The organism is Rhizobium sp. 268 (assembly GCF_036571585.1).
GTDB lineage: Bacteria > Pseudomonadota > Alphaproteobacteria > Rhizobiales > Rhizobiaceae > Rhizobium > Rhizobium redzepovicii.
In genome coordinates this window covers 173,015-632,703 of record NZ_JAPPSO010000002.1, presented here as the reverse complement: position 1 = coordinate 632,703, position 459,689 = coordinate 173,015, and the positions used below count along the sequence as shown (strand labels likewise).

Genomic DNA, 459,689 nt, shown 5'->3' with positions numbered 1-459,689 from the left:
GGCCTTGGAATGAGCTTTGGTGGCACCATATCGATCGCCGTTCTCATCGTGGCCGCTCTTGTGCTGGCTTCCAATGGGGTGGATCAAATCACCGATTACCATCAATTACCGACCATGCTCGTTCCCGTGTTCGGGTTGTGGGGATACTGGCTATTTGTCGCTTCCTTGGGAATTGCCTGTTTCGGCGCGATCTTGGAAGTTGGGTTGCAGCAGGCGTACCTGGCGGCTCAGGGACTGGGCTGGAACTGGGGCGAAGACCGCAAACCGCGCGAAGACCCCGGATTTAGCGCTGCATACACGCTGGCACTTTTGTTTGGCGCCATTCCGATCGCTTTCGGCCTCGATCCGCTGAAACTGACCATTATGTCCATGGCTTTGACTGCAGCCACACTTCCGCTGACAGTCGTCCCATTTCTCTTCCTGATGAATGATAAGCGATATATTGGGAAACATGGAAACGGGATCATCTCGAATTCGGCAGTCGTCCTCATCATCCTGCTGGGCTCTGTGCTGGCGATTGTGACCATCCCACTCGAACTGATCGGAGGCACGTGATGGATTTGCTGCGTGATGTACTCGACAAGCAACTGGTCGACCGGGACGGCGTGAAGATGGGCAAGGTTGACGGCATAGTCGCCGAACTGGGGCGAGATGGCCCGCCCCGCGTCGTCGCGATAGAGGTCGGCGCTATTGCGATGGCCCGCCGATTTGGCCACCGGCCACAGCAATGGATAACCTGGCTCGCGACCAAACTCGGTGGAGAAAGATACTCAAAACCTCATCGGGTGGCGTGGAGCGAGGTCCGGTCTATTGGCGTCGACGTTCAGTTAGAAGCGTCCGTGAGCGATACCGCAATTTTCGATTGGCAAGACTGGTTACGAGACAGAGTGGTAACTAAAATTCCCGGAGCCTGACGTGGTAGAAATCAATATCGAATTGCTGGTCGGTCGCGCCGTCTCGTCTAGAGCAGGGAAAACAATTGGCCACATCGAAGAGGTACGAGCCGAACGAGACGGACCCGACCTTATTATAACTGAATTCCATATCGGCTCGTACGCAGCCCTGGAACGCATGTCTGCGTCGCCGATAGGTGCAGAATTACTAGATCTCTTTCGCCTCCGCCGTGAACCGCGCGGCTTTCGCATACGATGGGATCAAATCGAACTCGGCAAGGCCGAGCTAAAGCTGCTTTGCGATGAATCCGAACTCACGGCGCTGGACCGCCGTTCCGAAAGGTAATTGGACTCTGCCGACCAGCGATATTAGGCCATTTTTGGCTCATCGCCGACCACTTTGACCCGGAATGGTTCGATCTGTCGGTGGTGGACATGGATGTGCGCAACGCTCCATCGGCGACTTTGGGGTGCTGCCTGAAATTGCTCGTGGTCGCGATGCAGACGCATCGCAACTGGCGCAGTTACTGTTCGTGCAGATCCTGCGGGCACAGATGAAGGGTAGCGGCCGCCGCGACCGACAGCCGGAAGGACAAGTTCGGCTTCCGGCGGTTCGAAGCCAAGGATGGCTTCCTGCACCTGAACGGCATGCACTTGCGCCTATCCGCTTTGCCGCCGACGATGACGGCCTCTCCGAGCGGTTGTCGGCCCTTGGTCACGCGATGGTTTCGCCGAACGAGGCGGATGTCTTCGTCACTGGAGACATCGATGCCGCACGCGTCGAGGCGATCCATTCCGGTCAGCGCGTATTGCAGATCGTTGCCAAGGATCCCGGCCGCCTTCGCGACGACACGCCACCGCGCGACGGTCCGATGTCGATCGAGATCGATGCGGGCGGCGGCGGCATGCTTTCCGGCCCATATTTCAGCTTTCCAGGCTATGGCCTGGTCAACCGTCATAAATCAATCTGGCGCGGCGATTGGGTCGGCAACTTCTCCTGGCTGCGCAGGGACGGCGTTTTCGCTCATATTCCGGGCGGTCCGCTATTCGACATGTCTTTCACCGGCGTCGTGCCGCACCAGTTGATGACAGGCTTCCGTCCCTAGGAATTCCAAGGTCGCGTCCATGCCGGTGTCGTCGTCGGCTGGGTTCACAAACCTGCCGCCTTCATCATCGAAAAACGGCTCGGCCGCGGCAAGCTGGTTGCGACCACCTTCCGGCTGAACCAGGAGGCACCGGATATCGACCCACTGGCCACGGCGCTCTACGACGGCCTCCTCACGCTCGCCGCAAGGCCGTGAGCTGCGCGACAAACGAGCCTGTCACGACAGGCTCAGCCGGCCTCGGCTTTCCTCCCGCTCACCGATTCGCGGAAATGACGCGGCGTGGTCCCCGTCCGCTCCTTGAATATCTCGTAAAAGCGACTGCTGGAGCCGAAGCCGCAGTCAAAACCGATCTGCAGGATGGGATCGTCGGTATCCGTTAGAAGCTGCATCGCCCTCGCCACCCGGTATCGGATCAGATATTCGTTGACCGATATTCCGAGGACCTTCCGGAACGCACTGTTTGCCGTGCTCGGATGCATGTTTGCGAGCCTGGCGAGCTCGGGAACGCTGATCGGGTTCGCATAGTGAATATTGATCAGGTCGCTCAGCGATTCGACATGCCCGACGGCCTGGCCTGCCAGAGGCGCCGGAGCTGATTGTGTCGCGGCATTTTCCGGCTCGCCATTATCGAGGATCAGGCGTCGTATGCGCAATCGCACTTCCTCGACGATCAGTTTCCGCCGTGCATTGCCTCCTGACTGCCATTCGCTTTCCCACCGCGGAAACATCGAAGGATCAGACGTTTCCTGATCTCCCTGTGTCAGGAAACGCCCCTGCATGATCGATTGCCGTGCCCCTCTGTCTATGGGCAGAGCAAGAAAATCGACGAGGGGGAGATAGACGCACACGAGGGGCGCGTTTTCGGTCACGGCGATCGTCTGGTGCGGGATCGCCGCCCAGAACAGGACGAGCCGCCCGGCCGCCACCTGTTCCTGCCTGCCGTTGAAAAGATAGGTCATCCGGCCATCCATCAGCAGGTTCAGCTCGACATGGTCGTGCCAGTGCGCTGCAGCCATCGCATCGGCTATGTGGCGCTCGATCAGGAATTCGCCTCTCGATGCGATCCACTCGGTTCGGTCGTGACTGCGCTTCATTTTCTGGTCCCGACTCGAATTCCGGAATTATTCGTCTGAGCGCCGGAAGAAATTCTGATTCAGAAGGAGCATCAAGCAATCACAACCGATAGGGAGATTGCAATGCCGAAGATTTGCCTTGTGGGTGCCGGCAGCACCGTGTTCGCGCAGAATATTCTTGGAGATGTCTTATCCTCGCAAAGCCAGGGGAGCTACGTCATCAGTCTGTTCGATATCGATCCGGAGCGATTGAAGACTTCTGAAATCGTTGCTCGCCGGATCTGTGAAGCGATCGGGCATTCCAGCGTCAGGATCGAAGCCACCTTGGACCGGCGTGAGGCTCTTCGCGGATCGGACTTCGTAATCCTCATGATGCAGGTCGGCGGCTACAAGCCGGCGACCGTGACGGATTTCGAGGTTCCGAAGAAATACGGCTTGCGTCAGACGATCGCCGACACCCTTGGCATTGGCGGCATTTTCCGTGGCTTGCGGACGATCCCGGTCCTGGAGGCGATCTGCCGGGACATGCAGGAAGTCTGCCCGCGGGCTCTGCTGATGCAATATGTGAATCCGATGGCTATTAATTGCTGGGCAATCAAGGAATTCGCGCCTGACATACGAACGGTCGGCCTGTGCCACAGCGTGCAGCACACTGCCGCCCAGCTTGCAGATTGCCTTGGCGAAGACGTCGCCGACATCAACTACCTGTCTGCCGGCATCAACCACGTCGCCTTCTTCCTGAAATATGAGAAGGTTCACAGCGATGGCCGAAGGGAAGACCTTTATCCACGGCTGAAAGCCTTGGCGAACGAAGGCGCCATCCCGGCCGATGACCGCGTTCGCTTCGATGTGCTCAAGCGCCTCGGCCATTTCGTGACGGAGTCGAGCGAACATTTCTCGGAATATACTTCCTGGTACATCAAGGAAGGCCGCAGTGACCTGATTGACCGGCTCAACATCCCCTTGGACGAATATATCCGTCGCTGCGAAGTGCAGATAGGCGAATGGCATGCCCTGAGGCGGGAACTGGAAGGCGAGAGGCCGATCGAGGTCTGCCGCAGCAACGAATATGCTGCCGGCATCATCCAAGCTGCCGTAACCGGCACCCCTGCCCTGATCTACGGGAACGTCCCAAACAACGGCCTGATCGAGAACCTGCCCGACGACTGCATCGTGGAAGTGCCTTGCCATGTCGACAGGAACGGAATTCAGCCTGTTCGCATCGGACGGATTCCATCTCAGCTGTCCGCCGTCATGAACCTGAGTGTTTCAGTTCAGCGGTTGACCGTTGAAGCCGCTCTCACAAAGAGCCGCGAGCGTATCTATCAGGCCGCCCTCCTGGATCCTCATACCTCCGCCGAACTTTCCCCCGATCAGATCTGGAACCTTGTCGACGATCTTATCGATGCACATGGCGATCTCCTGCCCGAATATCACTGACGCGTGAGCCATAGCTGTTTCCATGGAACGCGCCGCGATACTCGCGGCGCGTTTTCCTTTGCCTTATCGACAAAACATCAGAAAGGATCAAAAATCTGATTGACTCTGATCATATTGAGTGGAAGTGTGATCGATATAGAGAAAACTCTCGGAGGCTTTCAGTGAACCAGGCAGGCGGAATGAAGGTCGATCGTCTGGATGCAATCCGCAGCCATCTCTATGCGAACGGCTTTTCCACCATCCAGGCACTTGCTGACGCCATTGGCGCGTCGCTTGCTACGGTGCGCAGAGACCTGCAGATCCTCGAGCAGGAAGGAGCGATCGATCGCGTGCACGGCGGGGCCCGCATCGCGCAAGGCTCTTCGGTCGAGGTCGCCTTTCAGGAGCGGGAAAAACGTCACCTGTCGGCCAAGCGCGCCATTGCGACTGCTGCCCATGAATTGCTGCATCCGCGCACGGCGATCTTCCTCGATGCGGGCACCACGGTGCTGCAGCTCGCGCGCCTCATCAGGATCAACCCCACGCCACTCAGGATCTTCACCAATGGCCTGACCGTGGCGCAGGAATTCCTGAACATTCCGAACCTCGAAGTCATTCTTCTCGGCGGCCAGCTGCGCAGCGAAAACGCGTCTCTCGTCGGACCGCAGGCGGAGGCGATGATCGAGACGATCTGGTTCGACCAGCTCTTTCTTGGCGCAAGCGCCATCAGTCCCGATGGGGCGATCTATAGCGTCGACAGCGCCGAAGCGAGCCTCAATCGCCGGATGCTGGCTCGGTCGGCGAACCGCTTCGTTCTCGCCGATTCATCAAAATTCGGGACGATGGCGACGTACAAAGTGGCGCCGCTGAACACCGCAAAGGTCATTACCGATTCCGCACTTTCGCGCCATTGGCGCGAGGAACTGGCGAATTTCGGTGTCGACGCAACGATCGCGCAGCTGGGGCCCAAGGAATGAGCGACGAGCTGGTCCTCGGTATCGATGGTGGCGGAAGCAAGGTCGTCGTTGCCGTTGCAGACCGGACCGGCCGCATTTTGCGCTGTTCCCGCGGTCGCGGCGTCAATCCCATGGACAATCCGAACTGGCTGGAAGAGCTGGAGCGGCACCTGCTCCCGTTTCGTGACGAAACGAAGTTGATGGCGGTCGCCGCGGGGCTTCCCGCCTATGGTGAGGTCGCACGCCTGTCCGCCTTGCAGCGCGATGCGATCCAGCGCGCCTTTCCGAATGTTCGTCGCGAAGTCCTGAATGACGTCGATGCCGCCCATCTCGGCGCCTTCGCGGGCAAGCCGGGGATACTCGTTCTCTCCGGTACGGGTTCCATGGCCTGGGCGCGTAACGAGGCGGGCAAATCGGAACGAACCGGCGGCTGGGGCGATCTGATCGGCGACGAAGGCAGCAGTCACTGGATTGGGCAGCGGGCGCTCAACCTCGTCAGCCAAAGCCTGGACGGGCGCGCGCCGGCGACAGCCCTGGCGGCGGCCCTGTTCGACCGACTCCACATCGATCCTGCCGATCCGATGAACGGGCTTGGCGACTGGGCGAGTTCGCTCGAAAATCCAAGGGCAGAAATTGCAGCGATTTCAGCTCTCGTGGATCGGGTAGCGAGCGGGGGTGACGAGGGAGCCGTGAGCCTGCTGGAGCAGGCAGCCGACGAACTCTCGAAACACCATCACGCGATTTCGCGTCATTGCCGGACAGATGCCGATTGGACCTATGCTGGCGGCACGTTTTCCAGCCGGCTCCTGCTGGAAGCGCTCGGACGCAGGATCGGCAAGGCTCCGGCGCCACCGAAACTCCCCCCCATTGGCGGCGCCCTTCTGGCTGCCGCCCAACTTCTCGACTGGCCTTTGGACGAAGGCTGGTTCGGGCAAATCGCGGCCACTGCCCAGGGCATCGGCACGCACGCAGTTTAATCCGAGCATCAAGAAAACAATGAAGGATGGGAACATGCACAAATTAATCTTGCGACTACTTGCGTCGGCGGCTCTGGCCATTGCCATGCCCGCCCTCGCTGACGACGCAAAGCCGCTCGCCGGCCAGTCAATTACAGTATTGATGCCGTCACCCCAGGGGCCGACCATTGCGGCAGACTTCGAAGCCGAGACCGGCATTCACGTCGACCTGCAGACGCTCTCCTGGGACGATATCCGGCCGAAGCTGGTGACGGCTCTGGTCGCAGGCACGGCGCCGGCCGACGTGACCGAATTCGACTGGTCATGGACAGGGCAGTTCAGCGCCGCCGGCTGGTTCCTGCCGCTCAATGACGTGATCGATGCCGACAGCGTCAAAGACATCGGCGTGGCGAAGATTTTCACCGTCGATGGCAAGCTTCTCGGCGTTCCCTATACGAACGACTTCCGCGTGATGCTGATCAACAAAAAGCATTTTGCCGATGCCGGCGTATCGGAAATGCCGAAGACGCTCGACGACCTCGTCGCGGCTGCCAAGAAGATCAAGGAAAAGGACATCACGCAATATCCGATCGGCCTGCCGGTTTCGGCAACGGAGGGCGCCTCGACGAGCTGGTATCTGTTGACGAAGGCTTTCGGCGGAGAGCTTTTCGACAAGGACTTCAACCCGCTTTTCACATCCCCCGACTCGGCTGGTTACAAGGCGCTCGCTTTCGAACTCATGCTTCTCAAGGAAGGGCTCGTCGATCCGGCATCCACCGGCCTCAAGGACAGCCAGATCAACGAAAGCATGTTCGGCCAAGGCATCACCAGTATCATGATCTCCGGCGAGCCCGGACGCCTCGGCCAGATGAACGATCCCAAGCAGTCGAAAGTCGCCGGCCAGGTGGAAGCCATCCTGGTGCCGACCGCGAGCGGCGAAACGCGAAGCTTCGGCCTTCCCGAGGCGCTCGCCATTCCGAACGTCTCTCAGAACAAGGATGCGGCGATCGCCTTCGTGAAGTGGTTCACGAGCAAGGACTTCCAGAAGAAGAATGCTGCAAACGGCTTCCTGCCGACACGCACGTCCGCGCTCTCCGAGTTGAACCAGGACGGCAAGTTGAATAGCGGCGATGTACTGGTGGCGCAGTCCAAGACCGTGGAGCCGCTTTTCCCGCAGGGCACGCCGCCTTGGTATCCGCAGTTCTCGAGTGGCGTGAACACTGCGATCAACAGCGCAGCCAAAGGCCAGATGAGCGTCGACCAAGCCATGGAGGCGATCGCTGCCGCTGCCAAGCAGGCGATGGCGCAATGACCGCCTTCGCATCTGAAGGCCTGTCAAGCAAGCGTGGGGTCGGCTTCAACGCCGACACCACCCTCGGGCTTCTGCTGATTTCCCCGATCGTTATCACGATGGCCGCGCTTGTCTTCTATCCCGTGGGCCGAACGGTCTGGGACAGTCTGCACAGGGTCAATCCCATGCAGGCCGGCACGCCCTTCGTCGGCCTGGAAAATTATGCAAGGATGCTCTCCGACGGCCAGCTCGCGACGACCTGGAGCAATACGCTCATGTATGTCGTCCTGGCGGTTATCGCGGAAACTGTCTTCGGCGTGCTTTCGGCGGCGCTGATCAACCAGATCAAGGTCGGGCGCCAATGGGTTCTCGCCGCGGTGATACTGCCTTGGGCGCTGCCTGGGGTCGTCAATTCCGTCATCTGGCTTTGGATTTATCAACCCGGCGCCGGCCTGCTGAACGGCATTCTGTCCGCACTCGGACTCCGCTTCGAAAATCACGTCTGGTTCAACGATCGAACCAGCGCGATCGTTGCCGTGACCATCGTTCACGTCTGGCGGATGATGCCGCTGACGATCGTGATCGTTCTGGCTGCAATGCAGAGCATCCCTGCGCATCTCTATGAGGCCGCGCGCATCGATGGCGCCACGCGCTTCCAGATGTTCGGCCTGGTGACACTGCCCCTGGTTCGAAGCGCAATCGCCGTGGCGATGACGAACGCAACGGTAAATGCCTTCAACCTCTTCGATGAAGCCTGGGTCCTGGCTGGAGCCAGCCTCGAGACAAGGCCGGTGCTCGTCCAGATCTACCTGGAAACGTTCCAGAACCTCCGCTTTTCCTATGGGATGGCGCTGTCGGTGGTGATCACGCTCGTCTCTCTGCTGATCTCGCTCGTCTACGTCCTTCGCGTATACCGCAACACACGGTTCGACTGATGAAAGCCACCCTAACCTATCGACTGATGATCTGGGCCGGCGTCCTGGTGCTGCTGATCTGGTCCCTCGGACCAATCTACTGGACCATCGCGAGCTCGGTTACGCCAAGCGAAGACTTCTCGGTCCGGCCCATCAACTTCTTCCCGCAGCACTTCACCCTGGATCATTATTCGCGACTGTTCGGCATCGACATTGCCCGAATCGGAGGGGTCGAAGTCTTCAAGCAGTTTCGCGCTGCCTTGCTGAACAGCGTTGTCACCGCGGTCGCCGCCACGCTGCTCTGCGTTGCGATATCTGCGCTTGGAGCCTACGCCTTCACCCGGCTTCAGTTCCCCGGCAGGAAGGCGATCTTCGTTGCCGTCGTCGCGACGCTGGCCATTCCCGCCTACGCGGTCCTGATCCCGCTCTACCAAATCATGATCAAGCTGCACCTCGTCGATACCTATGTTGGCATCGCTCTGATCTACGTCTCGGCGTTTCTGCCGCTCTCGCTCTGGCTGTTGCGAAGCGTGTTCGAAGCTCTTCCGATCGCGCTCGAGGAAGCGGCGCAGCTCGATGGCGCTGGCAGGCTTTACATCTTCTTCAACATCGTCTTGCCGCTCGCCGGACCGGGACTGACGGCGGCAGCGATCCTGACCTTCCTGGGCGCCTGGGGACAGTATCTTGTCCCGCTCATCTTTTCACCGCAGGCGACGAAGCCGTTGACCGTGCTCATACCTGAATTTGTGACGAAGAACTTCATCGACTACGGGCTGATTACGGCCAGCGGCTCGATCGCGATCGTCATCCCCGCCCTCGTCGTCATTTTTCTCAACCGTTATCTCGTCAGCGGCCTGCTGGCTGGTTCGGTCAAATAATCGGAGACTTCATGAATACGACCGAAAAGGTTATTTTCGAGCAATTTCCCTATTGGGAGAAAGCCATCGGTGCAAATCCGGCCGATAGCAGTTCCAAGTTACTGGTCTTCGTCGGCTGCGGCACGTCCTACAATCTCGCGCTCTCGCTTGCAGCCTACTCCAACCTCGCCGGGCGAAAGGCGATTGCGGTGCCTGGCGCCGAATGGGAAAGCCGGCCTTCGGCATTCTGGCCCGACTGGCGCGACACCCATGTCGTGGCGCTGTCGCGCAGCGGTGAGACGACGGAGACAGTCGCTGCCGCAAAAGCGAGCCGGGCCGCCGGCGCATTCGTCACTGCCGTGACGGTCGAGCCGGAAAGCTCTCTTGCCAGGAATTGCGATCGGATGATTTCTGCCGAGACCCATTCTGACGAAGGCATCGTCATGACGGTGTCGGCGAGCCTGATGGTCCTTCTTGGCCTGCAGATGATCGGGCAGCATGTGCCGAGCTCCGTTGTCGGCGCCGCCCGCAAGATCGCCGGCGCTCTCGATCGTGTTCTTCCCGCCATGATCGCCGATCGGACGCACTTCGTATTTCTCGGCGGAGGTCCGTTGTTCGGCATCGCTCTGGAAGGAGCGCTGAAGCTCATGGAAATGAGCCAAATCATGACGCAAGCCTTCCACCCCCTGGAATACCGTCATGGACCGATCAGCCTTGTCGACGAAAAAACCGCTGTCGTGATGCTTTACAGCTCGGACCAGCGGGAGGCCGAGACGAAGCTGGCCGGCGAATTGAGAGACAAGGGTGCGGTCGTCATTGGCCTCGGCGGTCCGGGCGATGTCGAGCTCGCCGTGGATGCCGATTTGTCGCTTACAGGTCTGGTCGTCCTGCCGGCGCTACAAGTCCTGGGCGAACGCGCCGCTCAGGCCCGGCAGATCGATACAGTTTCTCCCCGTCACCTGACCAAGGTCGTGAAACTGGCATGACTGCGATCGAAGAGAACCGCCAGACCGCTCTGCAAAAGCTTCTGGGCACGGGAAAACTTGCGCTTCCACGCGGCGTCACCTCGGTCTGCTCCGCACATCCGCTGGTCATCGAGGCCGCACTCCGGCGCGCAGCCGCAGAAGACCGGCCTGCCCTCATCGAAGCCACCTGCAATCAGGTCAATCAAGAAGGCGGGTATACCGGGATGACGCCGGCGGGATTTCGCCGTTTCGTCGAGGACATCGCTGCGGCCGCTGATTTTCCGGCCGAGCGCATCATCCTGGGTGGCGATCATCTCGGCCCGAACCCATGGAGGAAGCTGCCGGCCGAAGAGGCGATGGCGCGCGCGTCTGCCATGGTCGCGGCCTATGTCGAGGCCGGATTTGAGAAGATCCACCTGGACACGTCGATGGGCTGCGCGGGCGAACCGGCTGCACTGGAGGACGAAGTGACGGCGGCCCGCGCCGCACATCTGGCAAAGGCTGCCGAAGAGGCCAGTCACCGCGCGCCCCGGCGGCCGCCCGTCTATATCATCGGGACAGAGGTGCCGCCTCCCGGCGGTGCAACCCACGCACTCCGGGAAATCGACATCACGAGGGCCGATGCGGCGCTGAAGACCCTGGCTGTCCATCGGGCGTCATTTGCCGAAGCCGGTTTGGCTTCCGCCATGGAGCGGGTGATCGGCATCGTGGTCCAGCCGGGAGTCGAGTTCGGCAATACCAACGTGGCGCTCTACCAGCCCGACAGAGCGATCGGCCTCATCCGGTCGCTGGACGAAATGCCCGGACTGATTTTCGAAGCGCATTCCACCGACTACCAACCGTCCAGTGCCTTGTCGGCTCTGATCGATGGCGGCTTCGCCATCCTCAAAGTCGGGCCTGGGCTAACGTTCGCGCTTCGCGAGGCTCTCTACGGTCTCGATGCGATCGCCGGCGTGCTTGCCGGAACGACGGCGCAAACCGGACTGGCCGCTGCCATGGAAGCAATCATGGTGGAGCAACCGGCGCACTGGGCAGGTCACTACAGCGCCAGTCCCGAAGAAGAGCGCCTGCAGCGGCATTTCAGCTATAGCGACCGTATCCGCTATTACTGGCCTGATCCAAGGGCCTCCGCGGCCGTGGACGAACTGTTCAGCCGGCTCCCCGGAGACATCCCCGAGACATTGATCAGCCAGTATCTGGCAAGACTATACCCCGACGTGGTGTCAAAGCGGATCGCTCCCAACGCCCGCGAACTTTGCCTTGCGGCCATCGACGCGGCTTTGGCTCCCTACTCTGCCGCGACAGCAATGCAATAAACAATCCTGCAGCCGCTTCCACGAAAGGCTGCCCGTCGAACTGCGAACATCAGCCGGAGAAAATCATGGCGTCAGTAAGTGTGGCGAACGCCCGTAAGAGCTACGGTCACTTCGAAGTCCTGCATGGCGTGAATATCGATATCGAGGACGGCGAGTTCGTCATCCTCGTCGGCCCCTCCGGATGCGGAAAATCGACATTGTTGCGGATGATCGCCGGGCTGGAAGAGATTTCCGACGGCAGGATCTCGATAGGCAACAAGGTGGTGAACAATATTGCGCCGAAGGAGCGCGACATCGCCATGGTCTTCCAATCCTACGCGCTCTACCCGCACCTGACGGTCGAGGCCAATATGGGTTTTTCGCTGAAGCTGGCTAAGGCGCCCAGAGAGCAGACCAAGCAGCGTGTTCGCGAGGCCGCCCAGATTCTCGGGCTCGAGCATCTGCTCGAAAGATATCCGAGGAACCTCTCGGGCGGCCAGCGCCAGCGTGTTGCGATGGGCCGTGCGATCGTGCGCAATCCGCAGGTGTTCCTGTTCGACGAGCCGCTGTCCAATCTGGACGCGAAGCTGCGCGTTCAGATGCGCTCCGAAATCAAACAGCTGCACCAGCGGCTGAAGACAACAACCATCTATGTCACGCACGATCAGATCGAGGCGATGACGATGGCCGATCGCATCGTCGTGATGCGAGACGGATTCGTGGAGCAGATAGGCTCCCCATTGGACCTCTATGACGAACCGGCCAACCTGTTCGTGGCAGGTTTCATCGGATCTCCGGGCATGAATCTCATTCGCGGTCAGGTCAGCGCATCGGGACCTCTTGAATTCATCGCCGATGGTGGCGGGAGGCTACCTCTGCCCCAAGGCGCAGCATTGGCGCGCGGCGCCGAAATCATCTACGGCATCCGGCCTGAGCATATGACGGTCGGACGGGGCCCCGTGACGGCGGATGTCGTCCTTGTCGAGCCGACCGGAGCTGAGATCCAGATCACCGCCAAGCTCGGCGCCGATACCCTTATCGCGACGGTGAGGGAGCGCCTCGAACTGCGCGCCGGGGACCAACTGGTCCTTGCGCCTGACCTCGGCAAGCTGCATCTATTCGATGCCAGGACTGAACGGCGGTTGTTAATTCCCGCGCCCGATGTGATGAAAACAATTACCTCGCGTTTGTCTGGCGCTCTTGGACGGCATCGAAGCGAAAGTGGTTGTTGAAGTCTCGGTGCCCGACCATTGGTGCCCGGCTTTGCTTAACGCTACGATCGTGGCTTACTGGTTGGCATCGGCGGGTTCAGTCCCATCGAAATGTCCTGGCTGGCAGGTGATGCTGCCGCCATAACAGGCTCCTCTAAGGGGGTTGACGGCTTCATCCAAAGGGTCGGCGTTCAAATGCACAACCTTGATCCGGTCGCGCAGGCAAGCATAGCGATATCGACCAATCGCAATCCGCCTGCGCGACATCAGCCGCCGAACCCGCACGCGCTGATGCAATCTGAAACAACGTCGCTGCCCCGGCGGCAGCCTGCGCCAGCTGCGTGTCGCTGCGTAGGCAGGGTCGCCGCAAGCTGCGATCCCAGAGCATGATCTACTGACCAACCATTGTCTAGCTCACACGTAACGAAACCCCGATCTGCGGGAGCAGACCGGCTGGCAAGGCCTCCGTGAGAATGGTGACGAAACCCTCCAGCGCAAGTGCGCATAGCCCGGTGCTGGCAGCAGTGCGTTTTCCGACGTTTTGCTGCATACATGAGATTGTCACCCGCGATGATTAGCTGCTCCAGAGAACGGTCGCTGGCTTCGACGAAGAGGGCGCCCAAGCTGCAACCTGGCCGATAACCGCTCGACGCCAGCGCCCTCGTAAATCTCGGGCAATGTCTGGATCAGTGCAGGGTGCCACTGATGATCATCCTCGAGACGAACGCCGACAAGAGCTTCTGGTCGAAATGTCCGGAAGAGTTCATCATCATGTTGATTGCCTCCGCCTGCGAGAAAGCCCGCTTGTACGGCCGGATGGATGTCAGCGCCTCGTATACGTCGCAAATGGCAGCAACGCGAGCAACATAAGGGATGTCCCTGCCCGACAGGCGATCGGGATAACCGCTGCCATCATAGCGCTCATGATGGAAACGGCAGATATCAAGCACTTCATCCGGCGCCGAGTCCGCTTTCGCCACCATCTCGTAACCCTTTTGCGGGTGAGCGCGGACAAGATCCATTTCCTCGGCGGTTAGCTTCCCTGGTTTGTTCAGGATCTCAGGAATTATCATCTGAGATCGTGTACGAGACCGCCTAGGCCAAGAACACGCACTTCTTCTTGCCCATGACCGAGAACGCGCCCGAACGCGATCATCAAGGCGCTGACCGACTGAGGCAATGATTAGGCCCTCCAGCGTAAGGCACCCGTCGCTGCCAGCCCCGCGGACTAGCGGGCTAATATTATAGGTGGTGCGCTTTGTCGCTCGCGCAAGGAGATGGCACGCCTCGGAATCAAGGGGGTAACTTTCCACGATCTGCGCGGGACGGCGATCACCTTTGCCTATGCCAATCTCGACAAGGCCCACGATGAGAAGATCAAGCTAATTTCGGAGATTTCAGGCCATTCGCAGGACGACGCCGAATCGACGGCCGGCTTGGCCATGGTCAGCTTGTCCATCTGTTTCCGGAGATCCGCGGCGGAGCGTTCGTTGAAGCCGGTTCCCACTCCCCCGACATAGACGAGCTCGCCTCCCTTGCGCGCGGCGAGCAGCAGCCGGCCGATACCCCCGAATGATGCCGTCGACATCTCATAGCCGACGATCGCGAAGCCATCGCTCTGGATGCATTTGATCTTCAGCCAGTCGCCGAGGCGGCCGGATCGATACGGGCTGTTACGGTCTTTCGCTATGATGCCTTCAAGGTCGTGTTCGCAAGCGATGCGCAGTAGCTGCTCGCCATCGGCCTCGATCTCCTCTGACAATCGAATAGCGTCCTCTCCGCCGGCGGGCACCAGTCCCTCGAGGAGGTGGCGCCGGGAGGTGAGCTCGGTTCCGGTCAGGTCATGGCCGTCGAAATAGAGAAGATCGAATGCCATGAAGATTGCATCTCTGGACGCCCCCTTGCCCCCTCGCCCGCCCAGCGACTGCTGGAGCATGCCGAAATCGGACCGGCCATGCGCGTCGAGCACGACGGCCTCTCCATCCAGGATCGCCGTTGAGACAGGTAGGCGCCTTGCCTCGGCCAAGATCGCCGGAAAGCGCTCGGTCCAATCGTGGCCGCCGCGCGTCAGGATGCGCACGCCCGACGGCTCGATGTGGACAGCCAGGCGATAGCCGTCCCACTTGATCTCAAAAACCCAATCATCGCCCTTCGGCGGTTTGGCCTTGAGCAGCGCTAGGCACGGCTCGACGCGCGCCGGCATCGGGTCCAGGGGCAGGTTCGGCTGGGCGGGATCTCGGCGCCGGCGCGGGCGGCTTCGGAGCTGCGTGTCGGCTTCACCGAGCAGCGGCAGGGAAGGTTTGCGGGACGGCTTCGCCATGCTGACACTTCAGCAGCGGCGCTCGGAAAAGCAATTTGCCCAAATTCATTAGGTGAGGGCCGGGAACTTTCTGTTGCAACGGCGGGTTTTTGCGCGAGGATGCGCTTTCGTCTGCTCCCCAGCAACTATGGCGCAGCCGCCTTTCCGTCTGTACAAACTAGCCCCGCCATCCAGCGGGGCTTTTTTTGCGGTGAACTCATGATACGGGAACCTGTTCAGGCAGTTATGGGTTGTGACGACGGGCCGCACGGCTTCAGTATCTTGTACTGCTGCACCCCTGTTCGCAGTGGCCGTGCGGTCCACCGGGCCGCTCTGGGACCCCTCATGGCTTAAAAGCCAATTCACCCAGATTGATTATTGAAGCGGCTAGGGCAATGTTCCGGGTATGCCCACTCGATACCAACCACTCTACAAATGGCGCGGCACGAAGATCGACGAACGCGATCAGCCGACGGATCTCGATTGGCTGGGCTATGACGGGGAAATAATCATCGGGAGGATACGAATGGAGAGCGGCGGGCCGAATAACAGCATGTGGCAATGGAGTGTTCTTGGCCCAAGTGTGCGCCGAAGGCTGACGCTCCACCAAGGCTTCGAAGTTGAACCGCGCGAGGCTATTCGAAAGGTCGAGGAATACTATCACCGGCTGATGCGTTTAAACGGAATGCGAGGAAGCAAGGATGATCGATGAACTGATCTTCTGCGCATCGCTGACGGCGGTCGATGGCGACACTGTAAAATGCGACGGGCAAAACATGCGGTTGTTGGGGGAAGGTATTCCGTTCGTCTCGGGCATAGACACGCCGGAGATCGGATCGCACGCGAAGTGCATGAAGGAACGGAAGCTGGCGCTAATCGCCAAGGGAAGGCTGAAAGAGCTACTGGCTGAAAAGGGCTTGCGGATCGTGTCGAGCGGCGCGGTGGACCGGACGCCTTCACACCGGCCGCTCGTCAACATCTACCGAACGAATGGGGAAGAAATCGGCAAGAAGCTTCTTCAGGAGGGTTTTGCGCGGACCTGGCAACCGACGAAGAGGAATGACTGGTGCGACCGATAGTCCACAGCCTCCACGCTTGAACCGGCCCTTTTCCGCCCTACCCTTTTTATAGGGGAAGGGAGGGCTGTCATGATCCCATTCCAGATTGCGCAGGCGCAAAACGTGCTGAACGACGCCGAGGTGGCGCTCTGCCAAAGGGTCTACGACCACGTCGTTTCGCTGAAGCAAATCAACACAGACGCTGAGCGTGAGGATTTAGCCTGCCGGATTATCCAGTCATTCCAGCATGGGGTGCAGGACGAGGCAGCGCTGCTGCGACTCCTAATTTGATCCGCGGCAAAATGATTTGTGCGGAACTGTACGGGAACAGCATCCGCTGAGTGATGGTTAACCGCTTAGATCGCGGGATAGCGTCTGCCCTGCACTGTTCCCGATCCACCCCCTCCACGGGGTTCGGGCCGCGCAGAGGTCAATGGTCCACTCCTTCACCAACCCCTTCTGCGCGGCTACCGGCTTGTGGGCACTTTTGAAGATCCCGCGGCCGCGCCTGCATCGTACGAAACCGTACGGGAACAAAGCAATCGCTTTTCCGTTCGAGCGGCAGGATCGCACAGGTTGCCCTTAGTGACGGGCCGTATGTCAACTCTTCCTTCCTGTGTGATCCGTCCTTTCCAAAATTGCCCCGTCTCGGCGGGGCTCTTTTTTATTGAAGGCGCTGAACAATGGCCGCCCGCGCAGCATCAGAACGTGGCAATCGACGACGTCAATCAATCGGTAACCAGATACACCTGTCACAGGCGCACTTAGGTTGTTTTCTGATATTGTCATCTCGTTGAATTGTAGATCGGAAACCAAATGTCTTCGCCTGCTCTTGTCACCGTTCATAGCTGGCTCCCCGGCACCGTGAATAAGAATTTCATCTCGCTGCAAGCAGCAATTGAATACGCTGGGGAGAACATTAACGAGCTTCAGGCGATCGAGATCCTTGTTCGCACTGGTACCCATCGTTACGCGATCCTTGAGGGCCATCAACTTGCTGCTTTGATTGAAATGGTTTGCACGACCCACTGAGCGGGTGACACGCAAAATGATTGGTGCAGCTGAGCCCAGCTACGCCCGGAATGATAGCTATAATGGAAAGGCCGCTTGCATAGCGGCCTCCTCCTCTTCAAGATTGCGAGGCTTCGTTCAGCCTGCGGACTTGATGCTCGTATTGCAAAGGCTCCAATAGCCGCCGCCCTTCTGGATCCACTTCAGATCGCCGAGCGTGCCGGCATCCTTGGCGGCATGATAGGCGTCGACGCAGGTATGGAGGCGACCCTTTCCAGGCGTCTCGCTCGAATACTTCTTGTCGATCGCCTTCGGGAACTTGACGCTCTTTGGCGCTGCGGCTGTCGGCTTTGCAGGCTCTTTGTCGGTTGTTTTTGCGATGTCCGCTTCGTCTTCCTTATCAGCGGCAGCAGCGTCCGCGCCGCAGAACTTGGCGCGGAAATCATTCCACTTCATGTCTTTGGCGGAGCCATCGGTTTTAGCCGCCTGATATTTCGTGCTGCATTCCTTCATCGTCAGCGCGTGCGCCGGCGTCGACATGATAAAAGCAGCAAGCAACGATCCGGCAGCGGAGAGAAGCAATTTGTGCGACATGTGATTGGCCTCGGTCGATGATGTTGATGTTTCAGTCTCCCTCTTCCGCCTGAGCTGTGACACCGATGACGGAAGGGTTCTATTGGGGCTGCTGCACAATGAACCTTCGATGAACAGCCCTGTGACCATTTGTCGGCGTTGCCGAAGCAGAGGAACGATCGGTGCGATTTGCGGCCTAAGCGCGCCTTAAAAGCGCGGGGACGAGCGGGCTAATATAAAGGTGACCGGCTTTGTCGCTCCCCGACGACAGCAAGCGGCCGCGCCACGGACGTGGCAATGCTCTCCGCAACGTCCGATTGGATATCAAGCGCTGGCTCTTTGCCTATATCGTCGTCGTAGTTTTCAGCCCAGACGACAGCGCCATCCGACCGCCTCACCAGTCGGGCCGACGATCTTAATCTCTGCCCAGCCATTAGCACGGTGCCCTGGAGCAAATAGAGACCATCTCTTTTACCCGACGTGCTATCGATCTTTACGACGATGTCCGGCAGTGAGACCAGCTTGGTCACCAGTTCGTAGGAAAGGCCTTCAGAGATGGCAGCCACTGCCGGCGTGCTGGGTACCGCCTCAAACGGCTCGACGAGAATCGATGGTTTCGTCGTCGTCGTAGCCGGATTCCGTGCGTCGAGCCAAACCAATAACTCAGCCAGGACGAAAACCCCTATGGTCGCAGCTGTCATAAGCCATTGCCACGGAAGCGTGACGACGGCATTGCGCGCATAAATCGCATTCCTAGGCGTGGGCTGGGGCTTCTGCGCTGGAGCTGTTTCCTGGACGTCCGACACCTCTCTTATCCGGAAGCTTGGCACGTAGGTGCCTATGGGGACGGTGATGAGAACTTCATCTTCCGGCCCCGCGAGCAGGTAGTATCGCTCCAACTCGCGGCGAATGCGAGTGGCCTGTACGCGGACACACGGGTCTCTCTGTGCGTCAAAGTAAACGTCCCGGCCAAATACCGCTTGGGCGATTGTGAAGGCCTTGAGGTATCCTCCTCTCCCATCGAGGGTTTCCTCGACGATGAACTGCAGAAATCTCCGCCCTAGATGCGGCAGGCCGAAGTCACGACTGCTCAATATGCGTTCGAGTTGCACCCTCACTCGATCTGGAGAAGGTTCACTGGTGGAGACAACGGCGATTGCACCTGCCATGGGCTCGCGCTCAGGTTCTAGTTGCGGTGAATGCAGGCGTTCATGCGCAGTGCAAAACAGATTGCCTGCACACGCTCAAAAACGGCAGCGGCACGGCCTTGACCAGCTGTGAACGTCGTAGTGGCAACTAGATCGCAAATGCCAACTACACGCGCTGATGGGCTCGCGACCAATCCACCCCTACACGTTTACAATATTTTTCTAATATAGCAAAGTCGTTGCAGGCGAGATATGGGCTGGATCAATGCGATGGACGACGTCCGGCTGCGGATGCGGAAAAACCGCGAGGAAGCAAGACTACCGCTGAATTGATCGTATCCAACCGCTTTTGCGCGGCCACCTGGTGCAACTAGAAAGTTTAGCGGCCACCCAACGCACAGGAGACACATTGCCTGGGGTAAGCAATAATCGCTGAGCGGCCAGATGAAACCTTAAAACATATTCTTTTGAGTTCTAGTTGATTTCTTTTCTGGTCATAAACCGCACAATCACTTTTGTTTTACTCGGAATACTTAAAGCCGCAGTTGCAAAAAGTATTGCAAAAAGATATAAATGTAACGCAAAATATTTGTGCAGCGCCTAGATACGCTTATCTACGATAACCCCCACCCTACTCATCCTTGCCGCCGCGGGGATTTTTTCCAATAAATCTACATAGTGTGTCTCATGTGCTTTAACCGGCCGGAAACTGCGGCACATCTACCTCCGGTCATGCAAATCCGCCTGCCAAAGGAGTTTTTCTTTATACGGCCGGGAACTGCGGCGGGCCAAAAAGGTTGTCCAGTAAATTGCCGGATGCTTTTCGACCTAGCAATTCACCTATCCCAGAGTTGGGTCGTGCGGAGGCAAGTTTTCGGTCTGCTCCCAAGCGACGCTCCGCGCGGCCCGACACCCGAAATCCACGGTATAGCAAAAGCGCCGCGAGACCTGTGATCGTGGGAGGTTGATCTTCAGCCAGTGTCGAAGCTGATCCGCGATCCGTATGGTGCGAAACTGTACGGGAACCGCTTCCTCGGACTCGTGGTTAACCACTTGGATCGTCGAGCAGCGTTTGCCCTGTCTGTTCGCGATCTACCCCTTCCCAGGGGTTCGGACCGCGCAGAGGTTATGGTCTACTCCTTCTTCCAACCGCTTCTGCGCGGCCACCTGGAGCAATTAGAAAATTCAGCGGCCGCCCAACGCACAGGAGAAGTAAATGCTTGGGTTTTAGCAGATCGCTGAGCGGCCGTATGAAAGTTACCAGAAATTGCAAAGCGGTTGTATCGGTAGCAGGCCGCTTTGTACGATATCGAACACTTCTGCATTTAAACGCTTAGAAAAAAACAATCTCCAGAACGGTCTATGCATTGCAACTAATGAAATTCTCATCATAGTGGACAGTGCCTCGCCAGAGGCGCAGCTTTAGAAACCACCCCCCTCACTGAGCCCCGCGAAGGCGGGGTTTCTCTTCCGGCAGGCGAAACTGCGTCGGCAATATTCTCTTTTTGTATGATTGGACTTTGGCCGGCGGGCTAAGTTCCTCTGTCCGAAACCGTACAGGAACTAACAATTGCGTTTTCGGTTAGAGCGACGGATCGCGCAGGTGGCCTTTGTGACGGGGCCGTATGTAACTCGTCCCTTCCTGTGCGATCCGTCCTTTCCAAGATTGCCCCGTCTCGGCGGGGCTTTTTTGAAGCGCCCAACGGTCCCAGCCTTGTCTCCAAAAAAAATCCGACTGCCGGGAACAATAGGCTTCATTGGCGGTAAGGATGTCGGGCCGTGCGGAGATTTGTGCAGGCAGCCACTCGACATTTCGATGTGCGACCCAACTCAACCCAGAACTAGCCCCGCTCCCCAAAAAGCGGGGCCTTTTTCGGGCAAGAATATCTCAGTTGATCATCAGCCAGTGTCTAATCTAGGCCACAGCGCCGTCACTGGCGTAGCCGACGATCCCTCCCTCCATTAGACCAGCAAGGCTATCAATCCTGAAATGCCAGAGCCGAGCGACTTGAGGTGTTTCCACTCCTCAGGGTTGGCTGGACAGCATCGTGATTTTTCTGGACCGTATCCTTATGCTTGTGAGCTGATTGCGCAGCTGGGAATTGAGCCGGCATTCATCTCAACAGCTTTCCGCGCAGATTGATCCGAATGGCAGACCGGCTCTCGTGAACGTTGTCCTCTCGTCGCTCAACTCATTCCGCAGGAGGTTGACGTCCTCATCGATACCGGTAAGCCTTCCCTCCACGCCTAGAGGGGCCCGGTGATTAATGACACGACGTGAAGCTGGCGGAGCCGACGTAATTCAACATCCACAGGAAGAGGTGGATGCCGGCACGGCGATCCGGATCGCAACAGCCAGAGAAGGCGAGCGGATATACCAGAGGCGTGCATCATACCGGGCTAGAGCCGGCTGCAGGCACCTCGATCTCGATAAGCAGGCCGTCATCGAACCAGGTTTTCTCGACGTGCCCCCTCAGTTGCTTTTCCACCATAGCGCCGACAATCACCGTACCAAAGCCTCGTTTGGTTGGCTTGGGCAGCGGGCCCGCACCTACCTCTTTCCATCTCAACCTGAAGCCGTCATCCGCCGGTCCGGGCGCCCAGTCAATCGACAACTTTCCTTGCGGCTTGGCAAGCGCACCGTGACGAGCCGCGTTAACGGCCAGTTCGTGAAGGACGAGCGCGACCGGCTGGACAACTGTCGCCGGCAGCCTGATATCAGGGCCGTTTAAAGCAATACGGGTGGCCGCGAAAGGCGTCACCTGCAGCCGAACGAGCTCCTCAACCGAGATATTGGCCCACCCTCGCTCTGCCAGCAAATTATGTGCGCGGGCTAGCGCCTGCACACGGTGTTGGATAGCCGCGGCATAAAGGGCCGCATCGTCGGCGTTGCTGAGGCGAACGATACTGTCAACGATGGCGAGGACATTCTTCGACCGGTGGTCGACCTCCATGAGGAGGCGATGCTCGGAAGCCTCAAGCGCCTCAACCCGCCGGTAGTCCGTCATGTCGATTTGCGATCCAAAGAAATACAGGATCCGTCCGTCATCCCCATGGATGGGGCTCAAGTGCAGGCGGTTCCAGAATGGCTCCCCGCTTTTCTTATAATTGAGGATCTCGACGCTGACCTCCCGCTCCTCGGCAATGCAGGCGCGAATCTCGGCAACAGCAATCGGTGAGGTCGCAGGCCCTTGCAGAAACCGGCAATTGCGACCCACCACCTGGTCAGCGGCATACCCTGTCAAATCAAGGAATGACTTGTTTGCCAGAACGATCGGAAGATCGGGTTTGCGCGCATCCGTCACGACCATGGGCATCCGGGTGCGCTCGAACGCGACCGCCGCTAATTCTTTCCGATCAGCCAAGGCTGCTTTTGACGACGCCGAAGGCAGGTCTCCGTGTAAGTTCTTTGTCGAGTGAGTCGTCATGTTTCTACGCTTCATCAGTCATCGGCTGATAACGTCGCCTGCGCCCCTTTGTTTCCCGACGATCACCTACTGCCTTACTTCAGAGCTTTGCGGACACCGTGCCGCATAAGCATCCCGCGCGATGGCACTGCGGCAGCATCAGGTATAGGATTGGGGCAAGTCCATTCTCATGTGATCTGAACAATCAGGTGCGGAGCAAGACCATGAACCGCTTTTCGCATCCCAGTCGGGCTCGTGAGCGCTTTCTCGAAGCCATCCTCCAGAGTGCCATCGAATATGCGATCATTGCCGTGGATCTAGAAGGTCTCGTCACCACATGGAATGAAGGGGCACGCCGGATCCTCGGTTGGGAAGATACCGAAATCATCGGTCAGCCTGTGGCCGTGATTTTCACGGAGAAGGATCGTGAGGCCGGGGCGCCTTCACGAGAAATGACCGCCGCTTTGAAGGACGGCCATGGAGACGACGAACGCTGGCACGTTCGAAAGGATGGCTCGTTATTCTGGGCGTCGGGCCAGATGATGGCGTTGAGGTCGGATGATGGCGAACTGGAGGGCTTCCTGAAGATCCTCAGAGATCGAACCGAGCAGAGAGAAAACGAGGAGCGCCAGCGCGTCCTGATGCACGAGCTTTCCCATCGCATCAAGAATACGCTGGCCGTCGTCCAGGCGATCATTAGCCAGTCCTTTCGAAGTGCGAACAGCATGGCGGAGGCCGAGCAGTCGATCTCGGCGCGCATCAACGCCTATGCAAACGCCCATGATATTTTACTGCAGAAGAACTGGCTATCGGCGACCATGGATACGATTGTCGGGGCCACTGCAATCAATCTCGGACTCGAGCCCGACCGTATCGAGGCAAGTGGTCCCGAAGTCAATCTTAACCCCCAGGCGGCGCTTTCGTTCTCCCTCGTACTGCACGAACTGGTCACGAACGCGACGAAATACGGGGCTTTGTCGGTGGATACCGGATCTGTCAAAATCGAGTGGTCGGTGCTGCAAAACGCCGGCAACGCTCGCTTTCACCTGCTTTGGCAGGAACGCGGCGGACCAGTGGTTGGAAGACCCAAGAAAAAGGGCTTCGGCTCGCGGCTCGTTAGAGCGAGTCTCGCCGCGTTCGGAGACGTCTCTCTCGATTATGCTTCAACGGGTATCGTTATCAGACTCGATGCGCCGCTTCAGAAGCTGCAAGCCAAAGATTGTTCCGGCTCCCCGGCATAATATCGGTCAGCAGGCGGTTCCGATCGGCCGATGCCAAAACCGACGGCTTTGCAGGCCTCTAGCATGCGGCACAAACAGCGGGCGGCCATGGTTCAAGGCCGGACCGGCGCTGAACACATCAGAACGCTCGAACGTCTGTCCGTTAATCCATCGAACCACCTGACATTTGCTGACAACGACCTTGGGGGCCGGATCTTGGGCGAGGGACTCTTATGTGGCTGCCCGGGCTTCCTCGTTCCGTCTGCGCTGGTGCCCGAAGCACCTTCGCCTTCCCTGCTGGGGCGCAAAAAGTTTTTATGGAACACACACCCCCCCGGGAACAAAGCTGGAAGACCGAGGTTCGGCGCCCACAAAGGATTGAATCCAGGGAGACTCTCGATGACAAATAATTTTTCCGCTCCCGCAGGAGGACGCGTTCCGTCTGCCAATGCCCCACCAGTTACTGACCTCAAGAACAAGCTCAACGAGGATGTCGACTCGACAAGGGAGATGATCAAGGAGGGGTCTGGCGCCGTCATCGAGAAGGTCGACGCGGTTATTTCCGATAAGACGCACTATGCCGCCCATCAGGTGAGCGGCGTGGCGAAAGCTCTGGAGAAGGTCGGCGCAGAACTAGAAAGCGCTGATCAGCCACAAGTCGGCCGATACGCTCGCGAAGTCGGCCAGAGCATCGCAAAAGTTGCCGAAAGGATAGAGGGCAAGGATCTCGGTGAGATGGCCACGCTGGTCGAGAATTTCGGGCGCAGGCAGCCAATGGCATTTCTTGGAATCGCGGCACTCGCGGGCTTAACCGCAAGTCGTTTTCTGATCGCGTCTGCAAAAAGGAATGACAAGGCCCGACCGACCGGGCCATCGCAAACGGTGGGATCGTTCTCCGGACGCGAGGGCAATTCAAATGACTAAGACCTCTGAAAACACGCCGCTGTCCGAATTGATCAGCGGCCTTCTGCGCGACGTCACCGGTCTGCTGCGCAAAGAAATCGACCTTGCCAAAACGGAAGCGGCCGAAAAACTATCGGATGCTTTGAGCGGTGTCGAAATCCTGCTGATCGGCCTGGTACTGGCAATCGGGGCGGTCGGCATCCTGTTGAGCGCCATCGTCAGCGGTGTCGCTGCATTCCTCGTGGCTCATGGGTTTGCCGAGCCGACCGCCAATGCGCTGGCGTCCGCAGCCGTAGGCGTCGTCATCGGGCTGATTGCTTGGATCATGATCGCACGTGGTCTCGCTGTCTTCCGACGCAACAATCTGATGCTCGAGCGAACCACCACTTCGCTTGGTCGCGACGTGCAAACCGTGAAGGATAAACTGTGATGGAAACCTCGACAGACAAAACATCGGCCGAGCTGCAGCGAGAAATCGAGCGAGATCGGCAACGGCTTGGAGATCGAATAGACGCCATCCAGGAGCGAATGTCACCTGGCCAATTGGTGGACGAGGTTCTTGCTTACGCGAGGAATAGCGGAGGCAGCGAGTTCGTCGGAAACCTTGGGCGAACGCTGAAAGAAAATCCCTTGCCGGCGGCGTTGATGGGCGTCAGTCTGGCTTGGCTGATGGCCAAAGGCTCCCCTTCGACGACCGCACGCGATTCTTCACGAGAGCCGGAATACGAACTCTACCCTGTTCAGGGACCGGTTCGTCGACTTGGCCCGCCAACATCGATCGGGGGCGTGCGATATAGTCATTTCAGCGATGGCTCTGGCCGGCAACTGAAAGCGCTCACCGACGAAGCGGGACGGCGCGCCGGCCATTTTATGGACGAGACAGGCAAGACCTATCGCGGTTTCGTCGATGCCAGCGGAAAACAAGTCCATCAGATCCTCGACGAGACGGGGGCGATGTTCGACGCGGCATCCGGATGGGCTGCGGAAAAATGGGAGCAAGTTAAGACGACAGCGCAAGATCTTGCAGAGAGAGCGGTGGGAACAGCAAATCTGCAGGAAAAGGCCACGGACCTCAACACCTTTTTCCTTACGCAGTTTCGCGATCAGCCGCTGGTCGGAGGGGCGCTGGCATTTGCTGTCGGAGCTGCTATTGGCGCCGCTCTTCCAAGGACGGAGACGGAAGACCAATTGGCAGGAGAAGCCTCAGACGCCGCCAAGGACGCGTTGGGCGCGCAGACCTCCGAGCTTGTGGATCGAGGGAAAGCCGTTGCATCTGACGTCTTTGAACGTGCGGTCGAAGTGGCATCGGACGCGCACGACGAGATCAAAGATCGCTTGTCGGAGGAGGTGGATGCATTGAAGGGCAGTGCAGCAACTGGCCAAAACACGGCAACACCAGGATGACCATTTTTCACACCCTGACGTTCACCAGGCGAAAGACCGAAATCCCAGTCGCGGTCCCGAGTTTCTCTTCCGAACCAGACCGGCGCATCATCGCAGCTTCGCTCCGCCACGGATGCATATCGAGCTCCGCTTTTCGCCAGACGCCGGCCGCCGCACCCTGTGGCGTCGATAAACTCGCTGCGCTGGTCCTCCGCCTCTGCGGGCAACACTTTCCTGGTTGCCAAATTGGCGGGGATAGCCACCTCTCCGGCCCGCGAGGCAGTTCTGGCCTATCGGTCGAGCGGTTGGCGGCTAGGTCGCGATCTCAACAGCTAGTGACGGTCGATTTCAACTTCGACCTTCTTGCGCGATTCCCTGCGGTCTTCACAGGCTTCTTGATGGCGCTCATGACCAGATCGCCTTCGTGGGGGTGCTCTCGTCGGGTTCTTCGTTCCCAAGGCCTTCCCGCCGGGCGACGGTAATGATCACCTTATCAAATGCTTCTCTAACCGCGACAATGCGGTCCGGGGCAAGCGGATTGCCCTCGACGCTGAACCACTGATGCCCATAGCGATGATGAAAGGGAGCGTCGGGAGCTGCGAAGCGGGCGTTCGGGAGGCTGAGGCGCCAAGAAGACGCCAACGGCGCAAGCTGTGCCCCGCTCGACCGACACAGAGCACCGTCGATCACTCCGATGCCGGGGCTTGTCGTTGGGTCAGGTAGATTGATTTGGTTACGATCTTCAAGATGAGAGCGTCTTCGCTGTGGTACCGTATCGTACAGTCGTTGAGCCAAATGTCCCTGCCTGAAAATTCGGTCGTTTGGATGAGTTCTGCATCTATGCTTCCCTTGGCAACTTCGATGCAAGATGGAAAACGATGATCCTCGAAGGCAGGCATTCCATATCGGCAATGGACCGGTTCTTACCGCCTTTCGAAAAGGTTGGAATTTCCGGCTCCTTCGACGAAGGGACACGCTCTGCGAATGAGGAAAAATCACCTGAGGAGCTGAGCTCGGGAAGTTGCGTGGTTGATGCAATCCTCCCACAAGACCACGGGGTCCAACCCCCTAATGCAGATCGGGCGCGAAGTAATCCGCGCCCGTCGGGAACATTCGGATGAGGCGACGTTACTTCGAATTCTTGTGGCTCTGTTCGCCGGCCTTGACGTGCTGCTCGTGCGACCCGCCCTGCTTGCCTGACGAGGTGCCTGTCTTTGCCGACGAAGCGCCCTTGGCTGAGCCCGACTTCGAGCCGCCTTTGGAATGCGATGTATCTGTTCCACTGGATGCCATGATCTATTCCTCCTTGAGAGATCTTGATGATCCCGGGGGAGTGAACTTTGATTTGAAGATCAAGTTCCCAAGAAAGTTCGACTATACGCGATGGCTGCATATGCAATGAATGCGCTTGGTCGCCGACGTCGTTTGATCAGGAGCAGCCGCCGAGGGTAAAGTCGTCTGCCCCACCCTTTATCATTCCGCAGTCATTTCGTTCAGCCGATGCATGTTGTTGGCTCGAGCAACGTCTGCCATCTCTCTCCGGGCCTCGCCGCCAATGCTCCCGTCCTCCAGGCGGCCTTCGTCCTTCCAGGTCGTGTATGCGCGTCAGCGGCGGTGGTCGCCCTGGTCCAGTTTCGGCAAGGGCTCCCGCGAGCCGCCGGAATGGCGCGGGCTACCGGGTCTTTTCTGTCCCCGCCGGCGTCGTAACCTGCGTCGGGCCACCACCATTCCCGCTCGGGCTTGGAGACCGGTCCGTCGCCTCGGGCGGACGGCCGCTGCCATCGGCGGCATTATTGTCAAACGTACCCGGTCCGGAAGGCTGCGCATTGATCGGATCGGGCGTCGTCGAGGCGGTCGGCTTCGCATCCCCATCGATACTCTCGCCCCATATCTCAACGCCGCCCCACGCCAGCAATGCGAGCACGATCCCGAAGACAAGAACGGCAAAAACCGGTTTTCCGTAGCTCCCCTGCCTTGCTTCGGTGGCAGTTTCCGTGACCCTTGGCTCTCCAGGGCCGCTGCGGTTCGTACCCATGTTATTCTCCTCAAGATGTAGCCTTAGACGTGTCGATTTCCTCGAGAACCAGTCTGATTGTGTTGCGATTTGCGTCGAAGACTTGGACGCACAGCATGGGGGGAACGTCGGGCCGCCATTTCGGACAGGGCCGTTCGCGCCTCTTTGATAGGATCTTCGGTTGAATTGAGCTCGTAGGCCAATTCCGTGGAGCGACGCCTTCGTGGTCGAGCAGTTGGAAATAGAATATCGCCATCGCCGGCCTCAATATCCGCCGACGATCGGCAAAATCTCGCCGGTGATGTAACTCGACATCTGCGGGGACGCGAGAAAGACGTACGCGGGCGCGATTTCCTCGGGCTGGGCCGCACGCTTCATTGGCGTCTGACTGCCGAATTTCGCAACGTTATCGGCCTGCTTGTCCGAAGGATTTAATGGCGTCCAGACGGGGCCTGGCGCGACGGCGTTGACGCGAATGCCCTTTGGGACAAGTTGGCTAGAGAGAGCCTTGGTGAAAGCATCGTCATCGAGTAGTCCAGCAACTCCATCGACCCTTCCAGTCCTGTCACCGATCCTGTGTTGATGATCGCCGACCCGTTCCTCATGTGAGGTATGGCCGCTTTCGCCATGTAGAAGTAGCCGTAGAGATTGGTTTTCAGGGTCTCATCGAAATGTTCATCCGTCAGGTCCTCGATGTCAGCGGTGTGGACCTGGAACGCTGCATTGTTTACGAGTACATCGAGGCGGGAGAACTGCTCGGTAGTCCTTTGAACAGCTTCCCGGCAGAACTTCGGATCCTTTACGTCGCCCTTGACGACGAGGCATTGGCGGCCCTCCTTTTCGATAGCCGCCTTCGTGCCCGCCGCATCCTGATCCTCGTCGAGATGAACAATGGCAATATCGGCACCCTCCCTTGCGAACAGGATCGCAACGGAACGACCGATGCCGGAATCCCCACCTGTTATGAGGGCAACCTTGTCCTTTAGTTTTCCCGAGCCCTCATAGAAGGGTGCGTCATACATCGGGGCGAGCGGAAGATCGGCTTCGGAGCCGGGCTTGTCTTGATGAACTTTCGGGAATGGTGGTTCAGGATAATGCCGAGCGCCAGCCTGCATTGCGCCGGTCGCCTTCAATTTCGCTTTCTTGTCAGCCCTTTCGACCTGAGCCTGGATATCGCGCTGCTTCGTGGCGGTGGCTTTCGATGACATCTCGCTCTCCTGTTGTCGTAGGAACACAACGTTAGCGATGCAAAAAGGTCCCCGCGGCGGCAGCAAAAAGACCCGCAGACCTCACCGACCGGTGTGCCGTCCGCTGCCTGCTTCAGCACGAACGCGATCTGCGCTTCCGAAAACTTCGAGGCCTTCATCGAATTCTCCTCTTCTTCTCATCGGGGATCATAAGTGGAAAATTCCAGTTCCAAATGGCCTAAATTATTGGGGGCACGTCAGGGGCACGTCAACGGCCTCGTACCGGTGACGATCGTGAGAACGGCCGCTGGCTGCTGCCCACTGCCACAAGGATGGCCCATCGAAGGGAACGAAATCCAGACGCCTTGGTTAGGCATCCGTAGGTGGCGTCTCACAGGCGCCGCACGATGAAATCTAGTGCAGGAGCATGTCGTGACCGTCTTGATGTTCAGCAGAGTAAGAAGCGATCGAGAAGCTCCGGATGTAGCCTTCGTGACCAGTGACGGCGATGACCGGAAACTCTACAGGTTCGCCCTCCAATACAATATGGACGGAAAAAACTGGGCGACCGAAATATGGGCATACTCGTCCAAGGATGCCGAAGAGCGGGTGGCAGCGATGCGACATTCGCTGATGATGTGCGGCCAGCTCTACGGCGAGGTGGAAGCATAACACCGCTGTTGAAGGTCAGCCGTTCGTTTGCTCCGCAAATTTGATGCAAGCTGCCTATACGATGACCAACTCCCCAATGCGATCGGCCATTTTCATCCGGACCACGCCGACGGCTTGTTCGCTCCACCCGTCAACTCTCCTTCGCCGATGGCACTCTAATGCAGCTTTAACCAAACCCTATTGTCGCGCTCGCCGTGGAGGCGGCTATAGTACTTTGATACGGACCAGCGAGAAGAATTTGGAAACTTCAGCTCTGCGACTCTCTGTAGGCGCTGAAATCGGACGATCGATCACATAATCTGCTTTGGTCCGATATCGTACTGCAACGAAGCGCATCGTGCCGCTTTCCTTCTTATCACAGGAGGGAAACATGAAGTCCTCATTTCCAACAAGCACCGCGTCTGACTGCAGGAAAACGTCCGCCATCGAATTGGAAATCGTTCAGTTGACACCGGCGTTACGCGCCTTTGCTCGAAGGTTCCTGCGCAGCGAAGACGACATCGATGACCTCGTGCAGGAAACCCTGGTGAAGGCCCTGCACTCTCTGCACCTCTACCAGCCCGGCACCTCTCTTAAGTCCTGGTTGTTCACAATACTCAAAAACACCTTTTGCACGATCTACCGCCGACAGAAACGTGAGCCAACGGCAGTGGAGGCGGCTTTGGAAAAAGTCGCGATTGCGCCGAGCCAGGAATGGGCACTGCGCGAGCGCGAGCTGCAGCAAGCTTTGACGAAACTTCCAGACGACAGGCGACGCGCATTGATACTGGTGGCGACCGGGACAAGCTATGAGGACGCTGCAAGGCTGTGTGGCTGCCGGCTCGGCACCTTGAAAAGCCGGGTCAACCGGGCACGCGGATCCTTGCTGTCGATGCTCGGAAACAATTTGGTCGACTGATCCCATCTGCCGTGATCAGTCGAAAACTATGCAGGGATTCTATCTTGAGAGACCCGCGCCCGACCCGTTGAAGCAACATTGCATGTCACTCATCCAATGGATGCTCACACTTAAGTTTCCCGCCTCAAATGCCGCGAAGCCGTTGCATGGAACAGTTGGGCTCTGTCGGAGTTCGGCGTGACGGAACGTCGGTCAGATTGTCTTCGCAAGATTTGTCGAGAGGCCCAAATGTCAGCCAGAGCAAAAAATCATCCCAAAATCGGTAAGGGCAGCCATATAGCAGGCGGTTGGGGAGCCGCCAGATCGACCGGAGAGATTCTCCTGCGCGAGCACGTGCCGCGATCCGGACCGTCGCTGCTTGCCCATCAAAACAAAGCCGATGGCTATATGTGCGTCAGTTGCGCCTGGGCCAAGCCTGCTAAGCCTCATCCGATGGAATTCTGCGAGAACGGCGCCAAGGCGACTGCGTGGGAGATTACCTCCCGGCGTGCCGACCGCGCCTTCTTCGCAGCCCATACCCTGCATGAGCTGGAAGAGTGGAGCGATCACGATCTTGAGGAGCAAGGCCGCCTGACCCACCCGATGCGCTGGAACAGCGAAACCGACAAATACGAGCCGGTGAGCTGGACCGAAGCGTTCGAAGAAATCGGCAGGGAACTTCGGTCGCTTGCTCCGCAGCAGGTCGATTTTTACACTTCCGGACGAGCCTCCCTGGAAACGGCCTATATGTACCAGCTTTTCGCCCGCATCTTCGGCAGCAACAACCTGCCCGACTCCTCCAACATGTGTCACGAAAGCTCCTCGGTCGCTCTGCCGGAAAGTATCGGCTCCTCCGTCGGCACGGCGATGCTGTCGGACTTTCAAAATTGCGACTGCATTTTCTACTTGGCTCAGAACGTCAACACCTCATCGCCCCGAATGCTTCATGACCTGCAGGATGCCGTCGATAGAGGCGTGAAGATCGTGACCTTCAATCCATTGCGCGAACCCGGTCTCGAGCGCTTCATCAATCCGCAAATGCCCGGCCAGATGCTGACAGGTCACTCGACGCCTATCTCGTCGGAGTATTATCAGGTCAGAAACGGGGGCGACATTGCAGCGCTCTTCGGTGTCTGCAAGGCGCTGATCGAAGCCGACGATGCCCTGAAGACGTCAGGGATCAGCAAGGTCTCTGGCAGTGATTCCATGCCAAAGGATCCGACAAATGCTGCAACGGTCGTTTTTGCCGCCTCGATGGCGGCAGCCGATACCAGGCATGTGTTGGACCACGATTTTATCCAGACCCACACGTCGGGTTTCGAAGAATTTGCCGCTGCTGCGCGCGGACACGACTGGGCGGAGTTGGAGAGGGTGTCAGGCCTTTCCCGCGAACAGATGACCCAGGCGGCAGACACATATGCCAAAGCCGAGGCCGTGCTGATGATTTACGGCATGGGGCTAACCCAGCATGTAATGGGCGTCGAGAATGTTCATATGGTCGTCAATCTAGCTCTGTTGCGCGGCAATATCGGCAAACCCGGCGCCAACATCTGTGCCGTGCGAGGCCACTCGAACGTTCAGGGCCAGCGCACGGTCGGGATCACGGAAAAACCCGGTCTGGCGCCGCTCGATAAGCTTTCGGAACTCTATGCGTTCGAGCCGCCGACCTGGGAAGGTCGCTCGACCGTCGATACCTGCAGGGCGATTATGCAGAGCGAAGCGAAAGCCTTTGTCAGTCTCGGCGGCAACTTTTTGCGAGCCATACCGGAAACGCACGCGATGGAGGAAGCATGGCGGAAGCTTCGCCTGACCGTACAAATCGCGACCAAGCTCAACCGCAGCCATGTCGTCCATGGCGAAATTGCCTATCTCCTGCCCTGTCTCGGCCGGCTGGAAGTCGATGAACAAGCAAGCGGGCCGCAAGCTGTCTCAATCGAAAGCTCGGTGGCGCATTTCCACGGATCGCGCGGAAGGGCAAAACCCGCAAGCAAGGAGCTTCTTTCGGAGCCTGCAATTATCGCTGGGATTGCAAAAGCAACCCTGACGAAGGGCCAGGTCCCCTGGGACGAATGGGTCGGCGATTATTCAAAAATTCGAGATTCAATCGAAAGGACCTATCCCGAAACCTTCAGGGACTTCAACAAACGCATGTTTCAGCCGGGGGGCTTTCCGCGGCCGGTGCCGGCCCGGCAGCGAAAGTTCGCCACATCCAACAAGAAAGCCAATTTCATCACGCCGCCGCGGCTCTTTCCGCAGTTCGACATCAGCCCGGCCGCCATCGAGGTTCTCAATCTCGCGACGTTGCGCTCGAACGACCAGTTCAACACAACGATCTACGGCTATGGCGACCGCTACCGCGGCGTGGATGGCACCAGAAAGGTCGTTTTCATGAACGAAGAAGACATCGAGCGGCTAGGCCTCAAGGACGGCGACGTCGTTGATCTAACAACTGCAATTGATGTTGCGACGACGCGTCGTGTCACCGGCTTCAGGGTCGCTCGGCACGACATGCCGAAGGGATGCTGCGCAGCCTATTACCCGGAGGCAAACCCCCTCTTCCCGCTTGCCCATCACGACGCCAAAGCCAAAACGCCGTCCTACAAGCTATTGCCGGTCCGAGTGAGCCCTTCCGGCGCCGCGTCGCCATCCTGATTCTGGACCCGCGGCGATGGGCGAGACCAGACGTTTCAATTGGCTTGCGGCAGGAACCCTTCTTTGCATGTTGCTGATCGGCGCGGCGATCGGCTGGGCACGACACCCCCGCCAATACCGGGCCGATCCCCCGGTTGCATCAGCGCTCGATCAGTTCAAGCTGATGCCCGACCGCATCGGCGGAACGCCGCCGGATGTTTATTTCGCGATCGGCAAACCCTATGAGGCGACGGCCTTCGATCTGAGCCAGGGCAAGCGTCTTTATTCCTGGTTTGGTTGCTCCGGTTGCCATGGAGATGGACGCGGCGGAACAGGGCCCTCCTTTCTCGACGGGTGGTGGTTCTACGGTTCTGAAATGGTATCGGTCGTCGCATCCATTCGTGATGGCCGACCCCACGGCATGCCATCCTACGCCAAGAAAATGACGAGCGACCAGATCTGGCAGCTTGCCGGCTATGTCAGGACGATTGGGGCCTATTCCCCACCCTATACCGCTACGAGCCGAAACGACGACAAGCATACCAGGCCGTCTGAAAACCGCGCACCGGCCGCGGGTCTTTTCGAGCAAGGACCGGCCGGCGTTCGCTCCGATCGAGGTGTCCAGCCTTGAAAATCGTCCTGGCATGCGCTCCGTTTCTTCCCGGTTGCGCCGGTACACAATCGGCGCTTAATGCGAATGGGCCGTCGGCCCTTGCACTTCAGAACCTCATATTTCTGTTCATCGCCGTCTGCGGCCTCGTCTTCGTGTTGGTGATGGGGGTGATGGTATGGGCCTTGGTGCGCGGAAGGCATGCGCCCGCGGGCCGGCCGCAGACGGAGCGTTCGATGGGTAGGGTTGTCGCCGGCGCCGTTGTTGCAACTTCCATCATCATAACCTTCCTGACCGCGGCCAGCTTCTACGCCACGCCCGAACTGAATCGCGGCGGGGTCGATGCGCCGACGATTCTCGTTCGGGGCCAGCAGTGGTGGTGGCAATTCACCTATCTCGATCCCGATCCTGCGAAGACCTTCCAGACCGCCAACGAGCTGCATATCCCGGTCGGGAAAGACGTGCGCCTTCGCCTTGAGGCGAGCGACGTCATCCATTCCTTTTGGGTGCCGAACCTCACCGGAAAGCAGGATCTTGTTCCCGGCCGCGAAAACGCGCTGACGCTTCATGCGAGCCAGGCCGGCGTCTACCGCGGTCAGTGCGCCGAATTCTGCGGCCTGCAGCACAGCCATATGGCGCTGCTCGTCATCGCCGACGAGCCAGAGGCCTATGCCCAATGGCTGGATGCGCAAAGGGAGGTAGCCGCCGCTCCGAAAGAAAGTGAAGCCGCCGCCGGCAAGATCGTGTTCATGCGCAAGCCCTGCGCCGCCTGCCATACGATCCGCGGCACCGAGGCATCCGGCACGACCGGACCAGACCTCACCCATGTTGGCAGCCGGAGCACGATCGGCGCGGGGCTGGCTCAAAATACGCGCGGATCGCTCGCCGCATGGACTGCCGATCCGCAAACGCTGAAGCCGGGAAACAACATGCCGTTGGTTCCCGTCACCAGCGAGGAGTTGCGCCAATTGAGCGCCTATATGAGTGGGCTCCAATGAAACCGCACTCCAAAAATCCCACCCATGCTGATCTGGCCGCCGGCGATGAAAGGGCCGAAGCTTTCCTTAAGGCCACATGGTCGACGCCAGCAGGGATCGTTGCGGCTCTCTCGACCGTGGATCACAAGATCATCGGACGGCGCTACATCGCCACGGCCTTCGCGTTTTTAATGCTTGGCGGCGTCCTAGCGCTGGCCATGCGCCTCCAGCTCGCGTTTCCGGAAGCCCGTTTCATCAGCGCCGACCGCTACAACCAGATCTTTACCGTACATGGGAGCAATATGATGTTTCTGTTTGCCGTGCCAGTGATGGAGGCGATGGCGGTCTACCTCGTTCCCCTCATGGTGGGCACCCGCAACATCGCCTTTCCCCGGTTGAATGCCTTCTCTTACTGGATCTTTCTCGCCGGCGGGCTGCTTCTATGGGCGTCTCTCGCGCTCGACACTGCCCCCGATGTCGGATGGTTCGCCTACGTGCCACTGGCAGGCCCGCAATACGGCCCGGGCAAACGCGCTGACATATGGGCCCAGATGATTACCTTCACGGAAGTCTCAGCCCTGGCCGTTGCCGTCGAAATTGTCGTCACCGTCTTCAAAATGCGAGCGCCGGGCATGTCGCTCGATCGGATCCCGATCTTTGTCTGGTCGATGCTGGTCACCGCCTTTCTGGTGATCATGGCAATGCCAGCAATCATGCTCGCCAGTTCATCGCTGATTCTCGATCGGCTGGTCGGCACCCAGTTCTTCAATCCCGCAGAAGGCGGCGATGCGCTCCTGTGGCAGCATCTGTTCTGGTTCTTCGGCCATCCGGAGGTCTATATTATCTTCTTGCCTGCCGTCGGCATGGTTTCGGCGATGATCTCCACCTTTACGCAGCGCCCTGCCTTCGGCTATCTGCCGCTGGTGCTGGCGATGATTGCGACTGGTGCTCTCGCCTTCGGGTTGTGGGTGCACCACATGTTCGTAGCCGGCCTACCGCCTTTGGGCAGCAGCTTCTTCACCGCATCAAGCATGGCGATCGCCATTCCGGCAGGCACCCAGATCTTCTGCTGGCTGGCAACCCTGTGGGCCGGACGCCCCGTCTTCAAGACACCGATGCTGTTCATCATCGGCTTCCTCATTACGTTCGTGATTGGCGGTCTGACCGGCGTCATGGTGGCTTCGGTACCGTTCGACACCCAGGTTCATGATACTTATTTCGTCGTAGCGCATTTTCATTACGTGCTGATTGGAGGTTCGGTTTTCCCCCTCATCGGCGCGATCTATTATTGGTTTCCGAAAATGACCGGGCGAATGATGAGCGAACGGCTCGGGCGCTGGGCCTTCGGCCTGATCTTCACCGGCTTTCACCTCACTTTCTTCCCGATGCATGTCCTCGGCCTGCAAGGCATGCCGCGGCGCGTCTACACCTATCCGCCGGAATTGCCCTGGGCGGGCCTGAACCTTTTCATCAGCCTCAGTGCCGTCATCCTCGCGGCGGGCTTCCTCGTCTTCTTCATCGACGTCCTGCGCAGTTTCCGGTATGGGCCGCCGGCAGGCGCCAATCCCTGGAATGCTTCGACACTGGAATGGGCGACGTTGTCGCCCCCGCCGCCTTATAACTTCCGGCACATTCCCATCGTCGACTCCAGGGAGCCGCTCTGGACGTCGGGCGATGCGCTGGCGGTGGCAACCGGTCTGCGGCTCGACCGGCGCGAGCTGATCGTCAGCGGTCTCACATCTGCCGATCCGGAAGCCCGGGAATTGTCGCCGGCCAATTCGATCTGGCCATTTCTGGCAGCCATTGCCACGAGTATCATGCTGATCGCCTCGATATTCAGTCCCTGGGCGGTCATCTGGGGCGCCGTCCCGGTGGCGATCACGCTCACGGGCTGGTTCTGGCCGAAACAAACGCCGGAGGACGAATCATGAAAGAACGCATCGCCCTCGATCTGTCGAAGCTTCCCCCGCATGGCATGGGCAGCGCGAGCCTGACCTTCTGGGGTACTAGCGCCTTCATGCTGATCGAAGGCACAGGTTTTGCGCTAGCGATCGCAGTTTATTTCTACCTGATGAGCCTTGCGCCTCAGTGGCCGATCGAAGCCCCTCCTCCGGACCTTCCCGCCGGCACGATCCTGACACTGCTGCTCCTTATGAGCGTCGTGCCGAACATGTTGGTTTCCCGGTGGGCGAAGCAGAGGGACCTTCGTAAGGTGCGGGCCGGCCTGATCGTCATGGCCATTCTGGGACTTCTTCCCCTCATACCGCGCGCGTTTGAATTCTCGGCCCTCCATATCAATTGGGATGATAACGCCTACGGATCAATCGGCTGGACCCTGCTTGGCCTGCATACGACCCACATCGTGACCGACTTCGTCGATACCGTCGTTCTCTCCTGCCTAATGTTTTCAAAGCACGGAGACAATATGCGGCGCTACGGCGATGTCGAGGACAACGCGCTCTACTGGAACTTTGTCGTCCTTGCCTGGCTTCCCATCTACGGGTGCATCTACTGGGTGCCGCGATTATGAGAACACGAAGCGCCATCATCGTTTTTGCTGCCACTGCGATAAGCCAACCGGCGATCGCCCACGATGGGCATGCGCATTCAAGCGTACTCCCGTGGACCGCCGATCCGTGGATCCTTTCCCCGCTTGTTCTCAGCGCAATCCTTTACGGCTGCGGCAGCCTTCGCTTCCGGCCGCGATTGACTGCAAGCCGCCGCGCGTCTCAACGCCGGATGACGAGCTTCTGGGCAGGCTGGTGCGTGCTTGCCGGCGCGCTCATCTCACCCTTGCATTGGCTTGGCGAACAGCTCTTTACCGTTCACATGATCGAACATGAGCTGGTCATGGCGGTTTCCGCACCGCTCATCGTGCTGGCGCGCCCTTCCGCCATGCTGCTCTGGAGCCTTCCAAAGTCGATAAGACGCCGGACAGGACAGGCCGTTTCCAACAAGGCGGTCCGCAAGACATGGACTTTCCTCACCAATGGCACGGTTGCAACGCTGGTGCACGGCGCCGCGATCTGGGCCTGGCACGCACCCGTCCTCTTCGACGCAGCCATCGAAAGCGTCTCACTCCATCGCCTGCAGCATCTTTGCTTTTTTGTGACCGCCTTCCTCTTCTGGTGGTCGGTCATATGGAAGACCAACAGGGGGCTTGCCGCCTGGCACCTCTTTCTCACCATGTTGCATATGAGCATTCTTGGTGCCCTGATCGCACTTTCGCCGAAGGTGCTTTATGGCCTGCAGACACAAACCTCCGGGAATTGGGGTCTCTCGCCGCTTGAAGACCAGCAGCTGGCCGGCCTGGTCATGTGGGTTCCCGCCGGGATCGTCTACGCAGCTGCGGCGCTTGCGTTGGTAGCTCTTTGGATCAGGGATTCGGCAAAGGGAGGCGCAGGTGGAACACGCATCATTGCTTCGTAGCTCGCTTCGCCCGGCCATCATCGTCGGCGCCTGTGCGCTGAGCCTGACCGCCGCTTTGGCACTGACCGACGTCTATCGCGCGCGCTCCGAAAGGTTCGCCAGTGCGACTGCCCTGACAAGAGGCGACCCCAGCCGTGCCGCTGTGATCTTTCGTCGATACGGGTGCAGCGGATGTCATACCATCCCTGGTATCGACGGTGCGGACGGCAAGGTCGGGGGCGATCTTTCCGGTCTGCGCGAGCGGGTCTATATCGCCGGCGTGCTCAACAACTCCGCCGATAACCTGGTCGGCTGGATCGTCACGCCCCAGAGCTATTCTCCGAAGACCGCGATGCCGACGACCGGGATATCGGAGAAGGAAGCACGTGACCTCGCGGCCTATCTCTACGCCCATTAGATACAATCACTCTCGGCCGGGGCTCCCAACGGAACTCGTTCAGGTGAACTTGGCGCATCTAACCTTTTTTGGCGATAGCACGGCAAGCAGGGGGCCCACAGTGAGCGACCGGACGATATCACCTGTCCCCTCGCACTTATCCGTTTCCCAAGCTGCAGAATAAGCGCATGATCAGCGGCTGGGAGAAAGGACAAAGGGATGGACAGAGGTATGGTGGAGAAACATCTGCAGCAGGCCCTAGAGCATGTGGCCCTAGGAGGACATCACATCGCTCGGCAGCGGGAGATCGTGGCTCAGTTGACGAACCGCGGCTCCGACGCCAGCGAAGCGCAACGACTTCTGGAGGTTTATGAGGAGTCGCAGGTGTTGCATGTCGCTCACCTTGATAGGCTCAAGGCCGAGCTGCATGCTCTCCGATAAGAAGCATGCGGCTTCGGCCGGGTGCGAACCGTATCGGGCGATGATCAGTATACGATCGCGCAATAACGATTTGTGGGGCTAGGCCGGCCGTGAAAGCTCGATAGCAGACTGCAAGGCTTCCAATAGTTTCGTGAAGCGAACGGGTTTGGCGCAGCAGGCAATTGAATTGAACCTGCGGGGTAAAACAGAGCGATCGTAGCCGGTGGTGAACACGAATGGGATATGGCGCGCAAGAAGCGTATCGGCAACCGGATATACCGGCTCCCCATGAAGGTTGACATCCAAGACGGCTGCGTCGAGGCCGTCTGTTGTGGCCAGCAGCTCAACCGCACGCTCCAGAGATTGCGCCGGGCCGATGACGGTGGCCCCTGCGTCGGCCAGCTCCTGGGACAAATCTTCCGCCAGCATAAATTCGTCCTCGACCACGAGCACACGGTATCCGAAAAGCACCCGTTCAACCATGACCACCCTCGATGAGGTTGCTGACGGAAACAGGGATTGCGATCGTGCAATGGACCCCATCCTGGCCAAGGACATAGGACGTCTTCGCATCGAGCTGGTAGGGCAGCGCGCGCTCGATCAGTTCGCGGCCCTGGCCGCCCCCTTGTGGTCCAGAACCGGGAGGCGGCATCTTCACCCGGCTTTCGCGCCAATCGACGTGCAGCCATGGCTTGCCGTCTTCGCCTTGTTTTTCGACACGCCAAACGATCGCCAGATGGGCCTGAGGTTGGCTAAGCGCCCCATACTTAACGGCATTGGTCACAAGCTCATGCATCGACAGTGCCATTGTCTGGACAGTCGTCGATCGAAGCCTGACACCGTCTGGACCTTGCAAGATGACCCGGCTCGTTTCGCCTTCCGCCACGCCGTGGGATGCCAGTTCGGAGCGAATAAGCTGATCGAAGGTAATGCGATCCCCATCCTGCAGCCGCGATAAGAATCCCTGCACCCGCGCCATCACATCCAGCCGGTCGCGGAACTTCTTGTGGAAATCTGCCAGATCTATGCTGGTACGCAGGGTCTTGTCAGCCATCGACCGGACGACTGCCATGAGGTTGCGCGTGCGGTGCTGAAGCTCGCCGACAAGGACTTTCAGACGATCAGCAGAGACCTTTTCATCGGTGATATCTCGGCCGATACCGCCGATCTGGGTAAAATCTCCTTCCTCTCGGAAAAGCGGGAACTCGGCGTTGCGCAACCATCGGATTTCGTGGTCAGAGGCGCGCCTGATGCGGTACTCGTATTCCGCGCTTTCGCCATTGCGAACGCGACGAATTTCGGAGAGCGCCCGTTCCCGGTCTTCAGGGATGATCAACTCCACCCAATCGCGAAAATTGTTGCCCGTGAGGGCCTGATGCCGCTCGACACCGTAGATGGTCTCGAAAGCTGGCGCGAGATATTTCCATTGCAGCGTGTCGGCATCGCGAATCCATAAAACGTCGGAAGAAGCTTCGCCAAACAGGCGGAACTGCTCCTCCTCCTGGCGCAAGGCTGCCTGTGCTAGTTTTCGTGCCGAGATGTCGATGCAGAACTCAGCGGTCGTCCCGTCGCCAAGCTCGCGTCCGGCAAACAACATCCAGCGACGGGTGCCATCGGCGAGGAGATACTCCTTTTCATATGGGCCCATGCGGCCCGTTTCTTTCAGAGTTTTAATCTGCAATTCAGTTTCGGCGATATGCTCCGCCGGGGTCAGCCGGCGCCAGTGAAGCTCTGGGCGACCCAATTGTGAGCGCCTGTACCCGGACATCTGCAAGAAAATTTCATTGGCGTCGACGATCACGCCTTCCTCATTCAGAAAAACCACGCCGACCGCATCAGTCTCCAGAACGCGTTGCAGGCGTTCTTCGCTGCGTCGAAGCGCCATCTCCGCCTCGTAGGTCGCCGTCAGGTCTGTGAAGGTGACGACAGCTCCGCCGATATAATTATCAACGCTGCGATACGGCAGTGCACGGGCTGCGTAGTGCCGGTTATTTGTGGGGTCGCTGACCTTCCGATCCACGGGCATCAGCGTTCTCAGAACAAGCCGGACATCATCCAGAAGCTCCGGATAAGCGACCCGCGAGACGACGTGGTCGAGCGGTCGCCCGACGTCGGTCTCGAGCAGGTGGAAAATTTCGGTTGCGGCCGGTGTGAAGCTTCTGACCCGCAGATCGTTATCGAGGAACACAGTCGCGATCTGGGTCGCCTCGAGGAGGTTCTTCAAGTCTGAATTTGCACGATCCAGTTCAGCGACCCGGTGGGCAAGTTCGCCGTTGACGGTCTGCAGCTCCTCATTGACAGACTGCAGTTCTTCCTTGGAGGTTTCCATCTCCTCGTTGGCCGACTGCAGTTCTTCGTTGATCGACTGATATTCTTCGTTGGACGACTTGAGTTCCTCGTTTGTGGATTCGAGCTCTTCGATGGTCGCCTGGAGTCGATCGCGCGTCAGGCGCAAGTCGGTCTCAAGACGCTGGACGTGCTCTTCGCTCGTCAGCCGTCCTCCGTCCGGCGCCGTCCCCTCGACAACCTGGCCTGCGTCTTGGAACAGCACGATCAGTGAGGTGACGTCGCCGCTGCCTAGAGGTTCGACGATGATATTGACGGCATAGCCACGGTCGTCCTGTCGCAACAGCACGCGCGGCACTTCTACCTTGACGGCTTCAGTCGTGGCACGCTGCAAGGCGGATCGCAAATCGAGCCGAAGATCGCGATGGGCAAGGCTCAGAAGGTTCAGTGTCGCCGTTCCTGACGTCGGTTCGAGAAAGCGACCCGTGCGCCCGGAGAAATGGAGAACGTCATAGTGCGAATCGACAACCACATAAGCTGGCGCAAAGCGCTCTGCGACGACCTCTGCCTGCCGGCTGATCGTGGCCGAAAGCCGGCCGGTCTGGAGCATGGGCGCCGGTGGCGAGAACGGATGGTCGGGGCTGCGCGGACGGGGGCTGAGCGGGAAGTCCGGAATGATCCTGGTTGCCGTTTCCAGCCTCCGAAACAGGCGGTTTTTGCGGTCGACAGGGGCAAAAAGCTTTGCGTGCCGGGTAACGTTCTCCGATGAGCCCAAAAACAAGATGCCGTTTGGCCGGAGAGCAAAATGGAAGATCGGCATGACCCTGTTTTGCAATTCGTTGTCGAGATAGATCAGCAGGTTTCTGCACGACAGGACGTCGATGCGGGAAAATGGTGCATCCTTGACGATGTTATGCGGTGAGAAGATGCACATCTCACGCAATTCCTTGACCACGCAATAGGTGTCACCTTCTCGCACGAACCAGCGAGCGAGTCGCTCGGGCGGCACATGGGAGGTGATTGCAGCCGAATAGCGCCCAGCGCGCGCAATTCCCAGCGCCCGTGCGTCGAGATCCGTCGCAAATATCTGCACCTCCGGAGGATAGTCCATGGTTGATACGTGCTCGCGCAGGAGCATTGCGATCGAATAGGCTTCTTCTCCGGTCGCGCAACCCAGCACCCAGACGCGGAATTTGTCACTCGCCTCCTTGCCTTCGAACAATTTTGGAATTTCGCGCTCGAGCGCTTCAAACTCGGCCGGGTCGCGAAAAAACTGGGTGACACCGATCAGCAGGTCTTGAAACAGGTCCTGAACTTCGTCTCGGCTGGCGCGCAATCGCTCGATATAAGCATCGATGCTGGCGATCTGCAGCACCTGCATGCGTCTGTGGACGCGTCGGCTGAATGTCCCGCGCTTGTATCCGTGAAAGTCGTGGCTCGTGACGTTGCGAAGAACCGTGGCGATCTGGGTGATCTGCGCCTCGAGCGCGTTTGGGGTTTCATCGCCTATTCCAGCGTCTTCATTCTCGTTGACATTGCGCGCGCGACGGGCAATTTCAGATGCAATGCTCTGGGCCGGCAGACGCAGATCCGCAATTGCCACCGCCCCTCTCCCATCCTCGAGGGATGCATTTGCGGTTTCACCGATCTCCACGATCGACAGGCCGCCGAAGTTCTTGGTTGCCGCAACCGCAGCGGTGCCGTCGTTGTCGAGCCCCAGCAGGACAACAACGATTGCCCGCTCTCCCGCATGCTCTGCCAAAGAAATCAGCATCGTGTCGACGATCCCCCGGTGTCCGACTGGTTCGGAAGCCGGACGGACGCGGATATGACCGTCCTCGATCGTCACGACATCGTCCGATCCACTGATATAGATATGGTTCTGGAGGAGCCGTGCACCGTCGGCTGCGACGGTAACTGAAAGCCTGTTCTGCCGCCCGAGCAATCCAAGTACAGTCGCGGTGCTAAGGCCCTTCTGCTGGCGTACTGCCACAAGATAGGATACGCTCAATCCTAGGACGACTTCTGAAAATATCTGTTCGAGCGAGCTCAGCGACTGCTCTGAGACCGCGATGCCGACGATCACGAGCGGCTGTACGTGGCGATCCGCCGCCTCCGCCCCTTGCTCCATGTACTCCTGTTCATCGTAGGCCATTATCAATCCATATCTCGGTTTGCGGCTGACCCTAAACACCGGGCGCGACAAAATGATACACCTTTTATGAGGCGTGTTGAAAAGTCACGCGTTTCCGAGGCGTAGCGAGGTGAGTGCGGCTTCATGCAAGGTAGCGGAATAGCGCCGATATTCCGCAGCCCTTGCCTCGTAGAGTTCGGCCACGGCGTTGCGGCCCGTGTCACGCGCATCCCGGGCCATGCGCTCCACGAGGGTCACGCGCTCCTCCATCACCCGCAGGGCAATCCTGATTGCTTCGTCGAGCTCATCGATATGGGCAGCAAGCGCGTCGGCAGTATAGGCGTGGCCGATCTGGCACCGATAACGCAGCGGCCCCGATCCGCGAACCTCGGAAAGCACGCCATGACAATCGGGGCAGGTAATGGCCGTCGGTGAAGCGATGTTGCGAAGTTCGACGCTCCCGGTTCGGGCGCCAGCTGCGATCTCGACCTCGAGCCGCAGGTCGCCCAAGGGAAGATCCGGAGCCGCGCCTGCAGACGTTCCCGCGATACCGACAAGAAGCCTGCCAAGGTCGGCTGCCGAGGCCACGTGATCGACCTCGACCGCTTCGAGCGCGGCGATCGGCATTTGATCTGCCTCAGCATCGAGAGGGTGCTGCACCACTGCCGTACCGCCGTGCGATTTGATCGCATGAAGCCCTGCCGCTCCGTCGTTGAGCATCCCGGTCAAAATGAGCCCCACGACGCGTGGTCCGAATGACAGGGCAGCAGAACGAAACATCGGATCTATCGACGGCCGGGCCATATTTTCCCGGGGGCCAGCGCCAAGCACGATTGTTTCACCGATGAGCAGCAGATGTCGGTCGGGTGCCGCAAGATAGATGTGGCCGCGCTCGATTGGCTGGCCATCAACCGCCTGCGTCACCGAAAGCTTGGATTTGGCCCCTAGTACTTGCGCCAGGAAACCGGGTGAGTTCGAAGGAATGTGGGTGCTGACGAAGACGGCTGCCGGAAGGTCGGCGGACAAATCCCCAACCAAGGTCTGGAGCACGGCGCCACTCCCGGCCGAACCGCCAATAGCAATGATATCCTTGGTTGGGCTTGATGGCATGGTGGTCGACCTTTAATGATCACTCAACAGCCGGCGAGGTGACATTGTTCCATGTCGAGCGCCGGATCCGTTCTTCGAGCCCCTAGCCGTCGAAAATCCAGCAATCATGTCAGGCGCGCGGCAACAACGCGATCAGTTAAGCCGGTCCGAACCACCGCGTGGACCAAAGAGCGCAACAGCGATCTGCTCGAGTTCGATTGGTTTATCGCAGAGCGCAAACCCTTTGTACTTCGCCGGCATGTGGGATGGGTCATAACCGGTTGCAAACACAAAGTTGATGTCGCGCGCCTCCAGTTCATCGGCAACGGCAAACACGAGCTCGTCAGCGAGAAAAACGTCGAGGATTGCCGCGTCGATGGGCTCCCGTTTGATGAGATCGAGGGCACGGCAAACGTTTGATGTCGGACCCACAACCATCGCCCCAAGGTCCTCAAGCTTGCGGCGGGTCTCGTCGGCAAGAAAATATTCGTCCTCAACGATTAGAATACGCTTTCCCGAAAAGAGTTTCGCTTGATTTGTTTTTTGCACGGGGGAACCTTTCCGAGGAGACAGGAGTGACAGCGTCAACCCGCTGGATGTACTCCAGGCCTGCTCTGCCGAACTGGCAGGCTGGCGAGCATCGCCACTAGTTTTTTCTCCTTACACGGTTTGCTAAGGCAAGGCACAAACATGAAAGGCTTTGGAGCCGAAGAACAATAGTGGCCGGTAACGAAAACGAACGAGGTCTGGTATTCCGTGAGCGTTTCAGCCAGCCGATAGGCCATGGTTCCGCGAAGGCTAAGATCGAGGATTGCTCCGTCGGGTTCGAAGGTTCGCTCGTTAACGAGCTTCAAAGCACATACGACATTCGACACCGGTCCCGCGATTTCAGCGCCTTCGTCCTCAAGGACCATCATCGTGCTGGAGGCGGCCAGATACTCGTCTTCGGCAAGCGGGTAGAGGCGCCGTGCCAGCGTGAGCGAAGGCTCCATGACTAGTCTCCTTTCTCCGTCGAACTATTTCTGACGATAAAAGTTGCGGGCCTCGCAAAGATTAACATAGGCGAACGAGATGCTGATACCGTTGGAAGATCACACTCACTTCCACACTTCAGGGACGGGAAAAGCGGAGACGAGTGGCCGAATTCATCAGATTTTTTGCGCGCCGCGCACCGAAAATCCTATCAATCGCTCGTATTCAGTCTCCGGAATGCCGTAAGATCCATGCGCCTTTAGGATGAGGCCTTCCCGATCGACGATGATCACCTTGCCTCGGACAGATCTGATCAGTTTCTCTCCCTCCAAAACATGGAGCGCATCCGTCACGCCAGAACGCCGCACACCCAGCATGAAAGACATATATTGATGGGTTAGATACAGCACCTCGCTATCCACTCGGTCATTAATCATGAGCAGCCAGCGCGCCAACCTCTGCTCGATTGAATATCGGCCATTGGCCACGGCGGTATAGGCAATCTGAATTCCGAGTGATCGAGCAAATGACGATGTGAGAGAGCGCAACTGCGGCATCTTGTGCACGACACGAAGAAATTTGTCGACGTCAATGCGCTGAGCGGTGCCTTCGATCTGAACCATGGTGTTGTAAGGCGTGCGCCAATCGCCCTCCAGCAAGCCGGCACCTGTCATGCCTTCCCGTCCGATCAGGCCGGCCTCGACCTGCGAGCCGTCGAGCGACACTGCGACGAGCGATACAATCCCCGTTTCGACGAAGGAAACTGAATTTATCTCGCCAAACTGCTGTTCGAGCATCTGACCTTGCATTAATCGTACCTGTTTCAGATGCGGCTGGAGGAGATCGATTTCACGGGGAGGAAGCGCAGAAAGGATAAGATTTTCCTGGCGGTGCGAGGCCTTTAGCGTCGAACCCTCGCAGTCTGACAGGGCCTCGAAAATCGCCTTCTTGTCCAGCGGCTTTTCCACGAAGATTCGATCGGCAAAGCGCGGAGGAACGACATCTCGGCTATAGCCCGTTGCGAAAAAGAAGGGGATGTTGCGTTTCGACAGCTCGTCGGCGACGGGAAATACCGCAGTTCCATGCAGATTGATGTCGAGAATGCCGACGTCGATCTGTGAAGATTCTTCGATGTATCTCAGGGCTTCCTGGATATTGGGTGCAGGGCCGATGATCTTGATACCGGCTTCCGATAAGGCGGAGGCGAGGTCGCTTGCAAGGTCGTAATCGTCCTCGACGACCAAGGCCATCTGCGCGGGCTTTGTGAAAGCCGTATTCATACCACTTACCTGCCTACGTCAGGTTATGTTTCAGATGAAAACGTTTGGGTGATCGACCTGTTCCAAGTGGTCGTGCGAAGCCAATATCGCGCCGGTTTGGGGCGCGCCGGATGCCATCTGATCCTACGGATGCGGGGTCGGGCGCGGCGGCAGCGATTTCAGGTATCGAGCGATGGCAATGCGGTCGGGCTCTTGGAGCTCCGCTGTGTTTCTAACGACATCTGCCATCGACCAGCCCACATAGCCGTGGTCTGGCGTCTTTCCGCTCCTGAGCATCTCTACGATATCGTTTTCCGACCATGGGCCGATGCCCTCTGGCGTGATGTTCGGATTGAAGCCGACGCCTTCCGAGCTCACTCCCCCGGCAAAGCGGGTTTTCGGTTCTATCGCGCCCAAGGCGTTGCGGGAGGAATGGCATTCTGCGCAATGGCCGAGTACCTCGACGAGATAGGCGCCGCGATCGTGCACAGGCTCACCATTTTGCACCCCCTCTGGCCGGCCCTCTTGAAAGAAAAGGAACTTCCAGAAGCCAACGAACCGGCGAACGCGAAACAGGAAAACGATATCATGGGGCTGCGGCCGAGCGGCAACAGGCTGAAGCCCATGCAGAAAGGCATATAGATCCCTTATGTCGTCAAGCGTCATTCCGGTGTAGCTGGGGTAGGGAAAGACCGGATAATAATGCTGTCCTGATGGCGATACGCCGGCGATCAGGGCATTGGCCAAATCGGCCACCGACCATGATCCGATGCCGGCGTGGCGGTCGGGTGATATGTTGGGAACTCTGAAGGTTCCGAAGGGCGAAGCTAGGGCGAAATCGCCTCCCAGCTTCAGGCGATCGGGCTGGCCGGGAGACGCGTGGCAAGAGGCGCAGCCACCGGCGGCAAATACCAGCCGACCGCGCTCAGCATCTCCTGGTGTAAGCCTTGGATCGTCGGCAGAGAAAGGCGGACGCGGTCTAGTCAAAAGCCAGACCGCGGAGACAAGGACGATCGCGGCGATCGCAATCGAAAATAACCGGGGACCTTTCAGCATTTTGGCACCGGACATTGTGGTGTCTTTGACTCAGACCGGCGGCGGCTCGACCATGTAGGGCCTCGCGCAGCGGCGGCAAAGATAAACTTCTCGCTCAGGATTGGCTTCAACCAGAAATCCCGAACTGCGCAACATCGCCTCGACCGCTGCCTTATTCGGGATGAACCAATTGGTGGGATCATTCGCGTAGCGATTTTCGACGAAGAACAGCTTCGGAAAATCCGGCTGGTCGAAGATGGCCCATTCCGAGAAATCATAGTCCTCCTCCGCAATGGTACTTCGCTCGTCACCGCGTTGCAGACATTGAAATAGCATCAAATCGCTCACCACATGTTCATAGAGAAGGTCGAGCGCCAGTAGGGGATGACGCAGATGGTAAAGCACGCCCATGAAGAGGACCAAATCGAAGGTCTCCCCGAGGGCGGATACCTGGTAGACCGATAATTGCCGGAATTCGACGTCGAGGCCGAAATGCGCGGCGGCAAACCGCGCCTGCGTGAGATAGCGCGGATCTGAATCGATACCGAGAACCCGCCCGGCATTGCGGCGCTTCATCTCAAGTGCATAAAAGCCGGCATTACAGCCGATATCGAGCACGCTGCGCCCGCCCAGATCTTCGGGAACGACATGTTTGAAGCGCTCCCATTTGAAAGCGGGATAATCGCCGAGAAAATGATCCGGGGCGGTTTCAATCTCTCCGAACCGCAAGTTCTGGAACCAGGGGCCGAGCTCAGCCACGCGGCGCTTCAGGGCGAGGTTAATCATGGCTTGCCTCCGTTTTTCGATCAGCCCTGCGCGGTAGCCGCCACGTTTAGATGGCTGCGAGACGCCGTTGCCTGCCGCCGCGGGCCGGTGGCGAGGCTGTTGGCAAACCATTCCACCGTATAGACGAGGCCTTCTGAAAGCGGCACGGTCGGCTGCCAATCGAGAAGTTCCCGCGCTCGCGAGATATCCGGACGGCGGCGCTGCGGATCATCCTTCGGCAGCGGCTTATAGGCCACCCCCGTCCGGCTCGGCACCATCGATCGGATCATCTGGGCGAGTTCGTTGATCGTGAACTCCCCGGGATTGCCGAGATTGACCGGCACTTCGGGGTTGCGCCTGAGGTCCATCAGCGCAATCAGGCCGCTGACCAAATCGCTGACATAGCAGAACGACCGCGTCTGCGTGCCGCTTCCATAGATGGTCAGGGGTTTTCCAGACAGGGCCTGTACGATCAGGTTGGAAACAATACGGCCGTCATTTGCCTGCATGCGCGGGCCATAAGTGTTGAAAATGCGGGGAACGCGAGCATCAACACGGCCGGCACGCAGCATGTCGAAGCAGAGGGCTTCGGCGGCGCGCTTTCCTTCATCACAGCAGGCGCGCGGCCCCGTGCAGTTGACATTGCCGCGGTAGTCTTCCCGCTGGGGATGTTCGACCGGATCGCCGTAGACCTCGCTCGTCGAAGCCTGGAGGAACGAAGCGCCGTTTCGTTCGGCAAGCGCAAGCAGGTTTCCGGTGCCGGCAACGCAGGTCATCATCGTGTGGACAGGATCCGCCTGATATTGCGGCGGCGCTGCCGCGCAGGCGAGGTTATAGATCTGGTCCAGCGGCTCCTCGATTTCGAGGAACTGGCAAACATCTTTTTCGATAAGCCGGAAGCGCGGGTGGTTGGTCAACGGCAAAACGTTATCCGGCGAGCCGGTAATATAACTATCAACGCAGATAACGCAGTCACCACGACCGAGGAGGGCATCGCAGAGATGGGACCCTACAAAGCCGGCTCCCCCTGCCACCAGAACAGTCTTGGCTTTTCCGCGACGATTGACTTGCAGCATCGATACTCTCCTTCACGCTGAAAGACGCTCATAAGCTCGGATTGACGGCAGTGTCGAAATGGTCTGGGCGAGTTCGACAGCACGTGCGGTGCCGGTATGGCCCCTCAAGATGCGCCTTCTGGCGGCAGCGGCAATCGCGATGCGGTCCGCATCGGCAAGTTCGGTCAACACCGCCACGACATCGGCTGGTCCTTGCGCAACAAGCAAAGCCTCCCCAGCCGGCAGAAGTTCATCGAGCCCGCGCCAGAAGTCGCTGACAACAGCCGTTCCGCAGGCAGCGGCTTCGAACAGCCGCACGCTAGGCGACCAACCGGCGGCGATCATGTCGCTGCGGGTCACATTCAAGGTAAACCGTTGCCTGGTGTAGAAGCTTGCATGATCAGCCGGCGCCAAATGCTCGATGCGCTCCACATTCGCCGGCCAGTCGATCTCGGCGGGATATTGCGGCCCGGCGACGACGAAACGCATGGATGGCAGGCGACGTGCCGGCTCCAGAAGCAGGCGCTCCAATGTCGGCTGGCGATCCGGGCTGTAGGTTCCGAGGTAGCCGAGATCCCAGCAAGATGTCTCACCTGTGTTGGCATATCGGCTTTCGTCGACCGAGCAGTAAAGTGCCACAGCTCTCTTCGCCCCATATCTATTCTCCAGCCAGGTCAGTACCTCTCCTCCGGAAAAGGAAAAGTAGGCGTCAAAGATCGGAATCTGCCGCAGCGCCAGATATTCCTCCTCGCCGCGATCAAGCTTTGCGAGCGTTACAGGCGTGTCGATGTCGTAGAAGCAGAGCCCTTTTGGCTCAAGCTGGCCGAGTTTGTCGATGAGCGCCACACCCTCAGGCACGTAGGATCCGACGATGACGGCATCGGCTCCTCTCAGCCGGTCTCGATGAAGGTCAATCATCGGCTCGATGTCGGCGTAATAGGCGAGGTCGCAGAAGTCCGGTGAAGCAAGATCGCGTTGACTTGCGTACCAGGGGACGTCCCGCTCCAGGAACAGAACACGGTGACCGTCCTGGCGAAGCCCTTTGATGAGAGCGCGGTAAGTCGTGGCATGGCCGTTTCCCCAGGACGAGGAAATTGAAAGCCCGATAAAGACGATGTCGAGCGACCGGGTCATTCGGCTGCCTCCATCCGCGCGCCGAGACGAGCGCGGAAAATCTTGTCCACGGCTTCGGCACGATTGGTGTAGGTGTGCTCTGACAGCACGCGCTGACGCGCGCTCTCGCCGATTTTCCGAGCCGACTGGCGCGACAAGCCGGCAACCAGCGCCGCCACGTCCTGTCCATCGCGCGCGACCAGGACTTCCTCATCGGGTTTCAGGAAGAACTCGATGCCTTCCCAGTCGTCGGTAATAAGGCAGGCGCCGGCGCCGGCAGCTTCGAAGACTCGTGTCGCTGGCGAGAAACCGTTTTCCGCCATGCTGGCGCGCGATACGTTGAGAACCGCCATCGGCGTCACATTGAAGGCGTTATGATCCCGCGTCGGCACATGGCCGATATAGCGAATATTTTGCGCGACCGGCCTGTCATGCCAGCCCGAACCGCCAAGCAGGAATGTCCGGTCCGGCAGACGAGACGCGGGCTTCAGAAAGAAATGCTCGACCCGCGCCTCTCGATCCGGCAAACGGTTGCCGAGGAAGGCGAGATCGGCAGAGAAGCGTATGTCCTCCGGCACCGGGTGGTGCGTTTGCGGATCGAGCGCATTGTAGATAGGCACGCAGTCGGCCGCGCCCACTGCGCGGTATGTGCTTACCACAGGATCGCCGCCGCCATAAGTGAGTACAAGATCGATCCCGCAAAGCGCTCGGCGCAGCCGATGATCGGGATTGGCCTTGAGTTCGGCAAGCGTTGCCGGTGCATCGACGTCCCAAAAGATTTTCAGGGCCTGCGGCCGCGCGTGGCCAAGCACCTCTTCCAGAAGCTGATCGTCTTCAAAACCGACGCCGCTTGCCTTGACGACGATATCGGCCTCTGCCGCAGAGCCGCTGACGGCCTTCAAGGCGTCGATCGTGCCTCCGTAGATGACGACCTTGCACCAGTCCGGCGGATCTATGTCGCGGTTCTTTTGCCGATCATAGACATCGGGTTCGTAGAAAGTAATGTCATGTCCTTTCGCCGCCAGCGCCCGCAGCAGGCCGCGGTAATAGGTGGCAGCGCCATTCCAATAGGTGGAGACGAGGCTTGAACCGTAAAATGCGATCTTCACTCGGCTGCCTCGCGGGATTGGAGATTGGTGGTGACGCGGTTCGTGCCGCAGCGCGTCAGGACTGCGAAAAGCTCGTCGACGCGATGCCGGCAGGTGTGGCGCGCCTTGATCGTCGTCAGACCTGCCGAGGCGAGGCTTGCGGCGTAATCGGGCTCCGAAAGAACGTCACGCAGATTCCTCTTCATCTCCTCGCCGTCGTGAACGAGAAGAAAGTCCGTGCCCGGGGAGAAGAGGTGTTCAGCATCGTCCCACGGTGCCGAGATCAATGGTATCCCGCAGGCAAGGGCTTCGAAGACGCGGATGGTTGGAATACCCGGCAGATGCTCAACATAGGGGCGTCGCGGAATGTGCACGGTCACCTTGTGGCTGGCGAAGGCGGCAGGAACATCCGAATTGGCGATCCATCCGCCGTAAGCGATACCGGCGCTGCGAAGGGCGTCGAGCGCCTGATCGGGATAGCGGACGCCGCGAACGGTGGTTGTCAGGCTAAGCGATTGGGCGGGACCGACCAGGAATTCAGCGATCTCGGCCGACCGTTCATCATCACCCCAGTTGCCGATCCAGATGAGATCTCCGGTTCTTTCGATGTCCGGCATTGGCCGAAACAAAGTGTCGTCGGCGGCTTCGTGCCATGTGAACACGTACTTTCCCCAGCCTGCTTTGAGATAGCGTTCCCGCAAGGTCTCGCCGAAAGCCAGCACGCCGTCATAATCGCGAAGGCTCAGCCCGGCGATGTCGCCTTCGGCCGAGACTGCCCGATGATGTGTGTCGTGAAAGAGCAGCGTGAAGTTGGTGCCATTGCTCCGGATGCGGCCGAGACGAGCCACCAGTTCAGGCTCCGTCCATTCGTGGACGATGACGACATCAGCATCCCTAAGCGCGGCTTCATGATCGAAGCTCTTTTCATAGATCTGCGAGCGGTGCTGCGGAAAGGACTGGTAAAACCTCGCGACTGCCGAGGCGCCCTGATCGCCGACGAGGTTGGTACGGCTCCAGGCATCTTCCGGTTCCAATGCCAAAGTTTCATGGCCACGCCGCTGGAGGTCGCGCATCACACCGCGAAGAAAATGCGCGTTGCCGTGGTTCCAGTCGGAGATGAGCGAATGGGTATAGAAAACGAACTTCATGATCACTCCGCGGCTGTCGATAGGGTACGGCCAAGCCTGCCGGAATAGATCCCGAACATGGCTTCGGCCTGCGCTTCCAGGCTGAAGCGAACCGATCGCTCCTGCGCCTTCTGGCCGAGGGTCGCGCGCAGCTGCGGATCATCCGCAAGGCGATTGAAGGCATCGGCGAAAGCTTCTGGATGATGCGGATTTGCAAACAGCGCGGCATCGTCCCAAATCTCCCGATACGTTGGAATATCGGAAAGCACCAAGGCTGCGCCGGCCCTCGCCGCTTCGAGCGCTGCCAGCCCGAACGGTTCGAAAAGGGATGGAGAAGCGACGATTGCCGCCTGCCGCGCCAGGACCGCCATCCGCTGACGCGCAATCTCGCCCAGATGGTTGGCATGGTGAAACCGCAAATATTGATCATTGGGACCGCTGTCGGCACCGGCCACTATCACTGGCCAGCGGGAAAGAGCTGCCGCTGCGTCCAGAACGGCGCCGTTTTTCCCCTCGTCCCACCAGCGGCCGGCCGCCAGGACGAAATCCTGTTTGGGCTCGCTGGAATGATCGAGAGCGCTCGCATTGTAAACCACACTGAGGTCCTGGATCTGTCCATAGGTCGCCTCCATCGCGGCGGCATGGCTGCGGCTCGGGGCAATCACCGTGTTCGCACGGATAAAACCTGCCTGATTCAGCCGATATTGCCATTGCCAGTCACGTGGGACCGCGGTGCCGCGCACGGCGGCAAACCAGGTCACCACACAAGAATGACAGACCACGATGACCGGCAGGTCCGTCTGCATGCCGGCTGCCTGCGACGGCGTATTGAGATGCAGAACATCAACCTCCTCGCGGCGGGCGAGATCGGCAATCAAACGCGGCACTTCGGCAACTTCCCTTTCATGCCCTGCCATCCAGTCGAGCGGCGCCTCCAGCCAGTTAAGCGTGCCGAGCCCCTTTGCTTCGGCAACCTTTTCCGCCGTTGGCACCGGCCCCAGGCCGGCGAAGACAACCTCGATATGGTTTGGTTTCAAGGCGGCAGCCAGATCCATGGCGTAAGACCAAACCCCGCCGAGGGCGTCGACGGTCATCAGCACGCGGCGGTGCCGGGTTTCTCGCGCGTTTGCGGTCATGCCATTACCTTCCGCTTTTCCCTGCGGATCTGTTGGCCGCCGAAACGATTGGCGATCAGCCATTCGGCAAGGTGCCGGAGCCCATTGCGCCATCCGACGCGGGCGGCCCAGCCAGTTTCCCTTTCAAGTTTCCGCGTATCCGCGACGAAGTAGGCCTGGTCGCCGGCCCGCCACGGGCCGAAACTTGTGTTGACCGGACGACCGGTAATCTCCTCGATCTCTCGCAGCACCGAAAGAACGCTGACGGCATTGCGCGGTCCCCCGCCAAGATTGAAGGCTTCGCCGGAGACACGGTCGACATTGGCGAGCAGCGAGCGGTAGGCAGCGACGGCATCGTCCACGTGAAGGACGTCGCGAACCTGTTTGCCGCTGCCGTAAACCGAAATGGCTTCTTCCCCGAGCGCCCGGATGAGAAAATGCGCGACCCAGCCCTGGTCCTCGGTGCCGAATTGGCGCGGACCATAGATGCTGCTCATCCGTAAAACGGCGGCCGGTATTCCGAAGGATTTGGCGTAGTCGAGGACATATTGGTCGGCGACACCTTTCGAACAGCCGTAGGGCGTGCAGAAGTCGAGCGGCCGATCCTCGGCTATACCCTCCATCCGTACGGTGTCGTTTTTGGGAACATATCGGTCGTCGAGCTCGACCATGGCGAGATCGTCGAGGGCGCCATAGACCTTGTTGGTGCTGGCGAAGATGACTGGCGCCTGTCTGCCTGCCTTGCGTACCGCTTCCAACACGTTGAGGGTGCCTCGAGCATTCGTCTCGAAATCGGCGAGCGGATCAACAATGCTCGTGGTCACAGCTGTCTGGGCGGCATAGTGGAAGACAGCCTTGGCATCCTTAAAGGCGGCTTCGATACCCATCAAGTCGCGAACATCGGCAAGGACCGGATACACCCTCGCTCCATGCCGCTCGATCAGCCATGAGAGGTTCTGATCGACCCCCGAGCGACCAAGATTGTCCAGAATGATGACGTCTTCACCGTCGCTGGCCAAGCTGTCGGCGAGATTGGATCCGATGAACCCACTGCCGCCGGTGATGACAACAGGTGCCGCGTCAGAGGCAATGTGCGGAGCAGCGAGGGCAGCAACCTCCTCCAGTCTGGTGACGCCACCTTCCATCAGAAGTCTGGCCAAGAGCTTCGGCTTGTTGTCGTGTGTAACGGCTCCGAGGTGATAGTGTCGCGGATCGAACCACAGACCTTCCTGAACAGGCACGTCCGGCGGCACATCGCACCAGGAGTACCAGAACATTCTGTCGGCCGGCACGTTAAGCGCCTTGATGAAGCGTTGCGCCTGTTCGATCTCGTCATTGCGCCAGGTAGAATAGCCCGCTTCGGTAATCCATATCTCCGCCTCGGCATTGTAGCGATCTATAATTCCTCGCATCTCGCCCAAATGCATATCCCAGCCGCCCCATGTGGCTTCCTCACTATCCCAGGTTCCGGGAAAGCCATGGAAGCCGACAGCATCGACAACGCCGAGCACACCGCGCACGCCCATCAGATTGAGCCAATAGGGATCAAAGGGGCACGGGCCGCCGAGCACGGGTTTAAAGCCTCTCTGCTTAGCCCAGTAAGCGGCGCCTCCGACCATCTCGCAAAAAAGTAGGAAATCGCTGTCGTGGCGCCAATCCCAATCAAGCAGGTTGTTGGGTTCGTTCCACAGCTCGATATGGCGGAAATGTTGGCCGTAGCGCGTCAGGATATGATCGACGAAATCGGCATAGGATTTGAGGTCGACCGGGGCGCCTGACGCCTTTCCCGTTCGCGAGAGCGAAGGTGGGGTGTAATGGATGCAGGGCAGAAGGTCGGTCTTGCTTCCGACGCGCGGGATCAGCCAATCAAACCATTGCTGGCCGCCGGGCGCCAAATATTCGGCCCAGGAGAGATGCGTGCGGAGATAACTAGCGCCGCTTGCCAGAATAGCAGGCAGCACGGCCTCAGTCCGCTCATACTCGCCCGGCCGAAACCACTCGACGAAGCCGAACTGCCTCGTCTCCTGCTGGCTGGTTGTTTGAGAGCTGATTTTCTTCATGAAACCAGCCCCCGCTCTTCCAGTTGACGCTTCATCTCGGCGCCGCGGTCGACAGCTCCGGTCTCGCGAACCCATTCAGCAAAAGGACCAAGCGAATTTTCGAGCAGATATCTCGGCTCGTATCCAAGCAGTTCGCGTGCTTTGGAGATATCGGCAAAACAATTGCGGATGTCACCCGAGCGAGCCTTGTTCATGATGTCGGGACTGATCTCCGGCACGCCCAAGGCGTCGGCGAGCAGCGTCGCAGCATCGGCGATCGAATAAGCCTGGCCGCTGCCAATATTGATCGCGTGGCCGGCTGCCGCCGGTTTTTCTAAAGCCAGGCGAAACGCCGTTGCCACATCGCGAACATGGACGAAATCGCGCCGTTGCCTGCCATCCTCAAAAATCATCGGCGGCTGACCATTGGCAAGTCGCGAGGCGAAATTTGCTAGCACGCCGGTATAAGGATTGGACAGCGCCTGCCCGGCGCCGAAGACATTGAAAAGGCGCAGGGCGACAGCGTCAACGTCGTAAGCTTCGCCGAAGATCAGGACCTGCTTTTCCTGCGCGAATTTCGTTAGAGCGTAGATGGAGGCGAGATCGACTGGCTTCTCCTCGTCGGTCGCGACCGGCGTCAGCAGCCCGTTGTCAGGGCAGAGCGGCTCCCACTGGCCCTGCCTCACGTGATTGGCGCGCCGCCTGACATAGCCGAGCCGCCGACCGTCGGCCGTGGCATATAGCCCTTCGCCGTAGACGCTCATCGAGGATGCAACGACGATTTTCTGCACTGGCAAGCCGATCATCGCTTCCAAAAGCACCGCTGTTCCTAGATCGTTGCTGCCGACATAGCGGGCGATCTCGTACATCGACTGTCCAACACCCACCTCGGCGGCAAGATGGATGACACCATCGACGTCAGCGAGCGCTGCGCCGACGGCGTCCTTGTCCATGACATTGCCCCGGACGACCTCCGCTCCTTCTGGCACGCTCACTTCCGCATCGGCATGGACCTGATCGATGAGCGCATCGTAAATGCGCACGTGATAGCCGGATTTCAGAAGTTCTTCAGCGACATGGCGACCGATAAAGCCGCAACCGCCTGTTATCAATATCATCATTATTGGACCCATCCGGTTGAAGAAATAGCTTCAGAGATAGCGGTCGAACCGGACTTAGATGGAAAAGTTCCTTCATCAATGACATCTTTATTGACTTCATCATCTATGACTTCTTTGACTTCCCCCGGAACTCTTCAGCGGCACTGCAGTTTGAGGCGTGCCATACTGGAGGACATCTCATGGATATTGCGGCAAGACCCGCGGCAGAGCTCATGCGGGCTGCAATCGTCACCGGCCCCGGCAGTCTTTCGGTCGAGAGCCGCGTCTTACCGGAACCCGGTCCCGGCCAGGTCAGGATCAAACTGGAAGGCTGCGGCGTCTGCGCGTCGAACCTTACGCCCTGGGCAGGACCCGATTGGATGATATTTCCGACGGAGGCCGGCGGGCTGGGCCACGAGGGCTGGGGGACAATCGACGCCATGGCCGCCGACGTCACGGGCCTTCAACTGGGAGACCGCGTTGCCGCTCTTTCCTACCATGCCTACGCCACGCACGATATCGCCGACGCTTCGACAGTTGCGAGATTGCCTGGCGAGTTGGACGGGAAGCCATTTCCAGGCGAACCGCTTGGATGTGCCATGAACATCTTCAGCCGCAGCAATATCCAACGCAGCCAGACTGTCGCCATCATCGGAATCGGCTTTCTCGGCGCACTCCTTACCCGGCTCGCCGCAGCAGCCGGAGCGAGGGTCATTGCCATTTCACGGCTGCCATACTCGCTCGAGGTGGCGAGAAAGATGGGAGCAGCCGAAACGATTGCGATGGACGATCACTGGCGCATCATCGACAGCGTCAAAACGCTGACAGGCGGCAATTTCTGCGACAATGTCATTGAGGCCGTCGGCAAACAATGGCCGCTCGACTTGGCGGGCGAGCTTACCAGGGAACGGGGCCGGTTGATCGTCGCCGGCTATCACCAGGATGGGCCGCGTCAAGTCAATATGCAGCTATGGAACTGGCGCGGCCTCGACGTCATCAATGCCCATGAGCGCGATCCCGCCATTTACATGCGGGGTATCCGCGAGGCCATAGAAGCGGTGCGGCTGGGGCGGATCGATCCCCTGCCGCTCTACACGCATATCTATCCCCTGGAGAGGCTGGACGAAGCGCTAAACACAACGCGCGACCGTCCGGCTGGCTTCCTGAAAGCATTGGTGCGATTTTGATGAATGAGTTGATCTTCGGACAGGCGGCGGTCTCTGCCGTCAAGCCGTTAAAGCTAGGTTTTCTCGGTGTGGGATGGATCGGCCGGCATCGGATGAAGGCAATAGTTGAGAGCGGCGTGGCCGAGGCCGTCGCTATCGCCGATCCCTCGGCCGAAATGGCTCGGCAGGCCCGCAAGCTTGCGCCAGATGCCCGGGTGGTCGTTGATCTTGACGATCTACTTGACCAAAAGCTCGACGGCGTCGTGATTGCGACACCGAGCGCGACCCACGCCCGACAATCAATTCGCGTCCTGGAAGCCGGCGTCGCCGTCTTCTGTCAGAAACCTCTCGGACGCACGGCCGCCGAGGTGAGGGCGGTCGTTGACGCATCAAAGGCAGCCGACCGGTTCCTGGGTGTCGATCTATCCTATCGCTACACCCAGGGCCTACAGCAGATCCGTGAGATCATCCGCTCGAACGTTCTGGGGAAGGTATTCGCCGCCAATCTGACCTTTCACAACGCCTATGGACCCGACAAAGCCTGGTTCTACGATAAAGCCCTCTCCGGCGGCGGCTGCGTCATCGACCTCGGGGTTCATCTTGTGGATCTGGCATTGTGGTGTCTCGATTTCCCATCGATCACTGCTGTCACCAGCGAGCTCAGATCGGGCGGAGAAAAGCTCCGTGACACTGGCCAGGTTGAGGATTTCGCCTCTGCGACGATGACGCTTGCCAACGGCGGAATCATTTGCCTGACCTGTTCGTGGAGGCTTCATGCCGGCTGCAACGCAGCAATCTGTGCTGAATTCTTCGGGACCGAAGGTGGCGCCTCATTTCGCAACGTTGACGGCTCATTTTACGATTTTACGGCCGAGAGATTGTCTGGCACATCCAGGCAAATGCTGACCCTGCCGCCGGACGATTGGGGTGGACGCGCAGCTGTCGACTGGGCAAGACGACTGGCTGGCGGTCAGCGTCACGACATCGCTTGTGAGGAATTCATAGCGGTTGCCGAGGCAATCGACCGGATCTATCGCACAAGCGGCGAGCGATCCTAGGTGCCCTTGACGAGGCCGTTGACGACGATCGTTGCATACCGAATAAACGCGACCGCTCCCACCCTTCCGATCAGAAAGCTCCTGCCTGCATGAGCCCGGGACGTTTTCTGGCGGATCAAAATGCAGGCCGCCGTATTGGATCCTTGTCCGACCCGGCGCTCATCGTGCTTGCTCCGTCGCCGCTTCAGTGATGTCTCATGCGGTCCCGGGATGGATGATCAATGTAAAAGCGAGCCGCGCCAAGGCGCCCGAGAAAGGATACTGTGACGACGAACAGCATCATTCGCCGCGGCGCCTTTGCGTTTTCGTAGCGTAAAGCGACGACCGAGTTTCAGTCCTTCCTCCTCGCGCTCATGGCGACCTCATCTGTTCATCAAGCTCGTCCTTCAGCTCATCAGGACCTCCGCGCAGTGGCGAGGCTTTGACGCTATCGATTTCCCGCATTTGTGAGACACCAAATGGCCGCTGTCATAGGGACTGCCAGGGCCGCTTTGAGCAATCATCTCATTCTTCGGCAGCCGTTTGCACCGGTCGATGTCTTAGCGCCTCTCTTCATCACGTTCTCCAACAGACGATGGTGAATGTCCCGGCAGACCTGACAGAAGGTCGTCGCGGTGCAAACCCCAACAGATATGGCCGTATGAGACAGCTCGTAGACCATGCGACTGGCGTGAAAACTCTTTCAAATTCGATCTTGCCCACGCGTCGGCACCTGCCAGCGGAACTTTTGCGCAAAGCCGGGGTTGGAGCGCCGTCGAGAATTGCTGAGGAGAACCCCATCGTGAAAGCTCTGACCTGGCACGGCAAGCATGATATCCGCTGCGAGAGCGTTCCCGATCCAAAGGTTGAGGACGGCCGCGACGCCATCATCAAGGTCACCGCCTGCGCGATCTGCGGATCCGATCTGCATCTTTATGACGGCGTCATGCCGGAAATGCATAGTGGCGACGTCATGGGCCACGAAACCATGGGCGAGGTCGTCGAGGTCGGCAAGGACAATACCAAGCTCAAGGTCGGCGATCGCGTCGTCGTTCCCTTCACCATTTCCTGCGGCGAATGTTTCTTCTGCAAGCGCGGTTTCTATTCCGGCTGCGAGCGCTCAAACCCCGACCGCACGAAAGTGACGAAACTCTGGGGCAATTCGCCGGCCGGTCTTTTCGGCTATTCGCATCTGCTTGGCGGTTATGCCGGCGGACAGGCGGAATATCTGCGCGTGCCCTATGCTGATGTCGGTCCGATCAAGGTGCCGGAGGGGCTTTCCGACGAGCAGGTGCTTTTCCTTTCGGATATTTTCCCCACAGGCTACATGGCAGCCGAGTTCTGCAATATCCAACCCGGCGACACGATCGCGATCTGGGGCTGCGGACCCGTCGGCCAAATGGCGATCCGCTCGGCTTTCCTGCTGGGCGCCGCGAGAGTGATTGTCATTGACTCCGTGCCTGAGCGCTTGGCGCTTGCCAAGGTGGCCGGAGCCATCCCAATCGACTTCATGGATGAGGACATCTACGACAAGATCATGGAATTGACCGATGGTCGTGGTGCCGACGCCTGCATCGACGCCGTCGGAACCGAAGCCGAGGCCGCCGCCAGCTGGGATTCGCGCCTAGACCGCATCAAGGTCGCGATGTTCATGGGAACCGACCGGCCGCACGTGCTGCGCCAGGCTATCCACTGCTGCCGCAATTTCGGTACGGTCTCGATCGTCGGCGTCTATGGCGGTTTCCTCGACAAGATCCCCATGGGCTCGGCGATCAATCGCGGCCTGACGTTCAAGATGGCCCAGACGCCGGTCCAGCATTATCTGCCGATATTGATGGAGCGGATTCAAAGTGGAGAGATCGACCCCTCCTTCGTCGTCACCCATCGCGGCACGCTGGAAGATGGGCCTGCTCTCTACAAGACGTTCCGCGACAAGCAGGACGGATGCATTAAGGTCGTTCTGAAACCATGAGGAGGCGCATTATGGCCCGTAATCACCCGAAGGCCTTGCGGTCGTCGCAAGACGGCTATGATCGCATCATTGCCCGGATAGGAACGCATCAACTTGGCAGCGGCAAATCTCAAGGCCAGAAGTTGTGGTTACGTCCAGCTGCGATACGGCCAAGGCGATCCGGGGAAGGATCTTCTGCCGCATCGTCCCCGGCATCGTCGCTAGCTCTTTCCAGCTCGCTCATGGTCGAAAAGACTTTGTCATCGGACATCTGGCATTGGCGAACGAAGCGTCATCGAGGCGATGGGAGCAGTACTTGAAACGCGCCGTGCACGGGGCCCGCGGCGGTCGAGGAAGACGATCTCGGCGTGTAGTCTTCGTTCCCCCGATCGGTCAAGACGGCTGAGCTGCGGCGCATCCGGTACACGGCATCGGGAACTTTACGCTCGGCGCGATGACGCGGGAACTCTCGGCTTGTCGAATAGTTTAGCCGTGACAAACTCAGGAGATCCCGATGAAACGCTATATCATTGCGTCACTTGCCCTCTCACTCGCCGTTCCGGCCTTTGCCCAATCGGCCGCTGAAAAAACTGGCGTCAATTCGTTGATGGGCGTTCCGCCCAAGACCGAGGATTTCGTCAAGGAAGCGGCCGCCAGCGACATGTTCGAAATTGCATCCAGCAAACTGGCTGCCGAGCGCGGTGACGATGCAACGAAGGCTTTTGCGAAGCAAATGATTGCCGATCATCAAAAGACAAGCGATGAATTGAAAGCGCTGGTATCCGGCGGCAAGGTCAAAGCCACCCTTCCCGACGCCATGTCGTCGGCTCAGCAAAGTATGCTCGACAAGCTGAACGGCCTGAAGGGCGACGATTTCAACAAGCAATATCATTCCGATCAAGAGGAAGCCCACGAAGATGCGGTCGACCTCTTCCAGCGCTATGGCGATGAAGGGGACAATCCAGAGCTTAAAGCATGGGCCGCGAGCACCCGCCCGGCCCTGGAACATCACCTTCAGTTGGCTAAGGAACTCAACAAGTAAGCTGGATCAGCCTCGGTATCGTTGCGATGCCGAGGTCCGCTCCTTAAGAACGCGCGCCTACAAGATCCGAGACAGCGAAGGGCGGCGCGATCAACGTCGAGGACCCAGACGACATCCCCGCTCTTCCAGACTTCCGGCCAAGGTAGGCCGGATCGGGAATACTCCAGGCTTGCCTACTCCAAGATCCATGTATCGATTCCGTGCTGACGGTCGCCCAAAAGCAACACGGGTTGGCTCGGTGCCAGTGGCAGCTTTTTGCATCTCCATGACTATCCCAACATTTATCAGAAGGATCGATCACAAGATGCGTGAGGTCGGATAACATCTGGCCGCAGTAGCGCGGTACCCCACCGCCATTCCACAACTGTGCAGTCGATGGGACAGGAAGCCGCGCGCTTGCAACAATATGTCACCCTACTGGATTTGCACATCCGACGCCCGACCTATTGGAGTAGAGTTAAGGCGTAGATTTTGTCACCAAATGGTGCTATCTACAGCATCATAATCAGGAAGCCAAACGATGCGATCGACGATCAATCTCGATGACACCCTCATGGAAAGGGCTAGGGCCCTAACCGGCACGAAAGAAACCGCCACTCTGGTCCGCCAAGCGTTGGAGACGCTTGTTCGTGTGGAGTCGGGAAAACGCCTCATCGCGCTCGGCGGAACTATGCCGGATGCGGAGGCGGCCCCACGCCGCCGGAGCGCAGCTGCCAAGTGATACTTGCCGACACGTCCATCTGGATCGATCATTTCCGGCAGGCCGATCCAGAGCTGCGTAGGATTATTGAGGAAGACCGTCTCTTATGCCATCCAGCGGTAATCGGAGAGCTCGCAATTGGCAGCCTTCGGGATCGCAGTAGCGTGTTGGCTTTCCTGGCGGCCCAGCGCGAAGCGTTCGTCGCCACGCACGACGAAGTTATGATGATGATTGATCGCCACGCCATTTTCAGTATGGGCATTGGCTATACAGATGCCCACTTGATGGCCTCAGTTCTCCTCGATCAACGAGCGGCCTTATGGACCAGAGACAAGCGTCTGCGGGCAGCGGCCGAAAAGGCGGGGGCTTCACTGCACACCCCTGCCAACGCGCGAAACTAAATGCTGTATCGAAGCGCTCATGTTGGTCGTGAGCCGCCTGAGCGCAGTCCGATCGATCCATTATGCGAACCCCTTAGCAACAAGCTGGACGCTGGCCTCGAAAGCTTTCGCCGTGCGAGAACCGTTGACCCCGCTATTGCAGTGCCAATGGCGTAAGTTGGCAATTATGGATCTCATGTCATTAGTTGCTGTTAATGCGGCTTCCTGTCAGCACCGGGTGTCCGCGGCTCGAAGCGAATTCTACCGGATGTGCTGACGGAAAACCTGTCGGAACTCCTGAAGTTATCGAACCCAAGAGCAGTTGGCAGCTGACTCGCAAACGGTCGCGTCTTCTGCCACATCGAAAACGGCATTCCGGGATGGCATCCGCCACTAATGTCAACGGAAATCTCTGGTCGAGCGCAGCCGATGGCGTCCATTGTTTCGACGAGACGGATCCGTCTCCCCCAGACCGTTGCAAGCCTCACCTTCGGCGGCCCGCAATCGCCTCTTCATCGCCGCCACCTGCTCACTCTATTCAGTTCGCGTCGCAGCAACTGGCGCCCAGAAGCCGAGCAGGGTTTTAGCTGGCCAGCACGATCGCCACGTCGAGCGGTAATCAAAGCGTGACAGCCTAACCCTACGACCGAACTGACCTCTCGAAAACCCTCGCCAGCCGTTGCGCGAATTTTCGGGGATCTTGTGGTCGTTCGCCGTCGAGAATGCGCGCTTGGTCGAGCAACAGGAACGTTGCGTCCTCTTGAAAAGACGCATCGTCCTCGACGGCCGCGATGGCCTTAATCACGGGATGTGCCAAGTTGATTTCGAGGATCGGTTTGGTTGCTCCCTGGAGACGACCTGCGTTTTGCAGGATCTTTTCCATCTGCATGTCATAGCCGTCCTCCGGCGCAACCAGGCAGACGGCGCTCTCCGTCAAGCGCTCGGATGCCCGAACATCGGCGACTTGACCGGCCAGTTTTTCTCTTGCAAAGCCAATAAATGTCGCCAAACCGGGGCTGTCCTGCTCCGGCGGCGTTTGATTATCGAGCCTTGGAAATTGCGCCAGATCCGCAGTTCCCTGCGTGATCGATTTGAACGCCTTTCCTTCGAATTCCGGCGCGTTCACCACCCAGAAGCTGTCGACTGAGTCGGTTAGCAGCAGCACTTCGACCCCTCGCGCCCGGAAACCTTCGAGCTGGGGCGACGCCTTCAACTGATCCAGGCTGCCACCCGCAAGATAGTAGATGGCGTCCTGGCCTTCTTTGGCGTCTTCGACGTATTCGGCAAGTGAACGGTGCCCTTCCGGCGATGTCGACGTGCGAAATCGTGCAAGTGCCATCAATTGTGCACGCCGCTCGTAATCCTCGTAGATGCCCTCCTTCAAGACGGGTCCGAAATTCTCCCAGAACTTGAGATAGGTGTTCGGCTCGCCGTCAGCGAGTTTCTCGACGGCTGTGATAACCCTATTCGTGACACCCTTGCGGATTGCCGCCAGAACGGGGCTCTCCTGGATCATCTCGCGAGAAACGTTGAGCGGCAGGTCCGCCGTGTCGATAAGCCCTCGGACGAAGCGCAGATATCTGGGCATCAGTTCCGCATCGTCGGTGATGAAGACCCGCTTGACGTAAAGCTTCATCCTTCCTTTGCGTTCGGGATCAAACATGTCGAACGGCTGCGTTCCCGGTACAAACGCCAGGGCTGTGTATTCGTGTCGCCCCTCGGCACGAAAGTGCACGGTCAGGGCTGGTTCGTCGTATTGCCCAGATACGCCGCGGTAGAAGTCGGTATAGTCTTCCTTGCTGACTTCGCTCTTCGATCTGGTCCACAGCGCAGTCCCGTCCGTTATCTGGACCGGCTCGCCGCCGGGTTTGTCGACAATACGGATCGCCACCGGGACGTGACCGGATTGTTCTTTGACGATTCGTTCGACGTTCCACCTTGAAGTGTATGTCTTGGCATCTTCCATCAAATGCAGGACGATGCGCGTACCGCGAGGTGGCGCTTCGACGAGATTTGCCGCCTCGACATTATAGCTTCCCTTCCCGTCCGAGGACCATTTCCAGGCCTCCTCTGAGCCGGCGCGACGGGAAATCACATCGACATGCTCGGCTACCATAAAGCAGGAATAGAAGCCGACGCCGAACTGTCCGATTAATTGTGCGCCTTCAGCGGCCTTGTTATCTGCAATCCGCTCCATGAACGCCCGCGTCCCCGACCTCGCGATCGTACCGAGCGCCTCGATCATCTCGTCACGTCGCATACCGATGCCGTTGTCCTCCACGACAAGCTGCCTGCTCTCTTCGTCAAGCCGCAACGTGATGCGGCTCTCGGCATCGTTCGCCAGCAGCGAAGGCGTCTCGATCGCCTCGTAGCGCAGCTTCTCGCAGGCATCGGCGCCATTCGAGATCAATTCACGCAGGAAAACGCCCTTGTCCGAGTAAACGGAGTGGACCATCATATGCAAAAGGCGGGCAACATCGGCCTCAAAGACGTGGCGTTCAGCAATCTGTTCGACAGTTGTGGTCATGTGCTCGGATTCTCCAAAGAAAAGCGATTTGACGCCGATCAATTGGCGAAACCAGGCTCAAAATTCAAGATCCGAAACAGGTGGTGGCGGCCGAAATATACCGTCGCGCAGTTGCCATTTTCATTGTAACGGCTGAATGGCCAGAACCTGCGCCGATTGGGGGCTTCAGTAGAGCGAAGCACGGATCGATTCGCGCTGGCATCTAATCGAAGGGAAGTTGCGGCTGGGAGGGATTGCGCCGGCGGCCGGACGGCTGCGGAGTGCTGCGTCGGCACCACCGAGCGGAGGCGGGGACGGCTTGGTCATCCGCCATGACAGCAGCCGCGCCTTAGACGGAGAACGCCACACTCGGCTAAATCATAGCCCCACTAAAAAGCGGCTCTTGACTCGCCCAATCGCGCAGTTGAAAGCCGTGACCGGCGCAACGGCCTGACGTGACAAACAAGTGCCTTCTTCAGGCGCGTCCACGAACAAAGAGACATTGGAGCCGGTGATCGCACGCCAACGCATCGATCAAAATGGATCGTTGTCGATTGTCCACGTCCATAAGGCGACGCCTGCAGATTTCACCGCGCGTCAGTCCGTGCAGTCACGGTCGAGGTCGCGGAGAGCGGCACTGATCTCATCGATCGTGAGCGGTTCGGGCGTTCCTGGACTGTGACGGAATGCCGGGTTCGAATCGACTGCGTGGAAGTCCGCTTGTCAGACAATGCCGGCGCTCGAAAACATCGCCTGGAGTCTAGTCGATGGCCCGGAACAATGGTCCCATCGCCGTCGCGTTGCAGGCGACCTCGTCGAACATGTCGGGTAACATCGCGGCCTCACCGAACGCGTGGACCTCTGTCCTCGCGGCGGTGAGATGCGACGATGACATCGGCATCAGCCGCCAGCAGATCATGCTTGTCCGCAAAGGCCGCAAACAAGCCGCGCGCCGTCTCCGCTTCGATTTCGCCACGAAGCGCCGCTTGGCATGCCTTCAGGGCAACAGCGTGTGCCGTGTCTCTTAGTGACACCGGCCACTCAGCAAGGTGTCGGCAAGCGTCCAGCACGTTGCGAACTTCCGCAGGGAAGCCAAGGCCGACAAGAATGGTGACAGGGTGTCTGAACATATCGGGTTTCATTGCTCTCTCCTTCGCAACCCGGAATGTTGACGGGCGCCATCGCGATGGCGCCCTTTGCCTAATGCACGAATTTAGAGATCAGGCCGCCTTCTGCGCTTCGATCTGCGCCGGGGCGGTCGACGTCAACGCAGGCGTACTCTGGATCGAGATCTTCCGGGGTTTCAAGGCCTCGGGGATCTCACGGACGAGCTCGATCGACAGGAGACCGTTGCTGAGATCCGCTCTATTTACCCGGACATGGTCGGCAAGTTCGAAGCGGTGTTCGAACGGGCGACCGGCGATGCCGCGATGCAGGTAGCCATCCGTGGGCGATTCCTGCTTCTTGCCGGTGACAGTCAGCAGGTTGGATTGGAAGGTGAGATCGAGCTCGTCCTGGCCAAAGCCAGCCACGGCGATCGAGATCCGGTAGGTGTCGTCATCCGTTTTGACGATGTCATAGGGCGGCCAGTCGTTGGTCGAGCGGGCCCGCTGCGCATTTTCCAGGAGATTGAAGATCCGGTCGAACCCAACGCTCGAGCGGTAGAGAGGTGCGTAATCGTAAGATGTTGCCATAGCCATATCCTCCTTGAAGCAACATGGGTACGGGAGTGCCAAAAGCGGCGCTCCCGGCAATGCCAGCCCTGTCTTAAGCGGCTGGCGGCTAACGATTTGGTTTTGGCGATTTTCCGATTCAAGATCTGCTGTGGAAAAATTTTCACCGAACCCGTGACCTGCTCGATTAGTGGACTGATCGACTGAGAACCCGATGCGGATAAGCAGCCTTGAACTTCGAGATCATCGCGGATGCTTGCTGCAATACCCGCTCGGTCGTTTCGGGAGTATCGCGTGCGAGTTCGTCGGCGTTTACCCGGATCGCTTGTGCCATATTGGCCGACATCACAGCGAAACGTCCCTCACCATGGACGAGAGCCTCCTGCGAGGCGGTCTCGAGCCATCGCGCAAAATCGACGATGATCTCTTCCTTCTCCGCGATACTGGCATCCTTGATGAATTTAATGTTCTCTTCCATATGGTCTCACTCCTTCCAGACGTGGAAATCGACCGGGCTCATCAAGCCCCGATCACCGGGTGAGCTAGGAAGGGGAAAATGCGGATTCAAGCCTCAGTGCAGCTTGAATTCCCCATTGACACGGCGCCACTCGTTGGGGCCGATCAGGCGGTGGTGCGTGTAGCGGACAGAATGCAGCGGACCATCGAGGCTTGTTTGCCAGAAATCCAGGAACCTGCGCATTTCGGGAAAATCGGGGGCGAGATCGTAGTCCTGCCAGACATAGGTCTGCAGAACGGATTCAAAGTCCGGAATGCGATAGAGAATATGGGCGGTCGTCAAGCCGTAGCCGTTCAGTTGCCGTTCAAGATCCGTTGAGAATTGCATCCTTCATCTCCGTTTTGTGACACGATGATGGTGATGCAAAACTTTGCCGCCATCAACACGTTTCAAACGTAGAATATCGGCTTTCTGTTCCTTTACAGCATGTTAGCAGCCGCTTCACTTGAGTGCTAATTTTTCTATCTAACCCTCTTGAAATCGATAAATCACGAAAATAAATTTTGCCCGCGAACGCTCGAGTGAGGCTCGCATCCGCCCGGATTGGTCACCCGGTCCGGGGGATTTTGCGTCATCTTTTTGTCCAATGGAGGAAAACATGTCGTTCCGACCGCTTCATGATCGCATTCTCGTCCGCCGGGTCGAATCCCAGGAAAAGACCAAAGGCGGCATCATCATCCCTGATACCGCCAAGGAAAAGCCGCAGGAGGGCGAGGTCGTCGCCATCGGTCCCGGCGCACGCAACGAGGCCGGCCAGATCCAGGCGCTCGACGTCAAAGCAGGCGACCGCATCTTGTTCGGCAAGTGGTCCGGCACCGAGATCAAGATCAACGGCGAAGACCTGCTGATCATGAAGGAAAGCGATGTCATGGGCATCATCGAAGCACAGGCCGAGCAGAAGAAGGCCGCCTGAGGCGCCCTATCTATCAGTCAAACTAGCTGCCTAATGAAGGAGTGAAAAAATGGCTGCGAAAGAAGTTAAATTCAACACCGATGCCCGTGAACGCATGCTACGTGGGGTCGACGTACTCGCCAATGCCGTGAAGGTGACGCTCGGCCCGAAAGGCCGCAACGTGGTGATCGACAAGTCCTTCGGCGCGCCGCGCATCACCAAGGACGGCGTTTCGGTCGCGAAGGAAATCGAACTGGAAGACAAGTTCGAAAACATGGGCGCCCAGATGCTACGTGAAGTGGCATCGAAAACCAACGATCTCGCCGGTGACGGCACCACCACTGCAACTGTTCTCGCTCAGGCGATCGTCAAGGAAGGCGCCAAGGCGGTGGCCTCCGGCATGAACCCGATGGACCTGAAGCGTGGTATCGATCTTGCCGTCGACGCTGTCGTCAAGGAGCTGAAGACTAACGCCCGCAAGATCTCCAACAATTCCGAGATCGCCCAGGTCGGCACCATCTCGGCCAATGGCGATGAGGAGATCGGCCGTTATCTCGCAGAAGCGATGGAGAAGGTCGGCAACGAAGGTGTGATCACCGTCGAGGAGGCCAAGACCGCCGAAACCGAACTCGAAGTCGTCGAAGGCATGCAGTTCGACCGCGGCTATCTCTCGCCCTATTTCGTCACCAACCAGGACAGGATGCGGGTCGAGTTCGAGGATCCTTATATCCTTATCCACGAAAAGAAGCTCTCCAACCTGCAGTCCATGCTCCCGGTGCTCGAAGCGGTCGTCCAGTCGGGTAAGCCGCTGCTGATCATTGCGGAAGACGTCGAAGGTGAAGCTCTTGCTACGCTCGTCGTCAACAAGCTGCGCGGCGGCCTCAAGATCGCTGCCGTCAAGGCTCCTGGCTTCGGCGACCGCCGCAAGGCCATGCTCGAAGACATCGCCATTCTGACGGGCGGTACGGTCATTTCCGAAGACCTCGGCATCAAGCTCGAAAACGTCACCCTCAATATGCTTGGCCGTGCAAAGAAGGTGGCAATCGACAAGGAAAACACGACCATTATCGACGGAGTCGGCTCCAAGGCCGAGATCGATGGCCGCGTTGCGCAGATCCGCACCCAGATCGAGGAGACCACTTCGGACTACGATCGTGAGAAGCTGCAGGAACGTCTTGCCAAGCTCGCCGGCGGCGTTGCTGTCATCCGCGTCGGCGGCTCGACGGAAGTCGAAGTGAAGGAGAAGAAGGACCGCGTCGACGACGCGCTTCACGCAACCCGCGCAGCCGTTGAAGAAGGTATCCTTCCAGGTGGTGGCGTGGCGTTGCTGCGGGCGGTAAAGGCACTGGACGGTCTGCCGACTGCCAACGACGATCAGCGCGTTGGGATTGATATCGTTCGCCGCGCGATCGAAGCACCCGTGCGTCAGATCGCTGAGAACGCTGGGGCAGAAGGGTCTGTCATCGTCGGCAAGCTGCGCGAGAAAGCCGACTTCTCGTACGGATGGAACGCCCAGACTGGTGAATACGGCGACCTCTTTACGCAAGGAGTCATTGATCCGGCCAAGGTCGTCCGGACCGCGCTCCAGGATGCCGCCTCTGTTGCCGGCCTTCTGGTCACGACCGAGGCCATGATTGCCGAGAAGCCCAAGAAGGAAACCTCTCCTGCCATGCCCGCCGGCGCAGGCATGGATTTCTAAGGCAATCGAAGAGGCCCGCGCCATCCGCCGGGAGCGGGCCTCCTACTGAGGGTCAAACAACGTTCCATCGCTCAAGATCAATGGAGCCAAGCTATGAGAAAGGAAAACATCAGCAATTCGAAAGCCACGGCAGCGATCAACACCGCGCATCTGCTTCATCCGGGCAAACATTTCGATCATCCGCGTGACGTGCTTGCCGCCGATGATATCGGCCAAGACGAGAAGCGTGCCATTCTCGCATCGTGGGCATCGGACATCTTCGCAATCGAGTCCATTCCGGCCCTTCGTCTTTATCCCGGCACGGATAAAGCCGTCAGCTACGATGAGATCATCGAAGCACTGAAAAGGTTGGACCACCACGATGAGCAATCTGAAGAGCAGGAGCTCGACGTCCGAAATACCCATAGCCGGAGACCGCAAACACGCCGGTTTGGCGGCCTCGGCCTATGCAGCTATCGGAAAGGAGGCGCCGCCGCCGCCAGCCATTCGATATCCAGACTGCCATGAACTGCCGCGCGCCTTTGATGACGCTGTCATGATTTTTGCCGTCGACTCTTTGCTCAACTGAGGAGGTTTTGCCGATGAAGATCGCACAGATCGCTCCGCTCGCCGAAAGTGTTCCGCCCAAGCTTTATGGGGGAACCGAGCGCATTGTTTCCTATCTCACCGAAGAACTTGTCGCCCAGGGCCACGACGTGACGCTTTTTGCCAGCGGCGATTCCATCACCGGCGCCGGCCTGGTGGCGAGCTCGGACGTGGCGTTACGCCTCAATCCCGCCGTCAAGGACCACCTGCCGCACCAGGTAGTGATGCTTGAGGAGGTTCGCCGGCGGGCGCAGGAGTTCGACGTCCTGCACTTCCACATCGATCTCCTGCATTTCCCGCTGATCCGGGATTTTGCCAATCGCACCGTTACGACGCTGCACGGGCGGCTGGACCTTCCCGACCTTCGGCCCTTCTACGAGGCCTTCCCAGATATTCCGCTGGTGTCTATCTCCAACGACCAGCGTCGTTCCATGCCGCCCGTCAACTGGGCCGGAACGGTCTACCACGGGCTTGCCACTGATGGCCTACCCTTCACAGCACAGCCGAAAGGCAACTATCTGGCCTTCCTGGGCCGCATCTCGCCGGAAAAGCGTCCCGATCGGGCAATCCAGATCGCGGCAAAGGTCGGGATGCCGCTCAAGATGGCCGCCAAGATCGACAAGGCGGACAAGGCGTACTGGGAAAATGTGATCGAGCCGATGGTCAAGAGCCATCCAAACGTCGAGTTCATCGGCGAGATCAACGAACATCAGAAGGCGGATTTTCTCGGCAATGCGGGGGCGTTGCTCTTCCCGATCGACTGGCCTGAGCCCTTTGGGCTGGTCATGATCGAAGCCATGGCGTGCGGGACACCCGTTATCGCCTTCAATTGCGGTTCGGTTCCTGAAGTGATCGACCCCGGGCTCTCCGGCATAATCGTCGATTCAGTGACGGAGGCAGTGGAAAATGTCGAGTGGGCCTTGCGCATGGATCGTCGCAAGGTGCGCGAGACCTTTGAAAAGCGCTTCTCTGCAACTCGCATGGCGTCCGACTACCTCGATATCTATCGGACTCTGCCAGGGGTGCGCACCGACGCCGCTCGCATGCGCCGGTCCAATGGGACGGCTCCTGACCTTCAGGTCGTTGCATAGGGAGAGTCATGTCGATCGCGCCAACAGACAGCAACGGGACGCCGGCAACATCAACGCAGTCGTCGTCCGTTGCTCAATTTTTCATTCCGGCCACCGCTTCGATGCAGGAACGGCGGCCGCGCACCTTGAAGCACGGCGACACCTTCGCCGTCTTTGACCATAATGGCGATGCGCTTTCGGGCCCGGGCAGCCCGGAAGGCTTGTTTCACCTAGATACGCGATTTCTCTCGCACCTCTCCCTCAAGCTCAACGGCCAGCGGCCGATGCTGCTGTCGTCGACGCTCCGAGACGACAACGCGACCCTAACTTGCGATCTCACCAATCCAGATCTCTTCGATGACAAGGGCAAGCTTGCGCTTACCCACGACCTTATCCACCTCCGCCGGACCCGATTCCTCTGGAATAGCCGCTGCTATGAGCGGATAACAGCGAAGAACTATGACGAAAGGCTTCAGCAAGTCCGTATCGAGATCGCATTTGAGGCCGATTTTGCAGATCTGTTCGAGGTCCGAGGAACCGTCAGAGCCAGGAAGGGACACTGTCTCCCAGCCGTCGTCGAGGCGGATAGCACACTTCTTTCCTATCTTGGCCTCGACGAACGAAAACGGTCGACGCGCCTATCCTTCGACCCTGCCCCAAGTAGATTGGGTAGCAATCTCGCTGTTTATGATTTTCACTTGGCGCCGCACGAGACCCGCTCGCTGTTCATCGAAATCGGCTGCGATCAAACTGAAGCGCGCTCACCAAACCATCTTTCCTTTTTCCTTGCTCTGCGGGACGCCCGCCGCGCACTGCGCTCATCTTGCTCGCGGGCCGCGTCGATCGCAACGTCGAACGAAATCTTCAACGAAGTCGCGCGACGCAGCATCTCCGATCTCTACATGCTGATGACCGACAAGCCGGAAGGGCCATATCCCTATGCCGGCATTCCCTGGTTCAGCACCGTCTTTGGTCGCGATGCGCTGATCACTGCGCTGGAGACGCTGTGGCTCGACCCGCAGATCGCGCGCGGCGTCCTTGGTCATCTGGCCGCCAATCAGGCGACTGAGTTCAATCCAGCCTCGGATGCCGAGCCCGGAAAGATCCTGCATGAGATGCGCTATGGCGAAATGGCCGAACTCGGCGAGGTTCCTTTCCGCCGCTATTACGGCAGCATCGATTCCACCCCACTCTTCGCGATGCTGGCCGGCGAGTATCTCAAACGGACCGGAGATCTCGCCGCCATCGAGCGGCTCCTGCCGCATATCGAGGCGGCGCTGACCTGGATCGATGAGCACGGCGATCGTGACGGCGATGGTTTCGTCGAATATGGACGGCTGACCGAAGAAGGGCTGATCAATCAGGCCTGGAAGGACAGCTACGACTCCGTGTTCCATGCCGACGGTACATTGGCGAAGGGGCCGATCGCGATCGCCGAGGTCCAAGCCTATGTCTACGGCGCCTGGCAGGCGGCGGCCGAGATCTTCCGGCGGCTTGCCCGGCCGGAACGGGCAGCTAAACTTCTGGCAAGGGCGGAAGGTCTACGCCGCGCGTTCGACATTAGTTTCTTTGATGAGGAACTCGGCACTTACGTATTGGCGCTCGACGGAGACAAGCGCCCCTGCCGGGTGCGCTCCTCGAACGCCGGCCATGCTCTGTTTACCGGCATCGCGTATCCGGAGCGAGCCGCAATGGTCGCCCGCACGCTGATGAGTGCCTCCTCCTTCTGTGGCTGGGGCATCCGCACAATTGCCTCATCCGAACCGCGCTATAATCCCATGAGCTATCACAACGGCTCGATCTGGCCGCATGATAATGCCATGATTGCGAGCGGTCTTGCACGCTATGGCTATCGCGGCGAGGCGGCGCGGATCTTCGCAGGTCTGTTTGCGGCATCGACCTATATCGATCTGAGGCGGCTACCCGAGCTTTTTTGCGGCATGTCCCCTCAGCGGGCGCAGGGGCCGACCTTCTATCCGGTCGCCTGCTCGCCGCAGGCATGGGCCGCGGCTGCCCCTCTGCTGTTGTTGCAATCATGCCTCGGTCTCGATTTCGAACCCAATGGCCAGCTCATCAGCCTTAACGAACCGCGACTACCGGGTTTCCTGAATGAGGTCATCCTAGGCCGCCTGCAGGTGGGTAAGGGCTCGGCCGACGTCGCTATTCGCGGTTCGGGTCAACAGGTTGTGGTTGAGGTCATCGATCGCCGCGGCGAAGTTCGCGTGCTCACCACCACATAGGGTATGTTTACGCGCGATCAGGACCAGACAGCGCCGTCCCGCCCTTAGCTATTCAAATTCTTCTTCATCCGAAACCAACAGTTCAATTAGGGCGGCGATTTTGCCAACCGGCAGAGGTCGCCCTTCGCCAAGCATGGCCTCGTCGTTGTTGGCCCAGGCAAAAGCCTGAGCGAGTTCAGCCTGTGGCGATTTCGTCGCTACGACCGCGGCCACCAGCGTTGCATCGACAGGCCAAGAACAGCGATGACGTCGTTAGAAGTCATTGTCATATCAATTGCTGCTTTCTTGATTTCTCCGTATCTGCTCACCGCATTTGGTAACGGAAAGAAAAGATTCAAATTTTTATCGGGCAATCCCACATTGCTCTTGAACGCGCAACCGGCTGAACAATATTACTATTGTTCGATTGCCCAATGGGGATCGAATAGTCCAGGAGGCGCCATGTGCTCTTGGCGTCTCCCTGTATCCATGTTGCTTACAAGGAGGATATGGCTATGAGGACAAACCTCGATTTCTCTCCCCTATTCCGGTCGAGCATCGGTTTCGACCGAATTTTGCGTTCCTGTCTGCGCGCGTCGGGTCGATTGGCGACAATCAGCTCGGTGGATGGATTTCGTACCGCTCCTCCAAGGCAGCACTCAACCAGATCGTCCACACGGCAGCGATCGAGGTTTCCAGGGCGAACCCGGCGTCGGTGGTTGTGACAGTGCATCCGGGAAGTGTCATGACCTCGCTCTCCGCTCCGTTGTCGTCTGGCCATCAAAGGTTGGAGCCTAAAAACGCCGCGCAGGCGGTTCTACAAGTGCTTGACTCCCTCCAGCCTGCTGATTCCGGGGGGTTCTTCGCCTATGATGGCAGCCCAATCGCTTGGTAAGCCGCATCGCCACAGCAGGTGTGCTTACTAGGGCTTATTCAAAACCAAAGAGGTGGCTTTATTGAACCGGCCTCGCAGCCTAATTTTCATCCGCCGAGAGATTTTACGCGTCCGGATCCGTCCCTGTCGACAATGATGTTGATAACCGTCGAGGACCTATCACTCGAGACGCTGCCCGAATCAACGCGGTCGACGACGCGCTAAGACGGGCAGCCAACACTTGGGCGCAGGCAGTTATCGTATCATCGCCGGAAGAAGGTGGGGCTTTGCGCCGCAAAATCGCTGGGATGCAAACAGATCGCCACCGGCTTTGCTGCTGTAGGTCCCACGGCTCGAAGATTCGATCGGTTACGACAGAGGCCTTGCGAGGGAGGAATGTTGTTGGCCGAGTACCTGAGAGGCTGGGATCACCGGGCATGGCCGTTTTGCGATAGAGGCTTGCCGTCCTCTGCAGCATATGTATCTGCGCCTTGCACGCAGTGAACTTTTCCAGTGTGTCGGCGGTATTGTTACTGGCTTCACTGAAAAAATTTCGGGAACGTCGCTCGATGAAGCAGATGTATGATCCGGCTCGTGAAAACCCAATTTGGTGTGCCCCGAAAAAAGGAGTGGGCGATGAAAGTGATCCTTGGCTTAACGGTCATCGCCATATTGTCCTCTTTTTGTACTGGATGTTCTCATCACGACAACGTTCGCCCCAAACCTGCTGCCGCCGACAAAAATCAAGTTAAGAGTAGGCCGCCGGCGAAAATATCGTGCCAGAAAAAACCCAATGTCGAGGGGATGCTGCGCACGCTCTGTTATTAACGACAGCGACGCGACGCAGCTCATGCCGGTCGAAGTCGTACGCAGTGTTTCCAAAAAAAACCGGAGCCCTTCACTCGAGCGAACAACCGTAATCCTCGTCTAGGCATTCATAAGCACGATGGCGCGGGCTATCTTTCAGCCGATGAGAATTAACACTGCGATTTTGCCGCCGGCGGGCAGCAGAAAAATTTTAACATCGCGCCATCCGAATTGCGCCAGCTCCGTATCGGACGATAACCCAGGAGCAAAATCATGCATCGTATGCCGCTGAACGCCAACGCCTTGCCAGATGAAGACGGTTTCTTCGGAATATTTGGCGGCCGCTTCGTAGCCGAGACGCTCATGCCGCTTCTGATCTCAGTCACTGAGAATTGGCAAGCCGCAAAGACCGACAAATCGTTCTGGGATCAGCTTGACGAGTTGTCCCGAACATATATCGGCAGGCCTAGTCCGCTCTACTTTGCTGAACGAGTGACCGCGCGCCTGAATGGCGCGCGCATCTACCTGAAGCGCGACGAGCTCAATCATACCGGTTCCCATAAAATAAACAATTGCCTCGGCCAGACGCTTATCGCCCAACGGATGGGCAAGAGGAGAATCATAGCCGAAACAGGCGCAGGCCAGCACGGCGTCGCGACTGCAACGATGGCCGCCCGGTTCGGTCTCGACTGTGTCATTTACATGGGAGCGAAAGACATTGAGCGACAGGCCCCTAACGTTTTCCGAATGAAGCTCTTGGGTGCTGAAGTGCGATCCGTCACGTCGGGAAACGGCACGCTCAAAGATGCCATGAACGAGGCACTGCGTGATTGGGTATCGAACGTAGATGACACCTATTACCTGATCGGGACCGCCGCTGGCCCTCACCCGTACCCGGAAATGGTTAGAACGTTGCAGTCGGTAATCGGAAGAGAGGCGCGCGAGCAAATATTGGAGTGTGAAGGCCGCCTTCCCGATCTCCTGGTCGCAGCGGTTGGTGGCGGCTCGAACGCGATTGGGTTGTTCCATCCGTTCCTAGCCGATACTGGCGTCGCCATGGTCGGCGTTGAACCTGCCGGGAAAGGGCTTGAAACATCGCAACACTGCGCATCGTTGACGAAAGGCAAGCCCGGCGTTCTGCACGGAAACCGTACTTATCTTCTGCAAGATGCAGATGGGCAGATCAACGAGGGACAATCGATCTCCGCGGGCCTTGATTACCCCGGCGTCGGCCCGGAGCATTCGTGGCTAAAGGACACGGGACGCGTAAGCTACGCGTCCGTAACCGACTTCGAAGCCCTTGAAGCGTTCCAGTTTCTATCAGTTGTGGAAGGCATCATTCCGGCGCTAGAGCCGTCTCATGCAATTGCCGAAGTCGTAAAGACAGCCCCGCTCATGCCCTCCGACAAGATCATCATCGTCAATCTCTGTGGTCGCGGTGACAAGGACATCTTCACGGTGTCCAGCCTTTTGAATGTCAAATAGCCCTTAAGTTGGAAGACGGAGGCATCCATGTTCTCGAATTTGGATATCCAAAAGGGGAGATGTCACGTTATCGAGCTGTGATCGAACTATCCCTGCTGTACCTGACAATCAGGCAGCCGCGCTGGTCACGGCTTTCCAATATGCGATTGCGCGGACGCGGTGAATGTGAGGGGCCAGGGCGGATCGTTTATGATGCGGGGTGACGAAGAGATTTCGGAGAGCCGAGAAGATCGATACGAAGCGCTGCACGCCGCCGGCCGATCGAAATCCCTGCATCATTCGTTCTCGTTTTCGCAGCGGTAAGTGAGAGTTCTCCGCGCGGTTGTTGAGACCCTTGTGAGATCGATGTTCGACATCTGGCATGACTTCCCACTTTGCCGCGCCGTACGAGCGCAGTTTGTCGGCGACGATGCGCTTCGGCATGAGACCTTGCACCCTTAGGAGCCTGGTCAGCAATCGCTTGGCGGCCTTGGTATCGCGGCGGATCTGGACCATCTCATCGACAACATAGTCGTCCTGATCGACGACGCGCCTTCAGCATATGGCGCTAGGCGGAGTTTCTTCTGCCCCCAGCGCTCGACCCGGGTATCGCATCAGACATAGCTGGATGACAAAGCCGAGCCGATTGTGATTACGTCTCCGCAGTTCGATCTCCAGGCGATCCGGCAATGACAACGAATAGTGTCGGATTAGGCTGTCCTCGTCGACTGGAGAGCAGTCCGAAATCGTACGCTAAGGCCGAACGGAACATGAACGATATCGTAGCTCGGATCTGCAGCATTGATCTCTGTGGATTGCCATCGACATGCGCCAGTCTTGATTTCTCCGTCCGACCCACTCGATAACGCTTCGCGCAGATTGGTCGTGGATGGAGTCGGGCGATGGCAAAGCGGAAACTCCTCAAAGATCAAGATGGGCGGAAGCTTGTCGACATACCCGTTCTGCCCCCACGGTTAAGTCCAGACCCAAGGGCTACGGGGCACTCTGACGCAAACTCTCATCTCCGCAATGGATAGATCAGATCCGGGCGCCACCCGTCGCATCAATCATCTGGCCCGTCGTCCAACGGGCATCGTTCGATGCGAGGAAGGCGATGACGTCGGCGACGTCCTCCGCCTTTCCGACACGTGAGAAGACCGAGAGGGCTTCGGCGCCGGCGCGCGCATCCGGCGATGCCAGCCACTCGGCATTCATATCCGTCTCCGTTACACCCGGCAGCACGGCATTGACCGTAATCCCGCGAGCTGCAAATTCAGGTGCCAGCGCCAGTGTCAATGTCTCCAGCGCCCCCTTTGAGGCCGCATAGGCGGGATGGGTTGGCGCCGCGATCCGCGTAAACCCAGTGGAGACATTGATCACACGGCCATTGTCACGAATGTGGTCGGCCACTGCCTGGATCAGGAAGAACGGCGCCTTGTAGTTGATCGTCATCACCTCGTCGAAAACAGCTTCGCTCGTCTGCTTCAGCGGCAGTGCAGGCGCGATGCCGGCGTTGTTCACCAAAATATCCAGAGCGGGCGAGCCCATCTCGGTACGCGCGGCTTCGCTGAACTGCGCCCAGAGGCTGTCGGCCGCCTCTTTGCCCTGTCTGAGGTCGGACTTCACACCTATGGCCTTGACACCAAGCGCCTCAATGTCGCGTACGGTGGCATTGGCCGCATCCGCGTTGGCAGTGTAGTGCACCCCAATCAGTGCGGCACCCTCCTTCGCAAACGCGAGAGCAACCGCCCGGCCGATACCGCGCGAACTTCCGGTAATGAGGGCTATCTTGTTTGCTAGTTTTTGGGACATGGATCATTCCGTTGCTAAATTAAATAGTGACCTCTATAATAATAGTCGAGAGGAACCTGTCAACAATTTAATAGGGATCGCTATTTTAATGACGAATCTAGTCCGCAAACGAGGCAGACCGCGCGCGATCGATCGCGACGTTGGGCTCGACATCGCGGCACGCTTGTTCTGGGAACGCGGCTACGAAGGAACGTCGACCGCCGACCTCACGAAGGCCATGGGGATCAATCCCCCGACTCTCTATTCGATGTTCGGCTCAAAGGAGGAATTGTACCGTCAGGCGCTCGACTTCAGCATTGCTCGTGAAAACAGCCGCCGGTCGGAAATCCTTCAATCCCATCTTCCGGCTTACGATGCCCTGAGCCTCTACCTCTACGATATCGCTGACGGCGACACCCAGCCGGACAAGCCGAGAGGGTGCATGGTCTCGACGGCCGTCCTGCAGCATGCAGAAGAAAACGCATCCGTCGCGCGGATGACAGCGGCGTTGCGCGAGACGTCGATGCAGACCCTCAAAGCCCGCTTCGACCGTGCCGTCGAGGAAGGCGAATTGCCGGCGCATACCGATACCGATACGCTCGCGCGCTTCTATGGAGCGATTGTCCAGGGCATGTCCGCACAGGCCTGCGATGGCGCCTGCAATGCGCGGCTAAAGCGGCTGATCGATCTCGCACTCACGGCCTGGCCTGGGAACCGTGGCACCTAACGGGGGGTCGGCCCGAAGACGCGTGTACGGCTCGTGCTGACCGCGAGCGTCCCAGAACTTTATCAGTGGTTCGCCCACGGGCGCCTTGAAAGGATGTGAACCTGCGACCCGCTTTTAAAATGGGCTCAATGAAAATTTCGCGCTTTCACCTTCAGCGTATCGATATGAAGATCGGGCACGAACAAGTCCCGTGGGACCACCGGCTTCGGTCTGTCTCGCGAATCCGGCCCGCTGCCTCCGTGGGCAAACTCATCGCCGCGACCGGCCGGCAGCCTGAACCCGGTATCCCGATCAGACAGACCGACGAGGTCCGCTGAAAGGTCGAATAGTTGCTGGGCCACGAGATGCACGACCTCCCCTTCCCGCTGGATCCGCCCGTTAATCGCCATCATCGAGGATCCCAGCACCACACGCCGCCGCTTCTCAAACAATGTCGGCCAGACAACGATGTTGGCGGGCCCCGTTTCGTCCTCGATGGTGATGAACATGACGCCTTTGGCCGATCCCGGCTTCTGCCGCACCAGGACAAGCCCGGCTGTATAGACCCATCGCCCGTCCCTAGAGTTCATCGCCTCGGCGCAGGTTATGATATTGCGGGCCGACAGGTCGCTGCGCAGGAATGCGACCGGATGCTGTCTCAGAGTCAACCCGGTATGGGTGTAGTCTTCAATGACGTTATGGCCGTCCGTCATCTGCCGAAGCGCAACCTCCGGCTCCTGCTGCTCTGCAATTGCCGCCATCTCGCGTTCGGCCGCGGCTGCGAACAACGGCAGTGGCTCATCGCGCAGCGCCTTGATGGCCCAGAGCGCACTACGCCGTTCGAGGTTCAGCGATGGGAGGAACGCATCGGCTTCCGCAAGCTGAACAAGCGCTTCCGTCGGCACGCTAGACCGGCGCCACATGTCGTCCACCGATACGAAAGGGCTGTTCATGCGCGCCGCCACGATCCAGGCAGCATCCGCGACCGCCAGTCCCTTCACCTGCCGAAACCCAAGCCGGACAGCATGCCGATCGCTGCTGCCGATCCTCTCCAGCGTGCAGTCCCAGCGCGAGCGGTTGACACAGACCGGCCGTACCTCGACGCCATGCTTGATCGCGTCACCGACGATCTGGGCTGGAGCATAAAAGCCCATCGGCTGACTGTTCAAAAGCGCTGCGCAAAAGACATCCGGATAATGGCACTTGATGTAGTTCGATGCGTAGGCGATCAGTGCGAAGGAGGCTGCGTGACTCTCGGGAAAGCCGTAGGAGCCAAAGCCTTCGAGCTGGGAAAAGGTCTTTTCGGCGAATTCTGGTGAATAGCCGTTCTTCACCATGCCGGACACCAGCTTGTCCTTGAAGCGTGAAACGCCACCGGTGAACTTGAAGGTGGCCATCGACTTGCGCAACTGGTCGGCCTCGCCGCCGGTAAAGCCGGCGCAGACCATCGCCACCCGCATGGCACTCTCCTGAAACAGCGGCACGCCGAGCGTCTTGCCGAGCACCGCCTCAAGCTCAGGTGTGGGGTACTCAACAGCCTCCTTGCCTTCACGCCGGCGAAGATAGGGATGCACCATGTCGCCCTGGATCGGACCGGGCCGTACGATCGCCACCTGCACGACGAGATCGTAGAAGGTGCGGGGTTTCAGGCGCGGCAGCATCGCCATCTGCGCGCGGCTTTCTATCTGGAATGTGCCGAGCGTGTCAGCCTTACGGATCATCGCATATGTGGCCGCATCCTCCTGTTCAATTTTCGACAGATCAAGGTCCTCGCCCTTGTGCTCGCGAATGAGATCGAAGGCTTTGGCCATGCAGGTCAGCATGCCCAATGCCAGCACATCGACCTTCATGAACTTCAGCGCCTCGACATCGTCCTTGTCCCATTCGATGATCTGGCGGTCCTTCATCGTCGCCGGCTCGATCGGCACGAGATCGTCCAGCCGGTCGTGGGTGAGCACGAAACCGCCGGGATGCTGACCGAGGTGGCGAGGCGCGCCCATCAGCTGCTGCGCCAGTTTCACGGTCAGCGCCAGACGGCGGTCGTCGGGATTGAGGTTGAGTTCGCGGATATTTCGATCCGGCACCTCCTCCGACCAGGACCACATGCCAGAGGACAGCGCCTTGATCACATCTTCGGGCAGGCCAAGCGCCTTGCCGACATCGCGGATCGCCCCCTTTGCCCGGTACCGCGTGACTGTAGCGCAAAGCGCCGCCTTGTCTTTCGTGTAGGTCTTGTAGATCCATTGAATGACCTCCTCGCGCCGCTCGTGTTCGAAGTCGACATCGATGTCAGGCGGCTCGTCACGCTCCTGGCTGACGAAGCGTTCGAACAGCAGATCGTTGGTCGAGGGATCGATCGAGGTGATGCCGAGAATGTAGCACACGGCGCTGTTGGCCGCCGATCCCCTGCCCTGGCAGAGAATGCCCTGGCTACGCGCATAACGCACGATCGAGAAGACCGTGAGAAAGTAGGGCGCGTATTTCATGGTGCGGATGAGATCGAGCTCGTGGCGCACGGTCTTCAGAACGTCAGGGGGCAGACCCTCCGGATAACGGTCGGGAATGCATTGCCAGAGATAATGCTCGAGCGAGGCCTGGGCATCCTTGCCCGGCACGACCGCCTCCTCCGGATATTGATAGGTGAGCTCCTCAAGCGAAAACTTGGCTCTCGCGACGATCTCCATAGTCCGAGCGAGCGCCTCGCGGTAGCGCGGAAACAGGCGCTGCATTTCTTCCGGCGGCTTCAGGTATCGATCGGCATGGCGCTCACGCTCGAAGCCGACCTCGTCGATCGTCGTGCGGGTGCGAATACAGGTGACAATGTCCTGCAACTGCCGGCGGCCTGGCTCATGGAAGAGGACGTCATTTGTGACGACCGTCCTCACCTTGAACCGCGCCGCGAGATTGGAAATTTCATGCAGCCGCAGCTGGTCGTTCTGTCGGCGCCGCAGGCAAAGCGACACATAGCCCCGATCGCCAAACACCTCGGCCATCTTGCGCAGCTGCACCGCGCAGGTGTCGTCCGGCAGATCCGGCACCAGAATACCGATCATGCCTTCGGCATAGGCGATGACGTCGTCCCAGTGCAGGATGCAGTTGTTCTTGCCGCCGCGCGACTTGCCGAGCGTAATCAGCCGGGTGAGCCTGGAGTAGGCGGCGCGACCTGTGGGATAGACCAGCACGGACATGCCATCAGCCACTTCGAGCCGGCAACCGACGACGAGGCGCAAACCCGTGGCCCGCGATGCCTCAAGCGCCCGGACAATTCCGGCCAGCGAATTGCGATCGACGACGCCGAGGGCTTCGATGCCGAGGGCCTTGGCAGTCTCGAACAGTTCCTGCGCCGAGCTTGCACCGCGAAGGAAGGAAAAATGGGTGGTGACCTGCAGCTCGGCATAGCTCATGCGAAGATCCCGTGGATGAACCAGCGATGGCTTCCGGTTTTAGGATCGATGCCATCACCGGAGCGAAACACCCAGAGACGTTCGCCGGCCTCGTCTTCGATTATGAAATAATCCCGTACCGCCTCCATCTCGGCGTCGCGCTGCCACCATTCGCCAAAAACCCGTTCCGGACCATCGGCCCGCTTGACCTTCAGGCGTTTGCCGCGCCAGGTGATGGAGACCGGCGGGCGATCCGGCAGCAGCGCAATCGCCTCGATCAGTTCCGGTCGGGCCAGCAGCCGGACCGGCCGGCGCCAATGGCCGACCCAGGTGACCTCGATCGGATCGGCCGCGGCGCTGATGCGCTGGACGGAGCGCTCGGGCACGTCGGAGGCAACGGGCGCCACCCGATAAACACGCTGGCCACGGTTTCCATAGATGTCGATCAACGGTGTGACGTCCTTGACTTCCTCCTCGACCAGCGACGAGGATTTCTGGCGCTCCTGCAGCGGCTCGGCCATTACCGCAACCAGGATGAGCTTCTCGATCCCAAAGCCGGGCTCGATCTTTTCCGTCCGATCACGAAACAGCTTTGTCAGCCAAGCGACATCGCGCACCGGTTTTGCTGTGCCGGCGCGGATTGCCTGCCGGGTCCCATCCACCTTCTCGACGATTAGATCCGCCCGGCGAACGCCAAGACCGCGCTTTTGCAGTTCCTCGATCAGGTGCACGACCAGGCGGCCGACATATTTGTTGATGGTTTCGGCCGCGCCGATCGGCTCGGCAAAGACGCGGCTGACCTCGATCAGTTCGGCAGTGCGGATCGGCTCGATCGGTTCCGACAAGCGGCCGAACATCTGGTCGATCCGCCGGCCGATCTCCGGACCGAAACGAAGCGTCAGCGGCGCGCGCGGCGTATTGGCCAATTCGCCGATTGTCTGGAAGCCGAGCGTGCGCAGATCGGTGGCGACTTTGCCAGGAAGGCGCAGCAGCGATATCGGCAGCTTCTCGACGGCGCGCGCGGTCTCACCGATCGGCACGATGACCGTATCCCGACTGATGGCGCGCGCGCACGCACGCGCCGCGCCCCAGGTGTCGGCAACCGCGACACGGGCAGTAAGCTTCCTGGCCAGGAACTGGTTGGCGATCTTCGTCACCATCGGCAGCTCGCCACCCTGCAGGTGATCGGCGCCTTCGGTATCCATGATAATGCCGTCAATCCCGTCAACCGCGACGATCGGGGAATAGAGCGTAAGTGCCCAGAGCGTGATCCGCTCGAGTGCTGCAGCATCCGCCGCAGGATCCGCATCGACCAGCATCAGGCCGCGGAACAGCGCCTGCGCTTTGGCAGCCGGCATGCCGACATGAACGCCGGCTTGTCTGGCGGCCGCGTCGCTTGCCGACACCCATCGCTTCGAGCCGCTCCTGGCGATCACGGCGATTGGCTGTTCAGGCGGAATAGACGGATCGGCGCGACGAATACGATCCGTCGGCAGATCCGGAAGATAGATCGAGACGACCCTTGTCATCGCACGCCCTCACGAGAAACTCAGCACACTCACCCGCTTTCACGCGCATCAATTCCAGAAACCATTGAGCCCTTCCCACACCGGGTACCGGCAGCTCTTCCGATGGCATCACGCTCACCCGCCATCGCGTGGTTGAAGCCGTCGGCTGGCCAAAATCATTGGCCTCAGTCTGTCGCCGCCATCGTCGGACCGCGAGCGCCATGGTCCCGGTTCGCTCGGCCGCCAGCTGCAGCCGGCGCGAGCCGACCATTGGCAATCGGACAAGTTCGCCGACCACGGCGCCGAGGCCGCCGAAGGACAATCCTTCCTCCATGTTGGCCAGGACGTCTTCCTCCTTGTCCGACTCGACAAAGATTACCCTATCGGCATGGAGGCCGACCTGAGCGAGTGCCGGAAAGAAGAGATCCGGACGGGTCAGGCACCAGACGATCGGGCCTTTCGTCCGCGCTGCTATCCCCGCCGCACACAGGGCTGCCGCCGCACCATCGACGGTACCCGCCCCGCCACCGGCAAATTCGTGCAAGGCGCCATAGGCCAGACCACCTCCCGGCAGGACCGCATCGATTTCCGGCACACCGAAGGAAAGACAGCCAGCCTTTCTGCCTGACACGCCCTCAAGCGAAGCGATGCGCTCGCGCAGATCGGAAATCACCCGTTCGCGGGCAGCAGTCATCGTTCACGGCTCCCTTCAAGGTCGTATTGGCGGCCAACATCATGTCGATCCAAATGCGGATGTTCTCTATCTGTTCCCGACGACTTGAAGAGTCAAGCAACCGGAGGATGGGAATATTATCCTGAACATTAGGAACCAGAAGAATACTCAGGAGAATCAGGTGGGTAGCGGCTGAAGGTTTTTTCCGAGCGGTTGCGAGCGCTAATCCCTTTGTGAATTGCGAGGACAAGTCGACATCGTCACAGTAGCCTTAAGATTTTTCTGCTGAACTGTCGGCATGACGAAGCCTCCTAGACCAAAACCCCTCCTTCGTGACGCCCAGGCCCCGATCCGTTCCCGGCCCCGCAGGAAGCGAAATCCAGCCCAACCACAGCTCCTGTTCGATCCCATGCCAGACCGCGTCGAACCTGCGCTGGCGCAACTGAAGTCCCGTCCCCCAAAGGGAAACGAGTGGAGCTGGGAGCTGAAATGGGATGGCTATCGCCTCGCTGTTCACATCGAGCCTCAAGGGATAAGGATTCTCACCCGCGGCGGCCATGACTGGACGCACCGCTTTCCGGCGATCGTAGAGGCCGCCCGAGCGCTCGGACCGGCGACGATGATCATCGATGGCGAGGCGGTCGTGCTTAATGAAGAGGGCCGGCCGGATTTCGGGCTGCTGCAGCAATCGTTGGGCGCATCCGGCAAACAAGCCGGCAACCGGGCCTCCGACGCCATCTTCTTCGCCTTCGATTTAAGCTATTTCGACGGGCACGATCTGCGCGGTGTCGAATACCGATCGCGCCGACATCTCCTCGATAACACGTTGAACGGAAAAGGGGCGCAATCAGGTTGTCGGAAACATTCGACACCGAACCAGCCGTCCTGCTGGAGCATGTCTGCCGCCTCGGCCTGGAAGGCATCGTCGGCAAACACCTCGATCGTCCCTATCGCTCGGGCCGGACCGGGGATTGGGTTAAGATCAAATGCGTCCAGAGCGAGGCTTTCTTCATCGTCGGCTATGAGATGTCATCTGCCTCGCCTGCCGGCTTCGGCTCGTTGGCGCTTGCTGCCTATCGCGGAGCCGATCTCGTCCACGTCGGGAGTGTCGGCACGGGCTTCAGGCAAGCCGAGGTCATCAGATTGCGAAAGATGATGGACACGCTGCGCTGGAAGCGAAAGCAGCCACCCCTGCCCTATTCCGGAAGTGCCGGTATCGTCTGGGTCGAACCGACGTTGATTGCCGAGATCGAGTTTCGCGCATGGACGACAGACGGCAAACTTCGCCACCCGTCATACAAGGGTTTGCGCGAACGCCAGGACAATGCCGACGTCTTCCGGCTCGACTAGCGAAATTGGCGCCGTGAGCTAGATTGTCGTCCATTCGAGCTTGGCGGAGAACATATCTAGCATGTGCAACCTTTATCGCATGGAAGACAGGGACTGGGTCGCCAAATGGGCCCAGGACGCCGAAAGCCTGATCAACCTGATGCCGGCCTACCAGATGAACCCCGACCAGATGGGGCCGATCATCCGCAATACCACTGAGGGAAAGAAGCAACTGGTCCATGCGCGCTGGGGACTGCCCTCGCCGCGCTTCGCCCTTGAGAAGGCGGCCAAAGCCAGGGCCGAGAAACTGGCGGTCAAGGGCAAGGCTTTCGATCTTGAGGAGCTGGTCCGCATGGAGGCCGACCGCGGCACGACCAATGTGCGCAAGCTCAATTTCCCGCACTGGACGCGATGGTTCGGTGTGGAGCATCGATGCCTTGTTCCTGTCACCAGCTTCGCCGAGCCGGACCCCGGGAGCAAACAGGAGGGAGGCAATGTGCCCAATGCCTGGTTTGCCCGCGATGAAGCAAAGTCGTTGATGTTCTTCGCTGGCATCCATGTGCCGCGATGGAAAAGCGTGCGGAAGGTTCGGGACGGACTGAAGACCGATGACCTCTACGGCTTCCTGACTACGGATCCCAACGATCTCGTGAAGCCGATCCATGAGAACGCCATGCCGGTGCTGTTGCTGTCGAAGGAAGAGACCGACACGTGGATGCGGGCGCCCTGGGATGAGGCCAAGGATCTAGCCTGCCCGCTACCGAATGATGCGCTGATCATTCTGGCGCGTGAGCCCTATGGATCTTCGATCGTGTCGAAGTCTGGCGAACCGGTGGAAGACACTCTACTGTAATCACTGGCCTTCCGGCCGGCTTCGTTCACTTCGCCTTCCGCTAATTCAGCTGCTCGTCCTGCAACCTTATCCAGACGGGGGCATGGCCGATGGTGTGTCCCACCCGCGCACGTCAGTCCTGCAGACAGACGACGTCCGACTCGGCCTCATCCAACCATGGACTTCAAGCCGGCCGTTTACGCCGTTGACGTTATAGGTGGCGAGCTTCACGGCCTACCGGCGGCCGATTTCCGCTTCGACCTTCTTGCGAGAATTCCCTGCGCTCTTCACGGCTTTCTTGACCGTGTCCTTGGAAACACCTTCCTTCTTCGCTTCGTAACGGACTTCATGATCTTGTCCGGCTGCGACCTTGGCGCGATCCTGCGCTCTGCCTTGGGACGTCGTTGCCATTTGCAATCCTCCTAATGATTTTGGTCAGCGGAAAACGATCGCGGAGTCAGGAAGTTCCGCGTGCACCTCAGGTGAAAGGCATTCCTCGCGGATCCCGCAGAAGAAAGTATCCGATCGCGAATTTCTCGACAAAGATGCGCACGTCGAAAATCGGTTCACTTACGTCTTCTAAGGGGACGCTCAATCGCCCGGTCGACCTGGAAGTTTAGTAATATCCAGGGCCCATGCCAACGCCGACGAACACCAGATCTGCGAGCGGGGCTTCAGATCCTTACGCTGGTTCACCGTTCCCAGTCTGATCCCAACCTGCTCGGCATCTTCCTGCTCTCCAGTCGTGTAGACGGGCGATCCGCAATCGGCACAGAAGAACTGCAGCCGCCGACGACCATTGTCGGCGGTCTTAACATAAAGCTTGGGCTCACCGGACGTGATCTGGAACTGGCCGCGTTGTGTGCTGACGGTTGCCCTGTACGCGGTGCCAGTCAATCTCTGGCAGTCGGTGCAGTGGCAGATCGCGACGTCCTGCGGATCCACCTCGGCTTCATAGGCGATCTTTCCGCATTGGCATGCGCCATCGATGTACATGTCATTCCTCCATCCGTGTTGTTGCGAGACTTAAAGAATGGCCCTCGCAAGTCGGGATCTACCTCTGCCAGTCCTGCCTTCCCTCGACACCTTCTTGATTTCTGCGCTTGCGCGTTTCAGAGACCTTGCCTGCCGTCTCGCTCCCGCAGCTCATTCAGCGTCAGCTGCCGCCATCGCGATTTTTCTGATATTCGGCCGGCTCCGCCGTCGCCGCTCGGCTCCTTTGGTTTTTTGGAAATCACGTTGAGAACGGTAGGTGGAGAGCGCGTCGGCCATCGGGGATCTCCGGGATCAGCGTCCGGAGACCCGGATTGCGCCGACGTCCCCGAATGTCTGCTGGACCGCAGGGATCATGCTGGAATTGATATCGGCTGAAACTTCGATCTCGCCCTCCAGCGGAGCATCGCCGCGCGCACCACCATCGTGAGAGACATCGCCGCCTGATGGAGCAGAGCCAGCGGTATTCTTAGCCGAGGTCGACTGGATAAAGATGTCCGGTCGAGCAATACCGTGCTGCTGGACGAGATGTTCTACCGCGAGATCGGCAGCCTCTCGTGTTTTGAAAACGGCTGTGATGGTCGTGGTGCTGTCGTCGGCCATGGGTCAATCTCCTATCTAATCTAATTCGTGATCAAACGCCTGAAGAAGCGTGGAGTTTCCCTCTGGAGGTCCTCCGAACATGGCCAGCACTTGGATGCCATGTCGGAAGATGATATGTTCCTGTTTCGTTTTCGCCAGTGACGCTCAATCGCCATGGATCTCACCACCATCTCAACCATCAGGAAAATCATCCATGTCGACATGGATGCCTTCTACGCATCGGTCGAGCAGCGCGACAATCCGGAGCTTCGTGGCAAGCCACTCGCTGTCGGCGGAGCGGCTGCCCGCGGCGTCGTTGCAGCAGCAAGCTACGAGGCGCGAGAGTTCGGCGTTCGCTCGGCAATGCCGTCGATCACGGCGGCGCGGAAGTGCCCGGATCTGATCTTCGTGAAGCCCAGGTTCGAAGTCTATCGCGCGGTCTCGCAGCAGATCCGCGAGATTTTTGCAGAGTATACGCCGTTCATTGAACCGCTGTCGCTCGACGAGGCTTATCTCGACGTCACCGAAAACCTCAAGGGCATGTCGGTTGCCACCGAGATCGCGCGGGAAATCCGTGCCAGGATCAAGGCTGTGACTGGGCTGAATGCTTCGGCCGGCATCTCGTACAACAAGTTCCTTGCCAAGATGGCGTCCGACCTCAACAAGCCGAACGGCCAAGCGGTCATCACGCCGAAGAACGGCCCGGCGTTCGTCGAGCAACTTGCGGTCAAGAAATTTCATGGCGTCGGCCCGGCTACGGCGGAGAAGATGCACCGGCTCGGTATCGAGACCGGTGTGGATTTGAAGGCAAAGTCCCTGCAGTTCCTAGTCGAGCATTTCGGAAAGTCGGGCCCGTACTTCTATGGTATTGCTCGGGGCATCGATGAGCGGCAGGTCCGGCCCGACCGGGTGCGTAAATCGGTCGGCGCGGAAGATACATTTGCCGTCGACATCGACGACCTTGATGTGGCGACACAGGAGCTCGAGCCGCTTGCGGAAAAGGTTTGGTCCTACTGCGAAGCCAAGGGGTTCAGCGGCAAGACGGTAACCGTGAAAATAAAGTACTCCGACTTCACCCAGGCCACCCGGAGCAAAACAACTGCTATCCCCTTTGCAGGTGTTGAGGACATCCTCGGCGCGGCCAATGTCCTTCTGGCCGGTGTCTATCCGTTCAAGCGACCAGTCCGGCTTCTTGGTGTGACGCTGTCGTCGCTGACCAATGACAAAGATTCAGAAAAGGGGGAACAACCGCAACTCGGCCTCAGTTTCTGAGCAGAAGGACCTGGAGCAAATCAAGCATTGAAAGCCGAATGTTGCCATCCTGTATTCGCGTTATCGACCTTGAAACCGCCGGCAACGGGCCGAGCGATGTCTGTGAGATCGGGTGGCAGGACGTCGTTCAGGACGAAGATGGGCGGTGGGAAGTTTCGGAGGAGCGTGGCTCGGCACTCGTGAATCCGGGCCGGCCGATTTCGGCCGACACCATGGCGATCCATCATATCCAGGATTATGAAGTCGGAAGCGCACCGTTCTGGAAAGAGGTAGCGCCCAGCATCTTGCGGCCACCGCACCCGATCGCGGCGCTTGCCGCACACCGTGCCGCCTTCGAGCAGCGATACTGCACGCCAAGACTGGCCGGTGTTACGCCCTGGATCTGCACATGGAAATGCGCTTTGCGTGTCTGGCCGGAGCTTCCAAGGTTTTCCAACCAGATGCTGCGTTATCAGCGCAGGCCCGAAGGTCTGATCCATGAGATCGGTCTTCCCGCCCATCGAGCCATGCCCGACGCCTATGTCACGGCCCATCATCTGCGTGACGAGCTAAATGCCGCTTCGTTGGATGAGCTCCTCTTTTGGAGTTCTGAGCCGGGCTTGTTACCGCGGGTTCCGGCTGGTCCTGATCGCGGCAAAAGCTGGGATCGCCTATCTATGGAGACACTCACTGCCTTCACAAGGGACCGCGACGCGGACATTCGCTTCAGCGCCGAGATGGAGCTTCTGCGGCGGGGAGAAACGAAAGCACCGACAATGTCGGTTCCCGCCCAGCAGACGCTTTTGTGACTGATTTGACTTTACTTGATGAGCCCGGACCGCCGACTTGAAGACACGCCATCCCATGATCCTGACAGCCCGAATTGCGGAGCATGATCTCATTCCCTTTGATCTGCTACGTCAAAAACATTTTCCCCAAGATCGGAATTTCCTGCGGGCTCATATGACGATGTTCCACCGGCTGCCGGGCGAATATGTTGGGAGGATCGTCGAAAGCCTTCAATTTGTTGCGAAGGAGACGCGCGCGATTTCGGCCCGGTTAGCGGCGTCCGTAATCTTGTATCCGGCGTGGCATTCACAATTGAAAGCACTGAGCTGAGCTCGATCCGGGATGCCCTACGCAGGGATTTCCTCCACTGGTTGGGGTCGCAGGACATGCAGACTTGGCGGCCGCACATCACGATCCAGAACAAAGTCTCTGTCGCCGAAGCGAACAAGCTTCACCGCGAACTCGCCGGCAATTTCCATCCCTGCGACATCACGATTGCGGGCCTCGATCTATGGAGATATCTCGGCGGTCCTTGGGCAAGCGAAGCCACATTGCCATTCTCTGATTAGTTCACGTAACACCGTTTTATGCCTCGGATCCAATCGAAGCCAACGCGGACTGGGTACAAGTATGGATTTGCTTCGACTCCGGTCAAGGGCGAAAGGCAACGCGAACAAAGCCTGCCGCGGGAGTACGTGCGGCAAGCTTTTCGAAAATAACCGAACAGCGATTGGGAAGAGGAGTGCCGCTATTCCCTGAGATGCCCCTTGGGAGGAGTGGAGCGTCTGACAAGAGTAGCGTCGACATACTCGCTTCCAGATAAGTCGCGCGACGCTTGCGCTTCAAGCCAAGTCGCAGCATCGCAACGATCCGCCCGCCCGCCCTGATATCGATCAAAAACAGCGTCTGCCCTGACAGGCCTCTGCCAGCGCCCGCGACAACTGCTTCTGGCTGAACGGTTTTGACAGCCTAACAACCTCGCCAATCTCGCCAGAGCCCTCAGGCAACTCGGCATAGCCTGTCGCTAGAACGACTGGGAGCGTGGGAAACCGCACGCGGATCTCCTCACAAAGGCGCGCGCCCGTCATCTTCGGCATTGCATGATCCGTGACCACCACATCGGGAAGCTGTCCAGAGCCAAGGATTGCGAGTGCTTCCTCGGCGGAAGACGCCTGGATCGTTTCCATTCCCAGATCTTCCAGCAACAGCACAGTGTTCATGAGAACGAGCGGATCATCGTCGACGACTAGAACTGTCATGGCGGTTGGGGCGGGATCGATAGGAACTTCTTCGGCAAGCACCGGGATGACGGCATCAACTGTAACCGGGAGCCAAAGCTCGGCGGTCGTGCCCTCGCCCGGGGCCGATTTCAGAATGAGTTGACCGCCGGATTGAGCCATGAGCCCGTGCACCATCGGCAAGCCAAGGCCAGTGCCTTTGCCGACGCCTTTCGTGGTAAAAAAAGGCGTCGTGGCATTAGCCAGCGTCTCGGCGTCCATCCCTTCCCCCTGATCCTTCACGGAGAGACAGAGATAGTGCCCGGCGGGAAGCAACCCAGCCTCCCCCACCTCGATAGCCTTCCGCTCGGCGGCGATGACGATTTCGCCTCCGTCCGGCATGGCGTCACGCGCGTTGACGACCAAATTGAGCAGCGCACCCTCAAGCTGGTTTGCGTCCGTACGTACAAGCGACGGTTCCGACGGAAATTGCGTGGTGATAACCACTTCCGGTCCGATCGTTCGACGCATGAGCTCCGCCATCCCTGTAACCAGAGCGCCGACGTCGACGGGGACGAGCCGAAGCTCCTGGCGGCGCGAGAAAGCGAGCAACCTCTGTGTAAGGGTAGCCCCACGCTGCGCACCTTGGATGGCATTTTCGATAAGGTCTGCGACGTCTGGCCGGATCGCCCTTTTCCTCGCGATCTCCAGGCTTCCGAGGATCGCCGTCAGGAGGTTGTTAAAGTCGTGGGCAAGTCCACCGGTCAATTGTCCCACGGCTTCCATTTTTTGAGCTTGGAAGATCGCCTCCTGGGCGGCGCGCTTCTCGCTGATGTCTCGGGTGATTTTTGCAAATCCAATGAGCTCGCCGTCGGCGTTCCTGATAGGATCGATGATGACGTTCGCCCAGAAGCGGGAACCATCTTTTCTCAGACGCCACCCTTCGCGCTCGAAGCGGCCTTCCTGCTCAGCGATTTGGAGCGCCCTTGCAGGAAGGTCTGCGGCACGATCCTCGGCCGTGTAGAAGGTTGAGAAGTGGCGCCCGACGATTTCCTGTTCCGTATACCCCTTCAGCCGCTCGGCGCCAGGGTTCCAGCTCGTCACAAAGCCGCCCCGGTCGAGCATGTAGATCGCGTAGTCGGTGATCGCTTCGACCAGAAGTCGGTAGCGCTGCTCGCTCTTTACGTCGTTCTCGTCCATGGTTTCTCCCACTGGTACCGCCCATGTTTTCCTTCCGACTTCTAAACGCTCTAGATGGCAAGACGACCTAAAAGCTTCGGCAGGCTTCATACCCTGGAGCTAGGTCTGTGTGGCCGGTTTGCTCATGGATAAGGCCGAAGCGGCTCGCCCCGATCACGACGCTCACACGCGCACGCGACCTTCGTCAGCCGGCCACTGCCACGGGCGACAAGTTCCCGAAGCGTGCCGACGCCCGCTCGCCCGGCTGGCGTTCTGACTCGCAACTGGAATAAGCTGCTCGGTAATCGACCAAGGGGGATATGTTTACGACTGGGAGAAAACGGTCGGATCAAATGCAGTGCGAATTGTTTGAGTTCAATGCATCGAGCTTGAAGATGGCGCGTTCACGCGCGTAGCGGCCAGCCCGACGTAAGTGTCGATCAAAACGGTCGCCATCTCCTCTACCGAGCGACAACCCTCGTTGTAGAGTTCGATGGCGGCATCACACAAAAACGAGGACGCTTGATCGTCCCATTCCACCTCGTAGTGCCGATACCATTCACGGACCGCTTTCGACATCAGCAGATGGTCTTCCTGTAAACACTTGGACATGCGTTACCCCAGACGTGGAGACGGCAGGCCTGCGCGGCTATGACTGCTTCGTTTACGCCACAGCGGCGTCGCCTCGATTCCAGACCCCGGTATGGCAGGACACCCACGGCGACTGCCTCGTTTGCTGACAGCACAACACCGCTCGGCCGCCTAACGGCGATCAATCTCGGCCTCGACCTTCTTCCGTGAGTTTCCAGCGCTCTTCGCGGCCATCTTGATGGCATCCCGCGAGGCGCCTTCCTTCGTTGCTTCGTACTTGACCTCGTGATCCTGGCCGCCGGCCACGCGGGTTCGATCCTGTGCGCGGCCGTGTGATGTCGTTGTCTGCGCCATCGGGCTTCTCTTCGAATGAGCGTCCGCACTAGAAACTCACAACGCGTCCGGGTGGTTCCCGGGAGAACGTGGATGATGATCTGCGCTTGGAGCAGCTGCGGAATTCCCTAAGCGGTGCCCGGCATCGTGCTGGAGGAACCAACTTGCTGTGGCTCTAGAACTGAACAAACCTCCACCGCTTTCCACTACTAACGGGCGCAATTCGACCAGCGGAGACGGCGGAATCAATTTGGGAGAGAAATTCCGTAAAGTACTGAAAAATGATTCGTTTTGAGTCGGAACGAATCACCCTGACACGTCTTTGAGTCGCGGATTAATGATTCGGAGTATTTGTCATGCCGTCAGGACAGCGTGCGCAGTGGAAAGGCTTTCTGAAGTTCGGCGAGGTAAGCTGCGGCGTCGCTCTCTACACGGCAGCCTCGACGAGCGACCGCATCACCTTCAACACCATCAACAAAGCCACGGGCAACCGCGTCAACCGCATCTTCATAGACAGCGAGACCGAGGATCCGGTGCCGAAGGAAGCCCAGACCAAGGGCTTCGAGATCGAGAACGGCCAGTACATCATCATCGATCCTGAGGAAGTTTCCGCCGCGATCCCTGAGAGCAACAAAACGCTCGAGATTGAGGCGTTCATCCCGTGCTCCGACGTCGACGACGTCTACTTCGACAAGCCGTACTACCTCACTCCCGACAAGATGGGCGGAGACGCGTTCGCGGCTCTCCGCGATGCGATGAAGAAGTCGATGGTCGCGGCCATCGCCCGCACCGTCCTATTCCGTCGAATGCGTACGGTGCTGATACGGCCGCACGGCAAGGGCCTGATCGCCAGCACACTCAACTTCGACTACGAGGTTCGTTCCTCCGAAAAGGCTTTCGAGGAGATGCCCAAGCTCAAGATCCAGGGCGAGATGCTCGATCTGGCCAAGCACATCATCAGCACCAAGAAGGGCGAGTTCGATCCGGCGACCTTCGACGACCGCTACGAAGCCGCCCTTGCAGATTTGGTGAAGGCGAAGCTGGAAGGCAAGTCGCTTCCGAAGCCGAAGAAGGTCGAGGTCTCGAAGCCCAATGATCTGCTGGCCGCGCTCCGCGAGAGCGCAGGCATGATGAAGGCCGCTGCGGACAAACCGAAACGCACTGCCGCCAACGCCAACACTGGCAACGGGAGGCAGCGCGCCGCGCGCGGGGCGGCAGCGAAGTCCGCCGCTTCAAAGGCTGCCCCGCAGCGCAAAGCCAGCTAGGGAAATAGGTCATGGCTCCGAAATATTACTGGAAAGGTTATCTCAAACTCTCCCTGGTTACCTGCCCCGTGGCTATGACCCCGGCTACGAGCGAAAGCGAGAAGGTTCGCTTCCATACCCTCAACAAGGAGACGGGCAACCGCGTCGTCTCCCGGTACATCGATTCCGTCACGGGCAAGCCCGTCAGGGACGACAACGAAGCCAAGGGCTACGCTCGCGGGGAGAACGACTACGTTATCCTTACCGAGGACGATCTCGACGCAGTCGCGCTCGACACTGTGAAGACGATCGACATCGACAAATTCGTCCCGGCCGACAGCATCGAGTGGATCTACCTTGAGAAGCCGCATTACCTGATGCCGGACGATGCCGTCGGCAACGAGGCATTTGCGGTGATCAGGGATGCCATGAAGGCCGACAAGGTTTTCGGCGTGTCGAAGCTCGTGATGGGCCGCCGAGAGCGCGCGGTCGTCCTGGAACCGCGCGGCGAAGGCATCGTTCTCTGGACGCTGCGTTTCGGCGACGAGGTTCGACCGGAGGAGAATTACTTCGAGGATATCGACGAGAAAGCAGATCCGGATCTCGTTCCGCTCGTTCAGCAGCTCATCAAGAAGAAGACCGCGCGATGGTCACCCAACATGGTCAGCGACCCGATCCAGGAAAGCCTGCTGCGGCTTATCGAGGAGAGGAAGAAGCTCCTCAAGCCGAAGAAAGCCGCCAAGGGCAGGAAGGTGGAAGCCGCTCCTGGTTCGAACGTAGTGGACATCATGCAGGCACTTCGCAAGTCGGTCGAGGGAGATCTCAAGAGCAGGAAGACGGGTTGACATGCTCTGGCTGATGCGAGGATCCAGGACGAAGCTACCGGCTGGAAGATTGACTTCATCGGAGATGATGGAGACGCTGTCTCCGAAAAAGTCGCCGACGAGCACGCAGTCAGCGCTCCAAAGAAGAGCTTCGCGATCGCTTTATCCGGCTCGTTGGCTATGGCGATCTGCATCGCACAACAGAAGCCATCCAGGAGGCGGGAAGCCGCGTCGCACGGTATCTTCTTATGCAGTTGGTGGTGAACTGCGCTTACGGCGTTCCATTGGCTCTCGGACTGTGGGCGGTCGGCATTCCAAATCCAGCGCTCTGGGGGATGCTGGCCATCGTCCTTCGTTTTGTCCCCTATATCGGGCCTGTCATCGCAACAGTTTTGCCGCTGTTCCTGGCCTTTGCAGTAGACCCTGGCTGGAGTCTTGTTCTCTGGGTTGCGGCCATTTTCGTCGTGCTGGAATTGACCAGCAACAACGTCATCGAGCCCTGGCTCTATGGTTCTCGTACCGGCCTCTCTCCGCTCGCAATCATCGTCGCGGCGATTTTTTGGGCATGGCTGTGGGGACCAGTCGGTCTTGTGCTGTCCACCCCGCTGACCGTGTGTCTTGCAGTGTTGGGCCGGTATGTCCCGCAGTTCAAGTTCCTTGAGGTCGTTTTTGGTAGTGACCCGGTGCTCGATCCCAAGGAGCGGCTGTACCAGCGGCTTCTTGCCGGCGATCCCGATGAGGCGACCGATTACGCTGAGGAGTTCCTCGAGGAGGATTATCTGGAGGATTACTATGGCAAGGTTGCCATTCCCGCCCTTCTACTCGCGGAGAAGGACAGGCGTCGAGGCGTCTTGACCGCGGAGCAGATGGAACAGGTGTTCGGGACCGCCATCACACTGGTCTCGAACCTCGGGGAAATCGCGGAGGAAGAAGAGCAGGAAGAGGAAGACGAACAGAAGGAGACGGAAGCGGCAGGTCGGCCCAGCACCCCCCTCAAGGAAGGAAATGGGGATGAAAGCGAACTACCTGATGGACGGGGCAACACCGTCTTTTGCGTCGGAGGCAGGGGCCCGCTCGACGACGCGTCGGCTGCGATGCTTGCCCAGATTCTTCAGGTACAGGGAGCCGAGGTGGTCGCAGCGAGGCATTCTGACATCCCCAATCGCCGTGCCATGAGCCTCGTTCCGAAGCAATCGAACGCCATAGTAGTTTGCTTCCTCAACGAGGACTCCGCAAGGCACGCCACCATACTTGTTCGTCGGTTCAAGCGCATATACCCGGCCATTCGGGTCGGCGCGGTCCTTTGGGTGGAAAATCAGGAGGAAGAGCAACCGCCTACGCTTCGGGAGGCGGATTTCGTTGCCACCACCTTGACCTCAGCTGCCCGCGAGACACTCGCCGATGCACCAGCATCATTGGTGACGCCCGCGCGCAAAATTCGTACGAGGCGATCCTCGAAAAAGACAGGCATAACCCCCGCACAGTCCAGAATTTAGCGGCAAGTCTTGCCCGGATATGCCGGAACTAGATCTGATGGGACGAGAAGTCCTGCTTTACTACGTCGTATTCGTCAACGCTCCAATGCGTCTCGGAGCGGCCGAACGCCAGGAGCCACCGCGAATTTGAAGGGCATGGAAATCGCCACCGAGATTGCGCTGGAGATCCGCGCCAAGACCAAGCAGGTCACCGGGCTCAACGCCTCAGCCGCTCGCCAAGTCGTCGAAGCAGGCTGCTTGAACGCGCGGTCCGTCAGATACCGTAGCGCCGATCGAGTTCTTTCAGCGCGGACTGTACCTCATCGATCGAAATCGGCTCTGGTATTCCCGGCACCTGCCGGAGAGCCGGCATCGAATCGATAGCGTAAAAGTCGGAGGCCCAGGCCGCGAGGATCGTTCGCTTATCATCGACGGAAAGAGCCGCCGCTCTCACCACATCGATTGGCCGCTGAAGCTCCATACCCTGAAGCAAGACCGCTGGTCCCATCGCCATCGCGTTGCTGGTCGCCTGCTCCAACATGTCATGCGTCATCGGACCACCTCACTGTACGTGTGGATCGCGGTCACGCTGCAGGCGTGACGCGGCGATCACGTTCATTTCCGGCGCCAGCAGATCGTGTTTCTCGGCGAAAGCCGCAAACAGGCCACGCGCGGTTTCTGCTTCAATCTCGCCACGCAGTGCCGCACTGCAGGCCTTCAGCGCAATCGCATGCGCGCTGTCCCTGAGTGACGTCGAACACTCGGAAAGATGCCGGTAGGCATCCATGACGCTGCGAACCTCTGCTGGGAAGCCAAGGCCGACAAGAATGGAAACAGGCTGCCTAAACATATCGGGTTTCATTGCTCTCTCCTTTCCAACCCGGAATGTTGATGGGCGCCGTAGCCACGGCGCCCTTGTTCTGAGGTCAATGCGGTGTCAAGCGGCCTTCTGCGCTTCGATCTGCGCGGGAGCGACTGCCCCGGCGCTCTCGATCGCGATCTTGCGCGGCTTCAGTGCCTCGGGGATCTCCCGAACCAGATCGATCGACAAGAGTCCATTGCTGAGGTCCGCCCCGTTCACCCTGACATGGTCGGCAAGTTCGAACCGGTGCTCGAACGGCCGGCCGGCAATGCCGCGATGCAGGTAGCCGTCGGTGGCCGCTTCCTGCTTCTTGCCGGTGACCGTCAGTAGATTGGATTGGAAGGTAATGTCGAGTTCGTCCAGGGTGAAGCCCGCCACCGCGATCGAAATCTGGTAGCTGTCGTCACCGGTCTTGACGATGTCATAGGGCGGCCAGTCGCTGATCGACCGGGCGCGCTGGGCGTTTTCCAGAAGATTGAAAACCCGGTCGAAGCCGACGCTAGAACGATAGAGAGGCGCATAGTCGTAAGATGTTGCCATAGCCATATCCTCCTTGAAGCAACATGGGTACGGAAGCGCCGAAAGACGGCGCTCCCAGCAAGGCCAGCCCTTCATTGAGCGGCTGGCGGCAATCGATTTGGTTTTTGAGAATTTCAGATTCAAGAGCAGCGGCAGAAAAAAATATGCTCCTTTTGGGCTTCTGCCCCCCGCTCAATCCAACTCATAAACGGCCGCATTATCCTGAACTTCGCGCAAGCCTTTGTAGGATGCGTGACGCAGATCGCCGTCGTCCGTCCAGCCTCGGAATTCGATCTCGGCAATCAGCGTCGGCTGGACGATGACAACTTGTGAAGACGGTCCGATCAAGCGACGACTAATGGAGATGAAACGTGCACTGCTCGCCTTGAAACAGTTCGAACCAACAACCCCTTGATTCTCAGCATCGAGATGCAAAGCCTAGCTCGTTGGCAAAGAGTCTGGCCATTCCTGCGCGCCATGGAGGACGCGAAGAATGCGGACCGCTGTTTCGGTAATTGCATACGCCGCGACGTACGGCGTGCCGTTAATTACCAGTTCGCGGGTGCCAGCAATTCTGCCAACACGACCGCTCGCGGGAAAATCTACCAACCGACGGACGGCAGCAACGATCCGTTCATCGACCAGAATGGCGGCTGAGGGATTTTCTGCTTCAATGTATGTGAAGATGGCATCGCGATCCGATAGCGCGAACGCCGACCAGGTAAGCTTCACGATTTGCGAGCACCCGCGTTAAGGCGGGCTGCCGCTCGACGTTCAGCAAAATGTGCCTCGACTTCATCATCCGAAACGTCCGGTCGAGTATCGTTCAGGGCTTCAAGTACCTTGGTGCGAAACCAAGCGTCATGGGCCTCACTGCCTGAAAGAAGCTCCAGCGGCAGCGCACCCTCATTGGCCGTCCGGGTGAGTAAGATCCGAACCGCGTCCGATACCGTAAGCCCCATATTTCCAAGCACTGCGGAGGCACGATCCCGAACCTCGGCATCAATACGAGTTTGTACAAGTGCATTTGCAGCCATAGCTATCTCCACATTTCGGTGGAATGATAATGCAAATGAATGACGAATGCCATAGCGCTTTAGACCGCCGTTTCTTTTAGTTGCTTTTGAATGTATCTGAACCGATGAGCGTAATCTCAATCGTGTGAGATAACGCTGATTTATGGAACTTATCCAGGAGTCTGGCGATTTCACCTCGCGGATCGGCACCATGCCTGTCGGTTCACAGGTTGCGATCGATGGTCCGCATGGGAGCTTCACCCTCGACGGACTGCCGAAAAGCGATACGCTCATCCTGATTTCGGGCGGCGTCGGGTTGGCGCCTATCTTTTCCATTCTCTCTGATCTAGGCCATCATAGCGAATACCGCCGGATACGGCTTACCCACACGGCCCGCAGCCGAGCCGCCCTCGTCAAGTCCGAAGTTATGCAATCCACCTGCCCGTCAGCCGATATCACGATTCTGGCGGATGACGCGACGGCTGTCGATGCGCCGGTCGGCCGCGGACCGCTCACTCTGGAGCACCTGCGAAACCTTATGACCGGCGTCGAGCCGTCTGCCGTAAACATCTTGATTTGCGGCCCGAGCGGTATGATGACTTTTGCTACCGACGCCCTGCACGCAATGGGTGTCACGCTCGACCGCATACGGTACGAACGATTCAGCTATGGCGCTAGCCCCGTCTCTGTAAAGGACCGCCGTATTCTCACAGGATTTGTCGGGCTGTGCGTTGCGGTCACGGCCCTCGCATTTGGCTTCGCGCTACGTTGACCGATCATTGCGCAACCAGCCAATCGATCAGCGCCGCCCGCTCAGCCTCATCCGGCTCGTGGTGATGGGCAAGCAGCGATGAAAGCCTCTCTCTTCTGATGGCCCTCTCCTGCGGAAGTCTCCGCAGCACGTGTGCGGTCGAGGCATGACACCGGCTGCAGTGCATCTCAAAAAGTTCCGCGCCATCGGCGCCTTGCTGCGCGACGATGAACCTGATCATTGCGCTGAACCTTCGGCCGTCGATGGCGCCCATCTCGAATACCTGGCAACCCCCTACCCATCAGCAGCACCCCCCAAACGCAAGCGAACCCATCGCATTTTACAGGGACGTAGGCCTGCAATTACGGAGCAAGACACCGAAGCGAAGGGTCAAGGCCACGTTTGGAATATATCCCGTTTAAGTCTTTGGCGCCATGAGAGATACTGAATTCTGTTTGCCACGAAGCGGCTCTGAACTGATAAGTTTCCATCCATTATCTTCCTTTGCAGCGATCACAACCTCCAGAGAGGCGAGAAACGGGACTCCAAATTGCTTCGTCGCTTGCTCGATACGCGAGGCCACATTTACCACATCGCCAATAATTGTGAATTCGCGCCGGTTCTCATCTCCAACAATACCGCAATATACCTTTCCTCGGTGGGCACCCAAACCGACGGTGACGTGATGCGATGTGAGCGAATCGATCTGCCATTCCGCGATAAGTCGAAGTATATCACGCGCGCAGTTCAATCCTCGCCTTGCATCGTCGGTCCTTGGATCGGGCACCCCGAACACGATCATGGCTCCGTCACCGATGAATTTATCTATCACACCGCCGTTTTCCTTGGCAGCACGCTGAACAATTCTGCGAAAGGATGAGATGAGTTGCGACAGTGCCTTTGGATCAAGACCTTCAGCAATTTGCGTCGAATTCCTGATATCTACAAAGAGCACTGTGACAACCTGTCGTCGCCCGTGAATCCATTCATCGCCTCCAGCAACAAGAGGAACGATTTCAGGTGGCAGAAACCTAGCCAACGCGGCGGTAGCGTAGGCCTGCTCCTCTGCTTGAATCAGCAATGACCGTGCGCGGTACATCACAACAAGCGACGCCAGACCGGTCAGGGTAATGAGGCACAAACGTGAAACTGAAGGCAGCAGAGAGAAAAGTCGCTGCACGCCTGACCCGGACGTGAACGGGCTATCGGAGACCGGCGAGAGACTGACGAATACGAAAGCCAAGGCAAAAGCGAACAGAAGAGTGGACCAGACCTGAATAGCGGGTCGATAGCGAAGCGCGCCAACGGTCAAAAGAAGTGGCACAGCCCAGGTTACTGGGGCCGCAAAAACCCATGCGCCCGAAAGGTTGTTCAGTTTAAGCGACAAATAACAGACCGCAGCGATCATGATTGCATCAATGATCGCGAACACATATCGCATCCACGAACGGAACTGCCCGTAGCGGATAAAAAACAGAGCAAGGATACCGGTCAGGAAAAAAGTTACCAGAGCAAGCATGGAGGGCAACTGCACTCCAAAAGCTCTGTCCATTTGATTGAGCGAAATCGCCGAAAAATGCGGAATAGACAGAACGAGTGCCGAGAGGAGCCTGATGAACGCAAGCGTCCTTTCCGCCTCTATTTCGGCATCCAGAAATATCCTATGCTTTTCCGCCTCCCCCCTCAAAAAGGTTGCCATCGCTCCGCCTTTCAAAATTCCTACCAGCGCGTTTCAAGTTCTACCACAAAGGTTCTCGATCATCCTTCAAAGCTGACCGCAGCGCATATCGAAACGACTCGCTTCCCAAGTCCATTAGCTGAGAGCGGCCACTTGCATAGCGAGATTTTACGCCACGTCATTGAGCAAGCGACTTCGCCTTTTGAAACGCGACCGGAGAGAAATCGATCGAGAGGAGATCAAGGCCCTGCTGGGCCAGCCACACGCCGTTGCGGCCCTCGCCATCAGCGATGGCTAAGGCATGCTTAACCCGAGTCAAGCCGATTTTTTGGCGTGCGAGGAATGCATTCGGTTGCGTCCCGAAGAGATAGTTCTCGCTGGAAAATCGTTGGTTCCAACACAGCAGGTCCTGGCGCATCGGAGCATCATTCATGTCTTCACCTCTCCTGTGCTGGTGCATGCCCGTTGGCGAGCTCGTGGATGGACGACCGTGGAGCCTGCGTGGCTTATTATCAGTCATCCCCTCCTCTGCCGAGCCAGGTGAGCATGTCGAGGCAATATGCTCACCGGCAGAAGCGCTCATAGAGCATCTTCATGATCTCGATCACCACTGGATCCTTGATGTAGTAGTACAGCGTCCGGTGTTCCCGCCGGAAATCCAAGATCCCTTCCTTCTTCAGCTTTGCCAAATGCTGCGACATCGACGTCTGGGGTATATCGGTCGCTTCGATCAACGCCGTGACGCTTCGCTCCCCATCGAGCAACTGGCAGAGCACAAGGAGGCGATGTTCATTGGCCAGGCCGCCAAGGAAGTTGGCGGCATCACAGGCTTTCTTCTCCATTGCTTGCGCGAAATTCATCTTAGCCTCTTTACAATTCATGTTTTTATAAAATCAAGAAAATATAAATTTAAGGTTGAAATCAAGGACCACATCCGATGCCAAAGGATTACCGGCAAGTAGCACAGGATATATCGGCTTACACCGCGGAATTGCGCAAGCTTACCCCGGACGCCATGCAAGGCTTCCATGCACTGTCGAAGGCGGCGAGTGCGGATGGCAGCGTCGACGGTAAGACCAAGGAACTGGTCGCGCTCGCAATCGGGGTCACCCAGCATTGCGAGGGCTGCATCGCCTTCCATGCCAAGGCATTGAAGGATCTCGGCGCAACCCGCAAAGAGATCGCCGAGATCATGGCGATGTGCGTCTACATGGGCGGAGGTCCGGCGCTGATGTCCGCAGCCGACGCGCTTCGGGCATACGACCAGTTCAGCGAAGCGGCACAGGTGTGACATTTGGCCGATCTTGATCGGGATCAATGGCTGGCAGCGCCGTTGCGGTAGTCTGCTGGAGAAAGTGGAGGAAAACATGGGTTGGAGGAACATATGGCACATGTTGTTGTCTTAGGTGCAGGGCTAGGCGGAACGATTGCTGCCTATCAGCTTCGTGACGAGCTTGGCACCGAACACAGCGTTTCCGTGGTTGGCAAGGGTGAGACGTTCAGCTTCGTTCCATCCAACCCGTGGGTGGCGGTCGGCTTTCGCGACAGGCCGTCTGTCGAGGTCAATCTCGTCCCGGTTTTCAAGAGGCGCAAGATCGGCTTTCATCCGCAGGGTGCGCGCCTGCTGCACGCCGCCGAACGGCGGCTCGAACTGATGGATGGCGTATCTATCTCCTATGATTATCTCGTCATTGCGACGGGTCCGGACCTGGCCTTCGATGAGATCGAGGGATTTGGCCCTGAGGCCGGCACATATTCGATCTGCCAGATCGACCATGCCGTGCAAACGAAGGAAGCGGTGCAGAAACTCATCCGGAATCCCGGCCCCGTGGTGGTCGGCGCCGTCCAGGGGGCCTCCTGTTTCGGTCCGGCCTACGAATTCGCTTTCATTCTCGACAAGGCGCTGCGCGACGCGAAGGTTCGCGACCGCGTGCCGATGACCTTCGTGACCTCCGAGCCCTATATCGGCCATCTCGGCATCGATGGTGTCGGCGATACGAAAGGGCTTCTCGAAAGCCAGTTGCGCCAGAACCACATCAAATGGATCTGTAACGCCAAGGTCGAGAAGGTCGAGGGCGGCAAGGTTTCGGTTTCGGAACTGGGCGAAGATGGCGCCATCATCCGCGCGCATGAACTCGTGAACAGCTTCACGATGCTGCTGCCGGCCTTCCGCGGGGTCGAGGCTATCCGGGGAATAACAGGCCTCACCAACCCGCGCGGCTTTGTCCTGATCGACAAGCACCAGCGCAATCCGGCATTCCCCGAGATTTTTGCTGTTGGCGTCTGCGTCGCGATACCACCCATGGCTCCCACCCCCGTGCCCGTGGGCGTGCCGAAGACCGGTTTCATGATCGAATCGATGGTTACGGCGACGGTCAGGAACATCAAACGACTGCTGAGGAACGAAGTTCTGGATGCCGAGGCGACCTGGAATGCCGTCTGCCTGGCCGATTTCGGCGATTCCGGCGTAGCCTTTGTCGCCCAGCCGCAGATACCGCCGCGCAACGTCAACTGGTCTTCGAGCGGCGCCTGGGTTCATGCCGCCAAAGTGGGCTTCGAGAAGTACTACCTGCGCAAGATGCGCACGGGCACCTCGGAACCGATCTATGAGCGGCTGGCGCTCCACGCGCTCGGAATAGAGAAGCTCAAGGACATCAGCATTGAAGAAGTTGAGGCGTCTGTCCCGCAATAGTGGGGCGCGCCCTCCAAACGGAGTTTTGGAAATGACATTGGATCGATCTGTTCTCGCCTTTGCAGGTATCATGGTGTTGTTGTCGGTCGTGCTGACCGTCTGGGTGTCGGCCTATTTCCTTTGGCTGACAGTGTTCATCGGCGCCAACATGCTGCAGTCCGCATTCACCGGCTTCTGCCCGGCGGCAATCGTCTTCCGCAAGCTGGGCATCAAGCCCGGCACCGCCTTTTAGGACGATTCACTCATGCGCCCGATCTTACTGATGGCCGGATTGGTCCTTGCCGGTTCGGCCTCCGCGGCAACTGTGACGCTGCAACCGACCACCATAACTGAATGGAAAGCCGTCTACGGGAGCATAGAGGCGCGAAACACCGTCGCGGCCCGCGCCCGCATCGGCGGCACCATCGTCGAACTGGACGTCACCGAAGGTGATACGGTCCGGTCGGGGCAGAAGATCGCCATCATTCACGACGAAAAGCTGGCCTTCCAGATCGCTGCCCTGGATGCACAGATCAACGCGCTTCAGTCGCAGTTGTCGACCGCGCAAGCGGATCTGGCGCGAGCGGAAACTCTGGTCGCAAGAGGCGTGGTTACCGTGCAGCAGTCCGATGCATTGCGCACGCAGGTCGTGGTCATCCAAAATCAAATATCCGCCACACAAGCTCAGCGCTCCGTCATCCAGCAGCAGCAATCCGAAGGTGAGGTCGACGCTCCGACCGATGGCAAGGTGCTGACGGTGCCGATCACCAAGGGCGCCGTCATCCTGGCTGGTGAAACGGTGTCGACGGTGGGCGGCGGCGGCCTGTTCCTTCGATTGGCCATTCCGGAGCGCCATGCAGTATTCCTGAAGCAGGGCGCGACCATAAGGATCAGCGCCAATGGCAGGCAATTGTCCGGACAGTTGGTCAAGATCTATCCGCAGATCGACAACGGCCGGGTGATCGCCGACGTTGAAGCGGATCAACTCGACACACCCTTTGTCGAGGCTCGTGTTCTCGTTGAAGTTCCGGTGGGGGAAAGAGCGGCCTTGCTGGTCCCGGAAGACGCGGTCTATATGCATTCCGGGCTGGACTTCGTCAAGGTGAACGAGGAGACAAGCCAGGTCGAACGGACGGTCATCCCCGGCGAGCACATCGTCCGACCGGACGGTCGCTTCGTCGAGATACTGACCGGCCTTGCCGCCGGTGACGAGGTCGTTGTTCCATGACACAGGATGAGTCCGGCCTTGGTATCGCGGGCCGCCTGACCCGCGCATTCATCATCTCACCATTGACGCCGCTGCTTCTGCTCGCTGCATTGTCATTCGGCGTCATCGCGCTCATGACGCTGCCCCGGGAGGAGGAGCCGCAGATTTCGGTACCGATGGTCGATATCCACGTGCGCGCCGATGGATTGAAGGCGGAGGATGCCGTCAAGCTGATCACCGAGCCGCTCGAGACCATCATCCAGGGCATAGACGGTGTCGAGCACGTCTATTCTCAAACCTACGATGATCAGGTCCTCGTTACGGCGAGATTTGTCGTCGGGACCTCGTCCGATTCCGCCGTCTTGCGGGTCCACGAGAAGGTCCAGGCGAATATGGACAGAATCCCCATCGGGATTCCGGCGCCACTGATCGTCGGCCGGAGCATAGACGACGTCGCCATCCTATCGCTGACGCTGACGCCGACCATCGACGCGGCCGGTCGCACGACGGGCAATGACCTGACGCGTGTCGCTCGCGAGCTGAAGACCGATCTTTCAAAAGTGGGAAATGTCGGCCTGACCTATCTCGTCGGCGAATCCGACGAAGTGATGCGCATCGCGCCCGACCCTGCCAAGCTGGCGCTCTACGGCGTAACGCTGCAGCAATTGGCCGCCAAGGTTTCCGGCGCGAACCGCGCCTTTCCCGCAGGGTTGGTGCGTGACAAGGGCGAGCAGATCGGTCTTGTCGCCGGCGAAACGCTGGGCTCCCCGACCGACATTGGCAATCTGCTCCTGACTTCGCGCGACGGCCGGCCGGTCTATGTGCGCGACGTCGCCAATATCGCCCTGGCAACCGATACCAGCGAGACGGTGCCGGCAAGTCTCATACGCGGCGAAAAGGGCGTGGTCCGGCTGCCCGCCGTGACGGTCGCAATCGCCAAGAGGACGGGGGCGAATGCGGTCACCGTGGCACAATCGGTCCTGGATCGTGTCGAAGCCCTCAAGGGAACGCTGATCTCCGGCGACATGAGCATCGAGGTCACGCGCAATTATGGCGAGACGGCAAACGACAAGGCCAATGAACTGCTGCTCCATCTCGGTCTTGCAACGGTATCGATCATCGTCCTCGTTGGCTTCTCGATCGGCTGGCGTGAAGCATCGGTGGTTGCCGTCGTCATCCCGGTGACGATCCTGCTGACGCTCTTTGCCTCGAAGCTGATGGGCTACACGCTCAATCGCGTTTCATTGTTCGCATTGATATTCTCGATCGGCATCCTCGTCGACGACGCCATCGTCATCATCGAGAACATCGCCCGTCATTGGGGCATGGGAGACGGCCGCAGCCGGCGGGAGGCCGCGATAGAAGCGGTCGCGGAAGTGGGAAACCCGACAATCATTGCCACGCTGACGGTCGTCACGGCCCTGCTGCCGATGCTCTTCGTTTCCGGCATGATGGGCCCTTACATGAGTCCTATCCCGGCCAACGCCTCGGCCGCCATGATATTTTCCTTCTTCATCGCGGTGACGGTAACGCCCTGGTTGATGCTGCGGATCGCCGGCAGAGGCAAGGGCCACGAAGGACAGTCCCATGCCCAGGGCGGCGTGATCGGTCGCCTTTATACGCTGGTGGCGCGCCCGCTGCTTGCTTCGAAGACGTCGAGCTGGATATTCCTCGCCGTCGTCGGCTTGCTGACGCTCGGCTCGCTGGCGCTTTTCTATACCGAGGATGTGACGGTCAAGCTGCTGCCCTTCGACAACAAATCGGAACTGTCCGTGATGGTCGACCTGCCCGAGGGCGCCTCCGTCGAAACGACGGATGCGACGGCGCAATCGATCGCACGGCTGGTGATGCAATTCCCCGAGGTCAAGTCCGCCCAGACCTATGCCGGTACTGCGGCTCCCTTCAATTTCAACGGCCTCGTGCGGCACTACTACCTGCGGGCCAGCACCGAAAAGGGGGAGGTCGCCATCGAGTTGCTGTCGAAGGCCGAGCGCTCCCGCACCAGCCACGAACTGGCCGTCGCCATCAGAAACCGCCTCGACGAGATCACGATCCCGCCCGGCACCAGCCTGAAGGTGGTCGAACCCCCGCCGGGGCCGCCGGTGATCGCGACTCTGCTTGCCGAAATCTATGGTCCGGACGGCGATACCCGTAGGAAGGTCGCTGAAAAGGTCGAAGCAGCCTTCCGTTCCGTTCCGTTCATTGTCGATGTGGACAATTCTTACGGAACCCCGGCTCGGCGTTTGCGCGCGACGATCTCGACCGACGACGCGGAATTCTTCCATGTCGAGGAAAGCGATGTTTTTGATACCATCTCGATTCTCAACAACGGCGAGACTGTCGGCTATTCGCATAGAGGTGGCGGCAGGCAGCCGATCCCGATCAGGCTGGAGTTGCCGAAACGCGACCGTGTGCTGAACGAACGATTCCTCACCACGCCGATCCCGGCGAACGTCCTGCCAGGCGATCGCGGTGTCGTCGAACTTGGTGACGTCCTTCACGTCGCCGAGGAAAAAGCATCCTTTCCCATCTTCCGCCACAACGGCCGCGCCGCTGAAATGGTGACGGCCGAACTCGCCGGCGCCTATGAGGCACCTCTCTACGGGATGATCGCCGTCCAGAGGGCACTCGATGCCGAAGACTGGACCGGCCTTTCCAAGCCACGCATATCGCTGCATGGCCAGCCTGATGACGAGGGCGTCTCGACGCTGCTCTGGAATGGCGAATGGGAGGTCACCTGGGTAACGTTTCGCGACATGGGCGCCGCGTTCATGGTAGCTCTCCTCGGCATCTATATCCTGGTCGTCGCGCAGTTTGGCTCGTTCAAGGTGCCGCTCGTTATTCTGACGCCGATCCCGTTGACCTTCATCGGCATCCTCGGCGGGCACTGGCTGTTCGGCGCGCCCTTCTCGGCGACGTCGATGATCGGCTTTATCGCGCTCGCAGGCATTATAGTCCGCAACTCCATCCTGTTGGTCGACTTCATTCGACACAACAGGTCGCCAGACCAGCCGCTGTCCGAAATCCTGATCGAGGCTGGCGCGATCCGTTCGAAGCCCATTCTGCTCACCGCTCTCGCGGCGATGATCGGAGCGGGCGTCATCCTCAGCGATCCGATCTTTCAGGGGCTCGCAATCTCCCTGCTGTTTGGCCTGGCCTCCTCGACCTTGCTGACGGTGCTAGTCATTCCGGCCATCTATCGCGTGGTGAAGACATGACCGAGATCATTGACAGGTCTCGCCTCCACCGGCATCTGACGCAGCTAGGATGAATTTGTAGATACCCGCAAGAAGCTCTGTTCCCATTCAGCGGATTGCCGAACTCGGCCCCGTTTGATGTGCATCAATGCGCGAACGGGACGAATGTTGCCATATGGGGCATGATTTCGATTGCTGTAAGGCTAGAATTGAAGCCGATGCGTGAAGAAGTTCAGCAACTCGATCTGAAAACGCAGGCCCTGTCTTTGCCGTCTCTATGTTCAGACGGTGGGTCGTGAGGAAAACGTTTCTGGCGGCAGCAGGCAGCGGCTGACTCAACATCAAGAACGCATCGTTGAACATGGCGGATTCCTCTCAGTTTGCTCAAGCCTATCGTCGCCACGGACGGATATCTTTGATCTGCATCAAGCAGGTTCATGCGACCCGTCTAAATGCGGCGGGCATCTCCCGCTAGGCCGACACCCGTTGGATCGCGCATCACCTCAGCTCGCAAGTTTTTTGATCGAGCGCAATGCGCAGGAGGCGGCCTGACCTGAAAATGATTTCATCAACGAACGGGAAGGAATAGGTTATGGCAAGGATATTCACAATCGCAGTCGTAATCCTGATGGCCGTCCTGGTTGGCTATAGCGCCGCCAGCTGGTGGCCGCAGCCGGACCAGTCCGAAACCGCTCCGCAGGAGAAGAAGGCTCCCAAGGCCGGCTACCCGGAACCGTTCATCCCTCCGACGAAGGGTAACGGTTTCTGATCTTGCGGATGTCTGCGCAAAAACGTTTCGGCACTGACGAGAATTCTGCGCGCGCTTCGGGACGGACCATGACTCTCTAAGAATTGATCAAGGAGCGAGACGATGGCTCACGAGAAGATGACAGACCTGGACTGGCACGAGCCGGTCTATGTTCAGGCGGCGATGCGAGCGCCCGATACGATCCACAATCCAAGCGAGGCGCTCGATTTCCTCGCCCACTCTTGGAAGGGCTCGCGAAAGAAGCATCGATTCGCAACGGAAGTCTGCGCCGCGGCAGTACGTGGACAGGTATCTTCCGAAACAGCGAGGGAGGCTTTCGTGGAGGCGGTTTCCCATGCGCGAATGGTTATCTGTGCGCCGAATACGCAAGCTGAGAGCTGAATCTGGCGATATCCCTAAATGCTTATCCCTACTGCCTGCCTTCCACGGCCTGGCGCCTTCAGATTGAGGGGTCGGATGCTTCCTTTGCCGTGCTGACAGGATTGAGAATGATCTGCACAAGATCCTCGACAGGCTTACTGGCGTCGACCATCTCCCAGCTTATGACGCCCACCTCATGGATCAACTGCTCCTCGAGGACGTCGACGGTAGCGTCCGAAACGCCTTGGGGCCGGGCAAAAACACGCTGGCGAAGAACCGCCGGATCAGCTTCGAGCCAGATGCCCTGAAAGCGACGGCCTCCCAGAAAGGCAACTTCCTCGATCATCTGGCGGTTTCGCGGCTTGTCGAAGACCGCGTCAACGACCACGCAGCCACCACCATTCAGAAGGAGACGGACGCGCCAGGCCATCTCGCGATAGACCCTTGCGGAGATTTCCGGCCTGTAGGCTGCGGGCGGCAATTTTGTTTCCGGCGGAACGGCATGCATGGCTTTTCGCACCCTGTCGCTCTCGACGATACGCGCACCGGGGGCAACGCCCAGCAAGGGAGCCAGGGCTTCGGCAAGCGTTGTCTTGCCTGATCCGCTAAGGCCACCGATCGCCACCAACCTAGGCGCAGCAGGCTGCAGCAGCGCACGAGCGAGTTCGAAATAGGATCGCGCTTCCTCAACAAGGGGCGCGGCCTGATCTCCGATCAGGTTCTCGGCTTGTGTGGCGGTTACATGGGCGCGGACTGCAGCCCTGAGCGCCATGAAGAACGGCAGGAGCCGAAAGCCCTCTTCATCATCGGTCTCGTCGAGATAGCGGTTCATCAACCGGTTCGCGAGCCCTCTTTCCTGCCTGTGCCAGAGATCCATAAGCAGAAAGGCCAGATCGTACAGCACATCGGTTGTAGCAATCTCATCATTGAATTCGATGCAGTCGAACAGGCACGGTTCTCCATGGAACAGGAAGATGTTGCGAAGATGAAGATCGCCATGACATCTGCGGATTTTCCCCTCACGCTCGCGCTCATCCAGCAGTTCCGTCAAATCGGATAAGCGCTGATTGAACATCGATGTGAGTTCTCGCACCTGCGCTTGCGGAAAAACCTTGCTTGTCGCGAAGCCTGCCTCATTGATCACCAGGACGGACATCACGTTCTTTCGTCCGGAAAGCGCGTGTGAGACCGGCGCCCCTCGATGGAACCCTACGACCGTTTTTGCCAAGGCATCGACCGTCGAGGATGTCAGCGCTCCTGACGCGGCGACCCGATCAAGCAGTGCCGATTGTTCGAAGCGGCGCATTTCGACCAAGGCCTCGCAGACTTCCCCACTGCCATCGATCGCAAAATCGCCGGACGGTTCACGCGTTATCAACCTGACCGCGAGATATGTCTCCGGCGAAGTGGCACCGTTTAGCTCCAGCTCCTTGCGGCATGCCGCCAGCCTGGCCTCGACCGAGGAAAAATCGACGTAGGGCAATCTCACGGCCCGCTTCATCTTGTAAGCGCGATCGCCGGAGAGAAAGATGATCGAGATGTGCGTATTGATCACCTCGACCGGATGTTCATCCCGGCGCAGTGCTTTCTCGAGATAGGAGAGTACCCCGGACTGGTCTTGCGCAAGCATCACGATCCTCCTTCATTGGCCGTACAGAGAGTGGTCGATCGCCAGGTCAACGCATTGATTTCCATCAATGCCGACGACAGCGCGTTAGCGTTTCATTGAGCCGAGCTTAGGACGTTCGACATGGATTTACGCCGCAGAAAGCGCCTCATCACCGAACTTATTCCGTCGGTTCGCAGGGCGGGAGATGCCGCACACGCCCTTCAGCGCCGTGGCATAGGAGCCCGGATCAAGGCGGATAAGTCGCCGGTCACCTCGGCCGATCTCGCAAGCCATGAAATCCTCTTGGAGGGTTGCCATTCCCTGGTTCCGGACATTCCGGTGTTGAGCGAAGAAGACACGATGCTCGCATTCGGCCCGCTCGCGGGTGAAATCGCCCTCCTTCTCGATCCCCTCGATGGGACAAAAGAGTTCATCTGTGGTCGTGACGACTTCACCGTCAACATCGCGCTTGTCGAAGCTGGTTTTCCGACCGCGGGCGTGGTTTATGCCCCCGCAGTGAGGCGCCTGTTCTTCAGTTACGGCAGGCATAGGGCGTTTAGCCAGTCATCGGCGGCAGCGCCTTGCCCTATCCTGCCACAGGCGGACCCCCGCAGCGCCCCTATCGTCCTCGTCAGTCGCTCGCACTGCGACGAACGCACCGAGCAACTGCTTCAGGCGCTCAGACCATGCGAAGTACGCCAGCTCGGCTCATCCCTGAAATTTGCATTCGTGGCAGCGGGAGAAGCAGATGTGTACCTTCGGCTGGGACCGATGATGGTGTGGGACTGCGCCGCCGGCCAAGCGATCGTCGAAGCAGCCGGCGGCGTCGTATTGGGGCTCGATGGCAACCGGCTCAGGTACGATCGATCCGAGGCCGGCAGAGTTGAGGGTCTGGTCGCCGCAAGGAGCGGCGAGGTCGCAGCGCGAGTTCTCGCGGCCTCCAGGAGCTTGGAGCCACGACCGTCGGCGATCGATGCCCCTTGTCTTCTCCACCCTCGATGAGGTGACTTGACGATGATCAAGGACGCCTTCTGCTTCAGCACTTAAATTTGCCGCTTGGACAGGATCCGGAACGAGGCGTCGGTCTCCAGAACATGGGCCGGTGGCCGACTTCAGCGTCCGAGAGACTAGGGCAACTCCCTTTTCAGGGAAGGAATGAACATGGGCATTATCGACGACCGTGAAGAAGCACTCGAGAAAGAGTATATCATGAAACTCGAGCGTTCGTTTCATATCAAGGCGAGGCGCGACAGGATGCTGGCGCGCTGGGCGGCCGACCTCATCGGGCGAAAGGACTTCGATGTCTATTTCAACGAAATTATTTCCGCCAGTCTGCTCGAGCCGGGCGAAGAGAATGTCTTCAACAAGGTCTTTGACGACCTGCAATATGCAGATGTGGCGATTGATGCAAACGCGGTCCGCGAGAAAATGAAGCAACTTCTGCGAGAAGCGGCAAGCTCCCTCAATGGCGTCGCCTAGATCCCGGGTGATTGTTAGACCGACGGCAATCTACCGTGCGGGAGGCAGGTCATAACCATCCCCCTTCCCCAGTGCTTTCGCATCAGAGTCCGGCAAGCGCGGCGGCCTCTCCCACTGAAGAAACTGAGAACCAACTCTGGTGCAGTACGGTCCAAATGTTCTGCCAAAACCCGAAGCCACCTCTTGCGCGGCCGCGTTCTTGCGGCACCTCCGCAGCCCTCCAATTTGGTCGCTGCCAGCGGCGTGAGATCAAGGCTGAATGAGCTGCATCTGGGAATAAGACGCGTCGGGTCTATCGGGCCATGAGAACCGGCACGTTGCAGCCCTCGATGATGGAGGCAGTCACGCCGCCGAATATCCGCTCGCGGAGTCGCGAGTGGCCATAGGCGCCCATGACAATCATATCACAACCGAGCTCACGCGCGTGCTGCAGGAGAACCTCCTCGGTCCTGCGTCCGCCGCTCGCCAGTTGTTCGACGACGACTTTGGCTCCATGGCGAGCGAGAAATGTTGCGATGTCAGCACCTGGCTCGTCGCCGCTTTTGAGGTAGGCGCTATCAGGATCGATAAGCACGAGATGGACCTCGTCGGCCGCAATCAGCATCTCTAATGCCGCCTTGGCTGCATTGGCGGCTTCCGGGCGCGAATTCCAGGCGACCAGCACGTTCGTCGGCTTCAAGCTTGCTCTGCCGGCACTCGAAATCAGGAATAGCGGTGTTCTCGTGTCGAAGGCTGTCGCCGCCACCACCGCTCTCCGAAGTTCGACGTCGGCGCGTATGCCATGTCCACCTACAACGATATCGGCGTATATGCTACGCATGCCGATACTGCTCTGCAGAATGAAAAGATCTTCGTAGAGGCAGTCGACATCGAAGGAGATGTCGTTCATCCGGCACATATCTTCAGCCTGGAGCCGGATTTGATGCAGAGCATCTGTTTCCTTCTGTACTTGCTCAATCCAGGCGGTGGTCACCGGATACTCGACGGTAACCGGTTGCAACGCGGCGCCGACTACCAGAATGGACAGATGAGCATCGCTTTCCCTGGCCAGTTCAATCGCGCTCTTGATATCCGATCCAGCGTCCGTGGCTCCGACAATTGCGAGCAGAGTTTTCAAGGACATGGTGACCTCCTTCGGTTGGTACGTTGATCTGAGGGAGGCTAGGAGGCCGGCTAAAACCCGCAATGATCTTTGTCAATCAAAGCCGAACACAGCGAGATTGATCCCCGTCAAGGTCGAAGCCGCCGAATCGGACGATGAAGAGCCCATCCCGACTTTGGCAGGCAAGGAGTCTTCGTTGAACCGCTACTGGACAGCTGCTCTTATGCTCGTCGCCCTGGCAGGCGCCGGCTATGTCGCCTGGCAGTATCAGGCGACGAGGTTTGCGGCGCAGGCAATGGCCGGCATCGCGAGCGGAAACGGGCGTATCGAGGCCGTCGAGATCGACATCGCTGCACGTACGGCGGGACGTCTGTCGGACGTGCTCGTTCGCGAGGGTGACTTCGTCGAGGTCGGCCAGGTCGTCGCTACCATGGATGTCGAGCAGCTTAACGCGCAAAGGCGGGAGGCCATGGCTCAGCTCTCCCGGGCAAGAATTGCGATTGACACGGCAAGGATGCTGGTCTCGCAAAGACAGGCGGAAAAGGAGGCGGCAGCAGCGACCGTTTCACAGAACGATGTCCTACTTCAGTCTGCGCACAAACGGCTGGCCCGCAGTCAGCAGCTTTCGAAAAGCGGGACCGTCTCCGAGCAGACGCTCGACGACGATCGCGCCCGCGCCGACGGAGCGGCGGCGACGCTTGGCGCAGCCAGGGCAAACCTCGCCGCAACCGAGGCCGCGATCGGCACCGCCGAAGCGCAGGTGGTGGACGCCGAAGCCGCTGTCGAAGCCGCTGAAGCGACCGTCGCCCGGATTGAGGCGGATCTCCGCGACTGCGCCCTTAAAGCCCCAAGGAGCGGTCGCGTCCAATATCTCGTCGCACATCCGGGCGAAGTCGTCGCAGCTGGAGGCCGCGTCCTCAACCTTCTGGATGTGGGCGACGTTTACATGACCTTCTTCCTGGCCACGACAGAAGCGGGCCGTACTGCAATCGGCAGCGAGGCTCGCATCGTCTTGGATGCCGCACCGCAATACGTCATCCCTGCGCGAATATCCTTCGTTTCAGACGTAGCCCAGTTCACGCCGAAGACGGTTGAGACGGAGGAGGAGCGCGAAAAGTTGATGTTCCGCCTGCGTGCGCAGGTGCCCAAGGAACTGCTGCAGAAATATATGGCGCAGGTGAAGACGGGCCTGCCCGGGCGAGCCTATGTCAAGATCGATCCCGCCGCCAAATGGCCGCCACCGCTTTCGACGCCTCTCACCCCCTGAACTGGAGCATCCTGTGCCCGCGGAGACCGTAGAACCAGCATATGTCGCCCGCCTGAAGGATGTGACCCATGCCTACGGTGGGCATAAGGCCCTGGAGGCGGTCACGCTCGACATTCCGGCAGGCGAACTGGTCGGCCTCATAGGTCCAGATGGCGTCGGTAAATCGTCGCTTCTCTCCTTGATAGCCGGTGCACGAAAGATCCAGAAGGGCGATATCACTGTGCTTGGTGGCGACATGCGCCACGCCAGCCACCGCCGGCAGGCCTGTCCCGCGATCGCCTATATGCCTCAGGGGCTTGGCAAGAACCTCTATCCGACGCTGTCCGTGTTTGAGAATGCTGACTTCTTCGGCCGTCTGTTCGGCCTGGGCCGCAAAGACCGGGGAGACCGTATCCGCACGCTCCTGCAGCGCACCGGTCTTTCCGGCTTCGAAGACCGGGCCGCAGGGAAACTTTCGGGCGGCATGAAGCAGAAGCTCGGCCTCTGCTGCGCCCTCATCCACGATCCTGAGCTTCTAATCCTCGACGAGCCGACCACCGGCATCGATCCCCTCTCGCGCCGCCAGTTCTGGGACCTCATCGATGAGATCCGGTCCGAGCGACCGACGATCAGCGTGGTCGTGGCAACGGCCTATCTGGAAGAGGCGGCGCGTTTCGACTGCTTGGCGGCCATGGATGCCGGCCGACTAGTGGCGACCGGATCGCCCGGATCCCTGCTGGAGCGAACGAGGACGACCACACTTGACGATGCCTTCATCGCACTGATGCCAGAGGACAGGCGGGCATCACATCATAGTGTAGAATTGCCGCCGCTCCCCGTACCAGACGTGCCGGACTTTGCCATCGAGGCCGAGGGTTTAACGATGCGCTTCGGCGACTTTACCGCCGTCGACGACGTCAGCTTCAAGATCCGCAGAGGCGAAATATTCGGTTTTATCGGTTCCAACGGCTGCGGCAAAACGACGACGATGAAGATGCTGACCGGGCTTCTGGCGGCAAGCGAAGGCACGGCAAGGCTCTTCGGCAAACCGGTCGACCCGCGCAACATGGATGTCCGCCGGCGGGTCGGTTATCTGAGTCAAAGCTTCTCGCTCTACACGGAACTGACTGTCCGGCAAAATCTCGACCTGCACGCGCGGCTTTTTGGATTGCCGCCCGACACGATCCCGTCGCGGATCAAGGAGTTGGGGCATCGTTTCCAGCTCGAAGGCGCCATGGAGTCCCTGCCTGACACTCTGCCGCTCGGCATGCGGCAGCGATTGTCACTGGCGGTCGCTCTGGTCCATCGGCCGGAAATGCTCATTCTCGACGAGCCGACCTCAGGTGTCGATCCCATCGCCCGCGACCAGCTTTGGTCAGAGCTGATCCAGCTGTCACGCAAGGAGAAGGTGACGATCTTTATTTCGACGCATTTCATGAACGAGGCGGAACGCTGCGACCACATATCGCTCATGCATGCCGGTCGAGTCCTGGTGAGCGATACCCCCCAGGCTCTCCGCGAAAGCTGCGGCGCCGCCACCTTGGAAGCTGCCTTCATCAACTATCTCCAGGACGCGATAGGTAGACCTGCAAGGGCCGACCCAAGCGCATCTCCCGCGATGGATCGGCGGAAATCCCGGCCTGCGGTCAAGCAACGGCGCGTTTTTGATCTGCGCGCCGCTTTGAGCTATAGCGGCCGTGAAGCACGCGAACTGCTCCGCGATCCTATCCGAGCAACGCTAGCCTTGATTGGCAGCGTCATCCTGATGTTCGTCCTCGGCTACGGCATCAACATGGACGTCAAGGATCTTGCTTTCGCGGTGCTTGACCGGGACGATACGGTTGCCAGCCGCGACTATGTTGCCGAAATAGCAGGCTCTCGCTATTTCATCGAACAATCCCCCATCGCCGACTACGCTGATCTCGACCGACGCATGCGCGATGGCTCATTGAAGCTCGCAATCGAAATCCCGGCTGGCTTCGCCAGTCACCTCGCCCGCGGCCATGATGTCGAGATCGGCGCCTGGATCGATGGTGCGATGCCGCAGCGCGCGGAAACGACACGCGGTTACGTCGAGGGCATGCACAACAGCTGGCTCGCCCGCAAAGTCCGTGAAACCGACGGCCGAACCGAACCTGGCCAATTCTCCGTGGAGACCCGGTTCCGCTACAACCCCGGCATGGAAAGTTTGGTCGCCATGGTGCCGGCTGTCATCCCGCTCCTGCTGCTGCTGATTCCGGCAATGCTTTCAGCATTGTCGGTCGTCCGTGAGAAGGAGTTGGGGTCGATCGTCAATCTCTACGTCACGCCTGTGACACGGCTCGAATTCCTGGTGGGCAAGCAGCTGCCCTATCTGGTACTCGGCCTCCTCAATGCGGCGCTGCTCTGGCTCTTCGCGGTCTGTATCTTCCGGGTTCCGTTCACCGGCAGCCTTTTCGTCTTCACGATATCCGCCTTCCTCTATGTCGTCTTCGCGACTGCTTTCGGGCTGCTGATCTCCACCTTTATGTCCAGCCAGATTGCAGCGATCTTTGGCACGACGCTTCTGACCATCATTCCAGCCGTACAGTTCTCCGGCCTGATTGACCCCGTCTCTTCGCTCCAGGGCGTAGGTGCGATTATCGGCCAGATTTTACCGACGACTTACTTCAACATCATCTCACGTGGCACTTTTTCAAAAGGACTGGGATTCGGCAATCTTGAAACGACCCTGCTTCCGCTCCTTGTGTCCGGACCGCTGCTCGTTGCCGTCAGCGCTCTCTTCCTCAAGAAGCAGGCGAGGTGAAGCATGCGCCTTGCCACCATCTTTCATCTTGGAATCAAGGAATTGCGGGGTTTGCTGCGTGATCCGGTTCTTCTCGGCTTGATCGTCTATTCCTTCACGCTCGCCGTCTATGTCGAAGCGAAGGCCGTACCCCAGACGTTAAACAACGTGCCCATCGCCATCGTCGACGAGGACGGTTCTCCGTTGTCCAGGCGTATCGCAGACGCCTTGCTGCAGCCGTATTTCAAACCCCCGATTACAATCACGACAGGCGAGATGGACGCCCGGATGGACGCCGGTGCCGATACCTTCGCGCTCGACATTCCGCCGCATTTCCAGAGCGATCTCATAGCCGACAAGTCACCGGTCATCCAGCTCAACGTCGATGCGACCCGGATGAGCCAAGCTTTCTCCGGATCGGGCTATGTTCAATCGATCGTTGCTCAAGAAATTGGAGGTTTCTCCCGCAGTCAGACAGGAGTGAAACGCCCTCAGCTTAACCTGGCGATACGTTCCCGGTTCAATCCTGAACTCAATGAGACCTGGTTCGGCTCTGTGATGCACGTTATCGACAATGTCACCATGCTGTCGATCATCCTGACGGGCACGGCTCTCATTCGCGAACGAGAACACGGTACGGTGGAGCATCTGCTCGTCATGCCCGTCAGGCCGATCGAAATCATGCTTGCCAAGGTCTGGTCGATGGGATTGGTCGTATTCATCGCGACAGGCCTGGCGCTCGTCATCATGGTCCAGGGCCTGCTTCAGGTGCCCATCGAAGGCTCGTTATCACTGTTCATGGCGGGCGCCGCACTCCATCTCTTGGCGACGACCGCGATGGGCATCGCACTCGCAACGATCGCAGGCTCCATGCCCCAATTCGGACTGCTCTTGATGCTGGTCCTGCTGCCGCTGCAGATGCTGTCGGGCGCCACAACGCCGCAGGAGAGCATGCCCGAAGCGATCCAGACGATCATGCTCGCGGCGCCGAATACGCATTTCGTCACGATGGCGCAAGCGATCCTCTATCGTGGCGCGGGCTTTTCCGTCGTCTGGCCGCAATTCGTGTGGCTTGCAGGGATCGCCGCTGTGCTGTTCACCTTTTCGCTGCGCGGCTTTCGCAGGTCATTGAAGTGAGACCTGTCAGTTTGGGGTCGGGCGACGTCGATTGACGACGATCAACGAAAGACCGGTTGAGCGGTCGTATCCTGCCTCAAGTTCTGGAGGTGGTAAAATGCTGAAAGTACGTTCGATCATGACTTCCAACCCGACGACGATCGGGCCGAATGCCAAAGTCTGGGAAGCCGCCAACGTGATGTTGGACAACCGCATCAGCGGCTTGCCCGTCGTTGATCAATCCGGCGACCTGCTGGGCATCATTAGTGAAAGCGATTTCCTGCGGCGAAACGAAATCCACGCCGACGCTCCCCACGGCCTCTGGCGTGATTTCTTCTCTTCCCGCGGGGGACTTGCGGAAGACTATGCAAAGAGCTTCGGAAACGACGTGGGAGAAGTGATGTCCTCCCCCGCTGTGACCGTGCAGCCCGACGCATCCGTCGAAACCGCCGCGGAGCTGATGGCCGAGAAGAATATCAAACGCCTTCCCGTGGTCGAAGGCAGTGAAATCATCGGGATCGTCACCCGTTTCGACGTGATGGCGGCGCTCGTCCGCTCGCTCGCCAGCCATTGCGCCGAGCGAGCCGATAACGACATTCGAAATGCGCTGGAAGCGGAATTGTCGCGCCAAAAATGGGGTGATTCCGTAACTCTGCACGTCGCCGACGGAGTGGTGACGCTTGAAGGCCGGGTGCTGGACTCGCGGGAGAAGACCGCCCTGCACGTGGCGGCGGAAAACACAATTGGCGTGAAAAGTGTGAATGACCGGATCGAGGTCGTGGTGCCTCCTGACATGCCGGTGCCGCCGCCCGGCTTCTATCTTTGATGGGCCCCGGGCTGTCTCCCCCTTTTCCGTCGGGGCCGTCCGGGCGCCTCCTGCACATTGGTGGAGAAGGATCTGGAATGGACAGGATTGCCGATCGCGGAACGCCACCCTACTGGTCGTTACCCACCGAGCCAGTTTTGGCGGAACTACACAGCTCGCGAAACGGCCTTAGCGCCTCCGAGGTTGCACGGCGATTGAAGGAAAGTGGCCCGAATTCGCTTGGCAAAGACCGGAGTCTCCCTGCGCTCCGGGCCCTCGCGCGGCAGTTTCGAAGTCCCCTCGTCCTGATCCTGGTCGCGGCAGCGGCGATCTCTGCTTTTGTCGGCGAAGGCCATGAGACGCTTATCATTTCGATCATCGTGCTGGCCAGCTGCCTGCTCGGCTTCTTCCAGGAATACGGGGCGTCACGGGCGACGGAAAAGCTCAAGCAGCGCCTGTCGCAGAAAGCCGTGGTCATCCGCGACGGCGCCGAGAGCACCATCCGCGTCGAAGATGTCGTGCCCGGCGATATCTTCCTTCTTTCCGCTGGCAGTCTTATCCCTGCGGACGGTATTATCCTGGAGGCGCGCGACCTCAATATCAGCGAGGCGGTGCTGACGGGAGAAGCTTTTCCGAACGTCAAGACACCAGGCATCGCGGAAGCCGGCGCGCCTCCTTCCCGGCGCAGCAACAGCGTTTTTGCCGGCACTTCAGTGCGTAGCGGCAAGGGTTGCGTTCTGACCGTCAAGACCGGCACCCATACGGAATTCGCCGCCATTGCGGCGAGCCTCGAACGCCAGGTTCCGGAGACGGAGTTTTCCCGGGGTATCCGCCGTTTCGGCCTGCTGATGACAGAGATCATGTTCGTCATGGTCATCCTGGTCTTCTTCGCCAACGCACTGCTCGGCCGACCGCTGATCGATTCCATCCTCTTTTCCCTTGCGCTCGCAGTCGGCCTCACGCCTGAGCTGCTGCCCGCCATCATCAGCGTGACACTTGCCCGCGGCGCCAGGGCAATGGCAGCCAATGGGGTCGTCGTCCGCAGGCTTGAGGCCATCGAAAATCTCGGCAGCATGGACATTCTCTGCACCGACAAGACGGGAACCTTGACGGAAGGCATCATCCATCTTGATGGCTGCGTGAGTGCGGACGGACAGCGCTCGGACGAAGTCTTCCTGCTGGCCCGCCTCAATGCCGCTCTGCAGAGCGGTATGAGCAATCCGCTGGACGAAGCCATTCTGGGCGCAGATTCAGTTGGCGCGCGCGAGCAGTCTTTCGTAAAGCGGGACGAAATCCCTTACGATTTCATGCGAAAGCGGTTGTCGGTAATCGTCTCGTCTCCGGAAGGAGAGACCGTGTTGATTTGCAAGGGCGCGGTCGACAATGTCTTGGAGATCTGCGGCTCCATCCGCGAGGCCGAAAAAGAGATACCCCTCGGCACGGACGAACGAGGTGCGGTCGAGGAGAAGTTCCAAAGCTGGAGCAAACAGGGCTTTCGCGTACTCGGCCTTGCAACGCGGCGCCTGGCGTCACCCGGCCCCTATGACCGCACGGACGAAACCGGCCTTTGCTTCGAAGGATTTCTGCTTTTCCTCGATCCGCCGAAGCAGAGCATCGAGCACTGCCTTTCCGAATTGGCGAAACGCGGCATCACGATCAAGGTCATTTCCGGCGACAACCGCTATATCGTCGCTCACCTCGCTGCCTCGATCGGGCTGCCGTCCGATCGGATTCTGACTGGGGCGGATTTATCGAGGCTATCCTCGCAAGCACTGGCTGCGAAGGCTGTGCATGCCGACCTCTTTGCGGAGATTGATCCCAATCAGAAGGAAAGCATTGTCAGGGCACTCAGGTCGCGCGGCCACGTCGTCGGCTATCTCGGCGACGGGATCAACGACGCCCCTGCCTTACATGAAGCCGATATCGGAATTTCCGTTGACAGCGCCGTAGACGTGGCGCGCGAAGCTGCCGACATCGTTCTTCTAAAGCGCGATCTCGGCGTGGTGGCACAGGGAGTGGACGATGGGCGAACCACCTTCGCCAACACGATGAAATATATCTCGATTACCACCAGCGCCAATTTCGGCAATATGATCAGTATGGCGCTGGCTTCGATCGCGCTCCCCTTCCTGCCGCTTCTCGCCCAGCAGGTCCTGCTCAACAATTTTCTCTCCGATATCCCGTCCTTTGCCATTGCCACCGATAATGTCGACGAGGAGGACAGACGCAAACCGCGTCACTGGGAGATCGGATCCGTGCGGCGGTTCATGCTTACCTTCGGGCTGGTCAGTTCGCTTTTCGACCTCCTGACTTTCGGCTTTCTGATCTTCCTGGCAGAAGCCGGCGAACAGCACTTCCAGACAGCATGGTTTGTTGAATCGCTGCTGACGGAATTACTGATCGTTTTCATCATCCGCACGCGCAAACGGTTCTGGCAGAGTTGGCCGTCGCGCCTGCTCGCCGCTTTGTCTGCCCTCATCACGTCGGTGACCTTTTTGCTACCCTTCCTGCCGGTTGCGAGCTGGTTCGGCTTTGTACCCTTGCCACTTACCACCTGCCTCGGGATCGTCGCCATCAGCGTCATGTATCTCCTGTCCTCGGAGCTGGCGAAGCATTGGTTCTTCCGACGCGAGGACCAACGACGGCACCCCTTCGGCCATAAACGCCGACAAAATCCGCGGCGTTTTGACAAGGATTGGCGTGCCACGCATGGAGCTTGATCCGCGTCAATGCCCGCAAGCTGCCGAAAGGTTCAAATGAGGGCGCTCGATGACGAGCTGACACCGGCTGCACCGAACCCCCGCGTGACGCTTCGATGTGGCCTCCTTCTTGAAAAGCAGGAGAAAAATCATGGCAGATGCAACCAAACTAACCGTCAAAACCGAAGATAAGCCGCACCAGCCGGCAGGAATCTGGTCCCCCTTCGAGGCGCTGCGCTCCGAGATCGACCGTCTCTTCGACGATTTCACGCCCTCGCCCTGGCATTCCTCTGCCCGGTCCATTTTCGCGCGTGGCCTTCCGTCGCTGAATGGCTGGGTCGTCGCCCCGGCCGTCGATGTGGTGGAGAAGGACGACGCATACGAAGTGACGGCCGAGGTGCCCGGGCTCGACGAGAAGAATATCGAAGTCAAGCTGTCCAACAGCCATCTGACAATCCGGGGCGAGAAACGGGAGGAAAAGGAGGACAAGCAGAAGGAATACCATGTGTCCGAGCGTCGCTATGGCTCCTTCCAGCGCACCTTCCAGGTTCCGGATGGGGTCGACGCCGCCAAGGTGGAGGCCACCTTCGAGAAGGGTGTCCTCAGGGTGAGACTGCCGAAGAGCGCAGAGGCCAAAAAGAACGAGCGAAAGGTGGAGATCAAAGCCGCTTGATGCCGCGGCGCGGCGAGCGGGCGCGCATCGACGAAGCGCGCCCGCTCTTTCTCCGATCGCCTTCTCCGTCATTTCTGCGTCAGGAGAACCCGCCACGATGGAGCGCTGCCTGCGCTAAAGCGAGATATCTGCTCGTCTTCGCTTCCCATAAACCGGGCACCACTCGGACGCAATCCAGCAGATGAGAATAGCTCATGCGCGCCCGCATCGTTCCGCGAAACGCTGTGTATAGGAGCCGCAATTTGAGCGGAATGCGGTCTTCCAGCTTCCGCTCCATCAAGTTGGCAAGCGTGTCTGCGATATCGGGGGCGCCGAGGAAGGCGCATTCCATACCAAGAAAGGCGATCTCATCGAATGGATCGATGAAACGAAGCCATCGGTCGAATTCGAGACAATCGAATATGGCGATTGGATTGCAGAAACAGACGTGCTCGGGTCGCAGATCCCCGTGGCCTTCGACATAGCGGCCTTGCTCGATGCGGTTCTTGATCATGTCGCGCGATCGATGCAGCGCGCGGTCAAGGTCGTTTAATAGGCTTCTGACCGCATGATGATCGACATCGAATTCTTCGTGCCTCAAAACCTCTCTGTTGATCTCGTTCTGGTACTCGAACATCCGGAAATGATCGAGTGGATCGAGGGCGGGCCGCTCCGCTCCGCGATAGAAGGCGGCCAGATAGCCAACCAAATCAGCCAGCTCATTGGTGGTCACCGCACTCGCCTTGATCAGATGATCGAACATGAGCTGTTCGGGCAAGCGACGCATTTCCAGCAGCCATTCCTCAACCGTTCCCTGCCCACCGATTGACAGTCGGCCGTCGGGCCGGGTGACCAATGGAACGACCCGAAGGTAGACATCCGGCGCAAGCCGCCGATTGAGGCGCAACTCCTCCCTGCAGTTGAATTCCCGTGCGGCGAGCGTCGAAAGATCAAGGAAAGCGCCGATCATCGGCTTCTTCAGTTTGTAGACTCGCTCTCCGCAAAGAAAGACCCAGGACATATGCGTCTCCAGCACCTTAACTGGGACGATCCCTTCCCCATAGGCTTCCGGTCTGCGCAGAAATCCGACCTTTTCATCTAAAGAAAGCACGTCATTCCCCTTCGCGACCGAACCTCAGGCATTCTAGGCGTTTGCCCGGCCGGCGCCTTGACGTCCCTCAAATCCCCCAAGCGAAGCTCTTTGACTTCGATCATCGCAATCTCTCCAGCGGGCATTATCCTGCTCACAAAGAGAAGGAGCATCCCATGAGTATGATGGCAAAGACCGATGCGGCTTTGGCCCGCTTGTTCCAACGCCTGGACAGCATGCCAAATCCCGTCGACGAGCGGCTATCGGCCGTCTTCCAGGAGTGGCTGGACCAGCGTCAGCAATTGATCGCTCCGCCGCCGCAGGCGCTGGTCTCGCCGGGATCATCCGCAGCCGAACAGGCCTTCATCTTTCGACAAGATCCCTCCGCTCCCCATGGCTATCTTCTCACCTCGGGCGCCAGATCGGCCGAAGCTCTCATCGGGGCGATCTCGACGGGAGACAGGCTGGAGGCTGCCAAGAACCGGCGCGGCGCCGTTCGGCTGCGAAGGCTGTTCGACCTCGTGGCAAGAACGGGAGAACCTATCTTGGCTCTCTTCGGCGCAAGGCCGCCGGCGGCCCAGCCGATTTACGTGGAGCTTCTTGTCGCTCCGCTTTCCGCCGACGGAAGAACTGTCGACTCCTTTCTGGCCTGCGCCAGCACGCGGCTGGTCGCCTCGACGGCTAAAGCCGCCGCGCGCCGGATGCCGCCGCATCTTCTTCTCTTCGCCTTCAAAAGCAGCAGGTACTTTGGCGAGCGCTTGGCGAATGAGCTCGGCCTGCCGCTGAGCCCGATCGAGGAACACATCTTTGAGGACGGGGAGGAAAAATGCCGACCGCTGGTGGACGTTCGCGGGCGAGACATCTGTGTGATCTCCGGCCTGGAGCGATCCGGTGGAGAGAGTGTGCACGACAGGCTCTGCAAGCTTCTCTTCTTCATCGCCACCTTGAAGACTAACGGCGCATCGCGCGTAACCGTCGTCGCGCCCTATCTCGCCTACATGCGCAAAGACCGTCAGACAAAGGAACAGGATCCGCTTACCGCTGCCTATATTGCGAGACTTTTCGAGACGGTCGGCACCGACTGCCTGATGACGATGGACACTCACAACCTGGCCGCCTTCCAGAACGCTTTCCGATGCCTGCATATGCACCTTACGGCATACGAAGCCTTCGCCCTGCATTTCGCAAAGCTGCCTGAACCAGCGGAAGTTACTGTCGTATCCCCGGATCTCGGAGGGGTAAAACGTGCCGATATGTTTCGAGAGGCGTTGGAAAAGCGGCTACATCGGCCGGTCGGAAAAGCGTTTCTGGAAAAGCAGCGCAGCCAGGGTGTGGTGAGCGGTGATCTGTTTGCCGGCGACGTGCAGGGACGAACAGCGATCATTCTTGACGATATCATCAGTTCCGGCACGACAATGGCGCGCGCGGCACGGGCCTGCGCCGAGCGCGGCGCTGCACACATCCATATTTGCGCCACGCACGGACTGTTTTCGGCGGATGCCGCGGCAAACCTGGCCAATCCGTCCATCGATGAAATCCTTGTCAGCGATACGATCGATATCGCTGAACCTCATCGCGGCGACAAGCGGCTCACAATCGTTCCAGTGGCTAAGGTTTTTGCCAGCGCGATTGCCCGGTCATGCGAGGAGACAGCGGCGCGATGACTTGGCCGCTGTCGTGCCAGCTTCATAAATCCGTCGTCGTTAAGACGACGACAGATGTCTCTCGATTTCGTCAACCGGCAGATTGACGAGGTCCTTATCGTATTCCGCCACGATCCGCTCCCTCACCGTCTCGGACATGAAGCGACGCAGGTCCGCAAGGGCCTTCGGGGGAGCGACGACGAAGAGTTTGTCAATCTGCTTGTCGACGCAGATCGCCTCGAGCTTCTCGGCTACCATCGAGGAAAACCGATCTTCTTCCTGTTCGTGGAAATCGGCTTGCCCGAGGCTGCTGCGATGGCTGCCGCTGGCGGTGCGGCCCGGCCTGTCCGTGCCTTGACTGCGGGTGGAAGCGTTATCCGGCGCCTCGATCACCTGCTCGACTTCGAGATCGAGATCGAAAGCGGTCCCGATATTGCGCAGAAGCAGGGCTTTCCGTGCGTCCGCGACGAGCACTCGCGCGTTATAAGCAATGATATTCTGGTTCATCATACTCATCCTCTTCGTTTATGGGATCCAGCATAATCGCTTCCGGAAAGAGCTGTTTGACGGACGTCAATCCCTGGGGGCATCAGACGAAAAGGAGACGCGCCCCGTTCCGACCATCAGGACGGCTGCAACTCCTTTTGAATCAGCACCAGGGCTCTGTCCTCGGGATAAGCCTTTGCGACGAATCCCTGCTCCCGTTCGAGCTCGATTGCTTCGTGATTTTCCCGGCTCTCAAGGGATTGTAAAATCTTGACGCCTTTGGCCTCTGCATATCGAGCGACGTGACGAAGCATTTCCCAGGCGACTCCCTTGTGCCTGTAGTCAGCATGGACGGCAATCGCCACTTCAGCCTCAGCCCCGGAAGGACTCCGTACCAGCATCGTGGAGGCAACGAGTATTTTTCCTCCCTGCGCGAAAGTGAGGAAATTCTCCGTGAGGCGATGATCTACGCGAGTCATCGATACCAGCCGCTCATGGCTCACTTCATGGATGCCGCCGAGGAAGCGGAACCGTAGATCTTGCGGCGTCAGGTGCCTGAAGAATTCCGCAAGCAACTGCTCGTCGTCGTCTCCAACCGGGCGTACATAGAGCGAGAGGCCGGTATGGGTGCGAAGGTAGATACCGGCGGCGCCGGTGTTGTCATTTGGGACGGGGCCCATCGCACCCGCCTGACGAATGCCGGTATTCGAGCCATCGACAGCTTCCATATCGATGATCACTTTCAGGGCATGACTGTGCAGCGCGTCATTGAACGTATCGTAAGCATTGAGGATATCATCGAGCTTAAAGCGGTGGGTGATCAAGCTGTTGGGATCAACCTTCCCCGATTGAACGGATCGCAACAGCATCGGCGTGGTAGCCGTATCGACAAGCCTGGTGGTGATCGCGATATTCTTAGACCAAAGCTTTTGGAGATGCAGATCTGCCTTTGTCCCGTGAACGCCAACATTGGCAATTATTCCGCCGGGTGCGACGATCTCCTCGCAAAGCTCGAACGTCGCGGGGATACCAACCGCCTCGATCGCTGTGTCGACCCCCTTGCCGTCGGTGAGAGCAAGAATCTGCTGCAACGCGTCGGCCATATCTGTGCGGACGACGTGCGTCGCTCCGAGACGCGAAGCTACCTCCAAACGATGGCCGTCCAAATCAGCCATAATGACCTGTGACGGCGAGTAGAACTGTGCCGTGAGAAGCGCCGCCAAGCCAACGGGCCCGGATCCGATGATCGCAACGGTCCCACCCGGCTGAACCTTGCCATTCAGCACGCCGCATTCAAACCCAGTCGGCAGAATGTCGCTCAGCATGACCAGAGCCTCTTCGTCTGCATTCGCAGGCATGTGATAAAGGCTTGTATCGGCGTGCGGGATGCGCACGTATTCGGCCTGCGTGCCGTCGATGGTATTTCCTAATATCCATCCACCAGTCGTGCAGTGCGAATACATGCCGCGTCGGCAATAGTCGCACTTGCCGCAGGAGGATATGCAGGAAATCAGCACACGGTCTGCCTTCTTGAATTGCGTCACGGCTGCGCCGACCTCTTCGACGACGCCCACGCCTTCGTGTCCGAGAACACGGCCCGGCTTGCAGCTCGCAACGTCGCCTTTGAGGATATGAAGATCGGTTCCACAGATCGTCGTCTTCGTGACCTTGACGATAGCGTCCGTCGCAGAAACGATCATGGGATGTGGCCGCTCTACAAGCGATTTCCTGCCAGGGCCTTCGAAGACGAGACCTTTCATCATCCTTCTCCTGTTTAATTGAACTTTGGCGGCATCCTGCGTCTATGACGCAGAGGAAGCTTTCCGGCTCGGACGCGCGCCTGCGCTTTCCAGCCAGCCTCTGCCCCTTCCTCGAACGTTTTCAAAATAGCAGTTCATGCATGGTCGACTTTGACCAATCGCAAAGACGAGCTCGGATATGAGACTATGATTTTTGAAAGCGAAGGATTCAGAACGGAAGCAAGGAGTTCTCGACGTGACCACTACCGAGGCGAGACGACGCTTCCTTGAGGAGAAGTATATTCTCGATTTCCAAATGCTCTTCAGGACGCGTGCTCGTCGCAACCAGATGCTCGCCGCCTGGGCCGCAAGCAAGCTTGGACGGTTCAGTGTCGATGCGTATCTGAAGGAAATCCAACTTGTCGATGAGGCGGTTTCTGGAGACGACGATGTCATCCAGAAAATATTGGCGGATCTGCGCAGCACCGGACAGCGGTTCGAGGAAGGCGACCTTCGATCGATGATGAACGAGATGATGTTCGATGCCGCCGAGGCACTCGAAGCTGATGGCAGAAGGTCGCCCGATTGCTGCAGGATGCGGCAAGATGGCGGGGATTGATTGTGTGCGATGTTCAAGGACAGGCTTCGGAACAATAAGCTCTGGGATCGTATCGTCGATGCCTCGGAGGCGGCGCGACTGATCACTGACGGGATGACCGTTGGCATGAGCGGCTTTACACGGGCCGGCGAGGCCAAGGCCGTCCCGTTGGCGCTGGCGGAAACGGCAAGGCGCGATCCGTTAAAGATCACACTGATGACGGGCGCGTCGCTCGGCCACAATCTCGATAGCACGCTCACCGAGGCCCACGTCATCGCGCGCCGCATGCCATTCCAATCCGATCTCATCTTACGCCAGGCGATCAATGCCGGCGAAGTGATGTTCATCGATCAGCATCTGTCGGAGACGGTGGAATTCCTGCGCAGCGGCCAGCTTGCACCGGTCGATGTGGCCGTCGTCGAGGCGACTGCGATTACTGAAGGCGGCGGCATCGTGCCGACAACCTCCGTCGGCAATTCGGCAAGTTTCGCCATTCTCGCACCGAAGGTGATCGTCGAGATAAACCTGTCGCAGCCGGAAATATTGGAAGGTCTCCATGATATCTATATCCCGGCTGCACGACCGAGCCGGGAGGCGATCCCCATTGTTGCGCCCGACAGCCGCATCGGCGTGCCCTTCATTCCGATTCCACCGGAAAAGATTGCTGCGATCGTCGTCACCCAGAGCAGCGACAGCGATGCAGCGGTGGAGGCACCGGACGCCGAAACCGACGCGATCGCTGGGCATCTCGCGGAATTCCTGCTGCATAAGGTGCGACGCGGCCGTCTGACGGAGAGATTGCTGCCGCTCCAGGCGGGCATTGGAACGATCGCCAATGCAGTGCTCCAGAGCTTCACCGAGGCACCGTTCCACGATCTCACCATGTATTCAGAGGTGCTGCAGGATTCGACCTTCGATCTCATGGATGCTGGTAAACTCGGGTTTGCATCAGGGTCGTCCATGACGCTGTCAACGCAGAAACACCGGCGCGTGCTTTCCGAGATCGAACATTACAAGCGGCGGCTTATCCTGCGCCCGCAGGAGATCAGCAATCATCCCGAAGTCATCCGCCGGCTCGGCATTATCGCCATCAATACGGCATTGGAATTCGACCTATACGGCAACGTCAACTCGACCCATGTCGGCGGCACACAGATGATGAACGGCATCGGCGGCTCCGGAGATTTCGCCCGCAATGCCCACATGTCGATCTTCGTGACGAAATCCCTTGCCAAGCAAGGAGCGATATCACGCGTGGTGCCGATGGTCAGTCATGTCGACCACACTGAGCACGACGTCGATATCCTGGTGACGGAAATCGGCCTTGCCGATCTGCGCGGCCTCGCCCCGCGAGAGCGGGCGGAGGTCATCATCGGAAACTGCGTTCATCCGACCTATCGCGAAGCGCTAGCGGACTATTACCGGCGGGCTCTGCTGCGCGGCGGCCACACCCCGCATCTCATCGAGGAGGCACTTGGCTGGCATGATAACCTTCGCCGAACAGGGACGATGCTGTCGCATCCGCCGCCGTTCCTCAAACCTCCCGGGTCCCCTGAAGCTGTTCCGCCCGCGAACTGGGCTTCGGCTAGCTCTTCTTGAAGATCTCTATAGAGCCTACCGCCGTCCCAACGCGTCCGGTGAACTCCCTAAGCAGTCGCGTTCGGTCTTTGATCCAAGGCAATGCGGACATGGTCCGGGATCGCGTAGGAATAGAAACGTCCGGGCACAGGCACCGCCAATGGCGCCTTTCGAAATCCTGCAGCCCTCATGGGGTAGAGCGCGATGGAATGGGATGCATCAAGAAGGATCGACCCGATCATCCTCGTTTTCGCAGAGACGGGAGTCCGCAAGATCGTTCGCACGGCCCGACAAGCAGCAGAGATCTTGATGCAGGACTGGCCTACTGATGACGGGGAGGAATTTTTCAGTGCGGTTAAAGCCTGTCTGGACGTCATTACCGGCGATACCGAACCGGATCGGCTCCGCCAGGCAATCATCCGAGCAGCTGCTGAAGCTGGCGTTGCCGCGATCACGGTCATTGATTGAGTTTGATATTCTACCGTTGAGGTCGCTCCAGGAGGAGCTGCCCGCCTTAAATCAAGCTTCTGCCAAGTGGTCCGATGAACTCGGTTTTCAAGCCTTGATGACGTGCCTTCCGCAGAAATTTCACGGTTGTCTGGCTGAAATAGCAAGCCGGCTCGGCTGAGACGTCCGTCATTGATGTCATCCAGTAGAGGCCCTGTCGTATCTTGATGCTGACACGCCAACGACCATCCTCTATCCGGCGAAGTTCGAAGTCTGCTGGTTGAAGCTAATCTGAACGGGCGTCGTGGGTTTGTCCGGCCCGAAACTCAGCACTCATCCACTTTTCTCCTCTCCGATCTCAGATATTGCTGTTTCCGGTATCGTGATGAGTCGACAGAAGCGCCAAGCCCCCAAGGAGCATGAGGACTGCGCCGCACACGACGTCGTTGTAGCTGAATGCCATCAGACCGCTAAAACTCATTACCCAGGGCGAAACGATCAGCCAGAAGCCCATAAGAACTTTCGAAGCCTCGTGCCATGCCTTGGGAAAGAGCAGCCCCAGATATGCGATGATGGCGATCAGCGCTCCAGCCACCCAATGCGCGATGACCGCGCCCCTTGCCAAGTTCGTGTAACCGAGGAGAATAGGAAGTGTCCATGGCGTCGATATCAGGTAAAGCCCGAGAACGAAAACCAGCCAATTTTGCCGGCGAAGATCATACATACTAAACCTCCGACATCGATCGGGAGCAGATTTATCAAATTCTCATGGATTTTATTTGCGCTGGATCAATCTGTTCCATCTTGAGGCAATTTTCTTGTCGCCTTTGCGGTCATGCCACTGAATGTAAATTTTTCAGCGGGTTTCTTGCGGCGCGTGCAGTCGTTCGGCCGCCTCACGTTTTGGAGGCAAAGGTGAAGGAATTCGCAGTTCCGACAAACGCCCGCTCTAGAAGACGTCCTCGCCGTTTCGGCAACGAATTCAGTGCGGAATTCCTGCGCGTCCTTCACAAAGGAATTTGCGCTGAGCGCATCTGCCCGGATGACGTCGTTGAAGCATTGCGCAAAGGGACAGAGAGTTCTTCACCCAAGCGCGGGCGCGCGGCGAAACGGCGGCGATTTGCCAGTCGTCATTGCTCATTCGCTCAAGACGGAAATCAATTCCGGAGGAAGACGGATCGGAGCTTGCCGCACCGGCCAATAACGCCTCTGCCGTCCGCGAAGTCGCCCATATCCGTCTCCCTTCTTGCAATCGGTGCGACCGCCTCATGGAAAAGCTCATCGCCATCCGACAACGTTTCAAGAAGATACCTTTCGACGGCTTTCGTCATTGATGCGGGCCAACATGTGCCAGTTCCAGCTCGACCGTGTCATCCGGATGCTCTTCAAGGATCTCGATCATCTTGTCATCCGTTGGATTGGAACCGGGATCCGGCTCGGTGAGCACGTCCTTAACGTCGAATTCCCTGCCCTTGAGGATCAGATAGCGCACCTTGTCAGGCGAAATGCTCGGCCGCCAATTCTCGCTCGTATCTTTGGTCATGCCGCCTCCTCACGTCACTTGATCTGCGGAACGTAGACTATCACCTTCCGGCGCGGCCTGCTTGCGCCAGATCAAGTTCCAAGCCCGCGGTCAATTCGTCATCGCGTCGCCCAGTTCAGAATTCTAGGCTGTTCAATGACCGCCAGGAGCTTCGCGGCGACCCTCCCGCATCGATCGCGTCCCAAACTTGATCAGCGTCAATGATACTCTCGCGCAGCTGTGGAAGGAAAAATGCGTAAGAATGCGGAAGCGGGAGAGACCGATGGAGCGCAAGCATGGCTTCAATCTTGGATACTTCTTCGTGGCGATGCTGCTGCTCGGGCTGTTCCAGCTCTGGTTCGCCTCCCGAGATCTGGTCGAGGTGTCCTACAGCGATCTGATGCGCATGGTTGCCGATGGCAAGGTGCAATCGGTCACGCTGACCGAGACGATGATCCGCGGGGTCTTCAAGCAGCCGCAAAACGGCAAGTTGGTGTTCGTCAGCAACCGCGTCGATCCTGCCGCCGCCGCGACTTTCGAGACGGCCGGCGTTGAGGTCACAGGAGGCACGGACAGCAATTGGCTGACGACGGTCCTTTCCTGGGTGTTGCCGACGCTGCTGTTCCTCGGCGTCTGGCTCTTCCTTTTCCGCGGCTTCGCGGAGCGGCAAGGCATGGGAGGGCTGATCAATATCGGCAAATCCCGGGCCAAGGTCTATCTTGAGCGCAAGACCGGCGTCACCTTCGAGGATGTCGCCGGTGCCGACGAAGCCAAGGCGGAATTGCAGGAAATCGTTTCCTTCCTGAAGGAGAAGGATAAGTATGGTCGTCTTGGCGCCCGCATCCCCAAGGGAATCCTGCTCGTCGGCCCGCCGGGCACAGGCAAGACACTGCTCGCCCGCGCCGTCGCCGGCGAGGCGAATGTTCCCTTCTTCTCGATCTCCGGTTCTGAATTCGTCGAAATGTTCGTGGGCGTGGGTGCCGCACGTGTCCGCGATCTGTTCGAGCAGGCGCGGCAGGCCGCGCCGTGTATTATCTTCATCGATGAGCTCGATGCGCTCGGCCGCGCCCGAAGCCCGCTCGCTGGTTATGGCGGCAGTGACGAAAAGGAACAGACGCTCAATCAGCTTCTTTCCGAACTCGACGGTTTCGATCCAAGGGTGGGAATCGTCTTGTTGGCTGCCACCAACCGGCCGGAGATCCTCGATGCGGCGCTGTTGCGTGCCGGCCGTTTCGACCGTCAGGTGGCCATCGACCGGCCCGACCGAAAAGGTCGCGCCGCTATTCTCTCTGTCCATACAAAGAAGGTGACGATGGCGCCCGACGTGAAGGTCGACGACATCGCAGGCCTGACGCCAGGCTTCACAGGCGCCGATCTTGCCAATCTCGTCAACGAGGCGGCAATCTTCGCGACGCGCCGCAACGGCAGTACCGTTACCATGGAGGATTTCACTCAGGCAGTGGAGCGTATTGTTGCCGGGTCCGAACGCCGCAGCCGACTGCTCAATCCGCAGGAACGCGAGCGGGTCGCCTATCACGAGATGGGACACGCGCTGGCGGCAGCTGCCCTGACCAGAACCGATCCGGTGCAGAAGGTTTCAATCATTCCGCGTTCCATCGGGGCTCTCGGCTATACCCTGCAGCGACCGACGGAGGATCGTTTTCTGATTACCCTCGGCGAACTGAAGGAGCGTATGATTGCCCTGTTGGCAGGCCGGGCCGCCGAGGCCGTGATCTTCGGCGAGGTTTCAACGGGAGCCGCTGACGACCTTGCCAAGGCCACCGACGTGGCGCGGGGATGTGTCACTCGCTTCGGCATGAGCTCCGTCGGTCAGGCGGTCCTGGAGCCGCAGCGTCTGCAATGGCTGGGCGACGGCCAGCCGGACCTGAGGCAGAAAGACTATTCCGAGGCAACCGCACGAGAAGTCGACATTGCCATCCGCGCCATGCTCGACGAAGCTTACGAGCAGGCCAAGGCGCTTCTGACGACCCGCATCGCCGATCTCCATGCCGGCGCCAAGCTGTTGTTGGAACGCGAAACAGTCACCCCGGCCGAGTTCGAACCGCTGCGGCGACTGGACAACCGAGATGTCGCCCGGGTGTCGGAAGACCTACCGTCTGCGGCGCAATAGGTTTTGACGATAGGCAACCGTCGGTCGGACCTCGCCGAACCAGACAAACAATCCGCCCGCCCTTATCCAGCGAGCCGAGCACGATCGACCTGCTCATTGGCTGGGAAACCGGTATCCTGGTTCTCAGGAGCCTTGCCGGCCTCATACTCCGTTTCGGCGATATCCGTCATCGTGATCGTTACGTTGAAATCAACCGATTCCGGCTGGCTTGCCGCGGCGCTCGTCGTTCAGGCCGCCACATATTTCTGTGCAGCGGCAATCGGAGGCCATATTCGGGCTCGTGTCGGCTGCGTCCTCATCGTCAAGCTGGATTGACTGTTTTCATGGAGCGGCGAGGCTGGTCCCCGCCACTCCCCGTGTCTTCAGTTCACCGCGATCCGGTTATCGACCATGGTTACACCCGGCACGGACCAGGCAGCGCGCTCGGCAGCGCGGCGCTCGCTCCAGGAATGAACATCGCCCTCCAAGGTGACATTGCCGCCGGCCACATCGGCGCGGATGCCGGAAGCTTCAATCTCGGCATTGCGGAGCAATGCGTTCTCGATGCGCTCTTGTATGTCAGCGACGCTCGCGGTCGGCCGGATCGTCACTAGATTGACAATGGCCACGACGCCGCCGAGCTTGCGGACGGCATTCTCCGCTGCAATCCTTTGGAAGTGCCACGGTACCTCACCGGTCAGCGTCACGCAGCCGCGCTGTACAGTTACGCCTATGGCGGCATCTGGAAGCGCCGTATCCCAGCTGATGATCTTCAACGCTCGAGCGGCAATTTCATCGTCGGCATGCTTCTTGCGCTCCGGATAGCGAATTTGAATTTCCTCCGCGATCGCACGCACGCCTTTGACACGTCGTGCGGCTGCTTCCGCGGCTCCCTTTTCGGCAAAGCTCGCGACGTGGCCTGACAAGGTGACGATGCCGTTTTCGACGGACACACCTATGTTGGCGGCATCAATGCTCGGCTCGAACTCGAGTTCATCCAGAACATTCTGCTGTATGGTCGTGTCGTTCATCTGCTCTCTCCATTCTTGAAGATGATCGAGGTTGAACCCCACCGGAGAGCGTGCATCCATCGGAACAGGCCTGCATTGCGCTTGATCAATGTGCCGCGCCCGCCGCGTCCATGTTGCGTCGCCGCTCTTCGGACGGAGCAGCCGGAGGAAGCCAACGTCAATCGAACAGTTCCCGGAGGCGAACAGCCAATTCACGGGCGGTGTAGGGTTTCTTAAGCCAGCTCCCGGCAAGGGCGAACTCCCGGCCGGCGATGACAGGCTCGGCATAGACCTTCCACGCTCCTTCCCTTCGGACCGTCTCGCGGATTTCCTCCGCTGGCCGGGGGAAGTGCGTCGCCAGCAGCTCGTGCACGACCTTTCCGAGAGCCTCTTCGCGCGACCAGCCGTAGAGGGCTTCGCAGCCGCCGGTCCACCGGCTGATCACGCCATCGAAACCATGGATGATGAGATTGCCCCATCAAGCAGGCGCGCGACGCGCTATGTCCGATCAAAGATGTGCGGAAGCCGCTCTGAGTTTCGCCTTAGCATCGGCGATGGCCCAGATTGATTAAGCGGCCTTTGAAATTCTATTTTGCGGGACTTCCTGCTCTCATTCATGGAAGAGACGGTGCCCACAACTCTCGCAGGTATTTGGCCAGGCGCAACACCTTTGAGATGTGGGGCGCTCCTCGTACGGAAAAAAGGACGGCCTCGTGGTTGTTAACCAATACCAGCCTTCCGGCACGTTGGCCCATCGATGTATCTATGGCGCCGCTATGCACCGAGAGAATCGATAGCGGTCGTGAGTGCCTCGATCGGATTTGAACCAGCGGTCCTATGAATGTAGCGATCAACGAGCAGAGCCAATATACTGAAAATTCCGGCTCTTCACCTTCAGCGTATTAATATGAAGGTCAGGCACGAACATGACGCCCTTGGCCGATCCCGGCATTTGCCGCACCAGCACAAGTCCTGCTGTTTAGACCCAACGCCCGTCCTTCGAATTCATCGCCTCGGCACAGGTGATGATGTTGCGCGCTGCGAGATCCTTGCGCAGGAAGGCGATCGGATGCCGCCGCAATGTCAGCCCGGTATGGCTGTAGTCCTCAATACGTTATGCCCGTCCGTCATCTGCCGAAGCGCGACCTCCGGCTCCTGCTGCTCGGCGATTGCAGCCATCTCCCGTTCGGCCGTGGCGGCAAATAGCGCCAAGGGTTCATCGCGCAGCGCCTTGATCGCCCAGAGCGCGTCGCGGCGTTCGAGCTTCAGCGACACCAGAAAGGCATCTGCCTTGGCAAGCTGCACGAGCGCCTCCGATGGCACGCCGGATCGTCGCCACATATCATCAACCGAGGCAAAGGCCGTGTTCATGCGTGCCGCGACGATGCGCGCGGCGTCAGCGACCGCCAATCCTTTCACCTGCCGGAAACCGAGCCGGACAGCATGGCGCCCAGATTTGCCGACCCGCTCCAGCGTGCAGTCCCACCGGGAGCGATTGATGCAGACCGGCCGCACCTCGACGCCATGGGCCATGGCATCGCCGACGATCTGCGCCGGCGCGCAAAAGCCCATCGGCTGCGAGTTCAGCAGCGCGGCACAGAAGACGCCAGGGTAATGGCATTTGATGTAGTTGGAGGCATAGGCGATCAGTGCGAACGAGGCCGCATGGCTCTCCGGAAAGCCATAGGAGCCAAAGCCTTCGAGCTGGGAAAGGTCTTTTCGGCAAATTCCGGCGTGTAGCACCATCCCAGACACCAGCTTGTCCTTGAAGCGTGAGACGCCACCGGTGAACTTGAAGGTCGCCATCGACTTGCGCAGCTGCTCGGCCTGATGAAGACCTGCCAAAAGCTCGGCCTGTCGTTCTGGCACTATCTCGGCGATCGGCTGGGGATCAGTGACGAAGATCATGCTGTTGCACCCCTCGCCTCCCTGGTTGCAGCTCGCACCTGAACGCTCTCGGCCCTTCGAGCACCCTGCTCGGCGTCAGACATGCTGATTGTGTCGGCATGGCCACCAAATCAGCCCCGCTTACCCGCAGCAGCGTGTCTGGGGCACCGTGGGAATCTCTGCAAAATACCCGCTAAGGGTTTTGGTTGAGGTGACGGAAATCAAGGGTTATTGTGGCGGCCAGATTGTTGAGATTTGCGTATATGTCGAACAACGCGCCACATCGTCATCATTACGTTCCGCGCATGGTGCAACGAAACTTCACCAATGAGAGTGGAGGCCTATACTTTTGGCGCCGAGGTATGAACATCGGCGAGGTTCGAATCACAAAGCCATCGAACCTCTTCGTTGAGGACCACCTATATACGATTGTCGACAAAAATGGTGCGCGCGACGCCCGCATTGCTTCGCAGGCTGATCCGATGCCTGACGAGATGCTGGTAGAGTTCAGAAACCGAGGATTGGTCATCTACGTAGCGCCCTCTGAGACATCGTTCATTCTCGGTGACGATATGAGCGGAGATGCATTGGTCAGTTCACGTGGCGGCACAACAGGCGCGCGTAGGGTGCAGTTCATGCCAATCGCGCCTGACGTTGCAGTCGGCTACTGCGATACTCGGGGCGTGCACACGGACCACTTAACGGCCATGGATGTTAGGCTTATGAACGAAGCTATGGCCAAGCAGTCGTACCTTATTGCTGGGCGATCGAAGGCGCAGATCGCTTCCTTGTCACGGATTCCTTATGATCCGCCTGAAATAATGAAGGGGTGGTTCAAGAGTAGACATGGCGCGGACCAATGATAATCCAAGTGAGGGCTGCGATGGTTTACATCTACTTTTGTTGATGCGCAGCAGATATCCGAACGGCCGCGATGTGGCGCAAAGCTTTCATTGCGCGCGGACCACAACTGGCTCGAACAAAATGCCTTGCCAGCGCCTTCGCCTTGAAGGGTATCGAACCCGCGACCGCCAGATTAAAATTCGTAAGCGACTGACAATTCGGGTAATTTCCGACTTAGTAAAATTTATGCACCGTGAGGCGAAAGCTGTATCAGAGGCGGCTTGTTGTTATATCGATCGAGAATAATTGCGATCGATCGAAGGCAGGCAAAGTAGCGTGCGGTGCAACGGGCTAAGGGTGAATAATCAGAGTATCACAAATCTAGTGGATCATTTGTCTTCGGCTAATGTTTCAGGTTCAACAACGACGTCCCCTAACATATCTGAGTAGTGTGCGTGAATGAGCTAGGAGGCGTACGATATACATTCCGCGGGTCCTTGTCGTCGGCGAACGGACCTTCACCGAAGAGGAACTGCTTCGGGAGGGAAGGGTGTTTGTCGTGCTGGCAGAACCCGGGGCCGGCAAGACGGAGTTATTAAGGACCCTGGCCGGCCTGCTTCAGACGGTTCGAATCAAGGCGAGCGTTTTTCGCAATCGGCAGCCGCCATCCAACCGCGCTCCCCTCGTCATCGACGCAATGGACGAGGTCGCCCGCATCGACCGGCTCGCCACCGACCAGATCATTGCTCAGGCCAGCAATGTGTCTCATGCCACAGTCGTCTTCGCAGGCCGTTCGAGCGAATGGGACCAGGGACGGACGGCTTATGTCGAGGAATGCTTCGGGATAAAGCCAACGGTCGTCTACCTGCAACCGTTCAGCCGCGCGGAGCAGCGGCAATTGTTCGCTTCAGAGTTTCCCAATGAAGATTTTGAAGCGTTCGGGGCGGAGGTAGAGAGGTTCGAGTTAGGGCCGCTCCTCGGCAACCCGCAATTTCTGAAGCTGCTGGGAGAGGCCTATCTGGAAAGCGGACGGGAATTCGTTTCGAAAGCAAATATCTTCGCAGATGCGGTCAGGCGGCTTGCTCATGAAACCAACCCCGATCTCGGTCGGCAAAAGCACAAACCGTCAACGGACAGGATTGTCGCCCAGTGCGAGGAAGTCTTCGCAAAGCTGATGCTTTCCGGCGCTGCCGGAATCGCGACGGTTGAGCAATTAAGCGATCGAGACTTTCCCTACCTTGACGATCTCCTGCGACCGGACGCCGATTTATCGTTCCTGCTGGATACAAGATTGTTTAAGCCGAGCGAAGACGTGGAAAAACACGAGCCCGTCCATCGCATTGTCGCCGAATATTGTGCGGCCGGGTATCTCGTGAAACGAATATCAGATCCGACCGACCGCCTATCGCTCGAGCGGGTGTTCGCCATCGTTGCTCCGAACAGGACAACCCGCGATGAGCTTCGAGGAATGCTCGGATGGATGGCCGCGCGCGGCAGCGAGATACTGCAGCTCGAAGCCGTCCGCCTTGATCCCTATGCGATCCTTGCGAATGGAGATCCGGGTCAGCTTACCGCGAAGGCGAAGAAGACCCTATTGGCAGCACTTGATGAGCTCGCGGACAAGGAGCCGTTGTTCCGGCGGAGCGATGCATGGCGACGGTTCAACGTGGGCCACTTTTTCACCGCTGATGTGCTTGATGATATTCGCGCGATCCTGCTGAAGCGGGGATCGCTGCGAAGTCTGGTGCTCGAGTTGCTCGAAGAGACCGAAGCGGTATCGAGCCTCGTACCCGAACTATCGCATCTTGTGAGAGATGCTGCTGCCGAGGCTTCCGCCCGTCAGCTGGCGATGCGTATCCTACTGAAATCCCCATCCTACGACGTGAAGGACGACGTCGCAGAGTTACTGTCGAACGAAACACAAATTACCCTCGAGCTAGCCTCACGGGCCATATCAATCCGTGGCGTCGCGGCAGTGGGGCGGGCCTCGGTAAGTACGCTTCTGTCCAAACTCGGCAGCCTCTACCCGAAGCCGGGGACACGCGATCGATCCGCAATGTCGCGCTCGTTCATTGATAAACTCATTCTATCCCTTGACCGGGAAGATATCCCTGACTTCCTTGATGAGGTTGCGTCCGACATCACATGCACATGCAAGGCGAAAAGCCACTATACCTGTAAGTGCCGTGACGGATCGAGCAAGGTTGTCGCAAAGCTCCTGGACCGGTTTTTCGATATGCCTCCCTTTGAACCCGAAGCCTCCCGCGTCTGGGCCTGGCTAGGGCCGTTGAACTTTCGCAACGGGATGGCGCCCGAAAGAAGCCTGGCTGTGAAGTATCTCGCTGAGCAGGAGGTTTTGCGCCGAGCCGTGCAACGGTTAGCCGTAACAAACGCGGCAGACGAAGATAGTGCGCATGATGCGGTCAGTCGCCTTTATTCGAGCCACAGCCATTCCGGCATCATCATGCGCGAGGGCGATCCCGCGGCCCTAAGTCAATACGCATTCGAAAATGGCCTCGTCGAGGTCTGGGCGGCGCTCAGGTCCGGCCACGATATCTATCGGAAGTCGACCGGACCGAACCCGATGCGGGCCCTGCAGCGGCAACAGAGCAGATATTCCCCGGAGTTTCTTCGCGCCTGGAGCTACAGGGAAAGGCGCCAGCGCGACTACATCCGGAAGGAGCGACAGGGCTTCAGGGTTCGTGGCCGGCGATATGCCCAACGGGAGGCCGCGGTCGAGGCCCACAACCAGGTTCACCTCAGAGACAACCTCGCACAGATCGAAGCCGGACGTCACTGGGGATGGCTGAACCAGTTTGCCAGAACATACCTCCTCGAACCCGAGAAACTCGCAGATATCACCAACGATCCGGAGACGCCGCTGCGAGCTCTGCGCAACTGTCTTCCTTTTCTGACCCCGCACATACCGACAGTCGGGGAGCTCGGTCGGCGACATGGCACGAGCATTGCCGAGGCGCTTCTCGCCACCTGTATCGTTCGGGTCCGCGAAGGCGGAAGCCTCGATACCGTCGATCCTCGCATCCTGGCAGCGGCCAAGACGGAAGCGACATCCTATCCATGTTTTGCCGAGGGCGAGGAGGTCGAGTTCGAGGCCAAACTTGATGCAGCGCTGTTCGTCGAGGATGGAACTGCGGAGAACTTTGTACGAAGCTTCTTTGAGCCGCAGCTTGCGACGACCGACGACGCTGTCGTTTCGAACATTCATTGGCTGGAGCACAAACCGGCCTTCCAACATCTGCAAACAACCTTGCCGATCGAATGGCTGGAGCGCTTTCCGTTCATGCCACTCGATGCCGCCCGTTCGCTGTTCAGCCTGGCTGCAAAATACGCAGATCGCGATGCGCTTCTCGCACTCATCGCCCGTCGTCTCGCCGACCCGGTTTCCGACACGGGTCAGAATTCCCCCGATGACAAGCGGGAGCGCGCCCGCAAGAAATTCTGGCAGGTCAACGCGTTCCTGTATCAGGCAGAGGGCGGCGAGGCCGCCTGGGATGAGATCAAAGCGGATCCTAAGACGATCTTCGCTTTGAAGCATCGCATAGGCCGCTACGATGTCAGCACCGATGACGATCGTCCGCCAGTCACCTCGGAGACGCTGTACCGTATTTTGGACGCCTATGTCGACGTCTGGCCAAAGGTGCCTCTTCCGAGCGGCTGGGGCTCGAACGATCCCGAGGACGAAACGGCCTATCGGTTCCTCACTGAGTGTGCCTACCAGCTTGCGAATGACGTTCCGGACAGGCGTTCTGCCGTGCTTGATCGGATGCTTGCCGATGGACGCTTTTCCGATTTCCGCGATGTGCTTCTGACGATGCGCGCGGAGGCGGGTCGCGAACTAGCGCTCCAGGATTTTCGGGCGCCCTCCCCGGCCGAGATCAACAATCTTCTCAACGAAAATGGTGTAGCCTCCGTCGAGGACATGCGTGCCCTAATGGTGCAAGAGCTTGCCGAGATCCAGAAATGGCTTCACGGCTCAGAAACCGATCCCCTCGACACCTTCTATCCCGGCGGCAAGCGCGTCGACGAGAACACAGCTCGAAATCGGATCGTCGACCGCCTGCAGGGTCGGATGACAGCACTGGGGCTTTCCGTCGTTATCGAGCGTCATATGGCCGGAGCCAATCGCTGCGATATCACCGCCTCTGCCTTGATAGAAGGCGTCGGTCGTCTGCTGGTCATCGAGGTGAAGGGCCAATGGAACAACGAGCTGTTCACTGCCGCTTCCGCGCAACTGGACGAACGATACGCAATCCATCCTGACGCTGCGCGCCAAGGCATTTACCTCGTTCTCTGGTATGGGAATGGCGAAAAGGTCGCAGGCTTGGTCGATCCGACGATTTCAACTGCGGCCGAGCTTAAAGCCAGCATCCTCTCGAAGATGTCGGAGGAACTGCAGCGGCGCATTGACGTCGTTGTTCTCGACCTTTCAAGGCCGGGCTCGACGAGATTGAAGCCGAAGAAGACGCGAGCCGCCACACCCGCAGGGACAAAAACAAAAGGCTGAACCATGGAGCCATTTCGCTGGCGGAACTGCTATGCCGACGTTCAAACATACCGGCATGCCAGAACCATTCAGACATATTTTGATGATGTCATCATTCCGGCTCTAGACACCCTTGACCGCAAAACAGAAGAGTTGGAGCAACGCGGCGGCGCCTGGGCCGCTTTTGCGAAACCGGACATGCAGGACGTCATCCGCGAGACGAAACTAGCTTTTTCACTCGCGATCCAATCGATCTGGGAACGCCAACTGAGAGGATACATCGCCGGTTGCGCCAGGGAGCTGTATCCGGCAGAGGATCTCCAAGTCAGGATCGAGCGGGCGGATTGGGAAGGATTGCAGAAGTATTTCGCAAAACTAAGAGGTATCGAGCTTCGCGACTTTCCCAACTTTATGATACTCGACATCCTTCAGCATTTGGGAAACGCCGCGCGCCACGGCGATGGTAAATCGGCAGGTAGGCTTGTTGAGCAATGTCCGGATTTTTGGGGCTACGTGCCGCAAGTGCAGTCAGAAGAGCCAGCTTCTACGATCTATTGCACAGTTGCAATGATGGATGTTCCTGTTCAACGCCTCGAAACTTTCGTAGGAGCGGTTGCGGGATTCTGGGGGGACACGTGCTACATCTACAATGAAAGCATTGAGCGGAAAGACCTTAGCCTAGAAGCGAGACTGGCTCGGGAGCGGCTTGAGCGGAAATGGATTCCGCAAACGCCCCGAATGGCGACGTGAATCACGCTAGGCGCAATCAAAGTTGCACCTGATCGGATCACCGGGTGGGGCTCGGGTCGAGCAGATCCGATTGACCCAAGCGTTTCGTCGAGATCGCTGAAGCGGAGCTTACGGCGCTTCATGAAGGAAACTTTGCTCGTTACCACATCCGGCCGTCGGAGTTTGCAGCCCGGCAAGCTATCTTGTCAAAGTAGACCGCTAAGATCAACGGGCCCTTCAAGTTAGCTTGCCCAAAAGTGGTTCAGAGCTGCGCAGAAAAAGTCAGTGAACGAAGTTGCTTACTACTTGAGACAACGCGCTGACGTTGTATTGTGACGCCCATGTTGGGGGTGAGGATGTCAAGTCGCAAATCGAAAGCTGGGTATCTTTCCGAATATACCCTCGATGATAAATATCTCCTTCGCCCGGATCGAAAATTGGGACGCGCCGGGATCGATGCTTCGCGAACAAGGGACTCCAGAGAAGTCCTTGTTAAAACCTGGCCGCGCACAAAGGGAGCCGATGACCAGGATTTAGAGGTCATCTGGCGAAGCGAAATTCGACAGCTCCAACGTCTCTCCGCGGTCCCCCGTGCCGACGAGCTGCTTGTGCCAATGGTCGGAAGCGGCAAGGACAAAGACGGATTCTATCTTGTCCTTGACCCTGGCCAGGGAACTCCGCTCGAGGTTTTGTTGAGCGCTAGCCGCAAGTCATCTCTCTTGGCCCAGGCCAGGCAGCCGAGATCCAGGCGACTGCTTTGGGCGAACCTTCTACGGCTCGTGCATGGGGTCGAACTGCTACATTCCCAAGGCAGCATTCACCGCAATATCGATCCTTGGTCTGTCGTCACCGCATTGGGCGAAGAACCAGACTTCCGCTTGACTGGTTTCGAGTGGTCGATGCGCATCGTCGCGATCGACACCAATGATGGGAAAAAGGTGAAAGCACCCCGCGAGGAGAAGACTTTTTCCTTCGCTCGTGATTGGCGTGACCTCGCCCATCTTGCCGCTATAATCCTAGATATTCCGCTTGCCCCGCTCAACGATCTCAAAATCGTCGCCTCGCGCGTCGCAGATCATGCTCCCGCCTCAGAGGTAAGATTGTTGCGGGCAATGCTCGGACTTGAACATGTCGAGAGGCTTGATGGTGAGTATATTAGTACCCGTCTCCAGTCGATTATCGACGATATCGCCGCCGAGGTGGCTGGGAAAGAAGCAGCACTTTGCCTCGCCGTAAGGCTGGGGACAGGAAGTGCCCTTTCCGAAGCGATCAGAAAAGCTTCACAAAACGAAATCGAAATTGTCGACGACCTGCAACAATTGCGGTTCATGCGTGACGATCTCGGCGAGCAGGTCCAGCTCATCGCCCTTCGCGAAGGAGGAACACCGAAATATGTCTTGCTCGGCCAACGTCTGACATACAGGCTGACCCCTTACCGCCGACCAAATTCGCCAGATGCCCCGACGTGGGAGTTCGCTTTCACGGAAAGAGTGGACTTCGATCCGCCCGCCAAACACCAAGTCATCGGGGAGACGTTGATCGCCTCAACGTCGCTAGATCTCGTCAAGACCGGAGACGCTGCACAATCGTTTCCGCGCAGACGCGGCAAGGTCCAGCACTGGGATGATTTCCTCGGTCGGACCGCAGCCCAGACTGCAAACAAGTCCGACATGGCCCGGATGCATCAGGCGTTCGCTCTGCTGCTGATATTGGAAATGGCTTACGCCGCCGCCGACATATTCCCTATCGAAGTCGTTTCGAAAGGAAGCGGAGACAGCATTGACCAGAAGGTAATGCATGTTGTCTCGCGTAATGACAGAGATCGAGCCGACCTTTCCGTGCACCTCGGCTTGGAGGCGCCTGCAATCCGGCTGCGAAAGCTGTTGAGTTCCGAAACGCCACGCGACGAGGGTGGCTGGATTTTCTCCGAACCGGGAACACTGGGTGACCGGTCGCCGACAACCACGGCGTGGCGTTTCCTGGATTTTGAGGAGCTGAACGATGTCGAATGCATGAAGTTCGAAGGTCAGTCCCTGCCACAGACGCGCTCTTTTGGCTTCCTCGTTCCGTCCGACATGTCGGGCAGGATCGCACAATTCAAGCGACGTCTAAAAGCACTGACGGCGCTGAAGAACCACGGCGAACTGCTGCGGATGTTCGTCGATCCACGTCTGAAAATAGAAGACAGTCAGGATCCCCTCGACGAAGCCGACGATGCATTTAAGAAACTTGACCAATCGAAGCAAAATGCCCTTCGGGAGATCCTGTCAACGATCCCCCTTTTTCTTCTTCAGGGACCGCCGGGGGTGGGCAAGACCTATCTCGTTGGCGACCTTGTAACGCGTCGAATACAGGAAGACCCGACAGCGCGCGTGCTTTTGTCTGCTCAAAGCAACTCAGCGATCGACCATCTGATGAAAGAGGTGCAAGCCGTCTTCAAAACGTCTGACGACGATAGCGAGCCCTTGATGGTGAGGGCGCGCGCCGCCGACGACGACGACGCCGCGGGCGATCTCGAAATCGACGTCCAGGCGGATAAGCTCCTTCAGGATTTATCTGCGAGTTCGATCATCGAAGAGGCCGCGCCCCGCCTTGCAGCAAGAGTCTATTCACTCGCGAGCGCAAAGACTGCATCCGCCTCAAACCTCTCTGCCGGGGATGTTGCCGGCCGGCGCATTGCGGCCGAGCTTCGCGCCTTTGAAGGCATGATCCTCCGGGCAGCCAACCTCGTTTTTGCAACCACGAATTCCGCTGCGGTGGAGCGCTTGATCGAGGAACAAGGTTTGTTCGATTGGACGATCGTGGAAGAGGCGGGCAAGGCTACGGGCGGCGAGTTGCTTTCCCCGCTCCTTCTGTCGCACAGACGCCTGATGATCGGGGACCACAAGCAATTGCCACCCTTCGATGTCGACAAAATGGCGAAACTCCTGTCGTCGACGACCGAGGTACAAGATGTGGTCAAGCTCGCGGAAGGCCTCGTGTCGCGATATCTAAAAGACCCTGGGCTCGACGAAACTTTCGACGAGGTTTCGAAGGCGGGTGACGATTTCGGCAGGACATGCGCGGAAGCCCTCTCCCTGCTGACCTTGTTTGAGACCTTTGTCGAGCGCGAGCTGTCGCGTCAGAAAAAGCGGGACATCGGCCCTCGCATTGCCCGCCGCCTTAACGAGCAGTACCGAATGCACCCGGCTTGTCTTCGTCAATATGCCCTATGCCCAGGAAGAAGGACCCGGCGGACGCGGGGGTGAACGGGCGCCGCCCTGGTCAAACCCCAACGAAGCCGCTGCGGTGGTGCAGGTCCTCAAGCACCTTCACGCTCCAGACGCCGAAAAGAAACCGTCGCTCGCCGTCCTGTCTCCTTACTGGCAGCAGGTCCGCCGTATCGAACGACTGATCGATCAGAACCGGACTGCCGCTTTGAAAAACCTGTCGAGCTTCGAACCTGCCGTCGGCGATGCTGGTTTCTGCGGGACAGTCGACTCATTCCAGGGTGGCGAAGCGGATGTGGTGGTTGTTTCGATGGTGCGAAACAACCACCATACGACGCCTGCCCGCGCGCTCGGCTTCCTGCGGGACAATCGGCGAATGAATGTCATCTTGAGCCGGGCCAAGTGGCGGATGATCATTGTCGGCAGTTTATCATTTTACAAACATGTCGTCTCGGCGGCAGATCATCTCCAGGATCAGGATATCGGCTTTCTGTCTGAATTCCTCTCCGCCTTTGAAGCCGAAAAGGCGGCCGGGCACGCAGCACAGGTCGAATGGGCCGCCTTGAAGGGGATGAAGTGATGACAACGGTGCAGGTAACTTTTCCGGTGCTAAGGGGCAGCAGACGCTTCATCATCGAGCGCGGTCGCCGATGGAGCGTTATCGAACATCTCCTGCTCGACGCAGTCTCCAGAGGTGCAGCTTCCGCTGCAGATCTCGCCGAGCGTTCAAGCCTTCCCCGACGCGTAGTCGTCGAGGCGTTCATCCGCTTGATGCGGGCAGGATGGGTGGAAATTGTCGCAACCTCCAAGGGCTCCCTGTTCCAGATCACGCCGACGGGCTCATCGCGGGTTCATCATGACCAGTTGCCGTCTGCAACTGTAACGGAACCACGGTGGAGGGCGTTTGCCGTCGAGCAAATAACCGGTAGCGTCTATCGGGGACGAGAGCTTGAGCTTCGGCACAAAAACCAACTGCCCACGCATACAGACGAAAGTCCTGTAGCTCATCTCGAAGCGTCATCGGCCCACGAATTTGAAGATATGGGGGATGTATTTACGGCGATCGAAGGCGAAGATGAACTGATCGTTGGCGTGGATCGTGGCTCGGAGAAACTGGCCGAGCGGTACGCCGTGGTCACGGTGCGGGATGGCATGGTGGAAGGACTTCCAGCCCGAGCGCCGACGCTCTTGCGTCATCAAATCCTCCATGCCGCTTTCAACGTCCTGGGTAAAAGCCCAACGGCGTCCGAGAAGACGGGACCGCAAATCGCGGTAAGTGATGCGCCGGACGATCCACCGACAACAGTCGCCGCCGCCTACGATCCTTCAGATATTATCATAGATGGGGAAGAGCACTGGCGGTCGTTCGAGCGGATCATCAGCGGCGCCTCCGAACGTATCATTATCCATTCTACCTTTATAAGCGACGAGCGCGCCGCTATTGTTCTGCCACTGCTGTTGCGCGCCGCCGAGCGAGGCGTCAAAGTCGACGTACTCTGGGGCCAAGACGACCTGGGATCTTCGACGCGCTCATCTCAGATCGCCGCCGCGAGGATGCAGGCATCCGTGGACTCCGCTGGAAGAACCGGCGCAATCGTCATCCACCCGTTTTCGACCAACTCACATGCCAAGGTTGTGTTCGCCGATTCCGCCAAGGGTTGGAACGCGTTGATCGGCTCGTGCAACTGGCTTGCTTCCGATTATACGAGCTTCGAAACATCGCTCAGACTCCGCGAACCGCTTCTCATCGGCCAGTTGATCCGAAAACTTGCCGGCCTCGCTCAGGGAAGACCGGGCGTGTGGAACGATCTCGCCGTTGAGCTTGCAATCCTTGGAAAAAGGGTGACGAGGACACCCAGCCCTAAAGGCCGTACGGTGCCGATGCGGCTACTATACGGATCCGATCACGCGAAACTTGTCCTTGAAGCACGCGACAGCGCGGTCAGGCGGATTTTTGCGCTCAGTCACCGCATTGGCATCACCGCAAAATCGATGACCTTGCTTCCGGCTCTTGCCGCCGTGCAGGCGCGGGATATAGAAGCCTCGTTCTTCTACGGTAGGACGACAGGACCGCTATCAGGAGAAGCAGGTGCTGACCTCGTCAGAACATTCGCGAAGGCGGGGCTGGAGGTCAAACCGGTCCACAAGCCGCGGATCCATGCCAAGGTCTTGGGATGGGATGATGATAGTTTGGCGGTTTCGAGCCTGAATTGGCTTTCTGCCGATCCTTCGGAAGCCGCGCCATACAGAGAGATCGGCGTCCTCGTCCACGCCCCAAAAATCGCCGATAATTTCATTCGACGGTTTGAAACAGCCGTTACCGCCTGATGTGTCTCTCAAACACCGAGAGAGCCGCGGAGAGGCCGCAGACCTCTTTACTGGCTACACGACACCCCATGCCCGAAACCTCCCCCTCCCGGTCATCTCCCTCAAGCCCAGATCCAAAACAATCCGCCGCGCCGCCTGCGGCGTCACATCGAGCGTCTTGGCCACCATCCCGGCCGACACGAGCGGTTTCGCCATGACCAGCTCGACCAGTTCCGGCAGTTTCGAAGACGTCCGGCGCCCGTCCAGCTTTCGGTCCATCATTATTTTCGCCAGTGTCAGCCGGTCATGCTCTTTCAAGCCGATCTCCGCGGCGGCCAAAAACCCTTGGGCGATGGCCAGCAGCCGAGTTTCGCGGTCGCGATGCCGGCGCCGATCGACGGGGATGGTTTTGAGGCCGAGATTGATCGCGGCGAGGTGAGCGCCGGTGGTGATGCCAGCTTCTCGCAGGATCGATGCAGCGAGCAGCCGGCCGAGCCACGGGGCGTGCTGAAGGACGGACAGCTCGTTCCAGGCATCGAGAGCCACGATGGCCTGCAGCATCGCCGGTAGGTCTTCGGTCTGCCGTAGCGCGCTGCGCCATTCGCCGAGGCGTTCGTCCTCGTCCCAGTCGAGATCATAAACCAGCGGATCTTTTTCCGGACGGCTAGCCGTCGCCCGGCCGCCGGGACGTGTTGCGTCCTCGATTGCGGCCGACGATCGAGTCAGCGTCGCATCGATGGCGGCAAAGTCGACGCCGGGGAGATCGTCCGCGTCATCACCATCGTCCCCCTCTCCTTCCGCACCGATCGAGGCCGCGGCCCGAATGACCCCGGTCGTCCCCACCTCGTCCGCGCCGACCGCCGCGACCTCCGACGTCTGGCGCAGCGCCCGCAAACCGTCGGCGGACAGAGCCCAGCCAGGCAGTTGGCCGGCGATCCGCCGGCGGGTGCGCAACACGTCGCGGGCGATGGTCAGTTCGTGGGTCGGGGTGCGGATGTCGCGGGTGGCGTCGTGGAGGACAAGGTCTTCAAGATGGACGAGTTCGCCGTCGATCCACAGCGAGGCGCAGGCGTCGGTGAACTGCGACCGTTCGAGGAAGCCCGCACCGACCGGCGAGCGAGCAATGCGCTCGTCGAGACGCGTCAGAGCGAGACCGGCGTCAAAAGCCGGTTGCATGAGGGCTGTCATGCTGATTTTCGCGAGATCGTAAGCCATTGAAATCACGGTAAATGATTTGCTAAAGGAAATCTATCACGGCCTTACGGTTCGCCACTGGATATGATGCCATAGGCCGCGCCTAGCCATCGATAAGTATCGCTTATCGGACGTGAAACGTACAGATGGATTGTACGCGCGGGTTTGCGGTGCTATCGTGCAGTTCGAGAGGCAAAATCGGATCGCACGATGCCCCAGACCACCTACAAGATCAGCGAAGCGCGGAAAAATTTCGCCGAGGTGCTCGAGCGCGCCAACCAGGGCGAAGAAATCATCATCATGCGGGGCAGTGAGATCTATGCCCGCATCGGCCCGGCCGATGGCGGCAAGCGCCCCTTCGGCTTGCTGCGCCAGCGCGGCCTGCCCGACGACCTGTTCGACGAGGTCGATGCTGAGCAGGCAGCAATCGACGCCGGCGACTGGAATAACGATGTCGGCGTCTGGCAGGGTGATCCATCCGACCGTGTGCCCAAGGCATGAAGGTTCTACTCGACAGCCACGCCGTCTACTGGTGGACGATCGGCAGTGAACGACTTTCGACGACGGCCCGATCGCTGATTGAGGACAAGGCCAACACCGTCCTCGTCAGCGCCGTCTCCTTCTACGAACTCGACAACAAGATGCGCCTGAAGAAGCTCGACTTGAAGCCGCAGGAACTACGCGCTGCCGTCGCGGCCAGTGGCTTGCAGACGCTTGCCGTCACCGATCTCCACGCCGAACTGGCGGCAAGTTTTGATTGGGATCACCGCGACCCCTGGGACCGCATTCTCGCCGCCCAGACGCGGCTGGAACATTGCTCATTCGCGTCGCTCGACATCGCCTTCGATGCGGTGCTGCACGAACGGATCTGGTAGGGAGATCGCCAGTGATGGTGATATTCGCCGATGTCGAGGAAGCCGCCGAACGCCTGGAGGAATTGATCGAATTGGCCCTTCGCCAGGACGAGTGTATGTGTGCCGAGACGGACGGCCGGTCGCGATGCTGACTTGGTTTTGGCGCAGCGATGCGCTCGTCTCAGGCGAGAACGCGCAGAACCTTTCTGAGGCAGAAGCCCCGATTGCGTGATCTCACGTCAATCCACGACGACAACCATGACGCCCGGGGACGTCCGCAGTGACGTCGCCTCCGTCGATCGCCGCGCCGAGGAGCTCGACACGATCGCCGCCGTGCTGCCGACCGAGCGCCGCGAAGAGCTCGCCGTACTGCTCACCGATCAGGATGTCGACACGCTCCGCCACCCGGTCAATGAAGGCATGGGCGTCAATACCCTGCGGACTTCCGACCTCGCCTATCTGCAGGCCCGGTCGATGGCCACCGCCGGCCAACCCCTGCCCTGGCCGGCGACCGAGGCGCCGCTTCTAAAATTCATCGCCCATCACCTCTAGAAGAACCGGATTTATCCTTGCCAATGTTCGACTGAAAAGAGGACACGAGCATGTCCCTTACCATCGGCTCACCAACGTCATTCCTGTGAAAGACGATGAGGTGCCGTTGCGCGAATATCCATAATTCGCAGACATGTCCGATACACGCAGCAAACGACGCGCGGGCAATTCATTTTGCGCCGGAACTTGCAAGTTTTAACAAAGGCTTAAGCTTCCGGGATACATCTCGCATTAGTATTTTTTCATGTTCAGTGCGACGGTGGTTTTTTGAAGTCAGCTCTTTCATTTTCATTAGGTCGATGCTTCCACACACTTCGCGATCTTAGAAGAGACCGAACCGGCAACGTTGCGATCATCGTTGCCCTCAGCCTGGTGCCGATGCTCGTCGCGGTCGGCGCGAGCTTTGACTATATTCGCAGCTATAATGTCCGGCAGAAAATGCAGAGTGACCTTGATGCCGCTCTGATCGCGGCCGTCAAGCAGATCAACAATACCGCGGATACCGACGCCCTCAAGGCAAAGGTCTCCGACTGGTTCCATGCGCAGGTGGACAACAGCTACACGCTTGGCGAAATCGACATCGATACGACCAATCACAACATCACGGCGACTGCAAGCGGCACCGTGCCGACGACGTTCATGAAGATTGCCAATATCGATACAGTACCCGTCAGCGTAGGAAGCGCCGTCAAGGGCCCGGCGACGTCCTATCTCAACGTCTATATTGTCATCGACACGTCTCCGTCGATGCTTCTGGCTGCAACGACCTCAGGTCAGTCGACGATGTATTCCGGCATTGGCTGTCAGTTCGCCTGCCACACGGGTGATGCGCACACCGTCGGCAAGAAAACATACGCCAACAACTATGAATACAGCACAGCGAAGAACATAAAACTGCGCGCCGATGTCGCCGGCGACGCCGTCAAGGACGTGCTCTCCCTCATCGATACGTCCGACAGCAATCATGAACGGATCAAGGTCGGATTGTATAGCCTCGGCGATACGCTGACGGAAGTTCTCGCCCCGACATTGAGCACGGACACGGCGCGCACCCGTCTCGCGGACAAAAGTTATGGCCTCACCAGCGCGACCTCCACGGCCGCCACCTATTTCGACGTCTCGCTGGCGACGCTCAAGCAGAAAGTCGGCACCGGGGGGGACGGGACCACTTCGGGGACGCCGCTCAAGCTGGTTTTGCTGTTGACGGATGGCGTCCAGTCAAAGCGCGAATGGGTGACCGACAGCGTGGTGTGGAAGAGCGGGAAGGCTATATCCGGAGCATACTGGAATAAGGTCGCGCCGCTCAATCCCGATTGGTGCGGCTATCTCAAGAATCAATCCAATACCATGGCAGTGCTCTACACCGAATACCTGCCGATCAGCTCGGACTGGGGTTACAATGCAACTGTCGGCTCGACCATGGCGAGCGCCAACTGGAAGAATACCTGGGGCGGCACCATGGACAGCGGCGTGTCGACCAGCATCACGAGGCGGGATTACATCCCCTATGCACTGGCTGACTGCGCGTCGTCCAAGAGCCTGTTCCTGTCAGCCTCGTCGTCCACCGAGATCACGGCAGGCCTGTCGACGCTCTTCACGCAATATCTCTCTTCCGTGCGGCTGACCCAATGAGGCGCGGAAACCGGTTCGCACCGCTGCGCCGCCTGATCGGCGACCGGAAGGGGGCTGCTGCGATCGAATTTGCGATCCTGGCCCTGCCGCTCTTCATCATCCTCTTCGGCATTATCGAAGTATCGCTGATGTTTTTCGTCAATTCCGCGCTTGATGCTTCGGTGCACAAGATCTCCCGAATGATCCGCACCGGCGAGGTGGCGTCCTCGAAGATTACACTGGCCGGTTTCAAGGCCAAGATATGCGACGACATGCTTCTGTCGTTCGACTGCTCCAGCGGTCTCGTCGTCAACGTGAACGTGCTTTCCGACATGTCGTCCGCAGCCCACACCGATCCGATCGACGACAGCGGTAATCTCACGGTCACCGAGACTTATGATATCGGCAACGGCAGCGACTACATCCTGGTTCAGGCGTTCATGCCATGGACGGCCGTCGTCAGTTTCTTCAACCTGTCGAGCGCCAAGCTTTCCGACGGCCGTTATCTCCTTGGATCTTCCGCTCTGTTCCGCAACGAGCCATTCTGACATGACGATGAAACGAAGCCTGTCCCTTTTCCGGTTCGCGCGGTCCGGCATCCGTTATTTTGTGCGCGACCGGTCGGCTGCTTCGGGCGTCGAATTCGCGCTCGTGCTGCCGATCCTGGTGATGCTGTTGTTCGGCACCGCCGATCTCGGCCATGCGCTGACGGTCAGCCGCAAGATAGACGAAATCGCCTCTTCCACAGGCGATATGATTGCCCAGCAGAGTTCCTGGACGAAGTCCGACGTCGCCAAGCTTCTTTCGGGCGCCAGCTTCATCCTGCAGCCCTATGACACCACCGAACTGACGATCACTGTCGCGGTCAACGATGTCAGCGCGAGCGGCAGCGCGACCGTCAACTGGTCCGCCGCCCTCAACACCTCGGCGGTGAACTCCGGCACGGCGAGCGCGGTCACAATCCCCTCCAATATCCAGGAAACTGGCGTGCAGATCGTGCTGACCCGGGTTCAATATACGTTGACGACACCGGTCTCCGCGTTTTTCTCAAACTTCACTGGACAGAACGGCTACAGCTTCGACCGATATTTCTTCAATCGTCCGCGCGTGAGTGACACGATCACTTACAAGTAAGCCGAAGAACGCCCGCCGGATCGCCAACCAATGCGGCATACGCTCGGACCGGTTGTCGCCGGGCCGACAATGGTGCATTGCTGCGGCCGATGAGAGCGTCAAGGATCATGAAATGACATCAGAAAGGGTTAGCGGCAACATTGGGCGGTTGCCGGTTACGGTGGCGATCGCTCTGGTGGCCGCACTCTGTTTGCATGGCCCTGTCGGTGCGGCAGCGGGAGATCGGCAGTGGTCGCAAGATCCGGGCAGCCACTGCAAATTCATCGCACCAGCCTCCTTGACCAGCGGCCCGACGTTCTGGATCGGCGCCTGCATCAACGGGAAGGCATCAGGCGAGGGGATGCTGCGCCGCCGGGACGGCGAGCGGGCCGGCCCCGCCTTTTTCGGCCGGATGAAGGAAGGGGTCCCAGAAATCGGCGTCGTCGATCTGGCTGACGGATTTAGGGCCGGCAGTTTCAGCGGCGACGACATCGGCGGGCAAGCGGAGTCCGATCCGCAGGACAGGATCAATGCCTTCCGTATCGCGGCCGAGGCGGCGCGGCAGGTCAGCGCCCAATATGTCGCCGAGAAGAACCCCGGATCCGCCCGCCACTACGAAGAGCTTGCCAAGACATTGGAGCTGCAGACCGATTGAAACGGTGTCCGCACGATGTTGCGCCTCTCAGCCGCCGAGCCTGACGATGCCGTATGGATTGAACTTGTATTCGTCCACTTCATAAGTGGAATTGAAGGAGAGGCTTGCCCGGCGCGCCTTCAGCGTCGATTCGAGCCCCTGCTCGGCGATCTCGTCGGCGGCTGCATCCATGATGGCGACAATCTGCCGTTCGCTGCCTTCTGTGTCAGGCACATAGACATCCGGCAGCCCGACAAGATGGAAGCCGACGCTTTCGAGATACCCCCGCGCAGAGAGCGGCCGCTTCGCAAAGGCCAGCCGGCCGATCCGCTGCTCGGTGAGCCTGTCGGCGGATTTCTGCGCCTCGGCTCCCTGCCGGATCAGTTCTCTCCATCGATCGAGCCCATGGGCGATCCCGGCGCTTTCACCCTTCACGGCAACCGCTCCCGCGCCGATCAACCGTTCGACGAGGCGGAGCGCCAGCATCGAAACCGTCACCGTTTCCGCCTGCTTCATGCTCGGCCCAAGGATGTAGAGCACCGATCGATGATCGGCGACGGCTTTCTCATCCGCCGGATCCCAGGCATCGGGTTCGACCCGATCCCAGCAGACGTCGAATGACCGGCTCATGCGATCATCAGGCTCGGCCTGCGAATAATCCTCGTCGATGCTGAAACCGGTGGCGAAGTCACGGATTGCCTGCGATGCCGCATCGGACAGGCGGCTCAGGTCGGGGTCCCGCCCGAGAAAACACAGGACATGCCGAGGCGTCACCGACGATGCCTCGGCCTGCATCGTTTGCTTGCCGGAATCCGAGCCGGCTTCCTTGGCAGATGCCGGCCTCCAGCCGATCAGGGCCCAAAATGTCCCTAACAGCGCGCGACGCATGAGATTCACGATCGATTCCTTTCCTCCGGTCGAATGTTTTGAGCTGCCTCAGCCTTGTAAACATCCGAAATCCGAAACGAAAGACGTCACCAGACGATGCCGCCGCGCGCCGATGTTCAGGCCCAGATATCGCCTGGGGTGAACCCTTCCGTGAAGGGATCGTCATTGTCGAGAACGAGGGTATTCAGGCCGGAGATCCAGCTGGTGCCGGTCAGCGTCGGGACAACGGCGGATTTGTCGCCGATCCGGGCCTCTTCGACCAGCCTGCCTGTATAGATATTGCCCAGAATGCCCTGGTGCCGGAAATCCTGGTTGAGCGGCAATTCGCTCTTCGCATGCAGAACCGCCATCTTCGCGCAGGTGCCGGTGCCGCAGGGGCAGCGATCGAGCGCTCCCGTCCAGGTAGCGGGATCGTCCCAGGACAGACCACCCGTCGCCATCGTCACCGTATTTTTCCAGTCGGCGTTCGGATCGTCCGTCGGTCCCGACAGCTGTGAGATCGTAATGCCGACGCCGGGGTAATGCGGATGGGCAACCGGCAACTGTTCGATGGCCGCCTGGCGGATCATCGCGGAAACGCGCGCGATCTCCCGCCCATGTGCGGGGATCAGCTCAAGGCCTTTGAACTGCCTGACATCGGCGATGACATAGAACATGCCGCCCCAGCCGACATCGACGGTGACCTTTCCGAGATGCGGCACATCGATGACTGCATCGAGATGGGCGGCAAATGCGGGGACGTTCTTGAAGGTCACGTTCTTGGCCTTGCCGTTGCTGCATTCCGCCGTGACGCGGATCAGGCCGGCGGGCGCCTCGAGCACCAGCTCGGTGACGGGCTCCTTCATCGGCAGCATGCCCATTTCCAAAAGCACCGTCACCACCGAGATGGTATTGCCGCCGGACATCATCGGATATTCGATTTGCTCGAGGATGATATAGCCGGCATCGGCTTCCGGGTGACAGGGCGGCACGATGATGTTGCAGCAATGGGCGTGATAGCCGCGCGGCTCGCGCAGCATCAACTTGCGCAGCTGATCGTCGTTGCTCTCCAGCCATTTCATCTTCTCATAGACGGAATTGCCGGGAATATGCGGAATGCCGCCCGTGATCACGCGCATCGGCGTGCCTGCGTGCGTATCGACCGCGTGGATCGTTCTTTTGAATCCCACTTGTTCTCCATCGTTGCGAAATTGCCGTCTTCGTCAGACAGCGGCCCGCAGCTCGGCCATCTCTTTGTAATATCGTATACGATATCTTTTATCCGAAGCCGCGAACCTGTTAATCACCAACGTCATGCTTGTTGACACTAATGTACATTATTCCTTTCGGCGTCTCGCGACTGTTGCTAAGGAACTCAATGGGCCGGAACACCGACCGGCCGAGAACCGGGCCGCGCCGGATGTCTTCAAAGCATCGGCGATCAAGGAAACACGAGAACGGAGATTTCAGATGTCTGATGAGGTCGTGCTCAATCTGGCGGAAGCCGAGGCCCTGGCAATACGGGCCTGCCTGGCAGCCGGCGCAACGGAAGCCACCGCCCGATCCCTCGTAGACGCTACCTTGTCCGCCGCACTCTACGGACCTGCGACACTCGGGTTTCCGCACATGGTGGATTACCTCAACAGCTTTCGCGAGGGCCGCATCAACGGCGGCGCTGAACCAAGCTGCACGCGTCCTTATCCCGCCTTCTTCGTCGCGGATGCCGATCGCGGCATCGCCCAGCTCGGTTTCGATCGCGTCTTCGACGAACTCGTCGCGGTCACGCGCAATTTCGGGGTCGCCGTGTTTACGCAGAAGAACAGCTATACCGCGGGAGAACTGGGCTACTATGTTCGCAGGCTTGCCGGCGAAGGAATCGTCGGCATCGCCGCGACCAACGCCAATGCCATGGTGGTCGCCAAAGCCGGCGGCCCAGCCGTTTACAGCACGAACCCGATGGCCTTCGGCTTTCCGCTGGGAGAAGGATCGCTGCCGCTCACCATCGACCAGGCTTCCAGCGCCACCGCCTATGTCAATATCATCGCCGCCGCAGCCGAGGGACGCGCCATCCCGGCCGGATGGGCCGTCGACGAAGCCGGTAACGACACCCAGGATGCGGCAAGAGCGCTTGGCGGAGCGCTGCTTCCTTTCGGCGGACGCAAGGGCGCCAATGTGGCGCTGATGGTGGAAATGCTGTCGGCCGGCCTCTCCGGCGGCCCGTGGTCATTGGACACGCCGTCGTTCAGAGAGGGAAGCGACAGCCCTGCCGTGGGATTGACCGTCGTGGCGATGATGCCGGGGTGCACCGACGATGGCCTTGTCGAGCGCGCGCGCCGCCAGGCCGACCGCCTTCAGCAACACGGCGTGTTCATGCCCGGCGTCAGCGGCATCGAATATCCAAGGCCGGCGACGGAAAGCCTGAAAGTGCCGCGCGCCGTCTTCGAGGCTGTCGTAAAGATCGCCGGCACCTGACTTTTCCCGCGATCGATGGGATGACGCTCAACGGGGCTTCTTTTCCGGAAGATGTTCGAGAAGCGATTGGCAGGCGCTCATGATGTGGGCGTAGAGCAGACCTGCCGCCTTTTCCTCATCGCGCGCTCGGCACGCTTCGAGGATCTGGCGATGTTCGCGATCCGCCGTCTGCTTGCCATGCGACAGGGTCAACTGCACCCGGAGATAGCGTTCCAGCCGGTCGTGGACGGAACGGATTGTGTTGACCAGGAAAGGTCGTTGCGCGTCCTCGTAAAGGCGGCTGTGGAATCGCCAATTCAATTCCGACCACCGGGCGACATCGGTTTCCCCTGCGAAGGCGTCGCAATAGCCAAGCGCCTTTTCAAAGGTCTCTTCCGTCATATGAGGGATCGAGAGTTTGATGGCGTTCGATTCCAAGATCGCGCGCACCTCGAAGATCTGGACAATCTCAGGCTCCGAAACGCTCGTGACGATCGCGCCCTTGTTGCGGTGGAACTCCACCAGACCTTCCGCCTCCAGCCGCTTGAGCGCTTCCCGCACGGGGATCTTGCTGACGTTGAACAGCCTGGCGACATCGTCCTGACGGATCGGCTCGCCTTCATCCAGCGATCCATCCGCAATGGAATCGCGGATGAACTTCAGGATGACATCCGAGGCTGTGGGGGCCTTCCCGAGATTTGTCACCTGAGCGGTGTTGAAAGGCATTCCCCAAGCTCCTTGTTTCCGGGACGAAGATCCTGCTTGGGATATCGTAGACGATCTCATTCCTCAAGATCGATCAGCTTTTTCACGCCGCGGCTTGCGCTCCCGTAATCTCTGGATCCAGCCGCCGGTTTTGCGTTCACCGAGAATTACCGTGCGAGCGGATGGGGCGGCCCTTTCGACCGCTATTTCTGCTGACCGAAAGCCCAGTCGTGGTAGTCGAATCCCGCCCTCGCGGCACAGCCGGTATCGAGGAGCAGCCCGACCTTGCGACCCATCGTGTCGAACAGGCGGGAGATCTCGTCGAAAGTCTGCATCACCAAAGGTGATGATGATAGGCCAGCTGGAGAACGTATTCATCCGCCAGACGCTTCGAGAATTCGGTCAAGTGCGAAGCATAGGCCGCTGCTTCGCCTGCCGGCATGATCAGGCGCTGGGACATGGGCGCGTCGAGAGGCGATCCGGGCGTCATCACGGCGACCTCGCCGTAGATCATTACCTTGCAGTCCATCGCATGGAGAAGGTCGGCATGCCGCGACAGCGGCCATTTCGTCATCGACGCGGCGTTCCGCCAATTCGCCGGAGTGCCACGCTTGAAGCCAGCGCCACTGCATGCCGCACATCTTCGGGCAGGAAATCGAGAGAATTCATGCGAACCCCTGTGGCGCGTCAATGCGTTGCGGCAGACGCCCTTGTCTTGGAAATGGTTGGACGGGGAGCGCCGGAGATCGATCTCAGATGCTGTTGAAAGAAACACTTCAGCTCCCTGAAGGTGTCGAAGCCCAACGCATTGGCGACGCGGACCACCGTGGAAGGGGACACCACGCATTCGCCCGCCACGGAACTTATCGTTCCGAAGGCGACGATATCGGGCCGTGTCAGCATCTTGCGCGCCACGCGCTCCTGCTGCTCGGGAAGTCGCAACCCGGCTGCCGTAATCATGCCCTTCAGTTCGGCGACGCTGTTCGGCTTCTGCAATGTCCGCTCGGCGCTCATGGTGTCGGCTCCTTGTTGAGGCGGGATGCGCCGGCTCGGCGGCGCATCCCGGCTTTCATGACAAAAGCACGGGCCGATTCTTCGAAACGGACTCGATGCTGGCGAGCGCGATCATCAACGCGTTGCGCGCATCCATGCCTGTCGGAGCATCCTTGAATTCGCCATTGCGCACGGCGTCGACGAACGCGGCGAGCTGGGCGGTGTACCCCTGGACGAAGTGATCGGTGTCCCGTCGCCACGTATCGTTCGAGACACCGTCCTTGTCGAAGAGGGTCATACTCGACCGCCGGACGTCGCCCATGGTGACCATACCTCCGGATCCGAACACCTCGCCGCGAATGTCATAACCGTAAAGTGCCGAGAAGTTCGCCTCCGCGACGGCGACCGAGCCGTTGTCGAAGCGGATGTTGACCACTGCGGTGTCGATGAAGCCCTTCTCCTTTGCATCCGGGCGGAGGAGCGCGTCGGCCATCGCGAAAACCTCGACCGGCTTGGCGCTGGCATTGAGCCAAAGCAGGGTGTCGAAGTCGTGAATGAGCGTCTCGTAGAAAATGGTCCACTGTGGGATGCGGTCGGGATCTGCGCCGAAGGGGCCTGGATCGCGCGTCAGGGAGCGGATGAGCTGCGGGGCGCCGATCTTGCCGGCGTCGATGGCGGCGCGACCCTCGGCAAAGGCTTGGTCCCAGCGCCGGTTGAACCCGACCTGGAGCGGCACGCCGGCCGAATGGGCCGCGGCAATCGCCCGGTCCGCATCTTCAAGGGTCAGGGCCATCGGCTTCTCGCAGAAGATCGCCTTGCCGGCTTCGGCAGCCTGCACCAGCACATTTGTATGGAACCGCGCGGGGGTGGCGATAACCACCGCATCGAGCCCCGGATGGGCAAGGAGTTCTGATACCTCAGCATATGCGGCGTCCACACCGAGCGTCTCTGCGAGCTTCGCTGCGGTGCCCGGCGCCGGATCTGCGATGGCGACAAGTTCCGCGTCCACCAGCCGGCGGGCGATGGATTGGCCATGGAAGGAGCCGATGCGGCCGGCGCCGATAAGGCCGACGTTGACGGACTTGATCTTGGGCATGGTTCGGGTCCTGTAGGATTGAAACGTCAGAGGGTGAATGCTGAGCGGAAGGCTTCGAGCGCGGCGTCGGAATCGCCGGCAGCCCAGGCTTCCAAGCCGACGGGACCGGCGTAGCCCATCGTCGTCAGCGCTTTGGCGACCCCTTTCCAGTTGACCTCGCCCGTGCCGGGTTCGCAGCGTCCCGGCACGTCGGCGACCTGGATCTCGCCAATCCATGGCAAGCACCTGCGGCACAGCTCGATCAGGTTCCCTTCGCCGATCTGGGCGTGATAGAGATCAAGGTTCAGGCGAAGACGGGGATGGTCGATGCTGGAAACGAGCGCCATCGTGTCCTCCGCGCGCCCGAACGGCACACCTGGGTGGTCGACCGGCAGGTTCAAATTCTCGAGAGTGAAGACGACATTCTCATCCTCCGCCAAGTCGACGATCCTGCGCAACGTGTCGCGCGCCTTCATCCACATCGCCCCCGTAACGACCTCTATCGGCTGAACAGGAAGGCCGCGGTCGCCAAGACCGGTGCCGTGAAGGTTCAGCCGCTGAACGCCGAGGCGCTTGCCGATCTCAGCAGTTTGGCGCGCCGTCCTCAGAAGTTCATCCGCGCCCTCGTCGTCGGTGAGCCGGCCAGTGAGATAGCCGTTCATGATGGTGAAAGTGGCGCCGGTCGCCTCCAGCTTGCGAATGTCATGTTCCGGCCAGTTCCAGAGACCGACGCCGAAACCCAGTTCCTTGAGCCGTGAGGCACGCCATTCGATGGGCCGATCGCGCCAGAGCATTTCGGCGCAAGCCGCCAATGGAAAGGGGGATGAGATGGAATTGCTCATTGCGGGTTCTTCCCTGATCATGGGTATGAGTGTCCGTGGTCCGGCACGCAGGTGCTGGACCGAATTCGCTTTTTTGACGAGAGCGTCAAATCGTTCCGCCAAGCTCCTCGGAGATCGACTGAAGTTCCTTTCCTCCTCCAACCGTCCCCTCCACAGGAACGGACAAAACGAATACTACCGGGTGCAAAACGCTTGCTACCGGGTGCAAAGCAGGTGCATCATATGCAGGAATAAGCTAAAAGCAAGCATTCATTTCACCGGAATCAGAAAATGGAATGTTTATTCTATTTTCTTCGGGAGGCGTAATGCGCAAGCGGGCAACGGCAAAACAGGTGGCGGAGGCCGCAGGAGTATCGAAGTGGACGGTCATCAGGGCCTTCACACCCGGCGCGTCCATCACCGAGGAGAGTAAGCGGAAGGTGCTGGAGATGGCAGCCGCGCTCAACTACACGCCGAACCTTTTGGCGCGCAGTCTCGCGACCAACTCGACGCGCCAGGTGGCGGTGTTCGTCGACGATTTTGCCAACCCGCAAAAACTCCCTTTCCTCGAAACCTTGACGGAGCAGCTACAGGCGGCTGGGCTGGTTGCGATGCTCATCAACATCAACAATCACTTCGACCATGTGAACGCGCTGCTCCATGCCGACCAGCGTCAGGTCGACGCCATCATTCTCTTCGGTACCGCGTTCCGCGATGAGACGCTGACCGACCTGCAGCTCGGCCATGGAATGCCTCCCATGTTCGTTCTGGCTCGAGACAGCCAGATCGACGGCGTCCCAGCCGTGGTATGCGACGCCGAACTGGCGCTTCGGGACATCGTCCGTCACCTTTATGAACGAGGCTATCGGCGACCCGGTTTCATGAGTGGGGCCGCCGCTCTCTCGACGGCGCTGAGGCGACGTCAGCATTACCTCGAGTTCTGGGCCCAGCACAGCATCCAAAACATCTCACTTCTTTCCGCAGACAGGTACAGTGCGGACGCGGGTGCGGCGTCCGTCCGGGCATATCTCGCGAGCACGCCGGCGAAAATGCGGGTGGATGTCCTGATGTGCGAAAACGACATTCTCGCACTGGGAGCAATGGACGAGATTCGCGGAAACTTCGGACTGAAGATTCCCGAGGACATCGCTATCGTCGGCTTCGACAATTACGAACTCGGCGGATCATACGGATACGGACTGACAACCTACGAACAACCCAGGGAAGAGATGGTGCGGGCTGTCGTCAGCATGATTAAGGGCGCCGTCGAACCGGAGACTGTGACGCTGCCGGGCCGGCTCGTCGTCCGAAGTTCGACATAGTCGTCCGGGGCGCTATGATACGGCCTGCGCGCCGGTGATCTCCACCAAAGAGCCGCACATGAATGCGGCCTCGTCAGAGGCGAGGAACGCGACGAGGGCCGCGACCTCTTCCGGACGGCCGATGCGGCCGTAGGGAACGAGCCTGTCGAGTTCGGCGATCGTCCGGCCGGAGCGCTTGACGCCGGCTTCGAGCATCGGCGTACGAATTTCGCCGGGGCACACGGCGTTGACGCGCACCTTGTCCGGCGCATAGTCGCGGGCGAGGTTCTGGGTGAAGGCGGCAACGGCCGCCTTCGTGGTGTTGTACGCGATATGGTTCGGCGCGGGGTAAAGCCCCCATTGCGAGGCCGTGTTGATGATCGCGCCGCCACCGGCGGCGATCATATGCGGCAGGGCCGCGCGGCAGAGATGGAACATCGAATCCAGATTGACCGCGAAACTCAGCTGCCAGTCTTCATCCGAGAGCGCCAGCAGATTGCCGCGCCGGTTGATGCCGGCATTGTTGACCAGCACATCCAGCCGCCCCTTGATCGCAAAGGCTTTTTCGATAAGTTCCACACATTCCGGCTTGCGGGAGATGTCGGTCGCAATGGCGGTCGCCGATCCGCCCGCCGCCTCGATGAGCGACGCGACTTCGCCTGCGGCCTGGGCGTTGGCATCGGTCACCACCACCAGCGCGCCTTCCTCGGCCAACCTCTTCGATATGGCGGAGCCGATGCCACCGCCGCCACCGGTCACGACCGCGACCTTGCCATGAAATCTCTTCATCCCGTTCTCCTATCTGATGTAGCTGCCGCCATTGACGTCGAATGTCGCGCCGTTGACCGATGCCTGCGACGGACGAAGCAGGAAGGCGACCAGCTCGGCGATCTCGCCCGGCTCGGCCATCGCGCCGATCGGAATATCGCCAACCGCCGCCTCCTTGCCGTGCCTTGCCACGAAATCCTCGGCCATATCGGTGCGCACCCATCCCGGCGCGACGGAGACGGCGACCACTCCGTCGCGACCGAAGCTCCTCGCGATCGACTTTGTGAGATTGGTGAGCGCCGCCTTCGTCGCCCCATAAGGCATGGCGTCGGCGGCGTACCCGCGCTGACCGGCGCGGCTGGCCATATTGACGATCCGCCCGCCGTCATGCTGCTTGAAATGCACGAGCGCCTCTTTGCAGAGATCGGCCGCGGCAAAGAAATTCACCTGAAACTCTTTCTGCCAGGCTGCCCGCCAATCGGCCGGATCGGCATCGATCGAAATCTCGTTGCGGACCCCGGCATTGTTGACGACGGCATGGATCCGCCCCGCCGCCGAAAGCGCATCGCCCCAAAGCGCGAAGGCGCCGTCCGGACGGGAGAGGTCGGCCTGAACGATCAGGCCGTTTCCGCCAAGCTTGCAGAGCAGGGCTTCCGCACGTTGCCTGTCGCGGCCGTAATGGATGACCGGTCGCGCGCCTTCGGCCGAAAGGCGCTCGACGATGGCTGCGCCGATTCCGCCGGATGCCCCGGTGACGAGGACAGTCTGGCCGGCCAGAGGTTGAAGGTAAGACATTGCGGGCTCCTATCCGAGCAGGCCGACCTGCGGCCCCCATGTATCAGAGAGCGCAAAGCCCGCGGCGAAGGGATCGTCGTCGGACATACGCAGCTGCTCGCGGCCATAGACATAGGCGCGGCCGGTTATTCTCGGCAACACGGCGCGGCGGCCGCCCACCTCGGTTTCGCCGATCGCCTCCGCCAGAAACTCGCCGCCGATGATCGACCGGGACGTTCTCAAGTCTCCGACCGAGACTTCGCCACGGGCATAGAGCGTCGCCAGATTGGCCGAGCTGCCGGTTCCGCAGGGCGAGCGGTCGACGCGGCCGGGCTGCAGCGTCGTGCAGGTCCTGACCGCCCCGTCAGCCTCGTGCCCGCGGAACATCACATAGGCGATCTCGTTGACGCCGGTTAAAACGGGATGGGCGACAGAGACCTGCCCGGCAAGGAGCGACTTGAGCTCGATGCCGGCCTCTGCCAGCAGCCGGGCATTGGCCGGAGCGATATCGAGGCCGAGCTGGTCGACATCAACAAGCGCGTAATAGACGCCGCCGAAGGCGACATCGACCTTGATGCGGCCCCATTTCGGCGTCTCCACCTCACTGTCGAGCGCCTCGGCAAAACTCGGCACATTGTCGAGGCTGACCGAAAGGCAGCGGCCGTCGCGGCAGGTGGCGCGCGCGACGATCAGGCCGGCGGGCGTGTCCAGCCGCACCCCCGTCTCCGGCTCCGACATCGGCACCCGGCCGCTTTCGAGCAGTGCGGTGACGACGCAGATGCAGTTGCTGCCGGACATCGGGTGGGCGCGGTCGGCCTGCAACACGATGAAGCCGGCATCGGCGTCGGCGCGGGTCGGCTCGACCAGCAGGTTCACCGACATGGCAACGTTGGCGCGCGGCTCGAAGGTGACAAAGCGGCGCAGGCTGTCGTCCACCGTGTTGATGTGGTTCATCTTGTCGAGCATGGTCGCGCCCGGTATTTCGGGCGCGCCTGCGACGATAACCTTGCCGATCTCGCCCTGGCAGTGGACCTGCAGCAGGTCGAGGCTGCGGTTCCAGTTCATTCGGCCGCCTCCGGCTTGATGTACCAGCCCCAGGGATCCTCGCCGACGAAGCGGGTGATCTGCTTGGTCTCGAGATAGTTGTCGAGGCCCCAGCGGCCAAGTTCGCGGCCGATGCCGGATTCCTTGTAGCCGCCCCAGGGCGCCTCGGTGAAGGTCGGCTGCGAGCAATTGATCCAGACGATGCCGGCGCGGAAGGCGGCGGCAACGCGCTCGGCCCTGATGTCGTCCTTCGACATGACAGCGGCGGCGAGGCCGAAACGGGAATCATTGGCGAGCTCGATCGCCTCTTCCTCGGTCCTGAACGGCCGGATGCAGACGACAGGCCCGAAGATCTCCTCCACCCAGGCGGCGCTGTCGAGCGGAACATCGGTCAGAACGGTCGGCTGGAGATAATAGCCCTTGTCGAATCCTTCCGGGCGGGCTCCACCGCAGGCGACCGTCGCACCGGCCTGCCGCGCCGCTTCGATCGCGGCAACAACCTGCTCGTGCTGGCGCTTGGAAACCAGCGGCCCAAGGAGAACGCCCTCGTCGAGACCGTTGCCGATCTTGATCTTCTTCGTCTCCTCGATCAGTCGTGCGAGCAGCCGCTCGTAGATGGTGTCCTGCACGAGGACCCGCGACGTTGCCGAGCAGACCTGACCCTGGTTCCAGAAAATGCCGAACATGATCCATTCGACAGCCTTGTCGATATCGGCGTCCTCGAAGACGACGAAGGGCGACTTGCCGCCGAGTTCGAGGCTGACCCGCTTGATGTCGCGGGCGGCCGCCGCCATGATCTTCGAGCCGACCGGCCCCGAGCCGGTAAAGGCGAGCTTGTCGACCTGCTTGTGATCGATGATCGCCTGGCCGGCGACCGACCCGGCGCCGGTCAAGATATTGAGCACGCCGGGCGGCAGCCCAGCTTTGTCGGCAACCACCGCCAGTTCAAGCGCCGTCAGCGATGTCAGCTCGGCGGGCTTCAGCACCACCGTGCAGCCGGCGGCCAGTGCCGGGGCGACTTTCCATGCCGCCATCAGCAGCGGATAGTTCCAGGGGATAATCGCGCCGGCGACACCGAGCGGCTCGCGTACCGCCTTGGAGGTAAAGCGCTGATCGGGAAGCGCGATCGTCTCCTCGGGATTGTTGTCGAGCTGTTCGGCGAGACCCGCGTAGAAATCGAAGCAGCCGGCGGCGTCGGCTACGTCCCAATCGGCCTCGGGGAACGGCTTGCCGTTGTCGAGGACCTCGAGGCGGGCGATCTCGGCCTGGCGGGCGCGGATGCCATCTGCGATGGCCCGGAGATATCGGGCGCGCTGGGCGCCCGTCAACTTCGGCCAGCCGTCCTTGTCGAAGGCCCGGCGCGCTGCCTTGACGGCAAGGTCGACATCCTCGGCCGTTGCGGCGCCGATCGTCTGGATCACCTCTTCCGTTGCCGGGTTCGTCACCGTGCAGACGCCGCCCTTGACCGGCTTCACCCACTGTCCATCAATGTAGAGTTCGCTTCGCATGTTCACTCCCTTTTGCCTTGCGTCGGCGCCGCGCTCAGAAGCGGTCGACGCGATAGGGTTTCATGTCCACGGGCGGTTCAACGCCCGTAACGAGATCGGCCATCAACCGGCCGGTCGTGGCGGCATAGGTCAGGCCGAGATGCCCATGGCCGGTCGCGTACCAAACGTTGCGGTGCTTGGCGGACAGTCCCATGACCGGCACGGTATCGGGCAGTGCCGGGCGATGCCCCATCCACTCCGTCACCCCTTCGGCCTTCAGCTCCGGCAATGCTTCCTGTGCCCGCTTCACCAGGATCTTTGCGCGCCGGTAATCCGGCGGGGCGTCGAGGCCGGCCATTTCGACCGTGCCGCCGACGCGGATGCCGCCCGCCGTCGGCGTCACCATGAAGGCGCGCGCCGGCCAGATGATCGAATGGCGCATCGAAATGCCGGGCTCCATGATCTGCGTGTGGTAGCCGCGCTCGGTTTCGAGCGGGATATGTTCACGCAGCAGCGCGGAAAGTCGGGCGGTGAAGGCACCGGCCGCGAGCACCACCTTCTCCGCCGCAAGGGTGCGCCCGTCCGCCAGACGCAGAGCCGAGACGCCGGCCTCGCTTTGCTCGAAGCCTGCGACGTCGGCCTCGACGATCCGGCCGCCGAGCGCCTGGAATTTTTCGATGAGGGCGGCGACGAGTTTGTACGGATCGGTGATCGACCGATTGTCGGGAAAGAGTACCGCCTTGCCAATCCTAGCGGTCAAGGCCGGCTCGAGATCCCGGATGGCGTTGCCGCCGAGGATTTCGTGCCGGAAGCCGAAACGCTCCAGAATATCGATATGTTCGCGATCCGCCCTGAATTCGGCGTCGTCAGTATAGAGGCTGAGGCAGCCCTCGGCCGTCAGCATATGCGCAAGACCGGTCTCCTTGAGCAGCACGTCAAGGTCTTCATAGACGCGGCCGCAGAGCACGGCGCCGGCCGCTTCCAGCTCCCTCAATTTTGAGGGGCGGCTGGCGGCGAGGAACCTCAGGAACCACGGCACCAGTTTCGGCAGATAGGCGGGCCGGATGCGCACCGGCCCCTCCGGGTCGAGCAGCCATTTCGGCATCTGCGCCCAGATGCCGGGACGCGAAGCCGGCATGAATTCGGTGACGGCGATGCTCGCCATATTGCCGTAGGAGGCGCCCATGCCGGGGGCAGCCCTGTCGATCAGGGTGACGTCGTTTCCCCGGCGCTGGAGTTCATAGGCGATGGTGGCGCCGATAATGCCAGCGCCGACGATCACGATGGATGACACGGCGAACCTCGTAAATTCAGAGATCCCGGGGCGGTTCGGCCGCCCCGGCCTGTTCCTGCTACCAGTTGAGGATCGGCTCCATCGCCGCCCTGAACTCGGCCTTTTCCTCCGAGGTCAGCTCGCCGAGCGGCGCGCGGCACGTCCCCACGGACAAGCCCTGCAGCTCGCAGCCATATTTGATCTTCTGCACGAACTTGCCGCTCTCCAGGATGTTCATCGCCCGATAGAGGGTCTTCATCATCTCGCGGGCTTTGCTGAGATCTCCCGCCTTGTAGGTTCGGTCGAGATCGCAGCACGCCTTGGCCATGCAGTTGGACGGACCGCAGATCCAGCTTTCCGCGCCCCAGAACATGAAATCGAGCGCGATATCGTCCGAGCCGCTGACGAGCTGGAGCTTGCCCTCATAGCGGCTGGCGATGTCGATGGCGCGCTGCAAAACGCCCGAGCTTTCTTTGATGCCGATCACCCGCGGATTATCGGCAAAATGATCCATCAGCTCGAAGCTGATGTCCGAACCATCCTTGGCCGGATAGGAATAGAGCACGAGGTTCACATCGACGGCACCGAGCACGGCTTCGTAGTGCTTGATGAGCTCCGCCTGCGTCGGACGGGTATAGAATGGCGGCGCCAGCAGGACCGTGTCATAGCCGATGTCGCGTGTCATCGCCGTCTGCTCGACCACCTCGCGGGTCGCCGGCGCATTGGTGCCGGCGATCAGAATTTCGCCCGGCCTGGCAAACTCCTTGACGAACTGCAGCACGTCACGGCGCTCTTCCCTGGATTGGCTGAAATATTCACCTGTGGACCCATTCGGAACCCAGCCGGTGACGCCTGCCTCACGCAGATGTGTCAGAAGCTTTTCGAACGCCTTGAAGTCAATCTTGTTGCTCGCGTCGAAGGGTGTGATGAGGGCGGGCATGACGCCGGAAAGTTTCATGGGATTCTCCTGTCCTGGGAATGACGTTTTCAGATTGCGAGCTTCTTGAGGATGCGTCCCTCGATGAGGGAAACCGCCCGCGTCAGTGGGAAGGCAATGGCGAAGTAGATCAGCGCGACGACCGTCAGCACTTCGACCGGGCGGGCCGTGTTGTTCGAGATGTTCTGGCCGACGAACATCAGGTCCGCCATGCCGACGGCGGAAACGAGCGCGCTCTCCTTGAAGAGGCTGACGCAGTTCGACAGCAGCGTCGGGATGGCCCGCAGCACCGCCTGCGGCAGCACGACGTTGACGACCTGGGCGCTGCGCGGCAGGCCGAGTGCGACGCAGGCATCCAACTGCTCGCGGCCGATGGATTTGAGGCTGGCGCGGAAGGTCTCGCTGGTGATTGCGCCCATATAAAGTGTCAGCGCGATGACGCCGGAGGCCAGGTTCGAAAGCTCGACGCCGAGGATGAGCGGCAGGCAGAAGAATATCCAGAAAAGCTGGATCAGGACCGGCGTACCGCGGAAGAATTCGACATAGGCGCCGGAGACCGCTCGAAGCGCCAGATTGCCGGATGCGCGGGCAAGGCCGACGAGGAAGCCGAGAGAGCATCCAAGCACGATGCAGATGACCGTCAGTTTGATCGTCATCCAGAGACCGAGCAGCAGTGCGTGCTCGAAGCGCGGCAGGATCGAGAAGTCGAGCGTCATCATGCTGGCCTCCTAGCTGACGAGGATCTGGCGGCGGCGTTCGAGCAGGCCGACGATCTGGGTTATCGGGAAGGACACGGCGAAATAGATGAGTGCCACGACCGTGAAGGTCTCGATCGGGCGATAGGTCTCCGTCGCCAGAGTCTTGCCCTGGTACATCAGGTCCTGGATCGCCACGATCGCGACCAGCGCGCTCTGCTGGAAAATGACGATGCCGTTGGTCAAAAGCACCGGGATCGAGGCACGGAACGCCGTCGGGAAGACGATGTAGAGCACCCGCTGCAGCGGATTGAGACCGAGCGCGATGCCGGCATCGAGCTGCTCGCGCGGCACCGCCTGGATGGATGCCCGGTAGGCCTCGGCATTGAACGCCATCAGATTGAGCCCGAGGGCCATGATGCCCATCGTCATCGGGTCGAGGAAGACGTCGAACAGCATCGGCACGCAGTAGAATATCCAGACGATCTGGACGATCGCCGGCGTGCAGCGGAAGAATTCGACGAACAGCATGAACGGCAGCCGCACGATCTTGATCGGGCTCATGATCAGCAGCGCCAGTCCGAAGCCCAGGACGATGCCGAGGGCGTTCGCAGCCGCTGTCAGCTGCAGCGAAACCCACAGCCCCTGCAGCAGCGGAGCGATGGAGACGGCGTTGAAATCGAACGTGTAGTTCATCTGTGCCTCCTACTGTTTGATGTGGAAGACGCGGTCGATGAATTCCTTGGTGCGTTCCTCGCGCGGAGCGCCGAGCACCTGCTCGGGCGGGCCGTCCTCGACGACCACGCCGCCGGCGCAGAAGATGACGCGCGAGGCGATGTTCTTGGCGAACCACATGTCGTGGGTGACGATCATCATCGGCATGTCCTGGGCGGCGAGCTGCAGGATCACCTGCTCCACCTCGCTCACGAGTTCCGGATCGAGCGCCGAGGTAACCTCGTCGAACAGCATCAGCTTCGGATCGAGCATCAATGCGCGGGCGACGGCGACGCGCTGCTTCTGGCCGCCGGAAAGCTGTGCCGGATAGGCATTGGCCTTGGCGCCGAGCCCGAAGCGCTCGAGCAGAGCCTGGGCGCGAGCGGTCGCCTTCGACTTGCTTTCTCCGCGCACTTTGCAGGGTGCGAGGATCAGGTTCTGAATGACGCTCAGATGTGGAAACAGCGTGTAGTGCTGAAAGACCATGCCGATCGAGCGGCGGACATTGGTGTCGATCTGGGTCTTCCTGGCACCGCCATCGGAAGAAATATAGGCCTTGCCGTCGAATCTGACCGAGCCGCTGTCGATCTGCTCCAGGCCCATCATCACCCTGAGTAGCGTGCTCTTGCCGCCGCCGCTCGGACCGATGACGACGACGCGTTCGCCGCGCGTCATTTCAATGTCGATGCCTTTCAGCACCTGGATTGCTCCGTTGCCATAGCTTTTGTGGAGCGCCTGCATTTTCACGAGGGGAAGGCTGAAGGACGTGGTCATGGCCAATCTCCGATGATCGAAGCTGGAAGGGCCGGCGCGATCCCCGCACCGGCCCGGCGAGGTTACTTTGCGCCCTTGAGCACGTCGTCGACCGCCTTGCGGATCAGCTCATCGACGTGACCGGTGGCGACCTTCTCTTCGAGGAAAATATCGACCACTTCGACATCGGCGGCCGAAAGCTGATGTGGCAGACCGAAAGCGACACCCTGCTTGGCAAGAGCCGGCGTCGGGTTGAGCGCAACCGCCCAATCCGGGTTCGACTGGGTGAAGAGCTGATTGGTATCGGAGGCGTCGACCAGGATGTCGGCGCGCTTCGAGGTGACCGCCAGCCGGGTCTCGTCATTGCCGGGAAGGCGCATGATCGTGGCGTTCTTCACCGCAGCGGAAATGGCTTTGTCCTGCGCCGTGCCGGACATGACGGCGAGCGTCACGCCTGATTTGTCAATATCGGCCACCGAAGCGGCACCGGTGGTAATCTTCGGATTGTTTTTATTGTAGGCGAGCGAGATCTGGTACTCCATCGCCGGGATCGAGAACTGCACGGCCATGGCGCGAGTTGGTGTCCGGTTGAGCGCCAGCGACAGATCCCATTTGCCCGCCTGCAGACCGGCAACGATATTGTCCCAGGTGGTATCGACGAATTCAGGCTTCACCTTGAGGACGTCGGCAAATTCCTTGCAGAGATCGGCGAAGAAGCCGGTGTACTCGCCCGTCGCCGGATCGCGCATGACATAAGGCGGCGCAACGGCCGCGCCGCAGCGCAACGTGCCTGTCTTCTGCACGCCCTGCCAATATCCGTCAGTGGTCTGGGCGTGTGCGGCGGTTGCGGAAAGACCTGCCATCAGGGCGAGCACGGGCAGCGCCCGCAAGGCGGACGTTATCAAAGAAAGCATTGGGCATTCCTCTTTTGCTGTGCGCGAAAGCGCGCGGTTCCACTCGTCGGCTCCGGCCGTTTCTATTGTTTTCTTGTCGGCTGCGTGTCGACTGGATAGAGCATGTCAACAGCGTGTCGACAAAGTCAAGCGGAAAAATTACATTGCCGACACGCTGTTTTTCTGGCCCAATGGGATCCGCGCCTGGAGAAAGGGACTTAAGTGTCTGATGAATCGGAAGTGAAACGCATCCGCGGGACCGGCTGGAAGAGCGTTTACGAAACGCTCCGCAACGAGATTTTGTCGCTTGCTTTGCCGCCCGGTCAGCTTCTCGACGAGATGACGCTTGCCGAACGCTTCGACATGTCGCGCTCGCCAGTGCGTGAAGCGCTGATCCGGCTCGGCGCCGACGAGTTGGTAGTGACGCTTTCCAACCGCAGCACGATCGTCGCGCCGATCGAAGTCGCGACCTTTCCCAAATATGTCGAGGCGCTCGACATCGCGCAGCGAATGAATACGCGGCTTGCCGCAGCGCTCCGGACCGAGGCCGACCTCAAGACCATCGCCAAGCGGCTGAAGATCTTCGAAGCGGCGGTTAAAACCGGCAATCATCTCGCCATGTCGGAGGCCAACAAGGAATTCCACATGGCGATCGCCCATGCCGGAAAAAATCAGTACCTCGCCTCCTTCTACGAGAAATTGCTGTCGCAGGGACAGCGCATGCTCCACCTGCATTTCGAATATCTGGAGCGGACCCATGAGGGCTATCTGCTGACCGACGAGCACACGCTGATGCTCGATGCCATCAGGGACAAGAACGTCGAGCTCGCCGATGAGCTCGCCCATGCCCATACGCGCCAATTCCAAGACAATTTCATCAACTTCATGCGCGAGAACTACACGACGGATGTCGCGTTGGGGCCGTTGCGGGCTGCGGAGTAACAGCGATGATCGATAGCATTGGATTCGTCGGCACCGGCGCCATCACCGAAGCCATGGTTCGCGGGCTTCTGGCCGCACCGGCTTACGCCTCCGAGGTCCACGCTTCACCGCGGAGCGCGCACATTGCCGCCACGCTGGCAGAAGAGTTCGCCTCGGTCAGGATTGCCGGGGACAACCAGACTGTCGTCGATCGCAGCGACATGGTGTTCCTGGCGATAAGGCCGCAGATCGCCGAGGAAGTCGTGCGGGCGCTGTCGTTCAGGACCGGCCAGACGGTCGTCAGCCTCGTCGCGGCGACGGAGCGGCAAGCCCTACTCGATTGGATCGGCGCCGATATCGATCTCGTCCAGGCCATCCCCCTGCCCTTCGTCGCACAGCGGCAAGGCGTTACCGCCATCTATCCTGCCAATGCCGCCATCGCGGCGCTGTTTGACACGCTCGGAACAGCCGTGCAATGTCAGTCGCGGAAGGAGTACGATCTCCTCGCGGCCGCAAGCGCTGTCATGTCGACCTATTTCGGCGTCATGGAGTCGATCACCGGCTGGCTGGAAAAAAGCGGCCTCGAAAGGGCAAAGGGCCAAGCCTACATCGCCCCACTGTTTGCAAGCCTGGCGCAGAAAGCCAACAACCCCGGCAACGAGCCGTTCAGCGCGCTGAGCCGCGAATTCGCCACCAAAGGCGGCCTGAACGAGCAGGTTCTTTCGGACTTCGACAAGCAGGGCGGTCTTGCCGCACTCACCGCCGCCCTCGACGGCGTACTTGCCCGCATCGAGGGCCGCAGGAGCTGAGGCGCATGGCATCGGCATGGATGCGAACAGGTCTCGGCGCCGCCCTTGCAGCCGTCGCGGCCCTTCTCGGCGGAAGCGTCCTGGCGCATGCCGAGGCGGCAAGACCACCGGCCGTTTCCACCGTCATTCTCTCCCTCTCACCACGGACCATTCGTTGGGCCACCATCTACAAGGTTCCCGACCCCGCCGATCACGATCCCTATTACCATCTTGAAGTGATCGAGAAGGAGCGGCATACGCCACCCTGGCAATTCAAGCGGCTTGCCGCCCATCTCGTCGTGACGGCGGCGGCTTTGGACAGGAGCCGCCTGAGACGGAAAGCAAAGACCTATTTTTACAAGGACATCGAGTTCCGGATCGCCGACAAGGCCTGGCGTCAACAATCTCCGGCGCAAAGAGAGGCCATGGTTTGCCGCACGGCAATTCTCGAATGCATCGGCAGATCCGATTCAGAATAGATGTGACCTGCTAAATTAAAGAGTTAGAGCATGATGTCGTCCGAAAACCGCTCACACTTTTCGGCATCATGCTCTAGAACGTCGGCGGCGTGCAGGCGCTGATGACTTCGCAGGGCACCGGCCCGACGCAGCGGAACCGATGCGGCCGCCGGCTTTCGAAATAATAGGCATCCCCCGGCCCGAGGATACGCCGCTCGTCGTCGACGGTCACCTCAAGCCTTCCCGAGAGGACGATCCCGCCCTCCTCCCCCTCGTGAACAAGCGGAATCTTACCGGTGTCGGCGCCAGGCTGGTAACATTCCTTGAGCATTTGCAGGCTGCGCCCGAACAGGTTTTCTCCAACCTGCCTGTAGGAGATGGCGCCCTTGCCGATCTCCACCAGTTCTTCGGCCGCATAGAAAGCCTTCTTCGGACGCTCGGGCTCAAAGGCGAAGAACTCCGCCAGACCGATCGGGATACCGTCCAGAATCCGCTTCAAGGCCCCGACCGAAGGGTTGGAGGCGTTCGATTCGATCAGCGAAATCGTTGAATTGGGCACGCCGGTGCGCTTGGCCAGTTCACGCTGGGAAAGCTTATGAGCGATGCGCAGATGACGCAGGCGGCTGCCGATGTCGACTGACATGATGCGGTCCGTTTATGTTGTCCAGAATATCGAAAAACATATCCGCTCGTCTGTTCAGTTTCAATGACTTGTACCGCAGAAGAAAAGGACTTGTTTGACTGGGAGAAATTGCCATTCTCACCGCCAACCATAGGAGGCCAGCATGGACCAGATCAGCAAACCGAACGCGCCCATACTCGACAATTTCTGGATGCCGTTCACCGCGAACCGGCAGTTCAAGGCTACGCCGCGCCTCCTGGCCGCAGCGGAGGGCATGTATTACACCGACGTCGACGGGAACCAGGTACTGGACGGCACTGCCGGCCTCTGGTGCTGCAATGCCGGCCATGGCCGCAAGAAGATCGCCCAGGCAGTCGAACGGCAGCTTTCTACCATGGACTATGCTCCGACCTTCCAGATGGGCCATCCGATCGCCTTCGACTTCGCCGCCAAGCTGGCCGCGAACGCGCCGGGCGGCCCGGACGGCAAGCTCGACCGGGTATTTTTCACGGGCTCAGGTTCGGAATCGGTCGATACGGCGCTGAAAATCGCCATCGCCTATCAGCGTGCCATCGGCCAGGGCACCCGCACGCGCATCATCGGGCGCGAGAAGGGTTATCACGGCGTCGGCTTCGGCGGCATTTCCGTCGGCGGCCTCGTCAACAACCGGCGGGTCTTTCCGCAGATACCGGCCGACCATATGCGCCATACGCTCGACGTCGAGCGCAATGCCTTTTCGAAGGGCCTTCCCGCCCACGGCGTGGAACTGGCCGACGATCTGGAGCGCCTGGTGCAGTTGCACGGCGCCGAAACCATTGCCGCCGTCATCGTCGAACCGATGTCGGGATCGGCGGGCGTCGTCCTGCCGCCGAAAGGCTATCTGGAAAAGCTGCGTGCAACCGCCGACAAGCACGGCATCCTGCTGATCTTCGACGAGGTCATCACCGGCTTCGGCCGTCTCGGTACGCCTTTCGCGGTCGATTATTTCGGCGTCGTGCCGGATCTCGTCACCACGGCAAAGGGGCTGACCAACGGCGCGATCCCGATGGGCGCGGTCTTTGCCAGCCGCAAGGTCTATGACGGCCTGATGGTCGGCCCGGAAAATGCGATCGAACTCTTCCACGGCTATACCTATTCCGGTCACCCGGTCGCCTGCGCCGCCGGGCTTGCAACCCTCGAAATCTACGAGGAAGAAGGACTGCTGACGCGCGCGGCCGATCTGGCCGAGCACTGGCAGGAAGCCCTGCAGTCGCTGAAAGGCCTCCCCAATGTCGTCGACATCCGTAATCTCGGCCTGGTCGGCGCGGTCGAATTGGCGCCTCGCAACGGCGCGCCGGGAACCCGGGCCTACGACGTCTTCGTCGACTGCTTCAACAAGGGCCTGCTGATCCGCGTGACCGGCGACATCATCGCGCTCTCGCCGCCGCTCATCATCGAGAAGAGCCAGATCGACACGATCGTCTCGACGATCGGCGATGCACTGAAGCGCGTGGTATAGACCTGCATCCGGTGTCCCTCGTCGGCGATTTGAATCGCCGACGGAACCGCCCGGCTGCAAGTATGGCGATCAGCGCTTGAGGGCCTGTGACGGCAGTTGACCGAAACGCTTCCGGTATTCTGCTGAAAATCGCCCGAGATGGGTAAATCCCCATCGGAGCGCGATGTCGGCGACGGCCTGTCGCGTGCCGGATTCGAGCAGATCGCGATGGGCGGCAAGCATCCGGATTTCATGCAGGTAGGCCATCGGCGTGGTATCTCTGAACTGCCGGAAACCCTGTTGCAAAGTGCGGACGCTGACCTTGGCTGCGGTCGCGATGTCGTTGAGCGAGATCGGCTCGGCGATATATTCCTGCATGAATTCGATCGCCCATTTCACATGGCGAGGAGCCGGGGCCGGAGCGGGAAGCGCAAGCGCCTCCGAATAGCGATGGGGACAGGTCTCCAGAAGCAGATAGATCGTCGCGTCGCAGAGCGCGTTCAGAGCCAGCGGCGACTGCAGCAGCGGCCCGTCGCCGCTGAGTCCATAATGGAGGTTCGCGGCGAGTTGCTGCAACACGAGCCCTGGACCGGTCGTCAGATCGATAGAGGGACGAAAATCCGTGTCGCCAATAATCGTTCGCTCGAACATCTGTGTCAGGTGCCTGTTGATCCTCGCTTGATCGATGAACAGGCCGAGATGACGGCGCGGGCCGAGCAGGCGGGCACCCGAGACGCGGCCCGCCCCGAGAATGGCGCCGCGGCCGGGAACGGAATGGATATGCTCCTTGCCCGCATCGAAGAGGGCGTCCCCCTCCATCGGCAGGAATATGATGACCTTGCCACTGGGCGCCTCCCGCCGGATCGAGATTGTGCCTTCGTAGGCGCAGTCGGCAATGGCCAGCTCTTCCGTCGCGACAAAATTGCAGCGATAGGCGATGGGTGCGTCGGCTTTCGCCTCAGCCTTGATCGGAGAGTTCGGCGTCGACAATATTTCCGAGAGTGCGTCCGGATCCGTGCCGCTGAACGCCGTCTCCCAAAACGGCGGGCTCTGCCTCGCCGGATCGTGGAGGGAGCTGCCATTGGCGGACATAAGGGAAAGACCGGACATTCATGACCTCGAAGACAAAGCCCATCGATAATAAGCGATGGCCGCAATCATTTCTTTGCATTTTGCGCCGTTTGACGGGTTTCAGCCATATCGATTGATGGCGAGATCCCGCGCGTCGATCTCAGGCGTGCGACCGCCGACCAGATCGCTGATCAGCCGCGCCGAACCGGTGCTCATCGTCCAGCCGAGCGTGCCGTGGCCGGTGTTGAGAAAGAGACCGCTGATCTTCGTCGGGCCGATGACCGGCGTGCCATCCGGCGTCATCGGGCGCAGGCCGGACCAGAAGGACGCCTTGGAAACATCGCCGCCGGGGAACAGATCGGTGACCGAATGTTCCAGCGTGCTGCGGCGGGCGAACCCGAGATCGTTGGTATAGCCCGAGATTTCAGCCATGCCGCCGACGCGGATGCGGTCCCCGAGCCGGGTGATTGCGATCTTGAAGGTTTCATCCATGACGGTCGATTCCGGAGCGCGCGTCGCGTCGGTGATCGGGATGGTGAGCGAATAGCCCTTCACCGGATAGACCGGCAATTTGATGCCGAAGGGCTTGAGCAGCAGCGGCGAATAGCTGCCGAGCGCAACCACCACCGCATCCGCACTCATCCGTTCGCGATCGGTGATGACGCCGCGTACGCGGCCGGCCTCGACATCCAGCGCCTTGATCGTCGTGTCATAGGCAAAGCGGACGCCGAGTGCCTCGGCTTTGGCGGCCAGCGCATTGGTGAATTTGAAGCAGTCGCCGGTTTCGTCCTTCGGCGTCAGCAGGCCGCCGACGATCTTGTCGCGCACGTGCTTCAATGCCGGCTCAAAGCGGATGCAGCCGTCCCGGTTCAGCACCTCATAGGGAATGCCGTCCGCCGCCAGCGCCTTGACGTCCTTGGCCGAGGCCTCGAGCTGCTGCTGCGTGCGGAAGAGCTGCAGCGTTCCCTGCATGCGTTCGTCATAGGCGATGCCGGTCTCGGCGCGAAGTTCGGCCAACGCGATGCGGCTGTAATCGGCAAGGCGCAGCATGCGGCTCTTATTGATCGCGTAGCGCTCGGAGGTGCAGTTCGACAGCATCCTCGCCATCCAGGAGAGCATGGCCATGTCGAGCTTCGGGCGCAGGATGAGGGGCGCATGTTTCATGAACAGCCACTTCATCGCTTTCGCCGGAATGCCGGGCGCTGCCCATGGCGAGCAATAACCGAAGGAAACTTCGCCGGCATTGGCAAAGCTCGTTTCCAGCGCCGGGCCTGTCTGCCGATCGACGACCGTGACCTCATGGCCTGATTTGGCTAGCTGATAAGCGGATGTGACGCCGACGATACCGGCACCCAGAACAATGACTTTCATGATCTTCCCAAATGATGGAGCCGCCGGGCTCTCAGCGATATTGCCTGTCGTAACGATCGCCCAGAGCGGTTAGGATTTCGTAAGATATGGTGCCGGCATCGCCGGCGATGTCCTCGAGCGTCTGGTTCGGGCCAAGCACTTCGACCAGACTGCCCAGCGTCAGCGTGCCTTCGGGCAGTGCCGACACGTCGACGGTCACGCTGTCCATCGAGACCCGGCCGACGATCGGCAGGCGGATGCCGTTGACATAGACGGCGCCGCGGTCGCTGAGCGTCCGGGGCAGACCGTCGGCATAGCCGGCGGCGATGGTGGCGAGACGCATCTCCCGCTGGGTGACATGCGCGCCGCCATAGCCGACCTTGGTGCCTGCCGGCACGGTGCGGGTCTGCACCACGGCGACATCGAGGCTGACGACCGGCTCCATCGGGTTCGCCTCACCATTGTTGGGCGCGCCGCCGTAAAGCGCGATGCCGGGGCGGGCGAGCACACCATGATAGGCATCACCGAGGAAGACTCCGCCGGAATTGGCGAAGGACATGTCGAGGCCGGGAAATTCGTCGGCAATGCGGGACATCTCGGCCAACTGTTCGCCGTTCTGGTCGCTCTCCATATCGTCGGCCGAAGCGAGATGGCTCATGATGAACAGGATTTCGACATTGCTGCCGTCGCCAAGCGCTGCCGCCAGTTCGGCTCGTTCTTCCCGGGGAAAGCCGAGCCGCGACATGCCGGTGTCGAATTGCAGCACGGCAGGCAGGCATCGCTTCAGCATCCGCGCTGTCGCCGACCATTGCCGCCACTGGGCCAGCGAGTTGAGAACCGGCACGATGCCCCTCTCGGCGCAGGCGATCTCGTTGCCCGGCTGCAAGCCGTTCAGCACAAAAATCTGGGCGTCATGCGCAAGGGTCGGCCGCAGCCTGACCGCCTCGACGAACTGGGCGACGAAGAAATGCCGGCAGCCTTCGCCGTAGAGCGTTGCCGCGACCCGCTCGGCGCCGAGGCCGTAGGCGTCGGCCTTGACGACGGCTCCGGCGCGGACCGGCGCCAGCATCGATACGAGCTTGCGGTAGTTGCGGCCGAGCGCGGCAAGATCGATCGTCAGATAGCCCGTGGCTCCCTTTGCGGTCGTGGTGCGTGTGCGGGAAACCAAAATATCGCTATCCATGTCCATCCCTCCCGATCTCAGGAAAGTTTATGAAACAATGCGCGAAATTGCCTAGCATTCAGCAGCTGCTTATCGCATTATTTGCTTATTATCCGCATAATCGGCGAACTTTTGGTATAATCTATCATGACCGCTCTCGACTCGATCGATCGCAATATCCTGAGACTGCTGCGCCTCGACGCGCGCATGAGCAATGCCAAGCTCGCCGCCGAGATCGGCCTGTCGCCGTCCGCCTGCCTCAGGCGCATAAAGATCATGGAAAAGTCAAGGGTGATCCGCGGCTATACGGCGCTGGTGGACCCCGGCAATGCGGACGAGATGATCGCCGTGATCATCAACATCACGCTCGAGCGACAGACGGAGGACCATCTCGATCGCTTCGAGGCGGCGGTCCGCCGGCATCCCGAGATCCGGGAATGTTTTCTGATGACGGGCGGTTCCGACTATCTCCTGCGCGTGGAGGTCGCCAGTCCGGGCGAATTCGAGCGCATCCACAAGGAAATACTGTCGACCCTACCGGGCGTCCTCCGGATTCATTCCAGCTTCTCGATCCGCAATGTTCTGGCGACGCGCACCAGAGGCAGGCATTAAAACGCGATCACCAAACACGGCGTCGGTTTTGCCGCCATTCGAAATCCGGGTGGTCTGACTGCCTGCCAATGAAAGCCGAATTCCGGCTCGAAAACGATCCCTCTCTCCGTCTTGCGCGAAGGTTCGAGGCGGGGAGTTTTTGATTGCGCGACCGAGCACCATCAGCGGGCCTATATCAATTCTCAACGCCGCAGCCTTGCGGATCGCTCGTCAGCGGCGGATTGTTGGGCTGCGGTGCCGGCTAGAGCCTGAATCTCTACGGAACAATCGGCAGCGTTCAGCGGTTTGGTAGCTTAAACGGGGAGGCTATCATGCGTGCTGTTCTGATCGCTGCTATATTCTCGCTGTCCTGCCTGCCTCACACAGCAAAGGCGTCGGAGTCGGGATTCTTGCGATCCCTGGCGGGCGATTGGCGCGGGACCGGTATGGTTCTCACCAAGATCGGCGGCACGAACTTCAATGTTTCCTGCACGCTCAAATCAGACGCGAGTGAATCCGCAGTCTCGATGAACGGGAAATGCCGCGGCCTTGCGGTTTTCACAAGAGCGTTCTCGGCCAACGTCAAGGCATTGGGACAACGATACACCGGCAACTACATCGGGCCATCGGGACAGCCTTCCAAACTGGTCGGCAGCAGGCAGGGCGACGCACTCAATCTTCGAGTGACCTGGGCTCGCGTGGTCAATGGCGACCGAAACGCGACGTTGATGATCGAGAAAGTCGGACAGGACAGGCTTCGGCTTCAAACGGTCGATCAGGACCCGACGTCGGGCAAATCCGTGGTGACGAGCCGCATCGATTTGCAACGCCCCCCTGCAGCGGGAAGATAGGAATGTCCAGCCGGAGTGTCGCCGGGCGCATGGGCATCCTGGCTGGTTTCAAACCGGCCATGCTTCCGGCATATCTGCTCGAAGGCACTATGTCCCTATCGGGACTTCGACTTCCGTCTTCGCTGCGGGTTCCCCGGTTAAGAAGACAACTTCGAAGACGAGCCCTTCGGACCTGTAATCCGATCTGGATTGCGCCTGCGCCTTGGAGGAAAAGGCCCGCTCTATGAGGACGGAGCCGAAGCCTCTTTTTGTCGGCGTCAAAACCGGCGGCCCGCCGGCTTCCGTCCATACAAGGAGGACGCGGCCGTCATCGTGCTTCCATTCGATGGCGACGGTTCCCTGCTCGCTTCCAAGGCTTCCGTACTTCGTTGCATTGGTCGCCAACTCGTGGAGCACGAGGGAAAGCGGCAGGGCGATATCGGCCGGAAGAATCACGTCGGGGCCATCGAGACGAATGCGTTCCTGCGAGGCGATGTGCGCCCGCAAGGCGGCGGAGATGATTTCCCGGATGGGGGCGGCCGACCCCTCCCGTGACAGGATGAGATCATATGTGCCGGCAAGTGCGGCGAGCCTTTCGGCAAAGGCGTTGTAGCTTTCCGGATTGGAGCGCGAAAAGGTCTGCCGGGCGATCGCCTGAACGAGAGCGAAGCCATTCTTGACCCGGTGCGCCATCTCGCGGACGAGCAGGGTTCGCTCCTCCTCCGCCTGTTCGTTCCGGCGTCTCCGCTCATCGAGTTCGTCGAGCAGCCGGTCGAAGGTCGCGCCGACGATGTCCAGTTCGTCCGGCCCCGTCATGCCGGTGCGCGCCGTCGTCTGGCCATTGCGCCACTTCTCCATCACCTCCGCGATCCTGGAGATCGGCGCGAGAATGAAGCGGTTGCCGATGAAGATCGCGGCCAGAAAGGCGAAAAGTGCCCCGCCGATGATGGCGAGCGTATTCATCAGCGTCGCCCGGTTGATCGGCGCGAAAGCTTCCGGTTTCGAGAAGCCGGCGCTGACATAGAGGGGGCTGGACGGCAGCGCTATCGGGCGATAGCCGAGGATGCGCACGGTTCCGTCCTGGCTCGTCACCTCGATCACATCGGGCTGTTCAGCGTGGATCAGGTGCTGGTATTCGTCGGGTATGACCGTGCCGACGAACTGTTCCGGAAGGGGAACGCGCGCGACGATGGTTCCCTTGCCGTCGGCGATCGTCACCGCGTTACCGGGAGCGACGCCGCGCTCGGTGATGCGGTTTTGCAGCCAGTCCAGCCTGATACCGCTGACGATGAGGGCCTTGACGCTCTCGCCTTCCATCAAAGGCATTGCGAGCGGCAGGACGGGGCGGTCGGAAAGGCGGCTCTGCGTATAGGTGCCGACGGAAAAGTCTTTGGTCTCGAGCGTCTGCTTGAAGTAATCGCGATCGGAGAACACCACGCCGTCCGGAAAAGCCATGCTCCCGCAGACCGGCCGCCCGTCGAGCCCGACGACGAAGATGGTCCGGATGTTCGGAATGCTTTCGGCAACCGATTTGAGAGCCTCGTTGCACGCCTGGATGTCGAGATGCCGGACGGAAGGCATGGCGGACACCGACACCAGAAGGGCATGCAGGCCCTCCACGATCCGTTCGACTTCCGACGACGCCTGCCTTGCAGCCTGTGCTGCGGACGCGCGCACCTCTTCGTTGCGCTGATGGCGGAGCGCGACTTCGTTGTATGCGAGCATCGCGACCACGGGCGCCAGCGCCGCGACCGCAACTGCAACCAGCTTGAGTCTCATCCTGTTCCCTCTCGGACGAGGGTTCGTAGCATGATCGGGACGATCTGGCCCAGATCACGCAGGGAATCTTGTTTACAAAATATCAACATACGAATCAGGACATCCGGGCGTGCGCCTTGCCGAGCCTCCGATCGCGGCTACATAATCCAAGGATGAATGATGCCAAAAGCACGTCCTCCGAAGGTTCTGCCGCCGGGTCCTTCTCGTTGCGGCCACTGAATGGTGCGATGGCCGATGAGGTCGAACGTCTTTTATCGGGCAGAACCCGCGATATCCGCCTGACGGGAGATCTGCGCCGCCGATATGACGAAAAGTCATGGCGGCAGACCGCGAAGGTCATCCGGTCCTGGATGATATGGGTGGCATTCGTCGATATCCTGACGCTGGCGCTGAACGCTATTCTGCTTCCCCCACAGGTCGTGCTGTCGATGGTCGCTCCCGCCTGCCTTTTGCCGCCGGCGGCGATTTTAACAGCGCTCGTCTGGAGCAAGCCGCGCGCGGCGGTGGTACAGCGCGCATCGCTGCTTGTGGGAATGTGCCTTATTCTTCTATCGGTGGCACTTGTCGGCGTCTTTGCCGGCGGTGAATTTTACGAGCGGCATTTGAGCATCATGCTGTTCGTCGCGACGAGCGCAATCACGATCTTCAGCGTGCCGCTGGCGTGGACGGTTGCCATCGCCTGTTATGCCCTTTGTCTCTATTTCATCCTTCAATGGCACAACCCGATCCTGGACGCCGGCAGCGTCGCCGCCGCGACCCTGTTCTTTTCCTGCGGGATCATCGCCACCGTGGTTGCCCGGCGCACGATGAACATCCTGGCGCAGAAGACATTTCTGCTAGACTGCAGGGACCAGCGCCGGGTTGCAGAACTGGCCGATGCAAACGCCCGACTGGAGCGGCTGGCCAGAACCGATCCGCTGACGGGGATCGCCAACCGCCGCTGGATGATGGAAACGCTCGAGGGCCTGTGGCGCAACGACGGTGAAGCCGGCGTCGTCGCAGCCATGCTCATGTGCGATATCGATCACTTCAAGGCGCTGAACGATAAGCTCGGCCATGGCGAGGGCGACCGCTGCCTCGTCAAGGTTGCCGGCATCATCCAGAGCTGCGTGCGCGCCGATCGCGACCTGGTCTCGCGCCATGGCGGCGAGGAATTCCTGATCGTGCTTCCGGATGTCGACGAAGACGAAGCCATCGCGGTGGCCACGCGAATACGCGAGAGCGTGGAAGCCGCTGCCCTTCCGAATCCGTCCTCCGGTGTTGGCCCCTCGGTCACGTTGAGCGTCGGAGTCGCCTTGAAATCGGCGCTCGACACCGACATTTCGCTGGCCGCTCTCCAGCACGAGGCCGACATGGCTCTCTACCGCGCCAAGGAAGCCGGCCGGAACCAGGTCTGCGTCTTTCGCCGGCCGCACCAGGCTGCACCTTCCGCCACCGAGCAGATCGCCGCCCGACGCTAGAACAGGGTGTGGCCCGAATTCCGACCTGCCACCCGGCTGATCGACATTCATCGGATGACCAGGATCGCAACCATGGCAGCCGCCGAGACGAGGCTGGCAGCGTTGAGCCCGAAGATCAGATATCCCACTGCCTTTTGCCGATGACCGGGTTCCACATTTCCGAAGACGGCCGTCAGCCCGCCCGCGATCCAGCTCGCCAGCGTCAGAGCGCCGAGAAGAAGAGCCCACTGCGTTGCTGTATCCATATCCTGCTCCCATGCGGGTGCACGCCCGGCCAGGAATGCCTGCGCGGGTTAAGCGGTAACAGGCCGGGTCCGCTTTTGTTTCCGTGCGTGTCGCACTTTCACGTGAGCAACCCTCGATTTGCAGGCTCCGACACCCCCCAGAGCTATCAAGACTTGACGGCAACCGTATGTCTACATAATGTCTTCTAAAGAAATTATGAGGCAAGCTGAGATATGAATGCCGAAGTCGCCATTCCGGACCGCAAGTCCAGCCTCGAACTCGCACTGCGCAGGCGTATCCTGACGATGCAGCTGCCTCCGGGTGCGGTGCTTGATGAAGTGGCCTTGAGCGAGGAATTCGGGCTTTCACGTCCGCCGGTGCGCGAGCTGATGCGGCAGATGGCTGGCGAGGGCTATATCGAGCTTGAGGCGAACCGCGCCGCCCGTGTCAGCTCCATGAGCTACAACTCGCTGCGCGACTTTTTCCTGCTCGCGCCGATGATCTACATTACCGCCAACAAGCTCGCGGCCGAGAACCGGACGACTGCGGAACTGGAGGTTCTCAGAGAGATCCAGCGCGCCTTCCGGAAGGCGGTCGATGATTGCGATGTCGAGGGCCGGGTATTCTACAATGATCAGTTCCACCGCCAGATCGGCGAGATGGCTCACAATGTCTACGTCGTTCCGAGCCTGCGCCGCCTGCAGATCGACCACGCAAGGATCGGCAAGATCTTCTACCAGCACCCGAACACGCCGCGCATGCAGGAAGAACTGGAGTTGGCGTCGGCTCAGCACGACGAGATGATCGAGGTCATCGAGCGGCGTGACGCCGAGGCCTCCGGCGAGCTAGCGCGGCTCCATATCGAACTCTCCAGGCGGAACATGGCGATGTACGCCGCCCCTGAGGGACTGCAGGCGCCGACCCTCTAGGTCAGGCAATCAGACACGCAGCTCAAGACAATCCAGATCGACCTTCGGCCTAACGCAACGGGATTTCCATCAATGACCGCCTTTCCCTTTCCAGGACTCAATCTCGCAATCACCACCCCGTTCGACGATGCCGGCCGCATCGATTACGGACGGCTCGAAGTCAATGTCGAACACTATCTCGCCGCAGGCATCGACAGCTTCCTGTTCAGCTCGGGAACCGGCATGCATGTCTATCTCTCCAAACAAGAATCCGAGGAACTGGTCCGTCGCGGCGCGAAGATCGTCAATGGCCGCGCCAAGGTGATCGCCCAGGCCTCGGCGCTGCTGGTGGAAGATGTCGTCGAGCGGACCGCCCGCGCCCGCGACGCCGGCGCCGAAGGCGTCATGGTGCTTCCGCCCTTCTTCGAAGGGCCGACCGAGGACCAGGGCATTCTCGATTTCTACGCCGAGGTCGCCAAGGCTGGCCTTCCGGTCATCGGCTATAACGTGCCCCAGGCGGTCGGCGTCGCCATCACGCCGGAGCTCTTGGATAAGCTGAACGACATTCCAGGCTTTTCAGCCGTCAAGGACAGCAGCGGGGATCTGGGAAAACAGGCAGCCCTCATACGTACCGGCCGCTTCGTCATGAACGGCGCCGACCCACTCGTCCCCTATGCGCTCTATGCCGGATGCGACGGCCTGATCTGGGGCGGCGCGAACTTCGCGCCGAAAACCTGCGTTGCGCTCGTTGCGGCGGCCGCTCAGCGCAAATGGGACGAGGTCCGCGCGCTCTGGAAAATCCTGGAGCCGGCCATGGGCCTGATCTGGGAGGGCGATTACGTGCAGTCCGTCTACGCAGCCGCCGAGCTGATCGGCTATGGCGCGGGCGCCCCGAGAAAGCCGCTGCGCGCCCTTGCCCCGGAAAAGCTTCCCGCTCTCCGGCACTCCCTCGAAACGCTCATGGAGCGGGAAGCGATCTGACGTGAGAGAGGCCGCAAAGAACGTCTTCGTCGCATCGAGGCTTCCCAAACGGGCGGGCGTGTCGGGATGGGTGGCGACGCTTGCGCCGCGCGCGCCGCGCCCGGCACTTTCCGAAGCGGTCAGCGTCGATGTCGCGATCATCGGCGGCGGCTTTGCCGGCCTGTCGGCGGCCCACCGCCTTTCGCGTCTCGACCCGACCGTCCGGGTCGCTGTTCTCGAAGCGGGCATTATCAGTGAAGGTCCGGCCGGCGCCAATTCCGGCTTCATCATCGACCTGCCCCACGAGGTTTCCTCCGACGATTTCAGCGGCGAGTCGGAAGGCAAGTTCCGCGACTCCGTGCTCCTGCAGCGTTCGGCCATTGCGCTCGCGACCGAACTCGCTGCCGAAAACGGCTGGGGGAAGGAACTGTTCGACCCATGCGGCCGCTACAGCATCGCGATGAGCACGGAAGGCGACAAGCATCTCGAAGCCTATTCGCTGCAGCTTGGGAAAATGGGGGAAGCGCATCGCCTGCTCAAGGGGCAAGAGATCGAGGCAGTGACCGGATCGGGGGCCTTCACCTCCGCTCTGTTCTCGCCGGGCACCATCATCATCCAGCCGGCCGCCTATGTCAGAGGGGTGGCCGACTGTCTGAAGGAACCGGTGCGGCTGTTCGAGCGGACGCCGGCCCTGTCCTTCGAGCGCTCCGGCGATAGCTGGCTGGTGAAGACGCCGAAGGGATCGGTGCTGGCGGGCAAGATCATCCTCGCCAATAACGGCCATGTGGAAAGCTTCGGTTTCTTTCGCGGGCGTCTTCTGCATGTCTTTACCTATGCCTCCCTGACGGAGGAGTTCGATCCGGCAAGGCTCGGCGGCGAAAGGAAGTGGGCGGCGACCCCGGCGCTGCCGATGGGAACGACGGTGCGGCGCATCAACACCGGCGGCGGCGACCGGATCCTGGTGCGATCGCGCTACAGCTACAATCCGGGCATCGAGATCAGCGATGCCGCCATTCGCAGCGCCGGCCGTCTGCATGACAGCAAATTCGCCCGTCGTTTTCCTGGTCTCGCCGGTGTCGACATGCAGTATCGCTGGGGAGGCGCGATGGCGCTGACGCGCAACCATGTGCCGGCCTTCGGAGAAATCGAACGCGGCGTTTTCGCCGCCTGCGGCTGCAACGGCCTCGGCGCATCGAACTCCACCGCCGCCGGCATGGCCGCGGCCGAACGCGTGCTCGGGCACGATTCCGAACTCGGCCGTGTCTACAGCCGCCTGGCGGCACCGGTTTTACTGCCGCCACAGCCGCTGACGACAATCGGCGCGAAGATCCATCTCGCCTATCGCGAATGGCAGGCCGGGACGGAGTGAGGCGGAGCCGAGCCCTACGCTAAAACGTAAGCTGCACCTTACAGGCGGCCGTGCGATCGCCGGCAAGCGCGAAGGCTGCGGTGGCCTCTTCCAGCGGCAGGCTGTGGCTGATGATCGGCCGCACATCGATCTTGCGGGTTGAGATCAGCCCGACAGCGGTGGCGAACTCCTCGTGGAAGCGCTGCGTGCCGTGGATATGCAACTCCTTGCCGACGATGGCGTTGAGCGGGATCGGGATCTCTCCCGTGACCCCGACCTGCACGATCGTGCCGCGTGGCCGGATGGCCGCGATCGCACTGCGGATGGCCGGAGCGGCGGCCGAGCATTCGAAGACGAGGTCGAAATAGCCCTTGCCCTTCTCGAATTCGGCAAGTGCTGCCGCATCCCGGGAAACATTGATCGCGCGGCTGGCGCCCATCGCCTTCGCCCTCTCCAGCGCCGCGTCCGCAAGATCGGTCACCACGATCTCGGCGGCACCGTGATAGCGAGCGGCGGCAACCATCAGCGCGCCGATCGGGCCGGCACCAGTGATGAGGACGCGTTTGCCCATGATATCGCCGGCGCGTGATGCAGCGTGCAGGCAGACGGACAAGGGCTCGCTGCACGCGGCTTCCGCGGCCGTCGTCGCGGCACCCACTTCGAAGCATTGTTTGGCCGGCACGACCAGCCATTCCCGGAACATGCCCTGCTCATGCGGCAGGCGCATGGCGCTGCCCATGAAGCGCATCTCAAGGCAGTGGATCGGCAAGCCCTTCTCACAATATTCGCAATGTCTGCAGGGCTGGCTGGGATTGACCGCCACCAGCACGCCGGCTTTAAGGTCGACGCCCTCGCCCGCCTGGCTTACCGTTCCCGAGGCCTCGTGGCCTGGGATGATCGGCTCACGCACCCTGACCGGCCCAAAACCACCGTCCTGGTAATAATGCAGGTCGGAGCCGCAGATGCCTGCGGCTGCCATTTTGAGCAGCACCTCGCCTGGACCGGGGGCCGAAACGGTGTCGGTCTCGATCCTGAGATCGCCCTTCTGGTAAAGCCGTGCCAGACGTGTCTGCATCATATGCTCCTATCGCAGCAGCCCGAGCTGCTGCGGCAGCCAGAGCGACACGGCGGGGATGAAGGTAATCATAATCAGCGCCAGGAAGAGCGGCACCAGCCAGGGCAGGATCGCCATGGTGGTGCGTTCGACCGACAGTTTCGCGACCCTGGACAGCACGAAAAGCACCATGCCGAGCGGTGGATGCAACAGCCCGATCATCAGGTTCAGGGTCATGATCAGGCCGAACTGAACCGGATCGATGCCGAATTTGGCGACGATCGGCAGCAGGATCGGCACGAGGATGGTGATCGCTGCGATCGTATCCAGGAAGCAGCCGACGAAGAGCATCAGCAAGTTCACGAGGATCAGGAATACCCATTTATTGTCGGTGATCGACAGGATCGCATCCGACAGCAGCTGGGCGGCCTGGCTGACCGTCAGCAGCCATGCGAAGACCGACGCGGCGGTGACGATGAAGAGAACCGATGCCGTCGTCTCGATCGTATCGAAGCTTGCCTTGGCGAGCGTCGAAAACGTCATGGTGCGGTAGCGTACCAGGCCGAGGAACAGCGACCAGAGCACGGCGGCAACCGCGGCCTCCGTCGGCGTGAACCAGCCCATCGTCATGCCGCCGATCAGGATGACCGGAGTCATCAGCGCCATGACGGCGGAAAAGCCGAAATACCAGTCGAGCGCCAGAAGCAAGAGAAGGGCGATGCCGGCCGCGGCATTCATCGATAGGCCGGCCCGCATCATCAGATAGATCGCCACAGGCACCATCAGGACAACGACGATTTCCATGCCAGCCGACAGCAGCTGCCTGATATCGAAGGGCGCGTCGGAGCCCCAGCGCTTCTTGTAGGCGAAGGCGGCAACGGTGATCATCATCAACAGCGTCATGACGACGCCGGGCAGGATACCGGCCATGAAAAGCGCGCCGATCGAGACGTTCGCCATCATGCCATAGATGACGAAGGGCAGCGACGGCGGGAAGATCGGCCCGAGCGTGGCAGAGGCCGCCGTCACGCCGACGGCAGCCTCGACGGGATAGCCGTGATCCTTCATCGCCTTGATCTCGATCGTGCCGATGCCGGCCGCATCGGCAAGTGCGGTGCCGGACATGCCGGAGAAGATGACGGAGCCAATGATATTGACCTGCGCCAGCCCGCCCTTCATCCAGCCGACGAGGGCGACCGCGAAGGAATAGATGCGGCCAGTCACACCCGCCGAGTTCATCAGATTGCCCGCCAGGATGAAGAAGGGAACGGCGAGCAGCGGGAAGCTTTCGACGCCGGCGATCATGCGCTGGGCGACGATAATGTCGGGCGCCACGCCGTAAAGGACGATATACAGCACGGATGCGACGGCCATCGAAATGGCGACCGGCACGCCGATCAGCATCAGCACCAGAAATGAACCAAGCAGCAGCAGCATCGAATCAACCCTCGACAGTCTGGAATTCTTCGGGGCGCTCCAGAACGGAGTAGCCGCGGCGCATATTGGCGATGAAGACGATGACCGCGCGGATCAGCATCAGCACGAAGGCGACGAGCACGGAGTAGAAGACGATGTTGCGCGGCAGCTCGACGGTAACCATCTGCTCGTCGGCGACGATATCGACATAGCGCCACATCAGGTGGCAGCCATAGGCGAAGAAGCCGATGCGGACGATGTCGACGAAAGTGGCGAGCACGCGCGCCAGCCCTGCCGGCATATAGTGATAGAACACGTCCACCTGGATATGCCGCGAGGTGCGCACGCACATGACGGCGCCTAAGAAGACGACCCCGATCAGGCAGTTGATCGCGATCTCCTCGGTCCATGCATAGCTGTCGTTCAGCACATAGCGCGTGAAGAACTGGAGGAAGACGCAGCCCGCCATCAGCCAGAAGACGATCAGCGTGATCCAGTCTTCAATGGCGTAGTCCGACATGTTCGCTGTCGGCGCGTGGCCCTCGAACTCGTGACCGATCTCCTCGGCCGTGATTGGCGTATGAATTTCTTGCGACATGATCGGCCTTGTTCCGGTTGCGGAGGATGGGGCGCGGCGTGTAGGCGCGACCTTCGGTTTGTCGATAAGCCTTGTTCCTTGCTGGAGGCGTGGCCCCTCATCCGCCTGCCGGCACCGACCGGGGTCGAGCCACGGGTCTCGACCCGTCCTTCGGACCCCGTAAACGGGGCGAAGGGGGTATGCGGCAACGTCTCCGTCCCTCGCCAACGTCTCGCAGAGCACGTCCCCTCTCCCCGTCAAAACTGGGAGAGGGTTAGGGTGAGGGGCGGCCGCAGGCGCGAACGGACCAGACCCTTACTGGATCGCGCGGATGGCTTCCCAATCGGCCTTCTCGTAGCCGAAGTCCTCGAACTTCACCTTTTCCATCACGTTCTTTTCGAAGTCTGATTTGTCGACCTCGGCAACGTTGAGACCCTTTTCCTTGAAGGTCGCGACGAGGCTGTTTTCCTTGCCGGCAATCGTCTTGGTCGTACGCTCGGCGGCCTCCTGCATCACCTCGCCGAAGATCTTCTTGTCCTCGTCGGAAAGCTTCGCCCACAGCTGTTTCGAGATCACGGTGTTGAGGTGATCGACGATATGGCCGGTCAGGATGATGTTCTTCTGGACTTCGTAGAACTTCTTCGCCTCGATCGTCGTCAGCGGATTTTCCTGCGCTTCGACCGTGCCGTTCTGCAGAGCGAGATAGACTTCGGCAAAGGCGATCGGCGTCGTGTTGGCGCCGCAGGCGCGCGGCATGGCGAGATAGGCCGGAACGTCGGGCACGCGGATCTTCAGGCCCTGCATGTCGGCGCATTTGGCAATCGGCTTGTTCGATGTCGTATGACGCGTGCCGTAATAGCTGACGGCAGCGATGTGATTGCCGGTCTTGTCTTCATAGCCTTTGGCGAGGCGCTTGAAGACATCGCTCTTGGTGTAGGCGATCAGGTGATCGGGGCCGCGGAAAATATAGGGGAAGTAAGTCACGCCGATCGGCTTGTAGTCGCGTGCGGCAAAGCTCGATCCCGAGATGATGATGTCGACCGTGCCGAGCTTGAGACCCTGATTGATGTCGGCTTCCTTGCCGAGCTGCGAGGCCGGATAGACCTCGATCTTGTAACGCCCGTCGGTGCGCTTGGCGATCTCTTCTGCAGCCCAAACGGAATCCGTGTGGAAGGGCTCGGAGGTTTCATAGACATGCGCCCATTTCAGTACCGTTTGGGCATGTGCGACCGCCGTCGTCGCCATGATCGCGGCTGCGGTGCAAAGTATCGTTGCTAGTCTGCTCTTCATCGCTCTCTCCTCCCGAGCTTGGGTTAAATCTTGTCGGTTCCTTTCGCGGGCGCCTTCTTGCGGCCACGCGCCTCCTCTCCCGAAAACTCCTCCCCGAAGCTCTCGGAAAACCTCTTCTGCGATAAGGTGAGATGGGCGCGCATGGCCGCCTTGGCGCCTGCCCCATCGCCGGCGGCGATCGCATCGCGAATGACCCGATGTTCGTCGACGGCGCTGCGCCATGTTCCCGGCCCCTCGAAGTGGCTGGCGAGCTTGGCAAAATAAGGGGTCATGCGCATGTCGAACATCTCGCCGGTCACACGGATCAGTGTCGCATTGCCGACGATGGCGGCAATGCCGGTGTGAAAGGCGCGATCGGCGGCAAGCACCGTGCTCGCATCGTTGACGCCGCCGCTCATGCGCGTCAGCGCTTCATCGAGCAGTGCGATGCCTTCCGGCCCGGCGCAGCCTGCCGCTTCTTCGGCAATGGCGCACTCGATGATGGCGCGCGCCTGCAGCAGCTCGAAGGGCCCTTCCACCGGCTCGCGCTCGTTTCCCGTCGCAGTCGCGGCATGCTGGCGCACCACGTAGATGCCGGATCCCATGCGGATATTGACGAGGCCCTCGACCTCCAGGACGATCAGCGCCTCGCGCACTGTTGGGCGCGACACCGACAGTTGCTCGGCCAGGTCGCGCTCGGCCGGCAGCCGCTGGCCGACGGCAAGTTCGCCGCGTGATATCATCAAACGAATCTGGTCCGCCACCTGCCGATAGAGGCGGCGCGATTCCACAGGTGAAAACATTTTGGCCTCCCCGGCGGTGCCTCCTCAAGCGCGCATCTGGTCAACTGGCCTGACCAATTGAGACATAGGTATCACCGTAGGGGTTGCGCGTCAATCCGCCGCATAAACGCAAAACACGAGCGTCCACAGACTGAGAAGAGTTCTGGGGTTCGGCCATTGCAGCGGCGTCTAATGCATGTCGCCGGAAAGTGTGCAGCGGTTCCCGGATAACGAGATGCATAAAAACAAAAAGCTAAGCGCGCCGCATGAATCAAGTTAACCGCGACGCGCTTTTCGTATCGACGACAGGCTTCAATGCGCGGCGATCGGTGCGCGAGATGATTGATAGCGGATACCGGGAAGGTCGGGCCCGGATATGCCCGGAAGATTGTAGGCGTCGGCCGCGAAGCTTTCGAGGGCTATGCGATTGCGAACGATCACCCGGCCGCGGCTGGAATGAATGAGGCGCTCGCCTTCCAGGATATGTAAGGCATCGGTGACGCTCGATCGTCTCACGCCGAGCATGATCGCCAGATATTCGTGGGTGATCGCGATCTCTTCGCCGTCCAGGCGATCGTGGCACATCAGAATCCACTTCGCCAATCGCACGTCGATCTTGTGAACGGCATTGGAGAGCGCAGTGTGGGCGACCTGCGTGAAGAAGATATGGACGAAGTGCGAAAGCAGCGACAGGACTGCGGGTTGCTCGCGCAGGAACCCCGCCAAGGCAGCGGCTTCGACACGGCGTCCATGACCGGCGACCTGCATCGTCACCTGGAACGGCGATCGTTTCCCCTCCATGAGCAGGGTCGGCGGCGACACCCCGTCCCTGCCGACCAGGCCGACCTCCGCCCTTCTGCCCTCCGGACTCGTCGCCACCATCGAGGCGATACCGCTTTCCAGAAAGTAATAGTGACTGACCAGCATGCCGGTATGGACGAGATCGAGATCGCGCGGGAGGATGAGCGGTTCGAGAACCGTCTCCAGAGCCAGAAGCTCCGGAGCCGACAGATGCGCTAGGATGAGATTCTGGGTGTGGAGACGTCGCATGGCCCTGCCCTTTGGTTTGGCAAGAGCACACCGTCTCCCAGCCGCCAGCGCCGTGAAGTCTGCCAACGATGATGGGAATTATGGACCCCGGGCCGCCTGATTGCAAGGCGTATGACCCGGCCTCGCGTCGACGGCCGGACCGTGTCCGTCCGGCTTCTGGTCAACGAACTGGTGACGAATGCCTTCAAGCACGGCTATTCCGATATCGGCGGCGCTGTCTCCGTCATCGCGCGCAACGACTGCGGTGACATCCCCTCGCGTATCGGACAGTGGCAGGGGCCTGCCGCCGGAATTTTCATCAGACGAGAACGCCGGAAAAAGCCTGGGGATGAAGGTGGTGCGCGCGCTTGTGCAGCAGCTGGAGGGCGGAGCTTCAGATCGAAAGTCGTCGACCGGGCAGGGGTTTTGTCATCGATTGCCGAGAGATGCATAAGTACCCGCCTGACACATTGCTCTGTTGCAATTTACTCTTAATGCTATGATTTTTAAAGAATAATCTTATTCTTCCCTCTCCACCGGTATTGTCAAAACCGCACAGAACCGCCCATCAATATGGCTATGCCGGCTGTTTTGACGCATAAGCTGTTCAATACCGCGATCATGAAGGCTGCTGGTATGAGCACGGGCTCCTCCCCGCAGGAGACCGTCCATGGCCGCAGCGGATCAGCGCAACAATCACAATCTGCTGTTGAAGGCCTTGCCTGCCGATGCCTTTGACATGCTGCTCGCCGCTGCGCAGGCAATCCAGCTGCCGGTGAAACATGTGCTGGTCGAGGCCGATCAGCCGATCGACCATGTGTGCTTCATCGAGGACGGTCTCGCATCGATGGTCGCTTCGAATGCCGAAGACGAAGCGGTCGAGGTCGGGCATATCGGCTACGAGGGCATGGCGGGGGCGCATATCCTCCTGAAGACAGATACGACGCCCAACCGGACCTTCATGCAGGTCGCCGGAACCGGGCTGCAGGTCTCTGTCGAGGACTTCGAACAGGTGCTGAAAGCCTTTCCCGAAATCAACGCCCTGTTCCTCAACTATGTGCATTGCTGCGACATCCAGCTGGCCCAGTCGGCCCTCGCCAACGGCCGCTACAACATGCATGAGCGGCTCGCCCGCTGGCTGCTGATGTGTCATGATCGGCTGACCGGAAGCGACCTGCCGCTCACCCATGAATTTCTGGCGCTCATGCTCGGCGTTCGGCGCTCCGGCGTAACCAACGAGTTGCATGTCATCGAAGGCCTGCGAGCCATCAAGTCGACCCGTGCCAATGTCAGGATTCTCGACCGGGAACGGCTGGAGGAGATTGCCGCCGGAAGCTATGGTGTGCCGGAACGCGAATATGAACGTCTGATCGGCCTACCGATCCGCCGGCCGGCCAAATCCGGATGATGTGAAATTAACCGGCCTGCGAACATCCGCATCCCAAACAATGAAATAGCGCAAGTCGTCTCAAGACCGCGTGGCGTATTGCTCTAATCCGAGCGCCGGACCGTCTCCACAAAGTGCACGATCAGAAGGACGCCTCCCAGTTCATCGCAGATATGGATCCGTCGCGCCGAGATGTCTTTTCCTGCAAGCACCGCCTGGCTCATCAGCGCCCTTGCATCCTGCACGGCTTCTCGTCTGGCATCGGCGAGCGTCGCCAGTTCCGAACCTTCCAAATCGACTACCACCGGGGCGTCCGACACGACGTTGAAATAAAACCTCGGGATGCGCTGCCTCACCGTCGCAGAATCAATGCCATAACGCGTGGCGCGCTTCCTCAGAAAAGAGCCCGCCTGTTACTCGGACAGCAACACTATCAGCGTCCTTCCCATCCGGGAAACCGATCAATGGCAATAACCGTTTCGGCTCGCAGACGCACCATCGTCGCCCGCAGTTGGAAGGGTTCCCGGATAATATCTTCCCAACAGTCGTCATCGGCTCCGGCGATCGATGTCATCGAAGCGCGGATAGTATGAAGCAGACGAAGGAGGATCGGGCGCGGATCGGGGGCGCCGTCGCAGAGTTCCTGAAGTTCATCGACGATCTGTCTGAGAGCGATCTGCCGTTCCGGAAAGCTCAGACCGGAGGAACAGACCGAGAGGGAGGCTCGGAGAATTCTATCCATCCTGACGCTCTGACTGGCCCGCTTTCGCGGCTGGGCGCGAGACCGTTGGCCCATCCACGTGCATGTGGCGCATCAGGCCAGCGAGTTTATGCGGATTGCGAATGCCGCATTCGAACCAGGAGACAAGTTCCCGCGCAACATGTTGCGCTGCCGGACTGCCGATCCCGCATGATTTTTCCCGGCACCACTGCCTCAGCACTGCACTCAACATGGTTATGTCTTCAGGCTGCAGCGCCGGCTTCGTAATTCCCGAATGCTGGGTCATCCGCATTCCTCCCCAGTATGTAAGGAGATCCTAATCTTCGGATTTTCGATTTCAACTACGAGTACGGAAGCGTACCAATGCCGGCTTCCGTTCGATCCTTCCGCCGAGATGGTGGAACCGACGCGGCCGGATCAGGGCCGGCGAACCGCTTAACGCGCCAGATGCCTGCCGATCAGACGCCGGTATTCCTCCTCGGCAGACCGGATCCGTGCGCCTCTTCGATCAGTCCCCGCCGGTTGAGAATGGCGATCTGCCGCCGGTTCGCCGATTGGAAACCGCCGAGCACAACGGCGTCGCCGGTCATGCCCTCGCGACCGACGATCCCCACTTCAATGTCGCGGCCGCCCGGAAATCTTGCCACGATCGAGGCAAGACCTGCCTCAAGCAGGTAAACGTCGCTAACCGGGGTATTCTCCGTTTCCAGGACCAAAGGACGTCCAAAGCGACAGGCTCCAGGTGAAGCAACAGAAGCTCGCGCTCTTGCGGCCCCATCGCGCATAAGAGTTCACTCCGGAAATTCAATTGCTCGTCGTCCATGTCAGTCCGCGCATCGATGATAATGCAATCCTCGTTGTGGGCGAACCTAACCATCTAGAATCATTGAGCCTACAGAGGTACTTGGCGGCTTCTGCCCGCCAAGAATTTCCGTAGACGCCGGCAAACTCAGTTGATGAGCTTTGCGAACAGGCAGATCGGAGCCTGCCCGCAACTCATATGCCGGCATACCATTCGTAGCCGCGATCTTCCCAGAAGCCGCCATTGCCGCCATAAAGCCGACCGAGATCGGCCACCGCCTCAATGCGCGTCAGATATTTCGCCTGCTTGTAGCCGAGCTGCCGCTCGACCCTGAGCCTCAGCGGCGCTCCATGCGCCACTTCCAGGTCGCGGCCATTCATCGAATAGGCAAGGATCGTCTGCGGATGAAGCGCATCGACCAGATCGATGCTCTCATAATACCAGCCGCTGCCATCCAGCGTCTTTTCGTATTCGTCGGCGCAATGAAACACGATATAGCGCGCCTCGGGCTTCAGCCCGACCGATTGCAGCAAGGCGCCGAGCGGCAGGCCGATCCATTTGCCGATAGCGCTCCAGCCTTCGACGCAGTCGTGGCGGGTGATCTGGGTACGCGACGGCATCGCCTTCAGTTGCGCCAGCGAGAACTGCGACGGCTTTTCGACGAGACCGCCGACATCCAGTCTCCAGGTCGAGAACTGCCGGCTCATCCAGTCGAGATATTGCGGGTTATCGGGCATGCTGGTGCCGTTGGAGCGAAAGACCGGGGAGAGGTCCGTCTCGCTGAATTCGCGGGCCAGCGCGTTGTCGCCAAGCAGCAAGCGCTGCGTCTTCACGCTGAAGCCTTCGGCGATCTTCAACACCGACTTCGTCCGCTCGCTCTCGACCACTGCGTCGCAGCCGCTCAATCCCAATGCGGAGGCGGTGAGGGTCGAGCCGATCAGGAAGCGGCGGCGGGTGATCAGGCGGCTCATCATTCGTCTCCCTGTTCGATAGCGTAATAGCCGGTGATCATCGAGCGCAGATTGTTGAAGACACCCGACAGGATCACCATGGCGACATGCACCACAACGAAGGCGACGAGCGAGAAGGCGGTGAGGAAATGCAGGGTGCGGGCCGATTGCCGGCCGCCGAAGACATCGAGCAGCCAGGGCGCCACCGCGTTGAAGCCCGGCGACATGGTGAGACCCGTCGCAACCATCAGCGGCAACAGCAAAAAGATCACCGCAAGATAGGTCAGCTTCTGCAAAGTGTTGTAGTGGCGTGCCTCGGCTCCTTTCGGAAAACGCAGCCGGGCATGGCTGGCGACCTCATGCCCGAGATGGGCGAGCGTCAGTTCCTTGCCTTCAGGGGCGAGATCCCGGCGGAAATGCCGGCTGATCAGCCCATAGAGAAGATAGACGGAGCCGTTGAGAACGAAGAGCCAGGCGAAGAAGAAATGCCAGCGCCGGCCAGCCGATAGATCCTGGTAGCTTGGAAGCGTGAGCCAGCTTGGAAAACCTCTTGCTGTCGCCTCGCCATCGACATCCGAAAGACCGAGCACGCCTGTCGTATCGAAGGTGAGCGAACCGACATGCGTCAGCCCCTTCGCCTGGTCGCCGCCCTCGACGGCTTCCATGGCGATGAAGGACGGGTCGTTGTCGGCACCGTACTGGCCCCAATAGAGCGCCGGATGCGCATTGAATATCTGCAGACCGCTGAACAGCAGCACGGTGAGGCAGAACACATTCACCCAATGCGACAGGCGCACGGCAAGGCTGTGGCGGTAGATAAGCGTGCGGCCGGTTTTCGTGCCGGCATCGATCGTCGCCATGATGGTTCTCCGAAAGTCAGACGTTTCGAAAAGAGGGGACGCGGCCGCAGCAATCAAAAGTGCTACAGCGTCCTTTGCGCGTCTAAAAAGACGCGCGGCGCTGTAGAAAAGTTTCAGCGGCCGCGCAGACGCGAACGCTACTTCATCGCGTCGCAGGCCTTCATCATATCGGTCTTTTTCATCGCATCCTTTTCCATGCCGGCCTTGTGCATGCAGTCCGTCTTGGTGCCCGACATCTTCATGGCATCCTTCGACATGGCGCTGCTCTGCATCGTGTCCTTCTTCATCGTGTCCTTTTTCATCGTATCGGACTTCATGGCGTCTTCAGCCGAAGCGGCGCCGGCGAGCGAAAGACCGACGATGAAGGTGCAGGCTGCAAGGCTGGAAAAAAGCTTGGTCATGGAACTCTCCCGAAATGGATTTTCGTGTCCGCCGGCGGCCTGCCGATGGCTCACATTTGGCTATTCGGGGGAGCGTCGGGATGCGTTACAGTCTCACGCGCTTGTGATAGAGCTGTGATACCAACATTGTTTTCATCTTCCCTGTAACCGATCGGCAGCTTCCATCGAATGAAGTCTCTGACAGCATGACAACCGCCCATTCGGAAGAAGCCCTGAAAGCATTAATGCTTCTGTCCCTTGACGGGGACGAGGCGGCCTATCGGCGTTTGCTGGCGGCTTTGCGCCTGCTGCTTGTCGGTTATTACAGCCGCAGAATGGCGGCGGCGGCGAAAGCGGATATGGAAGACCTGGTTCAGGAGACATTGCTGGCGCTGCATTCGCGCCGATCCACCTATGACCGGGAAAGGCCATTCACGGCCTGGTTCTTTTCGATCGCCCGCTACAAGCTGATCGACCATCATCGCGGCCGCGGCGGACGCAGGCTCGCCGAGACCGAGCTTGGCGAGGAGATCGAAAGCGACTTCAGCGAGGATGCGCTGACGGCCAGCATGGATGTCGAGCGGTTGCTCCACGGGCTGTCACCGAGACAACGTGAGCTGATCCGGCAGGTGAAATTGGAGGGCCAGTCGGTCGCCGACACCGCAAGCCGCACGGGCCAGTCCGAATCGGCGGTGAAGGTCGGCATCCACCGGGCGCTGAAGGCGCTGGCAGAGAGAATGCGAGGCACATCGTGACAAAAACGGACGACCTCATCGAACGCCTGGCAGGTGACTTGAAGCCGGTGCCGAGCGATGCGCTGCGCCGCCGCTTCGCGCTCGGCATCGTGCCGGCGCTCGGGCTCTCCCTGCTGCTGATGCTGACCATTCTCGGTCCGCGGGTCGATATATCAGACGTGCTGATGCTGCCGGTCTTCTGGATCAAATCGGCCTATAATGCGCTGATTGCAGTCGTGGCGCTCCTCGCCGTCTATCGGCTTTCCCGCCCTGACGGTTCCGAGGGCCGTTTTTTCGATTTGCTTGCCTTAATCTTCGCCGCCATGGCGGCAGTCGCTGCCATCCAGCTGATGATGGCTCCAACCGAGGCTTATCCGGTGCTGATCCTCGGCTCTTCGGCGCTCCATTGCCCGCTGCTGATCCTCGGCTTTGCCCTACCCGTCTATGCCGGCGCCGTCTGGGCGCTGCGCCAGGCGGCGCCAACCGATCTGCGGCTGACGGGCTTCGTCGCCGGCATTGCCGCGGGGGCCGCGGGCGCCTGGGTCTATTCGTGGTTCTGCACCGAGAACGGCATGCCCTTCGTGTTGATCTGGTATTCGCTGGGCATCCTGCTCACCGGCGCGCTCGGCGCCGTCACCGGCCCTCGCCTCCTCCGCTGGTAGATCCTTCGGTGCCGCCGGGCCTGAAAAGCCCTGCATAGACCGGGTCCTCTTGCGTCGATCAGGGGCATTGTTGTCGCGCGTTAGCGCGTCATTGCGCCGCCAGCGGCCAACAGATCGTCCGGCGTACCGACATCACGCTTCATCTTTGCATGGCGCGCCGCTGAGCGACCAGCCGGATCGGCATGTCGCTGTCGGAGCCCCGGCTGCCGTTCTCCACGCCCGCCGTGCTTCTGTCGCCGTCCAACTGAAATTGATTGACGAGATGCCGCAGGCGGCCCGCCTCGGAGGACAGAGAGGCGGCGGCGGCCGTCGACTGCTCGACCATTGCCGCATTTTGCTGGGTCGCCTGGTCCATATGATTGACGGCGGTGTTGATCTCGGCAAGTCCGGTCGATTGCTCGCGCGCCGAGGTGGCAATCGCATCCATGAGCTGGTTGATCTGTATGACGTGCTCACCAATCGCTTTCAGCGACGTACCGGTTTCGAGAACCAGTTTGACGCCATTTTTGACGTCCGTCGAGGACTTCTGAATGAAGCCTTTGATCTCCTTGGCTGCTTGAGCAGCGCGTTGAGCTAGCTCACGGACTTCTTGTGCGACCACGGCAAAACCTTTGCCGGCCTCACCCGCACGGGCAGCTTCAACGCCGGCGTTCAGCGCCAGGAGGTTGGTCTGGAAGGCAATCTCATCGATCGCACCAATAATGTTCGATATCTGCTCCGAACTATCCTCGATGCGTCGCATGGCCTGTTCCGCCTCTGCTACGACAGTTGCCGACCGCTGAGCGCTGATATCGGCCTCCAGGGCCACATTGCGTGCCTCGTCGGTGCGTTTGGACGCCATCGTCACATTCGAGGTGATTTCGTCCAGGGCTGCGGCCGTCTCCTCGAGAGAGGCGGCTTGCTGTTCGGTACGTTTGGAAAGGTCCTGCGCAGCGGATGCGATCTCGCCGCTACCGCTATCTATGCTGTGTACCGTCTGGAGCACCGCCCCGATCGTCGTGCCCAATTGCCGGAGCGACGCGTTGAAGTCTTCGCGCAAGGTCTCGTATTCGGCGGCAAATTGATCCGAAAGCTGGAAAGATATGTCGCCTGCCGCAAGCCGTCGAAGGCCTCCACCCAAGGTCGTGGTTGCGAAGCGCAATTGTTCGGCCTCGCGTTCGGCGCGCTGCTGGGCTGCCGCGCGCACTGCCTCACTTTCGCTGCGGGAGAGAGCAGCTTCCTTTTCAAGCCTGACGACATTGAGAGCATTCTGGCGGAAGACTTCGACAGCACCGGCCATTTCCCCAACTTCATCGGCGCGGCCGGCACCGGGTATGGCGCTATCAAGGTCACCGTCCGACAAACGTCTCATGGCCGATGCGATGCTTCGGATCGGATTGGCGATGCCGAAAACTGCGAAGGCGATGCCAGCCATGGCGATGAGCACGGCCAGCGCCGCGATTGCGGCCGCCAACATGAAAGCGGACGTCGCGGAACCGTCGCTCGCGGCAACGAAGCCTTCGGCCTGACTGAGAATGAAAGCAACCAGATCGCTGACGCCCTTATCCACCAGCACGGATTGCGGTTCCATATTCTCCTTGAAGAAGCGAGCCGCGTCGGATGCCTTGTCACTATTTTGCAGCGCAATCATCTGCTCTGCCAGCCCGCTATACTTGTCCAGTTCAGGCTTGATCTGATTGATCAGTTCGCGCCCGCGCTCGGTGCGGACACCCTTTTCGTATTCCGCAACAACTTTCTCAACCGCGGCCCGAGCGGTATCGATTGTCTGTTGTCCGGCCTTCAGTTCCTCCGCCGTATCTTCCAGGAGATACTGAGCGTAGACCAGTTTCAGATCGAGGAAGTTATCCTTAATCTCCCGCGCGGTCACAAGCCGGTGCATCCAGAAGGTCCCGATCTGCTCGGTATTGGCACGAAGCGTAGAAATCGTGCTCAGTGAGATATAGGACAGACAAACCATGAAAAGGCTGATGATCGACAGCTTCACGATCAGGGCTTGCTTGATGCTCGGGCGCTTCATGCGGGTCTCCTCGAAGAGCTGGGACGACCGGCTTGCCGGTTGATGCAAAATCTCGCACCAGATTCAATAATTTAGTATTAACTAAACAATGGACCTTGTTCTGTTTGCGGAAATCTTTTGCGCGGACAGTTACTTCCGCGTTCAATTCACGACGTCACGACCTCAAGTTACTGGAATCCCGAAGAAAAACAGCCATCGCGAGCAAAAAATGGCCCACGCTGAATCCTCTCGATACGATCGGGTGCTTGCGACGCGGTGTTGCGCAGAGATAATGGACCCATGCAGAAATCGGACAATCACCCTGCCGGAATTGAAATCGCGCTCTGGCAATATTCCAGCAACGAACGCCACTGGAATTGCTGGATGGAGTCGCTTTCACAGGAGGAACGGGATCGGGCGGCGACCTACCGGTTCGAAGGCGATCGCGCCTCGTTCATGGCCGGCCGCTACCTCCTGCGACGGCTGTTGAGCTTGTCTACCGGGACAGCGCCGGGCGAGCTGGTCTTGTCTGCGGACAAGGACGGCAAGCTGAGGCTCGATGGTCGTGATGCGCCGCAATTCAGCCTCGCCAATGCTGACGGGCTGGTGACGGTCGCTGTCGCTTCAGGATGTGATCACGTCGGAATAGACTGCGAACGCATCGACGTCGAGATCGAAGAGGCGGCAGTGGCGAGCTATTGCAGCGGGGACGAACGACGCTGGCTCGCGGAATTGTCTGCCCGCGAACGTGCGCAAGCGGCTGTCGCGCTCTGGACGCTCAAGGAGAGCCATCTGAAGGCGCTGGGCGTCGGGCTGCGCGAGGATCCTCGCAATATCGCTTTTGCCTGGAAGGATGGCGTCCCCGTCATGGTCGGCGGCGATCGCGATCGGCGATGGCACCACCGTCTCATCGAAAGCGGCAGCCGGCACGTCGTCGCGCTGGCTGCCTGCTGCCAATCCGGGCTCCCCGGCATTTCGACACGGATATTTCAGGACGACAGCATGCCGTCCGAATAGCCGGCTATGAGCTGGTGCGGCATTGCGGACGCCGTCTCCGTTGCCCAGGCCAATTGCGCATTGTCCGGTTCCGCGTCGAAATGCTGCCGGCCGAGCAGCGTATTGACGATCGTCGCGCTGCGCCAAGCCATCAGGCTGAGCTGAGAGTCGGCGATACCATGCGAGTTTCGACCTGCATTCTGCGCCAGCAGCCGGTTTGCCCGCGGGCCTGTCCATTGCATCGTGTAATCGTCGTTGAGCATGGGATAGCCGTTTCTGTCGAGCGTTATCCGTTCACCCAGCGACGCGAGCGCATCCGGCAATCGGAACCGGTAGCCGGTTGCCAGCACCACCGCATCCGCATGCATCACCTCGATCCCGCCGTCGAATTGATTTCTGACAATGAGCCGATAGGCATTACCGTTCCGTTCCATCTGGATCACGTCGCGGCTCGGCGACAAAGATGCGTTCAGAGTGCTCGGCTCGAGATAACGCAGCGCGTAAAGGCGGCGGTAGATCGAATGAATCGTCGAAATCGACAAGCCGTCACTGGTCAGGATCGAGTTCTTCAAGGCTGCCTGCTTCTGCTCGCCGCCGAGCTTCAGATAGGCCTGCACATACTCAGGCGAAAAGACCTGGTTTGAAAACGGCGTGTCGTTGATCGGCTCGAAATTGTGTCGTCGGCTGATCCATGTAAGCTCTTTCATCGAACTCGGGTCCGCAAGCAAGGCTTCGACGACCTCGCCGCCGCTCTGGCCGCCGCCAACGACGACGATGCGGCCAGCACGAAGATCGGTGATACGCGATTTCGCCTCGCTGTTATGGAAGCAATCGGCACCAAGGAAGGGTTTTGCCCAGTCGGGCACGAAGGGCGAAGATCCCGTGCCGATCACCAGGTTCTTCGCTTCCTCCTGGCCGTTGTCGAAACGCAGGACGAAACGGTCGTCGCGGTGCTCGACATCGCGAATGTCAGTTCCAAAACGCAAACCCTCCACGCCCTTGGCGACCCAGGCGAGATAACGTGCGAATTCCTGCCGCGGAACGGCGTCATAATTGGCGTTGAGGAAGGCATAGAGCCTCTTATGCGCAACCAGATAGGAAACGAACGACCAGCGGCTGGTGGGCAGGACCGGCGTGACGAGGTCCTTCAGGAAGGACGATTGCAACTCGACGCCGGGCATCATCATGCCGGGATGCCAGTCGAATGCGTCCCGCCGCTCGAAGAAGCGGCTGCGGACCTCGGGCACCGATTCCAGCAGGCAGGCAAGGCTCAGATTGGAGGGTCCGATGCCGATGCCGGCAAGATCGAGCGGCTCGTTGACGGCATCCCTGCGGGTAAAAGCGACGGTCATGCGAAATCCTTCTCTGTTTCCTGGAGACGCAGGGCAAGCCTTGAATGGAAGGCGGGAGACCCGATCATGTGCAGATGGTTGGTGCCGGTGATGATTTCGGCCGCATGCGCCCGCGGCGACAGGCGGCGCCAGTCAATCAGGTTAAGGCCCCGATTGAGGCTGTCGTCGGCTGCCCAGGGATAGATCGGCACATCGTGAGGGACGAGCCGATGCTTGCGGAAGATCAGGGCATTGTCGATCAGCACCCAGAACGTATGCTCGCGGCTGCTGATATCCGGCCCGTCGGTCGGAAGCGGGTCCTTTTCGTCGCCGACGAAGCGTAGGAACTGATCGTAGGTATCGGCATCCATCGTCGACAGCAGCCGGTCCCATTCGGGACGCATCTCCGTCTTTTGCAGCCATGCATCGACATCACGGTGAAGCATGTCGCGCTCGCCCGGCCGGAACCTCGGCTTGGCGCCGATCGCGAATTCAGAGCCGAGGTCGCAAACATCGACCATCGCCATCATCCTGACGTCGACCTCGTTGCCGAGCGTCCGGGCCGCCTCGTAGGCCAGAAGCCCGCCCCAGGACCAGCCGAGGAAGGTGCAAGGCGCGCCTTTGCTGTGGGTCCTGATATGATCGACATAGCTCTCGATGATCTCTTCGATCGGCGCGCCGACTTCCTTCTTTTCGGACAGCGAATGGCAAATGAAGCCGGTCGCCGGCTGGTCGGCGCCGAGATAATCGACCAGCTTCACATATTCGCGGTGCTGACGAGAAGCCCCGGGAAGCAATAGAGCCGCGGCTTGGCGCCGGAAGCGCGCAGCACGATCACCTGCGACAGATCCCGTTCGGTCCCCTGCTCCATCACGCCGGCAAAGGCGCGGATGGTCGGATTATTGAAGATATCGGCGACGGTGAGCGGCGTTTTCGGCCGGCGCTGCCTGAGCTGCGAAAGAATGCGGATCGCGCCCAGCGAATTGCCGCCGATCGTGAAGAAATTATCCTCGACACTGATCGCTTCCAGCTTCAGAACCTGGCGCCAGACATCCAGTACCTCCTCTTCGAGTGTGGTCGCCGGCTCGACGATTTCGCGCCGGACCGGCTGGGGTGCGGGCAGCGCGAAGCGGTCGAGTTTGCTGTTCGGATTGGTCGGCATCTTTTCCAGTTCGACCACCGCCGCCGGCACCATGTAGGAAGGCAGGCTGCGTTCGAGGCCGGCGCGGACGGTCTCGACGTTCAACGTCTCGTCCTTCTTCGGAACGACATAGGCGACCAGCGCCTTCTCGCCGGCATCGTCATCGCGCAGCACGACCAGCGCTTCACCGACGCCGGGCTGCTGGAGGAGGGCCGCTTCGATCTCGCCGAGCTCGATGCGGTATCCCCGCAGTTTCACCTGATGGTCGACGCGGCCGACGAATTCGACGGTTCCGTCCTCACGCCAACGCGTCAGGTCGCCGGAGCGATAGAGCCGGCCGCCCTCCTTGGAGAATGGGTCGGGAATGAAGCGATCGGCCGTCGTATCCGGCTTGCCGAGATAGCCGCGCGCAATGCCCTCGCCGCCGATGTAGAGTTCGCCGGTGACGCCGATCGGGCAAAGATTGAGATCGGGATCGAGCACATAGACGCGCCGCAGCCCGACGGCGCGGCCGAGCGGCGCATAGACGCCCTGGAACTTCGTACCGGCCCTCACCTTCCAGACCATCGGCGTCATGATGGTTTCTGTGGGACCGTAACCGTTGATCAGCCATTCCGCCTTCAGTGCCCGCGACAGAAGATCGAAGGTCGGTTGTGCAAGCCCCTCGCCGCCGAACGAGTAAAGCCGCATCGGCGGCGCCCCGTCGGTGATGTCAGCCCACTCCGCCAGCTGCTGCAGATAGGTTGTGGGAATGCTGGCATTGTTGGCGCCATGCTTGCGCATCGCCGTCAATGTCTCTTCCGGCGTCCAGAGCGGCTGATCGGGAAGGATGATGCTGCCGCCCTCCATCAACGGGTTCATCCACCGCTCATGGCCGCCATCCGAGCTGAAGGGCAGGAACGGCAGCTCACGAGATTCCGAGCTCATGCCGTAGACTCGCGAGGTGTTTTGCAGATGGTGCGTCAGCGGCCCGTGTTCGACGGCGACGCCCTTTGGCAATCCGGTCGAGCCCGACGTGTACATGACATAGGCGAGCTGATCCCTGTGCGTGGGACTATAGAGCGGCGTATCCGGCTCGCCGTCGAGGTCGATCTTGTCGAGTTCGAGAATAATGGCGTCGAGTTCTTCCGGCAGCCGATGGCGCAGCCAGCTATGGGTCAGGACGATCTTGACGCCCCCGTCGCGCAGGATGTGGTGGTTGCGTACCGGCGGGTGGTCGGGCTCGACGGGAATATAGGCGCCGCCGGCCTTCAGCGTTGCGAGAATGCCGACGATCGCCTCCGGCGAGCGCTTGATGAAGATGGCGACCGTCACCTCGGCGCGAACGCCGAGCTGCCGCAGCCGATGCCCGAGGCGGTTGGTGTTTGCTTCCAGCCAGCCATGGCTCCATTCCTCGTCACCGTAGACGATCGCGGTCTTCTCAGGCGTGCGGCGCGAATGGGCTGCGATCAGCTCATGCACCGGCCTGTCGTCGTTGACGGCATCATCCTCGTAAGGCGCCGACAGCCAGTCCAGCTCTTCGGTCCCCACCAGTTCGATATCCTTGATCCTCACATTCGGCTGGGCGACCATTTGTTCGAGTAGGAGGCCGAAATGCCTGGCGATGCGGGCAACCAGGGCGCCGTCATAAAGATCCTGCGCGTAGTCGATCAGCGCGGATGCGCCGCCCGAATGCGCCTCGACCACCAGGGAAAGCTCGCTGTCGGCGCGGGCGCCCGGCGGCTCCAGATTTGTGGCGTGGCTGGGCACCGCATAGCGTCCGCGGAATTCGAACAGCGCCTTGACCACGGCTTCCTGGGCGGCGGCTTCGTCGACGACCAGTTCCTGGGTGATGCGTTCCAGCGGCAGGAGCCGGCGTTGCCCCTCTTCGCTCGCCGACGAGATCGCCGCTATGATATCGTCGAGAGAATGTCTCGAGGTCAGCGACAGGATGAGCGGGAGCACCTGCTCGGCACGGCCGCGGCTGGCAAAATGCTCCTTATGTGGCCGCGCAACGAGAAGGCCGGTCAGCAAAGCGTAGTTGCCGCTGTAGCGGGCCAGCAGGGCGCAGAAGGCGGCGTGAAGCACGCGCTCGACCGGAACGCCCTTCCCCGCCGCATCCCGTTCGAGTTTGCTCCAGAGGTCGGCCTCGATCGAAAATCGGTGCTGCGCGCGCGCCACGCCTGCCAGCCCGCCGCTGTTGAAGCGGGTGGGAAAAGTCGAGGCCGCATAGTCGAGACCGATGGTGTCGCGCCAATAGGCAAGCGCTTCCCGCGCTTCGTCCGTCTCCAGCCAATCGGCCTCCCGCGTCCCGGCCGAGATTTCCAGCGGATGCATGTCGCCAATGGGCTCGCCATCGAGAATTCGCGCCAGCGACCTGGCAAGAACGGATTTTTCGTGGTCGTCGCAGACAATCGGATGCAGCACGATCGTCAGCAGCGACTGCCCCTGGGCAAGCCGGATGATCTGGATGCGTGCACCGGGCTCCTCTAGCAGATCGAAGCGCTTGTCGCGGAAGGCTTTCCTTGCCGCCGACGCATCCGGCTCGGAAAGGGCCGCACCGTCTCTGCCGAGGATCTCGATCGGCACCGCGCTCGATGCGCCGCGATATTGCTCGATCCGGCCGCCCGCCAGCCGGCGGAAGCGGCTAGCAAGCGACGCATTTTGCGCCATGAGCGCCCGGCAGGCGCCGACAATCATCTCGAGGTCGGTTGGCGGGCTCAATCGCAGCCCGATGATCTGGTCGGGAAAGACGGTGTAATTGCCGATCTGCTCCAGTGACCAGATGCGCTTCTGCGCGATCGTCAGCGGAAAGCTCTCGAAGACCGCATCCATTGCAGCATCGGTCGGGGAAGCATCGGCGAAATTTGTGATTTGCTTGTTCATCTTGGGGATCCGGACGTTATTCAGAGACGCGCATCGCCTGATATTGCCGAGCGCAGCGAGAGGGGACGCGGGTCCGTCCAGACGTCGCGGATATGGGCCAGGCATTTCTGACGTGAACCGGCAAAGCCGGCCGGCTCCCAGCCCGTGGGAATCCGCTTGTCCTGCGGCCAGACCGAGTAGTGGTGCTCGGTGTCGATGACGGCGATCCAGAGATCGTCGCGAGGCTCAAAACTGTCCATCGAAAGCTCCTGCGGTGATTGATGTCATGCGCAAATGACGAATCCCGATGGCTGCGGTTTAGAAAATTGCTGAGAATTTTTTTCTTCGTTCACCCCTAAATTCGCCCAGAGATGGATCGTCATTCTACCAAATCGGCAGAAGAGCTGGCTTCATGCTCGCCACATCAAAAGCCCGGTCGATCAAGGAGAACATCATGGATTTCGACGCCGCCAAACAAAGGCGCGTTCTGCAGTCGCGCAGCTACATCAGCCTCGCACCCAATCTTATCCATCTGAAGACCGCGCACGGTCACCACGAGGCCGCATTCGAGGTCGAGGCCGACACCGCGACGCTCACCTTCTACCACGGCGATCCCGTGCGATCGGCCGAGCTTCTGATGGCGGCCGCCGAAGCCGTGACGGCGGAAGATCGCTCGATCAGATCAGTCGTCTTCGACGGGCATCAGGCGAGCCTCCCGCCGCATATTTCCGGCGCCGGCGGCACGCTGGATTCGGAGATCCTCTGGCAATGGCCGTCGCTCTGGCTGCCGCAGCTCAGCTACCCGCTGCCGCCGGTGCAGGAAATGACCGCCGGCCGTTATCATCCGCGCCGGCCGGCAAAGCCGAAGGGCACGGTCTACCGGCGATTCATTCCCTGGCTGGAACGCGACATCAGCTTCCGGGTGGCCGATCCCGAGACCGATCTTGCCGCCTTCCATCGCTGGATGAACGACGAGCAGGTCAATATGATCTGGGAGGATGCGGGCTCGCTCGACAGGCACCGGGAGATCCTGGAGGAGCGGATCGCCGATCCGCATGTCCTGCCGCTGATCGGCAGTTTCGCGGACATCCCCTTCGGTTATTTCGAGGTCTACTGGGCCAAGGAAAACCGGCTCGGCCCCTTCTACGATGCCGACGACTATGACCGCGGCTGGCATGTCGCGATCGGCGAACCCGATTATCGCGGCAAGAAATGGATCAGCGCCTGGCTTCCCTCGCTGATGCATTTCATCTTCCTAGACGATCCGCGCACGAAGCGCATCGTCGGCGAGCCGCGCGCCAGTCACGAGCAGCAGATCCGCAACCTCGATCGCTCGGGTTTCGCCAAGGTCAAGCATTTCAATTTTCCGCACAAGCGGGCGCTGCTCGTCATGCTGACCCGCGAGCGTTTTTTCGGCGACCATCTCTGGGTGCCCGCATCATGAACGATATGAGCGAGATGAGCGGCAGTCTTCGCAAACGGCGCCTCGCCCCGGAAGATCTTGCCAATCCTCAACTTCTCAGGCTGCTGCTGCGGCTAGGACTGCCGGCCATGTTCGGCCTGTCGATCAATGCCGCGCATCACACGATCAACATGGTCTTCGTGGGCATGATCGGCGAAGACCAGATCGCCGCGATCATGATCGTCCTGCCGATCCTGATGCTGATCGCCGCCTTCGGCGAAGGCATCGGCGTCGGCGTCGCAACCGAGGTCGGGCGGATGCTCGGCGCCGGCAACCGCTCGCGGGCCGGCGCCATTGCGTCGATCAGCCTTGCTGCCGGCGTCGCCTTCGGCGCGGCAAGTGCGCTCACACTCGTCGCCTTTCCGGATCTGCCGCTGTTCGGCGCCACGCCCGCGATCGAGCCGCTTGCGCAACATTACCTGATGATCATCGCGATCTCGGTCCCGCTGACGATGGCGCAGATCATTCTCGATTTCCTGGCGATCGCCGAGGGTAACGCCCGCTTCAGCATGTGGACGCTGGTCGCCTGCTTTGCCTTGAACATGATCCTCGACCCGATCATGATTTTCGGATTCGGCCTCGGCCTAGAAGGCGTTGCCATCGCCACCATCCTGTCCCAGCTCGTCGCGCTTTCCATCTATGGCGCCTACCACATCAGGCGGCTTGGGGCGGTCCGGCTGAGCCTCGACTGGCGGTTGGCGGACATCCGCACTCTCAGGCCCGTCCTTGCAGTCGGGGCGCCGACGACGCTGACCAGCCTTACGACGGCAGGCGCGATTGCGATCATGGTGTCGCTCGCCGCCACCTATCACGGAGAAGCCGGCATTGCCGGCATCGGGATTGCCTTGCGGCTGCTTGCGGTCGGAACACTTCCCGTTATCGGCATCTCGCTTGGGGCCCAGTCCATCCTAAGCTTTGCCTGGGGTCGAGGCGATATGGCCAGGGTGCTGTCGGCAACCCGCATCCTGACAGCGGTCACGAGTGCGGTGAGTGGCACCTGTGGGCTGACCGCGCTTGCCTTCTCCAAAGAGCTTGCCTCCTTCTTCACCAACGATGCGACAGCGATCGGGATAGCCGGGCAGGCGATCGTCGCAACCCATCTTCCGCTTCTGCTGTTCGGCCTGCGGCAAACGGTGCTGATCCTTTTCCAGGCGCAGGGCAGACCCAAGGCGGCGGTTGCCATCGGCCTGGCGCAGAACGGCTATCTGCTTTTTCCGCTGCTTGCGTTCCTGCCGCCCTTCTTCGGCTTTTCAGGCCTGCTGGCCGCGATGTTCCTGGCCTCGGCCCTGACCGGCCTGCTGTCCGCGGTCTGCCTGGTGAGATCGCTCAGCGCACTCCGGCAGCGCTCCACCAGCCGTCTGACCTCCATCCGTCCCTATCCAGCTTTTGTCCATGAGAGGATGACCATGAACCAATCGATCAATCCGCACGACCTTGGCGCCCATGCAGTCGCCGACGATCTCTTCACGCCCGTCGATCCGGCGGCATTCAACGCCGTGTCGCCGCCGATCTTCCAGACCTCGCTTTTCACCTATGACAGTTACGAGGCGATGGAGGATGTTTTCGCCGGCCGCACCCGCAACTACATCTATTCGCGCGGCGACAATCCGACCGTCCGCGAATTCGAACTCCTGGTCGCCCGCCTCGAGGGCGCCGAGGATGGGCGCGCCTTTTCGAGCGGAACGGCCGCCATCACCTCGACAATTCTGAGCCTGGTGCAGGCCTGCGACCGGGTCGTCGCCGTCCGCCACCTCTATAATGATGTCTACCGTCTTCTGGTTAAACTGCTCGACCGGCTCGGCGTCGCCGTCGATTTCGTCGATCCCGCCGACCACGACGAGGTCCGCAAGGCGCTCTCCGGCGCCAAGCTGCTCTATCTCGAAAACCCGACATCCTTCGTCTTCGAGCTGCAGGATATTGCGGCGCTGTCGGCCATGGCGAAGGAGGCGGGCGTTACCACCATCATCGACAATTCCTGGGCAACGCCGCTGTTTCAGAAGCCGATCCAGCACGGCGTCGATATCGTCATCCACGCCGCCTCGAAATATCTCGGCGGCCACAGCGATACGGTCGCCGGCGTCGTCGTCGGCTCGAAGGAGGCGATCGCGCGGATCAACGCGACCTCCTATCCCTATGTCGGCGCCAAGCTCTCGCCGTTCGAGGCCTGGCTGCTGCTGCGCGGCATGCGGACCCTGCGTGTCCGGCTGAAGGAACATGAGCGCAGCGGGCTTCTGCTGGCCGATCGGCTGAAACAGCATTCGGCGATCGCGCGCGTCCGTCACCCGGCCTTTCAGGATCATCCCGGTCGGGCGACGCTGTCGGGTTATGCCGGGCTGTTCGCCTTCGACCTCAATCCCGATATCGACGTCGCCCGTTTTGTGAATAGTCTCCGCGACATCCGCCTCGGCGTTAGCTGGGGGGGACCCGAAACACTGGTGGTCCCCGCCAAGGTGGCGCTGCAGATCCCCGACCGGATGACTTCCTTCATCCGGTTCGGCGTGAGCGAGCAGACGGTTCGTTTCGCCGTTGGCCTGGAAGAGCCGGAACTGCTGTGGAACGATTTGCAGCAGGCGCTGCACGCTGCGAGACGTTAACAACTTGCCGGTGCGCATAATCGGGGCGCAGGAGGGGTTCGGCCATCGCGAGATGGCAATGCTCCTCCGCCGCCTTGATCATGAAGTTGACGAGGGTCCTTGAGACGCCGAGTTCGGCGGCAATATCCTTCTGCGGCACGCCGTTGAGGCGGTGCCGTATGAAGGCATCGTTGGTGCGCTTCGGCAAGGCCTCGAGCGAGGCAAGCACATCGCGCAGCGTCTCGGCGGCGACAAGCTGGTCGAGCACAGTTGGGATGGGAGCCGTGATCTCCTGAACCTGATCTATCGACCTATAGTTGTTCATCTGCTGACGGCGGCGGCGGCTTTCGTCGAGTGCGAGATTATAAACCATCCGAAAGGCGTAACCGATCGGGCAACGAATACCATCGGTTTTGACCCCGTAAGCTTTAATAACACCATCCTGAAAGATATCCTCAGAATATGACCTTGATTTAACAACGCTTTCAATCGTCTTAAGGAGCTTATCCTTGTTTTCGATCATAGCGTTGACAACGGCATTTCCATTCACATCGCGATGCAATGCTTGCATTGTCCCGTACCCTTTTTACAAATGGAAAACAGGCTTTGTCGTTACTGGTCGACGTAGTCGTGGCGCTCTTTTTTGCAGGAAAGTACACGATTTGATTGCAGTGTTTATTTTAAGGTGATAACAGGAGTCAAGTTTAAATCGACGGAGTGAAAGCGAGAAAAATGGGAAGGACAGTTGAGATCCTGACGGGCAAGGCGGAGCTCTGCCGATCGATCATGAGGGCTTTGCCCGACTGGTTTTCGGAACCCGAAGTCATCGAAGCGAGCGCCCAGGCGATCGAGGAGCTGCCGGTCTTCGGCTATATCGAAGCGGATGTCGTCACCGCGCTGATCGCCCTGAAGCCGCACCTGCCTGATGCCGTCGAAATCGCACTGATCGCGACACGCCCCGAACATCACGGCCGCGGCGCCGGACGTCATCTCATCGACGAAGCCGAACGTTTCAGCCATGAAGCGGGTGCCCGGTTGCTGACGGTCAAGACGCTCGCCCCGCGCGACCGCGAGGAACCGCAATTCGAGGCGACGCGGCGCTTCTACGACCGCAACGGCTTTATCAGGGCGGAGGTCTTTGCAAAGCTATGGCACGAGGACCCGTGCCTGTTCATGGTCAAGCCGCTTGCCGGCGTCCAGGCAGGTGAGACGACGCTTTGAGACGACGAGACTTTCTGCTTGGTGCGCTGGCAATGACCGGCGCACCCGCAACCGTGCGTGCCGGAGGCGGCGGCGTCGTTTCGCTCGACTACGGGCTGGCATCGACAATGCTTGCGCTCGGCGAGGCGCCGCGTGCCGTCGTTTCCTTGAGAAACTGGGGGGAATGGGTGGTCACGCCGACGATGCCGGCCGGCGTCGTCGATCTCGGCACCACGTCGGAGATCAATCTCGAAGTCCTCACCAGCATCCGGCCGTCGCTCATTCTGAGCACCCCTTTCCTTGCGGCACTGGACGATAAACTGTCGCGGATCGCGCCGGTGGAGAGGTTCACCATTTATGCCGAGCACAACGAGGCACTCGACTGTTCCTACGCCGAAACGCTACGGCTCGGCACGATGATCGGACGGGCACAGGAAGCAAAGGCATTTCTATCCCATGCCGATGCCACCTTCGATCGGTTACGCGACCAGACGAAAAACCTGTCTGCGCCCCCCGTTGCCGTCATCAATTTCATCGACAACAGGCATGCGCGCATCTACGGCGGCCCCGGGCTTTTCAGTGGCGCCATGAAGCGCATCGGCCTTGAGAATGCCTGGAAAGGCGAGGCCCGTTACTGGGGATTTCAAACGATCGGCCTGGAACAGCTCGCCGAACTCGACCGGGAAGCGCATCTCATGATCGTTTCGCCGCTGCTTCCACCCGACGCCCTGATGCAGCTTTCCGACAGCCCGCTCTGGACCAGCCTTCCCTTCGTCAGGCGGCAGCGGATCTCGGTCATTCCAGGCGTTCTGATGTTCGGAATGGTGCAAGAGGCGCTGCGGTTTTCGACCCTGGTCGTCGATACGCTGGAGATCTCAGCCAGATGAAGGCCAGATTTTCTCCCTTCGGGGCGCCCGCACTTGCGGGCCTCCTGCTCTTTTCCGGGTTGGCCCTTGCCGTGCTGGAGGTTTGGACGGCGCTGCCTCATCTCAAGGCGGCGACCGACGGCTATGATGCCGAGCGTCTTCTTCTCCTCTATTCGACACTGCCGCGCATGGCGACAGCCCTGATCGCCGGCGCAGCACTCGCACTCTCCGGCGCGATCCTGCAACAGGTGCTGCGCAATCCGCTGGCCTCGCCGACGACGCTCGGTATTTCCACCGGCGCCAATCTGGCGTTGGTGTCCGTCATGCTCGCAGTTCCCTCACTGGCGGGATGGGGCCGGGACGCGGTCGCGCTTGCCGGAAGTGCCGCAGCCGCCTTCGCCATCTTTTCGATCAGCGCCCGGCATGGCTTCTCGCCCTTTTCCCTCATCCTGTCCGGTATGATCGTCGGCCTCTGGTGCGGGGCGGCGGCGGCCATCCTGGTGCTGATGAACGATCAGTATCTTTCCGGGATCTTCATCTGGGGCGCCGGATCGCTGTCGCAGCAAAGCTGGGTGATTCCGACATCGTTGCTGCCGAAGGTGGCGCTGCTCACCGCGCTTGCCCTTCTGGCCACAAGACCGTTGACGCTGAGCCAGATCGGCGATGCCGGCGCAACGAGCCTCGGTCTGCCGATCAAATGGGCCCGCGGTTTCATGCTGGCGATTGCCATTGCGCTCAGCGCCCTCGTCACCAGCGCCGTTGGCGTCATCGGCTTCATCGGGCTGGTCGCTCCGCAGATCGTGCGGCTTGCCGGCGCCAGGCGCATCCTCAGCCAGCTGATCTGGTCTCCCATTACAGGCGCCGGCCTTCTGCTCCTGACGGATCAGGCGATCAAGCTTGTTGCTCCAGGCGACTTCGTGCCGACGGGGGCGGTGACGGCATTGCTTGGCGGCCCGATCCTGATCGCTCTTCTCCCACGCCTTGCCACAGCCTCACGCGCGCTGCCCGGCGTGGCGTCACCACAACATGCAATCAACAACCAAACGGCATCCTTCGCTGCTCTGCTCGTCCTGGTCATCGCATTGGCGACTGCCGCGATCTTCTTCGGCCGCGCACCCGACGGCGCCTGGACATGGCTGCCAACCGCCGCGTGGGACGGAATCCTTCCCCTTCGGCTGCCGCGGGTCGCCGCCGCGTTCGGCGCCGGAACCGTGCTCGGCGTGACGGGCCTCATTCTGCAGCGGCTGACCGGAAACGAAATGGCAAGCCCCGAGGTGCTCGGCGTATCGGCGGGGGCGACGCTCGGCGTTGCGGCGGCCATGTTCGCCTTTGCGGCACCTGGCCTAACGATCCAGCTAGCCTTTGCCGGCGGCGGCGCCCTTGTTGTGCTGACCCTGATCTTCCTCCTGAGTGCGCATTCCGGCTTCGGCCCGAACCGTGTGCTGCTGGCGGGAATCGCCCTCGGCGCGATACTCGATGCCGGGATCGGCGTCCTTGCCGCAAGCGGCGATCCGCGCGGCCTGGCGCTCATCCGCTGGATGGCGGGCTCGACCTATTTCGTCGACAATGCGGTGGCGTCAAGCGCCCTTCTCATTGCGCTCGGCTGCCTGGCCGTAGCCTTTCTCACCAGCCGCTGGCTCGCCCTGCTGCAGCTTGGAACCGAGACGGCAAGCGAACTCGGCCTCAGGATCGTTCCCGCACGTGCGGTGCTATTCGGTCTCTCGGGGATCATGACTGCGGCGGCGACGCTCGTCGTCGGCCCATTGAGTTTCGTCGGCCTGATGGCGCCGCACCTTGCCCACGGGCTCGGCCTTCGCCGGCCCGCCGCCCAGCTCCTGGCCGCCGCCCTCATTGGGGCGGCCCTTCTCGTCCTCGCCGACTGGACGGGGCGCATGATCGCTTTTCCCTATCAGATCCCCGCCGGATTGATCTCGGCCCTTGTGGGAGCCCCGATGCTGCTGATCGTTCTGCGCCGGCGGTCGTGAGAAACTGACCGCCGTCCGCAGCACCAGCCTGCACCGATAAGGCTCCAGCAGGATGGCCTGACGGTATTAGCTCGCCAATGCCTCGGCATCGGCGCCTGCGGGAATGCGCAATGGAGAGGAAGGATCGGTCGCAGCGCGCCATACCGCCTCGGCAACGTCGCCGGGTTGTGTCAGGGCCGATTCAGACTGCTTCTCCCACGACGCGAATACGCCGGCAACGACCGATGAATAGGCTTCGGGGAAACCGCCCTGTTTCTGAAGCCGCGAGCGCGCCGTATCGCCGAACCGCGTCTGCGGCGCGCGTCCGGGAAGGACGATCCTCACACGCACGTTGAAGGCCTCAAGCTCGAGCGCGGCGGACTCGGTAAAAGCGTTCACCGCGGCTTTGCTGGCCGTATAGACCGAGAGGAGCGGAAGCGGCTTAAGGGTTACGCTTGAGGTGACGTTGACGATGACCCCTTCCTGCCGCTCCCGCATCTGCGGCAAAACCGCCTGCGTCATCGCAATGGTTCCGAGCGTATTCGTCTCGAAAAGATCGCGGGCAGTCTCCATCGACGTCCCTTCAACCGCGTTGAGCCAGCCGATGCCGGCGTTGTTTACCAGCACGCCCACAGGACCGGCGGCGTCAAGCGCAGCATGTATGCTTTCAGGGCTCGTAACATCCAGCGCGAGGATCTTGAGATTTTGCGACGGCGGCAGAAGGTCTTGGTGCGGCGTTCGCATGGTGGCAACCACTTTCCAGCCCTGCGCGAGAAAGAAGCTGGCAATTTCCAGCCCGAAACCTGATGAGCAGCCGGTGATGAGAACGGTCTTCATATGTGTCTCCTGTCTATGCTGACGGCCGTAGATGTAGACGGCGGTATCGATACTGTATATCATGCATCGTCCATATTACATTATCCGGAGTATCGATGAGCGACCCTTTGGCGGACATCGTCACGCTGCTGCAGCCAGCTGCGCGGTATTCAAAGGTGGTCAGCGGCGCAGGGATGTGGCGCGTGGATCGCCAGGAGACTGGCCAGCCATTCTACTGCGTGGTCCTGGAGGGTGCCTCACAGCTCAGCGCAGAGGACGATCGGATTATTCTGCGGGAAGGCGACTTCGTACTGATCCCGGCGGCTCATTGCTTCACGATGTCGAGTCTGGGCGCTGAGTTGTCGCCCGGGATCGATCCCCTTACCGTGACAATGCTCCCGGACGAAACCCGCCACGGTGACCCCCAGGGTGCAGCGAATGCACGATTGCTCGTCGGCCATTTCTCTTTCGGCTCGCCTGATGCGGCGTTGCTGATCTCCCTGCTGCCGCAAATCATCCATATCAGCGGCGATAACAGGCTGTCGGCGATCGTTCATCTCGTTACCGACGAAGCCCGTGCTGAGCGGCCGGGAAAGAACATGATCCTTGCCCGGCTGTTGGAAGTCCTGCTTGTCGAGGCGTTGCGGTCGGATGTCGGGGAGGAGACGCCTCGCGGAATTCTGCGAGGCCTCAAGGATGCACGTCTGGCCCTGGCCATCCGTCGACTGCATGAAGACCCAGCCAGGGAATGGACGGTGGAACAGCTTGCCGATGAGGCGGCCCTGTCGCGGTCGGCGTTTTTCACTCGCTTTCGGCACGCTATGGGCCTGGCGCCAATGGAATATCTCATATCGTGGCGCATGGCGCTCGCCAAAAATCTGCTGAGGCAGGACCAGATCGGAATTCAGGAGATAGCGCTGCGCATCGGCTATGGCTCCGCAAGTGCGTTCAGCACGGCCTTTACCCGCTTCGTCGGATTGCCGCCCTCGAGATATGCCGAGCAGGCACGGACCCTCGCGAACGCCGCCGTATAGCTCGGTTGACCGCCGATTGTTTGTCGATTTTTGCAGTGCTCCGGCCGCTCAAAATCGCTGCTTGACTCTTTTGAGAGCCTGATCACCCACCAGGCCGTCAAGGTCGACGGCCTGGTGGGCGACAAGATGATCGACAATCGAAGGCGCGCCGAGACGCCCTATTCGGCTCTGCAGCCCTACCTTACCACCGATACTTAAGCGTCCCCGTCATGTTGCGGCCCTGGCCAAGATAGCAGAAGCCCTCGTTGCAGACGGTGTCCCGTTCGTCGGCGATGTTGCGGATATTGAAGGCCGCCGTCAGGCCTTCGTATTTCTTGTCGACCGCGCCGAAATCATATGAGGTGGATGCGTCGATGTAGAAGCTCGAGGGGTTCTTCGACGTATTGGCTGTATCCGTCCAGTTCTCGCTGACATAACGAACGCCCGCGCCGACAGACAGGCCATGGAACGGGTTGGTTTCCTGGAACGTATAATTGGCCCAGAGGCTCGCGACGTGCGAGGGTGTCAAGGCTGGCGTATTGCCCTCGTTTTCACCGCCTCCCGTCACTTCTGACTGGTTATAAGTGTAGGCCGCAATAAGGTCCCAGCCATCGGCTACCGCCGCGCGGGCTTCGAGTTCGATGCCCTTCCCGGTCACTTCACCGATCGATCCATAGGCAAACAACAGCGGATCGACCAGCACCGGCTTGTTCTTTTCGACGATGTGATAGGCAACGGCCGACAGGAGGATGTCGGAGCCCGGCGGCTGATATTTCACGCCGAGCTCGTACTGTTCACCCTCTGTCGGCGCCAGGATCTTGCCTGAGGTCGAACGGTTGGTCACCGGATCGAACGATGTGGCGTAGGAGACGAAGGGAGCAATGCCGTTATCGAAGAGGTAGAGGGCACCGGCTTGCCAGGAGAAGGCGTTCTTGTCGACCTCCTCCGAGCTGACCGCGGGCAAGGTCGCATCGCGCGTCTGGTTCACCCAGGTCTGCCGGCCGCCGAGGTTGAAGCGCCAATTCCCGACCTCGATCTGATCCATGGCGTAAATGCCGAGCTGCCGCAGGTCGGCATCGGAAGCCAAGATGCTATAGTCCGGCGTGGCGCCCGAGACACCGTAGGTCGGATTGGTGATATCGAAGTCGAACGCCGGATCAGCAGCACCGGCCCCGTAGCCAAAGCTCGACTGGAGATTGGTGTAGTCGAGCCCGAACAGCATCGTATGAGCCAACGGGCCCGTGTCGAACTTCGCTTCAAGCTGGTTGTCGACCTGGAAAACGTTCATTTCGTCGCGGATCGCATTCGTGCCGCGATGCGCGACAGTCCCGGTCCAGCTGGTCACGCCGAGATAGCGGGCCTCCAGGTCGAGATGCGAATAACGCAGGTTCTGCCGGAAGGTCAGGCCATTGTCGAATTCGTGTTCGAACTGATAGCCGATCTGCTGCTGCTTGACCTTCTGGTAGTCGTAGTCGGGATCGCTCGCCCTGAGCTCGTGGATCTTGCCGTCCAAGGTCGTGATCGCACCGACGTTGGAGTCGGTCTCGTCCGATTGCGCCAGGCCGTACACCGTGAAAGTCGTGCCCTCGTCAGGCTTCCAGGTAAACGACGGCGCCAGGAAATAGCGGTCGTCGACAATGTCGAAATTGGTATCGCCACGACGAGCGAGGCCGACGATGCGATAGAGGAAATCGTCGTTGCCTTCGCTGATCGGCCCGCCGAAATCGAACATCCCCTGCACCCGATCCTTGGTGCCGTAGGTAATGCCAACCTCGCGGATCGGCTCCTCGGTCGGGAGCTTCGATATCTTGTTGACGAGGCCGCCCGGCGATCCCGCACCGTAGAGAACGGAAACCGGTCCCTTGATCACCTCGACGCGCTGGAGCTGATAGGGATCGGTGCGGAACATGCCATAATTGATATAGGGCTGGCGCAGGCTGTCACGAAAGTCCCCGACTGTCGTGATGTTGAAGCCGCGAATGTAGATCTGATCGAAGCGCGGGTCGAAGCCGTTCGGCCCGGTCGTCACGCCGGCCGTATAGCGCACAGCCTCGATGATGCTTTGGGCGCCGCGCTGCTCGATTTCCTTCTCGGTGGTGACCGAGATGGAACGCGGCGTCTCGACGAGCGGCGTGCTGATCTTGGTCGCGCCCGAGCTGTTCTTGGCCGTAACCGACGTCCGGTCCGTCTTGCTATCAGAGGCTGCACCTTGAATGACGATCGGCTCCAGTGCCGTCGCGGTGTCACCTGTCGCCGCGCTCTGGGCGGCAGCCGGCGAGGCTGCAATACTGATCGCAACCAAAGCTGTCGTGGCAAACAGGCTATTTCTGTAAACTTGCGATACAATATTAGAAACGTTCAAAAAAACACGCGCCATTCTTGGTCCCTACCTCACGGATGCGGGCGGAACCTATGGAGCGGGGGGCCTCTTGTCAACATAAGATGATTATTTTCGTCACCTTTTAATCGACGAAATTACGGCTTTCGCCATTCCCGAAGAGGTTGTGCAGATCACTGGGCGCAGACCGCACCCTGGCTTGTGTTTCAACCGCCCAATCGAGACATCGAAGCGGAAGTTACTTTCCCGGGACAATGTTTTCAGAAGCCTCGCCCGCTGCAACGCCGGCATCCGTCTCACCTCGATCAGCCTGACCAATTGACAGATATCCTACAAGTATATATGTGGTGCGCATCTTATCGACGAAGCGAGAAAGCGACCCGGCATGACATTGAAATCGATGAAGCCGCTGACGCGCGCACCGCTGCTGCATGTCTCGGTGCAGGAAAGTCTGCGCGCCTATATCGACGACAATGGGCTGGCGCCCGGAACCCTGCTTCCGGCGGAAGGCGAGCTTGCCACCCAGCTCGGCGTCAGCCGCAATTCGCTGAGGGAGGGCATCAAGGCGCTGGAATCGCTCGGCGTGCTGGAGACACGGCGCGGCGTCGGCATTTTCGTGAAGGCGTTTTCCTTCGAGCCGCTTCTCGACAACCTCGCCTACGGCCTCGGCGGCGCCCTGCGGCAGATCGAGGAGGTGCTCGAAATCCGGCGCACGCTGGAGGTGGGACTGATCGGCAAGACGATCGATGTGATCGGCGAGGAGGACATCGGCGAACTGCGCGCCACCGTCGATCGAATGCGCGCCCATGCCGAGCGCGGCGAAACCTTTGCGGCAGACGACCAGCTGTTCCACCGGCTGCTGTTTCGCTGCCAGGACAACGAGACGCTCGTACGGCTGATCGATGTCTTCTGGCTCGCCTTCTACAAGGCGTCGGATTTCGTCAACCTCGAAAATACCGATCCGATGGTGACGTGGCGCGATCACGCCGCGATCGTCGATGCGATCGAGGCAAAGGATCTGGAGGAGGCGCGCCGGCGCCTGGATCGCCATTACGAGGGAATTGCCCGGGTGATCGCCAATAACAAGACAAGTGCAAACATGGGAGGAACGCATGAAAAGACTGTCTAGATTATCCGCTGTCGCGCTTGGCGCCCTGCTGTCGACAACAGCCATTCCGGCTCTTGTCGTTTCGGGCGCCGCGATTCAGGCTGAGGCCGCCACCCTGTCCGGCGGCTTCGATGTCGGTCCGGGAGGCTTCCAGGGCAACTTCAATCCGCTGGCGGCGACCGCCGGCTTCACCTGGCTCAGCATCTATTACGAACCGCTGATCACCTATGACGAGAAGTTGCAGAAAGTCGTCGGCGCGCTGGCGAACGCCTACGAGGTCAGCCCAGACCAGCTGACCTACACGTTCAAGCTCGCCGACGCCAAATGGCATGATGGCAAGCCCTTTACCGCCAAGGATGCGAAATTCACCCTGGGCCTTGCGACGGATGCGAAAACCGGCTCGGTGCTCGCGGCCCGGCTGAAGGGCATATCGTCCGTCGAGACGCCGGACGATCACACCGTCGTCATCAAGCTTAGCGCACCCAGCAGCAGTTTTCTCGACACGATGACCAAGGTGATGATGCTGCCCGAGCATGCGCTCGCCGCCATACCGGCCGACCAGTTGGCAAAGAACACCTGGTGGTCCACCGCGCCGATCGGCACCGGTCCCTTCAAATTCACCAAATACGTCTCGGATCAGTATGTCGAGCTTGCCGCAAACACCGATTATCGCGGTGGCAAACCGGCACTGGAGCGCGTCATCAATCGCTATTTCGCCAACCCGGCCGCAGCGATCGCGGCGCTGAGATCCGGCGAAATCCAGTTCACCTATGTCGATTCCAACGACGTGCCGACCTTCAAGGACAACAAGGACTTCAAGGTCATCGAAGGCAACTCTTTCGTGGTCAACTATCTGGGCTTCAACCACGATTCCCCGATCTGGAAGGATCTGCGCATCCGCCAGGCGGTGATGTATGCGATCAATCGCGATGCCATCATCCAGAGCCTCTATGGCGGCGCGGCCAAACCGGCCAACTGCGCTTATGTCGCCGAACAGCTGATACCCCAAGGCATCGACAGCTACGCCTACGATCCCGAGAAGGCCAAGCAACTGCTTAAGGAAGCCGGCTGGGATCAGATCAACGGCGGCAAGCCGATCACGCTTCTGACCTATTACACCACGCCGCTTGCCACCAACGTCCTTGCCGCAGTCCAGGCGATGCTTGCCCAGGTCGGTATCAACATCGTGCCGCGCGCCGTCGATGCGCCGACCTATAATAGCATCGTGCTCAATGCGACGCCGGATATTGCCCAGTTCCAAATGGTTTACGCCGGGCTGCAGAACGGGCCTGATGCCGGAAGCATCAATGTCGGCCTCAACGAGAAACAAATCCCTCCGGCAGGACCGAATGTCGCCAGAGTGCGTATGCCCGATCTCACCAAGGCGCTGGATAGCGCGCTTGCCGAGCCCGACAGCGCCAAGCGAGATGCGGCCTACCAGGACGTCTGCAGGGTGATGAACACCAACCTGCCCTGGGCGACGCTCTGGGTGGCAAACCGTTACGGCATCGTCTCGACCAAGGCGAAGGATTTTGTCTGGACGCCGGCGCCGGGCGGCGGCCCCTACCAGGCCGACCCGCAGAAATGGTCGATGGCCGAATAACGGTTTCCGCAAAGGCTCAAGGGTGGCTTCGGCCGCACTGACAGGACGGCCCAACAAGACGGCCCGACAGACGGATTGACGATGCTCCGATACAGTCTTAGACGCCTGATCATAGGAACAGGCATGCTCGTCGCCCTGAGCATGCTGATCTTCCTGCTGCTGCGCCTGACACCCGGCGATCCGATCGATGCCTATATCGATCCGAACCTGCCGATGTCGCCGTCGGATCTTGCCGATCTGCGCCGACGCCTCGGGCTCGACCAGCCCTTGCCCGTCCAGTATCTGGGCTGGCTGCAGCAGGCACTGGCGGGCAATCTCGGTTATTCGATCAAGCGTCTCGACGAGCCAGTTCTTGGTCTGGTACTGTCGCGGATCGGGCCGACGGTGCTGTTGATGGGCACCGCACTTGCCTTCGCCATCATAGCCGGCATCGCCTGCGGGGTGATCGGCGCCGTCCGCCGCAATTCGCTTGCCGATCTCTCCTTGTCGGTGACAGCGCTTGCCGGCATTTCGAGCCCTGCATTCCTCAGCGCGCTGATCGGCCTCTATATCTTCTCCGTCCGCCTGCACTGGATGCCGTCGGGCGGCATGCTGACGCCGGGCGAAGAATTCTCGCTCGGTGATCTCCTTCAGCATCTGATCCTGCCGGCCGCTCTTCTGTCCGTTGCTCAAGGCGCATTGATCATGCGCTACATGCGCGCGTCGCTGCTCGAAGTCCTGAACCAGGATTACGTGCGCACGGCCCGCGCCAAGGGCGTTCGCGAGTTCTGGGTCATCAGCAAGCACGCGTTGCGCAATGCGCTTCTTCCCATCGTCACCCTGATCGGCTCCACCATCGGGCTTGCGATCGGCGGCGCCATCTTCATCGAGAGCGTTTTCAATTGGCCCGGCATGGGTCTTTTGCTCGTCGATGCCGTACAGACGCGCGACTACCCCGTCATCATGGGCGCGACGCTGATCATCGGCGCCTGCGTTATCACAGTCAACCTTCTGACCGACATCACCTATGCGGTCGTCGACCCGCGCATCAAGGTGGGCTGATCATGCTGGCACGCGCCCCCCAACGCCGCAGCCCGGGGCCGCTTGCCCGCGCCTCCAGCCGTTTCCTGCTCAACCGCGCAGCGGTTGCCGGCATCTGCATGGCCGTTCCGATGCTGCTGTTGATCCTCTCCTATCCGCTCTGGTGGGCTTTCCAGCCGAATGACATCGATCTTCTGGCGATGAATAGCGGCCCGACGGCCACCCACTGGTTCGGAACCGACGGCGTCGGCCGCGATGTCTTCGCGCGTGTGCTCGAAGGCGGCCGGATCTCGCTGCTGGTCGCCATCGCATCGACCGCGCTTTCGGCGGTCATCGGTTTTCTGTTTGGAGCGATCTCGGCACTTGCGGGCCGGTGGGCGGACGCCGTCTCGATGCGCTTCATCGATCTGGTGATGACCCTGCCGCCCGTCATCTTCCTGCTCGTGCTCGCTTCGATCGCCGGCACGGGAATCTGGCCGACGGTGCTGGTCATCTCACTGCTCTCCTGGCCGCTGCTGGCCCGGATGATCCGCTCCCGGCTGCTGGAATTGCGCGAGCGCGACTTCGTCCTGGCCGCTCGCGGCATGGGCGCCGGCATCGGACATCTGCTCTTCCGCCACGGCCTGCCGAACTCGATCGATATCCTCGTGGTCTACGCGACGCTGCAAATCGCCAATGCCATCCTGCTCGAGGCGGGCCTCTCCTTCCTCGGTCTCGGCATCGCGCCGCCGGCGGCTAGCTGGGGCAACATGCTGAACGCGGCCCGCTCGACCGCCGTGCTCGAACAATATCCGTGGCAATGGCTCTTCCCCGGCGGCGCGCTGATCCTTGCCGTGCTTGCGATCAACTTCATCGGCGATGGCCTCAGAGATGCCTTCGACCCGCGTACCGAATTGAACTGAACTGACAATCGAAAGAAGCGAAAATGACAAAATTCAAGGGTGTCGTCCCCCCCGTCGTAACGCCGCTCAATCCGGATCTCACCGTCGACTACCTCTCCTATACCAGGGTACTCGAACATCTGATCGATGCCCGCTGCCACGGCGTATTCGTGCTCGGCTCGACCAGCGAAGTCATCTTCCATGACGAAAAGACCCGCCGCGAAATCATCGAGCATTCCGCCAAGGTGGTGAATGGCCGCGTGCCGCTGATCGTCGGCGTCATCGATCCGACCACCGATCGGGTCATCGCCCATTCGAAGGTCGCAAAGGCCGCCGGCGCCGACGCTGTGGTCGTGACCGCCCCGTTCTATACGGTCACCAGCCAGTCCGAGATCCTCGATCATTTCCGTTATGTCAGAGATGCGGTGGACGTTCCGCTGATCGCCTACGACATTCCGGTCTGCGTTCACGTCAAGCTGCAGCGCCAGACCGTGGTCACGCTCGCCAGGGAAGGCGCCATCATCGGCCTCAAGGATTCCAGCGGCGACGACGGCAACTTTCGTTATGCGCTCCTCGATCTCGCCGAGCACAAGGACGTCTTCCTGATGACCGGCTCCGAGATCGTCGTCGACACCGCCCTGCTGATGGGCGCCCACGGCGTCGTTCCCGGCATCGCCAATGTCGATCCGCACGGCTATGTCAGGCTCTGGGACGCCGCGCAGCGCGGCGACTGGGCCGCAGCCAGGAAAGAGCAGGAGCGGCTCTGCCGCCTGTTCGAAATCGTCTGGGTCGCCCAGGGCCGCGTCAGCGGCGGCGCAGCGGGCATCGGCGCGTTCAAGACCGCCATGCAAAGCCTCGGCATCATCGACAGCGCCGTCATGCCGCGACCGCGCGCCTCCCTCAACGATGCGGAAACCGCACGGATCGACGAGATACTGCGCGCAACCGGCCTGTTGAACTGAGCCGGCCGATGGAACAGGCGACCGAACCGGTGCTCGACATCAGGGGATTGCGAACGATCTTCCGCATCCGCGGCGGCGAGATCGCGGCGGTCAATGATATAGACCTGACCGTCGCCGCCGGCGAGACGCTGGCGCTCGTCGGCGAATCCGGCTCCGGCAAGTCCGTCACCAGCCTGTCGGTCATGCGGCTGCTGACGCGCAACATCGGTGTGATCGCCGCCGGCAGCATCCGATTGACGACGAGAAGCGGCACGGTCCGGGATCTTGTTTCGCTTGATGAAGAGAGCATGCGCAGGATCAGGGGCGACGAGATCGGCATGGTGTTCCAGGAGCCGATGTCGAGCCTCAATCCCGTTTTCACGATCGGCGACCAGATCGCCGAGCCGATCCGCATCCATCGCGGCGCGAACCGGAAGACGGCAATGAACGCAGCCGTCGCCTTGCTGGAAAGCGTCGGCATACCGGATGCCCGGCGCCGTGCCGGCCAATACCCGCACGAATTGTCGGGCGGCATGCGCCAGCGCGCCACCATCGCCATGGCGCTCGCCTGCGATCCGGCGCTGCTGATCGCCGATGAGCCGACCACGGCGCTCGACGTGACGATCCAGGCGCAAATCCTCGATCTGCTGCTCAAGCTGCAGCGCGAGCGCGGCATGGCCATGCTCTTCGTCACCCACAATCTCGGCGTGGTCGCCGAAATCGCCCATCGCGTCGCGGTGATGTATGCCGGAAGGATTGTCGAAGAAGGGCCAGTCGGCGAGGTTTTCCGCAATCCGAAGCACCCCTACACGATGGGCCTTCTTGCCTCCATGCCGCGCCTCGGCGACGCATCGCGGATGAAACAGGCGGGCGAAAAACTCTCTGCCATTCCCGGCATGGTCCCGAGCCTGATGAACATGCCGAGCGGCTGCGCCTTTTCCCCGCGCTGCAAATTCGCCATCGATGCCTGTCGCGCCGCGATTCCGGTACTCGAACAGGTCAATCCGCAACACCGCAGCCGCTGCATCAGATGGCAGGAGATCTAGATGAGCGCACCGTTGCTCTCCGTCCGCGACCTCTCGAAACATTATACGTCCCGCGGCACGCGGCTGAACATTCTCGAGGGCATCTCCTTCGACATCGGCAAGGGGGAGGTCGTCGGGCTTGTCGGCGAATCCGGCAGCGGAAAGACCACGATCGGGCGTTCCGTCCTTCGGCTGGTCGAACCTTCCTCAGGCAGTGTCCGCTTCGACGGGCAGGAGCTCACCGGACTTTCCGCCTCGGCGTTGAGGCGGCAACGGCCGCGCATGCAGTATATTTTCCAGGACCCTTTCGCCAGTTTGTCGCCGCGCATGACGATCGGCGAGATCCTGACGGAGGGCCTGAAGATCCAGGGGATCGGATCGACACGCGACAGGCTTGAACGAGCGCAAGCCGCGTTGGCCCAGGTCGATCTGCCTGCCGATGCGATCCATCGCTACGCGCATGAATTTTCCGGCGGCCAGCGCCAGCGCATCGGCATCGCCCGGGCATTGACCTTGTCGCCGGAATTCATCGTCGCCGTCGAGCCGGTCTCGGCCCTCGACGTCTCGATCCAGGCGCAGGTGATCAACCTCTTGCGCGAGTTGCAGCAGCGGCTTGGGCTTACCATGCTGTTCATCTCGCATGACCTCGCCGTCGTCGAATATATTTGCGACCGGGTGATCGTGCTCTATCTCGGCCGCATCATGGAGATCGCGCCGAGTGCCGATCTCTATGCGAGACCGCAGCATCCCTATACGCGCGCGCTTCTCTCGGCGATCCCTTCACCCGATCCGGATGCCCGCCGTGACAGGCAGATCCTGAAAGGCGATATTCCAAGCCCGGCCGATCCGCCGAGCGGATGCGTCTTTCGCACGCGCTGTCCGAGTGCGCTCGATGCCTGTGCCGCCGCCGTTCCGCCATTGCGGGAAATCGCGCCCGGCCATTTCAAGGCCTGCATCCGCGACGACCTCAACTGATCCGTCATCTACAGCATGATGCCGAAAAGTGTGAGCGGTTTTCGGGCGAAATCATGCTCTAACTCTCTAATTTAGAACAGGATTCAGATCTTAGACCAACCTGGCCTAAAACCATCCTGTTCTGGGGGAAAACAGATGAACGCGAAGACGCCACATCCGGCCATCGGCGGAAACTGGGCGAGCCTGCTTCTGCCGATCGCAGCCGACGACAGCATCGAATTCGATAAGCTCGGCGAAGAGATCGACATACTCATCGATGCCGGCGTCGACGGCATCTATTCGAACGGCACCGCCGGCGAATTCCACAATCAGACGGAGGAGGAATTCGACAGGATCCAGGCGATGCTGGCCGAACGCTGCAAGGCTTCCTCCACACCATTCGTGATCGGCGCCTGCCAGCCCGACCCGCGGATCATGCTCGATCGCCTCCGTCGCGCCGCGGTACTCGATCCCCGCGCCATTCAGGTCATATTGCCTGACTGGTGGCCGCTCACCGATGCCGAGGCGGTCGACTTCCTGAAACGAGCCGCCGAGGCGGCCGGCGGAATTGCGCTCATCCTCTACAATCCGCCGCATGCAAAACGGGTGCTGGCGCCAAAAGAGCTGAGCATGCTCTGCGCGGCAGTGCCTGAGCTTATCGGCATCAAGCTCGCCGACGGAGACGCTTCCTGGTATGCCGAAGCACGCCGGCATCTACCGGGATTTCGCTCTTCGTCCCCGGCCATCATCTCGCCACCGGCATCAAGGAAGGGATCGCTGCCGGCTCCTTTTCCAATGTGGCCTGTCTTAGTCCGCGCGGTGCTCAGGCCTGGACGGTGTCGATGCGAAACGAACTCGACGCCGCCCTCGATCTGGAACGACGCATCTGCATGTTCATGGACACCCATATCGTCCCCTTTCGCCAGCAATTCGGCTATTCGAACGCTGCTCTTGACAAGCTTTTGAGCTGCATCGGCAATTGGGGACCCGTAGGCACCCGTCTGCGTTTTCCTTACCGTTCGATAGACACGGAAGAAGCGGTCAGGTTGCGACACATCGCCCGCTCCGAACTTCCCGATCTTTTCCCCTGAGTTTGCCCTGCATGAACGGTCGTCCTGTTGGAGTAATGACCGGAGCAATACAGATGATGAGACCGGAGACACGATGCCGGCCTTGAAGGAAGAGAACAATTTTCTGTTGTCGCAAATGAAAAATCTGATTTACTGATACTCCGCTGCTTGGCTTTAAGGGGGATATTGCCGATGCTGGGGACCCGCAGGGAAATTTTGCTCGGTGGTTTGGCGTTACTTGGCGCCGGTGCGGTCGGCAGACCGGCATTCGCCGCGGCCTCGTCCTATTTTGATGGCACCATCGTCGACAATGGCGTGACGTTCCGAGGGACCAACTTCGCCAAGATCGACAGGAAATGGCACCGCCAGGTCGTCAAATATTTCAGCAGCGAGCCGATCGGCACCGTCGTCGTCGATACAAGGCACCATTTTCTCTACGTGATCATGGAGAACAAAACCGCCATTCGCTACGGAGTCGGCGTCGGCCGCGAGGGTTTTAAATGGTTCGGCCGCGCCACGATCGACGCCAAGTCGCTTTGGCCGCGCTGGACGCCGCCGCCGGAGATGCGCAAGCGCCATCCCGAACTGCCCGAATTCGTCGCAGGCGGTTCACCGAAGAACCCGCTCGGCCCCCGCGCCATGTATCTGCATCGCGACGGCGTCGACACCGGCTATCGCTTCCATGGCACGCTCGAGCCCTGGAGCATCGGCAAGGATGCCTCCAGCGGCTGTATCCGCATGTTCAACGAAGACGCCATCGACCTTTACCAGCGTTGCCCGATCGGCACGGCCGTCCAGGTTCTGCCGCATATTGCCGACCAGGCCGAAAGCACCACGCAGGTCAGCCAAACAACCCCGGTCGAATAAGGAATATCACCTGATGTCTGCTACGACCGGATATACGAGCCGCCTTCTCGCCGCGGCCATGTTCCTCGCACTTGCCGCCTGCTCCACCACGAAGATCGCCTCCCTGGAAGAACCCACTGCAGCGCCGATGACCGGCCAGACCAACGATCCGGCGCCCGGTTTCGAAAACGTCGCAGCCGGCAGCGAAGAGGATTTTATCCTCACTGTCGGCCGGCGGATCTACTTCAAGCAGGACTCGGCCGTGCTCGATTCCGTCGCTATGGCAACCTTGGACAACCAGGCCGCCTGGCTAAACAGGAACCCGACCTGGCTGCTCAAGCTGCAGGGATTTGCCGACGATTCCGGTTCCGCTTCGAAGATGGAGACGCTGTCGCAGAAGCGCGCCGACGCGGCGATGGCCTATCTTGCCTCGAAGGGCGTCGATCCGAAGCGCATGTGGGCCAAGGGCTACGGCAACGATCGCGAAGTCCGCGACTGCACGGAGCGCTCCTGCAAGGTACAGAACCGACGCGTTGTCACCAATCTCCGCAGCCAGCCCGACGCGGTCTGATTGCAGGTCAGCAGCGGCCTCGTCGCCCGCCGTCAGTGAGACGGCAGCAGTACGTAGCTGGATGGGGACGACAGCTCGACGACGAACCTGATATCCGCGGCATTCGCCGCCACGATCAGCTGATAGTCACCGGGTTCGGCGCGGAAGGCGCCAGCCTCGACGTCGAAATAGGCGAGATCGCGCGGCAGGATCTTCATGGTGGCGGTGCCGGTCTCGCCAGGCTGCAGCGAAAGTTTTGCGAAGGCGCGCAGCTCCTTGTCCGGCCGCTTCACCTTGGTCTTCGGCGAACGCACATAGAGCTGCACCAGTTCGGATCCCGCCCGGTCGCCGGTATTGATCAGGTCGAGACTGACAGTCACGCCTTCGGCGCCCATTTCGGCGGCCGACAGCCGCGGTGCACCCCAGCTGAAGAGGGTATAGCCAAGGCCGAAACCGAAGGGGAAGAGCGGCTCGACGGCATGTGTATCGTGATGACGGTAGCCGACGAAAACGCCTTCGGCATAACGCACATGCCCATCCTTGCCGGGATAGACGGCGGGATCGCCTGTAATGGCGGAATTGTCGATTAGCGCCTTCGGGAAGGTCTGCGGTAGGCGCCCGCCGGGCTCGACATCGCCGAACAACACGTCGGCGACGGCATTGCCCAACTCCTGCCCCGGATACCAGATCTGCAGCACGGCGCGGACCTTGCCGAGCCAGGGCATTTCCACCGGGCCGCCGGTCTGCAGCACGACGACGGTGTTGGCATTGGCGGCGGCCACCCGCTCGATCAGTTCCTCCTGCCGGCCCGGAAGCCGCATATCGGGCAGATCAAGACCTTCCGTATCCCATTCGCCGTCGCGGCCGACGAAGAGAAGCGCCAAATCGGCATTGCGGGCCGTCTCGACGGCTGCCTCGATATCGGCCTCGCCGAGCGGTTTTTCCACACCGAAACGGACGGCGATAAGATTGATGCCCTCCCCGCTCGCGATGGACGGCTCATATTCGACGGTGACAGCATAGGCCCGGCCGGCTTCGAGCGCCACGCTGCCGCGCTGCTCGTCATTGGCTGTGCCGAAATAGTTTTCGCCGCGCGTCCAGCCCTCATGGCCGTCGACCATCAGTGCACCATCGACGAAGAGCCGCGCCAGGCCGGCATTGGTCATGCCGAAGACATGATCGCCACTTTCCTCCGGCACGAATTGCATGGTCATCCGGGTCGAGAAATCGGCAGGGTCGAGTTCGCCCGACGGCAGCTCGAACCAGAAGAATTCGCCCTTGTCGACGATCTCGACATGCAGCGGCTCGCCCTTGCAGCCGCGGCCCTTGAAATATTCGACGGTGATCTTGCCCTTGAACACGTCTATCAGGCGATTGTGGCGGCAGCCGACCGCGTGGCTGATGCTGTTGGCATTGGAAAGGGCGGCGCGAATACCTTCGAGCGGGCTGACCGTATAATGCGCCGCGATCTGTGCGCTGCCGCCGCCCATGACGCGTGCGCTTGCCGCATTGGGGCCGATCACGGCGATGCGGTCGAGCGAGGTCTTGGCAAGCGGCAGGATGCCGTCGTTCTTGAGGAGAACTGCGCCCTCGGCGCCGAGGCGCCGGATGAGCGCCCGATCCTCGGGCAGGTCGATTGCTCGCTCCGTCAGATCTGGCTTGCTCTTGAAAGCGCCGACCCGCTCGAGCAGAAGCAGCACGCGCCGCGCCGCCGCCCGCACGTTTTCGGCTTCGACCTTGCCCTCGCGCACGGCGGCAACCAATTTCTCGCCGCGGTCGCGCGCCGGACCCGGCATTTCGAGATCGAGACCGGCAATGATCGTCTCGGCGGTCGAATGCGAGCCGAACCAGTCGGACATGACGATACCTTGGAAACCCCACTCCTGGCGCAGCACCTTCGTCAGCAGCCAGTGATGCTCGCTCGTATAGGTGCCGTTGAGGCGGTTATAGGAGGACATGACCGCCATCACGCCGGCGCGGCGCACGGCCTGTTCGAAGGGCGGCAGGTAAATTTCGCGCAGCGACCGCTCATCGATATCGGAAGACATGGTCTGCCGCTCGATCTCGGATTCGTTGCCGGCGAAATGCTTGATCGTCGCCGCGATCCCCTCGCCCTGCACGCCGGCGATATAGGCGACGGCCAATTCGGCGGTCAGCATCGGATCTTCGGAATAACATTCGAAATTGCGGCCGTTGAGGCCGGAACGATGGATATTCACCGTGGGCGCGAGCAACACCGCGGCACCCTTGCTCTTTGCCTGGCGCGCAAGGGCTGCGCCCATCTGCGAGACGAGTTCGGGATTCCAGCTGGCGCCAAGCGCGATGCCGACGGGAAAGCACGTCGCCTTGACGCCTGCGACCAGCGAGCCGGCGCCGCGCGCGCCGTTCGGCCCGTCCGTCACCTTGATCTTCGGCACGCCGAGGCGCTCGACCGGAACGGTCGTCCAAAAATCGGCGCCGGATAACAGGGAGACCTGCTCCTCGAGCGTCATCTGGTCGAGAATGGAATCGATCATGCAAACCTCCCAAGGAAATTCTTAAACCTACCGATTACTCGGTATTTTTAAGATGTCAATCGCGCAAGCCTGATGTAAGGATGGAGAGCATGGGAGAAATCGGCCGAGGACCGGCTGATCGCCGCTCCAAGAGGCAGACAAGAGACGATGGCAGAATTGTCGGAACAGCAGACCGGAGAGGAAAAACGACGGCGCCGATCCCGCAAGGGAGAGACACGCCGCGCGGAAATCCTGACGGCGGCGATGCGGCGCTTTGCCGAGGACGGCTATCAGAATGCCGCGATCGGCGATATAGCCCGGGATGTCGGCCTGTCGCTGCCCGGCTTGCTGCACCACTTTCCCACAAAGGTCGATCTGCTGCTGGCAATCCTCGCACAACGCGATCTCGAAAGTGCTGATTTCATCGAGCATTATCGCTCCGATCTCAGCGGCCTGCTCAAGGGCATGGTCGCCATCTTCCGCCGCAACGCCGACATGATCGAGGTCGTCAGGGCCTTCGCCATCCTGAATGCCGAGAGCCTTATGAAGGACCACCCCGCCAAGGCATGGTTTCTCGCGCGCGCCACCCAGATGCAGAACGACATCGCCGCGACCTTCGAACGGGCGATTGCCGACGGCGCGATTGACGCCAGGATCGACAGCAGGGCAATGGCCGCCGAACTGATCGCGGTGATGGACGGCCTGCAGATGCTCTGGCTGCGCGATCCCGACCGCTTCGACATGGTCGGCGGCTTGGAAGCCTATGTCGGCCGGCTGCTGACAAGCCTCAGCTTGGAAGGCTGACTGGAGCTATCTGCAAAGCGCGCCAGCCAAACCATCATGCAGCTTACGGCCTCATAGTATCTTTGCCCGACCAGCAGACCCGTATGTGTCGTCCCCTGAAGCCCCAGATACTCGCCGCCAATATGCCGCGCCGTCGCCCGGCCTCGGCGATCATCCTCTTCATCCTTGACGGCTGAGATGACCAGGCTGGGACAGGTGATTTTCCCGCCATCGACGGAAATCCCCTCCGCCCCGAAATGAAAGGAAAATGCGGCGAATGCCTTCGCCGATTCCATCGACAGGTACTTCCGCTGGAACGTGATATCGTCGAGCGTTTCATCGGCGCTGCTTTGCTCGTCGCGCGCCGGCGCCGGCACAACCAGACCCGGCATTCTGGGTGCAAGATGACGATAGGGCACCTCGTCATGCACTTGCCTGCAAATGCTGGAATCGATCAGCACCAGCCCGGCAATCCCGACGCTTTCCGCCAGTTTCTGGCTCAGTATCCCTCCCATGCTGAAGCCGATCACAACAGGTGGAGCTGCGCATTCCTCAGCGATTTCGGAGATCGCCTGGCGGATGTCGTCCAGGTAGTCCTCAAATTCGACCTTGGTCAAATCGACCGATCTGCTTTTGTAGTGGCCGCGCAAATTGATGCAGTAAGAATTCCATCCGGCCGATATGAAGTGAGGAAGGTGCTTGCTCCACATCCAGCTGCCGGTGAAGGCGCCGTGAACGAAAAGCAAAGGCGGTCGTGCGCGCTGCGACGAACTGTTGTTCCCCCGAAATATCTCCAGAAACAGCTCGTTCTCTCCAATGTATTTGCTGACGTGCTCAGGCAATTCTTTTGCATAGTCCTGCATGCTTCCACTCCTCTGGTGCGGGGCTGATACCGCTTGGCGACAAAGGATATTTCCTGCGCAATATTGATCAATGGCAGCTCACGGGCGTACATAAAGGACAAAATCTCTCTAATGGGTGCCAAATGGAAAGCCTCGCGAGCGTTTTCGCCCTTGTCTATGCTGCCGAACAGCAGAGCTATGTCGGAGCCGCGCGCGTCGCCGGCGTTTCACCCTCCGCGATTGGGAAAGCGGTCGCGCGGCTCGAAAGCCGATTGGGCGTGCGGCTCTTCAACCGCACGACGCGCAGCATCAGCCTGACCGAGCAAGGAACCCTGCTCTACGAGCGCTACAAACGCATCATCGACGACATGCATGACGCGGAGGCCACGATCTCACGAAGCCGGGAACGTCCAAGGGGGCGCCTGCGCGTCAGCGTGCCGCATATCGTCGGGCATCACCTTCTCATGCCGATCCTGCCCTTTTTTGCCGAGCAGTTTCCGGAGATCGAACTGGACATCGATTTCGAAGACAAGGTCATCGACCTGGTCGCAGAGGGCCTGGATGTCGTCGTGCGCAGCGGTGAGCTTGCCGATGCACGATTGATTGCCCGCCATCTCGGCGACCAGCATTTCGTCGTTTGCGGAAGTCCCGATTATTTCAAGCGCCATGGACGACCGCAGACGCCGGATGACCTCTCCCAACATGCCTGCATTCACTTCAAATACCCATCCAGCGGCCGGCTTGCGCCGTGGGCATTCCGCTCACCATACGATCGGGTAATTTTCCCAAGGACCCTTACGTTCAACAACACGGATGCAGGTCTGCGGGCAGCACGGGACGGCTTGGGCCTTGCGCATCTGCCCGTCTACGTCGCAGAGTCCCATATGCGGGCCGGAAGTTTGGTCCCCGTCCTGACTTCCTTCATGGTGCCGTACGGTTCGCTCTCGCTCGTCTGGCCGTCCAATCGTCAGCTTTCACCAAAAGTCCGCGCTTTCGTGGATTTTGTAGTTGCGAACTTTGCCGCCCGACCCGACGCTTTTCGACCGCCGGATGCGGCTGGCGTCTCATCCAATTCTAGGGGATAGCAGCTGCTTTCAGGAGCGCCCGCCAGTTCTTCAAATCATGGTGCGTTTGCCATCGGCCATTTAATTCCCGGCACGCATGGCGGTCAGGCGTCAGCCATTTTGCAGCTTCCAGGTCCGGATTTCGAACGGCATGATGTCGGCAGCTCCCTTCCGCTCCATCGGCTCTTCGAGAATGTTCAGCGGCTGCGATGCCGTCCATCCTGAAGGCGGGTCGAGGGCGAGCGTGCCGCGCCGGCCGGCCGGTTCGTAGAGGCGCAGGATGAGACCGTCGCCCTCTTCTGCCGGCTTCAGGCCTGAGAACGCGACGGGGATTCCGGTGACCGCTAGCGGCGCAAAAGTGCCGGCGGAGAGGCCGCTGGCTTCAACTGCGACAAGCGGCTGGTTGAGATCGATCGCCTCGTCGAGCACACCACCGTCATGCCAGGCGCCCTCGTGCGGCATCAGCGCATAGGTGAAGCTCTGCTCGCCTTCATCGGCCAGCGGATCCGGATAGATCGGCCCGCGCACCAGGCTCATGCCGATCACATTGCCGCGTGCGCTATGGCCGTATTTGGCATTGTTAAGCAGGGCGACACCGAAACCCGGCTCGCTGATATCGACGAAGCGATGGGCGACCGCCTCGAACATTGCCTGTTCCCAGGAGGTGTTGGTGTGCGTCGCCCGCTCGACGACGCCGAAGGCGCATTCGAACGTTGCCTTCCGCGACCGGACATCGACCGGGTTCAGGGTGCGCAGCAGGGTGCGGCGGTCATGCCAGTCGATCGTCGTTTCGATATCGAGCCGCTTCGCATTGGCACTGAGCACATAGGTCTGGGTGACGCTGGAATTCCGGTAGCGATGAACGACGCGGATTGCCGCGCGGTGCGGGCCGCTTTCGACAAGCGAAATGCTTTCCGGCGCCTCGAGACGGATGGCCTTTTCGGCATAATCGGCGTCGATATCCCAGGCGTCCCAATTGCGTGGCTTGTCGGCCGGATAGACCCAGAGCTGGTTGGCCGAACCATCGACCGCTTCGCGGCCGCTCGCCTTGTGGATGAGGCTCGCAACCGCCCCGTCCTTGCCGATGGTCACAGCGAGATAGTCGTTTTCGAGGCGATCCGGGCTGGCCGTCAGCCGGCCGACCGGCCGAAGCACCTGCCGATCGAAGACCGCGACGGATAGAGGAGCGACGATATCGCCGGCCGAGATGACCGTGCCGTCGGCAAGCGTGGCGCTCACCGGCCGTGGCGCAAGCGACGGATTGACGACGACGAGCGCATTGCCGAGCCCGCCCTTCGGCAGATGGGCCGACAGCGCCTGCAAGGCCTTTGCCTGCTCGGACTTGGCGTGGTCGATGACGCCACCCAGTTCCTGCTCCGCATCCTGATAAACCTCGCGGATGCTCGATCCCGGCAGGATGTCGTGGAATTCGTTCTTCAGCACCACGCGCCAATCCGCTTCGAGACTTTTCGGCTTTTCGCCCCCCAGCATATGGGCAAGTGAAGCGAGCGTTTCGGCGGTGATCAGCGCCCGTTCTGCCTGGCGGTGTTTGCGTTTGACGCCGCTTTGGCTCGTCAGCGTCGCGCGGTGCAGTTCGAGATAGATTTCGCCGTCCCAGACCGGAAGGTTCTTTTCGCCCGCGGTGCGATGCGCCTTTTCATAGAAGCTTTTGACGGTGCCCCAACGCGCCTGCGGGATGGCCGGGAAACCACGCAATTGCACTTCGCGCTCCACCATTTCAGGCGTCACGCCGCCGCCGCCATCGCCATAGCCGACAGCCAGAAGCGAGGTATCGTGTTGCGCCTTGCCGCGGAAATTCTTCCACGTCGGCAGATAGCAATCGGCCTGCACGAAGCCGTTATATCCCTGCATCGGATTGTCGAAAGTGTGAGTCAGCACCTGGCTGCCGTCGAGGCCCTTCCACCAGAAGAGATCGGAAGGGATATGGTTGGTCTCGCTCCAATTGACCTTGATGGTGAAGAAGCTGTCGATGCCGCCCTGTCTCAGGATCTGCGGCAGCGCGCCGGAGAAACCGAAGCAATCCGGCAGCCAGCACACCGTATGGCGCGTGCCGAAGGTCTTTTCGAAATAGCGCTGGCCGTAGAGCACCTGGCGGACAAGGCTTTCGCCGGTGGGCATATTGGTATCAGGCTCGACCCACATGCCGCCGACTGTTTCCCATTTACCTTCCGCGACCTTCTTCTTGATGCGTTCGAGAAGCTCCGGGTCTTCCTCTTCCATCTGCGCATAGTAGTGGGCGGTCGACTGGTTGAATCGGAAATCGGCCGAACGCTCCATCAGCGACAGTGCCGTGTTGAAGGTGCGCCGCATCTTCCGCCGCGTCTCGCGATAGGGCCAGAGCCAGGCGAGATCGATATGCGCATGACCGGTCAGCAGCAGCTCGCCATTTGGCGGAAAGCGCTTCTGCAGGTCCTTCAACCGCGCCGTCAGCGCTTCGAAGGCAGAGGCTGCCGAGGCGCTCTGCTCATCGCTCAGACCTGCCGGATTTACCGCAAGCTCCGGCAGCTCCCAGATCTTCTGCTGCATCACGGCATCGGCGGTGCGGGAGATATAAGCCGACGTATCCGACGGCCAGTCGAGGCTGCGCAGGGCCTGTTCGGCGGCATCCATCAGATGCGGCACGACTTCATGCTCGCCGAGCACATCGATCGCCTCGGAAACCTGCTTCAACAGAAGATGCAGGCGATGAGCCGGGCCGTCGAGCCAGATGAACCGCGCCTTGTTCAGCCGCGGCGCCCGGTTTGGCTCGCCGAACGGAAAGCGCGCGACGCTTTCCGTCGCAATCGAGAAACGGCGGCCTTTCACCGGGAATTCCTGATGATAGGGGTCGAGACCGAACGTTTCCGCCTCGCCATCAGGATAGCTCAGCGTGATCAGACTCTCGCCGCCGAGATCGAGCTGCAGACGGATATCTTCGAGCGGCCAGCTTTCCGGCGCCTCGGCGCTTACGGCAAAATGCACGACACCCTGGCGATGCGGCCAATCCTGCTGATGGCCGATCGGCTCACCCTCGAATGTCCAGCCGTCGATCGGGCTACTCTGCCGATCCCGCCAATGCGCCAGCTCGGCGATACGGACTTTCAGGCGGTCGAGGCGTTGGGCAATGGTTAGAGGCATGGTTTATCCTGTCAGAAATCAGCGGCGAACGATCCGGAATCATGGCTTTGGGGAGGTGAAGATTATGCGACAAAGATCGCAAATTGCCGGCCCTCCTCCCAGCGGGTCCTGGACCTTAGATTAAGTAACTTTGATTTGCCGTCAAGTGTGGACGCGGTCATTGTGAAGCGAACCCGCTATTTCAGCATCCCACCGGCTGCAAGACGTCCAAGGAATAACGCAATCTTGATCGGCGGCAGCAGTTTACCGAACACGGTATCGACCTATCTGACTGGCAATCACATCAAAAATGCTGGCCCCACAGGCCAGCGATGGGAGGTTGGGGGATGCTCCAAATTCGCAAATTGCTGGCTGCAATGGCAGCCGTCGCCGCGGTTGCCGTGTCGTCGTCCTGCACGACGAGTTCGACCGACTCGGTGCAAACCGGCTCGGTTGGATATAGTAGCGTCGACTACGGACTGAGACCCGCCTGCCGCGACGGCTTCGGCAACGATCGCCCTTGCAGCTATTAGATGCAACGGCGGCTCGAGGGGCAATGCTCTTCCGCTTGGAATCGCCTTGGCACATTGTCGTGCTTCCGGGTTGAAGTTGCCTAGCGGCGGATAGGCAAATCCCAAACGCGGTAGAGTGCGTTGAGCGCATCCGCCGTGCGGCATTCTATGGTTGGCAAGCCGGAATCCAGAAGCGCTTTCGCATATTTGACGTCGTTATGTCGCGTCTTCAGCAGAATCCAGCGAACCATCTCCCATTTGATGCTGTCTCTTGCGCCTTCGAGATGTCCGGCACGATCGGAACGGTTGATCAGCGTGCGCTTGAGATAACGGGCAAACCGCAGCCAATGATTTGAGGTGATCAGAATAGCGCCTGTCGCACGTTTCAAACGCTGCGGCATCAGCCGCGAGTAATTACCTTCCATAATCCACCGCTCTTCAAGAATTGCCGCGTCGTGAAGTTTGGCAAATTCTGCTTCCGGGCGTGTCTGCCAATCGGTATTGGGCAAATGATGCAGCTGGTCGAGATGCACGCTTTGGAAACCGAGCTTGTTCGAAAGGGCGACCGCCAAGGTTGACTTGCCCGTATTAGAAGGGCCAAGGACGACGATGCGTTCGCCAAGGGCGTGCAAAGGCAGCTTGGGACACCGGTCGGAAATTTTGAGGTAGCTTCCACTGGCTGCAGTCAGTGTGACTGTCAACGCACAATGAGCAGGCCTGCCTAATGCATGTCGCCCGGCAGCGCGCCCTAGACACCGCCGCCCGTCACCGACCCAATCCCCTGAAGCGACGGAATTAGTTGGTGACCCGGCTGTTGGAAAACCGTTACGAACCGCAGCAAGCGTGATACACACCGAGATGTTGCTCTAGGAAAGGCGGTCATGCGGTATCTTCGGTCAGGGCCGCGTCGGCTTCACACCCAGGAGATGGGCGTTCCGCGCGCCAAAGCGGTGGGTTTGAGGTCGGGCGAAATCGCCGACCGGAATATTCGCGTCATCCTGGAAGCGATCCGCCGGCATGGGCCGCTGACGCGCACCGAGCTTGGCCGACATAGCGGGCTGACCGGCCCCGGCATTACCAATATTCTGCGGCGGCTGGCGGAAGAAAAACTGGTCACATCAAACCGCCGCAATGGGCTTGGCGGCGGCGCAACTGCAACGGAATTCGCGCTGCGGCCGGAGGGCGCCTTCTCGGTCGGGGTCAAGCTTCGCCAGACGCGCGGCGAAATCGTCCTCATCGATCTCAGCGGCCAGGTGCACGACCGGGTCTATTTCGACGTGGATCCTGCGCACAGGGTCGGCGCGGTGCATGCCGTCGCCAGGGATATGGTCGATCGCCACGCGGCCTTGCCGGTCATCGGCCTCGGCATCGCCGCCAAAGACTGGACGGAGGAGGAAAGCGACGCGATCGCCGCGATGTCGACGGTCGCGAGGCCCTATGTCGAGAACGAATGCACGGCAAGCCTGCTTGCCGAGCGCACCATCGGCAGCGCCATGCCGGAGGGCTGTCTGGCGATGATCATCATCGACGACGACGTGCAGGCCGGTTTTCTCGTTCGCGGCGTTCCCTATTCCGGCGTGCATGGCCGGGCGGGCAGCATCGGCGAAATGCTGACCGGGCCAGACAATGTCCAGCTCAACACCGTCGTCGGGTTCCATTCCCTGCGCTCACGCATCGGCGACGAGGACTTCGCCCGCCTGCTCAAGGGCGAGGAGTTCTCCTGCCCCTTGCTGTCACAATGGATACGCGAAGCCGCCGGCCACCTGCTCGATCCGATCATCGCCATGGCCGGCTTTCTTGCCCCGAGCGTCGTCATGATCGGCGGCGATCTGCCGCAAGGCATGATCGAAGCACTGATCCATCAGCTTTCCATCGAGCGACGCGACACCTCGACGAGACCGCTGCTGACGCCCTGGATTTCGCCGATGAAACCGGCGAGCTTCAGCGGCGGCGGCGTGGCACTCGGTGCCGCCCTCTTGCCCTTCCTCAACACGTTGCTGCTGCCGCCGGCTTCGGCCTGATGCTCAGGTCAGCGCTTCATCGGCATGGCTGAGATCGGAAGCCAGCGCCTTGTCCAGGACCTTTTGGATATTGGCGGCGCGGCGGAAGGACGGTTCCTGCGTCTTGCCGGCCCGTACGGCCTGGACGAAACGCTGGTAGTTGGTTTCGACGGGATCGAAAGACACGTCACGCCAGGTCGCGGTGTGCACGTCTTCGCCAAGACAGGCGCGCAGCGTCGATTGTCCAGTGTCGTAGATCATCTCGATCGAGCCGGTTTCGCCATAGACCCTGAGGCGCAGCTGATCCATCTGGCCAGCGGCCGTGCGCGTCGCCTGGATGGTGCCGATCGCGCCATTGGTGAAATCGACGTTCATCGTGAAGCTGTCATTGGCATCGAGGTCATATTCGCCAATCTTATGATCAGGTGCCTTGTCGAAGGTCTTCAGCCGCGCAAAGACATGGGCGACGTCGAGCCCGGAACCATAGGAGGCGAAATCGACAATGTGGATGCCGATGTCGCCGAGCGCGCCGTTCGATCCATGTTTTTTGCTCAGCCGCCACAGCCATTTGCTTTCGCTCTTCCAGTCGCCCCAGTGGCGGCCGACCAGCCAGCTCTGCAGGTGCGACGCCTCGACATGGCGCACCGCACCAATTTCACCGGCGAGCACCATCTGCCGGCCTTTCTGCAGGGCGGGCGAATTGCGATAGGTGAAATTGACCATGCCGACCTTGCCCGAGCGTTCGATCGCCTCGGTCATCTCCATCGCCTTGACCGCATCGGTGGCGAGCGGCTTTTCACAGAAGACGTGTTTGCCGGCAGCGATCGCCTGAAGCGTCGTCGGGTGGTGGATGCTGTCGGGCGTGACATTGGCAACCGCGTCGAATTCGCCCCAGGCAAGGGCCTCTTCCAGCGAGGTGAAATGGTTGGCGATGCCATGTTCGCTGCAGAAGGCGGCAAGCCTTTCCGGAACGACATCGACGCCGCCCACGACGCTGACGCCTTCGATCGCCTTGAATCTCGCTGCATGCTGGTTGGCCATGCCGCCGGTGCCGAGAATGAGTAAACGCATCTTGTCCTCCATGAGTTCGCTTCCGGCTACCGCGCAGCCGGGCAAAAACCGCACTTGCCATCGCGGCCGTCCGCGATCGCCTCATGCTTCTTCAGGAAAATTGCGGTGGCTGCGCCACGCGTCCGAAAGGGCGCTCCGTCACGGCGATGGCGCAGATCCTTTTCGAAAAATCGATCTCGATTTTCCGGAATTCTGCGCTAGCTGCTGTTGATTGTCGCCAGCATCTCAACCTCCCGGCTCTGGCCTCCCAAGCTGTGGCTTGACATCAAATCAAAGTAACTTAATCTAATTAATGCAGCACGGAAATGAGGAGAGGTCAACTGACCGCCAGGCTGTATTCGTTCAAAATGGGGAGGAGACCCATCATGAAGAGCGCCACCGTCAGCGCATTTGCGCTGAGCACAATATTATTTTCAGCATCCGTTTCATTTGCCCAGGAACTTGCAACCAAGGACCGGATCGGCCTTGCCGATGCGCCAAAATCCCTCGTCGTCCGCCTGACCAACGACAGCCCGAACAATTCCGATCCCGCCATCGCCGAAGGCTACCAGAAGCTCTTCGTCGACTTCATCAAGAAGCATCCCGATTGGAAACTGCAGATGCAGTTCATGTCCTCAGACATCGGCACCGAACAGGCCAAGATGCTGGAGCAGGCCAAGGCCGGCAATGCGCCCGATTGCGCCGCCGTCGACTCCTTCGTCCTCTCGCAGTTCATGGTCAATCATGTGCTGGCTGACTTCACGCCTTACTTCTCGAAGGAAGAAGTGGACGACCTCTTCCCCTTCATCCGCAGCGGCATCACCGACAAAGACCAGACGGTGCGGGCATGGTGGTGGGATACGGATTTGCGCGTGCTCTATCGCAACAAATCGATCGTCGCCGAGGCGCCTGCGACCTGGGACGATCTGAAGACAGCCGCCCTCGCCTCCACCAAGGAGGGTATGGAAGGTGTCCTGTTCAACGGCGGGCGCTGGGAAGGCACGACCTTCGACTGGCTGGCGAACTATTGGGCGCTCGGCGGCAAACTCGTCGACGATACCGGCAAGCCGGTCTTCGGCGAAGGCGAGAACAAGGAGAAATTCCTGAAGGCGCTGAACTATTTCAAGGATCTCGTCGATTCCGGCGCGGCCCCCAAGCGCGTCAGCACGATCGCCAACTACGACGACATGAATGCTGCTGCGGCGGCGGCGACCACAGCCCTCTTCATCGGCGGCAATTGGCAATATGCCCAGCTGAAGTCCACGCTCGACGAAGCCGAGTTCAAAAACTGGACCTTCTCGCCGATCCCCGGCCCGACGGCCGATCAGCGCTCGACAGGCACCGGCGGCTGGACGATCGCCTCGTTCAGCAAGGACAAGGACAAGGTCGAGATGTGCGCCAACCTCGCACGCGAGGTCTATATGGGGCCGGCAAACGCACTGCAGCAGCAGCTGCCGACCCGCAAATCGCTGTTCGACAAGTATGAAGTCTTCTCGACCGAAGCCAACAAGACCTTCGCCAAGGCTCTGGTCGACGGACAGGCGCGCCCCGGCGTGCCGATCTATCCGGAAATATCAAACCAGATCCAGATCATGATGGGTGACGTGCTCTCGGGCACCAAAAAGCCGGAGGAAGCCCTGGATGCCGCATTCAGCGCGGCGATGGAGGCCTACAAGCGGCTGTGATGCGGTGGCGTCCGTGGCCAGCCCCTCATCCGGCTGCCGCCACCTTCTCCCCGTTGTGATGGGGATAAGGGGACAAGCCGCAACCTCTCCGTCCCTCACAAGCGCCTCGTCCGGCGCGTCCCCTCTCCCCGCAAGCGGGGAGAGGGTTAGGGTGAGGGGCAGCAGCACTCTCCAACGCTTCAGACAACGACGGCGCCTGTCCGCAGGCACCGTCGACATTGCCAAACCCGGACAGGGAAGCCAATGAGCCCTATTGCCATCGAGGTCGACAGCCCGCCTCAAAGCAGAACGTTCATGCGCCGTTTCGCCGGGACGCCCCTGCCCTGGATCATGCCGGTGATCGTCGTCATCGGCATATTCTACCTCTACCCCGTCATCGACGTTTTCCGGCTTTCCTTCACCAATGCGACGCTGATCGGCGACACTCAGGACTACACGCTGGGCTCGATCGTCAATGCGCTGAGTTCGCCGCAGCTGCCCGACATTTTATGGGCGACGCTGATCTTCGTCGGCGGCAGTGTCATCGGCCAGCAGATCCTCGGCCTTGCGGTCGCCGTCACCGTCATCCGCGGCGAAAAGCGCGGCCTGTTCGGCACCACCATCCTCAGAACGACGGCGCTCATCGCCTGGGTCGTGCCGGGCATTGCCGGCGGCATCATCTGGCAGATGCTATTTTCCGAAGCGCCTTACGGCGCGCTGAACAGCATTCTGAGATTGATGCATATGCCAACCGTCGCCTGGCTTTCCGATCCCGCCATGGCGCCCTGGTCGACGCTGATTTCCAACATCTGGCGCGGCACGGCCTTTTCGATGGTGGTGATGTATGCGGCGCTGAAGGCGATCGATCCCTCGCTCTATGAAGCCGCCGAAGTCGATGGCGCAACGGCCTCGCAGCAGTTCTTCTTCGTCACCCTGCCGCAGCTGCGCGCCGCCATCCTCGTCAACATGATCCTGATCACCATCCAGACGGTGAATACCTTCGACGCGATCATCACATTGACGGGCGGCGGCCCTGGCCGCGCGACCGAAGTGATCTCGCTCTACGTCTTCAACATCGTTTTCAGAAACTACGATCTCTCCGGCGGCAGCGTGCTCTCCGTGCTCATGCTGATCATCAGCCTCGGCCTTGCCTTCGTCTATGCCTCGTTCCTGCCGAAGGAGGAAGAGCAATGAGCGGGCGGACGGGAACGCGGCTCGGCGATGCCTTGAGCTATCTCTTCATGCTGGTGATGTTCGTCTTCTTCGCCGGCCCCCTCACCTATCTCCTGTCGATGGCGATGCGTGACAAGCGCGAGATCTATCGCGGCGCGGCGCGCTATATTCCTCAGAACCCAACCATCGACAATTTCATCACCGTGCTGAACAACAGCTATTTTCCAATCTATCTCTGGAACGGCCTCAAGCTTGCGGCCTTGAGCGGGATCGGCGTGCTGATCGTGGCGCTGCCCGCCGCTTACGCCTTTTCCCGCTTTCAGTTCCGCGGCAAGGGCCTGTCGATGATGGGACTGCTGCTCTTCCAGATGATCTCGCCGCTTGTCATCATGGTGCCGCTCTACCGCTACATGAACCGGCTCGGCATGCTGGACACCCATTTTGCCGTCGTCATGGTCTATATCGCGCTCGGGGTTCCGCTGGCGACCTGGCTGTTGAAGAGCACGGTCGACGGCATTCCGCGCAGCCTCGACGAAGCCGCCATGATCGACGGCTGCAACCGGTTTTCGGTGTTCTGGCGCATCATCCTGCCCTTGTCGGCGCCGGGTATCGCCTCGGTCTTCATCATCACGGTGATTGCCGGCTGGTCGCAATTCCTGGTGCCTTTCCTGCTGCTCACCAAAAATGACCTGATGCCGATCGGCGTCGGAATCTTTAACTTCCGCGGCATGCAGACCGACTCGTCCATCCAGCTGCTTGCCGCCGCCTGCCTGATCTCGGTCGTTCCGGCGATCGTGGCCTTCCTGTCGCTCCAGAGGCTGATCCTCGGCGCGATGACCAGCGGCGCGGTGAAGGGATGAGCAGCGGTTCAGTCTCGATGATTGATGAAGGATTCGACTCTATGAACCAGACACTCGGCGCCAGGCCGTCCCCCGATCTGACCGGCGCCAATGTCGAGGATGCCGGCGAGCACAACAGGGCGGTCGTCCTGCGCTGCATTCACCGCCAGGCGCCGATTTCACGCGCCGAAATCGCGAGGCGCACCGGGTTCACCAAACCGGCGATCGCCCGCATCGTCGACCGGCTGTTGGACGAGGGTCTGATCATGGAAGCCCGCCGCCGGCATGGGCTGCGGGGTCAGCCGGCGATCGAACTCGAGATCAATCCGGATGCCTGTTTTGCGATCGGCATCAACATCGACCGCGACCATCTGACGATCCTGGCGGTCGATGCCGTCGGCAATGTCCGCGCCCGCGTGCATCATGAGAAGCGTTTCATCCTGCCGGCGGAATTCCTGCAGCTGACATCAGATGCGATTTCGCATTTCCAACGCAGCCGGCTGATCGACGATGCGCGGCTCGCCGGCATCGGCCTGGCGATGCCGGATTGGCTCGGGGAGATTTCGCTGCTCGGTAAGCCCGAGGCCTATCAGGAGTGGACGGCGTTCGATGTGCGTGCAGCACTCGAAAATCTGACGCAGCATCCTGTCTTCATCGAAAACGAAGCCAATGCCGCAGCCCTTGCCGAGCTCGATTACGGCCTCGGCGCCGAGAGCAGCAGCTTCTTCTACATCGCCATCAATGCCTGCCCGGGCGGCGGCCTCGTGCTCGACGGCAACGGTCACCGCGGCGCCATGGGCCTCAGCGGCGAAATCGGCTGGCTTCCCATTGCCGACGGCCGGGACGAGAAAGCCCACAAGGTCCAGCTTCTCGGCGAAATATTCTCGCTGTTTTCACTTTATGATTTTCTTGCCCGCCACGACGTCGAGGTGAGTGTTCCGCACGATCTGCTGACGCTCGATGCGCATGGCAGGCGCCTGGTTTCGCAGTGGCTGAAGGAAATGAGCGCGCATCTGGCCGTCGCGGTCAAGCATATCGGCTTGATCGTCGATCCCGACGCCGTCCTCGTCGGCGGCCGGCTGCCGATCCGCATCGTCGACGAGTTGCTGCGCTATGTGCACGAACATCTCGACGCCGAGGACACGAGCCTGCCCTCGCTCCATCGCGCCTCGCTCGGCGAGGATGCCTCCGCAATGGGGGCGGCAGCCATGCCGATGGCGGCGGCCCTGATGCTCGCATCGGCGGATGTGGCTCAACGCGCGCGTTCGCCGCTGAAAAACATGGATCGCCTGAACAGTTGAAACGGCCGGCAAGGCGCCGGGAATTTGGTGAAGATGGGAGGATTTTGATGAAGATCGGCTTTTACACTTCGACATTCAATGATCGCCCGCTTGAAGAAGTGTTGGATTTCGCCGCATCGGCGGGGTTCGACGCGATCGAAATCGATGTCGGCGGCCATATCAAAACGCCGGATCGGGTGGAGGCAGCCGTCACGCTTGCCCGCAGCCGCAATCTCTTCGTCTCTTCGATCACCTATTTCGGCAATCAGCTCGATGCCGACCGCGAAAAACGCCGGGAGCTTCGGGCAAGGACCGCCGATTTTGCCGAGGCGATCGGCGATGCCGGCGTCCCGATCTTCGTGATCTTCCCCGGCCGCGACGACAGCGCCAGCGAGGAGGCCAATTATGACGACTTCGCCGATTTCGCAAACGAGTTGATCGGAAAGACGCAGTCCTCCGGCCTCACCTTCGCGATCGAGAATTGGCCGGGACCGAAGGACCATTTCATCGGTACAACGCCGAGAGGATGGCAGGAGCTTTTCCGCAGGATCGAAGATCGCCGCTTCGGCCTGGAATTCGATCCCTCACACCTCATCCGCATCGGCGTCGATCCCTATCAGGCGATGGAGGCGGTGAAAGACCGCATCGCCATCCTGCACGCCAAGGATACGGCGATCGATCATGAGGTGCTGCAAGCTGTCGGCTATCACGGCAAGGGCTGGTGGCAATACAAGCTGCCGGGTCAAGGCCTTCTCGACTGGCCGCGTTTCCTCAGCCAGACGCGCGGGCATGGCTTTGACGGCACGCTGTCGATCGAGCACGAGGACGCCGCCTATGGCTGGCCCGGCAAGGATCTTGCTGCGCGCAAGGAGGGCGAGCGTCTCGGCCTCACTTATCTCAAAACGGTCCTGAGCGGACTTTGACGGCGAATTCGGGAGGACTGTCATGGCCCATGTTTCGGTCAACAATGCACGCAAGGATTACGGCGCGTTCAAAGCCATCAAAGGCGTATCGGTCGACATCGGCGACGGCGAGTTCGTCGTTCTGGTCGGCCCATCCGGCTGCGGAAAATCCACCCTTTTGCGGATGATTGCCGGCCTCGAAGGCATCACCTCGGGCAAGATCCAGATCGGCAAGCATATCGTCAACGAGCTTGCGCCCAAGGATCGCGACATCGCCATGGTGTTCCAGAACTACGCGCTCTATCCGCATATGACGGTCGCCAAGAATATGGGCTTTTCCCTGCGGCTGAAACGCATGCCGAGGACGGAGATCGACCAGCGGGTCGGTAATGCCGCCAAGATACTCGGCCTCGAAAATCTTCTCGAAAGATATCCAAAGCAATTGTCCGGCGGCCAGAGGCAGCGCGTCGCCATGGGCCGGGCGATCGTGCGCGACCCGGCGGTCTTCCTGTTCGACGAGCCGCTGTCGAACCTCGACGCCAAACTTCGGGTGCAGATGCGCTCGGAGATCAAGGAACTGCATCAGCGGCTGCAGACGACCACCATCTACGTCACCCACGACCAGATCGAAGCCATGACCATGGCCGACAAGATCGTCGTCATGAAGGACGGGCTGATCGAGCAGTCGGGCTCGCCGCTGGAACTCTACGATCGGCCGAACAATCTTTTCGTCGCCGGTTTCATCGGCTCGCCGGCGATGAATTTCATCCAGGGCAGCATGGGAGAAGGCGGCTTCAAAACCGCCGACGGCCTGCTGCTGCCGAGCGAGCGCCGCCCGAGCGATGCCGTGACCTATGGCATCCGGCCCGAGCATATCAGGCTCGACCCCGACGGCATCGAGGTAACGACTGTCGTGGTGGAGCCGACGGGTTCGGAAACGCTTGTTATCGTTCGGTTGGGCACACAGACGCTCACCTGCGTCTTTCGGGAACGGATCAGGGCCGCCCCCGGCGACGTGCTGAGGATCGCGCCCATCCACGATACCGTCCACCTGTTCGGGGCGGACGAACAGCGGATCACCTCTGGTGAAACCCCGCTGAACTGAGCCGGCCGATTGCCCCCTCCCCTTCGGCCGGGCGGCGGCCGGGAGCGCGTTTTCCGCGCCCCGGCCGTGAAATTTCTTCCTGCTCCGACATCCGAGCAGCATCCGCCAAGTGCTTGAACCACCGCTGAAAAGGTTAATATGCGTTAACCTTAAAATTCTTGGCCGGCATCGGAGAATCGCGGATAATAACGGTTAGAAGGGCCTTTGATCCCGAAAATCGTTATCCGAAAGATTGCTGCCGATGAACGCTAATTTGACCGCCTTGAACAAGGCGCCGTTGCATTTCGAGGATCAGATCCTCGAACAGGGCGACGTGATTTCAAAGAAGCTGCATCTGCTCAGTGTGCAGCGCTTTCCGCCGAATGCGAAGAAGACGCTGCGCAACTTCTCCTTGGCGGAGGTCGCCAATTATGTCGGTGCCTCGCAAAGCACGCTGAAGAAGCTGCATCTCGAAGGCAAAGGGCCCTGCCCGCAGACCTCGCCTTCCGGTCGGCGCTCGTATAGCGCCGAGCAGATGCTTGAGCTGAGGCGCTATCTCGATGCCCACGGCCGGTCCGAGAGCCGCATGTATGTCCCCCAGCGCCGCGGCCACGAGAAGCTGCAGGTCATCGCGGTCGTCAATTTCAAGGGCGGCTCGGGCAAGACGACAACGGCGGCCCATCTTGCCCAGCATCTGGCGCTGACCGGCCACCGCGTGCTTGCCGTCGATCTCGATCCGCAGGCATCGCTGTCCTCGCTGCACGGTTTCCAGCCGGAGTTCGACCAGGCCTCGTCCCTTTATGAAGCGATCCGCTACGACGGCGAGAAGAAGCCGCTCTCTGACATCATCCATAAGACGAACTTTCCCGGCCTCGATATCGTGCCGGCCAATCTCGACCTGCAGGAATACGAATACGACACGCCGCTGGCGATGGCCGATAAGTCGAGCAATGACGGCAAGACCTTCTTCACCCGCATTTCGCGGGCGCTCGCCGAGGTCGATGACCGCTATGATGTCGTCGTTCTCGATTGCCCGCCGCAGCTCGGCTACCTCACGCTGACGGCGCTTACGGCGGCGACCAGCGTTTTGATCACCATCCATCCGCAGATGCTCGACGTCATGTCGATGGGCCAGTTCCTGCTGATGCTCGGCGGCATCCTGAAGCCGATCCGAGCGGCCGGAGCCGAAGTGAACCTCTCCTGGTACCGCTATCTCATCACCCGCTACGAGCCGACCGATGTGCCGCAGGCACAGATGGTCGGCTTCATGTCGACGATGTTCCACGAATTCATGCTGAAGCAGCAAATGGTCAAGTCGACGGCGATCTCGGATGCCGGGATTACCAAGCAGACGCTGTATGAGGTCGAACGGTCGTCGATGAACCGGGGAACCTACGACCGGGCGCTGGAGGCGATGGATGCCGTCAACGTCGAGATCGCCGAGCTTATTCATCGGGCATGGGGGCGGTGAATTTGTCGGCTGACAAATTCACGGTTTCCTTGAACCGAATCAATTGATTGACCGCAATCGGAGGACGTGATGGCACGAAAGAATCTGCTGGAGGGGCTGGCCGACATGCCTGACGAGAATGCAGGCGCGCCGAACTATCCGATGCGCGGGGCGGGCCGGTCGCTCGTCCGCTCGCTGGACGAACTCGCCAAGCAGGCGGAAAAATTCCTGGAGGGCGAGGCGGTCGTCGATCTCGACCCCGATGTCGTCGAGGTCTCCTTCGTCAAGGATCGCCTGTCCGAGGATGACGAGGAATTCCGCGCGCTGGTCGAAGCGATCCGTGCGCGCGGGCAGGACACGCCCATTCTGGTGCGCCCCCACGCCAAGATCGACGGACACTATCAAGTGGTCTTCGGCCACCGGCGGCTGCGTGCCGCCCGCGAGCTCGGCCGTAATGTCAGGGCCGTTGTCAAAGCGATCGACGACCGCACCCATGTCATCGCCCAGGGGCAGGAGAATTCGGCCCGCGCCGATCTTACCTTCATCGAACGGGCGCTCTTCGCCGGGCGGCTGGAAGAACTGGGATACGACAGGGAGGTCATTTCGACAGCCCTTGCCGCCAATGCGGCGTCGATCTCGAAAATGATATCGGTGATGGATCGCATCTCGCCGGAGGTCGTCCAGGCGATCGGCCCCGCACCTGGCATCGGCCGCGAACGCTGGGTGGAGTTGTCGCTGCTCGCCGGCAAATCGGCCAATGCAGCAAGCGTCGCCCAGGTCCTGCAGGACGACAGCTTTCATCAGTTGCCTTCCGACAAACGTTTCGAAACGCTCTATGCGGCGCTCAACAAAAGCGCGCGACCGGTGAAGAAGACGGCAGCGGCAAGGAAGGTGAAATGGCAGCCGCGAGACAAGGCGGTCCAGGCGGAAATGAAGAATGACGGCAAGGCGTTCTCGCTCTCGATGAAAGCGAGGAATGCCGGCCGCTTCGGGGAATTTCTCTCCAGCAGGCTGGATGCGCTCTATGAGCAATTCCTCGCCGAGGAGAGCAAACAAGGAGACTAAACCGCAAAAGAAAAAGGCCCCCAAACGACCTGAGTCGTGGAAGCCCTTCTCCTATCCTTAAGCAAGACAGAGAATCGCATTTTCACGAATCCCAGTCAAGAGTCCTGCAGCGCTGCGCGTGTCTTTTCAGACGCGTAAAAGACGCTCCAGCGCTCTTATCCTCGCATCGTTTCGGTGAGCGGATTTCTTTTGCCTGATGAGAGGTGAAGGAAATGGAGAGTGAATCTGCAACGACGCCCTTCGGGCGGCGGCCGATGTCGCTTGCCATGCTGCTGAAACAGCGGCGCGGCGAAGCGATCGCGGCCGGGACGACGCGCAACAAATGGAAACTGTTCCGATCTGTCTGCGAAGCCCGGGCAGGACTCGACGTAACCGACCGGGCGCTGACAGTGCTCGATGCGCTGCTGAGTTTTTATCCGCAGGACGAACTCTCCAGCGAAGGCGGGCTCGTGGTCTTTCCCTCGAACATGCAGCTTTCGCTGAGAGCACGCGGCATGGCCGCCGCCACGTTGCGCCGGCACCTCGCCGTGCTTGTCGAGGCCGGCCTCATCTCCCGCAAAGACAGCCCGAACGGCAAGCGCTATATCAGGCGCAACAGGGAAGGCGGCATCGGCGAGGCCTACGGCTTCAGCCTGGCGCCGCTCCTTGCCCGCGCCGCCGAGATCGAAACGATCGCCGCACGCATTGCCGCCGACCGGCAGATGCTGCGGAGGATGAAGGAGCGGCTGACCATCTGCCGTCGCGACATCGCCAAGCTCATTTCCGCGGCCATTGAGGAAGCGGTTCCCGGCGACTGGGAGCGCATCGCTTCGACGTTCCAGGCGCTGTTGCAGGGCATTCCGAGAGCGGCAAAGCTCGAATACCTCGGGCCAATCCTCGATGAGCTTGAGACGATCCGCCTAGGCATCATCAACACATTGGAATTGCAAGGTAAAATTCAGATAGCGAGCACCAATGAATCCCAGATTGAGCACCACATACAGAATTCGAATCCCGAATCCCCATCTGAATCTGAACCGGGCTTGGAAACCGGGCAGGAGGCGAATCGACGTTGCGAACCGAGGCCAGGGCTGGAAAGGCGCGAACCGGGAATGGCCGGCGAGGATGGGGAGGGATGGCGGGCCATTGTCCGGACGCATGCCGGGAAATTGAAATCCTTCCCGCTTGGCATGGTCCTCCAGGCCTGCCCTGATATCATCGACTACGGGCCGGGCGGCACGATCGCCAGCTGGCGGGATCTGATGATGGCGGCGGCCGTCGTGCGCTCGATGCTGGGCGTCAGCCCTTCGGCCTATGAGGAAGCAGCCTCGGTGATGGGGCCGGAGAGCGCCGCCACCGTCATGGCCTGCATTCTGCAGAGGGGAGGGCACATCAACTCCGCCGGCGGCTACCTCAGGGATCTCGCCCAGCGCGCCGAACGGAGCGAGTTCACGCTCGGCCCGATGCTGATGGCGCTGTTGCGGGCAAAGGAGCGGTTTTCAGACGGGCCGGCGCATAGGCCAGAGATAGGAACAGATCTCGTTCAGGCAGCGTCGCGATAGGGTCGTGCGCCGGGCTCGGTCCCGCCCAGTTCGAACTGGGTGACCAGGTCGCGCAGGCGCTCCGCCTCGCCAGCGAGCGTGACGCTGGCGGCGGTGGTTTCCTCCACCATCGCGGCGTTCTGCTGGGTCACCTGGTCGAGTTGGTGCATGGCGGAATTGACTTCCGACAGGCTGGTGGCCTGTTCGCGCGCCGAGCCCTCTAGCGCTTCCATGCGCTGGTTGATATCGACGATGAAGCGGCCGATGTCGCCAAGTGCTGCGCCGGTCTGGTTGACCAGCTCGACGCCGCCGGCGACCTTGGCGGATGCCCGACCGATCAGTTCCTTGATCTCCTTGGCGGCTTGGGCCGAACGCTGTGCCAGTTCGCGCACCTCCTGGGCGACGACGGCAAAACCCTTGCCGGCCTCGCCGGCGCGGGCAGCCTCGACGCCGGCATTGAGCGCCAGCAGGTTGGTCTGGAAGGCGATCTGGTCGATGACGGCGATGATATTGTTGATCTGCCTGGACGATTCCTCGATCTGGCCCATGGCATCCACCGTCTGGGCCACCACTTTGCCCGATGCGAGGGCGCTGCGATTGGCGTCGTCGGCGACCCCTCGGGCCTCTTTGGCAATCTCGAAGGCTTCGGTGACCTTGGCTGTGACGGCGTTCAGCGCCGCAGCGGTCTGTTCCAGCGTGGCCGCCTGCCGTTCGGTGCGGCCGGAGAGTTCGTTGGAGCCGTTGCTGATCTCGCGGGTGCCGGAATTGATGATCGACACACTTTCGGAGACGGAGAGCAGCGTCCCGCCGAGCTGCTCGACGGAAGCGTTAAAATCATGTCTCAGCGGTTCGAATTCCGGCGCGAACCGCTCCGAAAGCTTGAAGGCGAGATCGCCCGCCGCGAGCCGCTTCAGCCCGGCTGCCAGCCCCGATGTGGCGACCGTCAGCCGCTCGGCCGCGCTCCGTTCGGCCTGCTCCTGGTCGACCAGCCGGTTTGCTTCAGCCAGTCGCCGGTTCTCCTCGGCCTCGCTTTCGAGCCGGGTGCGGGCGATGGCATTCTGACGGAAGACTTCCACCGACCCGGCCATCATGCCGATCTCGTCGCGGCGCCCGGCATAGGGGATTGCCTTGTCGGTTTCGCCACTCGCGAGCGCCTGCATGGAGTGGGTAATGCGCTGGATCGGGCGCGACACATGCCGGGCGATCGCGATCAGAATGCCGAGGCCGATAATGGCGGCGAGGCCCGCCAGTGCCAGTTCGATTTCGATTTTCGTCTCGAGCGCGCTGCCCGCTTCGGCGACACTCTCGGTGGCGATCTTGTCGACGATGGCGTTGACGGCGGCAATGCCGGTCAGTATCGCCTGCTGCGAGCGCGCCAGCTTTTCGGTGGTCGGCACTTCATCCGCCGGCTGCAGGCCGAGGCTGACCTTGACGTCTTTTTCCCAGACATCATGCGCCTGGCGCAGCGAGCGCGCGCCCTCGGTCAAGGACGCTGCAAGATCGATACCGCCGAGCTCGTCGAGCGATTGCGTCAGCGCGCCGTTGCTTTCGTCGAATTCCGTCTTGACCTCGGCCGCCGAGACGAAATTGGTCATCGACAGCACCCGGTCGACGACCGATGTCGCTTGCCTGAACTGCTGTTCGATATGGGCGGAGGCCAGCTTGGCGTTCACCGCCTGCTCCACCACCGCGGCGACCCGGGTCTGGCCGGTGACCGATTGGTAGCCGATCAGGAATGCGCTGCCGAAGCCGACGACGATCGTTGCCACCATGGGCACGAGAATCTGCATGCGTATGGAGAGTTTCATTGCCTGCACCTCAGTTTGGCAGCGTCGGCAAGGGGATGTCTTGCTTTTCCGCGGTCAAAGTTCCCAGAAAGGCGACCAGATCCTTGCTCTCCTCTTCCGTCAGCAGGAAGGGCGACATCGCCGGATCGAGTGACGGACGGCTGACGCCGCCGCTTTCATAGTGGGTGATCACCTCGTCCATGCTCTTCAGGCTGCCGTCATGCATATAGGGACCACGGTAGAGCGTATTGCGCAGGCCCGGCGTCTTGAAGGCATATTTATTGCCGGGGCTGCTCGGATCGATCTTGTAGCGGCCGATATCGTCGCTCGGCAGGCCGATGTCATGGAACTTGTTGTCGGTGAAATTCCAGCCGGAATGGCAGGCGGAACAGCCGGCTGTGCCGGTGAACAACTCGAAGCCCCGCTTGGCGCTGTCGGAGACCGCCTTCTCGTCGCCATCAACCCAGCGGTCGAAGGGCGACCAGTTGGAAACCACCGTCCGCTCATAGGTGGCGATGGCCGTCAGCAGCGTCTCCTTGCTGATGCCCTGGTCCGGGAAGACCTCGCCGAACCACTTCTTGTAGTCGGGTATGTCATGCATTTCACTCACGGCATCGTCGAGCTTGCCATTCATTTCGGCGGCAGCGGTGATCGGGCCCGCCGCCTGCTGCTCCAGGTTCGGCGCGCGACCGTCCCAGAAGAAAGGCGAGACCCAGGCAACGTTCAGAACCGTCGGTGCCTGGCGCCCGAGCGCGGTATTAGCCGCGCCGATCGGCGTCTTCACAGGCGTCTCGAAGCCGAAGGACGGGTTGTGACAGCTGGCGCAGGTCATATTCTTATTGCCGGAAAGCCTGGGATCGAAGAACAGCATCTTGCCGAGCGTCGCCAGTTGAGGGGAATAGGCCGTCACCCCTTCGAAAGGCACGGTCAGCGGCCGTTTATAGGCGGAAAGATCGGCAGCCGCGCCGGGTTGGATTGCGGCCAATGCGAAGAGGGAAGCTGCAATCAGGAGACGCATCGTTCTAGCAAGTCCGGAGAAAGTTTCTGACTGATGCTAAAATTAGCGCAATTGCATTAATGGTATCTAAAGCAAAATATACTTGAGGCCGACGTGAAGGTTTTGCCGGCTGAAGTTGTATCGCAGATATTTATCCCTGCGAAATACAATAGCAGGTTACTATTCCTCCATTGCAGATGAAAGACGACGCGTTTTAGCCTCACCCTGCTCTGGCTGACGAACTTTTCCTATTGAGAAGGGCTGCGCGAATCTGTTCGTTCTTGCTCAACAGGGGAGGGGGAACTGGTGCAGGCTGCTCCGGCGCCTCGACCTTGCCATTATTCTGCTTGAGGCTGAGGAAGCGTTTTTGCGCGACCAGCCGGTCTTCCGAAGACAGCGCTTCGAAGGGCACGCCGTCCACGCCATGGCGCATGGAATCGGGCTGGGCGCTGGCGAAATAGTAGCGCCGGCAATGGACATAGGCGGCGGTCGCGCGTCTCAGCGTCGTCACGCCCGCGTCGGCCTTCAGGAGCGGGCGCAATTCGTTGAAGAGGCCGACGGCAAAAGGGAGGATCGGATCTCCGGGCTTCGCCGGAAGCACGCCGACCGGCCGGATCAACAGCGTGTTTATTGCGTTTGCCTTCTCGACGTCGAGCTCGGTTGCCGCAATCGGCCCGCGGCTGATCTTCCAAGGTTCCATGTATCCTCCATAGCGACCGACTGTAATGGTATCTTGACGGACTGGGGCAATAGCGTTGCGGCTCGCATATTGCCAGCCCCGCTGCAAGCTGCCAATTCCGGGCGGATATAGGCCGGCCTTATCGGCCTGCCATTGCATCTAATCGTTTTTATCGCGGAATATCCATTGACCTCCAGCATCGATTACACTTCTTATCCGCGCCCAAGATGAGTGACCGGCCGCGGGGAGGATATATGCGGGTTTTCTCGAGCATAGACGAGCTGCGCCACACGCTCGATGCGCTGAAGCGCCAGGGACGCACCGTCGGTCTGGTGCCGACGATGGGCTATCTCCATGCCGGTCATATGGAGCTCGTATCGCGCGCACGGGCCGAGAACGATCTCGTCGTCGTCTCGATCTTCGTCAATCCGCTGCAGTTCGGTCCGGCCGAAGATCTCAGCAAATATCCACGCGATCTGGGGCGCGATTCGGCCATGCTCAAGCAGGCCGGCGTCAATTTCCTGTTCGCTCCCGGCGTCGCGGACATGTATGCGCGCCCGATGAAAACCGTGGTCGACGTCCCCGAGCTAGGGCGGGAACTCGAAGGCGCGGTCAGGCCAGGGCATTTCGCCGGCGTCGCCACCGTCGTCTCCAAGCTCTTCAATATCGTGCAGCCGCAAACCGCCTATTTCGGGGAGAAGGATTACCAGCAGGTCGTCATCATCAAGCGCATGGTGGATGATCTGGCGGTGCCGGTGCGGGTGATATCGGTGCCGACCGTCAGGGATGCCGACGGCCTCGCATTGTCGTCGCGCAATGTCTATCTCAGTCCTGAGGAGCGCCGTGCCGCGGCAATCGTCCCGCAGACCCTCGACGAGGCCGAGCGCCTGATTGCCGACGGCCTCACGGATGCCAGGGAGTTGGAAGCAAAGCTCACGAAATTTCTCGGTCGCGAGCCTCTGGCAAAACCCGAAGTCGTCGCCGTCAGAGACGCCTCGACGCTTGAGCCGGTCAGCACGATCGAAGAGCCTGTCGTCGTGGCGCTTTTCGTTCGGTTCGGCTCGACGCGGCTTCTTGACAATCGAGTGGTCCGCAACAACCGGGTTGCCGGGGTTATCGGCGGGAAGGGCAAGCCGGGAAAGGGAGTGACGAAATGAGCGCCATCGGATCTCAAAAGCGTCTTACGCCGACCCGCATCTCAGCCATGAAGGGCGGCAAGCCGATCGTCTGCCTCACCGCCTATACGACGCCGATGGCGCGCCTGCTCGATGAGCATTGCGACCTGCTGCTGGTCGGGGATTCGCTCGGCATGGTGCTCTACGGCATGGAGACCACCCTCGGCGTCACGCTCGACATGATGATTGCCCACGGCAAGGCCGTGATGCGCGGCGTTAACAAGGCTTGCGTCGTCGTCGACATGCCGTTCGGCAGTTATCAGGAATCGAAGGAAGTGGCCTTCCGCAATGCCGTCCGCATCCTGCAGGAAACCGGCTGCGATGCCGTCAAGCTGGAAGGCGGCGAAGAGATGGCCGAGACCATTGCCTTTCTGACGAAGCGGGGCATCCCGGTCATGGGGCATATCGGCCTGATGCCGCAGCAGGTCCAAACCGCGGGAGGCTATCGCTCCGTCGGCCATTCCGAACACGAGACTTCGAAGATCCGGCGCGACGCGCATGCCATCGGCGGCTCGGGTGCCTTTGCCGTCGTCGTCGAAGGCACTGTAGAACCGCTCGCCCGGGAGGTCACGTCAGCCATCCACATACCGACCATTGGCATCGGCGCATCCTCCGCCTGCGACGGCCAGGTTCTGGTATCCGACGATATTCTGGGGCTGTTCAACGATTTCACGCCGCGTTTCGTCAAACGCTACGACGAACTCGGCAAGAGGATCGCAGCGGCCGTCTCCGCCTATGCCGACGAAGTCCGGTCGCGAAAGTTTCCGGCCGCGGAGCATACGTTCAAGCGCCGGTCCTGAGCAGGGACATCATCAGGTCCATCACCGCGCGAGCTGTCGTTCGCGCATGATATCGGCCGATCGGCGAACGGCCTCGGAGACCTGCAGCAGCTGTTTGGCCATCGGGGTCGAATTGCGCCAGACCATGCCGATCGTTCGCGATGGCTGCGGAGACTGGAAGCGGGAGATCGAAACCTGCGCCGAGCGCGTTTCCACGGGAACGGCCATCTCCGGGATCAAGGTGATGCCGATGCCGGCGCTGACCATTTGGACCAGGGTGGAGAGCGAGCTGCCTTCCATCACTTCGCGCGGGCGGGCCGAACCGATCTTGCAAAACGACAAGGCCTGATCGCGGAAGCAATGGCCCTCCTCGAGCAGCAGCAACCGCATTTCGCGCAGCGCCTCGCGTTCGGGCACCGGCTTGCCCTCGTCTTCGGGCCGCCGCACCAGCACGAACTCTTCCTTGAAGAGTTCGAGTTCGGTCAGCGATGGTTCCGACACGGGCAAGGCAACGATTGCCGTATCCAGCTGGCCTTGGGTAAGTTCGTGAACAAGCTTTGCCGTCTGCGTCTCGCGCACCTCGATCTGAATTCCGGCGAAAGTTTCGTTCAGATCGTTTATGATAATCGGCAGCAGATAAGGCGCAATGGTCGGTATGATGCCGACGCGCAGCCGCGACAGGAAGGAGTGGCGAGAGGCGCGCGCCAGCTCCCCCAGTTCGTCCACGCCGCGCAGGATCTCGCGGACCTTGAGAGCGAAGGTCTGGCCGAAGGCCGTCAGCTTTACTTCGCGCGCGCTGCGCTCGAAAAGCTCGCTGCCCAACTCCTGCTCAAGTTCTTTGATCTGCATTGAGAGTGCCGGCTGGGAGATGGCGCAGGCCTCGGCAGCGCGCCGGAAGCGGCCATCCCTTGCCAGGGCTTCAAAATAACGCAGCTGTTTCAGGGTCAGGTTCTTCATAAGCTAAGCTTATCGCAGCAATCAGGAAATCCAACTTAAAATTATCATATGCTTCCGATATGAAGACAGCAAGGAGAGCGGGGGCGCCCACTCGGCAACGTTTGAATGGCAGACAGATCAAGCAATGAAGGAGACAATCATGGACAACCCCACGGACAGCACAGGCAAATGTCCCGTTGCACATCACAAGGCTCCAGCCGGCCGGTCGAACCGCGACTGGTGGCCGAACCAGCTGAACGTGCAGATGCTTCACCACAACTCCGGCCGCGCCGACCCGCTCGGCCAGGCCTTCGACTATGCCGAGGAATTCAAAAAGCTCGATCTCCAGGCGCTGAAGCAGGATCTTACCGCGCTGATGACCGATTCGCAGGACTGGTGGCCGGCCGACTTCGGTCACTACGGCGGCCTCTTCATCCGCATGGCCTGGCATAGCGCCGGCACCTACCGTATCACCGACGGGCGCGGCGGCGCCGGCCAAGGCCAGCAGCGTTTTGCGCCGCTCAACAGCTGGCCTGACAATGCCAACCTCGACAAGGCCCGCCGCCTGCTCTGGCCGATCAAGCAGAAATACGGCAACCGCATCTCCTGGGCTGACCTTCTGATCCTCACCGGCAATGTCGCCCTGGAATCCATGGGCTTCAAGACCTTCGGCTTCGCCGGCGGCCGCGCCGATGTCTGGGAGCCGGAAGAGCTCTACTGGGGTCCCGAGGGCACCTGGCTCGGCGACGAGCGCTACAGCGGTGAACGCCAGCTGGCAGAACCGCTCGGGGCCGTGCAGATGGGCCTCATCTACGTCAATCCGGAAGGCCCGGGCGGCAATCCCGATCCGATCGCTTCGGCGCGCGACATCCGCGAAACCTTTGCCCGCATGGCGATGAACGACGAAGAGACCGTGGCGCTGATCGCCGGCGGCCACACCTTCGGCAAGACGCACGGCGCCGGCGACCCGTCCCTGATCGGCGCCGAGCCGGAAGGCGGCGCGATCGAGGATCAGGGCCTGGGCTGGAAGAGCTCGTTCGGCTCCGGCGTCGGCAAGGATGCCATCACCGCTGGCCTCGAAGTCACCTGGTCGCAGACGCCGACCAAGTGGAGCAACTACTTCTTCGAAAACCTCTTCGCCTTCGAGTGGGAGCTGACGACGAGCCCGGCCGGCGCGAAGCAGTGGCAGGCCAAGAACGCCGAAGCCTCGATTCCGGATGCTTACGAGGCCGGCAAGAAGCATCTGCCGACCATGCTGACCAGCGACCTGGCGCTGCGTTTCGATCCGGTCTACGAGAAGATCTCGCGCCGGTTCCTCGAAAATCCGGCTGAATTCGCCGACGCTTTCGCCCGCGCCTGGTTCAAGCTGACCCACCGCGACATGGGACCGAAGGTGCGCTATCTCGGCCCGGAAGTTCCGGCGGAAGATCTGATCTGGCAAGACGTAATCCCGGCCGTCGATCATCCGCTCGTCGACGACAAGGACATCGCCGAGTTGAAGGCAAAAGTACTGGCAACCGGCCTTGGCGTGCAGGAACTGGTCTCCACCGCCTGGGCTTCCGCCTCGACCTTCCGCGGCTCCGACAAGCGCGGCGGCGCCAACGGCGCGCGCATCCGCCTCGCCCCGCAGAAGGACTGGGAAGCAAACCAGCCGGCCCAGCTCGCCAAGGTGCTTGGTGTTCTCGAAGGCATCCGGACGGACTTCAACGCCGCTCAGACCGGCGGTAAGAAGATCTCGCTCGCCGACCTGATCGTCCTTGCCGGTGCAGCCGGCGTCGAAAAGGCGGCAACGGCCGGCGGTCAGTCCGTCAGCGTGCCGTTTACGCCTGGCCGCACGGACGCCTCCGAGGCGCAGACCGATGCGCATTCCTTCGCAGCGCTCGAGCCGCGGATCGATGGCTTCCGTAACTATGTGAACGGCAAGCGCCTGCAGTTCATGAAACCTGAGGAAGCGCTCGTCGATCGCGCCCAGCTGCTGACGCTGACCGGCCCCGAAATGACCGTTCTCGTCGGCGGCCTGCGCGTCCTGAAGGTCGGCCAGCCGGAACATGGCGTCTTCACCTCGCGTCCGGAAACGCTGACGAACGACTTCTTCGTCAACCTGCTCGACATGGGTACCCAGTGGGTTCCTGCCGCCGGCCAAGAAGGCGTCTATGAAGGCCGTGACCGCAAGACGGGTGCCGCCAAGTGGACCGGCACCCGCGTCGACCTGATCTTCGGCTCGCACTCGCAGCTTCGCGCCTTTGCCGAAGTCTACGGCCAGGCCGACGCCAAGGAGAAGTTCGTCAAGGACTTCGTCGCCGCCTGGAACAAGGTCATGAACGCCGACCGCTTCGACCTCGTCTGATCGGAAGCATTCGCCCGGGCGCCGTTTCGACCGCGCCCGGGCGTTTTTTTGAATAGCTTCAAATGGAAACAGCGCCCAAGTCCCCTCGCCACCGTGCGGAACTTTCCGGCGATGAACGCATCCTCGGCAGTGAGATAGCGCAAAGCGCCATCCTCCATCGCTCCTGATCTTGAGCGCGCAGGCCAAAGGCCGAAGAGACCGACACCCGCCCGTCAGGCGAGCAGCACCTTGCCGCCCGCCCGGAAGGGAAGCGCGCATTGCAGCGCATCGCCGATATTTTCAAGAGGAAAGACTTCCCGCACCTCGGTCGCGATCACCTTCGCAACGATCTGCGCCGCCACTTCGGAATAGGCGCGCTGGACCTCGCCCATGTCTTCGGAATGAACCCATTCCCGGAGATGGAAAAAGGAAAAGATGATATCGGGATGGGCAGCCCAGAAGGAATTCGGGATGCTTTGGCCCGAGAGCAGGCCGTAATGGACGAAGTGTCCGCCAGGTTTGAGCGCAGCAGCGAGGATTGAGGCGCGCGGGCCGCCGACGCAGTCGAGCACGGCGTCCAGCCCATGCCGACCGGCAAGCCCGGCGGCCAGATCGCCGTCCGCGCTGTCGACGATGACGGTCTCGAGCCTGCCGCTGAGTCGCGCGCGCGATTCCTCGCTGCGGACGATCGCCACCGGCTCGACGCCGACGGCATTCGCCAGACCGATCAGGATCGATCCGATCGAAGAGGCGGCGGCGTTGACGGCGATGCGCGTGCCCGGTTTCAGCCGGATCTTCTTGTGCAGCATCAGCCAGGCCGTCATCGGGTTGACGTAGCTCGTCGCCGCTTCGAAATCGGATAGCCCATCCGGAACACGAAGGCACCAGTTGGGATCGATATCCTTGAATTCCTGCCATCCCCCGGCGCTGCGCACCGGCAGCACGCGGGTGCCGGGCGCAAGCCCGTAAACGTCCTCACCGCAGGCGTCGACCACCCCGAAGGCTTCAAAGCCGGGGATGAAGGGCAGGGTCGTGCGTCCGGCATAGGCGCCTGAAATGGTGATGATATCGGAGGGATTGATCGACCGCGCCAAGAGCCGCACCCGGACCTGATCGCGGCGTAGCACCGGCAATGCGGCCCGCTCGATCCCGACGACATCCTGAGCCGGTCCGAATTTTCGCACGACCGCCTGATATTGCATTGCATCCCCCGGACAACAGCGGTTAGAACAGCCCACCAATTTTCGGTGATCGCATGAGTGTTGACGACAGGCCTTTAGCATCCTTCCGGGTCTCGATGCGAGACATCGACATCTATGGTCATGTCCATAACTCGGTTTACCTCGATTATTGCGAGGATGCGGTCGTCGAGTTCCTGCGGCACCGGGAAATTCTCAGCCACTTCCGCCACACCTCCTCGGGCGTTGCCTATCACGTGAAGAAGGCCGAGATCACTTTTCACAATCCCATCGACGTCGACGACGTCGTCGAAGCCAAGGTGACGGTCGAGAAAATCGGGCGCACGAGCCTCTCTTTCGCGATCGAACTTTTTCGCCAGCGCGATGGCGCCCATTGCGCCTCGGCCGGATTCGTCTGGGTCTGCGTCGGCCTCTCCGACAGCCGCCCGACGCCGATCCCCGACGCCACCAGGGCAGCTTTGGGCTGACGGCCGATCTTCAAACCAGCGGGTGTCCATGCCGATCCATGCAGAGCTTCTTCGACATGCAACGGAAAGGCCGGATCAGCCGGCCCTGGCGATCGACGGCCGCTCCCTGAGCTACGGCGAACTCCATTTACGCGCCAACGCGATTTACCGCTTTCTCCAGGAAGTGCCGCGCTCGCCCCGTCGCACGCTCGATCTGCCCGGCGTGGAGAGACTTGCGGCCCTCAGCCTCGGCAACCACATCGGCTTCGCCGAATATTTCATCGCCGCCACCGCCTCGCCGCATACCTGCGCGGTGATCGACCCGATGATGCCGCCTGAGAGAATCGAGCGCATCATCGAGCGGCTGGCGCCTGACGTGCTTGTCGTCGACGACGATAGCGGCCCAAGCGCCGAGATCGGCCGCAGGCTCGGTATCTCAGTCATCACCGCCGGAGCCGAGCCCTTCGATCTCGCCGCGACGGAAGGCGAGCTGCCTGGAGAGGCCGAGGGGATTTTCCTGATCGGCTTTACTTCGGGCACCACCGCCGAGCCGAAAGCCTATTATCGCTCGCGCGAGCAGTGGCGCCGGAGCCTCGATCGTGGCCGCATGGTTTTCGAACTCGAAGGCGCGCCGTCCACAATGTGCCCCGGCGCCTTGGCGCATGGCCTCGCGCTTTACGCCATGGTCGAAGCCTTGGATGCCGGCGGCACCTTCCATTCAGTGAGGAAATGGGATGCCGCTGCCGTTGCGCGCATTCTCTCTGCCGAAGCGATCGAACGGCTGGTCGCCGTGCCCACCCATATAGCGGGCATTGCGAGAGCCTGGGCTGGCGAACAGCCTCTGACCTCCCTGCGCGACGTTCTGACTGCCGGCGCGAAACTGGACGTGAACGGCGTCGAAGCCATGCGTCGCCTTTTCCCGAAGGCGCGCATCCGCGAATATTACGGCGCATCCGAGATTGGTTTCATGACCGTCTCCACCCTTGTCGGCGGCGCGGTCGATTTTCCGATCGACCGCGTGGGCCAGGCCTATCCCGGCGTCGAGATTTCCATTCGCGACCCTGATGAAAACGACGTCGGCACCGATGTGCCGGGCACCATCTTCGTCAGGAGCGACCTGATCGCCGACGGCTATCTCTGGGGCGACGACGGTCAGGCGTTCCGGGTCACACCGGTTGGCGCCACCGTCGGCGATCTCGGTGAAATCGACGCCAATGGCATGCTGCGGGTGATCGGCCGGGCAGGCGGCATGATGATTTCAGGCGGCAACAACGTCTATCCCGCCGAAGTCGAGAGCGCGCTGAAAACCTGCCCCGGCGTCGAAGAAGCCGTCGTCTTCGGCCTGCCGGATGACTATTACGGCCAACGGATCGTCGCCGTCGTCTCCGGCGAGGCGATCGATGCGAAAATGCTGGCCGAGGATTGCGCCAGCAAGCTTGCCAGGTTCAAGATCCCCAGGCAATTCTACCATATCGCCTCCTGGCCGATGACGAGCAGCGGCAAGATTTCCAGGGGCCAGGTGGAAGCAGCGGTCATTTCGGGAGACGGCCTTGTCCTACGCCTATCAGCCTGACGAGGATTGGCAGCCGGTCGTGGTTGCCGCCTACCGCACGCCGATCGGCCGGGCCTTCGGTTCGCTTGCGACGGTCGCCGCCGAAGACCTGCTTGCGGCGATCATCCGCCGGATCGTTGCCGAAACCGGCATCGCGCCGGACGATATAGACGACGTGCTGGTCGGCAATGCCGCCGGCGGCGGCGGCAATATCGGCCGGCTGGCCGCCCTCACCGCCGGCCTGCCGTTGTCCGTTCCCGGTGTCGCCGTCGACCGGCAATGCGGCTCGGGCCTGGAAGCGATCATCATGGCCGCCCGCCTGATCCAGGCGAAAGCCGGCGCCTGTTTTCTCGCCGGCGGCGTTGAGAGCGTCAGCACCGCGCCGTGGCGCGTCGAACGGCCGAAAGCCAATGGGGCGCTGCCGCGCTTTTATGGCCGCGCCCGCTTTTCCCCCGAAACGGTCGGCGACCCCGAGATGGGCATTGCCGCTGAAAACGTCGCCCGCCAATTCGCCATCGCACGCCAGAGGCAGGACGAATTCGCGCTCCGCAGCCACTGGCTCGCTGTCGCGGCCGCCGAGGCAGGCCTCTTTCAGCCGGAGATCGTCGACATCTCCACCACCCACGGACTGGTGGAACGCGACGAATGCCTGCGCCCCTCCACATCGCTTGAGGCGCTCGCAAATCTCCGGCCGGTCTTTCTCCGCGACGGTTCGGTGACAGCAGGCAATGCCTGCCCGCTGAATGACGGCGCCTGCCTGGTGCTGGTCATGAGCCGTGGAATGGCCAAAAGCCTCGGCATCGGCAAGGGCCTCGCCCTCATCGACAGTGCTGCGGCCGGCGTCGATCCCAATCTGCTCGGCATCGGCCCCGTCGCCTCGACCAAAAAGCTGCTGCGGCGTCAGCCCGGGCTCTCGCTCGCCAGCATCGATGCCATCGAATTCAACGAGGCCTTCGCCGCCCAGGTTCTGGCATCGCTGGATCAGCTCGACATCCCTGCCGACACGGTCAACAGGGAGGGCGGCGCCATTGCTTTGGGCCACCCCTTCGGCGCATCCGGCGCGATCCTGGTTACGAGACTGTACAGTCAGTTGGTCCGCGCCGGCGTTCCCGGCGCCACCGGCCTCGCCATGATCGGCATCGGCGGCGGCATCGGACTGACGGCACTGTTCGAGTCTGTCGCGCTTTCCTGAGAAGGACCGCCTGCATCGGCTGGCAGTAAAAGACGGAGAGAGGGATGGGCGACGTTAGCCCCACCCTCCGTCCTGCTCGGCCTTGAGCCGAGCATCCACACCGCATCCACCGGCAGCCGTGGCATGGGTCCTCGGCGCAAGGCCTGGGATGACGGAGAGTGGGGTTGGCTTCTCGCCAAACTCCGCCGGAACCATCCAGCCGCCCCACCTCCGTCCCTTGCAACACCTGACGACGCAGGTCTCCTTCCATCCCGGCCGAACGGCCCGATCCTAGGGCGAGCCGCCCTACTGCCTTGGCATAGGACGACAGCGACCGAGGGAGAATGGTTCGGCCTGACGATCCGGCGCATTCTCCCGTCCATCGGCTGCGGCCGGCCGCGCCGGAAATTTCGCGTGGCGTCCCCATACCGATGAAGTCGCCTGCCTCGCCGAGGCGGCGATTTCGGCAGCCATCTCAGGTCAACAGAGGAAATCCTCGCTAGGACAAGGAGACTACCCATGAAGATCGTCATTATCGGCGGCACCGGGCTTATCGGCTCGAAGACCGTGGAAAGATTGCGCAGCAAGGGGCACGAGGTGCTGGCGGCATCGCCGAATTCGGGCGTCGACACGATCACCGGCAAGGGGCTCGCGGAAGCGCTGGCCGGCGCCGAGGTGGTGCTCGATCTTGCCAACTCGCCCTCCTTCGAGGACAAGGCCGTCCTGGAATTCTTCCAGACATCGGGCCGCAATCTGCTGAAGGCAGCAGCCGCCGCCGGCGTGAAGCATCATATCGCCCTGTCCATCGTCGGCATGGAGCGGCTGCAGGGCAGCGGCTATATGCGCGCCAAGATGGCCCAGGAACAGCTGATCAAGGCTTCCGGCATCCCCTACACCATCGTCCATTCCACACAATTCCACGAATTCATGGCCGGTATCGCCCAGTCGGGCACATCAGGCCAGATGGTTCATCTGTCGCCGGCCTATGTGCAGCCGATCGCATCGGACGATGTCGCCGACGTCATGGCCGAGGTGGCGCTGGGCGCGCCCGTCAACGGCACGATCGAGATCGGCGGACCGGAGAAAATTCGCCTCACCGATATCGTGACGCGCCTGCTGAAAGCGACGAACGATCCGCGCCAGGTGATTACCGATCCTCACGCCCGTTACTTCGGCGTCGAGCTCGAGGATAATTCGCTGGTAACCGGCGCCAAGGCGCGGCTCGGCCGCATTCGCTTCGACGATTGGCTCAGCCGGCAGCCACAGCAGAAGAAGAGCGCCTGACGGCCGGGGCCGCTCTTCGCGGCCCTTGCCGCAACCGTTTCCATCAACGCAAGGAGACCAGACATGTTAGGAAAAATGATCTCGGCAGGGGCATTCGCCGTTGCCATTGTCACCGGCACCGCCGCGCATGCCGCAGGCGACAAGGCGAAGGTAACCCTCGTCTACGACCACGCGCTTCCCAACGTTCCCGGCAAGAGCATCAAGGCCGTGCTCGTCGAATATAGGCCCGGCGGCACATCGCCAGGCCACACCCACCCGAAATCCGCCTTCATCTATGCCACCGTTCTGGAGGGCTCGATAAAAAGCCAGGTCAATGACGGCCCGGTGAAGATTTACAAGGCCGGCGAAAGCTTTCCCGAATTCCCCGGCGATCACCACAGCGTCAGCGCCAACGGCAGCAAGACCGCGCCCGCGAAACTGCTTGCGGTCTTCGTGGTGAACTCGGACGAGACGGAACTGACGACCGACGACAAGTAAGCTGCCCTCGATGCCCGGCCCCGCCGGGCATCGTTCCTTGCTCTCGGTCAAGCAGATTGCAGCGCCATCTCCAGGTCGGCGATCAGATCGTCCGGATGTTCGATGCCGATCGACAGGCGGATGGTCGATTCCAGCACGCCGATGCGCTGGCGGACATCGGCCGGCACGCCGGAATGCGTCATGGTCGCCGGGTGGCTCGCCAGCGATTCCGTTCCCCCGAGACTGACCGCAAGCTTGAACACCTGCAGCGCGTTCAGGAATTTGAAGGAGGCCGGCTGGCCGCCGCGAATGTCGAAGGAAAAGGTGGAACCGGCGCCGGTGCATTGCGCGGCGAAGGTCCGGCCAGCCGGTGAATCCGGATTGTGGTAAGGCAGGTAGTGAACCTTCTCGACCTTCGGGTGATCGCGCAGAAAATCGGCGACGGCGCGCGCATTGCTGTTTGCCCGCTCCATGCGCAGCTGCAGCGTTTCCAGCGAGCGGCCGAGCATCCAGCAGGAATGCGGATCGAGCTGGGTGCCGATCGCGCCGCGCAACGCCTTGACCTGCTTGATGACTGCCTTGCGGCCGAGAACGGCGCCGGCGATCAGGTCGGAATGGCCGCCGACATATTTGGTCAGCGAATAGAGCGAGATATCGGCGCCGTGTTCGATCGGCCGCTGGAAAACCGGGCCGAGCAGGGTGTTGTCGCAGACGATGATCGGCACATGCCCCTGCTTTGCGCCGATCGCGTCGGCGACGCGCCGGATCATCGCGACATCGACCAGGCTGTTGGTCGGATTGGCCGGCGTTTCGATCAGGATGACGGAAACGCGGCCCTTGGCCATCGCCTCCTCAGCCGCCTTCTGCACCGATCCCTCGCTGACGCCATCGGCAAAGCCGACCGCGGCGACGCCGAAATTGAGGAAGGTCTTTGCCAGCAGGGTTTCCGTGCCGCCATAAAGCGGCTGCGAATGCAGGATTGCATCGCCCGGCCGGACGAAGGCGAACAAGGTCGTGGCGATCGCCGACATGCCGGAGGAAAACAGCGCGCCGCTTTCCGTCCGCTCGTAGACGGCAAGCCTGTCCTCGACGATCTCGCTATTGGGATGGTTGAAGCGCGAATAGACGAGACCGGCGCCTTTGCCCGCCGGCGGCTCGCGGCGGCCCGAGACGTAATCGAAGAAGTCGCGGCCATCCTCGGCCGAATTGAAGACGAAGGTGGAGGTGAGGAATACCGGCGGCTTGACCGCCCCTTCCGAGAGTTCGGGATCGTAGCCGTAGTTCAGCATCTGCGTTTCGGGATGCAGTGCATGATTGCCGATATGGGTTTTGGAAGGATGCGGGGCCGTCATGATCGTCTCCTCTGTCGGGATTGCCCAAGAACAAATTACATCAAAACCGCGTCTGAGGCGCAGTCATCGATGATGCTCCTCAACGATCAGTTGATGGCCTCGCCCAAAGTGTCTGCAACATAGGCGCCGCGCGCGCCCATCGGCAGCGGCGGGCCCGTCGTCGTGTCTCTCGCGGTCTGATGCTCCAGTTCGGCGTTGAGTTCTGCGCCGATGACGAGAATGACGACGGAAAGCCAGATCCAGATGAGGAAGCCGATCAGCGCACCGAGCGTGCCGTAGGTCGCGTTATAATTGGCGAAATGATCGAGATAGAAGGAGAAGCCGAGCGACATCGCCGCCCAGGCAACCGTCGTCAGAGCCGCCCCCCACGTCATCCACCGAAGCTTGGCAGGCTCCCGGCTGGGGCCGAAGCGGTAGACCGAGGTCACCGCCACCGCCACAACAAGCAGAAGCAGCGGCCACCGCAGGAGAAGCGCCATGTGCTCCTTGAACTGATCGAGCCAGAGATAGGAAAGCACGACCGGCATGACGCCGACAAGCACCACCATGACCACCGTCAGAAGCATTGCGCTCAAGGTGAAGCAGAGGCCGACGAGGTTCAGACGGATAAGACCGCGCTTTTCATTCTCCTCATAGGCCACATTCATCGCATCGAAGATCGCCAGCGTGCCGCTATGCGTGCTCCACAGCGCAATGCCGAGACCGACGAAAAAGGTGATGCCGAGCGCACTGTCGCGCTTGCTGACGAGCTCCTTGATCTGATCGGCCAGAAGGTCGAAGGCGCCCGGCGGCAACAGACCGGCCAGTTCGCGTAGATGCTCCGATATGGTGACCGGATCGGCGACCAGCCCGTAAAGAGACACCAGAGCCGCCATGGCGGGAAACAGCGCCAGCAGCAGATAGAAGGTCACACCCGCGGCAATGAGTGTCACCCGGTCGTTCAGGACTTCACGGTAAACCCGCCAGAACACATCGCGAAGACCGCTGAGCGGAATAGCCTCGGGCGTGGCGGCGCTGCGGCCATGATCGTCCACCGCGCGGCCGGGCTCCGCCGACGGAGCCGGCGCACCACCCTGCTTTGCCTGCAACAACACAAACGCCCCGATCGCCGCTGCGATCATCGCAGCGGCGATGGACAACCTCTTGAGCGGGAGCGCATCTGCCATTACCCTAATCCTCTGATTTGCTGCGTGGATAACGCCGCGTGCCGCAAAAGGATGCAAGCCGTTGCTTTCTTGTGGAGATTCGAAGCGCAAGGGAGGGGAGGCCGCGGCAACAAGGGCCGTTTAGGGCAGAAACCCATTATTATAATATACTGATTTTACTCAATAAGTTATTCGATACGGAAATGAAACAGGAGTTTAGTTTCATCACTGCGGTTTAGACTATATCTGCACCCGGCCGCCGTCGCCGCGATTTAGGGGCCCCTGGAACGGGAAATTCGCCGCCACGCATCTTGGAAAGCGCGGCTTGGACCCGAATTCCGTCCACCGCCATCAGCTCGAACGTTGGATATCAAACGCGATAAACGATGCCTCCCCTCATCGATAGCGCCGCCGAACATAACCGGCAATAGCCGCTCGCGTTGTTCACGGCAAACATCGCCCTTAGGGTCGAAAATGCCGCCCCCCCGAGAAGCCACATCCGAAGGCGCCCCGCAGGAGCCTGGAAGCACGAGGCGGAAGCGCGCCGACGCCGAACGAATACAAGGAGCAACGCTGGAACGCGCCCTTCGAGGCTCCAGCCTTCGGCTTCCGTGCCTCCAGGGTGAGGTCCGTTGGAGGATGCCGCGCCCACCGCCCCCAGAACCCTCACCCTGAAGTTCCCCGCAGGGCCTCGAAGGACGAGACAGGTGCGCCCTGCCCAGTCCACGCGAGGGCTTCTCCTGATCCCCACAAAGAACGGCGCCGGCGCTTAGGCCGATCCGCTCGAGCTTTAGACACGCAGCCAATGAGCTATTCGGCATTGGCGGCCGCGGGCCTCCTGCGCGCCCGGACAATCTCGCCGACATCGTTGTCATATCGCTCATCGGGGAAGTTTATAGTCCAGATGAGGCGACGCAACGATTCCGGAGCGATGTTTCGATAACCAAGTTTCTCCAGCCGGAGCAGAAGTAGCAAATGGTCGGTAACGACTATCAGCCGGGCGTAAGCGCTAAGCTGATGCAACGCAGGGCGCATGGCAGCATAGGAGTTGAAGCCGAATGACGCGGCGATTGCCTCATCGCAGTGCGACGATTTGATGTAAGGATATTGGCCACGCAGAGCGTGCTTTAAGGCGACGACGTTCGAAGGCGAGAACCTGATGGATGGGTTTAACATAGGACGATCCAGTGCTCTGGTCGAAGTCTGCCGATTACACTTCGACCTTGGGGAACACGGTCGTCGAGAGGTCTCACACGCCCTTCAACCCGGCAGCAGGTTTGGATAGGCCTCCAGACTCATATGGTAACCGTCAAATATCCCACCATCAAGGCATAGGCTCATCTTGAGGCCAACGGGATAGTTGGCGCGACTCGAAACCCGAAATCGCATACCTGAACGGCTGCCCGCAACATCCGTTGTCCGCGGCGCTCAGATGAATGCTGGAAGTAACGCGGGAGCGTGTCCTTCGACGATAAGGCCTTCGCCTTCCGCATCTCAAGGACGAGGACCGTGGGGGGCGCCACGCGGCTTTCGCCTCGGTTGGCGTCGTTGGCCGCCGATGACCCTCCGAGTAGCAAGTGCCGATATCCCCGGGGACCTCATCCCGAGGCGTCCCGAAGGGACCTCCAAGGGCGATGCGGGGGCGCCGGCTCCTGGTGAATTGCAAGGAGCAGCGTTGCGGCGTGCCCTTCGAGGCTCCAGCCTTCGGCTTCCGCGCTACAGGATCAGGCCCGTCGAAGGGGTGCATCGAATGGCTTCCGCCTCGGTTGCCTTCGTTGGTGCACCGATGATCTTCCGGGCGGCAAGCGCCGATACCCAAGGGAGCCTCATCCCGATGCGCCCCGAAGGGACCTCGAAGGACAAAGCGGGCGCGCTGGAAATGGAGCAAAGAAAGGAGCAGCGCTGGAGCACGCCCTTCGAGGCTCCGACCTTCGGCCTACGCACCTCAGGATATGGACCCTCAGAGGATGCCGCGCCGCCACCCGACCCGGCGAACTCAGGATGACGCCCCCTTAAATGATACCGCACCGCCACGCCAGAGAAGCCTTATCCTAAGGCGCCCCGCAGGCCTCTAAGGACGAGGCGGGCGCACCGACGCTCAGATGAAAATGCAAAGGGCAGCGCTGGAGTATACCATTCGAGACTCCGGCCTTCGGCCGGCGCGCACCAGAATGATAGAAGATGCCGCACGGCGCTAGAAGCAAGCGAGGATCCGACATGCAAAGGTGGCCGCGAGAACCCGGAATTAATTGCCGTTGTCCGCGGACAACAGAGGCCAACTCCAGAGCGACAGCGCAAGTTGTCCGCGGACAACGCAATGCAGACCCCGCGAGCACCCATCGGACGCCGCAATCATTTCCGACCTTCGTCCGACGTCACTCGCCACGCCGCCCAACCGTCAAGCTTGAATTTGCCGCTTTGCAGCACTACCTCGTGTTGGACCGAGCGCTCACCCCTCCGAGCCGCTTCGGTTCGACGGACAGCATCCCTCCTCCCGGGCTGTCAGTCACTATCGAAGCCCGGCGCCCTCTCCCGCGCCGGGCTTTCGTTATCTCGCCAAACCGCCGTCGTCGCCGACGAGGATGTCCGCACATTTGCCCACTGCCGGAATCTTTCAGGGATCGTCGTAGCAGAGCGCCCATTGATCGCCGATATACCAGCAGCGTCCGATCCGCGGCTCGGTCTTCCAGAGCAGGCTTTTGATGAACTCGATGCCCCCCGCTTGAAGGCAACCGTCAGCGCCTCGATCTCGCTGTCGTCGATCGTCAATCCACCATCGGCACAGACGAAATAGGCTGTACTGATCCAGCGCGCCGCAAGTCCACTGGCGCCGCGCTCGATTCGAAGTGCTGCGCCATGCGATGCATGACGGCCGCCACTCGACGGCCGCCCCTGGCGCGGCACGCCAAGCGGCAACACCAGGCGTCCACCGGGCCGCAGCCTTTCGATCCAGGGCGCCGCCGGACGTCCGACGGCGAAATTGACGTAGACCGCATCCATCTCTTGCCGCGGCCATTGATTTCCGTCGGCAGCGATGACGCTGACATTGGGCCGATCGGCGAGCGCTGTTTGAGCGTGACCAGCCAGATCTCGATCCATCTCGACGGCATGGCCATGACCCGCAGCACCCACCAACTCCGCCAGAATAGCGCTATAATAACCGGTGCCGGCTCCGATATGGGCGATGCGATCGCCGATCTGGACGTCCAGTTCGTCCAGCAGCCGCGCATGCAGCGAAGGGCTGCCATTGTTGTCCCCTTGTCAGGTTGCAAGGCGAACAACGCATCCTGATAGGCCAGAACCAAATCGGAGGAAAGCAGCGGGCGATATCCGCCACCCAGATTGGCGACCTGCCATGGCGGCGCACCGAGGAATTTTTCGCGCGGCACTACGGCAAAGGCGGCCTCGATCCGCGGGTTCGTCGTTCCGGCGGCTGCCGCCACCTGATGGGCGTAGGCCCGACGGACCACCGCAAGTTCGTCGGCCGTGAACATCGCAATGGGCATGGCTCATCTCCAAACATGACTTGATCTGAAGCGACAACATCCGTTACGGAAGTTACGCGCTATTTTGCTTCCATTGTAAAAAACTCCGTTGTTATGTCATACTGTTAATGCCTGGATGGGGACCCCTCTCTTTGCGGCACCGAAGGTAACTGGGCTAGATTTGGCGGCAGTACGGATTTTATCATCGATCGCAGCCGCAAGGCGACACTAACGCAATTGGATGCGGGGCACGATCACAACCATCAAGAGGCGATTGACGCAATCGCCAGACATGCGACATAAAACTCCGTTGTGTATCCAAACCTTACAATCTGGGCAGGTTGATAATTGGTTGTTACGATTGCCGCTGTGTTAGCCCGGAGTATTTTAGAGATGTATGTTGGTCGAATTGTTGGCGTGGGTCGCACCCGAAAAGGGGATTTGGTCGCTGCTTACAGGGTTTCGAGCCGATCGTTTCCCAACAGGACCGCGGAAAAGCTGGGCAACTCTGTGCAGATTATTGCCCAACCGGAAAGCGCCGACGCAGCATCAGACAGTCCTTACATTGCTTATGAATGTCTAATTTGGAACGATCATTTTGCGGTTGTCAGCAACGGCACGCATACCAGACCGATTTATGAGCGGCTTAAGGCAGGTAATGCCCCCCGAGATGCAATTGCCAGCGTTCTCGTTGGCCTTGACCGTGAGTTCGATCAGCATGACACGCCGCGAATTTGCGGTTTGGTTGACCTTGCCGAGAGCAGGCTATGGCTCGGTAGCGTAACCGCCACCAGCTTATCAGTTATGCCTATAGAGATTGAGCCGGGGCAGCTCGCCTATATCACGACTTATGCGTTTCCTCTTCCCCGCGTCGAACAGATTGATAGTGACTTTGGCGCCGCTGAGCCGATTGCAATTTGTCGTCATATAACCGATGCATCAGTCTTCTCTGAATTCGAGAAACCTATTTGCGCCACATCCTGGGTCGCGTCTGCAACAGGACATCAAAGCGCGACGCTGAACTCCATCCGCTGATTTCATATAAGGGGATGGTTCGCTTCAAGCCCGACAGCCGCTTAGGCTTTCGCGGCAACAAGGCCTGCCAGTTGCGGGGTGGCCTGGCAACTGACGCCGAGCCGGTCACCGAGATAATGGTAAAAGGACAGTCCGAGCTTCTGGCAGGTCTTCATCAGGCCGAGCATGGTGTCGCGCGCAACATGGCCGTCTCTGTTCATGGTGCTACCAGATATCTTTCGCCTGGTGACGAAGCCGCGAGATCCTTCTGCCGCACTAGGCCGCGCGGCAGCACTGAACTGCAAGCAGGGAGCATCAGCCTGAGCCCGCCCGACCTTCGGGTCTCGACACTTCCCAGGAGCGCCGTTCGCACGATCAGGCGCGCGGCGTCGTGCCACCCATGGCGTTTACGCTGTACCGCTTCTTGATCCTGTCGACGGGCATCCCGTCCTGAAGGGGAACCTGGGCCACCCTGTCATAGGTCTCAAAGCCCATCTTGGCGTAATAGCCAAGGCCGCTGATATTGTCGGCGCGGATGGTCGCATTGATGAATTCGAGTCCGAACGCTTCCGCTGCCGCAAGGGTCGCGGGAAAAAGCGCGCTGCCGACGCCTGCGGTCTTCGGGTTCAAACGGGCAAAGGTCGCAATGTCGGCGACGCCTTTCGGTGGATCGCCGTATAAGCTCAGCGATTGAAAACCGACCAGCGACTGATTGTGCTCGGCTACATGGCAGGCAAGCGGAAACTCGCCATCGATGAACCAGTCGGCGAATTCGGCAGCCGAAAGCGGGGTCTCGAGCGCTGTCGTTCCGCCGGCCCGGATGATCTCGTTCAGGAGAGCGCTCAGTTCCTCGGCGTCGGAGGAGACGGCTTTTCGGATGTGCATGTCTTGGCTACCTCGTTATCCCGACAACCTATCGGCGAGATTTTGAGATGACAAGTCACCATTTGTCTGCCGAAATGACGCATCATCCAGCCCATCCGACAGCGATTTTCGCAGCCCCGATTGCGCGTAAACTGTCTTCAGGCGTTCAAACGCTGCTGCGTCTGCCGGTCGAAGAAATGAACCTTGGAGGTCTCGAAGGAAAGCTTCACCGGCTGTTCCGGGGCGAGTTCGACACGTTCGCGCACCACCCATGTCAGTTCGCGGCCATCGACTTCCACGGCGACATGGGTTTCCGATCCCGTCGGTTCGACTACCTTGACCACGGCATCAACCCCGTTCTCGCCGCCGAAGGCGATGTCTTCGGGGCGGATGCCGAGCGTCAGCGGCCGGTTGGCGGAATTGGCCGGCGCCCGCGAGAGCGCCACGCGCGACCCGCTGGAGAGCGCCAATGCCGGCTTTCCCGCCTCATCGATCGTCCCTTCGAGAAAGTTCATGGCGGGGGAGCCGAGGAAACCGGCGACGAAGATGTTGCGCGGCCTGTCGTAGAGTTCGAGCGGACTGCCGATCTGCTCGACGCGGCCGCCATGCAGCACGACGATCTTGTCGGCCATGGTCATGGCTTCGATCTGGTCATGAGTGACGTAGACGATGGTGGTCTTCAGCCGCTGGTGCAGCGCCTTGATCTCGGCGCGCATCTTCACCCGCAGTTTCGCATCGAGATTGGAAAGCGGCTCATCGAAGAGGAAGACTTTGGGATCGCGAACGATGGCGCGGCCCATGGCGACGCGCTGGCGCTGCCCGCCGGAAAGCTGGGCCGGCTTGCGGTGGAGAAGCGGCTGCAGGCCGAGAATGGCGGCGGCCTCGCCGACCTTCTTCTCGATCTCCGGCCGCTTGGCGCCGGCAAGTTCCAGCGCGAAGCCCATATTCTGGGAGACGGTCATCTGCGGGTACAGCGCGTAGTTCTGGAAGACCATCGCGATATCGCGATCCTTCGGCTGCAGATTGTTCACCACCCGGCCGTCGATGCTGATCTGGCCGCCGGTGATATCCTCGAGCCCGGCGATCATCCGCAGCAAGGTCGACTTGCCGCAACCGGATGGGCCCACGAGAATGGTGAATTCGCCATCGGCGATCTCGACGTCGACACCGTGGATGATATCGACCGGGCCGAAGGATTTCTTGACGTTTCTGATGCTCAAGCCAGACATGTAGGACCTATCCTCTATCGCTTCCTGCGCACGCGCAGCGCCTGGAACGGCTTGCGCGGGATTTTGACGCCGAAGGAGGCGTCCGGCTTGCCGCCGCGCACGACCGAGCCATGACGGGTCGGATGCGGAACGGGTGCCGCCACCTTCTCGGCCGGCGTGATCGTCATCTCCCAGGTGTCGATGATATCGACATCGTAATCGTCGCCATCTACCGGCAGGCCGGTGGACCAGACGACCGGCTGATGCTCGCCGAAATAGATCAGCCGGAAATCGCCGTCGCCGTCACGCGCGCCCGACACGCGCGACCAAGGCCATTCGCCGATGATGCCGAGCGGCTCAAGTCCATGTTTGACGTCGGCTTCCAGGAGATCGCGAAGGAAGCCGATGCGCTTCCAGGCCTCGCCCCGCAGTTCGCCGCCCTTGGCCCACCAGATCAGATCTTCGGGATGGGAATAGGTCTCGCCATGGCCGGCATAGCCGCCGCGCGCCATGGTGATCCAGAAGCGATGCACGAGTTCTCCCGCATGAAGATTGCCCCAGGACTGCAGGATGTCGCCCTCATATTCCGGCTCGTCATTGACGACAGGCTTGCCATAGGCATCGCGCCATTCCTGGGTCCGCTTGACGTCGGGGTTCTGAATGCAGGTGTGGGTGACCCACGGCTTGCGATGATCGAAATTCGCGGTCACGTCGCCATTATGAATGGAGCGCAGGTGCTGGTAGGGATCGTTTTCCTCCAGAATGTGGAAGTAGCGATCCCACTGCGCCATGGGCTTGGTGTCGATGAGGAAGTCATATTCGTTGGCGAGCGACCACCAGACGTTCCGGTAGGCAGAAAGACGGGCGGCCAGATATTCGACATAGCGGAAATCCTGCGCCGCCGACATGTCGGCATAACCCCAGCGGTCATAGGGATGGAAGATGATGATATCGGCTTCGATGCCGAGCTCGCAGAGAGCCGAGACCTGTTTTTCGAAATGCTGGAAGGCCGCGGGGTTGGGCCGGTCGAAATCCTGCCTGCCTTCCGCGCCGCTTTCGAAGCAGGCATGCAGCGGCTCGTTGACATTATAGGGATAGTCCTTCGGGAATACGCCCATACGCATCTTATTGAAACGCGCGGTCTTCAGCGTCTCCAACGTCTGCTTCTGCATGTCGAGCGGCTGATGCGTCCAGGCGTAGCAGGTCGTTCCGAAGGAGAGGAACGGCGTGCCGTCGGCATACGCGAAGTGGAATTTGTTGCGCACGCGCACCGGGCCGTGATTGCCGGCCGAAGGTGCCACCGCTGTCAAAACGCCGGTCCTGCCGTCAAGCGCCGCGGTCTTGGAGCGCGTCTTAAACGACCACTCACCCTTGCTGTCGGGCATGAAACGGATGCGGTAGGTGCCGTTGCCGTCATAGAAGCCCGGCACGCGCACGTCGCGGCTCTTCTGGGTGAACACGGCATCGAATGCCACGTCGAGATAGGGATTTCCGGCCGCAGGCCCTTCGAAGGCGGCCTCGAACACACCCCATTTTTCGACTGTTGCATCGGACATTCTGTCTCTCCTCGTAGAAAGATTTCGCGATCAGCCCTTGACGGCGCCGGAGGTGAGGCCGGAGACGAAGTAGCGCTGGAACATGAGATAGACGATCGTCGCCGGCAGGACGGTCACGACGATCGCGGCGTTAAGCTGGCCGTAATTGCTGGAGAACTGCCCCTGGAACGACATCAGACCGAGCGGCAGCGTCCACATGTGCTGGTCCTGCAGCAGCACCAGCGCCATGGCGAATTCGTTCCAGGTAGAAACGAAATCGAGGATGAGCAGCGCGGCAAGCACGGGCAGGCAGACCGGCAGGAAGATCCGCCGGAAGATAGTGAAGTGGGTTGCGCCGTCGATCAGCGCGGCTTCCGACAACTCCTTGGGAATGCCCTTGAAGAAGCCATGCAGGATGAAGACCTGATAGGGAACGCCGAAGGCGATATAGGGAAGGATGACGCCGGGATAGGTGTCGATCAGACCGAAGGAATTGACCAGGGTGAAGAGCGGCGCCAGCATCACCTGGAAGGGGATCATCGTGCCGAAGACGACGATGAGCAGCAGCGCCTTGCTGATCTTCAGCTTGATCTTGGCAAGCGCATAGGCGGCCATCGCCGACAGAAACAGGCCGAGCGGCACCTTGATGACCGTGATGATGACGCTGTTGAAGAAGGAGTTGGCGAAATTGCCGCGGCTCCAGGCAGCGCTGTAATTGTCATAGGCGAGCTCGGTCGGCGGCATGAAGGCGCCGGTGCTCGTCACCGCCGCCGGCGTCTTCAGCGAGGTGAAGACGATGAACACAAACGGCGCGACCCAGACGAGAGCGACGATGACAAGCGTGATCCAGAGGCCGATCAGGATGGGATCACGCTTCATCGACGATGGCTGGACGTCGAGATTCACGGCGGCGGTTTCGCTCGGCACTGCTGTCACGATTCGACCTCCTCGTGCTTCTGGGTCCATCTCAAATAGGGAATGACGACGGCCATGGTGATCAACAGCAGCACGACGGAGATCGCCGCACCCCGACCGAAATCGAAGATCTGCATGGCCTGGGTGAAGGCCCAGAGCGCCAGCATCTGGGTGGACTGTGCAGGCCCGCCGCCGGTCAGGCCGTAGACGATATCGAAGGCCTTCAGCGACGAGATGACGGAGAGAACGAGAACAATGGTGATCGTCGGGCGCAATGCCGGCAGCGTTACATGTTTGAACACCGCCCAGCGGCCGGCGCCATCGATCCGCGCGGCCTCGACCAGCGTCTGCGAGACATTCTGCAGGCCGGCCAGGAACAGCACCATGGAGAAGCCGACCGTCTGCCAGAGATAGGCGACGAAGACGGAGTAAAGCGCGATATCCTTGTTTCCCAGCCAGTCCTTGATCCAGCCCTGCATGCCCCAGGAGGTCAGCAGCTGGGCGAACAGGCCGAAGAAGGGATCGTACATCCACTTCCACATGGTGGCGACGGCGATCGGGGCGATGATGACGGGCAGGTAGAAGATCGCCCGCAGCCCGTTGCGGCCGAAGATCTTCTGGTTGAGACTGAGCGCCAGCAACAGCCCGACCAGCGGCGGGAAGATCAGGCTCATCAGGGTCCAGATCACCGTGTTGCGGAAGGCAACCCAGAAGACAGGATCGCGGGTGAAGATCGCCGAATAATTGGCCATGCCCACGAACTGCCGGTTGGCATCCAGCCCGTTCCACTTCTGGAAGCTCAGGATGACGACATTGAGCATCGGGTAGAGCGCGAAGACCGCATAGATCGCCAGCGCCGGCACCAGCAGGATTGCGGCTTGCATACGCGGGTCATGTGTCGATTGTCGAAGTGACATGCTTTCCTCCTGGCGGGGCGCTTGCGCAGCTCACGAAAGAATGTGCCAGCCGATCAATGCGGAGGTCGATCGACCGGCGCTTGGGAGGAATCAGGTTCTGCTTGCGATGAAGGTTTGCAGCTGCTTGGCCGCCTCGGCCGGCTCTGTGTTGCCGGAGGCGACGTCGTTGATGACGCGGAAATATTCCGTCGTCACATCGAGCGGGAAGGCCTGGTCGCCGTTCATGTAGACCTTGCCGTATTTCTGGAAGATCCCCAGCCATTCCGCCTCAAGCGGCTTCTGGTTGGCGTATTGGACATTCTTATTGACAGAGGTCGAGCTCAGCTGGCCGAGCAGATCCTGCTGCACCTTGGTCGACAGGAAATAGTCGAGGAATTTCGCGGCTGTGTCGGGATTCTTGCTCTTGGTGCTGATGTAATTGTACTCGGCGAAACCATAGAGACGCTCGGTATTGGTCGGGAAGGGGAAGATGCCGTAATCGTCGAGATTGGCGCCCGAGCCGTTGAGCTGGCTGACCAGCCAGTCGCCTTCGAGCATCATCGCCGCGCGGCCTGCGGTGAAGAGGCTGTAGGACTGCTTGTTGTCGATGCCCATGAAGGGCTGCAGCGTATAGTCCTTCGTCCACTTGGCGAATTCCGCGAAACCGTCCGTCGCGCAAGGCTCCTTGGTCCAATCCAGCGTCATCGCCTTCAACGCGTCGTGCTTTTCGGCGCCGCACTTGGTCTCGAGGATGACATCCATCAGGCGCATGACGTGCCAGTTGACCGTGCCGCCGAAGGTGAAGGCGGGGATGCCGGCGGCTTTCAGCTTGTCGGCCGCGGCCAGAAGTTCCTCATAGGTCTTCGGCTCTTCCTTGATGCCGGCCTGTTCGAAAAGCTTCTTGTTGTAATAGACGGCCTCGCCCTTGAAGGTGAAGGGAACACCGTGCTTGCCGCCGGGATAGAGGTCGGCAAAAGCCGCAGCCGAGGGCAGCAGTTCGTCGGTCCATTTATATTCGGTGTAATATTTGTCGAGCGGCAGGGAGAGGCCGGCCTTCACATATTCGCCGCCGAGGCCAAGGCCCGCCCAGCTGAAATAAATGTCTGGGCCCTTGTCTGAGCCGGCTGCGACGCGCAGCGCCGTCTTGTGCTCGTCGACGGCGCGCTGAACGATCTCGACATGCGTTCCCGGGTTCGCCGCTTCGAAATCCGTCGCGACCTTCTTCAGCGCGCCGTTGGCGGCGTTGTTGTCGAAGTTGAGCGTCCAGAGCGTGATGTCTTCGGCAAGAACTGGCGTCGCGGCGAAAGACGCCATGGCGATCGCGACGATGCTCGCAGTCTTCAATTTCGCGGATAGGGTCAGCATTACCGTCCTCCTCTTGATAAGCCGGCCCCTTGTCGCAGATGATCATTTACATGTCAACTGGTATGATGAGCTAACCATCACGATGCTGTGTGAATTTTGCGATGGAGGCTATGATGATAGCGGCCGATGCCGCGCCGGGGTCGATATGGCCGATCACCCGATCCCCGAGCCGTGATGCCCGCCCCCTGGCCGCCGTCATATCCCGGGTCGCTTCGCAGCCTTGGCGCGCTGCCCGCTCCGCTATGTCGAAGCATTCAGCAAGGGCCGCTCCCGACGCCCTGGCCTTGAGCGCCGCATCGGCCGCTGGCTTCCAGGCATCGACCATAGTCTTTTCGCCGGGCTCGGCCTTGCCGCGTTCCTGAATGCCCTGCGCCATCGCCGCGAAAACGCGCACGAACTCCTCGTCGCTCAGCTCCGGTCTGTCCTTGACGGCGGCTCCGGCCCGCATGAAAGCCGTCGCATAGAGCGGGCCCGATGACGCACCGACCGCATTCAAAAATGCCTTTGCCGCCGCGTTGAAGACGGCCGTCGGCGCAGTCTGCGCGGGGTCGAGTGCACCGACGGCCTTGGTCGCGGCCTCACAGCCGGCATCCATGGCAAGGCCATGATCTCCGTCGCCGATGGCGCCATCCAGCTCGCAGAGATGATCGCGCTGCGCCCCGATGTCCTCGGCGATTAAGGCAAAGAGGTGCTGCAGGTCTTTCGTCGCAATTGCCATGGTCACCTCGCAAACATGGCGCAATCGCAGGGATGATCGATCAGCCGCTGCAGCTCGTCGTCGAGATGCATGACGGTGATCGACGCGCCGGCCATTTCGAGCGAGGTGCAATAATTGCCGACGAGCGACGTATGAATGACAAGCCCAGCTTGATCGAGCCGCGCCTTGACCCGCCGCATCATGATGTAGAGCTCCATCATCGGCGTCGATCCTAGCGAGTTGACGAGCACGGCGACACGATCGCCCCGCTCGGCCTTCATCTCACGGAAAATATTGTCCATCAGTTCGTCGGTCACCGCGTCGGCCGTCTTCAACGGCTCGCGGGCAACACCGGGTTCGCCGTGAATGCCCATGCCGATCTCCATCTCCTCCTCGCCGATCAGGAAGTTCGGCTTCAAAGTCTGCGGCAGCGAGCAGGGCGCAAGCGCCACGCCCATCGTATAGGTGCGCGCATTCGCGTGGCGCGCGACGCGCTCGACCTCGTCGAAGGAATTGAGAAGATCGCAGGCAGCACCGGCGGCCTTAAAGATGAAGACGTTGCCGGCAACGCCGCGCCGCTTCTCCCTCTGATCGGCAGGGGCGGAGGCGACATCGTCGGTGGTCAGCACGGTGCGCACCTCGATCTCGTCGAGCGCCAGCATTTCCGCCGCCATGTCGAAATTCATCACGTCGCCGGCGTAATTGCCGTACATGAAGAGCACGCCGGCGCCGCCGTCGACAGCTTTGGCGCAGGCGATAATCGGATCGGGCGGCGGCGAGGCGAAGACATTGCCGATCGCCGCGGCATCCGCCAGCCCCTTGCCGACATAACCGAGAAATGTCGGTTCGTGCCCGGATCCACCGCCGATCACCAGCGCGACCTTGCCCTTGCGTGGCCCGTTTCTGGCAATGATCGCACGCGGCATATCCTCCACCGCATAGAGATGCCGGGGATGGACCGCGAGCACGCCTTGCAGCATTTCATCGACGGCATCTGCGCCTGCATTGATAAGCTTTTTCGTCTTCACGCCGATCCTCCCAGAACGAGCTCCGACTGCATAGATGCGGCTGGCGCGCTGGACGTCAATCCGCGAGTGGCAAGACCGCAGTGGCGAATGGTGCGAGCCGCACCTCTTTGCCCAATGCGTCGCCGTCGACCCGTCGCTCTTCGCCGGTCAGATTGACCACGTAGATCTTGGCGCCGCCAGCATCCCGCGCCACGAAAGACAACACCTGGGAGGGCGAAGACGAAACGCATTCCTGCCAGGACGCGCCGGCGAGTGCCGACAAAGTCTGCACGGTATTGAAGAGCGGCCGCCGCCCGCCTCGTTCGGTCGGTTCATCAGGGCCGGCAATCAGGCCGAACGGGCCGGTCAGTGCCGAAAGCGTCAGGCCTTCGAGACCGGCATCCAGCACCCGGATCGCGTAGCCGAGCGCAAAGGCCTCGGCGAAACGCCCGTTATGACGCGGGTCGCGATTGGCCATCGGAATGCGCCCGCCGGCCGGATTGTCCATGGTCCGGCTGCCATAAGGGTTCTGTCGCATGGGGATCGTCGACGGGCCGATGCGATAGGGCTTGTCGCCGTAGATCGCGCGGACGGATCGCGTGATGAAGGGCAGCGCTTCCAATGTCTGCATGACGCTGAGATCGTCGGCCGCATGCACGATCGGGTTGGTGCAATGGCTGACGAAGTCGATCTCGCCAGCCGGCACGCGTTTGCGGTTGAGCTCGGTGAAATAGCTCAGCATGCCGCCGCCGATGCGAATGCCCGGGAAGGCGGCGCGAGCCGCGGCATAGATCTCTTCGAGGGGAGGGCAGTCCGGCCATTTGCTGCCGGGCGGCGTCGACTGCCGATCGACGGAAGGTGAGACCAGGATTGTATCCGGCCGGAAGTCCGCGCTCCGCATCTGGCGGGCAATCTCGGCCGCCTCGCTTGCTGGCGACACCTTGCAGGCAAGCGCGATCTCCAGGGTCGTGCGGCCGCGATGAGCGGCGGTGATCGCGGCAAATTTCTGCAGCGCTTCGGCGCCATGTCCGGCGTCCGGATCGAAATGGAAGAGAAGCTCGCGAGGCGCGATCTCCGACAGGAGAGAGCGGGCCGAGAGCGTTGCATCGGCCTGCTCCGGCGTAACGACCACGCCGATATCGGGCATGGTGCCGGCCCGTGTTCCGAGTTCGAGCTTTATGACACCGCTCGACGTCGCGGCTGAAAGCGCTGCGGAGCGGCTGGTGTCCCTGATCGTGAGCGACGTCTTCTGCCGAACCGGTTGGTTGGCGGGAATTTTGTAGGGCCAGGGCAGGGCAAGCGGCCTGACATAGGTCTTGTAGGAGGCATCGGACCAGTTCCTCTGATCCTCCATTTCGAAGGTGTCGCCTTCCATCCGGCATTCCGCCGTCACCTCAGGCATGACCTCATGGGAAATGGCGCGCATATCCTTGAACGGCTGCCAGGGCTCGATGATATCGGGAAATCGTGTCTGGACGATCCGGCCGTCGACATGTTCAACCGTTGCCGATGAGCCGGCCACGCCGACGATCGGATGCAGGATGCAGAAGCCGCAGCGATTGGTCTCAAAGCCGGTGTCGCTCGTGGCTTCGGCCTCGAAATCGAGCCGGTCCGGATATCCCCGGATGCGGACGTCGATGACGAGCTTCGTTCCATCCGGCCTCTCGCAACGCGCCCGATAAGCGATGCCGAAACGGTCGTCACCCTGCTCGATCCTGAGATCGGCGATGTCAGGACTGTAAGTGCCCCAGTCCCGGTCGCGGACGAGGTAGGAAATCGCCCGCAGCACCTCGATCCCCTGGTAGCGGATGGAGCGAAGGTTGCCATCGGCGAGATCGGCCGTCAGCTTTCCGGCCGTCAGGCGAACCGGCGGCGTTTCCACAGCATGGGTGCCGCAAAGCTGGAAGGCATCGGCCGTCATCGCAGCATCGCCCCGACATCGATCGTCTGCCCCCTGGAAGCACTGTCATAGGCGGCTTCGACGAGGGCGAAGGTCTTCAGATTGTCGGCGCCCGAGGTCGAATGCTCCGCGCCGCGCTTGAGCTGATCGACCCAATGCTGCTGGATCGCATAGACGCTCTCCTGGATATTGTGCCAGGGCCGCGAGGCCCAGGACAGCAGCTTCGGCGAAACATCCGTTATCGTAGTGCCCTTGGCGTTGGTGATTTCGAGGCCATACTCCTGCCTCAGGCGGATCGTGCCTTCGGCGCCGTCGAGCTCGATCAGGGTCTCCGGGAACGGCTCTTTGGAAAGCTTGGTGGCGTAGCTGACGTCGACGACCGAGGTGGCGCCGTTCTCGTGATCGAGCAAAATGGTCGCGACATCCTCGCCCTTGATGTTTGGATTGACCCGCCTGGTGCGGGCCGTGAGCGAGCTGACGTCGCCGAGGATATAGCGGGCGATATCGAGCGTATGGATGCCGAGATCTTCGATAATGAAGCGCTCGCCTTCGGCGAGATAGGGCTGGCCGGAGAAGACGTCGTAGCCCGAGCGGAAGGAAAAGCGGCCCCAGAAGGGCGTGCCGATGGCGCCGGTATCGAGCGCGGTGCGCAGCGCCTGGATCGGCGTCTGCCAGCGAAAATTCTCGTGCACCATCAGGGCGACGCCGGCCTCGCGACAGGCCTCGACCATCGCCTTCGCATCCGATAGCGTCTTGGCGAAGGGCTTCTGGCAGATGGCCGGCACCTTATTCCGAGCGGCCATTTCCACCAGCGCGCGATGGCTCTGGACGGTGGTGGCGATATCGACGAAATCGAAGCCGCCATCAGCGAACAAGGCCTCGGCATCGCTGTAGCGACGCTCGATGCCGAACTGGCCGCCGACGATGTCAAGCCGCTCCGGGTCGCGGTCGCAGATCGCGACGATCCTGGCGCCCTCAACATCGTTCCAGGCATGCATCTGGTTGATCGCAAAGAAGCCGCAGCCGATCAACGCACCTCTCAATTCGGTCATGTCAACCTGCCTTTGCCATCTGCATGAGGGTGACGCGCTGCTGCAGGCGGCGCTGCGCCTGGTCGACGACCACGGCGATGATGATGACGAGGCCCTTGATGACCATCTGCCAGAAGGAGGAGACGCCCATCATGACAAGCCCGTCGGAGAGAATGCCGATGACGAAGGCGCCGATGATCGTGCCGCCGATCGTGCCGCGGCCGCCCGACATCGAGGTGCCGCCGAGAACGGCTGCCGCGATCGCATTGAGCTCGAAGCTTTCGCCGGTGGCCGGATGGGCGGCCATCAGTTCCGAGGAGATGACGACGCCGACGATTGCTGCGCAAAGGCCGGAGAACATGTAGACGAAGATCTTCACGACATCGACGCGGATGCCGGACATGCGCGCCGCCCGTTCATTGCCGCCGACGGCGAAGATGTGGCGTCCGATCGGCGTCGAGCGGGCGACATAAGCGGCCGCCAGCGCCAGCACGATCAGGATCCAGATCGACACCGGCAGGCCGAGGATGCGGCCAGCGCCGAAGAAGTCGAAGCCGGTCGTGGCATATTCCGGCCGGCCGACGAGGTTGGGAAAGGTCTGGCCATCGGACGACAGCAGCGCCAGGCCACGAGCGACATACAGCGTGCCGAGCGTGGCGATGAACGGCGCGACGTTCAGCTTCGTGATCAACAGACCGTTGATGAGGCCGATGATAAGGCCGATCGACAGCGTGATCAGCACGATCTCGAAGAGGTTGAAATAGATGGTGTAGCCGATCGGCAGTTCGATGCCGTAGAGGATCAGCCCGCCGGCAACCATGCCGCACAGGCCGACGATCGAACCGACGGAGAGGTCGATACCGCCAGTGATGATGACGAAGGTCATGCCCATCGCCAGGAAGGCGTTCAGCGCCACATGTTTCGACATCAGGATCATGTTCGCCGTCGAGGTGAAGTTCGGCGCGAAGATCGCAAAGAAGATGATGACGGCGAAAAGCGCGATGAAGGTTCTGAGCTTCATCAGCGTCAGAAGCGCGGAGCCGTTGGCGCCTTTCGGCGCAAGAGTGGTAGACGTAGCCGCCATCATGACGCGAGTTTCCCTTGATGTCCGTGTCCCTTGGCCGAAGCCGCGATGATCGCTTCCTCAGTCGCCTCGTCCCGGTCGAAGACAGCGACCAACTGGCCGTTGCTCAAGACCGCGATGCGATCGGATAGCGCCATGACCTCTTCGAGGTCGGAGGTCGAAAACAGAATGGCGAGCCCGTTTGCCGCCAGCCGCCGCATGGTGCGGAAGACGTCGGCCTTGGCGCCGACATCGATGCCGCGGCTCGGCTCGTCCATCAGCAGCACCTTCGGATTGGTCATCAGCGCCTTACCGATGACGACCTTCTGCTGGTTGCCGCCGGACATGGAGGTGACCTCGAAATCCGGGTTGGGCGCCTTGATCGAGAGATCGCGGATCGCCTCCTGAATGGCGTTTTTCTCCGCGCCGCTGTCGATATGGAAAAGCCGGGTGAAACGCGAAAGGCTTGCGAGCGTCAGATTGGAGGCAATGGAAAGCACCTGCACCAGTCCTTCCCGCTGCCGGTCTTCCGGGATGAGCGCAAGGCCGCGGCGGATGCGCCGCGTCGTGTCGCGTGCCCGCACTTCCCTGCCGTCGATGAAGATCTTGCCACTCGAATGCATATGGCGCCCGATCACGCATTCGAAGAATTCGCTGCGCCCGGCACCCATCAGGCCGTAAATGCCGAGGATTTCGCCTGCCTTGACCGACAGGGAAACATCGTTGACGGCAAGCCCGCCGGTCGGTCTGGGAAGGCTGATATTTTCGGCCCGGAACATCTCGCTGCCGATGGAATGGGTAACGGATTTCGCAAAATCCTTGGCATCCGAGCCAATCATCGAGCGCACTATCCAGCGTGTATCGATGTCGCGGACCATGGCGTGCCCGGTGATCTGGCCGTCGCGCAGCACCGTGATGTAGTCGCCGATCCGCATCAGCTCTTCCAGCCGGTGCGAGATATAGACGATGGCCACACCCTGCGCCTTCAGCTCGGCGATCACCTTGAACAGGATCTCGACTTCGGCCGCCGACAGCGCGGAGGTCGGCTCGTCCATGATCAGGATGCGAGCATTAAGCGACATCGCCTTGGCGATCTCGACGAGCTGCTGCTGGCCGATCGGCAGATCCTCGACCATCGTATCGGCCTCGATGCCGGCATCGAGGCGCCGCAGAAATTCATTGGCTTTCTCGACCTGCGCCTTGTGATCGATGCCGAGCAGGCCGCGAGTGATCTCTCGCCTCGCGAAAATGTTTTCGGCCACCGACATGTTGGCGAAGAGATTGAGCTCCTGGAAGATCATGCCGATGCCGTTGGCCTGCGCGTCGGCCGGACTGTCGAAGGAGACAGGTTTGCCGTCCAGGACGATGCGGCCGAGCGTTGGGCGCTCGACGCCGGCGATGATCTTCATCAGCGTCGATTTGCCGGCGCCGTTCTCGCCGACCAGAACGTTCACTGCGCCGCGGCGCAGCTCCAGATTGGCGCGCTTAACGGCGACGATACCGGAATAGACCTTCGACACGTCGTCGAGGCGCAGGATGATGTCGTCCTCTCGTGCCTCTGCCGCCGTCATGAGCCGACCTTCAGTTCCGAGGGTGTGACGAACGGAAGCTCCCCGCTTTTCGGCAACGGAAAGGCGCCGATCACCGTCACCGTCTTGCCGGTCAGACCATCGCGCGGAACGGCGGAGAGAAAAGCGGTATTGGCCTTCTCGTTGAACGCCTTGCCGAACTGCGCCCATTCGATCTGGTTCTTGAACTCGTTGAAATTGACAAATTCCAGCGTATCGCGCAGTGCGGTGCCGCGCAGCGCCGGCCCGATCTGCACCTTGGCATCGGCCTTGCCGTCGCCATCGGCGTCGACATCGAGCGTTGCCGCGCGCGAGGCCGTATCGGCTGCGACGACCGTGCCGGTGATCTTCACCGCATAGGTCCAGGGCGAACTGCTCTGCTTGCGCGGATTGCCGTATTTCTCGCCGGCAGCATCCGGATTGGAGGTGGCAAGTTGCATGACGTCCTTCAGCTCGCCGGCGCGCTTTTCGAAATAGGGCACGACCTCAGGCTGCCAGATCGCCTCGACCTTGGCATTCGGGTCGAAAGCGGTCTTGGCCGCTTCAGCCGCCTTCTCCTCCGCAGTCGGCGTCTTGATGATCTTGCAACCGGGCAAGGCCGCCACCACGACGGCGGCAAACAGGGCGCCCTTCATTCTCAACATGCGGGTAAACCTCGACGTCTTGCAAAATGCATTGCGGAGGGCGCAACGCTGCACCCTCCGCAATTGGTGCTGATCAATTCGTCAGGGCGAAGGTCTCGAGCTTGCCCGAATTGTCGGCGTTGATGAGAACGCAATCCATCAACTGCTTCTCTTCCTTCGGCGTCGTCTTGTTTTTGATGTAGGCGTCGGCCTGTTCCACCGCCAACTGGGCCTGCGCATAGGCCGGCTGCAGCACGGTCGCTTTGATGCCGCCCGACTTGATCGAGTCGCGCACGTCATTGGAACCGTCAAAGCCGACGACGATCACGTCCTTGCGGCCGGCGGCCTGAAGGGCTGCGATCGCACCCATGGCCATGGTGTCGTTGCCTGAGATGACGCCCTTGATATCGGGATTGGCCTGGAGGATGGTTTCCATCTTCGAATAGGCTTCCGTCTGGCTCCAGTTGGCCGACTGCTTGGCGACGGACTTCAGCTCCGGATAATCGTCGATGACGTCGTGATAGCCCTGCGAGCGGATGCCGGCATTGGTGTCGGACTCCTTGCCTACCAGCTCGACGTAATTGCCCTTCTCGCCCATCAACTTGACGAATTCCTGCGCCCCGAGTTGTGCGCCCTGATAGTTGTTCGAAACGATCTGGGCGACGGCAACGCCGGTGGCGTTGATTTCGCGGTCGATCAGGAAGGAGGGGATGCCGGCATCCTTGGCCTTCTTGACGGCGGCGACGGAAGCGTCCGCGCCGGCATTGTCGAGGATGATCGCCTTGGCGCCGCGCCCGATCGCCGTATCGATCATTTCCGACTGCTTGTTGGCGTCGTCGTCATGGGTCATGACGAGGGTCTCGTAGCCGAGTTCCTTCGCCTTGGCTTCGGCGCCGACGGCTTCGGCCTTGAAGAAGGGGTTGTCATGCGCCGGCGTGATGATGGCGATGAGATCGGCCGCAAAGGCCGGCATGGCCGTTCCGAGCGCCATCGCGCTGGCAAAGGCTGCAAGTGTCAGTCTGCGCGTCAGTTTCATTTTTTCCTCCCGTTGTGAATGAAGCCCCGTCTCCGGAGCGGTTACTCCGTCTCCCCGGAGCGGTTAAGGGGGAGGGCATGCCTCCCCGGGCCGGTTCAGGTGATGCGCCGGATGCTTTCGGCGATCTCCTGCGGTTCGAAGACTTTCTTCCAGTCGTCGCGCATCAGCGCCGGAATGCCGAACTCGATTGCCTTGTTGCAGGCATCCGAGAACACGCCGTCGACCTCCTTGAAGATGACGGCGCCGAGCACGTTCATATGGCCGAGCAGAAAGTCGCGGGCGGCCTCCGCCGGCACGCCGCGCGCCACGCATTCGTCCATCGCCTGGCGCATGACGACGAGCAGCGAAGCGCAGACCGTTTCGGAAAGGCCGGGTTCGAGCATGGCGAGCTGATCGACCGTAACCCTGTGCGAGCGCATGACCGGCGCCCAGATGAGCTTGGCGATTTCCTCACCGAGCGTATAGGCGCTGTCAGGCCCCTGCATCAGCGCCGAGACGATATGCTGTTTGGCAAACAGACCGCCGAAATGGTCCTTCTTGGCCTGCATATCCGTCTCATCGTTGAAGATCGGCGGATGGCAGGGATGAGTGACGAAATAGGTGAGGTCGTCGCGCTTCGGCAGATGGCCGGCGAATGGGGCGGCGGCATCCAGCGCCACCACCATCGTGCCTGATGTGAGCTTGTCGACGATGCCGGCCGCGACCTTGCCGATCGCCGTATCCGGCACGGCGAGGATGACCACATCAGCGCCGTCGAGCGCGGCATCGACCGGCACGCAATCAAGGCCGAGATCGTTCTTCAAACGCGCCTTGCCAGCGTCGCTCACCTCGACATGGTGCACTTCAAAGCGCGAGCCTTTGAGATTTTTGGCAAGCCGGTATCCCATTTTGCCGCCGGCGCCGAAGAGAGCAATCTTGGTCATGTTTTCCTCACCTTTTCAGTTCTGGATAGGATCATATACTGGTATGATGAGTCAATCACCATATCATTACTTTGGTCGTTTAAGACCCATGTTTTTCGGCGTCGAGCCGGTCGATCGCCTCGACGTTGCCGGCCGACGGGCCATCGGGATCGAATTCGGAAGCGAGCCAGACGTCTACGATCGACTTCGCCAGTTCCGGGCCGATCACGCGCGCGCCCATCGTGATGATCTGGGCGTTGTTCGATTTCGCCGCGCGTTCCGCCGAATAGGTGTCGTGGGTGAGTGCGGCGCGAATACCAGGCACCTTGTTTGCGGAAATGCACACACCGATGCCGGTGCCGCAGAACAGGATGCCGCGCTGATGTTCGCCGTCGACGATCGTCTGCGCCAGGCGCTGGGAGAGATCGGCGTAGAAGCCGGACTGGCTGAGATCGTGAACTTCGAGATCCGCTTTGCCGGCGAGATGGGCGGCAATAACATCGAGGAGCGGTTTGCCGGCGCTGTCGGCGCCAATTGCAATCTTCATAGCAGTTTCCTTTCATCGCCCTCAGGCATGGAAATCACCTTTCGATCGCCGCGCTGACGCGACGAAGAATGTCGAGGTAACCGTCGACGCCCCAGGCGGAGCGGCCGATAAACAGGCCGTCGATATGCGCCTCGGTGATCAGTTCCTCACAATTTTCCGGATTGACGCTGCCGCCGTAGAGAATCGGCACCGCACGGCCAAGAATGGATTTCGCCACCTCGGCGATCTTGCCGTGCCGCTCCGACGCGTAGTCGGCGGTCGCCGGTATGCCCTTGGCGCCGATTGCCCAGACAGGCTCATAGGCAAGCAGGATCGGAGCCTTGTCGGCCTCCGTGTCGACGCCGCGCAGCGCCGCCTCGACCTGGCGCCGCAAAACCGCATCGGCCCGGCCCTCCTGGCGCTCCTGCAGGGTCTCGCCGATGCAGATCAGCGGCGTCAAGCCATGGCGGATCGCGGCGGAAACCTTGAGGCCGACGGTTTCGTCGGTCTCGCCGAAATGCTCGCGGCGCTCGGAATGGCCGAGCTCGACGATGTCGAGCTGGCAGTCCTTCAGCATCAGAGGAGAAATCTCGCCGGTCCAGGCGCCGGCATCCTCCCAGTGCATGTTCTGGGCGCCGACCTTCACCGAGGTCTCGGCCAGCAGCCGCTTGACCTCGCGCACCGCGGTAAAGGCGGGAATGACGAAGCGCTGCACGCGGGTATCGCGTTCCGCGTCCGTCGCTGCGAGGCGGTGCGCGAAAGCCAGAGCGTCCTCCACCGTCTTGTTCATCTTGAAGCTGGTGCCGACCCAGACGACCATCAGTTCTTCCTTCCCAGACGGATCTGCGCGAAATAGCCGTCCGTTCCGACCTGGCCGCCTTTCAGCGCGATCTGCAGGCCATTGGTCGGCGGGTAATCGCCATGGGCGAGGCATAGCGGCGAACCCGGCGTCTGGGGCAGCGGCAGAAGCGTCGTCAGCGCGTCGATCTTCAATTGCCGGAGCGCATGGCTCGACGTGTCGCCGCCGGCAACGACGGCGCGCGACAGCCCTTCCGCTTCGATCAGCCGTCGCAGGATCGTGCCGAGGGTACTGCCGAGCCGGTGGCGGGCGCCCGGCAGCCGGTCGATATCGGCGCCGCGGTCCGCGGATGGGCCGAGCGCCGTATAGAGGATGACGCTCTTGCCGTCTTTCAGCTTGCTGACACCCGCCTGCACGGCCGCTTCCACGGCGGCTTCGCCATTGGAAACCAGCGCGAGCGGGTCGAGCGCAATGCTCTCGAAACCGTTCTCGGCAGCCGTGCGAATCTGCCGCTCGGTGGTCGGCGAGACGCTGCCGGAGACGACGGCGAGGCGATCGACCGGGCCGATATCGGCAAATTCGGCGCCGATCTCACAGATCAGGCCGGCCTGCCGCCAGGCGCTGAGCAGGGCATATTCGACACCAGAGGAGCCGGCGACGAAACCTCCCGAACGGCCTGTGACCCGCAGCATCTGCCGGCCGGCGGCCGCCTGTGTTGCTGCGCAGTCGACATCGAGGAGCAGTATCCCTTCGCCATTCGATGTCAGCGCGTCGATCCGTTGGTCGGCGTCCGCCGCGGTGATCGCAACGAGATCGGCAAGCAGGACGGGGAGGGAGGTCTGCTTCGACAGATGGAGCGCAAGATCCGCCTCGTCCATTGGCGTGACGGGATGGCGGCTCATGACAGGATGGCGGTCGATGCGGAAGACGCGGCCCTGATAGGCGGCGAAGAGATTGCCGAAGGCCGTATAGCGCTTCAATTGCGGCGCGCCGACGATAACCGGCACGATGGACTGTCCGAAACGCCTGCGGCCGACTTCGATCGCCTTGCCGATATTGCCGATCCCCGGGCTGGAATCGAAGGTCGAGCAGACCTTGTAATGGCAGATCGAAGCACCGAGCGAACTCAGCCAGTCGAAGGCCGGCGCAAGGTGTTCCTCCATCCACGCCGGCGTTTCGCTGCGGCTCGTTCCCGCCAAGCCGATCGCGCGGCAGTGTTTGAAGCGGGCGAAGAATTCCGGCGAGGGAAGGTCGAGGAAGAGCACGGTCTCGACACCGTTCGAGGCAAGCGCCTCCATGACGTCGGTCGAGCCGGTAAAATCATCGCCGTAATAGCTGACGAGACGTCCGTCCATATCGCTCACGCGCCTTTGCCATCGCTGAATTTCGCAATCGAGGCGGCAAGCTCCGGATAATCTCTCGCGTAGACCTCCAGCGGAATGTCGGCGACCGCCGCCTGCCAGGCCTGCTGCACGGCGCGAACGCCGGCGGCCGGGCCGCCGGGATGACTGACGATGCCGCCGCCGCAGAGATAGAGGAGGTCGACGGTGCGGCCGGTGCGCTGATAGGTCTCCGGCGCCTGTCCGCCCCACTGGCCGGAACCTGCGACCGGAAGCGGCCGGTCGGCGGCGTCGAACAGCGGCGCGCTGATGGCCTTGAAAGACGAGACGAAGCTGTCATCGGGCTCCCAATATTTCACCCTGATGCCGTTGATCTGGAACTGGTCGACGCCCAAGAGCCGCCAGAACTGCTGGTAGACCTTGAAGTCCATGCCGGCGCCCGGATCGCGCGTCAGCACGTCCCAGCCGTTTCGATGCGCGTGCAGCACCAGGCTGGAGCGCTTGCGCAGAAAGCTCATGCCGCCGAAACCGATCGAGTTGATGTTGACGACAGCACAATTGCCGCCGGCCGCAGCGACGATGTCGTGGTTGCGCATCATCTGGTCGGGGTCGGCATGCGAGATGCCGAAGGCATACATCACCTTCTTGCCGGTCTTCTGCTCATGATCGAGAATGCGCGGCATGATCGCCGCGACGCGGTCCTTGAGCGGCGAATAGGCCGGGCTCATCAGTTTCTCATCGTCCTTGATGAAGTCGACGCCCGATGCGATCAACTCGCCGACGAGCTCGGCCGTCTCGTGCGGTCTCAGCCCAAGTGCCGGCTTGACGATCGTGCCGATAATCGGCCGGTCTTCGACGCCGGTGAGGCGCCGACTGCCCGGTATGCCGAATTGCGGCCCGGGATGGGCGCTCTTGAAAGCCTCCGGCAGCGTCATGTCGACGATGCGGATGCCGGTCATGCCCTTGATCGAATAGACGCCGCCGATCGCGATGGTCATCAGAGCGGAGAGATCGATGCCGATCGCCTCAAGCGGAAAGCCGATGTCGACATCGGCGCGGTGCAGCCGCGTGCCGGGAGCCGCCTCCGGCCAGGTCGGATGACGCCCGTCCTCGAGCGGGCGGATCGCCAGCACCCGGGCGGCGACACGCGCCTTCAGCTCCTCGGTCTCGCCCGGAACCGGCACGAAGGTCCCGGTCGACTGGTCGCTGGCGATCTTCTCCGCCATCGCCTCGACGCTGCCGGGCGTTTCGATGCGGTAGGTCAGGGTAATCATCATGAACGGACGGCTGCTCCTCTCGGCCTACGCAGATTGTCATGGCGTCAACTTGTGATCTGGTATAATGAGTATTCCAATCGATGCAAAGCGGAATCTTCGGCCGCGCAAATTTTCGTTGCGCGCTTTGTCCTTGGTTCGAAAACTGTTAGGAGGAGACATTTGAGCCAGCGAGATCTCATGACCCAGCCCCTCGAACAGATCGTCCGCCGCAAACTATCCGACGAAGTGTTTGATCGACTTGAGCGATTGATCACATCAGGCGAGCTCCAGCCCGGCGATGAAATGCCCTCCGAACGGGTGCTGATGGAGCGCTTCGGCGTCGGCCGCCCGGCAATCCGCGAAGCCATGCAGTCGCTCGCCAACAAGGGCCTCGTCAGCATTTCACACGGCGAACGAGCCAAGGTGCTCAGGCTGACGGCAAAGTCGATCTTCCGCCAGGTCGATCTCACCGCCAAGATCATGCTGTCGCAATCGGCGGATTCGCTCGAACATCTGAAGAGCGCCCGCATCTTCTTCGAGCGCGGCATGGCCCGCGAGGCCGCCCAGCGCGCCTCGGCAACCGACATCGCCGATCTCAGGGATATCATCGAGCGTCAGCGCATGTCGCTCGGGCGCGCCGAAGCGTTCATTGACGCCGACATGGAATTCCACACCCGCATCGCCCAGATCTCCGGCAATCCGATCTATGTTGCCGTCAGCGAAGCCATGCTTGCCTGGCTGAAGGAATATCATACCGAGATGCTGATCTGGACCGGCAAGGAAAAGTTCACGCTCGCCGAACACGACGAAATCGTCGACCGCCTGGAAGCCAACGACATCGACGGCTCGGAAACCGCGCTGCTCAAACACCTCGAACGCTCGCGAGCGCTTTACGCGAAGTAGGGAGCTTTTGTTTAGCGACTGCTTGGGAACAATGATGTGCCGGCGAGGTTTTGGATAGGCCCGTCAGGCAAAAATCCCAAGGAGGATATGAAAATGCGCATGAAACTCGTAGCAGCTTCGCTTTTCGCAATCGGCATGGCCACATCGGCCTTCGCGCAGTCCAACCCAGCGCCGGCCGGCGCCACGATTGACAAGAACCAGGCCGATCAGGGTGGCGGCGCGGCCAGCGACATGAAGACCAAAAAGCCGATGGCGACCGATTCCACCACGACCAATTCCACGACCAGCGGCACGATGAAAATGGACAAGACCAAGTGCCCGAACCCGGTCAACAACTCGGCCAAACTTCAGACCCAGGGCGGCACCAGCAATGCCACGCCGATGGACGAAGCCTGCGCAGCCCATAACAACTGATCGGCTTCCCCAGGCAAAAACCCCGCTTCGGCGGGGTTTTTGCCTCATCTCACAGCCCTTATCGGCGGCATCCCCGAGCCAGCCTTGACTCATCGACAGGCGATTGGTATCAAGTTGGGTAATCGATGACCCAAAGCATCGCCCGTGACCACTTCACTCAACGACATAGCTGCCCGTGCAGGCGTTTCCGTCAAGACCGTGTCAGGCGCCTTGCATGGCGGGTCGGCGCGCATGTCGGAGGATACCCGGCAGCGGATCAAGGAGATCGCCGAGGAGCTCGGCTATGTCACTAACTTCGCCGCACGCAGCATGCGGCAGGGGTGGATGCCGCTCGTCGGCCTGGTCGCGGACGACTTGATCACGTCGCCTTTCGCGACGGAGATTATCAGGGGGCTCGACGGCGCTGTGCGCGCCGCTGACATGGCCGTTTTCGCCATGACACTCGGCGGCCATCGCAGCGTGGCGTCGATCCTCGACGAGATGCGGCGGTTTCGCCCGCGGGCGATTGCCTATGCCGCCATGTATCACAAGAGCGTCGACCTGCCGCCCGAATTTGCCGATGCGGTCGGCGTCATGATCAACTGCCGCGATGCCAACGACCGCGTGACCTCGCTGGTGCCCGATGAAGCAGGGGCGGCGCTGGAGATTACCAACTACCTGATCGACGCCGGCCGGCGCAACATTGCCTTCATCAATCTGCCGGGGCTGCTTGCTGGCGACCTCCGCGAACTCGGTTTCCGGCAGGCGCTCGATCATGCCGGCATCGACGGAGCCGGCGCCATCGTCCTGCCTGCCGTCAGCAAGGCGATCTACAATGACCGGGCGCACAGCCTCGTGGGCACGCATGTCCATGCGCTGATGAACGGCCCACGGCGTCCCGATGCCATCCTATGCGGCAATGACCGCGTGGCGATGGAGGCCTATGCGGCGCTACGCCGGACAGGCGCAACCATCCCCGATGACGTCGCCGTTGCGAGTTTCGACAATCAGGTCGAGATCGCCTCGCGTCTCGACCCGCCGCTGACCACCATGGCGCTGCCCCATCGCGCCATGGGCCGCCAGGCCGCACAAATCCTGCTTGCCGAAGACCGGGCTCCGGTCGGAGTGCAGAAACTGCCGTTCCAACTGGTGGAGCGGGCATCCGTATAAATTGAGAAAGTCCCATTCAATTGAGGAGGAATTCAAATGGGTAAACGATTACTTTGGTCTCTGGTCCTGTCCTCGGTGCTATCAGCATCATGGGCGCAGGCAGCCGAGAAAACCGCAATCCAGGTCATGCATCAGGGCGATCCCGGTTTTGTCGCCGCCTACGGCAAAGTCGCCGAACGGTTCGAGGCCGCCAATCCCGATGTCGACATACAGTTCATCTATGCGCCGCACGATGCCTATAACGAGAAGTTCAGCGCCGCCGTCATGGCCAAGCAACTGCCCGACGTCATGGAACTCGATGCGCCGTTCCTCGCCAACTACGTCTGGTCGGGTTATCTTCAGCCGATCAAGCCGCTGATCGACAAGGACCTCCTCGACGACATGACGGAGTCCAACGTCGCCCAGGGCACATACCCGATCGACAAGGACCTCTATGCAATCGGCCTCACCGACTCGTCGGTGGTTCTTTACGGCAACAAGAAATATCTGGAAGCAATCGGCGCCCGCATTCCGAAATCCGTCGACGATGCCTGGACCAGGGAGGAGTTCGAAACCTATCTCGAGAAGCTGTCTAAGCTCGACGGGGTGAAGTGGCCGATCGACACTTTCCGCGGCTACGGCATCAAGACCGAATGGATCACCTATGCCTATGGTCCGATCCTGCAATCGGCCGGCTGCGATCTCATCGACCGCAAGGCCTGGAAATCCGAGGGAACGCTGGACAGCGATGCCTGCGTCGATGCTCTCGCCATGATGCAGAAGTGGGTCAAGAACGGCTGGGTCGTGCCGCAATCGGCCGGAACCAACCAGTTCTTCGCCGAAGGCAATCCGGCAGCGCTGGCGCTCGGCGGACACTGGGTTTATGCCGAGGCCGCCGCGACCATGAAGGACAACATCGTCGTCCTGCCGCTTCCGAAGTTCGGCGCCAAGGGTGCGAGCCCCAATGGCACCTGGATCTGGGCGATCACCAAGACGTCGAAACATCCCGATATCGCCGCCAAGTTCATCAGCTTCCTTCTGAAGGACAAGGAGTATCGGGCCTACGTCGCAAGCCAGTCGGGTTATCCCGGCCTGAAGAGCTTTGCGGCCGAATCTCCGCTCTATGCAAACGGCGGCCCGATGGCGATCGCCTTCGAACAGGCATCAAAGACGGCCGTCTCGCGCCCGCCGCATCCTGCCTATCCGACAATCACCTCGGCCTTCATGCAGGCCGTCGATGAGGCGTTCAACGGCGGCGATCCCAAGGAGGCGCTGACGTCAGCCGCCAAGAAGATCGACGAGGATATCGAGGACAATGACGGGTATCCGCCGTTCGGCGACGGGCAATAAGAGCATCGCCGCCGACAGGTCGAAGCCCTGCGTTGTCTCCGGCAGGCATCGCAGGGTGGACCGGGATTAAGGGTTGGAGAGGAGGAGCTACATGGTCATGCAACAATCGATATCGTCGACATCCGTCCGAAAGGCTCCGGCGCGCCGGCATGACAGGGGACGGCTGATGCAGGAAGCGGCCATGCTCGCGCCGGCGGTGATCCTGTTGACCTTCTTTCTCATCCTGCCGTTCCTCCTGTCCTTCTGGACGGCAATGACCAACCAGCCGCTGGTGCCGCGGCCGACGCCCGTCCGCTTCGTCTGGTTCAACAATTTCATCCGTATCTTCCAGGACGATCTTTTCTGGACCGCCCTTTGGAACGTCTCGCGCTTCACCTTCTGGATCATTCCGGCGCAGTGCGGCCTCGCCTTCGCGACGGCGCTGCTCCTGCATCAGAAGCTGCCGTTCCGCAATCTGCTGCGCGGCATGTTCTTCCTGCCGGCGATCACCTCGATGGTCGTGGTCTGCGTCATCTGGGGCACGCTGTTCCAGTATCCCACGGGACCGTTCAACCAGATCCTGGGCTTTCTCTCCGGCGGAGCGATCCAGCCGATCGATTGGCTCGGCGATCCGCAATGGGCGATGTTCTCGCTCGTCCTGCTCTCAGCCTGGCAGGCCTACGGCTTCCAGATGATCGTCTACCTCGCCGGCCTTCAGGGAATTCCGGACGAACTCTACGATGCCGCCAAGATCGACGGTGCGAACGCTTTCCGGCGCTTCTGGCATGTGACCATGCCCGGCCTGCGGCCGACCCATGTCTTCGTGCTGGTGATCACGACCATCCAGGCGTTCAAGCTGTATACCCAGGTGGCCATCCTCACGCAGGGCGGTCCAAAGAGCAGCACCGAAACGGTGGTGCACTACATGGTCCGTTCCGGCTTCGAAGAGCAGAAGATGGGCTACGCCTCTGCCGTTTCGGTCATCTTGTTCGTGATCGTTCTCATCATCGCGCTGATCCAGCGCCAGCTCCTGAGGCGCTTCGATGTCTGATATCGCACTCTCGATCCCGCAGGCCCGCACGGCGCGGCCCCGTTCCCCCGCAACGGTTCTTCGCATCATCCAGACGACATGCATTTTCATCATCGCATTGGTGATCGTGTCTCCATTGCTGCTCCTGGTCGTGGCAAGCCTCAAGGATGACCGGTTCCAGATTCTGGCCGATATGGGCAGCTTCCGCGCCTTCTGGGTTTCGAACCCCACGCTTTCCAACTATGCCGAGGTCGGCCACCTCTCGGGTGAACTCGCCTTCGGACGCTACCTCATCAACTCGCTGATCATCCTGGTCACGACGGTCTGTTCCGGCCTGATCGTGAATTCGATGGCCGCCTTTGTCCTGGCCTGGGGATCGTTCAAGGGCCGCGCCGTCATCCTGTCGATCGTGATCGCGCTCTATGTGATCCCGCAGGAAAGCATCATCATGCCGCTCGTGATCATGGTTTCTCGGGCGGGAATGACCGACACCTTCGCGGTACAGATCGTTCCCTGGGTCGCCAGCCCCCTTTATATCTTCCTGTTCTACCAATTCTTCGCGCAACTGCCGAAGGAATTGCTGGAGGCCGCCGAGATCGACGGCGCGTCCTTTTTCCGGGCGTATCGCTCCATCTTCCTGCCGCTCAGCCTGCCGGCACTCGCCACCGTGTCGATCCTCATGGGGATCGAGACCTGGAACCAGTATCTCTGGCCGATCCTGGTGACGCAGACCGACTATGCCCGGCCGATCGCGGTGGCCATCGCGACCTTCTTCGGACAGGACAGCATCTACTGGGATCGTGCGATGGCTGCCTCCGTTTTGATGATGATCCCGATCCTTGGGCTCTACCTCGCGTTCCAGCGCTGGTTCGTGAGCTCCTTTATTGGCTCCGCCGTGAAAGGTTGAATTGATGACAAGCCAAGCGATTTCTCCGTCCGATCAAGTGGGGCCGGAGACGATCAGCGCCGTCCTGCCCGAGGGGGCCACGATCCACGCCTGGATCAGGGCGCCGCATGCCGGCGCCACGGGCAGGCTGACGGCATATGTCGACGGGGAGCCGGCCGGTGCTGTCGAAACATCAAATCCGCATGAATTCGAGTTTCGGCGGCTGACGCTGGAAAGAGGCGGAGAGGCGGCTTTCTCCTACAATCCGGTTACAACCGAAATATCGGTCCTCTATGCTTTTCTCCCGCCCCGCGTCCTGGAAGAAGGCATCCGGCTGCTGCATGTCCGACAATGCGCCGCCACACCTAGGTCCCGGGCAGCTATCACTTCCGTCCGCTGTCTGGTTGGATGAACGATCCCAACGGGTTCGGAAGGTTCGGCGGCAAGCTGCACCTGTTCTACCAGCATTATCCGCATAGCCCTCGATGGAACAACATGCATTGGGGTCATGCGGTTTCGGAGGACTATCTTCACTGGAAGCATCTCCCGATCTTTCTTTTCCCTTCCGATGAACTCGCTCAGCAGGCCGACGGGCGGGGCGGGGCATTTTCCGGCTCCGCGATCGCTCTTCCCGGCGATGAAGCCGGCCTTCGCATTTTCTTCACCGAGCACATGAAAGATCGGCAACCGGAGGAACAGGTTCAGTTCACCGCCACCAGCCCCGATCTTGTCAATGTCGAGCCGGCGAACCTGATCCTGCCAGCGCGTCCCGCCGGGCTCGGCCTGACAACCGACTTCCGCGATCCTTACGTCTTTTCGGGGCCCGACGGCAAATGGAAGATGTTGGTGGGCACACGGGACCGCGAGGGCGGCGTCATCCTGCTCTACGAAACGGATGATCCGGCTGCGGCGACGGGATGGACCTTCCTCGGCATGCTTCACCGCGAGAACCGCTTCGGGATGACGGCGGCGGAGTGCCCCTGCATGGTGCCCCTCGACGGTCCCGCCAACGACCCGATGACGCGCTGGGCCATGATCTTCGGTCTGCTGACCAGCCGCGACCCGACAACGGGCCGGCGCAACATCACGCTTGCGAGCGTCGGCCGTTTCGACGGCCAAAAGTTCTCCATGCAATTTGAACAGGAACTGGATTTCGGCACCGATGCCTACGCGTTCCAGGCCTTCGTCGACCATGCCGGCCCGATCGGCATCGCATGGCTTGCGAACTGGACGGATATATCAAGAGAAATCGACATGCCGACGGCGATGACCCTGCCGCGCCGGCTGGCATTGCAGAGCGGGGCGCTGATTACGCCGCCGGTCGCCGCTGTGGAAAGCCTGCGGCGGCACCGACTGGATGTCGGAGGCCTTCTGGAAGGCCAAACCGTCGCTCTCGGCAACGGCTCCGTCGAAATCCTGCTCACCTTGAAGGAAGCCGGCAACGCCTTCCGTTTGGAATTCGATCATTCCGAAGCAACTGTTGCGGTTCAGTTGAACGAGGATGGGCTGAGCATTCCCTTTTCAGTGACGAATGCCAAGGCATCACCGCGCTATATCGCCGCCGGCGCACGCCCGTCGACCATCCGGATCTTCCTCGATGCGGGCTCGCTCGAGGTCTTTGCCGACGATGGCCGCTGGACGGGAACCAAGCGGTTGCCCGGCTTCAAGGGCGTAAGCTCGGTGCGTCTGACCGCGCCCGAGGGCAATGTGCTCGCCGCCGAAATCTGGCAGCTCAGTCTTTAATCGCTGGAGGATGAAACGACATGGCATCGGTTACAATAGACGAAGCCCGCAAGCATTATGGTGCCGTTCCGGTGATCCACGGCGTCTCCGTCGATATTGAGGACGGCGAATTCGTCACGCTCGTCGGCCCCTCGGGCTGCGGCAAGTCTACCCTGCTCAGAATGCTCGCAGGGCTGGAGGAGATCAGCGACGGCGAAATCCGCATCGGCGGCCGGATCGTGAACGACGTGGCGCCGAAAGAGCGGGATATCGCCATGGTGTTCCAGAGTTACGCGCTCTATCCGCACATGACCGTCGCGGAGAATATGGGCTTCGCTCTGAAGCTTCAGGGGCGGAACAAATCGACGATCGAAAAGCAGGTGAAGGAGGCGGCCGACATTCTGGCGCTTGGGCCTCTCCTCGACAGATTGCCCAAACAGCTGTCGGGCGGCCAGCGCCAGCGCGTCGCCATGGGCCGGGCGATCATTCGTCACCCGCAGGTGTTTCTCTTCGACGAGCCGCTCTCGAACCTCGACGCCAAGCTGCGTGTGACGATGCGGGCGGAAATCAAGGAGCTTCACCAGCGGCTGAAGACCACCACCGTCTATGTCACCCATGATCAGGTCGAAGCCATGACCATGGCCGACAAAATCGTCGTGATGCGCAGCGGCCGCGTGGAGCAGATCGGCAAGCCGCTCGAACTCTTCGACCGGCCGGCAAACACCTTCGTCGCCTCTTTCATCGGCTCGCCCGCCATGAACCTGTTCGAAGGCAAGGTCAGCGGCGGCAGCTTCGTTTTGGACAGAACCAGCCTGCCTCTGCCGCCCGGCCGGCAACCGGCGGACGCCGTCACCTATGGCATCCGCCCCGAGCATCTGTCGATCCGCGAGGACGGGGTGCGGGCCACCATCGTCGTCGTCGAGCCGACCGGATCGGAAACTCTCATCAACGCCAGGCTCGGAAATGCAGATATCACGCTGCTTCTGCGCGAACGGGTCGACTTTGAGCCGGGACAACAAATCTCGATCGCCCCTGACCTGTCGAAGGTGCATTTGTTTGGAACAGGCGGCAATCGCCTGAATTAAGATGGGGCGTTTTGACCGGCACGCCGATTGTGAGTGTCGTAGAGTCCCCTCGCAAAATGCCCAGTTTTTGCGAGGGACTGCTTTGGTTATGCCATTTATGGATGGACCTTCTGAACATCTGAGGTTTCTAATGCCTCAACCGACAGATCGGAGCCGAGCGCGCTCAGGAAACTCGCGGCATGGAAAATGGCAGCCGGCGGCTTTGCGCCGGTCTCGCGGATCTCCCCGGACAGGATACGCTGGACCGCTTCGCAAATGATCGGCGCCGTGACAGCATAGATGTCCTGTCCCTGGGCGAGACTCCGGCGGCACAGCTCGCCTTGCGTGACGATCACCTCGACGGCGAAGCGCTGCGCCGAACGCCCGGTTTCGTCGATGGCCTGGGGCGAGGGCGTCGAGGGGTCGCGAACATCGCGCAGGGCTGTCGTGCTGAGAAAGGTATGCAGCTCGTTGGTCCTGATGTGGCCAGCGATCAGCGGTACCTCCGAAAATGGAAGCTCGACGAATGTCTGGCGGCCGAACGGGGCCGGCAAGACGGCCACCTTCTCTGCCGGCGGCTGGTGCACGGGGCCAAGCTGGCCACCGCTGACCGCCAGGCGCTGCGCCCTGTTCTTCTCGCCTGTCACGCGCGTGCCTTTCGTGGGCAGCCAGCTGTCGAGCGCAACCCGGATTTCAACGGTGTCGGCGTGCTGCCATTCGTCCATCAGGGCTGCCACCAGCAGGTCGGCCAGTCCGCCGTAAAATCCCATCGCCGGGATGACGACTACGCCGGCTTTCCGGGCCGCAGCCTCATGCCGGTCGAACGTCGCCTGTACGCTCGGCTGTTCGGCCGTGACGTCGAGATAATGGATGCCGGCCCGCAACGCGGCACGCACGGCTGCGTCGGCCGTGTCCATGAACGGGCCGGCGCAGTTGATGACAGCCGCCGCTCCCGCAAGCGCCCGGTCGAGCGCCGCGTCATCCTCTATCGCTGCTTCGCGGCATTCGACGCCGCGTTCCGCAAAGCCCGCCTCCGCCAATCGTTCGGCGCTCCGTCCGATCGCGATCGGCTTGAGCCCGCGCCGCAACAGTTCGGCGACGACAAAACGGCCGGTATGGCCATTCGCGCCAAGGACCGCCACGGCCTCGGATGATGTTCTGGTGATGTCGGCTTGTTGGGTCGTGGTCATTGCTCTCTCCATCGCTACAGACCTGTCTGTACTCAATAAAACATACAGGTCTGTAGCGCGTCAATCAACTTTCTGCTAGGGTGACTGAATTGGAGATACGCGAATGACGAAAAGCACAGTGAACGCACCCGCCCCAGCCGTGAACGACGTGCGGGACAGAATTCTCGAGATGGCATCGGAACTCTTCTACCGCCGCGGCGTGCGTGCCGTCGGCGTCGATCTGGTGGTTGAAAAATCCGGTGTCGCCAAAACCAGCCTTTACCGCCATTTCGGCACGAAGGACGATTTGATCGCGGCCTTCCTGAAACGCGAGGACCTGGACTTCTGGAACACCTGGGACCAGGTAACCGAACAGCACGCGGATGACGCCGGGGCTGAACTCGACGCCCATTTCGAGTGGATCGGCGAACGGGTCGGCCGGGACAATTACCGGGGCTGCCCGCAGATCAACACGGCGGCCGAGTTTCCGGAGACCGGTCACCCCGCGCGCAAAGTCGCCGAAGCCCACATGCGGGAGATGCGGCGGCGCCTGAGGACCATCGCCGGGAGACTGGCGGTCGCGGCACCCGACCGGCTTGCCGGGCAACTCGCGGTGCTGATCAACGGCGCCTTTGTCAGCATGCAGGTGTTCGAGCCCGGCGAGGCCACCGGTTTGCTTCGTGATGCGGCGCACGCCCTGATCGCCGCCAGCCGCGGCTGACTCCCTGGAGGCAGATTTCTCGGCGTTGGGAAATGGATCAAGAGGAACGGGCCACGCATCGGGATCGAGAGTTCCCGACATTCGTCGATTGCTGTTCAGCCGAAATTTGTACCGCAATATCTCTTGTCGGCGCTCTTGCGCACACAAGGCTTTCGTAACTACAGGCCGCCGGTTCGGATCCCTTCAAGGCGAGGGAACTATGCAGATACGATTTCGTCCGCGCATCAATTTCCTTGAAACCTGGCGTCAGGGCGCATATATTGATATCAATGCCATCGTTTTTGCTAGAGTGATATCAATGCCGGCTGTCACCATTCGCAATCTTTCTGATGAAACACATCGCGCACTGCGGGTGCGAGCGGCTCACCATGGCCGAAGCACAGAGGCCGAAATCCGGGACATTATCGAGGCCGCCGTTCGCCCATCTGAACGCGTGAAGCTCGGCTCTTTACTCGCGGCCATTGGTCGTGACGCTGAGCTTTCCAATAGCGACGTTGAAGCCCTGCAGCAAAATCGCGATAAGGCGCCCGCTGAACCCATGACTTTCGAATGATCTTGTTGGACACCAACGTGATATCGGAGCCATGGAAACCGGTTCCTGATGGAGCAGTGGTCGCTTGGTTGGACGCCCAAACCATCGAGACTCTCTTCCTTTCCGCAATAACAATTGCCGAACTTCGTTTCGGGATCGCCGCTATGCCCTCAGGCAAACGGCAAACTATCCTTCGCGATCGCCTGGAGGACGAAGTGCTTCCGCATTTTGCCGAACGCATCCTGCCTTTCGATTTTGCCGCCAGTCAATTCTACTCGGAACTGATGGCGCGCGCTCGAGTAGCCGGGAAGGCGATCAGCAAGGCGGATGGATATATTGCAGCCACTGCAATAGCGAACGGCCTTGCCGTCGCAACTCGCGACACAAGCCCTTTTGAGGCCGCTGGGTTGAAAGTGATCAACCCCTGGATTCCATAAATATCATGTAATTTTAGGTGCCCTCGGTTCGACTCCACAAGGCGGTCAAGCGAGGCCAACGTCGGCAGAGATGCGGCGAACTCTCGCATGAGCCCGGCTACAAAGTGCGCGTTCGCCCGAATGACCGCAGCAACAGATTAAGGGAGACGGCAACCTTGTCGATGTCGCGAATGTCGCGGGAATATTGACCGGTATAGAGTTTGACAATCATGCTGTCACGCGCAGCGCCGCTGAGTTCGAAATACAGGTGCAGGTAATAGGCTTGCTTGTCGCCGCCGCGACTTATGCTGCTTCGTCGTTGAGTGACCTGTCCGAGCTCCGCTTTGAACGGGGCGAAGCCGGGGAGTTTCAGCATGACCGATTTGGATTGAAATCGGGCCATGCTGGGGACCGCAACGACCGCTTTGTCCAGTGCCAGACTGACGATTTGGCCGGGGACGTCGTCGACGACAGCGGGTTCATCGAGCTTGAACGCATGAAACAAACGCCGGGGTTTCTCAAAGCAGATCAGCGACGCGATGAGCAGGACGACGATATTGATGCCTGACCACCACGCCGCGACCGGTGAAAACTGGCCTTGTACATGCGACGTTTCCGGTACGACGTTGACCAGAAGTCCAAGGACGGTGACCGTGATCATGATTGCGATCCAGGCGAAGCTGTAGCGGTCAAACTGGTTCGCCTCGTTGCCGCTGCCCTTTGGCGTCACCCTGAACGGCTTGCCAAATGGTCTCACCAGGCTGGAGACCACGGTCGGCAACATGCGGAATGTCGAAAAGGTCCCGACGGCGCTTGATATCACAGGCAGATAGCGCGTCGGCGTGATCCACAGCATCAGCAGAAAATAGGCCGCCAGCAGCGGCACCTGATGAGAGACATAATCGGCTATATCGGTGAAATAGAGCGGGAGCAGGCCGAACCAGAGATAGACGATCGGGACCAGCAATATCGTGAAGCGGACCAGATACTGCACCAGCCATGACGCCGGCAGGAACATGATCCGTTGAAAGAGCGTCAATCCCGGACCGCGCAGCGGGCCATTATAGAGGTAAAGGGTTTGAATACCCCCCTGACACCACCGTTCGCGCTGCACGAAATAACCGGTCAGGTTTTCGGCGGCCAGCCCCATCGATAGCCGCTCGTTCAGATAGCGCGTCTTGTAGCCTTTGTTGAGCATCGAAAGCGTTGTCAGCAGGTCTTCGGTGATCGACTCCGTCGGAAATCCGCCTATTGCGTCGACGGCCTCGCGGCGGGCAATCGAGCATGACCCGCAGCAGAAACTGACATCCCAGGCGTCTCGGCTGGGCGCGATCTCGTCGAAGAACAAGCGCTGCTCGTCCGGCCAGATATTCTCCAGACCAAGGTTTGATTGCACCGGATCGACATTGAAGAAGTGTTGCGGTGTTTGGACGATGCCGATGCTGTCATCTAAAAAGAAGGGCAGCGTCCGGCGAAGGAAATGCCGATAGGGCACAAAATCGGCGTCGAAGATCGCAATAAACTCGCCCGAGCTGACCTTCAACCCGTTGTTCATGTTGCCTGCTTTGGCATGGCTGTTGTCACCGCGCGTGACGTGGATGACGTTCTTTTCTTCGCAATAGGCCTTCAGCCAATCCCGGCGTTGATCGTCAAGCACATACACATTCAATTTGTCGGCAGGATAATCCAGCGAGCGGGCGCCGATGATGGTTCGCTCGAGGACGTCGAGCGGCTCGTTATAGGTCGGAATGAAAACATCGACAGTCGGCAGCTCACGCTGCTCCCGCGCAAAGAAAACGCGTGCCAGCCTGTCCGCTTCCGCGCTGCGGTCGACGTAGCGGCTCATCAATACCAGAAAGAGGATGACTTCGACGCAGGCCAGAATCTCGACGATGAAGAGGATCCAGACCCAGTAGAAACTCGGACCGCCGTCGGGATAGGGAAGCACTGTCTCCGTCAAGCGCCAGAACATGTATCGCAATGCGAATGCACCGACAAACGCGCAGGTCACCACCCGTGTCCAGGTGTGACGGCGTGACCAATTGAACGGCCCCAGGAAAAAGAAGGCCATAACGAGAAAGGTCGGAACCAGCGCTAGAAGATACTGAACCACAGGCTTTTGACCCAGTTGGACACGTCGATGCCGTGTTTGGAAAACCGTACCTGCACTGTGCGCCCTACCTGGCAGGAGTTCGCAAAGTCATCGTTCATGAAGGATGGATCGAGGCGAACCCGAATGCGGGCGTTGCGTTGTGTCGACGGCGGCAAACTGGCGGCAAAGGAATCGGTCTCGACCGAAGCCGAGCTGCCTCTGACAGAAATGACAGTACCCTTGAAGACATCGCTGCGGCCGAACAAGCGCACCTGCGCAACAAGTTCCGGGTAGATCTCGTCATAGTTGACCTCGGGAACAAGGATATCCACAAACAGCTCTCGACAGTCGAGGAGGCGCATCAACTCGTCGTTCAGCACGACGTTGGAACCGTTGACGATACTCCTGGTCCAGACAACGCCGTCGAACGGCGCTATTGCGGTTGCGGATTCAAGGCTGCTGACGCGGTTCGCCTCTTTAACCAGCTGCTTTTGAACTTCGGTCGCTCGCGTCTCGTTTTCCGCAATGCGCGAGTTCAAGTCGTTGATGCGAACGACAACCTCGTCTTCACGCTGTCGCGAATAAGGCACGTCATTCTGTCCGTCGCCGAAGACAAAGATACCCTGGCGGACCGCATTGAGCCTTTGTTGCAATTGATCGACAGTCAGATTGCTGATTTCGACCTCGCCGCCGGTCGCAGCACCGGCCGCACGCGCAGCCTCAACCAGCTTCTGCGTCAGAATGCCTTTTGACTCGAGCTGCATCCGGCGGCTCAGATCGACCTGGGCGACCAGATCCTGAGCTTGCGACACCTCGACTTTCTTCCGCAGGATTTCGACTTCGCGTTCGAGATTGGCAATGGTGGTCTGCTTGTAGACTTCCAATCTGCCAGACAATTCCTCGCGAAGCGCGGAGAGCTCCTCGCGTTCCTTTTTAAGTGCCGCGACGCGGTCGAGCGCCGTGTTGCGATCTGCCTCGAGCGAGGCGAGGATTGCACGATTGACGCGCGTATTTCTAATTTCTGCGAGGGTTTGTCCCGCTTTGACCGGGCTGCCGACCTTGAGGGGTTCTTCCGCAATCGTGCCGTCGATTGGGGCATTAACGACAGCAAACCGCGCATTGACCGTGCCATCAAGGCTCGTAAAGCCGGTAATCGTCGGCAATGAAACGACGGTCACGAGTGTCAGCAGCAGCAGGCCGACAACGATGCGTGTGATGCGATGATTCCAGATCATGTTGGCATCCGAAGGTATCGCTTCTGCAGCCATCCGTCCCAATCGAGCTGGTCCGGATGCAACCCATTCTTGCATAATTTAGCGCATTGAAATTTTTAGACAAGTGATGGTCGCAAGCCTGCAGCAGAAACAGTTCGGCTCTGGACCAAATGCCGCCGGCATAGGCCTGGCATCGTGTCGATTGGCGCAGGGAATGGTCAAGCGATCTCAGGCGCGGCGACTGACGTGATTGGAAATCACTGCGCCGCGCCTGACAATGCTGCCACCTCATCAAGACAAAAACAGAATAATTCCACGCGATCGTTTTTCTAATTCGGTCGAAGCTTTTTGGTCGCGATCAGCATGACGAGATCTTCGGAGGCATCTGCGAGCTCCAATGCCAATTCCGCAGCCGACCATCCATGTTTCTGCAAACTGACGAGCATTTCCACCATTGCGACTTCGACCTCTCGTCTGCAGCTCGAAATCGGCTTCAATTCGATTTGTTTCTCATCACATGCGGTCGTCATCTTAGCCTCCATTCTGCCAATGGGCAGCGTCACAAAATTCGCCAATGGGTGGATAGGGTAAGGGTTGCGTGCAAGCCTCGGCCTTATTACGCATCGACACAGACGGCCTCAGCCTGCGCGCAACCCCTTCGCCTCCTTATTTGCCGATGTCCGGCCTCAGGAGCGTCTCGCAAGAAGGTGAGCAGAGGAAACCCGCACGATTGGCGATAGGAGTTTTTCCTGGCGCCTGACAGTTATGCGAATAGGAATTGCTGTCGTAAGCCATTGCTCGCGCAAAGCGCGCACGAATATCGCCCCGATAGTTCACGACCTATCCTCCTCTGCTTGCATATTTTGTTGTGATTTAGTGTCGATCACGTTGAGAGTGCTTTGAAACTGCATTGCACTGGCAAGTGAGTATTTGGGCTTTCCAACCGTCCTTCGGAACTAGCCCGTGCTCATTTAAATACCGGAACAGGACGCAATTGTCGTTATCGCCGCATCCCGAAAATTATCGGTCCGTCCATTTCTGCTCGTATAGGAATATGATAAGTAGCTTATGCACGTAGGACTTCAGTCGATTCGGTTTGTCGGATGGGCTGCGCGGACGTTTCAGCCGGCTTATGCGCTGGAGAAATTCGATGGTTACGGAGTCTGGGGATGACCCCGCTGCTGGGAAGGAATGGCCGGCCCACCTGGAGCGGCGGCGCTGGCCGCGCGAACCGTCCCCGCAGAAAGAACATCGGGTGGACGTTCCGCCTGCATTGGTGCCGTTGCGGTTTTCGACGCGAGACCTGCCGCCGAAAGAACAATTCCAGTCCTGGCGATCACATATGGCGCCGCTTGTGGATGTTCACCTGCAGAACGGACAATCTGAGGACGACGGTTTTCTCGCGGAACAGACCGGCTGGCATCTCGGCGATATCCTCATCGTCCAGCAGCGCGTGCAGGCATGCAGCTATATTCGCGATCAGGCCATGTTGCGGTCGAGCCCAATCGATCACTGGAATGTCGGCGTACTTCGCAGCGGCCGGGCCTGGACCGAGGCCAATCGCCATGTCACGGAGACCGGCCCGGGCGAGATATTTTTCAGGTCTCTTGGTTACCCGTACCGCGGGCGGATGACCGATTCAGCCGCCGTGCTCGTCTTCCTGCCCTATGAACTACTGACCCGTGATGCGCCTCTTCTGCAGAACGCCCACAACATCGCCCTCTCCGGTAGCCTCGCCGAATTGCTCGTCAGCTATATCGACGGCCTGGAAGCGAACCTCAGCAATTTGACAGTGGAGGAGGCGCCGCGGATCATCAGGACGATCGGCGATATGGTCGTTGCATGCGCTGCATCGTCCGCAAGTTTGGACCGCGGTCAGGAACAGACCAATATGGGGCTGATGGAGCGGGCGCATCGTTATATTCACCTCAATCTTCATTCAGACAGCTTGACGCCTGACGTCATGTGCCGGGCGCTGGGCATCTCGCGGACGCGGCTCTACCAATTGTTCGAAACGAGCGGGGGCGTCTTCAACTACATTCGCAAACGTCGATTGCTACAGGCCTATGCGGATCTAACCAACCCGTCCGACAACAGGCCGATCTCGGAGATTGCCGAGGCCGCCGGCTTCGACGTAGCAGCCAATTTTACGCGCGCGTTCAGCCATGAATTCGGGCTCAGCCCGCGTGAAGTCAGAAAGACCATAGCAACGGAGCGCCCGGCCATCCCGGCGACACGTTTCATGCGGCGTTCTGGGACAACGATCGGCGATTGGCTAACGCTCGCACGTTGATGCGGTGGGCTAGGCTTTCCGCAGTCGAAAGCTGTCATTGCACATAGACCGGTACCATCGCGGAGGTTTCGTCGCGGTAGGGCAGGCGGATTTGGAAGCGGTGCTCACCGCTCTGGATCGGCCAAAAGACGGGTCGGTCGGGGTCGGTGACGGCGAAGGGCTGGCCGTCGACATACCAGACGATTTGCGGCACATGCGGGTGGACATCGGCCTTCAGAGGCAGCCGGTCTAATGCGGCCGGCTGTTCCGGATTGCGCCAGATCTGACTGTTGCGCGCCGGCGTCGAGATGGCAAGATGGATCTTGGGATCAGACGCGTCGGTACTGGCGAGCGAATAGCTCTGGCTCCGCCCCGCTGTTGCACTGATCGGCAAAGGGTTGAGGCTGGCGTCCGAACGAAGCGATAGCGCAGCCGCCTTCGGCATCTCATCGGGCTTCAGCCATTCCACCAGCGTCTGGCTGCAGCTATTGTCATTCGTCTGCCCGTTGACGACGCATACCTCCATCGGTTTGCGGTCCGGCGGCGTCGGAAAACGCGCATCGGCGATGTCTCCAGGCTTGTTGCCGTGGACCCGGTCGATAACGGCGTGCACAAGGCGGGCGGCAGTGCCGGCGCCGGTCATCCGGCTCATGGTGCCGTCATCGCCCCTCCCGATCCAGACGCCGACGATGACCTTTTCCGAATAGGCCACGGCCCAGGCATCCCGGTAACCTTGCGAGGTGCCGGTCTTGATGGCGACCGGGAATGGATATTCCAGCGTCCCGTAGCGGTGGAAGCTTGGCAGCCGCGCCTGCGGATCAGACAGGAATGATGTAATCAACCGGGCCGTATCGAGCGAAATGACCCGCACGGGCTGCGGCTGCGGCTGTTCGCGCGCCCAGCGCAGATCCTGCAATTGGCCGTCGTTGGCGAGCGCCCCATAGGCCCGCATCAGCCTGTCCAGGCGTGTGGGCAATGAGCCGATCGCCATCGACAGGCCGAAATAGTCGGCCGGGGTTTCGAGGTCGTGCAGACCGAGATCGCGCAAGAAGCGGAACGTCGTCTCAAGACCGATGCTACGCAGCAGATTGGTCGCGGGCACATTGCGCGAATTCGCCAGCGCCTGGCGGGGCAACATGGGCCCGAGGAATTCGCGGTCCGCGTCGCCGATGCCTGAGGCGCCTTCCGGCAGATCGAGCAGCATGTCGGTCGGCTTCAGCACGCCGCGCTCGAACCCCAGCGCATAAATGAAAGGTTTGAGTGTCGAGCCCGGCGAACGCTGCGTCCGCGTATAGTCGAAGGCGCCGGCATGCCTGCCGTAATAATTGCTCGAACCGACCTGGGCGAGGACCTCGCCGGTTTGCCGCGACACCACCATGACCCCGACTTGCTGCGCGCCCGCAGAGCGCCAGCCATCGAGATAGTCTCGCGCGAGAGCGGTCACGTCGGCCTGCAGGCCAAGGTCGATCGTCGTGTGGATCAGCGGCGCAACCGCGGAGGCAGGCGCTATCTCGCCGTTCTCGATGAGATCGTGATAGCGCAATATCAGGTGCAGGGCGTCCGGGCGGCGGGGCAGGGCGGGCATCCGCATGTCATCGAGCTGGCGGTGGGCGATCTCCGCCTCGTCAGCTTGAATGATCTTCTGTTTTGCCAGCGCGTCGAGGATGTGATGACCGCGCTGAACGGCCCGGCGCAAGCCCTCCGGCCGCAGCGGGTTCATCCGGGTCGGCGATTGCGGGATGGCTGACAGCAGCGCGATCTCGGCCCAGGACAAATCCGCCACCGGCTTGTCGAAATAGAGGCGCGCCGCATGGGCGATGCCGTGGCTGCCATTGCCGTAAGGCGCCAGCCGCAAATATTGCGCCAGTGTGGCGTCGCGCCCGTAACGCAGGGTCAGCAAGACGCCGATGCCGGCCTCGAGCATCTTGTGCAAGAAGGTGCGCGATTCCGGCTGCTGCATCCGCGCCACTTGCATCGCAATGGTCGAGGCGCCCGAGCGGCGCTTGACGGCACCGAAATTTTGCCAGGCCGCGCGGCCGATGGCATAGGGATCGACGCCGATATGGTCGTAGAACCGCCTGTCTTCGAGGGCAAGCGTTGCCTTCACAACGCGATCCGGCAATTGCTCCAGCGGCCAATAGCCGTAATCGATGCGCCCGCCGGCGCCGTCGGCATGGCCGATCTGCGCGAGGAAAGCGCCGCTGCGATCATAGAGGATCGGCGTCGGTGCCGGCGCGATCAGCTGCGCACGCTGATGGATGAGATAGGCATAGACCAAGGCGCCCGCTGCAAGAACCAGCGAGGAGAAAAGAACGAGCTTCGATCGGCGGCGTCCCAAGAGTGTCATTGCTCGGCTGGCTGGCTCCTCGCCTGATATCTTCCCTGGCTGCGTGGACTACTTAGCCACGACGATTTGCACGGCAGCGCTCGTTCCCTGCACGCCCTTCTGGTACATGGTTTCGGCGAAGGCCTGCGGCTGTGTATACGAACCGGGGATCAAGGCGCGCGTCCGGTAGGCGAAGGTGTAGTTGCCCTTCGGAAGCCTCTCGGACGCGCAAAACACCTGATCGTCCCCGTAGGACACCCAATCGGTCGGCAGGCTCGGCGCGATTGCCGGTGTAGCCTCGGCCGGGGCGGTGGCGATGTTGGGGTTGAGAGGATCCAGCCCCGCGGCCAGCGGCAGGGTAAGCGCCACATGGGTCCGATCTTCGGACACGACCAGTTCGACCCTTTCCTCTGACACATCGCCCACCTTGAGCTGGATAGCACCTTTGGCATCGGGGATCAGTTTCTCCAGCGGCGCATTGCCGGCGGGGACGCGGTAGAGCGTGCGGGTCAGGGCAAACCCCCGGCTCTCAGCTTGCGCGCTATAGCCGGCTTCAGCAGAGAGATAGGAGGTCTCCACCAGCGCGAGGGCGGGCGCCGTTCCCGTATTTTGGATGGTAACGGCGCTCGGATCCAGAGTGACCTGTCGCAAAACAGGGTCATTGGCGTCGAGCGCCAGATTTTGAACATTGCCGCTCTGGGTCAGCGTCAGCGGCAAGGGCGTCGTCGGCCTCTGCCAGGCGACCGCAAGCGCACGGATCGCAGCCGACGTCGCATTGGTCGAGCCCCAGCCATCGCTGTCGCCGAGCTGCAGCAAGGCGTTTGTCAAGGCGGGATAACGCGGATCCGTTTCAGAGGTCAGAGCCGCCGCGCGCACCATTTCGGCAAGGCTGCGGGCTTCCGAAGGCAGGATGATCGGGCTGCCTCCATCCTCAGCCTGGCCGTCATAAACCAGCTGGCCATTGCGAGAGAGGATGCGCACGCGCGACCACATCGTGTCGGCGAGACCACCGACAAGACGTTGGTCGGCATCGGGCGCACCAGCTGCGGCCGCCGTCATTCTGGCAACGCTGACATTCGGCATCAAGGCAGCCGAACGGGCGAGTTCGGCCATATAGGCGGGGTCGAGCCCGCCGCCTTCGGCCAGCGCCGTCAGAGCCTCGACCCGTTCGCGAACCTCGTCACCACTGAGCAGATGCGGATAATCCGAGCGTAGCGACAGTTTCAGCACGCTCGCAAGACGATCCGTCAAAGCCTTGTCGGTGGGTTCGCCCGCTTTGTCGGCCGCGACCAGGAAAGAATAGGCCCAGGCCGTCAGCGAGACATTGCCCTTGCTGTGCGGCCAGAAGCCGACAAGGCCGTCGGCATCGACCGCCTGGCCGATTGCCAGCACGGTGTTGTGCACATCGCCGTCTATGCGCTTTTCAAGCTTCGCCGCTGCCAGGATGGGAGCGAAACTCTTGAACGCGACGCCGGAGGAGGCCAGCGATATCCGCTGCTCGGTGGAGCCGTAGGGAAATTCCACCAAAGTGTTGAGGCCGGCAACGAGCTTCACCAATGTCGGATCGGAGGTCAGCGTCATCGCACGCTGGAACGATCCGGGGCGCACATCTCCCTCAGTTGCGGGCAGCGTTTTCGAGCCGCCCGCCGGGATTTCGACGATCTGGTAATGTTTGGTCGGGATGCGGTCTGGTTTCAACGGCAGCGTGATTTCCACGGCGTCGCTGGCGTGGTCGGCCAGGCGCTCGACCCCGAAACGCAGCCGCACGTCGTCCTTGCCGGGCTTTGGCTCGGGCACCTCGGCGAGAATGCCGATATGAGCCGGCTTGTTCTCTTCCCAGGCAAAGGAAAGATCCTTGCTGCCCTCCAGCGTCAATCCGTCGGAAGCAATGGATGCAGCGCCGGCGCCGGCGCCACCCTCAACGACACGGGCAATGATGCCGGCCTCGAATTGGTCGCCAAAACGCAGGAAGCGAGGCAGGGCGGGTTGAGCGACGATTTCCTGTCGGATCAGCATTTCGCCGGTGCCGTAGCCGAAGCGGTCAGGACCGCTGACGGCCTTGGCACGCAGCTTGAAGACGGTCAGCGAGTCCGGAAGCTTCACCTTGATCTTGGCAATGCCGTCGGCGCCGACCTTGACGTCGGGAAGATAGATCGGCACCGGCGTGAAATTCTTGCGGACGGAGATATTGTTGTCCGTGCCCCATTCCTCCCGCTCGTCGCCACCCGGCACCTCGTCCAGAGGAATGATGCCGAAGGCCATGTTGCGGGTGTCGCGCAGCGCCATGGTGGATTGGCGCTTGACGATAAAATTCGGCAGCGGATCCAGCGGCTGTTCCGTTGCGAGCGACAGCACGGCCTGGTCGATCATCCAGAAGGTGGCCTCGCCCGCGATCGGCTGACCGGTATCGTCGGCGAGATGCAGCGTGACCTCCACTTCATCGCCGGGGCGGGCCTTCTTCGGGTAATCCAAGGCAACGGCGACGATGTTCTTCACCGGTTTTACCGTCACCGTCTTCGTCGCGGCGATCGTGACAGGCTTGCCCTGGTCGAAGGGCGCGTTCGGCGAGGGGATGCTGGTCTCCAGCCGGCCGCGCATGATGAGGAAGTGCACGGGAATTTCAGGCGTATACTCCTTGCGGACCGGCACAGCATAATGGCCGTATCCATCGGCGATATCGACCCAATCATAACGGAACGTTCCCTCGGGCTCTTCGACGACGGCCAGCGCACGGGCTGTCTGGAAGGGCGATTGGATTAGCAGATTGGCGGTTTCTCCGGGGATGTAGCTGTCCTTGTCCGTGGTCACGACCGCGGTGCGAGCGGGCGGCTGTGCCCAGGTGACCGGCGTGGTGCCGCCGACGAAGAAGTCGACGCTCACCCGCTGTCGGCGGCCGATCCGGTCGCTGGCCTCGAGTTGAATGACGTAGACGCCCGCATCCTTTGCCTCGAGCGCCAGGGTCTGGATATCGCTGGTGCTGGTAATCTTGCGCTCCAGAACGGTCTCGTCCATGACCTGCGTGACGTACTTCGCCGAACCCTGGCTGAAGTCGCTCGCCTGCAGCGTCGACGTCCAGTTGCGATGGATCAGCCGCGCCGTCATCTCCAGCCCGGCGACGGGATCGCCATTGCCGTCGACAGCCAGGATCTCAGGCTCGATGGCGCCGGGCGTCGGCACGTAGCGCGGCACCTTCAGGCCAAGCACGAAAGGCGGGACGGCATAGACGGTAGTAATGCTGCGCACCTGCAGATCGTCGTCGCCGGTAACGGTCGCCTCGACCATGTAGCGGCGGGGTTGCGCCGTCGGCTCGATCGTCGTGTCGAAGCTGATGCGCGAGGCGCCGCCGGCGTCGGTGCTGCCGTCTCGTTCCAGCGCGGGCGAGGATTTGAACTCGTTGCCGCCGGAGTACCGGGAATCCGTCGAAAAAAGGAAGCCTTCGTGGCCAGGCGGCGTCCAATTGTAGGGATACTGCACGGCGCGCCAGCGAATGGGACGATCCGCCAGCAGGCCGCCGGCGAAATAGCGCGCGACCAGGTCCACGTTGAAGGAGGAATCGAGAGGCACGGTCTGCGGATTGTTGAGGACCACTTCGAAAGTCGGCAGGCGATAAGCCTCCTTCTTGAAGGAGATGCTGCCGCATTGGACCCTGTTGTCGGCCGCGCTGCTTTGACTGCCGTCGCTCTCGGCGGTCTCGGCAGTATCGGCCTGGCTGTCGCCTGGCTGCGCCTCATCGGTATTGCCGTCGCTCGGACCGTCGGCGTTCTCGTCCTCACCGGAGGTCTGCGCCGGTTGAGTCTGGTCCGTAGCCTGCGCGGTGTCGCCCGGCTCGAAGTGAACTTCGTAATCGCCGGTCGCCGGCGTCTCCGAGTCGAATTTGTGATAAAAGCCGCCGAACGCGTCCAGCCGCACCGGTACGCGCCACTCCTGCTGATCGGGGCCGGTGATGACGATCTGGCCGCCTTGCGCCGGCAGCGTCAGGTGGCCTCCGAGGTAGCTTCGGACATATCCCTTGATATGCACCGGCTCCTCCGGGCGATAGATCGGCCGCTCGGTGAAGACGTGGCAGAGGGTGCGGCTCTGCTCGGTGCGGCTTTCCGCGGGATTGGTGGTCCAATCCAGCCAGGCGGCGGAGGGTTTGGTCCAGTTGTCTTCAGCATATTGGGCCGGGGCATGATCGGGATCGACGACCAGAGTATCCAGCCCCTTCGTCACGATGACGCGCCGGATCTTCGCGTCGGCGCGCTTCTGCAGCTCCCAGGAAAAGAAGCCCTGCGCGTCTGTCGTTCCTGCCGCAAGCGTGACGAATTTGCCGTCGCGCAAACCGTCGAGGCGAATCTGCGCCCCATCCATCGGCTTGCCGCTGGCAAGCGAGGTGACGGCAAAGCGGACCCGGTCCGGCTCCTCCACCGCGCTCAAGGTCAGGTCGGTGACCTGTACGCGAAGCCAATGCCGGGTTTGGCTGTCCACCGCGCGCAGGCCGACGAGATAGCTGCCGGGCTGGTCGGCACCGGCAATCCGGGCAAAAAGCGATTTCAGGTCCAGGCCGAATTTGGTGTCGACGCCGCCCTTGTGAATCGGCAGGTCGACGAACTGGGATATGGCGGGCGAACCCAGGGCCTTGACGCGCGCCTGGATCGCATCGGCTGAAATCTCGTCGTTGTCGGCCCATTTCTGCGGCTCCTTGCCGGGCAGAGGCGGTGCTTCGTCATCATCCGTATCGAGGCCGGATTGCGGGAAAGGCCAAAAATCGCGCGACAGCGGATCGATCGCGTGGATGCGCACATCGGCCCTGTCATAACCGCGCCCGCGCAACGGCACGAGTTGTGGGCCAAAACGCTCGACCACACCCTGCGACGCATCCCAGATGAGCGAAGACTGTTCCGGCGCGAAGGCGAATTTCTGGCCGAAGCCGTCAGCCAGCGGTCTGCCGCGGTCATCCGTCAAGGCGCCGGCAGCGACATCGAGCGTGTAGACCTTGTCGGTGAGAAAGCGGCCATTGACATAGAGACGCCCATCGCTTGCTTCCGCCGTCAGATCGTCCACCGGCGGAGAAATGCGCAAGGCGTCCCGGACCGAGAACTGTTCCCCAACCACCGGATTGCTCGAAAACCGGAAGATCATGCCGCGACCCTGGCGAGTGGCCGGCGCTGCATCGGCATTGTCGGCGGCGTTGCCGTCATCATCGACCGCGGCGCTGTAATCGCTGACGGTCGCGTTGGAGGTGCAGCGCATGATGCCATCGCTCGTGGTGGCGTCGAAGCCCCGCCCGCAATCGGAACTGGTCATGGTGAAGGGCACGGCGGTGCGCACGCGCAATTCAAAGGTCTGATCGCTGAAATCCGGCGTGTCGGCAAGCTTTAGCCGCAGGATGGCGACGCGGCCATCGGGTACGCTCTGATGCAACTTCACCACGTAGGATTGCTGATCGCCGCGGCTGTTGCGTTCAAGCGGCTGGATATCGAAATCTTGCGCCCCCAACATCAGACCGCCTTCGTCGCCAATGCCGGGCGCCGGACGCAGCTCGATCGACAGCAGCCGGCTCAGCGCCGCGACATCGACGGGTTCGGCAAAGGTCAAGGTGATCTGGTCAAGCTCGCTGACGGGATCATCGGTTGCAGCCGGAGCCGTCGATACCGGCACCGGCAGCAGCGGTATCAGTTCCGTCTCACCGCCGGCGCCCTTGTCATGATCCAGCATCTTGACCTTGACGCGGGCAAGGGGCTGCCACTTGTCGGCGGGCCTGAATTGCAGAGCGCGCGGGCCGAGCCACTGCCAGGCACCTGAAACAGCCGGTTCCATCGTCACGAAACGCTCGGGCGAATCTTCCGCGCCGCCGGTTGCGGGGCCGGTATCCGTGGCAAAGAAAATCGTCACGGGATCATAGGCGCGCAAAAACCTCTCCGGCACGATTTTGACGCCGTCGGCGCGCTGCAGAACATCCAGTGCCGGCGAGGGAGCGCCTTGCTGCGCGTGACCGCTTGAGATCAGCGTTGAAGACGCAAGGGCGAGGGCAATGAGAAATGCGATCTTCTTCATTGGTTTCACTTCGATCCCATGGGCTTCAGACCGGCACGCTGCAGATAATCATTGATAATTTCGGGCGGCGGGCCCGCCGGCGGTGGCGACAATCCAACCACCGAAGGCCTGACGATGAGTGTCGGCGCGTTGGCCGGTGCGCGTGCTTCCAGGAGGTAATAGCCTGCCGCAAGTTGCTTGAGCTGATTGACGCCTTCGCCGAGCGCCTGGCCCTTGGCATCCAGTAGCCGGCCGATGGCAAGGTCAGGATCGGAACGCAGGCCGACGCCGATATTGCCGCTATTCCTAACCTCGAAGCCGAACAGGGCGGTCGCGCCCGGTGCAAGCACGACCGGGGCTCCGATGCCGTCATTGACCGGCACGACCGGTGTCGCCGTCATGTCCAGGCTGCCCGACAAGGGGCCTTCATGCGTGGAATAGAGTGTCAGGACCGCCTCACCTGCTGCAAGATAGCGGTGGAACTCCGCTCCCGTCGGAAAGAGTTGCATGTCGCGGTGACCATCCTGCTCCAGGCCGACAATGACAGGTGCGTCGGTGCTGACGTCGAGCACCATCGGCTGGGCCGGGTTAAGACGGAACGCCATGGCTTCACCCTCGAGCTTTACGCTCTGCGGCAGCGTCATCGATTTTGGTTCGGGCTTCGGCCAGGGCGACTGGCCGCCACGTTCCAGCCACAGCGCCACGAGGCCGGCGCCGTGATCGACGATCAGCTGACCGGGTCCGGAGACGGAAATACTGTCCCCGCGCAAGACCCGACCGTCGGCGCCGATAAACGTCGCCGCGCCGCCGGAAACGTTCAGGACATCTCCCTTCATGGCATCAACCGCGATTTCTTCCGATCCGACCGTCCCGAAAAACCGGCGCTTGATCTGATCGTTGCCGAGCGCAATTGCTTGTCCCGGTGACAGGCTGACGCGCGCCGAGCCGGCATCACCCGTCAGATTGACGAGCCAGATCTCCTCAGTCGACGTCACGATGCTGCGCGACAGGGGAGCTGCGGCCGACCAGACGTTCAACAGCTGAGAGGCTGAGGTGGCGGAGACGACGGCGATCCCGGGCGCCAGGTCGAGCGTCAGCCGTTTCACCCCAGTCGCCAGCTTTACCGGCTGCGCGCTGAAGGCTGGAACGGTCGTCGTCAAGGGGCCGTTCAGCTGCACCGCCTCGAGTTCGGCCGCATCGATCGGCCTCAGCCGCATCTGCAGGCTTTCATCGCTTGCGGCGTTCCAGATGTGCAGATCCTGGTTATCGGAGAGGGCGACCGCGCTGTTGAGGCCGACACCCATGCCGCGTGCGGCCGTGAGGCCCGGCTGGCCGAAGGCCGAATCCGCACGCCACAATCGAACCTTACCCGGCAAGGCAGGGATGGCTGGAATAACCGCCTGATCTCCCGGCGAAAGCGTCAGCGCGATCTCTGCATCGGGTTGCGCGGGGCTCACCCGCACATGGCCGGCGCCACGGGAGACCAGCCATAAACGATCCGATTGCGGAGCAAAAAGTCCCGATGCGGCGGCCGTGAGCGGACGATCGGCACTTGCGCCCGCAAGCAGATCGGCGCTGGCGCCGAGGTCCATGAGGCCGGCCGACGGCGCATGCGCGAGAGCAACGTTGAGAGAGAGATCGAGGCCATCGATGGCCACGGGCTCCAAGGCGATATCGCCGGGCTCCCGCATATCGCCGACGATGCTGCGCGCGGCGATCTTGATGGGTGCTGCCCCACCGTCGAGGGTCCAGACCGATGCGCGCCACTGTGCATCCCCCTCGGAAGCGGGCCAAGCGATAAAGGGTGTGCGGCCACGGGCAAGGGTTTGCGGCTTCCAGCCGCCATCGGCATCTCGTTTTTCGACGGAGAGAACCAGGTCGCTGGTGGACTGCGCCGCGACCAGCGTGAGCCGATCCTTTACATTGGCCGGCAAGGGACCCGGCAGAGGGAAAATAAAGACGGAGGCGCCGTTGACGGAGGCACTGCCGCTCTCTGCAAGCGCCGGCTGCGCTTGCTCCTGCGGCAGGGCGAACTGAACCTCGATATCCCCGAGATCGGCCTGGTCGTCGCCTTCCCCCTGATCATCGCCGTCGGCTTCTTGATCGTCGGGATTTTCATCCGCTTGGCTGCCGGCCGTGCCGGATGCTGCCGCCTGATCAAGCGCCAGTGTATAGGATCCGGCCGGCAGGCGGGTGGACAGCGCGATGTTCCAATCATCGCTGCGCCCCGTCAGGCGTTCGAGGACGGCGCCATGTTCGTCCTTCAGCACGCCCTTGATTTCGGTGCGGCCGAAAGTGCCGAGGCTGACGACACGGTCCGTCTCGACATTGAAGGAAAGCTCGGCCGGCAGGTTGACGAAGCGCGCCTCGCCCGGCTGCAGATCCCTGGTGTTCAGGGTAACCTGGTAATCCAGCCGGTCATCATGGGCGAGGCTCGTGAGGTCGATGCGATAGTGCCCGGCCTTCAATTTGCCGGTGAATTGGGGCGCGGCGACAAATCGGGCGATCTGCTCCTTGTCGTCACGAAACAGCGTGCCGATCATGCCTTCGGTCAGATCGATGCTGATATCCGCATCGGCCAAGAGATCAAACGTCCAGCCGTCGGCAACACGCGCGTCGCCCTTGCCCTGAGGCTCGCGCCACTGAAATGCCTGGCTCTGATTGAAGGCCAGCGGATGCGGTCCGTGGCCCTGCAGCTGCGGCGCGTCGATGACGGGTCTTAGCCGTGCGACAAACCGCGTGTCGACGTCGCGCGGCAGGATCACGAGGCGGTAATGCCCCGCCGTGAAATCCTGACTGAGACTGGAAAGTGGCCCCGGCACTGTGAGCGGCCATCCCTCGGCATCCTCGAGGCGAGCAGTAAGGTCTTCGCCGAGGGAGTAGAGATCAAGCTGATAAGATCCCGCACGTGTTATCTCGATCGGCACGACGGCGCCGCGCCCGCCGGAGAGAATGCCTCGGCTGGTGCCATCGGCGACCAGGGTTGCCGCCGTCGGAAGCGAGGCCGGCGTAACGGCGACGCCAAGATGGCCGGAGGAATTCTGCACGGAGAGGCCGACCTGATAGGTTCCGGCGCGCAGATAGGTTTGCAGCAGCGCATTGTGGCCATCGCCATTGTCCGACGCTTCCCCCAGCCCCGGCAGGAATGACGTGCCAAGGCGCAGCGATGTCTGCAAACGGCCAAGGGTTTCGATGCGGTAAAGCCCCCCTTCCGCCACCTCGAGCCGGTAGGATTTCTCCGCGTTCTCGGCGAGATCGAGAAACTGGGATTGGCCGGCAATCAATGGGGATGCGGGGGGCGGGGGTGCAATCTGGCGCGCTGCGACAGCATCAGGCTGCCAACTGACGACGATCGACCGGGCAGCGGAGGGAACCGGGAAGCGCAGGGTCAAGGTCCGGCCTTTTGTGTCGACGCGCTCGTTGCTGGTCGCAAATGCGACCGATGTATTGTGCATGTCGATGGCGGCGATGGTCCCGCCTGGAGGTACGTGGACGTCGATCTGCAGATCCGCGGGTGATGCCGGCCGCGACAGGGCGTTCGCATCGTCATTCGCAGCACCTTTGGCCTGCGGCACGGGCGCCGGCATATTGGACATTGGCTGATCCGGCAGAGGTTGCGGCTGTGCCGCCGCATCGGCGGGCTGCCAGAGCGCCAGTGGCCGCAACTGCAGATCGGCGGGCAAGGCCACGGCACGAGGTCCCGTCAGCAGACCGGGCGCGGCATTGGTGATGATCTGGTAGCGCGTGGCCTTTTCGGCTTCCCGGATGCCAAAGGAAATGGTGGTGCGGGCGGGAGCTGCGGGTTGGACCGGTGGGACGAGGCCCGGCGTGCCGAAGGTGAGGTCGACGATGCCGACGGCATTGTTGTCGGGCAGCAGGCGCAGCAGATAATAGCCGGCGTCCAGATCGAAACGATCAGGATTGCGGCCGTCGACGCGCGGAGCATTGCCGACAAGAACCGGGCTGATGTCGGCATGCAGGGCAACGCCTGAGGTGCGGACCGCGATCTGGCCAGCTTGCGTCATCTCGAACAGCAGCGACGTCGGCCCGCGTAAATTGAAGCGCCGCCGCCAAGCCTGGCCCAGGCCGAGATGAGGCAGGTCGGACGCGACGATCGTGGCTTTGCCCCCACGGTCCTGGCGCAACAGCAGGGCCGTGGCCGGAATTTCATCGCCGCCTTCGCCGGCAATGTCGAGACTGATGAGATTGGCCACTGAGCCTTTAAATTGGGTCTCGGTGCCGAACCGAAGCCCCCGAAGCTGGAAAGGCTGGCCTTCATAGCCCGAGACTTCGACAATGCTCGGCTGGCCGTCTGTTGAAAGCGAAAGCGTGGCTGTCGGTTCGCGGCTGGCCTTATCGATCACGGCACTCTGAAAAGCCGTCGCCGTTTGGGAAGTCCGACCGGCCCGGAGCACCGCCGGCGCCGATTGCGGCAGCTCCAGACGGAAGGTATCGAGATCTGCCGGCGCCTCGAAACGGATCGAGCCGAAGGGTCCGACGACATTTTCGGCTATCCCTCCGGCCAGCGAAAGCTGCGCGCCGGTGCGAATATGGAATGGCTCTGCGGCGTCCGCGCTAGTCCAGACAAGCTTCTGACCGCCATAGGCCGTCACGAGATAGCGGCCGGCCTCGACCGTTCCCGTCAGCGTCGCCCGGCTCATGGGGAGGCCCGGCTTCAATTCGAAGATCGACATTTTCGGCGAGAGATCGGCAATATCGGTGCCGTTCCGCCACAAGCGCAGATCCTGCAGCGAGCGTCCGACCGCCTCGATATCGACGCGCCCGGAATCGGGAATGTCGATCCAATAGGATCTTTGCTGCAGATCGCTGAGATCGGCATGGATGGGGGTGAGCGAGGTCAAGGCGGCGTCGGGCTGTTCAAGCTCCTGATAGGCTTGCGCGGTGAGCTTGACGTCGCCGGCGGCTCCCTTGGCACCGAACACACGGACCTTGTACGTGCCTTTGTCGAGCAGGGCATCGATCCGGCCGTCGCTGACTCCGGCTGCGCCCATGCGGTCGCCGGGGCCGGCGATCATGTCGACAAGCTGCAGCGCCACACCGGAAGTGCTCTGCGTGCGGATGGTGATATGGCCTGAAATGTCGACGGTCAGCAAGGTGCTGCCATCCTGATCCGCAGGCAGTTGATCCGGGGCCAAATGCGGCTGCGACACGAGCCGGGGCGGCGCTTTTAAGGGCGCGGGTTGAGGCGCTGCGACGGCCGCCGGCGCCGATGTATCTTGTGCCGCCGCCGGCTGTGTCGTCGGTGCTGTTGATGGTGCAAGCTCGACGGCAGATTCTGGCGGCTTGCGGCTGGGAGAAGCGCCCGCTGCCACAAGCGCCTCAAGGCGCGTCTGATAGCTTGTTGCCAGGCATGCCGTCAGCCGGCCCGGATCGGTGTCTACGCAGGATTTGTTGCGGTCCGCCAACCAGCGGCGCTGCTGCTGGCGTAGATCGTTCAGCCTTGTCGGGTCGCCGTTGAGATCCGCCAATGCCTGCCGATAGGAGGCTGCCAAGGCGGTGTCCTGGGCAATCAAGGCAGGGGAGGCACAAATCGCCTTTTCAATGGCGGACTGCGCTTTGCCGCAATCAAAGGATTGCGCATGGGAGGCCGCTGGGAAAAGACAACCACTGAGGGCAACAAGCAAACGCAGGCGAGAGATGAAAGCCATGGATAACTCGTTTTTTGAGTGGCCGGCACACTAGTCAATATGAACTATCCTCGATCAAGACAAGAGCCGGTTGCAGCAAGCCGAGAACCGCAACGCGCTCAATGTTTGACGTGGTTTATAAGTCGGCACTTGGATGTGGAGTGACCCGTAAAAACTCGCTCTTGCGGCAGGAGCGCAGGGCTAATTTCCGGCGTCGGACATGTCACATTTTTCCACTCCCTTCGTCCTTGTGAGCGAAAGGAGATTTCAATGCGACCGCTGCTTCTTGCCCTTTCCGTCCTCCAGCTTTTCAACGGGGTGCTGATGCTGGCTGCACCACCGCTCTGGTATAGCGTCATACCCGGTGTCACGGAGACTGGCCCGTTCAATTCCCATTTCATTCGAGATATCGGCCTTGGCTTTCTGAGCGCCGGCTGCGCGCTGGGCATGGCGAGCTGGTATGCGGCGATTGCACGGCCTCTGGTGGCTGTTGCCAGCGTCTTCCTGCTCGGCCATGCGCTGCTGCATCTCGCCGAAATGGGGCTGCATGGAACCGGTCCAGCCCATGCGATGCGGGATATCACGCTGATCGTCGTGCCGGCCTTGATGCCGCTTGCCGTGTTCAAGCGGAGGACCTCCCATGTTTAGGCGGCTCTTTCGGAATGCCGCGCGCAAATTCGGCGCGCGCTATGATTATGATGTCGGCTATATGGAAGATCTCGCCGAGTTGAGCCCGGGCGGATTCGCCAAGCTCGCCTTGCTCACACCCTTCACGCAGGAGCGTTTCGGCGTGCCGGCTGCACCTTATTATGCTGCGAAATTCATCGCGGCGCGCACGGCCGGATGTGGGCCCTGCGCCATGCTGGTGGTTCGCATGGCGGAGGAAGCCGGCGTCAGCGCACAGCAGCTCGCCTCGATCGCCCGGCCGGGTTCGGCGGATGCCGACATGCGGCTTGCCGCCGACTATGCGACAGCCGTTCTCGCGAACTCGTTCGACCTTGCTGACATGATTGAGACGGCGCGGTACCGCTTCGGGGAAAAAGGCCTCTGGGGCCTTGCTTCAGCCGTCGCCGCCGGCCAATTCTACCCCACCTTAAAGCGGGGCGTCGGCGCGGCGCTGAGCTGCGACTTGCTGCCGGCTGAGTTTCGGGAGGTCGCATGAGAGCGCCTATGGGGAGGGATGTCGGGCCGATGCCGGAGGCGCTGCGCCGCCGGCTGGTCCGGCTCGCCTATCGCTATCTCGGTTCGGTGAGCGACGCTGAGGACGTCGTACAGGAAGCCTCCATCAAGCTCCTTGCCAGCGAAGGTGTCCGCGACCGCGAGGCGTGGCTTGCCCGCGTCGTCACCAATGCCGCGCTTGATCGGCTGAGGCAGCTTAAGGCGCGGCGGGAGACCTATATCGGGCCCTGGCTGCCGGAACCGGTGGTCGAGACGGAGAGCCCGAGCGATCGCGAGCTCGACATTTCCTTCGCCGTCATGCGCACGCTCGAGACATTGTCGCCGCTCGAACGCGCGGCCTTCTTCCTGCATGACCTGTTCGGCATGGATTTCGACACGGTGGGCGAGACGCTCGACCGCTCGCCCGCCGCTGTCCGTAAGCTCGCCTCGCGGGCCCGGCAGGCAGTGAAGGAGGGGCGGCCACGCTTTGCGGCGCGACCTGCCGACGTGGAGCGGCTGTTGATGGCGATCAGCGCTGCTGTGCAAAGCGATTCCGTCGACGCTCTTGCCGCCGCACTGGCCGAGGATATCGAGTTGATCTCGGACGGCGGCGGCAAGGTGATCGCGGCGCTCAGGGTTCTTCATGGCCCCATGGAAGTCGCAAACTTCCTCATGCACATCGCCCGCAAGCAGCCGGATGGCGGATGGCGTTTCGGACCCGCCCAGGTGAATGGCGGCGCCGGTATGCTGATCAGTTCCGAGGTCGGCCTTGACACGGTGATGGCCATCGACCTCGATACCGAGGGGCGGGTTGCGGCGGTCTATCTCGTGCGGAATCCGGAAAAGCTCGCCCATGTGGTGGGAAGCTGAGCCGGCGTTGCCACCGTGAAGGCTGCGCTTATGCCTTTGGCGAAACTGCGCTGATCGTAGGCCATGCTTCAACTCGTCCAGCCGGCTACAGTCCGAACAGATCATCATTGTGATAATCTTGCGCCAGCCAAGGTCGATTCGCAGGTGTCGGGATTTTCGCCCCGGAGCCAGGCACGCGTGGTCGTGATACAGGTAAGGAGGCAGCGATGCTGAAAACCGATACCCGCCAAGCGAATTGGCGCCGTGCCAATCCAGGCAAATATGATGCTCACCTCGCCGTGCAGCGAGCAATCAAGGCAGGCGAGCTGGAAAAGCAAACCTGCGAGGTCTGCGGGGTCGAAGCGGTCGATGCCCATCATGATCAATACGACGAGCCCTTAAGGGTGCGGTGGTTATGCCGACGCCACCACACGAGGCTGCACCATTATGGCGAAGACATGTTTCCGATCAGGAATGCACTTTAGAGGGCCGGATCAATCTGGTCTGTATTGGAACGCCGCTCCTCGACATCAAGCCCGATCGCACCATGTTCAAGCCGATCGCGCCGCCGCAGCCCGGAGACTTTCAGGTTGGAAGCGAAACGGCGCGTGTTTGCAAAAAGGGATAGCCGCCGAAGCTCCCGAACGACCACTGAGGTAATTGTGATGTACGCCACGAGGAACATAGGGCAGGGCGACAAGCGCACCTTCTATCGCGAACTCGCAGGCCAACTTCAGGGGCTGCTTAAAGGCGAACGCGACGCCGTTGCCAATGCCGCAAACCTCTCGGCGCTTGTCTTCGAGCTCGTTGCCGATCTGAACTGGGTGGGCTTCTATTTCCTGAGATCCGAAAACGAGCTGGTCCTCGGCCCGTTCCAGGGCAGGGTCGCTTGTGTGCGCATTGCCGTCGGCAAGGGAGTCTGCGGTACAGCGGTTGCGGAAGCGCGTTCCGTGCTGGTTCCGGATGTCCACGAATTTCCCGGACACATCGCCTGTGACGCCGCTTCCCGATCGGAGCTGGTGATCCCGCTGGTCAAGGACGGCGGAATTGTCGGCGTGCTCGATCTCGACAGCCCCACGCCTCATCGTTTCAATGCCGAGGATCAGGCCGGGTTCGAGGCGCTCGCCGCAATCTATGTCGCCGCGAGCGTTCTCTAGAGCGATTTTAGATGACCGTTCCAACGGATCAGTCGACTGCGACCATCACGTCGGAAGCCTTGACGACGGCATAGGCATTTCCACCGACGGTGAGACCGAGTTCGTCCACGGCTTCGTTAACGATGACGCCATTGCCGATGTCAATGCGGACATGGGCGGTCGTCGCGCCTTTGGTCACCTCGATAATCTTGCCTTTCAGGCGATTGCGGGCGCTGATTTTCATAATGTTCTCGTCGTGCCGTCCAACTATCCGGCGGATTCGATCGCAGGCACGGTTTTCCGGATCACTGCCGAAGAACTGGCGGCAGCCGATGCTACGAAGTCTCCGACTACAAGCGTATCGAAACGGTGTTGGCGTCGCGAACCAAAGCATGGGTCTACGTTAAGGCCTGATCTGTTCCTTCATGCCGCCCGAGGAATGCCTCACCATCCGGCCTCAGAGCACGCCCTTCCTCAAGATGAAGTTTCCATAGGGGCGCGATTCAGCCGTCTGAATGATCGCAAACGATCGCATGGCGATCGGATAGTAAGCGAACCTCTCGACAGGTTGGCTGGCGATCGAACGCACTTCTGCCTCACTGCAAACGGCGATGACCTCCCTGTGCACTTCGAGCAACTCGCCTGGCGCGTCGACGGCCTCCATATGCATCAGCGGCGTGTCGCCGAATGTGTCCAAGGGCATCATTTTAAGGATCCCGCGAACTGCAGTCGGTGCATCGACCCCCTCCAAGATGAGAAGCTTTCCGCTTGTGGTTTGGGTCGCCACCCGAAAGCCTGAGAAGTTTCGATCGACGATGGCCAGTTCGTCGCCATGACCCATGGAGGCCATAACCCACAACAAGTCGGCCGTGACGAACTGCGGGACGCCCTTCAGCATGTCATTTCCCTCCCAAGAGATGATCACCAGTTGGATCGTATCCGCAAAAAAACGATTGCGCAAACGTTTCGATGGCGTTAGCGTGATCAAATTCGCGGCTCCTTGGAGAGCCTGTTTAAAGGTTGGAAATCCGCCTGGGAGGAAAATTTGAGACGCTTTGTTGTTGTGCTGCCGGCAAACGCCGGAGCGCGCTCATGACGACGATTTCCGAAGTTGCAAAGGCGGCCGGAGTTTCGGTCTCCACGGTTTCCCATGTTCTCAACAAGACGCGCTACGTTTCGCCCGAGAAGGCGAAGCTCGTCATGGAGGCGGTGGACGAGATCGGATATATCCCGAACGCGGTTGCGCGCTCTCTCAAATTATCGTCGACGGGCACGGTCGGCCTGGTCATTTCCGCCATTTCGAACCCTTACTTCAGCGACATCATTTGCGCGATTGAAGCCGAGTGTTCCAAGCGAGGCTTGATCGTCTTCCTATGTGATACACAGGACGATCCAGATCGGGAACTGGAGCTCATCCGGCATCTGCATCAGCGTCGTGTCGACGGCATTATCCTTGCCGCTTCAGGCGCTCCTAAAAAGTCGCTGGACTATCTATTTGAATGCGATGTTCCCTGTGTGCTCGTCGACAGGCTCTCCGATGATCGTTTCGATCAGGTCGGAACCGACAACACGGCGGCAATCCGCATGCTGGTCGATCATCTCGTCACGCTCCATCACCAACGGGTTGGGATCATCCTCGGCCAGCCGGGATTTTCAACGACCGTCGAGCGCACTGAGGCTTTCCGCGCGGCTATGGCGGAGAAGGGAATAGAGGTCCCGCATGCCTTCATCAGCAATGGCAACCGCAGCACGGCTGACGCCACCGCTTCGACACACCGCTTGCTGGAGTTGACGGAGCCACCCACAGCAATCCTTGCCTCAAACAATCTTGCGATGATCGGCGCGATGAGAGCCATTCGGGAACGGGGGCTACGCGTTCCGGCGGATATTTCAGTGCTCGGAATCGATGATTTCGAATGGGCAGATTACTTCGAACCGCGCCTGACGCTGATGGCCCAGCCTTGCGATGAGATCGGCAGGAAGGCGGCGGACTTGCTGATTGCGCGGATCGGCAGCAAGCACCGCCCGCGCGAGACCGTTCGACTGTCGCCGGTTTTGCGGGTGCGTGAATCGTGTGGAGAAGCAGCATGAACCAGGTTGTTCTTTCGGCGAAAGGTATCACCAAGCATTTCGGCGGCGTTCAAGCGCTGCGTGGCGTGGATTTCGATCTTAAAGTGGGTGAAATCCATGCCCTGCTTGGAGAGAATGGTGCGGGCAAATCGACGTTGATGAACCTGATGTCCGGCGTGCACACGCCGGACCAGGGAGAGATCTTCATCGATGGCAAACCCGCCCGATTTCACAGCCCGCGGGATGCACAAGCGGCAGGAATTGCAACGATTTTCCAGGAATTGGATCTCGTCTCGAGTTTGAGCGTCGCGGCCAATCTCTTTCTTGGGCGTGAGCTTGTCCATCCACATGGCATGCTCGACGGAAAGGCGATGCTGCGCGAAGCGCGCAAAAGACTGGAGGCAATCGACCGATCGATCGATCCCTCCCAGCTTGTAGGCGAGCTTTCTATCGGCCAGCGCCAGGTCGTCGCCATTGTCAAGGCGCTGTCCTATGCATCCCGCGCTCTGATCATGGATGAGCCGACAGCGGCATTGACGGTCGGCGAAGTCGATCGATTGTTCGATATTATGCGCGGGCTCGCATCGTCAGGCGTCGGTATCGTCTATATTTCGCATCGCCTCGAGGAAGTGCCGCAGATTGCCCATCGCGTGACAGTGATGCGCGACGGCAAGGTCGCCGGCGTTACCGAGCCGAACGCGCCGCAAGCCCAACTGGTGCAGCTTCTTGTCGGTCGTCCGTTGAACGAACTTTACCCGCCTCGATCGGATCGCGTCGGAGACGTGTTGCTGAGGATGCGTCAGGCCTCCTTCCGGCCGCACCGTGCGTCACCCGGGTGGCAGGCGCCATCAAAGATCGACCTCGATGTTCACCGCGGTGAAATTGTCGGCTTGGCCGGCGTGATGGGTGCAGGGCGAACCGAGCTTCTGAGCGCTCTTTACGGGACAGGCGTGCCGGGCAGGTGGCAGGGTGAGGTTACCATTGGCGGCAAACCGGCAAGGCTTCGATCCATCGCCGCCGCGCGCAGGGCTGGTCTCGCATTCGTCACCGACGACCGGCGCGGCGCCGGACTGATGCTGCGTATGTCCGTTGGCCTCAATCTCGTCATGTCGATCATTCGCCGAATTTCCCCAAACGGCTTGTTGTCTGCACGTCGACAGGATGATGCGATCAAGAGCTCGTTCGGGAATTTCGACATCCGTCCCAAGAATCCGGAGATCGCAGTGGGTGCCCTGTCCGGCGGCAACCAGCAAAAGGTCGTGCTTGCCAAGGAAGTGCTGGGCAATCCGAGCCTGTTGCTTCTCGACGAGCCGACCCGCGGTGTGGACGTCGGAGCCAAGGGGGAGATTTACGCTCGCTTGCGCAAATTTGCCTCGGATGGATTGGGCATCCTTGTCGCTTCAAGCGAGATGCCCGAGCTGATCGGCCTATGCGATCGAATAGTGGTTCTGCGCAATGGCTGCAGCGTTGCCGAATTTTCCGGCGGGGTGAGCGAACACGACGTTCTGGCCGCCGCCAACGGGAGGGAGGGATGATGTCCGAACAACAAATTACGTCGAGTTCTCCGATTCAACCCGCAAAGCGCATCGATCCGCTTGCGGTCATCGTCCGCTTCCAAAGCCTGATCGGCCTTGTGCTGGTCTTTGCCGGCGGCATCATCTTCTCGCCGCGTCGGCATGGGGTCATCCTGTTCATTCAACCCGACAATATCGCCAACATCGTCCGTGCGGTGTCCGAGACCGGCATCATCGCGATCGGGATGACCTTCGTGATCATAACCGCCGGGATCGATCTCTCGGTTGGGGCGACCCTTGGTCTTGCGAGCGTCGTCACAGCAACATTGATGGTCTCGGGCGGCTTTGGGCTGATTACAACGGTGCTGGCGGTGCTGCTGATGGGCACCTGTTTCGGCTTGATCCAGGGAGCGATCTCAAGCAAGTTTCGGCTTGAAGCATTTATCGTCACTCTTGCCGGTTTACAGGCAGCTCGCGGGCTGGCGCTCGTAGTTTCGGGCAATCAGTACATCAATATTTCCTATGGCAATGGCCCCGGGCTGGCGCCTCCCATCTTTGCGGTTCTCGGCGGTCGATTGTTCGGCAACGTCGTTCCTGTGGCCACGATCGTCTTCCTGATCTTTGCCTGTATCGCAACGCTGGTGCTGAACACGACGAGGTTCGGCCGTTACGTCTATGCCGTTGGCGGCAACGAGCGCGCCGCTCGCATCTCCGGTGTTCCGGTCTCGGCAATCAAGATCGCCGTTTACGCCATCACCGGTTTTGCATCCGCGCTGGCCGGCATCGTCCATGCCGGGCAATTCAATTTCGGAAGCGCCAATGATGGCACCGGTTATGAATTGACGGCCATCGCGGCTGTCGTCATTGGCGGAACCAGCCTGTTTGGCGGGTCGGGTTCCATGGTCGGAACGATCGCCGGCACGATCATGCTTGGCGCCCTCGCCAATATTCTTCAGCTCAACAATATCACCCCAGCCATGCAGTTGCTCGCCACAGCGGCAATCATCGTTCTGGCGGCAGTCCTTCAATCCCTCGTTCGTCGCCGCGAAGGATTGGGCAGATAGTGTGGCGGCATCTCCCGGAAGGTGGATCCGGAACCAATGTGGAGGAGAAAGTAATGACACAGAATGCACTTCGATTTTCGAATGCCGGGCGCATGGCACTTCTCGCCGGTTCGTGCCTTTGTATTGCCGGCGTGGCCCAGGCTGCCGATCCGCTTGTGAAGGCTTGCGCCAAAGACGGCGAATTCGTTGTCGGCTTCTCGCAGGCAAACAACGCGGAGCCCTACCGCCAGCACGTCAACGATGAACTGGAAGCCGCCGCCAAGGCGGTCCCGCAGTTCACACTGCAGATCGCCGACGGGGCGGGCAACGTCAACACTCAGACGTCACAGGTCGACAATTTCATTACCCAAAAGGTCGATCTTCTGTTGATCTCGCCTTTCGAGGCGGCTCCGCTGACGCCCGCCGTCAAGCGGGCAATGGACGCGGGTATCCCGGTCATCGAACTCGATCGCAAGACGAACGGTGAAGCAGGCAAGGATTACACAGCTTTCATCGGAGGCGATAATTACAAGATTGCGCTGGCAGCCGGCGAATATACCAGCAAGACACTTCTTCCAGATGGCGGCGAGGCCGCCGTGCTGGAGGGCCTGCCGAGTTCGACGCCCGCAGTCGAGCGGCTCAACGGCTTCAAAGACGGCGTGAAGGCCAATTCGAAAATCCAGATCGTCGCAGAACAGGCGGCAGACTGGCTGCCGGATAAAGCACAAACGGCGTTCGCAGCCATGCTGCAGGCTCATCCGGATATCAAGATGGTCTATGCCAGCAATGACATGATGGCGGCGGGTGCTCTGCTTGCCGCCAAAGGTGCCGGCAAAAGCGTGAAGATCATCGGCACCGATGGCTTGCCTGGGCCTGCCGGGGGAATTGAAGCAGTCGCTAAGGGCGATTGGTCCGCGACCTTTACCTATCCTACCGGCGCGAAGGAGGCGATCGACATGGCAAAGTCGATATTGCTGGACTGCGCATCGTCTGTTGAGCCGACAGTAACAGTCGATACTACAGCCATCACGCCCGAAAACGCCAAGCAGATGATGGGCAAATAAAGTCCCAGGCTCCCCGGCTGGGCGCGTCTGCCCAGCCGGGTGGGACCAAATCGCTTCGTTGCGCGCTTGCATCGCCGCGGCGTTTGCCAGCAACCAGATCGGAAGCCGCTGTCGCACTTCGCCGGTCTATTGCATGAAACGCGCGCCCATCGGTTGGCGCGCGCATCCATAGCGACTAGAGGCGATAACGGCTGCGTTCTTTTGCGACCTGTTCTGGACTATAGGGGTCGAGCGCGTCATCGAACCTGGTCCATCCCTCTTTGGTGTAGGCGGCTCGGCGCTCGACCGGGTCGACCCAGTTGGATTGCTTGAGGATCGCTTCCGCCTCCGGGATAAGTGCGTCTTGAACCCTGGCTGTGACCAACGAGCCACCCCGGCGAACGCCTTCGGCATATACATTCGCGTCCTCGTCAGAGACGCCGGAACTCGTCATCGCACCGATAATGCCTCCTGTCGCACCGCCAGCGACTGCCCCAGCGGCGGCGCCTGCGGCGGTGGCGGCCAGCCAGCCGGCTGCGACGACAGGGCCGACGCCCGGGATGGCCATCAGACCGAGGCCTGTGAGAAGGCCGCCGGCGCCGCCGACGACTGCACCGATGCCGGCACCTGTACCGGCGCCTTCACCTGCATTCGAATGTTCACCGTGGCGACTGTCGGCATTGTTGGAAACGATGCTGATGTCGCTGGAAGGGATACCGGCGGATTCAAGCGCGCTGACCGCGGAGCTTGCGTCGGTATAATCGTCGAAAAGTCCAGTTACGGTTCTCATAGTCATTTCTCCTGAAGGATTTGTTGGGGTCACTTGGCGACGATGTTGCCCTGGTAGTCGAGTGCGATCATGACGGCCTTGCCGTCCTTCATCCCCGATGCCATCCAGATGCCCTTGTCATCCTTCTTGAGGTCTTTGACGTCGGTATAGCCGGCCTTTTCGATGCGGTCCTTGGCCTGCCCTTCGGTGAAGCTGTTGGCACCTTCGACCGGGGCGGTCGCATTGTTCGACCCAGGCGTTGCAATGGCCGGAGTCTTGCCGTCACTTGTCGTTGCGGGTGCCGTCTGGGCCATGGCTGACAATGCCGAAGCGCCCAGAAGCGCTGCGGCTAGAATGAACTTGTTCATGGGAATTTCCTCTCGTGGCGAACCTCTCAGATCCGTGATCACGAAACCCCATCCGACCCTAATCGTTCCACGTACCAGAACTTAAAGCACGAATGCGAATCTTTGCCTGATTTGCTATTGAACTCGCAAAAGTTTTTCTGCGATCGCTTACTGCTTCGTAGACAAAATGGACCAGATAGCGGCGGCCATTGTTGACGCGGAGTTCACTCACGCCTTTGCCCACCGGCTTTACGTCCCCAGGGTTGGGCACGAAAGTCCTTCAGCGTCTTGGACCGGTTCGGACCCAAAGATCGCGGACAACGTCGCGTCTGCGATGAACGGTCTTCTGGAAACCTGGAGATCGGGTTATGCCGCGTTCAGAAGTTCAGCGCTAACCGGCATTCCCATATGATAGCCCTGGACGCGGTCGATGCGAAGATCCTTGAGCAGGGACAATTGTGCTGCCGTTTCGACGCCTTCCACCAGGATCGTATTCCCGCGATTGCGGATAAGAGCGACCATGTCCTGAAGCATCGTCAACCCGCGCGGGTTGGAGCAGTCGTGCAGGAATGTCCGATCGACCTTCACCGTCTGAAACTCGATCGCCCTCAGCCAGGAGAGGCCCGCGAAGCCGGAGCCGAAGTCGTCAAGCCAGATTTCGACGCCGAGAGTCCGCAGATCTGCAATGCACTTAAGCACCTCCGACTGCATATCCATATCCAGGCCCTCGGTGACTTCCAAGGCCAGCCGCGATCCGCTGACCCCGCAGCGAATAAGAATGTCAGCGACATTCGCAGCAAAGCCGGGGGAACGCAGCTGTATGGGCGACACGTTGACGCTGACGGTCGCCATGCGATCGGTCATCAGAATGTCACGGCATGCCGTCTCGATCGCCCACTTGCCCAATTCGAGGATAGCACCCGTTCGCTCTGCAACCGGAATGAATGTTTTCGGCGAAACCGCGGTGCCGTCCGGCATCCGAAGCCGCATCAAAGCCTCGACAGCTCTTGCTTTCTCATTCGTCAACTCGAAGATCGGTTGATAAACGAGCGAGACCAGTTTGCGATCAATGGCGGCCGTCAGCAGCGGGACGAGTTTACCGGCATTATCGTCCGGGCGAGGCAACAGCGGATCAAACCTGCGAATGCAGTTTCGGCCGCTTGCTTTGGCATGGTAGAGAGCAAGATCGGCCTCACGCACTATTCGTTCGACCTTCTCTCCAACTTTGTCGCGGGTGAAGGCGACGCCAATGCTGACGGTTACGATTGGGCTGTCATCCGGTCGCCCGTCGTGCTCAATCGCAAGAAACTCGACTTCCATTCTGATCTTTTCGGCCAGGCTCATCGCGATCTTGGGAGTTTCGACCGGCAAGACCACGATAAACTCTTCACCACCATACCTGCCGATCATGCCACCGGACGACTCTACGACGGCCTTCAGCACTTTGGCGATGACAGTCAGGCATCGGTCTCCTTCTTGATGCCCGTAGCGATCATTGAAGCGTTTGAAAAAATCGACGTCGATAAGCAACACGACGAAGTCGCGGCGTTCGTCTTTCCAGGCGGCCCAGCATTCGTCGAGCCGCCGATCCAGGGCGCGCCGGTTGCTTATGCCCGTCAGGTAGTCGGTGTTTGAAAGCTCAAGCAGTGATCGTCCACGCTCGGACGCTTCCCAGTGCTGATATCGGGCCTCCGCCGCGTTCAGCAACACGTTTCGACGCTCCACGTTCAATCGCCAATTAACGAAAGACGTGAAGACGAAGCACGAAATGTAGAACATCCCGAAGGCAAGCTTGTAGGTTTGGCTTGAAGGAAAAAACGCCTCGATCGTAACGAAAAATGCGCCGAGCACGAAGCTGGAAGTGATCACCGAAAGCCGAAACGGGAAACTGAAAAACAGGTTGGCGCCCATCATGAAGATGGCGCCAAATATCATGTAGTACGACATGGCGGTGACGTCGCTGGTGCCAATCGCCGGGTAAAGCCAGCCCAAATAGCCGGCAAGCAGTGCGGAGGCGCATGTGATGTCCAGCCAGACGGTTTTTGCTTTGGCCAGTCGCAAGGCTTCGAAAGCCAGCAGCGCAATCGTTGCGACGACGAATCGCGCGGCGATCGTCGCAGGCGCAACATCGGGGATAAGCCATCGGTCGGGAAGTGCGAAGGCCACATAGACGGCGACTGCGATCCAAAGACCGTGCCGTGAGCTTCGCCTTCGGACAGCATCATTTTCAGTTTCCAGAGACTTGCGGGCCTCGGCGAACGAAAAGCTGTCGGTTGATTCGTCGCGCTGCACAGGAGCGTCAGCCGCGCTCATGCAACGATACCAGCCTGACTACAATCTAAAGAAGTTAAAAAGTAAGCCATGCTTCGGGCGCCCTCCAAAATTACGTTCGGCAACCTGCAACCGGTTTGTCTTATTACTTAACATTCGTAGAGGCGCAGGTTCCGACCCGCAATAGTAGAATTACCCTTATCCCGTGCAGATTCTAGTCGCATCCCATTTCGAGGTTGATTATGCTTAACGCTATGTCAAGGGAGTCTCGAAATGGCACGAAGTCTTGTCTTGGACGGTGAAAGTCTTGTTGCGCCGGGTGAAATTCGGCGGGCAGCAAGGAGGTTTGCTGCGACAAATCCCAGCGACCTTATCGTCGCGAAAGCCGAGCTTGCCGTCAGCCTCGATCTGTCGATCCGTCAGTTCAGATCCGGCGTCGAGCCTCGTGCGATCATCGAGCGGCTTAGCGAAGCCTTGCATCAATTACGGCGCCGCTTTCATCCGGAGGTGTGGGACGTCATCGTTCCGATCGCGCAATCTCATCCAGTTGCTCACTATCTGCACCAGGATCCATTGACCCGCTGGTCGTTTGAAAAGCCGCGCGGCTATTCCGGCGACGCACGTCTTCTCGACTTTATCTACGGCAGGCCTGAGATCGAGGACGATGTCGCATCATCGAGCACCTTGGGACGTTCGATCTACGCCTACACTCGAAATGCTTCGTCATCCGTCGCAGTAAGAGAGCGTCGAGACATTCTGGCGCGGCGCGTCGACGAAATCGCTTCAGCGCGGCCCGGTTCCATTGAAGTCCTGGCCATCGCGTCGGGGCATCTTCGTGAGGGGCCTTTGTCGCACGCGCTCGGCGCCGGCGCAATCAAACGCTGGGTCGCTTTGGATCAGGACCCGATGAGTGTTGGAACAGTCGCCCGCGATTTCGCCGGTACGTCGGTCGAGGCGCTCAACGGGTCGGTCAAATCCCTGCTTGCTGGGAGGCATGCGCTGGGCATGTTCGATTTTGTTTATGCGGCCGGTCTTTATGATTATCTCCCGGACGCTGTCGCTATAAAGCTGACGAAGAAGTGTGTCAGCATGCTTAAGCCTGGCGGCACATTCCTGTTCGCCAACTTCTCCCCGGCCACGGATGTCGACGGCTATATGGAGACATTTATGAACTGGGCGCTGCTGTTGCGCTCGGAACATGAAATGGGCTTGATCGCCAGTGAAAGCGCGGCTGGGGCGGATCTGAAAGTGTCTGTCTGGCCGGGCACGAATCGGAGCGTTGTCTACTGCGAAATTGAAAGACAGCCGTAAGCAGTAGGTTGGCCGAAAGGCAATGGCGTTGCGGGAAACAACGCCGGCGCACGGAAAAGGAGTGGCCGAGAAGCTGGGCTCGGCCGCAACAATGAGCAATAGCGGTAACCGGGTCAGATCAGGCCGTATTGTTCCGCCTTGTTGCGCAGGAACGGCAGCCCCCTTCCCATGACCTCTTCCATATCGCGTGCAACGGGGCGCCAGACGGCCAGGCCATAGGCCACTTCCGGCGGCATGTTGATGAAGCTTTCCATGGCAAGTCCGCCGTTGAAGCCGATTGCGGCGAGCGCGGCGTAGATCGCATCCCAGGGAATGTTGCCATAGCCTGGCGTGCCGCGGTCGCTTTCGGAAAGATGGATATATTTCAGGTGATCGCGGGCAACCAGGATGCCGTTTGCTGCGCCCTTCTCCTCGATGTTCATGTGGTAGGTGTCGAGGTGAACGAAGATGTTATCGGCGCCGACACGCTCCACCATGTCGACGGCCTGCTGGGCCGAATTGATCAGGTGGTTCTCATAACGATTCACGGCCTCGACGCCGAGTTGGATGCCGTACTTCTTCGCGTGCTTTGCGGCAGCGTCGAGCACCTTGGCAATATTGTCGTATTCGCCTTGCGTCGGCGGTATGCCGGTCCGCTCGCCAATGCCGCCGAAGATGACGCCGGACAGCGCCTCGGCGCTCATCTCAGCGGTCTTTTCGATCGCAATCTTCAGGTGCTCAATCGCCGCATCGGGGCGGACGGATGCCCAGGCATGCTCCGGCAGGCCGAGCGAGCAGACCGCGCGCAGCTTGCTCTTCCCAAGCAGCTCCCGGGTGTGTCTGGCATCGACAGCCGGCGCATTGAGCAGCGCAATCTCGATGAAGTCCATTTTATACTGCACCGCTCCGGCAATTGCCTTCTCGGCGCCTGCGCGATCCCAGTTCATGGTCCACATGCTAGTGTGGACGCCGAAACCCTGCATGGTCATATCTCCTATTTTGCGATTGTGATGAACTTGGCCGAGAACCATCGCAGCACCATCACGACGATGAGCAGGATGCCCCAGACGGCAGTGGTGAGATGCTGGTTGGCGCCGAGCAAATTGAGCCCCGAAGAGAGAAGCTGCAGCACGATGAGCGCCACGAAGACGGGCAGGACGCGGCCGAAGCCGCCGAACGGATTGATGCCGCCGAGGAAGCAGGCGAGTACGGTGATCAGCAGATAGGACTCTCCATGGCCGACGCGTACCGAATTGAAGCGCGCAAGCATGATGATGCCGGCCACGGCAGCCATCACGCCGGAGAGCATGTAGACAAGCACCAGGACCTTGCGGGTATTGATGCCTGAATAGCGGGCGGACTCGATATTGGAGCCGATCATATAGGTGGAAAAACCGAGCTTGGATCGCGCGAGCAGGATGTGGCTGGCGATCACGCAGGCGATCAGGATCAACAACGGTATAGGAATGCCGAGAATGCTGCCGTGGCCGATGGGAGCGATGAAGGTTGGGAAACCCGAAATATCGCCGCCGCGCGTCAGGAACTCGCCGAGGCCACGCAGGAAGATCATCATCGAAAGCGAAACGAGGATCGGATGGGCGCGGGTAAAGGCGATGACGAGGCCCATGACCAGGCCGCTTGCCGCGCCGACGACAAGTGCCAGCAGCGAGCCGAGCAGGAAGGCGATCGGGCCGGCATCGATCCCGCCTTTGGCTTGCAGCGTCCAGGCAAGCGTCAGGCCCGCCATGTTGGCAGTGAAGGTGATCGCCAGATTCAGGCCGCCGGTGAGGATCGGCATCAGCATGGCAAGCGTTAGGATGCCGAGCTCGGGAAGCTGAAAGGCGACGGATCCGAAGGTTGCGCCCGTCAGGAAATGTGGCGAGGCGAAACCGAAGACTATCAGCACGGTCGCCAGCGCGGCCAGCGGACCGGCCATATCAGCCCCGAAGATGGCGTTGAAGCGGGCTGCGAGGGTGTTCATCGCTTTTCTCCGCTTGCCGCAGGTTGGCCGTCGGTCGACATGCGGCCCCCAAAGACTGGCGCCAGCGCGCCGATGCGGGCGCTCGACAACGTGATCGCAACGAGGATGATCGCCCCGACGATCATCTTGAAGGCGAAGGGCGAGACGCCCATCAGGTTGAGGCCGTTCTGGGTGATCGAAACGAGCAGCACGCCCAGCACGCAACCGAGCACGGAGCCCTTGCCGCCGCCCAGCCGCGCGCCGCCGAGCACCACGGCAGCCAGGACATCGAGCTCGCGACCATAAAGTGCGTTCGGCACCACCTCCTGTGCGTAATGCGCCTGCATGAGCCCGGCGATGCCCGCCATCAGTCCAAGCCAGCCGAAGGCGATGAACTGCATGGCGCCGATATTGATGCCGAAGCGGCGCGCGCCGTCAGGATTGTCGCCGAAGGCATAGAGCTGCCGGCCGGTCGTCGTGCGGGTAATGAAGAGCCAGGTGGCGAGCGTGCAGACGGCCATGACGAGAACGGGCAGAGTTATTTCCGCCCAGCTGCCGTCGGCCATTTCCCGCTCGTAAATGACCACGCGCGCGGTCAGCCAATCGGGCAGATTGTAGAGCGATACACCCTTGGTGAAGAACATCAGCAGGCCGAAATAGACGTTGAAGGTCGCGATTGTCGCGACGATCGAGATGATGCGGAAACGGTGGATCAGGAAAGCGTTGATCAGGCCGAGCACGATGCCGATGCCTGCCGCGATCAGGAAGCCGGAGGTCCAGCCACCCCCGCCGATCCGCTCGAGCGCAAGTACGGTGAGATATTGCACGATCGAGGCGGCGACGGCGAAGGAGATGTCGATCCCGCCTGATATCAGCACCACGAGCAGGCCGACGGCGAAGATGATGTTGACGGCGCTGATATTGAGCAGGTCGAAGGCATTGCCGAGTGTGAAGAAACGATCGGTCGCAAACGCCAGGAAGATGCTCATCGCGATGATGACGGCGATGAGCACGCATTCGGTCGTATAGGACAGGAACAGCTTACGCATAGATGGCCGCCTCCAGGCCCTTCAGTGTGGTCGTGCGCGGATCGTGCCAGCCGGCGATGCGGCCCTTTTCCATGTGAATGATCCGGTCGGCGTTGAAATAGACCTCCGGCACCTCGTCCGAGATGAGGATGATTGCCAGCCCAGCGTCGGCGAGACGGGCAACGATTTCGAAGATGCCGGCGCGCGCGCCGACATCAACGCCAACGGTGGGAGCGTCAAGGATCAGCACCTTGGGATCGGTGGCGAGCCATTTGGCGATCGCGACGCGCTGCTGGTTGCCGCCCGAAAGCGTCGAGATCGCATCGTCCTGCTTGCCGATCCTGACGCCGAGATCAGCAATCCAGCCGGCAACGAGCGCGTGCTTCTTATCGGGCGAAATCAGCCGGCCGCTCAGGATGCGGTTGAGCGAGGCCATGACCAGATTGTCGGCGATGGATTGCGGCTGGTTGAGACCGAGTGAAAGACGGTCCTCCGACAGATAGGCGACGCCGGCCGCAATCGCCTCGCGGTTGGACGCAAAATGCACCGCTCTTCCCTCCAGCTTGATCGTGCCGGCGGCCGGCCGACGCATGCCGAACAGCGTAAGCGCAAGTTCGGTGCGGCCCGAGCCGAGCAATCCTGTGATCCCGAGCGTCTCGCCACGGCGCAGATCGAAGGAAATCTCCTCGAACTCGCCAGGCCGGGAAAGCTTGCTGACGGAGAGCATGATCGGGTTCTGCGATCGGTCGCTGGCGCGAACGTTCTGATCGAAGGTCCGCCCGGTCATCAGCTCGGTGATCTTCGACTGTGTCATGCCCTCCACCGGAAAGACCCCGACGAGCGCGCCATCGCGCAGCACCGTGATGCGTGAGGAGATTTCCAGCACTTCCGCAAGACGATGGCTGACGAAGACCACGGCAACGCCCGAAGCCGATAGGGTGCGGACGATTGCCAGCAGATGATCGGTCTCCGTTTGGGTGAGCGAGGCGGTCGGCTCGTCCATGAAGACGATCCGGGCCTGCCCGACCAGCGCGCGGGCAATCGCCACGATCTGGCGCTGCGCGATGGCGAAGTCCTTCAGCGGTCTGTCGACCTCGAGGCTGACGCCGAGCCGAGCAAGCGCACCCTCCGCGATCGTCCGGATCGCGCCAAAGTTGACGAAGCGCGGGCGCGAACCGGAAAGCGTCTGAAAGGCGATGTTTTCCGCCACACTCATTTCCGGAAAGAGCGCAAGGTCCTGCCAGATGATCTGGATGCCGCGGGACTGGGCCATGCCTGGCGTGATGTGGGGTATCGTCTCGCCGTCGAAGACGATCTCGGCGCCCTCGGCAGGCCGATACACGCCGGAGATAACCTTGATGAGCGTGCTCTTACCGGAACCATTCTCCCCGGCCAGACAATGCACCTCGCCCGGCAAAACCTCGAAGGAGACGTTTTTCAGCGCCTTCACGCCGCCGAATGTCATGTTGATGCCGCGGAGCGAAAGAAGAGGCGGGGCTCTCACGCCCTCATCCGTTGCCGTGCTCATGCCGGTTGCCTGTCCGATCGAATGCCATGAAGGGTCGATGGCCCCGGCCTTGGCCGGATACCGCCTTCTTTGCCGAATGTCGGGCCGGTCGGCATGGACCGGCCCGACACCGGGGGAGGGGATCTCTTTCAGAGACCCATTGCGGCCAGGTCGTCGACCGTGTCCTTGTTGATCGGCAGCAACTGGTCGACGATGATGTCGTTGCCGGCCGGCTTGATAACCCCGAGACCTGGAATGTCGTCGCCTTCCTTGATGCTCTCGCCCTTGATCAGCCGATCGGCGAGCGTGACGAACACTTCGCCGGCCTGTTTCGGATTCCACATGAAGCCGCCCGATATCGCGTCTGATTTGATCAGCTTCTGGCCCTGGCCGGGTGAGAACGGGCCGAGGACGAAGATTTTGCCTGTCTTGCGGCGTTCTTCGACCGCGCGCCCAGCGCCGATCGGACCCTGGCTGCCGAAGGCGAGGAAGCCTTTCAGATCCGGATGAGCGGCAATCAGGTCGAGCGCTGTCGAGCGGCTTTTGTCGACGTCTTCCGCAACGCCATAACGATCGCCGACGAGCTTCATGTCCGGATAATTCGCCTTGATATAGGCAATTGCGGCATCGGCCCAGGCATTGTGCAATGGGACGGTCAACGAACCGACAAAGACGGCATATTCGCCCTTGCCGCCCATCTTTTCGGCGAGCAGCTTGCCATGCGCTTCGCCGAATCCGGTGGATGATGCGAGCTCGAAATTCCAGTCGGCACCCTTCTGCGAAGGAGATTCATGGGTAATGACCTTGATGCCGGCCGCCTGCGCCTTGGAAAGCACCGGCTCGAGCACCTTGGCGTCGTTCGGAACCACACCGATCACCTTGACGCCCTGAGCAATCAGGTCCTCGATGGCACGCACCTGCAGGGCCGGGTCGGCGCTGGTCGGCCCGATCATGAAGGCATCGACACCCAGTTTCTGACCCTGCTCCTTGATGCCGGCCTCCATTGCGTTGAACCATGGAATGCCGCCGATCTTGACGACAATGCCGACCTTCGGCGCGTCCTGCGCAAACGCGGCGACCGCGCCGGCAAGCGACAGCGATGCAGCCAATGCCGCTATGATAAGTTTCCTCATCCTCACTCCTCCTCAAAGGTCGCCCATGCGAACGACGACCCCCTGCCGCTTTTGCGGCAAGGTTGCTCCTGGTTGCTTCTTGGCGAGGGATACCCTTGCCTCCCGTCTCGCCTCCTCCGGCGAGCCATCCATGCACAATCGATCTTTCTTTTTTGCACAATCGATGGTGCAATGACTATCGAACAAGGCAGGGCTTTCGTCAAGAGGGGTTTGTTTCTAAGGGAACGGCAGAGGAAGGGCAGGGCATGACAGGCATCAGCAAGAAAAAGGCGACCATCTACGATCTCTCGGTGCTATCGGGCGCATCGGCTTCCACCGTGAGCGCCGTGCTGAATGGAAGCTGGCGGAAGCGGCGTATCAAGGAGACAACGGCCGAGCTTATTCAGAAGCTGGCGAACGAGCACGGCTATACGGCGAACCTGCAGGCTCGTGGCCTGCGTTCGTCCCGCTCCGGCCTCGTCGGCCTTCTGCTGCCTGTGCACGACAATCGCTATTTTTCCTCCATGGCGCAGTCCTTCGAGGCCCAGGCCAGGAACCGCGGCCAGTGCCCGCTCGTCGTCAGCGCCTGCCGTGATCCGGAGGAGGAGCGTCAGGTTGTCGAGACGCTGATTTCCTATTCTATCGACGAACTCTTCATCGCCGGTGCAACCGATCCGGACGGTGTCCACGCGGTGTGCGAAAAGGCTGGGCTGAAGCACGTCAACATCGATCTGCCGGGCACGCTGGCGCCGTCGATCATCAGCGACAATTACGAAGGCGCGCGTATGCTGACACAAGCGATCATCGAGCGCGCGCAGGAGGATGGGCCGCTTTCACCCGACGATGTGTATCTGTTCGGTGGCCGCAACGACCATGCCAGCCATGAACGCATTCGTGGCTTTCGCGACGTAAAGCGCGCACTGCTGGGCGCAGATCCGGACATCTGCATCCAGCCGACTGGTTACTCCCCCGCCATGACCGCCCGCGCCTTTGAAGTCTTCTACGAAGGCCATGGAAAGCTGCCGCGCGCATTTTTCGTCAATTCCTCGATCAACCTCGAGGGGCTGATGCGCTTCCTCGCGCTGCATCCGCACGAGACCTTCGCCGATATCATCGTCGGCTGCTACGACTACGATCCCTTCGGCTCCTTCCTGCCGTTCCCCGTCTTCATGATCCGGCAGGACGGCGAGGCCATGATCACCAAAGGGTTTGCCATCCTCGACACCAACCGACCTCCAGTACTGACGCATCTTGTGCAACCATCACTCGTCCCGCCACGCACAGCGCTGACCGGCCCCCTCGATGCCCTGAAAGATATCGAGTAATCCCGTCTCCTTCGTTGGAAAATCTGATGCCAGACGGCGTCGGTGGGCCCGGGTCAATTGCAAATAGCATCGAGACATTCCAAAATCTCCAAAGGGAAGCCGTTGTTTTTTCTGGCATGTCGCACCGGGAAATAGAATGCCCCTTACACCAGCTGCTGTATGTCAAATTAGATAATATACATTATGGAACTTACGCCAACCGATAACGCAGCCAACCGGTGCAGCCAGTCAATCCAGACACAACTTCATCCTGTTGCCTTCTACTCACTCAGCATCGAGACTGAGGAGCGCGAACTCGGCCGGGCGGCGCGCGCCTATCATCCAATTTAGTCCTGATTGGCCGCCACCGGCAAACTGCCCTCGTTCGAATGACGTGTTTCAGTATGCCGTGCGGCGGAGACGAGGCGGCGCTTTGCGCGGATGGCGTGCCATTGCTGGTCGATCAGGACGCCGATGAGGATCACGCCGCCCATGACGGCGAAATTCAGCGACGACGGGATGCCAAGCAGATTGACGAGATTCTGCAGCTCCTGGAGCAGGACCGTGCCGAGCACCACGCCGACGATTGAACCTTCGCCGCCGCGGAGAGAAAAGCCGCCGAGGACAGCGGCGGCGATCGCGTAGAGTTCGTAGAACTGGCCATGGCTCGCCGGCGAAATCGAGCGTGTGTACATGGCGAAATAAGTCGCCGAAAGCGCCGTCAGCAGGCCGCAGATGACATAGGCCGACATGATCATCCGGCCGGTGCGGATACCGGAATAGCGGGCCGCCTCCTCGTTCTTCCCGATTGCATAGAGATAACGCCCGAAGACGGAGCGGTGCAGCATGATCCACATCACGACGGTTATGATGACGAGCGCGATGAAGGTGTTGGGAACGCCGTAGAACCGTCCGGCGGTCAGGAATTCGAGATCCGGGAAGTTCTGGCCGAACGCGAAGCCCGCCGTTCCGTCGGCGGTGTAGAAGCGCGCTGCCCCGCGATAGATCAGCAGGCCGCAGAGGGTGACGACGAAGGGCTGCAGCTTGAGCCGGGTGATCAGCCAGCCGTGGACGGCGCCTATGACCGCGCCAAGCGCGAGAATGAGCGGCAGTGCCAGCATCCAGGGCATGTCCTGGACGGCAACGAAATCGACGAACAGCACGCCGAGAAGGGCGACGAGCGAGCCTACGGAAAGCTCGATACCGCCGGTTATGATGACAAAGGCCTGGCCGATCGACAGGATGCCGAACAGGCCGATCAGGTTGGCGGTGTTGGCAAGATTGATCGGCAGCAGAAAGCGCGGATTGATGATCGCGACGACGATGCCGACGACGACGATCAAAAGCAGCAGTCCGAGATCCTTTTTGACCATTCGAGATCCATTCCCCGATACTTATATGTTGGCCGCAGCCGCTATTTTACCCTTTTGCCGACGGCAAGCAAAAGCACGCTTTCCTGGCTGAATTCATCCTCTTCCAATATGCCGGCGATCTGGCCCTCGTGCATGACGGCGATGCGGTCGGAAACGCCGATCACCTCTTCCATGTCGCTGGAGATCATCAGGACCGCGACCCCGGCATCGGCAAGCGCTCGCATCAGTCCGTAAATCTCGTTCTTGGCGCCGATATCGATGCCGCGCGTCGGCTCGTCGAAGATCATCACCCTCGGGCTCATCGACAGCCATTTGGCAAGCACCACCTTCTGCTGGTTGCCGCCGGACAGAGTGCCGGTTCGCGTCGAAACGGAAGGCGCCTTGATCGCCAGGCGAACCCGCTGCTTTTCGGCCGCCGCCGTCTCTTTTTCAGCAGAAAGCATGAAGCGTCTGGAAAGCCTGGGAAGGTCGGCAAGGGTGATATTCTGGGCGATCGGGAAATCGAGAAGAATGCCGTTGCGCTTGCGATCCTCCGGCACCAGGAAAATGCCGCGAGCGACGGCGTCACGAGCGGAACGGACGGAAATTTCCTGCCCGTCCTGCAGGATGCTTCCGCCATAACTCCGGTCGATGCCGAAGAAGACCCTGGCAAGCTCGGTACGGCCGGACCCGACCAAGCCCGCAAGCCCCATGATTTCTCCATAGCGGATTTCCAGATCGACGGGACGGCCAGGATAGGCCTCGGTGCGCACGCCACTTGCCTTCAGCGCAACCGAGCCCGGCGAGCGCTGCGGTTTTGCGGTCCGGGCCGCAAGCACCCGGCCGATCATCAGCTTGACCATCTGGTCGTGGCCGATGTCTTTCCTGGCGAGCGTGCCGACAAGCGTGCCGTCGCGCAGCACGACGACCCGGTCTGCGACGCGCTCGACCTCGTGGAGGCGATGCGAGATGAAAATGACGCTGATGCCATCCGCTTTCAGCAATTTGATAATGCTGAGCAGCCGCTCGGTTTCGTCCAGCGGCAGGCTGGACGTGGGCTCGTCGAAGATAACGAGCCTGGCGTTGATCGACAGCGCTTTGGCGATTTCCACCATCTGCTGCTCGGCAAGGGAAAGCGACGCCACGGGTGTGTCGGCGGAAAAATGCGCGCCCACGCGCCTCAAAAGCGGCTTCACCATGTCCCTTAGTCGATCGCGATCGACGAGCTTAAGCGGTCCCGCCTTCAGCGGTTCGCGCCCTAGGAAGATGTTGGCAGCGACGTCGAGATTCTCAAAGAGATTGAGTTCCTGATGCACGAAAGCGATGCCGGACGAGATGCTCGATTCCACCGTGAGGAAATGAAGCTCTGCCCCGTCGAGCAGGATCGTGCCCCGATCGGGTGCGATCACACCGCCGAGAATCTTCATCAGGGTCGATTTTCCAGCCCCGTTTTCGCCGACAAGGCCGATGACCTCGCCCGGCACGATGTCCATTGACAGGCCTTCGAGCGCAACGACGCCTGGATAAGTCTTGCCAACGCCGGAAAGCGAAAGGAATGGCGTTCCGGGCGCGCCCGGTGACGGGATGTCGGAACTATGGTTCATCGGCTGTCCATGGCTGCTGATGATGTCGGCATGAAATGCCTTTCGCGGCGGCGAGTGCCGCCGCCGCGAAAGAGGTTACTTTCCAGCCATGGCCTTCAGGTTGGCGGCATATTTGTCAACGTCATCCTTGCCGATGATCACCGTCGGGATGATGATCAAGCCATCGGCGGGAACGCCTGATTTGTCGCCCTTGAGGTAGGCGGCCATCAATTTCATGCCCTGATAAGCCCATTCGAACGGCTGCTGTACGACGGTTGCCGCGATCGTGCCTTCCTTGACACCGCCGAGCGTGATCGGATCGTCGTCAAAGCCGACGACGGTGATCTGGCCGAGTTTGCCGGCGTCGCGTAGCGCCTCATAGATGCGCGGCGTGTTGTAGGAGTAGAAGCCGACCATGCAGGTCAGGTCGGGGCTGGCCACCAGCGCATCCTCGACGTTCTTCTTGGCGCGCGTCTGGTCGATGTCGTCACCGCGAACATCGACAAGCTCGATCTTCGTGCCCTTGAGCCCTTCCTTCATCCCTTCGATGCGTTCGCGGGCGTTATCGGCGCCGAGCAGACCGACGAAACCCATACACTTGCCACCGTCCGGCATAGCCTTCTTAGCGATTTCGGCGGCCTGCTTGCCGGCATCGACGTTTGAAGAACCGATATAGGCGACGCGGTTGGTCTTCGGCGCGTCGCTGTCGGTGGTGAACAGAGCCGTCTGCGAGCCGATCTTATTCAGGCCATCCGTCTGGGTTTTGGGGTCGACAGCGGAGACCATGATCCCTTTAACGCCGGCGCTGACCAGATCTTCCATGAGTCGCTGCTGAATGGCGACAGCCGCCTGCTCAGGGTATTTCAGCTCCATCTGGTAATCCGGCATTTCGCCCTGCGCCTTCTTCACGCCGGCCTCTGCCGCTTTCCAGAAGTCGGACGCTCCGTTGACGACGAATGCAAGTGTCGGCTTGTCGGCGGCATGCGATACGGCAGCCGGTGCCGCGCTCAGCATCAAACCGGCGAAGAACAGGGCTGCATTGCGTTTCAGCTGTTTCATAATACACCTCCCGAGGGGCCGCAGTCGCATGGGCCCGTTTTCGACTTACGGCCGGCCGGATGCGCCCCCTCCCAGGGCCGCCGCAAAGCGACGAGTGGCATTGGTCCGATCGCTCCGTGACGGTATAGAAGAATTTTAATTAGTAAATAGTATTATCAATGCGGATCAAAACATTTCATCATGCACCGATCGGGATGCAACTTTGTACTAGCAATGACCAATAACCGCAGGCATTGCAACAGTTGATGCAATTGCCAGCGCTTTCAGATAGATGCTAATAGTAATTACCAAACGACAAAGAGACTGTTCTCCTCGAATGCGACAAGCCAAGCCCCAAAAAAGCAATAAGCCCGCGGTGGACAAGCCTGCCCGCGTGACGATGATGGATATTGCCGCGGCCGCCGGCTGCTCCCAGGCCGCCGTCTCTTTCGTTCTCAACGACACACCCGGCACCCGGATCTCGCAGCAGACCCGCGACCGCGTGTGGGAGGCGGCGCGGGCTCTGGGATATACCGGGACGACGTATACGGCGAAGGCCTCTTATTCAGGGTTAGACAATGTGATCGGTTTCGCCGTGGATCAACTTGCCACCAGCCCGGAAGCGATCGTTGCGATCGAAGGCGCGCGGCAAGCTTCCTGGAACGCCGGCAATGTCCTTCTGGTCGCCCAGACGCTCAGCGATCCGGTCATGGAGCCGAAGGCCATCAAGGCGCTGACGAGCGGAGGCATATCAGCGCTCATCTATATGACGATCTATACCCGCCAGGTGGAGCTTCCGTCCTATGTCAGCAATCTCAACATCCCGACGGTCCTCTTGAATTGTTATACGGCGGACCATGCATTTCCGGCCGTCGTGCCGAGCGAGATTGCGGGAGGGCAGAGCTCCACCCGACATCTGATCACGCACGGACACCATCGCATCGCAACCATCACCGGCGAAATCTGGATGCAGGCTGCGCAGGACAGGCTGACCGGATATCGCCGCGCGCTGGCGACCGCCGATATCCCCTTCGATCCGGAATTGGTTATCGAAGGCGACTGGTCTGCCGGTGCCGGCTATGCCGCCACGATGAAACTGCTTGCTCTGAAAGAGCCGCCGACCGCGATCTTCTGCCAGAACGACCGCACGGCCATCGGCTGCTACGAAGCGCTCAAGGATGCGGGGCTTCGCATTCCCCAGGATATGTCGGTGGTGGGGTATGACGACGAAGAGATTTCACGCCACCTCGTCCCGCCGCTGACGACTTCGGTCCTTCCACATCTTGCCATGGGGCAATGGGCGATCGAACATCTCAACCCGGAAACCGTGCCGGGCAAGCGATATCCTATTGCCAAGCTCGAATGCTCGCTCGTCAAGCGCCACTCCGTCGCCGCGCCGCGGGCCGAGGCGCGGCAGGTTGTCGATGATTTAAGTACCTCGCCATAGGCCCCGGCAGCAGTGGCCGGGAAGACTTACTTGTCGGGCACCCCTCCGACGGCGAACGCAATGCTGACCGCACGGTTCACAGCCGCTGCAAGAACCGACATGTGGGTCTGGCCTGCATAGAGCTCGAATTCGGTACGCAATCCGTCTTCTGTGCTGCTCAATCGCTCCGCCATCTCCTGCGCCAGGAGGATCGTCCGCTCCGCCTTCCTCTTTTCCAGGCGTACGGCTGCATCCTCGTTGCGGTACTGAAAGGGGGCCAACTCGTCGCCTTCATATTCCCCGGCGGACAAATGCAGGAAGGCGGCATTTCCCGGGATGGGTTGACGCTGCGCCTCATTGTTGAGGATTTCACTGTTCTCCCAATAGATGGTCGGGCTGGCCGCAATCCAATTTGCAAACAGACCCGGCCGCTCAAACAGGGCATAGAGGGTAAAGAGGCCGCCGAAGGAATGCCCAAAAAGCGATCGGCGCCGCGGATCCAGGGTCACTATCTCCGCGATCCGCGGTATCAACTCGCTCTCGATGAAATCCGCCAGTTTGCCGGTCCCTCCGATGACCACCGGGGGACCGCCCTCAACAAAGGGCGGATAGGATTTGACCGGTGGAGGACCGAGGTCCCAAGACCGGCGGAGCGCATCATAGGGCTCGTCGGTGGGATAGCCGATCGCCGCGATCACCCCCCAGCCGACATTCGTTCCCGTGGGGTAAGGCGCCTGAGTGACCAGGCTGGCAGCCGCGAAGGGGAAAGTGGCGTTGCCGTCGGTCATCACTAGAAGCGGCCATCCCCCCGCTGGCGGCTTCTCCGCCGGAATGGACAGGAATATGCGATAGGGCTCGCCGCCTGCAGCCGGAGCGAGATCGAAAAAGCACGTGCCGGGCAATGAATAGACGCTGACAGGTTCAGTCGTGAGAACGGTTTCTGATGTTTGCATAAGAGGACGTATCTCTCTTAATCGATGATGACGTGCGGCACGAAACGCGACAGGTTGGCGGTTATGCGCGAGCGGTCTTCGCGAACGGCAAGGCCACAGGCGCGATCACCGACGACCCAGCTGCCGAGCACGGCAAAGCCGCCGTCGCTTTCGAAAAGCGGGGCATAGGCCTGGACGACGAAGCCTTCGTCGCCATAATCGCCGGGAGCGGAAACGAATTCCCGGCCATCCCGGAATATCGTGACGTTCTCGCCCTCTCGCGACAGCAGCGGTTTGCGCACATAATCCGTCAGGGTCGCGGCTGCCGGGTCGTCGGCAAAATAGCTCGCCAGCAGGTTGGGGTGATTGCGGTGGCGCTGCCAGAGCAGAGGCAGAAGCCCCTTGTTGGAGAGCACGGCCTTCCAGGCGGGCTCGATGAAAACATCGCCGGAGCGCGCGAGTTCGCGGGCGAACGGCTCGCGCAGCATGAACTCCCATGGGTATAGCTTGAAGCAGCGGTCGATCACCCGATCCTGCAGGTCGGTATAGCGGCCCTCGGCATCGATGCCGATCTCGCGTATGTCGAGAAGCTCGACGCGATGGCCGGCCTGCACTGCGCAGTCCATCAGATAAACCGTCGTGCCTCGATCCTCCTCATTGTCGGTCATCACAGCGAAGTGGAAGATCGGCCCTTTGGGAAATTGCTCGAACGCCTCGACGAGGCTTTCCTGCAGGGAATTATACTGGTCCGCATCATTGGGCAGGGTACCCAAAGCCATCTGGTCGGTCAGCCAGTTGTATTGGAAATAAGCTGTCTCGAACACCGAGGTCGGGGTATCGGCGTTGTATTCGAGCAATTTGACGGAGCCGGCGCCGTCATAGGCAAGATCAAATCGGCCGTAAAGGTGCCGGTCGCGGCGCTGCCAGGAGCGCTGCACCACATCGCGCAGATCCTCCGGAATGGCCAGCCTGTCGAGCGTCTCTTCGCTTCTGACGATATCACCGACCAGATCCATGCACATGTCGTGCAGTTCCTGGCTCGGCTGTTCGATCTGCGTCTCGATTTCGTCGAGCGTGAAAGTATAGGCGGCATCGTCGAGCCAGTAAGGCTCGCCGTACATGACGTGAAAGCCGAAGCCGACGGCGCGCGCCTTGTCACGCCAATCAGGACGGGCCGGAAGGGTGATGCGCTTCATGTCAGCCGCCGAAACTAAACGACGAACGGCCACCAAAGCCTTGACGGGCGACGGTGCGGGTATTGACGTTGACCGGCTTGACGCTCTGGCGCGAGGGCGCAGTCAGACTGTCGTTGCCCGCGCCGCCTGAGCGAACCGTTGTCACCGTCTGCCCGGAGCGATTGCGGTAAATCGGCGTCGAACCGTAGTAATAACCCATCTCCTCCTGGCGCCGGCGATAGTCGGAATAGTCGCCGATGTTGTTCAGTGCCGAAGACAGCATGTAGCCTGCCAGGAACGGCATAAAGAAGCTGCCGCTGCCGCCGGTATTGTTGGGGACTGAATTGGCCGGCTGCTCCGAGCAATGGCCCGCGCCGTATTCGGCCTCGCAGGCGGCCATGCCGTTGAAACGCGGCGCGGTGGCGAGATGAGCCCGCATGGCATCCTGATAGCCGGCCTGGCAGACCTGCCGGTCCATGCCGGATTGCACGCATTGGTCGACGGAGCTGAACATGACCTCCGAAGGCGTCTGGTCGCCGCAACCGGATAGCGCCAGGGTGGAGGCAGCGATAGTGCCTAGGGCCAGGAAGGGTCGTCTGTGCCCGCTCTTACGTCTGCGCATCGTTCCCCTCCCCTCAATAGGTCATGCAGGCGGCGTTGAGAATACCGATGACCAATGCGATGCCGCCGCCCCATATGCCCGCGGCGATATCGTCGGCGGTGATCTTCTCATGCAGGTCCGGCATGGTGAAATTCGCAATATAGAAAGCAAGGATCTGCGCCAGAATGCCGATCACCGCCCATACGATGTAGTCGATGATGCTGACCGAATTGGCGGCGGCCGAAGCCAGCGGCAGGCTGAAACCGACAAGCGCGCCGAGAAATGCCGTCACCGCGGCGAGGTTGCCGGCACGAATGAGCTGAACTTCCTTTTGCGGCGTCAGGAATGTGTAGATCACCGCAAAAACAACGTAGGCGCCAAGACCAACGGCGAAATAACCAAGGAAGGCAGGCAGACCCGCCACGTAATCGAGCATTGAAAAACTCCTCCGTCAAAAATTGATAGTGTGTCAGACGCGGCGGACATCGGCTGGAGCAAGCCCATAACCGATCAGAAATTCCACCGAGCTTCCCGCTTGGCTCTGTCCGAGGTCGAGATCACGCTCGACATTGATCAGAAGCATTTCGCGCGTCGAGCCAAGCGGGCGGTAATACAACATACAGGTCTGGTGAATGGAGCGCTGCGCTTCACCATCCTCGACCTTTTCGACAAATTCCACCAGTTGCGCGCGCTCCGGGCCTTCGCCCCAGAAGCGGCTATAGAGGATACCGTCGGCATCGTAGGATGGCTGGCCGATCAGGCCGCCCGGCCCGGTCCAGCGGTTCCATTCGCTCTGCCCGGCCGGCACGACGCTGTCCCAGGATTGATAAAAGCTGATGTCGTCGACGGCATCGCCCGGCTGGCCCGACGCCGACATCACCTGGATCATCCGGTGGTCCTCATCGTAGTAGCGCGACAGAACCGTTGCGGCATCGAGCGAACTCTCGCCGTAGCCGGCAATGATGAAGGGGCCGCTCCGTGGCAGCGGCATGGCCGGCTCGCCGCCCAAAGCCTCGGCCTCGAGGGAGAGGAAATCGATCTCCAGAGCCCCGCCGATGGCGGCGCCCAAGGGGCCAAGTTCTCTGGGCAAGGGCTTTTCGTTCTTGTCTCTGCCGAACCAGCCGATCATGATACGTCTCCCATTCGAGCCCAAGCGACGGCAGCGGGATCTAGCCGCATTCCGCTGATGTAGTAAAGAGTCTCGCCGCCCCGCATCAGCACCTCGTCCCGGCAATTGAGGTCGGTGATGCCCTGGCTCAGCAAGCCCACCAGCGTGACGTTATGCTCACGCTTGAGGCTTAAAAATACGTCTCCATAGAGCAGTGGCCGTTGCAAAGGCGGAACCGGCAGGGAAAAGGCCGTATCGGTGGAGGCGGCCGATAGCAGCCGTGCGGCGATCTCCGAAGAGCCCGGATCGCGGGCTGCACGCGACAGCAGCTCCTCGGCGAGCGAGCCCACCGCCTCGACGCGCGGCCGGAGTTGTTTGACCATCTGGGCTGTGCGGTCGTCGGCGAAATAAGCGACGATATGGGCATTGGGCGCATGGTCTTCGGCAATCAGCACCGCGGCCAGCGTCTCGTCGTCATTTGCTCCGCGCGCGATGATTGCCCGCGCCTGCGCCACTCCGGCCCGCACCAGAGCGTCCGCATCGGCGAGCCGCTCGGTTCTGATATAGTCGGTGTAATCGCTGGCGGGATTCTCCGCCAGCTCCTTGGCAACCAGAACGCTCATTGGTTCGTTGGCCTGCCGTTCGGCATGCAGCAGCCGCAGCATCTGGTATGTCTGCCCCTCCTGCCAGCCTAAGACGATGATATGACCGCTGCGTTCGCTGTAGTCACCCAATCCGCGCATGCGGTTCCTCCAGATCGTGCCGATCGTTGTCAACAATTTGCCAAGAACGGCGGTGAAGATGGCAATGCCGCCGGGAAGGACGAAGAGGACGGCAATGATCCGGCCAAATCCCGATTTTGGGGAAAGATCTCCATAGCCGACCGTCGTGGCTGTCACCATATAGTAGTAAAGAAAATCGATCGGATTGCCGACGAGATCGCCTTCGCCGCACAGCATAAAGAGCAGGTAGGAGGCGGCCAGATGGATCACGAGAAGAATAAAAAGGGCGGACCAGGCCAATTCGCTGAGCGAGAGATATACACGCCGCAGCAATGAAGCGATAAATGGCACGCGATTCGCCCCCGTTCCCCGTGCGTAACCTAGCGAAATTTATTTACCGCGCCACCCCTTTAAGTGGCATATCGAATACCCAGATATTTTTCGAATTCCAACCGATGGAGGACTTTTTGGAGACCTGGAACCTCACCACTTTAACGCGCCTGTTCGCCGCCGATCCGGCGGCGCTCGGTGATGTGGACGTAGCCGTACCCGAACAGGGCGACGTCATATGCGTCACCCTTAAGGAAAAAGGCGATCTCGACGTCTTCGTCGCGGTCAGCGGAGAACGCGACATTCTTGTCAGCGCCGTTCTTTTGCCGTGCAAGGAGGTGCCCAATCGCGAAGCCTTCGAACGCATGGTGCTCAAGACGCACAAGTTCGTGCCGCTCTCCAGCTTCGGCATCACCACCATCGACGGTGAGGAATGGTATGAATTGTTCGGTTCGCTGTCGGCGCACTCGCCAGCCGACACGGTGGTCGAAGAGGTGGCAATTCTGGCGGCCAATGCCGTCGATGCGGCACACATGATTGATGAGTGGAAAAGCGGGGAGATTGCCGCATGAGCACCTGGGGAAAGATTTTCACCGCCATTCGCGGCGGCATCAACGAGGCGGCTGAAGCCGCCGCCGACAACCAATCCATGCGCATTCTCGACCAGGAAATCCGCGACGCCGAACAGTCGCTGCGCCGGGCGCGATCCGATCTGGCCGGCATCATGGCCGCCAACAAGAGCGTCATGCGCCGGCTCGAAGAAAACCGCGCAAAGGAAACCAAGGATACCGACAGCGCTCGCGCCGCGATATCGGCCGGCCGCACGGATCTCGCTCAGGGCCTGGCGCAGCGCATCGCCGCCAGCCGTTCCGAAGTGCAGCGCGACCAGGAAGAGCTCGATCGGCTGCTGCCCCGCCAGCAGCAGATGCTGCGCACGATCCAGGACACCGAAGCACGCATTGCTCAGATGAAGCGCGAGGTGGAGAACGTCAAAGCCAACGAGTCGCTGCTGCGCGCTCAGTCGGCGATCGCCCATAACCAGTCGGGCATCAATACCCGTCTCGGCAGCGCCGTCGAAAGTCTCGAACGCATCAAGAAACGCCAGGAAATCACTGCCGGGCGCATCGAAGCCGGTGCAGAGCTCGCCGCGCTGGAAAACGGCGGCGATCTCGATCGTCAGCTGCGCGAAGCCGGCATTGGCGGTTCCAGCCATTCGGCTGATGACATTCTGGCACAACTAATGCTCCCCAAACATTCGGCCGAGCCGGTCTTGCTGCCCGCCCCCGCCGGCCAGAAAGACTGACAATCCCTGGGAACGGCAGCCTTGCCTGCCGTTCCCAGCACGTCTGCGGATTCGAGCGCCCGCGCGCTTGTTGGTTGAAAGCGGCGCGCGTGCGCCATCTTCTGCGACGAAGCCGGCCGGCATAAGCGAGAGCATGTCGTCGTTTCTAATTGACGCCGAGAAACTGCTTCAGCTCGGCCGTCTGCGGGTTGGCGAAGACCTCCTCCGGCCGGCCCACCTCGTGGACCCGGCCCTGATGCATAAAGACGACGCGGCTACAGACGTCGCGGGCGAACTTCATCTCATGGGTGACCATCAGCAGCGTCATCCCTTCCGCGGCAAGCTCGCGCACGACGGCCAGAACCTCGGCGACCAGTTCCGGGTCGAGCGCCGAGGTGATTTCGTCACAGAGAAGGGCTGCCGGCTGCATGGCGAGCGCCCGGGCGATGGCGACGCGCTGTTGCTGGCCACCGGAGAGTTCGTCCGGATAGGCGTCGAACCTGTGCCCAAGCCCCACCCGCTCCAGCATCTTGCGGGCGATGGCCTCGGCTTCGGCCTTCGGGGTCTTCTTGACCACCGTCTGCGACAGGATGACGTTGCCGCCCGCCGTCAGGTGCGGGAAGAGATTGAACTGCTGAAAGATCATGCCGACCTTGAGGCGCAGGGCCTTCAGATGCACTTCGTGATCGAGGAGTTGCGCGCCGGCCACGGAGATGGAACCGTCGGTGATGGTCTCCAGGCCGTTGATGCAGCGAAGCAGGGTCGATTTGCCCGAACCGCTTTTGCCGATAATGGCGATGACCTCGCCGGCCTGCACATCGAGATTGATGCCTTTCAGCACCTCGGTGGCTCCGAAGCTCTTGCGGACTTCAGTGATTTCGATGAGCGACATTGAGCTTCCTTTCCAGGATCTGGCTGCTTTTCGACAAGGGCCAGCAGAGGGCGAAGTAGATGAGGGCGACGAGCCCGTAGACGGTGAAGGGCTGGAAGGTGGCATTGGTGACCACGGTGCCGGCTTTCGACAATTCGACGAAGCCGATGATCGAGGTCAGCGCCGTTCCCTTGACGATTTGGACGGAGAAGCCGACCGTCGGCGGTATGGCGACCCTGAGCGCCTGCGGCAGGATGACATGGCGCATCTGCTGCAGCCGGCCCATGCCGAGGCTGGCGGAGGCTTCCCACTGACCCTTTGGCGACCGATTCGACGCAGCCTCGCCAGATCTCGGCGAGAAAGGCGGCGCTCCACAGGGTCAGCGCCAATCCCGCAGCAAGCCAGGCCGGCACGTCGATGCCGAAGAGTCCGAGACCGAAAAAGGCGATGAAGAGCTGCATCAGCAGCGGCGTACCCTGGAACAGCTCGATATAATATTTCGCAAGCACCCTGAATGGCTTGCGCTTGCTGATGCGCAGGAACAGCAGCCCCAGCCCGACCGCGCCGCCGCCGACGAAGGAGACGAGCGAAAGCAGGATCGTCCAGCGGGTGGCGAGCAGCAGGTTTCGCAGGATGTCCCAAAGGGTGAACTCGATCATCGTGCTTTTCTCCTCGGGAAAATCAAGCCGCCGATCACGCCCAACACCTGCCGAAGCAGGATCGCCATCACCAGATAGATGGCTGTCGAGACGATGTAGGCCTCGAAGGCGCGGAAGGTTCGCGATTGTATGAAATTCGCGGCAAAGGTCAGATCTTCGGCGGCGATCTGCGACACGATCGACGAGCCGAGCATGACGATGACGACTTGCGACGACAGCGCCGGCCAGATACGCTGCAGTGACGGGACGAGCACGACATGGCGGAAGGTTTCGAAGCGCGTCATGGCAAGGCTCTCGCCTGCCTCGAATTGACCCTTCGGGGTTGCCTGGATGCCGGCGCGAATGATCTCGCAGCTATAGGCGCCAAGGTTGATGACCATTGCGAGGTTGGCGGCGGTCAATTCGGGAAGCTGGAGGCCGAGCGACGGCAGGCCGAAGAAGATGAAAAACAGCTGGATCAGGAACGGCGTGTTGCGGATCAGTTCGACATAGGCGGCAACGACAGGTTTCAGCCAGGCCGGCCCGAGTGCGCGCACCCAGGCACAGCCGATGCCGAGCGAAATGCCGAGCAGTCCGCCGATCGCGATCAGTTCCAAGGTGACCAGTATGCCCTTGATGATCTCAGGGTAATATTGAAGCAGCCAACCGAATTCGAAATGATAGCTCAAAGAATTGTCCCCTCTTGCGGTGACGAGCGGATGTCATCCCGCCTGCGGGCGCGGGATGACATCCGTAAGTCCGGGTCGTTCAGAGATCTGACGGGAGATCGGTGCCTAGCCACTTCTGCGATATGGCGTTCAGCGCGCCATTGGTTTTGGCGGCACCGATGATGCCGTTGACCTTCTCCAGAAGAGCTGCCTGCTCTTTGTTGAGGCCGATGTAGCAGGGCGAGTTCTTGATCAGGAATTTGAGCTCAGGGCGCTTGGGGGGATTTTTGGCGAGGATCGCCGCCGCCACGACGTTGCCGGTGGCGATGGTGTCGACCTGGCCGGATAGGAAGGCTGAGATCGTGCCGTTATTGTCCTCGTAACGCTTGATCGTCGCATCGGCCGGCGCGATCTTCGTCAGTTCCAAATCCTCGACCGAGCCGCGCGTGACACCAATGCTCTTGCCGGCGAGGTCTTCCGCCTTGGCAACCGAAACATCGGCCGGCGCGAACACGCCGTTGAAGAAGGGAGCGTAGGCTGTGGAGAAATCGATCACCTTTTCGCGCTCCGCATTCTTGCCGAGGCTTGATATGACCAAGTCGACCTTGTTGGTCTGCAGATAGGGCACGCGGTTGGCGCTGGTGACCGGCACCAGCTCGATCTTGACGCCCAGTTTTTCGGCAATGAGATTGGCGACGTCGATATCGTAGCCCATCGGCGCCATATCGGTGCCGACGCTGCCGAATGGCGGGAAATCCTGCGGAACCGCGACACGCAGCGTACCGCGCGCCGTGATGTCGGCGAGAGCATCGGCACGAGAAGCGGAGCCGATGCCGAGGCCTGCCGCCAGGGTCGCGATTGCGAAGAAAACTCGTATTGTCAGCATGCGTTCATTACTCCTTTGAAGTGCTGTTTTTAGGGGCTGAGAGGCGGGGACGCGGTCCTGGGCGGGAGCGACAGGGAATTGCGCAGATCCGAAAGCGGGTCCGGGCGGGCGGTGAGGTCGAGGCCCATTTCCACGTCGTCGAGATGCTCGACGGAGAGTTCTGCAGCTCTGACGAAATCGCCCGCCTGCATGGCCTCGAAGATGCGGCAGTGCCCCTCGTGGGATTGTGCGGCGTGAAATTCAGATTGATAGAGCATCGAAATGAGGATCGTCCGCGCGGTCAGGTCGCGCAGGATATCGACGAGGATGGCGTTGCCGCTCAATTCGGCGATGCGGATATGGAAATCGCCCATCAGATAGGTCAGGCGCTGGCGGTCGCCCGCCGCCATGGCATTTCGCTCCTCGGTGAGATGCGCGTCGAGCGCCTTGCTGCCCTCCTCCGTCAGCGTCCGCATGCTGCGCAGCAGCCCGGCCTCGACGATCCGCCGCGCCTCATAGACCGCGATCGCATCTTCCGCGGACGGCTCGACGACAAACCAACCACGCCGAGGGCTGACATGCACGATGCCGCGTGTCTCCAGGCGCATCATCGCCTCCCGGACGCGGGTTCTGGACACGCCGAAGAGCGCTGCCAGCTGGTTTTCGCCAAGTCGCGTACCGGGCCGGATCTTGGCAGAAAGGATGCCGGAGACGATCGTCGCCTCGATGGATTTCTGCGTGGTCTCGGATGTGTGGCTATCTTGCATACAAGACAGAAAGCAAAGCGCATGCCAAAATCCTGTGTTCAGGATTTTCAAGATGTCGCGAATGCTGTGCGGGAAATTTGCCTGCCCGGAATGCAGATTGAACGCAATTTGTGCGGGCGCCGGCGCCCGAAGACGCTGGTCAGTGCGACCGCGATCTTTCTCATCTGCGGTCGAACTGCCGCGCCGATCGTCTTCGTGCTTTTAGTTGAAACTCGAGGTCTTGAGGAATTCCGCGAGCCGTTCGGTCTTCGGCCGCACAAACATTTCCTTCGGGTCGCCCTCCTCGCAGATGACGCCCTGGTTCATGAAAATGACGCGCGATGAAACCTCGTAGGCGAAACGCATCTCATGGGTGACGAGCAGCATGGTCATGCCGTCGGCGGCGAGCCCCTTGATGACCTGCAGCACTTCGCCCACCAGTTCCGGGTCGAGCGCCGATGTCACCTCATCGAACAGCATCAGCCGCGGCGACATGGCGATGGCGCGGGCGATGGCGACACGCTGCTGCTGGCCGCCGGAAAGCTGACCGGGATAATGGTTGGTGCGAGCGGAGAGGCCGACACGATCGAGCCATTTTTCCGCGACGGCGCGGGCCTCCGGCTTCGTCATTTTCTTCACCTTGACGAGACCGAGCATGACGTTTTCGGCGGCACTCATATGCGGGAAGAGATTGAACTGCTGAAAGGCCATGCCGGTCAGCGCGCGCTGGCGGGCAATCTCTTTCTCGCCCTTGCGGCGGCGGGTTGCGCCGTCGACGCGGTAGCCGATCTCCTCGCCATCGAGACTGATCGTGCCGCCCTGGAATTCTTCCAGCATGTTGACGCAGCGCAGCAAGGTGGTCTTTCCGGAGCCGGACGAGCCGATGATGGAAATAACCTCGCCTTCCTCCACGGCGCAATCGACGCCTTTGAGGACTTCGTGGACGCCGTAAGTCTTGCGCAGACCCTTGATGTCGAGAATGGTCTTGGCCATCGGGGGAACTCCTCAGGACGGCAGGGCGGTCTTGCGCTCGACATATTTGCCGAAGTGCTCGATGCCGTAGTTGACGATGAAATAGAGACCGCCGGCCAGGAAATAAAACTGGAGGCTCATGAAATTGCGGGAGATGATCTCCTGCGTGCGCAGCAGCAGCTCGGCAACGCCGATGACGGAGAGCAGCGTCGAGGCCTTGACCATCTCGGCGGCCGTATTCACCCAGGCCGGCAGGCACTGTCGCATGGCCTGCGGCCACAGCACAGAGGTGAAGGTCTGGGTAAAAGTCAGGCCGATCGCCTTGGCCGCTTCGGTCTGCCCCTTCGGGATCGCCTGCAATGCTCCGCGGACGATCTCGCCGACATGCGAGGAGCAGAAGATCGCAAGGGCGAGCACCCCGGCGGAGAACGGCCCGAGATCGAGCCCAACGGCGGCGGAGACATAATAGCTTGCCAGTACCAGCACGAGTACCGGCGTGCCGCGGATAATATCGGTATAGGCGCGCACGATCAGCCGCAAAATAACGCCGCCATAAACGAGCGCCAGGCCGACGAAGACGCCGAGGACAGACCCTGCGAGAATGGCCAGCAGAGAGATCGACACGGTCACGCCGATGCCGTTGATAATGACGTAGCGGGCGATCCAGAGTTGTTCGAGAAAGGTGTGGGGCATCGGGTCTATCTCGGCAGGGCCAGACGGCGCTCGACGAAGCGCATCACGGCGGCGATCAGGAAACAGGTCGCGACATAGAGGGCGGAGGTGACCATCCAGGTTTCGATGACGCGAAAGCTTTCGACATTAATCTTGCGGGCAGCAAAGGTCAGTTCCGGCACGGCGATGGCGGCTGCAAGCGAAGTGTCCTTGAACAGCGAGATAATCGTCGAGGACAGCGACGGCAGCACGTTGCGCAGCATCAGCGGAGCGATAATGGAGCTGCGGATCTGCATCCCCGTCAGGCCGATGGCGAGGCCGGCTTCCGTCAGCCCTTTCGGGATCGACAGCAGGCCGGCGCGGAACACCTCGGCTAGATAGGCGCCGGAATAGAGGGAGAGAACCAGCACAAAGCTTTTTATCTTGTCGAGGCGCAAGCCCATCTGCGGCAGCGCAAAAAAGGCGAATAGCACCAGAACGAGAATCGGCAGGTTGCGAATGACAGTGACATAGACCCGCGCCGGCACCACCGCCAGGCGGTTTTTGGACGTCAGCGCGAAGGCCACGACCAGGCCTAACACGGCCCCGATCAGGATCGAGATCACCGCCAAACCGAGGCTTAGCGCAAGCCCGCTCAACAGAAAATCGAAATTGCGCCAGACGGCACCGAAGTTCAACGTATAACCCATGCGGGCCGCCCTTTCAGACTAACGCATCGTGCACGATGCGCAGATTCAAAGTGTTGCAGCGTCCTTTGTGCGCCTCGAAAGACGCGCGGGGCTGCAGCGGAGCGGGAGACAGGTCCCGCTCCGCATGGCCGTTACTTGAACTCAACGGGGAAACCGATCTGCGGCGGCGTCAGATCCTTGCCGAACCAGGTCTTGAAGGACTTGGCGTAAAAGTCGAACTCCACGCCGGTCATGGCTTCGTGCAGGGCGGTGTTGACAAAGTTCAACCAGTCCTGATCGCCGCGCTTGACGGCGCAGGCGTAGGTCTGCGGGTTCCAGCCGTAGCCGGCATCTTTATAGCGGCCCGGATTCTGCGTCATGTACCAGGCGAGCGACGATTGGTCGGTGGCAACGGCATCGGCGCGTCCCGACTCCAGGGCCTGATAGATCAGGTCGACGGAATCATACTGATCGACGGTGGCCTCCGGCAATGCCGCGTGCACCATCGTCTCGGCATAGACGTTCTGCAGAACCGAGATGGTGACGGAGGAACCGGCGGCCTTGAGAGCGGCGTAGTCGCCATATTTTCCGTCCGCCTTGAGCATCAGACCGACACCCTCGCGATAATAAGGAATGGTGAAGGCGACCTGCTGGGCGCGTTCGCCGGTAACGGTCATGAACTGGCAGGTGATATCGACCTTATCGGTGGTGATGTTCGGGATGCGAGCGTCGGAGGACTGGTTTACATATTCGATCTTCTCAGGATCGCCGAACAGCGCCTTGGCGATGATATGGCCCATGTCGACGTCGAAACCCTGAAGCTTGTCGTCGGCGCTCTTGAAGTGCCAGGGCGCGTTGGTGCTGCCCGTCCCGAGCACGAGATGGCCGCGGGCCAGCACTTCATCGAGCTTGCTGCCGTCGGCCAGTGCAGGCGTGGAGAGCAGCACAGCGGCGGCCAGCGACATCACGCCGGTGCGAAAGGAAATAGTCATGGCGTTCCCCTTATGGATGGTTCTCGTATATTCCAGTATAATGGACGCTTGTCTGTTTTACTGGAATAGCCTATCAAGTGCCATCAAGGACGAATTGTCAATGGGTCATGCTGAAAAAACGCGCAGCGGCGCACGTGGTGATTTTTTCGGCAGTGCAGCATTTTCCTGCCGCTTGCGAGGCTGATCGCCTGGCTGCGTTCCGACGTATCGGGGAATGCATATGGAGGCCGCAACGCAGCGGCCGGCAATGACTTCATTGCCGAAGCGAGGCAGAAGTCCAACCTTATGACAAGGGCAAGAGCGCGTGCTTCAGGTTATCCAGTGGGGTGCCACGCTCTACTCGAACCCGAGGCGCCGCGCGGCACCGAGACCCTGCGGAGCTGCCCTCAGACCTACGGTGCCGCGCCTTTAGGCGTGCAAGCAACGCTGTCGCTTTGATTTGAACTAAATCAGAATTCTTCCCAATCGGACTTCAGCGCGGCAGCCGCCGTTCCATGAACCGAGGCCGTGCGGACAACTTTTAAAGCCGACGGCATCGAAGGATGACGCCCCGCCTGCGACGACGAAGACCGTGTTTTCGGCCCGTCTTCGAAACGGAACTGCGCAAGGAGCTTGAAGAGTGCGGCAGCCTCCCGTGCAAGGCCATGGCTTGCAGCAGTCTGCTCCTCGACCATTGCGGCATTCTGCTGCGTTCCCTGGTCGACAGTGTTGATGGCCTGGCTGATGCCACCGAGCGCCGTCGATTGCTCGCGCGCCGCCTCGACGATCGCCGTGACGTTGGTATTGATTTCGTGAACCTGAGTGGCGATTTCCCGCAGCGCCGATCCGGCGTTCGTCACCAGGGCGACGCCGTTTGCGACGTGGGAACCGGACGCCGTAATCAGGCTCTTGATCTCTTTCGCGGCCTTCGCCGAGCGCTGCGCCAGTTCGCGCACTTCCTGGGCGACGACCGCAAACCCCTTGCCGGCCTCCCCTGCCCGCGCCGCCTCTACGCCGGCATTGAGCGCCAAAAGGTTCGTCTGGAAGGCAATCTCATCGATAACGCCGATGATGTTGGAAATTTCGTGCGACGAGGTTTCGATCTGATCCATCGCTCCGATGGCATCCCGCACCACCTGGCCGGAATGCTCCGCATGATCCCTGGTACGCGCCACCAGATGACCGGCCTCCTCGGCGCGACGGCTCGAATCCTTGACCGTGGTGGTGATTTCCTCAAGAGCGGCCGCTGTTTCTTCGACGGATGCGGCTTGCTGCTCGGTGCGCTTGGCCAGGTCGTCGGCCGCGGTGCGAATTTCGTTGGAACCGGCCGAAATCGCCTTGGCATTTTCGGCCACCGTTACCATGGCGTCCTTCAGCTTCTCCGAGGCGCTGTTGAAATCGGTGCGCAGCCGCTCCAGCGAAGGAATGAAAGGCTTCGCGATCGTCTGCGACAGGTCGCCGTCGGCAAAGTTTGTCAGGCAGTAAGCAAGTTGTTCGACATTCTCGACGCGAGCCGTAACGTCGGTTGCGAACTTGACGACTTTGAACACTTTGCCGTTCAGGTCGAAGATCGGATTGTAGGACGCCTGGATGTAGACTTTGCGTCCACCCTTCCCCACCCGCATGAATTCGTCGGCAATCAACTGGCCGCTCGCAAGCTTTCGCCAGAAGTCCTTGTAAGCTTCCGACTTCGAATAGTCAGCTTCGCAGAACATCGAATGATGTTTGCCCTGGATTTCGGCAAGCGAATAGCCGAGGGCGGCAAGGAAATTGTCGTTGGCACCAAGCACTTCGCCGCCCGGCGTGAATTCGATGATCGCCTGAGCCCGCGACAAGGCGTCGATCTTACCCGCATCCTCGGCGGATTTCAGCTTCTGCGCGGTGATATCGGTTGCGATCTTGATGACCTTGACCGGTCTCCCGCGCCGGAACACGGGATTGTAGGATGCTTCGATCCAGACCTCGCGGCCACCTTTTCCGAGCCGCTTATATTGCTGCTGCTCGAATTTCCCGGCTGACAGCTTCGTCCAGAAGGCCTTGTATTCCGCCGAGGATGCATAGGCGGGTTCGACGAACATGCGGTGATGTTGTCCAGCGATCTCCCGCAATTCGTAGCCGAGCGCCCTGCAGAAATTTTCGTTCGCGGTGAGGATCATGCCCGACATGTCGAACTCGATCATGGCTTGCGAGTTGGATAGAGCAGCGAGAGCAGCGATAGCATTTGCACCACGATCAAGAATGCTCACTCACAAATCCCCCACAGATTTCATCGCAGTCAATTCGGACACGTCACGAATATTTGCCTATGCCTATTAATGGGGATTTAATGATTAATATAAGGTTTAGCGGTCTGCTTTCGTTCTGAAATGGATGTTACGCTCATCATGAGCGAGGCCAAAATCACTCAGCCGGTTTTCAATTGCGCCATCGCAAGCAGCGTGTCTGCGCTGATCGTTGCTGAGCCGTTCAGGATCGAAAGTGCTGTCGACGTGGTACCCGTGCCGTTGGCGACATCATACATGGCGGTGAAGCGTTTGATCAAATCGTCGACTTTGTCAGGATCTGCCAGATCCTTGATGTCGATGAAGTTGTCGACCATCTCGGCTTGCTTGTCGACGTCCATATTCGAGACATAACTGGACAGGTTGAAGGTCGTGGTAAAAAACTCGAAGAGCGCGCTGTCGCCCAGAATGCCATAGGCGCTCGATATCTCCGGCGCCTTGCGCTGGAAATAGAGCGCCAGGCGCACGCCGGTGTTGCTGTCACCCTGGTCGTCTTCGAGCGTCAGCCTGACATAGGAGTCGATCGTTTCCAGCACGTCGCCGCGCTGTTGCACCGTCCCTGTGGGATCGGCGGAAATATTGCCGTCCTGATCGAAATTGAACGAGCCGACGAGCTCGGCAAAGCGACTGTCGTCCAGCTTGTTGACGTAACTATCTTCGTCGTCGAGATCGGAAGAAAACATCTTCTCCAATTGGTCCGACGTGACATCGTCCGGGTCGAGCCCCTTTGCCTCGAGCGCAAAACTAACCAGGCGATCATCGGCCAGAAATTCGCTCGCCGTCGTGATCGTCGCCATCTGCTCACGGAAATAGCTGATCTCGTCATCCGCCGCGTCGGTCGCCTCGGTCAGTTCGTCCCCGTCGAGGTAGCGGATCTTGTTCTGTTTATAATAGGCGGCATAGTCGTCGACGACGGATTCCGACATGGCCTGCAAGGGAACGGTGACGTCGCCATCGCTGTCGAAGTTGAATGCTTTGCGAAAGGCGACGAACCGGTCGTCGTCTAGGCTGTTGACATAGCTTTTGGAATCCGTGGGATCGCTTTCGAGAATTTTCCGCACCTGGCTTCTCGAAACGCTGTCCGGATCGATGTCGAAGGCGCGCAACGCCATTTCCCACATTTCCGGGAGATCGTCATTGTCGTCATCGTCATCATCGGCATTTGACACGAGGAAATCATCGATCGAGGTGACGCTGGCGATGCGCGTCGTGTAGTTGTCGACGGCATCTTCCGTGTCGGTATTGGCGATCAGCACCTGATAATTTTCATCGAAGGCTGCCGTGGTCGTGGCGGTCTGTTCCGACGTCTGGGCGGTGTCGCCATCGGCAAGCGCGCCGTCCTCATCGAAATTGAAGGCGTCGTGCAGATCCGACAGGCCGATCGCGTCGGCAATATCGGCGCTTTTAAGCGCCGCGGAAATGAAAGTGTCGGATTCGTCGTCGGTCAGCCCGTAGGCGATCCTGAGATAGCCGACCAGCTTGTCGTCGCTCATCAACTGATCGACGGAGGTGATGTTTCCAATTTCCGCCGCGAAATAAGTGTCATAAGCCTCTCCGGTGTCCGAAGAGGCAATGGTCGAGGAAGCCACCGCATAACCGCTCGTCACCAGCGAGATCTGATCTTCCGACATCACGTCGCCGTCGGTCGAGCCGTCCTCGTTGAAGTTGAAGGCCTTCGCCAGGCTGACATAGACGTCGTCGCCGAGCTGATTGACGAAGCTGTCGGAATCGTCGAGGTCGCTCGTCAAAACCTGCTTCAGGAAACTGCTGGAGGTGTAATCGGTGCTGAGACCGAAAGCGGTCAGCGCATAATTCTTCAGTCTCGAACTCGAGAGGAAATCATCGACCGACGTGATCGACGAGATATTCTCTTCGAAATAATCCGTCTCGTCGGCAATGTCTTCCGCCTCGGTGTCGAAGGACTCCTCATAAGCATCGAGCAGAGTGTCCCGTTGCACATCAGATTGCGCCGTCTTCGTCTCTCCGCCGAATTTGAAGGCGGCGGCGAACTCGGCATAGCGGCCGTCGCTCAAACTGTTGGCGAAGCTCGATGAATCGCTGAGATCGCTTTCCAGCACCTTCTTCATGAAGGCCTTGGCATAGGTCATGTCGTCGAGCCCGTAGGCCTTCATGGCATAGGAGTAGAGCTTGTAATCGCCCATGAACTCGTCGACCGTCGTGACCTTGCCGATGTTTTCCTTGTAATAGGCGCTGTCGCGGGCAACCGTGCCCTGGGACGCCACGCTCGAGAGGCTGGCGTTGAGATTACGCGCGACTGCGAGATAGCTTACGTAGGTGGAAACCAATGCTTGTCCCTTTTCATGGGCGCGGCAGCGCGCGCGAAAGCCTGCCGGCAGCCGCGGTGAAATTTCGATCCTGCTGGGATGTCGTCGCCGGTCATGGCGATGCGCAGCCACATCCATGTGGCCGAATCAATTTAAGAGAACTATATAGTTCTATAATTAATTCAATAGGGAATTGAAAGACAAAAGTCGAAGCATCGCCTTTCGGGTCTACGAAGCCCCGACGCCGGCGGCGAAGATTGCGATGCAGCGGCGAAGATGGGCGAGCAGTCCGGCCCGGTCGGGCCAGGCTTGGGCGCGCCCTTCCGGCGGGCCCATACCGCCGAAGATCATGTCCATCAGCATCCGGGCTCCGCTCGCCGGATCATCAAGGGTCAATCTGCCTTCCGCCCGACGATCGCTCAACCAGTCGGCGAGGTGTTGACGGCTGGCAAGCATGCCTTCGTGCTGCAGAATGTCGATAAGCTCTGGAAACTGCGCCGCTTCGCGAAAGACGAGCTGCAGAAAACCGGCGCGGTCCGCATCCTTCTCCTCATCCATGTCGATCATGAAGATATGTTCGAGGCTTTCGGCGATCGGAAGGTCTTCCGCGGGCCTCGGCAGGTCGAGCATCAGGCGCCGATGGGCGCCCACCACGGCGGCAAACAGCTCTTCCTTGCTCTGAAACAGCTTGTAGAGCGTCTGTTTCGAGACACCTGCCTCGGTGGCCACCACCGCGGTGGTGCTTCCGGCATAGCCGTATTTTACAAAAACACGGCGGGCGATTTCGACGATATGCGTCCGCTTGTCCTCATCGCTGGAGACTTTCGGCCGGCCTCGCTTGCGCGGCTCATCTGCGGGCTCGTCAACACCATCCATGACGATCTAAACCGCTTTACCGAAGCGCACGCCGACGGCCCGGAAAAGCGGACTGCGATTTCTGAGGGATGAGTTTTTCGGTTGTGGCATTAGTAATTTCGATTTAGAGAACTAATCAGTTCTGTAATGCGTTGCATCCCCACCCTCTTTAGCGATGGAGCGCTTATGACGACCATTTCTGCAGCAACATCGATTTCTTCCTATTCCTATAGCAAGAACTCGACATCCGCATCCCAGGACCTCCTATCCTGTAATACGGTTTCGGCAAAAAAATCAACCACAAGCCAGCAGCTCGGCGAAGACTCGACCAACAGCGTCGAAAAACTCATGTCCCAGCTGATGTCGCTGACGATGAACGGCCTTAGCGGACAGTCCGGCTCCAGCGGGGAGCAGGACGGCGACGAAGGCATGGATGTTGCGCAGCTCGACACCGATGGCGACGGCTATGTGAGCAAGGCCGAGTTCGTCGCAGCCAGGCCATCCGACGTGACCGAGGATCAGGCGGGCACGCTGTTCGACAGCTTCGACAGCGAAGATTCCGGCTCGCTGTCGGTCGATGCGCTCACCGAGGCCATGTCCGCCCAGAGATCGGGGCGAGCCGGCGGGCCACCGCCGCCGCCCGAAGGCGATGACGAGCTTTCATCGCTGCTCTCCGATCTCGATACAGATGGAGACGGGCTGGTGAGCAAGGCGGAATTCGTCGCAGGCCGGCCGTCCGACGTGAGCGAGGATCAGGCAGGCACGCTGTTCGACAGCTTCGACAGCGAAAGCGCCGGCTCGCTGTCGGTCGATGCATTGACCGAGGCGATGTCCGCTCAGTCGTCGCAACGCCCCGAGGGACCGCCACCGCCGCCGCCCGCTGACGATGAGCAGACCGCATCCCTGCTGTCCGATCTCGATACCGATGGAGACGGGCTCGTATCATTGGACGAGTTCATGGTTGGCAGGCCGGACGACGTCACCGAAAGCCAGGCGAGCCAGCTATTCGATCTTCTCGACACATCGGGCAGCGGTTCATTGTCCGCAAGCACCACGAGCTGACAGCCGACAAGGAGCGTCGCGTCGCAGTCGCTGGAGAAGCTGCAATGCGGCGGTCTGACAGCGGCCCGGCAATCGAGCCGGCAGAGCTTTCAGCCGGGCCGCTGAACTATCGAAGTATTCACATGGTGCACCGTGACAGGCGCACCGCACCAGCGCGCGGATGAGCCGCAGCGCCTATCGCCATTACGGGGTCAATCCAGACAATCAGATCATCCACCGGTGTGGGCTTTGCCCGGCGCCAGCGATGTCGTGCGCCCGTTATTCGGGCCTGGAGGCCTCTCGTCACATGGCATGTTCCCAAACCTTAAAGGATTGAGCCATGAGCATTTTTGGAAGCATGAAAACCGCCGTCTCCGGCATGAGCGCCCAGGCAAACCGGCTGAGCACGGTTTCCGACAATATCGCCAACGCAAACACGGTCGGCTACAAAGCCGTCTCCACATCCTTCTCGTCGCTGGTGCTGCCGTCGTCCTCAGGCAATTACAATTCCGGCGGCGTCCAGACATCCGTGCGCCAGGCGATTTCTCAACAGGGCGACATTTCCTATACGACCTCGGATTATGACCTGGCGATATCAGGAGATGGCTTCTTCATCGTGCAAAGCGCCGACGGCACGCCGGTCCTCACCCGGGCCGGCGACTTCTCCGTCGACAGCGACGGCAACCTGGTCAACGGCGCCGGATTTACCCTCATGGGATATTCCTATGATTCAGGTGTGCCTGCGGTTGTTGTCAACGGCTTCGATGGGCTGGTGCCGGTCAACGTGTCCCAATCGGGATTGAGCGCGGTTGCTTCGACCAGCGCCTATTTCAGCGGCAACCTGAATTCCGAGGCAACCGTCGTCACCGACACGACAACGCTGCCGAGCGCCAACACGTCCGATGTCACCGACGATACGCAGAAGATGTCGCTGGTTGCCTATGACAGCCTCGGCGGCACCGTCCAGTACGACTACTATTTCACCAAGACGGGTGTCACGACGGATTCCGCCGGCGCGGTCACCGGAAGCACCTGGGAGGTAGCAGTTTACCGCAATGCCGATGCCACCACCGGCGGCACGACGTCCTTCCCTTACTCCTCCGACGCCGTCAGCGTTGCGACACTCTCCTTCGACGCCGACGGTCAGCTGACCTCTGCGACCGATACCGATATCGTCGATGCGGTCACCGCACAGACGATCACCATGGATTATTCGGACTTTACCCAGCTCGCCTCCGACTTCTCGGCGACGGGCTCGGCCGACGGTCAGGCCGCAAGTGCGGTGAGTTCGGTATCCATCGGCACGGACGGGGTGGTGTCGGTTTCCTATGCGAACGGGGCGACCAAGGCTCTCTATCAGATCCCGCTTGCGACGGTCGCCAGCCGCGACAATCTGACGCTGCTCAGCGGCAACGTCTACAGCGCCAACGGCCAGTCGGGCGTTACCGTCACCGGCTTTCCGCAGACAAACGGGCTCGGCTCCATCCAGTCCGGCGCCCTCGAGAGCTCGAACGTCGATCTCGCTGGCGAACTGACGGAGATGATCGAGGCACAGCGCAGCTATACCGCCAATTCGAAGGTGTTTCAAACCGGCTCCGATATCATGGATGTCCTCGTCAACCTGAAGCGATAGAGGGAGCAGCTGAATGTCGCTCACCTCCGCCTTGAACAGCGTCCAAAGTATTTTCAACAATACGGGCCAGCAGAGCAGCGTCGTCTCGACCAACATCGCCAATGTCGGAAATTCCGACTATGTGAGACGGGAGGCGTCGATCACGACGTCTCTCTCCGGCGCCCAGGTCGTCAGCATCAGCCGAGCGCAGGAAACTGCGCTGCTGGCGCAATATCTGCAATCGAACTCCAAGGACAGCGCCCAGCAGACGCTGGTGACCGGCCTCGAAAGCTTGAAGTCGCTGATGGGCGGCCACGACTACGAGACCTCGCCGAGCACATACCTCTCGGCATTTCAGCAGGCGCTGCAGACCTTCGCCACATCGCCGAGCAGCACGACCGCGGCGCAATCGGCCGTCACCGCCGCGCAGGATCTTGCCAATTCGCTGAATACCGCAAGCGACGGCGTCCAGTCGATCCGAGCCGATGCCGATGCGGAGATCGCCACGCAGGTCTCCTCGCTGAATACGCTGTTGTCGCAGTTCGAGACGGCCAACAATGCCGTCAAGCTGGCGACGGCGACCGGCGCCGATACCTCCTCGGCGCTCGACGAACGAGAAAAGCTGTTGAAGCAGATCTCCTCGATCGTCGGCGTCACCACGGCCGTGCGCGACAACAACGACATGGCGCTCTACACCTCCGACGGCACCGTGCTGTTCGAGACCGTACCGCGCACCGTCACATACGTGCCGACGACAACCTATGTGGCCGGAACGGAGGGCAATTCGGTCTATATCGACGGCGTTGCGCTCGACGCCGGCGAGGGATCGACGACCAGCGCCTCGGGCAGCCTGCAGGCGCTGCTGCAGCTTCGCGACGACATCGCACCGACATTCCAGGCCCAACTCGACGAGATCGCCAAGTCGCTCGTTCAGGCCTTCTCGGAAACCGACGGCAGCACCAGCGCGCCCGGACTTTTCGTCTGGACCACCGCGTCGGGGACATCAGGGGGAACACCGTCGGATTCCGACGATATCACCGGCATCGCGTCGTCGATCTCGGTCAATCTTGCCGTCGTTACCAGCGAGGGCGGTGATGCCACGAAGCTGCGCGACGGAACGATCAGCGGCATCACCGATCTCAACAGCTCGGGAGACAGCGGTTTCTCGGACAATCTCGACGCCCTCTATACGGCGTTGACGGAACAGCGCTCGTTCTCCTCGGACGCCGGTCTTTCCACCACGCAAAGCCTGATGGATTACGCCAGCTCCTCCATCGGCTGGTTGGAACAATATCGCAGCGATGCGACGTCGGCCTCCGAAAACACGACTGCCGCGCTGTCGCGCTCCGACGAGGCCTATTCCAACGAAGCCGGCGTCAACCTCGACGAGGAGCTGACGCTCCTTCTCGATATCGAACAATCCTACAAGGCGGCGACGAAGATCCTGAACGTCATCGACGAGATGTTCAAGTCGCTCCTCGACATAGCGAGCTAGTTATGAAAGCCTCTTTTGTCTCATCATCTGCGATGCAGAACGTCCTGCGGCTGACCATCAGCCAGTCCCAGAGCAAGCTGCAGCAGGCCTCGACGGAAGCGACGACCGGAACCTACGCCGATATCGGCGTATCGCTTGGCGCCGGCACCGCAAGAACGATCAACCTCACCAGTGCTATCGACCAGGCCGCCTCATTCCAGACGAGCAACGCCGTCGTCGAACTGCGCATGGACGCATCGCAGACCGCCCTTTCCAGCCTCAAGGATGCCGGCGACAGCCTGGTCTCGAACCTGACCGCGCTCCAGGCGAGCCAGGATACGACCAGCATCGCCGTTGCCCTGCAGACCGCAGCCTCCACGATTTCGCAGCTGATCTCGACGGCAAATACCTCAGTCAACGGCGAGTTCCTGTTTGGCGGAACCAACCTCGACAGCCAGCCGCTGACCGATCAGTCCTCCACGGTTTCGGATGCGATCGTCACGGCGCTCGGCGACTATGCAACCGGTCTTGGAAAAGACGTCAACGAGCTGACCGGAGAGGAAATCGGCACATTCATCATCGACACGGTCGAGCCGATGTTTTCCGAAAGCGGCTGGACGGACGCTTCCACAGGTTGGTCGACTGCCTCCAGCACCGACATGACGAGCCGTATCAGCGGCTCGGAAACCATCACCTCGTCCACCAACGCCAATTCCGAAGGCATGCGCTATCTGGCGCTTGCCTCCGTCGTCGTCTCCGCCCTCTTCGGCCAGGATCTGAGCTCCGATGCGCAGAGCACCGTCGCGACGAAGTCGATCGGTTATGCGGCGCAGGCGACATCGGGCATCGTCACACAGCAAAGCCAGCTCGGCCTCTCGCAGGAGCGGCTCGAAAAGGCAAATGACGCCCTCGATGCCCAGTCAAGCCTGCTCCAGGGAAAGCTCGTCGATCTCCAGGGCGTGGATGCCTACGAGGCGTCGACGCTCGTCAACCAGCTGCAGACGCAGCTGGAAACGGCCTACACGCTCGTCTCGAAACTCCAGGGCCTGAGCCTGGTCAACTATCTCTGACGGATTGAACATGCGGGAATTCAAACGGTTGCAAATGCCGGCCTTAACCAGAGAGCCTAACTCGAGCTGCTCCGAAATCGTGGCGGAGGCGGCCTTCGCGCTTGCCTCCGGCATCATCAACACGATCCCTTTCGTCGGAAACAAACTCGACGAACAACAGGCCCAGGCCTGGCCGCGATCGGGGATTTTCACCGATGACGGCGTCGAGATGACGGGCACGCCGCCTGAAATATTCGAGCTTTGCGAGCTCCTGGCGTCGTATATCGAGAAAGGCTCGTCATTCGACGTCTTCGAGGTTTTCCACAAGATTGCTCGGATCGACCGATTGATCGACTGGCGTCAGGGCGCCTTGCTTTCCCCCGAGTCGGAAAACACAAGGCATTGATAGACTATGTAAAATACCCTCCGGAAGGTGTTGTAATCCGGCCCGCGTCGCCAGGGAGCATGGCATAGGTTGGGCTTGCATGTCGCCTGTGCGTTGCGGCAGGGTGGACCTTGCCTTAAAGGAGACCGAGGCTGCTTCCGAAGGTCTTTCGGCAACGGTCTTTCAGGGACCAAGTGTGTTGTCGATGTCAAAGCCGCGCGCGAAGCTGCCATTCTCCGAAGAGACCTCGCAGGCCATGCTGATCCGCGTCCTGCGCCCGCTGGTCAAACTCGCTCTCGCTTCCGGTTTTAACTTCACCGCCTTTACCACCGTGCTTCGCCGCCTTTACATCGAAGTGGCGGAGAAGGAATTCGCGCTGCCGAACAAGCAGCAGACGGATAGCCGCATCTCGCTCCTGACAGGCATCCACCGCAAGGACGTCAACCGGCTACGCGGACTGGCGCTCGACCCCTCATTCCTCACCGTCGGCGTTTCACAGACGAGCCGCATCCTTGCGCGCTGGCTTGCCGACCCGCTCTATTGCGACGCCGAGGACAGGCCGAGCGCCCTGCCCCGAACATCAAGCGACGGCAGTCCGTCATTCGAGAGCCTGGTGAGCGACATCACCAAAGACGTCCACCCGCGCTCCATCCTGGACGAATGGCTGGACCGAGGCATCGTCGTTCTTGATGAGGACGGCCGGGTCCAGCTCGACCTCTCATCGATCGTCCCGAATGCCGGGGACGACGCTCGCCGGCATTATTTCACCCGTAACCTTCGTGATCATGTGCAGGCGTCGGTCATGAACTTGATGAACGAGCCTCCTCCCTATTTCGAACGCGCCGTTCACTATGACGGCATGTCGCCCGCGCTGGCGGCCCGGCTCGACGAGCTTGCGCGCCAGGAAAGTATGACGCTGCTCCTGAAGCTCAACAAGATCGCCCATCAGGCGATCAAGGACGATCCCGGCGGCAGCAGCCGCTGGATCGCGGGGCTCTATATCATGACCGAGGAACGCGAAACGGATCCTGCGGCAGAAACCGCCTCCAATCAGGAGATCGACGAATGAGCCCGTCGGCGATCTCGAGAAGACAGTTTCTGCTGGGCGGCATCGCGCTTCAGGTCCTGCGGCCGGAACTTGCCGCCGCGCAGCCGACAGGCACCAGCGATCACCGAATCGGCGGGTCCGGTCTTGCCATCCAGGGAGGCGGCGAGAACGAAGATCATGGGATCGGCGGAACCGGTATTGTCGGGACCATCCAGGGTTTCGGCAGCATCATCGTCAACAATATCCACATACCGTTCAGCGCGACGACGCCGGTCGAGATCGACGGGCGACGCGTACCCGCGAGCGCGATGAAAGTCGGCCATGTCGCCCGGGTGCTGCTGACCGGAAAGCGCGCGGCCCGCATTACGATCGTCAGCGAGGTTCAGGGCCGTATCGACCGGATCGATAAGACCGGGATAAGGATACTTTCGCAAACCGTCGACACATCGGGTTTAGCGACGAAGGGCTTGCGGAAAGGCAAACGGGTCGCCGTGTTCGGCATCCGCAAACCAGACGGCACGATCATTGCCCGGCGTATCGAGCCCCGCTCCGTGTCCGACGGCGCCCATCTCCGCGGCGTTCCCGTCAAGAGCGGCAACCGCGTCCTGATCGGCGGCCTGTCGCTTGGAAGCACGCATGGCTACCTCGCCGGCAAACAAACGCTCGTGCGTCTCAAGGCGGTCGCCGACCGATTGGTGATTACCCGCGTTCAGACCGAACCCGTGGTGCCGGGCCTCAAACGCGGCACCGTCAATATCGAGACGTTCCGGCCAACGGACAGAGGCGAGGCGGGTTCCGGACTTGGGGGCGCACCGTCCGGCTCGATGCGGCTCTCTGCCGATGGTCATGGCTTCGTCGATATCGGCGTCCGCGATTCGAGCAGAATGACCGGCTTTCCCGGAATGGGTCCCGATGGCTTTGGTTCCCGCCCGCCACACGGCCCTGGGGATGGACCGCGGCCCGATCACGCGCCTTTCGGCAGAGGCGGGCCCGGCGGAGATTTTCCCGCTCCGGACAGGCGAGGCCCGCCACCCGGCGCTGGCGAGCCACCTCCGGGGTCGCCGCCCCCGGATCCGGGTCCGCACTGAAAACGCAGTCACCCATATTGACATATGGGAAATTTTCCCATTTTATTGCCCTTGCGAATCCGCATTGGGTGATTCCAGGACGGGTTTGCCGATTGGCTAACGGGTTCGCCCCACGCCCGCTAGCCAATCGCTTGATTTCAAAATGCTTATTAAGACAAACCGCGTGCACGCGTGCGGCGATGGCCCACCGCTCGATGGCGCCGTCCGAACGAGATCGTCATTGCACAAGAGGAATCAGAAATTGCTTTTGCTGGAACGCGAACCGGATATTTCGATCGAGATGGACGAGCCGACCGTCGTCGCGACCTGGGAAAACCGCACGCAAATCATCGAAATCATGCAGAGCGCGCGTGAGATGAGCCAGGAATTCCAAAATCTTTGGAAGAACAGCGGCGAAACGGGCCGGCTCAGCCAGGACGATACGGATAGATTGGTCGAGCTGCTGCGCGAGATCGGCGACCTCAATAATACGCTGATGCGATTGGCCTAACTACCTTCACCGCCTGGTACGCTCGGCCTGACATATCCCACAATGTTCAAGAGCCCACTCGACAATCTCGGCGACCGAGCGATTTTCGCGGCGGGCAAGCCGTGCAAGATCACGTGCCTTTACACTTCGTACGGCAGCCGAAGTTCAGTCATATTGATCTCCTCTTCGATGAACATAACGCTCATTATTCCCGTCAGCGGGACGAAGATGTTGCTGCCAAAATAGCCGTAGTCTCTGATCCCCCCAATTTTGGACGCCTGTTACTGTCCCATACAGGCCAGTCAACTTCTAATCTCCAGAAGAATTAACCATATTTCAGCGTTCGCGCGAAATAATGGGGTACGTAGATCAGGCATCTCGCGAGCGAGAAGCCAAAAATTATTTGGAGACGGTCCTTTGGCTTTTACTATTGCCCGTAGCCTGGTGGCATTTGGTGTCGCCGTTTCAGCAGGTCTTTTCATGTCGATCGGGTTACAGCAATCGGCCCTCGAACGGCTGAAGGTCAACGGCCCGGTTTACGAGCAGGTCGTCTACGGCAAGGATTTGATCGCCGATATTCTGCCGCCGCCGCTGTTTGTGGTCGAATCCTACATGTTGTCCTTCGAGGCCAGCAAGTTTCCCGAGCTCACCGACACCAATCTTGCCAAGATCGCCAATCTCAAGGCCGCTTACGACGACCGCCGCGCCTATTGGAAAACCACCCAGCTACCGCAGGCGTTGAAGGACGAGCTTGAAAACGATGTCATCGCCAAAGGCGACAAATTCTGGGACGTGATGAACCGCGAGATCATTCCGGCGCTGACCGCCAAAGACGAGGACAAGGCGCATGGTGCGATCGAGCAATTACGCGTCGCCTTCCATTCGCACCAGGACGCTGTCGAAAAACTTGTCGCCAATTCCGATGCCTTCCTGAAGGGCGAGGAGCGCAATGCCGCCTCGGAAATCGTCACCTGGACGATCTATGCTGGTGGCGCTGGCTTCGGATCCTTCGCTTTGCTGCTGGTCGGGCTCTATCTCCTGCGCCGCCGGGCCATCGTGCCGCTCGACGGCATGAAAGCCTATATGGGCAACCTCGCTGACGGCGATTTTTCGACCGAGGTTCCCTATGCCAGCCGTTCCGACGAGATCGGCGCCATGTCGAAGGCCGTGGCGGTTTTCCGCCGCAACGCGCTCGAGCGGCAGGACGCGCAAAAGCGCGAGACGGCGCTTCGCGATGCGGAATTTGAACGCGAACGCAGCCAGATGGCCGAAAAGTCCGCCGAAGAGCAGGTCCGCGAAACGGTGATCGCTCAACTGACCCACGGCTTGGACCAGCTATCGCACGGCAATCTCGATTGCCGGATCGCCACACCCTTTGCCGCCACTTACGAGACTTTGCGCGCCAAGTTCAACGACAGCATGGATGCGCTTTGTGCCTCGATGGCCGAGATCGCCCAGACCTCCAAACAAGTGGATAGCGCCTCGGCCGACATTACCGGTGCAACCGAGAGCCTCGCATCGCGCACGGAACAGCAAGCCGCGATGCTCGAAGAGGCCACCGCCGCGCTCGGTGAGATGAACGCCAAGGCGAAAGACGCCTCCGATCATGCCGGCAAGGCGACCGGCATGATGGCCGAGACCCGCAACAGCGCCGAACATTCGGCGGCCGTCGTCCGCGAAGCGATCGCCGCCATGGAACGGATCGAGGGCTCGTCCTCGCAGATCGGCGACATCGTCAACGTCATCGATGAAATCGCCTTCCAGACCAATCTCCTGGCGCTGAATGCGGGGGTTGAGGCGGCTCGCGCAGGCGAAGCCGGCAAGGGTTTTGCCGTCGTGGCGCAGGAGGTGCGGGAACTTGCCATGCGCTCGGCCAACGCCGCCAAGGAGATCAGGGCTCTGATTTCCACATCGTCCTCGCAGGTTTCCAACGGGGTGGAGCTTGTCAACCGCACCGGCAAGGCACTTCAGGAAATCGAAGGACAGGTCGAGCAGGTTGCCGCGCTCATCGCCCGGATCGTGTCCGTATCCTCCGAGCAGGCGGTGGCGATCCGCGAGATCAATGCCTCCGTCAATGCTCTCGACCAAGTGACGCAACACAACGCGACGATGGCCGTCGAAACCGCTTCGGCCTGCCGCGCGCTCGGCACCCAAACGCAGACATTGGAAGGCGTCGTCAGGCGCTTTCAGATCGACGCGGCAGCGAGCATGTCAAGGCCGCGTCAAGCGGCTTGATTGCCGGCCTCTTCAGCCGGTGACGATCGCGACCACGGCGACGCAATCGCCTGATTTGACCAGTCCGGGAAAATGCCGGGCGCAGAGGATGCCATCCATGCCGGCGCGGACCTCGTGGGGGGCCACTCCGGTCCGCCCTGTCGGATAGATGCGAGCGATGACAGCATCCTTACCGACGGCTTCACCGAGATCGATGACGGGCTCGATCAACCCGCCCTCCTCAGCGAAGGAAAAACACCGGCCGTCCGGCATGTCGAGCCAGGCCGTCGGACCGATATCGGCGGCGCCCGCAACGATCCCGGCGTGGCGCAGCACGTTCATGGTGCCGCGCTTGGCAATCGCCGCACTCTTGGCCGTAGCCGTCCCGCCGCCGCCGAGTTCCGTGGTGATGAAGACCTTGCCCATCTCCTCGGCGGCAGTGTCGTACATGCCGACCGCATCGATCTCCAGCATCTTCATCGAATAGGGCGCGGCAAAGGCCGTCACATATTCGAACGCCTGCACCTCTTGCTGTTTGTTCGGCAGGATATGGGCCGCACAGAACGGGAGAAAATCGAGCGTCTTGCCGCCGGAATGAAAATCGAGAACCAGATCGGCCATCGGCAGGAGCACACGCTGGAAATAGTCGGCGATCTTCTGCGTCACCGTGCCGTCCGGACGGCCCGGAAAGCTGCGGTTCATGTTGCCCCTGTCGATCGGCGAAGTCCGGGTTCCCGCAAGGAACGCCGGATAATTCATCGCCGGCACGATAATGACGGCGCCGCGCACCGCCTCGGCCTTCAGCGAGCGGGCAAGGTCGAAAAGCGCGATCGGTCCCTCATACTCGTCGCCGTGATTGCCGCCGGTCAGCAGCGCCGTCGGCCCTTTGCCGTTCCTGACGACCGTTATCGGGATCATCACGGAACCCCAGGCGGAATCGTCGCGGCTGTAAGGCAGCCTCAGGAACCCGTGCTGGACGCCCTCGGCGGTGAAATCCACCGTCGCGCTGATCGGCGACGGCCGCAAGCCAATCTCTGTCATGACAGCCTCAATCCTTGACCATCAGCCTGCGCGGCACATCGGCGAAGCATTCGACGCCGCTTTCGGTGATCAGGATGCTCTCGGTCGTCTCGAAGCCCATGTCGTCGAGCCAGAGGCCGGTCATGAAATGGAAAGTCATGCCGGGCTTCAGCTCCGTCCGGTCGCCCGGCCGCAGGCTCATGGTGCGCTCGCCCCAGTCCGGCGGATAAGACAGACCGATCGGGTAACCGGTGCGGTTATCCTTGACGATGCCGTATTTCTTCAGCACCGCGAAGAAGGCGTTGGCGATGTCCTCGCAGGTGTTGCCGGGCTTGGCGACGGCAAGACCGGCCTCCATGCCTTCGAGCGTTGCTTTTTCGGCATCGAGAAAAGCCTGCGTCGGCTTGCCGAGGAAAACGGTGCGCGACAGCGGCAGGTGATAGCGGTTGTAGCAGCCGGCAATCTCGAAGAAGGTGCCTTCGCCCTTTTTCAGCGGCCGGTCGTCCCAGGTCAGATGCGGTGCGGATGCCTCGACGCCGGATGGCAGCAAAGGCACGATCGCCGGATAATCGCCGCCGATGCCATCGACGCCACGGGTGCCGGCATCATAGATTTCCGCGACCAGATCGCACTTACGCATGCCAACTTCGATTTTGTCGAAGATGCGGGCATGCATCGCCTCGACGATGCGGGCGGCATTGCGCATATATTTGATTTCGGTCTCGCTTTTGACCGCCCGCTGCCAGTTGACCAGCGCGGTCGCGTCGACGAAGCGCGCGTTCGGCAGATGTTTCTGCAGCGCGGCGAAGGCGGCTGCCGAGAACCAGTAATTGTCCATCTCGACGCCTATCGTCAGCTTGCTAGAGCCGCGCTCGGTCAGGATGCCGGAGAGGTAATCCATCGGATGGCGCTCGGTCGACTGCACGTAGTGATCGGGATAGCCGACGATGTTATCGTGCTTCAGATAGGTGGTGAACTTGGCGCCGTTGGCATCCTGCCCGCGGCCAAACCAGATCGGCTCGCCCTCAGGCGGAACGATCACCGCCTGGTGCACGTAGAAGGACCAGCCGTCATAGCCGGTCAGCCAGGCCATGTTCGACGGGTCGCTGACAACAAGCAGGTCGACGCCCTTCGCCTCCATGGCGCGCCGTGTCTTTTCCAGCCGCGCGGCATATTCGCCGAGCGAAAACTTCAGATTGGGCTGGGTCATGTTTCTTCCCTTCTTTTCCGTCGGTCAGCTTTCGAATGCGGTCCCAGCCTTCGCCGCGCCGGCGCGGGCAAAAGCGAGGGTGGCGATGGCGGTATCCTGGATGCCGGTTCCGGTGAGGTCGGCGAAGGTGATCTGGTCGTCGCTGGTCCGTCCCTGCACCCTGCCGGCGACGATCTGGCCGAGTTCGGCGAAGACGGCATCGGGCGCGACTAGGCCGGCGCCGATTGCGTGATGCAACTCGCCGAGACGCCGCGTCTGCATCAGGCTGTCGGCGACATAGAGGCCGGCGTCGGCGATGACGGCCGGATCGATCTCGTTCTTGTGCTCCGCATCCGAGCCCATGGCCGTCAGATGCTGTCCGGGTTCCAGCCACCCGGCCTGAATGATCGGCGCTTCCGAGGGTGTGGTGGTCACGACGATATCGGCGCCGGAGATTGCGCGCCTTGGATCCGATATCGCGGTGACGGGAAAGCCGAGCCTTGCGGTCAGTTCCGCTGCGGCGCTCTCGGCTTTTGCGGCATCACGCGCCCATATTCGGGCTTCGCGGATCGGCCGCGCCAGCGTCAAGGCTTCAAGCTGCAGCCGCGCCTGCATGCCCGCCCCGAAGACGGCGGCCATGGATGCATTTTCACGCGACAGACATTTGGCCGCGACCGCGCCGGCCGCCGCGGTGCGTATGTCGGTGAGATAACCATTGTCCAAGAGCAGTGCCTGTACCAGCCCGGTCCGGCTCGACAACAGCACCATCATGCCGTTGGTGCTCGGCAGCCCAATCTTGGGATTGTCGAAGAAGCCGGGGCTGATCTTGATCGCGAAGCTTTCGATCCCCGGGATATAGGCCGTCTTCACATCGACTTCGCCGCGATGTTCCGGAATGTCGAGTCGCAGGATCGGCGGCATGGCGACGGCCTTGGTCGCAAGCGCTGCAAAGGCCTGCTCGACGCAGGTTACCGCATCCAGGTCAAGGCCGATGATTTTCCTGAGCTCCGCTTCCGTCAGAATGATCATCCGGCTCACGACCCATCCTCCCCGAACATCGCCGCCTCACCGTTGATTACCCGTCGGTGCTGTTCCATGTCGACATTCCGCCCGGACAAGATCGCAACCACAGGACCGCCGGAGCGGATCTTTCCCGCAAGCAGGGCGGCGATGCCGACCGCACCCGCGCCTTCGACGATCTCCCGCTCGCAGGAATAGGCGTGGCGCATGCCGGCGGCGATTTCCGCCTCCGCCAGCAGGATGACGTCGTCGAGAAGCGCGCGGCACATGGCGAAGGATACGCGATTGTCGAGGCCGATGCCGCCGCCGAGCGAGTCGGCAAGGCTCGGCCTTTCCTCGACCTGCACCGGCCTGCCGGCGTCGAGGCTCGCCTTCATCGCCGCACCCCGTTCCATCGTCAGGCCGATCACCTTCGTCTTCGGGCTGACACCCTTGATCGCGGCGGCAACACCCGCCGCAAGACCGCCGCCGGAGAGAGGCACCAGAACCGTGGCTGCTTCCGGCAAAGCGTCGATAATCTCGAGCCCCAGCGTCCCCTGCCCGGCCACGACAGCCGGATGGTCGAAGGGCGGGACCATCACCAGCCCCTCCTCGCCAACCAACCGGTCGACCTCTAACTGCGCCTCGTCCTGCGACAATCCGACGATGCGGATATCGGCGCCGAGGCGGCGGATTTCCGAAATCTTGTTCTCCGGCACCAGCTGCGACATGCAGATGGTTGCGACGGCACCTTCAGCTTTCGCCGCATAGGCAAGCGCACGGCCGTGATTTCCGGTCGAGGCGGCGACGACGCCGCGCGAACGTTCCGCCGGCGACAAGGAGAGTACCGCATTGGTCGCGCCACGCAGCTTGAAGCTGCCGGTCGTCTGATGATGTTCGAGCTTGAGATGGACAGGTACACCGGCGAAGTCGCCAAGCGATGGCGACTGCATCATCGGTGTTTCGATAACCCGGCCGGAGATCCGCCGCGCCGCCGCGCGAATACCCTCCAGCGAAACGGGCAAGGTGCTCGCCATGATCTCAGCCTTTCCCGTAGGGCTTGGTCATCAATTGCCCGAATTCGGGCCGCGCCCGGTCATCGCCGCAAAGCCTCATGCAGGCCCAGGCGGTTGCGAGATTGCTGGTGACCACGGGCTTGCCGGTCTCGGCTTCGATGCGGGCGGCGACCTCGGCGGCGCGCAGAGCCGTGCAGGAGATGAACAATGCATCGGATTGCGGCGCCAGCGCCTGGCGTGCGAAGGCTGCGATGTCATCCGGCGCAATCCGCGCCATCTCGCGATCATCACTCAGGCCGAGACAGGTGAAACGGTCGATCGTAAAGCCGAGATCGACGAAATAATCCGCCATTGGCCGGCTGGTTTCGATCGTATAAGGCGTCAGCACCGAAATCCGGCGGGCGCCGAGCGCCCGGAGGCCCTTCACGGCCGCCGCCGTCGGCGTCACCACTGAAGCACCCGGCTTGGCCGCATTGATCGCCGCCTCGATATTGCGGTCGCCAATGACGACCGAAGCGGAGGTGCAGGAATACATGACCGCATCCAGCGTCTCATCCGGCAGGATCAGCGCAGCACCTTCCGTCAGCGACGGCTGCATCTTCAAGAGGTTTTCCGGTGTGACCGGATTGGCATAGCGGATGCGACTGACATAGACGCCGATGCGGTCGCTGGCGACCATTCGCCGGAAATCGACTTCCGTCGTGTGGTCGGTCGCCAGGATGATCAGGCCGATGCGCTTTTCGAGCGGCCGGTCGTCCAGCCGCGGCAGCCGGCCGACGGGAGTGATCTCGATTGCTGCGGTCATATCAATCATCCATCCTGGCGTAACGTTCCTCGAGCCAGCGCAAACCCACGACCGAGATCAGGCTGATGATGAGGAAGAAAACCCCGACCAGCGTCATCGGCTCGATGTAGCGGTAATTGCTGTTGGCGATGCTCTTTGCCTGGTTCATCAGTTCAAGCACGGTGATCGCCGAAAGCAGCGGCGTCTCCTTGAACATGGCGATGAAATAATTGGCGAGCGCCGGGATCATCGGCGGAATCGCCTGCGGCAGGACGACGTGGATCCAGGCCTGGCGCGTCGTCAGATTGGTGGCCTTGGCGGCTTCCCACTGTCCGCGCGGCACATTCTCGATGCCGGCGCGATAGACCTCGGCAGTATAGGTCGCATAGTGAATGCCCATGCCGATGACGCCGGCGGTGAGCGGCGACAGTCGGATGCCGATATCAGGCAACACGTAGAAGATGAAGTAGAGCTGCACCAGCAGCGGCGTGCCGCGGATGAATTCCGAGACGAAGCCGACCGTTCTCGAAATGGCGGCGACCGGCGACCGCCGCGCAATGGCAAGGCCAAGGCCCGCGGCCATGGCGACGGCAGCGCCGAGGATGGTCGCGAGAATGGTGATCTTGAACCCTTCGAGAAGGGTCGGCATGATCTGCCACACGAAGTCCCAATCCCATTCCATCCGATCAGCTCCTTATGCCGTCGAGGCTGCGGGCGATGCGCCGCTCCAGCCAGCGCATCGCCGCCGAAATCGCCAAGGCCATGAGAAAGTAGAGGATGAGGATCGTTGCGAAGGGCACCAGCGTATTGCCGGTCTGCGCACGCACCACCTGCGCCTGGAAGGTCATATCCGTCAGCGAGATCAGCGACACGACGGCCGTGCCCTTCAAAAGCTCGATCGCATTGTTGCAGAAGGTCGGCAGCATCAGCGGCAGCGCCTGCGGCAGGATGACGTGGCGCATGCGCTGGTAGCGCGACAGATTGAGCGCAACACAGGCTTCCGACTGTTCGCGCCCGACGGCCTTGACCGCGCCGCGCACCACTTCCGCCGCATAGGCGCCGACATTCAGGCCGAGCGCCAGGACACCCGCCTGCAGCGGCGTCAGGGTCAAGCCGGCAAAAGGCAGCACGAAATAGACCCAGAAGAGCTGGACGAAAATCGAGGTGCCGCGGAAGAACTCGATATAGGCGGTCGCCAGAGCCCTGACGGCAAAGAAGCGCGACAGGCGACCGAGCCCCGCCAGGAAGGCCATCACCAGCGCCAGTGCGGACCCCATGACCGTCAACTGAAGCGTGACCAGGGCGCCCTCAAGGATCAGTGTCAGATAGCCGGACCATACCGACATCGGCAACTCACTTCTCTGGAGATCGTGCGAAGGGCAAACCGGCCATGGAAGGACGCATGGCCGGCCGTTCTCATCAGGTTACTTGGCTGCGGCGCAGAGCTTGTCGCGGCTGGTCGACATCGCCGCCTTGGCCGAGAAGCCATAGGGCTCGATGATCCTGGCGAATTCGCCCGATTCCTTCAGTTTCTTCAGCTCGACGTCGAAGGCATCGCGTAGCGCGACATCCTGCTTGCGGAAGGCGGCGCCATCGCAATAGACCGGTGCATTGACCACCGGGGCGACGGTTTCGAGATTGGGGTCCTTCGCCTTGGCCATTAGGTCGTGGATCGACAGGACCGGCAGCGAATAGACGTCGATGCGGCCGTCCTGCAGCATCTTGATGCCGCTCTGGCCATCAGGAACGACGATGACGCGGTCACGCGGCACGCCGGCCTCGAGCGCCAGCTTCTCCTCGGTGCCGCCGCCCGGTGCGCCGATCTTGGCATCGGGATTGTCGGCGATATCCTTGTAGCTCGTCAGCTTCAGCGGATTGCCTTTCTTGAGAGCGAAGGCTTCGGCGTCGCAGAGGATCGGTTCGGAATAGGCGACGGCATTGCAACGCTCCGGCTTCATGAACAGGCCGGCGGTGATCGCGTCGTGGCGGCCGGCCTGCAGACCGGGGATCATCGCGCCATATTCCGAAATCGAGGCGACCACTTCCTTGACGCCGAGCTTTTCGAAGATTACGCGCGCCACATCGGGCGCGGCACCGGACACCTTGCCGTCGGCACCGACGGCTGTGAACGGCGGCTCGTTGGCGATGGCGATGCGGGCAAAACCCTGCTCCTTCAGTTGCTCGAGCTTGTCATCGGCGGCGGAAGCCGGGCCGGCGGCCGCGGCCAGAAGCACCGACAGGCTGACGGCGCTCAAAACATATCCTGCTTTCATGGTTCCCAACTCCTCTGGCTTTCCTTTGAGTTTTGTTCTTTGCGGGCAATGTCTGAGGTCAGACGCGGTGCCCAGCCGCTATGATCTTGCGCAGGAAGGTCTGCGTCCTCTCCTGCGTCGGATTTCTGAAGATATCGCCCGGCTTGCCTTCCTCGACGATCTTGCCTCGATCGAAGAACAGCACGCGGTCGGCGAAGTCATGGGCGAAGCCCATTTCATGCGTGACGAGAAGCATCGTCATATCGGTCTCGGAGGCCAGCCGGCGCATGACGTTCAGCACCTCTTCGACCAGTTCCGGGTCGAGCGCCGAGGTCACTTCGTCGAACAGCATGATCTTCGGCGACAGCGCCAGCGCCCGGGCAATGGCGACGCGCTGCTTCTGTCCGCCGGAAAGCTGCGCCGGGACGCTTTTCGCCTTGTCGGCCAGGCCGACCATATCGAGAAGCTCCATTGCCCGCTTTTCGGCCTGCGGACGTTTGATGCCCTTGGTCAGCATCGGCGCCAGCGTCACATTGTCGAGCACGCATTTGTGCGGAAACAGATTGAAGTGCTGGAAGACCATGCCGATCTTTTCGCGCATGCGATGAAGGTGCCGTTCATCGGCCGGCACCAGCCCGCTGCTGCCTGCCATATGGTAGAGTTGTTCGCCGTCAACCTCGATATGGCCGCCGCTGATCGTCTCCAGCGTCATCAGAATGCGCAGGATCGTCGTCTTGCCGGAGCCAGACGGCCCGATCAGCGCCAGCTTCTCACCCGGCATGACATTCATCGACAGGCCGTCGAGCACGGTCAGCGGGCCGTATCTCTTGACGATGTTGTCGATGCGGATGATGGGCTGAGGCATTCATGTCTCTCCCTGTTGAGACAAGCAATACCCTAACGATGACGGCCCATCAAAATCATGTCAATTCGTAAAATAATATCATGACAATTATTCTGAGAATGCTCAAAGGAGGGGCAGCGCCATCAAATCGCCAGCAGCAGCTCTTCCGGATTTCCCTGTGCCAAAGAAGCGACGATCCCAAGCCCGGTCCGCAACTCGCTTTCGGTCGTCGAGCCGAGCGAAATGCGCACGGCCGGCGTCGAGCCCTGGTCGGCGGTGCGGAACGATTTGCCGGGCGCGATCGCCACGCCGCGCAGCCTCGCCTGCGAGACGAAACCATCTTCCGCATGGTTGCCGGCGAGCGGCAGCCAGACATGCAGGCTTTGCGGGTGCGCCCGGTAGCTGAGGCCGGCCAGCATCTCTGCTGCGATCGCGTGGCGGCTCGCAAGGGCGCGGCGTTGCCAGTTGACCAGCTCCATCGCCGTGCCGTCGCTGACCCAGCGGCTGGCGATCTCGGCCATGGCAGGCGTCGCCATCCAGCTGGAAACGAGATGCCGGTTGGCGACGGCGGCGACATAGCGGTCGGGTGCGACGAGATAGCCGATCCTGAGGCCGGGAACGGTGATCTTCGTGAAACTCGTGACGTAGAGCGTCCGCTCCGGCGCAAAGGCGGCCATCGGCGGCGCCCGGTTCTCAACCATCGGACCGAGAATATCGTTTTCAATGATCGCGATGTCATGCTTGGCGGCAACGGCGGCAAGCGCCTGGCGACGCTCGGCACTCATCAGCGACGCCATCGGGTTGATCACCGAGGGCTGCAGAAAGATTGCCCGGATCGGCCCCGTGCGGCAGGCTTCATCAAGCGCCTCCGGGATCATGCCCTCCTCGTCGATCGCCAGCCCCTCGAGATGCAGGCCGAGATAGCCGCAGAGCGGCACCAGCGTATGGTGACTGACCGCTTCGGTGGCAATGGTCGAGCCGGGCGGCGCGACGCTCATCAGCGCGACCGTCATGCCCGAGGTCGCGCCATTCGTCACGCTAATATTCAGCGGCGACACGTCGAGCCCGCAGCGCGCCAGCCATTCGGTGGCGACCGTGCGGTGGCGCGGAAACACCATGTTCGGCCGGAACGACAAGGCGGAGCTTGAGGGCAGGTTTTCCGCAAGCCAGCCGAAGGCCTGGCGCAGCCTTTCCAGGTGGATCTGCTCGCAGACCGGCTTCAGGATCGACAGATCGATCACCTCGCCCAGCCGTTCCGGCAGATAAGGCGGCTCCGGCTCGCGCGGCCTGGTCTGGACGAAGCTGCCGCGGCCGATCTCGCCGGAGATCAGCCCCCGGCGGCTGAGTTCGTCATAGGCACGGCTGACCGTCTGCACGGAAAGATGCAGATCGTCCGCCAGCTTGCGATGCGGCGGCAATTGCGCCCCGTCGGAGAGCTTGCCGTCGGTGATCGCGTTGGCGATCTGCTCGGCAAGCGAGAGGTAAGCCGGCCGGCGGAGTTGCGAGGGATCGGGGCGCCACTTTGTCATGATTTTACACTGCTGAAAATCAGTTCAATTGACAATGCCAAAATGCGCTTCCATTGTCTTTTCGCTGCGTTTGAAATGATTTCTTTCTAAAGAAGGCACCATGAAGCTCGACGCCATCGACCTGCGCATTCTCGACGCCGTCCAGCGCGACGGCCGCATCACCAAGCTGGCACTGGCCGAAAGGGCAGGCCTGTCGCCGACGCCGTGCTGGATGCGGCTGCGCAAGCTCGAAAAGGCGGGCATCATTACCGGCTACCACGCCCGCATCGCCCCGCGGCGCATCGCGCCGGTCGCTAGCGTGATGATGGAAGTGACCCTCGCCAACCATCGCCAGACTGATTTCGAGCGCTTCGAGCGCGCCGTTGCCGCAATCTCGGAGATCGTTGCCTGCTGGTCGGTCGGGGGCGGCGTCGATTACATCCTGAAAATCATCACCGCCGACATCGACGCCTATCAGCGGCTGGTCGACGGGCTTCTCGACCGCGAACTCGGCATCGACCGCTACTTCACCTATATCGTCACCAAAACGGTGAAGGAAGAAACGGTGCTTCCGGTCTCTTCCTTCGCGGCATCCGACGAGGAACAGAGCCCCTCCTAGACAATCTCTCTAGCAGGCGGCCATCCTTTAGACCGTTTCTCTCTTTTGGCCTTCGCCAAAGGACAATCTCTCGCCCGCTCGTGTGGAAGACTTGCGTCACCGCCACGAGGAGATTGGACATGACCGCCGTTTTTGCCCGCCCCGCCTATCATGATGCGCTGTCGCGGCTTGCCGACCGTCATCTCCTGCGCGATCTCGCCTATGTCGGCGGCCGCTGGATCGTCGGCACGACAGGCAAAAGTTTCGAAGTTACCGATCCGGCCTCCTCAGGGACGCTTGCCTGGGTTGCGAGCCTCGGTATGGACGAGACGGCAACCGCAATCGATGCGGCGGCGCAGTCCTTTGCCGCCTGGCGCGCCATGCTGCCGCAGAACCGCGCGACCATCCTACGGAAGTGGCACGAGCTGATGCTCGCGGCCAAAGAGGATCTGGCGCTGATCATGACGCTCGAACAGGGCAAACCGCTTGCGGAAGCGCGCGGCGAGATCGATTACGCCGCCTCCTTCATCGAATGGTATGCCGAGGAAGGCAAACGGCTGAATGCCGAAAGCATCACCAGCCACCTGCCCGGGGCGGAAATGATCGTCCGGCGCGAGGCGCTCGGCGTCGTCGGCATCGTCACGCCCTGGAATTTCCCCTCTGCGATGCTGACCCGAAAGGCCGCCGCCGCGCTTGCGGCCGGCTGCACTGTCGTCGCCCACCCCTCTTCGGAAACCCCGCTTTCGGCGCTTGCCCTCGCCGAACTCGGAGAACGGGCCGGCATTCCCGCCGGCGTCTTCAATGTCGTCACCGGCCATGCCGCAACGATCGTCGGAGGCATGTGTGCCGATCCTCGCCTGCGGGCCATAAGCTTCACCGGCTCCACCGAAGTCGGCCGCCTGATTGCCGCCCAATGCGCCCCGACCATGAAGCGGCTGGTGATGGAACTCGGCGGCCACGCACCGCTGATCATCTTCGACGACGCCGATATCGAAAAGGCGGTCGAGATCGCCGTCGACGCCAAGTTTGCCACATCCGGCCAGGATTGCCTTGCCGCCAACCGCATCTTCGTCCATCGGCGGATCGCCGACGGCTTCACCAAGGCTTTTGCCGCCCGCATCGGGGAGCTGAAGGTCGGCGCCGGGCTCGAGGACGGCGCCGAGATCGGGCCGCTGATGCATGAGCGCGCTGTCATCAAGGTCGAGGAGCAGGTCGCCGACGCGCTGGCGCAGGGCGCACGCCTCGTCACCGGCGGCAAACGCCATAAGGCCGGCCGGCTCTTCTACGAGCCGACGCTTTTGACGGATGTGCCGGCAAATGCGCTGATCATGCGCGAGGAGACCTTCGGGCCTGTGGCAGCACTTGCCACCTTCGACACCGAAGAAGAGGTCGTCGCCCGCGCCAATGATACCGAATACGGCCTTGTCGCCTACGTCGTCACCGAAAACGGCGCCCGCCAGATGCGTCTCGGCCGCGCGCTCGAATATGGCATGGTGGCGGTCAACCGCGTGAAGATCACTGGCGGCCCTATTCCCTTCGGCGGATGGAAGCAGTCCGGCCTCGGCCGCGAGGGCTCTCGCCATGGGCTCGAGGCCTTCACCGAGCTCAAATATCTCTGCATCGACACCGCCGCTTAAAGCTCTTTGTTTTTATGCATGTCGTTATCCCGGAACCGCGGCACACTTCCGGGCGACATGCACTAACCGCCCATTTCAAAAAGAGGACAGGACATGCTCGACAAAAGCAACGAACTCACCGCCTGGGACCGCGATCACTTCTTCCATCCCTCCACCCATATGGGCATGCATGCGCGCGGCGAGACGCCGACCCGCGTCGTCGCCGGTGGCGAAGGCGTCTACATCACCGACACGACAGGGCGGAAAAGCCTCGACGCCTTTGCCGGCCTCTATTGCGTCAATGTCGGCTATGGCCGCCGGGAGATCGCCGACGCGATCGCCGAACAGGCAAAGAACCTCGCCTATTACCACGCCTATGTCGGCCACGGCACCGAGGCCTCGATCACGCTTTCGAAGATGATCATCGATCGTGCGCCTGAGGGCATGAGCCGCGTCTATTTCGGCCTGTCGGGCTCGGACGCCAACGAGACCAACATTAAGCTCATCTGGTATTACAACAATATCCTCGGCCGACCCGACAAGAAGAAGATCATTTCGCGCTGGCGCGGTTATCACGGCTCAGGCGTCATGACCGGCAGCCTCACCGGCCTGGCACTCTTCCACAATGCCTTCGACCTGCCGCGCGCGCCGATCCTTCATACCGAAGCGCCCTATTATTTCCGCCGGCCCGACCGCGCGATGGGCGAGGAGCAGTTCTCGCAATATTGCGCCGACAGGCTGGAGGAGATGATCGTCACCGAAGGACCGGACACGATCGCCGCCTTCATCGGCGAACCCATCCTCGGCACCGGCGGCATCGTGCCGCCGCCGAAAGGCTACTGGCAAAAGATTCAGGCCGTACTCGACAAATACGACATCCTGCTTGTCGCCGACGAAGTCGTGACCGGTTTCGGCCGTCTCGGCACGATGTTCGGCTCGGATCATTACGGCATGAAGCCGGATCTGATCACCATCGCCAAGGGCCTGACCTCGGCCTATGCCCCGCTTTCCGGCACGATCGTTTCGAGCAAGATGTGGCAGGTGCTGGTGCAAGGTTCCGACCAGTTGGGAGCGATCGGCCACGGCTGGACCTATTCCGCCCATCCGATCTGTGCTGCCGCCGGCATTGCCAATCTCGACCTGATCGATGAACTCGGCCTCGTCGAAAATGCCGGCGCGACCGGCGCCTATTTCCGCTCGGAACTGGCTAAAGCGGTCGGCGGCCATCGCAACGTCGGCGAAGTCCGCGGCGACGGGCTGATGGCGGCAGTCGAATTCGTAGAAGACAAGGATGATCGCAAGTTCTTCGACGCCGGCCGCAAGATCGGCCCGCAGGTCGCCACCGCCCTTCTCGAACGCGGCGTCATCGGCCGCGCCATGCCGCAGGGCGATATCCTCGGCTTCGCCCCGCCGCTCTGCCTGACACGCGAGGAGGCCGATATCGTTGTCAAGGCGGCGGCCGACGCCATCGAAACCGTCTTCAAGACGATCTGAGGAGAGCGCGGCATGATGATCCCCGAAAAGATGGCGGCCGTTCTGCTCACCGGTCATGGCGGGTTGGACAAGCTCGTCTATGACAGGCACGTGCGCGTTCCGACGCCTGCCGACGGAGAGGTTCTGATCCGCGTCACCGCTTGCGGCATGAACAACACCGACGTCTGGGTACGCCAGGGCGCCTACGGTACAGAGGACGATCCATCCGCCGTTTCCACCTGGCGCCGGCAGGGCAATACGCTGAGCTTCCCGCGCATTCAGGGCACCGATACGGTCGGCGATATCGTCGGCGTCGGTGCCGGCGTCGATCCGGCACGGATCGGCGAACGTGTCATGGTCGATTTTTCGATCTACAACCGCGACGACGACAGCCTTGCCGACATCGACTACATGGGCCATGGCCGCGACGGCGGTTATGCCGAATATATGGTCCTGCCGGCCGAGAACGCCCATGTCGTTGCAACCGATCTCACCGACGTCGAACTGGCCACCTTCTGCTGTGCCTATCTGACCGGCGAGCGCATGCTGGAGCGGGCAAGGCTTGCCGCCGGCGAACGTGTCCTCGTCACCGGCGCCTCGGGCGGCGTCGGCTCGGCGATCATCCAGCTGGCGCGCGCCCGCGGCGCCATCCCAATCGCGGTCGCCGGTCCCGGCAAGGAGGCGGCGATGCTTGAGATCGGTGCCGAGGCTGTGGTGACTCGCGGCAAGGGCGATCTGGTCGAAGCCGTCCATTCCGCCAGCCGTGGCCAGCCGATCGACGTCGTCGCCGATCTCGTCGGCGGGCCGCTGTTCAACGACCTCTTGAAGATCCTGCGCCCGGAAGGCCGCTATACGACGGCCGGCGCCATCGCCGGCCCGGTCGTCCAGCTCGACCTCAGGACCATGTATCTCAAACAATTGGAGTTGCATGGTTCCAGCCAGGGAAGCCGCGCCGACTTCCGCCGGCTCGTCGGATATATCGAAAGCCGGAAGATCCGGCCTCTCGTTGGCGGCGTCTATCCGCTGTCGGAATTCCACCGCGCCCAGAGCGATTTCATGGCGAAAAATTTTGTCGGCAAACTGGTCGTGGTTCCGGACAAGAGATAAGCGCGATCCGATCACGCGCGCCGCCGAACCTTATCGGCTTTGCGGCGTTTCACGGCCATGGACACAGGCAAGACGACATACCTCACTTCTGCCGAACTCGGGCGAATTCGGCGCGCTGTCGGCATAGCCCGTCTGATGGATACGGCGGTTCGATTGCCGATCATCGGCGTCCGGATCGGCGCCGACTCGGTCCTCGGACTCATCCCGGCCATCGGGGATGTTGCCGGATCCCTGATCGGTCTTTTCATCATCGACGAGGCAAGACGGCTTGGCCTTCCTGGCCATAAACTCGCCCGCATGGCCGCCAATCTCGGTGTCGACGCCGCCTGCGGCACGGTTCCGCTGATCGGCGATCTCTTCGACGTCTATTTCAAGTCTCATCGCCGCAACGTCGGCATCATTCTCGACCATTTCGGCGTGAACGAAGACCAGCTGAACCGCAGAATTTGACGCGGTCGGCCGCCCCCTGCTGTTCCGTTGGCGAGGAGCCTCCACGAGACGCGACGCCGATCGACCATCGCGCTCCGTTAGAGCCAACAGAATGGTTCAATCTGAAAGGGCTTTAAAGCTCAGTCAAAGCACCCGCCGTCTTCACCGCGTGATCGAGAACAAATTGCAGCTTGGCAGCGTGGCCGAAACCTGGCTCGTCCGGCTGTCCTTTTCGCACGGCGTTTGCAAATCGCTGGAAATTGGTGATGACCGGTTCGACCTCGATCTTGCGCCAGATTGCCTTATCGGCGTCGGCACCTTCACAGGTCCTCAGCGTCGAGCCCTCGGGCGTATGCACCACCTCCAGCGCACCCTTGTCTCCGTGCAGGCGCAGGCGCAATTCGTTCAGATGGCCGGTCGCCCATCGCGTTGCATGGATGACGCCAGCCGCGCCGTTTTCGAGTTCAGCCATCATCAAGAAACTGTCATTTGCATCGAGGTCGTATTCCCCGATCCGGTTACCAGGGCTTTTGTCGAACACTTTAAGATGCGATGCCGCCGCCTTGACGTCGCTTCCGGCGGCAAAAACCGCGAAGTCGAGAATATGGATACCGACATCACCAAGCACACCATTGGAGCCGTGTTTCGTCGACAGCCGCCAGAGCCATTGCGACTCTTTGGTCCAGTCGCCCCAGGCCTTCGAGACCAGCCAGCTTTGGAGATAGGAGGCTTCGAAGTGCCGGATCGCGCCGAGACGCCCGTCCAGCACCATCTTGCGCGCTGCTTGCAGCGGCGCCACGTTGCGATATGTCAGGTTTACCATCGTGACCTTGCCGGAGGCAGCTGCGGCGTCGGCCATCTCCTTGGCCTCGCGGTAGTTCACCGCCAACGGCTTCTCGCAGAGCACATGCTTGCCGGCGCGAAGTAATTTCATCGTCGTGGAATAGTGGGCGCGATCCGGCGTCACATTGGTCACGGCGTCAAACTCCCCCCAGGCAAGGGCATCATCGAGCGATGTGAACGTCAGCGGGATAGCATGCCTGAGCGCGAAAGCCCGCAGCCGGACCTCGTCCGTATCGACGGCGGCAACAATTTTGACGCCGGCGATTTCCGAGAAATTCATGGCATGGGTATTTGCCCATCCTCCGGTTCCGAGAATGATCAAGCGCATCTTTGTCCTCATTTGTTTGTCGAATTATTGGCAGCAGAATCGGTCGTCTTTTCGCAAGCGCCCGACGCTCTTGCCAAGAAAGAGATCGACCCGTTTCTTCCGGGCCAATCCCCTGCCTTGGCGTCCACGCGAATAAGGTGTCTCAGCTCCTCAGCGGTAACCGGCTTCGCCGGCCTGATGCAGTTTCGGGCCGCGTTCGACGATCGGCTCCAGGGCCTTTTCTACCGGCACATTTGGGGCGTCGGTAATGCCAGTCAACGACCCTTGCGGGTTGTACGCCCATTTGACGCCGTTGATCAGCACCTTCTGGATGGTGGCGTCGTGATAGGTCGGATAGGTCTCGTGGCCGGGGCGGAAGTAGAAGATGTTGCCGGCGCCGCGCCGCCAGGTCAGGCCGGAGCGGAACACTTCGCCGCCCTGGAACCAGGAGATGAACACCGTTTCGAGCGGCTCCGGTACCGAGAACTGTTCGCCATACATCTCCTCGTTCTCGAGCTCGAAATGCTCGCCGATGCCGGCGGCGATCGGATGGCGTGGATTGATCGTCCACAGCCGCTCACGCTCGCCCGCCTCGCGCCATTTCAGCGCGCAGGGCGTGCCCATCAGCCGCTTGAAGATTTTCGAGAAATGGCCCGAATGCAGCACAAGCAGGCCCATGCCTTCCCAGACGCGCTTGGCGACGCGCTCGACGACGACGTCGGAGACAGCGCCGTGATCCTTGTGGCCCCACCAGGTCAGCACGTCGGTTTCGGCAAGCCGGGCTTCGCTGAGGCCGTGTTCCGGCTCCTGCAGCGTCGCCGTCGTCGCTGAAATGCCGGGATCGCTATTCAGCGCATTGGCGATCGTCGTGTGCATGCCCTCAGGGTAGATCCCCCGGACGATTGCATTGGTGTTCTCATGGATGTTTTCACCCCAGACAATGGTGCGAATGGTCACGTTGTTCACTCCTGGTGGTTAAACGGATCGAGCCTTGGGAAGAGCATCGACCCTGGGAAGATCAGGCAGCCTGCAGGGATGCCCGCTCCAGCGCCCGGCCTGAGTGGTCGAAGCGGTGGACATGGCCGGCAAGCGGTGCAAGGCCAAGCGTCTGGCCTGGCTCGTGACGGGAGACACCGGCCTCCCGCACGATGAGCGGCTCATCCGCCCCGATATCCATATAGACGAAGCTATCGGAGCCGAGGATTTCCGAATGGATGACCGTGCCGCTCCAAACCGGCGACTCGGCCGTGATGCGAACATGCTCTGCGCGCACGCCGATTGTATGGCTGTCATAGGGCTGTGCCAGCTCGCCCGACAGGAAGTTCATTCTCGGCGAACCGATGAAGCCGGCCACGAAGAGCGAATTGGGGCTTTCGTAAAGCTCCAGCGGCGTACCGATCTGCTCGACGACGCCGTCTCTCAACACGCAGATCCGATCGGCGAGCGTCATCGCCTCGACCTGATCATGGGTCACATAGATCATCGTCGTGTTGTGCATGCTGCGATGAAGCTTGGCGATTTCCAGCCTGGTCGCAACGCGAAGCGCCGCATCGAGGTTGGACAGCGGCTCGTCGAAAAGAAAGACCTTGGGATCGCGGACGATCGCCCGGCCGATTGCCACGCGCTGACGCTGTCCGCCGGAAAGCTGGCGCGGCAAGCGATCCAAATAGGGTGAGAGCTGCAGCATACCGGCCGCCTCTTCAACACGCTCGCGGCATTCGTCTCTGGTGCGCCCGGACAGTTTCATGCCGAAAGCCATGTTGTCGAAGACTGTCATATGCGGATAGAGCGCGTAGGACTGGAACACCATGGCGATCGCTCGCTTCGATGGCGCATGCTGGTTCACCGTCGTGCTGTCAAAGGAGAGGGTTCCTGACGTAATGTCCTCCAGGCCGGAGATAAGCCGGAGCAGCGTGGACTTGCCGCATCCCGACGGCCCCACGAACACCATGAACTCACCCCTGCGGATGTCCATCGTCACGCCCTTGATCACCTCGAAAGCACCGAAGCTCTTGCGGATGTTCTCCAGTCGGATCTCTGCCATGTCTACTCCCTCAACCTTTGACGCCGCCGGCGGTCAGTCCCGAAATGATCCGGCGCTGGAATATCAAAACAAGCACGACAACCGGGACGGTGACGATGACCGACGCCGCCATGATGTTGCCCCAGGGGATCTCGAATTCGCTGTTGCCCGACAGCAGGGCAATGGCCACCGGGACGGTCCGCTGCGTATCCGATGATGTGAATGTCAGCGCAAAAAGGAACTCGTTCCACGCGGCGATGAAAGCAAGCAGCCCCGTCGTCACCAGCGCCGGCCACATCAACGGCATGAACACCTGGGTGATGATGACCCATGGCGACGCGCCATCGACGATCGCCGCCTCCTCGATCTCAATCGGCAATTCCCGCATGAAGGTCGTCAACACCCAGACGGTGAACGGCAGGGTGAAGATCATGTAGGAGAAGATCAGCGCGAAAGGCGTGTTGAAGATGCCGAACCAGCGAATGAGTTCGAAGAGGCCGGCAAGAACAGCGATCTGCGGAAACATCGACACCGAAAGGATGGTCAGCATCAACAGCGCCCGCCCGCGGAAATTCACCCGCGCTAGCGCGAATGCGGCGGTGATCGAAAGCAACAGCGATGCGGAAACCACGACGCAGGCGACCATCGCGGAGTTCGCAAGACTGCGAACGAACCCGCCTTGGCCCATCACGGAAGTGTAGTTGGCGAAAGAGATCGAGGTCGGCCAGTAATCGACTTGGAAAAGCGCCGTGCCGGTCTTCAGGCTCGTCAGGATGGCATAGTAGAACGGAAACACCGCAATGATGACGATGATCGTGACGAGCAGGTAGAAGAGCGTATTCTTGGTGATCGAAAGCAGCATCAGCGTTCCTCCCCACCGAGCTTGACGCGGCCGAGCCACATATAAAGGACGGTGACGGAGGCGATGATCAGGAAAAGCACCGTTGAGGCGGTGGCGCCGTAGGCGAACTTGTCGAAGTCGAACAGGTTCTCGCGCGCCATCACCGACATGGTTTTCGTCTGCGCATTGTTGGGCGTCAGGACATAGATCAGATCGAAGATGCGCATCGCATCCAGCATCCGGAAGATCACGGCAACCATGATAGCCGGCCGGATCAGTGGCAGCGTCAGACGCCAGAACACCTTGATCGGATTGACGCCGTCGATCTTGGCGGCTTCATAGATGTCGCTCGGAACCATCTGCAGTCCCGCAAGGATCAGAAGCGCCATGAAAGGCGTCGTCTTCCATACGTCGACGACCAAAACGGCGATCATTGCCGTTTCCAGATTGGCGGTCCAGGCGATCTTCTCGCTGATCAGGCCGAAGCCGAGCAGAATCTCATTCAAGATACCGAACTGGTCGTTGAGCATCCAAGCCCACATCTTGGCCGAGACGATCGTTGGGATCGCCCAAGGAATGAGGATTGCGGCCCGTACGACCCCGCGTCCGACGAACCGGGCATTCAGCACCAGGGCGACGATCAGCCCGAGCACGGTCTCGATCAGGACCGAAAGGACGGTGAACTTGGCGGTATTCCAGACAGCATGCCACCAGACCGGATCGGCAAGCAGCCCGCGATAGACGGTTCTTCCGCTCTTCAGCGTCACCCACGACAGATAATTGGAAAAGCCGACGAACTGCGCGTTGCCAAGGTCGTTGAGGGACGCATTGGTAAAGCTGAAATAGATTGTTCTGAACAGCGGCCATCCGGCGACGATCGCCAGGATCAACAGCGTCGGCGCCAGAAACACCCAGGCAGAGCGAATGCGTTCGGATTGCAGCTCCGTAGAGGCTCTGAGCTTGGAAACCCTTGGTTCAATCGCTTGTGGAACTACGATTTCTGTCATGAAACGCCCCTCCTCATTGACTCAGGCCGAAGACCGGACCGACGGCTTGACAGCCGCCGGTCCCGATAGTCACCAGGCGTCGCCCTTGAGGGTCGTCAGGTCGGCTTCGAGAAGCTCGAGGTTCTCGGCAGCTGAGCCGCTGCCGGACAGTGTATTGTGGACTGCAGTCCAGAACTTCGAGGACACTTCATTGTACTTGACTTTGGCCGTCGCCGAAGGGCGCGGCACCGCGTCCTGGAAGATGGGCTTCCAGTTCGGCATGAAGGGCTGTGCCGCGGCAACATCCTTGTCGTCATAAAGGTCCGTCAGCGTTGGCAAATTGGACAGCTCGACGGCACGCGCCTTTTGAACGTCCTTCGACGCCAGGAATTTTACCAGCGCGATGGCCGCTTCCTGCTTTTCGGAGTATTTCGACACCGCCAGATTCCAGCCGCCGAGCGTCGAAGACGGCTTGTCGCCGGCGGCTGCGACCGGTAGCGTCATCACGTCGAACTTGCCCTTAACGGCGCTGTCGGCACCATTGCCGAGGGAATAGGCATAGGGCCAGTTGCGCATGAAGACGGCGTTGCCGGTCTGCCAGACGCCGCGCGATTCTTCTTCCTGATAGGCGAGCACGCCTGGCGGTGAGATCGTGCCGATCCAGCCCTTGGCGCGCTCGAGTGCTGCAGCCGCCTTCTCATTGTTGATGGAGATCGCTCCGTCCGTCTCGACGATCTGGCCGCCGCCCGACGACTTCACCCATTCCAGCGCGTTGCAGGTCAGCCCTTCGTAGGAATTGCCCTGGAACACGTAGCCCCAGAGGTCCTTCTGTCCGGCCTGACGTTCTTTATCCTGAACCTCTTTGGCGGTGGCGGCCATCTCGTCCCAGGTCTTCGGCGGCTGCTTGCCGTATTTGTCGAGCAGGTCCTTTCGGTAAAACAGCGCCGGAGCATCGGTAAACAACGGCAGCGCCACGAGCCGGCCATTGACGGTCTGCGACGCGATGATCGACGGGAAGAACTGGCCGACCACGTCTTTGGTTGCCTCCTTCAAATCGATGAACTGGTCGGCAAGCTGCGGCGCCCAGATCACGTCGGTCTGATAGACATCAATGTCCTTGTTTCCGGCCGCAAGCCACAGGCGGTATTGGGAGAACTGCTCGCTGCTCGATGATGGCATGGTGACGAGCTTGACATGATTGCCGGTGTTCTTTTCGAAAACCGCCACCTGCTTCTGAAGAAATTCGATGCTTTTCCCGGTGGTGTTGGCGGCGAACGAAATTTCGGCGGCGCGGATCGGGCCGGCGACCGCGACGGCGAGCGCGGATAAGGCTAAGGCAAACTGTTTCATGATTGTTTCATGATCTCCTCCCAGAAATTGAAATCGATTTGGCCCGCAGAACATTGCAGAAGGCCTTGGCGGCGTCAAGCCGACAAATCAGCACTTCACAGTTGTACAACATATCAATCATGGCATCATATACAGCTTAAGAGGCAATTTCTGGTGTCTGCAGGCGATGCCCCAAGTCGGCCGTATTGAAATCGATTTCAATCGCCGCTGAATTAGGCGCTTGCCCGTTGCGCATCGCCAAAGCATCGTCCATTGATTGCCTAGATAAAGAAGACATCCGATGAAACTTCGTGAATTTGCAAAGCAGCTTGGGCTTTCTCCGACGACGGTCAGCCGTGCGCTCAGCGGCTACCCAGAGGTGAGCGAAGCCACGCGCGCCAGGGTTGCAAGCGAAGCAATGCGGCTTGGCTATCGCCCCGATATCAATGCCGTGCGGCTAAAGACCGGACGAGCCGGAGCGATAGGCGTTATGATGGGACGTTCAGGAGAAATTCATTTCGCGGAATTCGTGTCGGGAATGGCGCAGCGCCTGGAAACGGCCGATACGGATATTCTCATCACGCCCATCACCGCGCACAATGATGACGACGAGATCCAGGCCTATCGACGCCTGGTCGAAAGCCGCCGGGTGGATGCAGTGATCATTCATTCGCCACGTCCCCGGGACCCTCGGATCGAGATGCTGAACAGCCTCGGCGTGCCTTTCCTGGTTCACGGCCGCTCGGAGACCGAGCACGTTCACGCCTGGCTCGATATCGATAATGAAAATGCTGTGCGCAGGTCCACCGAACACCTGCTCGACCTCGGGCACCGGCGCATCGCCATGATCAACGGCCTCAGGGGCAAGACCTATTCGATCCACCGCGAGCAGGGTTTTCGGCTGGCGCATCAAGAGCGTGGGCTGACTGCCGATCCCAACCTGATGGTCTGCGATAAATTTTCCGACGAAAGCGGCTTTCGCCATGCCCGCTCCTTCCTCGAGAGAGCGAATGCGCCGACCGCCATCGTCGCGGGCTCCACGATGACGGCGCTTGGTGTTTACCGCGCCGTCCGTTCGCTTGGGATGACGGTGGGACAGGATGTCTCGGTCATCGCCCATGACGACGTCTTCCCTTATCTGACGGCCGAAAACATGGTGCCGTCGCTCTCGACAACGCGATCCTCGATGCGTGCTGCGGGCACGCGCTGTGCTGAGTTAACGCTACAGCTTATTGCCGGACGTGCCGCGGATGAGGTCCATGAATTGTGGCCGGTCGAACTGATTCTCAGGGAAAGTACCGCCCCACCGCCCTGACGGAGCAACCTCTCGACGCGTACAGAACCCGAGTGTCTTCTAAAGATGATCGATCGGAGCGACCTTCCCCGCCAAGAATGCCAGAGCCGCCGCGCCGACAAGGCCCGAGTTCTGATCCAATGCCGCCAGCATCACCTTGACATCCTTGAATGCCGGCATTGCCCACTGGCTGATATAGGCTTGAATGCCCGGTTGCAGACGTTCGAATTCGTGGGAGAGCCCTCCCCCCATGACGATGATATCGGGACTGAAGATGTGGATCAGGCTGGTGAAGCCGCGACCGAGAACCTCCGCTTCCTCGTCGACCAGTTGATTTGCGAGACGATCGCCATTTCTAGCCGCCGCAAAAACGCTGCGGCTGTCGATGGTGCCGCCACCGCTGCCTATCGTCGTCTCTCGGCTTTCCACCGCCCGCATTTGCGCGCGCCGCGCAAAAGCCGGCCCGGATCCATAGGCCTCGAAACAGCCCCTGTTGCCGCAAGGGCAAAGCTCGCCGTTCGGCACGACCGACATGTGGCCGACATGGGCGGCCATGCCCTTGCGACCGCGCACCACGCGACCGTCCGAGATAACGCCGCCGCCGATCCCGGTGCTGACCGTGACATAGACGAGGTTATCAAGGCCCTTGCCAATACCGAACTGCCATTCGCCGATCGCCGCGGCAATGGCGTCGTTTTCGAGATCGACCGGAAACGCAAACCGCTTCTGCAACTCTGCCTTCAGCGGAAAATCAACGAAGCCCGGAAGGGTCGGAATATCGGTTGCGACACCGGCGACCGTATCGAGCGGGCCCGGGGCGGATACGCCGACGCCCACCACCGAAGCAGGCTTCGATGCTGCAAGCAGCCGATCGGCGAGGCCGCAAATCTGGGCGAGCACCCGGTCGGGGCCGGCCAGCGCATCCGTTGGTTCGGCCAAACGCGTCAGGATCCTGCCTTGCTCGTCGACAAGGGCAGCGCGCACCTGCGTTCCGCCGAGGTCTATACCAATGGCAACCTGCTGCATGTGAACCACCCGTTAGAGCGCGCGCATCCATGCCATTCGCTCATCGAGCGACGGCGCATTGAAAGCCAGGGAACCGAGAACCACCGTTTCCGCGCCGGATTGGCGCAAGAGAGGCACAGTGTGCTCGCGAATGCCGCCATCGGCCGCCAGCACGATCCGATCGGCCGCACCGCAGCCGGCGATGATCCGCTTTGCCTGTTGAAGCCGGGCGCCGGCCTTCTCGTCGAGGCCCTGGCCCTTTACGCCGATCGCCGTGCCAAGCAGCGTCACGAAACGCAGCCGGGAAGCGTATCTCTCGATCCGCTCGACCGGGGTATCGACCTTGAGAACCATGCCGGCTGCGACACCGCGGCGATCGAGAAGATCGAGAGCCTCGTTCGCGACGCTTTCGTTTTCGACATGAAGACTGATCAGGTCGCTGCCGGCATCGGCGAACTGCTCGATCTGCGACAGGATGATGCTATCGGCAACCATCAAGTGAACATGGATGGGGCGCGTGGAGACTTTGCGCACGCCGGCCACGAGATCGGGGAAAAACAACATCGCCGGCGCGAAATGGCCATCGGCGACATCGATATGGAGGATGTCGACATGAGGATCGACACGTCCGAGATCATCGGCGAGACGCATGAGATCGGCCGACCAGACGGAGAATTCGGCAATCAGCCGATCCTTCGGAAGATCGTCGATCCAGGTCTTGGAGGGGGTAGGCATCGTTTCAAAGCTCCTTCAGAAAGTTGCCGACGGCAAGCCGAAAGTCGGCGACATATTGCGGACGGCTCTCGGTTTTCGGCGTGATCTGCACGAAACGCGCGCCGGCAATCCGCGCGGCAAGAGCGCGTGCGTGACCAAGAGGATGAATGCTGTCGCGATCATGGCCGATGACCAGCGTCGGAAGGGCGAGATTGCCGACTTCATCATCGGTCACATCAGGACCATCGTTGGAAATCCTGGTCAGCATTTCGGCGGTCACATCCAGAGGCGTGCGCGAGAAAAAGCCGGCAAGCGAGGCCAGATTGTCCGGCGCCTCGGCGGCGAGCCGCACGCCTATCGGTCCTGCCAGGAACGTGGTCTTTGCCTCGCCCAGTGGCAGAGTTTTCATAAGCCGCCCGACTTCGGCATTGGGCGCCATATTCTCCGGCGCGGGTGCCGTCAGCCAGGCCGGCCTTGCGATGATCAGAGCCTTGACGAGATCGGGCCGCTTGACCGCGAGACGCAAGGCGATCGCCGCACCCATCGAGATGCCGCCGATCATGATCGGCGGCGTAAGGTTCTTCTCGATATAGGCGGCGATATCATCGCAGAAGGTCGCGATCGACAACCGCTCCAGATTGCCGGCTTGGGAGTGTCCGTGGCCGCGCGCTTCGATCGTAACCCGGCGAAACCCCGCGTCGAGCGGAAAGACTTCATCGGTCTGCGCCGCGTCTCCGCATAGGCCATGCTGGAATATGACAGACGCACCCTCGCCCGCCATATCCACATTGAGAGTGACCCCGTCGCTAGTTTCGAACGGTTGAACCCGTCTCATCTTCCTGCCCCCGCAGAATGACCATTGAGGATATTCTTCAGGAAGGCCGCTACACCGGCCGCCTCCGAGGCCGAAAGACCATGCGTGACGAGACTGCCGTTAAAACCAATCGCCTTGAGACGGCCGAGATAATGCGTGTAGTCGAGGACACCCTTGCCGGCGGTCGCGAACCTACCGTCCGGATTGCGGTCTTTCGCATGCGCCATGACGATCCGATCGGCCAGAAGGTCGATGGCGGAAGACACGATGCTCCGCTGCTCATCCAGCGTCGCGACCTCGAAGAGATTGGCCGGATCGAGCACGATCTTGATGCGGGGGCTCTTCAGTGCCGTGATCAGCCGATGGGCTTTCTCAGCCGAGTCGACGACATTGGCAAGCTCGGGCTCGATGCCGAGATCGACCTCGTAGCGCTCGGCGATCTCGATGGCCGCCCCCATGGCCTCGAGGAGATCCTGCCAGGCCTCCGGCGTATTGTTGTCGGCATGCGCCGTCCACTGATCGATGGGGTCGCGTGTGCCGGTGCAGAGCGTGATCAAGGTCGTCGACATGCCGGCGCTGCGCTCGGCCAGAGTCGCCAAGTTGCGAAGGCCGGCCTCGCGAACGGCAGGATCCGGGTGGATCATGTTGAAGGTGCCGGAAACGGCGACAATCTCGACGCCGCTCTCGCGCGCCGCTTCGGCAACCGAACGGGCCTGGGCTTCCGTGATGATCTCCGGCATCGGCGGAAGGCCGGAGCAGGCCATATTGTATTGCGCGCAGGTGAACCCGGCCGCGGCGACCGAGTTGAGAACGGTTACCGGTTCCATTCCCTCGAAGGTCTTTGCGAAGATGCCGAGCTTCATCACACGCCACCCGTGACATCAGCCAGCGCGACCGGTTTGCCGCTTTCGGCAGAACGCGCGACGGCGACCATAGCCCGGACGGAGGCCAGGCCATCATCGATGTCGGCACCTTCCATCACTGCGCCATCCAGAATGGTGCGGGCGAAGCCTTCGACCTGACGGCGATAAAAATGACCGTCGGCGCCGAGAACGCGATGGGTCGCGCCGTCGGCTTCCCGGAAAATGTCGACTTCGCTGGTCTTGTAGTACCAGGGGTTATAGGTCTTGCCCAAAATGCTGCCGTTCTTACCATAGATCTGGAAACCTTCGTGCCAGTCCATGCGCACCTGGACGGTGAGATCGAGATGGCCGAGCGTGCCGGAGGCAAACTCCACATCGACGAACCAGCACCAGATGCCGGCCCGCTCGGACAGGCGCGCGGTGACGGCAACGATGTCGCCGGCAAAATAACGCGCCGTGTCGATCAGGTGGCAGCCATGCGCCAGCATGTAGTAGCGGCGCAGGTCGGCTTTCGGATTGGCAGCGGGCTTTCGCGCATTGGCGCTTGAAACGATCAGCGGCTGGACCGCATCGGTCATCGGATAGCGGTGGGTGCTGTCGCAATACCACGCCTTCAACGCAACCATCTCGCCCATCTCGTCGCGGATGAAGGATTTCGCCGCCTGAAGCCCCGCGTCGAAACGCTTCATATGCCCGACCTGAAACACCTTTCCCGACGTCTCGACTTCAGCCTTCAATTCAAGGCACTCTTCGACGGTGACACCGACGGGTTTCTCGCACAGCACATGCTTGCCCGCCTGAAGGGCGCGGATCGAGGCCGGAACGTGAAAGGCATCGGCGGTGGCGATGATCACGGCATCAAGGTCGGGGTCGGCCAGCATCCTGTCATAGTCGTCGTAGGTTTTTTCCGCTCCATGGGTGATCGCCATTCGTTCGCGGAGATCCGCGGCGACGTCGCAGATCGCATGGAGATCGGCATTCACAGCCTTCGTGCAGCTCTCGAAGTGCGCCGCCTGGGCAATCTGGCCGGCCCCCAATACGCCGATGCGAAGGCGCCGTTCCTGTTTTGCTGGCATCGATAACCCCCTCTAGGTCGGATGTTGAAGATGAACGCCGGTTTCGTCTTCGCTTCACAGCGCCACATGGGTTTGAGGATGGAAAAAATGAAGTTTCGCCGGATCGATTGCCAGATTGATCGATTGGCCTGCCTCGACCGTACTGACAGCTTCGAAGCGGGCGACGGCGTTGGCCGCACCGCTTAGGTCTTCGACGGCGTCGGGGTCGCCCGAGTCGATCCGAACTGCGTCGATTTTCAAATGCACGATCAACTCGGAGCCAAGCTCCTCGATCGATTTGACGACGACCGGGATCGTCGGATGGGAGGACCCGGACGGCAACCGGCTGTCGTAGAGGTCCTCCGGCCGAACGCCGAAGATCAGCGCCTTTCCCTCGAAGGCGGAAAGGCCGGGAGCCCGCTCGAAGGCGCCGTCGGACAACGGGATGGAGAAGCCCGGCAGATGGATCCGCATGCCCTCCAGACGCCCTTCGAACAGGTTCATCGACGGCGAGCCGATGAAGCCTGCGACAAACGCATTGACCGGGCGGTGATAGAGGGCCTTGGGCGTATCCACCTGCTGAAGCACGCCGCCCTTCAGCACCGCGACGCGATCGCCCATGGTCAGGGCTTCGGTCTGGTCGTGCGTCACGTAAATCGTCGTCACCCCCAACTGCCGCTGCAGGCTTGCGATTTCGGCGCGCATCTGAACACGCAGCTTGGCATCGAGGTTGGAGAGCGGCTCATCCATCAGGAATGCCGCGGGCTCACGGACCATGGCGCGGCCCATCGCAACACGCTGGCGCTGGCCGCCGGAAAGCTGGGCGGGCTTGTTGCCGAGCAGGCTTTCCAGCTGCAGTATCTTGGCAATCTCGTGAACGCGCTTGGTTCGCTCGGCCTTGGTCTTTCCGGCCAGCTTCATCGAAAAGGCAATGTTGTCGAACACCGTCATGTGCGGATAAAGCGCATAGCTCTGGAAAACCATGGCAATGTCGCGGTCCTTGGGCGCAAGATCGACGACATCCTGACCGCCGATGCTCAAGGTTCCACTGCTGATTTCCTCAAGCCCGGCAATCATGCGGAGCGCAGTCGATTTTCCGCATCCGGACGGACCGACCAGAATCAGAAACTCGCCGTCATGGATCGTCAGGCTCAGATCCTTGATCGCATGGTAGCTGTTTCCATAGGTCTTGCAGATTTTGTCCAGTACAACCACAGCCACGTCTCATCCTCCCGTGTCACACCGCTCACGTTTCGACCGGCGCTCTTCCCGCCACCTCCGAGCCTTTCGACAAGAAAGCTCAGGCCTGAGCTTCAATGTCAACAAAAGAATCGATCGCATTCCGCGCGCACCTTGTCGGGTATCTCACCGTATCCATTTGAAATATATCACGTTTGATCCGAAAAATAGAATTATTATGCGCGCTAAAATATTTTTACGCGCGTAACTTTTATGGCCAGCGCGGTCGCCGTTAAGGACCTTTAAACCCTGCGATCAAGATGTTGTTTTGCTCAGGCGGCCCACAAATTCGACACCGACCAGTTGCACGCTAATCGTGGCATCCCGGAATCGGGCGCGGCACCGGCGCATTTTCCCCCGCCATCCATGCCAGGCAGGTCCGGTTGTCCGGCAGGCCCCGGCGCCCTCCGCGTGCGGTCACGGAAATGGCAGCCGTCGCTGTGGCATAGGCTACACAATCAAGCGGGGTTTTGCCCTCGGCAAGGGCAAGAGCGTAGGCCCCATGAAAACAGTCGCCGGCGCCGGTCGTGTCGACCGCCTGGACCTGATAGGCCGGCAAAAGCCAGCGGGTGGGATCGCCTTTCTGGCGGAGGCAGGTTCCTCGTTCGCCATCGGTCAGCACGACAGCGGACCGCTCCGCTGACCAGAGCTTCTCCAGGATGATCGTTGGATCATCTTCACCGGTGTACTCTCTGGCGAAAGCGAGTGGCAGCACCAGATGGTCGGCGAAGGCGAGGAGCCCGTCCGTCGCGGCACCCACCGTCCATTCGATATCGGCTATCACGGCAAGCCCGAGTGCTCGCGCCCGCGCCACGACGCTTTCCGAATGCGTGGCATAACCGTCGATCAGCAGGACTGGGGCCCGCATCAAAACGTCATCGGGCAGCGCATCGGATGTTCCGTGCAGCACATCGTCGTCATAGGCTATGAACCGGTCGCCGTTAGGAGCGACGGTGATCACGGAGCGGATCGGCGCGGCAGCGGCGTGGCGGGGCGCCAGGGATATGTCGACGCCCTCACGCTCGAGTTCGGCGCCGGCCGGATCGGTCGCAGCATCCTCGCCGAGCCAGCCGATAAAGCCGGCGCGCCCGCCAAGCCGAGCGACGGCAACAAGGGCCGTCGCAACATTGCCGCCATGGTCCGTGGCCCGTTTCGTCACCTTCCCCTTGCCGGCCGAAAGCCCGCGATCGACATAGATAATGTCATCGATGGCAAGGGCGCCGAAGCCTAGAACCTGGAGCGGGCGCGACACGTCTCAAGCACCGGCGGCCGCCAGCGCTTCCTCCGGCGCCATGCCATTGTGAATAACGAATTTGAAGGCGCGCGCGGCCATGGTCGTATCGCCGTGACCCCAGAGGTTACGGCCGACGACCGCGCCCTTGGCGCCGGCGCGCAAGGCTTCCGATGTCTGGACGAGCGCGCCGAGCAGCGTATCGGTCTTCGGGCCGCCGGCAATCACCACCGGAATCGGGCAGGTCGCGACGGTCTCGCGGAAGGATTCGAAATCCCCGGTGTAGCCGACCTTGATCACGTCGACGCCGGCTTCGAAACCGATGCGCACCGCATAGGCGATCTCATCCGGGGTGAACACGATCTTGCCGCCGTCGGAGAAATCACGGGGATAGACATGGGCGACGACCGGCATTTCGAAGCGGGCGGCAGCGTTGACCGTGTCGGTCAGCCAGCGGATATACTCTCCTTCGGTGGCGCCGCGCACCGGAATGGCGACGGCCAGCGCGTCCGCACCATAACGCACCGCGTCTTCCGGAGTGGCGATGAGTTGGCGAATCCGGTCGTCGGCGGTGAAGCAGCCGCCCTGAATGACGAGGGCGGCCTTTCCGGCATAATCCGACCAGAGGTGGCGCGCCGCGCCGGGCTGGATGCTGATGTAGTCGGGGCCTCCCGCCATCACGCGTCTGAGCGCGCCCGGCAGATCGGCAAGCCCGCCCTCGCGAACATTGCCATAACCGACAAAATGATCGACCGCGCCCCCAAACAAATGCCCCGATGGGTTTGAGAACAGGCGTGCGAGGCGGACTTTCGTTCCGAGACCCATGGCGATGCTTCCTTTGCGATTGCGGCGTCGAAAATGCCGGCGGCGTTGTTGAAAAACCCTAACTCGAAAACAAACAAATGTTCAATATTTCGAATTCTTTCGTTTTCACGCGGAAAGAGAATTTTTGACGTGCATTTTTTGCTGCTGAAGGCTATTTATGCAGCATAAGCCGCAGCATCAGGCGGTTGTCTTTCGTTTTTCAAAAGTCGCCTTATCACAACGAGGCGCGCCGCAGCCGGGATCGAACATGCTTGCAGAACAGAGGCGGCAGCAGATCATGCTGGAACTTCAACGAGTCGGTCAGGCCCGCACCCGCCAGCTCGCGGAATTCTTTGAGGTTTCGGAAGTCACGATCCGCTCCGATCTCGAAATCATGGACGCGAAGAAGCAGCTGATCAAAACGCATGGCGGAGCAATCGCCCTGCCGTCCGACTCGCCGGCCGCAGCCTTCGAGGAGCGCATGCAGCGCAATTTCGATGCGAAGCGGCGCATTGCTCAGGTGGCAGCGCGGCAGATCATCGACAACCAGTCGATCGTCTTCGACAGCGGCTCGACGCTGCTGCAGGTGGCCATGCAGATGCCGCCGGTCAACAACGTCGTGGTGGCGACGACGGCGATGAACATCGCCCAGCATCTGATGTACCGGCCGGGGCTCGACGTCCACATGATTGGCGGCCGGGTGTTTCCCAGCACCGTCAGCACGATCGTCTCGGATTCCGACAAGGCGGTCGGCGGGCTCGTCGCCCACCAGGCCTTCGTCAGCGCCCATGCGATCGATCAGGCCTTCGACGTCGTCGATGTCTCCGAGGATATTGCGCGGACCAAGCGCAACCTGGTTCGCATGGCCCGGCGCGTCGTGCTGGTGGCGGATTCGAGCAAGTTCGATATCGGCGCCTCCTCGAAAGCCTTCTCGCTGTCGCGCGTCGACCTGATCATCACCGACAGCAACATGCCGCACAGCATCCGCCACCGGCTGGAGAAACTCGGCGTGGAGGTCCGTTACGCGTGATCTTCAGCCTCTCTCTTCACGGGAGAAGCGAGCCGGGAGAGGCTTTGCCGCGGCTCTATGGCGCTCGGCGCCAGGGGGACGAGATCGGCTAAAACCCCAGTCGTCGAAGCGTCTCGCGATTCTTGCGAACGGCGGCGGCAGGATCGGTTCCGGCATGGCCCGACTCTTCCTCCACCACGATCCAGCCGGTAAACTCCGGCGCCGCCCGAACTGCCGAAATCACGGCGGGCACGTGGCAGACGCCTTCGCCGAGCATCGCCCAGATCCCGCCGGCGTCGACATCCTTCAGATGCACGTAGCGGATACGGTCCCGGTAGGCCGAAAGCGTATCGCCGATCTCCTGGCCGCCCCGCAGGATATGGCCGGTATCCGGCACCCAACCCACGCGTGGTTCCAGGAGAGCAAACAGCCGGTCATAGTCGGCTCTGGTGAAGAGCAGCGTATTGTGGTGCGAGGAAGGGTGGACGGCGACGGCGACGCCGGCCGACCGTCCGATCTCGGTCGCGCGATTATAGCACTCCGCCGCGATGGCGAACTTGTCCTCGCGCGGCCCATCCGAAACGACTGTGGCCGATCCCATCGAGACCATCGCACCGGGAAAATTCGCCGCGAAATCCACCCATCGCCGGGCCGTCTCCAGATCGGAAGCGATCTTTTCCGTCACCGTGAAACCGCTGGCGGAGCCGAAGGCAAAGGAAACCAGTGTCAAACCGGCCTCCGCAAGCGTCCGGGCAAAGTCGACAGGCTTAAGCGCGTAGTGACCGATCATCGTGTCGGTGATTTCGAGACCGGCATATCCGCCATCGGCGATGGCGCGCACCAGATCGTCCGGCCCGCCGCTCCACCCCTTGCCCAGCATCTCCCAAGTGAATGTCTGGCAGCCGATCTTCAGCGCAGCATCGTGCATAACTTGGTCCTGACCTATTCGTTGATGACAACCGAAATCGAAGGAGCTCCACGCAGGCGATCATCGCGGCCCTACGAAGGGCTTTGCCTCCGGGAATTGCGACGCTTCCCAACGTCTTGTCATTTCGTAGGGGAAAATGTTAGCGTGCGTCAACATAATTTATTGCTCGCGAATTCAACGTGCATCCGCGGCACTCCGCGCTTGGAACGGCAAGGTCAGGTTCTTCAATGGCACAGACACTCAGGATCGGCGTTGTGGGATGCGGCAGCATTTCGCTCGCCTATATGCGCAACGCGCCGCTGTTTCGCGGCGTCGAAATCACCGCCTGTGCGGACATCAATGCAGACGCCGCCAGGCGCCGTGCAGCCGAGTTCAACCTGCGGGCAGCAGAGGTCGATGCCCTTATCGACGACAGGAATATCGACCTGATCCTCAACCTGACGATCCCGGCCGCGCATTTCGACGTGTCGATGCGGGCGCTGTCGGCGGGCAAACATGTGTTCACCGAAAAGCCGCTCGGCGTCACGGCCGCGGAAGGCCGCCTGCTGGTGGGCGCTGCTGCCGAAAAGGATCTCATGCTCGGTTCGGCCCCGGACACCTTCCTGGGAGCGGCCGGACGCTATGCCCGGCGGCAGATGGAAGCCGGCGCCATCGGCAGGCCGGTGACGGGAACAGCCTTCATGATGGGCCGCGGCATGGAGCATTGGCATCCGGACCCCGGCTTCTACTACCAGGCCGGCGCAGGCCCGGTGATGGACATGGGCCCCTATTATCTGACGATGATGGTCAATCTGATGGGGCCGATCCGCCGTGTGCAGGCCGTCGCCACAAGCGGGCAGGAAGAGCGGCTCATTACCGCCGAAGGGCCGAAACAGGGCACCACGTTCAAAGTCGGCACACCGACCAGCGTGCTTTCGCTGCTGGAATTCGATTGCGGCGCCACGGTTACCTTTGGCACTTCCTGGGACGTCTTCCGCCATTCCAACCACCCCATCGAACTGCATGGCACCGAAGGCTCGCTGCGCCTGCCCGACCCCGACAATTTCGGCGGCCGCATTGCGCTCTCCGACCGTGGCGCGCCTTGGGAGGAAACCGATACGTCAGTCGCACTCTTCGGTGCCGTCAACTGGCCGATCGCGGCACCGGACCGCGCCAATTATCGCATGCTTGGCCTTGCCGAGCTCGCCCGCGCCATCATCGAAGGCCAAGCGCCACGTGCTTCAGGCGATCTCGCGCTGCATGTGCTCGATGTCATGGAAGCAATCCTCCGGGCAGGTGAAACCGGTGTCGCCCAGACCATTCCGGATACTGTCGCCCAGCCAAGCGAATTGCGGGAAGACGAAGCAAGGAGCCTGCTCGCATGACGCAACTGGATGAATCCGCAAGACGCGCACTGGCCTGGCCCGGCGAGTCGCAGGAGCCGGTGGAAAGCTGTACGCCGGCGCTGGCGCGGCAACAGTATCTGGACGGTTTCGCAGATATCCAGTGGCCGCTCGAGGATGTGGCGGAGATCCTGGAAAGACATGTCGGCGCAACCCGTTTGAAGATCTGGCGCGGCCGCGCCGCGCCGCGCCAGCAGGCCCCCGCCTTGCTGTATCTTCATGGCGGCGGCTTTGTAATCGGCGCGCCTGAAACCCATGAGGACATCTGCCGGAGCCTTGCCAATATGGCTGGCGCCGTCGTGGTTTCGCCCGACTATCGCCTCGCCCCGGAACATCCATTTCCGGCAGCGATCGAGGACTGTGCGGCCACGCTCATCTGGATGAGGGATCAGGCTGATGCACTCGGCATCGATCCGGCACGAATTGTCGTTGGCGGCGACAGCGCCGGCGGAAATCTCGCCGCTGTCATCGCTCTTCTGGCGCGGGACGGACAGGTGCCTGCCGTCATCGGCCAGGTGCTAATCTATCCGGTGACCGACCAGTTGCAGGCAACCGACAGCTATTTGCGTTACGCAGAAGACTTCGGCCTGACGGCAGCGGCGATGCGATGGTTCCGCGACCACTATTTGCCGGACACCGCAAGCGGGTCCGACTGGCGAGCCTCGCCGCTGCGGGCGGCGTCGCTGGCGGGCGTGGCGCCCGCCGTCGTCATCCTTGCCGGTCACGACGTGCTTTTCGACGAAGGAGCCCTCTATGCCGAGCGGCTCAGTTCGGAAGCCCAGGCGACAAGCCGGACATGGCCCGGACAGATCCATGGCTTCGTCTCGAAGCGGCGGGCCATTCCGGAGGCCCAGGAGGCTCTTGAAGCCATTGCAACGGCATGGCGCGCCATGGACCCTGCGCTGGCCCGTTCAACTGCAACCGACGACTGATCTCAAGCCGAGTCGCGCATCACCAGCGTCGCTTCCAGGATCACCCTGTTCGTTGAAGGGGTAGTCCCCTCGTCCTCGCTTTCAATATGAGAAAGCAACAGTTCCACGGACTTTGCCGCGATCTCCGGTGCGTTCTGGGCCATCGTCGTCAGCGACGGGCAGGTATATCGGCTGAGCGGGTGGTCGTCGTGCCCGGCAATCCGCACATCGCAGCCGTCGCTGCGGCCGATTTTCAGGCCGGATGCGAAGGCCGCCGCCATGGCGCCGAAAGCGAAGCGGTCGTTGGCGCAGAGCAGAGTTTTGCCCGGTAGGCCGCCACGCGCGAGAATCCTCTGCATCTGCTCGTATCCGAGGCGCTCGAACTCCCAGGACGGCGGTGCGTCGCAATCGATGACCAGCGGCGAATGCCCTTCCCTTGTCATGGTCGCACGGTAGCTCGCCTGCCGCTCGCCGGCGTTTTCCGTCAGATGCGGAATTTCCAGGAATATCGGCGGCTCACCGGACCGGCAGAGATATTGCACAATGGCTGCCATGCTTTGGGCGTTGTCGTTGCCGACGTAAGGAAGATCGCCGCTGGCAGGATTGTCGAAGCAGACGACAGGGATCGCGTCTTTCAGCCTTTCCAGCGCGGAGCGGCGCGAACCGGCCCCGAGCGGCGCCACGATCGCGCCGGCCACCTTCAGCGACAGCAAGGTCCGCACCGCCTCCGCCTCCAGTTCCGGCCGCGTGTGCGACGAGATCTGGACCGGCCAAAATCCTTTGTCGCGCAACTCGAGCTCGATCAGCGACACGACCTGCACATAAAAGGGGTCCGACATGGTCGGGACCAGGATCCCGATATTCCTGGTCCGTTTGCGATTGAGATGCCGCGCGAAAAGGTTCGGCTCGAAATTCGACTTCTTGAGAGCCGCCTCGATACGTTTGCGTGTCACCTCTTTAATCTGCGAGGGATCATTGAAATATTTCGACAGCGTCGGACGCGACACGCCGGAGGCGGTCGCGAAATCATCCATCGATTTATAACTCTTCTTGGCCATTCAGTTCCTTAACGACGGGATGATCACGCTGGATCTATTTGATAATCGCACTGGCGGCACTGCCTTTCTAAACAGGAAATAATTGCCTCCCTCCGTCTGTTCCCCTCCTATGCCGGTGGCTGAAAACTTTCATTTGTTTACGAAAGTAAAGAAAAAATGCATCACAAGCAATACAAATTCTCCGAAAAAATATCGGCCTCGATGCTTCATAATATGTTTTATTATCAAATATTTAGCAAAGGATACATCACCCATGCGGACGTCGATTTTTTTCCGCATCGCATTTCTCCATTGACAGACAGGCACCTCAGGGAACCTAATTTGCCTACGGTCTTGAGGAGGATCGATCACTGAAAATCTATGGGAGGCACAGATGAATATCAGAAAATTCAGCGTGACCATGCAGGCTGCCGTGGCGGTGTGGGCGCTTTGCGCCACCTCGGCATTCGCCGACACCACCATCGAATTCATTCAATGGTGGGAACCGGAAATGCCGTCCGGTGCACTGCGCGGCATCATGAACGATTTCGAGGCGGCAAATCCCGGCATCAAGGTGACGCTCGTCAGCGGTCCCTATGCCACGACCCGTGACCAGATCGTCGTCGGCGCCGCCTCCGGGACCTTAAGCGACGTCGTCGGCCTGGATGGCGCCTGGGTCAACGGTCTCTCCAAGCAGGGCGCGATCGCCTCCATGGACGAACTGATGGAGAAGGCGAAATACGACAAGAGCCAGATCACCGATATCGTCAAGGTCGACGGCAAGAGCGTGATGTTCCCGCTGGCATCCTTCGTCTATCCGGTCTTCGTCAACCTCGATATCGCCAAGGCGTCGGGCGTCGACAAGCTGCCGACCACGCGCACGGAATTTGCCGAAGCCGCCAAGAAGATGACCGACGCGTCAAAGAACCAGTATGGCTGGGTTCTGCCGCTATCGCTGCAGTCTCCGAGCGGAATCCAGAACGACGTGATGTCCTGGGTCTGGGCCTCCGGCGCCTCGATGATGAAGGACGGCAAGCCTGACCTCGAAAATGAGGCCGTCGTCGGCACGCTCGATTATCTGGCTTCCCTCAACAAGGAAGGCGTTATTTCTCCCGGCATTTTCGCCAAGAAGGAACAGGACAAGGTCGAGGAATTCGTCAACGGCCGCGTCGGCATGATGGTCGATTCCCTCGCCCATGTGAATCTCATCCGCGAACGCAATCCGAAGCTCAAATTCGGCATCTCCGCCTTGCCGGCCACCGACGGCTATACGGGCAAACGCGGCATGCCCTATGCATCCTGGGGCATCGGCATCAGCGAGGGCAGCAAGCACAAGGAAGAAGCCTGGAAGCTGGTGGAATATCTGATGAGCCCGGACGTCAACGGCCGCCTGGTGTCGATTGCCAACGCCTTCCCCGGCAACGTCCATGCCAAGCCGGACTTCGTGGCATCGGACCCGATCTTCGCCGAAGCTTTCAAAATCTTCCAGAGCGGCTATCCTGCCAACGAATTCGTCGGCCTTCCGGTTGCCGAAGAACTGATGCGCGACATGAACGTCGAAGTTCAGAAGATGTTCGACGGTGGCCAGTCGGCCAAGGACGCGGCTGCCAATACCGAGAAGGCCTGGCTCGCGAAGTTCTGATGCCTGTCGCCCGGAAGTGCGCAGCGGTTGCGGGATAACGAGATGCATCAAACCAAAGACTAAGCACATCACTTTCACGAGACCGCCGGCAGCGCGACGTGGCGCTGCCGGCGTAAGTCGTCAAATCTCGGCAGAATGGGAAGTCACAGCTCATGAATCATTCCGCTCCGGCTCTGGTGGTTGCGCAACTCAACGCGCGGAAAAAAAGATGGCTTCGTTACAGCACCTTGAGGAAGCTGGTGCCGTATTTCTACGTGTCGCCGGCCACCTTTTTGCTTGTTCTGCTGATGCTGTTCCCGATGGTGATGGTCTTCAAATATTCATTGATGGACGGCGCCATCATGAAAAAGGACGCTGCATTCGCAGGCGTCCAGAATTACCTGACCATCTTCGAAAATCCGGTCTTCTGGCAGTCGGTCGGCCAGACGATGTATTTCACGATCATGAGCGTCGTCTTCCACTTCATCATCGGCCTGGCCTTTGCGCTGTTGCTGAACACCAACCGCGTCGATCCGCTGATCCGGAGCATATTACGTGTGCTCTTCATCCTGCCGTGGCTGTTCACGGCCGTCATCATCGCCATCATCTGGCGCCTGCTGCTCGACCCGAACGGCGTCGTCAACAGCGTGCTGATGGCGCTCCATATCATCAACTTCAAAGTCGAGTGGTTCTCGTCGACCCACACCGCCATTCACGCCCTGACCTTTGCCAACATCTGGGCGGGTTATCCGCTTTACATGGTCAGCCTGCTCGCCGGTCTCCAGGGCATTTCGAAGGAGCTTTACGAGGCGGCCGGGATCGACGGCGCCAATGAACTGGAAAAATTCTGGTACATCACCATTCCGCAGCTGATGCCGATCATCATCAGCATCGCGCTTCTCGATTTCATCTGGACGATGCAGGTTTTTCCGCTCGTCTGGATGACGACCGGTGGCGGCCCGATCTATTCGACGGAGGTTCTGTCCACCTTCACCTACAAGCTCGCCTTCTCCCAGTATGAATTCTCTCTGGCTTCGGCGAGTGCGATGATCATCCTCATCATTTCGATGAGCGTCACCTACTTCTACATCAAACACCAGCAGCGCAGGTGACCGCCATGGCAAAGCGTTCCTTCAAAAGCTCGGCCCTGCCGACCATCCTGACCTATCTCGGGCTGGCGGTCGGCCTCGTCTTTTCGACCTTCCCGATCGTGTGGATGTTTTTCAGCTCGCTGAAATCGAACACGGAAATCTTCGCCCTTCCGCCGCGGCTTCTGCCGGAGGATTTCACCGTGGCCGCCTATCTGACAATCTTCAACGATCCGGTGAAGGTACGGTTCTTCATCAACAGCTACTTCGTCGCCGGCGTCGTCACCTGCCTGACCCTCGTCATCGCCATCCTGACTGCCTACGGCTTCAGCCGCTATTCGTTCCGCTTCAAGAACACCTTGAACATCTTCATCATCAGCACCCAGACCGTTCCGCCGATCACGCTTCTCATTCCATATTTCGGCATGGTCGTCGCGTTCAGGATTTTCGACACCTATCTGGCACTGATCCTCACCTACATGGTCTTCACACTGCCTTACGCGGTGCTGCTGATGACGGGCTATCTCAACACCCTGCCGAAAGAGCTGGACGAGGCCGTGCTTGTCGACGGCGGCTCGAGCTGGACGGCGCTTTGGCGTGTCATCGTGCCCGTCTCCATTCCCGGGATCGTCGCCACGGCGGTCTACACGTTTCTGCTGGCGTGGAACGAATTCCTCTTCGCCCTGACGCTGACAAAGTCGATGGATCTCAGAACCGTTCCGATCGGCATCCAGCTGCTGATGGGCCAGCACGCTTTCGAATGGAATGAAATGATGGCGATGAGCGTGCTCGGCTCCCTGCCCCTGCTGGTGCTGTACCTGGTTGCCCAACGCTATTTCCTGGCGGGCATGACCGCCGGCTCGGTCAAAAGCTGAGGAGGGACCAATTCTTCTTAAGCGTTGATATCCGCCACGGCTTATTGCGAAACTTCGCCGACCGCGTGCAGGATCGAGTGGGCAATATCGGCAAAGCCAAGTCCGGCGGGCTGCGAGGAGACCCACTTGGGCGCGAATTGCAGGTGCGGCAGGACCGGGATGATATTGTTGACCCCGAAGGAATTGCGGATAAAGCCGAACATCGGCGCGTCGTTTCGAGAGTCGCCGACGAAGGCGGTCACGGTGGGCGTCTCAGTCGGATCGACACCAAACAGGCCGGTCAGAACCCGCTCGCTCATCGATCTCTTGTTGTAGTCGCCGATCCAGGTGTTGATGTGGATGGAGCTGATCGCCACCGTTCCGCCCATGGCCCTGATGCTGGACGCCAGATCCTCGACCTCGTGCGGATCGTGACCCTGTATGTCGATTGCGACATCCGCCAGCCGGAAGACCTGGTCGTGGGCGATCCTGAACGGCCTGCTCTTTTGCGTGATCAGCGCTTTGATCGCCTGCAGGTGCCGGCGTTGGCGCTCGCCCTGCAGGACGCCATCCTCCCAAAAGTCGAAGACGACGTCGCCATCCCGGCGGGTGACGCAATATGCGCCGCTTTCGCCGATGACGGCGGCCACCGGCCAGGCGCGGACGATATGTTCGCACCAGCCGGCTGAGCCGCCCGTGACCGGCACGACGGCAATGCCGGCCCGGCTGAGATCCCACAAAGCCTCAAAGGTCTGCGGCAGAAGTTTGCCCTCTGTCGTCAGGGTATCGTCGATGTCGGTGAACAGGTAGCGCACGTCCTGCAGCTCCCGCGCTGATGGCGCCAGGTCCACGTAGCTCATGTCGTCTCCTCGCTGCATGTCACCACGTCCAACCCGCTTTCGGCGAGGGCATTGGCGGCCGACGCTTCGCCGGGCAGTCGATCCGTGTAAAAACGGGTGAGTTTGCTGAATGGCGCAACCCGCACGGAGGCGGTGCGTGTCCACTTGCTGACATCTGCGGCGAGAATCTGTGTTTGTGAATTTTCAAGAAGCGCGTTGGTGATCTGGGCTTCGCTGTAGCTGAAATCCATCAGGCCGGTGAGCGGGCTCAGAGCACCTGCGCCGACCACGGCGTGGGTTGCATAGAATTTTTCGACGAACCGGATCACATCCGTGCCGACCACGTCGCGGTCATCGTGTCGCAAAAGACCGCCGGTCAAATGGACCTCGACACTCGGGGCGTCGCACAGGCTCAAGGCGACGTGAATGTTGTTGGTGATCACCGTCAGACCCTGGTGATCGCGCAGCGCGTCGGCAACGAATTGCACCGTGCTGCCGATGCCGAGAAACACGGTCGCCTCCGCCCCGATGTCGGCGGCGACGCGTTTTGCGATAAGCCGCTTGGCCCGCCGGTTGAGCTGGGCGCGGGCATTGAGCGAGATGTTGCTGCCCTCGACCGGCAGGTCGACGCCGCCGTGGAAGCGCCGCGCATGCCCCAGATCGCATAAGGCATTGATATCGCGACGAATGGTCTGCGTCGTCAAATCGTACCGACGTGCCAGCTCCTCGATGTACTGAACACCTTCGGTCTCGATCAGCGCAAGGATCTCGCGTTGCCGGCTCGATATGATCCGCTGCCCCATCGCCGCTCCTTAGGTGAGGTAGACACTGGGATCGTCTGTTATCACGCCGGTCAAACCCGCGTCCCAGAAAGATGCGAGCCGCCTTGGGTCGTTGCAGGTCCACGCCCGCACCTTGATGCCGCAACGAACGGCCTCTTCGAGAAACCCGATACTGAGAGCCTTATAGTCAAGATGGATGGTCGTTGCCGGGATCGACCGAAGGATATCCAGCCAATCCGCAGGCACCTTGCTCCACAGCATGGCGAGCTCGTAACTTGGATCGAGCGCATGCATTCCTTTCAGCGCAGCGGCATCAAAGCTCGAGATCATGATCCTGGTGTGCGGCGCCCCTGCCTTCAGATGCTGATCGACGACATTGACCAGTTGGTCGAGCGATTTGTGATGGGCATGCTGCTTGATCTCGACATTGGCGTTGAGGCCAAATTCGCCGAGGGCCGAGACGACCCGCGCCAGCGTCGGCAGCGGTTCCCCCTCGAATTGCGAGCCGAACCATGCGCCGGCGTCGATGGTCTTGAGATCCGACGCAGTGAGGTCGGCAAGATTTCCCTTTGACGATGAGCAGCGATCGATTGAAACATCGTGGATCACCACCGGGGTGCCATCGCCAAGAAGGGCGACGTCGAGTTCGACCCATTCCGCGCCTTGTTCGGCGGCTGCCCGAAAGGCAGCAATGGTATTTTCGGGCGCCACCGCAGAGGCGCCCCGATGCGCCTGAATTTCACTGCGTGGCGGGCCTGATCGCGGCTCTACGGTCGTCATCGTCTCATCTCTTTCGTCGTCTTCTGCTGGATGAAGAAATAAAAATCCCGCGTCAATCCGTGCGTTTTCCGGTATTGCTGTTAAAAGGGTGCATCGCATCAACACGGGCGAAAACGTCGATATTCGCATTCTCGGCAAAGTCCGGGCGGCCCGGCACCGTCAGGACGACTGTCCGCTGACTCTCACCCAATCGCACATGCAGGTGGCTTTCTCCGCCGATCGGCTCGAGCAACTCGACCGTCGCATTCAGGCGAACGGTCGGCTCCGCCGGCTCGGTGACGAGCAACGCGTCGGGGCGAAGGCCGACCATGTCGGTGCCGGCAGGCAATGCCAGGGTGCCTGCTCTGTCGGCGGCCCTGAGCACGTCGACCGGCACAAGGTTCATAGGCGGCGAGCCGATGAAGCTGGCGACAAACAAACTCGCCGGTCGATCGTAGACCGCCACCGGCGTGCCGACCTGTTCGACGAGGCCACCGTTCATCACGACCAGCCGGTCCGCAAGGGTCATCGCTTCAAGCTGGTCGTGGGTGACGTAGATGCTGGTGGTCTTCAGACGCCGTTGCAGCCGGCGAATTTCGACGCGCATCTGCACCCGCAACTTGGCATCGAGATTGGAGAGCGGCTCGTCGAACAGAAAGGCGGCCGGCTCGCGGACGATGGCGCGCCCCATCGCCACACGCTGGCGCTGCCCTCCGGAGAGTTCGCGAGGTTTGCGATCCAACATCGGTCCGATTTCCAGGATCTCGGCGGCCTCCGCCACGCGGCGGTTGATTTCCGCCCGTTCGGTGCCGCGGTTTTTCAAACCATATTCGAGATTTCCGCGCACGGTCATATGCGGATAAAGCGCATAGTTTTGAAAGACCATCGCAATGTCGCGGTCGGCCGGCTCCGCCTTGTTCACATTGCGGCCGGCAATCTCGACATCGCCTTCGCTGATCGTTTCCAGCCCGGCAACCATGCGAAGCAGGGTTGATTTGCCGCAGCCGGAGGGACCGACGAGCACGATCAGTTCGCCGTCTGCAACCGACAGGTTAATGCCTTTGACAGCCGGAACGGCACCATAGTTCTTCTTGACGTCGATGATATTGATCGTGGCCATTTCATTTCTCCGTTTCGACTAGGCCTTTGACAAAAAGGCGTTGCATGGCGACGATGACGAGGATGGGCGGCAGGGCGGCCAGAATGACCGCTGCCATCACGAGGTTCCAGCGCGGCTCGGCATCGGCAACCGCTGCCATGCGCTGAATTCCCATCACGACGGTATAGAAGCTCTGGTCGGTGGTGATGATGAGCGGCCAGAGATACTGGTTCCAGCCGAGCACGAAGAGGATGATGAACAGGGCGGCGATGTTGGTGATCGACAGCGGCAGCAGAATATCGCGGAAGAACTTCATCGGCCCTGCCCCGTCGACACGCGCGGCCTCCATCAATTCGTCAGGCACCGTCAGAAAGAACTGGCGAAACAGGAAGGTCGCCGTTGCCGAGGCGATCAGCGGAATGATGAGGCCGCCGTAATTGTTCAGCATCCCGAGGTCGGCGACGACCTTGTACGTTGGCACGATGCGCACCTCGACCGGCAGCATCAGCGTGATGAAAATCATCCAGAATGCCAAGGTCCGGAACGGAAACCGGAAATAGACGATGGCAAAGGCCGAAAGGATCGAGATGGCGATCTTCCCGACGGCGACGCCGACCGCCATGATCAGCGAGTTGATCATCATCGGCCCGATTGGCGGCGCTCCCGAGCTTGTCATCCCCGACGACAGCATCGTCGAATAGTTCTCGATGATGTGGCTTCCCGGGGTCAGCGGCACGACGCCCGACAAGAAGTCATTGGGCCCGTGGCTCGATGCGATGAAAGCGACGTAGACCGGAAACACAACGATTGTGACGCCGAGAATCAGCACAAGATGGGCCAGAAAATTCAGGAAAGGGCGATTTTCAACCATCCTCGGGCTCCCTCAATATTGCACGCGGCGTTCAATGAAGCGGAACTGCACCGCCGTCAGGGCGACGACGATCACCATCAGAATGACGGACTGCGCCGCCGACGAGCCTAGATTCAGCCCGATGAAACCGTCGAAATAGACCTTATAGACCAGGATCTCGGTTGCGCGCGCCGGCCCGCCCTGGGTGGTCGCATGGACGATCCCGAACGTATCGAACATCGCGTAAACGATATTGATGACGATCAAATAGAAGGTCGTCGGCGAGATCAGCGGGAAGACGATCGTCCAGAAACGCTTGGTCGGCCCGGCCCCATCGATGGCGCCGGCCTCCTGAAGCGAGCGGGGCACGGACTGCAGCGCAGCCAGGAAAAACAAGAAGTTATAGGATATCTGTTTCCAGGTGGCGGCGATCACGATCAGGATCATCGCGTCGTTGGGATTGATCAGATGGTTCCAATCGACGCCCATCGACCGCAGCATATAGGCGACGATGCCGATCGACGGATTGAACATGAACCACCAGAGAATGCCGGCAATCGCCGGGGCGACGGCATAGGGCCAAATCAGCAGGGTCGAATAAATTCGGGAGGTGCGGAGCACGCGCATTGCCGCGGCCGCCAGAAGCAGCGCGATCGACGTCGACAGCACCGTCACCAGAATGGCGAAGATCAGCGTGTGGCCGAAGGCATTGATATAGATCGGATCGGCAAAAAGCCGCCGGTAGTTTTCGAACCAGACGAAGATCGTCTTGAAGCCGAAGGCATCCTCGCGCAGGAAGGATTGCCAGAAGGCCGTTGCCGCAGGCCAGAGAAAGAATACCACGGTCACGCAAATCTGGGGGGCAATGAGCAGGTAAGGCAAAAGCTTGTTGGGAAATACGGTCCGTTTGGTTTGCATGAGCCCTCACACTGACGGATGGGAAACGGGGGCCGGTCTTTCGCCAGCCCCCGTCGCGGTGCCCATTAGTTGGCGGACTCGAAATCGCGAAGCTGTTCGTTGCCGCGTGCGACGACGGAATCGACCGCTTCCTTCGCCGTCTTCTTTCCACCCAGCAAAGCGGCAAACTCATCGTCGATGATGCCGCGCACCTGGACGTAATTGCCGAAGCGGATGCCCTTGGAATTGTCGGTGGGCGTCACCCGCGTCAGCTGTTTGATGCCGATGTCGGCGCCGGGGTTTTTCTCATAGTAACCCTGGTCCTGGCCGAGTTTATAGGCAGCTTCGGTGATCGGCAGGTAGCCGGAGAACTGATGCCAGTCGGCCTGAACCTCCGGCTTTTGCAGGTAGGTGAAGAACTTCGCCACACCCTTATATTCCTCTTCCGGACGGCCCTTCAGCGTCCAGAGGGTGGCGCCGCCGATGATCGAATTGAGCGGCTGCTTGATGACGTCATCGTAAAAAGGAAGCGGTGCAAAACCGACTTTGAAGCCTTTGGCGTTGTTGATGACGCCGGCCCGGCCGGCCGACGAGTTCATATACATCGCGCATTCTTGCGAATAGAACATCGGAGGCGCATTGTCGCCGCCGACAGGCCCGCCGAATTTGAACAGACCTTCGTCCTGCCACTTCTTCAAATTGTCCCAATGGCGGATTGTCAGATCGTTGTTGAAGGTGAATTCGGCGTCCAGGCCGCCGAAACCGTTAGCCTTGGTGGAGTACGGCTTGTCGTGCAGGGCATTGAGATTTTCGGTCTGGATCCAGGAGATCCAGGCGCTGGTGAAGCCGCATTTGGCCGCACCCGATTTCATGATGGTCCGCGAGAAGGATTCCACCTCCGCCCATGTTTTCGGCGGCGTTTCCGGATCGAGCCCGGCCTTCTTGAAGACGTCCTTGTTGTAATACATGATCGGCGTCGAGGAATTGAAGGGCAGCGATAGGACATTGCCGCTGGTGTCCGAGTAATAACCGACGACCGGGGCAATGAATTTGCTCTGGTCCCAGGCCTCGCCTTCGTCTTTCATCAGCTGGTAAACCGGGTAGACCGCCCCCTGTGCGGCCATCATCGTGCCGGTGCCGACTTCATAGACTTGGACGATTGCCGGCTGCTGCTTGGCACGAAACGCAGCGATCGCGCCGGTCAGCGTCTCGTCATAGGTGCCCTTATAGACCGGCACGATCTCATAATCGGACTGAGATGCGTTGAAGCCCTTGGCGATCTGTTCAAGCTTCGCGCCATTCTCGCCGCCCATCGCATGCCACCACTGGATCTTCGTGGCGGCCATGGCCGGGACGGATAAGGACAGGCTGGTCAATCCTGCAGACAGGAAAAAAGCGATCTTGTTCATCTTCACTCCCATTGGTCTCGGTCCGCAGCCTCCCGCTCCAGACGTCCGGCAATGGTAACAGCCATAGTTCACTTTGCAATAATGAAATGTTCAAATGAACATTTACCGAAAGCGGCAGGACGGCGCAATCAACGGATTGCGATTCCTGTCAATGACTTCCCTTCTCCGGTCTCGCGGCTTTCCATGGCAGCCGTCGTGCTTTATGACGATTTTGTGACAGTCCATGGAGTGCCGATGTTAAGCTGGTTTCGAAAACTCATGCCGCGGGAAGATCGATTCTTCGATCTCTTCGCTCAACACTCAAAAACCGTCGTCGGTGCGGCCGAAGCGCTCAACGAACTTTTGGGCGGCACGGACATTGAAGGCCATTGCGCCCGGATCGTTCAATTGGAGGATGAAGCGGACGAGATTACCCGGCAAGTGCTGCTTGCCGTGCGCCGCAGTTTTGTCACGCCCTTCGATCGCGGCGACATCAAGGATCTCATCCAGTCGATGGATGATGCGATCGACATGATGCAGAAAACCGTGAAGACCATCCGGCTGTTCGAGCAGAAGAGCTTCGACCCTGTAATGCAGGAAATGGGAAAGACGATCGTCCAGGCGGCACATCTGATCGCCGAAGCCCTTCCCCTTCTCGACCGGATCAGCGCCAACGCCCCGCGTCTGGCCGCGCTGGCGGAAGAAGTAACGCGCGTCGAGGGCCGGTCCGACGAGTTGCATGAGCAGGGCCTGAAGGATCTTTTCCGCCGCCACGGCGCCTCAAATGCGATGGCTTATCTTATCGGCAGTGAGATCTATGGCGAGCTTGAGAAGGTCGTCGACCGTTTCGAGGATGTCGCCAATGAAATCAGTGGCATCGTCATCGAGAACGTTTGATGGAAGCCACCCTCGCCCTTCCCCTCCTTGCCGCGCTCGTGGCTGTTGCCCTCTTCTTTGATTTCTTGAACGGCCTGCACGATGCCGCCAATTCTATCGCCACGATCGTGTCGACGCGGGTGCTGCGCCCGCAATATGCGGTGTTTTGGGCGGCTTTCTTCAATTTTATCGCCTTCTTGTTCTTTGGTCTGCACGTCGCAGAAACGCTCGGGACCGGCATTATCGATCCGGCGATCGTCACGCCGCAGGTCATCTTCGCGGCGCTGGTGGGCGCGATCGTCTGGAACATCGTCACCTGGGTCTTCGGTATCCCTTCGAGCTCATCGCATGCGCTGGTCGGCGGGTTGGTCGGTGCCGGTCTGATGAAGACAGGTTTCAGTTCGATCGTGTGGAGCGGATTGTTGAAAACGGCCGGCGCCATCGTGATGTCGCCGGCGGTCGGATTTTTCCTTGCGCTGCTGCTCATCCTGGTCGTGTCGTGGATCTTCGTGCGGCAGACGCCGTTCGCTGTCGATCGGACATTCCGGATCTTGCAGTTTGTCTCCGCCTCGCTCTATTCCCTCGGCCACGGCGGCAACGACGCTCAGAAAACCATGGGCATCATTGCCGTGTTGCTCTATTCGCAAGGCTATCTGTCCGGCGGCTTCCATGTGCCGCTCTGGGTCGTTCTCTCATGCCAGGGCGCAATGGCGCTCGGCACACTTTGCGGCGGATGGCGAATCGTCCACACGATGGGATCGAAGATCACGCGCCTCAACCCAATGCAGGGCTTCTGTGCCGAAACCGGGGGAGCCTTAACACTGTTCGGCGCAACCTGGCTGGGCATCCCGGTCTCGACGACGCACACGATCACCGGCGCCATCATCGGCGTGGGTGCCGCCCGTCGACTGTCAGCCGTTCGCTGGGGCTTGGCCGGCAATATCGTTATTGCCTGGGTCGTCACACTCCCGGCCGCCGCGACCATTTCAGCGCTCTGCTACTGGCTTTCGGACTTCTTCTAGAGCGTGATGCCGTGAGCGGTTTTCTCATGACATCATGCTCTAACTCTTTAATTTAGAACAGGATTCATCTTCGTCACCGGTGCGTCCCAGCTCCGTAGCGCATCGCAGACATCGGCTCTGCCCGGCGCGCCGATGCGGCCGCCGAAGACCTGGCATTTGAGCGCCGCCGCCATGGACGAGAAGCGCATCGTCTCGGCGGTCGGCACGCCGTCTGCGATCGCCAGAGCGAAAGCGCCATGAAAAATATCGCCTGCCGCGAGCGTATCGACGGCCCTCACCTTCGGAGCGGCAAGATGGAAGATTTCGCCGCTTCGGTCGTCGCACCAGAAGGAGCCGTTTTCTCCTGACGTAACGCTGATGAAGGCGTGCTCGAACTTTCGCTTCAGAAGGCCGACGGCCCTCGCCGGCTCGGCAGTTCCAGTGAGGCGCTCGGCGGCCGGCTGCGAGAACACGATGTGGCTGGCCGCCGGTGCCAGCATCTCGATTACGCCGTCGCCTGCAACGTCACCATCGAGAATGGCTGGTCTGCCCGCCTCTCCGGCGGCGAGCAGCGTCCGCAATGCCAGCTTCGGCCAGCGGACGTCGACCAGAACCGCATCGAAAGCAGACACGTCCTGTTTTGTCACCGGTTTGACCGTCTCGTGCAGGGCCGCATCGTAGAAGGGCACGATCAAGCGCTCGCCCTGATCATCGATAAGGATCGTCGAGACGGCCGAGCGGGCGCCTGCCACACGGACCATGCCGCTGGTATCGATGCCGCTGTTGCCGAGGTCGGCGATGATGCGTTCGCCGGTAGCATCATCACCGACCGCACCCCAGAGGCTGGCATGGCCGCCCAGCCGGGCGACCGCAAAGGCCGCGCTCGACGCCATACCTTCGGCGACCTGCAGCATATCGTAGGGGAGAATCTTGCCTTGACCGGTCGGCAACGAGCGCACGCGAAACAGCGTATCCAGGACGGCAGCGCCGACGCACAAAATGCGGCGCTCCGGATCGAAGGCATAGGAAGTCGTCAAAACCGTCGTCTCACCTGCTCACTTGACGGCGCCGGCCGTCAGCCCTGCCACGATCTGCCGTTGCGCAAACACCGTCAATATCAGCACGGGCAAGGTGACGATCAACGCCGCCGCCGCAAGCGGGCCCCAGCTAACCTGTTCGAATGACAGCATGTTGTAGACCGCGACCGGAAGCGTACGCGTTTCGCGGCTGGCGAGCACGATGCCGAAGACGAAGTTGTTCCAGGAGAAAATGACCGACAGGATGAAGGCGACGACAATGCCGGGTTTGGCGATCGGCAAAGCGACCAGGCGGAAAATCTGCCAGGGCGTCGCGCCATCGATGCTTGCAGCCTCTTCCAACTCCATCGGCGTCGTCTCGAAATAGCCGATCATGATCCAGACGACGATCGGCACGGTGACGACGAGATGGATGATGATCTGCGGCATCAGCGTGCCGAGCAGGTTCAGCCACTGAAACAGCAGGAAGAGCGGGATCAGGAAGGAAAGGCCGGGCGTCATGCGCGCGATCATGATGACCATCGCAGACTTCTCCGCCTTCAGCCGCGCGATGCCGTATCCGGCCGGCACGCCGATCAGCAGCGCCAGAAGCGTGGCGGCACCCGTCACCAGCACGGAATTCCAGAGATAGAGGAAGAAATTGTTCTCCTCGAAGACCTTCAGATAATTCGTCCAGGCGAACCGCTCCGGAATGAAGATCGGCGGATAGGCGCCGTTGTCGATCTCATATTTCAGCGACAGCGAGATCATCCACAGGAAGAACAGCACGACCGGTGAGATCATCACCAGGGCGACGAACAGCAGTCCGATGCGATCGAGTGTCTTGCGCTTCATCAGCGTGCCTCTCCATCGGACCAGTTGGCGCGCTGCCGCAGCATCAGAAGGACGAAGGAGAGCAGCACGATGAGGATGAAGAACACCACCGCCATGGCCGAGCCATAACCGATATCGTAATAGGCGAAAGCGGTGTTGTAGAGATAGATATTGATCGTTTCCGACGCCGTGCCCGGGCCGCCTTGAGTCATGGCATAGATGATGTCGAAGCTTTTCACCGCATCGATACTGCGGATGATCACGGCGATCATCAGGAAGGGCGCGATCATCGGTAGCGTCAGATAGCGGAATTTCTGCCAGACATTGGCGCCGTCGATCTCGGCGCTTTCATAGGGCTCGCGCGGAACCGCCGCCAGGCCGCCGAGCACGATCAGCATTATAAGCGGCGTCCATTGCCAGGTCTCGACCAGCACCAGCGAGGGGATGACGCTGTTCTGATTATAGATCCACTCCTGCGGGCCGATACCGATGAAGGAAAGAAGATAATTGAGGACGCCGAGCTGCGGATGGAACATCATGGTCCAGACAAGGGCGATGGCGACCGGTGTCGCCATCATCGGCATCACGAATATGCCACGCAGAAGGCCGCGCAGCGGAAATTGCGCATCGAAAATCAGCGCGGCGAGCGTCCCGAGAAAAAGCGGCGCCACGACGGAGAGCGTCGTATAGAGCACCGTATGCCACAGCGACTCCCAGAAGCGCATGTCCACGGCCAGACGGGCATAATTGTCCAGCCCGGCAAAGACCTGGGACTGGCCGAGCGTCCAGCTGTTGACGCTCATCCAAAGGGTAAACACCCATGGAAAAACGATGACGGCCGCAATGACGATCAGCGCCGGGATGACGAAGGGCCAGTAGTTGGGAGCAACGCGACCCGCGTTGCTCCTTGCCTTCGAGGCGGCCTTGGCGGCTGCGGCCGTTTCGATGCTTGCCGAGGTCATTATCCCTCGCTTTTCGCCAGGACGGGTTCGAACTGCGCCGTCGCGGCCTTGAGTTCGGCTTCCGGATCGGCGCCGCCAATCATATTGGTAAGACCGACGCCATAGATGTCGCGGAATTCGGTGACCGGAATGATGACCGGCAGTGCGAGCTGCGAGATCTTGCCGGAACCGACGACGGCATCGAGCCATGCGCCAGGCATCTTGACGCCTTCGCGGACTTTCGCATCCTCGAGCACGGACTGGCGAAAAGGAACGCCGGCGCCGGCCTGCAGCAGACGGGCGCCCATGTCATGCGAAATCGCCCATTGGCAGAAGAGGTAGGCGGCTTCCTTTTTCTGGCTGGCCGCGACGACGCCGAGCCCGTCGCCGAAGGTTCCCGCGGCCTGTGCTTTCGGGCCTTTCGGCATGATGCCGTAACCGACCTGGCCGACGACGCGCGACTTTTCCGGATTCTCGATCGGCGGCGCAAAACCGACGCCATCCAGCCACATGCCGATCTTGCCCTGCAGGAAGGCCGACTGTGCCTCAGCCCAGTTGAAGCCGGAGACGCCGGGAGGGGCGGTCTTGGTCATCAGCTTCTGGTAGAGCTTTGCGGCATCGACCGCTTCCGGCGAAGTCGTGCGCAGCTTCCCATCGGGGCCGAGCGGGCTCGAACCATAACCGAGCAGCAGCGACGTCCAGACCGGCGTATTGGCGTTTTTCAGGCCGCGGGCGACGAAGCCGTAGGTATTGGTCGACGGATCGGTGAGGGCTTCGGCCGCACTTGCCAGCTCTTCGAACGTCGTCGGGTAGGAAAGACCCTTCTTCTCGAACAGCGCCTTGTTCCAGTAGATGATCCAGTAATCGACCGAGAAGGGAAGAGAACGCAGAGCGCCGCCGGCGTCCTTGGCGAAGGCGAGGCCGGCTTCGGCGAAATCACCCTCCGTCAGCGATGGGTCGGTCAGCGCAGGATCCTTGAGGAAGCCGCCGATATCGGCAAGCCAGCCGCCCTTTTCGAACTGCCGCTTCTGGACGTGATAGCTCATGTGCACCACGTCGAAACTCGGCTTTCCCGAGCTGAGCTCGATGGTCGTCTTCTGGCGCTGCTGCTGCTCAGGCGTCGCTTCGGCATTGACCTTGATGCCGGTGAGCTCCTCGAATTCGGGTAGGTATTTCAGAAGTATTTCGCTGCGCGGGCTCTTGACCAGATTGACCTCGAGCGTGGTGCCGGCGAAGCGCTTCCAGTCGACGGCAGCCGACGCCGAGCGCAAGCCGAGCATGCTGCTCGCCCCGAAAGCGGCCGTGCCCGCCAGAAAGCCGCGTCTCGTCGGATTCAAAAATGATGGCATGGTATTCCTCCTCCTTTTGCCGGCGGTCTCCTCACCTCCGGCTGATTATTCCCGATTATATCCTCAGCGCACGATCCCTTGCACCGTTGATGTGTGCGACAAGGCTGTTGACGGCGTCCTCCGCCGATCGTCGTTCGATCGCTTCGAGCACCTTCAGGTGTTCGCCCATGACGGGCCCGACGTGACCGTCGATGCGAAACCGGTCCTGGCTGATCAGGCGCATCTTGATCGAGTTCACGCGGTAGGCGTTCGAAATGATGGTATTGCCAAGCGCATCGATAAAGGCGTCGTGCATGCCCCAGTCGACGGCCTGCGCGCGCAGTTCGAGCTCATGCGAGCCATCGCCGCTTCGAATGGCGTCGGCGATATCCCGATGCTGCTTCAAAAGCCCGGCGATCGTCTCGTCCGAAGCCGACCGGGTGAAGAGCGCCACGGCTTCCTTCTCCAGGAACACGCGCAGCTGAAACGCCTCGCGGATGAGATTGAGATCGATGTGGGCGATCTGCAATCCCCGCTGCGGCACCGTTTTGATCAGCCCCTCGGCTTCAAGCCTTGGGATGAGCTCACGGATGGCGCCAAGCGTCAGTCCGGTCAGCTCCACCAGACGGCGTTGCGACACGAACTGGCCAGGACGTACGTCACGCGCAAGAAGATGGCGCGTGAAGCTCGCATACGCCTTTTCCCGCAGCGTCGGCTGCTCGTCCATTCCGTCCATCGCCTCTTCCCGCAGCATGCTCGACTATGCCGCTTTCGACTGGAAAAGCTTATCGAAAGCCATAACGAGTTGCGCCTGCCCTTCGCCGGATATTGAACCGAGCGGTGGGCGAACCGCAAGCCAGATCTCCTCCGACATCACGTGCGCCACCATCGCCTTCACGGCCGGGACGACAGGATATTTCAACAGTTCGGCCACGAACCCCTCGATGCGGGGGTCGTCCTGGCCTTCTTCGGCCATCAGCTTGACGTCGCGGGGTACAAAATTCGCCATCCCGGAGATAGCCCCCTGGCCGCCGAGCCGCACGCCCTTGGCGAGATGCCGTTCATCACCCACCAGGATGATGAGATCGCTATGCGCCTTGAGCAGGCTTTCGGTATACGGCCAGTCGCCGGAAGAATCCTTGACGCCTGTGACGATCTTGGGGAAGGCGCTCCGCAGCCTTCCGATCAGCGACACGGTCAGCGGAACCATGGTGAGCGAAGGAAGGTTGTAGACGATGATATCCCGCGCCTTGTCGCCCAATATGGCGAAGACGGCCGAAAACCACTGGAAGACACCGTCGTCGCTGACGTTCTTGAAATAGGACGGTGGGGCAAGAAGGATATTGCGAGCACCCTCGGAAAGCGCATGATCGGCCTGCATCGCCGCGTCCTCGGCAGCGTCGACCAGCACGCCGACGATGATGTTTTTCGCGGCGATCCCGGCATCGAGGAAGGCCGCAAAGACGCGGTCCCGTTCCCGGCTCCCGATCGAGGAGCCTTCACCCGTCGTCCCGAACAGCGTGACGCTGGAGCATCCGGCAGCAAGGCACCGTCTTGCCTGCGCGATCATAACCTCAATCGCGATATCGCCATTGCCGTCGAACGGCGTGGCGAGAGCGACTGACAGCCCGAATTTCTGGGTCAAATATATCCCTCCCGATTATCGCAATCGATGTAGCAGAGTGACATGTTAGTTGTAAAGAGATGATTGCAGGCTGAGCACTATACGATTGTCGCGCAGGAACTCCCTCAACCGGCATGTCTTGCTGTCGGCCCATTTGCTCGCACCAGCGCCATCAGCATCGGCCCGATCGCAAACTCGCCTCTTTCGGTCCTGCGGGTGAGATCTCTGAGATAACCACCGGGCGAATTGATATACCCTCCCCTTTCCAGAATGCAGGCGATGACGGTCGCGGCATTTTCCGGGCCCATGCCGGAGCAAGCTTCCTCATAGGCCGAGGGGCTGACGCCGAGCATCGAGCGCACCAAGACCGCGGCGGACATCAGATCTCGCCAATTGCCGATTGTTCCGCCCGGCCCATAATCGAGAATTTGTGGGCAGGCTTGGAGAACAAGTGCAAGCGGGAAGGATTTCAGACCTAGGCCGGACACCGGAGCTGCCTTGCCAACCATTCCAACCGACGGCTTGAGCGGCCTCGGCCTTTGCTCACCCGGCGGTTCGGCCATAGCCTCGTTGCTTGTCGCTGCCTTTTCGCCCTGCTTCGTTTCGAAGCGTGGTTCAAGTTCATTAATTGAGTCGGGGTTTGAATTCTGTTTGTGACGCTCAATATGAGACTCATTGGCGTCTATTTTTTTTCTTTTAATCTGCCTTTCCAGCAAGTTGACGGCTTCGTCTCGCAGTAGGCCCATCTCGTCGAGCAACGATGCCAGCGCTTCGATACTCGCGACGCGCGGGATCCTGGCGACGATCGCACGAAACATCATCGTCATCTGCTCCCAGTCGCCCGGAACCGCTTCTTCGATCGCCGTTGAAATCAGCTTGGAAATGTCTCGCCGGCAAACCGTCAGCCGTTCCCGGGTTGCTCTCAGCAGTTCCCGGTCGGCAATCGCCTGAGCGGCAAGGCCTTCGATCTCGGCCGCACGGGCAAGCAGCGGCGCGACGCTGAAGCCGAAGGCTTCGCCGATGGCGCCAGCCCTGTCGCGGCGGGCATAACGCTTTCCATTCGGGCTGTCCTTGCGCAGGATCAGGCCAGCCTCGACCAGCACGGCCAGATGCCGCCGGAGTGTGGCCGGCGTCATGCCGCGGGCGCGGAGTGAAAGCTGCACGTTCGACGGAAAAACGATCAGGCCTTTTTCCTCGGAGATCTCGTCATCGGGATAGAAGGTCAGCAGCGCGTCGAGCACCGTCAGCGCCCGATCGGTCACGCCGAGCGCCGGCCTCGCTTCGCAGATTGCCCTGAACAGCTTCCACTTGCTGCGTTTCATCCCCGGCTCGATGGTCTCGGCCAGTTGCTGGCTTGCCAGCATGCCAAGCGACATCGGCCGCCGCCCAAAGGGCGTCGTCACATATCCACTCTCCATTTGCCTTCACCTTCGTTCAGGCAAAAGAAAACCATCCACCAATTTGGTGCCTAAGACGCTTGACTGTGATTCGTGGAAATGCGATTCTCGATGTGCTTAAGATCTGAGAAGGGCTTCCACGACGCCGTCGTTGGGGGCCTTTTTCTTTTGCGCGTTACGCTCCTCTGTCCTTGTTGAACTCCTGGAACAGGCCCTTCAGCCTTTCCTGGACGAATTGATCGAAACCGGGTGCGGTCTTGCCGTCGAAAACGAAGGTTGCCCCGGACGCTGTCTTTTTGATCGTAACCGGCACGCCGCTGACCTGGGTCTTGGCAATCGCCGGCTTCGACGCCGCCGTCCGCTTGGTTGCCAGCACCAGTGCGCGCTGAAACCTCTCGTCGCTTGGAATTCTTCGAGCGTCGTCCGCGGACAACTCGACGATGATCTTCTCGATATCGGCACCTTCAAGCCGCTCGCCCAGTTCCAGCCACCGCCGGCGGCCAATATCGGGCGCCGCACCGATGGCGTTGATGAGATCAAGGGGAACCTGCCGTATCACAATCAGCATTCTCGACAGCGCCGCCTTGTCGACGCCGAGCGCCGCCATGATCACATCGCGGCCGAAGCTGCGGTCTTCGAGCCTTGAGGCGAAGAGCGCGCGTTCGATATATGAGAGATTGGTTCGGGCGCTGTTTTCCTGGCCTTGGCTGACGACCAGCTGACCATCGGTGAGGTCGCGGACGACCGCGCGCACCCTGATGCCGAGCTCCTTGGTGGCGGCCAGGCGACGATGACCGTAGGCGACCTGGTAGCGTCCCCTGGTTTCGGGATGCGGGCGGACGAGGATCGGAACCTGCTGCCCATGCTCACGGATCTGTTCGACAAGCTGTGCCAACTCGGCCGCGTCGATCGCCAATCTGTCGCTGACGAAAGACGCGTCGATCAGGCCGGTATCGAGTTCGACGATGGCCTGGCCGGCGGCGAGCTGCCGTTCCAGCTCACTCGCCCGCTCCATCTTTTCGGTAATGTTGCCGAGTGTCTTGGTAATGCCGCCGACCGGGGCCGTACTGCGCTCCTGCGGCACGAATCCAGCGATCGGGCGATTGTCGCGCGGTGCGACAGTTTCCACCCTGGCCGGGTTCGGAGCGGAGATTTCGATGAGATTCTTGCGCGCCATCTATCTACTTCCTCCCCCAGGTCGAGCGGATATGCGCCTCGATCTCGCTGTTGACGAGATTGAGCGACTCCAGCGCCCGGTCATAGGTGCCGCGGGTGAACTGCGACCGCTCAACCTCATAAAGGGTCTGCTTGGTGACACCGGCGTCGGAGACCGCCGTCGATTTCACCATCGCATTGTGAAGCATCCGATTGCCGAAGATCGCCCGCATGAAACCGGTCATCTGGCTCTGCGGCCCATCGTTCGGCTCGAACCGCGTCACCAGATAGCGCATCCAGTCATAGCTGGTGCGCCCGCCGGCCTTCTCGACCACCGACATCAATTCGCTCGTCATCGTCAGGAACTGCGACATCGACATGACATCGAGCATCTGCGGATGAACCGTGATCAGGACCGAGGTCGCTGCGCAGAGCGCCGACATCGTCAGGAAACCCAACTGCGGCGGGCAGTCGATGACAACGACGTCGTAAAGGCTTTCGATCTCCGTCAAGACCTCGCCGATGCGCGCAAAGAACATCGTCTCCGCCCTACCTGAAGACATCGCCTTCGGCGTCTCGTGCTCAAATTCCATCAGCTCGAGATTGCCTGGGATGAGATGCAGATTGGGCGTGTAGGTGGCGCGCACGATGTCGGCGATGGGGCGCGGCTGCTCGTAGCGGATTGCGCCGTAGATCGTTTCGCCCTCGCCGACGTCGAATTCCGGCTGATGGCCGAACAAGGCGGACAGGGACGCCTGCGGGTCGAGATCGACGGCGAGCACGCGGTAACCCCTCAGCGCCATGAACTGCGCCAGATGGGCCGCGGTCGTGGTCTTGCCGGAACCGCCCTTGAAGTTCATGACGGAGACGATCTGGAGCTTTTCCCCGGGCCTGCGGGCCGGGACATATTTCGGCGTTCCATTTCGCTCGTCGAGGACGCGGCGAATCCGATCCATATCGGTTGCGCTGTAGAGCCGCCGTCCGTTTGCCAGCGGATCGGGCCCGTGGCCGTCGGCAGCCACCTGCCGAAGATAACCTTCGCCGATGCCGATGAAGGCCGCAGCCTCAGCCGGCGAAAATGTTCTGATGGTCTTTTGGGATAGCGGCGGGAAGATTTTTGCCTGATGCTGCTGAAGTTGATAGGACAACTCTTTCGCGTCTGTTGCCAGAAGCGACGGGAGATGCTCTTGATCGTCCTGAAGAGCAAGACTCGGCTGCATGATCTGTTTCCCAAATAACTGCGCAATTTTGAACGAAAGCGCTTCAGTTGCGCAGTTGCTATATGCCGCGATTCGTGACCGAATTACAAATGCTTAACCAAAAGGCGGCTCGAGGCATGTCAAACGAGCGCGCGAATCTGGCGGTTTCGCAGGCCAATCGGCGGGTGATTCGCACCCTCCCGCAGTGCTGACGAGCAAGGCCGGCGGTCTCGTTATGCACATGAAATTCATTGAATTTTATGTGATGCCGCCGGCGGGACGGAAAGGCTCGGCCTGCCTATTGTCCGTCATCCTTCAGGTAGTTGCTGCCGTTGATCACCAGGAGCCCGTCGGAGGCTTTGTCCGGTTCGAATATGCTCAGGCTTTCCGTCTTGCCACTCGCGTCGGTGAGCTCCAGACGATAGCCGGAAAGCGTGTAGCGTCCGCTGGCGCCAGGCCGGTTGCCCGACGTGGTGACGCCCGATCGCGATCCGGCGATTTCGTTCGTCATCGAGGCGCCGGACCAGCCCGTGCGTTCGAACGTGCCGTTTGAATGAAGCGTCAGCGTGTGGCTGGAAGCGACCGATCCCGACGAGGTCGCGGTCATGCCGCTCGAGGCGAAGGTGGAGACCCATTCGCCGTCGAGCGTCGCGCCATCCTCAAACGGCGGCACTGCACGATGGTCATCCTCGTCGATCACCAGGTCGTCGCCCTTTTTCGAAAATGGCTTCGTCTCGATCTCGATCGTGCCGTAGGCAGAGGAGACGCTGCGCATCTCGATCGACCCGGCGGAGGAGAAGAAGCCGCCGCCGGTGAGCTTGTAAAGGCCGCAGTCGGCCGGGTCTTCCTTGCAGTGTTCGGCCATGCTCCGGCCGTCCTTCGGCAGCTCCGTACTGAACAGGCCCCTCGGATCGAACATGGTGATCTCGCTATCGGAATAGAAATCCACGCCGCCGAAGACATTCGGCCGGACACCGGTATCGAGATGGGTGAAGACGCCGTCGAGCCCGCCGTCGCCGCCTGCCGGCACAAGATCGAAATCCTTATCGGAGGGATCAAGCTTGACCGAACGCACCAGCGCCTCGAAATCGGCTTCGGCACTTTCGCTTCGGTCGCCATTCAGGTTCAAGAGCACGAGCTGCAGATAGACCTGCCGCTTGTCGCTGGCGACGCCGACGACGATCTGGCTGATGCTCACATTCTTCTGATTGATGCAGCAGCGTTCTTCCACACGGATGTCGTGGCCGTTTATCGTAATCCCGTAATGCTTGATGAGGATATCTTCCTTGGCCATGTCAGGCAACGTCGCGACGAAGGTCTTCATTCCGGCCGGGAGGGACGCGCGCGGGCTCGACAGCGGCTTGGTGATCTGGATCAGGGCACTGCCGCGCTTGTCGTCATCCGTTTCCGGAAAATCCTTCTGCAGCATGAAGAGATCGCCCTTGCCGGCCTTCCGCCAGCCGGCATCAGGCAGCGTCACCGTCAGGCCGCCGATATCGGCAGGCGCTGCCAATGCCTGGGAGGAGGACAGAAGACAGAAAAACACGAGAACGAAGCTGAAGGCTGATTTGACTTTGCCAATTCGATCGACATGCGCGCAGCCCATGCGCCGCTCTCCTCTTCCTTCGACTACCGCCGACGGGATTTGGAGCCGCGCAAAAGCTTTTCAACCCGGAGCTTCCATGAAGATTTCTCAAACTCTCGCATAGACTATGCAGGCCTCCGACTCAGGAACCGGGCGCAATCAATTTCAGCGAGGGGAAATAGCTGCGATAGCCGCCGACATCCCGCGTCAGGAGCGGCAATTGTTGCACGGCAGCGTGAGCGCCGATGAAGAAGTCGGGAAGCACGCCGGTGCGCGTCCCGCCAGCCTTGCGATATTGCGTGAACACCTTGCCCGCAAGAAACAAAGCGGGCTTGGGTATAGGCCTCATGTCGAGGCCAGCCTCTTCCACAAAAGCCTCCAGCGTCTCGATCCTTTCATATCGAACCGCAAGTTCGGCATAGATTACATCGTTGATCAGCAGCGGACCTTCGATACTCGCTGCCTCGAGCTGAGCAATAGACCAATCCGACCATTTCGGATCGTCGGTCACGAGGTCCAGGAGCACATTGGTATCGACGAGTGTCACGTATTGCCGCGTGTCAAAGCCATGATGGCTTCCGTATCGAGGCCCTCGCCAGCATGACCGCGCAGCTTCTCGAAGCGGCTGGCCGGCCGTTTCTTGTCGGCGCGCGTCAGAACCACACTGCCGTCGGCAGCACGATGAAAATCGACCTTGCTGCCTGGAACGATGCCAAGCATATCCCGCACGCGCCGGGGAATGGTCACCTGCCCTTTCGCGGTAACGGTTGTGGCCATAGCGAGCGCCTTTGTAATACTCTTTTGACAGAAAGTATTACTTCATTCGACAAATTTCAAGGCTGCCGCTAATCCGCCATCGATTGGTAGAGCCAGTCAGCTAGCGTCTGCGCCGCCACCCGCGCGGCTGCGTCCGGAAGCAATGCGTCATCGGTCAATTCGACGCCGAAATACGGGGTCGACGGGTCCGTTATCACCGGCCGCTCGTCTTCGTTCGCGGCGAGATAGATCCGTGCGACGTCATCGATACCGAACTGTTCCGGGCCGCCGATTTCAACGATCCTGCCCAAAGGCGTTGCGAGGGTCAATTCGGCCAGAAAAGCGGCGACTTCAGCGGCTGCGACCGGCCTCATCAAGGCAGGAGGCAGCCGAAAGACGTCGCCTTGCGCACCGATGTCGATCAATCCGTTTATGAACTCGTAAAACTGGGTGGAGCGGAGAATCGTGTAGGGGCGATCTGAGGCTCGGATGAGATTTTCCTGCACCATTTTCGCGCGAAAATAGTCGCTTTCCACGAGCCGGGGCGTGCCGACGACGGAGAGGGCGAGATAATGCCCGACGCCTGCCTCGGAGGCGGCGGCAAGCAAATTCTTCGTCGACGCCCTGAAGAAATCCAGTGCCGCGCTGTCACCGAACGATGCGGCGTTGGTCACATCCACGACCGCGTCGGTTCCCGCGATAGCCGCGTCAAGGCCTTTGCCGGTCACCGTATCGACGCCAAACGACAAGGACGCGTCCGTAACCTCGTGGCCCGACCGGCGCAGCCTTTCGCTGAGCCGCGTTCCGATGAGGCCGCTTGCTCCCACCACGGTGATTTTCATGTCGGCATCCTCGCGATCGATTGGATCGACAATGACCGGAAGCCCAAAACCCTTCCATCATGCGTGTGGCTCGGCGCCTTCGCCTTAGGTATAGCGGAGTAGACCTAAGGTCTAGGATGACCCACCGGAACGGCAGCGATCTCACACTTGCTCTTTCGCGCCGAGGATCCGGGCTCGGTGCAACACTACCCCTCCGCGCAATGTATGGATTTCCATGAGTTGCGGCTGTGCTTTGACGGGACTACGGTTCGCAGCATGAGCTCGCCAGCCCCGACATCAAGAACGAGTGCTGCACCAAATGCGAATGATCCCCCGGCCTTGTCTGCCCGGCAGGAATGGTGGATGACGAGCCTGTGGTCGCACCGCCCCCGCGCCCTGTATCTGGGGCTTTTCGTCGCCGCGTATGTGCTCGGCTGCGGTTTTGCCCAATCACTCGCAATCGTGCCGGGAACGGGCATTTCCATCTGGCCTCCGGGCGGGCTTTTCATTGCAACGCTCATCCTCGCCCCCAGGCGCAGCTGGCCGTGGTGGATAATGGGAGGCTGTGCGGCTGAGCTGTTCAGCAATGCCCTCTGGTTCTACAGTCCGCTGCCGGCGGCTTTTCTGATATATGTCGGCAACGCTCTTGAAGCAGTGGTCGCGGCATGGCTGGTCAATCGGGCCTTGACGCGGCCGGCCCAGCTGGAAACCTTGCAGGAGGTTCTCGCATTCGTCGTCCTGGGCGCCGGAATTGCGCCGATCGTCAGCGCGACCGTGGGAAGCGCGACGCTCGCATGGTTCGGCATCCAATCGCAATCCTTCGTGACCGCCTGGCCTCTCTGGTGGATCGGTGATGCAACCGGTGTCCTGATCGTCGCGCCGCTGGCGCTCTCCGTCTTCCATAACTGGCGCGGCAAGACCCGCCTCTCGGCGGCGCAATGGGTGGAAGCTTGCGTCCTTGGGCTGATTTTTCTCGGTGTCGCCGCTCTTTCGCTCAGCGGCTACCTTCCCTTCGCCTACATCATCATGCCGCCCCTTCTTTGGGCGGCGGTCCGCTTCGAATTCAAGGGTGCGGCCATATCGCTCGTGCTCCTGGCCCTGATCACGGCCGTCTTCACGATAACAGGCGCCGGCCAATTTGTCGGCGATGCCGAATCCCAGAAACACAAGCAGATCATGCTGCAGCTTTTCCTGGCGATCTCGGCATTTTCGGCGCTGATCGTCGCTGCCATATCCAGGCAGCATCAGCTGGCCGTGCACACATTGCGTCAAAGCATTGAGAGGTTGCGCGACAGGGAGCAAGAGCTCTCGCAGCTCGTCGATATGGTTCCGAGCCACGTCTGGCGTCTGACACCCGAGGGCGAACCAACCTTCTTCAACAGAAGGATGGTCGACTTCCTCGGCCTCGATGTCGCGGATGCGGACAGGCCCGGCATGAGCCGGCTGGAAGCGGTCATCGAGGCCGTCATTCACCCCGATGATGCAGCAGGCTTCCAGGATGCGCTCAATCATTGCCTCGTCACCGGCGAAAACTTCGCCTTGCGGTATCGGCTGCGCCGCGCCGACGGCGTCTATCACTGGATGTCGAGCCGCGCCGAACCGATGCGGGATCAGACCGGCATCATCGTCCAATGGTACGGCCTTTGCCACGACATCGACGATCAGGTCCGTGCCGAAGAGGCGGTGCGCCAAAGCGAGCGAGCGCTGCAGCAGATGATCGACGCGGTGCCGGTTCGCGTCTGGAGCGTTGAGCCGGCGAGCGGGTCGGTCTATTTCAACAAACGCTACCAGGATCATTTCCGCGCCGTCATCGCCGATTTCGACGCTCTCGGCGAGCCGCGCATCGAAGACCTGCTGCGGCAGCTGATCCATCCTGAAGACGCGCCCGACGTCCAGCGCACGCTGCGCAATTGTTTCGAAAGCGGCGGCGGTACCGCCATGCGGTTTCGCTGGCGCGAAAAGGACGACGTCTACCGCTGGGCGGAATGCCGAGTGGAACCCCGACGCGACGACGACGGAAGGGTCGTGCAATGGTACGGCGTGTCTCTCGATATCGACGAGGAGGTGCGTGCACTCGAGGCATTGCGTGAGCGCGAGCGCGAGCTCTCGCAGCTCGTCGACATGGTCCCGGCCCAGATCCGGCGGCTGACACCGACGGGAGAGCCTGTCTTCTTCAACAAACGCCTGATCGATTTCTTCGGTCTCGACGTCGGCGACATGGATAAGCCGGGCGTCAGCCGCCTGTCGGCTGTCATCAATACTCTCGTTCATCCCGACGACGCACCGAGACTGCTCCAGACGATTCACCATTCCCTCACCAGCGGCGATCCCTTCTCGATCAAATACCGCATGCGCCGTTTCGACGGAGCCTATCGCTGGGTCGACGGCCGCGCCGAGCCGCTGCGGGATCAGAACGACACGATCACGCAATGGTACGTCATCTCGGTCGATATCGATGACGAGATGCGCGCCCAGGAAGCATTGCGCGACCGGGAACGCGAGCTCTCGCAACTGGTAGACATGGTTCCGAGCCTGCTCTGGCGGCTCGATCCGGAAGGGACGCCGACCTTCTTCAACCAGCGCCTGAAGGATTTTCTTGGTCTCGACATCATTAATAGGGAAACGCCGAGGTTGAGCCGGCTTACGGACCTCATCGAGGCGGCCGTCCATCCCGACGATGCCTCCAGTCTCGCCCAAGCACTCAACCATTCTCTCGCCACCGGCGAGCGCTTCTCCAAGCAGTATCGCCTGCGACGCGCCGATGGCATCTATCGCTGGGTCAGAGGCAGCGCCGAGCCGCTGCGGGATGAGAGCGGCCGGATTGTTCAATGGTACGGTCTCTCGCACGACATCGACGATCAGCTACGTGTCGAGGAAGCGCTGCGAGAAAGAGAGCGCTCGCTCTGGCAGATCGTCGAAACGCTGCCGGCCATGATCGATTGCGCGGCTCCCGACGGAGAGCCGGTCTATCGCAACCCCCAGCTCCGCGACTTTCTCGGATATAAGCTCGAAGAGCTTGATGGAACGGGGAAAACCCGGCTGGACGGCACGCTCGACGCCGGCGTTCATCCCGACGACGTGGCGGGTGTCAAAGAGAATTATGCCCATTCATTGTCCACCGGCGAGCCCTATGCGCGCCGGCATCGCCTGCGGCGCTACGATGGCGAATATCGGTGGGTCGAGACGCGCGCTGCGCCGATGCGAAATGCCGAAGGCGTCATTGTCCAGTGGAACGTCATCTGCCTCGATGTCGACGCTGAAGTTCGGGCGGAGGAAGATCTACGCCAGGCGCGCGAGGGTCTTGCGCGGGCAAGCCAGGTGGCGAGCCTTGCCGAGCTTTCGGCCTCCATCGCTCACGAGGTGAACCAGCCGCTCGCGGCTGTCGTCGCCAACTCGCATGCCTGCCAGCGCTGGCTGATGGCCGAACCGCCGAATATGGAGCGGGCGCAGAGGACGGTCGAGCGCATCATCCGCGACGCCAACTCGGCCGCCGATGTCGTCAGCCGCATCCGCGCCCTGTTCAAACAATCCGCGGACAGGAGAGTTCATACGACGCTTTCAGGCGTCGTTAGTGAAGCACGCAACCTCATGGCCGAAGAAGCGGCTCGCCGTCGCGCCCGTATGGAAGTGGAGGTTGATGGCAACCTTCCACTCATTGCCATCGATCGCATCCAGATCCAGCAAGTTCTGATCAATCTCGTCCGCAACGGCATCGAGGCGATGGACACGGTCGACGGCGACAGGGTGATCGGGATGCGCGTGCGCCATATCGGGAATGCCATTCAGACCGAAATCAGCGATCGCGGTCAGGGTATCGAGTTCCCCGAGAAGATGTTCGAACCTTTCTTCACGACCAAGGAAAATGGCATGGGCATGGGTCTGGCGATTTGCCGCTCGATCGTCGAGCTGCACGGCGGACGATTGTGGGCAGAGAAGAACGATCCGCACGGCGCGACGTTGATCTTCACCTTGCCAATAGAAACGAAGGTGGCGTCATGACGGAAGACGACCATATTGTCTTCATCGTCGATGACGACCAACGTGTCCGGGAGGCGCTCAGCGAGCTCATGGACGCGCATGGCATGCGCGCCATCGCCTTCGAATCCGCCGGCGATTACGTGACAGCGGACAAGCCCGATGTGCCCGCCTGCCTTATCCTCGATATCGAGCTGCCCGACATCAATGGCCTCGATCTGCAGAGGCAGATTGCCGACGGCGATCATCCGCCGATCGTCTTCATTACCGGACATGGCGACATCCCGTCCTCCGTGCGTGCGATCAAAAGCGGCGCCGTGGATTTCCTGACCAAACCGTTCAGTGACGCGGATCTCCTGACGGCAATCCATGCAGCGCTCGCCGAGGATCGGGAAAAGCGATCGGGACGCGCCGAGCTCGACATGCTCAAACGACACTATCTCGACTTGACGCCGCGCGAGCGCGAAGTGCTGCCGCTCGTGGTCAGCGGTCTTCTCAACAAGCAGGCGGCAGCCGAACTCGGAATCAGCGAAGTCACGCTGCAGATCCATAGAAGAAACGTGATGCAAAAAATGGCGGCGGCGTCGCTCGCCGACCTCGTGCGGATCGCGGAGAAACTGGAAATACCGATTACCCACTCGCGCCGGGTGGGGGGGAATTGAACATGAACGAAACAAGACATGTCGTCGCCGTTGTCGATGACGATCCAAGACTGCTTGAATCGATGGGCGACCTTCTGGAATCGGCGGGTTATGTGGCCCGCGGCTTCCCATCGGCGGGCTCGCTGCTCGTCAGCGGGCTGTCGGACCTCGACCTGCTCATCACCGATATCGGAATGCCCGGCATCGACGGCTTCGAGCTTCGTGACCTGGTGAGAAAATCACGTCCCGAGTTGCCGGTGTTTCTGATTACGGGCCGCCATGAGATAGCCGATCAGGGCCGCGCTCAGGGAGGCGGCGGTTTCTTCCGCAAGCCGTTCGATGCCCAGGCCCTGCTGGCGGCTATCGCCAATGCTTTACACCAATCGAGAGATGGAGGGTAACATGAGAGTTGACCAGCCGTTGCTGCGGAGATCGGCGCCGTTATCATTGCAGGGCAGGTATGAAGAGGATCAGCCGCTCGTCATTATCGTCGATGACGACGCGTCGGTTCGCGAAGCGCTGTCGGAGTTAATCCTGTCGGCGGGTTTTCAGTCGGTCAGTTTTGCCTCGACCCGTGAATTGCTTGACGCCGATATCTTGGAAAACCCCGGCTGTCTGATCCTCGATGTGCGCATGCCCGGAGCAAGCGGCCTCCACCTGCAGAGCCAACTGGCCGAAAACGGCATTTCCAAGCCGATCATTTTTCTGACCGGCCACGGCGATATTCCGATGACCGTCCAGGCGATGAAGGCGGGTGCTGTGGATTTTCTCACTAAGCCGGTGCGGGACCAGACGCTGCTCGACGCCATCACTGCGGCCATTGCGATGGATGCAGAACGACGGGCCGAAGCCGCAATCGCCAAACGTAATGTCAAACGCGTGGAGACACTGACGCAGCGCGAACGTGAAGTTCTGCACGAAGTGGCGCGCGGACGCCTCAACAAACAGATCGCCTTCGATCTCGGCATCAGCGAAGTGACGGTCAAGCTGCATCGCAGCAACGTCATGCACAAGATGGAGGCCGCCTCGATCGGCGAACTGATCCGAGCCTGGGAGACGCTGCCGGCGCAAATGCGGCAAGCTGGCTCGCGTTAATTTTCTGCCGGGCGCTTTCCAATGGTTGAGGTATTCCGGTCTCGAACATCAGTTGCCTGTCCATTTGATGCGCCGCGTATCCGATTCGCGTTGAAAAAGACGACGCGGCGCCGGCAATGGGTTTCGCCGTCGCCCGCATGCGTTATCTCTAAATTAAAGCTCAGGGACATGACCTCATGCCCGGCCTAGATTCCATAAAGGAGATCACGCCTGAACAACCGATCGCTAACCGCACCTTCCCCAGAAACCACCGCCTTCGACATCGAAGCAGACTTCTTGTCGGCCATGGGGAACGCCAAACGGCTTCACATCCTGCATGTCTTGACCGAAGGAGAAGTGTCGGTGAGCGACCTGGCCGAGGAAGTGGGATTGAGCCAATCTTCGACTTCCCAGCATCTGGCAATTCTTCGAGAACAAGGACTCGTGCAGACGCGAAGGGCTGCCCAGACGATCTTCTATTCACTTCAATCCGGCACGGCGAGGACGATGCTCGATACTCTCGCCGACATCTTCGGATCGCGCCGTCGATCCCCAGCAGAACGCGTCCAAGCCGGGCGCCTGACGAAATGACCAAGCCTCGCTCCCGCACTCGTGATTGGTCGCCAATTATCGAGGATAGGATGACCTTGCAGCCAATCAGGCCACATCGAGCCCTGATGGACGTTTGATGTACGCCTCCTAGACCACGGTGTGATTACGCCTCCGTTGCGAATGGAGATAATCAATCACATCAGCAACGAAACGGTCAGGAAGAGGCGATCATGGACGTATATGAGGCAGTCACCAGCCGACGGTCGGTGCGCGGATTCAAAGACAGGCCTGTGGCAAGGGAGATCCTTGAGCGCGTGCTGTCCGCCGCGGCTTGGTCGCCGTCGGGATCGAATATCCAGCCATGGAATACCTACGTGATGACCGGCGCGCCGCTGGCCGAGCTCAAGACATCAGCCGTCGAGCGCGTGGCCCACGGCGATGCCTGGGACAAGCGGCAGTACGAGATGTATCCTCCGGCGCTGAAGTCCCCTTACGGGGAGCGCCGGTCCGCTTTCGGCAAGGAGCGCTACAGCGCGCTCGGCATTGCGCGCGAGGATTGGGAGGCGCGCCAGCGGGCAGCGATCGCCAACTGGAACTGCTTCGGCGCGCCCGCCGCCTTGTTCTGCTATATCGACCGTGAGCTGGGTCCGCCCCAATGGGCCGACGTCGGCATGTACCTGCAGACCGTCATGCTGCTGCTCCGCGCCGAGGGACTGCACAGCTGCCCGCAGATGGCGTGGTCACAGGTTCGCGAGACGGTCGCGGAGGTCCTGTCGCCCCCGGACGGGCTTATCCTCTTCTGCGGCATGTCGATCGGGTACGAGGACGCCGCGGTCAGTTTTGCCCGTACGGGCCGCGCCCCGCTTGCCGAGACGGTCACGTTCGTCGACGATTAGCTGCTGCGCTCAGAAGACGAGAGACCCCTTCCATGTTTCCTGCGCATGATACGTCCTATCACGCGCGATATCGGAGAACGCCATGACCACGCATAAAGTCGGCTATCTCATCGGCAGCCTAGCCAAGGGCTCGATCAATCGCAAACTCGCCAAGGCGTTGGTGCGGTTCGCCCCGCCGGAACTTGAAATGTCGGAGATATCCTTCAAGGACCTGCCGCTCTACAGCTACGACTATGACGCCGACTACCCTCCGGCCGGCAAGGCATTCAAGGCCGCAATCGCCGCCGTCGACGCCGTGCTGTTCGTCACGCCCGAATATAATCGATCGATACCCGGCGGGCTGAAAAACGCAATCGACTGGGCAAGCCGCCCCTACGGCACCAACTCGTTCACACGCAAGCCGTCAGCGGTTATCGGCACGTCGCCGGGCGCGATAGGCACAGCAGTCGCCCAGCAGAATTTGCGCAGCGTGCTCAGCTTCTGCAATTCGCCCCAGATGAATGCCCCGGAAGCCTACATCCAGTTCACACCGGGGCTGATCACCGATGACGGCGAAGTCACGAACGAGGCCACCGCGGATTTCCTTCGCAAATTCATGCAGGATTTCCATGTTTTCATCGCAAGGGTGCGCTCGGTCCTGCCGAAAGACGCCTAGACGACGTTTAAAAGGAACTGGCCGCTCCCATGCGGCAGCAGCCAGTTTCCATTTTTCGAGCTACGTCTTTAAGCGAAAGCGTAGGAACCGTCTGGCCGCTTCGGCACGCGTCGCTGCCAGTGGATGTAGCCTTCCTCCTCCATTGCCTTCTCGTCCATCTCGACGCCCCAGCCGGGCCGATCCGGGCGCAGTTCGAGGTAACCGTCCTTCGGCAGATAGGGATCGACGACGTAGCGGGTTTCCCCTTCCCGCTTCTCGATATCGTTGCCGCCATAGACATAGGCCTGGCCCTTTGGCAGCCGGTATTCGAGGATGCGGAAATTCTGCGCCGCGGCCGAAAAATGCACGTTGACCGCCGTTGCCAGCGGCCCCATCGGATTGTGCGGCGCCACGCCGACGAAGAAGGCTTCGGCAAGTGTCGCAATGCGGCGCATTTCGCTGATGCCGCCGACGACGCAGATATCCGGCTGGATCAGATCGGCGCCCTTGACCTGCAACAGCCGTAGGAACTCGTTTCTGCTGTAAAGCGATTCACCGGTGGCGAGCACGCAGTTGAGCCCCTGTTTCAGATCGCCCCAGGCCTCGATGTTTTCAGGCCGCAGCGGCTCCTCGAAAAACAGCGGATCGTAGGGCGCCAGCGCGTTGCCGAGCTGGCGCGCGGCGATCGGCTCGAAAATCTTGGCATGGGCGTCGAAGGCGATCTCGTATTCGTCGTTGACCGTTTCGCGCAGCGAGCGGAAATAATCCGCCGAGGCTTTGACGACATTGCCCCAGCGATTGGCGTGCATGTCGATCCGCCAGGGGCTGAGCTTGAAGGCGGTGAACCCCCATCCCTCCTTCAGGCGATCGAACTCGTCGCGGGCCGCCGGCGCATCCGGCGCGGTGTAGACCCCGGCATAGACCTTGATGCGGTCGCGCACCTCGCCGCCGAGCAGCTTGTAGACCGGGACGTTCGCCGCCTTGGCCGCCAGATCCCACAGGCAGTGATCGAGCGCGGAGATAGCGGCAAGGCCGAGCGCGCCCGGCGGGAAACGGCTTTGCTGAATCAGCAAGTTGACGAGATAGTCGACCCGTGTCGGATCCTGGCCGGCCACAAAGGCATAGAGGTAATCGAGCAGCGGCGGCAGTGCCTTGTCGGGGCCGTGATTGTAGCATTCGCCCCAGCCGGTCAGCCCGTCATCGGTATCGAGCGCGACGATCACGCGCGGACGGTCCTTGTCGCGGGTCATGAAAACCCGCATGCGGTCGATCTTCATCATTCTGTCCTTCTAGCGATTGAAATAGCTGCGGCGCGCTACGCGCGTCTGCACGTAGACATGCTCTTTGTCGGTTCCGGGATTGTAGGCGCCGGCAGCTTGCGGCACCGAGACGTTGCCGCCGCTCGGGAAGCGCGACACGAATTCCTCGTCGATATCGCAGCCGAGCCCCGGGCCGTCAGGAACGGCGATCAGGCCGTCGACCTGCTGCGGATGCGGCACGATCGTCTGGCGTCGGCCGTCCCAGTCATCGTCGAGGCGCTCGAGAATGAGGGCGTTCGGAATGGCCGCCAGCAGATGGAGAGCCGCATATTCCGCCACCGGCCCCAGCGATCCGGAATGCGGCGCCATCTGGATATGATGGGCCTCGGCCATGGCGGCGATCTTCTTCATCTGGGTGATGCCGCCGGCCCGCCCGGTATCCGGCTGGATCACGTCGACCAGTTCCTTCTCGATAAGCTCGCGCTCGCCGAAGATGGTCGCCGAACGCTCGCCGGCCGCAAGCGGCACATGCGCTGCGTCGCGAATGCGGCGGTAGCCGTCGAAATTCTCCGGCGCGATCGGATCTTCTACCCACATCAGCTCATAGGGTTCGAGCGCCCGCACCAGCCGGCAGGCATCCGCAGGCGTCAGCCATGGCGGCCCATGCAGATCGATGGCGATATCCATGTCGTCGCCGACGGCATCGCGCAGCGCCGCGACCTTGCGGACCGGGTCGGCGACGCCGCCGCACTTGATTGCCTTGATGCCGCGCGCCTTGAGCGCAAGCGCCCGCTCGGGCGTATTGGCATGCGAATAGATCGGGATCCGGTCGCGCACCTTGCCGCCGAGCAGCATCCAGACCGGCACGCCAAGCGCCTTGCCCTTGATGTCCCACAACGCCATATCGATCCCGGTCATTGCACCGCTGCCGACCGTTCCAAGCATGCCGTGCCCCATCATGGTGATATGCATCTTCTGCCAAAGCCGTTCGATATGAGCCGGATCCTCCCCGATGAGGAGAGGCGCAAGGTCGTGGATCGCCGTCTCGACGACACGCGGCCAGCCCGAGCATTCGCCGATGCCGGTAATGCCCTCATCGGTATCGATTTTCAGAAAAAGCCAGTTCCGGGTGCCTCCGAATTGCTTAGAGGTAGCGCCGCCGGGACGATGATCGGAAGCCCAGTTGGAAGGGTCGGGCTGACCGACTTGCATGAGAAATGTGCGGATTCCGGTGATTTTCATCTCTGAGAACTTCCATTTTTCAGATGGTCTGGCTTCAGATTGCCGGGCTCCAAATTGACGGGCGCGACGTAGCGGAAACGCCTGGAATGATCGCGATCGCGCGGATCGGGGCGTGGGATCGCCGATATCAGCGCCTGCGTGTAGGCATGCTCGGGTGTGCGGCAGACCTGCTCCGCCTCGCCGATTTCGACGAGCTGGCCTTTGTACATGACGCCGACACGGTCGCACATGTAGCGGATGACGCCGATGTCGTGGCTGATGAAGATATAGGCGAGGCCGAGTTCGTCCTGCAGCCGCATCAGGAGGTCGAGCACCTGCGAGCGCACCGAGACGTCGAGCGCCGAGGTCGCCTCGTCGGCGACGATCACACGCGGATTGAGCGTAATGGCGCGGGCAATGCCGATGCGCTGGCGCTGGCCGCCGGAGAATGCGTGCGGGTAGCGTTCGCGCGCCCTCGGATCGAGGCCCACCTGCTCCATGAGGTGGCAGACCCGCTCTTCCAGCGCTTTCCCCTTGGCGACGCCATTGACGAGCAGCGGCTCGCCGATGATCTGGGAGACGGTCATGCGCGGATTGAGGGAGCCGAACGGATCCTGAAACACCATGCGCAATTCGCGGCGCGCGGCGGCCAGTGTGGGACCCTTTGCCGTTACCAGATCGATGATGTCGCCGCCGGCATTGCGATAAAGGATTTCGCCGGCAGTCGGATCGATCAGGCGCATGATCGAGCGGCCCATCGTCGTCTTGCCGGACCCGCTTTCGCCGACGATGCCGAGCGTCTCGCCCGGCAGAAGCGAAATGGAAACATCGTCCAGCGCTTTCACTTCACCGAAATCCATCGAGACGTTGCGCAGTTCCAGGATCGGCGCTTTTGTCCTGTCGAGAGGGGGGCGTGCGAGGCGGATTTCGGCCTTCTGCTCGAGCTTCAGCACCGAGCCGATCAGCATGCGGGTATAGTCGTCTTGCGGCGCATGAAAGATTTGCTCGACCGGCCCATATTCCTTGGCGACGCCGTTATGCATCACCAGCACATCGTCGGCGATCTGCGCCACTACACCCATGTCGTGCGTGATGAACAGAACGGCCATGCCGTTGGCCTTCTGCAGGCGGGCGATCAGGTCGAGAATTTCGGCCTGCGTTGTCACGTCGAGCGCCGTGGTCGGCTCGTCGGCGATCAATAGCTGCGGTTTGCAGGCGAGCGCCATGGCGATCATCGCGCGCTGGCGCATGCCGCCCGAATATTGGAAGGCATAGCGATCCAGGGCTTTTTCCGGAAAGGGAATCTCGACCTGCTTGAGCAGCGATATGGCCTCGGTGCGCGCCTCCGCCTTGCTCATCCGCGTGTGCAGGCGAAGCGCCTCGACGATCTGGTTGCCGACGGTGTGGATCGGCGATAGCGACGACATCGGCTCCTGAAAGATCATGGCGATGTCGCGGCCGCGGATCGCCCGGATCTGGCGTCCGCGCGGATTGAGGCTGGTCAGATTGGTCGAGCCGCCGTTCTGGTCGTTCAGGATGATCGATCCGGCCGCAATCCGGCCGGGTGCGTCGACGATCTGCAGGATCGAACGCGCCGTCACCGACTTGCCGGATCCGCTTTCGCCGACGACACAGAGCGTCTTGCCCGGTTCGATCGAGAAAGACAGATCGCTGACGGCGCAAAAGACGCCGGTGCGCAGCGGAAATTCGACGGTCAGGTTTTTCACCTGGAGCAGCGGCCTGCCGGCAATGGGAACGATATCGGTCATGCCGGCCTCATTTATTGTAGGGATCGGCCGCATCGCGCAGGCCGTCGCCGAGAAGGTTGAGCGCCATCACGGCAACGACGACGGCGCAGCCCGGCATGAAGAGCCAGGGTGCCGTGGCGATCGAACGAATGTTCTGGGCCTCGCGCAGCAGCACGCCCCAGGAGATGGTCGGCGGCTGCAGACCGAGACCCAGGAACGAAAGCGAGGTCTCGGCCAGGATCATCGCCGGCACGGCAAGGGTGATCGACGCGATGATGTGGCTCGCGAAGCTCGGCAGCATATGGCGGAAGATGATGCGTCCTTCACGAACGCCGTCGAGCCTGGCGGCAGCGACGAATTCCTCGGTGCGCAGGGACAGGAAGCGGCCGCGAACGACGCGGGCGAGCTGCGCCCAGCCGGTCAGCGACAGGATGATCGTGATCATCATATATTGCAGCGTCGCCGGCCAATCCTGCGGCAGGGCCGCGGCCATCGCCAGCCAGATCGGGATCGTCGGCAGCGACAGCACGAAATCGATTAGCCGCTGCATGAAGAAATCGATGCGGCCGCCGTAATATCCCGAGATGCCGCCGATCACGATGCCGAGCATCAACGACAGGAAGACGCCGACGAGACCGATCGACAGCGAAACCTGCGAGCCTTGCACCGTTCGGCTGAAGACGTCGCGCCCTAGCCGGTCGGCGCCGAAGAGAAGCAGCGGCGTGGTCTTGTCGGGCGAGGCGATCAGATGGATGTTTGTGTTGAAGAGGCCAAACACGGAATATTCATAGCCGCGCCCGAAGAACTGGACGTCGACACGCTTTGTCGTGTCTTCCTTGAAGATGGCGGCCAGCGTTTCCGGATCGCGGGTCAGCTTCATCGGATAATAATGCGGACCGAAAGAGAACCCGTTCTCGGTATCGATCAGATGCAGTTTCTGCGGCGGGTGAAAGGTCGCCCGCGCATTTTGCAGGTTCGGATCGTTGATGGCGAAGAAGCCGGGCACCAGGGCAACGATATACATCATCACGGTGACGACGAGCGCCACCATGGCCAGCCGGTGCCGGCGGAAAGCCCACCAGATCAGCTGCCATTGCGACGCGACGGCGGCGCGATCCGGCTGAATATTTGTAACGGCAATGTCGGCCACGTGAGGCTCCTATTCCAACCGGATGCGGGGATCGACCAGCGCAAGCAGGATATCGCTGATCAGAGAGCCTATCAGCGTCAGCGCACAGATCAGCAGAACGAAGGCACCCGCCAGATACATGTCCTGGGCCATCAGCGCCTGCAGCAGCAGGGGTGCGGCCGTCGGCAGGTTGAGGACGATCGCGACGACGACCGAGCCGGAGATGAGGTTGGGCAGCAGCCAGGCAATGGTCGAGATGAACGGGTTGAGCGCGATCATCATGGGGTATTTCATCAGCAGCCGGAATTCCGACAGACCTTTTGCCCGTGCGGTGGTCACGTAAGGCTTCGGCAGTTCATCGAGCATGTTGGCGCGCATGACGCGGATGAGGCTTGCTGTCGACGAGACGGCAAGAATGATGACGGGAAGCCAAAGATGCGAGAAGAGGTCTACCATCTTGGCGAAGCTCCAGGACGCGTTCTCGTATTCCGGCGAAAACAGCCCGCCGACATCCTGTCCGAATTCGACCGCCGCGATATACATCAGCACCAGCGCCAGTAGGAAGGACGGAACGGCCAGGCCGAAGAAGGTGAAGGCGGTGAAGAAATAGTCGCCTATCGAATATTTGCGCACGGCGGAATAGACGCCGATCGGCAGCGCAATCGCCCAGGTGGCGATCAATGTCGACAGAGCCAGAATAAGCGTCAGCGCCATGCGCTCCCAGATGAGATCCGAGACCGGCTGCTGCCATTCGAAGGAGATGCCGAAATCACCGCGCGAGAGGATGCCCCATATCCATTTGAAATATTGGATGAGCATCGGATCGTCGAGGCCGAAACGCTCACGCAATTGCGCCGCCGTATTCTGATCGACGATCTCGTTGGAGGCTGCCAGCGTCGCGATATAGGTGGTGACATAGTCGCCGGGCGGCAGCTGGATCAGCACGAAAGCCAGGAAGCTGACGGCAAAAAGCGATGGAATCATCCATAGCAAGCGTTTGGCGATGAAGACCAGCATGGGCGCCTCTTGCATTGAACGCTGCCTTCCGTGCCTTGCCGGCTGTCAGGGCCGGCAAGGCATCTCGGAGGGCGAACCGAAAGAAGGCGCCGTACCGTCAGGCACGGCGCCGGAGATCCAAATCAGCTCGTGAAGGTGAACTGCTGCGGCAGCGCGGGCCCCGGATTGGGCCAGGACCAGCTGTCCGGCTCCTTTTCGGGAACATTGCGCAGGTTGTTGCGGATGATGCCGAAGCCACCGACGGCAAGGCAAAGCCCGACGGTCTCGAATTCCTCCGCGGCGATATCGAAGATCTGCTTCATGACCGCACCGCGCTTGTCGAGATCGGCCGTCGAACGCGCCTCGTCGAAAAGCTTCATGCGCTTCTTCTGGCTCTCCGGCGGTTCTTCGCCGCGTGCACCGTTGGAGGTGTACCACAGCGTCCACGGAATGGCGTAACGCGAGCCTTGCGGATGGAAGGCGAAGAAATCGCGCGGATCGAGCATCGGATCGAGACCGCCGGGGCCCGGCCATACCTGCGCATCGTGGGCATTGTCGTCGCCGCGGGTGTAATAAAGCGCCCGTTCGATGGTGTTGACCTTCATGTCGATGCCGATCTGGGCCCAATGCGTCTTGACCAGCTCGAGTGCGTCGACGAGGTCGGGATAGAGCGTCGGAATGACGTCGATCGAGAAAAACACCTTCTGGCCGTCCGGCCGGAGGCGGAAACCGTCGCCGCCCTTCTTGTAGCCGGCCTGATCGAGCATCGCGCCTGCCTTGTCGGCGTCAAATTCGGTGAACTGGCGCGCGTATTTCTCGTTGTACCAGGGATGGGTCGGACGCGGTCCGGCCTGGTAAGGCTCGCTCTGTCCGAAATAGACGATATCGATAAGCTCCGGACGATTGATGCCGATCGATAGCGCCTGCCGGAACGATTTATCCGCAAACATCTTGCGCATGGCAGGATCTTTGTGGGTGATGTTGAAGTAGATCTGGCACTGCTGCGAGGCTGAAGGCACGAGCGTCAGCAGACGATAATCGCCCTTCTGCATGTTCTGGGACAGCGTCGGCTTGTTGGCAAGCACGCTGATATGGCGCTCCTGGATGTCGATCTTGCCCGAGATGACGTTCA

The 459,689-nt window shown here is 60.5% G+C and carries 413 protein-coding genes and 24 pseudogenes (2 of these 437 running past the window's edge); 204 read left to right on the top strand and 233 right to left on the bottom strand.

The window, feature by feature from the left end; translation table 11 throughout:
* From OS035_RS06425 to OS035_RS06410, 4 genes are all read left to right on the top strand, one after another.
* A protein-coding gene (locus OS035_RS06425; RefSeq protein WP_183857132.1) for an Nramp family divalent metal transporter crosses the window boundary here: on the top strand, window positions 1–555 show its final stretch. It extends 666 nt beyond the left edge of the window; only the last 555 of its 1,221 coding nucleotides appear in the window; the start codon falls outside the window, past its left edge; it ends in the stop codon at window positions 553–555.
* A complete protein-coding gene (locus OS035_RS06420) occupies window positions 555–914 on the top strand; it encodes a hypothetical protein (protein ID WP_097630084.1) in 360 nt (119 codons plus the stop codon). The genes OS035_RS06425 and OS035_RS06420 overlap by 1 nt, the downstream gene beginning before the upstream one ends.
* 1 nt (window position 915) lies before the next feature.
* Window positions 916–1,239, top strand: a complete 324-nt coding sequence (locus OS035_RS06415) for a hypothetical protein (RefSeq protein ID WP_183780580.1) — start codon at window positions 916–918, stop codon at window positions 1,237–1,239.
* A gap of 124 nt (window positions 1,240–1,363) precedes the next feature.
* Entirely contained in the window at window positions 1,364–1,999 is a 636-nt protein-coding gene (locus tag OS035_RS06410) for a hypothetical protein (RefSeq protein ID WP_331813537.1), read from the top strand.
* A gap of 227 nt (window positions 2,000–2,226) precedes the next feature.
* Here the strand turns inward: OS035_RS06410 and OS035_RS06405 are convergent, their stop codons facing one another.
* On the bottom strand, window positions 2,227–3,093 hold the full coding sequence (locus tag OS035_RS06405; protein ID WP_097629675.1) for a helix-turn-helix domain-containing protein: 867 nt from the start codon (window positions 3,091–3,093) through the stop codon (window positions 2,227–2,229).
* 102 nt (window positions 3,094–3,195) lie between these two features.
* On the opposite strand from OS035_RS06405, the gene OS035_RS06400 reads away from it, so the two are divergent.
* From OS035_RS06400 to OS035_RS06360, 9 genes are all read left to right on the top strand, one after another.
* Window positions 3,196–4,512 carry an alpha-glucosidase/alpha-galactosidase gene (locus OS035_RS06400; protein WP_183780574.1) on the top strand — a complete coding sequence of 439 codons (1,317 nt, stop codon included), beginning with the start codon at window positions 3,196–3,198 and terminating at the stop codon, window positions 4,510–4,512.
* Between the two features lie 161 nt (window positions 4,513–4,673).
* Complete coding sequence (locus tag OS035_RS06395; protein WP_183780571.1) at window positions 4,674–5,468, top strand: DeoR/GlpR family DNA-binding transcription regulator; 795 nt, start codon at window positions 4,674–4,676, stop codon at window positions 5,466–5,468.
* Entirely contained in the window at window positions 5,465–6,424 is a 960-nt protein-coding gene (locus OS035_RS06390; protein WP_183780568.1) for an N-acetylglucosamine kinase, read from the top strand. Before OS035_RS06395 ends, OS035_RS06390 begins: the two co-directional genes overlap by 4 nt.
* A 34-nt stretch (window positions 6,425–6,458) precedes the next feature.
* Window positions 6,459–7,715 carry an ABC transporter substrate-binding protein gene (locus tag OS035_RS06385; RefSeq protein ID WP_183780565.1) on the top strand — a complete coding sequence of 419 codons (1,257 nt, stop codon included), beginning with the start codon at window positions 6,459–6,461 and terminating at the stop codon, window positions 7,713–7,715.
* Window positions 7,712–8,629 (top strand): carbohydrate ABC transporter permease, encoded by a 918-nt coding sequence (locus OS035_RS06380; RefSeq protein WP_331813536.1) that lies wholly within the window; start codon window positions 7,712–7,714, stop codon window positions 8,627–8,629. The genes OS035_RS06385 and OS035_RS06380 overlap by 4 nt, the downstream gene beginning before the upstream one ends.
* Window positions 8,629–9,486 (top strand): carbohydrate ABC transporter permease, encoded by an 858-nt coding sequence (locus tag OS035_RS06375; RefSeq protein ID WP_088675162.1) that lies wholly within the window; start codon window positions 8,629–8,631, stop codon window positions 9,484–9,486. The genes OS035_RS06380 and OS035_RS06375 overlap by 1 nt, the downstream gene beginning before the upstream one ends.
* An 11-nt stretch (window positions 9,487–9,497) precedes the next feature.
* Window positions 9,498–10,451 carry an SIS domain-containing protein gene (locus OS035_RS06370; protein ID WP_331813535.1) on the top strand — a complete coding sequence of 318 codons (954 nt, stop codon included), beginning with the start codon at window positions 9,498–9,500 and terminating at the stop codon, window positions 10,449–10,451.
* Window positions 10,448–11,746: a D-tagatose-bisphosphate aldolase, class II, non-catalytic subunit gene (locus OS035_RS06365; RefSeq protein ID WP_331813534.1), complete on the top strand. Its 1,299-nt coding sequence runs from the start codon at window positions 10,448–10,450 to the stop codon at window positions 11,744–11,746. Before OS035_RS06370 ends, OS035_RS06365 begins: the two co-directional genes overlap by 4 nt.
* A gap of 65 nt (window positions 11,747–11,811) precedes the next feature.
* On the top strand, window positions 11,812–12,957 hold the full coding sequence (locus OS035_RS06360) for an ABC transporter ATP-binding protein (protein ID WP_331813533.1): 1,146 nt from the start codon (window positions 11,812–11,814) through the stop codon (window positions 12,955–12,957).
* 665 nt (window positions 12,958–13,622) lie between these two features.
* Here the strand turns inward: OS035_RS06360 and OS035_RS06355 are convergent.
* A complete protein-coding gene (locus tag OS035_RS06355) occupies window positions 13,623–14,009 on the bottom strand; it encodes an HD-GYP domain-containing protein (protein ID WP_312865352.1) in 387 nt (128 codons plus the stop codon).
* 269 nt (window positions 14,010–14,278) lie between these two features.
* On the bottom strand, window positions 14,279–15,256 hold the full coding sequence (gene ligD / locus OS035_RS06350) for a non-homologous end-joining DNA ligase (RefSeq protein WP_183857141.1): 978 nt from the start codon (window positions 15,254–15,256) through the stop codon (window positions 14,279–14,281).
* 680 nt (window positions 15,257–15,936) lie between these two features.
* Between ligD (OS035_RS06350) and OS035_RS06345 the strand changes: the two genes are divergently transcribed.
* The 3 genes from OS035_RS06345 (at window position 15,937) to OS035_RS06335 (ending at window position 17,325) form a co-directional block, all read left to right on the top strand.
* Window positions 15,937–16,314: a thermonuclease family protein gene (locus OS035_RS06345; protein WP_183857143.1), complete on the top strand. Its 378-nt coding sequence runs from the start codon at window positions 15,937–15,939 to the stop codon at window positions 16,312–16,314.
* Window positions 16,315–16,383: 69 nt separating this feature from the next.
* Entirely contained in the window at window positions 16,384–16,584 is a 201-nt protein-coding gene (locus tag OS035_RS06340) for a hypothetical protein (RefSeq protein ID WP_183857145.1), read from the top strand.
* A 525-nt stretch (window positions 16,585–17,109) separates the two neighbouring features.
* Window positions 17,110–17,325, top strand: a complete 216-nt coding sequence (locus OS035_RS06335) for a hypothetical protein (protein WP_183857147.1) — start codon at window positions 17,110–17,112, stop codon at window positions 17,323–17,325.
* Window positions 17,326–17,442: 117 nt separating this feature from the next.
* Here the strand turns inward: OS035_RS06335 and OS035_RS06330 are convergent, their stop codons facing one another.
* The 3 genes from OS035_RS06330 to lov all read right to left on the bottom strand — a co-directional run bounded on the left by OS035_RS06330 (window position 17,443) and on the right by lov (window position 22,453).
* On the bottom strand, window positions 17,443–17,898 hold the full coding sequence (locus tag OS035_RS06330; RefSeq protein WP_183857148.1) for a hypothetical protein: 456 nt from the start codon (window positions 17,896–17,898) through the stop codon (window positions 17,443–17,445).
* A 209-nt stretch (window positions 17,899–18,107) separates the two neighbouring features.
* Entirely contained in the window at window positions 18,108–19,046 is a 939-nt protein-coding gene (locus OS035_RS06325; protein WP_331813532.1) for a hypothetical protein, read from the bottom strand.
* Between the two features lie 2,369 nt (window positions 19,047–21,415).
* Complete coding sequence (lov, locus tag OS035_RS06320) at window positions 21,416–22,453, bottom strand: blue-light-activated histidine kinase (RefSeq protein ID WP_331813531.1); 1,038 nt, start codon at window positions 22,451–22,453, stop codon at window positions 21,416–21,418.
* A 203-nt stretch (window positions 22,454–22,656) separates the two neighbouring features.
* Between lov and OS035_RS06315 the strand changes: the two genes are divergently transcribed.
* The 4 genes from OS035_RS06315 (at window position 22,657) to OS035_RS06300 (ending at window position 25,959) form a co-directional block, all read left to right on the top strand.
* Window positions 22,657–23,673 (top strand): sensor histidine kinase, encoded by a 1,017-nt coding sequence (locus OS035_RS06315; RefSeq protein ID WP_331813530.1) that lies wholly within the window; start codon window positions 22,657–22,659, stop codon window positions 23,671–23,673.
* A 378-nt stretch (window positions 23,674–24,051) separates the two neighbouring features.
* The gene (locus OS035_RS06310; protein WP_331813529.1) at window positions 24,052–24,576 is read left to right on the top strand and encodes a nutrient deprivation-induced protein; all 525 of its coding nucleotides are present in this window, start codon (window positions 24,052–24,054) and stop codon (window positions 24,574–24,576) included.
* Window positions 24,569–24,985: a phage holin family protein gene (locus OS035_RS06305; RefSeq protein ID WP_183780508.1), complete on the top strand. Its 417-nt coding sequence runs from the start codon at window positions 24,569–24,571 to the stop codon at window positions 24,983–24,985. Before OS035_RS06310 ends, OS035_RS06305 begins: the two co-directional genes overlap by 8 nt.
* Window positions 24,985–25,959 (top strand): DUF3618 domain-containing protein, encoded by a 975-nt coding sequence (locus OS035_RS06300; RefSeq protein ID WP_331813528.1) that lies wholly within the window; start codon window positions 24,985–24,987, stop codon window positions 25,957–25,959. Before OS035_RS06305 ends, OS035_RS06300 begins: the two co-directional genes overlap by 1 nt.
* A gap of 1,107 nt (window positions 25,960–27,066) precedes the next feature.
* On the opposite strand, the gene OS035_RS06295 is transcribed toward OS035_RS06300, so the two are convergent.
* From OS035_RS06295 to OS035_RS06285, 3 genes and pseudogenes are all read right to left on the bottom strand, one after another.
* A complete protein-coding gene (locus tag OS035_RS06295) occupies window positions 27,067–27,231 on the bottom strand; it encodes a hypothetical protein (RefSeq protein ID WP_183780500.1) in 165 nt (54 codons plus the stop codon).
* 379 nt (window positions 27,232–27,610) lie between these two features.
* Entirely contained in the window at window positions 27,611–27,973 is a 363-nt protein-coding gene (locus OS035_RS06290; protein ID WP_331813527.1) for a hypothetical protein, read from the bottom strand.
* A gap of 243 nt (window positions 27,974–28,216) precedes the next feature.
* Window positions 28,217–29,160 (bottom strand): annotated as a pseudogene (locus tag OS035_RS06285) (SDR family oxidoreductase).
* Window positions 29,161–29,571: 411 nt separating this feature from the next.
* Between OS035_RS06285 and OS035_RS06280 the strand changes: the two are divergent.
* The 10 genes from OS035_RS06280 (at window position 29,572) to OS035_RS06235 (ending at window position 39,152) form a co-directional block, all read left to right on the top strand.
* Window positions 29,572–29,811 (top strand): hypothetical protein, encoded by a 240-nt coding sequence (locus OS035_RS06280; protein WP_331813526.1) that lies wholly within the window; start codon window positions 29,572–29,574, stop codon window positions 29,809–29,811.
* A gap of 370 nt (window positions 29,812–30,181) precedes the next feature.
* On the top strand, window positions 30,182–30,709 hold the full coding sequence (locus OS035_RS06275) for a sigma-70 family RNA polymerase sigma factor (RefSeq protein ID WP_331813525.1): 528 nt from the start codon (window positions 30,182–30,184) through the stop codon (window positions 30,707–30,709).
* A gap of 228 nt (window positions 30,710–30,937) precedes the next feature.
* Window positions 30,938–33,340 (top strand): FdhF/YdeP family oxidoreductase, encoded by a 2,403-nt coding sequence (locus OS035_RS06270; protein ID WP_331813524.1) that lies wholly within the window; start codon window positions 30,938–30,940, stop codon window positions 33,338–33,340.
* Between the two features lie 16 nt (window positions 33,341–33,356).
* Window positions 33,357–33,950, top strand: coding sequence for a c-type cytochrome (locus OS035_RS06265; protein ID WP_331813523.1), 594 nt, complete (start codon window positions 33,357–33,359; stop codon window positions 33,948–33,950).
* Window positions 33,947–34,927 (top strand): cytochrome c oxidase subunit II, encoded by a 981-nt coding sequence (gene coxB / locus OS035_RS06260; protein ID WP_331813522.1) that lies wholly within the window; start codon window positions 33,947–33,949, stop codon window positions 34,925–34,927. Before OS035_RS06265 ends, coxB begins: the two co-directional genes overlap by 4 nt.
* Window positions 34,924–36,837, top strand: coding sequence for a cytochrome c oxidase subunit I (ctaD, locus tag OS035_RS06255; protein ID WP_331813551.1), 1,914 nt, complete (start codon window positions 34,924–34,926; stop codon window positions 36,835–36,837). Before coxB ends, ctaD begins: the two co-directional genes overlap by 4 nt.
* Window positions 36,834–37,436, top strand: coding sequence for a cytochrome c oxidase subunit 3 (locus OS035_RS06250; protein ID WP_331813521.1), 603 nt, complete (start codon window positions 36,834–36,836; stop codon window positions 37,434–37,436). The genes ctaD and OS035_RS06250 overlap by 4 nt, the downstream gene beginning before the upstream one ends.
* The gene (locus OS035_RS06245; RefSeq protein WP_331813520.1) at window positions 37,433–38,335 is read left to right on the top strand and encodes a cytochrome c oxidase assembly protein; all 903 of its coding nucleotides are present in this window, start codon (window positions 37,433–37,435) and stop codon (window positions 38,333–38,335) included. The genes OS035_RS06250 and OS035_RS06245 overlap by 4 nt, the downstream gene beginning before the upstream one ends.
* Window positions 38,310–38,732, top strand: coding sequence for a c-type cytochrome (locus OS035_RS06240; protein ID WP_183780477.1), 423 nt, complete (start codon window positions 38,310–38,312; stop codon window positions 38,730–38,732). The genes OS035_RS06245 and OS035_RS06240 overlap by 26 nt, the downstream gene beginning before the upstream one ends.
* Before the next feature lie 210 nt (window positions 38,733–38,942).
* Window positions 38,943–39,152 carry a hypothetical protein gene (locus OS035_RS06235; RefSeq protein ID WP_331813519.1) on the top strand — a complete coding sequence of 70 codons (210 nt, stop codon included), beginning with the start codon at window positions 38,943–38,945 and terminating at the stop codon, window positions 39,150–39,152.
* 78 nt (window positions 39,153–39,230) lie between these two features.
* Here OS035_RS06235 and OS035_RS06230 read toward each other — a convergent pair whose 3' ends face one another.
* From OS035_RS06230 to OS035_RS06160, 15 genes are all read right to left on the bottom strand, one after another.
* Complete coding sequence (locus tag OS035_RS06230) at window positions 39,231–39,614, bottom strand: response regulator (protein ID WP_331813518.1); 384 nt, start codon at window positions 39,612–39,614, stop codon at window positions 39,231–39,233.
* Entirely contained in the window at window positions 39,607–43,572 is a 3,966-nt protein-coding gene (locus OS035_RS06225; protein ID WP_331813517.1) for a CheR family methyltransferase, read from the bottom strand. The genes OS035_RS06230 and OS035_RS06225 overlap by 8 nt, the downstream gene beginning before the upstream one ends.
* An 84-nt stretch (window positions 43,573–43,656) precedes the next feature.
* Window positions 43,657–44,661, bottom strand: coding sequence for a chemotaxis protein CheB (locus tag OS035_RS06220; RefSeq protein WP_331813516.1), 1,005 nt, complete (start codon window positions 44,659–44,661; stop codon window positions 43,657–43,659).
* Window positions 44,662–44,793: 132 nt separating this feature from the next.
* The gene (locus tag OS035_RS06215) at window positions 44,794–45,189 is read right to left on the bottom strand and encodes a response regulator (protein WP_183780463.1); all 396 of its coding nucleotides are present in this window, start codon (window positions 45,187–45,189) and stop codon (window positions 44,794–44,796) included.
* A 35-nt stretch (window positions 45,190–45,224) separates the two neighbouring features.
* Window positions 45,225–45,632 carry a response regulator gene (locus OS035_RS06210; RefSeq protein WP_331813515.1) on the bottom strand — a complete coding sequence of 136 codons (408 nt, stop codon included), beginning with the start codon at window positions 45,630–45,632 and terminating at the stop codon, window positions 45,225–45,227.
* A 156-nt stretch (window positions 45,633–45,788) separates the two neighbouring features.
* Window positions 45,789–46,892 carry a helix-turn-helix domain-containing protein gene (locus OS035_RS06205; RefSeq protein ID WP_183780457.1) on the bottom strand — a complete coding sequence of 368 codons (1,104 nt, stop codon included), beginning with the start codon at window positions 46,890–46,892 and terminating at the stop codon, window positions 45,789–45,791.
* Between the two features lie 123 nt (window positions 46,893–47,015).
* Window positions 47,016–47,927, bottom strand: a complete 912-nt coding sequence (locus OS035_RS06200) for a cytochrome c (RefSeq protein WP_183780962.1) — start codon at window positions 47,925–47,927, stop codon at window positions 47,016–47,018.
* A gap of 30 nt (window positions 47,928–47,957) precedes the next feature.
* Complete coding sequence (locus OS035_RS06195) at window positions 47,958–48,692, bottom strand: TIGR04290 family methyltransferase (protein WP_183780959.1); 735 nt, start codon at window positions 48,690–48,692, stop codon at window positions 47,958–47,960.
* Between the two features lie 20 nt (window positions 48,693–48,712).
* Window positions 48,713–49,747, bottom strand: a complete 1,035-nt coding sequence (locus OS035_RS06190) for a UDP-glucuronic acid decarboxylase family protein (protein ID WP_331813514.1) — start codon at window positions 49,745–49,747, stop codon at window positions 48,713–48,715.
* A 12-nt stretch (window positions 49,748–49,759) separates the two neighbouring features.
* A complete protein-coding gene (locus OS035_RS06185) occupies window positions 49,760–50,860 on the bottom strand; it encodes a CgeB family protein (RefSeq protein WP_331813513.1) in 1,101 nt (366 codons plus the stop codon).
* Window positions 50,857–51,948: a CgeB family protein gene (locus OS035_RS06180; protein ID WP_331813512.1), complete on the bottom strand. Its 1,092-nt coding sequence runs from the start codon at window positions 51,946–51,948 to the stop codon at window positions 50,857–50,859. Before OS035_RS06180 ends, OS035_RS06185 begins: the two co-directional genes overlap by 4 nt.
* On the bottom strand, window positions 51,945–53,075 hold the full coding sequence (locus OS035_RS06175) for a CgeB family protein (protein WP_331813511.1): 1,131 nt from the start codon (window positions 53,073–53,075) through the stop codon (window positions 51,945–51,947). The genes OS035_RS06180 and OS035_RS06175 overlap by 4 nt, the downstream gene beginning before the upstream one ends.
* Window positions 53,076–53,077: 2 nt before the next feature.
* Window positions 53,078–54,190, bottom strand: coding sequence for a glycosyltransferase (locus OS035_RS06170; RefSeq protein ID WP_331813510.1), 1,113 nt, complete (start codon window positions 54,188–54,190; stop codon window positions 53,078–53,080).
* Window positions 54,187–56,229: an NAD-dependent epimerase/dehydratase family protein gene (locus OS035_RS06165; protein WP_331813509.1), complete on the bottom strand. Its 2,043-nt coding sequence runs from the start codon at window positions 56,227–56,229 to the stop codon at window positions 54,187–54,189. The genes OS035_RS06170 and OS035_RS06165 overlap by 4 nt, the downstream gene beginning before the upstream one ends.
* On the bottom strand, window positions 56,226–57,329 hold the full coding sequence (locus OS035_RS06160) for an NAD-dependent epimerase/dehydratase family protein (RefSeq protein WP_183780440.1): 1,104 nt from the start codon (window positions 57,327–57,329) through the stop codon (window positions 56,226–56,228). The genes OS035_RS06165 and OS035_RS06160 overlap by 4 nt, the downstream gene beginning before the upstream one ends.
* 179 nt (window positions 57,330–57,508) lie before the next feature.
* Here OS035_RS06160 and OS035_RS06155 point away from each other — a divergent pair, with 179 nt between their 5' ends.
* The 7 genes and pseudogenes from OS035_RS06155 to OS035_RS06125 form a co-directional block, all read left to right on the top strand.
* Window positions 57,509–58,495: an MDR/zinc-dependent alcohol dehydrogenase-like family protein gene (locus OS035_RS06155; protein WP_331813508.1), complete on the top strand. Its 987-nt coding sequence runs from the start codon at window positions 57,509–57,511 to the stop codon at window positions 58,493–58,495.
* A complete protein-coding gene (locus OS035_RS06150) occupies window positions 58,495–59,532 on the top strand; it encodes a Gfo/Idh/MocA family protein (protein ID WP_331813507.1) in 1,038 nt (345 codons plus the stop codon). The genes OS035_RS06155 and OS035_RS06150 overlap by 1 nt, the downstream gene beginning before the upstream one ends.
* Window positions 59,533–60,313: 781 nt before the next feature.
* Window positions 60,314–61,483, top strand: coding sequence for a zinc-dependent alcohol dehydrogenase (locus OS035_RS06145; RefSeq protein WP_331813506.1), 1,170 nt, complete (start codon window positions 60,314–60,316; stop codon window positions 61,481–61,483).
* A gap of 493 nt (window positions 61,484–61,976) precedes the next feature.
* A complete protein-coding gene (locus OS035_RS06140) occupies window positions 61,977–62,504 on the top strand; it encodes a DUF4142 domain-containing protein (RefSeq protein ID WP_183780429.1) in 528 nt (175 codons plus the stop codon).
* Window positions 62,505–63,024: 520 nt separating this feature from the next.
* The gene (locus OS035_RS06135) at window positions 63,025–63,225 is read left to right on the top strand and encodes a type II toxin-antitoxin system VapB family antitoxin (protein ID WP_183780426.1); all 201 of its coding nucleotides are present in this window, start codon (window positions 63,025–63,027) and stop codon (window positions 63,223–63,225) included.
* Entirely contained in the window at window positions 63,222–63,605 is a 384-nt protein-coding gene (locus OS035_RS06130; RefSeq protein WP_183780424.1) for a type II toxin-antitoxin system VapC family toxin, read from the top strand. Before OS035_RS06135 ends, OS035_RS06130 begins: the two co-directional genes overlap by 4 nt.
* Before the next feature lie 312 nt (window positions 63,606–63,917).
* Window positions 63,918–64,203 (top strand): annotated as a pseudogene (locus OS035_RS06125) (SMP-30/gluconolactonase/LRE family protein); the annotation flags it as partial.
* 21 nt (window positions 64,204–64,224) lie between these two features.
* Here OS035_RS06125 and htpG read toward each other — a convergent pair.
* The 5 genes from htpG to OS035_RS06100 form a co-directional block, all read right to left on the bottom strand.
* Window positions 64,225–66,111, bottom strand: coding sequence for a molecular chaperone HtpG (gene htpG / locus OS035_RS06120; RefSeq protein WP_183780421.1), 1,887 nt, complete (start codon window positions 66,109–66,111; stop codon window positions 64,225–64,227).
* Between the two features lie 821 nt (window positions 66,112–66,932).
* The gene (locus OS035_RS06115) at window positions 66,933–67,232 is read right to left on the bottom strand and encodes a DUF982 domain-containing protein (RefSeq protein WP_331813505.1); all 300 of its coding nucleotides are present in this window, start codon (window positions 67,230–67,232) and stop codon (window positions 66,933–66,935) included.
* A 78-nt stretch (window positions 67,233–67,310) separates the two neighbouring features.
* A complete protein-coding gene (locus OS035_RS06110; protein WP_183780416.1) occupies window positions 67,311–67,784 on the bottom strand; it encodes an Hsp20 family protein in 474 nt (157 codons plus the stop codon).
* 166 nt (window positions 67,785–67,950) lie between these two features.
* Window positions 67,951–68,241 carry a hypothetical protein gene (locus OS035_RS06105; RefSeq protein WP_183780413.1) on the bottom strand — a complete coding sequence of 97 codons (291 nt, stop codon included), beginning with the start codon at window positions 68,239–68,241 and terminating at the stop codon, window positions 67,951–67,953.
* 93 nt (window positions 68,242–68,334) lie between these two features.
* Window positions 68,335–68,607 (bottom strand): usg protein, encoded by a 273-nt coding sequence (locus OS035_RS06100; RefSeq protein ID WP_183780410.1) that lies wholly within the window; start codon window positions 68,605–68,607, stop codon window positions 68,335–68,337.
* 271 nt (window positions 68,608–68,878) lie between these two features.
* Between OS035_RS06100 and OS035_RS06095 the strand changes: the two genes are divergently transcribed.
* From OS035_RS06095 to OS035_RS06075, 5 genes are all read left to right on the top strand, one after another.
* On the top strand, window positions 68,879–69,193 hold the full coding sequence (locus OS035_RS06095) for a co-chaperone GroES (protein ID WP_183780406.1): 315 nt from the start codon (window positions 68,879–68,881) through the stop codon (window positions 69,191–69,193).
* A gap of 49 nt (window positions 69,194–69,242) precedes the next feature.
* A complete protein-coding gene (groL, locus tag OS035_RS06090) occupies window positions 69,243–70,871 on the top strand; it encodes a chaperonin GroEL (RefSeq protein WP_183857190.1) in 1,629 nt (542 codons plus the stop codon).
* A 93-nt stretch (window positions 70,872–70,964) separates the two neighbouring features.
* The gene (locus OS035_RS06085; protein WP_331813504.1) at window positions 70,965–71,378 is read left to right on the top strand and encodes a hypothetical protein; all 414 of its coding nucleotides are present in this window, start codon (window positions 70,965–70,967) and stop codon (window positions 71,376–71,378) included.
* 74 nt (window positions 71,379–71,452) lie between these two features.
* Window positions 71,453–72,547 carry a glycosyltransferase family 4 protein gene (locus tag OS035_RS06080; protein ID WP_183857192.1) on the top strand — a complete coding sequence of 365 codons (1,095 nt, stop codon included), beginning with the start codon at window positions 71,453–71,455 and terminating at the stop codon, window positions 72,545–72,547.
* A gap of 8 nt (window positions 72,548–72,555) precedes the next feature.
* Window positions 72,556–74,766 carry an amylo-alpha-1,6-glucosidase gene (locus OS035_RS06075; protein WP_331813503.1) on the top strand — a complete coding sequence of 737 codons (2,211 nt, stop codon included), beginning with the start codon at window positions 72,556–72,558 and terminating at the stop codon, window positions 74,764–74,766.
* A 48-nt stretch (window positions 74,767–74,814) separates the two neighbouring features.
* Here the strand turns inward: OS035_RS06075 and OS035_RS06070 are convergent.
* Window positions 74,815–75,035 (bottom strand): annotated as a pseudogene (locus OS035_RS06070) (hypothetical protein).
* Window positions 75,036–75,260: 225 nt separating this feature from the next.
* Between OS035_RS06070 and OS035_RS06065 the strand changes: the two are divergent.
* From OS035_RS06065 to trpB, 3 genes and pseudogenes are all read left to right on the top strand, one after another.
* A pseudogene (locus OS035_RS06065) lies at window positions 75,261–75,368 on the top strand (Hsp20 family protein); the annotation flags it as partial.
* A gap of 887 nt (window positions 75,369–76,255) precedes the next feature.
* On the top strand, window positions 76,256–76,447 hold the full coding sequence (locus tag OS035_RS06060) for a hypothetical protein (protein ID WP_183781643.1): 192 nt from the start codon (window positions 76,256–76,258) through the stop codon (window positions 76,445–76,447).
* A 252-nt stretch (window positions 76,448–76,699) separates the two neighbouring features.
* Complete coding sequence (trpB, locus tag OS035_RS06055) at window positions 76,700–77,911, top strand: tryptophan synthase subunit beta (RefSeq protein WP_097624223.1); 1,212 nt, start codon at window positions 76,700–76,702, stop codon at window positions 77,909–77,911.
* Between the two features lie 108 nt (window positions 77,912–78,019).
* Here trpB and OS035_RS06050 read toward each other — a convergent pair.
* The 3 genes and pseudogenes from OS035_RS06050 to OS035_RS06040 all read right to left on the bottom strand — a co-directional run.
* Window positions 78,020–78,442: pseudogene (locus tag OS035_RS06050) on the bottom strand (DDE-type integrase/transposase/recombinase); the annotation flags it as partial.
* A gap of 9 nt (window positions 78,443–78,451) precedes the next feature.
* Window positions 78,452–78,637: pseudogene (locus tag OS035_RS06045) on the bottom strand (DUF4158 domain-containing protein); the annotation flags it as partial.
* A 291-nt stretch (window positions 78,638–78,928) separates the two neighbouring features.
* Complete coding sequence (locus OS035_RS06040) at window positions 78,929–79,702, bottom strand: SDR family oxidoreductase (RefSeq protein ID WP_097624224.1); 774 nt, start codon at window positions 79,700–79,702, stop codon at window positions 78,929–78,931.
* A gap of 88 nt (window positions 79,703–79,790) precedes the next feature.
* Here OS035_RS06040 and OS035_RS06035 point away from each other — a divergent pair, with 88 nt between their 5' ends.
* The gene (locus tag OS035_RS06035; protein WP_097624225.1) at window positions 79,791–80,408 is read left to right on the top strand and encodes a TetR/AcrR family transcriptional regulator; all 618 of its coding nucleotides are present in this window, start codon (window positions 79,791–79,793) and stop codon (window positions 80,406–80,408) included.
* A 125-nt stretch (window positions 80,409–80,533) separates the two neighbouring features.
* Here the strand turns inward: OS035_RS06035 and OS035_RS06030 are convergent, their stop codons facing one another.
* The 3 genes from OS035_RS06030 to OS035_RS06020 are packed head-to-tail and all read right to left on the bottom strand — an operon-like array spanning window position 80,534 to window position 85,972.
* Complete coding sequence (locus tag OS035_RS06030) at window positions 80,534–83,791, bottom strand: error-prone DNA polymerase (protein ID WP_331813502.1); 3,258 nt, start codon at window positions 83,789–83,791, stop codon at window positions 80,534–80,536.
* Complete coding sequence (locus tag OS035_RS06025) at window positions 83,788–85,299, bottom strand: Y-family DNA polymerase (RefSeq protein ID WP_331813501.1); 1,512 nt, start codon at window positions 85,297–85,299, stop codon at window positions 83,788–83,790. The genes OS035_RS06030 and OS035_RS06025 overlap by 4 nt, the downstream gene beginning before the upstream one ends.
* Window positions 85,220–85,972: an ImuA family protein gene (locus tag OS035_RS06020; RefSeq protein ID WP_331813500.1), complete on the bottom strand. Its 753-nt coding sequence runs from the start codon at window positions 85,970–85,972 to the stop codon at window positions 85,220–85,222. Before OS035_RS06020 ends, OS035_RS06025 begins: the two co-directional genes overlap by 80 nt.
* A gap of 277 nt (window positions 85,973–86,249) precedes the next feature.
* On the opposite strand from OS035_RS06020, the pseudogene ligD (OS035_RS06015) reads away from it, so the two are divergent.
* Together ligD (OS035_RS06015) and OS035_RS06010 are read left to right on the top strand one after the other, a co-directional pair.
* Window positions 86,250–87,301, top strand: a pseudogene (gene ligD / locus OS035_RS06015) (non-homologous end-joining DNA ligase).
* 61 nt (window positions 87,302–87,362) lie between these two features.
* The gene (locus tag OS035_RS06010) at window positions 87,363–88,133 is read left to right on the top strand and encodes an SOS response-associated peptidase (RefSeq protein WP_331813499.1); all 771 of its coding nucleotides are present in this window, start codon (window positions 87,363–87,365) and stop codon (window positions 88,131–88,133) included.
* Between the two features lie 115 nt (window positions 88,134–88,248).
* On the opposite strand, the pseudogene OS035_RS33550 reads toward OS035_RS06010, so the two are convergent.
* The 5 genes and pseudogenes from OS035_RS33550 to OS035_RS05990 form a co-directional block, all read right to left on the bottom strand.
* A pseudogene (locus tag OS035_RS33550) lies at window positions 88,249–88,343 on the bottom strand (exodeoxyribonuclease III); the annotation flags it as partial.
* Between the two features lie 3 nt (window positions 88,344–88,346).
* Window positions 88,347–88,523, bottom strand: a complete 177-nt coding sequence (locus OS035_RS06005; RefSeq protein ID WP_183780378.1) for a DUF3606 domain-containing protein — start codon at window positions 88,521–88,523, stop codon at window positions 88,347–88,349.
* 180 nt (window positions 88,524–88,703) lie between these two features.
* Window positions 88,704–89,108 (bottom strand): GFA family protein, encoded by a 405-nt coding sequence (locus OS035_RS06000; RefSeq protein WP_331813498.1) that lies wholly within the window; start codon window positions 89,106–89,108, stop codon window positions 88,704–88,706.
* A gap of 150 nt (window positions 89,109–89,258) precedes the next feature.
* Complete coding sequence (locus OS035_RS05995; protein ID WP_331813497.1) at window positions 89,259–89,384, bottom strand: hypothetical protein; 126 nt, start codon at window positions 89,382–89,384, stop codon at window positions 89,259–89,261.
* 15 nt (window positions 89,385–89,399) lie between these two features.
* Entirely contained in the window at window positions 89,400–89,708 is a 309-nt protein-coding gene (locus OS035_RS05990; protein WP_183780372.1) for a hypothetical protein, read from the bottom strand.
* Between the two features lie 153 nt (window positions 89,709–89,861).
* On the opposite strand from OS035_RS05990, the gene dinB reads away from it, so the two are divergent.
* From dinB to OS035_RS05970, 4 genes are read left to right on the top strand one after another with little or no spacing between them, the layout of a single operon-like run.
* Entirely contained in the window at window positions 89,862–90,959 is a 1,098-nt protein-coding gene (gene dinB / locus OS035_RS05985; RefSeq protein WP_331813496.1) for a DNA polymerase IV, read from the top strand.
* Between the two features lie 38 nt (window positions 90,960–90,997).
* Window positions 90,998–91,747 (top strand): exonuclease domain-containing protein, encoded by a 750-nt coding sequence (locus tag OS035_RS05980; RefSeq protein ID WP_331813495.1) that lies wholly within the window; start codon window positions 90,998–91,000, stop codon window positions 91,745–91,747.
* Window positions 91,748–91,802: 55 nt separating this feature from the next.
* Complete coding sequence (locus OS035_RS05975; protein ID WP_331813494.1) at window positions 91,803–92,057, top strand: hypothetical protein; 255 nt, start codon at window positions 91,803–91,805, stop codon at window positions 92,055–92,057.
* A complete protein-coding gene (locus tag OS035_RS05970) occupies window positions 92,027–92,296 on the top strand; it encodes a 2'-5' RNA ligase family protein (protein WP_331813493.1) in 270 nt (89 codons plus the stop codon). Before OS035_RS05975 ends, OS035_RS05970 begins: the two co-directional genes overlap by 31 nt.
* A gap of 324 nt (window positions 92,297–92,620) precedes the next feature.
* Here OS035_RS05970 and OS035_RS05965 read toward each other — a convergent pair whose 3' ends face one another.
* From OS035_RS05965 to OS035_RS05955, 3 genes are all read right to left on the bottom strand, one after another.
* Entirely contained in the window at window positions 92,621–94,144 is a 1,524-nt protein-coding gene (locus tag OS035_RS05965) for a PAS domain-containing sensor histidine kinase (RefSeq protein ID WP_331813492.1), read from the bottom strand.
* Between the two features lie 354 nt (window positions 94,145–94,498).
* On the bottom strand, window positions 94,499–94,735 hold the full coding sequence (locus OS035_RS05960) for a hypothetical protein (protein WP_331813491.1): 237 nt from the start codon (window positions 94,733–94,735) through the stop codon (window positions 94,499–94,501).
* A 150-nt stretch (window positions 94,736–94,885) separates the two neighbouring features.
* Complete coding sequence (locus OS035_RS05955) at window positions 94,886–95,068, bottom strand: DUF3606 domain-containing protein (RefSeq protein WP_331813490.1); 183 nt, start codon at window positions 95,066–95,068, stop codon at window positions 94,886–94,888.
* A 335-nt stretch (window positions 95,069–95,403) separates the two neighbouring features.
* Between OS035_RS05955 and ku (OS035_RS05950) the strand changes: the two genes are divergently transcribed.
* From ku (OS035_RS05950) to OS035_RS05940, 3 genes and pseudogenes are all read left to right on the top strand, one after another.
* Window positions 95,404–96,312 (top strand): non-homologous end joining protein Ku, encoded by a 909-nt coding sequence (gene ku / locus OS035_RS05950; RefSeq protein WP_331813489.1) that lies wholly within the window; start codon window positions 95,404–95,406, stop codon window positions 96,310–96,312.
* 11 nt (window positions 96,313–96,323) lie between these two features.
* Window positions 96,324–97,136: a non-homologous end joining protein Ku gene (gene ku, locus OS035_RS05945; protein WP_331813488.1), complete on the top strand. Its 813-nt coding sequence runs from the start codon at window positions 96,324–96,326 to the stop codon at window positions 97,134–97,136.
* A 119-nt stretch (window positions 97,137–97,255) separates the two neighbouring features.
* Window positions 97,256–98,611, top strand: a pseudogene (locus tag OS035_RS05940) (AI-2E family transporter); the annotation flags it as partial.
* Between the two features lie 253 nt (window positions 98,612–98,864).
* On the opposite strand, the gene OS035_RS05935 reads toward OS035_RS05940, so the two are convergent.
* The 6 genes and pseudogenes from OS035_RS05935 to OS035_RS05910 form a co-directional block, all read right to left on the bottom strand.
* Window positions 98,865–99,143: a hypothetical protein gene (locus OS035_RS05935; protein ID WP_331813487.1), complete on the bottom strand. Its 279-nt coding sequence runs from the start codon at window positions 99,141–99,143 to the stop codon at window positions 98,865–98,867.
* Window positions 99,144–99,152: 9 nt separating this feature from the next.
* Window positions 99,153–99,452, bottom strand: a complete 300-nt coding sequence (locus tag OS035_RS05930; protein ID WP_047618427.1) for a DUF982 domain-containing protein — start codon at window positions 99,450–99,452, stop codon at window positions 99,153–99,155.
* Between the two features lie 75 nt (window positions 99,453–99,527).
* Window positions 99,528–99,992: an Hsp20 family protein gene (locus tag OS035_RS05925; protein ID WP_331813486.1), complete on the bottom strand. Its 465-nt coding sequence runs from the start codon at window positions 99,990–99,992 to the stop codon at window positions 99,528–99,530.
* 171 nt (window positions 99,993–100,163) lie between these two features.
* A pseudogene (locus OS035_RS05920) lies at window positions 100,164–100,295 on the bottom strand (ATP dependent DNA ligase); the annotation flags it as partial.
* 114 nt (window positions 100,296–100,409) lie between these two features.
* Entirely contained in the window at window positions 100,410–100,703 is a 294-nt protein-coding gene (locus OS035_RS05915; RefSeq protein ID WP_097536147.1) for a type II toxin-antitoxin system RelE/ParE family toxin, read from the bottom strand.
* Window positions 100,700–101,008: a type II toxin-antitoxin system RelB/DinJ family antitoxin gene (locus OS035_RS05910; RefSeq protein ID WP_062578764.1), complete on the bottom strand. Its 309-nt coding sequence runs from the start codon at window positions 101,006–101,008 to the stop codon at window positions 100,700–100,702. Before OS035_RS05910 ends, OS035_RS05915 begins: the two co-directional genes overlap by 4 nt.
* A 142-nt stretch (window positions 101,009–101,150) precedes the next feature.
* Here OS035_RS05910 and OS035_RS05905 point away from each other — a divergent pair, with 142 nt between their 5' ends.
* A complete protein-coding gene (locus OS035_RS05905) occupies window positions 101,151–101,759 on the top strand; it encodes a hypothetical protein (protein ID WP_331813485.1) in 609 nt (202 codons plus the stop codon).
* A 4-nt stretch (window positions 101,760–101,763) separates the two neighbouring features.
* On the opposite strand, the gene OS035_RS05900 is transcribed toward OS035_RS05905, so the two are convergent.
* The 4 genes and pseudogenes from OS035_RS05900 to OS035_RS05885 all read right to left on the bottom strand — a co-directional run bounded on the left by OS035_RS05900 (window position 101,764) and on the right by OS035_RS05885 (window position 104,276).
* Window positions 101,764–102,012: a hypothetical protein gene (locus OS035_RS05900; RefSeq protein WP_331813484.1), complete on the bottom strand. Its 249-nt coding sequence runs from the start codon at window positions 102,010–102,012 to the stop codon at window positions 101,764–101,766.
* A gap of 336 nt (window positions 102,013–102,348) precedes the next feature.
* Window positions 102,349–102,837: pseudogene (locus tag OS035_RS33545) on the bottom strand (adenylate/guanylate cyclase domain-containing protein); the annotation flags it as partial.
* Window positions 102,838–103,594: 757 nt separating this feature from the next.
* On the bottom strand, window positions 103,595–103,849 hold the full coding sequence (locus tag OS035_RS05890) for a hypothetical protein (protein WP_331813482.1): 255 nt from the start codon (window positions 103,847–103,849) through the stop codon (window positions 103,595–103,597).
* Between the two features lie 130 nt (window positions 103,850–103,979).
* On the bottom strand, window positions 103,980–104,276 hold the full coding sequence (locus tag OS035_RS05885) for an ArsR/SmtB family transcription factor (protein ID WP_331813481.1): 297 nt from the start codon (window positions 104,274–104,276) through the stop codon (window positions 103,980–103,982).
* A gap of 77 nt (window positions 104,277–104,353) precedes the next feature.
* Here OS035_RS05885 and OS035_RS05880 point away from each other — a divergent pair, with 77 nt between their 5' ends.
* From OS035_RS05880 to OS035_RS05850, 7 genes are all read left to right on the top strand, one after another.
* A complete protein-coding gene (locus tag OS035_RS05880; RefSeq protein ID WP_331813480.1) occupies window positions 104,354–104,707 on the top strand; it encodes a carboxymuconolactone decarboxylase family protein in 354 nt (117 codons plus the stop codon).
* Window positions 104,708–104,800: 93 nt separating this feature from the next.
* Window positions 104,801–106,108 (top strand): NAD(P)/FAD-dependent oxidoreductase, encoded by a 1,308-nt coding sequence (locus OS035_RS05875; protein ID WP_331813479.1) that lies wholly within the window; start codon window positions 104,801–104,803, stop codon window positions 106,106–106,108.
* A 31-nt stretch (window positions 106,109–106,139) separates the two neighbouring features.
* Window positions 106,140–106,340: a YgaP family membrane protein gene (locus tag OS035_RS05870; RefSeq protein ID WP_331813478.1), complete on the top strand. Its 201-nt coding sequence runs from the start codon at window positions 106,140–106,142 to the stop codon at window positions 106,338–106,340.
* A 30-nt stretch (window positions 106,341–106,370) separates the two neighbouring features.
* Window positions 106,371–107,315 carry an efflux RND transporter periplasmic adaptor subunit gene (locus tag OS035_RS05865; protein WP_331813550.1) on the top strand — a complete coding sequence of 315 codons (945 nt, stop codon included), beginning with the start codon at window positions 106,371–106,373 and terminating at the stop codon, window positions 107,313–107,315.
* Window positions 107,312–110,512, top strand: coding sequence for an efflux RND transporter permease subunit (locus OS035_RS05860; protein ID WP_331813477.1), 3,201 nt, complete (start codon window positions 107,312–107,314; stop codon window positions 110,510–110,512). The genes OS035_RS05865 and OS035_RS05860 overlap by 4 nt, the downstream gene beginning before the upstream one ends.
* A gap of 571 nt (window positions 110,513–111,083) precedes the next feature.
* Window positions 111,084–111,260, top strand: a complete 177-nt coding sequence (locus OS035_RS05855; RefSeq protein ID WP_168309592.1) for a hypothetical protein — start codon at window positions 111,084–111,086, stop codon at window positions 111,258–111,260.
* 102 nt (window positions 111,261–111,362) lie between these two features.
* Entirely contained in the window at window positions 111,363–111,641 is a 279-nt protein-coding gene (locus tag OS035_RS05850; protein ID WP_331813476.1) for a DUF982 domain-containing protein, read from the top strand.
* A 58-nt stretch (window positions 111,642–111,699) separates the two neighbouring features.
* Here OS035_RS05850 and OS035_RS05845 read toward each other — a convergent pair whose 3' ends face one another.
* Window positions 111,700–113,250 carry a bifunctional aminoglycoside phosphotransferase/ATP-binding protein gene (locus OS035_RS05845; RefSeq protein WP_331813475.1) on the bottom strand — a complete coding sequence of 517 codons (1,551 nt, stop codon included), beginning with the start codon at window positions 113,248–113,250 and terminating at the stop codon, window positions 111,700–111,702.
* Here OS035_RS05845 and OS035_RS05840 point away from each other — a divergent pair.
* From OS035_RS05840 to OS035_RS33540, 4 genes are all read left to right on the top strand, one after another.
* Entirely contained in the window at window positions 113,161–113,349 is a 189-nt protein-coding gene (locus tag OS035_RS05840) for a hypothetical protein (protein WP_331813552.1), read from the top strand. The genes OS035_RS05845 and OS035_RS05840 overlap by 90 nt on opposite strands.
* Window positions 113,350–113,370: 21 nt before the next feature.
* Window positions 113,371–114,231: a 3'(2'),5'-bisphosphate nucleotidase CysQ family protein gene (locus OS035_RS05835; RefSeq protein ID WP_331813474.1), complete on the top strand. Its 861-nt coding sequence runs from the start codon at window positions 113,371–113,373 to the stop codon at window positions 114,229–114,231.
* Between the two features lie 159 nt (window positions 114,232–114,390).
* Entirely contained in the window at window positions 114,391–114,708 is a 318-nt protein-coding gene (locus OS035_RS05830) for an ATPase inhibitor subunit zeta (protein WP_168309588.1), read from the top strand.
* Window positions 114,709–114,847: 139 nt separating this feature from the next.
* Window positions 114,848–114,955 (top strand): cation-transporting P-type ATPase, encoded by a 108-nt coding sequence (locus tag OS035_RS33540; protein WP_168309587.1) that lies wholly within the window; start codon window positions 114,848–114,850, stop codon window positions 114,953–114,955.
* Window positions 114,956–115,000: 45 nt separating this feature from the next.
* Here the strand turns inward: OS035_RS33540 and OS035_RS05825 are convergent, their stop codons facing one another.
* Entirely contained in the window at window positions 115,001–115,831 is an 831-nt protein-coding gene (locus tag OS035_RS05825; protein ID WP_331813473.1) for a universal stress protein, read from the bottom strand.
* 202 nt (window positions 115,832–116,033) lie between these two features.
* Here OS035_RS05825 and OS035_RS05820 point away from each other — a divergent pair, with 202 nt between their 5' ends.
* The 6 genes from OS035_RS05820 (at window position 116,034) to OS035_RS05795 (ending at window position 125,113) form a co-directional block, all read left to right on the top strand.
* On the top strand, window positions 116,034–117,077 hold the full coding sequence (locus tag OS035_RS05820) for an HlyD family secretion protein (RefSeq protein WP_442967662.1): 1,044 nt from the start codon (window positions 116,034–116,036) through the stop codon (window positions 117,075–117,077).
* Window positions 117,078–117,090: 13 nt separating this feature from the next.
* Complete coding sequence (gene rbbA, locus OS035_RS05815) at window positions 117,091–119,841, top strand: ribosome-associated ATPase/putative transporter RbbA (protein ID WP_331813471.1); 2,751 nt, start codon at window positions 117,091–117,093, stop codon at window positions 119,839–119,841.
* Window positions 119,842–119,844: 3 nt separating this feature from the next.
* Window positions 119,845–120,957 carry an ABC transporter permease gene (locus OS035_RS05810; RefSeq protein ID WP_331813470.1) on the top strand — a complete coding sequence of 371 codons (1,113 nt, stop codon included), beginning with the start codon at window positions 119,845–119,847 and terminating at the stop codon, window positions 120,955–120,957.
* Between the two features lie 97 nt (window positions 120,958–121,054).
* Window positions 121,055–121,762, top strand: a complete 708-nt coding sequence (locus OS035_RS05805; RefSeq protein WP_331813469.1) for a CBS domain-containing protein — start codon at window positions 121,055–121,057, stop codon at window positions 121,760–121,762.
* A gap of 77 nt (window positions 121,763–121,839) precedes the next feature.
* On the top strand, window positions 121,840–124,461 hold the full coding sequence (gene mgtA, locus OS035_RS05800) for a magnesium-translocating P-type ATPase (protein WP_331813468.1): 2,622 nt from the start codon (window positions 121,840–121,842) through the stop codon (window positions 124,459–124,461).
* 130 nt (window positions 124,462–124,591) lie between these two features.
* Complete coding sequence (locus tag OS035_RS05795) at window positions 124,592–125,113, top strand: Hsp20/alpha crystallin family protein (protein ID WP_168309581.1); 522 nt, start codon at window positions 124,592–124,594, stop codon at window positions 125,111–125,113.
* A 79-nt stretch (window positions 125,114–125,192) separates the two neighbouring features.
* On the opposite strand, the gene OS035_RS05790 is transcribed toward OS035_RS05795, so the two are convergent.
* Window positions 125,193–126,062, bottom strand: coding sequence for a hypothetical protein (locus tag OS035_RS05790; RefSeq protein ID WP_331813467.1), 870 nt, complete (start codon window positions 126,060–126,062; stop codon window positions 125,193–125,195).
* 296 nt (window positions 126,063–126,358) lie between these two features.
* Here OS035_RS05790 and OS035_RS05785 point away from each other — a divergent pair, with 296 nt between their 5' ends.
* Complete coding sequence (locus OS035_RS05785) at window positions 126,359–127,846, top strand: ribose-phosphate diphosphokinase (protein ID WP_331813466.1); 1,488 nt, start codon at window positions 126,359–126,361, stop codon at window positions 127,844–127,846.
* A 39-nt stretch (window positions 127,847–127,885) separates the two neighbouring features.
* Here the strand turns inward: OS035_RS05785 and OS035_RS05780 are convergent, their stop codons facing one another.
* The 3 genes and pseudogenes from OS035_RS05780 to OS035_RS05770 all read right to left on the bottom strand — a co-directional run.
* Window positions 127,886–128,332: a host attachment family protein gene (locus OS035_RS05780; RefSeq protein WP_331813465.1), complete on the bottom strand. Its 447-nt coding sequence runs from the start codon at window positions 128,330–128,332 to the stop codon at window positions 127,886–127,888.
* Between the two features lie 116 nt (window positions 128,333–128,448).
* Window positions 128,449–128,790: a GNAT family N-acetyltransferase gene (locus tag OS035_RS05775; RefSeq protein WP_281413312.1), complete on the bottom strand. Its 342-nt coding sequence runs from the start codon at window positions 128,788–128,790 to the stop codon at window positions 128,449–128,451.
* Between the two features lie 249 nt (window positions 128,791–129,039).
* A pseudogene (locus OS035_RS05770) lies at window positions 129,040–130,071 on the bottom strand (zinc-dependent alcohol dehydrogenase family protein); the annotation flags it as partial.
* Between the two features lie 193 nt (window positions 130,072–130,264).
* Here OS035_RS05770 and OS035_RS05765 point away from each other — a divergent pair.
* The 3 genes from OS035_RS05765 (at window position 130,265) to OS035_RS05755 (ending at window position 132,694) form a co-directional block, all read left to right on the top strand.
* Entirely contained in the window at window positions 130,265–130,669 is a 405-nt protein-coding gene (locus OS035_RS05765) for an ATPase inhibitor subunit zeta (protein WP_331813464.1), read from the top strand.
* Between the two features lie 9 nt (window positions 130,670–130,678).
* The gene (locus OS035_RS05760; protein WP_331813463.1) at window positions 130,679–132,247 is read left to right on the top strand and encodes an acetyl-CoA hydrolase/transferase family protein; all 1,569 of its coding nucleotides are present in this window, start codon (window positions 130,679–130,681) and stop codon (window positions 132,245–132,247) included.
* Between the two features lie 183 nt (window positions 132,248–132,430).
* Window positions 132,431–132,694, top strand: a complete 264-nt coding sequence (locus tag OS035_RS05755; protein ID WP_331813462.1) for a DUF982 domain-containing protein — start codon at window positions 132,431–132,433, stop codon at window positions 132,692–132,694.
* Between the two features lie 337 nt (window positions 132,695–133,031).
* On the opposite strand, the gene OS035_RS05750 is transcribed toward OS035_RS05755, so the two are convergent.
* Both OS035_RS05750 and OS035_RS05745 read right to left on the bottom strand, forming a co-directional pair.
* A complete protein-coding gene (locus OS035_RS05750; protein WP_168309575.1) occupies window positions 133,032–133,397 on the bottom strand; it encodes an SPW repeat protein in 366 nt (121 codons plus the stop codon).
* Window positions 133,398–134,000: 603 nt separating this feature from the next.
* On the bottom strand, window positions 134,001–134,216 hold the full coding sequence (locus tag OS035_RS05745) for a hypothetical protein (protein WP_331813461.1): 216 nt from the start codon (window positions 134,214–134,216) through the stop codon (window positions 134,001–134,003).
* A 262-nt stretch (window positions 134,217–134,478) separates the two neighbouring features.
* On the opposite strand from OS035_RS05745, the gene ftsH reads away from it, so the two are divergent.
* Window positions 134,479–136,326 carry an ATP-dependent zinc metalloprotease FtsH gene (gene ftsH / locus OS035_RS05740; protein ID WP_331813460.1) on the top strand — a complete coding sequence of 616 codons (1,848 nt, stop codon included), beginning with the start codon at window positions 134,479–134,481 and terminating at the stop codon, window positions 136,324–136,326.
* 362 nt (window positions 136,327–136,688) lie between these two features.
* Here the strand turns inward: ftsH and OS035_RS05735 are convergent, their stop codons facing one another.
* The 3 genes and pseudogenes from OS035_RS05735 to OS035_RS05725 form a co-directional block, all read right to left on the bottom strand.
* Window positions 136,689–137,336 (bottom strand): BON domain-containing protein, encoded by a 648-nt coding sequence (locus OS035_RS05735; RefSeq protein ID WP_168309694.1) that lies wholly within the window; start codon window positions 137,334–137,336, stop codon window positions 136,689–136,691.
* Between the two features lie 274 nt (window positions 137,337–137,610).
* Window positions 137,611–137,801 (bottom strand): annotated as a pseudogene (locus tag OS035_RS05730) (PAS domain-containing protein); the annotation flags it as partial.
* Window positions 137,802–138,234: 433 nt separating this feature from the next.
* Window positions 138,235–139,145: pseudogene (locus OS035_RS05725) on the bottom strand (helix-hairpin-helix domain-containing protein); the annotation flags it as partial.
* 320 nt (window positions 139,146–139,465) lie between these two features.
* Between OS035_RS05725 and OS035_RS05720 the strand changes: the two are divergent.
* From OS035_RS05720 to OS035_RS05695, 6 genes are all read left to right on the top strand, one after another.
* Window positions 139,466–140,065 carry a DUF4238 domain-containing protein gene (locus OS035_RS05720; protein WP_331813459.1) on the top strand — a complete coding sequence of 200 codons (600 nt, stop codon included), beginning with the start codon at window positions 139,466–139,468 and terminating at the stop codon, window positions 140,063–140,065.
* 530 nt (window positions 140,066–140,595) lie between these two features.
* Window positions 140,596–144,570, top strand: coding sequence for an NACHT domain-containing protein (locus OS035_RS05715; RefSeq protein ID WP_331813458.1), 3,975 nt, complete (start codon window positions 140,596–140,598; stop codon window positions 144,568–144,570).
* A gap of 3 nt (window positions 144,571–144,573) precedes the next feature.
* On the top strand, window positions 144,574–145,299 hold the full coding sequence (locus tag OS035_RS05710) for a hypothetical protein (RefSeq protein WP_331813457.1): 726 nt from the start codon (window positions 144,574–144,576) through the stop codon (window positions 145,297–145,299).
* A 335-nt stretch (window positions 145,300–145,634) separates the two neighbouring features.
* The gene (locus OS035_RS05705; RefSeq protein WP_331813456.1) at window positions 145,635–148,526 is read left to right on the top strand and encodes an AAA domain-containing protein; all 2,892 of its coding nucleotides are present in this window, start codon (window positions 145,635–145,637) and stop codon (window positions 148,524–148,526) included.
* The gene (locus OS035_RS05700; RefSeq protein ID WP_331813455.1) at window positions 148,483–149,067 is read left to right on the top strand and encodes a C-terminal helicase domain-containing protein; all 585 of its coding nucleotides are present in this window, start codon (window positions 148,483–148,485) and stop codon (window positions 149,065–149,067) included. Before OS035_RS05705 ends, OS035_RS05700 begins: the two co-directional genes overlap by 44 nt.
* Entirely contained in the window at window positions 149,067–150,815 is a 1,749-nt protein-coding gene (locus OS035_RS05695; RefSeq protein WP_331813454.1) for a phospholipase D-like domain-containing protein, read from the top strand. Before OS035_RS05700 ends, OS035_RS05695 begins: the two co-directional genes overlap by 1 nt.
* A 54-nt stretch (window positions 150,816–150,869) precedes the next feature.
* Here the strand turns inward: OS035_RS05695 and OS035_RS05690 are convergent, their stop codons facing one another.
* Window positions 150,870–152,009 carry an RHE_PE00001 family protein gene (locus OS035_RS05690; RefSeq protein ID WP_331813453.1) on the bottom strand — a complete coding sequence of 380 codons (1,140 nt, stop codon included), beginning with the start codon at window positions 152,007–152,009 and terminating at the stop codon, window positions 150,870–150,872.
* Between the two features lie 189 nt (window positions 152,010–152,198).
* Here OS035_RS05690 and OS035_RS05685 point away from each other — a divergent pair, with 189 nt between their 5' ends.
* The 7 genes and pseudogenes from OS035_RS05685 (at window position 152,199) to OS035_RS05655 (ending at window position 156,773) form a co-directional block, all read left to right on the top strand.
* The gene (locus OS035_RS05685; RefSeq protein ID WP_097624349.1) at window positions 152,199–152,489 is read left to right on the top strand and encodes a type II toxin-antitoxin system Phd/YefM family antitoxin; all 291 of its coding nucleotides are present in this window, start codon (window positions 152,199–152,201) and stop codon (window positions 152,487–152,489) included.
* A complete protein-coding gene (locus OS035_RS05680; protein ID WP_097624348.1) occupies window positions 152,486–152,863 on the top strand; it encodes a type II toxin-antitoxin system VapC family toxin in 378 nt (125 codons plus the stop codon). Before OS035_RS05685 ends, OS035_RS05680 begins: the two co-directional genes overlap by 4 nt.
* A 237-nt stretch (window positions 152,864–153,100) precedes the next feature.
* Window positions 153,101–153,391 (top strand): annotated as a pseudogene (locus OS035_RS05675) (integrase); the annotation flags it as partial.
* 270 nt (window positions 153,392–153,661) lie between these two features.
* A complete protein-coding gene (locus tag OS035_RS05670; RefSeq protein ID WP_331813452.1) occupies window positions 153,662–155,026 on the top strand; it encodes a TadE/TadG family type IV pilus assembly protein in 1,365 nt (454 codons plus the stop codon).
* Window positions 155,023–155,553: a TadE/TadG family type IV pilus assembly protein gene (locus OS035_RS05665; RefSeq protein ID WP_331813451.1), complete on the top strand. Its 531-nt coding sequence runs from the start codon at window positions 155,023–155,025 to the stop codon at window positions 155,551–155,553. The genes OS035_RS05670 and OS035_RS05665 overlap by 4 nt, the downstream gene beginning before the upstream one ends.
* Window position 155,554: 1 nt before the next feature.
* Window positions 155,555–156,139 carry a TadE/TadG family type IV pilus assembly protein gene (locus tag OS035_RS05660; RefSeq protein WP_131710648.1) on the top strand — a complete coding sequence of 195 codons (585 nt, stop codon included), beginning with the start codon at window positions 155,555–155,557 and terminating at the stop codon, window positions 156,137–156,139.
* Window positions 156,140–156,251: 112 nt separating this feature from the next.
* Window positions 156,252–156,773 carry a hypothetical protein gene (locus OS035_RS05655; protein ID WP_183781499.1) on the top strand — a complete coding sequence of 174 codons (522 nt, stop codon included), beginning with the start codon at window positions 156,252–156,254 and terminating at the stop codon, window positions 156,771–156,773.
* Window positions 156,774–156,800: 27 nt separating this feature from the next.
* On the opposite strand, the gene OS035_RS05650 is transcribed toward OS035_RS05655, so the two are convergent.
* On the bottom strand, window positions 156,801–157,649 hold the full coding sequence (locus OS035_RS05650; RefSeq protein ID WP_097624343.1) for a hypothetical protein: 849 nt from the start codon (window positions 157,647–157,649) through the stop codon (window positions 156,801–156,803).
* Window positions 157,650–157,756: 107 nt separating this feature from the next.
* Window positions 157,757–158,809: a proline racemase family protein gene (locus OS035_RS05645; protein WP_331813450.1), complete on the bottom strand. Its 1,053-nt coding sequence runs from the start codon at window positions 158,807–158,809 to the stop codon at window positions 157,757–157,759.
* A gap of 280 nt (window positions 158,810–159,089) precedes the next feature.
* On the opposite strand from OS035_RS05645, the gene OS035_RS05640 reads away from it, so the two are divergent.
* On the top strand, window positions 159,090–160,091 hold the full coding sequence (locus OS035_RS05640; RefSeq protein WP_331813449.1) for an Ldh family oxidoreductase: 1,002 nt from the start codon (window positions 159,090–159,092) through the stop codon (window positions 160,089–160,091).
* 27 nt (window positions 160,092–160,118) lie between these two features.
* On the opposite strand, the gene OS035_RS05635 is transcribed toward OS035_RS05640, so the two are convergent.
* The 6 genes from OS035_RS05635 to OS035_RS05610 all read right to left on the bottom strand — a co-directional run bounded on the left by OS035_RS05635 (window position 160,119) and on the right by OS035_RS05610 (window position 163,685).
* Complete coding sequence (locus OS035_RS05635; RefSeq protein ID WP_331813448.1) at window positions 160,119–160,796, bottom strand: GntR family transcriptional regulator; 678 nt, start codon at window positions 160,794–160,796, stop codon at window positions 160,119–160,121.
* A 182-nt stretch (window positions 160,797–160,978) separates the two neighbouring features.
* Window positions 160,979–161,110, bottom strand: a complete 132-nt coding sequence (locus OS035_RS05630; protein ID WP_331813447.1) for a hypothetical protein — start codon at window positions 161,108–161,110, stop codon at window positions 160,979–160,981.
* Window positions 161,110–161,349, bottom strand: coding sequence for a hypothetical protein (locus tag OS035_RS05625; protein ID WP_331813446.1), 240 nt, complete (start codon window positions 161,347–161,349; stop codon window positions 161,110–161,112). The genes OS035_RS05630 and OS035_RS05625 overlap by 1 nt, the downstream gene beginning before the upstream one ends.
* Before the next feature lie 113 nt (window positions 161,350–161,462).
* Complete coding sequence (locus OS035_RS05620) at window positions 161,463–161,789, bottom strand: MurR/RpiR family transcriptional regulator (RefSeq protein ID WP_331813445.1); 327 nt, start codon at window positions 161,787–161,789, stop codon at window positions 161,463–161,465.
* A 55-nt stretch (window positions 161,790–161,844) separates the two neighbouring features.
* The gene (locus tag OS035_RS05615; protein ID WP_131710642.1) at window positions 161,845–162,864 is read right to left on the bottom strand and encodes a Gfo/Idh/MocA family oxidoreductase; all 1,020 of its coding nucleotides are present in this window, start codon (window positions 162,862–162,864) and stop codon (window positions 161,845–161,847) included.
* A gap of 26 nt (window positions 162,865–162,890) precedes the next feature.
* Complete coding sequence (locus OS035_RS05610; protein ID WP_131710641.1) at window positions 162,891–163,685, bottom strand: TIM barrel protein; 795 nt, start codon at window positions 163,683–163,685, stop codon at window positions 162,891–162,893.
* A gap of 305 nt (window positions 163,686–163,990) precedes the next feature.
* Between OS035_RS05610 and OS035_RS05605 the strand changes: the two genes are divergently transcribed.
* Complete coding sequence (locus OS035_RS05605; protein WP_331813444.1) at window positions 163,991–164,986, top strand: LacI family DNA-binding transcriptional regulator; 996 nt, start codon at window positions 163,991–163,993, stop codon at window positions 164,984–164,986.
* A 12-nt stretch (window positions 164,987–164,998) separates the two neighbouring features.
* On the opposite strand, the gene OS035_RS05600 is transcribed toward OS035_RS05605, so the two are convergent.
* From OS035_RS05600 to OS035_RS05555, 10 genes are all read right to left on the bottom strand, one after another.
* Window positions 164,999–165,754, bottom strand: a complete 756-nt coding sequence (locus OS035_RS05600; RefSeq protein ID WP_331813443.1) for an SDR family NAD(P)-dependent oxidoreductase — start codon at window positions 165,752–165,754, stop codon at window positions 164,999–165,001.
* A gap of 9 nt (window positions 165,755–165,763) precedes the next feature.
* Window positions 165,764–166,528, bottom strand: coding sequence for an SDR family NAD(P)-dependent oxidoreductase (locus tag OS035_RS05595; protein WP_097624335.1), 765 nt, complete (start codon window positions 166,526–166,528; stop codon window positions 165,764–165,766).
* Window positions 166,529–166,537: 9 nt separating this feature from the next.
* Entirely contained in the window at window positions 166,538–167,572 is a 1,035-nt protein-coding gene (locus OS035_RS05590) for a proline racemase family protein (RefSeq protein WP_331813442.1), read from the bottom strand.
* Window positions 167,569–169,059 (bottom strand): aldehyde dehydrogenase family protein, encoded by a 1,491-nt coding sequence (locus tag OS035_RS05585; RefSeq protein WP_331813441.1) that lies wholly within the window; start codon window positions 169,057–169,059, stop codon window positions 167,569–167,571. Before OS035_RS05585 ends, OS035_RS05590 begins: the two co-directional genes overlap by 4 nt.
* Before the next feature lie 34 nt (window positions 169,060–169,093).
* Window positions 169,094–170,332, bottom strand: coding sequence for an NAD(P)/FAD-dependent oxidoreductase (locus OS035_RS05580; RefSeq protein ID WP_222135107.1), 1,239 nt, complete (start codon window positions 170,330–170,332; stop codon window positions 169,094–169,096).
* A gap of 58 nt (window positions 170,333–170,390) precedes the next feature.
* Window positions 170,391–171,269: a dihydrodipicolinate synthase family protein gene (locus OS035_RS05575; protein ID WP_222135108.1), complete on the bottom strand. Its 879-nt coding sequence runs from the start codon at window positions 171,267–171,269 to the stop codon at window positions 170,391–170,393.
* 29 nt (window positions 171,270–171,298) lie between these two features.
* Complete coding sequence (locus OS035_RS05570; protein WP_131710680.1) at window positions 171,299–171,964, bottom strand: amino acid ABC transporter permease; 666 nt, start codon at window positions 171,962–171,964, stop codon at window positions 171,299–171,301.
* Between the two features lie 12 nt (window positions 171,965–171,976).
* Complete coding sequence (locus OS035_RS05565; protein WP_097624331.1) at window positions 171,977–172,639, bottom strand: amino acid ABC transporter permease; 663 nt, start codon at window positions 172,637–172,639, stop codon at window positions 171,977–171,979.
* Window positions 172,640–172,648: 9 nt separating this feature from the next.
* Complete coding sequence (locus OS035_RS05560; RefSeq protein ID WP_131710635.1) at window positions 172,649–173,431, bottom strand: amino acid ABC transporter ATP-binding protein; 783 nt, start codon at window positions 173,429–173,431, stop codon at window positions 172,649–172,651.
* 62 nt (window positions 173,432–173,493) lie between these two features.
* Window positions 173,494–174,324 (bottom strand): substrate-binding periplasmic protein, encoded by an 831-nt coding sequence (locus tag OS035_RS05555; protein ID WP_131710634.1) that lies wholly within the window; start codon window positions 174,322–174,324, stop codon window positions 173,494–173,496.
* 201 nt (window positions 174,325–174,525) lie between these two features.
* Here OS035_RS05555 and OS035_RS05550 point away from each other — a divergent pair, with 201 nt between their 5' ends.
* The 3 genes from OS035_RS05550 to OS035_RS05540 are packed head-to-tail and all read left to right on the top strand — an operon-like array spanning window position 174,526 to window position 176,491.
* Window positions 174,526–175,245 carry a GntR family transcriptional regulator gene (locus tag OS035_RS05550; RefSeq protein ID WP_003592247.1) on the top strand — a complete coding sequence of 240 codons (720 nt, stop codon included), beginning with the start codon at window positions 174,526–174,528 and terminating at the stop codon, window positions 175,243–175,245.
* Between the two features lie 5 nt (window positions 175,246–175,250).
* Complete coding sequence (locus OS035_RS05545; protein ID WP_331813440.1) at window positions 175,251–176,033, top strand: pyrroline-5-carboxylate reductase; 783 nt, start codon at window positions 175,251–175,253, stop codon at window positions 176,031–176,033.
* 5 nt (window positions 176,034–176,038) lie between these two features.
* Window positions 176,039–176,491 carry a DUF5086 family protein gene (locus OS035_RS05540; protein WP_097624327.1) on the top strand — a complete coding sequence of 151 codons (453 nt, stop codon included), beginning with the start codon at window positions 176,039–176,041 and terminating at the stop codon, window positions 176,489–176,491.
* Between the two features lie 73 nt (window positions 176,492–176,564).
* On the opposite strand, the gene OS035_RS05535 is transcribed toward OS035_RS05540, so the two are convergent.
* Entirely contained in the window at window positions 176,565–177,113 is a 549-nt protein-coding gene (locus OS035_RS05535; protein WP_054184486.1) for a cupin domain-containing protein, read from the bottom strand.
* A 142-nt stretch (window positions 177,114–177,255) separates the two neighbouring features.
* On the opposite strand from OS035_RS05535, the gene OS035_RS05530 reads away from it, so the two are divergent.
* On the top strand, window positions 177,256–178,590 hold the full coding sequence (locus OS035_RS05530; RefSeq protein WP_331813439.1) for an aspartate aminotransferase family protein: 1,335 nt from the start codon (window positions 177,256–177,258) through the stop codon (window positions 178,588–178,590).
* A 69-nt stretch (window positions 178,591–178,659) separates the two neighbouring features.
* On the opposite strand, the gene OS035_RS05525 is transcribed toward OS035_RS05530, so the two are convergent.
* The 3 genes from OS035_RS05525 to alr all read right to left on the bottom strand — a co-directional run bounded on the left by OS035_RS05525 (window position 178,660) and on the right by alr (window position 182,173).
* Window positions 178,660–179,679, bottom strand: a complete 1,020-nt coding sequence (locus tag OS035_RS05525) for an AraC family transcriptional regulator (protein WP_331813438.1) — start codon at window positions 179,677–179,679, stop codon at window positions 178,660–178,662.
* Window positions 179,680–179,760: 81 nt separating this feature from the next.
* Window positions 179,761–181,011, bottom strand: a complete 1,251-nt coding sequence (locus OS035_RS05520) for a D-amino acid dehydrogenase (protein ID WP_183781520.1) — start codon at window positions 181,009–181,011, stop codon at window positions 179,761–179,763.
* A 31-nt stretch (window positions 181,012–181,042) separates the two neighbouring features.
* Entirely contained in the window at window positions 181,043–182,173 is a 1,131-nt protein-coding gene (gene alr, locus OS035_RS05515) for an alanine racemase (RefSeq protein WP_131710630.1), read from the bottom strand.
* A 126-nt stretch (window positions 182,174–182,299) separates the two neighbouring features.
* On the opposite strand from alr, the gene OS035_RS05510 reads away from it, so the two are divergent.
* Together OS035_RS05510 and OS035_RS05505 are read left to right on the top strand one after the other, a co-directional pair.
* The gene (locus tag OS035_RS05510; RefSeq protein WP_331813437.1) at window positions 182,300–182,764 is read left to right on the top strand and encodes an Lrp/AsnC family transcriptional regulator; all 465 of its coding nucleotides are present in this window, start codon (window positions 182,300–182,302) and stop codon (window positions 182,762–182,764) included.
* Window positions 182,765–183,075: 311 nt separating this feature from the next.
* A complete protein-coding gene (locus OS035_RS05505) occupies window positions 183,076–183,594 on the top strand; it encodes a hypothetical protein (protein ID WP_003592237.1) in 519 nt (172 codons plus the stop codon).
* Window positions 183,595–183,681: 87 nt separating this feature from the next.
* Here the strand turns inward: OS035_RS05505 and OS035_RS05500 are convergent, their stop codons facing one another.
* On the bottom strand, window positions 183,682–185,352 hold the full coding sequence (locus OS035_RS05500; protein ID WP_097624322.1) for a sensor histidine kinase: 1,671 nt from the start codon (window positions 185,350–185,352) through the stop codon (window positions 183,682–183,684).
* A 152-nt stretch (window positions 185,353–185,504) separates the two neighbouring features.
* Between OS035_RS05500 and OS035_RS05495 the strand changes: the two genes are divergently transcribed.
* On the top strand, window positions 185,505–186,812 hold the full coding sequence (locus tag OS035_RS05495; RefSeq protein WP_097624321.1) for a GGDEF domain-containing protein: 1,308 nt from the start codon (window positions 185,505–185,507) through the stop codon (window positions 186,810–186,812).
* A gap of 47 nt (window positions 186,813–186,859) precedes the next feature.
* Here the strand turns inward: OS035_RS05495 and OS035_RS05490 are convergent, their stop codons facing one another.
* The gene (locus OS035_RS05490; RefSeq protein WP_183781524.1) at window positions 186,860–187,057 is read right to left on the bottom strand and encodes a hypothetical protein; all 198 of its coding nucleotides are present in this window, start codon (window positions 187,055–187,057) and stop codon (window positions 186,860–186,862) included.
* A 213-nt stretch (window positions 187,058–187,270) separates the two neighbouring features.
* Here OS035_RS05490 and OS035_RS05485 point away from each other — a divergent pair, with 213 nt between their 5' ends.
* The 3 genes from OS035_RS05485 to OS035_RS05475 all read left to right on the top strand — a co-directional run bounded on the left by OS035_RS05485 (window position 187,271) and on the right by OS035_RS05475 (window position 190,274).
* A complete protein-coding gene (locus OS035_RS05485) occupies window positions 187,271–187,966 on the top strand; it encodes a GntR family transcriptional regulator (protein WP_097624319.1) in 696 nt (231 codons plus the stop codon).
* Between the two features lie 72 nt (window positions 187,967–188,038).
* Window positions 188,039–188,926, top strand: coding sequence for a dihydrodipicolinate synthase family protein (locus OS035_RS05480; protein WP_183781527.1), 888 nt, complete (start codon window positions 188,039–188,041; stop codon window positions 188,924–188,926).
* Window position 188,927: 1 nt separating this feature from the next.
* Complete coding sequence (locus OS035_RS05475; protein ID WP_131710625.1) at window positions 188,928–190,274, top strand: NAD(P)/FAD-dependent oxidoreductase; 1,347 nt, start codon at window positions 188,928–188,930, stop codon at window positions 190,272–190,274.
* A 19-nt stretch (window positions 190,275–190,293) separates the two neighbouring features.
* On the opposite strand, the gene OS035_RS05470 is transcribed toward OS035_RS05475, so the two are convergent.
* The 6 genes from OS035_RS05470 to OS035_RS05445 all read right to left on the bottom strand — a co-directional run bounded on the left by OS035_RS05470 (window position 190,294) and on the right by OS035_RS05445 (window position 196,401).
* A complete protein-coding gene (locus OS035_RS05470; RefSeq protein WP_131710679.1) occupies window positions 190,294–191,328 on the bottom strand; it encodes an L-idonate 5-dehydrogenase in 1,035 nt (344 codons plus the stop codon).
* A gap of 9 nt (window positions 191,329–191,337) precedes the next feature.
* Window positions 191,338–192,744 (bottom strand): TRAP transporter large permease, encoded by a 1,407-nt coding sequence (locus tag OS035_RS05465; protein WP_097624316.1) that lies wholly within the window; start codon window positions 192,742–192,744, stop codon window positions 191,338–191,340.
* Between the two features lie 4 nt (window positions 192,745–192,748).
* A complete protein-coding gene (locus tag OS035_RS05460; RefSeq protein ID WP_003592221.1) occupies window positions 192,749–193,321 on the bottom strand; it encodes a TRAP transporter small permease in 573 nt (190 codons plus the stop codon).
* A 294-nt stretch (window positions 193,322–193,615) separates the two neighbouring features.
* Window positions 193,616–194,590, bottom strand: coding sequence for a sialic acid TRAP transporter substrate-binding protein SiaP (locus OS035_RS05455; RefSeq protein ID WP_097624315.1), 975 nt, complete (start codon window positions 194,588–194,590; stop codon window positions 193,616–193,618).
* Between the two features lie 23 nt (window positions 194,591–194,613).
* Window positions 194,614–195,372, bottom strand: a complete 759-nt coding sequence (locus tag OS035_RS05450; protein ID WP_183781530.1) for a FadR/GntR family transcriptional regulator — start codon at window positions 195,370–195,372, stop codon at window positions 194,614–194,616.
* Window positions 195,373–195,663: 291 nt separating this feature from the next.
* A complete protein-coding gene (locus OS035_RS05445) occupies window positions 195,664–196,401 on the bottom strand; it encodes a Crp/Fnr family transcriptional regulator (protein WP_331813436.1) in 738 nt (245 codons plus the stop codon).
* A 649-nt stretch (window positions 196,402–197,050) separates the two neighbouring features.
* On the opposite strand from OS035_RS05445, the gene OS035_RS05440 reads away from it, so the two are divergent.
* A complete protein-coding gene (locus OS035_RS05440) occupies window positions 197,051–197,788 on the top strand; it encodes a Crp/Fnr family transcriptional regulator (RefSeq protein WP_131710623.1) in 738 nt (245 codons plus the stop codon).
* Window positions 197,789–197,871: 83 nt separating this feature from the next.
* On the opposite strand, the gene OS035_RS05435 is transcribed toward OS035_RS05440, so the two are convergent.
* The 5 genes from OS035_RS05435 to OS035_RS05410 form a co-directional block, all read right to left on the bottom strand.
* Window positions 197,872–198,123, bottom strand: coding sequence for a DUF6894 family protein (locus OS035_RS05435; RefSeq protein WP_239620864.1), 252 nt, complete (start codon window positions 198,121–198,123; stop codon window positions 197,872–197,874).
* A gap of 823 nt (window positions 198,124–198,946) precedes the next feature.
* On the bottom strand, window positions 198,947–199,204 hold the full coding sequence (locus OS035_RS05425; protein ID WP_246645377.1) for a hypothetical protein: 258 nt from the start codon (window positions 199,202–199,204) through the stop codon (window positions 198,947–198,949).
* Between the two features lie 280 nt (window positions 199,205–199,484).
* Window positions 199,485–200,261, bottom strand: a complete 777-nt coding sequence (locus OS035_RS05420) for a molybdopterin-binding protein (RefSeq protein ID WP_183781536.1) — start codon at window positions 200,259–200,261, stop codon at window positions 199,485–199,487.
* On the bottom strand, window positions 200,261–201,100 hold the full coding sequence (locus tag OS035_RS05415; RefSeq protein WP_097624307.1) for a cytochrome b/b6 domain-containing protein: 840 nt from the start codon (window positions 201,098–201,100) through the stop codon (window positions 200,261–200,263). The genes OS035_RS05420 and OS035_RS05415 overlap by 1 nt, the downstream gene beginning before the upstream one ends.
* A 137-nt stretch (window positions 201,101–201,237) precedes the next feature.
* Window positions 201,238–201,501, bottom strand: a complete 264-nt coding sequence (locus OS035_RS05410) for a pentapeptide MXKDX repeat protein (RefSeq protein ID WP_131710622.1) — start codon at window positions 201,499–201,501, stop codon at window positions 201,238–201,240.
* Between the two features lie 185 nt (window positions 201,502–201,686).
* Here OS035_RS05410 and OS035_RS05405 point away from each other — a divergent pair, with 185 nt between their 5' ends.
* Complete coding sequence (locus OS035_RS05405; protein WP_131710621.1) at window positions 201,687–202,235, top strand: sigma-70 family RNA polymerase sigma factor; 549 nt, start codon at window positions 201,687–201,689, stop codon at window positions 202,233–202,235.
* Window positions 202,232–202,876, top strand: a complete 645-nt coding sequence (locus OS035_RS05400) for an NrsF family protein (RefSeq protein WP_183781542.1) — start codon at window positions 202,232–202,234, stop codon at window positions 202,874–202,876. The genes OS035_RS05405 and OS035_RS05400 overlap by 4 nt, the downstream gene beginning before the upstream one ends.
* Window positions 202,877–203,015: 139 nt before the next feature.
* Here the strand turns inward: OS035_RS05400 and OS035_RS05395 are convergent, their stop codons facing one another.
* Window positions 203,016–204,833: a HAMP domain-containing methyl-accepting chemotaxis protein gene (locus OS035_RS05395; protein WP_331813549.1), complete on the bottom strand. Its 1,818-nt coding sequence runs from the start codon at window positions 204,831–204,833 to the stop codon at window positions 203,016–203,018.
* 339 nt (window positions 204,834–205,172) lie between these two features.
* On the opposite strand from OS035_RS05395, the gene OS035_RS05390 reads away from it, so the two are divergent.
* Complete coding sequence (locus OS035_RS05390; RefSeq protein ID WP_331813435.1) at window positions 205,173–205,889, top strand: 4'-phosphopantetheinyl transferase family protein; 717 nt, start codon at window positions 205,173–205,175, stop codon at window positions 205,887–205,889.
* Here the strand turns inward: OS035_RS05390 and OS035_RS05385 are convergent.
* From OS035_RS05385 to OS035_RS05375, 3 genes and pseudogenes are all read right to left on the bottom strand, one after another.
* On the bottom strand, window positions 205,862–207,220 hold the full coding sequence (locus OS035_RS05385; RefSeq protein WP_331813434.1) for a lysine N(6)-hydroxylase/L-ornithine N(5)-oxygenase family protein: 1,359 nt from the start codon (window positions 207,218–207,220) through the stop codon (window positions 205,862–205,864). The two genes, OS035_RS05390 and OS035_RS05385, sit on opposite strands and share 28 nt — an antisense overlap.
* Window positions 207,217–211,205, bottom strand: a pseudogene (locus tag OS035_RS05380) (non-ribosomal peptide synthetase). The gene OS035_RS05385 and the pseudogene OS035_RS05380 overlap by 4 nt, the downstream one beginning before the upstream one ends.
* Window positions 211,206–211,225: 20 nt before the next feature.
* Complete coding sequence (locus tag OS035_RS05375) at window positions 211,226–211,444, bottom strand: MbtH family protein (RefSeq protein WP_222135122.1); 219 nt, start codon at window positions 211,442–211,444, stop codon at window positions 211,226–211,228.
* Window positions 211,445–211,638: 194 nt separating this feature from the next.
* Here OS035_RS05375 and OS035_RS05370 point away from each other — a divergent pair, with 194 nt between their 5' ends.
* The 3 genes and pseudogenes from OS035_RS05370 (at window position 211,639) to OS035_RS05360 (ending at window position 215,240) form a co-directional block, all read left to right on the top strand.
* Window positions 211,639–212,628: a GNAT family N-acetyltransferase gene (locus OS035_RS05370; protein ID WP_331813548.1), complete on the top strand. Its 990-nt coding sequence runs from the start codon at window positions 211,639–211,641 to the stop codon at window positions 212,626–212,628.
* Window positions 212,625–214,034: pseudogene (locus tag OS035_RS05365) on the top strand (MATE family efflux transporter); the annotation flags it as partial. The gene OS035_RS05370 and the pseudogene OS035_RS05365, both read left to right, overlap by 4 nt.
* Before the next feature lie 18 nt (window positions 214,035–214,052).
* The gene (locus OS035_RS05360; RefSeq protein ID WP_331813547.1) at window positions 214,053–215,240 is read left to right on the top strand and encodes a PLP-dependent transferase; all 1,188 of its coding nucleotides are present in this window, start codon (window positions 214,053–214,055) and stop codon (window positions 215,238–215,240) included.
* On the opposite strand, the gene OS035_RS05355 is transcribed toward OS035_RS05360, so the two are convergent.
* On the bottom strand, window positions 215,131–215,790 hold the full coding sequence (locus tag OS035_RS05355; RefSeq protein ID WP_239620858.1) for a sigma-70 family RNA polymerase sigma factor: 660 nt from the start codon (window positions 215,788–215,790) through the stop codon (window positions 215,131–215,133). The two genes, OS035_RS05360 and OS035_RS05355, sit on opposite strands and share 110 nt — an antisense overlap.
* Window positions 215,791–215,951: 161 nt before the next feature.
* Here OS035_RS05355 and OS035_RS05350 point away from each other — a divergent pair, with 161 nt between their 5' ends.
* From OS035_RS05350 to fhuB, 3 genes are read left to right on the top strand one after another with little or no spacing between them, the layout of a single operon-like run.
* The gene (locus OS035_RS05350; protein WP_331813433.1) at window positions 215,952–216,440 is read left to right on the top strand and encodes a GNAT family N-acetyltransferase; all 489 of its coding nucleotides are present in this window, start codon (window positions 215,952–215,954) and stop codon (window positions 216,438–216,440) included.
* 32 nt (window positions 216,441–216,472) lie between these two features.
* Window positions 216,473–217,306, top strand: a complete 834-nt coding sequence (locus OS035_RS05345; RefSeq protein ID WP_331813546.1) for an iron-siderophore ABC transporter substrate-binding protein — start codon at window positions 216,473–216,475, stop codon at window positions 217,304–217,306.
* Window positions 217,303–219,270 carry a Fe(3+)-hydroxamate ABC transporter permease FhuB gene (gene fhuB, locus OS035_RS05340; RefSeq protein ID WP_331813432.1) on the top strand — a complete coding sequence of 656 codons (1,968 nt, stop codon included), beginning with the start codon at window positions 217,303–217,305 and terminating at the stop codon, window positions 219,268–219,270. The genes OS035_RS05345 and fhuB overlap by 4 nt, the downstream gene beginning before the upstream one ends.
* Before the next feature lie 66 nt (window positions 219,271–219,336).
* Here fhuB and OS035_RS05335 read toward each other — a convergent pair whose 3' ends face one another.
* The gene (locus tag OS035_RS05335) at window positions 219,337–220,086 is read right to left on the bottom strand and encodes an SDR family oxidoreductase (RefSeq protein WP_097624292.1); all 750 of its coding nucleotides are present in this window, start codon (window positions 220,084–220,086) and stop codon (window positions 219,337–219,339) included.
* Between the two features lie 95 nt (window positions 220,087–220,181).
* Here OS035_RS05335 and OS035_RS05330 point away from each other — a divergent pair, with 95 nt between their 5' ends.
* Window positions 220,182–221,099, top strand: coding sequence for a helix-turn-helix transcriptional regulator (locus OS035_RS05330; RefSeq protein ID WP_131710609.1), 918 nt, complete (start codon window positions 220,182–220,184; stop codon window positions 221,097–221,099).
* 181 nt (window positions 221,100–221,280) lie between these two features.
* On the opposite strand, the gene OS035_RS05325 is transcribed toward OS035_RS05330, so the two are convergent.
* The gene (locus OS035_RS05325) at window positions 221,281–223,455 is read right to left on the bottom strand and encodes a TonB-dependent siderophore receptor (protein ID WP_331813431.1); all 2,175 of its coding nucleotides are present in this window, start codon (window positions 223,453–223,455) and stop codon (window positions 221,281–221,283) included.
* 346 nt (window positions 223,456–223,801) lie between these two features.
* On the opposite strand from OS035_RS05325, the gene OS035_RS05320 reads away from it, so the two are divergent.
* From OS035_RS05320 to OS035_RS05275, 10 genes and pseudogenes are all read left to right on the top strand, one after another.
* On the top strand, window positions 223,802–224,545 hold the full coding sequence (locus tag OS035_RS05320) for a FadR/GntR family transcriptional regulator (RefSeq protein WP_331813430.1): 744 nt from the start codon (window positions 223,802–223,804) through the stop codon (window positions 224,543–224,545).
* Window positions 224,529–226,127, top strand: coding sequence for an ABC transporter substrate-binding protein (locus tag OS035_RS05315; protein WP_239620854.1), 1,599 nt, complete (start codon window positions 224,529–224,531; stop codon window positions 226,125–226,127). Before OS035_RS05320 ends, OS035_RS05315 begins: the two co-directional genes overlap by 17 nt.
* A gap of 81 nt (window positions 226,128–226,208) precedes the next feature.
* Window positions 226,209–227,168: an ABC transporter permease gene (locus OS035_RS05310; RefSeq protein WP_331813429.1), complete on the top strand. Its 960-nt coding sequence runs from the start codon at window positions 226,209–226,211 to the stop codon at window positions 227,166–227,168.
* A 2-nt stretch (window positions 227,169–227,170) separates the two neighbouring features.
* A complete protein-coding gene (locus OS035_RS05305) occupies window positions 227,171–228,049 on the top strand; it encodes an ABC transporter permease (protein WP_183781557.1) in 879 nt (292 codons plus the stop codon).
* 23 nt (window positions 228,050–228,072) lie between these two features.
* The gene (locus tag OS035_RS05300; RefSeq protein WP_310807259.1) at window positions 228,073–228,990 is read left to right on the top strand and encodes a dihydrodipicolinate synthase family protein; all 918 of its coding nucleotides are present in this window, start codon (window positions 228,073–228,075) and stop codon (window positions 228,988–228,990) included.
* Between the two features lie 8 nt (window positions 228,991–228,998).
* Window positions 228,999–230,015 (top strand): ABC transporter ATP-binding protein, encoded by a 1,017-nt coding sequence (locus OS035_RS05295; protein ID WP_239620853.1) that lies wholly within the window; start codon window positions 228,999–229,001, stop codon window positions 230,013–230,015.
* The gene (locus OS035_RS05290) at window positions 230,016–230,969 is read left to right on the top strand and encodes an ABC transporter ATP-binding protein (protein ID WP_331813428.1); all 954 of its coding nucleotides are present in this window, start codon (window positions 230,016–230,018) and stop codon (window positions 230,967–230,969) included. It begins immediately after the preceding gene.
* Window positions 230,970–231,104: 135 nt separating this feature from the next.
* Window positions 231,105–232,039: pseudogene (locus tag OS035_RS05285) on the top strand (dihydrodipicolinate synthase family protein).
* Window positions 232,040–232,210: 171 nt separating this feature from the next.
* On the top strand, window positions 232,211–232,885 hold the full coding sequence (locus OS035_RS05280) for a L,D-transpeptidase (protein ID WP_064844909.1): 675 nt from the start codon (window positions 232,211–232,213) through the stop codon (window positions 232,883–232,885).
* A 13-nt stretch (window positions 232,886–232,898) separates the two neighbouring features.
* The gene (locus OS035_RS05275) at window positions 232,899–233,435 is read left to right on the top strand and encodes an OmpA family protein (RefSeq protein WP_097624280.1); all 537 of its coding nucleotides are present in this window, start codon (window positions 232,899–232,901) and stop codon (window positions 233,433–233,435) included.
* 32 nt (window positions 233,436–233,467) lie between these two features.
* On the opposite strand, the gene OS035_RS05270 is transcribed toward OS035_RS05275, so the two are convergent.
* Window positions 233,468–235,930, bottom strand: a complete 2,463-nt coding sequence (locus OS035_RS05270) for a glycoside hydrolase family 3 C-terminal domain-containing protein (protein ID WP_331813427.1) — start codon at window positions 235,928–235,930, stop codon at window positions 233,468–233,470.
* 147 nt (window positions 235,931–236,077) lie between these two features.
* On the opposite strand from OS035_RS05270, the gene OS035_RS05265 reads away from it, so the two are divergent.
* Window positions 236,078–236,713, top strand: a complete 636-nt coding sequence (locus tag OS035_RS05265; protein WP_097624278.1) for a TetR/AcrR family transcriptional regulator — start codon at window positions 236,078–236,080, stop codon at window positions 236,711–236,713.
* Here OS035_RS05265 and OS035_RS05260 read toward each other — a convergent pair.
* Window positions 236,671–237,555 carry an alpha/beta hydrolase gene (locus OS035_RS05260; protein WP_097624277.1) on the bottom strand — a complete coding sequence of 295 codons (885 nt, stop codon included), beginning with the start codon at window positions 237,553–237,555 and terminating at the stop codon, window positions 236,671–236,673. The two genes, OS035_RS05265 and OS035_RS05260, sit on opposite strands and share 43 nt — an antisense overlap.
* Before the next feature lie 122 nt (window positions 237,556–237,677).
* Here OS035_RS05260 and OS035_RS05255 point away from each other — a divergent pair, with 122 nt between their 5' ends.
* A complete protein-coding gene (locus tag OS035_RS05255) occupies window positions 237,678–238,619 on the top strand; it encodes a LysR family transcriptional regulator (RefSeq protein WP_183854409.1) in 942 nt (313 codons plus the stop codon).
* Window positions 238,620–238,709: 90 nt separating this feature from the next.
* Here OS035_RS05255 and OS035_RS05250 read toward each other — a convergent pair whose 3' ends face one another.
* A complete protein-coding gene (locus tag OS035_RS05250; RefSeq protein WP_275617501.1) occupies window positions 238,710–241,736 on the bottom strand; it encodes an alpha-mannosidase in 3,027 nt (1,008 codons plus the stop codon).
* Window positions 241,737–242,062: 326 nt separating this feature from the next.
* Here OS035_RS05250 and OS035_RS05245 point away from each other — a divergent pair, with 326 nt between their 5' ends.
* Window positions 242,063–242,248 carry a hypothetical protein gene (locus OS035_RS05245; protein WP_097624274.1) on the top strand — a complete coding sequence of 62 codons (186 nt, stop codon included), beginning with the start codon at window positions 242,063–242,065 and terminating at the stop codon, window positions 242,246–242,248.
* Between the two features lie 80 nt (window positions 242,249–242,328).
* On the opposite strand, the gene OS035_RS05240 is transcribed toward OS035_RS05245, so the two are convergent.
* Window positions 242,329–242,865: an AAA family ATPase gene (locus OS035_RS05240; RefSeq protein ID WP_442967660.1), complete on the bottom strand. Its 537-nt coding sequence runs from the start codon at window positions 242,863–242,865 to the stop codon at window positions 242,329–242,331.
* A 243-nt stretch (window positions 242,866–243,108) separates the two neighbouring features.
* Here OS035_RS05240 and OS035_RS05235 point away from each other — a divergent pair, with 243 nt between their 5' ends.
* Entirely contained in the window at window positions 243,109–244,248 is a 1,140-nt protein-coding gene (locus tag OS035_RS05235) for an ROK family transcriptional regulator (RefSeq protein WP_097624272.1), read from the top strand.
* Between the two features lie 3 nt (window positions 244,249–244,251).
* Here the strand turns inward: OS035_RS05235 and OS035_RS05230 are convergent, their stop codons facing one another.
* A complete protein-coding gene (locus OS035_RS05230; RefSeq protein WP_131710598.1) occupies window positions 244,252–245,298 on the bottom strand; it encodes a Gfo/Idh/MocA family protein in 1,047 nt (348 codons plus the stop codon).
* Window positions 245,299–245,663: 365 nt separating this feature from the next.
* Between OS035_RS05230 and OS035_RS05225 the strand changes: the two genes are divergently transcribed.
* From OS035_RS05225 to repC (OS035_RS05185), 9 genes are all read left to right on the top strand, one after another.
* On the top strand, window positions 245,664–246,962 hold the full coding sequence (locus OS035_RS05225) for an ABC transporter substrate-binding protein (RefSeq protein WP_097624271.1): 1,299 nt from the start codon (window positions 245,664–245,666) through the stop codon (window positions 246,960–246,962).
* Between the two features lie 243 nt (window positions 246,963–247,205).
* The gene (locus OS035_RS05220; protein ID WP_331813425.1) at window positions 247,206–248,135 is read left to right on the top strand and encodes a carbohydrate ABC transporter permease; all 930 of its coding nucleotides are present in this window, start codon (window positions 247,206–247,208) and stop codon (window positions 248,133–248,135) included.
* Window positions 248,132–248,974 carry a carbohydrate ABC transporter permease gene (locus tag OS035_RS05215; protein WP_054184376.1) on the top strand — a complete coding sequence of 281 codons (843 nt, stop codon included), beginning with the start codon at window positions 248,132–248,134 and terminating at the stop codon, window positions 248,972–248,974. Before OS035_RS05220 ends, OS035_RS05215 begins: the two co-directional genes overlap by 4 nt.
* 41 nt (window positions 248,975–249,015) lie before the next feature.
* Complete coding sequence (locus OS035_RS05210) at window positions 249,016–250,254, top strand: ROK family transcriptional regulator (RefSeq protein ID WP_097624493.1); 1,239 nt, start codon at window positions 249,016–249,018, stop codon at window positions 250,252–250,254.
* A 47-nt stretch (window positions 250,255–250,301) separates the two neighbouring features.
* Window positions 250,302–251,156 (top strand): sugar phosphate isomerase/epimerase family protein, encoded by an 855-nt coding sequence (locus OS035_RS05205; RefSeq protein ID WP_097624269.1) that lies wholly within the window; start codon window positions 250,302–250,304, stop codon window positions 251,154–251,156.
* A gap of 22 nt (window positions 251,157–251,178) precedes the next feature.
* On the top strand, window positions 251,179–252,240 hold the full coding sequence (locus OS035_RS05200) for an ABC transporter ATP-binding protein (RefSeq protein WP_097624268.1): 1,062 nt from the start codon (window positions 251,179–251,181) through the stop codon (window positions 252,238–252,240).
* 241 nt (window positions 252,241–252,481) lie between these two features.
* The gene (gene repA / locus OS035_RS05195; RefSeq protein ID WP_310804464.1) at window positions 252,482–253,690 is read left to right on the top strand and encodes a plasmid partitioning protein RepA; all 1,209 of its coding nucleotides are present in this window, start codon (window positions 252,482–252,484) and stop codon (window positions 253,688–253,690) included.
* Window positions 253,691–253,759: 69 nt separating this feature from the next.
* Window positions 253,760–254,734, top strand: coding sequence for a plasmid partitioning protein RepB (gene repB / locus OS035_RS05190; RefSeq protein WP_097624266.1), 975 nt, complete (start codon window positions 253,760–253,762; stop codon window positions 254,732–254,734).
* A gap of 212 nt (window positions 254,735–254,946) precedes the next feature.
* Window positions 254,947–256,275 (top strand): plasmid replication protein RepC, encoded by a 1,329-nt coding sequence (gene repC, locus OS035_RS05185; RefSeq protein ID WP_331813424.1) that lies wholly within the window; start codon window positions 254,947–254,949, stop codon window positions 256,273–256,275.
* Here the strand turns inward: repC (OS035_RS05185) and OS035_RS05180 are convergent.
* From OS035_RS05180 to OS035_RS05170, 3 genes are all read right to left on the bottom strand, one after another.
* On the bottom strand, window positions 256,257–258,062 hold the full coding sequence (locus OS035_RS05180; RefSeq protein ID WP_275617507.1) for a methyl-accepting chemotaxis protein: 1,806 nt from the start codon (window positions 258,060–258,062) through the stop codon (window positions 256,257–256,259). The two genes, repC (OS035_RS05185) and OS035_RS05180, sit on opposite strands and share 19 nt — an antisense overlap.
* Before the next feature lie 10 nt (window positions 258,063–258,072).
* Window positions 258,073–259,059, bottom strand: a complete 987-nt coding sequence (locus tag OS035_RS05175) for a cytochrome-c peroxidase (RefSeq protein ID WP_331813423.1) — start codon at window positions 259,057–259,059, stop codon at window positions 258,073–258,075.
* A gap of 199 nt (window positions 259,060–259,258) precedes the next feature.
* Entirely contained in the window at window positions 259,259–259,738 is a 480-nt protein-coding gene (locus OS035_RS05170) for a ProQ/FINO family protein (RefSeq protein ID WP_131710675.1), read from the bottom strand.
* A gap of 233 nt (window positions 259,739–259,971) precedes the next feature.
* Between OS035_RS05170 and panC the strand changes: the two genes are divergently transcribed.
* Both panC and panB read left to right on the top strand, forming a co-directional pair.
* Window positions 259,972–260,874 (top strand): pantoate--beta-alanine ligase, encoded by a 903-nt coding sequence (panC, locus tag OS035_RS05165; RefSeq protein ID WP_331813422.1) that lies wholly within the window; start codon window positions 259,972–259,974, stop codon window positions 260,872–260,874.
* On the top strand, window positions 260,871–261,692 hold the full coding sequence (panB, locus tag OS035_RS05160; RefSeq protein ID WP_097624260.1) for a 3-methyl-2-oxobutanoate hydroxymethyltransferase: 822 nt from the start codon (window positions 260,871–260,873) through the stop codon (window positions 261,690–261,692). The genes panC and panB overlap by 4 nt, the downstream gene beginning before the upstream one ends.
* 21 nt (window positions 261,693–261,713) lie before the next feature.
* On the opposite strand, the gene OS035_RS05155 is transcribed toward panB, so the two are convergent.
* Entirely contained in the window at window positions 261,714–262,628 is a 915-nt protein-coding gene (locus tag OS035_RS05155) for a hydrogen peroxide-inducible genes activator (RefSeq protein WP_097624259.1), read from the bottom strand.
* 139 nt (window positions 262,629–262,767) lie between these two features.
* On the opposite strand from OS035_RS05155, the gene katG reads away from it, so the two are divergent.
* Complete coding sequence (gene katG, locus OS035_RS05150; RefSeq protein WP_331813421.1) at window positions 262,768–264,954, top strand: catalase/peroxidase HPI; 2,187 nt, start codon at window positions 262,768–262,770, stop codon at window positions 264,952–264,954.
* Between the two features lie 212 nt (window positions 264,955–265,166).
* On the opposite strand, the gene OS035_RS05145 is transcribed toward katG, so the two are convergent.
* A complete protein-coding gene (locus tag OS035_RS05145; RefSeq protein WP_183781597.1) occupies window positions 265,167–266,135 on the bottom strand; it encodes a zinc-dependent alcohol dehydrogenase family protein in 969 nt (322 codons plus the stop codon).
* 53 nt (window positions 266,136–266,188) lie between these two features.
* Between OS035_RS05145 and OS035_RS05140 the strand changes: the two genes are divergently transcribed.
* The 5 genes from OS035_RS05140 to OS035_RS05120 all read left to right on the top strand — a co-directional run bounded on the left by OS035_RS05140 (window position 266,189) and on the right by OS035_RS05120 (window position 271,062).
* The gene (locus tag OS035_RS05140) at window positions 266,189–266,599 is read left to right on the top strand and encodes an acyl-CoA thioesterase (RefSeq protein WP_097624256.1); all 411 of its coding nucleotides are present in this window, start codon (window positions 266,189–266,191) and stop codon (window positions 266,597–266,599) included.
* A 28-nt stretch (window positions 266,600–266,627) separates the two neighbouring features.
* Window positions 266,628–268,151, top strand: coding sequence for a class I adenylate-forming enzyme family protein (locus OS035_RS05135; protein WP_097624255.1), 1,524 nt, complete (start codon window positions 266,628–266,630; stop codon window positions 268,149–268,151).
* Complete coding sequence (locus tag OS035_RS05130; protein ID WP_097624254.1) at window positions 268,129–269,322, top strand: thiolase family protein; 1,194 nt, start codon at window positions 268,129–268,131, stop codon at window positions 269,320–269,322. Before OS035_RS05135 ends, OS035_RS05130 begins: the two co-directional genes overlap by 23 nt.
* A gap of 498 nt (window positions 269,323–269,820) precedes the next feature.
* A complete protein-coding gene (locus OS035_RS05125; protein WP_097624253.1) occupies window positions 269,821–270,585 on the top strand; it encodes an SDR family oxidoreductase in 765 nt (254 codons plus the stop codon).
* A gap of 63 nt (window positions 270,586–270,648) precedes the next feature.
* Window positions 270,649–271,062: a cupin domain-containing protein gene (locus OS035_RS05120; RefSeq protein WP_097624252.1), complete on the top strand. Its 414-nt coding sequence runs from the start codon at window positions 270,649–270,651 to the stop codon at window positions 271,060–271,062.
* A 47-nt stretch (window positions 271,063–271,109) separates the two neighbouring features.
* Here OS035_RS05120 and OS035_RS05115 read toward each other — a convergent pair whose 3' ends face one another.
* The 3 genes from OS035_RS05115 to OS035_RS05105 form a co-directional block, all read right to left on the bottom strand.
* Window positions 271,110–272,393, bottom strand: coding sequence for a cystathionine gamma-synthase family protein (locus OS035_RS05115; protein ID WP_097624251.1), 1,284 nt, complete (start codon window positions 272,391–272,393; stop codon window positions 271,110–271,112).
* An 86-nt stretch (window positions 272,394–272,479) separates the two neighbouring features.
* Window positions 272,480–273,559 (bottom strand): YihY/virulence factor BrkB family protein, encoded by a 1,080-nt coding sequence (locus OS035_RS05110; RefSeq protein ID WP_331813420.1) that lies wholly within the window; start codon window positions 273,557–273,559, stop codon window positions 272,480–272,482.
* A gap of 789 nt (window positions 273,560–274,348) precedes the next feature.
* Complete coding sequence (locus tag OS035_RS05105) at window positions 274,349–274,714, bottom strand: hypothetical protein (RefSeq protein WP_097624249.1); 366 nt, start codon at window positions 274,712–274,714, stop codon at window positions 274,349–274,351.
* Between the two features lie 574 nt (window positions 274,715–275,288).
* Between OS035_RS05105 and OS035_RS05100 the strand changes: the two genes are divergently transcribed.
* Window positions 275,289–275,543 carry a hypothetical protein gene (locus OS035_RS05100; protein WP_239620767.1) on the top strand — a complete coding sequence of 85 codons (255 nt, stop codon included), beginning with the start codon at window positions 275,289–275,291 and terminating at the stop codon, window positions 275,541–275,543.
* A gap of 609 nt (window positions 275,544–276,152) precedes the next feature.
* On the opposite strand, the pseudogene OS035_RS05095 reads toward OS035_RS05100, so the two are convergent.
* Window positions 276,153–277,044 (bottom strand): annotated as a pseudogene (locus OS035_RS05095) (protein-L-isoaspartate O-methyltransferase family protein).
* 327 nt (window positions 277,045–277,371) lie between these two features.
* Between OS035_RS05095 and OS035_RS05090 the strand changes: the two are divergent.
* Window positions 277,372–278,058, top strand: a complete 687-nt coding sequence (locus OS035_RS05090) for an IMP cyclohydrolase (RefSeq protein ID WP_331813419.1) — start codon at window positions 277,372–277,374, stop codon at window positions 278,056–278,058.
* A 41-nt stretch (window positions 278,059–278,099) separates the two neighbouring features.
* Here the strand turns inward: OS035_RS05090 and OS035_RS05085 are convergent.
* The 20 genes and pseudogenes from OS035_RS05085 to oiaX all read right to left on the bottom strand — a co-directional run.
* Window positions 278,100–278,297, bottom strand: a pseudogene (locus tag OS035_RS05085) (IS66 family transposase); the annotation flags it as partial.
* A gap of 115 nt (window positions 278,298–278,412) precedes the next feature.
* Window positions 278,413–278,922, bottom strand: coding sequence for a GNAT family N-acetyltransferase (locus tag OS035_RS05080; RefSeq protein ID WP_131710585.1), 510 nt, complete (start codon window positions 278,920–278,922; stop codon window positions 278,413–278,415).
* Window positions 278,923–279,059: 137 nt separating this feature from the next.
* Window positions 279,060–280,130 carry an ABC transporter ATP-binding protein gene (locus tag OS035_RS05075; protein ID WP_097624246.1) on the bottom strand — a complete coding sequence of 357 codons (1,071 nt, stop codon included), beginning with the start codon at window positions 280,128–280,130 and terminating at the stop codon, window positions 279,060–279,062.
* A gap of 14 nt (window positions 280,131–280,144) precedes the next feature.
* Complete coding sequence (locus tag OS035_RS05070; protein WP_097624245.1) at window positions 280,145–281,665, bottom strand: DUF5060 domain-containing protein; 1,521 nt, start codon at window positions 281,663–281,665, stop codon at window positions 280,145–280,147.
* Window positions 281,666–281,695: 30 nt separating this feature from the next.
* The gene (locus tag OS035_RS05065) at window positions 281,696–282,523 is read right to left on the bottom strand and encodes a carbohydrate ABC transporter permease (protein ID WP_097624492.1); all 828 of its coding nucleotides are present in this window, start codon (window positions 282,521–282,523) and stop codon (window positions 281,696–281,698) included.
* A gap of 53 nt (window positions 282,524–282,576) precedes the next feature.
* The gene (locus tag OS035_RS05060; protein WP_088686090.1) at window positions 282,577–283,476 is read right to left on the bottom strand and encodes a carbohydrate ABC transporter permease; all 900 of its coding nucleotides are present in this window, start codon (window positions 283,474–283,476) and stop codon (window positions 282,577–282,579) included.
* 90 nt (window positions 283,477–283,566) lie between these two features.
* Window positions 283,567–284,820 carry an ABC transporter substrate-binding protein gene (locus OS035_RS05055; protein WP_097624244.1) on the bottom strand — a complete coding sequence of 418 codons (1,254 nt, stop codon included), beginning with the start codon at window positions 284,818–284,820 and terminating at the stop codon, window positions 283,567–283,569.
* A 70-nt stretch (window positions 284,821–284,890) separates the two neighbouring features.
* Window positions 284,891–285,538, bottom strand: a complete 648-nt coding sequence (dhaL, locus tag OS035_RS05050) for a dihydroxyacetone kinase subunit DhaL (protein WP_097624243.1) — start codon at window positions 285,536–285,538, stop codon at window positions 284,891–284,893.
* Window positions 285,539–285,540: 2 nt separating this feature from the next.
* On the bottom strand, window positions 285,541–286,545 hold the full coding sequence (locus tag OS035_RS05045; protein WP_097624242.1) for a dihydroxyacetone kinase subunit DhaK: 1,005 nt from the start codon (window positions 286,543–286,545) through the stop codon (window positions 285,541–285,543).
* A gap of 55 nt (window positions 286,546–286,600) precedes the next feature.
* Window positions 286,601–288,445, bottom strand: coding sequence for a D-apionate lactonase (apnL, locus tag OS035_RS05040; protein WP_097624241.1), 1,845 nt, complete (start codon window positions 288,443–288,445; stop codon window positions 286,601–286,603).
* On the bottom strand, window positions 288,442–289,476 hold the full coding sequence (locus tag OS035_RS05035; RefSeq protein WP_097624240.1) for a Gfo/Idh/MocA family protein: 1,035 nt from the start codon (window positions 289,474–289,476) through the stop codon (window positions 288,442–288,444). Before OS035_RS05035 ends, apnL begins: the two co-directional genes overlap by 4 nt.
* Before the next feature lies 1 nt (window position 289,477).
* Complete coding sequence (locus tag OS035_RS05030) at window positions 289,478–290,542, bottom strand: ABC transporter permease (RefSeq protein ID WP_054185406.1); 1,065 nt, start codon at window positions 290,540–290,542, stop codon at window positions 289,478–289,480.
* Window positions 290,539–292,089, bottom strand: coding sequence for a sugar ABC transporter ATP-binding protein (locus OS035_RS05025; protein WP_222148732.1), 1,551 nt, complete (start codon window positions 292,087–292,089; stop codon window positions 290,539–290,541). The genes OS035_RS05030 and OS035_RS05025 overlap by 4 nt, the downstream gene beginning before the upstream one ends.
* The gene (locus OS035_RS05020) at window positions 292,086–292,730 is read right to left on the bottom strand and encodes a DUF2291 family protein (RefSeq protein WP_097624238.1); all 645 of its coding nucleotides are present in this window, start codon (window positions 292,728–292,730) and stop codon (window positions 292,086–292,088) included. Before OS035_RS05020 ends, OS035_RS05025 begins: the two co-directional genes overlap by 4 nt.
* A gap of 73 nt (window positions 292,731–292,803) precedes the next feature.
* The gene (locus OS035_RS05015) at window positions 292,804–293,745 is read right to left on the bottom strand and encodes a D-ribose ABC transporter substrate-binding protein (RefSeq protein WP_097624237.1); all 942 of its coding nucleotides are present in this window, start codon (window positions 293,743–293,745) and stop codon (window positions 292,804–292,806) included.
* A gap of 95 nt (window positions 293,746–293,840) precedes the next feature.
* Complete coding sequence (locus OS035_RS05010; RefSeq protein WP_131710576.1) at window positions 293,841–294,668, bottom strand: phosphogluconate dehydrogenase C-terminal domain-containing protein; 828 nt, start codon at window positions 294,666–294,668, stop codon at window positions 293,841–293,843.
* A 79-nt stretch (window positions 294,669–294,747) separates the two neighbouring features.
* The gene (gene derI / locus OS035_RS05005; protein WP_003592019.1) at window positions 294,748–295,194 is read right to left on the bottom strand and encodes a D-erythrulose-4-phosphate isomerase; all 447 of its coding nucleotides are present in this window, start codon (window positions 295,192–295,194) and stop codon (window positions 294,748–294,750) included.
* Window positions 295,195–295,228: 34 nt separating this feature from the next.
* The gene (locus OS035_RS05000) at window positions 295,229–295,993 is read right to left on the bottom strand and encodes a triose-phosphate isomerase (RefSeq protein WP_131710575.1); all 765 of its coding nucleotides are present in this window, start codon (window positions 295,991–295,993) and stop codon (window positions 295,229–295,231) included.
* Window positions 295,993–297,327, bottom strand: coding sequence for a four-carbon acid sugar kinase family protein (locus OS035_RS04995; RefSeq protein ID WP_222148776.1), 1,335 nt, complete (start codon window positions 297,325–297,327; stop codon window positions 295,993–295,995). The genes OS035_RS05000 and OS035_RS04995 overlap by 1 nt, the downstream gene beginning before the upstream one ends.
* 5 nt (window positions 297,328–297,332) lie before the next feature.
* On the bottom strand, window positions 297,333–298,589 hold the full coding sequence (gene oiaX / locus OS035_RS04990) for a 3-oxo-isoapionate-4-phosphate decarboxylase OiaX (protein ID WP_222148734.1): 1,257 nt from the start codon (window positions 298,587–298,589) through the stop codon (window positions 297,333–297,335).
* A gap of 177 nt (window positions 298,590–298,766) precedes the next feature.
* Between oiaX and OS035_RS04985 the strand changes: the two genes are divergently transcribed.
* The 8 genes and pseudogenes from OS035_RS04985 (at window position 298,767) to OS035_RS04950 (ending at window position 307,065) form a co-directional block, all read left to right on the top strand.
* Window positions 298,767–299,471 (top strand): transcriptional regulator NanR, encoded by a 705-nt coding sequence (locus OS035_RS04985; RefSeq protein WP_097624233.1) that lies wholly within the window; start codon window positions 298,767–298,769, stop codon window positions 299,469–299,471.
* Window positions 299,472–299,564: 93 nt separating this feature from the next.
* The gene (locus OS035_RS04980; RefSeq protein ID WP_097624232.1) at window positions 299,565–299,885 is read left to right on the top strand and encodes a hypothetical protein; all 321 of its coding nucleotides are present in this window, start codon (window positions 299,565–299,567) and stop codon (window positions 299,883–299,885) included.
* Between the two features lie 144 nt (window positions 299,886–300,029).
* Window positions 300,030–301,034 carry a LacI family DNA-binding transcriptional regulator gene (locus OS035_RS04975; protein ID WP_222148735.1) on the top strand — a complete coding sequence of 335 codons (1,005 nt, stop codon included), beginning with the start codon at window positions 300,030–300,032 and terminating at the stop codon, window positions 301,032–301,034.
* A gap of 36 nt (window positions 301,035–301,070) precedes the next feature.
* Window positions 301,071–302,363 carry an ABC transporter substrate-binding protein gene (locus tag OS035_RS04970; RefSeq protein WP_131710570.1) on the top strand — a complete coding sequence of 431 codons (1,293 nt, stop codon included), beginning with the start codon at window positions 301,071–301,073 and terminating at the stop codon, window positions 302,361–302,363.
* 91 nt (window positions 302,364–302,454) lie between these two features.
* The gene (locus OS035_RS04965; RefSeq protein WP_097624229.1) at window positions 302,455–303,393 is read left to right on the top strand and encodes a carbohydrate ABC transporter permease; all 939 of its coding nucleotides are present in this window, start codon (window positions 302,455–302,457) and stop codon (window positions 303,391–303,393) included.
* On the top strand, window positions 303,386–304,279 hold the full coding sequence (locus OS035_RS04960) for a carbohydrate ABC transporter permease (RefSeq protein WP_097624228.1): 894 nt from the start codon (window positions 303,386–303,388) through the stop codon (window positions 304,277–304,279). The genes OS035_RS04965 and OS035_RS04960 overlap by 8 nt, the downstream gene beginning before the upstream one ends.
* Window positions 304,280–304,283: 4 nt before the next feature.
* Window positions 304,284–306,001: pseudogene (locus tag OS035_RS04955) on the top strand (GH32 C-terminal domain-containing protein).
* A 20-nt stretch (window positions 306,002–306,021) separates the two neighbouring features.
* Entirely contained in the window at window positions 306,022–307,065 is a 1,044-nt protein-coding gene (locus OS035_RS04950) for an ABC transporter ATP-binding protein (RefSeq protein WP_131710567.1), read from the top strand.
* Window positions 307,066–307,160: 95 nt separating this feature from the next.
* Here the strand turns inward: OS035_RS04950 and OS035_RS04945 are convergent, their stop codons facing one another.
* Window positions 307,161–308,234 (bottom strand): saccharopine dehydrogenase family protein, encoded by a 1,074-nt coding sequence (locus OS035_RS04945; RefSeq protein WP_331813417.1) that lies wholly within the window; start codon window positions 308,232–308,234, stop codon window positions 307,161–307,163.
* Between the two features lie 103 nt (window positions 308,235–308,337).
* Between OS035_RS04945 and OS035_RS04940 the strand changes: the two genes are divergently transcribed.
* From OS035_RS04940 to OS035_RS04930, 3 genes are all read left to right on the top strand, one after another.
* Entirely contained in the window at window positions 308,338–308,934 is a 597-nt protein-coding gene (locus tag OS035_RS04940) for a TetR/AcrR family transcriptional regulator (protein ID WP_131710565.1), read from the top strand.
* Between the two features lie 298 nt (window positions 308,935–309,232).
* A complete protein-coding gene (locus OS035_RS04935; protein ID WP_003550301.1) occupies window positions 309,233–309,487 on the top strand; it encodes a FitA-like ribbon-helix-helix domain-containing protein in 255 nt (84 codons plus the stop codon).
* Window positions 309,484–309,903, top strand: coding sequence for a type II toxin-antitoxin system VapC family toxin (locus tag OS035_RS04930; RefSeq protein ID WP_331813416.1), 420 nt, complete (start codon window positions 309,484–309,486; stop codon window positions 309,901–309,903). The genes OS035_RS04935 and OS035_RS04930 overlap by 4 nt, the downstream gene beginning before the upstream one ends.
* A 97-nt stretch (window positions 309,904–310,000) precedes the next feature.
* Here OS035_RS04930 and OS035_RS04925 read toward each other — a convergent pair whose 3' ends face one another.
* From OS035_RS04925 to OS035_RS04915, 3 genes are all read right to left on the bottom strand, one after another.
* The gene (locus tag OS035_RS04925; protein ID WP_183779786.1) at window positions 310,001–311,995 is read right to left on the bottom strand and encodes a glycosyltransferase; all 1,995 of its coding nucleotides are present in this window, start codon (window positions 311,993–311,995) and stop codon (window positions 310,001–310,003) included.
* Window positions 311,977–313,209, bottom strand: a complete 1,233-nt coding sequence (locus OS035_RS04920) for an HlyD family secretion protein (protein ID WP_131710562.1) — start codon at window positions 313,207–313,209, stop codon at window positions 311,977–311,979. Before OS035_RS04920 ends, OS035_RS04925 begins: the two co-directional genes overlap by 19 nt.
* Window positions 313,210–313,517: 308 nt before the next feature.
* A complete protein-coding gene (locus OS035_RS04915) occupies window positions 313,518–313,718 on the bottom strand; it encodes a hypothetical protein (RefSeq protein WP_003591985.1) in 201 nt (66 codons plus the stop codon).
* Between the two features lie 620 nt (window positions 313,719–314,338).
* Here OS035_RS04915 and OS035_RS04910 point away from each other — a divergent pair.
* A complete protein-coding gene (locus OS035_RS04910) occupies window positions 314,339–315,481 on the top strand; it encodes a helix-turn-helix transcriptional regulator (RefSeq protein ID WP_310807307.1) in 1,143 nt (380 codons plus the stop codon).
* 34 nt (window positions 315,482–315,515) lie between these two features.
* Here OS035_RS04910 and OS035_RS04905 read toward each other — a convergent pair whose 3' ends face one another.
* Genes OS035_RS04905 through OS035_RS04895 form a run of 3 tightly spaced genes read right to left on the bottom strand, consistent with a single transcriptional unit; the run spans window position 315,516 to window position 329,470 of the window.
* Complete coding sequence (locus OS035_RS04905) at window positions 315,516–317,807, bottom strand: transglycosylase domain-containing protein (protein WP_331813415.1); 2,292 nt, start codon at window positions 317,805–317,807, stop codon at window positions 315,516–315,518.
* Between the two features lie 48 nt (window positions 317,808–317,855).
* Window positions 317,856–323,822: an alpha-2-macroglobulin gene (locus OS035_RS04900; RefSeq protein ID WP_331813414.1), complete on the bottom strand. Its 5,967-nt coding sequence runs from the start codon at window positions 323,820–323,822 to the stop codon at window positions 317,856–317,858.
* 5 nt (window positions 323,823–323,827) lie between these two features.
* Window positions 323,828–329,470, bottom strand: coding sequence for a lysozyme inhibitor LprI family protein (locus OS035_RS04895; RefSeq protein WP_331813413.1), 5,643 nt, complete (start codon window positions 329,468–329,470; stop codon window positions 323,828–323,830).
* Between the two features lie 249 nt (window positions 329,471–329,719).
* On the opposite strand from OS035_RS04895, the gene OS035_RS04890 reads away from it, so the two are divergent.
* The 6 genes and pseudogenes from OS035_RS04890 to OS035_RS04865 all read left to right on the top strand — a co-directional run bounded on the left by OS035_RS04890 (window position 329,720) and on the right by OS035_RS04865 (window position 332,613).
* Entirely contained in the window at window positions 329,720–330,097 is a 378-nt protein-coding gene (locus OS035_RS04890; protein WP_131710558.1) for a hypothetical protein, read from the top strand.
* Window positions 330,090–330,611, top strand: coding sequence for a hypothetical protein (locus OS035_RS04885; RefSeq protein WP_331813412.1), 522 nt, complete (start codon window positions 330,090–330,092; stop codon window positions 330,609–330,611). Before OS035_RS04890 ends, OS035_RS04885 begins: the two co-directional genes overlap by 8 nt.
* On the top strand, window positions 330,608–331,477 hold the full coding sequence (sigJ, locus tag OS035_RS04880) for an RNA polymerase sigma factor SigJ (RefSeq protein WP_206099922.1): 870 nt from the start codon (window positions 330,608–330,610) through the stop codon (window positions 331,475–331,477). Before OS035_RS04885 ends, sigJ begins: the two co-directional genes overlap by 4 nt.
* Before the next feature lie 206 nt (window positions 331,478–331,683).
* Complete coding sequence (locus OS035_RS04875; RefSeq protein ID WP_097629445.1) at window positions 331,684–331,941, top strand: hypothetical protein; 258 nt, start codon at window positions 331,684–331,686, stop codon at window positions 331,939–331,941.
* A 26-nt stretch (window positions 331,942–331,967) separates the two neighbouring features.
* Window positions 331,968–332,084 (top strand): annotated as a pseudogene (locus OS035_RS04870) (tRNA (N6-threonylcarbamoyladenosine(37)-N6)-methyltransferase TrmO); the annotation flags it as partial.
* 37 nt (window positions 332,085–332,121) lie between these two features.
* Window positions 332,122–332,613 carry a GAF domain-containing protein gene (locus OS035_RS04865; protein WP_131710556.1) on the top strand — a complete coding sequence of 164 codons (492 nt, stop codon included), beginning with the start codon at window positions 332,122–332,124 and terminating at the stop codon, window positions 332,611–332,613.
* Between the two features lie 28 nt (window positions 332,614–332,641).
* Here the strand turns inward: OS035_RS04865 and OS035_RS04860 are convergent, their stop codons facing one another.
* On the bottom strand, window positions 332,642–332,836 hold the full coding sequence (locus tag OS035_RS04860) for a TOBE domain-containing protein (RefSeq protein WP_131710555.1): 195 nt from the start codon (window positions 332,834–332,836) through the stop codon (window positions 332,642–332,644).
* Window positions 332,837–333,049: 213 nt separating this feature from the next.
* The gene (locus OS035_RS04855) at window positions 333,050–333,490 is read right to left on the bottom strand and encodes an RbsD/FucU family protein (protein ID WP_131710671.1); all 441 of its coding nucleotides are present in this window, start codon (window positions 333,488–333,490) and stop codon (window positions 333,050–333,052) included.
* Window positions 333,491–333,684: 194 nt separating this feature from the next.
* Here OS035_RS04855 and OS035_RS04850 point away from each other — a divergent pair, with 194 nt between their 5' ends.
* The 4 genes from OS035_RS04850 to OS035_RS04835 are packed head-to-tail and all read left to right on the top strand — an operon-like array spanning window position 333,685 to window position 338,283.
* Entirely contained in the window at window positions 333,685–334,683 is a 999-nt protein-coding gene (locus OS035_RS04850) for a LacI family DNA-binding transcriptional regulator (RefSeq protein WP_097629442.1), read from the top strand.
* Window positions 334,680–336,197: a sugar ABC transporter ATP-binding protein gene (locus OS035_RS04845; RefSeq protein WP_183854177.1), complete on the top strand. Its 1,518-nt coding sequence runs from the start codon at window positions 334,680–334,682 to the stop codon at window positions 336,195–336,197. Before OS035_RS04850 ends, OS035_RS04845 begins: the two co-directional genes overlap by 4 nt.
* Window positions 336,197–337,240: an ABC transporter permease gene (locus tag OS035_RS04840; protein ID WP_331813411.1), complete on the top strand. Its 1,044-nt coding sequence runs from the start codon at window positions 336,197–336,199 to the stop codon at window positions 337,238–337,240. Before OS035_RS04845 ends, OS035_RS04840 begins: the two co-directional genes overlap by 1 nt.
* 53 nt (window positions 337,241–337,293) lie before the next feature.
* Window positions 337,294–338,283 (top strand): substrate-binding domain-containing protein, encoded by a 990-nt coding sequence (locus OS035_RS04835; RefSeq protein WP_054185432.1) that lies wholly within the window; start codon window positions 337,294–337,296, stop codon window positions 338,281–338,283.
* Window positions 338,284–338,458: 175 nt separating this feature from the next.
* Here the strand turns inward: OS035_RS04835 and OS035_RS04830 are convergent, their stop codons facing one another.
* The 3 genes from OS035_RS04830 to OS035_RS04820 form a co-directional block, all read right to left on the bottom strand.
* Window positions 338,459–339,052, bottom strand: a complete 594-nt coding sequence (locus tag OS035_RS04830) for a general stress protein (protein ID WP_331813410.1) — start codon at window positions 339,050–339,052, stop codon at window positions 338,459–338,461.
* A 29-nt stretch (window positions 339,053–339,081) separates the two neighbouring features.
* Window positions 339,082–339,399 (bottom strand): hypothetical protein, encoded by a 318-nt coding sequence (locus OS035_RS04825; RefSeq protein ID WP_003591967.1) that lies wholly within the window; start codon window positions 339,397–339,399, stop codon window positions 339,082–339,084.
* Between the two features lie 345 nt (window positions 339,400–339,744).
* Window positions 339,745–341,691: a putative bifunctional diguanylate cyclase/phosphodiesterase gene (locus OS035_RS04820; RefSeq protein ID WP_131710551.1), complete on the bottom strand. Its 1,947-nt coding sequence runs from the start codon at window positions 341,689–341,691 to the stop codon at window positions 339,745–339,747.
* 231 nt (window positions 341,692–341,922) lie between these two features.
* Between OS035_RS04820 and OS035_RS04815 the strand changes: the two genes are divergently transcribed.
* Complete coding sequence (locus OS035_RS04815) at window positions 341,923–342,960, top strand: class I SAM-dependent methyltransferase (protein WP_331813409.1); 1,038 nt, start codon at window positions 341,923–341,925, stop codon at window positions 342,958–342,960.
* A 113-nt stretch (window positions 342,961–343,073) separates the two neighbouring features.
* Here OS035_RS04815 and OS035_RS04810 read toward each other — a convergent pair whose 3' ends face one another.
* From OS035_RS04810 to OS035_RS04790, 5 genes are all read right to left on the bottom strand, one after another.
* On the bottom strand, window positions 343,074–343,922 hold the full coding sequence (locus tag OS035_RS04810; protein WP_097629457.1) for a sugar phosphate isomerase/epimerase family protein: 849 nt from the start codon (window positions 343,920–343,922) through the stop codon (window positions 343,074–343,076).
* 11 nt (window positions 343,923–343,933) lie between these two features.
* Window positions 343,934–344,920 carry an ABC transporter permease gene (locus tag OS035_RS04805; protein WP_131710549.1) on the bottom strand — a complete coding sequence of 329 codons (987 nt, stop codon included), beginning with the start codon at window positions 344,918–344,920 and terminating at the stop codon, window positions 343,934–343,936.
* Window positions 344,917–345,948 carry an ABC transporter permease gene (locus tag OS035_RS04800; RefSeq protein ID WP_131710548.1) on the bottom strand — a complete coding sequence of 344 codons (1,032 nt, stop codon included), beginning with the start codon at window positions 345,946–345,948 and terminating at the stop codon, window positions 344,917–344,919. The genes OS035_RS04805 and OS035_RS04800 overlap by 4 nt, the downstream gene beginning before the upstream one ends.
* Window positions 345,941–347,455 carry a sugar ABC transporter ATP-binding protein gene (locus OS035_RS04795; RefSeq protein WP_183854175.1) on the bottom strand — a complete coding sequence of 505 codons (1,515 nt, stop codon included), beginning with the start codon at window positions 347,453–347,455 and terminating at the stop codon, window positions 345,941–345,943. The genes OS035_RS04800 and OS035_RS04795 overlap by 8 nt, the downstream gene beginning before the upstream one ends.
* 128 nt (window positions 347,456–347,583) lie before the next feature.
* Window positions 347,584–348,567 (bottom strand): autoinducer 2 ABC transporter substrate-binding protein, encoded by a 984-nt coding sequence (locus tag OS035_RS04790; protein WP_183854174.1) that lies wholly within the window; start codon window positions 348,565–348,567, stop codon window positions 347,584–347,586.
* A 245-nt stretch (window positions 348,568–348,812) separates the two neighbouring features.
* Here OS035_RS04790 and OS035_RS04785 point away from each other — a divergent pair, with 245 nt between their 5' ends.
* Entirely contained in the window at window positions 348,813–349,871 is a 1,059-nt protein-coding gene (locus tag OS035_RS04785; RefSeq protein ID WP_131710546.1) for a LacI family DNA-binding transcriptional regulator, read from the top strand.
* 326 nt (window positions 349,872–350,197) lie between these two features.
* Here OS035_RS04785 and OS035_RS04780 read toward each other — a convergent pair whose 3' ends face one another.
* The 3 genes from OS035_RS04780 to OS035_RS04770 form a co-directional block, all read right to left on the bottom strand.
* On the bottom strand, window positions 350,198–351,223 hold the full coding sequence (locus OS035_RS04780; RefSeq protein WP_097629431.1) for an ABC transporter permease: 1,026 nt from the start codon (window positions 351,221–351,223) through the stop codon (window positions 350,198–350,200).
* Window positions 351,224–351,264: 41 nt separating this feature from the next.
* Entirely contained in the window at window positions 351,265–352,806 is a 1,542-nt protein-coding gene (locus OS035_RS04775; protein ID WP_097629430.1) for a sugar ABC transporter ATP-binding protein, read from the bottom strand.
* A gap of 75 nt (window positions 352,807–352,881) precedes the next feature.
* Window positions 352,882–353,844, bottom strand: a complete 963-nt coding sequence (locus OS035_RS04770; protein WP_064843990.1) for a sugar-binding protein — start codon at window positions 353,842–353,844, stop codon at window positions 352,882–352,884.
* A 316-nt stretch (window positions 353,845–354,160) separates the two neighbouring features.
* Between OS035_RS04770 and OS035_RS04765 the strand changes: the two genes are divergently transcribed.
* Window positions 354,161–355,270 (top strand): LacI family DNA-binding transcriptional regulator, encoded by a 1,110-nt coding sequence (locus OS035_RS04765; RefSeq protein ID WP_097629429.1) that lies wholly within the window; start codon window positions 354,161–354,163, stop codon window positions 355,268–355,270.
* 26 nt (window positions 355,271–355,296) lie between these two features.
* On the opposite strand, the gene OS035_RS04760 is transcribed toward OS035_RS04765, so the two are convergent.
* From OS035_RS04760 to OS035_RS04735, 6 genes are read right to left on the bottom strand one after another with little or no spacing between them, the layout of a single operon-like run.
* Window positions 355,297–356,202: an alpha/beta hydrolase gene (locus OS035_RS04760; RefSeq protein ID WP_097629428.1), complete on the bottom strand. Its 906-nt coding sequence runs from the start codon at window positions 356,200–356,202 to the stop codon at window positions 355,297–355,299.
* Window positions 356,203–356,219: 17 nt separating this feature from the next.
* On the bottom strand, window positions 356,220–357,377 hold the full coding sequence (locus OS035_RS04755; RefSeq protein WP_097629427.1) for a glutathionylspermidine synthase family protein: 1,158 nt from the start codon (window positions 357,375–357,377) through the stop codon (window positions 356,220–356,222).
* A 1-nt stretch (window position 357,378) separates the two neighbouring features.
* The gene (locus OS035_RS04750) at window positions 357,379–357,978 is read right to left on the bottom strand and encodes a DUF1190 domain-containing protein (RefSeq protein ID WP_097629426.1); all 600 of its coding nucleotides are present in this window, start codon (window positions 357,976–357,978) and stop codon (window positions 357,379–357,381) included.
* 13 nt (window positions 357,979–357,991) lie between these two features.
* The gene (locus tag OS035_RS04745; RefSeq protein WP_331813408.1) at window positions 357,992–358,393 is read right to left on the bottom strand and encodes a DUF350 domain-containing protein; all 402 of its coding nucleotides are present in this window, start codon (window positions 358,391–358,393) and stop codon (window positions 357,992–357,994) included.
* Between the two features lie 33 nt (window positions 358,394–358,426).
* Complete coding sequence (locus OS035_RS04740) at window positions 358,427–359,086, bottom strand: YjfK family protein (RefSeq protein WP_097629425.1); 660 nt, start codon at window positions 359,084–359,086, stop codon at window positions 358,427–358,429.
* Entirely contained in the window at window positions 359,083–360,138 is a 1,056-nt protein-coding gene (locus OS035_RS04735) for an ion channel (RefSeq protein WP_097629424.1), read from the bottom strand. The genes OS035_RS04740 and OS035_RS04735 overlap by 4 nt, the downstream gene beginning before the upstream one ends.
* Before the next feature lie 104 nt (window positions 360,139–360,242).
* Between OS035_RS04735 and OS035_RS04730 the strand changes: the two genes are divergently transcribed.
* Together OS035_RS04730 and OS035_RS04725 are read left to right on the top strand one after the other, a co-directional pair.
* Window positions 360,243–360,689, top strand: coding sequence for a YjfI family protein (locus OS035_RS04730; RefSeq protein WP_097629423.1), 447 nt, complete (start codon window positions 360,243–360,245; stop codon window positions 360,687–360,689).
* Window positions 360,686–361,420: a PspA/IM30 family protein gene (locus OS035_RS04725; RefSeq protein WP_097629422.1), complete on the top strand. Its 735-nt coding sequence runs from the start codon at window positions 360,686–360,688 to the stop codon at window positions 361,418–361,420. Before OS035_RS04730 ends, OS035_RS04725 begins: the two co-directional genes overlap by 4 nt.
* Window positions 361,421–361,565: 145 nt before the next feature.
* On the opposite strand, the gene OS035_RS04720 is transcribed toward OS035_RS04725, so the two are convergent.
* The 12 genes and pseudogenes from OS035_RS04720 to OS035_RS04665 form a co-directional block, all read right to left on the bottom strand.
* Window positions 361,566–362,291 carry an amino acid ABC transporter ATP-binding protein gene (locus OS035_RS04720; RefSeq protein ID WP_331813407.1) on the bottom strand — a complete coding sequence of 242 codons (726 nt, stop codon included), beginning with the start codon at window positions 362,289–362,291 and terminating at the stop codon, window positions 361,566–361,568.
* Window positions 362,269–362,929: pseudogene (locus tag OS035_RS04715) on the bottom strand (amino acid ABC transporter permease). Before OS035_RS04715 ends, OS035_RS04720 begins: the two are co-directional and overlap by 23 nt.
* On the bottom strand, window positions 362,926–363,597 hold the full coding sequence (locus OS035_RS04710; RefSeq protein WP_097629419.1) for an amino acid ABC transporter permease: 672 nt from the start codon (window positions 363,595–363,597) through the stop codon (window positions 362,926–362,928). Before OS035_RS04710 ends, OS035_RS04715 begins: the two are co-directional and overlap by 4 nt.
* 79 nt (window positions 363,598–363,676) lie before the next feature.
* Complete coding sequence (locus OS035_RS04705) at window positions 363,677–364,462, bottom strand: transporter substrate-binding domain-containing protein (RefSeq protein WP_097629418.1); 786 nt, start codon at window positions 364,460–364,462, stop codon at window positions 363,677–363,679.
* Window positions 364,463–364,491: 29 nt separating this feature from the next.
* Window positions 364,492–365,208 (bottom strand): GntR family transcriptional regulator, encoded by a 717-nt coding sequence (locus OS035_RS04700; protein WP_097629417.1) that lies wholly within the window; start codon window positions 365,206–365,208, stop codon window positions 364,492–364,494.
* A gap of 201 nt (window positions 365,209–365,409) precedes the next feature.
* Window positions 365,410–366,180, bottom strand: coding sequence for an amino acid ABC transporter ATP-binding protein (locus OS035_RS04695; protein WP_097629416.1), 771 nt, complete (start codon window positions 366,178–366,180; stop codon window positions 365,410–365,412).
* 12 nt (window positions 366,181–366,192) lie between these two features.
* Window positions 366,193–366,852 (bottom strand): amino acid ABC transporter permease, encoded by a 660-nt coding sequence (locus OS035_RS04690; protein ID WP_097629415.1) that lies wholly within the window; start codon window positions 366,850–366,852, stop codon window positions 366,193–366,195.
* A gap of 5 nt (window positions 366,853–366,857) precedes the next feature.
* Window positions 366,858–367,520, bottom strand: a complete 663-nt coding sequence (locus tag OS035_RS04685; RefSeq protein ID WP_097629414.1) for an amino acid ABC transporter permease — start codon at window positions 367,518–367,520, stop codon at window positions 366,858–366,860.
* A 131-nt stretch (window positions 367,521–367,651) separates the two neighbouring features.
* Entirely contained in the window at window positions 367,652–368,491 is an 840-nt protein-coding gene (locus OS035_RS04680; RefSeq protein WP_097629413.1) for a transporter substrate-binding domain-containing protein, read from the bottom strand.
* 449 nt (window positions 368,492–368,940) lie between these two features.
* The gene (locus OS035_RS04675; RefSeq protein WP_097629412.1) at window positions 368,941–370,716 is read right to left on the bottom strand and encodes a methyl-accepting chemotaxis protein; all 1,776 of its coding nucleotides are present in this window, start codon (window positions 370,714–370,716) and stop codon (window positions 368,941–368,943) included.
* 158 nt (window positions 370,717–370,874) lie between these two features.
* A complete protein-coding gene (locus tag OS035_RS04670; protein ID WP_097629411.1) occupies window positions 370,875–373,058 on the bottom strand; it encodes a DUF1217 domain-containing protein in 2,184 nt (727 codons plus the stop codon).
* A 207-nt stretch (window positions 373,059–373,265) separates the two neighbouring features.
* Window positions 373,266–373,913: a TetR/AcrR family transcriptional regulator gene (locus OS035_RS04665; protein WP_097629410.1), complete on the bottom strand. Its 648-nt coding sequence runs from the start codon at window positions 373,911–373,913 to the stop codon at window positions 373,266–373,268.
* Window positions 373,914–374,078: 165 nt separating this feature from the next.
* On the opposite strand from OS035_RS04665, the gene OS035_RS04660 reads away from it, so the two are divergent.
* The 8 genes from OS035_RS04660 to OS035_RS04625 all read left to right on the top strand — a co-directional run bounded on the left by OS035_RS04660 (window position 374,079) and on the right by OS035_RS04625 (window position 382,079).
* The gene (locus OS035_RS04660) at window positions 374,079–374,954 is read left to right on the top strand and encodes an EF-hand domain-containing protein (RefSeq protein WP_097629409.1); all 876 of its coding nucleotides are present in this window, start codon (window positions 374,079–374,081) and stop codon (window positions 374,952–374,954) included.
* A 319-nt stretch (window positions 374,955–375,273) separates the two neighbouring features.
* Window positions 375,274–376,566, top strand: coding sequence for a flagellar hook protein FlgE (locus OS035_RS04655; RefSeq protein WP_097629408.1), 1,293 nt, complete (start codon window positions 375,274–375,276; stop codon window positions 376,564–376,566).
* A 13-nt stretch (window positions 376,567–376,579) separates the two neighbouring features.
* Window positions 376,580–378,040, top strand: a complete 1,461-nt coding sequence (gene flgK, locus OS035_RS04650; RefSeq protein ID WP_097629407.1) for a flagellar hook-associated protein FlgK — start codon at window positions 376,580–376,582, stop codon at window positions 378,038–378,040.
* Between the two features lie 2 nt (window positions 378,041–378,042).
* On the top strand, window positions 378,043–379,089 hold the full coding sequence (locus OS035_RS04645) for a flagellar hook-associated family protein (RefSeq protein WP_097629406.1): 1,047 nt from the start codon (window positions 378,043–378,045) through the stop codon (window positions 379,087–379,089).
* 10 nt (window positions 379,090–379,099) lie between these two features.
* Window positions 379,100–379,474, top strand: a complete 375-nt coding sequence (locus tag OS035_RS04640) for a hypothetical protein (RefSeq protein ID WP_097629405.1) — start codon at window positions 379,100–379,102, stop codon at window positions 379,472–379,474.
* Between the two features lie 184 nt (window positions 379,475–379,658).
* The gene (locus OS035_RS04635; RefSeq protein ID WP_097629456.1) at window positions 379,659–380,522 is read left to right on the top strand and encodes a DUF6502 family protein; all 864 of its coding nucleotides are present in this window, start codon (window positions 379,659–379,661) and stop codon (window positions 380,520–380,522) included.
* The gene (locus OS035_RS04630; protein ID WP_097629404.1) at window positions 380,519–381,589 is read left to right on the top strand and encodes a DUF5666 domain-containing protein; all 1,071 of its coding nucleotides are present in this window, start codon (window positions 380,519–380,521) and stop codon (window positions 381,587–381,589) included. Before OS035_RS04635 ends, OS035_RS04630 begins: the two co-directional genes overlap by 4 nt.
* Before the next feature lie 241 nt (window positions 381,590–381,830).
* Window positions 381,831–382,079 (top strand): hypothetical protein, encoded by a 249-nt coding sequence (locus tag OS035_RS04625; protein ID WP_097629455.1) that lies wholly within the window; start codon window positions 381,831–381,833, stop codon window positions 382,077–382,079.
* Window positions 382,080–382,124: 45 nt separating this feature from the next.
* Here OS035_RS04625 and OS035_RS04620 read toward each other — a convergent pair.
* Window positions 382,125–382,214: pseudogene (locus OS035_RS04620) on the bottom strand (plasmid stabilization protein); the annotation flags it as partial.
* A gap of 261 nt (window positions 382,215–382,475) precedes the next feature.
* On the opposite strand from OS035_RS04620, the gene OS035_RS04615 reads away from it, so the two are divergent.
* Complete coding sequence (locus tag OS035_RS04615) at window positions 382,476–384,293, top strand: methyl-accepting chemotaxis protein (RefSeq protein WP_097629403.1); 1,818 nt, start codon at window positions 382,476–382,478, stop codon at window positions 384,291–384,293.
* 12 nt (window positions 384,294–384,305) lie between these two features.
* On the opposite strand, the gene doeB is transcribed toward OS035_RS04615, so the two are convergent.
* The 10 genes from doeB to ehuR all read right to left on the bottom strand — a co-directional run bounded on the left by doeB (window position 384,306) and on the right by ehuR (window position 393,905).
* A complete protein-coding gene (gene doeB / locus OS035_RS04610; RefSeq protein WP_097629402.1) occupies window positions 384,306–385,313 on the bottom strand; it encodes a N(2)-acetyl-L-2,4-diaminobutanoate deacetylase DoeB in 1,008 nt (335 codons plus the stop codon).
* A gap of 7 nt (window positions 385,314–385,320) precedes the next feature.
* The gene (gene doeA, locus OS035_RS04605; protein ID WP_097629401.1) at window positions 385,321–386,502 is read right to left on the bottom strand and encodes an ectoine hydrolase DoeA; all 1,182 of its coding nucleotides are present in this window, start codon (window positions 386,500–386,502) and stop codon (window positions 385,321–385,323) included.
* Window positions 386,503–386,526: 24 nt separating this feature from the next.
* The gene (gene eutC, locus OS035_RS04600; protein WP_097629400.1) at window positions 386,527–387,519 is read right to left on the bottom strand and encodes an ectoine utilization protein EutC; all 993 of its coding nucleotides are present in this window, start codon (window positions 387,517–387,519) and stop codon (window positions 386,527–386,529) included.
* Window positions 387,516–388,517, bottom strand: a complete 1,002-nt coding sequence (gene eutB / locus OS035_RS04595; protein ID WP_097629399.1) for a hydroxyectoine utilization dehydratase EutB — start codon at window positions 388,515–388,517, stop codon at window positions 387,516–387,518. The genes eutC and eutB overlap by 4 nt, the downstream gene beginning before the upstream one ends.
* 4 nt (window positions 388,518–388,521) lie before the next feature.
* Window positions 388,522–389,301 carry an ectoine utilization protein EutA gene (gene eutA / locus OS035_RS04590; RefSeq protein ID WP_097629398.1) on the bottom strand — a complete coding sequence of 260 codons (780 nt, stop codon included), beginning with the start codon at window positions 389,299–389,301 and terminating at the stop codon, window positions 388,522–388,524.
* A gap of 1 nt (window position 389,302) precedes the next feature.
* Complete coding sequence (gene ehuD, locus OS035_RS04585; RefSeq protein WP_097629397.1) at window positions 389,303–389,962, bottom strand: ectoine/hydroxyectoine ABC transporter permease subunit EhuD; 660 nt, start codon at window positions 389,960–389,962, stop codon at window positions 389,303–389,305.
* 4 nt (window positions 389,963–389,966) lie between these two features.
* Window positions 389,967–390,626 (bottom strand): ectoine/hydroxyectoine ABC transporter permease subunit EhuC, encoded by a 660-nt coding sequence (gene ehuC, locus OS035_RS04580; RefSeq protein ID WP_097629396.1) that lies wholly within the window; start codon window positions 390,624–390,626, stop codon window positions 389,967–389,969.
* Window positions 390,627–390,704: 78 nt separating this feature from the next.
* Window positions 390,705–391,553: an ectoine/hydroxyectoine ABC transporter substrate-binding protein EhuB gene (gene ehuB / locus OS035_RS04575; RefSeq protein WP_097629395.1), complete on the bottom strand. Its 849-nt coding sequence runs from the start codon at window positions 391,551–391,553 to the stop codon at window positions 390,705–390,707.
* Between the two features lie 58 nt (window positions 391,554–391,611).
* Complete coding sequence (gene ehuA / locus OS035_RS04570) at window positions 391,612–392,397, bottom strand: ectoine/hydroxyectoine ABC transporter ATP-binding protein EhuA (protein WP_012556276.1); 786 nt, start codon at window positions 392,395–392,397, stop codon at window positions 391,612–391,614.
* A 122-nt stretch (window positions 392,398–392,519) separates the two neighbouring features.
* Window positions 392,520–393,905 (bottom strand): MocR-like ectoine utilization transcription factor EhuR, encoded by a 1,386-nt coding sequence (ehuR, locus tag OS035_RS04565; protein ID WP_097629394.1) that lies wholly within the window; start codon window positions 393,903–393,905, stop codon window positions 392,520–392,522.
* Window positions 393,906–394,005: 100 nt separating this feature from the next.
* Here ehuR and OS035_RS04560 point away from each other — a divergent pair, with 100 nt between their 5' ends.
* The 5 genes from OS035_RS04560 to OS035_RS04540 all read left to right on the top strand — a co-directional run bounded on the left by OS035_RS04560 (window position 394,006) and on the right by OS035_RS04540 (window position 399,128).
* On the top strand, window positions 394,006–394,503 hold the full coding sequence (locus tag OS035_RS04560; protein WP_097629393.1) for an Lrp/AsnC family transcriptional regulator: 498 nt from the start codon (window positions 394,006–394,008) through the stop codon (window positions 394,501–394,503).
* 119 nt (window positions 394,504–394,622) lie between these two features.
* Complete coding sequence (locus OS035_RS04555; RefSeq protein WP_331813406.1) at window positions 394,623–396,119, top strand: NAD-dependent succinate-semialdehyde dehydrogenase; 1,497 nt, start codon at window positions 394,623–394,625, stop codon at window positions 396,117–396,119.
* 93 nt (window positions 396,120–396,212) lie between these two features.
* A complete protein-coding gene (locus OS035_RS04550) occupies window positions 396,213–397,592 on the top strand; it encodes an aspartate aminotransferase family protein (RefSeq protein ID WP_097629391.1) in 1,380 nt (459 codons plus the stop codon).
* Between the two features lie 12 nt (window positions 397,593–397,604).
* Window positions 397,605–398,678: an alcohol dehydrogenase family protein gene (locus OS035_RS04545; protein ID WP_097629390.1), complete on the top strand. Its 1,074-nt coding sequence runs from the start codon at window positions 397,605–397,607 to the stop codon at window positions 398,676–398,678.
* A gap of 57 nt (window positions 398,679–398,735) precedes the next feature.
* Window positions 398,736–399,128 (top strand): DUF4112 domain-containing protein, encoded by a 393-nt coding sequence (locus OS035_RS04540; RefSeq protein WP_097629389.1) that lies wholly within the window; start codon window positions 398,736–398,738, stop codon window positions 399,126–399,128.
* A gap of 112 nt (window positions 399,129–399,240) precedes the next feature.
* On the opposite strand, the gene OS035_RS04535 is transcribed toward OS035_RS04540, so the two are convergent.
* The 6 genes from OS035_RS04535 to OS035_RS04510 all read right to left on the bottom strand — a co-directional run bounded on the left by OS035_RS04535 (window position 399,241) and on the right by OS035_RS04510 (window position 405,457).
* The gene (locus OS035_RS04535; RefSeq protein WP_097629388.1) at window positions 399,241–400,278 is read right to left on the bottom strand and encodes a Gfo/Idh/MocA family protein; all 1,038 of its coding nucleotides are present in this window, start codon (window positions 400,276–400,278) and stop codon (window positions 399,241–399,243) included.
* Window positions 400,279–400,428: 150 nt separating this feature from the next.
* The gene (locus OS035_RS04530; protein ID WP_131710543.1) at window positions 400,429–401,214 is read right to left on the bottom strand and encodes a ThuA domain-containing protein; all 786 of its coding nucleotides are present in this window, start codon (window positions 401,212–401,214) and stop codon (window positions 400,429–400,431) included.
* Window positions 401,215–401,275: 61 nt separating this feature from the next.
* Entirely contained in the window at window positions 401,276–402,301 is a 1,026-nt protein-coding gene (locus tag OS035_RS04525; protein ID WP_131710542.1) for an ABC transporter ATP-binding protein, read from the bottom strand.
* 10 nt (window positions 402,302–402,311) lie between these two features.
* Entirely contained in the window at window positions 402,312–403,142 is an 831-nt protein-coding gene (locus OS035_RS04520; protein WP_003591439.1) for a carbohydrate ABC transporter permease, read from the bottom strand.
* A complete protein-coding gene (locus OS035_RS04515) occupies window positions 403,142–404,128 on the bottom strand; it encodes a carbohydrate ABC transporter permease (protein ID WP_097627971.1) in 987 nt (328 codons plus the stop codon). Before OS035_RS04515 ends, OS035_RS04520 begins: the two co-directional genes overlap by 1 nt.
* A gap of 69 nt (window positions 404,129–404,197) precedes the next feature.
* Complete coding sequence (locus OS035_RS04510; protein ID WP_097627972.1) at window positions 404,198–405,457, bottom strand: ABC transporter substrate-binding protein; 1,260 nt, start codon at window positions 405,455–405,457, stop codon at window positions 404,198–404,200.
* A gap of 280 nt (window positions 405,458–405,737) precedes the next feature.
* Between OS035_RS04510 and OS035_RS04505 the strand changes: the two genes are divergently transcribed.
* Window positions 405,738–406,751 (top strand): substrate-binding domain-containing protein, encoded by a 1,014-nt coding sequence (locus tag OS035_RS04505; RefSeq protein WP_054185265.1) that lies wholly within the window; start codon window positions 405,738–405,740, stop codon window positions 406,749–406,751.
* 39 nt (window positions 406,752–406,790) lie between these two features.
* Here the strand turns inward: OS035_RS04505 and OS035_RS04500 are convergent, their stop codons facing one another.
* The 8 genes from OS035_RS04500 to OS035_RS04465 form a co-directional block, all read right to left on the bottom strand.
* The gene (locus tag OS035_RS04500; RefSeq protein WP_183779701.1) at window positions 406,791–407,756 is read right to left on the bottom strand and encodes an ROK family protein; all 966 of its coding nucleotides are present in this window, start codon (window positions 407,754–407,756) and stop codon (window positions 406,791–406,793) included.
* A 12-nt stretch (window positions 407,757–407,768) separates the two neighbouring features.
* Window positions 407,769–408,470: a ribulose-phosphate 3-epimerase gene (locus tag OS035_RS04495; protein WP_097627974.1), complete on the bottom strand. Its 702-nt coding sequence runs from the start codon at window positions 408,468–408,470 to the stop codon at window positions 407,769–407,771.
* A gap of 4 nt (window positions 408,471–408,474) precedes the next feature.
* On the bottom strand, window positions 408,475–409,284 hold the full coding sequence (locus OS035_RS04490) for an alpha/beta fold hydrolase (protein ID WP_097627975.1): 810 nt from the start codon (window positions 409,282–409,284) through the stop codon (window positions 408,475–408,477).
* The gene (locus OS035_RS04485) at window positions 409,281–410,126 is read right to left on the bottom strand and encodes a sugar phosphate isomerase/epimerase family protein (RefSeq protein WP_183779699.1); all 846 of its coding nucleotides are present in this window, start codon (window positions 410,124–410,126) and stop codon (window positions 409,281–409,283) included. The genes OS035_RS04490 and OS035_RS04485 overlap by 4 nt, the downstream gene beginning before the upstream one ends.
* Window positions 410,126–411,202 carry a Gfo/Idh/MocA family protein gene (locus OS035_RS04480; protein WP_097627977.1) on the bottom strand — a complete coding sequence of 359 codons (1,077 nt, stop codon included), beginning with the start codon at window positions 411,200–411,202 and terminating at the stop codon, window positions 410,126–410,128. Before OS035_RS04480 ends, OS035_RS04485 begins: the two co-directional genes overlap by 1 nt.
* 54 nt (window positions 411,203–411,256) lie before the next feature.
* On the bottom strand, window positions 411,257–412,402 hold the full coding sequence (locus tag OS035_RS04475; RefSeq protein WP_097627978.1) for an ABC transporter ATP-binding protein: 1,146 nt from the start codon (window positions 412,400–412,402) through the stop codon (window positions 411,257–411,259).
* Between the two features lie 328 nt (window positions 412,403–412,730).
* Entirely contained in the window at window positions 412,731–413,672 is a 942-nt protein-coding gene (locus OS035_RS04470; RefSeq protein ID WP_331813405.1) for a PfkB family carbohydrate kinase, read from the bottom strand.
* 3 nt (window positions 413,673–413,675) lie between these two features.
* Window positions 413,676–414,476 (bottom strand): class I fructose-bisphosphate aldolase, encoded by an 801-nt coding sequence (locus tag OS035_RS04465; protein ID WP_064844122.1) that lies wholly within the window; start codon window positions 414,474–414,476, stop codon window positions 413,676–413,678.
* Window positions 414,477–414,723: 247 nt separating this feature from the next.
* Between OS035_RS04465 and OS035_RS04460 the strand changes: the two genes are divergently transcribed.
* Window positions 414,724–415,485 (top strand): DeoR/GlpR family DNA-binding transcription regulator, encoded by a 762-nt coding sequence (locus tag OS035_RS04460; RefSeq protein WP_097628134.1) that lies wholly within the window; start codon window positions 414,724–414,726, stop codon window positions 415,483–415,485.
* Window positions 415,486–415,573: 88 nt separating this feature from the next.
* Here OS035_RS04460 and OS035_RS04455 read toward each other — a convergent pair whose 3' ends face one another.
* Window positions 415,574–416,392 carry a sugar phosphate isomerase/epimerase family protein gene (locus OS035_RS04455; RefSeq protein WP_097627980.1) on the bottom strand — a complete coding sequence of 273 codons (819 nt, stop codon included), beginning with the start codon at window positions 416,390–416,392 and terminating at the stop codon, window positions 415,574–415,576.
* Between the two features lie 227 nt (window positions 416,393–416,619).
* Here OS035_RS04455 and OS035_RS04450 point away from each other — a divergent pair, with 227 nt between their 5' ends.
* A complete protein-coding gene (locus OS035_RS04450; RefSeq protein WP_331813404.1) occupies window positions 416,620–417,756 on the top strand; it encodes a Gfo/Idh/MocA family protein in 1,137 nt (378 codons plus the stop codon).
* Entirely contained in the window at window positions 417,753–418,706 is a 954-nt protein-coding gene (locus tag OS035_RS04445; protein WP_097627982.1) for an alpha/beta hydrolase, read from the top strand. Before OS035_RS04450 ends, OS035_RS04445 begins: the two co-directional genes overlap by 4 nt.
* A 2-nt stretch (window positions 418,707–418,708) precedes the next feature.
* Here OS035_RS04445 and OS035_RS04440 read toward each other — a convergent pair whose 3' ends face one another.
* Window positions 418,709–419,743, bottom strand: coding sequence for a LacI family DNA-binding transcriptional regulator (locus OS035_RS04440; RefSeq protein ID WP_054185277.1), 1,035 nt, complete (start codon window positions 419,741–419,743; stop codon window positions 418,709–418,711).
* A gap of 373 nt (window positions 419,744–420,116) precedes the next feature.
* On the opposite strand from OS035_RS04440, the gene OS035_RS04435 reads away from it, so the two are divergent.
* From OS035_RS04435 to OS035_RS04425, 3 genes are all read left to right on the top strand, one after another.
* The gene (locus tag OS035_RS04435; protein ID WP_331813403.1) at window positions 420,117–421,364 is read left to right on the top strand and encodes an ABC transporter substrate-binding protein; all 1,248 of its coding nucleotides are present in this window, start codon (window positions 420,117–420,119) and stop codon (window positions 421,362–421,364) included.
* A gap of 152 nt (window positions 421,365–421,516) precedes the next feature.
* The gene (locus OS035_RS04430; RefSeq protein ID WP_097627984.1) at window positions 421,517–422,455 is read left to right on the top strand and encodes a carbohydrate ABC transporter permease; all 939 of its coding nucleotides are present in this window, start codon (window positions 421,517–421,519) and stop codon (window positions 422,453–422,455) included.
* A 5-nt stretch (window positions 422,456–422,460) separates the two neighbouring features.
* Window positions 422,461–423,306, top strand: coding sequence for a carbohydrate ABC transporter permease (locus OS035_RS04425; protein ID WP_097627985.1), 846 nt, complete (start codon window positions 422,461–422,463; stop codon window positions 423,304–423,306).
* Window positions 423,307–423,347: 41 nt separating this feature from the next.
* Here OS035_RS04425 and OS035_RS04420 read toward each other — a convergent pair whose 3' ends face one another.
* The 7 genes from OS035_RS04420 to ugpB form a co-directional block, all read right to left on the bottom strand.
* Window positions 423,348–424,145, bottom strand: a complete 798-nt coding sequence (locus tag OS035_RS04420) for an HAD-IIB family hydrolase (protein ID WP_097627986.1) — start codon at window positions 424,143–424,145, stop codon at window positions 423,348–423,350.
* Window positions 424,142–424,927 (bottom strand): DeoR/GlpR family DNA-binding transcription regulator, encoded by a 786-nt coding sequence (locus tag OS035_RS04415; RefSeq protein ID WP_088935962.1) that lies wholly within the window; start codon window positions 424,925–424,927, stop codon window positions 424,142–424,144. Before OS035_RS04415 ends, OS035_RS04420 begins: the two co-directional genes overlap by 4 nt.
* Before the next feature lie 9 nt (window positions 424,928–424,936).
* The gene (locus OS035_RS04410; protein WP_331813402.1) at window positions 424,937–425,686 is read right to left on the bottom strand and encodes a glycerophosphoryl diester phosphodiesterase; all 750 of its coding nucleotides are present in this window, start codon (window positions 425,684–425,686) and stop codon (window positions 424,937–424,939) included.
* Window positions 425,687–425,738: 52 nt separating this feature from the next.
* Window positions 425,739–426,785 (bottom strand): sn-glycerol-3-phosphate import ATP-binding protein UgpC, encoded by a 1,047-nt coding sequence (locus tag OS035_RS04405; protein ID WP_064844152.1) that lies wholly within the window; start codon window positions 426,783–426,785, stop codon window positions 425,739–425,741.
* A 1-nt stretch (window position 426,786) separates the two neighbouring features.
* Entirely contained in the window at window positions 426,787–427,635 is an 849-nt protein-coding gene (gene ugpE, locus OS035_RS04400) for a sn-glycerol-3-phosphate ABC transporter permease UgpE (RefSeq protein WP_097627988.1), read from the bottom strand.
* Window positions 427,636–427,647: 12 nt separating this feature from the next.
* A complete protein-coding gene (ugpA, locus tag OS035_RS04395) occupies window positions 427,648–428,532 on the bottom strand; it encodes a sn-glycerol-3-phosphate ABC transporter permease UgpA (protein WP_097627989.1) in 885 nt (294 codons plus the stop codon).
* A gap of 65 nt (window positions 428,533–428,597) precedes the next feature.
* Window positions 428,598–429,920 (bottom strand): sn-glycerol-3-phosphate ABC transporter substrate-binding protein UgpB, encoded by a 1,323-nt coding sequence (gene ugpB, locus OS035_RS04390; protein WP_097628135.1) that lies wholly within the window; start codon window positions 429,918–429,920, stop codon window positions 428,598–428,600.
* Between the two features lie 234 nt (window positions 429,921–430,154).
* On the opposite strand from ugpB, the gene OS035_RS04385 reads away from it, so the two are divergent.
* On the top strand, window positions 430,155–430,796 hold the full coding sequence (locus OS035_RS04385; protein ID WP_064844982.1) for a DUF47 family protein: 642 nt from the start codon (window positions 430,155–430,157) through the stop codon (window positions 430,794–430,796).
* Window positions 430,796–431,797 carry an inorganic phosphate transporter gene (locus tag OS035_RS04380; RefSeq protein ID WP_097627990.1) on the top strand — a complete coding sequence of 334 codons (1,002 nt, stop codon included), beginning with the start codon at window positions 430,796–430,798 and terminating at the stop codon, window positions 431,795–431,797. The genes OS035_RS04385 and OS035_RS04380 overlap by 1 nt, the downstream gene beginning before the upstream one ends.
* 47 nt (window positions 431,798–431,844) lie before the next feature.
* On the opposite strand, the gene OS035_RS04375 is transcribed toward OS035_RS04380, so the two are convergent.
* From OS035_RS04375 to OS035_RS04315, 13 genes are all read right to left on the bottom strand, one after another.
* Window positions 431,845–432,813, bottom strand: coding sequence for a sugar kinase (locus OS035_RS04375; RefSeq protein WP_097627991.1), 969 nt, complete (start codon window positions 432,811–432,813; stop codon window positions 431,845–431,847).
* Between the two features lie 18 nt (window positions 432,814–432,831).
* Window positions 432,832–433,647 (bottom strand): carbohydrate ABC transporter permease, encoded by an 816-nt coding sequence (locus tag OS035_RS04370; protein ID WP_003591396.1) that lies wholly within the window; start codon window positions 433,645–433,647, stop codon window positions 432,832–432,834.
* Entirely contained in the window at window positions 433,647–434,588 is a 942-nt protein-coding gene (locus OS035_RS04365) for a carbohydrate ABC transporter permease (protein WP_097627992.1), read from the bottom strand. Before OS035_RS04365 ends, OS035_RS04370 begins: the two co-directional genes overlap by 1 nt.
* Window positions 434,588–435,916, bottom strand: a complete 1,329-nt coding sequence (locus tag OS035_RS04360; RefSeq protein ID WP_183779695.1) for an ABC transporter substrate-binding protein — start codon at window positions 435,914–435,916, stop codon at window positions 434,588–434,590. Before OS035_RS04360 ends, OS035_RS04365 begins: the two co-directional genes overlap by 1 nt.
* A 55-nt stretch (window positions 435,917–435,971) precedes the next feature.
* The gene (locus OS035_RS04355) at window positions 435,972–436,649 is read right to left on the bottom strand and encodes a GntR family transcriptional regulator (protein ID WP_375166017.1); all 678 of its coding nucleotides are present in this window, start codon (window positions 436,647–436,649) and stop codon (window positions 435,972–435,974) included.
* Window positions 436,650–436,655: 6 nt separating this feature from the next.
* Window positions 436,656–437,540, bottom strand: coding sequence for a dihydrodipicolinate synthase family protein (locus OS035_RS04350; RefSeq protein ID WP_097627995.1), 885 nt, complete (start codon window positions 437,538–437,540; stop codon window positions 436,656–436,658).
* Window positions 437,541–437,644: 104 nt separating this feature from the next.
* Window positions 437,645–438,937 carry a plasmid replication protein RepC gene (gene repC / locus OS035_RS04345; RefSeq protein WP_097627996.1) on the bottom strand — a complete coding sequence of 431 codons (1,293 nt, stop codon included), beginning with the start codon at window positions 438,935–438,937 and terminating at the stop codon, window positions 437,645–437,647.
* A 154-nt stretch (window positions 438,938–439,091) separates the two neighbouring features.
* Window positions 439,092–440,093 carry a plasmid partitioning protein RepB gene (repB, locus tag OS035_RS04340; RefSeq protein ID WP_097627997.1) on the bottom strand — a complete coding sequence of 334 codons (1,002 nt, stop codon included), beginning with the start codon at window positions 440,091–440,093 and terminating at the stop codon, window positions 439,092–439,094.
* 4 nt (window positions 440,094–440,097) lie between these two features.
* Window positions 440,098–441,291, bottom strand: a complete 1,194-nt coding sequence (gene repA / locus OS035_RS04335) for a plasmid partitioning protein RepA (RefSeq protein WP_003591382.1) — start codon at window positions 441,289–441,291, stop codon at window positions 440,098–440,100.
* A gap of 277 nt (window positions 441,292–441,568) precedes the next feature.
* Window positions 441,569–442,876: a hypothetical protein gene (locus OS035_RS04330; RefSeq protein ID WP_331813401.1), complete on the bottom strand. Its 1,308-nt coding sequence runs from the start codon at window positions 442,874–442,876 to the stop codon at window positions 441,569–441,571.
* Window positions 442,877–442,997: 121 nt separating this feature from the next.
* A complete protein-coding gene (locus OS035_RS04325; RefSeq protein WP_097627999.1) occupies window positions 442,998–443,402 on the bottom strand; it encodes a type II toxin-antitoxin system VapC family toxin in 405 nt (134 codons plus the stop codon).
* Complete coding sequence (locus tag OS035_RS04320) at window positions 443,399–443,632, bottom strand: AbrB/MazE/SpoVT family DNA-binding domain-containing protein (protein WP_097628000.1); 234 nt, start codon at window positions 443,630–443,632, stop codon at window positions 443,399–443,401. The genes OS035_RS04325 and OS035_RS04320 overlap by 4 nt, the downstream gene beginning before the upstream one ends.
* Before the next feature lie 68 nt (window positions 443,633–443,700).
* The gene (locus tag OS035_RS04315) at window positions 443,701–444,453 is read right to left on the bottom strand and encodes an SDR family oxidoreductase (protein ID WP_097628001.1); all 753 of its coding nucleotides are present in this window, start codon (window positions 444,451–444,453) and stop codon (window positions 443,701–443,703) included.
* 342 nt (window positions 444,454–444,795) lie between these two features.
* Between OS035_RS04315 and OS035_RS04310 the strand changes: the two genes are divergently transcribed.
* The 7 genes from OS035_RS04310 to OS035_RS04280 all read left to right on the top strand — a co-directional run bounded on the left by OS035_RS04310 (window position 444,796) and on the right by OS035_RS04280 (window position 452,225).
* Window positions 444,796–448,431, top strand: a complete 3,636-nt coding sequence (locus OS035_RS04310; RefSeq protein WP_331813400.1) for a PAS domain-containing protein — start codon at window positions 444,796–444,798, stop codon at window positions 448,429–448,431.
* The gene (locus OS035_RS04305) at window positions 448,428–449,069 is read left to right on the top strand and encodes a response regulator transcription factor (protein WP_097628003.1); all 642 of its coding nucleotides are present in this window, start codon (window positions 448,428–448,430) and stop codon (window positions 449,067–449,069) included. The genes OS035_RS04310 and OS035_RS04305 overlap by 4 nt, the downstream gene beginning before the upstream one ends.
* Window positions 449,070–449,071: 2 nt before the next feature.
* The gene (locus tag OS035_RS04300; RefSeq protein ID WP_131710541.1) at window positions 449,072–449,449 is read left to right on the top strand and encodes a response regulator; all 378 of its coding nucleotides are present in this window, start codon (window positions 449,072–449,074) and stop codon (window positions 449,447–449,449) included.
* A gap of 1 nt (window position 449,450) precedes the next feature.
* Window positions 449,451–450,143: a response regulator transcription factor gene (locus OS035_RS04295; protein ID WP_097628005.1), complete on the top strand. Its 693-nt coding sequence runs from the start codon at window positions 449,451–449,453 to the stop codon at window positions 450,141–450,143.
* A 210-nt stretch (window positions 450,144–450,353) separates the two neighbouring features.
* Window positions 450,354–450,713, top strand: coding sequence for an ArsR/SmtB family transcription factor (locus tag OS035_RS04290; protein WP_097628006.1), 360 nt, complete (start codon window positions 450,354–450,356; stop codon window positions 450,711–450,713).
* A gap of 191 nt (window positions 450,714–450,904) precedes the next feature.
* On the top strand, window positions 450,905–451,570 hold the full coding sequence (locus OS035_RS04285) for a nitroreductase (RefSeq protein WP_097628007.1): 666 nt from the start codon (window positions 450,905–450,907) through the stop codon (window positions 451,568–451,570).
* An 82-nt stretch (window positions 451,571–451,652) separates the two neighbouring features.
* Window positions 451,653–452,225, top strand: coding sequence for an NADPH-dependent FMN reductase (locus OS035_RS04280; protein WP_012556237.1), 573 nt, complete (start codon window positions 451,653–451,655; stop codon window positions 452,223–452,225).
* A gap of 68 nt (window positions 452,226–452,293) precedes the next feature.
* On the opposite strand, the gene OS035_RS04275 is transcribed toward OS035_RS04280, so the two are convergent.
* The 6 genes from OS035_RS04275 to OS035_RS04250 all read right to left on the bottom strand — a co-directional run.
* On the bottom strand, window positions 452,294–453,481 hold the full coding sequence (locus tag OS035_RS04275; RefSeq protein ID WP_003591364.1) for a galactarate dehydratase: 1,188 nt from the start codon (window positions 453,479–453,481) through the stop codon (window positions 452,294–452,296).
* Between the two features lie 12 nt (window positions 453,482–453,493).
* Window positions 453,494–454,705, bottom strand: a complete 1,212-nt coding sequence (locus tag OS035_RS04270; protein ID WP_331813399.1) for a mandelate racemase/muconate lactonizing enzyme family protein — start codon at window positions 454,703–454,705, stop codon at window positions 453,494–453,496.
* Window positions 454,702–456,453 carry an ABC transporter ATP-binding protein gene (locus OS035_RS04265; protein ID WP_331813398.1) on the bottom strand — a complete coding sequence of 584 codons (1,752 nt, stop codon included), beginning with the start codon at window positions 456,451–456,453 and terminating at the stop codon, window positions 454,702–454,704. Before OS035_RS04265 ends, OS035_RS04270 begins: the two co-directional genes overlap by 4 nt.
* 7 nt (window positions 456,454–456,460) lie before the next feature.
* On the bottom strand, window positions 456,461–457,582 hold the full coding sequence (locus tag OS035_RS04260) for an ABC transporter permease (RefSeq protein WP_097628010.1): 1,122 nt from the start codon (window positions 457,580–457,582) through the stop codon (window positions 456,461–456,463).
* Between the two features lie 9 nt (window positions 457,583–457,591).
* Complete coding sequence (locus OS035_RS04255) at window positions 457,592–458,578, bottom strand: ABC transporter permease (protein ID WP_097628136.1); 987 nt, start codon at window positions 458,576–458,578, stop codon at window positions 457,592–457,594.
* Window positions 458,579–458,700: 122 nt separating this feature from the next.
* Window positions 458,701–459,689 carry the 3' portion of an ABC transporter substrate-binding protein gene (locus OS035_RS04250; RefSeq protein WP_097628011.1) on the bottom strand. The gene runs 949 nt beyond the window's last position, so the window shows 989 of its 1,938 coding nt (coding positions 950–1,938); its start codon lies off the right edge, out of view — the gene reads right to left on this strand; its stop codon occupies window positions 458,701–458,703.

Bases quoted from the DNA above. Each gene is read 5' to 3' on its own strand.
- OS035_RS06420 (WP_097630084.1), top strand. From the start codon at position 555: ATGGATTTGCTGCGTGATGTACTCGACAAGCAACTGGTCGACCGGGAC.
- OS035_RS06405 (WP_097629675.1), bottom strand. From the start codon at position 3,093: ATGAAGCGCAGTCACGACCGAACCGAGTGGATCGCATCGAGAGGCGAA.
- OS035_RS06400 (WP_183780574.1), top strand. From the start codon at position 3,196: ATGCCGAAGATTTGCCTTGTGGGTGCCGGCAGCACCGTGTTCGCGCAG.
- OS035_RS06390 (WP_183780568.1), top strand. From the start codon at position 5,465: ATGAGCGACGAGCTGGTCCTCGGTATCGATGGTGGCGGAAGCAAGGTC.
- OS035_RS06385 (WP_183780565.1), top strand. From the start codon at position 6,459: ATGCACAAATTAATCTTGCGACTACTTGCGTCGGCGGCTCTGGCCATT.
- OS035_RS06380 (WP_331813536.1), top strand. From the start codon at position 7,712: ATGACCGCCTTCGCATCTGAAGGCCTGTCAAGCAAGCGTGGGGTCGGC.
- OS035_RS06375 (WP_088675162.1), top strand. From the start codon at position 8,629: ATGAAAGCCACCCTAACCTATCGACTGATGATCTGGGCCGGCGTCCTG.
- OS035_RS06370 (WP_331813535.1), top strand. From the start codon at position 9,498: ATGAATACGACCGAAAAGGTTATTTTCGAGCAATTTCCCTATTGGGAG.
- OS035_RS06365 (WP_331813534.1), top strand. From the start codon at position 10,448: ATGACTGCGATCGAAGAGAACCGCCAGACCGCTCTGCAAAAGCTTCTG.
- OS035_RS06360 (WP_331813533.1), top strand. From the start codon at position 11,812: ATGGCGTCAGTAAGTGTGGCGAACGCCCGTAAGAGCTACGGTCACTTC.
- OS035_RS06355 (WP_312865352.1), bottom strand. From the start codon at position 14,009: ATGATAATTCCTGAGATCCTGAACAAACCAGGGAAGCTAACCGCCGAG.
- ligD (WP_183857141.1), bottom strand. From the start codon at position 15,256: ATGGCGAAGCCGTCCCGCAAACCTTCCCTGCCGCTGCTCGGTGAAGCC.
- OS035_RS06345 (WP_183857143.1), top strand. From the start codon at position 15,937: ATGATCGATGAACTGATCTTCTGCGCATCGCTGACGGCGGTCGATGGC.
- OS035_RS06340 (WP_183857145.1), top strand. From the start codon at position 16,384: ATGATCCCATTCCAGATTGCGCAGGCGCAAAACGTGCTGAACGACGCC.
- OS035_RS06335 (WP_183857147.1), top strand. From the start codon at position 17,110: ATGTCTTCGCCTGCTCTTGTCACCGTTCATAGCTGGCTCCCCGGCACC.
- OS035_RS06330 (WP_183857148.1), bottom strand. From the start codon at position 17,898: ATGTCGCACAAATTGCTTCTCTCCGCTGCCGGATCGTTGCTTGCTGCT.
- OS035_RS06325 (WP_331813532.1), bottom strand. From the start codon at position 19,046: ATGGCAGGTGCAATCGCCGTTGTCTCCACCAGTGAACCTTCTCCAGAT.
- lov (WP_331813531.1), bottom strand. From the start codon at position 22,453: ATGACGACTCACTCGACAAAGAACTTACACGGAGACCTGCCTTCGGCG.
- OS035_RS06315 (WP_331813530.1), top strand. From the start codon at position 22,657: ATGAACCGCTTTTCGCATCCCAGTCGGGCTCGTGAGCGCTTTCTCGAA.
- OS035_RS06310 (WP_331813529.1), top strand. From the start codon at position 24,052: ATGACAAATAATTTTTCCGCTCCCGCAGGAGGACGCGTTCCGTCTGCC.
- OS035_RS06305 (WP_183780508.1), top strand. From the start codon at position 24,569: ATGACTAAGACCTCTGAAAACACGCCGCTGTCCGAATTGATCAGCGGC.
- OS035_RS06300 (WP_331813528.1), top strand. From the start codon at position 24,985: ATGGAAACCTCGACAGACAAAACATCGGCCGAGCTGCAGCGAGAAATC.
- OS035_RS06295 (WP_183780500.1), bottom strand. From the start codon at position 27,231: ATGGCATCCAGTGGAACAGATACATCGCATTCCAAAGGCGGCTCGAAG.
- OS035_RS06290 (WP_331813527.1), bottom strand. From the start codon at position 27,973: ATGGGTACGAACCGCAGCGGCCCTGGAGAGCCAAGGGTCACGGAAACT.
- OS035_RS06275 (WP_331813525.1), top strand. From the start codon at position 30,182: ATGAAGTCCTCATTTCCAACAAGCACCGCGTCTGACTGCAGGAAAACG.
- OS035_RS06270 (WP_331813524.1), top strand. From the start codon at position 30,938: ATGTCAGCCAGAGCAAAAAATCATCCCAAAATCGGTAAGGGCAGCCAT.
- OS035_RS06265 (WP_331813523.1), top strand. From the start codon at position 33,357: ATGGGCGAGACCAGACGTTTCAATTGGCTTGCGGCAGGAACCCTTCTT.
- ctaD (WP_331813551.1), top strand. From the start codon at position 34,924: ATGAAACCGCACTCCAAAAATCCCACCCATGCTGATCTGGCCGCCGGC.
- OS035_RS06250 (WP_331813521.1), top strand. From the start codon at position 36,834: ATGAAAGAACGCATCGCCCTCGATCTGTCGAAGCTTCCCCCGCATGGC.
- OS035_RS06245 (WP_331813520.1), top strand. From the start codon at position 37,433: ATGAGAACACGAAGCGCCATCATCGTTTTTGCTGCCACTGCGATAAGC.
- OS035_RS06235 (WP_331813519.1), top strand. From the start codon at position 38,943: ATGGTGGAGAAACATCTGCAGCAGGCCCTAGAGCATGTGGCCCTAGGA.
- OS035_RS06230 (WP_331813518.1), bottom strand. From the start codon at position 39,614: ATGGTTGAACGGGTGCTTTTCGGATACCGTGTGCTCGTGGTCGAGGAC.
- OS035_RS06225 (WP_331813517.1), bottom strand. From the start codon at position 43,572: ATGGCCTACGATGAACAGGAGTACATGGAGCAAGGGGCGGAGGCGGCG.
- OS035_RS06220 (WP_331813516.1), bottom strand. From the start codon at position 44,661: ATGCCATCAAGCCCAACCAAGGATATCATTGCTATTGGCGGTTCGGCC.
- OS035_RS06210 (WP_331813515.1), bottom strand. From the start codon at position 45,632: ATGGAGCCTTCGCTCACGCTGGCACGGCGCCTCTACCCGCTTGCCGAA.
- OS035_RS06205 (WP_183780457.1), bottom strand. From the start codon at position 46,892: ATGAATACGGCTTTCACAAAGCCCGCGCAGATGGCCTTGGTCGTCGAG.
- OS035_RS06200 (WP_183780962.1), bottom strand. From the start codon at position 47,927: ATGCTGAAAGGTCCCCGGTTATTTTCGATTGCGATCGCCGCGATCGTC.
- OS035_RS06195 (WP_183780959.1), bottom strand. From the start codon at position 48,692: ATGATTAACCTCGCCCTGAAGCGCCGCGTGGCTGAGCTCGGCCCCTGG.
- OS035_RS06190 (WP_331813514.1), bottom strand. From the start codon at position 49,747: ATGCTGCAAGTCAATCGTCGCGGAAAAGCCAAGACTGTTCTGGTGGCA.
- OS035_RS06185 (WP_331813513.1), bottom strand. From the start codon at position 50,860: ATGACCCGGTCGCTCGACATCGTCTTTATCGGGCTTTCAATTTCCTCG.
- OS035_RS06175 (WP_331813511.1), bottom strand. From the start codon at position 53,075: ATGAAGTTCGTTTTCTATACCCATTCGCTCATCTCCGACTGGAACCAC.
- OS035_RS06170 (WP_331813510.1), bottom strand. From the start codon at position 54,190: ATGACCGCAAACGCGCGAGAAACCCGGCACCGCCGCGTGCTGATGACC.
- OS035_RS06165 (WP_331813509.1), bottom strand. From the start codon at position 56,229: ATGAAGAAAATCAGCTCTCAAACAACCAGCCAGCAGGAGACGAGGCAG.
- OS035_RS06160 (WP_183780440.1), bottom strand. From the start codon at position 57,329: ATGATGATATTGATAACAGGCGGTTGCGGCTTTATCGGTCGCCATGTC.
- OS035_RS06155 (WP_331813508.1), top strand. From the start codon at position 57,509: ATGGATATTGCGGCAAGACCCGCGGCAGAGCTCATGCGGGCTGCAATC.
- OS035_RS06150 (WP_331813507.1), top strand. From the start codon at position 58,495: ATGAATGAGTTGATCTTCGGACAGGCGGCGGTCTCTGCCGTCAAGCCG.
- OS035_RS06140 (WP_183780429.1), top strand. From the start codon at position 61,977: ATGAAACGCTATATCATTGCGTCACTTGCCCTCTCACTCGCCGTTCCG.
- OS035_RS06135 (WP_183780426.1), top strand. From the start codon at position 63,025: ATGCGATCGACGATCAATCTCGATGACACCCTCATGGAAAGGGCTAGG.
- htpG (WP_183780421.1), bottom strand. From the start codon at position 66,111: ATGACCACAACTGTCGAACAGATTGCTGAACGCCACGTCTTTGAGGCC.
- OS035_RS06115 (WP_331813505.1), bottom strand. From the start codon at position 67,232: ATGAAACCCGATATGTTCAGACACCCTGTCACCATTCTTGTCGGCCTT.
- OS035_RS06110 (WP_183780416.1), bottom strand. From the start codon at position 67,784: ATGGCAACATCTTACGATTACGCACCTCTCTACCGCTCGAGCGTTGGG.
- OS035_RS06105 (WP_183780413.1), bottom strand. From the start codon at position 68,241: ATGGAAGAGAACATTAAATTCATCAAGGATGCCAGTATCGCGGAGAAG.
- OS035_RS06100 (WP_183780410.1), bottom strand. From the start codon at position 68,607: ATGCAATTCTCAACGGATCTTGAACGGCAACTGAACGGCTACGGCTTG.
- OS035_RS06095 (WP_183780406.1), top strand. From the start codon at position 68,879: ATGTCGTTCCGACCGCTTCATGATCGCATTCTCGTCCGCCGGGTCGAA.
- groL (WP_183857190.1), top strand. From the start codon at position 69,243: ATGGCTGCGAAAGAAGTTAAATTCAACACCGATGCCCGTGAACGCATG.
- OS035_RS06085 (WP_331813504.1), top strand. From the start codon at position 70,965: ATGAGAAAGGAAAACATCAGCAATTCGAAAGCCACGGCAGCGATCAAC.
- OS035_RS06080 (WP_183857192.1), top strand. From the start codon at position 71,453: ATGAAGATCGCACAGATCGCTCCGCTCGCCGAAAGTGTTCCGCCCAAG.
- OS035_RS06075 (WP_331813503.1), top strand. From the start codon at position 72,556: ATGTCGATCGCGCCAACAGACAGCAACGGGACGCCGGCAACATCAACG.
- OS035_RS06060 (WP_183781643.1), top strand. From the start codon at position 76,256: ATGAAAGTGATCCTTGGCTTAACGGTCATCGCCATATTGTCCTCTTTT.
- trpB (WP_097624223.1), top strand. From the start codon at position 76,700: ATGCATCGTATGCCGCTGAACGCCAACGCCTTGCCAGATGAAGACGGT.
- OS035_RS06040 (WP_097624224.1), bottom strand. From the start codon at position 79,702: ATGTCCCAAAAACTAGCAAACAAGATAGCCCTCATTACCGGAAGTTCG.
- OS035_RS06035 (WP_097624225.1), top strand. From the start codon at position 79,791: ATGACGAATCTAGTCCGCAAACGAGGCAGACCGCGCGCGATCGATCGC.
- OS035_RS06030 (WP_331813502.1), bottom strand. From the start codon at position 83,791: ATGAGCTATGCCGAGCTGCAGGTCACCACCCATTTTTCCTTCCTTCGC.
- OS035_RS06025 (WP_331813501.1), bottom strand. From the start codon at position 85,299: ATGACAAGGGTCGTCTCGATCTATCTTCCGGATCTGCCGACGGATCGT.
- OS035_RS06020 (WP_331813500.1), bottom strand. From the start codon at position 85,972: ATGACTGCTGCCCGCGAACGGGTGATTTCCGATCTGCGCGAGCGCATC.
- OS035_RS06010 (WP_331813499.1), top strand. From the start codon at position 87,363: ATGTGCAACCTTTATCGCATGGAAGACAGGGACTGGGTCGCCAAATGG.
- OS035_RS06005 (WP_183780378.1), bottom strand. From the start codon at position 88,523: ATGGCAACGACGTCCCAAGGCAGAGCGCAGGATCGCGCCAAGGTCGCA.
- OS035_RS06000 (WP_331813498.1), bottom strand. From the start codon at position 89,108: ATGTACATCGATGGCGCATGCCAATGCGGAAAGATCGCCTATGAAGCC.
- OS035_RS05995 (WP_331813497.1), bottom strand. From the start codon at position 89,384: ATGGCCGACGCGCTCTCCACCTACCGTTCTCAACGTGATTTCCAAAAA.
- OS035_RS05990 (WP_183780372.1), bottom strand. From the start codon at position 89,708: ATGGCCGACGACAGCACCACGACCATCACAGCCGTTTTCAAAACACGA.
- dinB (WP_331813496.1), top strand. From the start codon at position 89,862: ATGGATCTCACCACCATCTCAACCATCAGGAAAATCATCCATGTCGAC.
- OS035_RS05980 (WP_331813495.1), top strand. From the start codon at position 90,998: ATGTTGCCATCCTGTATTCGCGTTATCGACCTTGAAACCGCCGGCAAC.
- OS035_RS05975 (WP_331813494.1), top strand. From the start codon at position 91,803: ATGATCCTGACAGCCCGAATTGCGGAGCATGATCTCATTCCCTTTGAT.
- OS035_RS05965 (WP_331813492.1), bottom strand. From the start codon at position 94,144: ATGGACGAGAACGACGTAAAGAGCGAGCAGCGCTACCGACTTCTGGTC.
- OS035_RS05960 (WP_331813491.1), bottom strand. From the start codon at position 94,735: ATGTCCAAGTGTTTACAGGAAGACCATCTGCTGATGTCGAAAGCGGTC.
- OS035_RS05955 (WP_331813490.1), bottom strand. From the start codon at position 95,068: ATGGCGCAGACAACGACATCACACGGCCGCGCACAGGATCGAACCCGC.
- ku (WP_331813489.1), top strand. From the start codon at position 95,404: ATGCCGTCAGGACAGCGTGCGCAGTGGAAAGGCTTTCTGAAGTTCGGC.
- ku (WP_331813488.1), top strand. From the start codon at position 96,324: ATGGCTCCGAAATATTACTGGAAAGGTTATCTCAAACTCTCCCTGGTT.
- OS035_RS05935 (WP_331813487.1), bottom strand. From the start codon at position 99,143: ATGACGCATGACATGTTGGAGCAGGCGACCAGCAACGCGATGGCGATG.
- OS035_RS05930 (WP_047618427.1), bottom strand. From the start codon at position 99,452: ATGAAACCCGATATGTTTAGGCAGCCTGTTTCCATTCTTGTCGGCCTT.
- OS035_RS05925 (WP_331813486.1), bottom strand. From the start codon at position 99,992: ATGGCAACATCTTACGACTATGCGCCTCTCTATCGTTCTAGCGTCGGC.
- OS035_RS05910 (WP_062578764.1), bottom strand. From the start codon at position 101,008: ATGGCTGCAAATGCACTTGTACAAACTCGTATTGATGCCGAGGTTCGG.
- OS035_RS05905 (WP_331813485.1), top strand. From the start codon at position 101,151: ATGGAACTTATCCAGGAGTCTGGCGATTTCACCTCGCGGATCGGCACC.
- OS035_RS05900 (WP_331813484.1), bottom strand. From the start codon at position 102,012: ATGGGCGCCATCGACGGCCGAAGGTTCAGCGCAATGATCAGGTTCATC.
- OS035_RS05890 (WP_331813482.1), bottom strand. From the start codon at position 103,849: ATGAATGATGCTCCGATGCGCCAGGACCTGCTGTGTTGGAACCAACGA.
- OS035_RS05885 (WP_331813481.1), bottom strand. From the start codon at position 104,276: ATGAATTTCGCGCAAGCAATGGAGAAGAAAGCCTGTGATGCCGCCAAC.
- OS035_RS05880 (WP_331813480.1), top strand. From the start codon at position 104,354: ATGCCAAAGGATTACCGGCAAGTAGCACAGGATATATCGGCTTACACC.
- OS035_RS05875 (WP_331813479.1), top strand. From the start codon at position 104,801: ATGGCACATGTTGTTGTCTTAGGTGCAGGGCTAGGCGGAACGATTGCT.
- OS035_RS05870 (WP_331813478.1), top strand. From the start codon at position 106,140: ATGACATTGGATCGATCTGTTCTCGCCTTTGCAGGTATCATGGTGTTG.
- OS035_RS05865 (WP_331813550.1), top strand. From the start codon at position 106,371: ATGGCCGGATTGGTCCTTGCCGGTTCGGCCTCCGCGGCAACTGTGACG.
- OS035_RS05860 (WP_331813477.1), top strand. From the start codon at position 107,312: ATGACACAGGATGAGTCCGGCCTTGGTATCGCGGGCCGCCTGACCCGC.
- OS035_RS05855 (WP_168309592.1), top strand. From the start codon at position 111,084: ATGGCAAGGATATTCACAATCGCAGTCGTAATCCTGATGGCCGTCCTG.
- OS035_RS05850 (WP_331813476.1), top strand. From the start codon at position 111,363: ATGGCTCACGAGAAGATGACAGACCTGGACTGGCACGAGCCGGTCTAT.
- OS035_RS05845 (WP_331813475.1), bottom strand. From the start codon at position 113,250: ATGCTTGCGCAAGACCAGTCCGGGGTACTCTCCTATCTCGAGAAAGCA.
- OS035_RS05835 (WP_331813474.1), top strand. From the start codon at position 113,371: ATGGATTTACGCCGCAGAAAGCGCCTCATCACCGAACTTATTCCGTCG.
- OS035_RS05830 (WP_168309588.1), top strand. From the start codon at position 114,391: ATGGGCATTATCGACGACCGTGAAGAAGCACTCGAGAAAGAGTATATC.
- OS035_RS05825 (WP_331813473.1), bottom strand. From the start codon at position 115,831: ATGTCCTTGAAAACTCTGCTCGCAATTGTCGGAGCCACGGACGCTGGA.
- OS035_RS05820 (WP_442967662.1), top strand. From the start codon at position 116,034: ATGCTCGTCGCCCTGGCAGGCGCCGGCTATGTCGCCTGGCAGTATCAG.
- OS035_RS05810 (WP_331813470.1), top strand. From the start codon at position 119,845: ATGCGCCTTGCCACCATCTTTCATCTTGGAATCAAGGAATTGCGGGGT.
- OS035_RS05805 (WP_331813469.1), top strand. From the start codon at position 121,055: ATGCTGAAAGTACGTTCGATCATGACTTCCAACCCGACGACGATCGGG.
- mgtA (WP_331813468.1), top strand. From the start codon at position 121,840: ATGGACAGGATTGCCGATCGCGGAACGCCACCCTACTGGTCGTTACCC.
- OS035_RS05795 (WP_168309581.1), top strand. From the start codon at position 124,592: ATGGCAGATGCAACCAAACTAACCGTCAAAACCGAAGATAAGCCGCAC.
- OS035_RS05790 (WP_331813467.1), bottom strand. From the start codon at position 126,062: ATGATCGGCGCTTTCCTTGATCTTTCGACGCTCGCCGCACGGGAATTC.
- OS035_RS05785 (WP_331813466.1), top strand. From the start codon at position 126,359: ATGAGTATGATGGCAAAGACCGATGCGGCTTTGGCCCGCTTGTTCCAA.
- OS035_RS05780 (WP_331813465.1), bottom strand. From the start codon at position 128,332: ATGAACCAGAATATCATTGCTTATAACGCGCGAGTGCTCGTCGCGGAC.
- OS035_RS05775 (WP_281413312.1), bottom strand. From the start codon at position 128,790: ATGACTCGCGTAGATCATCGCCTCACGGAGAATTTCCTCACTTTCGCG.
- OS035_RS05760 (WP_331813463.1), top strand. From the start codon at position 130,679: ATGTTCAAGGACAGGCTTCGGAACAATAAGCTCTGGGATCGTATCGTC.
- OS035_RS05755 (WP_331813462.1), top strand. From the start codon at position 132,431: ATGGAATGGGATGCATCAAGAAGGATCGACCCGATCATCCTCGTTTTC.
- OS035_RS05750 (WP_168309575.1), bottom strand. From the start codon at position 133,397: ATGTATGATCTTCGCCGGCAAAATTGGCTGGTTTTCGTTCTCGGGCTT.
- OS035_RS05745 (WP_331813461.1), bottom strand. From the start codon at position 134,216: ATGACCAAAGATACGAGCGAGAATTGGCGGCCGAGCATTTCGCCTGAC.
- ftsH (WP_331813460.1), top strand. From the start codon at position 134,479: ATGGAGCGCAAGCATGGCTTCAATCTTGGATACTTCTTCGTGGCGATG.
- OS035_RS05735 (WP_168309694.1), bottom strand. From the start codon at position 137,336: ATGAACGACACGACCATACAGCAGAATGTTCTGGATGAACTCGAGTTC.
- OS035_RS05720 (WP_331813459.1), top strand. From the start codon at position 139,466: ATGTCGAACAACGCGCCACATCGTCATCATTACGTTCCGCGCATGGTG.
- OS035_RS05710 (WP_331813457.1), top strand. From the start codon at position 144,574: ATGGAGCCATTTCGCTGGCGGAACTGCTATGCCGACGTTCAAACATAC.
- OS035_RS05705 (WP_331813456.1), top strand. From the start codon at position 145,635: ATGTCAAGTCGCAAATCGAAAGCTGGGTATCTTTCCGAATATACCCTC.
- OS035_RS05700 (WP_331813455.1), top strand. From the start codon at position 148,483: ATGCCCTATGCCCAGGAAGAAGGACCCGGCGGACGCGGGGGTGAACGG.
- OS035_RS05695 (WP_331813454.1), top strand. From the start codon at position 149,067: ATGACAACGGTGCAGGTAACTTTTCCGGTGCTAAGGGGCAGCAGACGC.
- OS035_RS05690 (WP_331813453.1), bottom strand. From the start codon at position 152,009: ATGGCTTACGATCTCGCGAAAATCAGCATGACAGCCCTCATGCAACCG.
- OS035_RS05685 (WP_097624349.1), top strand. From the start codon at position 152,199: ATGCCCCAGACCACCTACAAGATCAGCGAAGCGCGGAAAAATTTCGCC.
- OS035_RS05680 (WP_097624348.1), top strand. From the start codon at position 152,486: ATGAAGGTTCTACTCGACAGCCACGCCGTCTACTGGTGGACGATCGGC.
- OS035_RS05665 (WP_331813451.1), top strand. From the start codon at position 155,023: ATGAGGCGCGGAAACCGGTTCGCACCGCTGCGCCGCCTGATCGGCGAC.
- OS035_RS05660 (WP_131710648.1), top strand. From the start codon at position 155,555: ATGACGATGAAACGAAGCCTGTCCCTTTTCCGGTTCGCGCGGTCCGGC.
- OS035_RS05655 (WP_183781499.1), top strand. From the start codon at position 156,252: ATGACATCAGAAAGGGTTAGCGGCAACATTGGGCGGTTGCCGGTTACG.
- OS035_RS05640 (WP_331813449.1), top strand. From the start codon at position 159,090: ATGTCTGATGAGGTCGTGCTCAATCTGGCGGAAGCCGAGGCCCTGGCA.
- OS035_RS05635 (WP_331813448.1), bottom strand. From the start codon at position 160,796: ATGCCTTTCAACACCGCTCAGGTGACAAATCTCGGGAAGGCCCCCACA.
- OS035_RS05630 (WP_331813447.1), bottom strand. From the start codon at position 161,110: ATGCAGACTTTCGACGAGATCTCCCGCCTGTTCGACACGATGGGTCGC.
- OS035_RS05625 (WP_331813446.1), bottom strand. From the start codon at position 161,349: ATGACGAAATGGCCGCTGTCGCGGCATGCCGACCTTCTCCATGCGATG.
- OS035_RS05620 (WP_331813445.1), bottom strand. From the start codon at position 161,789: ATGAGCGCCGAGCGGACATTGCAGAAGCCGAACAGCGTCGCCGAACTG.
- OS035_RS05615 (WP_131710642.1), bottom strand. From the start codon at position 162,864: ATGCCCAAGATCAAGTCCGTCAACGTCGGCCTTATCGGCGCCGGCCGC.
- OS035_RS05610 (WP_131710641.1), bottom strand. From the start codon at position 163,685: ATGAGCAATTCCATCTCATCCCCCTTTCCATTGGCGGCTTGCGCCGAA.
- OS035_RS05605 (WP_331813444.1), top strand. From the start codon at position 163,991: ATGCGCAAGCGGGCAACGGCAAAACAGGTGGCGGAGGCCGCAGGAGTA.
- OS035_RS05600 (WP_331813443.1), bottom strand. From the start codon at position 165,754: ATGAAGAGATTTCATGGCAAGGTCGCGGTCGTGACCGGTGGCGGCGGT.
- OS035_RS05595 (WP_097624335.1), bottom strand. From the start codon at position 166,528: ATGTCTTACCTTCAACCTCTGGCCGGCCAGACTGTCCTCGTCACCGGG.
- OS035_RS05590 (WP_331813442.1), bottom strand. From the start codon at position 167,572: ATGAACTGGAACCGCAGCCTCGACCTGCTGCAGGTCCACTGCCAGGGC.
- OS035_RS05585 (WP_331813441.1), bottom strand. From the start codon at position 169,059: ATGCGAAGCGAACTCTACATTGATGGACAGTGGGTGAAGCCGGTCAAG.
- OS035_RS05575 (WP_222135108.1), bottom strand. From the start codon at position 171,269: ATGAAACTTTCCGGCGTCATGCCCGCCCTCATCACACCCTTCGACGCG.
- OS035_RS05570 (WP_131710680.1), bottom strand. From the start codon at position 171,964: ATGACGCTCGACTTCTCGATCCTGCCGCGCTTCGAGCACGCACTGCTG.
- OS035_RS05565 (WP_097624331.1), bottom strand. From the start codon at position 172,639: ATGAACTACACGTTCGATTTCAACGCCGTCTCCATCGCTCCGCTGCTG.
- OS035_RS05560 (WP_131710635.1), bottom strand. From the start codon at position 173,431: ATGACCACGTCCTTCAGCCTTCCCCTCGTGAAAATGCAGGCGCTCCAC.
- OS035_RS05555 (WP_131710634.1), bottom strand. From the start codon at position 174,324: ATGCTTTCTTTGATAACGTCCGCCTTGCGGGCGCTGCCCGTGCTCGCC.
- OS035_RS05545 (WP_331813440.1), top strand. From the start codon at position 175,251: ATGATCGATAGCATTGGATTCGTCGGCACCGGCGCCATCACCGAAGCC.
- OS035_RS05540 (WP_097624327.1), top strand. From the start codon at position 176,039: ATGGCATCGGCATGGATGCGAACAGGTCTCGGCGCCGCCCTTGCAGCC.
- OS035_RS05535 (WP_054184486.1), bottom strand. From the start codon at position 177,113: ATGTCAGTCGACATCGGCAGCCGCCTGCGTCATCTGCGCATCGCTCAT.
- OS035_RS05530 (WP_331813439.1), top strand. From the start codon at position 177,256: ATGGACCAGATCAGCAAACCGAACGCGCCCATACTCGACAATTTCTGG.
- OS035_RS05525 (WP_331813438.1), bottom strand. From the start codon at position 179,679: ATGTCCGGTCTTTCCCTTATGTCCGCCAATGGCAGCTCCCTCCACGAT.
- OS035_RS05520 (WP_183781520.1), bottom strand. From the start codon at position 181,011: ATGAAAGTCATTGTTCTGGGTGCCGGTATCGTCGGCGTCACATCCGCT.
- alr (WP_131710630.1), bottom strand. From the start codon at position 182,173: ATGGATAGCGATATTTTGGTTTCCCGCACACGCACCACGACCGCAAAG.
- OS035_RS05510 (WP_331813437.1), top strand. From the start codon at position 182,300: ATGACCGCTCTCGACTCGATCGATCGCAATATCCTGAGACTGCTGCGC.
- OS035_RS05505 (WP_003592237.1), top strand. From the start codon at position 183,076: ATGCGTGCTGTTCTGATCGCTGCTATATTCTCGCTGTCCTGCCTGCCT.
- OS035_RS05500 (WP_097624322.1), bottom strand. From the start codon at position 185,352: ATGAGACTCAAGCTGGTTGCAGTTGCGGTCGCGGCGCTGGCGCCCGTG.
- OS035_RS05495 (WP_097624321.1), top strand. From the start codon at position 185,505: ATGAATGATGCCAAAAGCACGTCCTCCGAAGGTTCTGCCGCCGGGTCC.
- OS035_RS05490 (WP_183781524.1), bottom strand. From the start codon at position 187,057: ATGGATACAGCAACGCAGTGGGCTCTTCTTCTCGGCGCTCTGACGCTG.
- OS035_RS05485 (WP_097624319.1), top strand. From the start codon at position 187,271: ATGAATGCCGAAGTCGCCATTCCGGACCGCAAGTCCAGCCTCGAACTC.
- OS035_RS05480 (WP_183781527.1), top strand. From the start codon at position 188,039: ATGACCGCCTTTCCCTTTCCAGGACTCAATCTCGCAATCACCACCCCG.
- OS035_RS05470 (WP_131710679.1), bottom strand. From the start codon at position 191,328: ATGCAGACACGTCTGGCACGGCTTTACCAGAAGGGCGATCTCAGGATC.
- OS035_RS05465 (WP_097624316.1), bottom strand. From the start codon at position 192,744: ATGCTGCTGCTGCTTGGTTCATTTCTGGTGCTGATGCTGATCGGCGTG.
- OS035_RS05460 (WP_003592221.1), bottom strand. From the start codon at position 193,321: ATGTCGCAAGAAATTCATACGCCAATCACGGCCGAGGAGATCGGTCAC.
- OS035_RS05455 (WP_097624315.1), bottom strand. From the start codon at position 194,590: ATGAAGAGCAGACTAGCAACGATACTTTGCACCGCAGCCGCGATCATG.
- OS035_RS05450 (WP_183781530.1), bottom strand. From the start codon at position 195,372: ATGTTTTCACCTGTGGAATCGCGCCGCCTCTATCGGCAGGTGGCGGAC.
- OS035_RS05445 (WP_331813436.1), bottom strand. From the start codon at position 196,401: ATGCGACGTCTCCACACCCAGAATCTCATCCTAGCGCATCTGTCGGCT.
- OS035_RS05440 (WP_131710623.1), top strand. From the start codon at position 197,051: ATGGCCGCAGCGGATCAGCGCAACAATCACAATCTGCTGTTGAAGGCC.
- OS035_RS05420 (WP_183781536.1), bottom strand. From the start codon at position 200,261: ATGAGCCGCCTGATCACCCGCCGCCGCTTCCTGATCGGCTCGACCCTC.
- OS035_RS05415 (WP_097624307.1), bottom strand. From the start codon at position 201,100: ATGGCGACGATCGATGCCGGCACGAAAACCGGCCGCACGCTTATCTAC.
- OS035_RS05410 (WP_131710622.1), bottom strand. From the start codon at position 201,501: ATGACCAAGCTTTTTTCCAGCCTTGCAGCCTGCACCTTCATCGTCGGT.
- OS035_RS05405 (WP_131710621.1), top strand. From the start codon at position 201,687: ATGACAACCGCCCATTCGGAAGAAGCCCTGAAAGCATTAATGCTTCTG.
- OS035_RS05395 (WP_331813549.1), bottom strand. From the start codon at position 204,833: ATGGTTTGTCTGTCCTATATCTCACTGAGCACGATTTCTACGCTTCGT.
- OS035_RS05390 (WP_331813435.1), top strand. From the start codon at position 205,173: ATGCAGAAATCGGACAATCACCCTGCCGGAATTGAAATCGCGCTCTGG.
- OS035_RS05385 (WP_331813434.1), bottom strand. From the start codon at position 207,220: ATGACCGTCGCTTTTACCCGCAGGGATGCCGTCAACGAGCCGCTCGAT.
- OS035_RS05375 (WP_222135122.1), bottom strand. From the start codon at position 211,444: ATGGACAGTTTTGAGCCTCGCGACGATCTCTGGATCGCCGTCATCGAC.
- OS035_RS05370 (WP_331813548.1), top strand. From the start codon at position 211,639: ATGGATTTCGACGCCGCCAAACAAAGGCGCGTTCTGCAGTCGCGCAGC.
- OS035_RS05360 (WP_331813547.1), top strand. From the start codon at position 214,053: ATGAACCAATCGATCAATCCGCACGACCTTGGCGCCCATGCAGTCGCC.
- OS035_RS05355 (WP_239620858.1), bottom strand. From the start codon at position 215,790: ATGCAAGCATTGCATCGCGATGTGAATGGAAATGCCGTTGTCAACGCT.
- OS035_RS05350 (WP_331813433.1), top strand. From the start codon at position 215,952: ATGGGAAGGACAGTTGAGATCCTGACGGGCAAGGCGGAGCTCTGCCGA.
- OS035_RS05345 (WP_331813546.1), top strand. From the start codon at position 216,473: ATGACCGGCGCACCCGCAACCGTGCGTGCCGGAGGCGGCGGCGTCGTT.
- fhuB (WP_331813432.1), top strand. From the start codon at position 217,303: ATGAAGGCCAGATTTTCTCCCTTCGGGGCGCCCGCACTTGCGGGCCTC.
- OS035_RS05335 (WP_097624292.1), bottom strand. From the start codon at position 220,086: ATGAAGACCGTTCTCATCACCGGCTGCTCATCAGGTTTCGGGCTGGAA.
- OS035_RS05330 (WP_131710609.1), top strand. From the start codon at position 220,182: ATGAGCGACCCTTTGGCGGACATCGTCACGCTGCTGCAGCCAGCTGCG.
- OS035_RS05325 (WP_331813431.1), bottom strand. From the start codon at position 223,455: ATGGCGCGTGTTTTTTTGAACGTTTCTAATATTGTATCGCAAGTTTAC.
- OS035_RS05320 (WP_331813430.1), top strand. From the start codon at position 223,802: ATGACATTGAAATCGATGAAGCCGCTGACGCGCGCACCGCTGCTGCAT.
- OS035_RS05315 (WP_239620854.1), top strand. From the start codon at position 224,529: ATGAAAAGACTGTCTAGATTATCCGCTGTCGCGCTTGGCGCCCTGCTG.
- OS035_RS05310 (WP_331813429.1), top strand. From the start codon at position 226,209: ATGCTCCGATACAGTCTTAGACGCCTGATCATAGGAACAGGCATGCTC.
- OS035_RS05305 (WP_183781557.1), top strand. From the start codon at position 227,171: ATGCTGGCACGCGCCCCCCAACGCCGCAGCCCGGGGCCGCTTGCCCGC.
- OS035_RS05300 (WP_310807259.1), top strand. From the start codon at position 228,073: ATGACAAAATTCAAGGGTGTCGTCCCCCCCGTCGTAACGCCGCTCAAT.
- OS035_RS05295 (WP_239620853.1), top strand. From the start codon at position 228,999: ATGGAACAGGCGACCGAACCGGTGCTCGACATCAGGGGATTGCGAACG.
- OS035_RS05290 (WP_331813428.1), top strand. From the start codon at position 230,016: ATGAGCGCACCGTTGCTCTCCGTCCGCGACCTCTCGAAACATTATACG.
- OS035_RS05280 (WP_064844909.1), top strand. From the start codon at position 232,211: ATGCTGGGGACCCGCAGGGAAATTTTGCTCGGTGGTTTGGCGTTACTT.
- OS035_RS05275 (WP_097624280.1), top strand. From the start codon at position 232,899: ATGTCTGCTACGACCGGATATACGAGCCGCCTTCTCGCCGCGGCCATG.
- OS035_RS05270 (WP_331813427.1), bottom strand. From the start codon at position 235,930: ATGATCGATTCCATTCTCGACCAGATGACGCTCGAGGAGCAGGTCTCC.
- OS035_RS05265 (WP_097624278.1), top strand. From the start codon at position 236,078: ATGGCAGAATTGTCGGAACAGCAGACCGGAGAGGAAAAACGACGGCGC.
- OS035_RS05260 (WP_097624277.1), bottom strand. From the start codon at position 237,555: ATGCAGGACTATGCAAAAGAATTGCCTGAGCACGTCAGCAAATACATT.
- OS035_RS05255 (WP_183854409.1), top strand. From the start codon at position 237,678: ATGGAAAGCCTCGCGAGCGTTTTCGCCCTTGTCTATGCTGCCGAACAG.
- OS035_RS05250 (WP_275617501.1), bottom strand. From the start codon at position 241,736: ATGCCTCTAACCATTGCCCAACGCCTCGACCGCCTGAAAGTCCGTATC.
- OS035_RS05245 (WP_097624274.1), top strand. From the start codon at position 242,063: ATGCTCCAAATTCGCAAATTGCTGGCTGCAATGGCAGCCGTCGCCGCG.
- OS035_RS05235 (WP_097624272.1), top strand. From the start codon at position 243,109: ATGCGGTATCTTCGGTCAGGGCCGCGTCGGCTTCACACCCAGGAGATG.
- OS035_RS05230 (WP_131710598.1), bottom strand. From the start codon at position 245,298: ATGCGTTTACTCATTCTCGGCACCGGCGGCATGGCCAACCAGCATGCA.
- OS035_RS05225 (WP_097624271.1), top strand. From the start codon at position 245,664: ATGAAGAGCGCCACCGTCAGCGCATTTGCGCTGAGCACAATATTATTT.
- OS035_RS05220 (WP_331813425.1), top strand. From the start codon at position 247,206: ATGAGCCCTATTGCCATCGAGGTCGACAGCCCGCCTCAAAGCAGAACG.
- OS035_RS05215 (WP_054184376.1), top strand. From the start codon at position 248,132: ATGAGCGGGCGGACGGGAACGCGGCTCGGCGATGCCTTGAGCTATCTC.
- OS035_RS05210 (WP_097624493.1), top strand. From the start codon at position 249,016: ATGAACCAGACACTCGGCGCCAGGCCGTCCCCCGATCTGACCGGCGCC.
- OS035_RS05205 (WP_097624269.1), top strand. From the start codon at position 250,302: ATGAAGATCGGCTTTTACACTTCGACATTCAATGATCGCCCGCTTGAA.
- OS035_RS05200 (WP_097624268.1), top strand. From the start codon at position 251,179: ATGGCCCATGTTTCGGTCAACAATGCACGCAAGGATTACGGCGCGTTC.
- repA (WP_310804464.1), top strand. From the start codon at position 252,482: ATGAACGCTAATTTGACCGCCTTGAACAAGGCGCCGTTGCATTTCGAG.
- repB (WP_097624266.1), top strand. From the start codon at position 253,760: ATGGCACGAAAGAATCTGCTGGAGGGGCTGGCCGACATGCCTGACGAG.
- repC (WP_331813424.1), top strand. From the start codon at position 254,947: ATGGAGAGTGAATCTGCAACGACGCCCTTCGGGCGGCGGCCGATGTCG.
- OS035_RS05180 (WP_275617507.1), bottom strand. From the start codon at position 258,062: ATGAAACTCTCCATACGCATGCAGATTCTCGTGCCCATGGTGGCAACG.
- OS035_RS05175 (WP_331813423.1), bottom strand. From the start codon at position 259,059: ATGCGTCTCCTGATTGCAGCTTCCCTCTTCGCATTGGCCGCAATCCAA.
- OS035_RS05170 (WP_131710675.1), bottom strand. From the start codon at position 259,738: ATGGAACCTTGGAAGATCAGCCGCGGGCCGATTGCGGCAACCGAGCTC.
- panC (WP_331813422.1), top strand. From the start codon at position 259,972: ATGCGGGTTTTCTCGAGCATAGACGAGCTGCGCCACACGCTCGATGCG.
- panB (WP_097624260.1), top strand. From the start codon at position 260,871: ATGAGCGCCATCGGATCTCAAAAGCGTCTTACGCCGACCCGCATCTCA.
- OS035_RS05155 (WP_097624259.1), bottom strand. From the start codon at position 262,628: ATGAAGAACCTGACCCTGAAACAGCTGCGTTATTTTGAAGCCCTGGCA.
- katG (WP_331813421.1), top strand. From the start codon at position 262,768: ATGGACAACCCCACGGACAGCACAGGCAAATGTCCCGTTGCACATCAC.
- OS035_RS05145 (WP_183781597.1), bottom strand. From the start codon at position 266,135: ATGCAATATCAGGCGGTCGTGCGAAAATTCGGACCGGCTCAGGATGTC.
- OS035_RS05140 (WP_097624256.1), top strand. From the start codon at position 266,189: ATGAGTGTTGACGACAGGCCTTTAGCATCCTTCCGGGTCTCGATGCGA.
- OS035_RS05135 (WP_097624255.1), top strand. From the start codon at position 266,628: ATGCCGATCCATGCAGAGCTTCTTCGACATGCAACGGAAAGGCCGGAT.
- OS035_RS05125 (WP_097624253.1), top strand. From the start codon at position 269,821: ATGAAGATCGTCATTATCGGCGGCACCGGGCTTATCGGCTCGAAGACC.
- OS035_RS05120 (WP_097624252.1), top strand. From the start codon at position 270,649: ATGTTAGGAAAAATGATCTCGGCAGGGGCATTCGCCGTTGCCATTGTC.
- OS035_RS05115 (WP_097624251.1), bottom strand. From the start codon at position 272,393: ATGACGGCCCCGCATCCTTCCAAAACCCATATCGGCAATCATGCACTG.
- OS035_RS05110 (WP_331813420.1), bottom strand. From the start codon at position 273,559: ATGGCAGATGCGCTCCCGCTCAAGAGGTTGTCCATCGCCGCTGCGATG.
- OS035_RS05105 (WP_097624249.1), bottom strand. From the start codon at position 274,714: ATGTTAAACCCATCCATCAGGTTCTCGCCTTCGAACGTCGTCGCCTTA.
- OS035_RS05100 (WP_239620767.1), top strand. From the start codon at position 275,289: ATGGCTTCCGCCTCGGTTGCCTTCGTTGGTGCACCGATGATCTTCCGG.
- OS035_RS05080 (WP_131710585.1), bottom strand. From the start codon at position 278,922: ATGCACATCCGAAAAGCCGTCTCCTCCGACGCCGAGGAACTGAGCGCT.
- OS035_RS05075 (WP_097624246.1), bottom strand. From the start codon at position 280,130: ATGTCTGGCTTGAGCATCAGAAACGTCAAGAAATCCTTCGGCCCGGTC.
- OS035_RS05070 (WP_097624245.1), bottom strand. From the start codon at position 281,665: ATGTCCGATGCAACAGTCGAAAAATGGGGTGTGTTCGAGGCCGCCTTC.
- OS035_RS05065 (WP_097624492.1), bottom strand. From the start codon at position 282,523: ATGAAGCGTGATCCCATCCTGATCGGCCTCTGGATCACGCTTGTCATC.
- OS035_RS05060 (WP_088686090.1), bottom strand. From the start codon at position 283,476: ATGTCACTTCGACAATCGACACATGACCCGCGTATGCAAGCCGCAATC.
- OS035_RS05055 (WP_097624244.1), bottom strand. From the start codon at position 284,820: ATGCTGACCCTATCCGCGAAATTGAAGACTGCGAGCATCGTCGCGATC.
- dhaL (WP_097624243.1), bottom strand. From the start codon at position 285,538: ATGGCAATTGCGACGAAAGACCTGCAGCACCTCTTTGCCTTAATCGCC.
- apnL (WP_097624241.1), bottom strand. From the start codon at position 288,445: ATGACGGCCGATGCCTTCCAGCTTTGCGGCACCCATGCTGTGGAAACG.
- OS035_RS05035 (WP_097624240.1), bottom strand. From the start codon at position 289,476: ATGACCGAATTGAGAGGTGCGTTGATCGGCTGCGGCTTCTTTGCGATC.
- OS035_RS05030 (WP_054185406.1), bottom strand. From the start codon at position 290,542: ATGATGGCGGCTACGTCTACCACTCTTGCGCCGAAAGGCGCCAACGGC.
- OS035_RS05025 (WP_222148732.1), bottom strand. From the start codon at position 292,089: ATGACGGCGGCAGAGGCACGAGAGGACGACATCATCCTGCGCCTCGAC.
- OS035_RS05020 (WP_097624238.1), bottom strand. From the start codon at position 292,730: ATGTTGAGAATGAAGGGCGCCCTGTTTGCCGCCGTCGTGGTGGCGGCC.
- OS035_RS05015 (WP_097624237.1), bottom strand. From the start codon at position 293,745: ATGAAACTGACGCGCAGACTGACACTTGCAGCCTTTGCCAGCGCGATG.
- OS035_RS05010 (WP_131710576.1), bottom strand. From the start codon at position 294,668: ATGACCAAGATTGCTCTCTTCGGCGCCGGCGGCAAAATGGGATACCGG.
- derI (WP_003592019.1), bottom strand. From the start codon at position 295,194: ATGAAGATTGCAATTGGCGCCGACAGCGCCGGCAAACCGCTCCTCGAT.
- OS035_RS05000 (WP_131710575.1), bottom strand. From the start codon at position 295,993: ATGGTCGTCTGGGTCGGCACCAGCTTCAAGATGAACAAGACGGTGGAG.
- OS035_RS04995 (WP_222148776.1), bottom strand. From the start codon at position 297,327: ATGGACGGACGTCTCGTCAGCTATTACGGCGATGATTTTACCGGCTCG.
- oiaX (WP_222148734.1), bottom strand. From the start codon at position 298,589: ATGATGATTACCCTGACCTACCGCATCGAAACGCCCGGCAGCGTCGAG.
- OS035_RS04985 (WP_097624233.1), top strand. From the start codon at position 298,767: ATGACCCAGCCCCTCGAACAGATCGTCCGCCGCAAACTATCCGACGAA.
- OS035_RS04980 (WP_097624232.1), top strand. From the start codon at position 299,565: ATGCGCATGAAACTCGTAGCAGCTTCGCTTTTCGCAATCGGCATGGCC.
- OS035_RS04970 (WP_131710570.1), top strand. From the start codon at position 301,071: ATGGGTAAACGATTACTTTGGTCTCTGGTCCTGTCCTCGGTGCTATCA.
- OS035_RS04965 (WP_097624229.1), top strand. From the start codon at position 302,455: ATGGTCATGCAACAATCGATATCGTCGACATCCGTCCGAAAGGCTCCG.
- OS035_RS04960 (WP_097624228.1), top strand. From the start codon at position 303,386: ATGTCTGATATCGCACTCTCGATCCCGCAGGCCCGCACGGCGCGGCCC.
- OS035_RS04950 (WP_131710567.1), top strand. From the start codon at position 306,022: ATGGCATCGGTTACAATAGACGAAGCCCGCAAGCATTATGGTGCCGTT.
- OS035_RS04945 (WP_331813417.1), bottom strand. From the start codon at position 308,234: ATGACCACGACCCAACAAGCCGACATCACCAGAACATCATCCGAGGCC.
- OS035_RS04940 (WP_131710565.1), top strand. From the start codon at position 308,338: ATGACGAAAAGCACAGTGAACGCACCCGCCCCAGCCGTGAACGACGTG.
- OS035_RS04935 (WP_003550301.1), top strand. From the start codon at position 309,233: ATGCCGGCTGTCACCATTCGCAATCTTTCTGATGAAACACATCGCGCA.
- OS035_RS04930 (WP_331813416.1), top strand. From the start codon at position 309,484: ATGATCTTGTTGGACACCAACGTGATATCGGAGCCATGGAAACCGGTT.
- OS035_RS04920 (WP_131710562.1), bottom strand. From the start codon at position 313,209: ATGATCTGGAATCATCGCATCACACGCATCGTTGTCGGCCTGCTGCTG.
- OS035_RS04915 (WP_003591985.1), bottom strand. From the start codon at position 313,718: ATGACGACCGCATGTGATGAGAAACAAATCGAATTGAAGCCGATTTCG.
- OS035_RS04910 (WP_310807307.1), top strand. From the start codon at position 314,339: ATGGTTACGGAGTCTGGGGATGACCCCGCTGCTGGGAAGGAATGGCCG.
- OS035_RS04905 (WP_331813415.1), bottom strand. From the start codon at position 317,807: ATGACACTCTTGGGACGCCGCCGATCGAAGCTCGTTCTTTTCTCCTCG.
- OS035_RS04900 (WP_331813414.1), bottom strand. From the start codon at position 323,822: ATGAAGAAGATCGCATTTCTCATTGCCCTCGCCCTTGCGTCTTCAACG.
- OS035_RS04895 (WP_331813413.1), bottom strand. From the start codon at position 329,470: ATGGCTTTCATCTCTCGCCTGCGTTTGCTTGTTGCCCTCAGTGGTTGT.
- OS035_RS04890 (WP_131710558.1), top strand. From the start codon at position 329,720: ATGCGACCGCTGCTTCTTGCCCTTTCCGTCCTCCAGCTTTTCAACGGG.
- OS035_RS04885 (WP_331813412.1), top strand. From the start codon at position 330,090: ATGTTTAGGCGGCTCTTTCGGAATGCCGCGCGCAAATTCGGCGCGCGC.
- sigJ (WP_206099922.1), top strand. From the start codon at position 330,608: ATGAGAGCGCCTATGGGGAGGGATGTCGGGCCGATGCCGGAGGCGCTG.
- OS035_RS04875 (WP_097629445.1), top strand. From the start codon at position 331,684: ATGCTGAAAACCGATACCCGCCAAGCGAATTGGCGCCGTGCCAATCCA.
- OS035_RS04865 (WP_131710556.1), top strand. From the start codon at position 332,122: ATGTACGCCACGAGGAACATAGGGCAGGGCGACAAGCGCACCTTCTAT.
- OS035_RS04860 (WP_131710555.1), bottom strand. From the start codon at position 332,836: ATGAAAATCAGCGCCCGCAATCGCCTGAAAGGCAAGATTATCGAGGTG.
- OS035_RS04855 (WP_131710671.1), bottom strand. From the start codon at position 333,490: ATGCTGAAGGGCGTCCCGCAGTTCGTCACGGCCGACTTGTTGTGGGTT.
- OS035_RS04850 (WP_097629442.1), top strand. From the start codon at position 333,685: ATGACGACGATTTCCGAAGTTGCAAAGGCGGCCGGAGTTTCGGTCTCC.
- OS035_RS04845 (WP_183854177.1), top strand. From the start codon at position 334,680: ATGAACCAGGTTGTTCTTTCGGCGAAAGGTATCACCAAGCATTTCGGC.
- OS035_RS04840 (WP_331813411.1), top strand. From the start codon at position 336,197: ATGTCCGAACAACAAATTACGTCGAGTTCTCCGATTCAACCCGCAAAG.
- OS035_RS04835 (WP_054185432.1), top strand. From the start codon at position 337,294: ATGACACAGAATGCACTTCGATTTTCGAATGCCGGGCGCATGGCACTT.
- OS035_RS04830 (WP_331813410.1), bottom strand. From the start codon at position 339,052: ATGAGAACCGTAACTGGACTTTTCGACGATTATACCGACGCAAGCTCC.
- OS035_RS04825 (WP_003591967.1), bottom strand. From the start codon at position 339,399: ATGAACAAGTTCATTCTAGCCGCAGCGCTTCTGGGCGCTTCGGCATTG.
- OS035_RS04820 (WP_131710551.1), bottom strand. From the start codon at position 341,691: ATGAGCGCGGCTGACGCTCCTGTGCAGCGCGACGAATCAACCGACAGC.
- OS035_RS04815 (WP_331813409.1), top strand. From the start codon at position 341,923: ATGGCACGAAGTCTTGTCTTGGACGGTGAAAGTCTTGTTGCGCCGGGT.
- OS035_RS04810 (WP_097629457.1), bottom strand. From the start codon at position 343,922: ATGCAGGGTTTCGGCGTCCACACTAGCATGTGGACCATGAACTGGGAT.
- OS035_RS04805 (WP_131710549.1), bottom strand. From the start codon at position 344,920: ATGAACACCCTCGCAGCCCGCTTCAACGCCATCTTCGGGGCTGATATG.
- OS035_RS04800 (WP_131710548.1), bottom strand. From the start codon at position 345,948: ATGCGTAAGCTGTTCCTGTCCTATACGACCGAATGCGTGCTCATCGCC.
- OS035_RS04795 (WP_183854175.1), bottom strand. From the start codon at position 347,455: ATGAGCACGGCAACGGATGAGGGCGTGAGAGCCCCGCCTCTTCTTTCG.
- OS035_RS04790 (WP_183854174.1), bottom strand. From the start codon at position 348,567: ATGAGGAAACTTATCATAGCGGCATTGGCTGCATCGCTGTCGCTTGCC.
- OS035_RS04785 (WP_131710546.1), top strand. From the start codon at position 348,813: ATGACAGGCATCAGCAAGAAAAAGGCGACCATCTACGATCTCTCGGTG.
- OS035_RS04780 (WP_097629431.1), bottom strand. From the start codon at position 351,223: ATGGTCAAAAAGGATCTCGGACTGCTGCTTTTGATCGTCGTCGTCGGC.
- OS035_RS04775 (WP_097629430.1), bottom strand. From the start codon at position 352,806: ATGAACCATAGTTCCGACATCCCGTCACCGGGCGCGCCCGGAACGCCA.
- OS035_RS04770 (WP_064843990.1), bottom strand. From the start codon at position 353,844: ATGAAACAGCTGAAACGCAATGCAGCCCTGTTCTTCGCCGGTTTGATG.
- OS035_RS04765 (WP_097629429.1), top strand. From the start codon at position 354,161: ATGCGACAAGCCAAGCCCCAAAAAAGCAATAAGCCCGCGGTGGACAAG.
- OS035_RS04760 (WP_097629428.1), bottom strand. From the start codon at position 356,202: ATGCAAACATCAGAAACCGTTCTCACGACTGAACCTGTCAGCGTCTAT.
- OS035_RS04755 (WP_097629427.1), bottom strand. From the start codon at position 357,377: ATGAAGCGCATCACCCTTCCGGCCCGTCCTGATTGGCGTGACAAGGCG.
- OS035_RS04750 (WP_097629426.1), bottom strand. From the start codon at position 357,978: ATGCGCAGACGTAAGAGCGGGCACAGACGACCCTTCCTGGCCCTAGGC.
- OS035_RS04745 (WP_331813408.1), bottom strand. From the start codon at position 358,393: ATGCTCGATTACGTGGCGGGTCTGCCTGCCTTCCTTGGTTATTTCGCC.
- OS035_RS04740 (WP_097629425.1), bottom strand. From the start codon at position 359,086: ATGATCGGCTGGTTCGGCAGAGACAAGAACGAAAAGCCCTTGCCCAGA.
- OS035_RS04730 (WP_097629423.1), top strand. From the start codon at position 360,243: ATGGAGGACTTTTTGGAGACCTGGAACCTCACCACTTTAACGCGCCTG.
- OS035_RS04725 (WP_097629422.1), top strand. From the start codon at position 360,686: ATGAGCACCTGGGGAAAGATTTTCACCGCCATTCGCGGCGGCATCAAC.
- OS035_RS04720 (WP_331813407.1), bottom strand. From the start codon at position 362,291: ATGTCGCTCATCGAAATCACTGAAGTCCGCAAGAGCTTCGGAGCCACC.
- OS035_RS04705 (WP_097629418.1), bottom strand. From the start codon at position 364,462: ATGCTGACAATACGAGTTTTCTTCGCAATCGCGACCCTGGCGGCAGGC.
- OS035_RS04700 (WP_097629417.1), bottom strand. From the start codon at position 365,208: ATGCAAGATAGCCACACATCCGAGACCACGCAGAAATCCATCGAGGCG.
- OS035_RS04695 (WP_097629416.1), bottom strand. From the start codon at position 366,180: ATGGCCAAGACCATTCTCGACATCAAGGGTCTGCGCAAGACTTACGGC.
- OS035_RS04690 (WP_097629415.1), bottom strand. From the start codon at position 366,852: ATGCCCCACACCTTTCTCGAACAACTCTGGATCGCCCGCTACGTCATT.
- OS035_RS04685 (WP_097629414.1), bottom strand. From the start codon at position 367,520: ATGGGTTATACGTTGAACTTCGGTGCCGTCTGGCGCAATTTCGATTTT.
- OS035_RS04680 (WP_097629413.1), bottom strand. From the start codon at position 368,491: ATGACTATTTCCTTTCGCACCGGCGTGATGTCGCTGGCCGCCGCTGTG.
- OS035_RS04665 (WP_097629410.1), bottom strand. From the start codon at position 373,913: ATGGATGGTGTTGACGAGCCCGCAGATGAGCCGCGCAAGCGAGGCCGG.
- OS035_RS04660 (WP_097629409.1), top strand. From the start codon at position 374,079: ATGACGACCATTTCTGCAGCAACATCGATTTCTTCCTATTCCTATAGC.
- OS035_RS04655 (WP_097629408.1), top strand. From the start codon at position 375,274: ATGAGCATTTTTGGAAGCATGAAAACCGCCGTCTCCGGCATGAGCGCC.
- flgK (WP_097629407.1), top strand. From the start codon at position 376,580: ATGTCGCTCACCTCCGCCTTGAACAGCGTCCAAAGTATTTTCAACAAT.
- OS035_RS04645 (WP_097629406.1), top strand. From the start codon at position 378,043: ATGAAAGCCTCTTTTGTCTCATCATCTGCGATGCAGAACGTCCTGCGG.
- OS035_RS04640 (WP_097629405.1), top strand. From the start codon at position 379,100: ATGCGGGAATTCAAACGGTTGCAAATGCCGGCCTTAACCAGAGAGCCT.
- OS035_RS04635 (WP_097629456.1), top strand. From the start codon at position 379,659: ATGTCAAAGCCGCGCGCGAAGCTGCCATTCTCCGAAGAGACCTCGCAG.
- OS035_RS04630 (WP_097629404.1), top strand. From the start codon at position 380,519: ATGAGCCCGTCGGCGATCTCGAGAAGACAGTTTCTGCTGGGCGGCATC.
- doeB (WP_097629402.1), bottom strand. From the start codon at position 385,313: ATGACAGAGATTGGCTTGCGGCCGTCGCCGATCAGCGCGACGGTGGAT.
- doeA (WP_097629401.1), bottom strand. From the start codon at position 386,502: ATGACCCAGCCCAATCTGAAGTTTTCGCTCGGCGAATATGCCGCGCGG.
- eutB (WP_097629399.1), bottom strand. From the start codon at position 388,517: ATGGCGAGCACCTTGCCCGTTTCGCTGGAGGGTATTCGCGCGGCGGCG.
- eutA (WP_097629398.1), bottom strand. From the start codon at position 389,301: ATGACCGCAGCAATCGAGATCACTCCCGTCGGCCGGCTGCCGCGGCTG.
- ehuD (WP_097629397.1), bottom strand. From the start codon at position 389,962: ATGGAATGGGATTGGGACTTCGTGTGGCAGATCATGCCGACCCTTCTC.
- ehuC (WP_097629396.1), bottom strand. From the start codon at position 390,626: ATGTCGGTATGGTCCGGCTATCTGACACTGATCCTTGAGGGCGCCCTG.
- ehuB (WP_097629395.1), bottom strand. From the start codon at position 391,553: ATGAAAGCAGGATATGTTTTGAGCGCCGTCAGCCTGTCGGTGCTTCTG.
- ehuA (WP_012556276.1), bottom strand. From the start codon at position 392,397: ATGCCTCAGCCCATCATCCGCATCGACAACATCGTCAAGAGATACGGC.
- ehuR (WP_097629394.1), bottom strand. From the start codon at position 393,905: ATGACAAAGTGGCGCCCCGATCCCTCGCAACTCCGCCGGCCGGCTTAC.
- OS035_RS04560 (WP_097629393.1), top strand. From the start codon at position 394,006: ATGAAGCTCGACGCCATCGACCTGCGCATTCTCGACGCCGTCCAGCGC.
- OS035_RS04555 (WP_331813406.1), top strand. From the start codon at position 394,623: ATGACCGCCGTTTTTGCCCGCCCCGCCTATCATGATGCGCTGTCGCGG.
- OS035_RS04550 (WP_097629391.1), top strand. From the start codon at position 396,213: ATGCTCGACAAAAGCAACGAACTCACCGCCTGGGACCGCGATCACTTC.
- OS035_RS04545 (WP_097629390.1), top strand. From the start codon at position 397,605: ATGATGATCCCCGAAAAGATGGCGGCCGTTCTGCTCACCGGTCATGGC.
- OS035_RS04540 (WP_097629389.1), top strand. From the start codon at position 398,736: ATGGACACAGGCAAGACGACATACCTCACTTCTGCCGAACTCGGGCGA.
- OS035_RS04535 (WP_097629388.1), bottom strand. From the start codon at position 400,278: ATGCGCTTGATCATTCTCGGAACCGGAGGATGGGCAAATACCCATGCC.
- OS035_RS04525 (WP_131710542.1), bottom strand. From the start codon at position 402,301: ATGGCAGAGATCCGACTGGAGAACATCCGCAAGAGCTTCGGTGCTTTC.
- OS035_RS04520 (WP_003591439.1), bottom strand. From the start codon at position 403,142: ATGCTGCTTTCGATCACCAAGAATACGCTCTTCTACCTGCTCGTCACG.
- OS035_RS04515 (WP_097627971.1), bottom strand. From the start codon at position 404,128: ATGACAGAAATCGTAGTTCCACAAGCGATTGAACCAAGGGTTTCCAAG.
- OS035_RS04510 (WP_097627972.1), bottom strand. From the start codon at position 405,457: ATGAAACAGTTTGCCTTAGCCTTATCCGCGCTCGCCGTCGCGGTCGCC.
- OS035_RS04505 (WP_054185265.1), top strand. From the start codon at position 405,738: ATGAAACTTCGTGAATTTGCAAAGCAGCTTGGGCTTTCTCCGACGACG.
- OS035_RS04500 (WP_183779701.1), bottom strand. From the start codon at position 407,756: ATGCAGCAGGTTGCCATTGGTATAGACCTCGGCGGAACGCAGGTGCGC.
- OS035_RS04495 (WP_097627974.1), bottom strand. From the start codon at position 408,470: ATGCCTACCCCCTCCAAGACCTGGATCGACGATCTTCCGAAGGATCGG.
- OS035_RS04490 (WP_097627975.1), bottom strand. From the start codon at position 409,284: ATGAGACGGGTTCAACCGTTCGAAACTAGCGACGGGGTCACTCTCAAT.
- OS035_RS04485 (WP_183779699.1), bottom strand. From the start codon at position 410,126: ATGAAGCTCGGCATCTTCGCAAAGACCTTCGAGGGAATGGAACCGGTA.
- OS035_RS04480 (WP_097627977.1), bottom strand. From the start codon at position 411,202: ATGCCAGCAAAACAGGAACGGCGCCTTCGCATCGGCGTATTGGGGGCC.
- OS035_RS04465 (WP_064844122.1), bottom strand. From the start codon at position 414,476: ATGGGTCTCGGAACGAAAGTCCGCCTCGCACGCCTGTTCTCAAACCCA.
- OS035_RS04460 (WP_097628134.1), top strand. From the start codon at position 414,724: ATGCTTGCAGAACAGAGGCGGCAGCAGATCATGCTGGAACTTCAACGA.
- OS035_RS04455 (WP_097627980.1), bottom strand. From the start codon at position 416,392: ATGCACGATGCTGCGCTGAAGATCGGCTGCCAGACATTCACTTGGGAG.
- OS035_RS04450 (WP_331813404.1), top strand. From the start codon at position 416,620: ATGGCACAGACACTCAGGATCGGCGTTGTGGGATGCGGCAGCATTTCG.
- OS035_RS04445 (WP_097627982.1), top strand. From the start codon at position 417,753: ATGACGCAACTGGATGAATCCGCAAGACGCGCACTGGCCTGGCCCGGC.
- OS035_RS04440 (WP_054185277.1), bottom strand. From the start codon at position 419,743: ATGGCCAAGAAGAGTTATAAATCGATGGATGATTTCGCGACCGCCTCC.
- OS035_RS04435 (WP_331813403.1), top strand. From the start codon at position 420,117: ATGAATATCAGAAAATTCAGCGTGACCATGCAGGCTGCCGTGGCGGTG.
- OS035_RS04430 (WP_097627984.1), top strand. From the start codon at position 421,517: ATGAATCATTCCGCTCCGGCTCTGGTGGTTGCGCAACTCAACGCGCGG.
- OS035_RS04425 (WP_097627985.1), top strand. From the start codon at position 422,461: ATGGCAAAGCGTTCCTTCAAAAGCTCGGCCCTGCCGACCATCCTGACC.
- OS035_RS04420 (WP_097627986.1), bottom strand. From the start codon at position 424,145: ATGAGCTACGTGGACCTGGCGCCATCAGCGCGGGAGCTGCAGGACGTG.
- OS035_RS04415 (WP_088935962.1), bottom strand. From the start codon at position 424,927: ATGGGGCAGCGGATCATATCGAGCCGGCAACGCGAGATCCTTGCGCTG.
- OS035_RS04410 (WP_331813402.1), bottom strand. From the start codon at position 425,686: ATGACGACCGTAGAGCCGCGATCAGGCCCGCCACGCAGTGAAATTCAG.
- OS035_RS04405 (WP_064844152.1), bottom strand. From the start codon at position 426,785: ATGGCCACGATCAATATCATCGACGTCAAGAAGAACTATGGTGCCGTT.
- ugpE (WP_097627988.1), bottom strand. From the start codon at position 427,635: ATGGTTGAAAATCGCCCTTTCCTGAATTTTCTGGCCCATCTTGTGCTG.
- ugpA (WP_097627989.1), bottom strand. From the start codon at position 428,532: ATGCAAACCAAACGGACCGTATTTCCCAACAAGCTTTTGCCTTACCTG.
- ugpB (WP_097628135.1), bottom strand. From the start codon at position 429,920: ATGAACAAGATCGCTTTTTTCCTGTCTGCAGGATTGACCAGCCTGTCC.
- OS035_RS04385 (WP_064844982.1), top strand. From the start codon at position 430,155: ATGTTAAGCTGGTTTCGAAAACTCATGCCGCGGGAAGATCGATTCTTC.
- OS035_RS04380 (WP_097627990.1), top strand. From the start codon at position 430,796: ATGGAAGCCACCCTCGCCCTTCCCCTCCTTGCCGCGCTCGTGGCTGTT.
- OS035_RS04370 (WP_003591396.1), bottom strand. From the start codon at position 433,647: ATGAAGCGCAAGACACTCGATCGCATCGGACTGCTGTTCGTCGCCCTG.
- OS035_RS04365 (WP_097627992.1), bottom strand. From the start codon at position 434,588: ATGACCTCGGCAAGCATCGAAACGGCCGCAGCCGCCAAGGCCGCCTCG.
- OS035_RS04360 (WP_183779695.1), bottom strand. From the start codon at position 435,916: ATGCCATCATTTTTGAATCCGACGAGACGCGGCTTTCTGGCGGGCACG.
- OS035_RS04355 (WP_375166017.1), bottom strand. From the start codon at position 436,649: ATGCTGCGGGAAGAGGCGATGGACGGAATGGACGAGCAGCCGACGCTG.
- repC (WP_097627996.1), bottom strand. From the start codon at position 438,937: ATGGAGAGTGGATATGTGACGACGCCCTTTGGGCGGCGGCCGATGTCG.
- repB (WP_097627997.1), bottom strand. From the start codon at position 440,093: ATGGCGCGCAAGAATCTCATCGAAATCTCCGCTCCGAACCCGGCCAGG.
- repA (WP_003591382.1), bottom strand. From the start codon at position 441,291: ATGCAGCCGAGTCTTGCTCTTCAGGACGATCAAGAGCATCTCCCGTCG.
- OS035_RS04330 (WP_331813401.1), bottom strand. From the start codon at position 442,876: ATGGGCTGCGCGCATGTCGATCGAATTGGCAAAGTCAAATCAGCCTTC.
- OS035_RS04320 (WP_097628000.1), bottom strand. From the start codon at position 443,632: ATGGCCACAACCGTTACCGCGAAAGGGCAGGTGACCATTCCCCGGCGC.
- OS035_RS04315 (WP_097628001.1), bottom strand. From the start codon at position 444,453: ATGAAAATCACCGTGGTGGGAGCAAGCGGCCTCATCGGAACGCGGCTC.
- OS035_RS04310 (WP_331813400.1), top strand. From the start codon at position 444,796: ATGACGAGCCTGTGGTCGCACCGCCCCCGCGCCCTGTATCTGGGGCTT.
- OS035_RS04305 (WP_097628003.1), top strand. From the start codon at position 448,428: ATGACGGAAGACGACCATATTGTCTTCATCGTCGATGACGACCAACGT.
- OS035_RS04300 (WP_131710541.1), top strand. From the start codon at position 449,072: ATGAACGAAACAAGACATGTCGTCGCCGTTGTCGATGACGATCCAAGA.
- OS035_RS04295 (WP_097628005.1), top strand. From the start codon at position 449,451: ATGAGAGTTGACCAGCCGTTGCTGCGGAGATCGGCGCCGTTATCATTG.
- OS035_RS04285 (WP_097628007.1), top strand. From the start codon at position 450,905: ATGGACGTATATGAGGCAGTCACCAGCCGACGGTCGGTGCGCGGATTC.
- OS035_RS04280 (WP_012556237.1), top strand. From the start codon at position 451,653: ATGACCACGCATAAAGTCGGCTATCTCATCGGCAGCCTAGCCAAGGGC.
- OS035_RS04275 (WP_003591364.1), bottom strand. From the start codon at position 453,481: ATGAAGATCGACCGCATGCGGGTTTTCATGACCCGCGACAAGGACCGT.
- OS035_RS04270 (WP_331813399.1), bottom strand. From the start codon at position 454,705: ATGAAAATCACCGGAATCCGCACATTTCTCATGCAAGTCGGTCAGCCC.
- OS035_RS04265 (WP_331813398.1), bottom strand. From the start codon at position 456,453: ATGACCGATATCGTTCCCATTGCCGGCAGGCCGCTGCTCCAGGTGAAA.
- OS035_RS04255 (WP_097628136.1), bottom strand. From the start codon at position 458,578: ATGCTGGTCTTCATCGCCAAACGCTTGCTATGGATGATTCCATCGCTT.